Annotated in this window: 412 protein-coding genes, 1 tRNA gene and 3 pseudogenes (2 of these 416 cut by a window edge); 230 read left to right on the top strand and 186 right to left on the bottom strand. The window is 31.8% G+C overall.

The features are described 5' to 3' along the window. From GQR97_RS16655 to GQR97_RS16635, 5 genes are all read right to left on the bottom strand, one after another. Positions 1-994: the 5' portion of an AAA family ATPase gene (locus GQR97_RS16655; protein ID WP_158850456.1), read on the bottom strand. 212 nt of this gene lie to the left of the window's left edge; the window shows 994 of its 1,206 coding nt (coding positions 1-994); the start codon lies at positions 992-994; the stop codon falls past the left edge of the window. 246 nt (positions 995-1,240) lie between these two features. Next, entirely contained in the window at positions 1,241-1,882 is a 642-nt protein-coding gene (locus tag GQR97_RS16650) for a DUF4919 domain-containing protein (protein ID WP_158850454.1), read from the bottom strand. Positions 1,883-2,055: 173 nt separating this feature from the next. Further along, entirely contained in the window at positions 2,056-2,790 is a 735-nt protein-coding gene (locus tag GQR97_RS16645) for a DUF7003 family protein (RefSeq protein ID WP_158850452.1), read from the bottom strand. 307 nt (positions 2,791-3,097) lie between these two features. Then, positions 3,098-6,295, bottom strand: a complete 3,198-nt coding sequence (locus GQR97_RS16640) for a type ISP restriction/modification enzyme (RefSeq protein ID WP_158850450.1) — start codon at positions 6,293-6,295, stop codon at positions 3,098-3,100. A 1,293-nt stretch (positions 6,296-7,588) separates the two neighbouring features. After that, complete coding sequence (locus GQR97_RS16635; protein WP_158850447.1) at positions 7,589-8,020, bottom strand: hypothetical protein; 432 nt, start codon at positions 8,018-8,020, stop codon at positions 7,589-7,591. A gap of 210 nt (positions 8,021-8,230) precedes the next feature. On the opposite strand from GQR97_RS16635, the gene GQR97_RS19865 reads away from it, so the two are divergent. Then, complete coding sequence (locus GQR97_RS19865) at positions 8,231-8,353, top strand: hypothetical protein (RefSeq protein WP_262885913.1); 123 nt, start codon at positions 8,231-8,233, stop codon at positions 8,351-8,353. A gap of 15 nt (positions 8,354-8,368) precedes the next feature. Here GQR97_RS19865 and GQR97_RS16630 read toward each other — a convergent pair whose 3' ends face one another. Together GQR97_RS16630 and GQR97_RS16625 are read right to left on the bottom strand one after the other, a co-directional pair. Then, entirely contained in the window at positions 8,369-9,028 is a 660-nt protein-coding gene (locus GQR97_RS16630; protein ID WP_158850445.1) for a hypothetical protein, read from the bottom strand. A gap of 583 nt (positions 9,029-9,611) precedes the next feature. Beyond that, the gene (locus GQR97_RS16625) at positions 9,612-10,718 is read right to left on the bottom strand and encodes a tyrosine-type recombinase/integrase (protein ID WP_158850443.1); all 1,107 of its coding nucleotides are present in this window, start codon (positions 10,716-10,718) and stop codon (positions 9,612-9,614) included. 155 nt (positions 10,719-10,873) lie between these two features. On the opposite strand from GQR97_RS16625, the gene GQR97_RS16620 reads away from it, so the two are divergent. Further along, positions 10,874-11,224, top strand: a complete 351-nt coding sequence (locus tag GQR97_RS16620; RefSeq protein ID WP_158850433.1) for a hypothetical protein — start codon at positions 10,874-10,876, stop codon at positions 11,222-11,224. 210 nt (positions 11,225-11,434) lie between these two features. On the opposite strand, the gene GQR97_RS16615 is transcribed toward GQR97_RS16620, so the two are convergent. From GQR97_RS16615 to GQR97_RS16585, 7 genes are all read right to left on the bottom strand, one after another. After that, the gene (locus GQR97_RS16615) at positions 11,435-11,671 is read right to left on the bottom strand and encodes a hypothetical protein (RefSeq protein ID WP_158850431.1); all 237 of its coding nucleotides are present in this window, start codon (positions 11,669-11,671) and stop codon (positions 11,435-11,437) included. Between the two features lie 10 nt (positions 11,672-11,681). Continuing rightward, the gene (locus tag GQR97_RS16610; RefSeq protein WP_158850429.1) at positions 11,682-11,900 is read right to left on the bottom strand and encodes a hypothetical protein; all 219 of its coding nucleotides are present in this window, start codon (positions 11,898-11,900) and stop codon (positions 11,682-11,684) included. Positions 11,901-11,967: 67 nt separating this feature from the next. Further along, positions 11,968-12,528: a hypothetical protein gene (locus tag GQR97_RS16605; RefSeq protein WP_158850427.1), complete on the bottom strand. Its 561-nt coding sequence runs from the start codon at positions 12,526-12,528 to the stop codon at positions 11,968-11,970. A 74-nt stretch (positions 12,529-12,602) separates the two neighbouring features. Further along, on the bottom strand, positions 12,603-12,911 hold the full coding sequence (locus tag GQR97_RS16600) for a hypothetical protein (protein WP_158850425.1): 309 nt from the start codon (positions 12,909-12,911) through the stop codon (positions 12,603-12,605). Positions 12,912-13,121: 210 nt separating this feature from the next. After that, positions 13,122-13,526 carry a hypothetical protein gene (locus GQR97_RS16595; protein ID WP_158850423.1) on the bottom strand — a complete coding sequence of 135 codons (405 nt, stop codon included), beginning with the start codon at positions 13,524-13,526 and terminating at the stop codon, positions 13,122-13,124. Positions 13,527-13,630: 104 nt separating this feature from the next. Beyond that, positions 13,631-13,990 (bottom strand): hypothetical protein, encoded by a 360-nt coding sequence (locus tag GQR97_RS16590; RefSeq protein ID WP_158850421.1) that lies wholly within the window; start codon positions 13,988-13,990, stop codon positions 13,631-13,633. A gap of 54 nt (positions 13,991-14,044) precedes the next feature. Beyond that, a tRNA-Met gene (locus tag GQR97_RS16585) sits at positions 14,045-14,118 on the bottom strand. A 130-nt stretch (positions 14,119-14,248) separates the two neighbouring features. Here GQR97_RS16585 and GQR97_RS16580 point away from each other — a divergent pair. Together GQR97_RS16580 and GQR97_RS16575 are read left to right on the top strand one after the other, a co-directional pair. Further along, positions 14,249-14,641: an START-like domain-containing protein gene (locus GQR97_RS16580; RefSeq protein ID WP_158850419.1), complete on the top strand. Its 393-nt coding sequence runs from the start codon at positions 14,249-14,251 to the stop codon at positions 14,639-14,641. A gap of 66 nt (positions 14,642-14,707) precedes the next feature. Beyond that, on the top strand, positions 14,708-15,550 hold the full coding sequence (locus GQR97_RS16575) for an aminotransferase class IV (RefSeq protein WP_158850417.1): 843 nt from the start codon (positions 14,708-14,710) through the stop codon (positions 15,548-15,550). Between the two features lies 1 nt (position 15,551). Here the strand turns inward: GQR97_RS16575 and GQR97_RS16570 are convergent, their stop codons facing one another. From GQR97_RS16570 to GQR97_RS16550, 5 genes are all read right to left on the bottom strand, one after another. Continuing rightward, positions 15,552-16,112: a YqgE/AlgH family protein gene (locus GQR97_RS16570; RefSeq protein WP_158850415.1), complete on the bottom strand. Its 561-nt coding sequence runs from the start codon at positions 16,110-16,112 to the stop codon at positions 15,552-15,554. Positions 16,113-16,234: 122 nt separating this feature from the next. Then, positions 16,235-16,507, bottom strand: a complete 273-nt coding sequence (locus tag GQR97_RS16565; RefSeq protein ID WP_158850413.1) for an HU family DNA-binding protein — start codon at positions 16,505-16,507, stop codon at positions 16,235-16,237. Between the two features lie 187 nt (positions 16,508-16,694). Further along, positions 16,695-17,642, bottom strand: a complete 948-nt coding sequence (gene fmt / locus GQR97_RS16560) for a methionyl-tRNA formyltransferase (RefSeq protein WP_158850411.1) — start codon at positions 17,640-17,642, stop codon at positions 16,695-16,697. Between the two features lie 164 nt (positions 17,643-17,806). Then, positions 17,807-19,714, bottom strand: a complete 1,908-nt coding sequence (locus tag GQR97_RS16555; protein WP_158850409.1) for an ATP-dependent DNA helicase RecQ — start codon at positions 19,712-19,714, stop codon at positions 17,807-17,809. Positions 19,715-19,723: 9 nt separating this feature from the next. Next, entirely contained in the window at positions 19,724-20,263 is a 540-nt protein-coding gene (locus GQR97_RS16550; protein WP_158850407.1) for an AAA family ATPase, read from the bottom strand. An 89-nt stretch (positions 20,264-20,352) separates the two neighbouring features. On the opposite strand from GQR97_RS16550, the gene GQR97_RS16545 reads away from it, so the two are divergent. From GQR97_RS16545 to GQR97_RS20000, 9 genes and pseudogenes are all read left to right on the top strand, one after another. Next, entirely contained in the window at positions 20,353-20,646 is a 294-nt protein-coding gene (locus GQR97_RS16545; RefSeq protein WP_158851887.1) for a DUF493 family protein, read from the top strand. Positions 20,647-20,838: 192 nt separating this feature from the next. Continuing rightward, entirely contained in the window at positions 20,839-22,029 is a 1,191-nt protein-coding gene (locus GQR97_RS16540; RefSeq protein WP_158850405.1) for a vWA domain-containing protein, read from the top strand. A gap of 98 nt (positions 22,030-22,127) precedes the next feature. Further along, entirely contained in the window at positions 22,128-22,784 is a 657-nt protein-coding gene (locus GQR97_RS16535) for a DUF4290 domain-containing protein (protein WP_158850403.1), read from the top strand. Between the two features lie 9 nt (positions 22,785-22,793). Then, positions 22,794-24,107 (top strand): UDP-N-acetylglucosamine 1-carboxyvinyltransferase, encoded by a 1,314-nt coding sequence (gene murA, locus GQR97_RS16530; RefSeq protein WP_158850401.1) that lies wholly within the window; start codon positions 22,794-22,796, stop codon positions 24,105-24,107. Positions 24,108-24,175: 68 nt separating this feature from the next. Continuing rightward, positions 24,176-25,270 carry a DUF695 domain-containing protein gene (locus GQR97_RS16525; protein ID WP_158850399.1) on the top strand — a complete coding sequence of 365 codons (1,095 nt, stop codon included), beginning with the start codon at positions 24,176-24,178 and terminating at the stop codon, positions 25,268-25,270. A gap of 32 nt (positions 25,271-25,302) precedes the next feature. Continuing rightward, the gene (locus GQR97_RS16520) at positions 25,303-26,415 is read left to right on the top strand and encodes a DUF2891 domain-containing protein (RefSeq protein WP_158850397.1); all 1,113 of its coding nucleotides are present in this window, start codon (positions 25,303-25,305) and stop codon (positions 26,413-26,415) included. Positions 26,416-26,720: 305 nt separating this feature from the next. Next, entirely contained in the window at positions 26,721-26,933 is a 213-nt protein-coding gene (locus GQR97_RS20005; RefSeq protein ID WP_158851885.1) for a LamB/YcsF family protein, read from the top strand. Positions 26,934-27,278: 345 nt separating this feature from the next. After that, positions 27,279-27,915: pseudogene (locus GQR97_RS19830) on the top strand (carboxyltransferase domain-containing protein). A 129-nt stretch (positions 27,916-28,044) separates the two neighbouring features. Next, entirely contained in the window at positions 28,045-28,155 is a 111-nt protein-coding gene (locus GQR97_RS20000) for a hypothetical protein (RefSeq protein ID WP_158851883.1), read from the top strand. Positions 28,156-28,238: 83 nt separating this feature from the next. On the opposite strand, the gene deoC is transcribed toward GQR97_RS20000, so the two are convergent. Beyond that, positions 28,239-28,895: a deoxyribose-phosphate aldolase gene (gene deoC, locus GQR97_RS16490; RefSeq protein WP_158850391.1), complete on the bottom strand. Its 657-nt coding sequence runs from the start codon at positions 28,893-28,895 to the stop codon at positions 28,239-28,241. A gap of 430 nt (positions 28,896-29,325) precedes the next feature. After that, positions 29,326-31,932, bottom strand: a complete 2,607-nt coding sequence (gene clpB / locus GQR97_RS16485; protein WP_158850389.1) for an ATP-dependent chaperone ClpB — start codon at positions 31,930-31,932, stop codon at positions 29,326-29,328. 410 nt (positions 31,933-32,342) lie between these two features. Between clpB and ytxJ the strand changes: the two genes are divergently transcribed. The 3 genes from ytxJ to GQR97_RS16470 all read left to right on the top strand — a co-directional run bounded on the left by ytxJ (position 32,343) and on the right by GQR97_RS16470 (position 34,463). Further along, a complete protein-coding gene (gene ytxJ, locus GQR97_RS16480; RefSeq protein ID WP_158850387.1) occupies positions 32,343-32,732 on the top strand; it encodes a bacillithiol system redox-active protein YtxJ in 390 nt (129 codons plus the stop codon). A 111-nt stretch (positions 32,733-32,843) separates the two neighbouring features. Continuing rightward, positions 32,844-33,815, top strand: a complete 972-nt coding sequence (locus GQR97_RS16475) for a bile acid:sodium symporter family protein (protein WP_158850385.1) — start codon at positions 32,844-32,846, stop codon at positions 33,813-33,815. Between the two features lie 120 nt (positions 33,816-33,935). Beyond that, entirely contained in the window at positions 33,936-34,463 is a 528-nt protein-coding gene (locus tag GQR97_RS16470; protein WP_158850383.1) for a DUF5004 domain-containing protein, read from the top strand. A gap of 91 nt (positions 34,464-34,554) precedes the next feature. Here the strand turns inward: GQR97_RS16470 and GQR97_RS16465 are convergent, their stop codons facing one another. Together GQR97_RS16465 and fahA are read right to left on the bottom strand one after the other, a co-directional pair. Then, positions 34,555-35,751 (bottom strand): hypothetical protein, encoded by a 1,197-nt coding sequence (locus tag GQR97_RS16465; protein ID WP_158850381.1) that lies wholly within the window; start codon positions 35,749-35,751, stop codon positions 34,555-34,557. Between the two features lie 113 nt (positions 35,752-35,864). Then, complete coding sequence (gene fahA, locus GQR97_RS16460; protein WP_158851881.1) at positions 35,865-37,145, bottom strand: fumarylacetoacetase; 1,281 nt, start codon at positions 37,143-37,145, stop codon at positions 35,865-35,867. A gap of 201 nt (positions 37,146-37,346) precedes the next feature. Between fahA and glyA the strand changes: the two genes are divergently transcribed. From glyA to GQR97_RS16415, 9 genes are all read left to right on the top strand, one after another. After that, positions 37,347-38,618, top strand: coding sequence for a serine hydroxymethyltransferase (glyA, locus tag GQR97_RS16455; RefSeq protein ID WP_158850379.1), 1,272 nt, complete (start codon positions 37,347-37,349; stop codon positions 38,616-38,618). Positions 38,619-39,155: 537 nt separating this feature from the next. After that, positions 39,156-39,554 (top strand): hypothetical protein, encoded by a 399-nt coding sequence (locus tag GQR97_RS16450; RefSeq protein ID WP_158850377.1) that lies wholly within the window; start codon positions 39,156-39,158, stop codon positions 39,552-39,554. A gap of 79 nt (positions 39,555-39,633) precedes the next feature. Continuing rightward, positions 39,634-43,971, top strand: coding sequence for a CusA/CzcA family heavy metal efflux RND transporter (locus GQR97_RS16445; RefSeq protein WP_158850375.1), 4,338 nt, complete (start codon positions 39,634-39,636; stop codon positions 43,969-43,971). 10 nt (positions 43,972-43,981) lie between these two features. Further along, positions 43,982-45,127 (top strand): efflux RND transporter periplasmic adaptor subunit, encoded by a 1,146-nt coding sequence (locus GQR97_RS16440; protein WP_158850373.1) that lies wholly within the window; start codon positions 43,982-43,984, stop codon positions 45,125-45,127. Positions 45,128-45,129: 2 nt separating this feature from the next. Then, positions 45,130-45,828 (top strand): VIT family protein, encoded by a 699-nt coding sequence (locus GQR97_RS16435; RefSeq protein WP_158850371.1) that lies wholly within the window; start codon positions 45,130-45,132, stop codon positions 45,826-45,828. A 116-nt stretch (positions 45,829-45,944) separates the two neighbouring features. Then, on the top strand, positions 45,945-46,385 hold the full coding sequence (locus GQR97_RS16430) for a thioredoxin family protein (protein WP_158850369.1): 441 nt from the start codon (positions 45,945-45,947) through the stop codon (positions 46,383-46,385). A 13-nt stretch (positions 46,386-46,398) separates the two neighbouring features. Continuing rightward, on the top strand, positions 46,399-47,367 hold the full coding sequence (locus GQR97_RS16425; RefSeq protein WP_233267562.1) for an FAD:protein FMN transferase: 969 nt from the start codon (positions 46,399-46,401) through the stop codon (positions 47,365-47,367). Next, a complete protein-coding gene (locus GQR97_RS16420; RefSeq protein ID WP_158850365.1) occupies positions 47,364-47,576 on the top strand; it encodes a DUF4266 domain-containing protein in 213 nt (70 codons plus the stop codon). Before GQR97_RS16425 ends, GQR97_RS16420 begins: the two co-directional genes overlap by 4 nt. 53 nt (positions 47,577-47,629) lie before the next feature. After that, positions 47,630-48,943, top strand: coding sequence for a DUF3570 domain-containing protein (locus GQR97_RS16415; protein ID WP_158850363.1), 1,314 nt, complete (start codon positions 47,630-47,632; stop codon positions 48,941-48,943). A gap of 111 nt (positions 48,944-49,054) precedes the next feature. Here GQR97_RS16415 and GQR97_RS16410 read toward each other — a convergent pair whose 3' ends face one another. The 9 genes from GQR97_RS16410 to GQR97_RS16370 form a co-directional block, all read right to left on the bottom strand. Then, the gene (locus tag GQR97_RS16410) at positions 49,055-49,546 is read right to left on the bottom strand and encodes a CIA30 family protein (RefSeq protein WP_158850361.1); all 492 of its coding nucleotides are present in this window, start codon (positions 49,544-49,546) and stop codon (positions 49,055-49,057) included. A gap of 68 nt (positions 49,547-49,614) precedes the next feature. Beyond that, entirely contained in the window at positions 49,615-50,040 is a 426-nt protein-coding gene (locus GQR97_RS16405) for a hypothetical protein (protein WP_158850359.1), read from the bottom strand. A 4-nt stretch (positions 50,041-50,044) separates the two neighbouring features. Next, positions 50,045-51,532: a cryptochrome/photolyase family protein gene (locus GQR97_RS16400; protein ID WP_158850357.1), complete on the bottom strand. Its 1,488-nt coding sequence runs from the start codon at positions 51,530-51,532 to the stop codon at positions 50,045-50,047. Then, complete coding sequence (locus GQR97_RS16395) at positions 51,529-51,657, bottom strand: DUF2256 domain-containing protein (protein ID WP_074935353.1); 129 nt, start codon at positions 51,655-51,657, stop codon at positions 51,529-51,531. Before GQR97_RS16395 ends, GQR97_RS16400 begins: the two co-directional genes overlap by 4 nt. Then, the gene (locus tag GQR97_RS16390) at positions 51,657-53,114 is read right to left on the bottom strand and encodes a cryptochrome/deoxyribodipyrimidine photo-lyase family protein (RefSeq protein ID WP_158850355.1); all 1,458 of its coding nucleotides are present in this window, start codon (positions 53,112-53,114) and stop codon (positions 51,657-51,659) included. Before GQR97_RS16390 ends, GQR97_RS16395 begins: the two co-directional genes overlap by 1 nt. A 79-nt stretch (positions 53,115-53,193) precedes the next feature. Further along, positions 53,194-53,481, bottom strand: a complete 288-nt coding sequence (locus GQR97_RS16385; protein WP_158850353.1) for a TIGR03643 family protein — start codon at positions 53,479-53,481, stop codon at positions 53,194-53,196. 7 nt (positions 53,482-53,488) lie between these two features. Then, complete coding sequence (locus GQR97_RS16380) at positions 53,489-53,890, bottom strand: DUF2452 domain-containing protein (RefSeq protein ID WP_158850351.1); 402 nt, start codon at positions 53,888-53,890, stop codon at positions 53,489-53,491. A gap of 15 nt (positions 53,891-53,905) precedes the next feature. Beyond that, positions 53,906-54,070, bottom strand: coding sequence for a Lacal_2735 family protein (locus tag GQR97_RS16375; RefSeq protein WP_158850349.1), 165 nt, complete (start codon positions 54,068-54,070; stop codon positions 53,906-53,908). Positions 54,071-54,311: 241 nt separating this feature from the next. Beyond that, a complete protein-coding gene (locus tag GQR97_RS16370) occupies positions 54,312-55,370 on the bottom strand; it encodes a PAS domain-containing sensor histidine kinase (protein WP_158850347.1) in 1,059 nt (352 codons plus the stop codon). 345 nt (positions 55,371-55,715) lie between these two features. Here GQR97_RS16370 and GQR97_RS16365 point away from each other — a divergent pair, with 345 nt between their 5' ends. Further along, positions 55,716-56,279, top strand: coding sequence for a type 1 glutamine amidotransferase domain-containing protein (locus GQR97_RS16365; protein WP_158850345.1), 564 nt, complete (start codon positions 55,716-55,718; stop codon positions 56,277-56,279). Positions 56,280-56,547: 268 nt separating this feature from the next. Further along, positions 56,548-58,071 (top strand): GH3 auxin-responsive promoter family protein, encoded by a 1,524-nt coding sequence (locus GQR97_RS16360; RefSeq protein ID WP_158851879.1) that lies wholly within the window; start codon positions 56,548-56,550, stop codon positions 58,069-58,071. A gap of 6 nt (positions 58,072-58,077) precedes the next feature. Here GQR97_RS16360 and GQR97_RS16355 read toward each other — a convergent pair whose 3' ends face one another. Together GQR97_RS16355 and cls are read right to left on the bottom strand one after the other, a co-directional pair. Then, positions 58,078-58,680 (bottom strand): hypothetical protein, encoded by a 603-nt coding sequence (locus tag GQR97_RS16355; RefSeq protein ID WP_158850343.1) that lies wholly within the window; start codon positions 58,678-58,680, stop codon positions 58,078-58,080. A 10-nt stretch (positions 58,681-58,690) separates the two neighbouring features. Beyond that, complete coding sequence (gene cls / locus GQR97_RS16350) at positions 58,691-60,115, bottom strand: cardiolipin synthase (RefSeq protein ID WP_233267561.1); 1,425 nt, start codon at positions 60,113-60,115, stop codon at positions 58,691-58,693. Positions 60,116-60,252: 137 nt separating this feature from the next. On the opposite strand from cls, the gene GQR97_RS16345 reads away from it, so the two are divergent. The 16 genes from GQR97_RS16345 (at position 60,253) to scpA (ending at position 77,053) form a co-directional block, all read left to right on the top strand. Further along, positions 60,253-60,693: an arsenate reductase family protein gene (locus GQR97_RS16345; RefSeq protein ID WP_158850341.1), complete on the top strand. Its 441-nt coding sequence runs from the start codon at positions 60,253-60,255 to the stop codon at positions 60,691-60,693. Next, on the top strand, positions 60,677-62,152 hold the full coding sequence (locus tag GQR97_RS16340) for a DUF748 domain-containing protein (protein WP_158850339.1): 1,476 nt from the start codon (positions 60,677-60,679) through the stop codon (positions 62,150-62,152). Before GQR97_RS16345 ends, GQR97_RS16340 begins: the two co-directional genes overlap by 17 nt. A gap of 134 nt (positions 62,153-62,286) precedes the next feature. Further along, entirely contained in the window at positions 62,287-62,778 is a 492-nt protein-coding gene (locus GQR97_RS16335; protein WP_158850337.1) for a Dps family protein, read from the top strand. A 101-nt stretch (positions 62,779-62,879) separates the two neighbouring features. Then, positions 62,880-63,128: a hypothetical protein gene (locus tag GQR97_RS19995; RefSeq protein ID WP_410488931.1), complete on the top strand. Its 249-nt coding sequence runs from the start codon at positions 62,880-62,882 to the stop codon at positions 63,126-63,128. A 117-nt stretch (positions 63,129-63,245) separates the two neighbouring features. Beyond that, positions 63,246-63,659 (top strand): hypothetical protein, encoded by a 414-nt coding sequence (locus GQR97_RS16325; RefSeq protein WP_158850333.1) that lies wholly within the window; start codon positions 63,246-63,248, stop codon positions 63,657-63,659. A 300-nt stretch (positions 63,660-63,959) separates the two neighbouring features. Beyond that, positions 63,960-64,580 carry a MarC family protein gene (locus tag GQR97_RS16320; RefSeq protein WP_158850331.1) on the top strand — a complete coding sequence of 207 codons (621 nt, stop codon included), beginning with the start codon at positions 63,960-63,962 and terminating at the stop codon, positions 64,578-64,580. A gap of 52 nt (positions 64,581-64,632) precedes the next feature. Then, on the top strand, positions 64,633-65,229 hold the full coding sequence (locus GQR97_RS16315) for an NAD(P)H-dependent oxidoreductase (RefSeq protein ID WP_158850330.1): 597 nt from the start codon (positions 64,633-64,635) through the stop codon (positions 65,227-65,229). A 3-nt stretch (positions 65,230-65,232) separates the two neighbouring features. Next, positions 65,233-67,122, top strand: a complete 1,890-nt coding sequence (locus tag GQR97_RS16310; RefSeq protein ID WP_158850329.1) for a monovalent cation:proton antiporter-2 (CPA2) family protein — start codon at positions 65,233-65,235, stop codon at positions 67,120-67,122. Positions 67,123-67,518: 396 nt separating this feature from the next. Next, positions 67,519-67,926 (top strand): methylmalonyl-CoA epimerase, encoded by a 408-nt coding sequence (mce, locus tag GQR97_RS16305; RefSeq protein WP_158850328.1) that lies wholly within the window; start codon positions 67,519-67,521, stop codon positions 67,924-67,926. A 39-nt stretch (positions 67,927-67,965) separates the two neighbouring features. Continuing rightward, positions 67,966-69,525, top strand: a complete 1,560-nt coding sequence (locus GQR97_RS16300) for an acyl-CoA carboxylase subunit beta (protein WP_158850326.1) — start codon at positions 67,966-67,968, stop codon at positions 69,523-69,525. Then, complete coding sequence (locus tag GQR97_RS16295) at positions 69,525-69,884, top strand: OadG family protein (protein WP_158850324.1); 360 nt, start codon at positions 69,525-69,527, stop codon at positions 69,882-69,884. Before GQR97_RS16300 ends, GQR97_RS16295 begins: the two co-directional genes overlap by 1 nt. A 3-nt stretch (positions 69,885-69,887) precedes the next feature. Further along, positions 69,888-70,307: a biotin/lipoyl-containing protein gene (locus GQR97_RS16290; protein WP_158850322.1), complete on the top strand. Its 420-nt coding sequence runs from the start codon at positions 69,888-69,890 to the stop codon at positions 70,305-70,307. A gap of 60 nt (positions 70,308-70,367) precedes the next feature. Then, the gene (locus GQR97_RS16285; protein ID WP_158850320.1) at positions 70,368-71,690 is read left to right on the top strand and encodes a sodium ion-translocating decarboxylase subunit beta; all 1,323 of its coding nucleotides are present in this window, start codon (positions 70,368-70,370) and stop codon (positions 71,688-71,690) included. A 57-nt stretch (positions 71,691-71,747) separates the two neighbouring features. Next, a complete protein-coding gene (locus tag GQR97_RS16280) occupies positions 71,748-73,037 on the top strand; it encodes an acetyl-CoA hydrolase/transferase family protein (RefSeq protein ID WP_158850318.1) in 1,290 nt (429 codons plus the stop codon). 75 nt (positions 73,038-73,112) lie between these two features. Beyond that, the gene (locus GQR97_RS16275; RefSeq protein ID WP_158850316.1) at positions 73,113-74,912 is read left to right on the top strand and encodes a methylmalonyl-CoA mutase family protein; all 1,800 of its coding nucleotides are present in this window, start codon (positions 73,113-73,115) and stop codon (positions 74,910-74,912) included. Next, on the top strand, positions 74,909-77,053 hold the full coding sequence (gene scpA, locus GQR97_RS16270; RefSeq protein WP_158850314.1) for a methylmalonyl-CoA mutase: 2,145 nt from the start codon (positions 74,909-74,911) through the stop codon (positions 77,051-77,053). Before GQR97_RS16275 ends, scpA begins: the two co-directional genes overlap by 4 nt. Before the next feature lie 171 nt (positions 77,054-77,224). Here the strand turns inward: scpA and GQR97_RS16265 are convergent, their stop codons facing one another. Both GQR97_RS16265 and meaB read right to left on the bottom strand, forming a co-directional pair. Continuing rightward, a complete protein-coding gene (locus GQR97_RS16265; protein ID WP_158850312.1) occupies positions 77,225-77,977 on the bottom strand; it encodes an acyl-[acyl-carrier-protein] thioesterase in 753 nt (250 codons plus the stop codon). 37 nt (positions 77,978-78,014) lie between these two features. Next, a complete protein-coding gene (meaB, locus tag GQR97_RS16260) occupies positions 78,015-79,019 on the bottom strand; it encodes a methylmalonyl Co-A mutase-associated GTPase MeaB (protein WP_158850310.1) in 1,005 nt (334 codons plus the stop codon). 248 nt (positions 79,020-79,267) lie between these two features. Between meaB and GQR97_RS16255 the strand changes: the two genes are divergently transcribed. The 16 genes from GQR97_RS16255 (at position 79,268) to GQR97_RS16180 (ending at position 93,135) form a co-directional block, all read left to right on the top strand. Then, positions 79,268-79,843 carry a Crp/Fnr family transcriptional regulator gene (locus GQR97_RS16255; protein WP_158850308.1) on the top strand — a complete coding sequence of 192 codons (576 nt, stop codon included), beginning with the start codon at positions 79,268-79,270 and terminating at the stop codon, positions 79,841-79,843. A gap of 85 nt (positions 79,844-79,928) precedes the next feature. Further along, complete coding sequence (locus GQR97_RS16250) at positions 79,929-81,032, top strand: alkene reductase (protein WP_158850306.1); 1,104 nt, start codon at positions 79,929-79,931, stop codon at positions 81,030-81,032. Between the two features lie 17 nt (positions 81,033-81,049). Next, the gene (locus tag GQR97_RS16245) at positions 81,050-81,475 is read left to right on the top strand and encodes an OsmC family protein (protein ID WP_158850304.1); all 426 of its coding nucleotides are present in this window, start codon (positions 81,050-81,052) and stop codon (positions 81,473-81,475) included. Between the two features lie 2 nt (positions 81,476-81,477). Continuing rightward, positions 81,478-82,536 carry an NAD(P)-dependent alcohol dehydrogenase gene (locus GQR97_RS16240; RefSeq protein WP_158850302.1) on the top strand — a complete coding sequence of 353 codons (1,059 nt, stop codon included), beginning with the start codon at positions 81,478-81,480 and terminating at the stop codon, positions 82,534-82,536. Between the two features lie 243 nt (positions 82,537-82,779). Then, the gene (locus GQR97_RS16235) at positions 82,780-82,971 is read left to right on the top strand and encodes a cold-shock protein (RefSeq protein WP_158850300.1); all 192 of its coding nucleotides are present in this window, start codon (positions 82,780-82,782) and stop codon (positions 82,969-82,971) included. 125 nt (positions 82,972-83,096) lie between these two features. Then, a complete protein-coding gene (locus tag GQR97_RS16230) occupies positions 83,097-84,437 on the top strand; it encodes a DEAD/DEAH box helicase (RefSeq protein ID WP_158850298.1) in 1,341 nt (446 codons plus the stop codon). A gap of 3 nt (positions 84,438-84,440) precedes the next feature. After that, positions 84,441-85,751: a DEAD/DEAH box helicase gene (locus tag GQR97_RS16225; RefSeq protein ID WP_158850296.1), complete on the top strand. Its 1,311-nt coding sequence runs from the start codon at positions 84,441-84,443 to the stop codon at positions 85,749-85,751. A gap of 536 nt (positions 85,752-86,287) precedes the next feature. Beyond that, positions 86,288-86,611 carry a hypothetical protein gene (locus GQR97_RS16220; RefSeq protein ID WP_158850294.1) on the top strand — a complete coding sequence of 108 codons (324 nt, stop codon included), beginning with the start codon at positions 86,288-86,290 and terminating at the stop codon, positions 86,609-86,611. 151 nt (positions 86,612-86,762) lie between these two features. Next, the gene (locus GQR97_RS16215; RefSeq protein ID WP_158850292.1) at positions 86,763-87,113 is read left to right on the top strand and encodes a hypothetical protein; all 351 of its coding nucleotides are present in this window, start codon (positions 86,763-86,765) and stop codon (positions 87,111-87,113) included. A 213-nt stretch (positions 87,114-87,326) separates the two neighbouring features. After that, positions 87,327-87,536: a helix-turn-helix domain-containing protein gene (locus tag GQR97_RS19990; RefSeq protein WP_158850290.1), complete on the top strand. Its 210-nt coding sequence runs from the start codon at positions 87,327-87,329 to the stop codon at positions 87,534-87,536. Next, positions 87,467-88,330 carry an IS30 family transposase gene (locus tag GQR97_RS16205; RefSeq protein ID WP_158850288.1) on the top strand — a complete coding sequence of 288 codons (864 nt, stop codon included), beginning with the start codon at positions 87,467-87,469 and terminating at the stop codon, positions 88,328-88,330. The genes GQR97_RS19990 and GQR97_RS16205 overlap by 70 nt, the downstream gene beginning before the upstream one ends. A 51-nt stretch (positions 88,331-88,381) precedes the next feature. Then, the gene (locus tag GQR97_RS16200; RefSeq protein WP_158850286.1) at positions 88,382-89,611 is read left to right on the top strand and encodes a WD40/YVTN/BNR-like repeat-containing protein; all 1,230 of its coding nucleotides are present in this window, start codon (positions 88,382-88,384) and stop codon (positions 89,609-89,611) included. A gap of 211 nt (positions 89,612-89,822) precedes the next feature. Beyond that, positions 89,823-90,329 (top strand): hypothetical protein, encoded by a 507-nt coding sequence (locus GQR97_RS16195; RefSeq protein WP_158850284.1) that lies wholly within the window; start codon positions 89,823-89,825, stop codon positions 90,327-90,329. A gap of 177 nt (positions 90,330-90,506) precedes the next feature. Beyond that, a complete protein-coding gene (locus GQR97_RS16190) occupies positions 90,507-90,761 on the top strand; it encodes a hypothetical protein (protein ID WP_158850282.1) in 255 nt (84 codons plus the stop codon). A gap of 4 nt (positions 90,762-90,765) precedes the next feature. Beyond that, on the top strand, positions 90,766-91,041 hold the full coding sequence (locus GQR97_RS16185) for a hypothetical protein (RefSeq protein ID WP_158850280.1): 276 nt from the start codon (positions 90,766-90,768) through the stop codon (positions 91,039-91,041). A gap of 159 nt (positions 91,042-91,200) precedes the next feature. After that, on the top strand, positions 91,201-93,135 hold the full coding sequence (locus GQR97_RS16180) for an alpha-L-fucosidase (RefSeq protein ID WP_158850278.1): 1,935 nt from the start codon (positions 91,201-91,203) through the stop codon (positions 93,133-93,135). A 260-nt stretch (positions 93,136-93,395) separates the two neighbouring features. Here GQR97_RS16180 and GQR97_RS16175 read toward each other — a convergent pair whose 3' ends face one another. From GQR97_RS16175 to GQR97_RS16120, 12 genes are all read right to left on the bottom strand, one after another. Then, positions 93,396-95,462, bottom strand: coding sequence for an ATP-binding protein (locus tag GQR97_RS16175; RefSeq protein WP_158850276.1), 2,067 nt, complete (start codon positions 95,460-95,462; stop codon positions 93,396-93,398). A gap of 272 nt (positions 95,463-95,734) precedes the next feature. Next, positions 95,735-97,807 carry an ATP-binding protein gene (locus GQR97_RS16170; protein WP_158850274.1) on the bottom strand — a complete coding sequence of 691 codons (2,073 nt, stop codon included), beginning with the start codon at positions 97,805-97,807 and terminating at the stop codon, positions 95,735-95,737. Positions 97,808-98,153: 346 nt separating this feature from the next. Beyond that, the gene (locus GQR97_RS16165) at positions 98,154-100,220 is read right to left on the bottom strand and encodes a tetratricopeptide repeat-containing sensor histidine kinase (RefSeq protein ID WP_158850272.1); all 2,067 of its coding nucleotides are present in this window, start codon (positions 100,218-100,220) and stop codon (positions 98,154-98,156) included. Positions 100,221-100,501: 281 nt separating this feature from the next. Further along, a complete protein-coding gene (locus GQR97_RS16160; RefSeq protein ID WP_158850270.1) occupies positions 100,502-102,568 on the bottom strand; it encodes an ATP-binding protein in 2,067 nt (688 codons plus the stop codon). A 274-nt stretch (positions 102,569-102,842) separates the two neighbouring features. Then, on the bottom strand, positions 102,843-103,649 hold the full coding sequence (locus tag GQR97_RS16155; protein ID WP_199269869.1) for a type 1 glutamine amidotransferase domain-containing protein: 807 nt from the start codon (positions 103,647-103,649) through the stop codon (positions 102,843-102,845). A gap of 8 nt (positions 103,650-103,657) precedes the next feature. Next, positions 103,658-104,818: an iron-containing alcohol dehydrogenase gene (locus tag GQR97_RS16150; protein ID WP_158850268.1), complete on the bottom strand. Its 1,161-nt coding sequence runs from the start codon at positions 104,816-104,818 to the stop codon at positions 103,658-103,660. A 20-nt stretch (positions 104,819-104,838) separates the two neighbouring features. Next, a complete protein-coding gene (locus GQR97_RS16145; protein WP_158850266.1) occupies positions 104,839-105,837 on the bottom strand; it encodes an NADP-dependent oxidoreductase in 999 nt (332 codons plus the stop codon). A gap of 10 nt (positions 105,838-105,847) precedes the next feature. Further along, complete coding sequence (locus GQR97_RS16140) at positions 105,848-106,480, bottom strand: nitroreductase family protein (RefSeq protein WP_158850264.1); 633 nt, start codon at positions 106,478-106,480, stop codon at positions 105,848-105,850. 17 nt (positions 106,481-106,497) lie between these two features. Next, positions 106,498-107,163, bottom strand: coding sequence for an NAD(P)H-binding protein (locus GQR97_RS16135; RefSeq protein ID WP_158850262.1), 666 nt, complete (start codon positions 107,161-107,163; stop codon positions 106,498-106,500). A gap of 1 nt (position 107,164) precedes the next feature. Further along, a complete protein-coding gene (locus GQR97_RS16130; RefSeq protein ID WP_158850260.1) occupies positions 107,165-107,749 on the bottom strand; it encodes a TetR/AcrR family transcriptional regulator in 585 nt (194 codons plus the stop codon). Beyond that, positions 107,749-108,117, bottom strand: a complete 369-nt coding sequence (locus GQR97_RS16125) for a MauE/DoxX family redox-associated membrane protein (protein WP_158850258.1) — start codon at positions 108,115-108,117, stop codon at positions 107,749-107,751. Before GQR97_RS16125 ends, GQR97_RS16130 begins: the two co-directional genes overlap by 1 nt. A gap of 148 nt (positions 108,118-108,265) precedes the next feature. Continuing rightward, positions 108,266-109,165: an EamA family transporter gene (locus tag GQR97_RS16120; protein WP_158850256.1), complete on the bottom strand. Its 900-nt coding sequence runs from the start codon at positions 109,163-109,165 to the stop codon at positions 108,266-108,268. Between the two features lie 349 nt (positions 109,166-109,514). Between GQR97_RS16120 and GQR97_RS16115 the strand changes: the two genes are divergently transcribed. Both GQR97_RS16115 and GQR97_RS16110 read left to right on the top strand, forming a co-directional pair. Further along, the gene (locus tag GQR97_RS16115) at positions 109,515-110,930 is read left to right on the top strand and encodes an alkaline phosphatase (protein WP_158850254.1); all 1,416 of its coding nucleotides are present in this window, start codon (positions 109,515-109,517) and stop codon (positions 110,928-110,930) included. A gap of 145 nt (positions 110,931-111,075) precedes the next feature. Further along, positions 111,076-111,402, top strand: coding sequence for a hypothetical protein (locus tag GQR97_RS16110; protein WP_158850252.1), 327 nt, complete (start codon positions 111,076-111,078; stop codon positions 111,400-111,402). A 240-nt stretch (positions 111,403-111,642) separates the two neighbouring features. On the opposite strand, the gene cydB is transcribed toward GQR97_RS16110, so the two are convergent. Both cydB and GQR97_RS16100 read right to left on the bottom strand, forming a co-directional pair. Continuing rightward, positions 111,643-112,719, bottom strand: coding sequence for a cytochrome d ubiquinol oxidase subunit II (gene cydB / locus GQR97_RS16105; protein WP_158850249.1), 1,077 nt, complete (start codon positions 112,717-112,719; stop codon positions 111,643-111,645). 2 nt (positions 112,720-112,721) lie between these two features. After that, positions 112,722-114,053 (bottom strand): cytochrome ubiquinol oxidase subunit I, encoded by a 1,332-nt coding sequence (locus tag GQR97_RS16100; RefSeq protein ID WP_158850247.1) that lies wholly within the window; start codon positions 114,051-114,053, stop codon positions 112,722-112,724. Between the two features lie 372 nt (positions 114,054-114,425). Here GQR97_RS16100 and GQR97_RS16095 point away from each other — a divergent pair, with 372 nt between their 5' ends. From GQR97_RS16095 to GQR97_RS16035, 13 genes are all read left to right on the top strand, one after another. Then, a complete protein-coding gene (locus GQR97_RS16095; protein ID WP_158850245.1) occupies positions 114,426-115,757 on the top strand; it encodes a TolC family protein in 1,332 nt (443 codons plus the stop codon). A gap of 100 nt (positions 115,758-115,857) precedes the next feature. Further along, a complete protein-coding gene (locus tag GQR97_RS16090; RefSeq protein ID WP_233267560.1) occupies positions 115,858-117,063 on the top strand; it encodes an efflux RND transporter periplasmic adaptor subunit in 1,206 nt (401 codons plus the stop codon). 6 nt (positions 117,064-117,069) lie between these two features. After that, entirely contained in the window at positions 117,070-117,813 is a 744-nt protein-coding gene (locus tag GQR97_RS16085; protein WP_158850243.1) for an ABC transporter ATP-binding protein, read from the top strand. Positions 117,814-117,815: 2 nt separating this feature from the next. Beyond that, positions 117,816-119,036, top strand: a complete 1,221-nt coding sequence (locus tag GQR97_RS16080) for an ABC transporter permease (RefSeq protein ID WP_158850241.1) — start codon at positions 117,816-117,818, stop codon at positions 119,034-119,036. Positions 119,037-119,064: 28 nt separating this feature from the next. Further along, positions 119,065-120,264 carry a DUF1566 domain-containing protein gene (locus GQR97_RS16075; protein ID WP_158850239.1) on the top strand — a complete coding sequence of 400 codons (1,200 nt, stop codon included), beginning with the start codon at positions 119,065-119,067 and terminating at the stop codon, positions 120,262-120,264. A 24-nt stretch (positions 120,265-120,288) separates the two neighbouring features. Then, a complete protein-coding gene (locus GQR97_RS16070; protein WP_158850237.1) occupies positions 120,289-121,587 on the top strand; it encodes a DUF1566 domain-containing protein in 1,299 nt (432 codons plus the stop codon). A gap of 31 nt (positions 121,588-121,618) precedes the next feature. After that, positions 121,619-122,017, top strand: a complete 399-nt coding sequence (locus tag GQR97_RS16065) for a DoxX family protein (protein WP_158850235.1) — start codon at positions 121,619-121,621, stop codon at positions 122,015-122,017. 16 nt (positions 122,018-122,033) lie between these two features. Then, entirely contained in the window at positions 122,034-123,068 is a 1,035-nt protein-coding gene (locus tag GQR97_RS16060; protein WP_158850233.1) for a sensor histidine kinase, read from the top strand. Positions 123,069-123,089: 21 nt separating this feature from the next. Then, entirely contained in the window at positions 123,090-124,415 is a 1,326-nt protein-coding gene (locus GQR97_RS16055) for a YHYH protein (protein ID WP_158850231.1), read from the top strand. Further along, positions 124,412-125,011, top strand: coding sequence for a YbhB/YbcL family Raf kinase inhibitor-like protein (locus GQR97_RS16050; RefSeq protein ID WP_158850229.1), 600 nt, complete (start codon positions 124,412-124,414; stop codon positions 125,009-125,011). Before GQR97_RS16055 ends, GQR97_RS16050 begins: the two co-directional genes overlap by 4 nt. A gap of 13 nt (positions 125,012-125,024) precedes the next feature. Next, a complete protein-coding gene (locus GQR97_RS16045; protein WP_199269868.1) occupies positions 125,025-126,041 on the top strand; it encodes a hypothetical protein in 1,017 nt (338 codons plus the stop codon). A 48-nt stretch (positions 126,042-126,089) separates the two neighbouring features. Then, positions 126,090-126,824, top strand: a complete 735-nt coding sequence (locus GQR97_RS16040; protein ID WP_199269867.1) for a LytR/AlgR family response regulator transcription factor — start codon at positions 126,090-126,092, stop codon at positions 126,822-126,824. Positions 126,825-126,925: 101 nt separating this feature from the next. Then, a complete protein-coding gene (locus GQR97_RS16035; protein WP_158850228.1) occupies positions 126,926-127,672 on the top strand; it encodes a hypothetical protein in 747 nt (248 codons plus the stop codon). Between the two features lie 16 nt (positions 127,673-127,688). On the opposite strand, the gene GQR97_RS16030 is transcribed toward GQR97_RS16035, so the two are convergent. Next, positions 127,689-127,997: a hypothetical protein gene (locus GQR97_RS16030; RefSeq protein ID WP_158850226.1), complete on the bottom strand. Its 309-nt coding sequence runs from the start codon at positions 127,995-127,997 to the stop codon at positions 127,689-127,691. Between the two features lie 38 nt (positions 127,998-128,035). On the opposite strand from GQR97_RS16030, the gene GQR97_RS16025 reads away from it, so the two are divergent. From GQR97_RS16025 to GQR97_RS15990, 8 genes are all read left to right on the top strand, one after another. Further along, positions 128,036-128,254 carry a hypothetical protein gene (locus GQR97_RS16025; RefSeq protein WP_158850224.1) on the top strand — a complete coding sequence of 73 codons (219 nt, stop codon included), beginning with the start codon at positions 128,036-128,038 and terminating at the stop codon, positions 128,252-128,254. A gap of 147 nt (positions 128,255-128,401) precedes the next feature. Then, a complete protein-coding gene (locus GQR97_RS16020) occupies positions 128,402-128,701 on the top strand; it encodes a hypothetical protein (protein WP_158850222.1) in 300 nt (99 codons plus the stop codon). A 355-nt stretch (positions 128,702-129,056) separates the two neighbouring features. Then, on the top strand, positions 129,057-129,521 hold the full coding sequence (locus tag GQR97_RS16015; RefSeq protein WP_158850220.1) for a response regulator transcription factor: 465 nt from the start codon (positions 129,057-129,059) through the stop codon (positions 129,519-129,521). Between the two features lie 289 nt (positions 129,522-129,810). After that, entirely contained in the window at positions 129,811-131,376 is a 1,566-nt protein-coding gene (locus GQR97_RS16010) for a M6 family metalloprotease domain-containing protein (RefSeq protein WP_158850218.1), read from the top strand. A 73-nt stretch (positions 131,377-131,449) separates the two neighbouring features. After that, positions 131,450-131,668, top strand: coding sequence for a peptidase M6 (locus GQR97_RS16005; protein ID WP_158850216.1), 219 nt, complete (start codon positions 131,450-131,452; stop codon positions 131,666-131,668). A 33-nt stretch (positions 131,669-131,701) separates the two neighbouring features. Further along, on the top strand, positions 131,702-132,091 hold the full coding sequence (locus GQR97_RS16000; RefSeq protein WP_158850214.1) for a hypothetical protein: 390 nt from the start codon (positions 131,702-131,704) through the stop codon (positions 132,089-132,091). Between the two features lie 67 nt (positions 132,092-132,158). Further along, positions 132,159-132,431 carry a hypothetical protein gene (locus tag GQR97_RS15995; protein WP_158850212.1) on the top strand — a complete coding sequence of 91 codons (273 nt, stop codon included), beginning with the start codon at positions 132,159-132,161 and terminating at the stop codon, positions 132,429-132,431. A 92-nt stretch (positions 132,432-132,523) separates the two neighbouring features. Further along, positions 132,524-134,215, top strand: coding sequence for a patatin-like phospholipase family protein (locus GQR97_RS15990; protein ID WP_158850210.1), 1,692 nt, complete (start codon positions 132,524-132,526; stop codon positions 134,213-134,215). A 998-nt stretch (positions 134,216-135,213) separates the two neighbouring features. On the opposite strand, the gene GQR97_RS15985 is transcribed toward GQR97_RS15990, so the two are convergent. From GQR97_RS15985 to GQR97_RS15970, 4 genes are read right to left on the bottom strand one after another with little or no spacing between them, the layout of a single operon-like run. Next, positions 135,214-136,602 (bottom strand): TolC family protein, encoded by a 1,389-nt coding sequence (locus tag GQR97_RS15985; protein ID WP_158850208.1) that lies wholly within the window; start codon positions 136,600-136,602, stop codon positions 135,214-135,216. A gap of 5 nt (positions 136,603-136,607) precedes the next feature. Further along, the gene (locus GQR97_RS15980) at positions 136,608-137,951 is read right to left on the bottom strand and encodes an HlyD family secretion protein (protein ID WP_158850206.1); all 1,344 of its coding nucleotides are present in this window, start codon (positions 137,949-137,951) and stop codon (positions 136,608-136,610) included. Positions 137,952-137,954: 3 nt separating this feature from the next. Beyond that, positions 137,955-139,619, bottom strand: coding sequence for a peptidase domain-containing ABC transporter (locus tag GQR97_RS15975; RefSeq protein ID WP_158850204.1), 1,665 nt, complete (start codon positions 139,617-139,619; stop codon positions 137,955-137,957). Continuing rightward, positions 139,612-140,292: a TetR/AcrR family transcriptional regulator gene (locus GQR97_RS15970; RefSeq protein ID WP_158850196.1), complete on the bottom strand. Its 681-nt coding sequence runs from the start codon at positions 140,290-140,292 to the stop codon at positions 139,612-139,614. The genes GQR97_RS15975 and GQR97_RS15970 overlap by 8 nt, the downstream gene beginning before the upstream one ends. 203 nt (positions 140,293-140,495) lie before the next feature. Here GQR97_RS15970 and GQR97_RS15965 point away from each other — a divergent pair, with 203 nt between their 5' ends. The 4 genes from GQR97_RS15965 (at position 140,496) to GQR97_RS15950 (ending at position 143,563) form a co-directional block, all read left to right on the top strand. Beyond that, complete coding sequence (locus GQR97_RS15965) at positions 140,496-140,918, top strand: MgtC/SapB family protein (RefSeq protein WP_158850194.1); 423 nt, start codon at positions 140,496-140,498, stop codon at positions 140,916-140,918. Positions 140,919-140,955: 37 nt separating this feature from the next. Then, entirely contained in the window at positions 140,956-141,741 is a 786-nt protein-coding gene (locus GQR97_RS15960; RefSeq protein ID WP_158850192.1) for a patatin-like phospholipase family protein, read from the top strand. A 335-nt stretch (positions 141,742-142,076) separates the two neighbouring features. Next, positions 142,077-142,514, top strand: coding sequence for a GNAT family N-acetyltransferase (locus tag GQR97_RS15955; RefSeq protein ID WP_158850190.1), 438 nt, complete (start codon positions 142,077-142,079; stop codon positions 142,512-142,514). Positions 142,515-143,065: 551 nt separating this feature from the next. Continuing rightward, positions 143,066-143,563, top strand: coding sequence for a hypothetical protein (locus tag GQR97_RS15950; RefSeq protein WP_158850188.1), 498 nt, complete (start codon positions 143,066-143,068; stop codon positions 143,561-143,563). Between the two features lie 49 nt (positions 143,564-143,612). Here GQR97_RS15950 and GQR97_RS15945 read toward each other — a convergent pair whose 3' ends face one another. After that, entirely contained in the window at positions 143,613-145,241 is a 1,629-nt protein-coding gene (locus tag GQR97_RS15945; RefSeq protein ID WP_158850186.1) for a hypothetical protein, read from the bottom strand. Between the two features lie 198 nt (positions 145,242-145,439). Here GQR97_RS15945 and GQR97_RS15940 point away from each other — a divergent pair, with 198 nt between their 5' ends. Continuing rightward, positions 145,440-147,008, top strand: coding sequence for an SDR family NAD(P)-dependent oxidoreductase (locus GQR97_RS15940; protein WP_158850184.1), 1,569 nt, complete (start codon positions 145,440-145,442; stop codon positions 147,006-147,008). Positions 147,009-147,063: 55 nt separating this feature from the next. Here GQR97_RS15940 and GQR97_RS15935 read toward each other — a convergent pair whose 3' ends face one another. The 3 genes from GQR97_RS15935 to GQR97_RS15925 all read right to left on the bottom strand — a co-directional run bounded on the left by GQR97_RS15935 (position 147,064) and on the right by GQR97_RS15925 (position 149,590). Beyond that, a complete protein-coding gene (locus GQR97_RS15935) occupies positions 147,064-148,473 on the bottom strand; it encodes a COG3014 family protein (RefSeq protein WP_158850182.1) in 1,410 nt (469 codons plus the stop codon). Between the two features lie 67 nt (positions 148,474-148,540). Continuing rightward, a complete protein-coding gene (locus GQR97_RS15930) occupies positions 148,541-149,131 on the bottom strand; it encodes a penicillin-binding protein activator LpoB (RefSeq protein ID WP_158850180.1) in 591 nt (196 codons plus the stop codon). Positions 149,132-149,167: 36 nt separating this feature from the next. Further along, the gene (locus GQR97_RS15925; protein ID WP_158850178.1) at positions 149,168-149,590 is read right to left on the bottom strand and encodes a hypothetical protein; all 423 of its coding nucleotides are present in this window, start codon (positions 149,588-149,590) and stop codon (positions 149,168-149,170) included. 233 nt (positions 149,591-149,823) lie between these two features. Between GQR97_RS15925 and GQR97_RS15920 the strand changes: the two genes are divergently transcribed. The 3 genes from GQR97_RS15920 (at position 149,824) to GQR97_RS15910 (ending at position 151,432) form a co-directional block, all read left to right on the top strand. Beyond that, the gene (locus GQR97_RS15920; RefSeq protein WP_042495150.1) at positions 149,824-150,015 is read left to right on the top strand and encodes a cold-shock protein; all 192 of its coding nucleotides are present in this window, start codon (positions 149,824-149,826) and stop codon (positions 150,013-150,015) included. 157 nt (positions 150,016-150,172) lie between these two features. Continuing rightward, entirely contained in the window at positions 150,173-150,643 is a 471-nt protein-coding gene (locus tag GQR97_RS15915) for a nucleoside deaminase (RefSeq protein WP_158850176.1), read from the top strand. A 102-nt stretch (positions 150,644-150,745) separates the two neighbouring features. Continuing rightward, on the top strand, positions 150,746-151,432 hold the full coding sequence (locus GQR97_RS15910; RefSeq protein WP_158850174.1) for a GNAT family N-acetyltransferase: 687 nt from the start codon (positions 150,746-150,748) through the stop codon (positions 151,430-151,432). Between the two features lie 17 nt (positions 151,433-151,449). Here the strand turns inward: GQR97_RS15910 and GQR97_RS15905 are convergent, their stop codons facing one another. Beyond that, positions 151,450-151,899 carry a TlpA family protein disulfide reductase gene (locus GQR97_RS15905; protein ID WP_233267559.1) on the bottom strand — a complete coding sequence of 150 codons (450 nt, stop codon included), beginning with the start codon at positions 151,897-151,899 and terminating at the stop codon, positions 151,450-151,452. Positions 151,900-152,012: 113 nt separating this feature from the next. Here GQR97_RS15905 and GQR97_RS15900 point away from each other — a divergent pair, with 113 nt between their 5' ends. Further along, a complete protein-coding gene (locus GQR97_RS15900; protein WP_158850172.1) occupies positions 152,013-153,017 on the top strand; it encodes an LLM class flavin-dependent oxidoreductase in 1,005 nt (334 codons plus the stop codon). A 141-nt stretch (positions 153,018-153,158) separates the two neighbouring features. Here GQR97_RS15900 and GQR97_RS15895 read toward each other — a convergent pair whose 3' ends face one another. From GQR97_RS15895 to GQR97_RS15880, 4 genes are all read right to left on the bottom strand, one after another. Next, entirely contained in the window at positions 153,159-153,725 is a 567-nt protein-coding gene (locus GQR97_RS15895) for a hypothetical protein (RefSeq protein WP_158850170.1), read from the bottom strand. A 189-nt stretch (positions 153,726-153,914) separates the two neighbouring features. Continuing rightward, positions 153,915-154,325, bottom strand: a complete 411-nt coding sequence (locus GQR97_RS15890) for a response regulator (RefSeq protein WP_158850168.1) — start codon at positions 154,323-154,325, stop codon at positions 153,915-153,917. Next, complete coding sequence (locus tag GQR97_RS15885; protein ID WP_158850166.1) at positions 154,325-155,515, bottom strand: PAS domain-containing sensor histidine kinase; 1,191 nt, start codon at positions 155,513-155,515, stop codon at positions 154,325-154,327. Before GQR97_RS15885 ends, GQR97_RS15890 begins: the two co-directional genes overlap by 1 nt. Positions 155,516-155,545: 30 nt before the next feature. Continuing rightward, positions 155,546-156,343, bottom strand: coding sequence for an alpha/beta fold hydrolase (locus tag GQR97_RS15880; RefSeq protein WP_158850163.1), 798 nt, complete (start codon positions 156,341-156,343; stop codon positions 155,546-155,548). Between the two features lie 537 nt (positions 156,344-156,880). Between GQR97_RS15880 and GQR97_RS15875 the strand changes: the two genes are divergently transcribed. From GQR97_RS15875 to GQR97_RS15850, 6 genes are all read left to right on the top strand, one after another. Further along, positions 156,881-159,457, top strand: a complete 2,577-nt coding sequence (locus GQR97_RS15875) for a DUF2339 domain-containing protein (protein WP_233267558.1) — start codon at positions 156,881-156,883, stop codon at positions 159,455-159,457. Next, positions 159,441-160,676, top strand: coding sequence for a hypothetical protein (locus GQR97_RS15870; RefSeq protein ID WP_158850161.1), 1,236 nt, complete (start codon positions 159,441-159,443; stop codon positions 160,674-160,676). The genes GQR97_RS15875 and GQR97_RS15870 overlap by 17 nt, the downstream gene beginning before the upstream one ends. A 187-nt stretch (positions 160,677-160,863) precedes the next feature. Next, positions 160,864-161,421 carry a dual specificity protein phosphatase family protein gene (locus tag GQR97_RS15865; RefSeq protein ID WP_158850159.1) on the top strand — a complete coding sequence of 186 codons (558 nt, stop codon included), beginning with the start codon at positions 160,864-160,866 and terminating at the stop codon, positions 161,419-161,421. Between the two features lie 135 nt (positions 161,422-161,556). Then, a complete protein-coding gene (locus GQR97_RS15860; RefSeq protein WP_158850157.1) occupies positions 161,557-162,423 on the top strand; it encodes a phospholipase A in 867 nt (288 codons plus the stop codon). 72 nt (positions 162,424-162,495) lie between these two features. Then, positions 162,496-162,567 (top strand): hypothetical protein, encoded by a 72-nt coding sequence (locus GQR97_RS19985; protein WP_158851863.1) that lies wholly within the window; start codon positions 162,496-162,498, stop codon positions 162,565-162,567. A gap of 291 nt (positions 162,568-162,858) precedes the next feature. Then, positions 162,859-164,178: an ATP-binding protein gene (locus tag GQR97_RS15850; RefSeq protein WP_158850155.1), complete on the top strand. Its 1,320-nt coding sequence runs from the start codon at positions 162,859-162,861 to the stop codon at positions 164,176-164,178. Positions 164,179-164,286: 108 nt separating this feature from the next. Here the strand turns inward: GQR97_RS15850 and GQR97_RS15845 are convergent, their stop codons facing one another. Next, complete coding sequence (locus tag GQR97_RS15845; RefSeq protein WP_158850153.1) at positions 164,287-165,144, bottom strand: outer membrane beta-barrel protein; 858 nt, start codon at positions 165,142-165,144, stop codon at positions 164,287-164,289. Positions 165,145-165,683: 539 nt separating this feature from the next. Further along, complete coding sequence (locus tag GQR97_RS15840) at positions 165,684-166,982, bottom strand: hypothetical protein (RefSeq protein WP_158850151.1); 1,299 nt, start codon at positions 166,980-166,982, stop codon at positions 165,684-165,686. 805 nt (positions 166,983-167,787) lie between these two features. Between GQR97_RS15840 and GQR97_RS15835 the strand changes: the two genes are divergently transcribed. The 14 genes from GQR97_RS15835 to GQR97_RS15770 all read left to right on the top strand — a co-directional run bounded on the left by GQR97_RS15835 (position 167,788) and on the right by GQR97_RS15770 (position 183,675). After that, positions 167,788-169,941, top strand: a complete 2,154-nt coding sequence (locus GQR97_RS15835; protein ID WP_158850149.1) for a VIT and vWA domain-containing protein — start codon at positions 167,788-167,790, stop codon at positions 169,939-169,941. Then, positions 169,938-170,144: a hypothetical protein gene (locus tag GQR97_RS15830; protein WP_158850147.1), complete on the top strand. Its 207-nt coding sequence runs from the start codon at positions 169,938-169,940 to the stop codon at positions 170,142-170,144. The genes GQR97_RS15835 and GQR97_RS15830 overlap by 4 nt, the downstream gene beginning before the upstream one ends. A 291-nt stretch (positions 170,145-170,435) precedes the next feature. After that, complete coding sequence (locus GQR97_RS15825; RefSeq protein ID WP_158850145.1) at positions 170,436-171,011, top strand: hypothetical protein; 576 nt, start codon at positions 170,436-170,438, stop codon at positions 171,009-171,011. A 24-nt stretch (positions 171,012-171,035) separates the two neighbouring features. Beyond that, positions 171,036-171,944, top strand: a complete 909-nt coding sequence (locus GQR97_RS15820; protein WP_158850143.1) for an SH3 domain-containing protein — start codon at positions 171,036-171,038, stop codon at positions 171,942-171,944. 10 nt (positions 171,945-171,954) lie between these two features. Beyond that, a complete protein-coding gene (locus tag GQR97_RS15815) occupies positions 171,955-172,980 on the top strand; it encodes a hypothetical protein (RefSeq protein ID WP_158850141.1) in 1,026 nt (341 codons plus the stop codon). 32 nt (positions 172,981-173,012) lie between these two features. Then, on the top strand, positions 173,013-173,375 hold the full coding sequence (locus GQR97_RS15810; protein WP_158850139.1) for a hypothetical protein: 363 nt from the start codon (positions 173,013-173,015) through the stop codon (positions 173,373-173,375). 187 nt (positions 173,376-173,562) lie between these two features. Beyond that, positions 173,563-176,598: a two-component regulator propeller domain-containing protein gene (locus tag GQR97_RS15805; protein ID WP_158850137.1), complete on the top strand. Its 3,036-nt coding sequence runs from the start codon at positions 173,563-173,565 to the stop codon at positions 176,596-176,598. A 7-nt stretch (positions 176,599-176,605) separates the two neighbouring features. Next, on the top strand, positions 176,606-177,355 hold the full coding sequence (locus tag GQR97_RS15800) for a LytR/AlgR family response regulator transcription factor (RefSeq protein ID WP_074935884.1): 750 nt from the start codon (positions 176,606-176,608) through the stop codon (positions 177,353-177,355). A gap of 215 nt (positions 177,356-177,570) precedes the next feature. Then, positions 177,571-178,761, top strand: a complete 1,191-nt coding sequence (locus GQR97_RS15795) for a hypothetical protein (protein WP_158850135.1) — start codon at positions 177,571-177,573, stop codon at positions 178,759-178,761. 2 nt (positions 178,762-178,763) lie between these two features. Then, positions 178,764-179,567 carry a hypothetical protein gene (locus tag GQR97_RS15790; protein ID WP_158850133.1) on the top strand — a complete coding sequence of 268 codons (804 nt, stop codon included), beginning with the start codon at positions 178,764-178,766 and terminating at the stop codon, positions 179,565-179,567. Next, entirely contained in the window at positions 179,564-180,910 is a 1,347-nt protein-coding gene (locus GQR97_RS15785; protein ID WP_158850131.1) for a DNA cytosine methyltransferase, read from the top strand. Before GQR97_RS15790 ends, GQR97_RS15785 begins: the two co-directional genes overlap by 4 nt. Before the next feature lie 410 nt (positions 180,911-181,320). Then, positions 181,321-182,304: a nucleoside hydrolase gene (locus GQR97_RS15780; protein ID WP_158850129.1), complete on the top strand. Its 984-nt coding sequence runs from the start codon at positions 181,321-181,323 to the stop codon at positions 182,302-182,304. 3 nt (positions 182,305-182,307) lie between these two features. Then, positions 182,308-183,276 (top strand): phosphotransferase, encoded by a 969-nt coding sequence (locus GQR97_RS15775; protein ID WP_158850127.1) that lies wholly within the window; start codon positions 182,308-182,310, stop codon positions 183,274-183,276. 222 nt (positions 183,277-183,498) lie between these two features. Beyond that, the gene (locus tag GQR97_RS15770) at positions 183,499-183,675 is read left to right on the top strand and encodes an adenylosuccinate synthetase (protein WP_158850125.1); all 177 of its coding nucleotides are present in this window, start codon (positions 183,499-183,501) and stop codon (positions 183,673-183,675) included. A gap of 27 nt (positions 183,676-183,702) precedes the next feature. Here GQR97_RS15770 and GQR97_RS15765 read toward each other — a convergent pair whose 3' ends face one another. Beyond that, complete coding sequence (locus GQR97_RS15765) at positions 183,703-184,440, bottom strand: arylesterase (RefSeq protein ID WP_158850123.1); 738 nt, start codon at positions 184,438-184,440, stop codon at positions 183,703-183,705. Positions 184,441-184,474: 34 nt separating this feature from the next. Between GQR97_RS15765 and GQR97_RS15760 the strand changes: the two genes are divergently transcribed. Further along, the gene (locus GQR97_RS15760; protein ID WP_158850121.1) at positions 184,475-185,164 is read left to right on the top strand and encodes an ABC transporter ATP-binding protein; all 690 of its coding nucleotides are present in this window, start codon (positions 184,475-184,477) and stop codon (positions 185,162-185,164) included. Between the two features lie 44 nt (positions 185,165-185,208). Next, on the top strand, positions 185,209-187,701 hold the full coding sequence (locus GQR97_RS15755) for an FtsX-like permease family protein (protein WP_158851861.1): 2,493 nt from the start codon (positions 185,209-185,211) through the stop codon (positions 187,699-187,701). Between the two features lie 473 nt (positions 187,702-188,174). Here the strand turns inward: GQR97_RS15755 and GQR97_RS15750 are convergent, their stop codons facing one another. Next, positions 188,175-188,942, bottom strand: coding sequence for a TIGR03915 family putative DNA repair protein (locus GQR97_RS15750; protein ID WP_158850119.1), 768 nt, complete (start codon positions 188,940-188,942; stop codon positions 188,175-188,177). A gap of 7 nt (positions 188,943-188,949) precedes the next feature. After that, positions 188,950-190,212, bottom strand: a complete 1,263-nt coding sequence (locus tag GQR97_RS15745; RefSeq protein ID WP_158850117.1) for a putative DNA modification/repair radical SAM protein — start codon at positions 190,210-190,212, stop codon at positions 188,950-188,952. Positions 190,213-190,369: 157 nt separating this feature from the next. Here GQR97_RS15745 and GQR97_RS19825 point away from each other — a divergent pair. The 4 genes and pseudogenes from GQR97_RS19825 to GQR97_RS15730 form a co-directional block, all read left to right on the top strand. After that, positions 190,370-190,552, top strand: a pseudogene (locus GQR97_RS19825) (helix-turn-helix domain-containing protein); the annotation flags it as partial. A gap of 30 nt (positions 190,553-190,582) precedes the next feature. Further along, positions 190,583-190,969 carry a transcriptional repressor LexA gene (lexA, locus tag GQR97_RS19820; RefSeq protein WP_233267655.1) on the top strand — a complete coding sequence of 129 codons (387 nt, stop codon included), beginning with the start codon at positions 190,583-190,585 and terminating at the stop codon, positions 190,967-190,969. Positions 190,970-191,172: 203 nt separating this feature from the next. Then, on the top strand, positions 191,173-191,400 hold the full coding sequence (locus GQR97_RS15735; RefSeq protein WP_042495083.1) for a hypothetical protein: 228 nt from the start codon (positions 191,173-191,175) through the stop codon (positions 191,398-191,400). Positions 191,401-191,500: 100 nt separating this feature from the next. Next, positions 191,501-191,854 carry a DoxX family protein gene (locus GQR97_RS15730; RefSeq protein ID WP_158850113.1) on the top strand — a complete coding sequence of 118 codons (354 nt, stop codon included), beginning with the start codon at positions 191,501-191,503 and terminating at the stop codon, positions 191,852-191,854. A gap of 4 nt (positions 191,855-191,858) precedes the next feature. On the opposite strand, the gene GQR97_RS15725 is transcribed toward GQR97_RS15730, so the two are convergent. From GQR97_RS15725 to GQR97_RS15715, 3 genes are all read right to left on the bottom strand, one after another. Further along, on the bottom strand, positions 191,859-192,221 hold the full coding sequence (locus tag GQR97_RS15725; RefSeq protein ID WP_158850111.1) for a DoxX family protein: 363 nt from the start codon (positions 192,219-192,221) through the stop codon (positions 191,859-191,861). Positions 192,222-192,270: 49 nt separating this feature from the next. Further along, positions 192,271-193,536, bottom strand: a complete 1,266-nt coding sequence (locus GQR97_RS15720) for an NAD(P)/FAD-dependent oxidoreductase (protein WP_158850109.1) — start codon at positions 193,534-193,536, stop codon at positions 192,271-192,273. Positions 193,537-193,885: 349 nt separating this feature from the next. Beyond that, entirely contained in the window at positions 193,886-194,848 is a 963-nt protein-coding gene (locus tag GQR97_RS15715; RefSeq protein WP_233267555.1) for an FAD-binding domain-containing protein, read from the bottom strand. Between the two features lie 491 nt (positions 194,849-195,339). Here GQR97_RS15715 and GQR97_RS15710 point away from each other — a divergent pair, with 491 nt between their 5' ends. Both GQR97_RS15710 and GQR97_RS15705 read left to right on the top strand, forming a co-directional pair. Beyond that, positions 195,340-195,657: a DUF4625 domain-containing protein gene (locus GQR97_RS15710; protein ID WP_158851859.1), complete on the top strand. Its 318-nt coding sequence runs from the start codon at positions 195,340-195,342 to the stop codon at positions 195,655-195,657. 218 nt (positions 195,658-195,875) lie between these two features. Then, positions 195,876-197,441 carry a carbohydrate-binding domain-containing protein gene (locus GQR97_RS15705; protein ID WP_158850107.1) on the top strand — a complete coding sequence of 522 codons (1,566 nt, stop codon included), beginning with the start codon at positions 195,876-195,878 and terminating at the stop codon, positions 197,439-197,441. A gap of 262 nt (positions 197,442-197,703) precedes the next feature. Here GQR97_RS15705 and GQR97_RS15700 read toward each other — a convergent pair whose 3' ends face one another. Continuing rightward, on the bottom strand, positions 197,704-200,121 hold the full coding sequence (locus tag GQR97_RS15700; RefSeq protein ID WP_158850105.1) for a T9SS type A sorting domain-containing protein: 2,418 nt from the start codon (positions 200,119-200,121) through the stop codon (positions 197,704-197,706). Between the two features lie 725 nt (positions 200,122-200,846). Here GQR97_RS15700 and GQR97_RS15695 point away from each other — a divergent pair. Continuing rightward, entirely contained in the window at positions 200,847-203,756 is a 2,910-nt protein-coding gene (locus tag GQR97_RS15695; protein WP_158850103.1) for an ATP-binding protein, read from the top strand. Between the two features lie 783 nt (positions 203,757-204,539). Here the strand turns inward: GQR97_RS15695 and GQR97_RS15690 are convergent. After that, positions 204,540-206,684, bottom strand: a complete 2,145-nt coding sequence (locus tag GQR97_RS15690; RefSeq protein WP_158850101.1) for an ATP-binding protein — start codon at positions 206,682-206,684, stop codon at positions 204,540-204,542. A 259-nt stretch (positions 206,685-206,943) separates the two neighbouring features. Here GQR97_RS15690 and GQR97_RS15685 point away from each other — a divergent pair, with 259 nt between their 5' ends. The 5 genes from GQR97_RS15685 (at position 206,944) to GQR97_RS15665 (ending at position 211,199) form a co-directional block, all read left to right on the top strand. Continuing rightward, entirely contained in the window at positions 206,944-207,561 is a 618-nt protein-coding gene (locus tag GQR97_RS15685; RefSeq protein ID WP_158850099.1) for a YqaA family protein, read from the top strand. Positions 207,562-207,689: 128 nt separating this feature from the next. Next, on the top strand, positions 207,690-207,980 hold the full coding sequence (locus GQR97_RS15680; RefSeq protein WP_158850097.1) for a DUF3817 domain-containing protein: 291 nt from the start codon (positions 207,690-207,692) through the stop codon (positions 207,978-207,980). Beyond that, entirely contained in the window at positions 207,980-209,272 is a 1,293-nt protein-coding gene (locus GQR97_RS15675) for a mechanosensitive ion channel family protein (protein WP_158850095.1), read from the top strand. Before GQR97_RS15680 ends, GQR97_RS15675 begins: the two co-directional genes overlap by 1 nt. Before the next feature lie 228 nt (positions 209,273-209,500). Continuing rightward, entirely contained in the window at positions 209,501-210,163 is a 663-nt protein-coding gene (locus tag GQR97_RS15670; protein WP_158850093.1) for a hypothetical protein, read from the top strand. Further along, positions 210,147-211,199, top strand: coding sequence for an alpha/beta fold hydrolase (locus tag GQR97_RS15665; RefSeq protein WP_158850091.1), 1,053 nt, complete (start codon positions 210,147-210,149; stop codon positions 211,197-211,199). Before GQR97_RS15670 ends, GQR97_RS15665 begins: the two co-directional genes overlap by 17 nt. Positions 211,200-211,319: 120 nt before the next feature. Here GQR97_RS15665 and GQR97_RS15660 read toward each other — a convergent pair whose 3' ends face one another. Next, the gene (locus GQR97_RS15660) at positions 211,320-212,366 is read right to left on the bottom strand and encodes a pentapeptide repeat-containing protein (RefSeq protein WP_158850089.1); all 1,047 of its coding nucleotides are present in this window, start codon (positions 212,364-212,366) and stop codon (positions 211,320-211,322) included. A gap of 330 nt (positions 212,367-212,696) precedes the next feature. Here GQR97_RS15660 and GQR97_RS15655 point away from each other — a divergent pair, with 330 nt between their 5' ends. Then, positions 212,697-215,333: a T9SS type A sorting domain-containing protein gene (locus GQR97_RS15655; protein ID WP_158850087.1), complete on the top strand. Its 2,637-nt coding sequence runs from the start codon at positions 212,697-212,699 to the stop codon at positions 215,331-215,333. Positions 215,334-215,433: 100 nt separating this feature from the next. On the opposite strand, the gene GQR97_RS15650 is transcribed toward GQR97_RS15655, so the two are convergent. The 7 genes from GQR97_RS15650 to GQR97_RS15620 form a co-directional block, all read right to left on the bottom strand. Beyond that, complete coding sequence (locus tag GQR97_RS15650) at positions 215,434-217,866, bottom strand: zinc-dependent metalloprotease (protein WP_158850084.1); 2,433 nt, start codon at positions 217,864-217,866, stop codon at positions 215,434-215,436. Positions 217,867-218,077: 211 nt separating this feature from the next. Then, positions 218,078-219,136, bottom strand: coding sequence for a 3-isopropylmalate dehydrogenase (gene leuB, locus GQR97_RS15645; protein WP_158850082.1), 1,059 nt, complete (start codon positions 219,134-219,136; stop codon positions 218,078-218,080). A 179-nt stretch (positions 219,137-219,315) separates the two neighbouring features. After that, a complete protein-coding gene (locus GQR97_RS15640; protein WP_158850080.1) occupies positions 219,316-220,836 on the bottom strand; it encodes an alpha-isopropylmalate synthase regulatory domain-containing protein in 1,521 nt (506 codons plus the stop codon). Between the two features lie 4 nt (positions 220,837-220,840). Further along, complete coding sequence (leuD, locus tag GQR97_RS15635) at positions 220,841-221,437, bottom strand: 3-isopropylmalate dehydratase small subunit (RefSeq protein WP_158850078.1); 597 nt, start codon at positions 221,435-221,437, stop codon at positions 220,841-220,843. A gap of 123 nt (positions 221,438-221,560) precedes the next feature. Then, a complete protein-coding gene (gene leuC / locus GQR97_RS15630) occupies positions 221,561-222,955 on the bottom strand; it encodes a 3-isopropylmalate dehydratase large subunit (protein WP_158850076.1) in 1,395 nt (464 codons plus the stop codon). A gap of 200 nt (positions 222,956-223,155) precedes the next feature. Continuing rightward, positions 223,156-223,539: an acyl-CoA thioesterase gene (locus tag GQR97_RS15625; protein ID WP_158851857.1), complete on the bottom strand. Its 384-nt coding sequence runs from the start codon at positions 223,537-223,539 to the stop codon at positions 223,156-223,158. A 147-nt stretch (positions 223,540-223,686) separates the two neighbouring features. Continuing rightward, positions 223,687-224,574, bottom strand: coding sequence for a DUF72 domain-containing protein (locus GQR97_RS15620; RefSeq protein WP_158850074.1), 888 nt, complete (start codon positions 224,572-224,574; stop codon positions 223,687-223,689). Positions 224,575-224,726: 152 nt separating this feature from the next. On the opposite strand from GQR97_RS15620, the gene GQR97_RS15615 reads away from it, so the two are divergent. Beyond that, the gene (locus GQR97_RS15615) at positions 224,727-225,143 is read left to right on the top strand and encodes a glyoxalase (RefSeq protein ID WP_158850072.1); all 417 of its coding nucleotides are present in this window, start codon (positions 224,727-224,729) and stop codon (positions 225,141-225,143) included. A gap of 109 nt (positions 225,144-225,252) precedes the next feature. On the opposite strand, the gene GQR97_RS15610 is transcribed toward GQR97_RS15615, so the two are convergent. From GQR97_RS15610 to GQR97_RS15535, 16 genes are all read right to left on the bottom strand, one after another. Continuing rightward, complete coding sequence (locus GQR97_RS15610; protein WP_158850070.1) at positions 225,253-226,647, bottom strand: glycosyl hydrolase family 8; 1,395 nt, start codon at positions 226,645-226,647, stop codon at positions 225,253-225,255. Positions 226,648-226,747: 100 nt separating this feature from the next. Then, a complete protein-coding gene (locus GQR97_RS15605; protein ID WP_158850068.1) occupies positions 226,748-227,431 on the bottom strand; it encodes a DUF2461 domain-containing protein in 684 nt (227 codons plus the stop codon). Positions 227,432-227,520: 89 nt separating this feature from the next. Further along, positions 227,521-228,075 carry a hypothetical protein gene (locus tag GQR97_RS15600; protein ID WP_158850066.1) on the bottom strand — a complete coding sequence of 185 codons (555 nt, stop codon included), beginning with the start codon at positions 228,073-228,075 and terminating at the stop codon, positions 227,521-227,523. Between the two features lie 53 nt (positions 228,076-228,128). After that, on the bottom strand, positions 228,129-229,037 hold the full coding sequence (locus GQR97_RS15595; protein ID WP_158850064.1) for a mechanosensitive ion channel family protein: 909 nt from the start codon (positions 229,035-229,037) through the stop codon (positions 228,129-228,131). A 52-nt stretch (positions 229,038-229,089) separates the two neighbouring features. Beyond that, on the bottom strand, positions 229,090-229,596 hold the full coding sequence (locus GQR97_RS15590) for a Dps family protein (RefSeq protein WP_158850062.1): 507 nt from the start codon (positions 229,594-229,596) through the stop codon (positions 229,090-229,092). Positions 229,597-229,747: 151 nt separating this feature from the next. After that, positions 229,748-230,527 (bottom strand): tRNA pseudouridine synthase A, encoded by a 780-nt coding sequence (locus GQR97_RS15585; RefSeq protein WP_158850060.1) that lies wholly within the window; start codon positions 230,525-230,527, stop codon positions 229,748-229,750. A gap of 90 nt (positions 230,528-230,617) precedes the next feature. Next, complete coding sequence (locus GQR97_RS15580; RefSeq protein WP_158850058.1) at positions 230,618-232,027, bottom strand: right-handed parallel beta-helix repeat-containing protein; 1,410 nt, start codon at positions 232,025-232,027, stop codon at positions 230,618-230,620. Between the two features lie 52 nt (positions 232,028-232,079). Continuing rightward, positions 232,080-232,673: a bifunctional phosphoribosyl-AMP cyclohydrolase/phosphoribosyl-ATP diphosphatase HisIE gene (gene hisIE, locus GQR97_RS15575; RefSeq protein WP_158850056.1), complete on the bottom strand. Its 594-nt coding sequence runs from the start codon at positions 232,671-232,673 to the stop codon at positions 232,080-232,082. Positions 232,674-232,714: 41 nt separating this feature from the next. Next, on the bottom strand, positions 232,715-233,470 hold the full coding sequence (gene hisF, locus GQR97_RS15570; protein WP_158850054.1) for an imidazole glycerol phosphate synthase subunit HisF: 756 nt from the start codon (positions 233,468-233,470) through the stop codon (positions 232,715-232,717). Positions 233,471-233,483: 13 nt separating this feature from the next. After that, positions 233,484-234,209, bottom strand: a complete 726-nt coding sequence (hisA, locus tag GQR97_RS15565; RefSeq protein ID WP_158850052.1) for a 1-(5-phosphoribosyl)-5-[(5-phosphoribosylamino)methylideneamino]imidazole-4-carboxamide isomerase — start codon at positions 234,207-234,209, stop codon at positions 233,484-233,486. Between the two features lie 67 nt (positions 234,210-234,276). Then, on the bottom strand, positions 234,277-234,858 hold the full coding sequence (gene hisH / locus GQR97_RS15560; RefSeq protein ID WP_158850050.1) for an imidazole glycerol phosphate synthase subunit HisH: 582 nt from the start codon (positions 234,856-234,858) through the stop codon (positions 234,277-234,279). 55 nt (positions 234,859-234,913) lie between these two features. Continuing rightward, a complete protein-coding gene (gene hisB, locus GQR97_RS15555; protein WP_158850048.1) occupies positions 234,914-236,050 on the bottom strand; it encodes a bifunctional histidinol-phosphatase/imidazoleglycerol-phosphate dehydratase HisB in 1,137 nt (378 codons plus the stop codon). Next, positions 236,050-237,075, bottom strand: a complete 1,026-nt coding sequence (hisC, locus tag GQR97_RS15550) for a histidinol-phosphate transaminase (protein WP_158850046.1) — start codon at positions 237,073-237,075, stop codon at positions 236,050-236,052. The genes hisB and hisC overlap by 1 nt, the downstream gene beginning before the upstream one ends. After that, positions 237,068-238,357, bottom strand: a complete 1,290-nt coding sequence (gene hisD / locus GQR97_RS15545; protein ID WP_158850044.1) for a histidinol dehydrogenase — start codon at positions 238,355-238,357, stop codon at positions 237,068-237,070. The genes hisC and hisD overlap by 8 nt, the downstream gene beginning before the upstream one ends. A 47-nt stretch (positions 238,358-238,404) precedes the next feature. Beyond that, complete coding sequence (gene hisG, locus GQR97_RS15540) at positions 238,405-239,262, bottom strand: ATP phosphoribosyltransferase (protein WP_158850042.1); 858 nt, start codon at positions 239,260-239,262, stop codon at positions 238,405-238,407. 376 nt (positions 239,263-239,638) lie between these two features. After that, on the bottom strand, positions 239,639-240,454 hold the full coding sequence (locus tag GQR97_RS15535) for a prohibitin family protein (protein ID WP_158850040.1): 816 nt from the start codon (positions 240,452-240,454) through the stop codon (positions 239,639-239,641). Between the two features lie 158 nt (positions 240,455-240,612). On the opposite strand from GQR97_RS15535, the gene GQR97_RS15530 reads away from it, so the two are divergent. Continuing rightward, the gene (locus GQR97_RS15530; protein WP_158850038.1) at positions 240,613-241,413 is read left to right on the top strand and encodes a universal stress protein; all 801 of its coding nucleotides are present in this window, start codon (positions 240,613-240,615) and stop codon (positions 241,411-241,413) included. Between the two features lie 111 nt (positions 241,414-241,524). Here the strand turns inward: GQR97_RS15530 and GQR97_RS15525 are convergent, their stop codons facing one another. The 10 genes from GQR97_RS15525 to GQR97_RS15480 all read right to left on the bottom strand — a co-directional run bounded on the left by GQR97_RS15525 (position 241,525) and on the right by GQR97_RS15480 (position 254,794). Next, entirely contained in the window at positions 241,525-243,468 is a 1,944-nt protein-coding gene (locus GQR97_RS15525; RefSeq protein WP_233267554.1) for a VWA domain-containing protein, read from the bottom strand. 161 nt (positions 243,469-243,629) lie between these two features. Next, positions 243,630-244,376 (bottom strand): 3-oxoacyl-[acyl-carrier-protein] reductase, encoded by a 747-nt coding sequence (gene fabG, locus GQR97_RS15520; RefSeq protein ID WP_158850034.1) that lies wholly within the window; start codon positions 244,374-244,376, stop codon positions 243,630-243,632. 219 nt (positions 244,377-244,595) lie between these two features. After that, the gene (locus GQR97_RS15515; protein ID WP_158850032.1) at positions 244,596-247,568 is read right to left on the bottom strand and encodes a M16 family metallopeptidase; all 2,973 of its coding nucleotides are present in this window, start codon (positions 247,566-247,568) and stop codon (positions 244,596-244,598) included. Positions 247,569-247,674: 106 nt separating this feature from the next. Next, the gene (sucD, locus tag GQR97_RS15510; protein WP_158850030.1) at positions 247,675-248,547 is read right to left on the bottom strand and encodes a succinate--CoA ligase subunit alpha; all 873 of its coding nucleotides are present in this window, start codon (positions 248,545-248,547) and stop codon (positions 247,675-247,677) included. A gap of 88 nt (positions 248,548-248,635) precedes the next feature. After that, positions 248,636-249,568, bottom strand: a complete 933-nt coding sequence (locus GQR97_RS15505; protein ID WP_158850028.1) for a UDP-3-O-(3-hydroxymyristoyl)glucosamine N-acyltransferase — start codon at positions 249,566-249,568, stop codon at positions 248,636-248,638. A 29-nt stretch (positions 249,569-249,597) separates the two neighbouring features. Further along, positions 249,598-250,164 carry an elongation factor P gene (gene efp / locus GQR97_RS15500; RefSeq protein WP_158850026.1) on the bottom strand — a complete coding sequence of 189 codons (567 nt, stop codon included), beginning with the start codon at positions 250,162-250,164 and terminating at the stop codon, positions 249,598-249,600. A 61-nt stretch (positions 250,165-250,225) separates the two neighbouring features. After that, complete coding sequence (gene lpxA / locus GQR97_RS15495) at positions 250,226-251,011, bottom strand: acyl-ACP--UDP-N-acetylglucosamine O-acyltransferase (protein WP_158850024.1); 786 nt, start codon at positions 251,009-251,011, stop codon at positions 250,226-250,228. A 91-nt stretch (positions 251,012-251,102) separates the two neighbouring features. Continuing rightward, positions 251,103-252,509, bottom strand: a complete 1,407-nt coding sequence (locus GQR97_RS15490; protein WP_158850022.1) for a bifunctional UDP-3-O-[3-hydroxymyristoyl] N-acetylglucosamine deacetylase/3-hydroxyacyl-ACP dehydratase — start codon at positions 252,507-252,509, stop codon at positions 251,103-251,105. After that, positions 252,496-253,521 (bottom strand): UDP-3-O-(3-hydroxymyristoyl)glucosamine N-acyltransferase, encoded by a 1,026-nt coding sequence (lpxD, locus tag GQR97_RS15485; RefSeq protein WP_158850020.1) that lies wholly within the window; start codon positions 253,519-253,521, stop codon positions 252,496-252,498. Before lpxD ends, GQR97_RS15490 begins: the two co-directional genes overlap by 14 nt. A 52-nt stretch (positions 253,522-253,573) precedes the next feature. Beyond that, positions 253,574-254,794 carry an HD domain-containing protein gene (locus GQR97_RS15480; protein ID WP_158850018.1) on the bottom strand — a complete coding sequence of 407 codons (1,221 nt, stop codon included), beginning with the start codon at positions 254,792-254,794 and terminating at the stop codon, positions 253,574-253,576. A 132-nt stretch (positions 254,795-254,926) separates the two neighbouring features. Here GQR97_RS15480 and GQR97_RS15475 point away from each other — a divergent pair, with 132 nt between their 5' ends. The 5 genes from GQR97_RS15475 (at position 254,927) to GQR97_RS15465 (ending at position 258,884) form a co-directional block, all read left to right on the top strand. Then, positions 254,927-256,483, top strand: coding sequence for a PglZ domain-containing protein (locus GQR97_RS15475; RefSeq protein WP_158850016.1), 1,557 nt, complete (start codon positions 254,927-254,929; stop codon positions 256,481-256,483). A 439-nt stretch (positions 256,484-256,922) separates the two neighbouring features. Further along, positions 256,923-257,066, top strand: a complete 144-nt coding sequence (locus GQR97_RS19710; protein WP_199269866.1) for a hypothetical protein — start codon at positions 256,923-256,925, stop codon at positions 257,064-257,066. A 593-nt stretch (positions 257,067-257,659) separates the two neighbouring features. Next, positions 257,660-258,064, top strand: a complete 405-nt coding sequence (gene tsaE / locus GQR97_RS15470) for a tRNA (adenosine(37)-N6)-threonylcarbamoyltransferase complex ATPase subunit type 1 TsaE (protein ID WP_158850014.1) — start codon at positions 257,660-257,662, stop codon at positions 258,062-258,064. A gap of 192 nt (positions 258,065-258,256) precedes the next feature. Beyond that, positions 258,257-258,400 carry a hypothetical protein gene (locus tag GQR97_RS19705; RefSeq protein ID WP_199269865.1) on the top strand — a complete coding sequence of 48 codons (144 nt, stop codon included), beginning with the start codon at positions 258,257-258,259 and terminating at the stop codon, positions 258,398-258,400. Further along, positions 258,372-258,884 carry a hypothetical protein gene (locus GQR97_RS15465; protein WP_233267553.1) on the top strand — a complete coding sequence of 171 codons (513 nt, stop codon included), beginning with the start codon at positions 258,372-258,374 and terminating at the stop codon, positions 258,882-258,884. Before GQR97_RS19705 ends, GQR97_RS15465 begins: the two co-directional genes overlap by 29 nt. A 424-nt stretch (positions 258,885-259,308) precedes the next feature. Here the strand turns inward: GQR97_RS15465 and GQR97_RS15460 are convergent, their stop codons facing one another. Further along, positions 259,309-261,723: an outer membrane beta-barrel protein gene (locus GQR97_RS15460; protein ID WP_158850005.1), complete on the bottom strand. Its 2,415-nt coding sequence runs from the start codon at positions 261,721-261,723 to the stop codon at positions 259,309-259,311. Between the two features lie 179 nt (positions 261,724-261,902). Between GQR97_RS15460 and GQR97_RS15455 the strand changes: the two genes are divergently transcribed. The 4 genes from GQR97_RS15455 (at position 261,903) to GQR97_RS15440 (ending at position 265,261) form a co-directional block, all read left to right on the top strand. Continuing rightward, on the top strand, positions 261,903-263,102 hold the full coding sequence (locus GQR97_RS15455; protein WP_158850004.1) for an alanine dehydrogenase: 1,200 nt from the start codon (positions 261,903-261,905) through the stop codon (positions 263,100-263,102). A gap of 35 nt (positions 263,103-263,137) precedes the next feature. Continuing rightward, positions 263,138-263,515, top strand: a complete 378-nt coding sequence (locus GQR97_RS15450) for a DUF4258 domain-containing protein (protein WP_158850002.1) — start codon at positions 263,138-263,140, stop codon at positions 263,513-263,515. After that, positions 263,515-264,108: a sugar transferase gene (locus GQR97_RS15445; protein WP_158850000.1), complete on the top strand. Its 594-nt coding sequence runs from the start codon at positions 263,515-263,517 to the stop codon at positions 264,106-264,108. Before GQR97_RS15450 ends, GQR97_RS15445 begins: the two co-directional genes overlap by 1 nt. Before the next feature lie 88 nt (positions 264,109-264,196). Continuing rightward, on the top strand, positions 264,197-265,261 hold the full coding sequence (locus tag GQR97_RS15440; protein WP_158849998.1) for a polysaccharide biosynthesis protein: 1,065 nt from the start codon (positions 264,197-264,199) through the stop codon (positions 265,259-265,261). A 1-nt stretch (position 265,262) separates the two neighbouring features. Here GQR97_RS15440 and GQR97_RS15435 read toward each other — a convergent pair whose 3' ends face one another. Next, complete coding sequence (locus tag GQR97_RS15435; protein WP_158849996.1) at positions 265,263-266,438, bottom strand: proline dehydrogenase family protein; 1,176 nt, start codon at positions 266,436-266,438, stop codon at positions 265,263-265,265. 91 nt (positions 266,439-266,529) lie between these two features. On the opposite strand from GQR97_RS15435, the gene aroB reads away from it, so the two are divergent. Further along, positions 266,530-267,597, top strand: a complete 1,068-nt coding sequence (aroB, locus tag GQR97_RS15430) for a 3-dehydroquinate synthase (RefSeq protein WP_158849994.1) — start codon at positions 266,530-266,532, stop codon at positions 267,595-267,597. 164 nt (positions 267,598-267,761) lie between these two features. On the opposite strand, the gene GQR97_RS15425 is transcribed toward aroB, so the two are convergent. From GQR97_RS15425 to GQR97_RS15410, 4 genes are read right to left on the bottom strand one after another with little or no spacing between them, the layout of a single operon-like run. Beyond that, positions 267,762-270,143, bottom strand: a complete 2,382-nt coding sequence (locus tag GQR97_RS15425; protein WP_158849992.1) for a GumC family protein — start codon at positions 270,141-270,143, stop codon at positions 267,762-267,764. A gap of 9 nt (positions 270,144-270,152) precedes the next feature. Further along, on the bottom strand, positions 270,153-270,929 hold the full coding sequence (locus tag GQR97_RS15420) for a polysaccharide biosynthesis/export family protein (RefSeq protein WP_158849990.1): 777 nt from the start codon (positions 270,927-270,929) through the stop codon (positions 270,153-270,155). A 43-nt stretch (positions 270,930-270,972) separates the two neighbouring features. Continuing rightward, positions 270,973-272,925 carry a polysaccharide biosynthesis protein gene (locus GQR97_RS15415; protein ID WP_158849988.1) on the bottom strand — a complete coding sequence of 651 codons (1,953 nt, stop codon included), beginning with the start codon at positions 272,923-272,925 and terminating at the stop codon, positions 270,973-270,975. Then, on the bottom strand, positions 272,922-274,052 hold the full coding sequence (locus GQR97_RS15410) for an aminotransferase class V-fold PLP-dependent enzyme (protein ID WP_158849986.1): 1,131 nt from the start codon (positions 274,050-274,052) through the stop codon (positions 272,922-272,924). Before GQR97_RS15410 ends, GQR97_RS15415 begins: the two co-directional genes overlap by 4 nt. Before the next feature lie 642 nt (positions 274,053-274,694). Here GQR97_RS15410 and GQR97_RS15405 point away from each other — a divergent pair. The 13 genes from GQR97_RS15405 (at position 274,695) to GQR97_RS15345 (ending at position 289,366) form a co-directional block, all read left to right on the top strand. After that, the gene (locus GQR97_RS15405) at positions 274,695-275,690 is read left to right on the top strand and encodes an SDR family oxidoreductase (RefSeq protein WP_158849984.1); all 996 of its coding nucleotides are present in this window, start codon (positions 274,695-274,697) and stop codon (positions 275,688-275,690) included. A gap of 24 nt (positions 275,691-275,714) precedes the next feature. Next, on the top strand, positions 275,715-276,995 hold the full coding sequence (locus tag GQR97_RS15400; protein WP_158849982.1) for a nucleotide sugar dehydrogenase: 1,281 nt from the start codon (positions 275,715-275,717) through the stop codon (positions 276,993-276,995). 21 nt (positions 276,996-277,016) lie between these two features. Beyond that, positions 277,017-278,027, top strand: coding sequence for an NAD-dependent epimerase (locus GQR97_RS15395; protein WP_158849973.1), 1,011 nt, complete (start codon positions 277,017-277,019; stop codon positions 278,025-278,027). Between the two features lie 289 nt (positions 278,028-278,316). Then, the gene (locus GQR97_RS15390) at positions 278,317-279,831 is read left to right on the top strand and encodes a lipopolysaccharide biosynthesis protein (protein WP_158849971.1); all 1,515 of its coding nucleotides are present in this window, start codon (positions 278,317-278,319) and stop codon (positions 279,829-279,831) included. Between the two features lie 15 nt (positions 279,832-279,846). Then, complete coding sequence (locus GQR97_RS15385; protein WP_158849969.1) at positions 279,847-280,755, top strand: glycosyltransferase family 2 protein; 909 nt, start codon at positions 279,847-279,849, stop codon at positions 280,753-280,755. 12 nt (positions 280,756-280,767) lie between these two features. Continuing rightward, the gene (locus GQR97_RS15380) at positions 280,768-281,868 is read left to right on the top strand and encodes a glycosyltransferase family 4 protein (protein WP_158849967.1); all 1,101 of its coding nucleotides are present in this window, start codon (positions 280,768-280,770) and stop codon (positions 281,866-281,868) included. After that, a complete protein-coding gene (locus GQR97_RS15375; protein ID WP_158849965.1) occupies positions 281,865-283,070 on the top strand; it encodes a glycosyltransferase in 1,206 nt (401 codons plus the stop codon). Before GQR97_RS15380 ends, GQR97_RS15375 begins: the two co-directional genes overlap by 4 nt. A 279-nt stretch (positions 283,071-283,349) precedes the next feature. After that, entirely contained in the window at positions 283,350-284,042 is a 693-nt protein-coding gene (locus GQR97_RS15370) for a hypothetical protein (RefSeq protein WP_158849963.1), read from the top strand. Between the two features lies 1 nt (position 284,043). After that, positions 284,044-285,477 (top strand): MBOAT family O-acyltransferase, encoded by a 1,434-nt coding sequence (locus GQR97_RS15365; RefSeq protein ID WP_158849961.1) that lies wholly within the window; start codon positions 284,044-284,046, stop codon positions 285,475-285,477. 13 nt (positions 285,478-285,490) lie between these two features. Beyond that, positions 285,491-286,402 (top strand): hypothetical protein, encoded by a 912-nt coding sequence (locus tag GQR97_RS15360; RefSeq protein WP_158849959.1) that lies wholly within the window; start codon positions 285,491-285,493, stop codon positions 286,400-286,402. Next, positions 286,399-287,502, top strand: coding sequence for an EpsG family protein (locus GQR97_RS15355; protein WP_158849957.1), 1,104 nt, complete (start codon positions 286,399-286,401; stop codon positions 287,500-287,502). Before GQR97_RS15360 ends, GQR97_RS15355 begins: the two co-directional genes overlap by 4 nt. A 75-nt stretch (positions 287,503-287,577) precedes the next feature. Further along, complete coding sequence (locus GQR97_RS15350) at positions 287,578-288,495, top strand: glycosyltransferase (protein ID WP_233267552.1); 918 nt, start codon at positions 287,578-287,580, stop codon at positions 288,493-288,495. A gap of 1 nt (position 288,496) precedes the next feature. After that, positions 288,497-289,366 carry a beta-1,6-N-acetylglucosaminyltransferase gene (locus tag GQR97_RS15345; RefSeq protein WP_158849953.1) on the top strand — a complete coding sequence of 290 codons (870 nt, stop codon included), beginning with the start codon at positions 288,497-288,499 and terminating at the stop codon, positions 289,364-289,366. Between the two features lie 1,362 nt (positions 289,367-290,728). Here the strand turns inward: GQR97_RS15345 and GQR97_RS15340 are convergent. After that, positions 290,729-292,612 carry a right-handed parallel beta-helix repeat-containing protein gene (locus GQR97_RS15340; protein ID WP_233267551.1) on the bottom strand — a complete coding sequence of 628 codons (1,884 nt, stop codon included), beginning with the start codon at positions 292,610-292,612 and terminating at the stop codon, positions 290,729-290,731. Between the two features lie 474 nt (positions 292,613-293,086). Between GQR97_RS15340 and GQR97_RS15335 the strand changes: the two genes are divergently transcribed. The 6 genes from GQR97_RS15335 to GQR97_RS15310 all read left to right on the top strand — a co-directional run bounded on the left by GQR97_RS15335 (position 293,087) and on the right by GQR97_RS15310 (position 299,350). After that, a complete protein-coding gene (locus tag GQR97_RS15335; protein WP_158849949.1) occupies positions 293,087-294,229 on the top strand; it encodes a glycosyltransferase family 4 protein in 1,143 nt (380 codons plus the stop codon). A 64-nt stretch (positions 294,230-294,293) separates the two neighbouring features. Then, a complete protein-coding gene (locus tag GQR97_RS15330) occupies positions 294,294-295,280 on the top strand; it encodes a sugar-transfer associated ATP-grasp domain-containing protein (protein WP_158849947.1) in 987 nt (328 codons plus the stop codon). After that, entirely contained in the window at positions 295,277-296,587 is a 1,311-nt protein-coding gene (locus GQR97_RS15325; RefSeq protein WP_158849945.1) for a CoF synthetase, read from the top strand. Before GQR97_RS15330 ends, GQR97_RS15325 begins: the two co-directional genes overlap by 4 nt. Before the next feature lie 72 nt (positions 296,588-296,659). Further along, a complete protein-coding gene (locus tag GQR97_RS15320; RefSeq protein ID WP_158849943.1) occupies positions 296,660-297,709 on the top strand; it encodes a hypothetical protein in 1,050 nt (349 codons plus the stop codon). A 198-nt stretch (positions 297,710-297,907) separates the two neighbouring features. After that, positions 297,908-298,516: a sugar transferase gene (locus GQR97_RS15315; RefSeq protein ID WP_158849941.1), complete on the top strand. Its 609-nt coding sequence runs from the start codon at positions 297,908-297,910 to the stop codon at positions 298,514-298,516. A gap of 123 nt (positions 298,517-298,639) precedes the next feature. Next, entirely contained in the window at positions 298,640-299,350 is a 711-nt protein-coding gene (locus GQR97_RS15310; protein WP_158849939.1) for an acetyltransferase, read from the top strand. Positions 299,351-299,397: 47 nt separating this feature from the next. Here GQR97_RS15310 and GQR97_RS15305 read toward each other — a convergent pair whose 3' ends face one another. From GQR97_RS15305 to GQR97_RS15275, 7 genes are all read right to left on the bottom strand, one after another. Beyond that, positions 299,398-300,474, bottom strand: coding sequence for a GNAT family N-acetyltransferase (locus GQR97_RS15305; RefSeq protein ID WP_158849937.1), 1,077 nt, complete (start codon positions 300,472-300,474; stop codon positions 299,398-299,400). Then, positions 300,474-301,163: an HAD family hydrolase gene (locus GQR97_RS15300; RefSeq protein WP_158849935.1), complete on the bottom strand. Its 690-nt coding sequence runs from the start codon at positions 301,161-301,163 to the stop codon at positions 300,474-300,476. Before GQR97_RS15300 ends, GQR97_RS15305 begins: the two co-directional genes overlap by 1 nt. Continuing rightward, on the bottom strand, positions 301,147-302,118 hold the full coding sequence (locus GQR97_RS15295; protein WP_158849933.1) for an ATP-grasp domain-containing protein: 972 nt from the start codon (positions 302,116-302,118) through the stop codon (positions 301,147-301,149). The genes GQR97_RS15300 and GQR97_RS15295 overlap by 17 nt, the downstream gene beginning before the upstream one ends. A 305-nt stretch (positions 302,119-302,423) precedes the next feature. Beyond that, positions 302,424-303,392: a hypothetical protein gene (locus GQR97_RS15290; protein ID WP_158849931.1), complete on the bottom strand. Its 969-nt coding sequence runs from the start codon at positions 303,390-303,392 to the stop codon at positions 302,424-302,426. 5 nt (positions 303,393-303,397) lie between these two features. Next, entirely contained in the window at positions 303,398-304,747 is a 1,350-nt protein-coding gene (locus tag GQR97_RS15285; protein WP_306799986.1) for an MBOAT family O-acyltransferase, read from the bottom strand. Between the two features lie 264 nt (positions 304,748-305,011). Continuing rightward, a complete protein-coding gene (locus GQR97_RS15280) occupies positions 305,012-305,491 on the bottom strand; it encodes an Lrp/AsnC family transcriptional regulator (protein WP_158849927.1) in 480 nt (159 codons plus the stop codon). A gap of 73 nt (positions 305,492-305,564) precedes the next feature. Beyond that, on the bottom strand, positions 305,565-306,719 hold the full coding sequence (locus tag GQR97_RS15275) for a M14 family zinc carboxypeptidase (protein ID WP_158849925.1): 1,155 nt from the start codon (positions 306,717-306,719) through the stop codon (positions 305,565-305,567). 282 nt (positions 306,720-307,001) lie between these two features. Between GQR97_RS15275 and GQR97_RS15270 the strand changes: the two genes are divergently transcribed. Both GQR97_RS15270 and GQR97_RS15265 read left to right on the top strand, forming a co-directional pair. After that, entirely contained in the window at positions 307,002-307,406 is a 405-nt protein-coding gene (locus tag GQR97_RS15270) for a helix-turn-helix domain-containing protein (RefSeq protein WP_158849923.1), read from the top strand. Positions 307,407-307,433: 27 nt separating this feature from the next. Then, a complete protein-coding gene (locus GQR97_RS15265; protein ID WP_158849921.1) occupies positions 307,434-307,802 on the top strand; it encodes a DNA topoisomerase IV in 369 nt (122 codons plus the stop codon). A gap of 2 nt (positions 307,803-307,804) precedes the next feature. Here GQR97_RS15265 and GQR97_RS15260 read toward each other — a convergent pair whose 3' ends face one another. Together GQR97_RS15260 and GQR97_RS15255 are read right to left on the bottom strand one after the other, a co-directional pair. Continuing rightward, positions 307,805-308,305 carry a hydrolase gene (locus tag GQR97_RS15260; RefSeq protein WP_158849919.1) on the bottom strand — a complete coding sequence of 167 codons (501 nt, stop codon included), beginning with the start codon at positions 308,303-308,305 and terminating at the stop codon, positions 307,805-307,807. 9 nt (positions 308,306-308,314) lie between these two features. Further along, positions 308,315-309,076 (bottom strand): MBL fold metallo-hydrolase, encoded by a 762-nt coding sequence (locus GQR97_RS15255; RefSeq protein ID WP_158849917.1) that lies wholly within the window; start codon positions 309,074-309,076, stop codon positions 308,315-308,317. Positions 309,077-309,168: 92 nt separating this feature from the next. Between GQR97_RS15255 and GQR97_RS15250 the strand changes: the two genes are divergently transcribed. Then, positions 309,169-310,632 (top strand): TonB-dependent receptor, encoded by a 1,464-nt coding sequence (locus GQR97_RS15250; RefSeq protein ID WP_158849915.1) that lies wholly within the window; start codon positions 309,169-309,171, stop codon positions 310,630-310,632. A gap of 73 nt (positions 310,633-310,705) precedes the next feature. On the opposite strand, the gene bcp is transcribed toward GQR97_RS15250, so the two are convergent. Beyond that, positions 310,706-311,158, bottom strand: a complete 453-nt coding sequence (gene bcp, locus GQR97_RS15245) for a thioredoxin-dependent thiol peroxidase (protein ID WP_158849913.1) — start codon at positions 311,156-311,158, stop codon at positions 310,706-310,708. A gap of 37 nt (positions 311,159-311,195) precedes the next feature. Between bcp and GQR97_RS15240 the strand changes: the two genes are divergently transcribed. The 4 genes from GQR97_RS15240 (at position 311,196) to GQR97_RS15225 (ending at position 315,028) form a co-directional block, all read left to right on the top strand. Next, positions 311,196-311,855 carry an endonuclease III domain-containing protein gene (locus GQR97_RS15240; RefSeq protein ID WP_158849911.1) on the top strand — a complete coding sequence of 220 codons (660 nt, stop codon included), beginning with the start codon at positions 311,196-311,198 and terminating at the stop codon, positions 311,853-311,855. 185 nt (positions 311,856-312,040) lie between these two features. Continuing rightward, complete coding sequence (panB, locus tag GQR97_RS15235) at positions 312,041-312,859, top strand: 3-methyl-2-oxobutanoate hydroxymethyltransferase (protein ID WP_158849909.1); 819 nt, start codon at positions 312,041-312,043, stop codon at positions 312,857-312,859. A gap of 51 nt (positions 312,860-312,910) precedes the next feature. Beyond that, positions 312,911-313,612, top strand: coding sequence for an RluA family pseudouridine synthase (locus GQR97_RS15230; RefSeq protein WP_158849907.1), 702 nt, complete (start codon positions 312,911-312,913; stop codon positions 313,610-313,612). Positions 313,613-313,657: 45 nt separating this feature from the next. Continuing rightward, positions 313,658-315,028 (top strand): aldehyde dehydrogenase, encoded by a 1,371-nt coding sequence (locus tag GQR97_RS15225; protein WP_410488950.1) that lies wholly within the window; start codon positions 313,658-313,660, stop codon positions 315,026-315,028. Here GQR97_RS15225 and GQR97_RS15220 read toward each other — a convergent pair. From GQR97_RS15220 to GQR97_RS15200, 5 genes are all read right to left on the bottom strand, one after another. Further along, positions 315,025-315,849, bottom strand: a complete 825-nt coding sequence (locus tag GQR97_RS15220) for a sensor histidine kinase (RefSeq protein ID WP_158849903.1) — start codon at positions 315,847-315,849, stop codon at positions 315,025-315,027. The two genes, GQR97_RS15225 and GQR97_RS15220, sit on opposite strands and share 4 nt — an antisense overlap. Then, a complete protein-coding gene (locus GQR97_RS15215; RefSeq protein ID WP_158849901.1) occupies positions 315,842-316,210 on the bottom strand; it encodes a hypothetical protein in 369 nt (122 codons plus the stop codon). Before GQR97_RS15215 ends, GQR97_RS15220 begins: the two co-directional genes overlap by 8 nt. Before the next feature lie 541 nt (positions 316,211-316,751). Continuing rightward, positions 316,752-317,468, bottom strand: coding sequence for a hypothetical protein (locus GQR97_RS15210; RefSeq protein WP_158849899.1), 717 nt, complete (start codon positions 317,466-317,468; stop codon positions 316,752-316,754). A 12-nt stretch (positions 317,469-317,480) separates the two neighbouring features. Next, positions 317,481-318,017 (bottom strand): hypothetical protein, encoded by a 537-nt coding sequence (locus GQR97_RS15205; protein ID WP_158849897.1) that lies wholly within the window; start codon positions 318,015-318,017, stop codon positions 317,481-317,483. A 141-nt stretch (positions 318,018-318,158) separates the two neighbouring features. Further along, positions 318,159-318,617, bottom strand: a complete 459-nt coding sequence (locus tag GQR97_RS15200; protein ID WP_158849895.1) for an Lrp/AsnC family transcriptional regulator — start codon at positions 318,615-318,617, stop codon at positions 318,159-318,161. 158 nt (positions 318,618-318,775) lie between these two features. Here GQR97_RS15200 and GQR97_RS15195 point away from each other — a divergent pair, with 158 nt between their 5' ends. Further along, positions 318,776-319,981 (top strand): aminotransferase class I/II-fold pyridoxal phosphate-dependent enzyme, encoded by a 1,206-nt coding sequence (locus GQR97_RS15195; RefSeq protein WP_158849893.1) that lies wholly within the window; start codon positions 318,776-318,778, stop codon positions 319,979-319,981. Positions 319,982-320,062: 81 nt separating this feature from the next. Here the strand turns inward: GQR97_RS15195 and GQR97_RS15190 are convergent, their stop codons facing one another. Continuing rightward, entirely contained in the window at positions 320,063-320,704 is a 642-nt protein-coding gene (locus GQR97_RS15190; protein ID WP_158849891.1) for a protein-L-isoaspartate(D-aspartate) O-methyltransferase, read from the bottom strand. 157 nt (positions 320,705-320,861) lie between these two features. On the opposite strand from GQR97_RS15190, the gene GQR97_RS15185 reads away from it, so the two are divergent. The 8 genes from GQR97_RS15185 (at position 320,862) to miaA (ending at position 329,483) form a co-directional block, all read left to right on the top strand. Further along, positions 320,862-321,821: a Gfo/Idh/MocA family protein gene (locus tag GQR97_RS15185; RefSeq protein WP_158849889.1), complete on the top strand. Its 960-nt coding sequence runs from the start codon at positions 320,862-320,864 to the stop codon at positions 321,819-321,821. A 78-nt stretch (positions 321,822-321,899) separates the two neighbouring features. Beyond that, the gene (locus tag GQR97_RS15180; protein WP_158849887.1) at positions 321,900-322,787 is read left to right on the top strand and encodes a 3-hydroxyacyl-CoA dehydrogenase family protein; all 888 of its coding nucleotides are present in this window, start codon (positions 321,900-321,902) and stop codon (positions 322,785-322,787) included. 4 nt (positions 322,788-322,791) lie between these two features. Further along, entirely contained in the window at positions 322,792-323,409 is a 618-nt protein-coding gene (locus tag GQR97_RS15175; protein WP_158849885.1) for a M23 family metallopeptidase, read from the top strand. Positions 323,410-323,431: 22 nt separating this feature from the next. Further along, on the top strand, positions 323,432-324,097 hold the full coding sequence (locus GQR97_RS15170) for a YggS family pyridoxal phosphate-dependent enzyme (RefSeq protein WP_158849883.1): 666 nt from the start codon (positions 323,432-323,434) through the stop codon (positions 324,095-324,097). Between the two features lie 80 nt (positions 324,098-324,177). Further along, positions 324,178-325,542: an exonuclease domain-containing protein gene (locus GQR97_RS15165; RefSeq protein ID WP_158849881.1), complete on the top strand. Its 1,365-nt coding sequence runs from the start codon at positions 324,178-324,180 to the stop codon at positions 325,540-325,542. A 3-nt stretch (positions 325,543-325,545) separates the two neighbouring features. Continuing rightward, positions 325,546-327,513, top strand: coding sequence for a DUF3857 domain-containing protein (locus GQR97_RS15160; protein ID WP_158849879.1), 1,968 nt, complete (start codon positions 325,546-325,548; stop codon positions 327,511-327,513). Positions 327,514-327,540: 27 nt separating this feature from the next. Further along, positions 327,541-328,362 (top strand): ion transporter, encoded by an 822-nt coding sequence (locus GQR97_RS15155; RefSeq protein ID WP_199269863.1) that lies wholly within the window; start codon positions 327,541-327,543, stop codon positions 328,360-328,362. 206 nt (positions 328,363-328,568) lie between these two features. Then, positions 328,569-329,483, top strand: a complete 915-nt coding sequence (gene miaA, locus GQR97_RS15150; protein ID WP_158851851.1) for a tRNA (adenosine(37)-N6)-dimethylallyltransferase MiaA — start codon at positions 328,569-328,571, stop codon at positions 329,481-329,483. A gap of 24 nt (positions 329,484-329,507) precedes the next feature. On the opposite strand, the gene GQR97_RS15145 is transcribed toward miaA, so the two are convergent. The 5 genes from GQR97_RS15145 to ychF form a co-directional block, all read right to left on the bottom strand. Next, positions 329,508-332,114 (bottom strand): DNA gyrase/topoisomerase IV subunit A, encoded by a 2,607-nt coding sequence (locus tag GQR97_RS15145; protein ID WP_158849877.1) that lies wholly within the window; start codon positions 332,112-332,114, stop codon positions 329,508-329,510. A 9-nt stretch (positions 332,115-332,123) separates the two neighbouring features. Continuing rightward, complete coding sequence (locus GQR97_RS15140) at positions 332,124-332,261, bottom strand: hypothetical protein (protein ID WP_158849875.1); 138 nt, start codon at positions 332,259-332,261, stop codon at positions 332,124-332,126. Positions 332,262-332,406: 145 nt separating this feature from the next. Then, positions 332,407-334,260, bottom strand: a complete 1,854-nt coding sequence (locus GQR97_RS15135) for a DNA topoisomerase IV subunit B (RefSeq protein WP_158849873.1) — start codon at positions 334,258-334,260, stop codon at positions 332,407-332,409. A gap of 117 nt (positions 334,261-334,377) precedes the next feature. Continuing rightward, entirely contained in the window at positions 334,378-335,283 is a 906-nt protein-coding gene (locus GQR97_RS15130; RefSeq protein WP_158849871.1) for a DMT family transporter, read from the bottom strand. 271 nt (positions 335,284-335,554) lie between these two features. Further along, positions 335,555-336,649, bottom strand: coding sequence for a redox-regulated ATPase YchF (gene ychF / locus GQR97_RS15125; protein WP_158849869.1), 1,095 nt, complete (start codon positions 336,647-336,649; stop codon positions 335,555-335,557). A 236-nt stretch (positions 336,650-336,885) separates the two neighbouring features. Here ychF and GQR97_RS15120 point away from each other — a divergent pair, with 236 nt between their 5' ends. Further along, positions 336,886-339,576 carry a TonB-dependent receptor gene (locus GQR97_RS15120; protein WP_158849867.1) on the top strand — a complete coding sequence of 897 codons (2,691 nt, stop codon included), beginning with the start codon at positions 336,886-336,888 and terminating at the stop codon, positions 339,574-339,576. A gap of 87 nt (positions 339,577-339,663) precedes the next feature. Here the strand turns inward: GQR97_RS15120 and GQR97_RS15115 are convergent, their stop codons facing one another. The 4 genes from GQR97_RS15115 to GQR97_RS15100 form a co-directional block, all read right to left on the bottom strand. Beyond that, on the bottom strand, positions 339,664-340,062 hold the full coding sequence (locus GQR97_RS15115; RefSeq protein WP_158849865.1) for an ACT domain-containing protein: 399 nt from the start codon (positions 340,060-340,062) through the stop codon (positions 339,664-339,666). Positions 340,063-340,088: 26 nt separating this feature from the next. Continuing rightward, on the bottom strand, positions 340,089-340,694 hold the full coding sequence (locus tag GQR97_RS15110) for a thiamine diphosphokinase (protein WP_158849863.1): 606 nt from the start codon (positions 340,692-340,694) through the stop codon (positions 340,089-340,091). Positions 340,695-340,758: 64 nt separating this feature from the next. Continuing rightward, positions 340,759-341,259 carry a hypothetical protein gene (locus GQR97_RS15105; protein ID WP_158849861.1) on the bottom strand — a complete coding sequence of 167 codons (501 nt, stop codon included), beginning with the start codon at positions 341,257-341,259 and terminating at the stop codon, positions 340,759-340,761. A 159-nt stretch (positions 341,260-341,418) separates the two neighbouring features. Then, positions 341,419-342,264, bottom strand: coding sequence for a transglutaminase-like domain-containing protein (locus GQR97_RS15100; RefSeq protein WP_158849859.1), 846 nt, complete (start codon positions 342,262-342,264; stop codon positions 341,419-341,421). A gap of 556 nt (positions 342,265-342,820) precedes the next feature. Here GQR97_RS15100 and GQR97_RS15095 point away from each other — a divergent pair. Continuing rightward, entirely contained in the window at positions 342,821-343,990 is a 1,170-nt protein-coding gene (locus GQR97_RS15095) for a vWA domain-containing protein (RefSeq protein WP_158849857.1), read from the top strand. Positions 343,991-344,066: 76 nt separating this feature from the next. On the opposite strand, the gene GQR97_RS15090 is transcribed toward GQR97_RS15095, so the two are convergent. Then, the gene (locus GQR97_RS15090; RefSeq protein ID WP_147678779.1) at positions 344,067-344,420 is read right to left on the bottom strand and encodes a 4Fe-4S dicluster domain-containing protein; all 354 of its coding nucleotides are present in this window, start codon (positions 344,418-344,420) and stop codon (positions 344,067-344,069) included. Positions 344,421-344,517: 97 nt separating this feature from the next. On the opposite strand from GQR97_RS15090, the gene GQR97_RS15085 reads away from it, so the two are divergent. From GQR97_RS15085 to GQR97_RS15050, 8 genes are all read left to right on the top strand, one after another. Then, the gene (locus GQR97_RS15085; RefSeq protein ID WP_158849855.1) at positions 344,518-345,579 is read left to right on the top strand and encodes an acyl-CoA reductase; all 1,062 of its coding nucleotides are present in this window, start codon (positions 344,518-344,520) and stop codon (positions 345,577-345,579) included. Positions 345,580-345,728: 149 nt separating this feature from the next. Then, entirely contained in the window at positions 345,729-346,793 is a 1,065-nt protein-coding gene (serC, locus tag GQR97_RS15080) for a 3-phosphoserine/phosphohydroxythreonine transaminase (RefSeq protein ID WP_158849853.1), read from the top strand. A 104-nt stretch (positions 346,794-346,897) separates the two neighbouring features. After that, positions 346,898-347,848, top strand: a complete 951-nt coding sequence (locus tag GQR97_RS15075) for a D-2-hydroxyacid dehydrogenase (RefSeq protein WP_158849851.1) — start codon at positions 346,898-346,900, stop codon at positions 347,846-347,848. 197 nt (positions 347,849-348,045) lie between these two features. Further along, a complete protein-coding gene (locus GQR97_RS15070) occupies positions 348,046-348,684 on the top strand; it encodes a DUF937 domain-containing protein (protein ID WP_158849849.1) in 639 nt (212 codons plus the stop codon). Positions 348,685-348,892: 208 nt separating this feature from the next. Beyond that, positions 348,893-349,336 (top strand): DUF6146 family protein, encoded by a 444-nt coding sequence (locus GQR97_RS15065; protein ID WP_158849847.1) that lies wholly within the window; start codon positions 348,893-348,895, stop codon positions 349,334-349,336. Positions 349,337-349,373: 37 nt separating this feature from the next. Next, positions 349,374-349,868, top strand: coding sequence for a DUF6787 family protein (locus GQR97_RS15060; RefSeq protein ID WP_158849845.1), 495 nt, complete (start codon positions 349,374-349,376; stop codon positions 349,866-349,868). Positions 349,869-350,237: 369 nt separating this feature from the next. After that, on the top strand, positions 350,238-352,637 hold the full coding sequence (locus GQR97_RS15055) for a TonB-dependent receptor (RefSeq protein ID WP_158849843.1): 2,400 nt from the start codon (positions 350,238-350,240) through the stop codon (positions 352,635-352,637). A 17-nt stretch (positions 352,638-352,654) separates the two neighbouring features. Next, complete coding sequence (locus tag GQR97_RS15050; protein ID WP_158849841.1) at positions 352,655-353,224, top strand: type 1 periplasmic binding fold superfamily protein; 570 nt, start codon at positions 352,655-352,657, stop codon at positions 353,222-353,224. 569 nt (positions 353,225-353,793) lie between these two features. Here GQR97_RS15050 and yidC read toward each other — a convergent pair. From yidC to bshC, 9 genes are all read right to left on the bottom strand, one after another. Beyond that, complete coding sequence (yidC, locus tag GQR97_RS15045) at positions 353,794-355,686, bottom strand: membrane protein insertase YidC (RefSeq protein ID WP_158849839.1); 1,893 nt, start codon at positions 355,684-355,686, stop codon at positions 353,794-353,796. Between the two features lie 82 nt (positions 355,687-355,768). Then, a complete protein-coding gene (locus tag GQR97_RS15040; RefSeq protein ID WP_158849837.1) occupies positions 355,769-357,412 on the bottom strand; it encodes a CTP synthase in 1,644 nt (547 codons plus the stop codon). 224 nt (positions 357,413-357,636) lie between these two features. Further along, positions 357,637-360,549, bottom strand: coding sequence for an FAD-binding and (Fe-S)-binding domain-containing protein (locus GQR97_RS15035; protein ID WP_158849835.1), 2,913 nt, complete (start codon positions 360,547-360,549; stop codon positions 357,637-357,639). Positions 360,550-360,785: 236 nt separating this feature from the next. Beyond that, entirely contained in the window at positions 360,786-360,968 is a 183-nt protein-coding gene (locus tag GQR97_RS15030; RefSeq protein WP_410488949.1) for a DUF3820 family protein, read from the bottom strand. A gap of 49 nt (positions 360,969-361,017) precedes the next feature. Continuing rightward, a complete protein-coding gene (locus GQR97_RS15025; RefSeq protein ID WP_158849831.1) occupies positions 361,018-361,557 on the bottom strand; it encodes a DUF922 domain-containing protein in 540 nt (179 codons plus the stop codon). 53 nt (positions 361,558-361,610) lie between these two features. Continuing rightward, positions 361,611-363,548 carry a LysM peptidoglycan-binding domain-containing protein gene (locus tag GQR97_RS15020; protein ID WP_158849829.1) on the bottom strand — a complete coding sequence of 646 codons (1,938 nt, stop codon included), beginning with the start codon at positions 363,546-363,548 and terminating at the stop codon, positions 361,611-361,613. A 208-nt stretch (positions 363,549-363,756) separates the two neighbouring features. After that, positions 363,757-365,292 (bottom strand): glutamine-hydrolyzing GMP synthase, encoded by a 1,536-nt coding sequence (guaA, locus tag GQR97_RS15015; RefSeq protein ID WP_158849827.1) that lies wholly within the window; start codon positions 365,290-365,292, stop codon positions 363,757-363,759. A 63-nt stretch (positions 365,293-365,355) separates the two neighbouring features. Next, positions 365,356-366,729, bottom strand: coding sequence for a pyridoxal phosphate-dependent decarboxylase family protein (locus GQR97_RS15010; RefSeq protein WP_158849825.1), 1,374 nt, complete (start codon positions 366,727-366,729; stop codon positions 365,356-365,358). Between the two features lie 7 nt (positions 366,730-366,736). Further along, positions 366,737-368,338, bottom strand: coding sequence for a bacillithiol biosynthesis cysteine-adding enzyme BshC (gene bshC, locus GQR97_RS15005; RefSeq protein WP_158851850.1), 1,602 nt, complete (start codon positions 368,336-368,338; stop codon positions 366,737-366,739). Positions 368,339-368,628: 290 nt separating this feature from the next. On the opposite strand from bshC, the gene GQR97_RS15000 reads away from it, so the two are divergent. The 3 genes from GQR97_RS15000 to GQR97_RS14990 all read left to right on the top strand — a co-directional run bounded on the left by GQR97_RS15000 (position 368,629) and on the right by GQR97_RS14990 (position 373,416). Next, a complete protein-coding gene (locus tag GQR97_RS15000) occupies positions 368,629-370,155 on the top strand; it encodes a PhoX family protein (RefSeq protein WP_233267550.1) in 1,527 nt (508 codons plus the stop codon). A gap of 75 nt (positions 370,156-370,230) precedes the next feature. Further along, entirely contained in the window at positions 370,231-372,039 is a 1,809-nt protein-coding gene (locus tag GQR97_RS14995; RefSeq protein WP_158849823.1) for a cytochrome c peroxidase, read from the top strand. Between the two features lie 120 nt (positions 372,040-372,159). Beyond that, positions 372,160-373,416 (top strand): carboxypeptidase-like regulatory domain-containing protein, encoded by a 1,257-nt coding sequence (locus GQR97_RS14990; RefSeq protein ID WP_158849821.1) that lies wholly within the window; start codon positions 372,160-372,162, stop codon positions 373,414-373,416. A 135-nt stretch (positions 373,417-373,551) separates the two neighbouring features. Here the strand turns inward: GQR97_RS14990 and bshA are convergent, their stop codons facing one another. The 12 genes from bshA to GQR97_RS14930 form a co-directional block, all read right to left on the bottom strand. Beyond that, on the bottom strand, positions 373,552-374,691 hold the full coding sequence (bshA, locus tag GQR97_RS14985; RefSeq protein WP_158849819.1) for an N-acetyl-alpha-D-glucosaminyl L-malate synthase BshA: 1,140 nt from the start codon (positions 374,689-374,691) through the stop codon (positions 373,552-373,554). A gap of 26 nt (positions 374,692-374,717) precedes the next feature. Beyond that, on the bottom strand, positions 374,718-377,633 hold the full coding sequence (locus GQR97_RS14980) for a glycoside hydrolase family 3 N-terminal domain-containing protein (RefSeq protein WP_158849817.1): 2,916 nt from the start codon (positions 377,631-377,633) through the stop codon (positions 374,718-374,720). A gap of 186 nt (positions 377,634-377,819) precedes the next feature. Further along, on the bottom strand, positions 377,820-378,905 hold the full coding sequence (locus tag GQR97_RS14975; protein ID WP_158849815.1) for an imelysin family protein: 1,086 nt from the start codon (positions 378,903-378,905) through the stop codon (positions 377,820-377,822). A gap of 37 nt (positions 378,906-378,942) precedes the next feature. After that, entirely contained in the window at positions 378,943-380,340 is a 1,398-nt protein-coding gene (locus GQR97_RS14970) for a di-heme oxidoredictase family protein (protein ID WP_158849813.1), read from the bottom strand. Between the two features lie 75 nt (positions 380,341-380,415). Next, a complete protein-coding gene (locus GQR97_RS14965) occupies positions 380,416-381,630 on the bottom strand; it encodes an imelysin family protein (protein ID WP_158849811.1) in 1,215 nt (404 codons plus the stop codon). A 510-nt stretch (positions 381,631-382,140) separates the two neighbouring features. Continuing rightward, positions 382,141-383,364: a phosphoserine phosphatase SerB gene (gene serB, locus GQR97_RS14960; protein ID WP_158849809.1), complete on the bottom strand. Its 1,224-nt coding sequence runs from the start codon at positions 383,362-383,364 to the stop codon at positions 382,141-382,143. 171 nt (positions 383,365-383,535) lie between these two features. Then, positions 383,536-384,021 carry an ABC transporter ATPase gene (locus GQR97_RS14955; RefSeq protein WP_158849807.1) on the bottom strand — a complete coding sequence of 162 codons (486 nt, stop codon included), beginning with the start codon at positions 384,019-384,021 and terminating at the stop codon, positions 383,536-383,538. Between the two features lie 83 nt (positions 384,022-384,104). After that, positions 384,105-384,896: a (Fe-S)-binding protein gene (locus GQR97_RS14950; RefSeq protein ID WP_158849805.1), complete on the bottom strand. Its 792-nt coding sequence runs from the start codon at positions 384,894-384,896 to the stop codon at positions 384,105-384,107. A gap of 32 nt (positions 384,897-384,928) precedes the next feature. Then, complete coding sequence (locus GQR97_RS14945) at positions 384,929-385,291, bottom strand: hypothetical protein (RefSeq protein WP_158849803.1); 363 nt, start codon at positions 385,289-385,291, stop codon at positions 384,929-384,931. A gap of 6 nt (positions 385,292-385,297) precedes the next feature. Further along, entirely contained in the window at positions 385,298-386,611 is a 1,314-nt protein-coding gene (locus GQR97_RS14940; protein WP_158849801.1) for a (Fe-S)-binding protein, read from the bottom strand. A gap of 6 nt (positions 386,612-386,617) precedes the next feature. Beyond that, positions 386,618-387,559 (bottom strand): MlaD family protein, encoded by a 942-nt coding sequence (locus GQR97_RS14935; protein ID WP_158849799.1) that lies wholly within the window; start codon positions 387,557-387,559, stop codon positions 386,618-386,620. A 69-nt stretch (positions 387,560-387,628) separates the two neighbouring features. Then, positions 387,629-388,726 carry an N-acetylmuramoyl-L-alanine amidase gene (locus GQR97_RS14930; protein WP_158849797.1) on the bottom strand — a complete coding sequence of 366 codons (1,098 nt, stop codon included), beginning with the start codon at positions 388,724-388,726 and terminating at the stop codon, positions 387,629-387,631. 163 nt (positions 388,727-388,889) lie between these two features. Here GQR97_RS14930 and GQR97_RS14925 point away from each other — a divergent pair. From GQR97_RS14925 to GQR97_RS19980, 3 genes and pseudogenes are all read left to right on the top strand, one after another. After that, positions 388,890-391,642, top strand: a pseudogene (locus GQR97_RS14925) (putative LPS assembly protein LptD). 106 nt (positions 391,643-391,748) lie between these two features. Next, positions 391,749-392,129: a RidA family protein gene (locus tag GQR97_RS14920; RefSeq protein WP_158849795.1), complete on the top strand. Its 381-nt coding sequence runs from the start codon at positions 391,749-391,751 to the stop codon at positions 392,127-392,129. A 180-nt stretch (positions 392,130-392,309) separates the two neighbouring features. Then, entirely contained in the window at positions 392,310-392,408 is a 99-nt protein-coding gene (locus tag GQR97_RS19980) for a DUF4274 domain-containing protein (RefSeq protein ID WP_158851848.1), read from the top strand. Between the two features lie 249 nt (positions 392,409-392,657). Here GQR97_RS19980 and GQR97_RS14910 read toward each other — a convergent pair whose 3' ends face one another. After that, the gene (locus tag GQR97_RS14910) at positions 392,658-393,824 is read right to left on the bottom strand and encodes a hybrid sensor histidine kinase/response regulator (protein WP_158849793.1); all 1,167 of its coding nucleotides are present in this window, start codon (positions 393,822-393,824) and stop codon (positions 392,658-392,660) included. A gap of 369 nt (positions 393,825-394,193) precedes the next feature. Here GQR97_RS14910 and GQR97_RS14905 point away from each other — a divergent pair, with 369 nt between their 5' ends. From GQR97_RS14905 to GQR97_RS14890, 4 genes are all read left to right on the top strand, one after another. Then, positions 394,194-395,234: a GMP reductase gene (locus tag GQR97_RS14905; protein WP_158849791.1), complete on the top strand. Its 1,041-nt coding sequence runs from the start codon at positions 394,194-394,196 to the stop codon at positions 395,232-395,234. A 229-nt stretch (positions 395,235-395,463) separates the two neighbouring features. Beyond that, the gene (locus tag GQR97_RS14900) at positions 395,464-398,796 is read left to right on the top strand and encodes a DUF2126 domain-containing protein (protein ID WP_158849789.1); all 3,333 of its coding nucleotides are present in this window, start codon (positions 395,464-395,466) and stop codon (positions 398,794-398,796) included. Positions 398,797-398,808: 12 nt separating this feature from the next. Further along, positions 398,809-401,367, top strand: coding sequence for a circularly permuted type 2 ATP-grasp protein (locus GQR97_RS14895; RefSeq protein WP_158849787.1), 2,559 nt, complete (start codon positions 398,809-398,811; stop codon positions 401,365-401,367). After that, a complete protein-coding gene (locus GQR97_RS14890; RefSeq protein ID WP_158849785.1) occupies positions 401,367-402,257 on the top strand; it encodes a transglutaminase N-terminal domain-containing protein in 891 nt (296 codons plus the stop codon). The genes GQR97_RS14895 and GQR97_RS14890 overlap by 1 nt, the downstream gene beginning before the upstream one ends. A 2-nt stretch (positions 402,258-402,259) precedes the next feature. Here GQR97_RS14890 and GQR97_RS14885 read toward each other — a convergent pair whose 3' ends face one another. The 5 genes from GQR97_RS14885 to GQR97_RS14865 form a co-directional block, all read right to left on the bottom strand. Further along, on the bottom strand, positions 402,260-403,480 hold the full coding sequence (locus GQR97_RS14885) for an ATP-binding cassette domain-containing protein (protein WP_158849783.1): 1,221 nt from the start codon (positions 403,478-403,480) through the stop codon (positions 402,260-402,262). 17 nt (positions 403,481-403,497) lie between these two features. After that, on the bottom strand, positions 403,498-404,358 hold the full coding sequence (locus GQR97_RS14880) for an N-acetylglucosamine kinase (protein ID WP_158849781.1): 861 nt from the start codon (positions 404,356-404,358) through the stop codon (positions 403,498-403,500). Positions 404,359-404,428: 70 nt separating this feature from the next. Beyond that, positions 404,429-405,436 (bottom strand): type I glyceraldehyde-3-phosphate dehydrogenase, encoded by a 1,008-nt coding sequence (gene gap / locus GQR97_RS14875; protein ID WP_158849779.1) that lies wholly within the window; start codon positions 405,434-405,436, stop codon positions 404,429-404,431. Positions 405,437-405,453: 17 nt separating this feature from the next. After that, entirely contained in the window at positions 405,454-406,440 is a 987-nt protein-coding gene (gene pfkA / locus GQR97_RS14870; protein WP_158849777.1) for a 6-phosphofructokinase, read from the bottom strand. A gap of 203 nt (positions 406,441-406,643) precedes the next feature. Then, complete coding sequence (locus tag GQR97_RS14865; RefSeq protein ID WP_158849775.1) at positions 406,644-411,017, bottom strand: translocation/assembly module TamB domain-containing protein; 4,374 nt, start codon at positions 411,015-411,017, stop codon at positions 406,644-406,646. 166 nt (positions 411,018-411,183) lie between these two features. Between GQR97_RS14865 and tsaD the strand changes: the two genes are divergently transcribed. From tsaD to GQR97_RS14825, 8 genes are all read left to right on the top strand, one after another. Continuing rightward, positions 411,184-412,206: a tRNA (adenosine(37)-N6)-threonylcarbamoyltransferase complex transferase subunit TsaD gene (tsaD, locus tag GQR97_RS14860; protein WP_158849773.1), complete on the top strand. Its 1,023-nt coding sequence runs from the start codon at positions 411,184-411,186 to the stop codon at positions 412,204-412,206. A gap of 332 nt (positions 412,207-412,538) precedes the next feature. Next, positions 412,539-413,177: a peptidylprolyl isomerase gene (locus tag GQR97_RS14855; RefSeq protein ID WP_158849771.1), complete on the top strand. Its 639-nt coding sequence runs from the start codon at positions 412,539-412,541 to the stop codon at positions 413,175-413,177. Further along, positions 413,177-413,884, top strand: a complete 708-nt coding sequence (locus GQR97_RS14850; RefSeq protein WP_158849769.1) for a 16S rRNA (uracil(1498)-N(3))-methyltransferase — start codon at positions 413,177-413,179, stop codon at positions 413,882-413,884. Before GQR97_RS14855 ends, GQR97_RS14850 begins: the two co-directional genes overlap by 1 nt. Before the next feature lie 13 nt (positions 413,885-413,897). Next, positions 413,898-414,539 (top strand): DUF4159 domain-containing protein, encoded by a 642-nt coding sequence (locus tag GQR97_RS14845; RefSeq protein WP_158849767.1) that lies wholly within the window; start codon positions 413,898-413,900, stop codon positions 414,537-414,539. A 165-nt stretch (positions 414,540-414,704) separates the two neighbouring features. After that, the gene (locus GQR97_RS14840) at positions 414,705-415,295 is read left to right on the top strand and encodes a TrmH family RNA methyltransferase (RefSeq protein WP_317164060.1); all 591 of its coding nucleotides are present in this window, start codon (positions 414,705-414,707) and stop codon (positions 415,293-415,295) included. A 141-nt stretch (positions 415,296-415,436) separates the two neighbouring features. After that, on the top strand, positions 415,437-416,525 hold the full coding sequence (locus tag GQR97_RS14835) for an AI-2E family transporter (RefSeq protein WP_158849766.1): 1,089 nt from the start codon (positions 415,437-415,439) through the stop codon (positions 416,523-416,525). Positions 416,526-416,532: 7 nt separating this feature from the next. After that, on the top strand, positions 416,533-417,714 hold the full coding sequence (locus tag GQR97_RS14830; protein ID WP_158849764.1) for a class I SAM-dependent methyltransferase: 1,182 nt from the start codon (positions 416,533-416,535) through the stop codon (positions 417,712-417,714). 161 nt (positions 417,715-417,875) lie between these two features. Then, positions 417,876-418,718 carry a phosphatase PAP2 family protein gene (locus tag GQR97_RS14825; RefSeq protein ID WP_158849762.1) on the top strand — a complete coding sequence of 281 codons (843 nt, stop codon included), beginning with the start codon at positions 417,876-417,878 and terminating at the stop codon, positions 418,716-418,718. Positions 418,719-418,824: 106 nt separating this feature from the next. Here GQR97_RS14825 and GQR97_RS14820 read toward each other — a convergent pair whose 3' ends face one another. Together GQR97_RS14820 and GQR97_RS14815 are read right to left on the bottom strand one after the other, a co-directional pair. Further along, complete coding sequence (locus tag GQR97_RS14820; protein ID WP_158849760.1) at positions 418,825-420,594, bottom strand: RagB/SusD family nutrient uptake outer membrane protein; 1,770 nt, start codon at positions 420,592-420,594, stop codon at positions 418,825-418,827. 3 nt (positions 420,595-420,597) lie between these two features. Further along, positions 420,598-423,645, bottom strand: coding sequence for a SusC/RagA family TonB-linked outer membrane protein (locus tag GQR97_RS14815; protein ID WP_158849758.1), 3,048 nt, complete (start codon positions 423,643-423,645; stop codon positions 420,598-420,600). A 379-nt stretch (positions 423,646-424,024) separates the two neighbouring features. Here GQR97_RS14815 and GQR97_RS14810 point away from each other — a divergent pair, with 379 nt between their 5' ends. Beyond that, entirely contained in the window at positions 424,025-425,083 is a 1,059-nt protein-coding gene (locus tag GQR97_RS14810; RefSeq protein ID WP_158849756.1) for a phosphatidylinositol-specific phospholipase C1-like protein, read from the top strand. A gap of 194 nt (positions 425,084-425,277) precedes the next feature. Here GQR97_RS14810 and GQR97_RS14805 read toward each other — a convergent pair whose 3' ends face one another. Genes GQR97_RS14805 through GQR97_RS14780 form a run of 6 tightly spaced genes read right to left on the bottom strand, consistent with a single transcriptional unit; the run spans position 425,278 to position 431,561 of the window. Further along, positions 425,278-426,582: a TRAP transporter large permease gene (locus GQR97_RS14805; RefSeq protein WP_199269862.1), complete on the bottom strand. Its 1,305-nt coding sequence runs from the start codon at positions 426,580-426,582 to the stop codon at positions 425,278-425,280. Positions 426,583-426,584: 2 nt separating this feature from the next. Next, complete coding sequence (locus GQR97_RS14800) at positions 426,585-427,076, bottom strand: TRAP transporter small permease (RefSeq protein ID WP_158849754.1); 492 nt, start codon at positions 427,074-427,076, stop codon at positions 426,585-426,587. Positions 427,077-427,078: 2 nt separating this feature from the next. Further along, positions 427,079-428,053 (bottom strand): TRAP transporter substrate-binding protein, encoded by a 975-nt coding sequence (locus GQR97_RS14795; RefSeq protein WP_233267549.1) that lies wholly within the window; start codon positions 428,051-428,053, stop codon positions 427,079-427,081. 33 nt (positions 428,054-428,086) lie between these two features. Beyond that, positions 428,087-429,499 carry a glucuronate isomerase gene (gene uxaC / locus GQR97_RS14790; RefSeq protein ID WP_158849752.1) on the bottom strand — a complete coding sequence of 471 codons (1,413 nt, stop codon included), beginning with the start codon at positions 429,497-429,499 and terminating at the stop codon, positions 428,087-428,089. Between the two features lie 3 nt (positions 429,500-429,502). Beyond that, the gene (uxuA, locus tag GQR97_RS14785) at positions 429,503-430,678 is read right to left on the bottom strand and encodes a mannonate dehydratase (protein ID WP_158849750.1); all 1,176 of its coding nucleotides are present in this window, start codon (positions 430,676-430,678) and stop codon (positions 429,503-429,505) included. 55 nt (positions 430,679-430,733) lie between these two features. Beyond that, entirely contained in the window at positions 430,734-431,561 is an 828-nt protein-coding gene (locus GQR97_RS14780) for an SDR family oxidoreductase (RefSeq protein ID WP_158849748.1), read from the bottom strand. A 179-nt stretch (positions 431,562-431,740) separates the two neighbouring features. Between GQR97_RS14780 and GQR97_RS14775 the strand changes: the two genes are divergently transcribed. After that, on the top strand, positions 431,741-432,817 hold the full coding sequence (locus GQR97_RS14775) for a substrate-binding domain-containing protein (protein WP_158849746.1): 1,077 nt from the start codon (positions 431,741-431,743) through the stop codon (positions 432,815-432,817). Between the two features lie 2 nt (positions 432,818-432,819). Here the strand turns inward: GQR97_RS14775 and GQR97_RS19700 are convergent, their stop codons facing one another. After that, positions 432,820-432,972 carry a hypothetical protein gene (locus GQR97_RS19700; RefSeq protein ID WP_199269861.1) on the bottom strand — a complete coding sequence of 51 codons (153 nt, stop codon included), beginning with the start codon at positions 432,970-432,972 and terminating at the stop codon, positions 432,820-432,822. 4 nt (positions 432,973-432,976) lie between these two features. Further along, positions 432,977-433,417: a large conductance mechanosensitive channel protein MscL gene (gene mscL / locus GQR97_RS14770; RefSeq protein WP_158849744.1), complete on the bottom strand. Its 441-nt coding sequence runs from the start codon at positions 433,415-433,417 to the stop codon at positions 432,977-432,979. Positions 433,418-433,652: 235 nt separating this feature from the next. Between mscL and GQR97_RS14765 the strand changes: the two genes are divergently transcribed. Then, positions 433,653-434,252 carry a SatD family protein gene (locus GQR97_RS14765; protein ID WP_158849742.1) on the top strand — a complete coding sequence of 200 codons (600 nt, stop codon included), beginning with the start codon at positions 433,653-433,655 and terminating at the stop codon, positions 434,250-434,252. Next, the gene (locus tag GQR97_RS14760) at positions 434,249-434,968 is read left to right on the top strand and encodes a DUF3307 domain-containing protein (RefSeq protein WP_158849740.1); all 720 of its coding nucleotides are present in this window, start codon (positions 434,249-434,251) and stop codon (positions 434,966-434,968) included. Before GQR97_RS14765 ends, GQR97_RS14760 begins: the two co-directional genes overlap by 4 nt. A 42-nt stretch (positions 434,969-435,010) precedes the next feature. Here GQR97_RS14760 and GQR97_RS14755 read toward each other — a convergent pair whose 3' ends face one another. After that, positions 435,011-435,163, bottom strand: a complete 153-nt coding sequence (locus tag GQR97_RS14755; RefSeq protein ID WP_158849738.1) for a hypothetical protein — start codon at positions 435,161-435,163, stop codon at positions 435,011-435,013. A gap of 254 nt (positions 435,164-435,417) precedes the next feature. Here GQR97_RS14755 and GQR97_RS14750 point away from each other — a divergent pair, with 254 nt between their 5' ends. The 7 genes from GQR97_RS14750 (at position 435,418) to GQR97_RS14720 (ending at position 441,254) form a co-directional block, all read left to right on the top strand. Next, entirely contained in the window at positions 435,418-436,047 is a 630-nt protein-coding gene (locus GQR97_RS14750) for an SDR family oxidoreductase (RefSeq protein ID WP_158849736.1), read from the top strand. Between the two features lie 137 nt (positions 436,048-436,184). Then, positions 436,185-437,090: a YihY/virulence factor BrkB family protein gene (locus GQR97_RS14745; RefSeq protein WP_158849734.1), complete on the top strand. Its 906-nt coding sequence runs from the start codon at positions 436,185-436,187 to the stop codon at positions 437,088-437,090. A gap of 107 nt (positions 437,091-437,197) precedes the next feature. Beyond that, positions 437,198-438,208 (top strand): AI-2E family transporter, encoded by a 1,011-nt coding sequence (locus GQR97_RS14740; protein WP_158849732.1) that lies wholly within the window; start codon positions 437,198-437,200, stop codon positions 438,206-438,208. Positions 438,209-438,391: 183 nt separating this feature from the next. After that, the gene (locus GQR97_RS14735) at positions 438,392-439,033 is read left to right on the top strand and encodes an NADPH-dependent F420 reductase (protein WP_042498672.1); all 642 of its coding nucleotides are present in this window, start codon (positions 438,392-438,394) and stop codon (positions 439,031-439,033) included. Positions 439,034-439,084: 51 nt separating this feature from the next. After that, entirely contained in the window at positions 439,085-439,384 is a 300-nt protein-coding gene (hpf, locus tag GQR97_RS14730; protein WP_158849730.1) for a ribosome hibernation-promoting factor, HPF/YfiA family, read from the top strand. A 118-nt stretch (positions 439,385-439,502) separates the two neighbouring features. Next, positions 439,503-439,811 carry a hypothetical protein gene (locus GQR97_RS14725; protein ID WP_158849728.1) on the top strand — a complete coding sequence of 103 codons (309 nt, stop codon included), beginning with the start codon at positions 439,503-439,505 and terminating at the stop codon, positions 439,809-439,811. Positions 439,812-439,859: 48 nt separating this feature from the next. Then, positions 439,860-441,254 carry an NAD-dependent succinate-semialdehyde dehydrogenase gene (locus tag GQR97_RS14720; RefSeq protein ID WP_158849726.1) on the top strand — a complete coding sequence of 465 codons (1,395 nt, stop codon included), beginning with the start codon at positions 439,860-439,862 and terminating at the stop codon, positions 441,252-441,254. Between the two features lie 156 nt (positions 441,255-441,410). On the opposite strand, the gene GQR97_RS14715 is transcribed toward GQR97_RS14720, so the two are convergent. Next, positions 441,411-442,766 (bottom strand): NAD-dependent succinate-semialdehyde dehydrogenase, encoded by a 1,356-nt coding sequence (locus GQR97_RS14715; RefSeq protein ID WP_199269860.1) that lies wholly within the window; start codon positions 442,764-442,766, stop codon positions 441,411-441,413. Between the two features lie 201 nt (positions 442,767-442,967). Between GQR97_RS14715 and GQR97_RS14710 the strand changes: the two genes are divergently transcribed. From GQR97_RS14710 to GQR97_RS14665, 10 genes are all read left to right on the top strand, one after another. Beyond that, complete coding sequence (locus tag GQR97_RS14710) at positions 442,968-443,297, top strand: YtxH domain-containing protein (protein WP_158849724.1); 330 nt, start codon at positions 442,968-442,970, stop codon at positions 443,295-443,297. Positions 443,298-443,323: 26 nt separating this feature from the next. After that, positions 443,324-443,671 (top strand): hypothetical protein, encoded by a 348-nt coding sequence (locus GQR97_RS14705; protein WP_158849722.1) that lies wholly within the window; start codon positions 443,324-443,326, stop codon positions 443,669-443,671. Next, positions 443,671-443,877, top strand: coding sequence for a DUF6327 family protein (locus GQR97_RS14700; RefSeq protein ID WP_158849720.1), 207 nt, complete (start codon positions 443,671-443,673; stop codon positions 443,875-443,877). Before GQR97_RS14705 ends, GQR97_RS14700 begins: the two co-directional genes overlap by 1 nt. Before the next feature lie 321 nt (positions 443,878-444,198). Beyond that, entirely contained in the window at positions 444,199-444,648 is a 450-nt protein-coding gene (locus tag GQR97_RS14695; RefSeq protein WP_158849718.1) for a ferritin-like domain-containing protein, read from the top strand. Positions 444,649-444,889: 241 nt separating this feature from the next. Further along, positions 444,890-445,051 carry a DUF1328 family protein gene (locus GQR97_RS14690; protein WP_158849716.1) on the top strand — a complete coding sequence of 54 codons (162 nt, stop codon included), beginning with the start codon at positions 444,890-444,892 and terminating at the stop codon, positions 445,049-445,051. Between the two features lie 75 nt (positions 445,052-445,126). Then, entirely contained in the window at positions 445,127-445,318 is a 192-nt protein-coding gene (locus GQR97_RS14685) for a hypothetical protein (RefSeq protein WP_158849714.1), read from the top strand. A gap of 90 nt (positions 445,319-445,408) precedes the next feature. Then, a complete protein-coding gene (locus tag GQR97_RS14680) occupies positions 445,409-445,762 on the top strand; it encodes a hypothetical protein (protein WP_158849712.1) in 354 nt (117 codons plus the stop codon). A 272-nt stretch (positions 445,763-446,034) separates the two neighbouring features. After that, positions 446,035-446,586, top strand: coding sequence for a helix-turn-helix domain-containing protein (locus GQR97_RS14675; protein WP_158849710.1), 552 nt, complete (start codon positions 446,035-446,037; stop codon positions 446,584-446,586). A gap of 15 nt (positions 446,587-446,601) precedes the next feature. After that, positions 446,602-447,048: a response regulator gene (locus GQR97_RS14670; RefSeq protein ID WP_158849708.1), complete on the top strand. Its 447-nt coding sequence runs from the start codon at positions 446,602-446,604 to the stop codon at positions 447,046-447,048. 169 nt (positions 447,049-447,217) lie between these two features. Then, the gene (locus GQR97_RS14665) at positions 447,218-449,785 is read left to right on the top strand and encodes an ATP-binding protein (RefSeq protein ID WP_158849706.1); all 2,568 of its coding nucleotides are present in this window, start codon (positions 447,218-447,220) and stop codon (positions 449,783-449,785) included. Between the two features lie 65 nt (positions 449,786-449,850). Here the strand turns inward: GQR97_RS14665 and GQR97_RS14660 are convergent, their stop codons facing one another. Further along, positions 449,851-450,645, bottom strand: coding sequence for a TerC family protein (locus GQR97_RS14660; protein ID WP_158849704.1), 795 nt, complete (start codon positions 450,643-450,645; stop codon positions 449,851-449,853). A 228-nt stretch (positions 450,646-450,873) separates the two neighbouring features. Here GQR97_RS14660 and GQR97_RS14655 point away from each other — a divergent pair, with 228 nt between their 5' ends. The 7 genes from GQR97_RS14655 (at position 450,874) to GQR97_RS14625 (ending at position 456,075) form a co-directional block, all read left to right on the top strand. Then, entirely contained in the window at positions 450,874-451,020 is a 147-nt protein-coding gene (locus tag GQR97_RS14655; RefSeq protein WP_158849702.1) for a hypothetical protein, read from the top strand. Positions 451,021-451,217: 197 nt separating this feature from the next. After that, complete coding sequence (locus tag GQR97_RS14650) at positions 451,218-452,249, top strand: helix-turn-helix domain-containing protein (RefSeq protein WP_158849700.1); 1,032 nt, start codon at positions 451,218-451,220, stop codon at positions 452,247-452,249. 316 nt (positions 452,250-452,565) lie between these two features. After that, positions 452,566-453,435 (top strand): carboxypeptidase-like regulatory domain-containing protein, encoded by an 870-nt coding sequence (locus GQR97_RS14645; protein ID WP_158849698.1) that lies wholly within the window; start codon positions 452,566-452,568, stop codon positions 453,433-453,435. A 150-nt stretch (positions 453,436-453,585) separates the two neighbouring features. Then, the gene (locus GQR97_RS14640) at positions 453,586-454,068 is read left to right on the top strand and encodes a DUF4240 domain-containing protein (RefSeq protein ID WP_158849696.1); all 483 of its coding nucleotides are present in this window, start codon (positions 453,586-453,588) and stop codon (positions 454,066-454,068) included. A 92-nt stretch (positions 454,069-454,160) separates the two neighbouring features. Continuing rightward, positions 454,161-454,673, top strand: a complete 513-nt coding sequence (locus tag GQR97_RS14635; protein WP_158849694.1) for a hypothetical protein — start codon at positions 454,161-454,163, stop codon at positions 454,671-454,673. A gap of 3 nt (positions 454,674-454,676) precedes the next feature. Further along, positions 454,677-455,096 carry a hypothetical protein gene (locus GQR97_RS14630; RefSeq protein ID WP_158849692.1) on the top strand — a complete coding sequence of 140 codons (420 nt, stop codon included), beginning with the start codon at positions 454,677-454,679 and terminating at the stop codon, positions 455,094-455,096. A 184-nt stretch (positions 455,097-455,280) separates the two neighbouring features. Next, on the top strand, positions 455,281-456,075 hold the full coding sequence (locus tag GQR97_RS14625) for a hypothetical protein (protein ID WP_158849690.1): 795 nt from the start codon (positions 455,281-455,283) through the stop codon (positions 456,073-456,075). A 411-nt stretch (positions 456,076-456,486) separates the two neighbouring features. Here the strand turns inward: GQR97_RS14625 and GQR97_RS14620 are convergent, their stop codons facing one another. From GQR97_RS14620 to GQR97_RS14600, 5 genes are all read right to left on the bottom strand, one after another. Beyond that, complete coding sequence (locus GQR97_RS14620) at positions 456,487-457,494, bottom strand: zinc-binding alcohol dehydrogenase family protein (RefSeq protein ID WP_158849688.1); 1,008 nt, start codon at positions 457,492-457,494, stop codon at positions 456,487-456,489. 23 nt (positions 457,495-457,517) lie between these two features. Further along, positions 457,518-458,177, bottom strand: a complete 660-nt coding sequence (nfsB, locus tag GQR97_RS14615; protein ID WP_158849686.1) for an oxygen-insensitive NAD(P)H nitroreductase — start codon at positions 458,175-458,177, stop codon at positions 457,518-457,520. Positions 458,178-458,397: 220 nt separating this feature from the next. Then, positions 458,398-459,027, bottom strand: coding sequence for an alpha-ketoglutarate-dependent dioxygenase AlkB family protein (locus GQR97_RS14610; RefSeq protein ID WP_158849684.1), 630 nt, complete (start codon positions 459,025-459,027; stop codon positions 458,398-458,400). Between the two features lie 69 nt (positions 459,028-459,096). Then, on the bottom strand, positions 459,097-460,596 hold the full coding sequence (locus GQR97_RS14605) for a BCCT family transporter (protein ID WP_158849682.1): 1,500 nt from the start codon (positions 460,594-460,596) through the stop codon (positions 459,097-459,099). Between the two features lie 88 nt (positions 460,597-460,684). Continuing rightward, positions 460,685-460,984, bottom strand: coding sequence for a putative quinol monooxygenase (locus GQR97_RS14600; RefSeq protein WP_158849680.1), 300 nt, complete (start codon positions 460,982-460,984; stop codon positions 460,685-460,687). 186 nt (positions 460,985-461,170) lie between these two features. Here GQR97_RS14600 and GQR97_RS14595 point away from each other — a divergent pair, with 186 nt between their 5' ends. Further along, a protein-coding gene (locus GQR97_RS14595) for an AraC family transcriptional regulator (RefSeq protein ID WP_158849678.1) crosses the window boundary here: on the top strand, positions 461,171-461,373 show its 5' end (the start). The gene runs 694 nt beyond the window's last position; only the first 203 of its 897 coding nucleotides appear in the window; it begins with the start codon at positions 461,171-461,173; its stop codon lies beyond the right edge, outside the window.

Below are 461,373 nucleotides of genomic sequence, written 5' to 3'. Positions count from 1 at the left end.
TAATATAATAATCGGTTTCCTCTTCAACTATAGAAAAATCAATTTGGCTTTTGCAAACATAAATTCGAGAATTTTTGATTGAAGAAACTATAAAAGGTGAATGTGTTGAAACTATAATTTGAAGCTTTGGGAAAAGAGTAAGTATATTTTGTAAAAATACCTTCTGCCATTTCGGATGTAAATGATTTTCAGCTTCATCAATTAACAGAAGACCTTTTATATTCTTATAATCGGAAATAGGCTTGTCATTTAACGCACATATTGAATAAACTTGGCTTAATAAACTTGTGAAACGTTGAATTAGATAAAGATTACCACTACTTAACTTATCTAAAGTTATTTCATTATTTCCAATTTTAACAATTGGCTTTAAGTTTATTCGAGAAACGTGCGATAGTTTCCCTTTTGAAATAGATAAATTAATTATATCTTCTAATATTGAATATAAAGAAGAGCCTAATTCTTTTTCTTGTTCGTTTGTACTGTCTTTTAGATAATCAAAAAATGAAATAATTTTAGTTAAATCAATATTTTTGTGAATTCCAGATAGTGAATCATCTAAGTATTTTTTTGCTTCAACTGCAGTAATGCTTGTTATTCCAAAATTATCATTAGACAATTTTGATGTCCAATAGTCCAAAATAAAATCCTTTTCGTATGGGGGGTCAAATTGAGAATGAAATAATCGATTTATAGCCATATCATTAGTATCAAGATTTTGTTTTCCGTCAAATTTTTTGTTTGATGAGAAAACTTTATCAGTACCATTTATAACTAAATTTGTTTTAATTAAAAACTGTTTAGAAGATGTTATTTCTCTTTCAACACCAGAAAAACGACCTTTAAAAAGGCTACGTATAGCATCTAATATTATAGATTTTCCGGTGCCATTTTCTCCAGTAATACAAATAACAGGTGGATAATCTAACTCTTGTTCATTAGAAATAAAATCTAATTCAGCCGTTTTGAATGGTCCTATATTTTCTAAAATCAAATTTTTCAACCTCATAATTTCTATTATTCAGAGTGTTTCTGTTAATTACCACCAACGTTTGGTGTAAGGAACGTAGGGCAGAGGATAAGCACTGTCTTTCGAATTCTCACTAAGCCAAATTTACATATTTTGCTTTTATTTTTTCTAAATGCCAAATTGAAAATTTGGCGACATCATAAAGAAGCACAAGCTTTTAAATTTAGCCCAAACCGCCCTATGTTTTTTACACGTTGTTATGTGCTGGCTTTATTTTTCTTTTAGATTTTCTCTCCCTTTTATTACATTATTTATTTCAAAATAATAGGTTTTCTTTTCTCCATTTTCATCAACAACTTCCATTCGGTCACAAATTCCATCATCTATGCTTTGAGTATCTAATACAACACCAAGCATATTTAAAATAAAGTATTCCTCTGATATTTGAATAACAGACCAACCATTTTCACACGATTTTCCATCTCCATCATTAACTATCGATTTTAAAAGTCCAAATTGAATTGTTTTATATTTCCCCTCATTTATAGTATCTCCAACAATTTTATAAGTCTGTCTTAATATTTTATGAGCTGTCATACTTGTATAATCAATACTCAACATTTTTTTTGTTGTATTAATCAGACTCTCATATTTCGATTCAGACATTTGTAGATACATTTTTTTTTTCAATTCCTTAAATTCAATACTTTTTTCAGACGCAATTTTGAATTGTTTACTCTCAATGAAACTTTCTCTGAATGATTTATAATCAATATCAGTTTTTCCTTTTTCAAGTATTTGAACGGTTTTGCTGTAATTGTCGTCAAATTCAGGCACTATTATTTCCGTTTGTCCAATTATAATGTTGAAGTTGAAAAGTATTATTATAGTTATGAAAAATTGTTTATTCATTATTAGTTTTGCATTTTTTTGCGCTTGCACATAACGTTGTTGTATATGGTTTGTTGCGTGTTTTAAGCACCTAATTTAGTAAATAATTACCGACAAAGAAAGTCCGTGAGGACTTTCGCAAGTAAGCAAGAAGCCAGCAATAAATTATATACGGTGTTACCATACGTACTTTTTCATAATGTTCCTCCATCAGGCCAATTTCTCCAATGATTATTTGGCTTTTTTGTTGGTTTATAAAATTCAGTTTTTCCAGTTTCTAAAACTTTCACTATTTGCTTAAAAGTTTCGTTTTTGCTCGGAAGTTCAGAATCAGCACAGTCAGGATGATTCCATTCAGTCAGCTCCATAATTTTCGGCAAATTGGTTGGAATTCGTTCTCGTATTTCCTTTTCGGTAGCAACAAAATCATTATTATATTCTGGTTCTAAACCTCTCAAAAATTCCCACACGAAAATTTTATCCTCTTCTTCTAATTCAATTCCTTTATTTAGATAAAATTCCCGATTATGGATAATCTCAATACTTTTACCTCTCAATTTAGTAGATTTTGCATTTGGATTTAGACTTTCTTCATATTCCTCGTCAAAGGTTGGAAAGTCCGAACTATTATCTGTTAAGTAAATAAAATTTGCATTATCAGTTCCTGGTTTTGTGTCAATACAATTTCCAAATACGTGCAAACAATTACTAATCCCATTATGTCCACCACCACGATAATTAAATCCGATTACTTCTATTATCAATGCCCAACGTTTTTCATCGCGATATGCACTCAATTTAGAATGAATAGGATAAACATATCCATTGTCAAGCATTGGAAAAGTATAATCTTCCGCACACTTGTCAAGTTGTTTTAAAATATCCTTTGCTGAATATTCCTGTTTTTTGTTAAATCCGAAAATGTTCATTCGTATGTATGGTAACGTTTAGTATATGAAAAGTAGGGCAGTTGATAAGCAATTATTTTCAGTTTTGCACTTAGCCATATTTTTCATTTTATTTTTATCTTTTCGTTTTTCTAAAATACAAATTAAAAATATGGCGGACTTTGCAAATAAGCACAAGCCTTTGTTTTAGCACTTTCCGCCCTATTTTTTATATACATTGTTAGGTGTCTGGCTTTTCTTTCCGCAAACTTGCTAGCGTTGGCGTGAAAGCTCTTTTAAATTTGTGAGGCACGAGCAAACTTTGAATGTGCTTGAACTTGCGTTGGCTTTATTCAATTTCTATTTTGTCAATTTCTTTCATTATTCTGTTCGTTTCAGTCAGAGCTACTATAATTTTCTGATAATGTAAAATATCTTCATAGTTCAATTCTCTTTCCTTTCTGTCTTTTAACCATTTTTGAGCAGGTTGATAACCTCCAATATAAAACTCCCAAGCAGTTACAGGAATGTTTTCAAAATATTTACTCTCGTTTATCCAAATTCTACCAAGTTGCTTTTCGGTGTCTATTATTTCCCAATCTTTCTTTCCGATTTTTGTTGTAATTACATTATGGTCATTTTCGGCATTTTCTGCCATTTCATAACTTGTAATATAATTTTCAACTTTTTCACTTTCTAAAAGATGAATTTCTCTTATTTCTTTGCCTAGTTTCACTAAACTCCAGAAGATTTTTTCGTCTTTTGGATAAGGAACTCTTGGGAAATCTATTTTTAGAAATTCTTTGTATTTCTTTCTACAAGTAGATGAGTGCAATACAGCATAGATATAATCTAAAATATCTATTGGGGCAAACGTGCCTTTGGTATCTTCTTTTTCGTTGGTAAATCTTAAACCTAATTTTTTTGCTATTTGGTCTACTATTTCTTTATTTAGATTTGGTTTTCTACCTATTGATTTTTCAATAGTTTGTTGACCGTTATTTTCAGTATATAAATAAAGGGGGAAAACGCATCCAGAACCAAACATTTTAGCACTAGCCGTAAAGTTTCCTTCAATTATTTTATCGGTAATGAAATTATGACGATAATCTTGAGTTGTTTGTCTTGGAATTATTAGACCAATATTTGGTTGTAATAAGTGTTGCATTACTTCAAATCTTGAACGACCAATAAAGCCTCCTGATTTTTTGGTAATTATTGTTTCTCTAACATCAAAAGGTCTGTAATTGATTTTTACTTGGTTAAAAGTGTCAGTTAAAATACTTTCTTTCGCTTTTGTAAAAGTCCAACCACTAGAGTCTTTCTTCTCTGTATATTTTGATTTTAATTCTTCAATACTATTATTTTCAAAGTCTGCAATTACAGTTTGAAGTTTTTGATTTTCAAACTGAATTGCTAAAGCATCACATTTAGTTTCAATTCCATTAGAATTAAGGCGAAGAATATCATTTACTTTAAATCCTTTTTTATAACTATTTTCTAGTTCAAAATCTTTTGGTACAAAAAAGAAATATGGTTCCTTGTTTTTTAAAAGCTCCCATTTGATAGTTGAAATTGTATTGTCAAAAAGATATGGGTATTTTATATCTCTTTTTCCAAATAGTTCTGAATGAAATACTTTACCTAATTGGTTTACTTTTTTGTTTCCTGTTTTTACAAAGATATTGATGGAAACTCCTTGCATAATGTCAAAAACATTTTGGTCTGGTGAACCGTCTGGACAAATTTCTTTCTTTTTAGCATTTCCGTGCAAATCTAAAATGTAAACCTTATCAAATGTTTCAAGTAGATTTTTTCGCATTTGTCTATGCGTTATACCATCTATAAAACTATTGTTTGATATGTATGCTAAAATACCTTCTCCATTTTTATCTATATAATATTGACCGTATCTTAAAAACTTTATATAATCGTCATCAAGATTAATTTTTCTTTCATTTAGGTTCTTTTTATAATCATTTAATAAACCTTGTATCCAGTCTCCTTTGTTGGTGCTACTTACTGCATATGGTGGATTTCCAATGACGCACATAACTGGCGTATCACGTTTTATGTGATTTGCTTCATTTGCCTCACTACTTAACCAATTAGAAAATAACGTTCCAGTATCTTTATGATGTTCTTCTAACGAATTTGTTAAGTATATATTTAATCGTTCATTTTTAGTTGATTTATAACCAGTTTCGGTTAATAACATATCTAATTTTAAATGTGCCATAGAGTAAGAAGCCATTAGTAACTCAAAACCATTTAACCTTGGTATCAAGTGTTCTTCTACATATCCACTCCAAGCACCTTTCATTGCTTTAAAGTTCTTGTTGTAGATAAACTTCACAACTTCTGCTAAAAATGTTCCTGTTCCAGTTGCTGGGTCAAGTATTTGTACTTTATGTACTTCTTTTTCTATTTGTTTGTAACCAGTTGCAGACCGTTTATCAGGTGTTTGTGTGTTTAACTTTATTTTTGTTTTACTCGTATCTGCTAAACCTTTAGGTAAATCAAATTCTGTTTTTAAAATATCATCTACAGCACGAACTATAAAATTCACTACTGGTTCTGGTGTGTACCAAACACCTCTTGCTTTTCTTAATTTTGGGTCATATTCTGCCAAAAATGTTTCGTAGAAATGAATTATTGGGTCGTTGGTTTGTGTGCTTTTTCCAAAATTCTTTAAAAGTTGTTCAACATTTGTTGCTCGAAAAACTTCTGCTAGATTGTCAACTACTGTTACAATTCTTTCGTCAATGTCTGGACCTGCGATATAGCCAAAAAGTTTGCGTAAAAAAGGATTTGATTTAGGGATTAGTTCAGCAGCTTCTTGTCTACTAAAATCGTCTAAAGTTGGGTCGTGCAATCTTGCTGCAAACATTCCGTAAGCCAAAGTTTGAGCATAAATATCTGCAAATCCTTTAGGCTGTAAATCGTGAATCAAGATTTCTTTAAAGGTGTCATATTGACCTTTTATAGAAGTGTTTTCTTGTGTTTCTTCATCTGATGTTATGGCACGTTCTAAAATATCTTGTAATAAACGAGCTTTTCCAGCCATCATTTCCGCCAGTTTTTTTGACGATTTAATGGTTTGCCCAACGTGAGTGCAAAAGTCTTTTAGTAAGTTCTCAAATTTTGAAAAATTTTCAGGAATTGATTTAACTGAATTGTTTTCAATTTCTCCAATTTTGATTTCGTGGACTAATTCTCCGTTTTGAAAGAATTGAAACCAAACATAATCTGTTATTATTAGGTTATCGAGTGCTTTTTTATAACGACCAAATTGTTCTTTGTAAGATTTACTATTTAAATCTTTCCCAATATCTTTTGCCTCAATATATCCAATAGGTATTTTTCCTTTTGTAATTACGTAATCTGGATTTCCACAATCAGTTACGTTCGCAGGTTCGTTTGTTATTTCAATTCCTTGTACTAATTCTCTAATTAGAGTTTCCAAGTCCCCTCTATAAGAATGTTCTCTTGATATTCCAGATTGAAGTCTTTTGCTTACTATTTCTACGTATTCTTTTATTGTCATTTTCTTTTTCAATCTTTAGTTAGCGTTGGCTGAAAATTGCTCTTTTGGTTTTTCAGCGTTGGCTTATGTGCTGGCAAAAACCAAATGTGCAATTTGTGCGGCTGGCTTTTTTTTGAGCTTGCACCTAACGTAACGCGTATAATGTTTGTTGCGTAATTTATACACTAAATTAGTAAAAAGAAACGAGTTAAAGTAAAATCTTACGATATTTCCAAAAGAGAATTATAAAGCAATAAATTTTAGACGTTGTTGTGGGCAGGTTTTGATGTCTTTTTTGAGACTTAGTATAAAAAGAATAACCAATATCTAGAAACTGATTTTTTTTCTTTTCAAATAAAACCTGACCAAAAAATAAAGCGTAAAGATTGGAGTTTTCAATGTTAGCAGATAAGAACTGACCACTGGTAAAAAAACAAAAATTTAATACCAAAAACTAGCAAAAGGAAAACGACCAAAAAAATATTCATGATAGCGCTCATCCGCCAGGGAGTAACAAAAGTAAATAGACCAAAATGTTAGCTAAAATTTTTGTGTTTTGTGTGCCTAAAAAAATTGAGTTTTAATGCCTGAACTTGGCAAATATGCTTCTTTATGAAGCTAAATTATAGTTATGTATTTCTTGTTGAAGACTTGCCCACAACGTAACGCGTATAATGTTTGTTGCGTAATTTATACACTAAATTAGTAAAAAGAAACGAGTTAAAGTAAAATCTTACGATATTTCCAAAAGAGAATTATAAAGCAATAAATTTTAGACGTTGTTGTGGGCAGGTTTTGATGTCTTTTTTGAGACTTAGTATAAAAAGAATAACCAATATCTAGAAACTGATTTTTTTTCTTTTCAAATAAAACCTGACCAAAAAATAAAGCGTAAAGATTGGAGTTTTCAATGTTAGCAGATAAGAACTGACCACTGGTAAAAAAACAAAAATTTAATACCAAAAACTAGCAAAAGGAAAACGACCAAAAAAATATTCATGATAGCGCTCATCCGCCAGGGAGTAACAAAAGTAAATAGACCAAAATGTTAGCTAAAATTTTTGTGTTTTGTGTGCCTAAAAAAATTGAGTTTTAATGCCTGAACTTGGCAAATATGCTTCTTTATGAAGCTAAATTATAGTTATGTATTTCTTGTTGAAGACTTGCCCACAACGTGATTGTGTATGGTTAGTTGCGTGGTTAAGCAACTAATTTAGTAAACAAAAACGAACGCAAGAAAATTCCGAAGGAATTTTCCAAATAGGCAACGACCAAAGCAATTAATTATACACGGTGTTGGCAACTGGCTTTTATTTATTCAGTCGGCATTTTTGTCGATACGTAAATCAGTTCATCATAATTGTCCGATGTAAATTCTTTTATTGCGCTCTGTTCCGTTATTGTTCCAACTCCAATTATTTTGCTTTGGTCAATTTTTTTATATTCATCGACAGATATTATTTCTCCGTCAAGAACATATAGAGTTTTCTTGTCCGACTTTGTATTTGCTATTTCTCTTTCTTGTAATTTGGTCGTTAATAAAACAACTCCGTTTTTACCTTTTCCTCCGTATATTTTTTCAGCGTTTTCTTTTTTCAAATACTTAACCTTTGAAATATCCTCTTCAAGTAACAGGAACCAACCGTCATTCATTGTTTCATATTCAACTGCATATCCATCGATAATCAGCAAAGGGTTTTGCGTAAGTGAATTATCGACTTTCACGGAATTAATATAATTTGCCAAGTAAGTTTTGTCAGATTTCTTTTGGTTGCAGGAAATACACACGAAAATCAGAAGTAATATTATGTTTTTTGTTATTCGGTTCATTTTTCAGCGTAATGTTTTAGCTTGTTGCCAACGTGATTGTGTATGGTTAGTTGCGTGGTTAAGCAACTAATTTAGTAAACAAAAACTTACCAGAGAAAATTCCGAAGGAATTTTCCAAATAAGTACTTGCCAAAGCAATTAATTATACACGGTGTTACCCACAGTTATTTATTCTTTTTTGGTGATGGTGGCGGTTTGGTACTCACTCTTGAAGCTGTTGGTTTGGGCTTATTAGATATGTTTTTATAGTCTATCTTTTTTCCGCTACTCTTGCTCGGTTTCTTCTTCTCCATTGTCTTTTGTTTTTGCTAATTCTATAATAATTTCTTGTTTGTTTAATGATAAATATACTTCTTCGACTTCATAAAGAAATTCAGAGTCGGTATAGTTGTAGACAGCTACATCACAAAGTCTTATTTCCGAAATAGTATCATTCTCCGAAAATGATTTAACCCAACCGTGATAAGTCAGTTGATTTTTTATATCTCTCAAATAAATAAACTCAACATTTTTGGAACTTAGAAACATTGAATATAAATTTTCATCTCCATATTTTTCTGAAACACCAAGAAATCCTGCAATTTTATTGATAACCTTTTTGTTTTCAATCATAGAAACAAAAAAGGCAATAATGATTGAAATAATTGATGCAAATCCGACTTCTTTGTAGGGGATTAATGAAGCATCATTCAGATTACTCCAAATGGTTAGTTCAGGTAATTTATTAAAATCAGCACTAATACATAGATTAATTCCGTTATTTAAAAGTTGTAAAATTAGATAAGAAACAACACCGAAAAGGATTGAGTATAATACAAATCGAAAACTGCTCCATTCTTTATGTAATATCAGTTTTCCGAAAATCAATGTCGCAAGAGCTCCAGGAATTAGTATGATAATTAGTTTGATAGTTAATTCTGACATTGGTTTTTTCTAATTGTGGGTAACGTAACGCGTATAATGTTTGTTGCGTAATTTATACACTAAATTAGTAAAAAGAAACGAGTTAAAGTAAAATCTTACGATATTTCCAAAAGAGAATTATAAAGCAATAAATTTTAGACGTTGTTGTGGGCAGGTTTTGATGTCTTTTTTGAGACTTAGTATAAAAAGAATAACCAATATCTAGAAACTGATTTTTTTTCTTTTCAAATAAAACCTGACCAAAAAATAAAGCGTAAAGATTGGAGTTTTCAATGTTAGCAGATAAGAACTGACCACTGGTAAAAAAACAAAAATTTAATACCAAAAACTAGCAAAAGGAAAACGACCAAAAAAATATTCATGATAGCGCTCATCCGCCAGGGAGTAACAAAAGTAAATAGACCAAAATGTTAGCTAAAATTTTTGTGTTTTGTGTGCCTAAAAAAATTGAGTTTTAATGCCTGAACTTGGCAAATATGCTTCTTTATGAAGCTAAATTATAGTTATGTATTTCTTGTTGAAGACTTGCCCACAACAATTGTATAACCACGACTTTTAGTTTTATCTATAGCAGTTATATAGTTTATGTCTGCAATGTACTATTTTTCAATAAAGAATCAAATGGACTTGTTATCGTTTTATTATTTATTTCAATGGTTCTAGTATATATTTCAGTGGTTTTTGGAGAGCTATGTCCCAACATGTTTTGTAAATGGCGAATGTTTACATTGTTTTCAATGCAATGGGTCGCAAAAGAATGACGTAATGTATGAACAGTAGCCCATGGATTCGAATTGGTTTCTACAACAGATTTTCTAAAAATGGAACGAATACTAGTGGTACTATATTGACCTCCAGTTTGTCCTTCAAATAACCAATAGGAAGGTTTGTATTGTTTGTAGTAAGCTCTTAATAAAAGTACCAATTGTTCTGATAATATGGTTTTTCTGTCTTTTTTTCCTTTACTATCTTTTATAAAAAGATAACCATCTTTTGAGTGTACGTCTGCGATTCGTAAGTTTATGAGTTCCGAAATTCGCAGACCAGAGCTATATATGGTGCAAAGAATAGCTCTGTGTTTTATGTTTTTTGGAGATTGTATGATGTTTAAAACTTCACTTTTACTCAATACATTAGGTATGCTTCTTGTTTTTTTAGGCCTTTGGATATCGTAATATTCTCTAGGCATTTTCAATGCATGTTCATAGTAGGCCTTTATAGCATTGATGAGTTGGTTTTGATAGCTTTCGCTGATATGGCTCTTTTTAATAAGTTCATATACAAATCCTTCAATATCTTCTTTGTTAACTTCTTTAAGATCTCTTTGCATAAATTTCCCAAGAAATACGGTGAACATTTTTTTATATACTTTAATACTAGAGGCACTGTATTGCTTTAAAACTAGTGCTTTTTCCAATTCGAAAAGGGCCTCTAAAGCGTTTTCAGTCAACAAAACTGTAGGCACAGGAGTAAAACGGATGTCTTTTTCAATTTTATAATTGCCATCGCATAATTTTTCTAAAGACTTAAAATTTTTAGGTGTATTTATCACCGACCATAGTTTTTGGTTTGGATGCCAAAAGCTACTATCCATTTGTTTAATAGCATTTCTTAATTTAAATAATTTATAAGGAATATACACCTTGATTCTCTTTGCTTCTTTAAAAGGTTGATATATAATTGGTTGCATAGCTTTGTTTTTGATGTCGGATTTTGAAAGTACTTAAAAAAAGAGCAAAAAAACTAAGGATTATTAAAATAGTAGTATTTTAACCGTTAGAAACGACTAAATGTAAGGTGCTTATATCTAAGTGTTTAAAAGAGTAAGTTGAAAGAAATAAAAAAATGATATGTAAAATATGCAATAAAAAGATTACTGGTAGAAAAGATAAATTATTTTGCTCTGTAAAATGTAAAAATTATTATCACGTTAATCTAAGGAAAGCAACAGCTGTTGTGGTAAAAGAGTTAGATAATATTTTACATAGAAATAGAAGCATCCTTTTGGAAATTATGGGAAAAAGGAAAATACAATGTAGGGTATCAAGGATGGTCCTTGAAAAAAAACATTTTGTGTTTAAATACCATACGCACCAGCATACAAATAATAAAGGAAAAATCTATTATTATGTATATGATTTTGCTTGGATGGAATTTTCAAATGATGAAATTTTGATCGTTAGGAAAACAAAATAAATATAATAATGATTTGCCTGAAAATTAAGGATACAGTGAATTTATAAGAATCTAAAAAAATCGTATCTCATAAATTATATAAGTTTCAAAAAACTCAAAATTGAATTCAATCTTGAGTTTTTTATTAAAACCAAACAGATTGCATTATTTTTTCATTTATTAAAAATAAATGACTAGGTAGGGTTGTGATGATTTTTATGATCTAAGTCGCTATAAAACTAAAAAAGAATAAACAACACCACCAGTATACATATCAAAATAGGGTTGAGCTCCATCAGCTCTGGGAGGTATATTGTTAATTTTATGATAACGATTTACAATCTGTTTTCTTAGTTTTTCCAGATCAGCTTTAGTAGCGGGTTTATTTTCTATAGGAGTCAGCATGGATTTTAAACCATCTGCTAGCAAACTACCTGCTGCTGCATTTCCTGTACCAGCTAAACTCATGGCTTCTACTTTAGTTTTTTTTTGGTAAAACAGGCGTGGTTGCGACTTCTATTTTAGTTTCAGTATCAGAAATTTTAGGGATTTTATTTTCTGTTTTCTTTCTTGCATGATGTGCTTTAGATCGACAAGTATTACTGCAATATTTTTTGCACACGACGACGTTTGGGATTAAATTCTTTATAGCAATACTCACAAGTGTAGAATTCCATTTTTTTAAATTTAGCGTCAAACGAACGTTCGTTTGATGCTAAATTAATGTTTTTTATCACTTTTAAACTAATTTTGCGGTCAAAAATTTAGAGATCAACATTAAAAACCGAGCTTAATAAAAACCTATCAATGTCATCATCATTAAATTCTAGTTTTTGTTTTTTTACTGGTTTTGCACTTTTGCTAACGGGTAAGGTTTTTACAGGATCAGGATTAGTGATTTTTAATTCAGCACTAGTATAGGTTTCTTTTAATTGTTCTAAAAGCACTATGGTTTTATTTGGAACATTATTTGGCTGAATTTTAAAATGGTTGTTTAGTTCAGTACTATGTTTTTGAAATTGCTCGGCTTGAAGTTTAAACATATTGGTGATACTAATATCTAAGTTTTCGAAAGTTTTATCCATATTAAGATACATCCATTTAACCATAAACAGATGACCTTCTACATGTTCTTTGTACTTGTCAAGTAACACCTGAAAATGTTCTGGTCCTAAGGCTTTTTTAGCCTCAAATAATTTAAATATATTACCTCCCAATATGTCCGACTTACTTAAAAGTGTAATTATTGAAACATCCTTAATATCTACAAAGGGTTCTTTTGTACTGAAGATATAGAATAAAGTGTTTGCCGCTTCTTTAGGCAATAGGCCCTCGTAAATTGTTCCTTTAATTTTAGAAAAAGCAATCTTGGTATATAAATGGCATAGTGCGAAGTAAATTATCTTTTATCGTTGTAAAAATATCCATATTTATTAAAGTAAATCAGAATAATCATTTGGTAGTTCAGCATCGATATCCTTAGATATTTTTCAAGAGCATCCATAGATGCATGACCAGTAATGCCCATAAGTTCACTTTTAGCAGCATGCGGTGATGAGTTTTCAAGTAAAGCCCGATAAAGCTTGGTTATAAAAGTATGTCTAAAACTATATAAGGCATGATTTTCATCTAATTTAAAATGTTTTTTAACAACGGTCTTAAATCGTTTTGAAAAATGATCTCTTCTATTATTTTCGAGGCATCCCATGCACCACCAATTTTTATGGGAGTAAAAAGAAAGTTTTCAGGATTGAGTTTTGATAAATCAGGAAGTTCTTTTAGAAGTATTTTAGGAATTAATTTCGTTTTTAAAGGACTATTTTTAGCTTTAAACTGGATGGTGTTATTTTTTAAGTCAAAATCCTTTATTTTAAGCCTACATACTTCTACGGTCTTAATAAATTATAAGAAATAAACTTTATATATAACAGAAGTATAGGATCTTCTTTTCAAGATAACTAAATATGTTTTCTTGTTGTTGGGTAGTGTAAGTTTTATTTCTAGTAGGCGTACTTTTAAGTACAGGTATTTTTCTAATAGGGTTAGAGTCTATAATTTCATTGTCTTCCAATGTTTGCATTAAACTGCTCAAATTTAGTCTGTAGTTATTTCTATTTCGAGAGCTTGTTTTTAATAAAACAGAATTTAAAAACTCTAGAGCTACTTTTTTAGTGAATTGATCTATGGTTTTAATTTTTGGTTTATTTTCCTTCAGCCATTTTACAACCGCATTGGTAGAGTAGGAGTAATCCTGAAGCGATCTTTCATTAATTACTTTAGCTTTTAGCTCCAAACTAAAATCAAAAGCCTCACGAATAGTCATTTTATCCGCTACTTTTTCTTTTTGCTTTTGTTTAAGAGGTTGTGGAGCTTCAATTTTTACTTCCGTAGGTAGAGGCTTATCAACAGGAACAATTTTGGGTTGTTCTACAGGAGCTGGAATTTCACTTTTTTTAGCAAGTCTATTTTTATGAAATCTGTATTATCGATATAGGGATTATAACCTTCTTGAAGTAGTTTAAGAACTCTTCTTCTATATCTAGTGAGAAGCGCGAGTCTATCTTCTTTGTTTTTGTGAGAATTAGCAGCGCCATAAATATTTTTCATGCGTTTTAGTCGTCCTGTTTTAGGGTCTCTAAAAGAAAAATAGACATACCATCGTTTTGCTAAATTTCCGTTTGCATTGTAAATTTTGGGAATTGAAAAATCCTTTTTGTGTGCCAAAGTGTGTTCTAAGTCGTGTTCATTTTCGTGTTCAAATGTAATGAATTCGTTTGTATAAAGCATAAAAAAACGGTTTAGAGTGAACTAAACCGTTTGTTTTGAATTGATTAAATATTGTAGCGAGAATGGGGCACGATCCCATGACCTCCGAGTTATGAATCCGACGCTCTAACCAGCTGAGCTACCTCGCCATATTTTCAAGGGTGCAAATATATAAACATTATTAGATTACACAAACAATACTTGAAAAAATATTATTAAAATTTTCTGTGGTACTTCTTAATTAATGTATATATTGTCAACATAAAGATTAAATCATATATGGACGAGAAAGTTAAATATAGTATAGAGTTTCCTATACAAGCATCACCACAACTATTATATCAATATATATCAACACCTTCTGGATTATCAGAGTGGTTTTCAGACAACGTAAACTTAAGAGGTGATATGTTTACTTTTATTTGGGATGATAGTGAAGAACAAGCAAAACTATTAAATAAAAAAAGTGGAGAACGTGTTAAGTTCAGATGGTTGGAAGATGACGAAGAAGGTAATTCGTATTATTTTGAAATTAGAATTGAAGTAGATGAAATAACCAAAGACGTATCTTTAATGATTACCGATTATGCTGAAGACGATGAAGTAGAAGAATCTAAGATGCTTTGGTCTAATCAAATTTCTAGTTTAAAGCAAGTATTAGGCTCATCATAATATAAAAAAGTATAATTTCGATTATATTTGTCCCGTTTTCACAATAAATGAAAATGGGATTTTTTTATGGTAAATTTTAACGAAAATATTTTAGAAGATAATACACTATTATCCATTAATAATAGAGGCTTTGCATACGGAGATGCTTTATTTGAAACAATAAAAGCATCTTACGGTAAACTTTTGTTTTGGGAAGATCATTATTTCAGGCTTATGGCGTCTATGCGTATCATGCGTATGGAAATCCCAATGAACTTTACTATGGAGTTTTTAGAAGAACAAATATTAGAAACCTTAACGGCAAATAATTTGTCAAATGCATCTTCTAGAGTTAAGCTAACCGTTTTTAGAAACGAAGGCGGGTTATATTTACCCGAAACAAACAATATTAGTTTTCTAATTACAGCAAAACCTATCGACACTGATTTTTATGTTGTAAAGGATGCCTTCTACGAGGTAGATTTGTTTAAAGATTATTATGTGTCACCGAGTTTGTTATCGAGCTTAAAAACGAACAATAAGGTTCTTAATGTAGTTGGTAGTATTTATGCAAAAGAAAATAAACTTGATAACTGTTTATTATTAAACACTGATAAGCAAGTTATAGAAGCCTTAAACGGAAATGTTTTTGTAGTAAAAGGAAAAGTTATAAAAACACCACCAATATCAAATGGGTGTTTGAAAGGAGTAATGCGTAAGCAAATTATAGAAACTATTAAAGCTTTGCCAGAATATGAGTTGGTTGAAGAACCTATTTCTCCATTTGAACTTCAAAAAGCAGACGAGATTTTTATTACTAATGTTATCGTTGGTATTCAAGCAGTAGCTAAATACAGAAAAAAGATTTTCAAATCAGAAATATCTAAACTTTTAATTCAGAAATTGAATATTAAAATTAGGGTAAGTTAATCTAATTATAACTCGGATGTTCTGGCGCGTTAGACCAAATGCTATATTCACCACCAAATTCTAGCATTTTTTCTTTCCAAAAAGATTTATAACTTTTTTCTATAACATCCTTTTTATAAATATTTTCGGTAACCACCCAAGAATTAGATTTAAGTTCGCTTGATAATTGATTAGTATCCCATCCAGAATAGCCCAAAAAGAATTTTATGTCGTTTTCGTTAATGGTGTTGTTGGCTATAAGTTCGGCTACTCTATTAAAGTCGCCGCCCCAATATATACCTAAAGATATTTCAATACTATTAGGTATTAAATGTGGTATTTTATGAATAAAATAGAGGTTATCTTGCTCAACAGGTCCGCCATTGTATACTCTAAAATCAGCCTTAACCTCTGGTATTAAGTCGTTTATAGTATACTCTAAAGGTTTGTTTAGTATGAAACCAATAGAGCCTTCTATGGTGTGGTCGGCTAATAAAACAATAGAGCGATTGAATGAAACGTCTCCAATAATAGCTGGTTCTGCTATTAATAAATCACCTTTTTTTGGTTGTGTAGTCACCATATTTTCAGGAATTAGTAATTAAATCTAATATTAATTTATTAAAAAAGCAAGTCTTTACATAATATATAAAAAAAATGCCTTCAAAAATTGAAGGCATTTCTTAATATTTATGAAGTAAATAATTAGTTTACTGCACTTGATAAATCTGCACCAGCTTTAAACTTTACAACGTTTTTAGCTTTGATTTGGATTGTAGCACCAGTTTGAGGATTTCTTCCTTCTCTTGCAGCTCTTTTAGAAACTGACCAAGATCCAAAACCAACTAAAGAAACTCTGTTACCTTTTTGTAAAGCACCTTCGATTTCAATAATTGCACATTCTAAAGCTTTTTTAGCAGCAGCCTTAGTAATTCCTGCGTGTTCTGCCATAGCATCGATTAAATCTGTTTTGTTCATAATATAAAATTTAATTATTAATAATTTGGTTAAACATTTTGTTAAATCCTATACAAATTTATACGGATTATGTAACCACACAAGTAATAGCAAGGGAAATCCGTGGTTTTGTTAATAACTTATAGCATTTGTTAATAAAGGTACGTTGATTTAACATTATTTTAATAACATCAGCAGGAATAAGGCTTTACAGCATTTTTGAATTATTTTCAAATTGATAGCCATTTAAAAGAGATTTCACATCCATAGTTCGCTTGCCAGGAAGCTTAATATCGTCTATAATTATGTATCCTTTACTCACAGCGACTTTTAACTCTTTTTTAGTAGAAAGAATACTTCCAACGGAATCATTATGAGAAATTATTTCTTTTTTCGCACTATAAATTTTTATATCCAAGGTGTCTTCACCATTAATTAAGGTACACCATGCGGCTGGATATGGACTTAAACCACGTATTTTATTATGAATATCATTAATTGAAGCCGTCCAATCTATTTTACAATTGTCTTTATTAAGCTTATATGCTGTTTTTATATCTGCATTTTCTGCTTGCGGAACGGTTTTAACATCACCTTTTTCAATAAGGTCTACTGTTTTTAAAACTAAGTCGCTACCTAAATACATCAATTTATCATGTAGGCTTCCAACATTTTCTTCTGCTTCAATTTCTATTTCTTCTTGAAGTATCATTGCTCCAGTATCAATTTTTTCATCTATAAAAAACGTAGAAACACCAGTTTTTGTGTCACCATTAATAATAGCCCAATTAATAGGCGCTGCTCCACGATAGTTTGGCAGTAGAGATGCATGTAAATTAAATGTACCATGTTCCGGCATTTGCCAAACCGCTTTTGGCAGCATTCTAAAGGCAACTACAATTTGTAGATTAGCGTTTAAGGCTTTCAATTCTTCTAAAAAGGCTTCGTTTTTTAAATTCGTAGGTTGTAAAATATTTAAACCAACAGATTTCGCATATTGTTTTACTGCGCTTTCATTTAATTTTCTTCCGCGTCCAGCAGGTTTATCTGGCGCTGTAATTACACCAACAATATTTCGCTTATTTTCTACTAATGTTTTTAAAATGGTAACGGCAAAATCTGGCGTTCCCATAAATACTATTTTTAAATCTTTCATTTTTAATTATATTTTAAAGCAACTATACTAGTGTTTGTTTAGACTAGTTTAGCATAGTATCAGTCTATATTATTTGTCCTTATATATTAATGATAATTTAAAAGGACAATTGAAGTTGGTTTTTTATTATTAGAAAATTGTTTTTTTGAATACTTCAAGATGAATTATAAATGACTCAACTTATAGGTATTCCTTGCTGTTATTGTTATTATTTGATGTTCTAAAAGTAATTTTAAAACATTTTTTATATTTTCTTCGGAAGTGTTTAAGGCTTCGGAAATTTTTCTAGAGGATTGATCTCCATTTTCTAAAAGCTCAATAACTTGATTTTTTACAGTCTTGATATCGGTTGATGATACTTTTACCTTTTTTGGATTCGTACAAACCGAACAAATTCCACACGGACTAATTTCTGTTTCGCCAAAATAGGCGAGGAGCTGCATGCTTTTACAAACCGAATCGTTTTCAACATAATCAAGCATTGCTTTTACTTGTTGTTGTTTTAAATTGTTTTGCTGCTCTATAGTTTTTCCAATTCTGTTTATAGTTTTATCATCTTCCCGAGGCTGAATAAAAGTAACTTCGGCATCCGTTTCAGCTAGTTTTAAAGTAATAATACCGTCACGTTCTAATTGCTTTAAAGCATTAACAATTTTGGGTTCACTAGCTGTAGATTTTTCAGCAATTTTAGCTAATGCAATTTTTGTAGCCTGCTCAAATGCACCGCCATACATGCGTAAAATTGATTTTACGATAATGCTAAACTCTGTATGTGTATCTAAATAATTAAATAATGCCGAATTTGATATTATGAACTGGACAGTTACTTTGTTTTTAAATTGCTTAGAAAGTGTAATGATACTATTTCGATCTAAAATTAATAAAGCATTATAACACGCGCTTGGGCTAAATTTATAGGTTTTGCAAAAGGTATTAAAATCAAATTCAAAGGATAAATACTCGCCTTCACCGTAAGGTACTTGAAAGTAATTGCATAATTTTCTGTAAACTTGTTTTACAAAATCAACACTAGCTAAAGATCCTAGAAACTGTTTTTTAACCCGGCTTTCATCATTTTCATTTTTCAATATTACCGCAAAGGCTTTATCTCCATTTCTGCCAACACGCCCAGCTTCTTGAAAATAACTTTCAATACTTTCTGGTAAGCTAATATGGATAACCGTTTTTACATCTGGTTTATCAATTCCCATTCCAAAAGCATTTGTGGCTACCATAACCTGCTTTTGGTTATCTATCCAAGCATTCATGTTTTTATCCTTGTCGTTATTATGTAAACCGCCATGGTAAAAAGTTGCAGATATCTTTTTCGATTCTAAAAAAGCACTTAATTCCAGGGTTAGTTTTCTGTTTCTAACATAAATAATAGAGGACTGTTTGTACTTTTTAAGTATCGTTTCAATTTTGTAATATTTATCATTTTCAGTAAAAACTAAATATGCTAAATTAGGTCTTAAAAAAGATTGCTTAAATATTTTAGGATTAATAAAATCGAGTTGCTTTACAATGTCTTGAATCACTTCTGGTTTAGCCGATGCCGTTAAAGCAATAGCATTTACAGTAGGTTGTAGCTGCCTTAAAAGGGCAATATTATTGTAAGCTGGTCTAAAATCGCTTCCCCATTGAGAAATACAATGCGCTTCATCTACAGCAATTAAATTCACATTCATTAACCTAATGCGATCTTGCACCAGCTCCTGTTGTAAACGTTCGGGCGATAGGTATAGAAATTTATAATTACCATAAACACAATTATCTAAAAGTGTATCTAAATCATTGTAAGAAATTCCACTTGTAAGGGCTATCGCCTTAATACCCTTGTTATTTAGGGATTGCACTTGGTCTTTCATAAGTGCGATAAGAGGAGATACCACAATGCAAATCCCTTTTTTAACCATAGCCGGAATTTGAAAACATAACGATTTTCCGCCGCCAGTTGGCAAAAGCGCAAAAGTATCCTCTCCAGCCAAAACCGCATTGATGATAGCTTCTTGGTTAGGTCGGAATTCCGTAAATTTCCAATAGCGTTCTAATATGTTTATTGGGTGTTCCATTCTGGACGCTTACATATTTATATGATTTAAAATAAAATTGGTTCTATTTTCAACGGTATCAAAAGGGACATCAATTAAGTTATAATCGTAATTTTCGTAGGTTTTCACTAAATGATCGTGAATTTCTAAAGCTTGATCAAAATTTTCGTAACGTTCATTGTCACTAGTGTAAATCGCTTCCCAAGGTTTTAAAATAAAAACGGTATGGTATTTAGAGTTGTTGCATGTTTCAATAAAATCTTCTGGACAATCATCTCCAATAAAACCCATATATGCTAATACATCTGGTAAGCCACGATCGAAAAATACAGTTTCATTTTTATATAATTCGGCGTCAATAAATTGCTTGCGTCTACCTTTTAAAAGTAATTCGCTAAACAATAAAGGGTTGGTTAAAAATAGCTGGTCGATACCATCTTTTTTAGCATCTAAGGTTACTTGTCGAGAAATTTCTTCTAAACAAGTATGTCCTCTTTTTATTAATTCATTAATTAAAGTTGATTTTCCAGTTCCTGGACCGCCCGTAATAACAATCTTTTTAGTGTTCAATGCTGCTTTATTTTTTGCAAAAATCGGAATTTATAATCTATAAAAAAAATGGAAACTAAACTGTATATTTGCAGCTTAATAAATATGTAATGAGCACACCTCCTAATTCAGAAGAATTTTACGACAAATTAAAAGCCCAATTATACGATACCACTGTTTGGCCTTCGGAATATTTATATAAATTTATTGTGCTTTCCGATTCAAAAAAGATAGCAATGTTAGAAGCTATTTTTGATGATATGGGAGCAGTGATAGAAACAAAAGAGTCTGCAAAAGGTAAATATACCAGTGTTTCTATTAGTGTCTCTATGAAAAAACCAGAAACTGTAATTGAAAAATATAAAGAAGTTGCCAATAAAATTGAGGGTGTAATAAGTCTTTAAATTTTCAAGTATTTATCTTGGTTTAGATTCTAATTTTTTATTAAATTATACTTTCCGTGAAAGCGTAAATTTTTTATACTTCGATCTAAAACCAAGAAGTACATCGGTAATTTTTTATATATAAAAAGTTTTATTTTATAATTTGAAGCAACCTTTTACTCGTTTTTGCATCTTGAAATAAAAAGTTTTAAGATGAAGAAAGTCGTGTTAGTTTTATGTTCTGTTTTTGTGTTATTTAGTTGTAATACTGGAGATAGTGCGAGTGAAGAAGTTTTTGAAGGTAGTGAGCTTTCTTCATCTGATGGTTCTAAGGGTGTTGGATCTGGTTCAAGCAATGGTGGTAATGGTGAGGCTGCCGGCCAAATTACGGCTGGCGAATGGAGCGATTTAACGAATTGGGGTTATTGGAGCGATATATTAAATACTCAAGATTATACAGAATATCAGAAAAACTGGAGTTTCAACACTTCAAAACGTTTTGCTTTTCAGGTTTTAGATCAAAATACATCACTACCTATAAATAATGTGTCTCTTTCTCTTTTAAAGGATGATGAGCGCATAAGCGAAGCTAAAACAGATAATTTTGGCGAAGCTAATTTATTTGTAAGTTTATTTAACAGCGATAAAGCAAGCTCAACTATAGATCTTTCCAATTATAAAATTGAAATAAATGGTGAGGTTGTAAATGAAGATCTTTCTTTATTTGAAGAAGGCGTTAACGTTTTTAATATTCAGAACACAACCACTTCCGAAGATAAAATTGAAGTTGCATTTATTGTAGATGCTACAGGCTCTATGGGAGATGAACTTGAGTTTTTAAAGAGTGATTTAACCGATGTTATTGGCCGTGTTCAAGAAGATAACCAAAGTGCAACAATTTTAACATCAACTGTTTTTTATAGAGATGAAGGAGACGATTATGTTACGAGACGTTCAGATTTTACATCAAGTATTTCCTCTACAGTAAATTTTATAAATGAACAAAGCGCTGGTGGAGGAGGTGATTTTGAAGAAGCTGTGGAAGTTGCTTTAGCCGAAACGGTAAACGATTTGCAATGGAGTACAAATTCTAAAACTAGAATTGCTTTTTTACTTTTAGATGCGCCACCACACCAAACCGACGAAATAAACCAAAGCCTAAAGGAATCTATAATTACAGCTGCTAAAAATGGTGTAAAAATAATTCCGGTAACTGCTAGTGGTATAGATAAATCTACCGAGTTTTTAATGCGTTATTTTGCAATTGCAACTAACGGAACCTACGTTTTTATTACAAATGATAGTGGGATTGGTAATGAACATATAGAACCAACCGTTGGTGAATATCAAGTTGAGCTCCTAAATAATCTACTTGTAAGGTTAATAAATAAGTATGCCGAATAATTGATTTGGTAATATTAATAGCGCTATTCAATTTTTTTTGTATTTTGCGGCATGCATAACAACTACATGCAGAGAAACATTAATTCTACACCATTATTTTGATAGACGATTTAGAATACAATACAGAGCGTGAGCATTTAATCATTCCGGAATACGGAAGACATATGCAGAAAATGATTAATTACGCTAAAACGAGAGAAACAAAGGAAGAGCGTAATAGATTAGCAAACGGTATTATTGCAGTAATGGGTAATATGCAACCGCATTTACGTGATGTTCCCGATTTTAAGCATAAACTTTGGGATCAGCTTTTTATCATGGCTAATTTTGAATTAGATGCCGATTCTCCTTATGATATTCCTACTAAAGAAATTTACGAAGAGCGTCCAGAACCTCTAGAATATCCTCAAAATTTCCCTAAATATCGTTTCTACGGAAACAATATTAAAACCATGATCGATGTAGCAAATACATGGGAAGATGGCGAATTGAAAGAAGCGTTACTCCATACCATTGCAAATCACATGAAAAAGTGTTTTTTAAATTGGAATAAAGATACGGTTGAAGATGCTGTTATTTATGGTCATTTGTTCGAATTGTCTGATGGAAAAATAGATCTTCGAAATTCTGATGAAGATTTATCCGATTCTAGCAGTTTGTTGCGTACAAAATCGAAGTTTGCCAACAGTAATAACAATAAAAAAGGCGGGCAAAAAAAGAGCAATACTAATAACCGTCAAAGAAAACGCTACTAATTTTTACGCATGGGAACATTCAAAATTGAAGGAGGACACCAATTAAAAGGTAGTATCCAACCTCAAGGAGCCAAAAACGAAGCTTTACAAATTCTATGTGCCGTTCTACTTACTCCAGAATTGGTTACAATTAATAATATTCCAGACATTATAGATGTTAACAAGCTTATAAACTTGTTGAGAAAACTTGGTGTTAAGGTTGGAAAAATAGGTAAAGGAAGTTATACCTTTCAAGCCGATGAAGTTAATTTAGATTATTTAGAGTCTGATGCTTTTAAAGTTGATGGTCGCGGATTACGTGGATCAATAATGATTGTTGGTCCTTTATTAGCACGTTTTGGTAAAGGATATATTCCAAAACCAGGTGGTGATAAAATTGGTCGTCGTAGATTAGATACGCATTTTGAAGGCTTAATTAATTTAGGCGCCAAATTTAAATACAGTAAAGAAGATCAGTTTTACGGGGTAGAAGCCGAATATTTAACGGGAGCCTACATGTTGCTTGAAGAAGCATCGGTTACCGGAACAGCAAACATTGTAATGGCTGCTGTTTTAGCAAGAGGAACAACAACAATTTACAACGCAGCTTGCGAACCATACTTACAGCAATTATGTAAAATGCTGAATAGAATGGGAGCTGAAATTAGCGGTGTAGGTTCTAATATGTTAGTTATAGAAGGTGTAGAAACCTTAGGAGGAACAGAACACCGTATGCTTCCTGATATGATTGAAATAGGAAGTTGGATTGGTCTTGCGGCTATGACAAAAAGTGAACTTACTATTACCAATGTAAGCTGGAACGATTTGGGTGTGATACCTAATGTTTTTCGAAAATTAGGTATTACCGTTGAAAAGCAAGGTGATAATATTCATATTCCTGCACATACTAACGGTTATCAAATTCAAAGTTATATCGATGGTTCTATTTTAACCATCTCCGATGCACCTTGGCCTGGTTTTACACCAGATTTATTGAGTATCATTCTAGTTGTGGCTACACAGGCTAGAGGAAGTGTTTTAATTCATCAAAAAATGTTCGAAAGTCGTTTATTCTTTGTGGATAAATTGATTGATATGGGGGCAAAAATTATTTTATGCGATCCGCATAGAGCAACTGTTATTGGGCACGATTTTAAGTCGACTTTAAAAGCAACAACCATGACGTCGCCAGATATTCGTGCAGGTGTATCTTTACTTATTGCAGCACTTTCTGCAAAAGGAACATCAACTATTCAGAATATTGAACAGATTGATCGAGGTTACGAAAATATAGACGAGCGTTTACGTGCTATTGGCGCAAGAATCGAACGTGTAGAGTCGTAGTCTAAATTTAATTTTCAGTGTTTCAATTTTAATTATTCGTTTAAAAACGGAACGCTTATTTGTGTGGTATGAATTTTTTTAAAAAGTTCCTAAAAAAGGATAATCCTATAAAATCTAATGCTGATTTTTGGAATTGGTTTATTAAAAACGAGAAATCATTCTTTAAAGTAATAAAAGAACAAGGTGATGTTAATAGGTTGTTCTTTATTGATTTGTCCAAAAAATTAAATGAATTAAAATCGGGGTATTGGTTTTTGGCTGGCATGTTTGATGAAGATACAGCAGAACTCATTCTAACTGCTGATGGTGATTTAAAGAATATCGCTTTCGTTGAAGATTTAGTTGAAGAAGCTCCCCAAATTAAAGGTTGGAAAATTACTGCTTTAAAACAAGAGTCTGGATTTGAAAATCAAGGAATAGAAATAGACGATTATAAATTTAGTAAGGATACACTTCGTTTTTATTCTAATGATTTAAATAATTATCCAGATGAAATTGATATTACAATAACACATAAGAGCTTAAGTGAAGATAATAGAATAGATATTACTAATGGTATCTATTTGTTTTTAGATAATGCCTTAGGTGAGCTAAATTCGGTATCTATTATCGATAATTTAAGTGTTGTTAATACTTCTGTTGCTACAAGTGATTTAGTTCCAATTGAAAAATTAAAGGATTTTTTAATCTGGCGTGAAAAAGAGTTTATTGAAAAGTATGATGGATTACGTCATTCTACTGAAAAAGACAGTTATTCAGCCTTTGAAGCGTCTATGGAGTCTGGTTTGCCACTCTTAGCGGTTGTGAATACCGATTTATTACAATGGGATAGCAAAGCATCGCATCCATGGGTTGCTGTTCTAGAAATGGAATATACGGGACTAAGTAATAATGGCATGCCAGATGAAGAAACTTATAATTTGTTAAATATCATTGAGGACGAAGTTTTACAGGAGCTAAAAGACTCAAAAGGTTATTTAAATATTGGTAGACAAACTGCAGATAATACGCGAGAAATATACTTTGCTTGTACCGATTTTAGAAAGCCTTCTAAAGTGTTTTATCAAATTCAAACAAAATATTCGGGTAAGTTAAAGGTGAGTTTTGATATTTATAAAGATAAATATTGGCAATCTTTTGATAGGTTTTATCGAGGTAAATAGAACAGATTCTCTTAATAATTAAATGAAATATTATGATGCAACGCTTTATTTTAGTTTTTATAATATTGTTAATAGGATGTAAGCAATCGGACAAAAAGCAGGATTTTAAATCGATAGATGATCCTGTTGAAGTTACTGTTTTAAAAATTCCAAAACTCGATTTAGAGCAAGCTAATAAGTTGGCTGCTTTACCGCTTCATTGTATTAATTCAGAATACCCAAACAAGCTATCGCAGACCTTAGGAGGTGACGAGGATTTGAAAAAACCTGCAATTTTACATCCTGCATTTTATGGTTGTTTCGATTGGCATTCTGCTGTTCATGGACATTGGAGTTTGGTGAGTTTACTAAAGAGTAATCCTGATTTAAAAAATAGTAAAAATTTAAAGATGAGACTTTTACGTAACTTGTCTAAAGTAAATATTGAAGGCGAAGTTGCGTATTTTTCAGGGAAATATAATAAGTCTTTTGAGCGTACTTATGGTTGGGCCTGGTTATTAAAGTTAGCTGAAGAACTCCATACTTGGGATGATGAAACTGCTAGAGTTTTAGAAGAAAATCTTCAGCCTCTTACTGATTTAATTATTGAAAAATATACAGCATATCTTCCAAAACTGAATTATCCAACGCGAGTTGGAACGCATGGAAATACAGCTTTTGGTTTGTCCTTTGCTTACGATTATGCAGTAGCTGTAAATAATGAAGTTTTTAAATTAGCCATTGAAACACGTGCGAAACATTTCTTTTTACAAGATGAAAATTGCCCGATGTCCTGGGAGCCTGGAGGATCAGATTTTTTATCGCCTTGTCTAGAAGAAGCGGCTTTAATGAAGCGACTATTACCTATTGAAGATTATAAGTCTTGGCTAGAGGCTTTTTTGCCAGAGTTAAAAAATAAAAACTTTACTTTGGAAACCGGAAAAGTGTCTGATAGAACCGATGGGCATTTGGTGCATTTAGATGGTTTAAATTTCTCGAGAGCTTGGAGTTTAAATAAAATAGCCGAAGATTTACCTGAATATGCGCATCTTAAACCTATTGCTATTCAGCATTTGAATCATTCTTTACCAAGTATTTTCGGCGATAGTTATGAGGGCGGGCATTGGTTAGGTTCTTTCGCTATTTACGCTTTAAATTCTTTCTAAAATTAATTTAAATCTGCTAACTTAGTTTGTTGGAAATTAAAACAATAGATATCAATGTTGATGTAGGTGAGGGGTTCGTAATGCCTTGTATGTCTCTGTTAAACATCAAATTAAAGACTCATTAACTGTTCTATAATCGGAACGCGCCCGACTAGATCTTATAAAACCACGTGGTACGTTTTATGACCTCGCAGCTGCCGATAAAAAAAGTAGCCAATGCTATTATAGAGGTTATGAAATCATTGATGTTACCAATAAACTTTACGTACTGTATAAATCGGAAATAGCAAATTTAGCTATCGGAAATAATATATGAGGCTTTTGCGGATTGGAATTATAATGATGATTTAAGATTAGTTTCAAAACTTAAAAAAGATGTTGTAATTCATGATAAAGCCGACATGTTTAATCATGTTTTTAGAATGATTTTTGAACAAAAAGTAAAGACGGTTCAAGGTTTTGAGATTGAAGTTTTATCTGATGCTTTTGTCTTCAGGGTGATATTCCAAATGCTGTAGATTTGATCCAAAATTTAAAAGAAAAACTGGCGCTTCATCAAATTAAAATAGGTTAGTTTTAATGACTTTCAAATTTCGTTATAAATCCTTAGGTTTGCATACTTTTTTGGTTGAGTAGTCAAGTGGAATTAATGAAAGTATTCTAGAGAGTATCTTAATTTTTAAGGATGAAATTGAAAATTAACATATTAAATAAATTATTCAAGTAATCTCTATATATAATTCATTAATAGGTTTTAATGTAAAAAATAAGTTAATTTATTTAAACGAATCTCGACTATAGATAAAATCTATGTAATCAAAAGCGGAGCTGTTTAATGAGTTTTTGTATTATGGGAAATCCCTGTGTATTCTGATGCTTGTTTTGGGATAGATTTAGCTGTTATTTCAATTGAAAAAAATATATCAAAAAGTGATATTATTAAGCGTTATTCTCAGGTTGTTTATACTGTCTATTTTATCGGTTTTTACTTGGGTTTTATATCTAGGCGGTTTGGATAAATCACTCATTATACCTCGTAAATTAACACCTAGATTACAGGTTGAAAAAGGGGCGGCTATTATTGCTATTGCCTTAGTTGGTAATACGGAAAATAAAGCGGTGTTAGAAATGACTATCACAGGTGCTAAGTTTCAGTTTAATGTTAATACGCGTATTGCTCTTTCCAGAGCTAGTATGTTGGCTAAATTGAATAGAAAGCAAGTCGATAATGTTGTAATTATTCGTGTTTAAGCTGGTGACGTTCTTAGTTTCAGGGAACTTGAAGTCGGTTTTAGGTGTTATTTTGCCGTTTTAGGTGGTTTTAACATCGTTACAGTTATGATGAGTAAAAGTATATACAAAAACATAACAAAGGCTAGCGCGCTATTTAAAAACGATGAATTAGCAGTAGAATCGCTGTCGGTAATTAATACTGAAAAACATACGAAAATATCATTTAATGATTCTTATATCGATTCAAAAGTTATAGAAGTTTATTAAGGCTCCGAATTAGAATACTTTTCTGAAACCCAACAAAATCAACGGTTTTCGTGTTTGTTTACTGTTTCAAAAAACAATAATAGAATGGGGTGTCAATTGATATAAACACTACAGAATAATTTAAAACCGATTATAACAGGACTATTAATCCCAGGAACTGTTCAGTTAACACCTTCTGGTGAGATCATTCTTTCAATGCGGGATTGCCAGACAACTGGCGGGTATCCAAAAATATTCTAAATGAGTGATATGTAAATAAATGTTTTGTCTCAGAAGTATTCTGGACAAAACATTTCGTTTAGATAAAAAGGATAACGTTTTTTTTATCCTAGTTTCAAAAGTGCTTTACGAAGCTTTAAATTTGGTGATGCACCTATACGGCTTACTCCAATATCTATAAATTTTTGAGATATTTCTAGATTGGTTATACCTCCTGATGCTTTTATTTTTATAGCATCTCTAACCGTTTTTTTAATGATTTTTACTGCTGTAAAAGTGGCGCCACTTTTAGAAAACCCGGTAGATGTAGTAATAAAGTCTGCATTGGCATCGGCACAAATTTGAGATGCTTTTACTATTTCGTTTTTATTTAATTCCGATATTTCAATAATTACTTTTAGAGGTGTTTTACTAATAGCTAATTTTACAGCGCTAATATCTTTCATTACTGAAACATAATTTCTGCTTTTTAATAAGCCAAGATTGATTACCATATCAATTTCATTAGCACCTTCTTTAATAGCATTTGTGGCTTCAAATATTTTAGTGGCTGTAGATGAGCTTCCTGCTGGAAAACCTACAGTTGAACAGATTTTCACATCTGTTCCTTTTAGTAATTCTTTTGCTAATGTAACATAACAGCTATTTATGCATATGCTACTAAGGTTACTTTTTCTTGCCTCTTTACAAAGCGTGATAATTTCGGCTTCGGTAGTTGTGGGTGATAATAGAGTATAGTCTATGTACTCAGAAATAATCATGTTAGGGAGTTTTTAGGTTAAGCTTTTTTTTTGAGGGAGAATTATTAAATCTAATTTTTTTATATATCAGATTCTAGGGTAATTCCTTAGCGAAGTTAGTAACTAACCATTGGTCGATTTTTTAATTTTTAATTTTTTAGACGAACGGTAGTATTTTATTTACTTTCATAGAAAAGTTTTGGAAATAGTATTGTTTGTAATATTATTTATCTATAGTGAAGTGTTATGTAGACATTCTTTAGTGTATTAAATTATTGTTTTATAGCGTTTTAAATGAAGGTTTATTGTTTTACATCGAATTGGTTAAAATACACTAGGAATTTAGTGTTTCATACGGTTTTCCTCATATTCCGTTGAATAAAAAAAAGCAACACATCCCTCTTTATGAGTTTTGTGTTGCTTTTTAAGATTTAAATTTCTGTTTTTAAAATTATATTTCTTCGCTAACTAAATGATTTTCATTTCTAAAAACCAACTTATCATCGAATGCATCTAGTAAAATAATACTATCGGTAGTTACCGTTCCTGCTAATATCTCTTTACTTAGAGCATTTAAAACTTCTTTTTGTATGACACGTTTTACAGGTCTTGCACCGTACTCAGGGTTATAACCTTTATCTGCTAAATAGGCTACAGCGTCTGGCGTAGCATCGAAAGTGATGCCTTGTTGTGCTATCATTTTAGTAATACCTTTTATTTGTAAACCAACAATAGATACAATGTTTTCTTTGCTTAACGGTGTAAACATTACGGTATCGTCAATACGGTTTAAAAATTCTGGTCTTACGGTTTGCTTTAGTAGCGCAAGGACATCTACTTTGGCGGCTTCAATTGCTGAATTGATGTCTTTTGTCGCTTCAAAACGATCTTGGATTATTTGACTACCCATATTGGAAGTCATGATAATAATCGTATTTTTAAAATCGGCAGTTCTACCTTTGTTATCTGTTAAATGACCTTCATCTAAAACTTGTAGTAAAATATTAAAAGTATCTGGGTGTGCTTTTTCAATTTCATCCAAAAGCACTACAGAGTATGGTTTACGACGCACAGCTTCAGTTAATTGTCCGCCTTCTTCATAACCTACGTATCCCGGAGGTGCTCCTACTAAACGGCTTACAGCGTGACGTTCTTGATATTCACTCATGTCAATCCGAGTTAATGCATTTTCATCATCAAACAAATATTCCGCCAAAGCTTTTGCTAATTCGGTTTTACCAACACCGGTTGTCCCTAAAAAGAGGAAGGTTCCAATTGGTTTTTTGGGATTTTGTAATCCTGCACGGCTACGGCGAACGGCATCACTAACAGCTTCTATAGCTTCTTCTTGGCCAACTACACGTTTGTGTAATTCATCTTCAAGTCTTAATAATTTTTCTCGTTCACTTTGAAGCATTTTAGTAACAGGAATACCTGTCCATTTGGCAACAACTTCAGCAATATCATCGTAAGTAACCTCTTCTTTAATAAGAGATGTTTCCGATTTTTCGTCCAATTGTTTTTGGAAAGCTTCCAATTGTTCTTGTGCTTCTTTTATTTTACCATAACGTAATTCTGCTACCTTACCATAATCACCTTCACGTTCAGCTTTTTCTGCATCTATCTTGAAGTTTTCAATAGCTTGTTTGGTGTTCTGTACATTATCTACAACTTCTTTTTCACTTTTCCATTTGGCATTAAGTTCATTTCTAGTTTCCTTAATATTAGCTAAATCAGAACGTAGTGATTTTAACTTTACTTCGTCTTTTTCACGCTTAATAGCTTCAATTTCAATTTCAAGTTGCATGATTTTACGATCTAAAACATCGAGTTCTTCGGGTTTAGAGTTTATTTCCATACGCAGTTTTGCAGCTGCCTCGTCCATTAAATCGATCGCTTTATCTGGTAAAAAACGATTGGTAATGTATCGTGTTGAAAGTTCTACGGCACCAATAATAGCTTCATCTTTGATACGTACTTTGTGGTGAGCCTCATATTTTTCTTTAATACCACGAAGTATTGAAATGGCACTTTCGGTATCTGGTTCGTTCACCATTACTTTTTGGAAACGACGTTCTAGCGCTTTATCTTTTTCAAAATATTTTTGATATTCATCTAAAGTGGTTGCCCCAATAGCTCTAAGTTCGCCACGAGCCAAGGCTGGCTTTAAAATATTGGCTGCATCCATAGCGCCTTGTCCGCCACCTGCACCAACCAATGTGTGGATTTCATCAATAAATAAAACCACATCACCATCGCTGGAAGTTACTTCTTTTATAACGGCTTTTAAACGTTCTTCAAATTCACCTTTGTATTTAGCACCTGCAATAAGTGCGCCCATATCTAGTGCGAAAATTTGTTTGTTTTTTAGATTCTCAGGAATATCGCCATCCACAATACGGTGCGCTAAACCTTCTGCAATTGCGGTTTTACCTGTTCCAGGCTCTCCTATTAAAATTGGGTTGTTTTTGGTACGACGGGATAAAATTTGTAGAATTCTACGAATTTCTTCATCACGACCAATAACTGGATCTAATTTGCCGTCTTTTGCTAATTGATTTAAGTTTTTTGCGTATTTGTCTAACGAATTGTAGGTTTCTTCTTGGCTTTGCGAGGTTACGTTTTCGCCTTGTCTTAACTCTTCGATTGCTGATTTTAAACCTTTTTCTGTAATACTTTGGTCTTTTAGCATTTGTGCTATTTTACTGTTCGATTTAAAAACAGCTAGAATAAGGTGTTCTATAGAAACGTAATCATCTTTTAATTTTTTTGCAATTATAGATGCTTCGTTTAATGTTTTTCCAGCTTCGCGAGAAAGCATGAGTTCACCTCCTGATACTTTAGGAAAGCTTTCTATTTGTTTATCTAAAGCTTGTTTTAGTATAGGAATGTTTGCGTTTAATTTTTTTAAAATAAACGGAAGCACATTTTCGTCGACTTCAAAAATGCCTTTAAAAATGTGTTCATTTTCAATTTGCTGTTGGCCTAGACCTTGCGCAATTTGCTGCGCTTGCTGAATGGCCTCTTGCGATTTAATGGTGTAATCGTTTAGGTTCATCTTGTTATGTTTTTTGATTTCCGCTAAGGCGAAAACCTTATTAGTGTTTTATTTTGAATGTATATTTCAAATTCCCTACCAAGTTGATTTACAGGACAAAATGGCGGTTATGGTGCGGTTTTTAATGACTTTTTGTCGGTTTGTAAGGTTTTAGTTTACCCGTCGACTTATTTTTGGTAAGTTTTAATTTTAAGTACTATAAAAGTAGTTAATTTTGACAACAAAAGCTCGAAAAAAATTTGAGTTTAACATTAATTTGGCGGATGAATGCGTTAGGGATTGAACGGCATGTTTGAGCTCCCCGACCATAGGAGGGAGCGAGTAGTGAAAGCCCGACCCTTGTGGTAACGCCCAAATAAAAAATAGTATAAAATTCTCTGTTACAAGGGGATGAAAATAAAAAAATAACTATGGGATTATTTAGTAAAATTTTTGGTGATTCGGGAGAATCAAAAGAGGAAAAAGTATTGCCTTGGATTCCTTTGAATGCTTTGCAGCAATTGGATTTAATTAAGGAGAAGTCAAGTACTAAAACACAGATTATCTTTAAACATTCTACGCGTTGCGGGATTAGTAGTATGGTGATGAAAGAGTTTGTGGGTGCTTATGATTTTACGGAAAAAGAAGTGGATTTGTATTTTTTAGATTTGTTGAATTTTCGTGATATATCTAATGAGGTTGGTTATAAATTTCAGGTTATGCACCAATCGCCACAGCTTTTGGTTATTAAAAACGGAGTAGTGGTAGCTCATGAGAGTCACGGAGCTATTAATGAAATGGATTTAGCTAGTTTGGTTTAATTTTATATATTTAGAATATTCTGGGTTTAATGTATCTAGAGTGTTTTGTTGTTTTATCTTTTGCTATGTTGCCGTAATTATTTTATTTAGCATAAATTAAGATGAAGGTACATGAAAGTAAAGATTGATAAGTTTGTTCTATCTATTATAGCAACTATTTTAATAGCTTATTTCTTTCCGCAATGGGGAACACAAGAAAGTGAAATTCCTATCGATACAATTAGTTCGGTAGGAATTTCGCTTATATTCTTTTTCTACGGACTTAAATTAAGTCCAACAAAATTGAAGGCAGGACTTAAAAACTGGAAATTGCATCTTTTAGTGCAGGGGTCTACTTTTTTAATGTTTCCGTTATTGGTTTTAATGTTTCGTCCGTTAATTCAAAATGCAGAACAAGAAACTATATGGTTGGCTTTCTTTTTTTTGGCGGCATTACCATCTACGGTATCATCGTCGGTTGTTATGGTATCTATGGCCAAGGGCAATATACCGGCAGCTATTTTTAATGCGAGTATATCTGGAATTATAGGTATTGTGATTACGCCACTTTGGATGGGGTTATTTGTAGATGATGCACAATCCGATTTCGACTTTACTGCGATTTACATGAAACTTATTGTTCAGATTATTTTACCTGTAATTTTGGGACTTCTATTACAACGTTTTCTAGGTAGTTTTGCCCAAAGACATAGTAGTAAATTAACGCTTTTTGATAAGTCTATTATTCTATTAATAATTTATAAGAGTTTTTCAGAATCCTTCTACAATAATATATTTAGTTCTGTATCCTTTTTAGATTTATTAGCCATTTTTATAGGTGTACTCTTTTTATTTTCTGTAGCCTTTTATCTAACAAAATTTATGGCTGAAAAACTTAAAATTAACAAAGAAGATCAAATAACAGCTCAGTTTTGTGGTACTAAAAAATCGTTAGTTCACGGTACGGTTTTTTCTAAAATACTGTTTGGTAATATGGCTTCTGTCGGTATTATACTATTGCCACTTATGTTATTTCATGCCACTCAAATTTTAATAATAAGTATTATTGCTTCGAAATTGGCTAAGCGCGATATTGTTAATTAATTTAAATTCTTAGAGGTTTAAGAGCCAGATAGATAATATTTTTATGTTTTTTTTGCTAAATAAGTAGCTTTTTTACGCAACTATTTGGTGCTTTATTCATCTTTTAAAAAAATATAAATTATGAAAAAAAGTATCTTATTAGTGAAAAGTTTAATCGCATGTAGTATTTTATTTATTAGTTGTAATGATGATGACAATGATTTAAAGTGTGCTGAGGATGTTACAGGTGAATTAACTAGTAATGAAATTAATTTTACTGGTAAATGGACGCTGAAAAGTGTTGTTTCAGAAGATGAAATTGATTTAACGGATGATGAAATAGATAACCCAAGCACTGATTTATTTGCTCAATATACAGATTGCTCAAAAGATATTGTATATGAATTTGGTGATAATAGAGATTATGCTTTTACCGGAGGAATGACGGCTATTGATTGTGATAACGAGCAAGAAATAACTGGAACTTGGGAGTTGAATGAATCTTCTGGGTTAATAATTGTTTCTAATTGTTCTTCACAATTAACTCAAATTGAAGTTAACGATGAAAGCACAGCGTTTTCTACAGAAGGTAATTTAAAATATGTTGATGTAAATGGAAATGTTATTAATACCACAACAACATTTACTTACGAGAAATCTATTGAATAGTACTGCTATTTGGTAATATAAATAATAAAAAAAAACCTTTGAAATAACTTCAAAGGTTTTTTTTTATGGAGTGTTTATAAGTTTTATTCGGCTAGTTTGTACCAAAGCCGTTTATAATTTCTTTTAATTTTAGTTTTAAATCTTCTCCGGTATCAAACACCATTTGCTCGTTAGTAGGAAAAGGTAATTGTCGGTTTTTTAATAATTCCAGATCTTCTATCGTTAGGGCGCGTTGATCGTTTTGCTTATTTTTTTTACGGTAATGTTTAGCATATATGTTCTCGAAAATAAAACCGCTATCTATAGGGAAGCTCTCTATAGTTTGTTTGGTTTTTAAATCGATATATACCACATTTGCCAAAATTTGAGCTTCTTTGGTTTGTATACTTTCTATAAATCTATATTTTACATCGATAATTTTATCTATCTCTATGTATTTGCCTAGACTATCTTTTACGGCGTTACCTTCTCTATCTAGCTTATAGGTTGTACCATCTTTAATTTTTTTCTCTCTTAAAATTTCACGTTCTCTAAAGCGTTCTGGAGATATCGTTATTTGTTTTAGATTGAGCTGCATGGCATAATCGTACTGAAAATTTTCGGCTTTACTTGCATGGTATTCGCTCCATTGTTTATTTAAGCCGTAGGTGTCAAAATTTAATAGATCGCTTTGTAAACGGTTTGGGATTATTTGGTTGGTTTGGTTGTTTATGGTTACCAAAATAAAATCGGTACCGAGTATTTGCGCTTCGTTTATAAGTTCGTTAGTATTTTTGAAATGAGGTGTTATTCTGTTTAAATAAACCAAGTTATTATAAGCTTCTCGAATATCTGTTTTATATTTAGAATCAAGTAACTTTAAACTACTAGTATAAATGTGATTTGCAAGATTGTTTTTAGCATTGATGGTTAAATCGCTATAATCTATAAAATCGAAGTTTATATTTTTACCATTGGCGGTTAATGGTAAAATAGGTTTAATAGATTCTTGACGAGAATTTAAAGCATTGTATAGATTGAAGATTTCTTGATAATTTTCTGGATTACCTTCCTTTTTTAAATAATCTACTCGGTTTAAATCTCTGTTTTCGGCTTTTGTAAAAGCATCTTGTAACATAAAAATGTATTCTTTTTTACGTTTTTTCGATTTATTGGTTTTAAGTTTATCGAGTGCTGTATTGATGGCATAATCGTAATTACCAGAATGCACCGCTTTTTCAACTTGTTTAGCCGTGTTACATGCTATAAGGTTAATTGTTATAAATAGTATAAGTATTGCTCTTTTCATAGTAATAGAAATTTATGGATTGAAACTATGTTTCAATAGTGATGCCAAAATAAAAAAAAACCTTCCTAAATTTTAATTAGAAAGGTTTTTTATGCTTTTTAATACTAGTGTTTTTATTTTTTATAAACAGGTAAAAGTTTAGTAGATACTTCGCCAAAACCTATGCGAGTGCCATCTTTTTCGCAATAACCTCGCATAATAACGGTATCGTTATCATTTATGAATTTACGTTCGCTACCGTCTTTCATTTTTATTGGGTTTTCACCTTTCCATGTTAATTCTAGCATAGATCCGTATGAATCTGGTGTAGGTCCCGAAATTGTTCCGCTTCCCATCATATCACCCGAATTTACAGGACATCCATTAACAGTGTGGTGAGCAAACTGTTGAGACATGTTCCAATACATATGTTTAAAATTCGTTTTAGAAACAGTGGTTTCCTTAGCGCCTTTTGGCTGTATGGCAACTTCTAAATTAATATCGTAGCTTTTTTTGCCTTTATATTTTAAGTAATCAAGTTGTTTTTTTATTGGTTTAGGACCTTCTACACGGTAAGGTTCAAGTGCATCTAAAGTAACTATCCATGGTGAAATGGACGATGCGAAACTTTTTGCTAAAAAAGGACCTAGTGGCGCATATTCCCACTTTTGAATATCGCGAGCACTCCAGTCATTAAGTAAAACGAGTCCAAAAATATACTCTTCGGCTTCGTTAACAGGAATTGGTTCGCCTAAATCATTAGCATCGGTAGTAATAAAAGCCATTTCTAATTCGAAATCGATTAATTTACTAGGGCCAAATATAGGTTCGGTTGCTCCGTTAGGTAAAGTTTGACCTTGCGGACGGTTCACTGGAATACCCGATGGAATTATAGAAGAGCTACGCCCATGATAACCTACCGGAATATGCAACCAGTTTGGTAAAAGTGCATTTTCAGGGTCTCTAAATAGCGTGCCAACGTTGGTGGCATGCTCTTTACTTGAGTAAAAATCGGTATAATCACCAATTTGAACAGGTAGTTGCATTTCAATTTCATCTAAACGAAAAAGAACCACTTCTTTATGTTTTTTATTGCTTTTAAGGCTATCATTTTCAGCATCGAAAATTTCGGCTATTCTATTTCTTACTAAACGCCATGTTTTACGGCCATCGGCAATAAAATCGTTTAAGGTATCTTGAAGAAAAATATCATCGGTTAAAGGGATGCCTTCAAAATAGCCTAATTGGTGTAGTGCGCCTAAATCTATAGCGGTGTCGCCAATACGCGTACCAATAGTTATAATATCGTCTCGTGTTAAAAAAACACCGAAAGGAATGTTCTGTATAGGGAAATCGGAATTTTTATCGACGTGCAGCCACGACGTTCTATCTGGGTTGTTCGCTGTTAATGGCATATCTTTTTTATTTTCTAGTTGTTGTATTCTTATCAAACGTACATAATTTTTTTGTTTTACAACGAAAAATTACTTTAAAAATGAATTTTCTTTAACCGTTAATAAATTGGTTAAAAACTTAAATGTAAAAAACGGAATATTACTCAATTTAAGTAATCTATTTGTTATTTTTGCGGAATATTAAAAAAACAAACTCATTATATGCAACGCGACGAACAAATTTTTGAACTCATTGAAGCCGAAAAAGAACGCCAATTAAATGGTATAGAACTTATTGCATCGGAGAATTTTGTTAGCGACCAAGTTATGGAAGCTGCAGGCTCTGTGTTAACCAATAAATACGCCGAAGGTTATCCTGGTAAACGTTATTATGGCGGATGTGAAGTGGTTGATGAAGTTGAGCAAATTGCTATAGATAGAGCAAAAGCATTGTTTGGAGCCGTATATGTAAATGTACAACCACACTCAGGAAGTCAGGCAAATACAGCTGTGTATCATGCATGTTTAACGCCTGGAGATAAAATTTTAGGATTCGATTTATCTCATGGAGGTCATTTAACTCACGGTTCTCCTGTAAACTTTTCTGGTAAACTTTACAACCCTGTATTTTACGGTGTAGAGCAAGAAACTGGTGTTTTAAATTATGATAAAATTCAAGAAATTGCTACTAAAGAACAACCAAAATTAATAATCGCTGGAGCTTCGGCTTACTCACGTGATATCGATTTTGAACGTTTTAGAGTGATTGCTGATAGTGTTGGTGCTATTTTAATGGCAGATATATCTCACCCAGCAGGATTAATTGCTAAGGGTATCTTAAACGATCCATTACCACATTGCCATATTGTAACAACAACAACTCATAAAACACTACGTGGTCCAAGAGGAGGAATGATTATGATGGGGAAAGATTTTGAAAACCCTTTCGGAATTAAACTTAAAAATGGAAACTTACGTAAAATGTCGTCTTTATTAGATTCAGCTGTTTTTCCAGGAAATCAAGGTGGACCATTAGAGCACATTATTGCAGCAAAAGCAATTGCTTTTGGTGAAGCTTTAACCGATGAGTTTTTGCAATACCAATTACAAGTTAAGAAAAACGCGGCTGCAATGGCAAAAGCATTAGTATCTAAAGGTTATAATATTATTTCTGGAGGAACTGATAACCACTGTATGTTAATAGATTTACGTAACAAAAATTTATCGGGTAAAGATGCTGAGCAGGCTTTAGTAAAAGCTGATATTACAGTAAATAAAAACATGGTGCCTTTCGATGATAAGTCTCCATTTGTAACTTCTGGAATCCGTTTAGGTGTTTCTGCTGTTACTACGCGTGGTTTAAATGATACCGATATGGTTGCTATTGTAGAGCTTGTAGACGAGGTTATTAATAACTTTGAAGATGAAACAGCTTTAGAAGCTGTAAAAACAAAAGTAAATGATATGATGCATAACAAACCAATGTTTGTATAAGCATAATTGAAATATATTTTATTGAAAGAATCCTGCTTTTTAAGCGGGATTTTTTTGTTTATAATCTTTATCAGTTTTTTTAATTTAGGTAAAAAAGTAATATTTCTTCAGAAGAAAAATTTAATAATAGATATTTTCTTGAATAGTCTTAATATGTTTGGCAAGGATTTTTTAATAGTTATGGTTACTACGATGTTTAGTTTTAGTTGTTGCAGTAAAAAAGTGTAAAGCCTAATATCATTTTGGTTCAGTCTGGCGTTAATAATCAATTAAGTTGTTCTTCTTTAGGTAAAGATTTGGATAGTTTAAGTGCACAATAGGATAAGATGCTTAATCGTTATTTTGACTCTATGGTTTCTATGCCTACGCGTTCTAGTTTATTAACAAAACCTAATTAAAAGAGTTGATTTTTATTTATAAATCATTTTGTAAATCTGTTAGTAGAATTATTGATAATAATGTCTTTATAAATGGCGTCATAGAAAAAACTTATACTAAAAGATGTTATGAAAGTTTCAATTTATTACCTTTGTATTGGTGAGTAAACTATTTTCTATATCGTTATCTTTTGTTATCCTAATACAAAGTTTTGGCTTATGTGTTGGGGATATTGCGCAAATCGATGATTTTATTGAGCATGCACAATACCATAGTCAACAATACGGCGATAATGTTTTTGTTTTTATTTCTAAGCATTATGGTGAGCTTAAGGCAGATCATGATAAGGAACATCAAGAAGAAAAGGAAGATCACGAGCAATTACCTTTTCAGCATCAATCCCACATGTCTTCAATTACGGCTTTTGTACTAAACACGCATAAATCAGAATTAAAAACAGGTGAGTTTTCAGAATTAAATATACATCAATTTCATTATCAAGCACCTTCTTCTGCACTTCATTTAGAGGGACTTTTTCAGCCACCAAGGTTATCATAAGTAATCACGAACTTTTTTATTTTAATTCCTTAATCATGTAATGGCTTTGGAATGTTCACATTGATTATTTTATGAAAAAATGTTATCACATATTATTAATTTCAGTATAAAGAACAAGTTTATTGTTCTCTTATTTACAGTCTTTATTATTGGGTTCGGACTGTATTCATTATCTCAAATACCTATTGGTGCTGTGCCCGATGTTACAAACAATCAGGTACAAGTTATTACCACTTCTCGTAATCTATCTACTCAAGATATGGAGCAATTTATAACCTATCCTGTAGAATTGGAGATGGCAAATTTGCCAGGAGTTATAGAGATTCGTTCTATATCAAAATTCGGACTTTCTGTAGTTACCATCGTTTTTGATGATGCTATGGGAACCTTTTTACCTAGACAGCTTATTGCTGAAAAAATAAAGTCGGCTTCCGAAAAGATACCGGAAGGTTTTGGTACGCCAGAAATGGGCCCTATTACAACAGGGCTAGGGGAGATTTATCAATATATTCTTGATGTAAAACCGGAATTTAAAGACCGTTATAATGCTGAAGATTTACGAACTATACAGGATTGGGTTGTAAAGCGACAGCTTTCGGGGATTCCTGGAGTTGTGGAAGTGAATACTTGGGGTGGTTTTTTAAAACAATATGAAGTTGCTATTGATACAGAAAAACTGAATGCCATGGATATTTCGGCAACCGATGTTTTTACAGCTTTGGAAATGAATAACAGTGTTTCTGGTGGCGGATATATTGAGAAGGTAAATCAAGCCTTTTTTATTCGAGGACAAGGTTTGGTTTCATCTTTAGAAGATATTCGTAATATAGTGGTTAAAAACACAAATGGTTTACCTATTTATATTAAAGATGTAGCTAAAGTAGGTTTTGGAAGTGCTACACGATTTGGAGCAATAACAGGGAATGGTGAAGGTGAAAAAGTGTTGGGGCAAGTAATGATGCTTAAGGATGCCAATTCTAAAAAAGTAATTGAAGCCGTAAAAGAGCGTGTAGATGAAATTTCAAAATCGTTACCAGAAGGTGTTTATATTAATGCTTTTCTCGACCGTAGCGAACTCATTGCTAAAACCACGTTTACAGTGACTGAAAACCTAGTTCTTGGGTGTTTAATTGTGATATTTGTTGTGGTTTTACTTCTTGGGAATTTGCGTTCTGGTCTTGTGGTAGCATCCGTTATTCCGCTGTGTTTATTGTTTGCATTATCTTTAATGTACATATTTGGTGTTGATGCAAACTTGATGAGTTTAGGAGCTATTGATTTTGGAATTATCATTGATGGTGCAGTAATTATTGTGGAATTTATCGCCTTTCAAATGACACAGAAAAAGCATGAAATTAGTGCTTTGTCAAAAGAAGACCTTCAAGATTTTAAAGATAATATCACATTTTCAGGAGCATCAAAAATGATGAATTCGGCCATCTTCGGTCAGCTTATTATTTTAATTGTATTCATTCCAATATTATCGCTTTCTGGAGTAGAAGGTAAAATGTTTAAACCTATGGCATTAACTTTTAGTTTTGCGCTAATAGGTGCCATGATTTTTTGCTTTACTTATGTTCCTGTGGTTGCCTCTTTATTTTTAAAACCATCAAATGCAACTCATAAAAATGTGTCTGTAAAATTAATGAATTGGCTCAATAAAATATATGAGCCAACAATAGATTGGGCATTGCGAAGTAAAAAGTTAGTTTTAGGTATCGCAGGTACTCTTTTAGCGATTTCAATTTATTTATACTCGACTATGGGCGGAGAGTTTGTGCCAACTTTAGATGAAGGTGATTTTGTTATTCAACCTATTTTAAAAACAGGAACATCCTTAAGTAATACGGTTAAAATTACTACCGAAATTGAAAAAATTCTACTAAAACAGTTTCCAGAAGTAAAACAAGTGGTGACGCGTATTGGTGCGGCAGAAGTGCCAACGGACCCCATGTCTATGGAAGAAAGTGACGTTATTATTGTGCTAAACCCTAAAAGCGAATGGATATCGGCGTCATCTAAAGATGAATTAGCGGATAAGTTTAAAGAAGCTTTAGCAGTTATTCCAGGAATGGAAGTCGAATTTACACAGCCTATAGAAATGCGTTTTAATGAATTGATTACAGGTGTTCGCGCAGATATCGCCATCAAAATTTTTGGAGATGATTTAGATATTCTTTCAAAAAAAGGAAACGAGATTGGAGCTCTTATAGAAAATGTGCCGGGAGCCGCAGATATTTCTGTTGAAAAAATTGCAGGATTACCAGAAATGAGTGTACAATATAATCGCGCTAAAATTGCCAGATATGGGCTTAATATTCAAGAACTGAATGATATGATTTCTATGGGCTTTGCAGGGAGATCTGCAGGTAGTGTTTTTGAAGGTGAAAAACGATTCGATTTAGTGGTGAGGCTAGATAAAGAAAAGCGCCAAGATATTGATAATCTTGATAATCTTTATATTGATTTACCTTCCGGTGGAAAAATTCCGTTGAATGAATTGGCAGATATCAGTTATAAAAAAGGAGCAGCCAAAATATCCCGTGATGATACCAGACGTAGAATTGTCGTTGGTGTAAATGTGCGTAATCGTGATTTACAATCTGTTGTAGATGATGTTCAAGAATTAATAAATGAAAACATCCATTTGCCTATTGGGTATTCTATTACTTATGGTGGTCAGTTTGAAAATTTGCAAAGCGCTAAATCTAGATTAATGGTTGCCGTGCCTATTGCACTGGTATTAATATTTGTGCTTTTGTATTTCGCTTTTAAATCGGTAAAAGAAGCTTTAATTATTTACTCGGCAATTCCTTTAGCTGCAGTTGGTGGTGTGTTATTATTATGGCTTCGTGGTTTGCCTTTTAGTATATCGGCAGGCGTTGGTTTTATTGCGTTATTCGGTATTGCAGTGCTTAATGGTATTGTATTAATAGAGCATTTTAAAGAATTAAAAAATCATGGGTTTGAAAGTATGGAAGCTCTAATAAAACAAGGTACTAAAGATAGATTACGAGCAGTATTATTAACTGCTGCCGCTGCGGCTTTAGGGTTTTTACCTATGGCCATTTCTACCAATGCTGGTGCAGAAGTTCAACGTCCGCTAGCTACCGTGGTCATTGGAGGTTTGGTTACAGCAACCTTATTAACGTTAATAGTTCTGCCAGTGCTTTATGCTTTATTTAATCGTCCATACAGCACAAAGAGCAAACTTGGCAGAAAACGTTCTAAAAAGACATTAGGTTTTATTTTATTATTGGCTTCATTTAGCGGATTTGCTCAAGAACAAGTTGGTGTAAAATTAAAAGATCTTATACCAATGGCTATTGAAAATAATGTTGGATTAGAAGCGGGGAGATTACAAGTAAAAGAATCGGACGCTTTAATTGGTGCTGCTTTTAGTTTTGATAAAACACATGTTTATTATGAGTTTGATGAAAATAATTTAGCAGGTAATAATGAGCCGTTAAGGGTGTTTGGTGTTCAGCAAGATTTTAAATTTCCAACGGTTTATTTCTCCGAAAAGAAAGTTAATCAAGCGCGTTATGGAATGATTTCAAGCACTTATAATATTCAGAAAAAAGGAATTGCGCGAAAAGTAACTGCTGCTTATTATGCATATCAAATTGCTAGAGAAAAGGGAAACGTCTATAAAAGATTAGATAGTCTTTATACTAATTTTGCAAAAGTGGCAGCTAGGCGTTTTGAGCTTGGAGAAACCAATTATTTAGAGAAAATTACAGCAGTATCAAAGCAAAAACAAATTAGTCTTAAGTATAGTGAAGCTCAAAAAGATGTTTTATTAGTTTATAATGTTTTATTAAAAATAATTCAGGTTGAAGAATCGATAACAATAGCGAATACATCGTCTCTAAAAGCCATGTTGAATACTCTTGATATTGATGGTAGTGCAGAAATTGCATACTATAAAAATAGAGTGTCTTTATTACAAGCCGAACGTCGTTTTGAAAACCATAAACTGCTGCCAGATATCAGTCTTAATTATTTTCAAGGGACTAATCCTGGTTTAGGAGTAAATCTTTCTGGATATCAATTCGGTTTAAAAATCCCAATATTCTTTAGTGGTCAAGCGGCTCGAATTAAAGCGGCAGGTTTTGCAGAAGATGCTGCGGTTTCAGAATCTAAAGAGTATGAGATTCAATTAAATGAAAAGTTTAATGCCCTTAAAATTCAGTTATCTCAGTTTCAAAAAGCGTTGAGTTATTATGAAAATGAAGGCGATAAGCTTTCAGAAGAAATTTTAAAAACAGCAAAAGGAAGTTTTAGAAATGGCGAAATCGATTTCTATCAATATATCCAAAGTTTAGAAAGTGCTTATGAAATAAAATTAAATCACTTAGATAAACTTGATGCATACAATCAAACCATTATAACCCTTAATTATTTAACTTTATAGACGCAACGTTATGAAACGTAATATATATACAATAGTGATACTCAGTCTTGTTTTCTCCTTTTTTAGCTGTGGTGAAAAAAAGAATGAAACAACCGAATTTCAAATTGAAAACAGTACGATAAAAGACAGCCGTATCCAGGTGACGCAAGCACAATTTGACCAAAGTAAAATGACTTTAGGTAATCTAGAAGAAAAGGCATTCCCTAATGTTGTAAGTGTGAATGGAATGATTGATGTTCCTCCAGAAAATAGAGCCGTTGTAAATGCAACCATGGGTGGGTATATTAAAACCACACCTTTATTAATAGGTGATAAGGTAAGAAAAGGTGACATTCTCGTTACCATTGAAAACCCTGAGTTTGTTTCCTTGCAGCAAAGCTATATGGAAGTGAATGAGCAACTTACTTATCTAAAAGCTGAATACGATAGACAGGTAACTATGAAAGCTGAAAACATTACCTCACAAAAAAGTTTTTTGAAAGCAGAGAGTGACTATAAAACGGGAGTTGCAAAACATAGAGGTTTAGAGAAACAACTGAGTATGCTTAATATTTCACCGTCAAGAATCCGTTCAGGGTATATAACTTCTGTGGTTAGTATTTTGGCACCAATTTCTGGTAGTGTTACCAAGGTAAATGTTACTAAAGGGACTTATGTTTCACCTGCTACATCCATTTTGGAGATTATCGATAATGACCATATTCATTTAGAACTGTCTGTTTATGAGAAGGATGTTATGGCTATTAAAAAAGGGCAAAAGATAGATTTTAAAATCCCGGAAGCTTCATCGGAAACTTATAAAGCTGAAGTTCATCTTGTTGGTACATCTATAGAACCCAATAGAACCATTCATGTTCATGGACATCTGGAAAATGAGTCTGACAATAATTTCTTGGTAGGCATGTTTGTAGAAGCTCATATCATTACAAGTTCTATTTCCGCGAAAGCGTTACCTAATGAATCTATCATTGACGTGGATGGCTTTTCATTTGTATTGGTTTTAGATGAAAAAGACGATGATATTTATTATTTCAATCAAATAAAAGTAGACGTAAAAGAAAATTATAACGGGTATACGGTTATAGAGAACATCGCTGATTTTGAGCCATACACCAAATTTTTGACTAAAGGAGCATTTAATTTATTGGGAGAATAGTTATGGAAGTACAAACAACAGAAAAGCACTATATAAACCGGAGTGGTTGGCTTAGAGCAGGAGTTTTAGGAGCGAATGATGGGATTTTATCTACTGCAAGTTTAATAATAGGTGTTGCTGCGGCAAGTAGTACGCGCGAACCAATTTTACTTGCAGGTGTTGCCGGCTTAGTTGCTGGAGCATTATCTATGGCTGCAGGAGAATATGTTTCTGTTAGCTCACAGACAGATATTGAAAAGTCTGATTTAGCTCGTGAAAAACAAGAACTCATAGATACTCCGGAAGAAGAATTGATGGAGCTTGCAGAAATCTACAAAACACGTGGTTTAACACACGAAACCGCATTGGAGGTTGCTAAACAATTAACCGCACATGATGCTCTTGGAGCGCATGCTAGGGATGAATTAGGGATTACAGAAATGACGGAAGCAAAACCTTTACAGGCTGCATTATCTTCTGGAATATCTTTTACCGTGGGTGGTTTTTTGCCCGTATTTGTTGCTTTTGTAGCACCTTTAAATATTATGGAATATATACAGTACGCTTTTGCTATTCTGTTTTTAGCTGTTTTAGGAGCAACCTCTGCAAGAACAGGAGGTTCAAAACCATTGAAAGCGATACTTCGCATTACGTTTTGGGGAACATTGGCTATGGGCTTAACAGCTATTATTGGGGCTTTATTTGATGCTAATTTGGCTTAAATAATAAAATAAATAAGATGCGTTATCAACGGGGTTTAATAATGAAAAAATAATCTATTTGTTGATAGGATTGGCTATAATTTGAGACTAAACATTAATAAAAATAAATAAATAAAATGAAAAAAATAATATTGACTTTAGCAGTAACAATGGTATGTGCAATTACGGCGGTTGCTCAAGATTGGCAAACAGATTTCACGGTTGCTAAAGACATTGCTTCTAAAGAGCATAAACCTATAATACTTGTTTTTCAAGGTTCGGATTGGTGTGGGCCATGTATTAAGCTAGATCGCGAAATTTGGAGTACCGATACTTTTAAAAAGTATGCCAACAAAAATTATGTGATGTTACAGGCCGATTTTCCAAAAGGAAAGAAAAATGCGTTGCCTGAAGCTCAAACTAAAGCCAATGCTAATCTAGCAGAAACTTATAATAAAAATGGCATTTTTCCTTTTGTAGTGGTTTTAAACGTTAAAGGAGAAGTTCTTGGGGAAACGAGCTATAAGAAAACAACGCCAGAAAATTATATAAAAGAATTAAATGTTTTTACAAAATAATTTGAAAAGGTTAATGACTTCATTTCTCGTTCTGTTTTCAATGGTTTGCTTGGCTCAGCAACCCTATAAACGAACCTTAAAACTTATGGGGAGTCGTTTTGATATTACTGTTGTAGCAAACGATTCTATAATGGGGAATAAATATATTGATAGCGCTGTCGCGGAAATAATACGAATTGAAAAACTCATGTCTTCTTGGGACGAAAACTCTCAAACAAGTGCCATAAATAAAAATGCAGGCATTAAACCTGTAAAAGTTGATTTGGAACTCTTTAATTTAATTGAAAGAGCTATTCGAATCTCAAGATTAACAGATGGCGCTTTTGATATTAGTTATGCATCAATGGATAGAATTTGGAAGTTTGATGGTAGTATGATGGTGATGCCTTCTGAAAAAGAAATAAAAGCATCTGTGGCAAAAGTCGGCTTTCAAAATATTATTTTGGATCGAGTTAATACTGCGGTATTTCTAAAATTAGAAGGTATGAAAATTGGTTTTGGAGCTATCGGAAAAGGTTACGCGGCAGACCAAGCAAAAGGCTTGCTTATAGCAAAAGGTGTGATTTCAGGCATTATAAATGCATCGGGAGATATGAATACTTGGGGAAAGCAACCAGATGGCACTGCATGGAAAGTTGCCATTACAAACCCCATGAACAAGAATAAGGTGTTTGCTTTACTACCAATAACAAATGGAGCTGTGGTAACTTCTGGAAATTATGAGAAGTACGTTAATTTTAATGGTAAGCGCTACACACATATTATAGATCCACGTACCGGATATCCGTCTTCGGGAATTATAAGTGTAACTGTTTTTGCGCCAAAAGCTGAACTGGCAGATGCCTTAGCCACATCGGTTTTTGTTATGGGGAAAGAAGCGGGGTTGGATAGAATAAATCAGTTGCCGAAAATAGAATGTATCATTATAGATGATAAAGGAAATATAACAAAATCGAATAATATAGAAATAGATAAATTATGATAAACAAGTTGATATGTTGCGTATTAATCGTCACTTCTTTCAGTAGTTGTGTTGTGGTTAAAGAATATGAAAAAGTGAATATAAACGATCCAGATATGGTATTATCTGATAAAAAAGTAGATCGTAATATTTCTACGGCACACTCTTATAGAGAAGCAGCAGTAGGGGCAAACGGAGGAAAAACAGGTGGTGGTTGTGGTTGTAATTAACCGAAACTCTTAGTATGTATATGTATTTAGAAATTTTAAAACATTAAAATAAATTGAAAAAACTTATAATTTTGTTTTGTGTATTCGCTTTCGCGAAAGGTTACGCACAAACAGGGCAAGACGATACCAAAGTCTATAAAAAAAGGGTTTTAGAAACTACCGAAGTAGATTTTTTAACTAGTTATTATAGTCAAGATGGCGATAATGCGGCGGTAAGTGGAGGTATTGGTACCGAAGAATTAACGGATGTTACAGGAACTTTTGTAGTTTCTATCCCGTTGAATGATGATGATGTGTTAACTATAGATGCAGGTATTTCTGCATATACGTCTGCTTCATCGAGTAATATAGATCCTTTTGATGACGGACCAGCAGATCCGTTTCAAGCATCTTCTGGGGCTTCAAGCAGTGATACTTGGGCAAATTTAACAGGAAGTTATAGTCATAGCTCTGACGATAGAAATGATATTTGGTCGGCTAAGCTAGCTATTTCCTCAGAGTACGATTATTTTTCTGTTGGATTTGGTGGAACGTATTCCAAACTTTTTAATGAAAAGAATACCGAGGTTAGTGTAAGCGGAAATGTGTACCTTGATACTTGGAATCCTATTTACCCAACGGAATTAAGACCTTTTGGGGCAGGAGGGAATGGTTTAAATGATCGAGTATTTACTCAAAACACTATTTCGGGCAATACTAATTATAACCCTAGATTTGGAGAGTTTGATAGTAAAGGGCGGAATTCTTATTCGTTAGGATTTGGGTTCTCACAAATACTTCATAAAAATCTACAAGGTTCGTTGGCTTTAGATTTTGTTCAGCAAGATGGTTTGTTATCTACACCTTTTCAAAGAGTCTATTTTGGTGATGTAGCCGATTCTTTTATAGATAATTTTCAGCTTGCCGATGCTGTGGAACGCTTACCTGACTCTAGGTTTAAAGTGGCTGCTGGCGGACGTTTAAATTGGTACATTAATGAAATTTTAACCGTACGTACTTTTTATCGTTATTATTATGATGATTGGGGTATTAACTCTCATACGGCTAGTATTGAGTTGCCAATAAAAATTACAGATAAGTTTACACTTTATCCGTCTTACAGATATTATAATCAAACTGCAGCAGATTATTTTAATCCTTATGAAGAAGCTTTATCTACAGATGAGTTTTATACGTCAGATTATGATCTTTCAGAATATTCTGCAAATCAATATGGTTTTGGAGTTTCATACACCGATATTTTCGCCAAAGCACATATCTGGAAATATGGTTTAAAAAGTATCGATTTAAAGTTCTATCAATATGATAGAGATACTACGTTTTCATCAAGTATTATTTCGGCTGGCTTTAAGTTTGTGCTAGATTAATTTAGAGTTTCAATATATAGAAAAGCCAATCTCAGATAAAGAGATTGGCTTTTCTTGTTTTAGTGCTTACTAATAAATAAGCTTATTGCTACATCTATTAGTGAAATTTAATTATTCTAAAACGATAGAGTCAATTTCTAATTTAAAATCTTCTGCCGCTTTGTTAGCAATTAAAAATGCGATTTCCTCAATATCATTTGCGTTGTAATTTGGCATATCTAGCCTTCTTCCTTTAAAAGTTGGATACATTTTTGACAATGAGAATTCTATAGATTCCCAATCTTTTGATGTGTTGAAATAAGAAATATAAGCGTGTTTATTAGATGCTTTCGATTTTATTCTAAACTGATACTTTTTTCCATCGCCTTTAATTTTCAATATAATTTTAGAAAAGGATTTTGTACTTATTTCATCAAATCGATATCTTAGGGAAGAGAATCCTCCATTGTTTTCTAAAGAAACATGGCCTTTAAAAACACCATTTCCTTCTTCATTTAGATAAAATCCTCCCGACGATTTTCCACCCATAACATCATCGTTAACAACTGTCCAATTAGTAATATCCGATGTTTTTTCAAATTTAAATATAGTATTTGTTTGCATATTTGTTGTTATTAAAAATATTAGAAGGAGCTGTTTCATAGTTTGTTATTTCAGGATAAAAATTGCTTTTAAGCATCGTAATAATCTAATTTTAAAAAGCTAATTTTTAAGTTAATCATTTTATCAGTAAATTTTTTATTATCAATATAATTTTTGTTTTTCTTGAACTTAATAAAATGTCCGTTAGCATGTATAGTATAGGTTTTAGTGCTATATGTAACCAATCTATAATAGGGGATTATCCACGAATAGCGATCGAGCCTATTAGTGAAATGAATAATAATTCCTTTTGGCCTTAGTTCTATGTTAGCATAATTAATGGCAAGATCTTGTAGGTTTTTTGGTTGTAGTTTCTGGCTTAATTCTTCAATCATAAATCTACTAGAGCCAATCCCTCTCATTTTTATTTTTTCTAAAAAAGAAAAGGATTTACCAACTATGTTTTCACTTTCTTTTACAAAAGCATCATTAGTATGTGTTGTATTAAATAGCATAATATTAGTTTTTTAGGGATATTAAATATTGCTCTGCATGTTTAAGATGTTGCTTTTGCTTTTCAGGGGTCATTTTATCAAACATTTTCACCAACATGCCTAATCTAGGGTTCGATAAAAAGAAGTCGCGATGCGTATGCATAAAGCGCCAAAAAAGCCCATCCCAAGTGTTTTGCCAATCTCCTTTTTTATAATTACTCATTTTCATTAAATAATTACTGCCGCTTATATAAGGTTTTGTCGCCATTAATCCGCCATCTGCAAACTGACTCATTCCGTATACATTGGTTACCATTACCCAATCGTAAGCATCAATAAAGAGTTCCATAAACCATTTATAAACTTCATCTGGATCGAACTCACAAAGCATCATAAAGTTCCCCAAAACCATTAAGCGCTCTATGTGATGGCAATAGCCAGTTTGCAGCACTTTTTTAATAGTTTTATCTATAGGTGCTATGCCTGTGGTGCCATCGTAAAACGATTTAGGAATTTTCTTTTTAAATCCCCAAAAATTAGTGGTGCGTTCTTCACTACCTCTAGCTTCATAAACGCCTCTTATAAATTCGCGCCAACCTGTAATTTGCCTAATAAAACCTTCTGTAGAATTAATAGGTACATTGTTCTCTTCAGCATATAATAAGCAAGCATCAATTATTTGCTTAGGCGTTATCAAACCTACGTTTAGCATAGGCGTTAATACACTATGGTTTAGTATCGAGTTTTCTGCAACTATAGCATCTTCATAAGTTCCAAATTCCATAAAACGTTGTTCAAAAAACTGCTGTAACCAATTGTTTGTGCTTATAAAATTAGTAGGGTATAGAGAGTGTTCGGTAAGTTTACCTAAGTGATTCGAAAAATGCTTTTCTACATATGTTTTTGCTTCTAAATAATAGGTGTCGTTATCTGGAAACTGAACAGATGGTGGTGTTTTTTTAGCAGGATATTTTTTTCTGTTTTCAGCATCAAAACTCCATTTGCCTCCCAATGGTTTATTTTCAGAATCGACTAAAATCTTTCTTTTTTTACGCTGTTCGGTATAAAATGTAGATTGATGGTATTTCTTTTTATCCTTTCGGAAGAAATTAGCCAGTTCATCTTTAGTGTTTAAGAATAAAGGCGAGGTATACACGGTTGTTGAAATGCCGTGCTCTTCACTTGTTTTTTCTATCCTTTTTTGAAGCCAATTATCCGTTGGGTCTATGTAGTTAATGTGTTTTACTTCTTGTTTACTTAACTGGACGATTAACTTTCTAATATCCGATAAATCGTTAATAGCTTCAATATAATTTACTTCGAGGTTTTTTTTATTCCGAAGAAAATCTGCGTAGCACTTCATTGAAGCTCTATGAAACGCTATTTTTTGTTTATGAAACGGGTATTGCTTAAAAAACAAATATTCTTCAATTATATAAATAGGAGCAGTGGTTTCAAAAATTGGTGATTCCTGAAACAATTGATGTGGAAATATTAAGTTGATGCTTTTCATTTATTCTTTCTGCAACGTGTGCTGCAATATTTAACGTCGTTCCAATTTTTCTCCCATTTTTTACGCCATGTAAATGGTCTGTCGCAAACCACACATATTTTCTCTGGCAGATTTTCCTTTTTCATTAGTTTCTATTGACGTGAGTTTGTAAAAGTCTATTCTTTTCTTGCAACACAGCAGGGTGTTTTTTATGTCCCCAAATTTTGTCTCTCGCAATTCTCGAACTTTCTTGTAAATCTACTATGGGGTTTGGATAGGTTTCACCAATAATAACGTTGCAAAACGTTTGTTCCATGGCTGTCATTTTCCAAGGTTCATGAATGTGTAAAGTTGGAACAGCGCTTAGTTCTGGAATCCATTTTTTTATAAAAACACCTTCCGGATCGTGTTCTTGCGAGTTTTTTACGGGGTTATATAAACGTACGGTATTAATGCCTGTAGTGCCAGCTTGCATTTGAAATTGAGGAAAATGAATTCCTGGTTCGTAATCTAAAAACTGCCGCGCCAAATGGTAAGTGCCGTCTCTCCAATCTTGGTCTAAATTGAGTGTTAAAAAAGACACGACCATAGCACGCATTCTAAAGTTAATCCAGCCGGTTTGTTCTACAGCTCGCATGCAAGCATCAATTATAGGGTAGCCAGTGTACCCTGTTTTCCATGCTTTAATAAAAGCTTCGTTTTTCTTGTGAGACAAAAGCTCGTAACCTTTATTTATGCATTGTGTTTCGTAGGTACATTCTACTTCAAACTTTTGAATAAAATGGCAATGCCAATGCAAACGGGTTAACATTGCCGAAAATGCTTTGCTGTTTTTTGTACCGTTTGGGTGTGTGCCTATAAATTGAAAAGCTTGCTTTATACTTATATTTCCCCAGGCAAAATAGGGTGAGAGTCTGCTGCAAGACATTCTACTTTCTGTAGGTTTAGATATATGTTTTTGGTAATTAAAACCTCTTTTTGCTGCAAACGATTTTAAGTAACGCCAAGCATTTACTTCACCTGCCGGTTGGTAATGTTTAGGATATGCTTTTAATTGATTGTCTAATTTTTCGGGTATGGAAAAATGATGATTAAGAGGCTCGATTTCAGAAATGGAATAGTTGTTTTTTATAATTGGCGTATGCATGTTTTGATGCCATTGCTTGTTCCATGTATCTCTGTTTTTAAGACCTCTAACAATACCATCCCGTTGCGATTGTTGCCATAAAATAGTATGCTCTTTACAGAATTTTGTTATCTGTTTATCGCGTTGCCAAGTTAGTTGAATTCCGCTTTCTTGATAACTAAAAACAGATTTGATATCGAATACGTTATTCAAATATTGAAAAACTGTAATAGCTTCTCCGTAAAAGACTTCAACACGTCTTTTATAAGTTTCTAATGTTTTGTTTAACGTCGAAATAGAGTGGTAAATGAATTTTAAATGTCTCGGACTTGTATCTGGATATTCTATTATAGAAGGTTCAAATAGATAAATAATAAGGTATGGAATACCTGCTTGTTCCGCTTTTTGTAAAGGCTCATGATCTTGCGAGCGAATATCTCGCTTTAACCAAACAATATTTATAGCTTGCCTTTTCAAAAAGTTATTTATTTTTTTAGGGATAATATAATTGAATAAACATTTTTAATTTTTTGCTATTCGTGGTGAGCTGTTTTTACTAGCGTTTACTTATTTTGTTGCCAGAAATAGCTTTTTGTCTAGAGCATTTAAAACGTGTAATATCTGGATTTCGTTTTTTTAAATGCTTCTTGCTCACTCCGCTATTTACACGTTTACGCCAGCGTTTAAAGCTAGACTCTTTTAGATTGCCACGCATCACTTTAATAACCTCTTTTTCAGGTAATCCAAATTGAAATAGAATAGCTTCAAAAGGCGTGCGATCTTCCCAAGCCATTTCAATAATGCGGTCTAACTCTCTTTCTGTTAATGGTTTTGTTTCTGTCATCGTGAAATTATATTTTTTCCCAAGTTTGGTCTGCATTTAAATAAAAACTACCCAATGGATTAAATTTGCATTGTTCAGGAGCTATAATAGAAAGAAAAGAGTCTCCATTTTCTCTTTTGTAAAGGTGGTAGACTTCACCAATAATAGGTTCGAAAGTGAATTTAGCATCAAAAATGAGCTTGTTATATTCAAACTCTTGCATCATTTTGTCGTACTCAGCTTTTAGTTCTAAATATTTTGCTTCAACCTTGTGGTTTATTTTAGTAATACTTCTATTTTTCCAAGCAATTGTATCTGTTGTCGTAATTACTGGAGCACCAACAGAAGTAGCATAGGGTTTAATTGATGCATCATACTTTTGGGTTTCTGTATTAAAAACTACATTATCTGGTTTTTTATCTTTTGCCATTTTCATCAAAGGATATTAGCTCAAATTTTCCAATATTTTCATTACTTCTTCAGCTTCAAATACTTTTTGATCACTCATTTTTCTATTTGTTGTAGATAGGGTATGAGCCTCTTTTAAAAGCTTTTCATACTGAAGTTGTAATTTTTCTTTTTCCGATTTTTTTTTGAATAGTCCGAACATATTTTCTGTTTAATTTGTAATTTCTCGAAATAAGCTTCTTAAAATTATGGTATAAATATACAAAATGTTTAATGATTTGTGATTATTGTTAAACAAAATATTTTAAAACATGCACTATAGATACATTTTTATGGTGTATTTTTTATTTAAAAGGACGGTTGTTTTGTAAATAAAGCAAGTAGCTTAACAAATTATAGAAATACGTACTGAGAGAGATTAAACCAACTTTTAATAATGGAATTTATGCATTAAAACTAATAGTAAAAGTAGTTCCTTGGTTAACTGCGCTATTCACGTTAATACTACCGCCAAGGTTGGTTACATGGTTATAAACTAAATATAAACCAACACCTTTACTATCTTCATTGCCATGAAATCTCTGGTTTAATTTAAAAATAAGATGACCTACTTTTTCCATGTTAAAACCAAGACCATTATCGGAATATTTAAAAATACTTTTTCCGTTTTTTTTGTCGGAAATTATCGAAATAACTAGCGGAACATCAGGACGGGAATATTTAATGGAGTTTGTAATAAAATTCAGAAAAACACTCTCCATATAAGCGGTGTTAAAATGGACCCTTTCTAAGTTAGAAAAATCTAATTGAAATTCGGCACCAGACTTTTGTATCAAAGCGCTTATAGAATTTTGCACTTTAAGGAAGATGGTATTAAAATGAATGAGCTCTAATTTTTCGTCTAAAATATTTTTTTGTTTAAAGGCTTCAACGTAAGCGTTTAATGAGGTATTTAGGCCTTCCGCAGAAATTTTTATATAACTAAGTATTTTTAGAGTCTCTTGGTCTTCTATTTTGCTTAAATCCAATAAATCTACCAAGGATATTAAATTATTAACAGGGGATCTTAAATCGTGAGAGGTTGTGTAATTAAGTTGTTTGAGTTTATCGTTGGCTTCACTAAGTTTGCTTAAATGAGATATGCGCTCATTTTCAAGTTCTTTTTTATGAGTAATATCTTTAGCTATGGCGTATACTAATTTATCTTTTTCAACAGGAATGGCTGTCCAATGCAGCCATATAATCTTACCAGATTTGGATACATATCTATTTTCAAAATTAATTAAAGGTTTATTGTTTTTTAAATTATTTCTATTTGAAGCTGTACGTTCTTTATCTTCTTCATAAATAAAATCTGAAATTAATTTTGAGTTTAATTCAGCTTCAGAATACCCCAATAACTCTACAAAAGCAGGATTAATTTTAAGAAAATACCCTTCGTAATTAGCAATGCATAGGCAATCCATCGATAACTCAAAGAAAGGGTCTAAATGTGGATCCATTGGTTGTTAGGAATTAAAAGCTAAGGCGTTTCGCAATTAATTGATATTCAACAAAAATAAAATTTGTTCATTACATTATCAATTAAAAAAGTTTTTTTTTTGAAACTTATTAATTAAAGGGTTTAAACTGAATTAATAGAGTTGGTAACCCTATTTAAGTTCTTTAACGTCAATAAATTGTAATTAAGGAACGTTAACTAATCTTTTTGGATGCTGTAAAAATGATATGAGTTTAAAATTTTATCGATAGAGCACACCATTTTTATAGCTTAAGCTTAATTTTGAAGTAATCGGTTATTTACATATCGATTGTGAACTTATTATTAATTAAAAAGCATTTATACAATGAAATTGGAAAATAAAAGGATAGCTATTTTGGCAACAGACGGATTTGAAAAATCGGAACTTTTTGAACCGTTAAGAGCATTGAAAAATGAAGGAGCTACAGTCGATATCATTTCTGTAAAAGAAGGGGAAATAAAAAGTTGGGACAATAATAATTGGGGAGAATCTATAATAGTAGATAAATTGGTAGATGATGCTAATGTAGCAGATTACAATTCTTTAGTACTTCCAGGAGGAGTAGCAAATCCCGATTTATTAAGAACACACGATAATGTTTTAGAGTTTATAAGAGCATTTTTTAAAAGCAACAAACCTGTTGCTGCCATTTGTCATGCACCGTGGTTGCTGGTAAGTGCTAAAGTTGTCGAAAATAGAAAAGTAACATCATATCACAGTATTAAAGATGATATTATTAATGCAGGAGCGCATTGGGTAGATCAAGAAGTTGTTGTAGATCAAGGTTTAATTACCAGTAGAAACCCTAATGATTTACCAGTATTTATTGATAAAATTATAGAAGAAACCCGAGAGGGGAAACATAAAGAACAAGTAGTTAATGCATAATTAATTATTTACAATTTTGGTTAGTGTTTAAAACCGTTGGGGCAATTTTGTTTCATCGGTTTTTTGTTGATTGTTATTTAATATTTTTTGCATTAAAAATTATTTTGATACAGCTAAAGTATTCTTTGTTTTTAATTGATTTTTGAGGTAATAATCCGCAAACTGTTCAATTAATGTATTGAAGCATGTTTAATTTTTATTAAATTTAAGATTTAATTGATATGGGTGAGCAGGTTAGATGAAATATCAATATATAACACCAGTAAAAATGGCTATAATAGGAAATATAATTAAAGGAATTATTCATGCTACAGAAATCATTTCTTCGGAATTTGATGCAGCAGAAGAGCAACGAGAAGTTCTAAAAGATTTGTTAGAAACGGCAAAAGATACCAAGTTTGGAGAACGTTATAGTTTTAAAGATATTCTAAAATCTGATAATCCCGAAAATACGTTTCGAGATAATGTTCCTTTTAATGATTATAACCAAATAACCAAAAATTGGTGGAAAGATGTGCAGGAAGGAAAAAAGGATATTACTTGGCCAGGTAATCCCGATTATTTCGCGCTAAGCTCTGGTACTACTGGCAAAACCAGTAAACGTATTCCTGTAACAAATGCTATGGTTAAATCTATTCGTAATGCTGGAATTCAACAAGTTCTTGCTCTAAGAAATTTTGATTTGCCAGCAGATTTTTTTGAAAAAGAAATAATGATGCTCGGGAGTTCTACACATCTTGAAGAACACAACAATGCTTTAGAAGGTGAAATTAGCGGTATTAGTGCTAGCAATATTCCGTTTTGGTTTCAAAACTATTATAAACCAGGTAAAGAAATTGCTCAAATTGACGATTGGGACCAACGTGTGCAACGAATAGCCGAAAAAGCTGCCGATTGGGATATTGGTGCTTTAAGTGGAATTCCATCTTGGATAGAACTCATGTTGAAAAAGGTTATAGACTATCATGGTTTAAAAAACATACATGAAATTTGGCCTAACTTACAGGTTTATACCTCTGGAGGTGTTGCCTTCGGACCTTACGAAAAGAGTTTTAACGCACTTCTAGGTAAGCCCATAACGGTTATCGATACCTATTTAGCTTCCGAAGGTTTTATCGCTTTTCAAGAACGACCAGAGACCGATGCTATGAAATTGGTAACCGATAATGGTATCTATTTTGAATTTGTTCCTTTTAAACCAGAATATATTCAAACCGATGGTTCATTAGTTCAAAATGCGCCTTCCCTATCAATTTCAGAGGTGGAGCTGAATCAAGATTACGTTTTGGTAATTAGTACCGTTGCAGGAGCGTGGCGCTATCTTATTGGCGATACTATTGAGTTTACAGATATTAAACGTGCTGAAATAAAAATTACAGGTAGAACAAAATTCTTTTTAAATACTGTTGGTTCTCAATTATCGGTGAATAAACTTGATGATGCCGTGCAATATCTTGAAAAGGAATTTGATATTGAAATTCCTGAGTATACGCTTTGTGCGAATAGAATTGATGATGATTTTTACCATTGTTGGTATTTAGGAACCGAATCTGAAGTCGATAACACTAAATTGGTGAATTCCTTAGATAATTTCCTAAAAGATGCTAATAAGAATTATAAAATAGCGCGCTCTAAAGCTTTGGAAGGTGTAAAAGTGAAAACGGTTTTGCCATCTGTTTTTCATGATTGGAGCGGAAGTCACAAAAAGAAAGGAGGGCAAGTAAAAATGGAACGTGTTATGGGGCCAGAACGATTTGCGGAATGGGAAACCTTTGTAGAATCCAAGTTATAAAATAGTTTACTGTTCTTTAGCTTCGCGCTCTTTTACTAAAATCATAATTTCATCTGGAGATAAATAATATTTTTTGATACGCGCTTTGTAGGCTTCTTCAATTTCAGCATTATTTAATATAAAATGTTTTGTTTTCAAAATATATTCAGCCATACCAGATGATACTGCATAAGAATCGGCCGTGCGCTCTGCTTCTTTAATATAATTATCGGAAAATGCATACTTAATTCCAAACCAAATAAGGTTTAAACTATTTCTATTTTGATAGTCGCATATGTGGCCTAATTCATGACCTAACCACCCAATTAAAATGTCGCTTTCTACATCTACAGTTTTAAATTCTTTGCCTGAAATTTTAAATTTCCGACTTACTAAAACTAAATACTTTCTTTTTTTTCGTGTTTTAAGAAGACTCCAAAAAACGGGTTGAGCAAGCATAGTCGATTTTTTAATATCGTTTTTAAAACGAAACTCTACTTCTGTATTTTTCAAATTGGGATAATAAGCAAGTGCAATAGTGGCTTCTTTCTTAATAACTTCAGGTATAATATGTTGTGCTTTCGTGTTTTGTACACTCATAAATAATAGTATATAAATTAAGAATTTCATTTATTTAGATTTACAATAATGGACTAAAAAATTTGGCTAACCCCTCTAGTAGTCGTGTCCATATTGGTCTGTTTTTGTAGCTTTCATAATCTAGAGGGATATTTTTGTCACAGATACTATCGAATTCTTTTTCAACTTGTTGTGTTAAACCATCATCATAGATCAAGGCATTGGTTTCAAAATTATGTTCAAAACTTCGATAGTCAAAATTTCCCGATCCAATTGAGGCAATTTCCCCGTCAATAAGAATCATTTTACTATGCGAAAAATCGGATCTCAAGTATATTTTAATCCCAACCTCTAAAAGCTCTTCAAACCTTGAAAACATACTTAACTTGGCCATTTTAGAATCGGATACTTTGGGAACTAATATTTTAACTTCAATACCGCTAAGTGCTGCAATTTTTAAAGCTTGCAGTACAGCTGTACTTGGAATAAAATAAGGATTGGCAATGCAAATACATTTTTCGGCCAACGTTATCATACTAATATATTGTTGCATAATAGCTGGTTGTTTGGAGTCGGGACCTGCTGCAACAATTTGTATGATATGATGTCCTTTGCGTTCAGTTTTTGGAAGATATTTTTCCTTTAGAAGAAGCTCTTCTTGACTCGCAAAATAGTAATCCTTAATAAAAACTCTGTGTAAACTATTCACCACAGGACCTTCTACTTTAATATGTAAATCGTTCCAAATTCCAAGGTCTGATATGGGTTTTATATATTTGTCCGATACGTTTACACCGCCAGTAAAACCAACGGTTCCATCGATAATAATAATTTTTCTATGATTTCTATAATTCAATGTGAAAAGTAGATTTCCAAACCGAATAGGCATCATAGAATATGCTTTTACACCAATATCTCGGAAACGTTTGATAGTATTACCTCGAAAAGCAGAACTTCCAAAAGAATCATAAATTAAGCGAACTTCAACGCCTTGTGCAATCTTCGTTTTAAATAGTTCATAAAAACGTTCTGTTAATTCACCTACTGAAAAAATATAATATTGTAAATGAATAAATTTTTCAGCTTTTTCTATGGCTTCAAAAATACTATCGAATGTTTCTTTTCCTCCACTTAGAATAGTTGCATCATTACCACTATATGGAGCTAGAAATGTGCTATTTTCGATAAGGTGAGATAGTTTTTTGTTTTTAGAAGAATTAAATTCTACTTGATTTTCTAGCTCTTTTATATCTTTGTATTTTTCGTCAAATAGCTTTCGTTTTTGGGTTTGCTTTAAACGAAAGAACTTAAATTTTCTCCGGTTTACACCAAACAAATAGTATAGCATAGGTCCTGCAAAAGGCAATGCCAAAATGGCCAAAAACCAACTTAATGATTTTGTTGGCCGGCTACCATGCAGTATAATACTAATGATGCTCCAGAGGGTGATTACCCCATATAAAATCCATAAGAATGTATTAATCATTGTATTTTATTTAGCATTGACAATATAGTTAATAGACTAACAATAATAAGCTAAGGTGTTCTTTTGAGTTACAAAAGAATGTGATAAAGCTAATCAAAAAAGTAGGTTCGAGGTATCTTTAGCTAAACTAAAAAATTATGAGCGTGATTTCACAAAACAAACGAAAAATTACAATTTATTATCATTCAGATAATTCTATAGGCAAGCAAGTATATGCTTATACAAATGCATCGGATAAAAAGTTGCTAGGAGTAGATATTTCCAGGACCAAGGTAACAGGAACGCAATGGGCAGAATTGGCTAACGGGTTGGGTATAGGAATTATGGATTTGATAAATACGGATGCCCCTAGTTTTATTCAAAAACATGGAAAAAACAAACCCGTTTTGGAAGCGCACGATTGGATAAAAATTCTAGTGAATGAACCCCAATTGCTTAAATATCCAGTTGTGCTAGATGGTAAAAATTATTTGCAAATTAAAAGTGTTGCCGAATTTAAAAAGTACATAGAACCTGATAGTGTGGGATTAGAAAAAGAGCCATTAATTAAACAATTTACAGATGAAGGTAAATCCTAAATCTAATAAAAAATATAGTGTATTAAAAAACCGACTGCCCCTAGTTATTCTTGGGGTTGTTGGTATTTTATTGATAGGTATATTGGGAGTACAGCTTTACGGAAAACATTTAATTTCTAATCTTGTTTCCAAACAATTACCAGATAATCTAGAGTTAACCTATGAGGATTTAGACTTAGATATTCTGTTCGGTAATATGGAGTTTAATAGCATGAAATTAAAGTTTTTTAGTTTAAAAACTAAAAAAACAGAAGCAGAAATAACTATAGAAACACTTAAAATAAAGGATGTTGCCTATTGGTTACTTTTGAATAAAAAGCAATTTAATACTGATGCTGTAAATGTGGGAAATGCTGATGTTATAGTTTTCAAAAAAGATTCAGATAGTATTAAATGTTCTGTAGAAAATGTTTCTTTTGAATTGTCTAAATTTAAAACAGATTCATTACTTCTTCAGAATAAAATACCTTTTGATTATTACACTTCAAACTTATTGTTAACCAATTTGTATTTAGATTTGGGTCGTTTTGAAATGCTGAAAGTAGCAACGCTTTCATATAAAAATAACAACCTAAAATTCGAAGATTTATCTATAACTTCAAAATATAAACAACAGGAACTTTCTGAAAAATTAGTAAAGGAACACGATTATGTTGATTTTAAAGTTACAGATGGGGCTTCAACAGAATTTAGATTAAAAACAGTAAATGATAGTTTTCTAGTTTCTGCTCATAATTTAAGCTTGAATAATTCAGAATTACATCTTTTTAGAGATAAACTATTAGCGGATGATACTACGAAAAAATTACTCTATGGAACAAAACTTCGAAACCTACCAATTCAATTAGATATTGAAACTTTTTCTATAGAAAATTCTAATGTATTTTATTCTGAAAGAGTAGATAAAGGTATCGATCCTGTGTCTATTTCTTTCGAAAATTTAGATGCTCAAATCGATAATCTATCTAATATAAATAAGCAGAAAACGAAAATTAAAGTCACCACAAAGCTTATGGGAGAAGCTCCTTTGGAATTTAAATGGGAATTTAACTCATTAGATACTGCCGATTCTTTTAAGGCTTCGGCTAATTTAAAAGATTTGAAAGCTGTTACAATTAATCCTTTTTTAGAATCTCAGGCTAATGTTAGAGTTCTTGGGGAGATTCACGATATGTATTTCACTATTTATGGAAATGATTTTAAATCTACAGGAGATATGAAAATGAAATATGAGGATTTTAAATTTTCTATTTTAAATGAAGATCGGTTAGGCATAAATAAAACTTTGACTGCACTAGTTAACGTTTTTACAAATGATGGCTCTAAAACGGATGTAAACGGTTACAGATATGGTGATATTGAAGTAGAGCGCGACAAAACGAAATCGTTTTTTAATTATTTATGGCTCAACACAAAAGATGGATTGAAGAATACCGTAATTGGGAATGGTAAAAAATAAATTTATGTTTAAAGCGTAACATATGGAGTTTTTAAGCCATAATTTTTTAGAGTTAATTATTAAATGTTTTGGGTTAATTGTAACGCTTGATTACTAGTATCTTTATACTATAATAACAAAAAAATAAAAAGAAAATGGAAACAATAACAGCAGCCATAGGCATTGAAAAAGATAATAGAAAAGCGGTAGTAGAAATGTTAAAACAACTACTGGCCGATGAATATGTTATGTATACTAAATATAGAAATGCACACTGGAATGTCGAGGGTATCGATTTCCATAGTAAGCATGTTTTCTTTGAAGAAGAATATGGTAAATTAGAAAATACTATTGATGAAGTTGCAGAACGTATCCGTATGTTAGGCTTTTATTCTCCAGGTAGTATGCAACAGTTTATAGAACTTTCTGAATTGAAAGAAAACGGACCAGACACTAACGATAGTACTAGTTTTATGAGGGTTTTATTAGAAGATCATGAAACCGTGATTAAATTTATAAGAAAAAGTATTGGTGATAACGCCGAAGCACATAACGATGAAGGTACGGCCGATTTTATTACCGGTATTATGCAAATGCATGAACAAATGGCTTGGATGTTACGTTCATCATTAAAAACGTTTAAATAAAAAATAAAAATTGCTAGAAAAAGAAAACTACGGTAAGGGGAAACTCTTACCGTTTTTTTTGTTTTATTAGGTCCGTTTTAGAAATACCTCGAATTGATGTATTGGGATGGTCAGGTTCTGGCTTTTTAGTTCTGGCTTATGGACTAACACTCGTAGAAAATAATAAGTACATTAACTACTCTAAGTACTTAAACCTTTTTGGGGCACTATTAATAGCAATTAATTGTTATTATTACAATGCATTGCCTTCTTTTGTTTCCAATTTAATTTGGAGTGTAATGGCTACTTTAACGATATATAAAGCAAAAAGAAAAGGTGGTTTTTTTGTTAAACCTAAGCTTAAAGTATAATTTTCTGTTTGGATATAATTCACCATACAACAGATAGGATGTATCATTAAATAGTAATTATATTACCGTATCTTTGTGTAAGAATTATAAACCAGCATAGAGATAGAATTTGCTTACATGAAAACAGGGAATGCAAAGTTTAGTTTATTTAAACAATTTAAAATAAAATACATTTTAATTTTTCTAGTGTGTTCAACCATTTTAAGTTGTAACACAAATAAAGATTCAAATAGAACATATATAGTTGAAATATTAAGTTTTAAGTATAAACGGACTATTAATGCTTCAGATTTCTGGAAAGAAGATGCTAAGGTAGTAAGCAATTATAGTCTCAAACAACCTGGATTTATTAGTAGAGAAAGTGGATTTAATGAAGAGAAAAATGAGGTTTTAATAGTTTTAAGATGGAATACTGCGGCAGATGCAGAAGCTTCTATGAGGAAGTTTTTGAGCGATAAATCCATAAGTAAATTTGTTAATATGATAGATCTAAACTCTATGAAGGTGACTCGTTATGTTATTAATAAATAGTTTTTTATTTTTCTTCAAATAGAAATTTTTCTCTGGTTTCTGTAGTAAATAATCATTATTTAATTATTTGTTTTAAAAAGAGGTTAAATATCTTTCGCTTTGGTAAAAGCTTTTCAATAGGGTAATTTATTTTATTTAAATGCTGAGATTAATCCTTATTAGTCTCAGCATTTCTTATATTATAATCTTTATCAATTTGAGCCGACTTTTAATCAATAAAAAGATTTAAAAAAAACACAAAATTACTTAGGTAATACAGAAGTAATTCGATTTTTTTGCAGATTAATATTATTATAAATAATGGATAACTTAATTACATTCTCAATCACCGTATTTACAGGCTTTTTTGCTATAACCAACCCTATATCAAACATGACGGTTTTTGTGTCTTTAACCCAAGGTTCAGATAAAAAAACTAAAGCTGATATAAATAAAAGAGCAAATATTATTGCATTTATAATTGTAACCGTTTTTGTGCTCTTAGGTAAATATATTTTTGAACTGTTTAATATTAGTATTCCTGCATTTAAAATTACGGGTGGAATCTTAATATTTTTTATTGGTTTTGAAATGCTACAATCAAAACAATCTAATGTAAAAAGCCTTAAACATATTAATGTAGATGAAAATATTGCTGTTTCACCATTGGCCATTCCTATTTTAGCAGGTCCAGGAACCATTGTTACTGCAATGAATTTTGTTGCCAATGTCCAAACTATCCACATATTTTTAGTAATTGCTATCTTTGGGTCAATGAGTTTAATCACCTTTTATACATTTAAATTGAGTGATCATATTGTAAAATTAGTTGGTAATAACGTGATTTCGGTAATTGGAAAAATAATGGGGTTAATTATTGCTATTATTGGGACGGGTATGGTTATAACTGGTATTAAAATTAGCTTTAACTTACTTTCTTAATTACTGTTAGCATCCTTCTTTTAACAGAATTTATTTTAATACAAAGTGTAAAATGAAAAAAATATTAATTCTGTTTTCACATCCTAAATTCGAAAAATCGAGAGCTAATAGTATGCTTGTCAATAGAATAAAGGATAAAGAAAACGTTACGTTTCATGATTTATACGAGCTTTATCCAGATTTTCATATCGATGTCGATAAAGAAAAGAAGTTACTAAGTGAACACGACGTTATAATTTGGCATCATCCTTTTTATTGGTATAGTTGTCCTCCTTTAATGAAACAGTGGATTGATATGGTTCTTGAGTTTGGTTGGGCTTATGGTCCAAATGCAAACGCATTAGAATCCAAAACTTGTTTAAACGTTATTACCACTGGAGGTTCTAAAGATTTATACTGCTCTCAAGGGACTAATAGCTTTACTATTTCTCAATTTTTAAGACCTTTTGAGCAAACAGCAAACTTGTGTGGTATGACGTATTTTCCACCATTTGCGGTTATGGGAACTTATAATTTAAGTGATAAAGAATTAACAGATCATGCTAACAAATACAGTAAGTTAATAGATTTATTACAGCAAGGTTTTACATTAGGAGATTTTAATAGTTGTACTTTTTTGAATGATATACCGGAATTAAAACTCTCTTAAGATATGACAGGAAGCATACTTTTTCAAGCCATTGTTTTTTTAGCAGGAGCCATTATTTGCGTGTCTATAGCAAAAAAATTAGGTCTAAGTTCTGTAATAGGATATCTCTTAGCAGGTGTTTTAATTGGTCCTTATGTATTAGGTTTTATAGGAAATGAAGGTGAGGATATCTTGCATTTTGCAGAATTTGGAGTTGTAGTCATGCTATTTTTAATTGGCCTAGAAATTGAACCAAAAAACTTCTGGAACATGCGGAAAACCATTCTTGGTATGGGAGGTATACAAGTAGGAGGTACCATGTTACTTTCGTGTATTTTGTTTACGTTGTTAGGTTTTGAATGGAAAGTAGCTCTAGTAATCTCTATGGCAGTCGCATTATCATCCACAGCAATTGCTATGCAAACTATAAAGGAGAAAGGCTTAATGGATACTACGTTTGGAACGTCGTCATTTTCCATTTTACTGTTTCAGGATATTATTGTTATTTTCATGTTAGGTTTTATTCCGTTGTTATCAAATACAGAGGGTAGCGCTTCCGCGGAAAACCATAGTGATAATACTAATTTACTAGATAACCTTCCGCTAGGTTTCCAAACTTTGGCTATTATTTTATCGGTTGTAATAATTATAGTTGTAGGCAAGTATTTAATTGTTCCCATGTTGCGCAAAGTTGCAAAAACAGGCGTTCGGGAATTATTAATTGCTGCAGCTTTTTTAATTGTTTTTGGAATTTCATTTTTAATGGAATATGTAGGGTTAAGTCCTGCCTTAGGAGCCTTTTTAGGAGGCGTAGTATTATCTAACAGTGAGTTTAAACACGAACTAGAAAGCACGCTAGAACCTTTTAAAAACCTAATGTTAGGTTTGTTTTTTATGGCTGTTGGCGCATCGATTAACTTTATTGTTATTGCTAATAGTCCTTTAGAAGTGGGAGGAATTTTAATTGCCATTATTGTTATAAAAGCTTTCATATTATTTATTACTGGTCGTATTTTCAATTTAAAGTTAGATCAAAAATTATTACTCACATTTAGTTTAGCTCAAATAGGGGAGTTTGCTTTTGTATTATTATCATTTGCATTCGGGCTTAATATCTTAACGCAAGACCAAATGGATATGATGCTTGTAATAACAGCTCTTAGTATGTCGCTTACACCAATTATAGGTATAATTAACGAACGTTTTATATTACCTAGAATAGGAACTAAAGAATCGGTTAAACGGCCTATGGACCATATTGCGAAAACTCAAAAAATTATATTAGTTGGTTTTGGGCATTTTGGAAGTACTATTGGTCGCTTTTTACGTTCGCATGGCGTAGAAGCAACTATTTTGGATCATGATTCTAATCGCGTAGATTTTCTTCGGAAAATGGGTTTCGAAGTTTATTATGGAGATGCTACACGTTTAGATTTATTAGAGTCTGCTGGTATTGCAGAAGCTAAAATCGTTATTTGTGCAACTAATAAAATATCTGTTTCTAAGGCTATTAGTAAAATAATAAAAGAAAAGTACCCACATGTAGAACTCATGATTCGTACTAAAAATAGATATGATGCTTATGAGTTACTTAACCTCGGAAATGAAAATATTTATCGTGAATCTCTAGAAACTTCGCTAACATTAGCTAAAGATGTATTGAGCAAAATGGGTTTTCGGAAATACACTTTAAATTGTCAGGTTCAAAACTTTATAAAATATGATGAAGATAGTTTAAGGCGTTTAGCATCAGAACCTAAAGAGGAGGATAATTATATATTTAAAGCAAAAAAAGAGTTAGAGCAGCAAGAGAAATTCTTAAATGAAGATTTTAAACGTGGTATTGTTGAATATGATAATCACTGGGATAGTGAACATATAAGGAAAGCCTTAAATAAATCTAATAAGAAATAAACTTATTATAAAAAGAGGACATGCCATATGTTGTTTTAGATTTTAAAAATTGATGAATTCTAGTATAGAAATATTTAAAACAGAGGGTGCTTTTTTTTATAAAAACACACTAAAAACAAAAAAAAGGAGAATAGTTTAAAAACTATCCTCCTTTTTTTTTGTTTTAACCTTATAATGTTAATTTCTAAACGAATAGAATGTTGTCATTGTAAAACCCTAAGTCTTTTCTCTATTTCAAGCACAAAAAAGCAGAAATCATAATTATAAATAGTAAGATTTTACACAAATAAATTTATGAATAATTCATGAAAACTGCCTAAATTTTCATTTTGTGATATCTGTCATATTTTAAAAACTTGTTGTAAGTTAAATTTGTTCAAATTAAAAATCATAATTATGAATATTTCGCATATAGAGCACTTAGGTATTGCAGTTGAAAATCTTGAAGAATCAATAAAATATTATGAGAACGTTTTAGGGTTGAAATGTTATTCTATAGAAGAGGTTGTCGATCAGAAAGTGAAGACAGCCTTTTTTTTGGTAGGTAGCACAAAAATTGAATTATTAGAAAGTACTTCTCCAGATGGACCTATTGGTAAATTTATAGAGAAAAAAGGACCTGGTATTCATCATATTGCTTTTGCAGTTCCAGATGCAACAGAAGCATTAAAAACAGCTGAAGAACGCGGTGTAAGACTTATTGATAAAGTTTCTAGAAAAGGAGCAGAAGGTTTAGATATCGGTTTTTTACATCCAAAATCAACATTAGGTGTTCTTACAGAATTGTGTTCAAAACAAAAATAACTTGAATTAATAAAAATAGATAAGCAAAAAAATAAATTTATGGCAAATCAAGATAAAATTAACGAGCTTATAGAAAAAAGAGCCGAAGCAAAGTTGGGAGGCGGAGAAAAACGTATTGATTCTCAGCATGCTAAAGGTAAATTAACAGCTCGTGAACGTATAGATATTCTTTTAGACGACGATAGTTTTGAAGAATTCGACATGTTTGTTACACACAGAACAAAATCTTTTGGCTTAGATAAACAAGTCTACCTTTCAGATGGTGTTGTTACCGGACATGGAACAATCGATGGAAGAATAGTGTATCTTTTTGCTCAAGATTTTACCGTTTTCGGTGGGTCTTTATCTGAAACCTATGCCTTAAAAATTTGTAAGGTAATGGATATGGCTATGAAGATTGGAGTTCCTTTAATAGGATTAAATGATTCTGGTGGTGCTCGTATTCAAGAAGGTGTGAGATCTTTAGCTGGTTATGCTGAGATTTTTCAGAGAAATATAATGGCTTCGGGTGTTATTCCTCAAATTTCTTCAATATTAGGACCTTGTGCAGGTGGAGCCGTTTATTCTCCAGCATTGACAGACTTTACCATTATGACGGATCAAACGAGTTATATGTTTGTTACTGGTCCTAAAGTAGTAAAATCTGTAACAGGTGAGATTGTAACAGCAGAGCAATTAGGAGGCGCTAAAATTCATTCAACGAGATCAGGTGTTTCTCATTTCTTAGCAGACAGTGACGAGGAAAATTTAATGTTAGTTCGTAAGATATTAAGCTACATGCCTTCAAATAATTTAGAAGAAGCGCCAGTTATTGCATGTAATGATCCTATTGATAGATTAGAGGATGCTTTAAATGATATTATTCCAGAAAACCCAAATCAACCTTATGATATTGTTGATGTGATTTCAATTCTTACCGATAATGGTGAGTTTACTGAAGTACACAGAAATTATGCACGAAACATTTGTGTAGGTTTTGCTAGATTTAATGGTCATCCAGTAGGTATTGTTGCCAATCAACCAAAATATTACGCAGGTGTTTTAGATATTGATGCTTCAAGAAAAGCGGCACGGTTTGTTCGTTTTTGTGATGCATTCAACATTCCAATAGTAACATTAGTAGATGTACCTGGTTTCTTACCTGGAACTGGTCAAGAATATGGCGGAATTATTTTGCATGGTGCTAAATTATTATTTGCTTATGGTGAAGCTACAGTACCTAAAGTAACAATTACTTTACGTAAATCTTATGGTGGAGCTCACGATGTAATGAGTTGTAAACAATTAAGAGGAGATTTAAATTATGCATGGCCAACTGCAGAAATTGCTGTAATGGGAGCGAAGGGTGCTGTTGAAGTTTTAGAAGGATCTAATATTAGAAAAATAGAAGATGCTACCGAAAAACAAGATTATATCCAGAAAAAAGAAGATGAGTATACTCAACGATTTGCAAACCCTTATCAAGCGGCAAAATATGGCTTTATTGATGATGTTATCGAACCAAGAAATACACGTTTCAGAATTGTTAGAGCTTTAGAATTGCTTCAAAATAAAAAAGATGTAAATCCACCTAAAAAACATTCAAACATTCCACTATAATGATACACATACTATTAACTACAGATGCAATAAGTGAAGGTTACGTGATACTAATTACCGGTTTGTTAATTGTCTTTTGTGCATTAATAACACTAGCGCTTTTCTTTAATTATGGATTACCCTTAATGCTTTACGTTTATAAGATAATTACTAAAGGGAAAGATAAGAAAGTTAGTGAAATTAAAGTAAAAGGCGATAAAAATTTTACTGGCGAAATTTCTGCAGTAATCGGAGCTGCCATTCACATGCACATGAGTGATCAACATGATTATGAAAGCGCAATTCTGACAATAAAACAGATTAAAAAACCATATTCACCTTGGAGTTCAAAAATATACGGAACTCAAAATCGATTATAAAATATGAAAAATTATAAATTCAAAGTCAACGAAAACGGCTATACGGTAAATATAAAATCACACGAAGATGATATTATTACTTTAGAAGTAAATGGTACTTCATTTGAAGTGATAATGGAGGCAGACATTAAGAAAAGTAAAACGCCTACTTTAGTTCGTTCGGCATCAAAACAGCCAGTAGTACCGTTAAAAGTAAATCCTACATCTGCAACAAGTAAAATTGTAGCACCAATTCCAGGTGTTATATTATCGCTCAATATAAAAGTTGGAGATACTATTAAAGAGAACGATTTATTATTAGTTCTTGAAGCTATGAAAATGGAAAATAATATAGTATCAGAAAAATCTGGAGTTGTTACGGCTATACACGTTGAAGTTGGACAACAGGTTTTACAAGATGCTTTAATGATTGAGCTAGAATAGAAGTTTTGATATTCATCTTATTCACTAAAGAAAACTAATTATTATCTAAAAGATAAAAAAATGAAGAAACTAATAATAATATTTAGTGCCATATCATTACTGATTTTTATTAGACCAGTATTTGGATTAGGTACAAATACAGGCTCTACAGAAACCACTTCTGTATCAACTGTTCAAGTTGATAATTTAGAAGAAGAAAGTGTTTTTGAAGGTGCTTTTAATGGAATAAAAACGTTTTACGGTTATACAGGATTTGCAAATTCAACATCTGGAAATGTAATCATGATTATAATAGGGATCGTTTTCATTTATTTAGGAATTAAATTCGATTACGAACCCTTATTATTAATCCCGATAGGAACAGGAGTTATATTAGGAAATATTCCTTTTGTAGCCGGCAACCAGACAGGTATATATGAAACAGGATCTGTTTTAAATTATCTATATTTTGGTGTTGTAAAAGGGGTTTATCCGCCGCTTATTTTCTTAGGTATTGGAGCCATGACGGATTTTTCATCCTTAATTGCAAATCCAAAATTAATGCTTTTAGGAGGTGCAGCACAAATTGGTGTATTTGCAACCTTTTTAGGAGCCCTTTATTTAGGATTTAATCTTCCTGAAGCTGGTGCGATTGGAATTATTGGTGGTGCCGATGGACCAACTGCAATATTTCTATCATCCAAACTAGCCAACGGGATTAACATCATGGCTGATGGTACAACCGTTAAAAACTTAATTGGACCAATAGCAATTGCTGCCTACTCTTATATGGCATTAGTTCCTGTAATTCAACCACCATTAATGCGTATGTTGATTTCTAAGAAAGATAGAAAAATTAGAATGAAACCACCAAGAGCAGTAACTCAAAAGGAAAAAATGATTTTCCCTGTGGTAGCATTAATTTTAACAACGTTTATTTCTCCTAGTGCATTACCATTATTAGGGATGTTATTCTTCGGAAACTTATTAAAAGAATCGGGTAGAACAGAACGATTAGCAGATACAGCGAGAACAAAATTAATCGATATTGTAACTATTTTATTAGGTGTTACCGTAGGGGCATCAACACAAGCAGATATATTCATTACTAAAGATTCTATGTTAATTTTCGGACTAGGAGCTATATCATTTGTAATTGCAACTTGTGGAGGGCTATTATTTGCTAAGTTTATGAATCTATTCCTAAAAGAGGAAAACAAAATAAACCCATTAATTGGTGCGGCAGGAGTTTCAGCTGTTCCAGATAGTGCGCGAGTTGTTCATACAGAAGGCTTAAAATCAGATCCAAGTAACTACTTATTAATGCACGCCATGGCGCCAAATGTTTCTGGAGTTATTGGTTCTGCAATTGCTGCAGGTATCATATTAAGTTTCTTGGGATAAAAGAAGTTCCTTTAATTATTTAAATGAACAAAACAACAATTTTTAAATTTTGATAAAATGAAAATACCAAATAAAATGACAGCGCAGGAAGCTGTTAAATTAATAAAATCAGGAGATAGAGTTTTAATACAAGGAGGTTCTGCAACACCACAAGCATTAATAAATGCCATGGTAGCGCGAGCTCCAGAATTAAGAAATGTTGAACTTGTTCATTTACATACTGAAGGGGCTTGTGGATATACTGCTCCAGAATTAAGAGAAAGTTTTCATACCAATGCATTTTTTATTGGTGGAAACATTCGTAAAATGATTGGAGACACAGCAGATTATATTCCAATTTTTTTAAGTGATATTCCAAGTTTATTCCGTGAAGGTTATATGGACTTAGATGTAGTAATGGTAAACGTATCACCTCCAGATAAACACGGTTTTTGTTCTTTAGGAGTTTCAGTAGATATTGTTATTTCTGGAATTGAGCAAGGAAAAAAGGTAATTGCTCAAATTAATCCGCAAATGCCTCGTACTTTTGGTGATGCACAAGTTCATATAAAACATTTTGATGCTTGTGTTGAAATTTCAGAGGAAATATATGAAATGAAATTTGTAGAACCATCTGATATTGAAAAAGCGATTGGAAAAAATATTGCTGGAATTATCGATGATGGAGCAACGCTTCAAATGGGTATTGGAGGTATACCAAATGCCGTTTTAACATTTTTACATAACCACAAAAACTTAGGTGTACATACTGAAATGTTTTCTGAAGGTATTGTAGATTTAGTTGAAAAAGGAATTGTAAACGGTTCGCAGAAAAAAGTAAACCCTTATAAAATAGTATCTGGTTTTGCGATGGGAACTAGACGTTTATATGATTTTATGGATGATAATCCTGAAATTGAAATGTTGGATATAGCTTATGTTAATGATACATCTGTAATTCGTAAAAACCCAAAAGTAACCGCTATTAACTCTGCTATAGAGGTAGATTTAACAGGACAAATTTGTGCCGATTCTATAGGAACAAGAATGTTCTCTGGTGTTGGTGGGCAAATGGATTTTATGCGTGGTGCTGCATTATCAGAAGGTGGAAAGCCAATTTGCGCAATTACTTCTACTACAGGTAGAGGTGTTTCTAAAATTACACCAACTTTAAAACTTGGTGCTGGTGTAGTAACAACTCGTGCACACGCAAGGTTTGTAGCTACAGAATATGGTATCGCAGAACTATTTGGTAGAAACTTAAAACAACGTGCACAAGCGCTTAGAGATATTGCACACCCTGATCATAGAGAAGAATTAGATAAAGCTATTTTTGAAAGATTTGGAAGTAGTTTAATGATAAAATAATTTATTAAATATTGAGTCTTTAATTTTTGTAATTTTAGGACTCAATATTTTAATTTCATATTAAATTCAAACATAATGAGTGATAAAAACAAAAAGCTTTTTTCAGATTTTCCTCCGGTTTCTACCGAGCAGTGGATGGAAAGAGTAACAGCAGATTTAAAAGGTGCTGATTTTGATAAAAAACTAGTTTGGAAAAACCTTACTGGTATCAATTTTCAGCCTTGTTATAATATTGAAAATAAAATTACACAGCTTAAAAATACTGGCGAAAACTCACAATCATTAGTGAATTATCGTAGTGTTGCAGTTCAAACTGCAGAAGCTGGTAATAAATTAGCTATTAAGGCCGTTGAGGAAGGCATAAACGGAATCATTTTTCATTTAAATGGAAATGTATCTGTCGAAGCTCTTTTAGGCGGAATAGATTTAGAAATAACTACAGTTTCTTTTGAAATCGCAGAAGGCGCTGTTGCTTTTACTAAAGATTTAGTTAGCTATGCAAAAAAGAGTAATTTAAAAGGATACATTAATACAGGAATTATTTCTAACTATGTTACAACAGGTTCTTTTGATGAAAATCAAGTTGAAGTAGCTGTAGAATTAGTGAAATTAACTGCTAATTATCCAAACTTTAAAGCAATCACAGTATCGGGAACAGAATATTTAGATTCTGGTGCTAATCAAGTTCAAGAAATTGCTTACACATTAAATTCTCTAGTTTTTTTAGTTGAAAAATTAAAAGAAAAAGGAGTAGCAGTTCAAGATGTTTTCAATAATTTAAACTTTCAACTAGCCATAGGCTTAGAGTATTTTGTTGAAATTAGTAAGTTTAGAGCTTTTAATAATTTATTGGCTGAAGTTGCTGCTAAATATGGAGTTGCAGAATATTCTAATACTATTACTGCTAAAACATCCATTTGGAGCAAGTCTATTACAGATGCAGAAACTAATTTGTTACGTTGCACAACAGAAGCGATGTCTGCAATATTAGGAAATGTAGATGGCGTTTTAATCGATGCTTATGATAAAGAATTTAAAAACCCTTCAGATTTCTCAAGTAGAATAGCAGGTAATATAACTACTGTTCTAAGAGAAGAATCTTATTTTGGGAAAGTTTCAAATCCAGTTGATGGATCTTATTATATAGAAGAAGTAAGTTCTAAAATTGCAGATAAAGCTTTAGAGTTATTTAAAGCTATTGAAACTGAAGGTGGTTTTTATACCGCTTTTGAAAACGAAACTATTCAACAACAAATTGCCGATATTCGTTTACAAAAATTAAAATTAATTAGTCAACGTAGAACTCCAATGGTAGGTATTAATAAATACCCTAACTTAATGGAAACTGTTGATATAGATCTTCTTTCTAAAGGAGGTGCAGATAATTCAAAAGTACTAACTCCAAGAAGAGCATCGTTAGAAATTGAAGCCATGCGTAGAGTTACAGAGCAATTGGTTGCAGATACTAATGTGCGTCCAATTGTACAATTAGCGAGTTACGGGAATTTAAATATGCGTAAAGCTAGAGCTGCTTTTGCTTATGATTTTATTGGTGTAAGTGGTTTTGATGTTCATCAAGAAGAAAGTTTTGCTAGCGCAGAGATAGCGGCTACCGAAAGTGCTAAATCGAACTCTAATGTTGTTGTTATTTGTAGTTCAGATCAGGACTACGATGAAACAGCGGTCAACTTTATAAAAGCATTTAGAGCTATTAATACTGATAAAGTATTACTATTGGCAGGTGCTCCAAAAAATATGGACGAATTAACTGAAGCAGGTTTAGATGGTGTTGTTAACATGAGATCGGATGTTCTTGTAACGCTCGCAGCTATTCAGAAAAAAGTTCAAAAAACCTTAAAATCCTTAGAAGTATGAAACCAGATTTTTCAGATATCAAAATAAATTCAGCTGTTAAGCAAACAGTTGCAGCTTCAGAGAATCATCACGTGTGGAATACTCCTGAAGGAATCCCTGTAAAAAAACATTTTACAAAAGAAGATATTGCAGAAGCAGAACATTTAGCGTATGCAGCTGGTGTGCCTCCTTTTTTAAGAGGACCTTATAGTGCCATGTACGCGATGCGCCCTTGGACTATTAGACAATATGCAGGTTTTTCTACAGCAGAAGAGTCTAACGCATTTTACAGAAGAAATTTAGCCGCAGGTCAAAAAGGACTTTCAGTTGCTTTCGATTTAGCAACACACCGTGGATATGATTCCGATCACCCACGAGTAACTGGTGATGTTGGTAAAGCTGGTGTTGCCATCGATTCTATTTTAGATATGGAAATTTTGTTCGATCAAATTCCATTAGACAAAATGTCTGTTTCTATGACTATGAATGGTGCTGTATTACCAATTATGGCTTTCTATATTGCTGCGGCAAGAAAACAAGGCGTTGCTTTAGATCAACTTTCTGGAACCATTCAGAATGATATTTTAAAGGAATTCATGGTGCGTAACACTTACATTTATCCACCTGCACCTTCAATGAAAATTATTGGTGATATTTTTGATTACACTACTAAAAACATGCCTAAGTTTAACTCCATTTCTATTAGTGGTTACCACATGCAAGAAGCTGGTGCAACTGCAGATATTGAATTGGCGTATACCTTGGCAGATGGTATGGAATATATTAGAACTGGATTAAAATCTGGTTTAAAAATTGATGAATTTGCGCCACGTTTATCATTCTTCTGGGCGGTAGGAATGAATCACTTTATGGAAATTGCAAAAATGCGTGCTGCACGTATGCTTTGGGCAAAAATTATAAAAACGTTCAACCCAACAAATCCAAAATCAATGGCATTGCGTACGCATAGTCAAACCTCTGGATGGAGTTTAAGTGAGCAAGATCCTTTTAATAATGTTGCTCGTACTTGTGTTGAAGCTATGGCTGCAACATTAGGAGGAACACAATCTTTACACACCAATGCATTGGATGAAGCTATTGCTTTACCAACAGATTTTTCTGCAAGAATTGCGCGTAATACACAAATATTTATTCAAGATGAAACTCAAATGACCAAATCGGTCGATCCTTGGGCTGGTTCTTATTATGTAGAATATTTAACGCAAGAAATAGCGAAAAAAGCTTGGAAACTGATTGAAGAAGTTGAAGAACTTGGTGGAATGGCAAAAGCTATTGAAACAGGAGTTCCTAAATTACGTATCGAGGAAGCATCTGCACGTAAACAAGCGCGTTTAGATTCTGGTCAAGATATTTTAGTTGGGGTAAACAAGTTTAAAACGACTGAGAAATCAAACATCAAAATTTTAGAAGTTGATAATACGGTTGTAAGAGATTCTCAGATTGCACGTTTAAATAAAATGAAAGCGGAACGTAACTCAGAAGTTGTTGCTGCTAATTTAAAAGCATTAGAGGATTGTGCTGGAAGCGGTAAAGGTAATTTATTAGCTTTAGCGGTTGAAGCGGCTGAAAACTTTGCTACTTTAGGTGAAATATCAGATGCTTTAGAGGTTCATTTTGGAAGACATAAAGCAGTTACTAAATTAATTAGTGGTGTGTACGGAAAAGAAGTGAAAGCTGATGATACATTTGCAAAAGCGCAAAAAATGACTGATAAATTTGCAGAAATCGAAGGTCGTCGTCCTAGAGTTATGATAGCAAAAATGGGTCAGGATGGTCACGATAGAGGTGCAAAAGTAGTTGCTTCTAGTTTTGCAGATTTAGGCTTCGATGTAGATATGGGAGGTTTATTCCAAACTCCAGAAGAAGTTGCAAAACAAGCGGTAGAAAATGATGTTCATTTTGTAGGGGCATCTAGTTTAGCTGCTGGTCACAAAACTTTAATTCCTCAATTAATTGGTGAATTAGAAAAATTAGGAAGACCAGATATTATGGTTTTTGCAGGTGGTGTTATTCCAGCGCAAGATTATGATTATTTATTAGAAAGAAAAGTAGCAGCCATTTTTGGTCCTGGTACTGTAATTTCAGAATCAGCCATTACTATTATGGAAAAATATTTAGAACAAGAAGAGGTTCAAAATTAAAACCTTTAAAATTTATAACTAGAAAAAGCCCGAACATTAAATTGTTTGGGCTTTTTTTATTTGTTTTTTTGAATCAGAGTTAAAAGATTTATGGATATCTATTTAATCTATTGGAAATGATAATGTAAAATATTGAATGTTGGGATAATTTAAGGAGGCAATCAATTATAATCAATATTTTTTCCATAAAGTTTTAGCGGTAGCACAAACTTTATCACTGCCTTCAATTTTTATGGTATGTGCAAAAGCGTGTTTTGCGTCTAGTTCACTAGTTAAAGATAATACAGTATCTCCATATTGTGCTTCATGTATAAAACGTCCATCTATTTTATGTAAAAAATAATTCTCAGAGATATCTTCAGGAATAGATTCAATAACCCATTGTAAATATCTAATATTATTCACGTGTCTATTAGTATCTGTATCATACCGATTCACTCTAAATTGATGTGTATAATCGGGTAAATCTACGGCACTTATTTTTTTCTTAATATCTCCAGAAATAGACTCCTTATCGAAACAAGACCATCTTTCTCTAATTTCATTAAAAATAGGTATTGGTCTTCTTCTTTCTATATCAAAAAACACCCATAAACCCTTGGCGCGACCAATGATTTTTTTGTTTTCATCATAAATAATATTTTCTCTATAACCTCTAATGGAGGAATAGCTGGACAACCATGTTCTAATCGTAATTTTTTCTTTATAGTTGGGGTAACGGTCCATTTGTAAAACACCAGAAACTAAAACCCAACCTGCGTTTTTATTTACAAGATCGAATAAACTATGGCCTATAGAATAGGAATGGTCTGCCGCAGTTTCTTCTAATAAACCTAAAATAATTGTAGGGGTTGCTAGGCCCAATTTATTCATTTCAAAATATCTTAATTCGAATTGCGCATCGAAATAATTATCGAACGTCATTTTTGTATACTTTTCAGGGGGTTTAATAATTTATGTTTTAAAAAGATTTTTTGAATTGCTCTATAATTTGTTGCGCTGCTTTAACAGGCGAAATTTTAGTGGTAACAATATCTTTTTCTAATGCAGAAAGTTCGCTTTTAATATTTTTCGAACCATAAAACAATTGTTTTAATTCTTCATTAATATTATTATACATCCATTTTATTTGTTGATGGTTTCTGTTTTTTAAGAAGTAACCATTGGAATCAACTAGTGTTTTGAATTTTAAAATTTCGTCCCAAACTTTAGAAATCCCAATATTTTTTATTGCAGAAGCTGTGCTTACCACGGGACTCCAACCAGACTCCGATGCAGGGAAAATATGGAGCGCGTTTTGGTATTGCCTTTTAGCGATATTACTCATCATAACATTATCACCATCCGCTTTATTAATAACCACCATATCGGCCATTTCCATAATACCTTTCTTTATACCTTGCAACTCATCACCAGCACCAGATAACATGAGTAACAAAAAGAAATCTGTCATACCATGTACAGCAGTTTCAGACTGCCCAACACCAACGGTTTCAATTAAAATAACATCGTAACCAGCGGCTTCACAAAGCAACATAGTTTCACCAGTTTTGTTAGAAACCCCACCTAAAGTATCTCCAGAAGCAGAAGGTCTAATATAAGCTTCTTGCAAGTTCGCCAAATCTTCCATTCTCGTTTTATCACCTAAAATACTTCCTCTAGAACGCTGACTGCTTGGATCTATGGATAATATGGCAACGCGATGTCCTTGTTTTACTAAATACATACCAAAGACTTCTATAAATGTACTTTTACCAACACCCGGAACTCCAGTAATACCAATACGAATAGATTTACCTGAACTCGGTAATATTTCCTGAACTATTTCTTTAGCTAATATTTTATCACTTTCTAAATTACTTTCAATAATAGTAATAGCTCGAGATAGAATAACTCTATCTCCATCTAATACACCATCAATGTAAGCTTGCGGAGTTAATCTGTTTTTACGTTTGTAAGTTTTCATTTTCGTGATATAAATCTAGGGTTATTTCATAGTGATAATCGCGTCTAACAAAGATACTCATAATGCAAAAAACAGCATAAATTATAGCATGTTTTTAAATGATTTTTTTCAACAATTCATTATTTAGTTTTTGCACGATATTACTTTATAAAATGATATAGTATATTCTTAACGTAATACGGTTTTATTGCTGAATAAAATCCGTTAAATTCATTTTAAATCGTCCAACCTTTTAGCATCTTTGCAACATGTATCAGTCTATAACAAACCATATCAATAATCATATTACTCCAACAGCTCTTGATATCCAGTTGTTCAATAATGTTTTAAATGAAATATCTGTTGAAAAAGGACAGTTTTTACTAAAACCAGGCACCCATGTTAAACACGAATATTTTGTTATAAAAGGTTGTTTAAAGGCTTATTATATAGATGATAAAGGCAATAAACATATCATTCAGTTTGCAGTTGAAAATTGGTGGGTTGGAGACTTCGATGCTTTTCACAATCAAATACCTTCAATACTCTATATTGAAGCAATTGAAGACTCTAACTTACTATCTATTAGCTATAATAATCTTCAAAAAATTTATGATGAAGCGCCTATTTTCGAACGTTATTTCAGAATTTTAACAACCCAAGCATTCATTGCTCAACGCAAACGAATTTTATCTACACTAGAAAAAAACACCCAAGAACGTTATATCGAATTTTGCACATCTTACTCCAATATAGAAAACCGTGTTCCTAATTACGATATCGCAAATTACCTTGGCGTATCGCCCGAAAATTTAAGTCGGGTTAGAAAACAGATAAAAGGTTAAATTTTTCTTAATTGATATAGGTCAATAATATTGGTGTTCAAGTCGTGTAACTTTGTTTCATTAACAATTCAAAAGTAAATATCACATGAGCAAGCAAGCATTATTAACACCATATAGCAAAAATATAAGTTTAAAGAATAGAGTTGTAATGGCTCCCATGACGCGAAGTCGAGCAGATAATAAAGCCCACGTAGCGACAGATGAGTTACAAGGTTTGTATTACGAGCAGCGCGCATCGGCAGGATTAATTATTACCGAAGGCTCTCAGGTTTCAGAGAAAGCTGTGGGTTATATTCATACACCAGGTATTTATTCTGAGGAACAAGTAGAAGGCTGGAAAAAAGTAACGAAACGTGTCCATGATAAAGGCGGAAAAATCTTTATCCAATTATGGCATGTGGGCAGAATATCTCATCCAAATTTCCATAATGGCGAATTGCCACTTTCAGCTTCAGCTATAAATCCAAACGCACAATCTTTTACGCCAGAAGGCTTTAAAGACACTGTGACACCAAAGGAAATGACAATTGAAGATATTAAAACTACGGTTAAAGATTTTCAAAATGCAGCAGTAAATGCTATAAAAGCAGGCTTTGATGGTGTAGAAATTCATTCGTCTAACGGTTATTTGTTTCATCAATTTTTCACAGGATGCTCTAATACAAGAACAGATGAATATGGCGGAACTATTGAAAACAAAACCCGTTTCTTTTTTGAAGTTCTAGATGCTATGAAAGCAGTGATTCCTCAGGAAAAAATTGGTGTACGTTTCAATCCATCATTAAATGGGATGTTCGGAATTACTGTAGATAAACAAACTATTCCAACATTTGAATACATTATCAAAAAATTAAACGATTATAATTTAGCATACGTACATTTATCAGAACCTTTTACAGATGTATCTGAAGTGCCTTTTGCAGTAACAGAAATCGCAAAACATTTTAGACCATTATACAACGGAACATTAATGATAAACACCAATTTCGATCAAGCAAAAGGAAACAAAGTTATTGAAGATGGCGATGCCGATTTAGTGGCTTACGGCAAACCATTTATATCTAATCCAGATTTAGTAGAACGTTTTGAAAACAATTTGGAATTAACAGCATGGAATCAAGATACGTTCTACACAACAGGAGTTGAAGGGTATACAGATTATCCAAAAGCTTCAAAAAAAGCCGTTTAATTTAAAAAATTTACATTATGAAATTTACAAGAAAAGCAAACGCAGAATGGAAAGGCAGTGGGAAAGACGGACAAGGTAGTATTTCCACCGGAAGTAAAGTTTTAGATAAAACACAATATTCATTTCACACTAGATTTGAAGATGGAGAAAAAGGAACCAATCCCGAAGAGTTAATAGGCGCCGCACATGCAGGCTGTTTTGCTATGCAATTAAGCTTTTTATTAAATGAAGCTAATTTTACAGCAACCACTTTAGATGTTGATGCAACCGTTACTTTCGAGGATGGTTCTATCACAAAAATCACTTTAAATCTAGAAGGCGATGTTCCAGAAATAGATGCAGAACAGTTTCAGCAATTAGCACACAAAGCGAAAGAGGTTTGTCCTATTTCAAAATTATTAAATACAGATATCGAGTTAAAAGTAACTCTTAAAAACGCATAACAATGGCAATGACAACAGTAAAAGCATATGGTGCAACGGCATCAACAGAAGATTTAAAACCTTTAGATATACAAAGGCGAGCAGTAGGAGCAGACGATGTAAAAATAGATATTTCCTTTTGCGGTGTATGCCATAGTGATATTCACACCATTAGAAACGATTGGAAAGGCTCTACATATCCTGTAGTTCCTGGTCACGAAATTATTGGTCGTGTTACAGAAGTTGGTAATAGTGTAAGTAATTATAAAGTAGGCGATTTAGTAGGTGTAGGATGTTTGGTAGATTCTTGCCACACATGCCCATCTTGTGAGCAAGATTTAGAACAATTTTGTGAAAAAGGAGCAACTTGGACATATAATAGTCCAGATAAAAATATAGAAGGCAAACAAACTTACGGTGGTTATTCAACATCTATGGTTGTCGATAAAGAATTTGTTTTACGTATTCCAGAAAATTTAGACGAGGCAGGAACTGCACCATTATTATGTGCAGGAATTACAACTTGGTCGCCACTAAGTCACTGGAATGTGAAAAAAGGAGACAAAGTTGGTATTATTGGTTTAGGTGGGCTAGGGCACATGGGCGTTAAATTTGCACATGCATTAGGCGCACATGTGGTTATGATTACTACATCTCCAGAAAAAGGTAAAGATGCAAAAGCGCTTGGTGCACATGAAGTTTTGGTATCTAAAGATGCAGACGACATGAAGAAACACCAAGGCAGTTTCGATTTTATTTTGAACACCATTCCTGTAGGTCACGAAATGGATCCTTATTTAGGTTTGCTTAAAATAGATGCTACCATGGTTTTAGTAGGAGCGATAGATGCTTTAAAGCCATTTCATGGTGGAAATCTTATTATGGGCCGTAAACGTATTGCAGGTTCATTAATTGGTGGTATTAAAGAAACTCAAGAGATGTTAGATTTTTGTGGAAAGCACAATATTACTAGCGATATCGAACTTATAGACATGCAAGATATAAACAGTGCTTACGAGCGTGTTACTAGTAACGATGTTAAATACCGTTTTGTAATAGATATGAAATCGCTTAAAAATTAATTAAGCCATTCATAATTTTATAATTTTTAAAACAGCATCTAAAATCAATTTTAGATGCTGTTTTTGTTTGTAGAAAGAGATTAATTATAACCAATTGATACTAAATAGCATACTATTTGTTACGGTTGGTGTATCTAGATTATTCGAAACCAAAAAATTAAATACGATTTTTTAAAAATTAAGAACTTTGTGATACATTTAAGACTATCTTTATACCATTATTAAAATATAAAATATAATATCATGAGTAAAGGAACAGTAAAATTCTTCAATGACGCTAAAGGTTTTGGATTCATAACTGAAGAAGGTTCAAACAAAGAACATTTTGTTCACATTTCTGGATTAGTAGACGAAATTCGTGAAAACGATGAAGTTGAATTCGATTTAGAAGAAGGTAAAAAAGGATTAAATGCAGTAAACGTAAAAGTTTTATAACATATACCCTCTTTATTTTAAAAGCCTATCCATTATTTGGATAGGCTTTTTTTTATGCCATAATACTTCAATTATAAATCTATAAAACCAGCAAAACTCTACTATCTTTGCACAAAATATAATTTATGTCACAATCATTTTCTAGTTTAGGTATTAATGCTGTATTACAAAGTAGTTTAGCAACGTTAAATATAACGATACCAACAGATATTCAAGAAAAAGCAATACCAGTAATTTTAACCAAAACCGACGATGTTGTTGCCATTGCAAAAACGGGAACGGGAAAAACAGCGGCTTTTGGTTTACCATTACTTCAATTAATAGATAGCAGTAAAACCAATATACAAGCTGTAATTTTAGCTCCAACACGAGAGTTGGGTCAACAGATTTTTAAAAACTTAGAAGATTTTAATGCAGAAGATTTACAGGTTTCTATTGCAGGTGTATTTGGAGGCATCCCGATAAAACCACAAATAGAAAAATTAAAGGAGACCACACATATTGTTGTGGCAACGCCTGGACGTTTAGCCGATTTAATAGAAAGAAACGCGATAAACGTAAAAGAAATTACATATTTTGTTTTAGATGAAGCCGATGAAATGGTTAGCGCACACAAAGAAGGTGTAGATGCTATTATAAAAGCCTTACCAAAAACACGCCGTACGTTATTGTTTACCGCAACCATGCCAGGAACCATTAAGCAATTAGTACAAAATTGTTTATCTAAACATGTGGTAACTATCGAGGCCGATATGGAAACTACTGGTCATCAAGGTATCGATCATCAATATGTGGTGGTAGAACCTATAGAAAAACTAAATGTACTTATGCATTTTTTAAATTCTAACGATGGGCAACGCGGTATTATATTCTGTAAAACTAAAGCAGCTGTAAACAAACTCGCTAAAAACTTAGCCATAAACAAATTCTCATCTGGTGCTATACACGGTAGCTTATCTCAAGGAATTCGGGATCGTATTATGGGGCAATTTAGAGAAGGACACATCAATATTTTAGTAGCCACAGATTTGGCAGCACGTGGTATCGATGTTAAAGATTTAGCCTTTGTGGTAAACTATCATTTACCAGATACTTACGATGCTTATGTACACCGTAGCGGGCGTACGGCTAGGGCAGGAGCTACTGGTTTATCTTTAAGTGTTATTCAACAAGATGAAGTTCAGGATATTCCAGATTTCGAAGCAGAACTAGGAATTAAATTTAAAGCATACCAAAAAGCAGATGCTAAAAGTATCGAAGAAAATAACGGATTAATTTGGGCTAGGAAAATATTTAAAACCAAACCAAACCGCGATATTCCAGAAGAATTTAAAGCCAAGGTGAAAACTATTTTTCATCATTTAACAAAAGAAGAATTGGTAGATAAAATTTTATCCAATTACATTGCAGAAAACAATACTATAGTTGAAAAACCAGCGACTCTAAAGAAGAAAAAGAAACATTAGGCAATGGATAAATTTAGAAGAACACAACAACATATTTTAGATAAACTGAATATTAAAGCGCTAAATTCCATGCAGGAAGAAGCCTTGTTGTCTATTACAAACGTTGAAAACACTGTGCTTTTATCGCCTACGGGAACCGGTAAAACACTGGCCTTTTTATTACCAACTATTACCGCATTAGATAAAGATTGCGAAAACGTACAGTTACTTATTTTAGTGCCTTCGCGAGAGTTGGCCATACAAATAGAACAAGTAATCCGCACTATGGGCTCTGGTTTTAAAGCCAATGCCGTTTATGGCGGTCGTAACTTCTCTAAAGATAGAATAGACTTAGCGCATACACCAGCCATTTTAGTGGGCACACCGGGCCGTATTGCCGATCATTTACGTCGCGAAACCTTTATAGTCGAAGATATTAAAACATTGGTTTTAGATGAATTTGATAAATCTCTAGAAGTGGGGTTCGAGAAGGAAATGAGCGAGATTATTACCAGTCTGCCTTATATTAAAAAACGAATTTTAACTTCGGCAACCCAAGATATTGAAATCCCAAAGTTTGTTGGTTTAGAAAACGAACTCGTTATAGATTATTTAGATACCAAAGTGTCTAAATTAGAAATTAAAAAAGTAGTATCTCCAGATAAAAATAAGCTGCAAACGTTAGTCGATTTATTACACGATATTGGTAACAATCCCGGTATTATTTTCTGTAATTTTAAAGATACCATTCAGTTTGTAAGCGATTTTTTAACCGATAATAAAATGGCTCACGGCTGTTTCCATGGAGGCATGGAACAAATGGATAGAGAACGTGCTTTAATAAAATTTAGGAACGGAACACATCAAATTATTATAGCCACAGATTTGGCGGCTCGTGGTTTAGATATTCCAGAACTTAACTATATTATTCATTATCAATTACCCTTAAAAGCCGAAGAGTTCACACATAGAAATGGTAGAACAGCTCGAATGAATGCTGCAGGAACGGCTTATGTTTTACAATGGGAAAAAGAAACCTCGCCCGAGTTTATAGAAACTACCGAGACTGTAGTGCCTATTGGTAAAACGATAAAAATAGGAACGCCATGGAGTACGTTATTTATTTCTGGCGGACGAAAAGATAAAATCTCTAAAGGTGACATTGCTGGACTACTTTTTAAACAATGCCATTTAGATAAAACTGAAATTGGCGTTATAGAACTTAAACAAGATTGTGCCTTTGTGGCCATACCTACAGATAAAATTAAAAGTATTATTGCCCAAACAAATAACTTAAGACTGAAGAAAAGAAAAGTGCGGACTTATATTATTTAGTTTCAATTATTTGAAAGATTATTAAAGAAGATCAAGCTGAGAAGCTTGGTCTTTTTTTTGTTTTATTTTAAAATTTTATACTTTTTTTAGCTGAATACGGAAAACCGTAAAGTATTGAGTTTATACTTCTGTAAGTTTATAGCAGAATTAGTTGGCTTAATAACGATGGCTTTAAATTAAAAAGAATTATTAACTATTATCATCTAGAAAAGAATAACATAGAAGTAATAAAAATTTTGAAGTAAAAGTTATACATTAGTAGACATAATAAGTATATAGTTAACATATAACTATATATAATTGTTGGCAATAATATGGAAAGACTCAAGCGAAATTGGAAATGGCTAGTTGGGATTGGAATTTTCCTTCTCATCTATAAAATTCTTGTTCCTTACCAATATAATTTCTATTTAGAAAGAGATTTGATTGACTTTGAGCAGACTGATACGCTAATCGTTATCGGAATTGTATTTCTAATTTCTGTTTTCGTTTTTTACAAGTTTTTATCAATCGAAAATGACATAACGCTTAGAATAATGAAGACTTTCGCTTTTTCTGTATTTATGGGAGTTGTATATTTTATCTGGATTCAAAGCATCATAATTGCTTCTGGATTATTTATAAACCGAATGAGTAGTACTGATACCGTGACCGAACGTTTTGAAATCACTTACGTTATGAAAAATGGAGAAGTCGGAATTAGGTCATTAGAAGACCAATATTTTGAAAGAACTGAAAAAAAGTTTGCGGAATCTGACCTGAATAAAATAAAAGAAGGAGACACAATAAAGATAGATTTTCAGAAAGGTGTTTTTGGAAAAAAGTATTTGAACTCTGGAAAAATAAACATTATGGAATAAAATACTATTGCCAACACAGTATAAAAATAATTGCTATTTTAGGCTTAATCAAAGGTCGTTGCCCTTTTGTTACGTCTGATTTTCCTTCGGAAAATCCTAACACACAAAACCGCAACTATTCTTATAAATAAACGTTGTACTGCATTTGAGAATGAAACACACAATTATAATATTAACTCTGATTTTAACTCTGACTTCATGCAATCGGACTGAAAAAAAAGCAACGCTTCTTTTGGCTGACCGAGAAGCTCCTTTAGGTTGGAATTATTTAAGAATATATCCAAACAAAACGTTTGAATTTGAATCTCGCGGATTGGAACGCAAAGGAGATATATATGCTGGAACTGTGGAATTAAAAAATGACACGTTATATTTTAAATATTCGGACTCAATTCCTAAAATGGGAAATAAAGCAATTTTGACTGACAAGTTTGTTTCCTACTTTGACGGTGAATATCCCGAAAGATTAGAAATAAAAAAGAATGAATTGAAAACGGAATAAAAAAACGCAGTACAACACCGTGTAAAAAACATTGCTTATTTTAGTTAAGCCGTTTGGTCGTTGCTTTGTTTGCTAGCATCTGATTTTCCTTCGGAAAATCCTCGCACTCAAACACGCAACGTTCCTTACACATAAACGTTGTACATAATTTAAACAAACCTAGCTGTACTCAAGAACTTAACGCAACAAATCTAAATTAATAGATTTGTTATTATGGTACGTAAAAAAAATGGTCGCCTTACCCTTAAAGAAAGAATTCAAATTGAGACTCTTTTAAACGAAAATAAGTCCAAAGCTTATATCTCAAAAACGTTAAAAAGAGCGCGTTCTACAATCACTAGAGAAATTAATAAATGGGTGAATCTGATAGAGATAAATACGCTGCTGAACTTGCTCATTGGTACGCTAAAGATGATTATTTAAACAAGAGAAATACAGATAAAATATCTATTCATAATAGGCTTCGATTCTATGTCTATAAAGGCCTTTTATCCGAATGGACTCCTGAGCAAATTTCTGGAAGATTAAAAGAAGAATATCCTAACGATACTATTATGTCTATTTCTCACGAATCCATTTACAGGTATATTTACACACGCCCTCAGGCTTCCTTAAACAAAAAACTCATCAAACTACTGGTTCATAAAAAAACAAGACGTAGGCCTTCTAAAAAAAGACGAGGTACAGGAAGTAAAATAATCAATCAAGTCAGTATTGACAATAGGCCTAAGCATATTGAGCTAAGACAAGAAATTGGACATTGGGAAGGTGATTTAATGATTGGGAAAGATCATAAATCTGCTATTGGAACTATTGTTGAACGTAAATCTAGATATACTTTAATTATTAAATTAAAAGCTAGAAACTCAAAAGAAGTAGCTAAAATGTTCTCAAAATATTTAAATAAACTTAACCCGATATTCAAGAAAACAATGACTTATGACAACGGAATTGAAATGGCTAAACATCAACAAATAACTAAAAAAACAGGCATGAAAATCTACTTTGCACACCCATACTCTTCTTGGGAAAGAGGTACTAATGAAAACACAAATGGACTCATTAGAAGATACCTTCCAAAAGGAACAGACTTTAACCTAATTGATAAAAAAAGGTTAGCAGAAATTCAAGAAAAACTAAACAATAGACCACGTAAAATTATTGGTTTTAAAACCCCTAAAGAAATTATGCTAAATGAACTGAAATTTGTAGCTTAGACTCACTAAAAAAAAGCAACGTTTGTTGCGTTAGAACCTTGAATGCAGCCTATGAAATTCACTTTTAAATATATCTTTGCTTTTACTTTTATTTTCTTTTCATGTTCAAAACATGAACTGACAATTGATAAGACAGAAATAGAAATCAATCAAAATAAAGTAAGAATTGGAGATACAATAACTGTAAAAGGTAAAAATTTAGACATAATTTCACATTTTTCATTCAGCGGTACAAAAGCAGAGCCTTTTTTTATAAGTCCGGAAGAAATGAAAGTTATTGTGCCTATACTTTACAATGAGGATTTCAATTTAATAACTTATGGAGATTATCAGATAATAGATTCAACTCCTATGAAACTTATTGGGACTTTCCCATTAAATTATAATTTCCCCTATGAGACTATTTGGGGGATAAAAATGATTAATGAGAAAATCGTTTATATAATCGTAGGTTCGCAATTGTACAAAACAACTGATGGTGGATATAATTGGCACGCACTAAAAGATTTTGGTTCTTTTGTAGGGAAAAACATTTTTTTTATTGATGAAAATGAAGGTTGGATTGGAATTAAGGATAATTTCCATTTTATTCTTTATCACACAAATGATGGAGGTACTAGTTTTAATCAAATATTCGACAGGGGTTATTCTGAATCAGAAATACTTGGCATGCATTTTAGCACTCCAACGAATGGCTATTTAGTGAGTAAATCAGGAGAAATATACCACACAAATGATAATAGTAATTTTGATTTAATTTATAATTTTTCAACTGGTCCAGCTGGGGATGATTTTTATTTTAACAGTTTTAGTGTATATAATAACAATTTAATTGCCTCTGGTGTAAACTCTAGCGGAGAATCTGTTCTTTTACAAGGAATAAATAATATATTCAGCTATACCATTCTTGAAACCGATACTGCTAGTAATGCTGGAATTTCGAATGTACAGCTAATTGAAGAATCACAAGCGTATATGTCATATCAAGGAAATGTTTATTTTAAAAACAATATAACAAGTGGTAATTGGGAAGAAAAAAGTGGTAATCAGTTTATAGGTGATTTTCATTTTATTAATAAAAGTAAAGGAATTGGAATAACAGAAACTATAAGTATATGGCAAAATAACGATGTTGTTTTTGAAACTTATGACGGAGGAACTACTTGGATAAACAAATTAAGTTTTAGAGATTTCGAGTATAGTACAAATATCGATTTTTACAATAATACTGGGTTTATTACAGGACATAGAGGGAAGATTTGGAAACACATATTCGAATAAAACTATGTACAACAATGGCTATAATTAATACGGGTTTTAGTCTTTAAGGTATAAACCCGACTTATCAGTAAAGTCCGCCAAATCTTTTGATTTGGCTTTAGTACAAAAAAGATAAAAAAAATAAAAAAATTTGGCTAAGTGCTTAATTGAAAGTTCAATACTTTTAATTCCCGTACTAACCATAGCCTAGACGTTGTAAAATATTTAAGAAATGCGAAAAATACTGATATTAATTTTGATGCTATTAGTTTCAATAAACATTTTTTCTCAGGAAGATTATATAAAACTACCACAAGCAAAAACTCAAAAACCATCTTTCATTTTCAATCAAAATATTATTGGAAATGAATATTTAATAAAAAGTTTGGGAACTTCAGAGGATGAGATAAAATCTAAAATCAATGAAATGTCAATATTAAAAGAGGTTCCGAATAAAGAACTGATTGACTATTATAATCTCACCGAACAAGGAATATTATTTGTGGATTTAAAAAAAATTCCAGAAAGCAAAAATCAATCAGAATTGAATCAATTTTTCGGATTGAAAAAAAAAGGAAAAATCTATATTGATGGCTATTTATTAGAAAGCGAAAAATATAACATAGCATTAATTTGTATTACGGAGATAGAAATTGTTGAGCCAGATAGTGCAAATGGACTTAAAAGCAGAGTTCTCAACATATGGACTTTACCAAAAAATGAAAGATATCAGGAATAATTGCTTTGGATTAAAAACGTTTTACAACACAGTATATAAAAAATTGCTATTTTTAGCTTAACCAATGTTAGTTGCTTTGTTTGCTAGCTTCTGATTTTCTTTCGGGAAATCCTCGCATACAAACCGGCAATATTTTTATACATAAACGTTAGGCACAAGCAAGAAAACCGTTTGAACATGAAAGAAAATGAAATATTAAGAGAGCAGATATCAGAAATAGTAAAAAATCAACTGGAAAATAATGATCCTCCGGAAACAAAAATCATATATAACCAATTGACAAATACTGGATATAATGACTTTCAAACGCGACAAATGATAGGACAGTGTGTAGCTGTAGAATTGTTTGAGATTATTAAAATGAGTAAACCATTTGATAATGACAGATATATAAAAAATTTAAAAAATCTCCCAAAAGAGCCATTTGAATAAAATTATGAAAATAGAATTAACAAAAGAGGAATATAAAACGCTACTTATTATAGGCTATTGTGGAGATTGGATACTAAACAGCCATAAAACAATAGATGATAATATTTCAAAAAAGTCTGAAAATTTCGAACAAAAAATATTTTCCTTCGCCAAGGATGCTGGTTTAGAAAAATGGGTAGAATTCGATACTGAAATGGGAAAATACTTTCCTACTGCCGACATGGAAGATGAATTACACAAATTTATTGATCTATATAATTTGAGACAAAAAAAACTATAAAAAGCCAGTGCTTAACATAGTATATGAAAAATTGCTATTTTTAGCTAAACCAAAGTTAGTTGCTTTGTTTGCTAGCTTCTGATTTTCCTTCGGAAAATCCTCATTGCTAAACATTAGCAATAATTAAATAATACTATAATAAAGTAAAAATTTATGCAAATGAAAAACAATTTAAAAACAACCATAATGCCTGTGTTTTGCATTGTTATAGTATTGTTATTTGTTCAATGTAAAAATACCGCAGACATAAGTAAACAAACTAGCCATACGCCAATTATGCCTCCTTTACCTCGATTGCAGATGGATATAGCGACGGGTAGCCCAGATTTGCAATGGTGGCGCGATGCTAAAACAAACCGAGAAGAACGTTTAGAGGATTGGCGCGATGCGCGATTTGGTTGTTTTATTCATTGGGGGGCATCTGCGATACTTGGAAGTAGTTGGAAAGGAAAAGCATATAGTGGTTATGGAGAGCACATACAACGTATGGCAAAAATCTCTTGTGAGGAATACCGACGAGATGTTGTTGGAATATTTAATCCTACAAAGTTTAATGCAGATGAGTGGGTAAAAACTATTAAGGCAGCAGGTATGCGATATGTAATAATTACAGCTAAACATCATGATGGTTTTACTATGTTCGATTCGGATGCTAGCGATTATAATATTGTAGACGCTACGCCTTTTGGTCGTGACCCGATGGCAGAACTTAAGGCTGCTTGTGATAAAAATGGATTAAAATTTGGGTTTTATTATTCACATGCGTTCGACTGGGGAGAACCTAATGGGCCTGGTAATGATTGGGATTATGAAAATCCAGGAGGAGACAAACATTTATTTGCATCAAAAAACACGAAGTGGTTTGATGAACACCCGGAGATTGCTCCTCGAATTCGTAAATACGTTGACGAGAAATCAATCCCTCAAGTTAAAGAACTAATCTCTAAGTACGATCCTGATTTCTTGTGGTTTGATACTCCACATAAGCTTCCACCCGAAGAGAACTTACGTATTTTAAAAGCTGCTCGTTCCGCCAAACCTAGCATCGTGATTAATAGTCGTGTTGTATCTGGTTATGATGGTGGTCCAGAACATTTTGGTGATTATGCGAGCACTGGCGATCGTGCTGTTGATTTTCCAGCAAAAGAAGGGGATTGGGAAGCCATCCCAACCACCAACGAATCGTATGGTTATAATGAGTCAGATCGTAGTCATAAAACACCTGAATTTCTTGTTCGGGTTTTGGTTAAAGCAGTTGCAAGAGGCGGAAATATGCTGCTTAATATCGGTCCTAAAGGTGACGGTATAATTGATGCTACTGATATTAATATACTTGAAGGCATAGGCCGGTGGATGGACGTTAATGAAGCAAGTATCCATGGTGCCGTTCGAACAACACTACCAGTACAAGCATGGGGTGAGTCTACAAGAAAGAAAAATACATTTTATTTACAGGTCTTCGATTGGCCAACTGACGGAATTCTAAAATTAGGCGGATTTTTAGGGAAGGTGAATAAAGCGTATCTATTGTCTGATAAAACGCAAACGGCAATAGCTTATAAACGTACAGATAATAAGACTATAGAATTTGAAGTTCCAGCCAAAACTCCTGATGCAGCGAGTAGTGTACTGGTTGTTGAGGTAGATGATGCAGAGAATGTTGATTTACATCGCATGATTTCAACAACCCAAAATAATATGCTTCGCGCTTTCGATGGAATAGCTGTTGGCGGTGAATTTAAATATGGAAATGGTAAAATAACCAATAACGGTGTTTCTGGCTGGAAGGATAAGAACCAATCTATGACATGGCCAGTATATCTTACCGAAGCGGGTAAATTTAGGGTTGTTGCAGAATATAAAACTTTCAAGCAATCAAATAAGTTTACTGTTGAGGTTGGTAATACGGCTCTATCAGGCACAACATTATCGGACAAAAGAAGATTAAGAGATAAAGATTACATTAAGCAAGATCTTGGAAGTGTAAATCTTTCATCAGGAAATATGATATTTAAAATACACGCTGACAGTATCCCTGAAGGAGATCTTATGGAATTACGTGCTTTGCATTTTATACCAATTACAGACAAATAATTAAAACAAATTATATTAAGTATTTGTTATCGAGTATTATATGTTATAAATTCTTTCTGTTACGTTTTTTTTAATCATCATAGAATAGAAGTATAATTATTTTAACCTTTTTAATTATTACTACAGGTTTTATAGTTTTAATATAAATATAAATATAAATATAAATACAAATCAAAGCTTGGAACCTCCTTGTAAATTAGCCTTTAAATGATGAAGGAAAGATTTAAAACATTTAAGAAATGTATTTTTTGAAAATGGAGTTAAAGCTTTTTTGTTTTTGGTACCGTAAAATAAAAAGAAGATCCATGATTTAAAGTGCTTTCTACGCAAATAGTTCCGCCGTTGTTTTGCACCATTTCTTTACAAACCCTTAATCCTAAGCCAGTTCCTTTTTCGTTTTGGGTTCCGTAAGTGGTAGAAGTTTCTTCGTCGTTAAAAATATTATTTAGAACGTCTTCGCTCATGCCAACGCCATTATCTCTAACCACTATTTCCCAAAAATTAGATTTTTCCGAAGCATCGATAGTTATCGCTCCATGTTCGCGAGTAAACTTCACAGCATTGCTAATTAGATTACGAATTACAATATCAATTTGATCTTTATCGCTCCATGTAATTACCTTTTGATTGATGTTGTTTGCAATTGTAATCGATTTTGCCTCCGTTTGTTTAGATAGTAATTTAATGCTTTCGTCTACCAAAGTTTTAATGGTTGTATAATTAGGTTTGGTAACTAATCCATTCATTTGGGTTTGTCCCCAGGTTAATAAATTATTTAAAGTAAAAGCAATACTATCGATGTTTTCTCCTATTTGAGGCATAAACTCCATGAACTCGGTTGTAGTTAGTTCACTTTTATTAAACAAGTCGAATAATGATTTAAATGAATTAATAGGGCCTTTTAAATCGTGTGCAATAATAGAGAATAGTTTGTTTTTAGTGTTGTTTGCATCGTTTAAATGAGCTTCGTTTTTCTTTAAAGCCAACGTATTTTCTATCAGTTTTTGATTTAAAATATTTTGAGTTCTGTTATTCTTTTTAAGGATAATGATAATTATTAAAAAGGCAAAAATAACTAACGCAGAAATATATGTATAGCTAAGTTGTTTAGCATCCTTCTTCTCATTCGCTAAAATATATTGGTCCTTTTCATGTTCAGCGACCAGAGTGGACTTTAATATTCTTAATTCTTTTATATTATCGTTTTTATTTATTGTATCAGAAATGGCTTTAAATTCTTCTAAATAGGTGAGTGCGGCAACCGGATCATTATTTGTTTTTTTGATTTTATATAGAATTTCAAAAATTTTATCGCGGTTTGTTAAAACATTGAGCTCTTTTGATATTTCTAGTGCTTTTAAAGCATAGGCTTCGGAAACTTCATAATCTTTAAGTTCAAAATAAACTTTTGATAGAAGGAGGTTTAATTGTTTTTTTTCTCTAATGGAATCGATGTTTTCATGAATTACTTCGCTCTTTTTTAACCATATAAGTGCCTCGTTAAATTGATTTTTTTCGAGATAAATATTGGCTTTTATTTGATAAATGTAAGCAAGCCAATCATCTGTTTTAAGTTTTTCGAAAATAGAAATAGCTTCATTTATATTTAAATTGGCACTTGTTAAATCTCCCATTGAGGTATAAGCAATTGCTAGATTGGAAAGAATTATTCCTGTTCTTTCTTCTTCTCCAGTTTTTTTATTTAGTTCCTTAGCCTTCTTTAAAAATAATATGGACTGTTCATGGTCTTTTTGGTTACCATAAAGGGCAGAAACGTTTAGATATAAATTACTTAGCCAGGAATCGTTTTTACTTTTTTCAGCAATTTCAATAGCGCTTAAATATTCTCTTAAAGATTTAGCATTTTCCTCTTTATACTCATACTCTCTGGCCAATTCAATTTTGGATTGTATAATAATTAATGTGTCATTAATTTCTTCGCCTTTTGAAAGTGCTTTTGAAAAATAGGAGATAGCCTGATCTTGGTCTCCTTTATCAGAATAGTATATACCTAGAAAAAAATGACCTTTAGCGTCACCTTTAGTATATTTAATGGCTTTACTTAGGGTAATAATCTCCTTGGAAGTAAAAAGCAAACTATCTAAATTATAGTGAATATATTCCCAGTTTAAGTCGTGTAATAAATTAATATAAGTAGTATCTTTTTTAAAATTAGGCGTTTCCTTAAGTTTTTTGATTTTATGCTGTATATCTTTCTTTATGTCTTCTTGCGAAAATGCCGAAAAACTATTAGAAAATGAAAGAAAAAGTATCCATATAAATACATAGAAAAGTTGGGGATACTGTATTTTTAAGTTAAGGTGCATAAGCAATACTATAGGCTGAGTTATAGTACAATTTACAAAATCCTTGTTAAAATATAAGTAGCAAAAAGAGATAAATACACGATTTTACTTATAATAAATTAATCTTCGGATAAACTACTCGGTTAAACCTTTTTTACAGGCCAAAAAGGTGTTAAGAAAGAATTATAACATTGTGTCCGTGAACAAAAAATGACACTAAATTAGATCTTTATTTGTAAACCTCAAATTGTTAGAATACGTTAATAATTATTATTCTAAAATGAAACTCTAATTTATAATAAAAGTTTTTTTGTTTTTGGAACCGTAAAATAAAAAGAGGATCCATGATTTAAAGTGCTTTCTACCCAAATAGTTCCGCCATTGTTTTGCACCATTTCTTTACATACTCTAAGCCCTAAGCCTGTTCCTTTTTCGTTGCTGGTTCCATAAGAGGTAAACGTTTCTTCATCTTTAAAAATGTTTATTTGATCTTCTTGACTTATCCCAACACCATTATCTCTAACTGCTATTTCCCAAAAATCAGATTTTTCCGAAGCATCAATAGTTATCTCTCCGTGTTCGCGAGTAAACTTCATGGCATTACTAATTAAATTGCGAATTACAATATCAATTTGATCTTTATCACTCCATGTAACCACCTTTTGATCTATGTTATTGGTTGCTGTAATCGATTTTACTTCTGCTTGTTTGGCTAGTAATTTAAGGCTTTCATCAACCAAGTTTTTAATGGTTGTATAATTAGGTTTGGTGACTAAGCCATGCATTTGGGTTTGTCCCCAGGTTAATAGGTTGTTCAAGGTAAAAGCAATACTATCAATGTTTTCGCCTATTTGAGGCATAAACTGCATGAATTCTTCTGTTGTTAATTCACTTTTATTAAATAGGTCGAAAAGACTCTTAAACGAATTAATTGGACCTTTTAAATCGTGTGCAATAATGGAGAATAACTTGTTTTTAGTACTATTAGCGTTGTTTAAATGGGCTTCATTTTTCTTAAGTGCTAGTGTGTTTTCTATTAGTTTTTTGTTTAAACGATTTTGAGTTTTATTATTCTTTTTAAGAATGATGATGATAATGGCACAAGCTAGAATAACTAGTACGGATATATAAATATAGCTACGTTGTATAAGTTGCTTTTGTTCATTCTCTCTTATATATTGCTCTTTTTCTTGTTCGGACTCAAGATTAGACTTTAGTATTCTTAATTCTCTTATATTATTTTTTTTATTTATTGTGTCCGAAATTGATTTTAATTCTTCTAAATAAGTTAAGGATTCTTTATAACACTTGTCTGTTTTTTTGATTTTATAGAGAATTTCTAAAATTTCATCGCGGTTTTCTAAATTATTAAGTTCTTTGGATATTTCTAATGACTTTACTCCATATGTTTCGGCTAACTCATAATCTTTAAGTCCAAAATGTATTTTAGCCAAAAGAAGGTATAAAGTTATTTTATATCTCTTTTGGTCGATATTTTTATGAATTTCATTACTTTTTTTCGCCCATATTAGAGCTATATTTAATTGATTTTTTTTGAGATGTACAGTTGCTTTTATTTCATAAGCATAAGTTAGCCAATCATCTAGTTTAAGCTTTTCAAATGCAATAATAGCTTCGTTTATATCAGAATCGGCACTTGCTAAATCTCCAACTTCAATATAAGTAAAAGCTAAATTAGAAAGTGTTATAGCTAGCAATTTTTTATCACCATTTCTTTTATTGACTTCCATAGCCTTCTTTAAAAACAATATGGTCTGTTCATATTCTTTTTGAAGACTGTATAAAACAGAAATATTAATGTAGTATGTTGACAACCAAGAATCTTTTTTGTTTTCCTTAGCTATTTCAATACCTTTTAAATACTCTTTTAATGATTTAGCATACTCTTCCTTATACATATACTCTGTAGCCAATTGGTTTTTGGATTGCAGAATGATTTTTATATCATTATCCTGTTTTGCTTTGGAATAGGCTATTGAAAAACAAGAGATGGCTTGGTCTTGTTCACCAATATCCGAATAGTAACCACCTTTAATGATATACCCATTTGCTTCACCTTTTGTATATTTTATAGCTTTACTTAGTTTAATGGTTTTGTTAGCAATAATGAGTAAACTATCTAAATTGTAGTTGTGATATTCTTCGCCTAGTTTATTTAATAAATTGATATAAGTGGTATCTTTTTCAAAATTGGAAGTTTTTTCAAGTATTTTAATGTCACGTTGTATATCCTTTATTATACCATTATGTGCAAAGGCCGAGAAGCTATTGGAAAACCAAATAAAAATTACCCATATAAATGTATGAGAAAGTTTGGGATGTTTGTTTTTTAAAATATGTTGCATAAGCAATACGATATAGCTTGTTGTATTATAATTTACGAAATCCCCATCGCAATATAAGCCACAAAAATATATCTCAATAAATTTTTACATGGTTTTAGCTACTTTTCAATATGTTTTATCGATTAAAAGCATTTTTAATCGATAAAAAGATGTTTGTAAGAAAATTAAAGGATCGTTTTTTTCTGATAAATAGTAGATGTAAAGTATCTAAATAGGGTAGCTGTAATAAAAAGTTATTCAAAGGGATAGCCTATTTTTGGATATAAAAGCTAAAATTATTATGAAGTATTAATAAATTTATCTAGAACTTAATCTGATATTGTAGAGTTTCTCTTATAAAATTCACTTAATATGTTTTAGTTTTAAGAATCGTAAAATAGAAAGAAGAACCTTGATTTAATAAGCTTTCTACCCAGATAGTTCCACCATTATTTTCTACCATTTCTTTACATACTCTAAGGCCTAAGCCTGTTCCTTTTTCGTTACTGGTTCCATAAGATGTAACTGTTTCTTCCTCTTTAAAAATGTTTATTTGATCTTCTTGGTTCATCCCAACACCATTATCTTTAACTACTATTTCCCAAAAATCCGACTTTTCCGAAGCATCGATAGTTATCGTTCCTTGTTGGCGTGTAAACTTAACGGCATTACTTATTAAATTTCGAATAACAATATCGATTTGATCTTTATCACTCCATGTAACCACCTTAATATCAATATTATTAATTGTTGTTATCGATTTTGCTTCTGCTTGTTTAGATAGCAACTTGATACTTTCGTCTACCAAAGTTTTAATAGTTGTATAATTAGGTTTGGTGACTAAACCATTCATTTGGGTTTGCCCCCAAGTTAATAAGTTGTTTAGCGTAAAAGCAATGCTGTTAATATTTTGGCCTATTTGGGGCATAAACTCCATGAACTCTGCTGTAGTTAGTTGACTTTTATTAAACAAATCAAAAAGACTCTTAAACGAATTAATAGGGCCTTTTAAGTCGTGAGCAATAATGGAGAATAGTTTGTTTTTAGTATTGTTAGCACCGTTTAAATGGGCTTCGTTTTTCTTTAAAGCTAGAGTGTTTTCTATCAGTTTTTTGTTTAAAACATTTTGAGTTTTATTGTTCTTTTTAAGAATGATGATAATGATTAAAAAAGCCAAAATAATTAATACTGAAATATAAATATAACCGCGCTGTATTACTTGTTTTTGTTCACTCTCTAATATATATTGTTCCTTTTCTTGTTCAGACTCAAGATTAGATTTTAGTATCCTTAGTTCTTTTATATTATTCTTTTTATTAATGGTGTCCGAAATGTCTTTTAACTCTTCTAAATAAGTAAGGGATTCTTCATAGCTGTTATTTGCCTTTTTAATTTTATAGAGAATTTTTAATATCTCATCACGTCCATCTAAAATATTTAATGCTTTGGATATTTCCAGCGCTTTTAATGCATAACCTTCCGCTATATCTGAACGTTTAAGGCCTAAATATGTATTGGCTAAGTGTAGGTATAAAGGGATTTTGTAGCGGCGTTTATCTATGTTAGTATGAATTTCCTCGCTTTTATTTAACCATTTTAAAGCTTGATTGAATTTCTCCTTTTTTATATAAACAGTTCCTTTTAATTCGTAAGCATAGGAGAGCCAGGAATCTAGTTTTGCCTTTTCGAAAACAGGGATAGCACTATCTATAGCATTGGTGGCGCTTTTTAAATCTCCTGTTTTGATATGGCAAGCCGCTAAATTATTTAGGATTTTTGCAACTTCGACATCATCTCCATCTTTCTTGTAGACTTCTAGGGCCTTAGTTAAATATAAAATGGTTTGAATATGCTCTTTTTGGACCCGATATATTACAGATATGTTTACATAACATCTAGATAGGCATTGGTCTTTATTGTATCTTTTAGCTATTTCTATGGCATCTAAATATTGTTTTAGCGCTTTTGCGTAATTGTCTTTGTATTTATACTCTACCGCTAATTTAATTTTAGATTCTAGCAATAAATCTATTTGTGATATGGCTTCTGCTTTGGAAAGTGCTTTTGAAAAACATGAAATGGCGCGATCTTGCTTTCCTATATTAGAATAGTATAGGCCTTCAATTAAATACCCTTGTATTTCTCCTTTAGAGTAATTTATAGTTTTACTTAGTTTTATAGATTCGTTAGAAACAATAAGTAAACTATCTAGATTGTATTCGGCATATTGCAAGCCTAAATCATACAATAAATTAATATAGATAGGGTTTTGTTTAAAATTTGAAGTAGCTTGATATGTTTTAATTTTACGTTGCAAATCTTTCTTTACATCTTCTTGTCCAAAAGCAGAAAATATATTGAAAAAGCAAATAAAAACCATCCATATAAAAGTATAGGAAAGTTTGGGGTGTTGTATTTTTAAAATACACTGCATGAGAAATGCTAAATAGTTTGTTATATTATAAATTAAGACATACCTACTGCAATATAGGATTCAAAATTATTTACACACAATTTCTTACCGGTTATTGGGTGTTTTTTCAACAATCACATCGATGAAGTGTATTTTTTATCGATTAAGTGTATTTTTTGCAAAAAAAAACAATGCTTTTATTTTATGTGAATTGATGAAGAAAATGAGAATATAAGGTAAAAAGTAGCCTATTTCTAAATAAACAAAAGGCTGTCTAAAATGAAGGACCTTTTTATTTCAAATTAAAGTTTTTTAGTTTTAGGAATAGTAAAATAAAAAGAAGAGCCTTGGTTTAATACACTTTCTACCCAAATGGTTCCTCCATTAATTTTTACCATTTCTTTACAAACTCTAATTCCCAAACCAGTTCCTTTTTCATTATTAGTTCCATAAGATGTAACCGTTTCTTCTTCTTTAAAAAGATTAATTTGATAGTCTTCTCGCATGCCAACACCATTATCTTTAACTACTATTTCCCAAAAACCAGATTTTTCTGAAGCATCAATGGTTATCGTTCCATGTTTGCGGGTAAACTTAACGGCATTGCTAATTAAATTACGAATAACAATATCGATTTGATTTTTATCACACCAAGTAATCACCTTAAGATCTATATTATTTGTTGTTGTTATAGATTTTGCTTCCGCTTGTTTAGATAGCAGCTTAATACTTTCGTCTACTAAAGTTTTAATGGTTGTATAATTCGGTTTGGTGACTAAACCATTCATTTGGGTTTGTCCCCAGCTTAATAAGTTATTTAGTGTAAAAGCAATGGAATCTATATTTTCACTTATTTGAGGCATAAATTCCATGAACTCAGTTGTAGTTAGTTCACTTTTATTAAACAAATCGAAAAGACTCTTAAACGAATTAATAGGGCCTTTTAAATCGTGTGCAATAATAGAGAAAAGCTTGTTTTTAGTGTTATTAGCATCATTTAAGCGAGCTTCATTTCTCTTTAATGCTTCGGTATTTTCTATTAGTTTTTTATTTAGAATATTTTGAGTTTTATTGTTCTTTTTAAGAATGATGATGATAATAGAAAAAGCCAAAATAATTAACGCAGAAATATAAGTATAGCTTAGTTGTTTTGCGTCCTTTTTCTCATTCTTTAAGATATATTGTTCTTTTTCTTGTACCGATTCTAGGTTAGATTTTAGTATTCTTAGTTCTTGTATATTATTGTTTTTATTTATGGTATCTCTAATCGCTTTTAATTCCTCTAAATAAGCAAGGGCTTTTTCAGGTTGCTTATTATCTTTTTCGATTTTATAAAGAACTTCTAATGTTATATCGCGTTCTTCTACGGCACTTAGTTTTTTTGATATTTCCAGAGCTGCTATACCATAGGCTTCGGCTACATCATAATTTTTAAGGCCCAAATAAGCTTTGGCTAAAAATGTGTATAAAGGTATTTTGAATCTTGTTTGATCAATACCGTTATGAATTACTTCACTTTTTTTTAACCATATTAGGGCATCGTTAAATTTCTCTTGTTTTAGATAAATTGCTGCTTTTAATTCGTAAATATAGGTTAACCATAAATCTAATTTAGCATCTTCAAAAATGGATATAGCTTCATTAATATTATCAGTAGCACTTTTAAAATCTCCTATTTCAATATAGGAAGAAGCCAAATTAGCTAGGGTTTTTGCTGTTAATATATCATCATCACCTTTTTTGTTGATTTCCATGGCCTTCGTTAAAAATAAGATTGCTTGGCTTTCTTCTTTTTGGACATTATATATTACAGAAATGTTTATGTAACAAATGGATAACCATTTGTTCTTGTTATTTTTTTTAGCAATTTCAATACCATCTAGATATTCTTTTAATGCATGGGCATAATCTTCTTTGTATTTATACTCTGTTGCCAATTTAACTTTAGATTGTAGTAATAGGTCTAAATTATTAATGGCTTTTGCTTGTGAAAGTGCCTTTAAAAAAAATGCAATTGCTTGGTCTTTTTCACCTATATCAGAATAGTAATTACCTTGAATTAAATAGCCTTGTATTTCTCCTTTAGGGTATTTAATAGCTTTACTGAATTTAATGGATTCGTTTGAAACTATGAGTAAACTATCTACATTATATTGGAGATATTGTTTACCCATCTCAAACAATAAATTTATATAAGTGGTATCTTTTTTGAAATTGGGAGTTTCCCGAAGTATTTTAATTTTAGATTGTAAATCTTTCTTTATGTCCTCTTGCGCGAATGCCGTAAAGTTATAGGAGAGTAAAATAAAAATAATCGATAAAAAGGCATAGGGAACTTTAGGGGATTGTGTTTTAAAAATATGCGGCATGAACAATAATAAATAGCTAATTTTAGCACAATTTACAAAAGCCAATCTCAATATAACTTGAGAAATGATTTATATGAATGGTTTTGCATATATTTAATTTTTGTTATCTAATCTATTCATTAAAACCGATTTTAATCAAAAAAAAAGATAATTTAAAAACTCCATTTTTTTATTCCTATAAAAACAGAAATATAAAGTGCAAAAACAGGCTAATTATAAACGAAAAAAGGTTGCCCAAAATAGGCAACCTTTTAAATAATATAAAATGCTTAAATTATTTTAAACTCTCTAATAATTTTTCAGCAACTAACTCAGATGATGCTGGGTTTTGACCCGTAATTAAATTACCATCTTGCACAGCATAAGGAGCCCAGTTATCCCCATTAGAATAAAATGCACCACTTTCAATAAGCATATTTTCTAATAATAATGGCACAACAGCAGTTAACCCAACAGCAGCTTCTTCTTTATTAGAGAATCCTGTTATTTTTTTACCTTTAACTAGGGCCGTTCCATCGGCATTTTTAACATCTTTCAATACGGCAGGTGCGTGACATACAAATGCAATTGGTTTTTCTTGACGATCGAATTTTTCTATTAACGCTACAGATACTTTATCGTTGGTTAAATCCCATAATGGACCATGACCACCTGGATAAAATACAGCATCAAAATCGTCTGGATTCATATCTGCTAATACCTTTGTATTTGCAATTTTAGATTTAGCATCGGCATCTTTATTATAACGATCTGTAGATGCTGTTGCTGCATCTGGAGAATCACTACTTGGATCTATAGGAGCAGCGCCACCTTTTGGTGTTGCAATTATAATTTCTGCACCTTTATCTAATAAAGTATAATATGGGCTAGCAAATTCCTCTACCCAAAATCCTGTTTTTTTTCCTGTATCTCCTAATTTATCGTGAGATGTTAATACAAATAATATTTTCATGTCTTTATCTTTTTTTAATTCTGTTTTTACTTCTGAAACGCTTTCAGAAACTGTTTCTTTTTTTGTTTCATTACAACTAGATGCTGTAATGATAGTTAGCGCTAATGCTAAGGTTTTAATTGATTTCATATAAAAAATTAGTAAGCCATTTTAACAATTTTCTCAACCTTATCTGGCGATAAATTTTGGTGTTCTCCTAAACCTAACCACCCACGATCTGTAAAACGTTTAGAGATTTTTTCGGCAGTGCCTTCGTAATCTTTTGTGTAATCAGATAATTTCGTGTCTATACCCAATTTGTGGAAAAAGCCGACTGTTTTCTCGATAGCAGCATACGCTTTATCGTCTACACTACCTTCTGTAATATTCCAAACGCGTTCACCATACTGTGCTAATTTTTCTTTTTTAGCTTCAAAATTATACTTGTAATGGCTTGGTGTAATTACAGCTAAAGTTCGTGCATGATCGATACCGAATAAAGCGGTTAACTCGTGTCCCATAGCGTGCACAGCCCAATCTCCAGGAACGCCTTTTTGGATTAATCCGTTTAAGGCCATCGTACAACTCCACATAAAGTTAGCTGCTGCTTGGTAATCTGTAGGATCTTTTATCACTTTTGGAGCCACCTCAATTATGGTTTGTAAAATGCTTTCTGCAAAACGATCTTGTAATAATGCACCAACGGGGTACGTCATGTATTGTTCTAAAACATGTGTAAAAGAATCCATTAATCCATTTGCCAATTGGCGTTCTGGAATAGAAGCAACCACTTGAGGATCTAAAATAGAGAACTCAGGGAATAAGCCTGGACCACCCATGCCTAATTTTTCCTTGGTTTCTGCTCTTGTAATTACGGCACCAGAATTCATTTCCGATCCTGTTGCTGGTAAGGTTAAAACAGTTCCAAAAGGCATACCTTTTTCTGTTCTAATTTTTTCGGTTAAAATATCCCAAGGCGTATCACCTTTAAATAAAGCAGCAGCAGATAAAAATTTGGTACCATCTATTACAGAGCCACCGCCTACAGCTAATAAATAAGTGATTTTTTTCTCTTTAATCACTTTTAATGCTTCCAATAAAGTGGCATATTCTGGGTTGGCAGGAATACCTCCAAACTCAGTAACATCTACTTTTGTCAAAGCTTTTTTAACTTGGTCGTAAATACCATTTTTCTTAATACTTCCACCGCCATAAAGTAATAATACTTTGGCGTCTTTAGGAATTTCATTTTCTAATTTTTCAATAGAACCTTTTCCAAATATAATTTTAGTTGGGTTTTTAAATTCAAAATTGTTCATCTTCTTTCTCTTTTAATTTATTATATTTTCACTATCATTTTTCCTTTGTTTTTACCTTCAAATAAATCGATAAAAGCATTTGGAATATTATCAAAACCTTCACCAATAGTTTCTGTATATGTTAATTTTTCTTCAGATAACCAACCTGATAAATGTTTCATGGCTTCTGGAAATTTTTCAGCATAATTAGAAACAATAAATCCTTGCATTAAGGCACTGTTTTTAACCAAAAATGGTTGTACGCTTACACTTCTTGGTGTTTCTGTGTTGTTGTAAACAGAGATGGCACCACAAATAATTGTTCTAGCAAAGCGGTTAATGTTGAATAGCACTGCATCGGATATTGGACCGCCAACATTGTCAAAATAAATATCTACACCATTTGGCGCTGCTTTTTTAATATCAGCTTGAATGTCTTTGCTTGTGTTGTAATTGATACCAGCATCGAAACCAAACTTAGTTTTTAGCATTTCTATTTTTTCATCTGTACCAGCAATTCCAATCACTTTAAGGCCAAGAATTTTTCCTATTTGCCCAACAACAGAACCAACCGCTCCAGCAGCTCCAGAAACTACAAGTGTTTCTCCTGCTTTAGGTTTTCCAATTTCGTTTAAACCTAAATACGCCGTTAAACCTGTCATTCCTAAAACACCTAAATATGTGCTTAATGGAGCTTTAGAGCCATCTACTTTAAGCAAATTTTCACCGTTGGAAATCTGTTTTGTTTTCCAGCTTAACATGCCCGAAACAAAATCGCCTTCCGCAAAATTCTTATTTTTAGATGCAATTACTTTGGCAACAACACCAGACTGAATGGGTTTATTTAATTCAAAAGGAGGAACGTAAGATTTAGCATCGCTCATACGACCTCTTAAATAAGGATCTACAGAAACGTAAGTGGTTTCTAAAAGCAATTCGCCGTCCTTAATATTTAAATTAGAATCCTCTGTTACAAATTCAAAATCTGAAATTGAAGGTTTCCCTTGCGGTCTATTTTTTAATAAAATGGTCTTTTCCATAATTTTATTTTTAGTCTATTACTGTTACTAATTCTTCCATAGGTTTTCTAACCTTTACAAGATTTACTAACCAATCTGCATCGTCCTTTCTATAACCAAGAGGCAATAAAACCGCACTACGTAGTCCTTTTTCGCGTAAGCCTAAAATTTTATCTACAGCAGCAGGATCAAAACCTTCTAATGGCGTAGCATCTACACCTTCGAAAGCTGCAGCAGTTAGCGCCTCTGCAAAAGCTATATAAGCTTGTTTTGCCGCGTGATTAAAGTTCTCTTCCGCATCTTTTTGAGGGTAAGAATTTAATAACATTTGGCGATAATCTTCCCAACCTTTGTTTTCGAAACCACGAATTTTGTTTGTTAAATCGAACATGTGGTTAATTCTATCTGCTGTGTATGTATCCCAAGCAGCAAAAACGAGTAGGTGAGAGCAGTCTGTAATTACAGATTGATTCCAAGCTATAGGTTTAATTTGTTCCTTTATATCTTGATTTTTAATAACAAAAATTTCAAATGGTTGCAATCCACTCGATGTTGGAGCTAAACGAGCAGCTTCTAGAATACGTTGTATTTTGTCTTCTGAAACTTTTTTTCCATTCATTGCTTTTGCAGCATATCTCCATTTTAATTTGTCTAATAATTCCATGTGATTAAATTTTTCTTTTAGTTATTTATTGAAATTTGTTTTATATCGTTTGAAGTAATAATGACTTCGGCATGACTTGTACTGTTCGCTAAATTTATCATTGCTTGCGCTATACTTTCAGCATTTATAACTTTGTATTGTTTTAATTTCCCTATAAATAAGGGTTCAATGACTTGGAAAATAGCCAGCCCCATTTTTTCTAATAGTCTGCGCTCTTTTCTTTCGCCACCAATTAAAGATGGTCTCAAAATAAAAGTGTTTTTTATGTTTTGTTGCAACACATCGTGTTCCATTTCTCCTTTTGTTTTGTTGTAAAATACTTTACTGTTTTTATTAGCACCCATTGCTGAAATTACTAAAAAAGAGGGTATGTTATTTTGTTTTGAAAGAGTTGCGGCCGCTACAGGAATACCATAATCTATTTGTTTATAAAGCGTTTTATCTGGTGTTTTTTTTGCTGTTGTGCCAATGCAACAATACACCTCGTTTGCTGTAAAATCTCCTTTAAATTCATCCAATTTTAAAAGATTACCAGTAAATTGTGTTACAATACTTGGTAAACCTTCAATTTTAGAACGAGAAAACAGTTTAATGCTATCATATCTATCATCTTCAATCAATTTTTGAAGAATTATACTTCCGGTTAAACCGGTTGCACCTAATATAATTGCTGTTTTTTTCATGCTATTTACAAAATTTTATACTGTTCCAAGCCGATTGATAAGCCTCTTCTAAATGTGTTTTATTTAATTGAAATGCACCACGTTTTTGAGTCATCATTAAAAATGATAACGGATTTATAGCATAGGCATATAAAAGATAATCTGATAGTGGTTTTATAACGCCTTCCTTTCTACCGCGTTCCCAAAGGTCGAGTAGAGGCTGTAAGTGTTTAATACCTTCCTGTCTGCTTGTTTCATCAATCATGGGTGTATTATCACATTGTGCTAAAAACATTGCGTGTTCGCACTCTTTTAGTTTAAAATCGGCTATGCGCTTCCATATTAATTCGAAACCAGCTTCAACAGGCATACTTTCATCATAAGTTTCAAATGCATATTTGGTATATTCTGCTTTAACGTCTACATAGGTTTGGTTTACTAAATCCTGCTTGTTTTCAAAATATAGATAAATAGTAGCAGGCGATACCTTTGCCATTTTAGCTATTTTACTCATAGGTGTAGCATGGAAACCATCGTTGTTTACAAGCTCTATTGTAGCTTTTATAAGTGCATTACGCTTATCTATGCTTTTTTGAAGTTTAGCCATTAGTTCTTAATTTTTGAAAATTTATATGCCAGTGCTATTAAGATAAACTGTATTGGTAATCGTATTAATGCTGCTTTGTGACTTCCAATTGCTGGCGTATTAGAAAACACATCCCATATATGTATGGGCAGAAAGCATACCATTAAAACTAATATTCCGGTGGCAGCTGTATATTTATATTTTGGTATAAGTAACAGCATACCAAGAATAACTTCTACAAATCCTGATGCATAAATAATAAAGGTTTTATATACCATAAAGTCGGGAACAAAAGGATTAAAAAAATCTGCTTTTATAAAATGTTGAGCTCCTGCATATATCATAAATATGGCTAGTAGTATTCGTAAAATATTCCAAAAATGTTTCATTTATTCGTTTTGAGAGTACAAATATATATAAAAAATGAACGTTCATTCTTTTTTTTAACAAATATTTATTATTCAACTAAACAATCAAGGAATAGAGAAGGTGTTATGTTAACAATAGAGCTACGAGAACTCAATAAAAAACAAGGGTTTAAGAGTATAAAATAAAAAACACACCTAATAGAATACCAGCAAGTGGAACCAGTTTTTTTCGTTTGTTTTGCTCCTTAAATATAAGTCCGCCCACAACCACAGCTATTAAAATCTGACTTCTTTTTATAGCAGAAAGTAACATAATTAATGCATCGGGATCTTGAAGCGCTTTAAAGTAGAAATAATCTGCGGCTTGGAGTAAAATTCCAACTGCAGGAATAGACCAACGAAATTTAAAGGCTCTTCGTTTTTCGGCATAAGGAAACCATGTAATAGATAAAATAACAAGTAAAATAAGAATGACATAAAAGCAAAACCAAAAGATTAAGGTTTGCGGATTTAGATGTAAACTCTGGATCAAGAATTTGTCGTACAAGCCACTAGAAGCGCCTAGAAATGTGGCAGCGATTATAGCGAAAATCCATTTATTGCTTCTAAAGTTAATACCTTCTTTCTTTCCTATTTTTGAATATAATAACACTGAAAATATAATAAGAAAAAAACCAACCCATTGCAAAGCGTTTGGGCGTTCTTGATAAATAAGAATCGCGCCAATAAAAGTAAAGAATGGTCCTGCCGATCTAATTGGTGTTACAATAGTAATAGGTAAATGCTTTAAGGCCTGATAAGCTAGTACCCAAGAACATGCCATGATAGCCGATTTTATAAAAATAAAACCATGAATAGTCCATGAGATTTTCGTGATAAGAAAACCAATTTCCTTGGCATATTCTGGATTATATACCGAAATTAAGTAAAAAGGTAAAACAAATATAAATCCAGAGCTTACCGTGCCTAAAAGCACAGGAAAGACTTCATTGCCTTGTACGGCATGTTTTTTACATAAGTTATGTAACCCTAAAAATAACGCGGCTAAAAGCCCTAAATACATCCACATCGCGCGAAAATAAGCTAATGCATCATTTTAGGAAATAAATGCACAAAAAAATGATATAAATTTAATGTTTGCTGTACGAGATCTTAATGCTAAGTTTTTAAATTAATAGACGAATATATGTGGTAGTATAGCCTCTATCTATCTCTTTATATAAAGTTTATCTACTACGAGTATAAATAATTATTCCCTGTTGGATACTTCTAAACCCAAAACTAACTGTGTCTATTATCTGTTGGATTTGTAAAAAACACCCATCAATACCTGGTAGAAATATTATGCCTTTATAATTTATAAAATAATTCTAAAAACGGTATATTTGAGTATGTTTTTTTATGTGAAATAATAAATTATGAATAGAAGAAAATTTTTTAAAAACGGATCTCTTTTTGCACTTGGTGCATCATTATTAAATCCTTTTGATTTAAGTGCAACGAACTTAGACCTTGATATAATCAATAAAAATAAAAAAGCCAAAAACATCATTATTTTAGTAAGTGATGGTATGAGTAACGGAACTCTAAACATGGCCGATTTATACCTTTCCAGAAAAACAGGCAAAGGAAGTAATTGGCTTCAATTATATAAAGATAACAAGGTAAGTAGAGCCTTAATGGATATGGCTTCGGCAAGTTCTATTGTTACAGATTCTGCTGCTGCAAGTTCCTCTTGGGGAAGTGGTTTTAGAATAAATAATGGCGGCTTAAATATTGGAACCAAAGGTGAAACATATCTTCCTATTTGGCAAAAATTTAAAAAGGCTGGTAAAATGGCAGGTTGTGTAACTACTGTACCAATAACGCATGCAACCCCTGCAGGTTTTTGTGTAAATAGTAAAAGTAGAAATGACCAAGAAGGTATTGCTGAAAAATACTTACAGCTAAAATTTGATGTGATGATGGGTGGAGGAAATAATTACTTTTCTGCCGATTATAGAAAAGACAAGGTAGATATGTACCAAAAATTTGAAGAAGAAGGCTATCGAGTGGTTAAATCTAGAGATGAAATGCTAGCAACAAACAATGAGAAACCTATTTTAGGAGTTTTTAATAATGATGGGTTACCTTATACTGTGGATAGAAATAATAGTAAAGAACTCACTCAAAAAATTCCAACTTTAGGTGAAATGACACAAAAAGCAATCGACCGCATGAAAAATAATGATGCAGGTTTTGTGTTACAAGTAGAAGCAGGTAAAGTAGATTGGGCAGCTCATGGTAATGATATTGCTGGTTTAATATACGATCAAACAGCTCATGATGAAGCTGTAAAAGTAGCCATGGATTTTGCTGAAAAGGATGAAAACACACTAGTTATAATTACTACAGATCATGGAAATTCAAACCCAGGCGTTATTTATGGTAAAGATGCCAATAAACAATTTGACAGCATTCAGCAATACAAACACACTAATGATTGGATTTTAAATGGTTTTGGAAAGGAGTCCAGTACATCTCAAGTTAAAGAGCGTATTGAATACGCCAATAATATTGCAGTAACAGATAAAGAGGCTAAATTACTTTTGAGCTACTATACTTCTATTAAATCGGTAGATGGTCTATATAATTACAAACATTTACCTTTTAATGAATTAGCTCAAATTCAAAAACAACACAACTCTGTTGGATGGATTAGTATGAATCATTCTGCTGATTATGTTGAACTTGCCATGTTTGGTCCTGGAAGTGATTTATTAAAACCATTTATAAAAAACACCGACTTGCATTATTTAATGCTAGAAGCTGCTGAAATTGAAAACAGCTACTAATCTATAGCTTACATTTTATTGTTGTTCTATATCCTTATAGAATTGTCTTAAATTAAATTACTCTTTTTCTTGTTTCCGTAATGATATATATCATTTGTTATGAGACATATAGGTTGTAATTTTAGATAATTCAAAAGCAAATATTATGTCTAGCATTAAAAACAGTAGAAGTAAAATAATATATTGGATTTTATTAATATTATCAGTAATTATTGGTGTCATTTTTTATGGCATACTTCAAGGTGAATTTAGTATGCGATTTCTCGTTTTTTTCTCTGGAGTTCCTTTTTTTTTCTTTGTAACCGGAGTTTTTGGATTAATGTGGCCAATTATAAAACCTTCAGGAGATGAAGTTTATATAAGTCATGCACTAATGATAGGAGGTTTTTTCATTATTCTATTTTTTATTCATGTTTGGCTAATCTTACCTCAAATTTGTCCTCATTTTGGAGAATGCCTTCTAGGTCGTTGAATTCAAAATGATATTGCTAAACAGAAGCAAATTTTCTAAGTAAATAAAGACGCTTTAATGGTATTAAAACAAAGCAAAGTGACTTTGTTAGAGTTAATTTTTTAAAAACAGGACTTCATTTCCTTTTCCAATAAAGAAACATATAAAAACACGGCTAAAAGACCTAAATACATCCACATCGCACGAAAATAAGCTAATGGATGTATTTAGGAAATAAATGTTTGAAAAAAGGATATAATTTTAATGTTCGCCGTAACCTACATCATCCATTTTTCCGTTAAAAACTTTGTATTGAATAAACATATAAACAGCAACTAGGGCAGCAGCAATAGCAAACCAGTATACTCCAACGGTTAATCCATATTCATGTGCAGCAACATTGTAAAGTGTTAAATCTGGATTTATACTATTTGTTGAAGGCAATACTTTTGGGAAAATAGAAGATACTGTTGTTGTTAACCCTCCGAATAAAAATAACGATGAAAATATAAACCCATACCCATCTTTTTTGAATGATTTTATTCGGAATAAACCGAACAAACCTGTTAAGGTTATTATTGGGAATATCCATAACCAAGGATGTTCAAAGAAATTATGAAAAGGTTTAGGTTCAATAAGATGCCAAATTGAAATAGAAACTATTACTAAAACTAGAAGGACGATATTAAGATTGAAAATTACTTTTCTCAATTTTTTATTTAAGTCTGAATTGGTTTTGAAAATAATCCAGTTTGCACCATGAATAGCTAAAGAAACGACACCAATAATACCTAGCAAGAGTGTAAACCAATCTATGATACCTAATTCCTCGGCGTGTGGGCTAAGCGTTGGATTCCAAAGTGGTAAAAAGAAAAAATGTGCTTCGTGCGTGGAAACTCCATCTACAACATTTCCTAAGTTTACACCACGAACTACATTACCTAAGGCAACACCAAAGAAAAGTGCCAAAAGTAAACTTGAAATACCAAAGGCTTTATCCCAAATGGCTTCCCACATGCGGTTGTGTACCTGTCCGCGTAATTCTAAACCAATAGCTCTAAAAATTAAAAGCCACAAAATCATCATTAACGGTAAGTAAAACCCACTAAAAGATGATGCATATAAGGTAGGGAATGCAAAAAATAAAACACCTCCAGAAGCAATAAGCCAAACCTCGTTAGCATCCCAAAATGGACCGATAGCGTTAGTGATTGCTTTTTTATCTTTTTCAGTTTTTGCAAAAAACAAATGAATGATGCCTGCACCAAAATCGTAACCATCTAAAATAACATAAATAGCCAACATGGTCATTAAAACGATATACCAAAATAATTCCATAATTAGTGTGTGTTAAGTTGTGGTCCTTTATTAATTATTTTTCCCGCAAGCATTAAAAATAGCAAGCCTAAAAGTAAATACAAACCAATAAAACCGAGTAAAGTAAATAAAGTGTTACCTGCAGATACTGTTGGTGAAGCGCCATCTGCAGTGCGCATTAAGTTGTAAACTAACCAAGGCTGACGGCCTAATTCGGCAGTATACCAACCTGTAGTATTAGCAATGTATGGAAAAGGAAGCATGAATAAAAGCGACCATAAAATCCATTTAGTTGTGTATAATTTTTTTCTAAAAAGCTGAACGGCTGCTAGTAACATTAAACCAATAAATATAGTGCCTAAACCAACCATAATATGATAGGCGTAGTATAAGCCCGGTACATTTGTTGGATGCATACTTTTATCAAATTCGTTTAAACCCTTTATTTGAGCGTTCCAATCTTGATAGGTTAGGAAACTTAAAATGTTGGGTACAGCAATTTTATTATCTAGTTTTTGTTCAAGCATATTAGGTTGCCCTATAAGAACAATTTCCGATCCACCGTCTTCAGTTTCAAAAATACCTTCCATAGCAGCAAAGGTTACTGGTTGGTGTTTTACAACGTTTTTAGCAACTAAATCTCCTGTTGGAAAAGCTACTAATATACTAGAAAATAAACCGAACATTACACCCGTTTTTACAAAGAGCTTTCCGAATTCGCTATGCTTATTATTCAGAATATAAAAAGCGCCAATAGCTGCCACAACAAAGGATGCTGTAATTACGGAAGCTAATTGATTATGGAAATATGACGGTAATAGCCAAGGGTTAGAAAATAAAGCTCCAAAATTATTAAGTACAAACCGTCCATTTTCTAGAATTTCGTAGCCTACAGGATGTTGCATCCATGAATGTGTGGCAATAATTAAATAACCACTAGCCCAAGAACCTAAGAATACTAAAAAACCGGTGACAAAATGGAGTTTATGTCCTAGAAGTTTTTCACCGAAGATAAAAAGCCCTAAAAAAGAGGATTCTAAAAAGAAAGAGAACATACCTTCCATTGCTAAAGTTTGACCTATAATACCTCCTGTGAGTTCTGAAAACTTAGCCCAATTGGTTCCAAATTGAAACTCCATCGGGATTCCGGTAACAACACCCATAGCAAAATTAAGAGCAAAAATTTTCATCCAAAATTTAGCGGCATCATTATATTTTTCAACTTTAGAGTATAGAAATTTTCCTTTAAAATAGACTATCAACAAAGATAATCCCATGGTTAATTGCGGAAATAAATAGTGAAATGTAATGGTAAAAGCGAACTGCATTCTATCATAAAAAAGCATGTCTTCCATAAAAGCAATAATTTGTATTTGTTGCGGACGAAATTATTCGATTTTAATCTTTAAAACAGTAACCTTTGTTACATATAGAATGTTTCAGTAATTAATATAAAACCGATAAATTGTTCGTTAAATTAACTGCAAACAAAGTTAATGAATACCGCTTAGTTCGTTATCATAATAAAGGCTAAATAACAGGACGAAATGAAGATTTATTAAAAGTTCAATAAGTAGAATTAATATTTAAATTATTTTCAATATTAATAAAATTCTCATCGATAAAACAACGCTTTTCGTATAGTCAATTCCTCCAAACTTCTATTACTGTTTTATGTAGATGTATTTAGTTTCATTTTTGTAGTGTAAAACAAAAAACACCTTAAAATGAAATTATATATTATTCTCGCAAGTTTTCTATTTGCACAGATTTCGTTAGGACAAGAAACACTTGATTTACAGAAACCTAAAGTGTGGTCTTTGCAAGATTGTATTAGTTATGCCATAGAAAACAATATTACCTTAAAAGATGCAACATTAGATAAGGATCTTGCCGAAGTAAATTACAGTAAAACTAAATCGTCTCGATTACCAAACTTATTTGGTAGTGCATCGCAAAGTTTTTCTAACGGAAACACGATAGACCCTATTACAAGTAGTTATGTTACAGACCAAATACATAGTACAAATGTGGGTATTAACAGTTCGTTTACTTTATTTCAAGGTAATCAAATAAGTAATCAAATCAAGCAAAGTAAAATTCTTTTAGAACAAAGTAGTTTTTTACAAGAAGAAGCCAAGAATAGCATTGTAATTAGCATTTTAGAAAACTATTTACAAACCTTATTTAGTAAGGAAGATATTGCTATTGCAGAGAATAACTTAGTTGCCTCGCAAAAGGAAGTGTTACGAGCAAAAGCACGTTTAGATGCCGGAACCATAGCTTTAAGTGATTATACAGAAGCTCAAAGTCAATCTGCTACAAATCAATATAATGTAATTACAGCAAAAAATACTTACCAACAATATATTATTGATTTAAAACAGTTGTTGGAATTAACGCCAATGGATACTTTAGAAATTGAAACTATTGATGAAAACATGGATTTAATAAACCTTGAATTAGATAAAATATCCATTTATAATAAGGCTTTAAATTATTTACCAGAAGTAGAGGCAAGCAAGCTAAATGTTGCTGCTAACGAAAAGGAATTAGACATTGCAAAGGGTGGTTATTTACCAACATTATCTCTTTCTGGAAGTATGGGGTCTGGTTATACAAGTATAAATGATAGTACTTTTTCTGATCAGTTTGATGTGAATTTTAATCAGAAGTTAGGCTTATCGTTAAGCATTCCTATTTTTAATAGAAATGAAACAAAATCGGCAGTACAATCAGCAACATTAAATATAGAAAAGGCTGAAATTCAAAAACAAATTACAGAAAAATTACTTTATAAAAAAATAGAAACAGCTTACCAAAACGCCATGTCTGCACAAGAGCAAATTATAGCAGCGCAAGCCTCTAAGGATGCTTCTGAACAAAGCTATAAACTAGCCTTGAAAAAGTATCAATTAGGTGATTTAAGTACCACAGATTTAGTGATTAGTCAAAACACATTCACCAACGCACAGCAAAACTATTTACAAGCCAAATACTTAAATATTTTATACCACCAATTATTACAATTTTATCAAGGAAACGATATTAAACTTTAATTAACATTATATCATATCGAGCAAGCCAAAAGTTAATCAACCTAAGAAAAGGTGATAGCGAACAGCATGTTTCAATTAAAAAACAATAAACATAACCATCATGAAAAATAAAAAGAAACTCATAATAGGAGGTATAGTGGTCATTGTACTTGCAGTTGCAGCTTTTAGTTTTATAAAGGGCGAGGATGCCATTATTATTGAAACGAAGACCATTGTAGCAAAAAAAGCAGATGTAACAACAATGGTAACGGCAACTGGAACTATAGAACCTATAACACAAGTAGATGTTGGTACACAAGTATCTGGAGTGGTAGAAAAAATATATGTAGATTATAACAGTGTGGTGAAAGAAGGTGAACTTATTGCAGAACTGGATAAAACCAATTTAAAAGCATCTACCATGCAATCACAAGCTGCTTATGATAATGCAGTGAGCCAAAGAAATTACATGAAAATTATTTATGAAAGACAAAAAACGTTGTATGATAATCAAGTCATTAGTAAATCGGATTTTGATGATGCGGAATACAATTACGAAACAGCAAAAGGTACGGCTATACAACGTTTATCGGATTTACAATCGGCTAAAACCAACTTAGGTTATGCTAATATTTACTCACCAATAGACGGTGTGATTCTATCTAGAGATATAGATGAAGGACAAACGGTTGCCGCGAGTTACAGTACACCAACGCTATTTACAATTGCTCAAGATTTAAAAGAAATGCAAGTAGAAGCAGATGTAGATGAAGCCGATATAGGTCAGGTAAAAGATGGGCAACGCGTAGAATTTACAGTAGATGCTTATATAGGTGAAACATTTAAAGGTGTTGTAACACAAGTACGTCTAGACCCTACAGTGACATCAAATGTAGTGACTTACACCGTTGTTATTAAAGCTGATAATGAAGATTTAAAATTAAAACCTGGTTTAACAGCAACCATCTCTATTTACACATTGGAATTAAATGATGTGTTAACTGCGGAAGCTAAAGCTATAAACTTTAAACCAGAAGCTGAAATATTAGCAACATATAACGTACAACATAATTTACAAGAAAGTGCAAGTAATATTGATAAAAACGATAAGACACTTTGGGTATTGGGTAAAAATGGAGCAATAACACAAAAAAAAGTAACACTTGGAGCAAGCGATGGTGTAAATGTTCAAATTTTAAGCGGAATAACTGAGGGTGATAAATTAGTGTATAGTTTAAAAGGTGTTTCTAAATCGGAAGCCAATGCAGGAGGTACAAATGAAAGTCCTTTTATGCCACAACGTCCAGGAGGTAACAAGAAAAAGTAAACAGCGATGAGTAAAGAAATAATTAAAATAGAAGACTTAAAGCGTGAGTTTACCATGGGAACCGAAACGGTTCATGCCTTAAGAGGTATTTCGTTTACCATTAACGAAGGCGAGTTTGTAACCATTATGGGATCTAGTGGTTCTGGTAAAAGTACGATGTTAAATATCTTAGGATGTTTAGATCAACCTTCATCTGGAACTTATGAAATTGATGGCGTGCGCGTTAAAGATTTAAGCAGAAATGAGCTTGCAACTATACGAAACGAAAAGATAGGCTTCATTTTTCAATCTTATAATTTATTGGCAAGAACGTCTGCTATAGAAAATGTAGAATTACCATTGTTATACAACAGTAAGGTTTCTACCGAAGAACGCAGAGAACGTGCTATAAAAGCTTTAGAAATGGTTGGTTTAGGAGACAGAATGGGGCACACGCCATCACAGCTTTCTGGAGGGCAACAACAGCGTGTTGCTATTGCGAGATCGTTGGTTAATAATCCAGTTATGATTCTTGCAGATGAAGCTACAGGAAACTTAGATACACGTACCTCTTACGAGATTATGTCACTATTTCAAGAGTTAAACAAAAAAGGTATTACCATTACTTTTGTTACGCACGAGCCAGATATAGCAACCTTTAGCGGTAGAACTATTGTATTAAAAGATGGGCAAATCATACAAGATTACCAAAATCATAATATACAATCTGCAGCAGCAGAATTAGCCAAATTACCTAAACAAGACGATTAATTATGAGACTATTCAATTTATTAAAAATCGCTTTTAAAGCCATCGTTCTTAATAAAACAAGAACGCTGCTAACCATGTTAGGTATCATCATAGGGGTAGCTTCTGTTATTGCTATGTTAGCTATTGGAGAAGGTTCGAAGGAAAGTATTCGTACAACTATTTCTGCAATGGGATCTAACATGATTACTATTAGACCGGGTGCAGATGATAGAGGCCCCGCAAGAGGAAGTGGAGGAGATGTACAAACTTTAACGCTTAAAGATTACGAAAAAATTAAAGAACAATCTTCGTTATTAAGTTACATGACACCTGTTGTTAATGGTAGTGGGCAAGTAATTAATGGTTCTAACAACTGGCCAAGTACTATTTATGGTGTAAATCCAGACTATTTAAAAATTAAAGTAGTCGATTTACAAAGCGGAAGTATGTTTACAGATGCAGAAGTTAAATCGGCTTCAAAAGTCGCTTTAATAGGTCAAACCGTTGTGGACAATGTATTTCCAGATGGGCAAGAACCAGTAGGGCAAATGATTCGTTTTAGTAATATCCCTTTCAAAGTTATTGGAGTTTTAGAAGAAAAAGGTGAAAATACTTTTGGACAAGACCAAGATGATGTTGTTATTGCTCCATACACAACAGTTCAAAAACGTATTTTGGCTATCGATTATTTAAATCAAATTATGGCTTCTGCTATAAGCGAAGATGATGCTCCTGAAGCAGTTACTCAAGTTACTGAAATTTTAAGATATCAACACAAACTAATGGATACTGAAGATGATGATTTTACAGTACGTTCTATGGAAGAGTTAATTTCAACTTTTAGTTCAACTAGCGAGATGTTAACCATTTTACTTGTGGCAGTTGCAAGTATTTCATTATTGATTGGAGGTATCGGGATTATGAACATTATGTATGTTTCCGTAAAAGAACGAACTAAAGAAATTGGGTTACGTATGGCTGTTGGAGCCAAAGGAGCAGATATTTTAATGCAGTTTTTAATTGAAGCTATTTTAATAAGTATCACTGGTGGTGTTTTAGGCGTGTTACTAGGTCTTGGAGCAACGGTTTTTATTGAAAAATTTCTTAATTGGCCTACAAGCGTAGCACTATATTCTATAATTATTTCATTTGTAGTTTGTGCCGTTACAGGTATCTTTTTTGGATGGTATCCGGCAAGAAAAGCAGCCGCTCTAGACCCTATTACAGCATTACGTTACGAGTAGACATATGAACCATTAAAATCTTAATAAAATGAAATTTAGTTGCTTTAAAATAAGTGCTTTTTGCCTTAGTATGTTTTTTGTGGGCTGTAAAAATTCAGACACTAAAAAACGAGTTTTAACCAATGATGATATTCACTTTGTGTTATCAGATACAGGTCAAGATAAGTTTTATGACAATGATGGTAATGAAATTATTAAGCCAAATATAACTGATGATTACTATGGTCAAGATGCCCAATATACTGGTATAGTTTCGTCTTATAAAGATAATGATGATGGAACTATTAGCGATGTAAATACAGGTTTAATGTGGCAAAAAACACCAGATTTTAATCGTCATAATTTTTATGATGCTTTCGATTATGTAGAAAATCTTGAAATTGGAGGTTACACAGATTGGAGACTACCAACAATTAAAGAATTGTATTCATTATTGTATTCTAATGGAGAGTTATTTCCTGAAGATTTAAATAAATCAAAACCTTATTTAGATATTGATTATTTCGATTTTGAATACGAACAAAGAATGCCTTTTGCAGGCCAATATTGGTCAAGTACTAAATATACAAAAGGTCCATTGCAAAACATAAAAATGGAAGGGGCTTTTGGGTTTAATTTTGCCGATGGGCATATTAAATCTTATGAAACTGGTTTGTATTATAATGGCGAAGTAGGTGTTAGAGATCCTGGTTGCTTTGTAAGAGCAGTTCGTGGTAAAGAAAATGTATATGGTGTAAATGATTATGTAGATAATGGCAATGGAACTGTTACAGATAAAGCTACAGGTTTAATGTGGCAAAAGGTTGATAACGGAAACGCCTACAATTGGAAGGAGTCACTGATATATGCAAAAGATAGTGAATTAGCAGACTATACAGATTGGAGAATCCCAAATACCAAGGAATTACAAAGTATTGTAGATTATGATAAAAAAACGATTCCTGCTATAGATGAAAACTATTTTGAATGTACTAATGACGATAGTTGGTTTTGGACAAGTACAACACAAGGAGATTTTAAATATACGGCCTGTTATATAGCATTTGGTAAAGCATATAGTAAAGATAATAGTGCAGCAACAGAATATTACGATTGGCATGGAGCTGGAGCACAAAGATCAGACCCAAAATCGGGTAACATTGAAGATTATTTAATGGAATCTATAAACGCAGCTGACTCTATTAGAATTAATAACTATGTAAGACTAGTAAGAAACGTTGAAAAATAAGTATAGAAACAAATTTTAGTAATTATGAAAACATTAAAAAATACCACAGCAAGAGTTGTAACTTTAATTGTGTTACTCATGTTTACAGTACAGGCATGTAAAGATAAAAATTCAAGTGCTCAGCCAATTATTAATGATGTACAGAATTATGTACAGGTTGCCACTGGTCAAGTGACTTTGTATGATGAAGATGGCAACGTAATTCCATCTTTAAAACCAAGTGATTCACTTTTTGGTCAAGATGCTAATTATCTTAAAGGCAAAAAAATGTCTTATCAAAAAAATGAAGAAGGCATCACAACAGATTTAAATACAGGTTTAATGTGGCAAGAAGTGCCTACCACAGAAGGTTTTGATTGGAAAGGTGCTAAAGAATACTGCGAAAACCTAGAGTTAGATGGTTATGATGATTGGAGGATGCCAACAGCAAAAGAGTTATACTCAATTAGCGATTTTAGCGAAGGTTGGCCTTATTTGGATACCAATTATTTCTCACTTGTAAATAATGAACATGTTGATAAAAGTGAACAATATTGGGCAGATAATAAATATGTAGGTCATACAGAAGAAGGTCAATATGCTGCGGCTTTTGGTGTTAATCATGCTACAGGACATATAAAAGCTTATCCAGGCGAAGAGCCAGAAGATAGAGGTGATCGTAAAGGGCCTCCTCCAGGAAACCAAAAACCTCAAGGGCAAGAAAGTGAAAATGGAGAAAAAGGAAATAGACCTCCACCTCCAGGGAATGGTGAGCGACCAACAGGTAACCCAATGTTAAAGCATGTTCGTGCAGTTCGTGGAAATGCTTATGGTGTTAATGATTTTTATGATAATGGAGATAATACTATTACAGATAAAGCATCAGGTTTAATGTGGTCTAAAAACGACAGTGAAAAAGGTTTAGATTGGAAAAATGCACTTTACTATGCGGAAAATTCCACCTTGGCAGAATATTCAGATTGGCGTTTACCTAATGTAAAAGAACTTCAAGGTATTGTTGATTATGATTTTGCACCTGGTGCAAAAGACAAAGAACAAGAAGGACCTGCAATAGATCCAATTTTTAATATTTCAGAAATTACTAATGAAAATAGCGATATAGATTATCCATATTTCTGGACTAGTACTTCTGCACATTTTCAAAAAGGAAAACCCTTCTATTACGCATGGTATGTTGCTTTTGGACGTGCCGTGAATAATGAAGGTTTAGATTTTCATGGAGCAGGAGCGGTTAGGTTCGATACAAAACATGAAAATGGACCTGCTAGTGAAGGTGGTGAGAGATATTATAATTACGTTCGTTTGGTAAGAAACTTGAAGTAATATAAGTTGTTTAATTAAAATTATTGATGTTATGAAAAAGGATATAGACTTCGGATTATTGTTATTAAGAATAGTAATAGCAGGACTAATGCTATTTCATGGCATTGCAAAATTAAATAGTCTCACAGGTATCGAAAATATGCTTGCAGAAGTTGGTTTGCCTTCAGTGATGGCATATGGAGTATATGTAACAGAGTTAATAGCACCAATATTGATTATAATTGGGTTTAGAATCAGATTAGCGTCATTAATGTTTTTCTTAGGTATGGTTGCTGCACTTATTTTAGCACATGCAGATCATATTTTTGCTATTTCAAAAACAGGAGGTCTAGAAATTGAAGTACTTTTGTTATATGCATTTGGAGGTTTGGTATTCTTTTTTACGGGTTCTGGCAGCTATGCAGTGTCTACTTCTAACAAGTGGGATTAATAATAAATAATATAAAATGCATAAAAATAAAAAAATAAGTGTCCTTTTACACCTCCTAGTTTGGCTTGTTCTGTTTTGTATGCCATATCTTTTATCGTATGGACAAGAGCAAGAAATTAATAGGGTTATTGCACATTTTTGGATTCCCTTAGTTTTTTATGCATTCATTTTTTATCTCAATTATTTTGTTTTTATAGATCGCTTTTTATTCGAGAAAAAAACAACTCAATTTATTTTAATTAATGTTGTTATTATTGCTTTCTTCATATTTTTAAAAGAGCAAATTGAAGTTACCTTTTTTGAAGAGCTTATGAAAAAGCGAGATAATACTAAAGGTGAAGGTCCTCCTTTTAAAATGTTTGTTTATATACAAATGCTATCTTACATGGCACCTTTATTATTTTCTATAGCAATAAAAAGCACAAAACGTTGGGTGAAAACTGAAGCAGAACGTAAAGAAGCCATAAATGTAAAATTGAAATCAGAGCTTCAGCATTTACATTACCAATTGCAACCGCATTTCTTTTTTAATTCTCTAAACAATATTTATGCTTTGGTAGATATTTCTCCGGATCGTGCGAAATCATCAATCCATAGTTTGAGTAAATTAATGCGATATATGCTATATGAAACAAGTGTAGAGTCTGTTTTATTATCTAAAGAAATAGACTTTATGAAAAAGTATATAGAATTAATGAAGCTTAGAATCTCAGATAAAACCAAAGTGAATTATAACTTCCCTGAAGAAGAAACAGGTATAACCATTGCTCCGTTATTATTTATATCATTAATTGAAAATGCTTTTAAACATGGCGTTTCTGCTAGTAAAGAGAGTAAAATTAATATAAATATGACAGTTGATAAACAAACTGTTCTATTTACTATTGAAAATGCTAATTTTCCTAAAAAGACAGATGATAAGAGTGGTTCCGGTATCGGGCTTGTTAATATTGAAAAGCGTTTAGAATTATTATACCCAAACAAACACAGCTTTAAAACGTTTATTAAAAACGAACACTTTTTTGCACAATTAGAAATTGAAACCAACTAAAATAATTTTAAAATTAATCTAATGAAAAACGCACTTATAATTATTTTTTTTTTGATATTAAATGGGACGGTTTTTGCTCATGAAGGTGGACATGGGATTCCTTTAAAACAATGGGAATTAACAAGTACTAATAAAATAATTAATGCTGATTTTGTTAAATATGAAAATGATGAGGTTTGGCTTATAGATGGCAATCATACTGTCAAGATTTTTCAAATTTCAGACTTTTCCGAAGCAAATCAAAAGTATATTAAAACCAAAAGTGAATCCATTCTTGCTTTAAATGGTAGTATTGCTGCTGAAGCTGATTCTCAATCAGTATCAAATTTTAATTGGGCACTTATAGGTTTAGGTATTTTTCTTTTGTCCTTTTCTGTATTTAAACTGATAAAACAAAAAAAAGTGTTGTATTTAACTCACGGAGCATTTGGTATAATCGTTCTGCTAATTGTATCATGTAAAAACACGAATACTGCTAAAACGAGTATTGCAGAAGTGCCTCCCAGTAATGTCTCGATGATGCAAAGTTTTTTCGAAAAATTTGAAGGTGTTACAACACGTACAGACGACAACTACCTGTATATTTCATCAAATGGGTTACCAGATCATGATATGATGGTTGGTATTACAAACTGGCAACAACAAGTGCCTATAAACCAAAATTACACAGGTAATAATAGTTGGGCTATACCTACGCATCCAAAAATGGCAGAACACCCATTATCGACAAAAACCAATTTACTAAAAGGTGCGATTGCTGTCGCTGTAAATGGAATTCCCATTTTTAATCCTTTAAATAATAGAGGTGAAGATGCTAATGCTATTGGAGAATTAGACAATTGGGGCGGACATTGTGGACGTGCAGACGATTATCATTACCATTTGCCACCATTACACCTGCAAGATCAAGTAGGTATTGGTAACCCACTAGCTTATGCTGTAGATGGTTTTCCTGTATATGGAGAAACAACAGATGCGTTAGATGTCTATTTAGGAAAAACAAATGCAGACGGTTCTTATGAATACCATACTATTAAAAAATATCCTTATTTTATTGCAGGTATGCGAGGTGAAGTGATATTAGACCCAAAAACAAAAGCGCCAGAAAATCAAGTATATCCGCAACCTAGAACACAAGAATTACGACCTGCATTACGACCATTGCGAGGTGCTGAGATTATTGACTTTAAATCTTTAGAAGAAAATTCATATGCATTAACGTACAGTTTAGATTCAAAAGAATATACTATAAATTATAGTTGGGACAGAGAAGACACTTACAGCTATCAATTTATAAACCCTGATGGCACAGTAACCGTTGAAACCTATAAACCAAGAGACAAATGAAATATTCAAAATTTATAGTTCCCATACTTTTTATTGGATTGATGTCTTGTGAAAATAATAAAAAAGCGACTACAGAAGTGAATCATGATGATTTTAAAACCATACATTCAGATTTTAAACTATCGAGTATTGCGATAGAGGATGGTGTTTTATTAGATGCTTATAAGTGTGAGGAAAAGGTTAATGATGTTGAAAACTCCATACCTCTTTCATGGGGGAATGTGCCTGAAGGCACTAAATCTTTAGCTGTCGTGATGTATCATTATCCCAAAAAAGATAATAAAACAGAAATCAATTCATATCTGTTATTATGGGGTATAAATCCTGAAACAACAGAGATTCCATACAAAATGGCGTCTAAAGGTAATTGGTTTATGGGTGCAAATAAAGATGGTACAGCCATATCATATACGTCACCTTGTTCTCGTGGCAAAGGTAAGCACGAATACATCATAGCGCTTTATGCCTTATCAGAAACACCTGCCATTTTACCTAAAAAACACAGTTTAACCGTAGATTACAATGTATTTATGAATGCATTGGATACCGTGAACATTATAGATAGAACGACTTTAACATTTATAGACTCAAATTAAAAACAAGCATAAAATGATATACTTAAAGAATACGACACTAATGTTTGTTTTAGCCTGCTTTACAATGACGGCTTGTAAAAATGGTGAAAACGCTAAGAAAACAACACCTGAAAATTCAAAAATATATAAAGGTACAGCCTCTGTATCTCAAGGGGCAGCAACAGTGCTTACTCAAAATATATTTGAATGTGATAGAGGTAGAGAAGCACCAATAGGCGTTTCTACCGCAACAGATGGCAGTAAATGGACGGTTCCTGCTGAGGTTAATTTTACTGAAGATAGTTTTCCTTTTGCATCAGATTTGTTTAATCCATGTACAAAAGTGGAATATACCTCGGCAGATGAAGCTTTAGCAGCTTTAGACGGAACAGATATTATTGAGGTTGATGCCGATGGTGAAATAGTTACGGCATATGTATTTGCTGATAATTATTTTGAAATGTATATTAATGGAACTCCAGTAGGTAAGGACAATGTTCCGTTTACACAGTTTAATTCTAATATAGTTCGTTTTAAGGTAAACACGCCTTTCACAATAGCCATGAAATTGGTAGATTGGGAAGAAAATAGTGGTTTAGGGTCTGAGGCTAATAGAGGACAAACGTTTCATCCAGGAGATGGTGGAATGGTAGCTGTTTTTAAAGATGCTAGTGGAGATATTATCGCAACAACAGATACTAATTGGAAAGCCCAAACATTTTACACGGCGCCTTTAATAGATTTGTCTTGTGTTCAAGAAGAAGGTACTTTAAGGTTAAGTGAAACGTGCAGTACAGAAGACTCTAATGACGGAACATTATATTACGCTTTGCATTGGAAAACACCATTAAATTGGCAATCTGCAGATTTTGATGATAACGAATGGCCTAACGCAACCGAGTTTACAAATAATACTATAGGTGTGGATAATAAACCTTCTTACACTAATTTTACTAATATTTTTGATGATAGTGAGGCAGATGCTCAATTTATATGGTCAACAAATATTATTTTAGATAATGAGGTTATTGTTAGATACACTGTTAATTAAACTTTAGTATTCCAATTTATGACTACTTTTAATATATAAACCAAACTTATGAGCAATATAAAAATCACCTGTGTTATTGTAGACGATGAGCCTATGGCGCTTAATTTAGTGGAAAGTTATGTGAAGAAAACACCTTTTTTAGAGCTAAAACAAAAATGTAGTAGTGCTATTGAAGCTATGGAGTTTATAAAAGAGCGCCCCGTAGATTTATTATTTTTAGATATACAAATGCCAGATTTAACTGGTTTGGAGTTTTCAAAAATGCTACCAAAAGAAACACGAGTTATTTTTACTACTGCTTTTGATCAATATGCCCTAGATGGTTTTAAAGTGGAAGCTTTAGATTATCTTTTAAAACCTTTTGATTATGCGGAGTTTCTAGCAGCAGCAAATAAAGCAAACACTTGGTTCTCATTAGTAAAAGGAAAACAACAAAATACGGTTTCTGAAGAAAAGGAGTTTCTTTTTGTAAAATCTGAATATAAACAGTTACGAATTAAGCTAGCAGATGTGTTGTATTTTGAAGGTTTAAAAGATTACATTAAAATTTGGATAAAAGATAATCCAAAGGCTATTTTAACATTAATGAGTTTAAAGTCCTTACAGGAAGAATTACCAGATACGCAATTTATGCGCGTGCATCGCTCTTTTATTGTGGCTCTAAAAAATATAGAAGTTGTAGAGCGTAGCCAAATTATAATTAATAAGCAGCGCATAACAGTTTCCGAGCAATACAAGAGTACTTTTTTAGACTATATTAATTCCAATTCGTTAAACCTATAATACTATTATATTTCAATTTATTACAACTATGCAAAACTTTTGTAATGGATTCTTACATACTAAATTAATCCTATGTTTAAGCTCTTTAATAAAATCATTAAATGAAAATATTTCGTAAATTAAGAAGAAATCTAATTGCCTTAGGTAAGTTTAAATCTTATGTAATATATGCGTTAGGCGAAATAGTACTCATTGTAATTGGTATATCCATTGCTTGGAAAATAAATGATTTAAATGATATTCGAAAAAACAATATTGTGGAGCATAAAATCTACAATAATTTAAATGAAGAGCTAAATACGAACTTACATATATTAAGAGGTTTATTAGATGAATATCCTGATACTATAACCTGTCTAGAAAACACTTTAAAATATGTTGGTAAAGCTCCAAGTGAAATAACAGAAGGTGCAAAAGATACTATAATTAATATATTTGATAAAGAAGTTAACCTCCAAGATAGTTCTATTAATTCGCTTGTTAATACAACTAAATTTGAACTTTTGGATAATGCAGAGTTAAAAGATTTAATTGTGATGTACCCAAATAAAATTGAAGGGTTTAAAAAACAAAATGCCAAAATTAAAACTATAATTGCTAATAGATTAAAACCTGTTTTAGAAAAACATATTTCGTTGGTGGATATGCTCCCTAAAGAAAACGAGAAGTATAATCATATTAAAGAATTTGGGAGCAAATCGGATTATAGTGCTTTACTGCAAAACAAAGAATATCAGAACAGTATTATAGACCGCTTATTGCAAACACAGATACAATTAAACAACGCTAAAATATTGCGCGGTAAGACTAAAATATTAATCACCAAGTTAAAAGAGGAGCTAGATTAAATCTCACTAAACTTAACTATTCATGGAGTTTAAGAAATTCAGCAGGAACATCCAATAGCTCTTGGTAACACCAACTATTAGGGCAATCGTCATTTAATTTACCATGCTCGGCAATTCTTATGCGTATCGAGTCGTTTCTTTGATTGGTTCCGTTGTAAATTTCTCCCACTTCAAAGGTTCGCTCAGTAATGCCTACAACTCCACCAACGACTACCGTGGTAATATATTCAGATATAAACTCATATTGATTATTTGTTACATCGTCATCCGAACCGCAAGATATTACTGTTAGAGAAAAAATAAAGAGGTAAATTATTTTTTTCATAATTCTATTTTATACTAGATGTTAAAATAGGTGTTTGGTTGCGTCTCATTTTTTTAAATCATAAGTTGAATGGCGATGCATTAATTATTAAAACTATATACACATTGCCTTCTGGTAGTAAACGTAAGTTTACTGGTAATTACGTTTATTCTGAAACAGATGGCGATTTTACGGGAACAAATACATTTATAGCTTATGATGATGATGAAAACGATACGCAATGGACTTGTGAAGGAACCGTTAGTGTTTTTAGATAATTGATAAGAACTTTAATAAAATTTTAGTTAAAAGGGTTTCATCTAAAAATCTACTTGTTTAAAAGGTGAAATTACAGTGTTGGTATATTCCTTTTCTCAAAAACAGTGTGTAGTACTACATTTGTTCAAAATAAAATTAAACACATTATGAAAAAAGTAATACTATCTCTAGCCATTGTTGTTAGTTTAACTAGTTGTAACAGCGTAAAAAACATGAATACATCAAGCATTACTAGTGCTGCAACTTTATTAAGTTCTTTAAGTTCAAACTCTACAGTACAACAAGTATCTAGCTTGTTTACTTTACTAGATGCTAATAAAGATGAAGCCATTAGCTCTACAGAAGCAATAGGTTCTGTATCAGAGAACTTTAATACATTAGATACAGATAACAATTCTAGTTTAAACTTAACGGAATTAACTGGATTATTAGCACTTTTAAAATAAATAGAGCGTAATAAAATAATCTATTTTGTCTTTACAATTTAGAATAGTAAACCTTTCATAACTATTGATAGTATTCAATTTTTATGAGAGGTTTTTACTTTTTAACCGTTTACTATAAAAAAATAAAGAGTTTTTAGTTTTATAAAAAAACAGGAAAAACACCTTTTATAAAAACAGTATTATCCTGATGATTAAATATGTTTAATGTGTTAATTTTGAACAAGTTATTAGTGTAGTCAATTCATGAAATATAGAATTATTTAGGTTACAATCGTAACTCTGAAATTATTTAAAAACTGTTTATTTTCCTTCAAGAACGACATTAAAAGCTGATTATTAATTTAATATATTCAGTATGTCAACAATATCTAATTATCAAGTAAGAACCATATTAGATGGTAACAATGAAGATACTATAAATCATTTATTACAATTATTAATAAATGATCAAAGCTTACATGTTGCTATAAACGAAGGCTGGCATCAACCCAGTTTAAAACAAAACCTTACTTATAATTTATCGAATGAAAGGCGTTCAGTAACTTCTGATAAGAAAATACAATTAAGCCGAAAATTTTTCAGAATAAAAGAAGAGTTACAATTCGTTAAAAAGAATTCTGAAAAATTTAATAAACTAACCAAACGGGAAAAAGAAATAATTCAACTTCTTGGTAAAGGCTTCAACAATCCAAACATAGCAGAACAACTTTTTATTAGTAGAAGTACTGTTGAGCAACATCGGAAAAATATCAACTTTAAATTAAGCATTAAATCGTTTACACATATTATGCGTTACGTTTATGCTTTCAACCTCATATAATCTTCATTTTATAAAAAGATATTTCCTTTTGTTTTTTTAATAAATTTTGAGGTAAATCAATAATAAGCTTGTTAAAATAGATACTTAGAATATTTTGTTTTTGGATATATAATAATGTCTAAAACCTAGAACATATAATACTATATGTATTTGAAAATAAGCGATTTATATTAAAATACCTAACCTTGGGTATTGTGTAAAAAGTATTGCAGAACTAACTTTGAAAAAGCATAATTGGAGGAAAGTGAAAATCCATTAAAGAGTAACTTAATTTATAAATTTTGAATAGATGAATAAACATCAAGAATGCTTATGTATTTGTCCGCCATCACCAGAATTGGAGGATAAAATAAGAAGCACAAAAAAGAAAATCCTTAAGGAAACTGGATTCGAAGATATTGATGATATCGATATTTTAGACATGAGTACGTTTACCTTAATAACGACCCGCTCTAAACGTACAAGAGCACACGACCACTCTGAGTCTTTAAACCAAGCACCAGTAACAGGTACTAAACGTGCTATTGTATTACTTGTCGATTTTTCAGATAAAAAAGCTGTGGAAAATCAAGCACATTTTAATAATATGCTTTTTTCTCAAAACACCTATGCTACTGGAAGTATGCGTGATTTTTATAAAGAAGCTTCATACGGAAATTTAAATGTTATAGGTGAAGTAAAAGGCCAAAACGGAGCAACATCTGGATGGTTTAGAGCACCAAGAACAAAAGCCTATTACACTAATAATGACTTTGGTTTTGGATCGTATCCCAAAAACGCACAAAAATGTGTTGAGGATGTTATTGATTTAGCAAATCCACACGTTAATTTTAGTAATTATGACAACAGCGGAGATGGGTTTGTTGAAGCTTTAATTGTGATTTGTGCTGGTACAGGTGGAGAATCGTCTGGTAACAAGTCAGATTTTTGGTCACATAAATGGGGTATTACTCCAAAAAATGTAGATGGCGTAAAAATTAACCGATATTTCATGGCGCCAGAAGATGGTAGAGTAGGTGTAATGGCTCACGAGCTTGGACATTTACTATGTGGTTTACCAGATTTATACGATACCGATTACTCATCTAGAGGTACAGGTCGTTGGGATTTAATGGCTGGAGGAAGTTGGAATAACGGCGGTCATACCCCTGCACATCCAACGGCTTGGTGTAAAGTTAAATGTGGTTGGGTAGCACCTACAGTAGTTTTTAATGATACAAAAAATATTACGCTTAAACCATATCATAACAATAAGGATATTATTAAACTACCTATTGGCAGTGCTAATAGTCAGGAATACTTTTTGTTATCTAATCGTCAAAAAAATGGTTTTGATGCACATCTTCCTGGTGAAGGTATGATTATAGAGCACATCGATGATACCAAAGGAAACAATACCGATGAGAACAATTATCTAGTAGATATTGAACAAGCTGATGGTAGCCGACATTTAAACACAAATGCCAATAGTGGTGATGCGTCTGATGTGTTTCCTTTAGCAACAAACAAAGCGTTTACAAACACATCGAGCCCAAATAGTAAAACTTATGCTAATACAGATTCTAAAGTAAAAGTTATAGATATTACACGATCTGGAAACAACATTACAGCTAATGTTACTGCAGGATCTGGAGGTACAACATGGGTAACTAAAAAGATAACGCGAACTTATGCATCACCACATAGTAAAAATGCATGGGCTTATATAGAATCTATTGGGTGGCGAAAAGTAAATATTCTTACAGCCGATGGTGTAACCAACGTTTTTCTTCTGTTAAATATAGCAAGAGCAAAAAACACAACGGTAACAGCTAGTATTGATAGCTCTCATATCCATATTGCATACTTAAACTAAATTCGGGAATTCGAATATAATTAACAGCGAACTACACAATAAAAAGAATTATTAATCTATAAAATTTTAAATTATGAATTTTTCAAATAAAAAAGTATTGAGAACTTATGCATCACCACATAGTAAAAATGCATGGGCAAATATTGAAACTTTAGGATGGCGTAAAATAGGTCAATTATCTACCGATGGTGTTACTAATATTTTTATAATTTTAAACGTAGCCAGAGGAAATAATAAAACGGTTACTGGTAGTACAGATGCATCAAACCTCATAAGTACATTATACCTGTAAATCGAAGTATTAATATTTAAAAACATAGAAATTATGATGACAATAAATTTTAATATGGGTGAAGGTAAAGTGAATTTAGGTTCTGCTACTAGCGGGAGTTTAGAAGGCCAAATACCAATACCAAATATTATAGAAACAAGTACATTGGATGGTTTTGAAGGGCAAGTTCCAACACCTAGCTTAATGGATCATGAAAGTCCTTCAGGAAGTCTAGGAGATATGGTAGCGCCAAGTCCCGAATACTTTGAAAGTGCAGACTCTGTCGCAGATGTATTTGCTCCAAGCCCTAATGATATGGAAGCTTCGCTTAGTATTGATACTGGCGGAGAAGGACTTCCAGAACCGATGAGTTTAGATGAGGTTGATGCTATTAAATCGACTAAGAAAACAACACGATCAACAAAATCATCTACAAAAAAGTAATATCTTTATAAGCCTAGATTAGTTTTAATAAAATTAATCTAGGCTTTAATTATTTAAATATAAAACTATGGAATTTACACCAAATAACACGATTATTAAAGCTGCTGTTGTTGATGTTTTAAATGAAAATGATGAAGTAAAGATCGTAATTTTAGAATTACCTAAAGCTGGTAGTTATCCAGGTTTTTTATCTGTTGGAAAGCTTCTAATCGCAAAAATTATAGACGCAAATAATACAATAGGTTTTAAAGTTGAAGATGTGATTTCTGCAGAAATAGAAGTATTAGGTGGCCCATTGAAACAAGTATTTTTACTTCATAATGTTTCTAAGCAATTTTAATTATGCAGAAATAAAAAATAATCAAGTAATTTTACTTACAAATAGGTTTAAATCTATAACTATCTTTAAACCATAAAGACACAAAACATACCATGGCAAAAGAATTAGATAAAAATTCAGAATTTATACCTTTTGAAAGTATTGGACTTTGTTTTAGTGGTGGTGGTTATCGTGCTACTTTTTTTGCTTTAGGCGTATTATCTTATCTCGATCAAGCTTCTTATAACAATAAATCGCTATTAAAAGCCGTAAAGGCATTGAGTACAGTAAGTGGAGGTACCTTAACAGGTGTTGGCTATGCTAAAGCGGTTCAAATGCCAGATTATAATTTTAAAACCTTTTTTAAAAATTTCTACAATACGTTTACACCAGAAAACGATGTGCTTCTAGAAAGTGCTATTGCCAAATTAGAAAATGATACTGTTTGGAAAGCCAATCCATATAAAAATAGATCTCTAATTAACGCTTTTGCTTTAACATATTCCGAAATGCCCATATTTGAAGGTACCTTCGGAAAGTTTAAAAAAGATAAAATAAAACAACTTGAGCAAGTATGTTTCAATGCTACAGATTTTTCTTTCGGGTTAACTTATCGCTTTCAAAATCGAGGTTATTTTGGAAATAATCCACTTTATAAAAACCATCAAAAAGAAATTAATGCTTTACGCGATGCAGTAGAATTAGGAGATGTAATTGCATCATCATCTTGTTTTCCTGTTGGTTTTGAACCCTTGATTTTTCCAGACGATTATTTTAAAGACCACAACGATGCTTCATATAAAAATTTAAAAGGGTTAGATACGTTTATAGACGGCGTAGGTATCATGGATGGTGGTATTGCAGATAATCAAGGTATTGGTAGTATGATGCTTATTAGCGATAGAATGAAAGGTAATTTAGATTTAATAATTGTTAACGATGTTGGTAGTTATAAAATGAAACCTTGGCAACAAGATGCCACTAAAATTGAAAAGAAATCTACCGCCAAACGAGTAATAAATAAGGTATTGCAATATTTTTCAATTAAACCCATTTATTGGATTATTCTATTGGTTGGTTTGCTAATTTTACTTTTGAACAATATGAAGGTTTTTGGGCCAACAGATTATGTGGGTTGGTATATTTTAGGAAGTACTCTTTTTGGTATGGGGTTACTTTTAACGGTATTTGGCCTTGTAGCATCATCCGTTAAAATAGCGGTGCTTTCTAGATTGAAACATGTATTTAATAAGAATATACCCGAAGCTTTACTTGATGATATTTTAACTTTTGAAAAATTGGATATTAGCTTAATACAAGTAATGCTTTCTAACCGTATAACATCGGCTATGACCATGATAAACGATGTGTTTCTAAAGCAAATGCGTCGTGTAAATTACGATTTGTTTTATTCTAAAAGTCAGTTAAAAAACAAACGCATTACAGCAACTGTTTATAAATTGAATGGTAAGAAATCACCATATAACAACAGTCCTGGTTATAATAAAGCAATAAAATTGCCTAGCAAAAATTTAGAAAGTGTTTGCTTAACAGCTTCCGAAACTCCAACAACTTTATGGTGGGATAAAAAAGATATTGTAAAAAATAGAATGCAAACTTTAATTGCCTGCGGACAGTTTACAGTTTGTTATGAACTTATGGAATATATTTTAGAATTAAAAGCCGATCCTGATAGTAATGTAACCGATTTTACAGAAATAGATAAGCTTTATGGTGCTTTACAACAAGATTGGATTAAGTTTAATAAAGAACCTTTATGGCTTGTAAATGTTTTAAATAGATAGGTGTGAGGTTCTATTTATAACTAAAAAGCTCACTTCGTAGAATATATTAAAGTATTAAGCACAAATGCGATTGTTTAGGTTCCTTGTTCGTGGACTTAAAAAAGGAAAGTAGCTCTTTTAGTTGCGAAAAACACCAACAATATATTTAGATGAAATTTTCTTTAATATCTTTTGATTGTATAACTTCTGTTTCAGTAATAAACTTCATAAAAAGATATATTGATATTACATGACAAATAACAGTTAAAACACTGAATGTTTTATCAAAATATAAAAATTTATTAATGGAACTTAATGTAATTTGGAAAATCATAAAAATTCCTGATGTTAATAGTATTGTGCCAGCGCTATAGTTATCATTTAAGTAAATTATAGCGAACGTGACAGCATAAATTATTAAGCAAGTAGCACACATTACTACAAAAAACACTTGATTATTTGGAACGATGTTTATTAATAATTTGAGAGTAGTATATATAATGTAGCTCGTTGATAATGCACTAATTAATACGGATATTGACCATATAGGTTTTAGTTTTCCTATATTAATATATCTTTTAAGAATAAGTGTACAACATATTAAATAAATGGATACTAATATTGAAATCCATACAAAATATGTTTTAAAGTCGTAAAAAGATAAAATATCAGAAAGTAACATGACAAGCAAGGCAAATACAAAAAGAGGTTGCGCTTTGTTTTTAGTAAGGTTAATATACTTTAGTAATATAGTCGCGATAACGAAAGGCATTGCATATCGTAGTATCCTTATGTCTAGATATATACTAATTATTACCGAAATCAAAAATGAAGCATAAAATAAAATATCAATAATTTTTATTTTTTTTAATGTGCTAATAATAATGGACTGGCTTGTATACATTTAAGAATTATACGCTTATTTTAGGGAAACCAAATATAATTAATTACTTCGAAAAAGAGCAATAAAATACACTTAGATTAAGTTTATACTAATAATTTAAAATAATATTGGAGTTCTATAAATTATTTAAAACCCGCAACAAATTAGATTTACTAATAAACAATTGGTATTCAATATCTATCGCCTTTAATTGGCTTTCAATAAGTTTAACTTCTCTATAATTAACCAAAAACAGAGAACCTTCACCTAGACTAAATTTACGTTCTTCACTATGTACAATTTGCTTATAATCTTTAACAATATCTTGAAGAAGATCATACTGCGTGTAATACGAATCTATTTCTTGTATGGTAGCATTTACTTTATTTTTCAAATTAACTTTAGTTGCCGAAAGATCAAAACCGATGTCCTGAAGTTTCATTTTAGCTAATCTTAAATCAGCGCGTTCTTTTCTTAAAAATAAGGGAAAGCTAATATTTAATCCGCTTTTGTAATTAGCAGTATTAAAATCGTTAGCATTTTGATAATCGCTAGACAGAAAATTATACTGCAAATCTATTTTTGGTAATAAGTTATTTGTTTTTAAACGCTTATCAACAGTTAAGATTTCCTTTTTTATTTGAAGACTTTGAAGTTTAGGGTGGTTTATTATTAATTCTTCCGTGCTATTTAATACAGAACTGTTTAAAATAACATCTATTTTATCAATAGTAGTAATATCTGGAAAAACACCTTCTTCTAACTCTAAAGGAATGTTGTTTTCTATCCATAAATAGTTTGATAGTTCTAAAGCCGATTTAATATACCCAATCTTCGCTTTTTCAAAATCGAGTTTTCTATTTTTAAAATTAATACTTGCTTCTAAAGTATCAATAGCAGGTTTATCTCCAGCAAAAAAGCTGCTTTTTACATTCTGCAATCGGGTATTTGCATTTTTAAGATAATCGCTGTAAACCAATTTGGCTTGGTGATTCTTTAACCAATTAAAATAGGTAGAAATAGCATTGTATAAAATATCGTTTATTACAAGTTTTTGTTCTGCCTGCGCGTATTTTAAATACAATTTAGATTGTTTTAAAGTCGCCATGCGCTCATTGGTTAATAAACCTTTCGCCAAAGAAACTGAAACCCCAACACCATACAAACCATCTTCTGGAGTGTTATATTCAGGATTTAAATAGGTCCCGTCATTATTTTCATAATTGGCTTTAAGCTCTACACCATACCAAGTAGGGATTTTAAATGTGGTGTTTAGTTTATCGTAATACGTGGTAGATTTAAACTTTTTACGGTTATAATCTACTTCCAATTTTGGATCAAAAGCACCTCTAGATTTTAATAATTTCGCTTCACTTTCAGTTGTGATAAGTTGAGCTTGTTTCACTATAGGGTGGTACTTTTTTACATACCCTAAATATTCTTCTAATGATAAAACAGGATCACTTTCTTGCGAAAAACCTACGGAAGACATTAAAAACAGTACAATAATTACAAGTTTCTGCATTCGAGTTACTTTTTATCTTTAGAATATTCAGTTTTATAGAAATCGGGAGGGAAGCTATTTATTTGTCTCCAAAGTTCAAACCAAATTGGCACATCATTAAGTAGCGCAATACTTTTTGCTCCAGAACCCACACGAATCGCTTCTGGCCAAGCCACATCATCTGGGTCTGGTTTTAGTAACACACGGTATTTACCATTGCTGCTAATATAGTTTTCAATGGCCACAATATTGGCGCCATAAGTACCGTAAGATACATTTGGCCAACCGCTAAACACAATAGCAGGCCAACCATCGAACTGTACACGTACATTTTCACCTTTATGTATTAAAGGTAAATCTATTGGGCGTACATACATTTCAACCGCTAAATCGTAATCTGCTGGCATAATACTTACCAATTGCTCACCATCTTTAAACGTTTCACCAATACCAGCTTTAATCGCTTTATTAATGTAGCCATCTTGTGGTGCTGTAACAAATAGTAAACTGGTACGTTTTGTGTAATTGGCTAAACTCGTTTCTAGCTTAGAAACCTCGGCTTCAGTATCGTAACCGCTCGATTGCGCCGTATATAAACCACTTTTAGCCTTCCCTAGTTTATCGCCATAAGTTGCGCTTATTGTAGATATAGCAATTTGTGCATTTATTACTTCATTTTTGGTACTTAAATATTTGTTTTGTTGCGACATTAACTTAGCTTCTGCTTCTTGCAATTTGTTAAGTTTTTCTTCAACATCTTTAACTGCTTTTAAGCCTTCTTCCTGTAAAGAAATAGTACGTTTGTATTGAGTGTTTGCAATATCAGCATTTATCTTAATAGCTTCCAAATCCATGCTGTCTGTGGTTACTTTTAAATGTGCTTGTAGTAATTTATTTTTGGCAGACTCTAGCTTTAGTCTGCGTTCTTGTTGTAAAGCCGAAATTTGATTTTCTAAAGCTATTACCTTGTTTTTATAAGCTTCTACAGACGATGATTTTACGCTAAGTTGATTGCCTGTTCGTTCTGCTAAACGTGAATCGAAATAATCACTTTTTACCTCAGAAATACGGATAATGGTATCACCTTTTTTTACAAAATCCCCTTCTTGTACAAACCATTCCTCAATACGTCCTGGTATTTGAGACTGTATGGATTGTGGTCTCTGGTCGGGTTTTAGAGTTGTTACCAAACCTGTACTCGATATATTTTGAGTCCATGGTAAAAAGACGATAATTACAATGATTATAGAAAATACTTTAAGGAATTTTTTAAATCGCTTATGGTATTCTTTATTAAAAATATCTTTCCCCGACTTAAAGGCTTTTAAGTCTATATATTCTGAAACTTTATTGTTGGTTATATTTAACATAGCTTACAGTTTATTTATAATAAGTCCTTTTTTAAGGACAATTTTCTTATTACATTTTGGCTCCCATATGTCATTATTACTTACAACAACTAAACTCCATGATTGTTCGGGGTCTGTTAAGAAGTTAATCATTTTAGAGGCTTCTTCTTTATCAAAATGATCGAAAGGGTTTTCAAGAATTAATAGTTTAGGCTGCTTAACGATTGCTCTGGCTAGTATTATTTTTTTTGAAGTGGTGTAAGCTATTTGCTTTCCTTCAGGTTTTAAAATAGTACTTAAACCTTTAATTTGCTGATGTAAAAACGTGGTTAAATTCAAGCTTTCAATAACTTCATAAATGCTATCGTCGCTAATGTTTTTATTTCCGAAAGTAATATTTTCTCTTATTGTACCTTCAAAAGGTGTTTCTTCTGAAAGTGATACACCTAAATTGGAACGATATTCATTTTTAAAGAGACTCTGAATAGAGAGATTGTTTATATAAATATATCCAGAAGTTGGAGAAATAAGACCAGAAATAAGTTGTAATAAACTAGATTTTCCAGAGCCACTTTCACCTTTTATTAAAATTTTATCTTTTGGATTTATAGTAAAGGAAATGTCGCTCAAAATAGGTTTATAACGTTTTTCTACTTGATATGAAACATTTTGAAACTCAATAGTTAAATCGGCGTTTTTCTTAATAGCTTCTCCTTGTTGAGATTCTATCGGCATGTCTACAACTTGTCCTAATTTTTCAATAGAAGTCAAAACATCATAAAAAGATTCTAAACCACTAATTAATTTTTCAACTGAAGTAATAATTAAAAGTATAATGATTTCTGCGGCAACAAATTGCCCAATATTCATCCTTTGATCCAAAACTAAAAAACCACCTATTACTAATAACCCTAATGTTACTAATACTTTAAAACCTATAAGTTGAATAAACTGCATCACTAAAATTTTAAAGTGATTCTCTCTAGATTCTAAATACTCTGAAACTAGATCGTCACTTTTTTCCATTGCCAAACTTGTTTTTCCTGAAAGTTTAAAACTAATAATGGTACGAGCAATTTCTTGTAGCCAATGCGCAACTTTGTATTTGTTTTTCGATTCTTTTAAACTTGTGTCTAACCCGCGTTTGGCTGTATATTTAAACACTACATATATAAGTAATAATAACAGCATCCCGAAAATGATAAAGAAAGGATGGTAGAACGACAGTAAAATTAAGGCAAATATAATTTGTAATAATGCCGAAGGCATATCGATTAATATTTTAGATAACCCTTTTTGAATGACTATAGTATCAAAAAAACGGTTTGCTAATTCTGGAAGATAATATTCTCGTAGCTTACTCATTTTTATCTTCGGGAAACGATAACTTAAATCTAAGGAAGCTCTAGTAAAAATACGTTGTTGTATGGTTTCTATAATGCGCATTTGCATTAAAGTTAGTATGCCAGAAAAAGCAACACCTACCGTTACTAGAAATACTAAAACAATCCAAGAGGTTGAAATTTGTGCGCCTTGTAATAAATTAATAATAGCTTGAATACCTAACGGAAGCGATAAGCTTACAAGGCCTTCGAAAATAGCATAATAAGCAATTTGATAAATATCTTTACGTTCTAATTCTACTAAACCTAAAAAGCGTTTCCAGGGTGATAAAGTGTTGTTATCCATTTATTTGAATTGTTTTTAATACCAAGTTTGTAAAAAAATCTGTGGGTGTGTTTTTTGTATCACAATTAGTGATTGTTTTAAAGTGGGATTTTAGAAAATGTTGATAAAGGGAGCCTTCTAAAATAGAACTCGCTAAGCTTAAACTGTATGTATACGTATTATTATAGACTAAAATAATTTCGGAAATGCGATAAACTACACGTCTATAAGGCATAAAGAAACCTTCTTTATTTTCTGTATCTACTTTTTTTGTGAGGTACGATTTGGAGTTTTCATTAATAATAATTTTATTTAAAAGTACTTCGTCAATATGGCTATAGTTGTTATCCTGTTTTGTTGTTCTAGTAACTATTTCTATCGCTTTTTTTAATTTTTCTTCATTACTATTTATACTATGAGTTTCTAGAACAAGCTGATATTCTATCCAACTCCAATACCAAGAGGTTAGATAAATGAGTAGTTTATGTTTACTTTCAAAATAACGATATATAGAACTCTCGTTAGAATCTATTTGGAGTCCTAATTTTTTAAAATTAAAACCTTCAAAACCTATGTCTTGAATAAGTATAATACTATTTTTAATAATTTTTTTACCTAAAGGAGATGTTTCGGGGTCTTTAAGATAAATACCGGGAGGCATTTCTATTTTGATGTTTGGTAGTAAAACATTCATGAGTAATAATTTATTATAAATATAATAGTAATACTATCACTTTTGCAAGTTTAATAGTTGTAAGTATTGATATTATCATCAATATTATTAATTTACAATAATTACCATAAGAAAGTTCTGTTTTAATAAAAAAAGTAAGGAAAAATCCTGTAATGATAAAATATAATTAATTCTTACCTTTATATCTCAATTTAATTCAAATTATGACAACGGTAGATTTCACAACTCGCTTAACAGTGGCCTTATTAGCAGGATTGGTTATTGGCTTCGAAAGGCAATTGCGTCAAAAAACGGCTGGTTTAAAAACCAATATGTTAGTAGCCTCAGGCGCCGCCATATTTGTTTTATTATCTTATATGATTAAAAATGAAGACTCAACTGTAGATGTTACCCGAATAATAGCCCAAGTTATTACAGGCGTTGGTTTCCTAGGTGCAGGTGTTATTTTTAGAGAAGGCGTAAACGTCCACGGCTTAGGTTCTGCCGCAACTATTTGGTGCAGTGCAGCCATTGGTTGTCTTGCTGCCACAGGTTTATACGTAGAAACAGCCATTTGCACAATACTTATATTACTTATCAATTTATTTATAGAACCCTTAGATAAATGGCTAAAAAGTAGAAGATAGCCATAACTGCTTTTTTAATGCACAAAAATCGTTATAAATGAAAACCAAGGCTGTAAACAAATTCGATAAAAAAATAGGGTTGGTACTTTCCGGCGGCGGAGCTAGAGCCTATGCACATATTGGGGTATTGCAAGCCTTAAACGAGCATGGTATTTACCCTACACATCTTTCTGGTTCTAGCGCTGGTGCTTTAGTTGGCGCCCTGTATTGTAATGGGTATTCTCCTTTAGAAATATTAGAACTCGCCAAAAGTCATGAGTTTTTACAAATTTTTAAAATAGGATTCGTCAATAAAGAACTTACAGAAATGACGCGATTAAAGTCCTTTTTAATCCAATATCTTAAAGACGATTTTAACACCCTAAAAATTCCGCTTTCCATTTGTGCGTCCAATTTAAACTTGGGTAATTACGAAATACGATCGTCCGGGAAATTAATCGAATTTATTGCCGCCTCCTGTGCTGTTCCACTATTATTTAAACCCATAAAAATTAAAGGTCATTTATATGTCGATGGCGGTTTACTTAACAATTTACCCATAGAACCTTTACTAGAAACTTCAAATAAAATAATAGGAGTAAGCGTTAACGAACATGAATTTAAAGATAATATAAAAGGCGCTATGCAACTTACGCAGCGTTGTTTACAATTAGCCGTTTGGAATACACTACAAGAACGTATTGAAAAATGCGATGCTTCTATACTTATAGATAAGCATTTTAATTACGGAATGTTTTCCATTAGTAAATCTCAAGAATTGTTCGATATTGGATACAAACAAACTATAGACAAAATGGATAGTATTTTAAAAGCCATAGGCTAAGTTTAAATTTAGTTTCCAAACATTTTAAAGCGAAAATATGAAAGCACGGAATTTTAAAGTAAAAAGTTAATACTAAAGAGATTAGAATCTACATTTAAAGATTTTAACGAGTTTGCTCTTAATCTAAATCAAGATAAAAATGATTCTGTATATATTAAAATACATTAACAGGTCCTTGAAATATTTGGAATTGGATTCTATAATAGTATCAACGTAAATGGAAAGATTGAAAAAACGAATGTTGAAAATGAATCCAAGATTAAAATTTCTTTCAAACAACATCTTATAGTGATATTTTTATATATAAACGTTTGCAACAAGCTGAACTCAATCAAATGGAAATAAAAACTGATTTTACTATTGAACCTTGCAAAAAGGAAAATATAAAGAAAATTGTAGATGGAATTAATGAATATAATTTAAGTAAAGTTTCTGCAATTGCGGATATTTGGACACGTTTGGAGTTTGTGGCTAAAGATAAAAATGGAATTGAAATTGGCGGAATATTAGCAGGACTTGGATATTGGAATGGTCTCGAAATTAATATTCTGTGGGTAAAAGAAGGTTATAGAAAAAAAGGAATAGGAACAAGGCTTTTAAAACACGCTGAAAAAATAGCAAAGGAAAAAGGGGCTGAAATCTCAATGCTCGATACGTTTGATTTTCAAGCAGAGCAATTTTACTTAAAAAATGGCTACAAACCGATTGGTGAAATGAAAGGTTTCCCGAAAGGACAAAGACGAATATATTTCTCGAAAGAACTAGACGAATAAAAACAGAGTTATCAACAATGTATAAAAATAAAGTTAAATTAGGAGCTTAACTATAGATCGTTGCTATTTTATAACATAAACGTTACCTACAAATAAAACAGAATGTATATAAATGTAAAATTGATTTTATCTACTAAAATATTATTAATAACTATCTATTTATTTCTTGCTCAAAAGTTTATTTTAAACGGTTTTATTAATTCTTACCGATTTTCTGAACAAAAATATATTTATGAATATGGAATTCTTATTTCTAAAGGATTCGTTTATTTGGCTTTCGTATTGTCATTTTTGTGTCCCTTAATAATTTGGTTAAAAATGAGAAATAACTTTAGAAAAAATCTAGAGTTGGTAATCATAGGTTTTATACCCGCTTTATATTTCATAATACTTTACACATTGTCAAGCTGAGAATAAAGAAATATGAATCTAAATTTTTAAACACCACTGTTACATTCAAAAAACAATTGCTAACACCTTAGAAAAATAATAGCGGTTTATAGCAAAGGCAGAACTTTTATTAAACATAAATACTAGGTAATACTGAAGAAATGAGAAAAATTGGAGACATATTGTTTATAATCGTGATTGGAATTCCATTAGCCATTTTGTCAATTCCTGTTATGTTATTTTTTCTACCAATTGATTATTTTAATAAAAAGCGATTTGAAAAAAAATACTCTGAATTTCTGACTAAAAATAACGGAAAGAACTTCTTCTGCTTTAATAATCGAAAAAACTCAAAAGAATATATTGAAGAAATTATTGCTCCTAATTTACTTGAAAGTATTGAAATAGTTTATTTGAACGGAAAAAAAATTGAATCGGAATATGACTCTGAATTTATTTCTGCAGCGTTATATGGACTAAAAAAATACAATAAGTTCCCCCATTTAATGAAAATCCGGAATGGTAAATTGATTGATAAATCTATAAACAATGCATTTTATAGCGTGCTAAATATGAACAAATCGAAAACTAAATTACTGAATAAAATCAATATGTTTTTCGAACTGAATAAAATAAAAAACGATCCTAAAACAATATAAAAACAATAACTCAATTTTATATTTAAACTAAGGTTGTTACAATGACATTTTACTCCATAAAAACCTTCCAAATGGCACTAGTTTGTATTTTATTAGTGATTTGATATTCACTAAGCCCTTTTATATTTGGCACCTTAACGTTAAAAGGAGCAGAAGTTAAAGTAATTTCATCGTCCTTATCATTTACAACCTTGGTTTTAAGTTGCGTTAAAAACTTAACAACACGTTCTTTACCTAATACATTGGCAACATCCATCATCATGGTGTTTATTTCAGTTTCATAATTATCGCAATTAATTAAAGCACCAAGCATATTAATTAAACCAAACTCGCTTATAGCAAAACCATTATAAGTAAAAGCTTCAGTAAATAATAAATCTTCTCTATCGGTTTCAATCTCTTTTTTATTTTCAGATACAAAAGCGAAACCTTCCACAGATTTCACATATTGTATTGCGCCAAGTGCCATGGCGTATTCCTTATTTGCCATTATAATATCAAGTTTATAATGTAAAGCAAAATGGCGTATGTTTTCTACTTCTTTTTGTTGTTTTTCTTCTAAAGTTTTAATGCTCGCTTTAATAGAGAATGCATTGTTTACAATATATTCTAACTCATTTTTAGCCTCGTTAAACGTATTGTTTTCTAGATGTGTAATAAGGTTTATTATTGTAGCTTGGTAAGCTTTATTTTTAGAAAAAGCATCGGTATTACCAATAATTAATACCGCTTTTATAAAATCATTTACAGCTTTAGCATGATGAAATATTTGATCATCAATTTTAAAACTCGCTAATTTTTGAATTGGTTTAATAACTTTAGGAGATGGGGCAGAGGCTGTTTTTTTAGATACTGCATTTTTCTTTAAATTTTTATAAAAATCAGAACTCAAAATAGTGGCTCGGCAAGAACTAGGAGATTCTATAAATGGCGAAAATTGCATGGTTTTTCCGTTAAAAACATACTTCAAATTATAACCTTCACCTTTTTGTATTGTTTTAACCATAGCTTCCAATTTTGGTAAAAACACTGTAGCATCAATAAAAGCTTCGTATTCTTTTAATGTATCGGTTACATGATCTCCAAAACTCTGCTGGTTCATCAGGTTGTGTAAAAGATGAAGTACAGCCATATCGTAATCTTTCAACTCAAAATAAGCTTCCGATACATCGAGCTCCATTCTTAAAAAGTCTTTATTTATAGTGGTTCCGCTGGTTCCAACAGGGGGATGTGTAAACATGGCTTTATCATAAAAAGCAATAGCCTCTTTGTATTTTTCTGCTGTAAAATAAATATCTGCTAAGGCATGTGTAGCCACATGATGCATATTAGCCATCTCTTTTGTAAAATGAAAAGGTGAATAATATTTTTTAATGGTTGCTTCGCTAACTTTGAGCTCGTCGGCTATATATTTTAAAGTGGTTTCGTAGTTTTTAATATTATAGCGATCTAACTTTTTAGGAAGCTGTTTCGCTAATTCCAGAAATGTTGTGTTATCCGCATATTCTTCGGTAGTTGCTAAAAAATCAATATTTTCTCGCATCATATCTATAGCATGATTATGATACATATTGGGTTCTTCCGATTGGCTCCATGATATGTAACTACATAAAAAACAAAACAGTAATGTGCTTTTAATACCTTTTAGGTTTAGACTTAGTGCAAGAAATGAACTCATATGTATTATGTTTTTTTTTTCAAAACTATAAATAATCTTTATAAAAGCATGCTATTTCGTTTTTAATAGCGAGAACATACGAGAAGTTGAAGGCTTAAAATATTAACAAATCATTTCAGTAAATCTAGACTAAGGTATCGTTATCTTTGCACGAATTATTTTTTATATCAAACCTATTGCGATATATCACTTTTATATATGCCAGAAGAAGATAAACAAGGCCAAATGGCTAACCACAAAATTGTTTCTCCAGAAGAAATAGAGCAATGCATTGCTGTTTTAGAGCAATTAAATGCAGATACCAACCAAATGTTTGAGCTTCCAGAAGCACAACGTAACGCATTATTTAAAGCCTCGGGCTTGTTATCTCGTCCAAATCGTGATGAGTTTCAACGTCGTAGAAAAGATGCTAAAAAAGCGGCAAAACGTAAAATGATTGCCAAAGATAAACACGCACGTAAAACTACAGGTATTCGTTCGGCAAGAGAATCAGCTTTATTTGTAGCTCCTAAATTGTTAGCTGCCGCATCAATTTCTGAAGATACTCCGGAATTAGAGTCGCCTAGAAACTGCTACGTTTGTAAAACGGTATTCACCAAATTACATCATTTTTACGATACCATGTGCACGGAATGCGGTGATTTAAACTACGCAAAACGTTTCCAAACTACAGATTTAAAAGACCAAGTGGCTGTAATTACGGGTTCACGTTTAAAAATTGGTTATCATATCACCTTAATGCTTTTGCGTTCTGGCGCTACAGTTGTGGCTACTACGCGTTTTCCTGCAGATTCTGCTATCAGGTTTGCAAAAGAGGACGATTATAAACAATGGAGCGACCGTTTACATATACATGGCCTCGATTTACGCCACATACCAAGTGTAGAAATTTTCTGTAACTATATAGAGCAGAAATACGATCGCTTAGATATTTTAATAAACAATGCTGCGCAAACTGTGAGGCGTCCGTCTGGGTTTTATTTCCATTTAATGGAAAACGAAAAACTACCTATAAACCAACTGCCTAAACTAGCGCAAACGTTATTAAAGGATCATGAAAGTTGTTTGGAAGAATTATCTAGCTTAAGTGTTAGTGCTTCTAAAACGGATAAAAATAACGTATTACCTGTAACATGGCATGGACCAGAACCGGGAATTGGCTTACGAAATTCGGCCGAGCTTTCTCAAATACCATATAGTTTTGATAACTCGTTACAAACCTCAGAGGTGTTTCCGGAAGGTGAATTGGATGCCGACTTACAACAAGTAGATTTACGTAAAACCAACAGCTGGCGTTTAAAATTAGGCGAAATTGAAACCACAGAAATGGTAGAAGTTCAATTAGTAAATGCTGTAGCCCCTTTTGTTTTATGTAACCGTTTGTCTAATTTAATGATGAAAGAGAATACGGGTAAAAAGCATATAATTAATGTGTCTGCCATGGAAGGGAAGTTCCATAGATTTAAAAAGCAAGACAGACATCCACATACAAACATGGCAAAAGCGGCCTTAAATATGTTAACACATACAAGTGCTGCTACGTTTGCAAAATCTGGAATTTACATGAATGCTGTAGATACGGGATGGGTTACAGATGAAGATCCAGCGGAATTATCGAAGAAAAAAGTGGAGGTTCACGATTTTCAGCCGCCATTAGATATTGTTGATGGTGCAGCAAGAGTTATGGATCCATTAATTGATGGTATAAATACTGGGAAACATTGGTCTGGGAAATTTTTAAAGGATTATTTCCCAATAGATTGGTAGATCTTATTTGATAAAAAGTTAAACGTTGTATTGAATAAAAATAAAGGGTGTTAGTTTAATAAGATTGCAGCGTTGTTATCTTTTTAAATTGAATACCCTTTTTACCTTTAACTTGAATTTTTTCCTCTTTTTGTATGCCATTGGCCGTTTTTAGTGATACTGAAATGGTGTTATCACCTTTATTTAAAGGAATTCTAGCATAATAAATACTTTGGGGTAAACTTTGCCAGTTTCGTGTATCGGCATGCTCTGATAAGGCATTGAAAACACCCAAGAGTGCGCCTAAATCTGCGTTTTTATCTTTTAAATAATACTCCGATATTTTTTTTGTACCGAGCCTAATGGCTACTTTTCCTATTTCGCGAAGCGTTCTATCTTTTAGGGTTTCAAAAGCAATAACATCATAATTTTCTACTAATTGAAAATTGATACTTGGGTTGGCATCTTTTAAAATGGTTGCGCTCGAGAAATAAGGTTTTCTTTCTACATATTTTGGAAAAGCAACATTAAAGATATCAAGATCTGAAAACGAGCTTTTTTGTCCGTAGCTTGTGCTTATCGGGATGGGTAACGTTAAGTTTAGTTCCTCATTATGGATAGAAACAATGCCATCTCTATTGCCTGGTAATATGGTAAAGTTGTAATAGCTTTGCTCCTTAAAGGGCACCAAGCCATTTTCCCAAAAAAGGATTAATTCGCTTTCTATATTTGTGTTGTTAGCAATATAGGTTGTTTCAAAAACATTTTCATATCTATGGAGTTCATTTGTAAAACCAAGTGAAGCAGCGGTTCTTAAAACATCTTTTTTTAGTTGTTCGGGTAGAGGTGTTCCAAAAAAAGAACCTTTATTATCTAGATATAAATCTACCGCATTTCTATAAGAAATAAAGGCGTTATTAATATCGCCAGAAGCTTCGTATAACAGACCTTGTAGGTTTAAAGCAAAAGCATCCGAGGTGTATCTATTTTTTTTACCAGCGGGATACTTATCGTTAATTTCTTGTAATTGAAGATTAATTCTTTTTGCTTCAACCAAAGCATCATCTGGTTTGTCTAGAAAAATATAATTGAGCGCTTTGTAGTAATGGATAGCAATTTTTTCAAAATCTTCTCCCATATAGGTTTCTTTTTCAGGATTTACCACCACACCTAAAACATTACTACTTAGAGCTTTTTTATTCTCTTCAATAAAAGCATCGGCCTTATTCAGAAAAGAATTACTTAACTCATAATTATTATTTAAATAAGCTATTTTTCCTTTTTCGAGATAATAAAGAAGTGAATTTCTTTTCTTTTTCAAGAATGGATTTGTGTCTATATCACGAAGCGCTTGTTCTGTGTTTCCTTGCTGTAAATCGTTTTGAAATTCTTGACTTTTAGTATTGTAAGACGCGCAACTATTCAGGCATAAAAAAATGACACATAAAGCAGTACAATACGTAATTTTTAAATATGTAGTTTTCATATACCAATGAGCACCTAGCCTTTAATTAAAAACTTCTCTAAAAAATAGAGAAGCTTTTAGAATGTTTTTAGTTTTTAATAAGCTTTTTAATTTTCTTATCGCCAATCCAAACTTTTTCGTTGGTTTGGATATTAGTAAGCTCTAAATCTATTTGGTAATAAGTTACCTTTTCTCTTTTATGAGCATCCACAATAGAATTAATATTACCTTGAAGCATAAAATCGGCACCCGTTTCTAAACCAAACTTTTTTATTGTAGACATAGATGCATTTGTTTGCTGGTCTGCACGCTCTGCTCTTAATTCCTCTCTCATTTCTCCACCAGAAACTACACGAGCCACTTCTCTTTTTATAAGTGCTTTTTCAATGTCTTTGGTAAAAGTTTCCGCTTCAATGTGTTCATGGCTTTTGTTTCTAACTAACCCCACTATTAAAACTGGTTTTTTGCCACCGTTTGCTTGCATAAAATCGGTAATCCAATTGCCGGTTAAAATTTCATCTGTTAATTCTTCAGCAGATAATCTGGAGTCGGTATCATTCCATCGGCCGCTAATATCTATTTGTGTGTCTGGAGCTACTCGTGTTATTTTTCTAGCACAAGATCCTAAAGCTAGTGATCCTACAATAAATAACCCTATAATAATATGTTGCTTTTTCATCGTTTTGTGTAATATATTTGTTGTATTCAATAAATCTTAGTCGAAAATTAAGTAGCTAAACAACCCTAATTCTAATAGCGTATTACTATTTAACCATCTGTTATTTTGGTAATTGTAATCCGTATTATAGTTTCTATAGTTGTCATAATTATAGTATGCTGTGTTTTTAGCACGTTCAAGACGTTCTTGATGTCTCCATAAAGGGCGTTGCGATCTAAAATACGCTCTTAACTCTTTATTTTCTCTTTTTCGTTCCATAGGATCTATGGCGATATAAGTTTCTTGCAGCGTAGTACCTTGTAATAAGGTTGCATTATTAAAAGTGTTTGCTGTTACGTATTTGTCTAGACTAATTTGATAGTTTGGATTTTGATTAGCAACTAATTCTACCGAATTTTGTGCTATGCCTACAGATCCTATAAAACCAATAAGAACGGTGGCTAAAAGTTTATTTTTCATGTTGTATCGTATTTAAATTAACAATAAAACCAATTATAATGCAAGTTACGTAAAGCGATAATTATAGCGGTAAAAGTTACTATTTTTAACACCATTTTATGTTTCCTTTTGAAGGGAATATAATACAGTAAAAGAAAACTATTTTTAAATGATTAGCAGTAGAAGAGGTATTATAACTTTATTGGCACTATCTTTGTAATCTTATTATCAAATTATTAAAATATAATATTATTATGAGTAAAGGAACAGTAAAATTTTTCAACGACGCTAAAGGATTTGGATTTATCACTGAAGAAGGTGTAGACAAAGATCATTTCGTACACATTTCAGGATTAGTAGACGAGATTCGTGAAGGCGATGTTGTTGAATTTGATTTACAAGAAGGAAACAAAGGACTAAATGCAGTTAACGTAAAAGTTATCTAAATATATACTTCAAGTTTTTAAAAGAGCCCATCAATTTATTTTGATGGGCTTTTTTTGTTTAAAAGGTATACTAGTCGTTTTGTTTTTAAAATAAAACATAGGGTTTCGGTTATAATAATTTAAATGATTTGTACTTTTCGGGAAAATTAGAAGAACGATGTGCAAAGAAAAATTTATGCAGGAAGCTGTTAACGCAGCTTTAAAAGGAATGAACAACAATGAAGGCGGCCCATTTGGTTGCGTAGTTGTTAAAGACGGAAAAATAGTTGGTCGCGGTAATAACAAAGTAACATCTACCAACGACCCAACAGCACATGCCGAGGTTACAGCTATTAGAGATGCATGTAATAATTTAGGGTCGTTTCAGTTGGATGGTTGCGAAATATATACCTCTTGCGAGCCTTGCCCTATGTGTTTAGGCGCTATTTATTGGGCTAGACCAGATAAGGTTTACTACGGGAGTAACCAAGTAGATGCGGCTAATATTGGTTTTGATGATGAGTTTATCTACAAAGAAATCCCTTTACCATACGAAAAAAGAAGCATCCCGTTCGAGCAACTAGCTCGCGATATCGCTTTAGAACCATTCAATGAATGGACTAAAAAAATGGATAAAACGGAGTATTAATTTGTTCTGTTAAGTTTATAAAAAACAATATTATCGTTTAGTTATAAGCAAGCTTCAATATACGGAGTGTTTTTCAACTTAAACTTAATTTAAGTATTTCTAATGATAAATGTAGAAGATCAATTAAAAAACCCAGTTTGGCATTCATTAAAAGAAACGCATAAAAAGTTTGCTGTCAATTCTAATGGTGTACAATTTTATCACCACGAGGTTTGCCCTTTTGGAGCTTTTTTCGATGAAACAAAAACGGCAGAAGCTTCAAGTGAATATGTAAAAAAATCAGATTCATTCTTTTTCGTTTCAGAAAATCAAACGCCAATAATAGACGAAAGTAAAGTACTATTAGATAGAAAAATTGATGGCTGTCAAATGGTTTTAAATAAGCTATCTGAAGTTGAAATAACAGAAGACATTGTGCTGTTAGACGAGACTTTTATTGATGAAATTTATGATTTAGTTTGGTTGGTTATGCCTGGTTACTATAAGAAGAGAACATTTGAAATGGGCAATTACTATGGGGTAATTAAGGACGGTAAATTAGTTTCAATAGCCGGACAGCGTATGCAAACGGATCTTTTTATAGAAATTAGTGCTGTGGTTACTCATCCTGATTATACTAGAAAAGGACTGGCAAAACAGTTAATTTCTCACAATACAAAAGAAATTTTAAAAGCCAATAAAACACCTATTTTACATACAAACAAAGGAAATTTAGCCATTTCTCTTTATGAAAAATTAGGATTTCAGTTAACTCGAGATATGAATTGGTGGTTGTATCATAAAAAATAGAGAAACCAGCTGTTTTACTACTCACAAAGGCTTTCTAAAGCATAAAACAAGCGATTCTTAGCATTATCCTGAGAGCCAAAAATAGAACGAAACAGTTCGCCATTTTCCGAAATAAGCAACCATTGTGGTGTGCCTTCAGATTTAAATTGATCATAAACCTGATGATGCTTATCTATATAAATTGGAAACGGGTTTTCACCACTAGTAAAAATACTTTTAATTGAAGCTTTTGTACCTTCTCTATTTACAAAATCTGCATGAATGCCTGCTACCTGAATCGATGGGTATTTTAGTTGAAACTCGTAAGCCAAAGGAATGGCTCGACCCGTGCAGCCCAAACAGTCGTTGTTATAAATAATAAGTAATAAAACTTTATTTTTATATGCCATCATTAAGTCTATAGCCGCACCGTCTAAATCTAAAACAGGGATGCTTTTTATTACATTATTCATCTTTAAATTACCCATTAATGTTTTACAAATTTAGGAATTTATTAGTATAAGTTTTTTATTTAATGAAGTACTTTTGTTATACAGAATTTGCCTGATAGAGCACCTACCACAATTGATTATTTGCACTCATGAAAACTCAAAAAATAAAGTATTCCATATTAGACCTTGCTTTAGTTTCAGAAGGTCATACACTTAAACAAACTTATAATGATGCGCTCGAATTAGCGCAAAATGCCGAAGCTTTTGGTTATACACGCTATTGGTTGGCAGAACATCATAATGCACCAAATATAGGGAGTAGTGCCACATCGGTTTTAATTGGTTATGTTGCGCAAGGTACAAACACGTTAAATGTGGGTTCTGGAGGTGTTATGTTACCAAACCATTCGCCATTAATTATTGCCGAGCAATTTGGTACGTTAGCTTCTTTATACCCAAACCGAATTGATTTGGGGTTAGGAAGAGCACCGGGAACAGATAGAGAAACAGCGCAAGCCATACGATCCGATTTTATGGAAGCCGCACATTCTTTTCCTAATGAATTGGAAAAAATACAAACTTATTTTTCTAAAGAGAATGCGAGTTCTAAAGTACGAGCCACAGTAGCAGAAGGGGTAGAGGTGCCTATTTACATTTTAGGTTCTAGTACAGATAGTGCGCATTTAGCGGCTAAAAAAGGATTGCCTTATGCTTTTGCAAGTCATTTTGCGACAACCCATTTATGGGATGCAATCTCTATTTATCGAAAAGAATTTCAACCATCAAAAGATTTAGAAAAACCTTATGTGATGGCTGGAGTTAATATTATAATTGCAGATACCGATGAAGAAGCACAGCGCTTATTCACTTCATTAATCCGCATGATTGTCGGCATTTTTACAGGGAAACGTGATTTTGTACAACCACCAACAGACATGACACCAGACCTAGAAGAGATTATTCAAAATCCGCAGGTTCACCAAATGCTAAAGTATTCTTTTGTAGGAAGCAAAGCGACGGTAAAAGCTCAAGTTAAAACCTTTATGGAGCAAACCAAAGCAGACGAACTTATTGCTGTTACTAACATTTATGATGTGAAAGATAGAATACGATCTTATGAGTTGTTTGCTGAAATCATGAAGGAGTTGAATTAATATTGATTTATTATAAACTTATTTGGAATAAATAAGATTTTTAGAGGGTTTGTTTTTGTGTGTTCAGGGGTTTTGCAAAGGGAAATTAGACATAAAAAAATTACAACCACTTTTGGTTTAGCATAAAATATGCAATTAATTTTATAAGCTGTTATGAAGGGCGTTTTTACTTCGTTTGTCAATTTCTATCGCTCTTTTGTAAAATTCTCTAAATTCGTTTTGATTATATTTTACTCGCATAGCAGATAAAACATCACATAAACCTAAACTGCACCAGTCCCAAAGCATGGTGTCGAAGTTGTATTTATACATTTGTTTTCCAACTTCGCTTCTAATTTTTTTAGTATCAATTTTGTCTATTCCAACTTCGTTTAGACACTTTTCTATTCTTTTTTCATTATCAGCCGTAAATTCAGTATCGAGATATGGCTCTAAAATCCAATCCCAATTCCAGCTATGATTTATGAGTTTTATTTTATTAATTTCTGAAAATTTTAACAATTCTGTTTTTTGTTCAGATGAAATGAAAATAATATCGTTATCAACATATATTCTACAAAGGCCGAAATCCGCGGATATAAAATTGATTTCGCTAGCATTAATTATTTTTTCAGGATAAGCAACTGAAGGTTCAAAAGGATATTCGGTTATTGATATCTCATTTTCGCGAATATCGGATTTTCCTATTCCGCAGAGCAAGTTTTTCATTTCATATTCAGTCGCGCTAAAAAAAGCTCCGTTTGAAGTCTTATTTTTTTTGAGTCCGAATATCTTTTTAATGAAATTCACAGTTTTCTTATGTGCAACATAAAGTTAATACCTATTGGCTTTTATTAGAGTTATACTTCTATATTTTTTATATCGATACTTTGTTTTTACTGCACATTCAAGCAGAGATTAAAACTTTTCTAAATTATCAATAATAGCCTTAACTTCTTCCAATTTAATTGGTTTTACAATGTAATCGGAGATTTGATTTATTTTACTAGCTCTCTCAATATCGATTGGATCTATTGAAGAACTTACCATAAAGATATATACCTTTTTTTTAATTTCAGGTTCTAACCTTGTGTATGCGTCTATAAATTGCCAACCATCCATAATTGGCATATTATTATCGACAAAAATAATATCTGGGATATTTTCCTTAGTTGCTGTATTATCAGTAAGGTACTCAATAGCCTTTTCACCATCATAAAAATCAATTACTCTTTCTGCTAATTTATTATGCTTAATAATTCGGGTTAACATAAAGTGATAAATTTTATCATCATCTATAATTCCTATAAGAGGTAGCTTATCTATCATTATATATTTTTCTTTAAAATTATTTTGAAGGTTGTTCCTTTATCTACGTCACTTTCTGCCGTTATAGAACCTCCAATGGCTTCTATTTGAGTTTTAATCATAAACAGCCCAACGCCTTTAGAATCTGGGTGTCTATGAAATGTATTGCTGAGTCCGAAAAGTTTATGTCCATGTTTTTTTAAATCTATTCCTAACCCATTATCCGTAGCCAAAAGTACAACTTCATTCTTATTAATTTCTGAGCTGAAATGAATATTAGGAATACGATTGGGAGACCGATATCTAATAGAATTAGACATTAAGTTTAGCATAATGCTTTCCATATAAAGTTTAGGATATTCAATTTTAGTGACTTTGGAAAAATTGGAAGTCACTACTGCTTTTGAATCTAAAATTTGACCTTCTAAAATTTCTAATGTTTTATCAAAAACGTTATCAAAGGTAATAGGATCATGTACAATATTTGTGTTTCCTTGTATTTTTACGGACTCTATTAACTCATTTAAGGTTTCGTTAAGATGACCAATAACTATTTCAATTTTAGAAAAAAGCATGGTTCTATCTTCTTCCTCTGTACTTTCTTTATAGAAATCCTGTAAGGAAACTAGGTTACTAACTGGTGCTCTTAAATTATGAGCAGCTATATGTGTAAAACTTGAAAGTTGGCTATTCTTGTTTTCTAGGTGATGGTTGAATTTTTCTAATTGTAATTTTTGCTGTGAAATTAAATCGGAACTACGCCGTAATTCTTCATTTGTCTGTATCAGCTCATCAGATAGATTGTTCGCTTTTCTTTTAGCAATAAGGAGTTCTTGCTCATATTTTTTTCTATGAGAAATATTGAATATGGCCGATTGCGTGTATAAGTGATGGCCGGCTTTATCTTTTACTTCAACTGAATTGATAAGAACAGGAAATTTAGTTCCATCTTTTTTTTTGAAATCGAAATTTATTTCTTCTAGAGTTCCGCTTAGTTTTAAAGTTTGAGAGTAGACAGTTTCATAATATATTTTACTACCCACAGAAAGAAAATCCATAAACTGTTTTTTCTCTATAACTTCTTCACGCTTATAATTAGTGAGTTCCAAAAACCTTTGGTTTGCATCAATAATGGTACCATCTGGCAAAGTGCAAAAATAACCGCTAGGAGAGGTGTTATAAAGTTCTTTATAGTCTATATTAAATTTCATTGAGGGAGAGTTTATTAATTCTATAAGCAGTTATGTTAAAAACTTTTTCATGGCTTTAATAGTCTGGTCGGGAGCGCTAAGATGCGGACAATGACCTATGGCGTCTAAAATTACAAATTGACTATTAGATAGGTTATTATGCACATATTTTCCCACTTCAATTGAAGCAATAACGTCCGATTGACTTTGAAGTATTAACGTTTCGATAGTGACCTTATTAAGATCACTTCGGTTATCGCCTAAGAAAGTAACTTTTGCAAAGTGATTTGCTATTTCTGGATTGTTTTGGCAAAAACTTTGTTCTAACTCTTCGGCTAATTCTGGTCTATCAGGATTTCCCATAATAACGGGAGCCATTGCACTAGACCAACCTAAGTAATTAGAATCTAAGGTTTCCATGAGCTCATCAATATCACTTTGAGTAAAACCACCAAAATAATCCCCATCATTAATATACCTTGGAGATGGGCCAATCATAATTATTTTTTTAAAAATATCAGGGTTTTTTATAACGGCAAGCGTACCTATCATGGCACTCACAGAATGTCCTACAAAAATAAGATCCTTTAAGTCTAGAGCTTTGCATATTTCAATTATATCATTAGCATGGCCTTCGAGTGTACTATATTTGTCATAGTCGTATGCCACTTCATCAGCCTTTCCAGAACCAACAAGGTCTATAAGTATAATTTTATAATCATCTTTAAATTCTGGAGTAATAAACCGCCACATGTTCTGGTCGCAGCCATATCCATGAACCAATAACATAGCTTTGCTACCATCACCATGTATTGAAATGTTATTTCTTGTTATTAATTTTTTCAACATAATGTTCTTCTTCGTTTTAATACAACTTAAGGCTTATAAGTTATATTTAAATACGTAATATTTAGTTGTTGGGTTCAACTAATAGCGCATTTTGAATGTAAAATTAATAGTTTAATAATAATTTAGGTCGTTAAAATTGTTATTTGTAACAAATGTTGATTTTAAGTAAAATTTATCTGACATAAATAAAAGTTTTCCAAGACATTTTTTATATTTAAAAACTAGCAGAACGTCTTAATGTAAATGAAATGCTATTCAATTTGCACATAGGATATCCGTTAAAAGGCGTCCTAATTCGAAATAATCAGATTGATTTTAGCTTCTTTTATCTACTAAATAAATTATATTAAAGATAAACATTACATTGCAAACTTCTATCTAAGAAACATAACCAATCCAAACCCTATGGAGTATATTCTTTCAGTTCTTATTATCATTTTATTAATCTTTCAGAATTCAAAATATAGCAGAGAGAGCAGTGGATTAAAGAAGGAAATTGAATCTTTAAACGAAAAACTGAACAGCCTTCATTATCTCTTGAAAACAGAATTAGTTTCTAGAACTGATAAAAAAGTAACTCCTGATAAAGAAAGCGTTCAGAAAGAAAGTGTTAAGGAAGAAATAATTCCAGAGGTTATAAAAGAAGATGTTTTACCACCTATTGAAGTTCCTCTAACAGAACAATATACTAATGAGGAATCTGTAGAAGAAATATATAAACCAACTTATCCTAGTGTTGTTAAGCTGAATGATAAAGATGTAGGTATTATTAAAAACATATTGGTAACTGCAGAAACTTCGGAAGATTATAAAACATTGATAAAACTTCGAGATAAAATGGTTGAAGTTTTAGGAATTAACAACGTTAAAGAAGAAACAGATATAGAGTTTATAAGGACCTTATTAGAGGATTATAAGTATTACACAGATACGAAAAACATAGAAGGCGTTGAAGCAGAAATGCTGCTTAAAACAGTAGATTCTGCAAAAACTATGGCGGCTGCACGTGAAAAACAGGTGCCGCAAGAACCAACAGTTCCGCTTTGGGAACGCTTTAAACAAAAGAACCCAGATCTAGAAAAATTTATTGGAGAAAACCTGATTAATAAAATTGGTATTCTAATTCTAGTTTTAGGAATTAGTTATTTTGTAAAATATGCCATAGATAAAGACTGGATTAATGAGCCTGCACGTGTAGGTATTGGTATTTTGGCTGGTAGTTTAGTACTATTTATAGCACATAAATTACGTGAAAAATATGCGCCATTTAGCTCCGTGCTTGTTGCAGGTGCTATTGCTATATTTTATTTTACCATAGCCATTGCTTTTCACGAATACAAGCTATTTAGCCAAGAAGTAGCCTTTGGTATTATGGTTGTTATTACAGCTTTTAGTTGTTTAATATCTTTATCCTATAATAGAATGGAGCTTGCCATATTATCGCTTATTGGTGGGTTTGCAGTACCATTTATGGTAAGTACGGGTAGCGGAAACTACCTTGTATTATTTACTTATATCGCCATTTTAGATATAGGAATATTAGCTTTAGCTTATTTTAAAAAATGGCAACTCTTACACATTCTCGCTTTTGTATTTACCATTTTGCTGTTTGGAGGTTGGGTAAGTAAAGATGTATTTAGTGCAGAACCACATTACTTAGGCGCGTTAATATTTGGTTTTGTATTTTATTTGATTTTTATGGTGATGACTACCATAAGCAATTTACGATCTAAAGGTACTTTTACTGGAATACAATTAACCATGCTTACTACCAATAATTTTGTTTTCTATGGTATTGGTATGCTTGTTTTAACGGAATATAAACCAGAACTAAGAGGGCTTTTTACAGCGTTTTTAGCCTTGCTAAACATGGGGTACTCGTTATTGTTATTCAAGAAATTTGGTTTAGACAAAAAAGGCATTTATCTATTAATAGGTTTAAGTTTAACCTTTATTACGCTAGCCATTCCTATTCAGTTTTCTGGAAATAATATTACTATTTTTTGGGCTATAGAGGCAGTTATGCTTATGTGGTTAGCTCAAAAATCTCAAATTAAAAGTTATCGTTTTGCGGCTGTAGCTGTACAAATTTTAATGCTTGGCAGTTTATTAATGGATTGGCTTGTTTATACTGAAGATTCGGAATTAACAATAATTCTAAATCCAATTTTTATTGCTGGTATTTTGGTGGTTGCTTCGCTTGTAGCTGTTCACTTTTTATTACGAAAAGACACAGAGAAATTACTGAAATCTGGTTTACAGTTTAATCCTGTGTTTTATAAAAAAATAGCAGGTATTGCCGCCGTAATAGTTGGCTATTTTGTTGGGTTAGTTGAAGTTATTTATCAATCGGATCAATACTTTGAGTTCCTTGGTATGTTATCTGTTTCGTTGCAATACCATTTACTGTTTTCTGCTGTATTCTGCTTTATATTATATAGAAATAGAACGGTGGTTAAAGATAAAATTATCAATGTATTAGCCGTTTTTAATATCGTGACATTTGCAGTCGGTTTTTCTAGAATTGCTATGATGGAATTTGAAGATAATATACTTTACGGAAATAATAACAGTATTGCTTATTACCTGCACATATTAGCCATAGCTTTCGTTATTTATTTTTGGTATTTAATATACAATAGTAATAAAACGCGTAAGGTGTTTTCAATATTTAACCACAAACTAGCGATATGGATTGCTGTTTTTTTATTAGTGCTTTTAGCGAGTACTGAAGTGATCTTACAAGGTATTTACCTTATGGACTTTTCGTCTACAGAAGAAACTTTTGCTGCTAATTATCGTTTAATTTCCACTGGGCAATATAAAATAATAAAAACCGGCCTTCCTGTTTTATGGGGGATTTTATCTTTTGTATTACTACTTTGGGGTATAAAAAAACAATTGAAATCCTTAAGAATTATTGCTCTAACGCTTTTAGGAATTACTATTGTAAAACTATTTGCATACGACATTAGCAATGTTTCTGAAACAGGAAAAATTATTGCATTTATATTATTAGGAATCCTTATTTTAATTATTTCGTTTATATACCAAAAAATAAAAGTTTTGGTAATTGATGAAGAGAAAACTACTGAGAATGAAGACATCGATTAAACTATTCTTAATGCTTTTTGCTATTATGGCTTTTGGCCAAAAGCACACCGTAGAAGGCGAAATACATGCTGTAAAAGAGGCTGGATTACATCGTATTCCTGTACCTCATAATTTACGATCTTATGCAACAAGAAATTTACGTGACATAAGAATTTGGGATACTAAAGGTAGTCAAGTACCTTATTTTATACAGCCTGCGATGTCTTATAAAAGCACAAAGGTTTCAGATTTTACAGAATTTCCTGTTATTTCAAGTGCTAGAATAACCGATTCAATTGCCACTTATATATTTCAAAACCCTGATAAAACTATTAAACAAGCCGTATTTTTAATTGCAAATTATCAAGGCACTAAAAGTTATCGATTAGAAGGTAGTAACGATCAAAATCAATGGTTTGGAATTGTTAACAACGGGAAACTTGATCAATTAAGCCATCCAAAGGAAACAAGTGTTTACAAGGTTATTAATTTTCCTTTATGTGCTTATAAATATCTTAAGGTTGTTTTTAATGATAAACAATCATTACCTATAAATCTTTTAAAAATAGGAAAAGCAACAGCCGAGACGGTTACTATTATGCCTATCGCTATGGATAAAATCCCTGTAAAAGCAATAGCCTTTTCCGAAGAAAACAAGAAAACAGAAATTCATATCAATTTTGATAGGTTAGAAGTTATTAATGAAATTAGAATTGATATTGTTAGTCCTGAACTTTATAGTCGAAATGCCACCTTGTACGCTATTCGAGAACGCGAAGTTAAGCGCAATATAGAATCTTACAAGCAAGTGCTAACAACTTTTTCTATACGTTCGGATAAAGATCTTGTTTTTGATATTTCGACTATTACAGAAAAGGAGTTGTATTTAGAAATAGAAAATAAAGACAATCCTAAATTACAAATTAATAGCATCCAGTTTATGCAAGAACCTTTGTATTTGGTTGCGGCTTTAAATGCACAAAACACATATAAAGTTACCGCAGGAAACACGGCATTAAATGTTCCTGATTATGATATTTCTGAAGTCACCAATACTTTGAAGAGTAATTTGCCCATAGCAGAAATAAGTTCGGTAACTTATGTTCAAGCTAAAACAAAAGAAAAAGCTGAGATTTCATTTTGGCAACAACCTTGGTTTATGTGGTGTTGCATTGGTCTTGCTGCGCTAATAATTTCGTATTATGCTTTCAACTTAATAAAAGATTTGAATAAGAAATAGAAAGATATACCCTTTATTTTATACATTTTTTCTTTTGAATATCTATTTAACGTAAAAATTTTTAATAAAATGGTTTAGATTACATTACGAAGTCCGCGGTGTGTTAAAACTAAGATAAATGATTTATAAATTTATTTTTTAAAAAGGTTTAGCTTTATTTTTGATTGCTTATTCGAAAAATAACAAGATGAAAAAATTATTAATAGTGATGGTGTTTTTTATTAGTGTTGTAAACTTTAATTATGCCCAAGAAGAAACTTTGAAAAAGATAGAATCTAAACATTTTAAAAACCTTTACGAAATCAATGATGTTTTGTATAGGTCGGAGCAACCAAGTAAAAAAGGCTTCAAAGAAATGGAATTAATGGGAGTGAAGACTATTCTTAATTTAAGGCGGCTTAGAAATAACACAAAAAAAGCTAAGGACTTCAATTTTATATTAGTACACCATCCTATTAAAACAAAAATCTTAAATGAAGATGATATTTTAAGCGCTTTAAGGGTAATTCAAAATTCTGTAAAACCGGTTTTAGTGCATTGCTGGCATGGTTCTGATAGAACGGGAACAATAATAGCAGCTTATAGAATGGTTATTGATAATTGGTCTAAAGAGTTAGCTATTGAAGAGTTCCAGAAGGATAAATTAGGTTATCATTATAAAATGTATCCTAATTTATTAGTATTGTTAAAAAATTTAGATGTTCAAAAAATGAGAAACGAATTGGAACAAGTCAGCCATCTTTAACTAGCTACTTAATTTTTATAAATTAACGAATTCTTGTAGTTTCTATACTGATTAATATTATTAATTTTGAAAAATAAATCTAGCTAATTAGCTAGTTGTTTTATAACCTCCCAATAGTAAATTTTTACTAATAACATGTATAAATATAAGCCTTCTATTTCCATCTCGTTAATACTTATATTAAACGTAATGTGTCTGTTTTGTAATCGAGTAAATGGCCAAGGTTTAACTCGTGAAGCCGTTCGGGATACCATGAAACAACTGCCTGGTTTTAGTATTCATAAAGATAATTATTTTATTATTGGTGTGCCGACTAATATGGATATAAACAGTAATACGGCCAATGTAAAATATCAGGTTAGTTTTAAACAAATGATAAGCCGAAATACTTTGCCTTGGGATACTTACATTTTTTTTAGTTATAGTCAAAAGTCTTTTTGGGATGTTTTTAAAGAATCTTATCCTTTTAAGGAAATTAATTTTAATCCTACAATTGGTTTTGGGCGAGCATTTTTTGATAAGAACGATAGGCTTAAAGGTATTGGTACGCTAGAATTTGAGCATGAATCTAACGGTAGAGATAGTATTTTTTCTAGAAGTTGGAACAGAGTTAGTCTTAAATATAGTACAGCTATTGGTCCTAAAACGATATTGAGTTTAAAAGGCTGGATACCTTATGGATACAAGAGTGGTAACCCTGAGTTGATAGATTATGTAGGTTTAGGAGAATTAACCCTATCTCATGATTTTTACAACGATAAGTTTAGCCTTGAAATGGCTTTAAAGAAAGGATTACAGTGGAATATGAAAGGCATGCTACGTACTCGATTATATTATCATCCTTTTAAAGGTAAATCTAACCAATATTTAATGTTGGAATGGTATTTAGGGCAAGCAGAAAGCCTTATTAATTACGAAGATTTTAACTCTATGGTTCGTTTTGGTTATGTTATTAAAACAGATGAACTCAATATTTTAAAAAGAGGGAATAAAAAAAGATAATGATTTAAAATTAGTAGTTTTTTTTATTCATAAATTAAAATAATACGGTTTTGCTTTAACGAATCTGCCGAAATGGTAGTAGATAACGATGGTACTATCTATATTGCAGATTACGGAAATAATAGTGTTAGAATTCAGAAATAATAAGATAGCATTAGGAAATAAATAAATAAATAGGTAATCTATTCTAAAGGATTACATATAACCTGTGAAGTTCGCTTCGCAGGTTTTTTTATATCTTCAAACCTGAATGAAAGTTGCTTTGTTATCTTTAAGTATTTAGGTGAAAGCATAGAAAAAGATAAAATTATTGTTATAATAAATATAGTTAACACTCTTACAAATAATTTTTTTTAACCTTAATTTTTGTAAGAAGAATGTAAGTAGTATATTTCGGAAAGGAACTACGTTTCATTTTAAATCTCTAAAAGTCAAATGGAAAAACAACACATAGATAATGTAAATAAACTTTCAGAAAATGATTTTAAACAGTTGGAGAAAGATAAAATCATTGAACGACAACTACGCTTTCAGAGTTTATTAATTAGTATTTCTACAACATATATTAATTCTGACCTATCAGATATTGATAAACTTATTAGAGAATCCTTAAAGCAAATTGGGGAATTTGTAGAATCTGATAGAAGTTATATTTTTTCTTACGATTTTGGAAACAACACCACATCTAACACCTATGAATGGTGTACAGAAGGGATAGAACCCGAAATAGATCACTTACAAAACATACCTTTAGATTATGTTACACAATGGCTAGATGCACACAAAAAAGGAGAAGCTTTTTATGTGGAAGATGTTAGTTTGCTGCCAGAGGATGGTGAGTTTGGTTTACGTGCCATTTTAGAGCCTCAAGGCATTAAAAGCTTGATCACCATACCTAAAATAAAAAACAACGAATTAATAGGGTTTATTGGTTTCGATTCGGTTAAAAAAATAAATAAATATAACGATAATGAAAAAGAAATTCTTTTTGTTTTTGCAAACATGCTGGTAAACGTTATTCAAAGGAAAGAGAATGAAGAGCGAATAAAAGTTCAGGAAAAGAAGAAAGAAGAATTATTAAAAGATTTATCTCTTCAAAATCAGGAATTAAATGAATATGCTCATGTTGTATCTCATGATCTAAAAGCACCGCTAATAAATATTCACACCTTGATAGGTTGGTTTATGGACGACCATAAGGAAACTTTGGGTGAAGCGGCCTTGAATCCTTTGAATCAAGTATTGTTTAATGTCGAAAAAATGGATTTTTTGATAAAAGGAATTTTCGATTATTCAACTATAGATAAATCAGAATCGCAAGACTCATTAGTTAATTTTAATTTAATTATCGACGAGATTTTACAAACCATTTTAATTCCAGATAGCATAAACATTAGAGTTCAAAAAAACTTACCAAGTTTATATGGGAATACATGGAGATTTAAGCAAGTTTTTCAAAATTTAATCCAAAATGCGATAAATTATAATGATAAAGAAAAAGGCATAATTGAAGTTGGATTTATTGAAAACGACGAGTTTTTTGAGTTTTTTGTAAAAGATAATGGTGTTGGAATTAAATCGGATTATTTTGAAAGAATATTTAAAGTCTTTACAAAATTAGAAAGCACAGGTTCTTCTTCGGGAATTGGTCTTTCTATTGTTAAAAAAATCATTATGTTTTATAAGGGTTCCGTTTGGTTAGAAAGCGAAGAGGGGGTTGGTACTACGTTTTATTTTACGCTCTTAAAAAAATAAAAAAAGAAGTGGCTTATTAATTTAATTCCACTATTTTAAAAACAAAAACCTATCAAAACATTAGTTTTGATAGGTTTTATTATTTAACCAGTATTGGCTTTTATAAAATTATTGTTTTTTACTAGAACCTTTAAATTTATAAATAATACCAAAATTAATTCCGAATGAAGAATATGGCACTTTTACAGCTAATTCTTTTGATGTATCTGTATTAGTATTAGAAAGATTATCAACGTAAGTTGTAATTTTATCAGTTCCTTCTGGCAAGTTATCTAAGGTGTAAGTTGCTACAAGAGTACCATCTCCCGTAAAAATATCGGAATTAAACTCTGTAATTTCAGAATCTTTACGTTTTAAACTAATTCCGTAATATTCAGCTTCAACAAAAAGGCTAAAGTTTGTATCCAATTCAAACTCATACCCAAGAGCAGCAACAACTCCTAAAGGAAAATGACCATGATAATCCTCTACATAATTAGTTTCAGAATAAGAACCTGACGGTAGACCATTTTCAGCACGTTCCGCGTCTGTAAAAGTAGCTTTTCTATACACAACAGCTTCTGTTTTACCACCTAATTTACCTAAAGCACCTAAACGTGCATAAGTGTTTTTGTTAAATTTATAAACTAAAGATAAGGCGGCTCCATAAGCTCGAGCTCTTGCAACAGCATCAATTTCGGTACCTGGAACATTTACTTTGGATACTGTTTGATCAGAACCGTGCAGATATCCAAGACTTAAATCTAAACCAAAAGTATCGTTGAAGAAATAAGTTCCTCTTAATTGTGCATTTAAACCTTCACCATAACTGCCATACGAGTTTTCTGTTTCACTTAAAGAAACGGTTTCTCCTAATTTCATTCCAGCACTACCTATAGCATAGCCACCACTAGCCGAAATTTGGAATTGCCCATAAGACATTGCGCTTATTAAAAAGGCTGTAAATACTATGATTGAATGTTTCATAATGTATAATTTAGATTAAAAAATTCACAAAAAATGATTGAAGATTATGATTTTGACATTAATCTAAAAAGTACTCATTTATATAAATACTTAGAAGTTGTTTAATAATGCCATAATTTACAATCGCTGGCAAATATACTTTTTTTATAAGATTAGTTAGATGTATTAAATATAAAGATTATCAAGCCAAATAGATAATTCATTCTGTTAATTTTATTAACTATTCTTCTCTGAATTGGTGTAGCTTAGTAATGAGTAATTTAAAATATCTTTATACCGTTACATCTATGCATAATTTTAAAATTGAGATAACCGATTAACAAAGTATTCTATAGCATACTTTCGTTGGGTAATTAAAGTTTATTCTACATTAATAATGGAGTTCTTTTATGTGATCGAGTAGGAGGGAAGCCTAAAGAGCATAGAATATTGCAGAATTTGGCATATAAAAAAAGTGATACTTCTATTAATAGATAGTATCACTTTTTTTATTTAAGAAGATAACCAATCTTCAAACTATGTAAACTATAAACCCAATATTAATTTGAAGCTATAATTTTATCAATTTTCAATCTAAAATCAAGATTGTTTATGTCTTCAGAATCAATGAATGTTTCAGAATCTGAACCTTTAGAATACACATTAAAGAATGAGCTGCTACCGTACCAGTTCTCTAAATCTTCATTGTTAGGGTTATTTTTTACAAAAATATTTCCATTACTGTTATTGAAATACATTTCACTAAACTTTAGCTTATTCAAGTTCTCAGTAGATAACACAATTTCATTATCTAATATTACAGCTGGATTAAATCCAGAAATAACACTTTTACGCATATCTAAAGAAGCATCTTTAGCAATATAGATACCTTCTTTTACTAAGCCTATTTCAATAGCTGAAGCTAAATCGCCACTTAAATTAATTATCGACATATTCTCAGCAGTAACCAATGTAGATTTTTTTGAATAATCTACTTCTTCTTTTTTGTTATAAGATGAAATAGACATAGATCTAGATTCTTCTGAACCTGAAACATAAGGAGAACGAATAGCTAAAGAGTTTGTTATGTTACATTGCGTACCATAATTAAAGTCAAAATCATTACCATTACTTCTATAAGAAACCATTTTATCTAAATTAACAACTCCTCCAATAACGTTAAAAGAATTTCCTTTACAGTAAGTCACCATAACGTTTTCGAATATAGTTTCGCTTCCTACACCAGCTAGAGTAATACCGCTAAAATAACCATTATCCTTAGTTCTTTTTCCTGCGTACTCTATTCTTACATATTTCAAAACACCTGAATTACTTCTAGCATTTTTTCCTCCATAAAGAGCATTTTGATTGGATACTTGTTGAAAACCATATTTTACATTAGATACACCACCCATTTGATTAATAGGAGCATCACCAAGAATAAATAATCCACCCCAATCGCCACTTTTCTTAATGTCTTTACTTGACGTAAAAACAATAGGGTCTGTTTCTAGACCTTCAGCTATTAAAGTTGATCCTTTACTAATAATTAGAGAACCATTAGATTTAGAGTCTCCCATTATAATAGTACCTGGCTCTATAGTAAGTGTTGCGTTTCCTGTTACAAAAACATTTCCTACTAATAAATAAGTTTCTCTTTTAGTTAACCTAGTATCTTCAGTAATGTTACCAGTTAAAATTTGACTAGGCTGACCATAATCATTTGTTTTTGGTTTAAAATCTGTCCAATAACTAAGCCAATTATCAGTACCGATTATTCCTTTTTCTTGCTGCGCATAGATAGAGCCAACGAATAACAGAGTTATAAGTATTAATGCTTTTTGGGTTAAGTTTTTCATAGTTTTTATTTATTCATTACAACATAATCAAGATTAATGCCAAAATCAGAATTAATCTAGAAAACAACTTTATCATAATTTGAGGGCCTAATGATAAAATTTTTAAGCGTAATAATTAGAGAGAAATTTAAAAGTTGTTCTATTAATAAGACACTTTTAAATTCGATAAGTCACATTTTCAATTTTATATTTATTATTAACTGATACAAAAATATTTTAAATTCTTGAGAATTGCTTATAAAAAAAGCTGAACGGTTATTAAAAAAGTTGAATAGATAAACGGTCATTTAAAAAGATTAATAGATAAACGGTCATTTAAAAAAACTTAATAAATACATAGAAATTAAACTTATAGTTTATATATAGACGTTTAATATATTGATAATTAAGTTTTTATGTTATTTTATTATCAAAATAAAACAACACTAACCTATTTATTAAGAGCTATATAACACATTAATAAGTGAAGTATTACTTTAATAAGTAGATAAGGGTATTAGAACAACTATGCTCTATGACATAGCAACCAAATGACGTTAGTATTTATAAGTGAGTAGCTAGCTCTACAGCAGATTTTTTTTTAAAAGTTCGAAATTAAATATATCTAAAAACACTTTCTTAATAATTACATTTTTTTCGCCTTCTCGATCGATATAATATCAAAATTTTGATAAATCATTTTTTCAATATATAACGATACTACGAATTCTAGATTAACCCCAACGAATTCTAAAACCCACTCAGATTAGCATGGCTTCTCTTTTAGATTTGATGTATAAATAACAACAATCTAAAAAATAAAACCATGAAATACTTAGTTACACTCTTCCTTTTTTGTTCCATCTCTTTAGGTTTCGCACAAAATAACGATAGTCCATATTTATCAGTATCAACTAAAGACGCTTTAATTCCTTTAAAATCATCTAAAACAGAAGTCGAAATTTCGGGGACTATAGCTCATGTTAAGCTTACTCAAGTCTATCAAAATAAAGGCGAAATTCCCATAGAGGCTAAATATGTTTTTCCGTTGTCTACTCAAGCCGCAGTTCATAAAATGCAGATGACGGTTGGCAATCGTATTATAAACGCTAAAATTTTTGAGAAACAAGAAGCTCAAAAAGTATATGAAACGGCTGTAAAAGAAGGAAAACGAGCTGCAAAACTAGACCAAAAGCGACCTAATGTTTTCCAAATGAATGTGGGGAATATAATGCCTAACGATGAAATTACTATTGCTATTTATTATACTGAAATGTTAGTGCCTTTAAACGGTACTTATCAATTTGTAGCTCCAGCAGTAGTTGGTCCAAGATTTACAGGAGAAAGCGAACATTCAGAAGCTGCTTTTAATTCGCCATATACTTCAAAAGGAACGGCAAGTACTTTTGATTATGATATTAAAGTGGCACTAAATGCTGGCATGATTATTCAAAATATAAATAGCAGCAGCCACCAAGTAAATATTAATTATCCAGATCCAAAAACAGCCGAAATATTTTTATCAAAAAGTAATAAAAAACCTGGGAACAGAGATTTTATTTTAGACTATAACCTTCGTGGCAACAGTATACAATCTGGTTTATTGTTATATGAACATGGCGATGAGAACTTCTTTGCGCTACAAATGGAACCAACAAACAAAGTTAATTTTAAAGATATTCCATCTAGAGAATACCTTTTTATTGTTGATGTTTCGGGGTCTATGAACGGTTATCCTTTAGAAGTTTCAAAAGAACTCATGAGAAATTTACTTTGCGATCTTAGAGCTACAGATACTTTTAACGTTCAGCTGTTTGCTTCTAGCTCTACTGTTTTCAGTACAAATTCAGTAGAAGTCAATGAAAAAAACATAGAAGCTGCTATTCTTTTTCTTTCTGAAGGACAAGGCGGAGGCGGTACAGAGTTGCTTAGCGCATTAAAATTAGCTTATAAATTACCAAGAAAAGACTTAAGCAGCGCGCGTTCTATGGTTGTAATAACAGATGGTTATGTAAGTGTAGAAAAAGAAGCTTTCGAGCTTATTAAAAACAATTTAGACCAAGCCAATGTGTTCACTTTTGGTATAGGCTCTAGTGTAAATCGATATTTAATAGAAGGTATGGCAAAAGTATCGAATAGCGAATCTTTTATAGCCACCTCAAAAACTGAAGCTTTAGAAACAGCAAAAGCTTTTAAAAATTATATAGAAACCCCTTTATTAACACAAGTGAAACTTAAAGCCAAAGGGTTTGAAATTTACAATATGGCTCCAAGTAGCATTCCAGATGTTTTTGCTGCTAGACCTGTGCTTGTTTATGGAAAATACCATGGTAAACCAGAAGGAAGTATTATAATTACTGGTTACCAGGGTAAGAAAAAATTTAAACAAGAATTCAAGGTCTCTTCTAAGAATGTAAGCGCTAAAAACAAAGCTTTACGCTATTTATGGGCAAGAAAAAAAATTGAAGAACTAGACGATTATAATAAGTTGTTTTCGGATGATGTCAAGCAAGATGTTATAGACTTAGGAATAAAATACAATCTAGTAACCAATTACACTTCTTTTGTAGCTGTAGATGAAACTATTGTTAACGAGGATGGCACATTAAAAACAATAAAACAACCGCTTCCAATGCCTAAAAACGTTAATAATTCGGCTGTTGGAGCAGAAGCAGAAGTCTCTAAAAAAACTACGTTTAAGAAGTCTTTTTCTATAACAATCAATGAAAACCTATTGAAAACCAATAAAAGAAAAATTAAGATGGAATTTAAAGCATTATACACAACTTTAGTAACCAAATACTTAAAACAATATGATAGCCTGCGTATAAAGTTTAACGCTGAAGGTGAAATTACAGAAATTGAAGTTCTAGATCATGGCACCTGGGTTTATGCTTCATCTGTTTTTAAAGAGTTTACGGGTTTATCTGTAAAAACATTAAATGTGAATAGAAGTATAACTTTAACCTTAAAAAGATGATAAAAACCGTTTTAAAAATAGCAGTTGTATCATGTATCGCGTTAAATATTTATATGATTTTAGTAAGATGTGATTACATTGATTTTTATTCAAATGATAAACCTGTACAAATCCGAGATAGTGTGAATAATTTTAAACAACAAAACACAAAAGCAGATTGTAACCTTGATTTAGAATATCAATATGAGGAATTTGTAGAATAATAGTTTAACGATTGATTTTTTTTAATTGAAGTTGTTATTCTGAATAGAGAATAAAACCGTTATCACCCCATAATTTCAAAAACCAGAAGAACCTGTAAGGCTTAAAAACTTTGCAGGTTTTCTTTTTATAGACCTAGTAAAATGATGATAAATAACGATCGAAATAAGTATAAACGATCAATAATTAACGAATTCTAGTTTATAGCTAACGGATACTAGAAGCGACCAAATAAACCCTTAGTTCTCCCTTAATTTTGAGGTATAGAAATATAACAACCTAATATATATACCATGAAAAATCTAATTATTCTTTTAATCACATTAATCAGTTTTCAGTTTACAAACGCGCAAGAATTTACAGTAACCAGTAAATATAAAGTTGCAAATAGAATGGACACCAAGCAACAAGAATATGCTACAGCGCTGTTCGATATTGTAGCAACAGATGATGCTTCTATGAAAGTAGCAACTTTAAGCATTCTAGATCTTGATCTTTTTGAAGATGTTACTATTACATTATTAACCAATCCTAATCTGGATAACATTAATGAAATTATAAAAGTAGACATCAATTATAGCACATGTTGCTACCATGCCGAAACTCATTATTACATGATAACAGATACTAACGATTCTATTTCATTACCATATATAGAAAACGAATTTTGCGAGAATACAACAACAGAAGTTCAATATATATTCCCAGTACAAAAACTTGGTAAAGAAGCCATAATACTTAAAACAGAGGTCAGCTTTACAGAAAAACACACTATTAAAGATCTTAAAATTCTACAGAGTTTTGCGTGGAATGATGATGACTTTAACGACAACGAATCAGTAGCCTATTCAGGCATTGACAATAATTAATATTAATCTTTAAATTTATTCAAAATGAAAAATGTACAAAACAGTATCCTAGGATTATGCCTAGTAGCAATGTCAACCATGTTTGGCCAAACAGAACCACAAGTAAATTTCGCAACAGCAACACCAAGTACCACGGTAAGCAAAGTAACTTATGAATATTTACTTGCAGACCACGTTTACTTACGTGAAAATCCATCTATAAAGGGAAAGGCAGTAGCATTATTACCTATTGGAACCAAAATGGTTATAGAAGAAAAAAGTGAACGTGAAGATACCTTAGATGGTATTAAAAGCAACTGGTATCGCGTAAGTATTGGTAACGACTCTGGCTGGGTTTGGGGCGGTTTAATAGCTCAAAAAACCTTTGGGAGTGAAGCAAGCCACAACGTAAAATTTGCTTATGGCTTTGAAAGCGCTACCGTAAATGAAGCAGGCGAAATTGAACAAAAACATCAATTACGAGCTTTTAAAAACGGTGTTCAAATAGATAAAATTGTTTTCAACGGACATCAATCTAAAGCTTTAGGAATGAAAAATATTGGAAACAAAGGGTTGTTTAATGTTGAAGATATTATCGCTCTTGATATTCCTGCTACCGAAGGAAATGAAAATAAAGGCAAAATGTACATTTTTTGGAATAACGGAAAATTTACAAACGTAGCCAGTTTAATAGATCACTGCGATACATCTTACAGTAAAACAGAATCCTTCGTTTTTCCATCGGATATGGAAGGCGTAAAAAGCAGATTGGTTTTAGAGACTTTTATTACAGATTTTAAAACAATAGCTAAAAATGAAACCGCTAAGGAAGATAAAAAACTAATTATTAGTGAGTATAAATGGAATGGATACAAATTAGTTAAAGTTGAGGATACGCCAGAAAGCACGGAAGATTTAGTAGCTAGTGAGCATTTAAATCCTATTAATTTCTAAAAAAGTATTAATGAAACTATATCCAATATTAATCTTTTTAATTCTAATATTAGGCTGCAAGAAGCCGTTTTCGCAAACACCGGAAACGGCACTTGCTTTGCCTATAGAATTTACAGAACAGACAGAATCTATTGTTTTTATTGCAGGCTTTGATGAAGGTGACAACACGTATTACACCAATGCAAAACACTATTTTGAAGCACAAGATATACAGGTTGTAGATCATTTATTTTCAATAGAAGAAATCATTAGCTTTCTTAATAAAACTGCTGGTAAAACATACGATAAAATTCACATTGTAAGCCATAGTAATCCTTGGTTAGGCATGTCTTTAAAAACAACAAGAAAAGGTGAACGTATTACGGTAGAAACCTTATCTGAATTCAAAAATGATATTCCGATTTTAAAATCGGGTGTTAATAATACCACGCAAATTGTTTTTCATTCTTGTGGTTTAGGAGAGAATAAAGTGCTTTTACAGGCATTAAAACAAGTCTTTACAACAGTAGAATCACCAAAAATAATTGCGTCTTCATATTTTAATGTATTTGGAGGTAAATATGCAGGACACTATTTAGCAAAACCTTATTATGGTTATTATCCAACAGCCGAATCTCCAGGTCCAGCAGCACTTTCAAAAGATTTTAAAGCGAGCTATCCTGATGTAGAAATAGATTGGTTTACAGCATTAAAAACAAGAAAAGAAACAGGTTTAGGAGGTATTTATAGCTATAAATTTAATATTCCTGTAGAATGGGAGTTTACTTTTAATGATAAAGCAGAAATTCCAGAACTTATTGATAGAGACGCTATTATGGATTGGGTTTCCGAGTCTTCAGAAATGGCAACTATTTTATATCACCTAAATATTCCTATAGAAAAATACCGTTGGAAAAGTGAAATCCATGGCAACAAACTTCTTATTAAAGGAAAAACAACAGTGCTTTGTGTATTACAGCCCATTTTACAGAAAGATGATGCAACAGAATATAGAAACACAGCAATAAACGATACTAGTTTATACCAAACAATATAAAATACAATTCACTTTTAAAAATTATAAAAAAAATGGACCCAAAAAAAATATTTACAACCATATTAATATGGTTACCGTCAGTAATAATAACGTTATTTTTTATACCTAACGCTTTAGATAAAATATTGCATTCTAGTGAAATGAATAAAATTGTTTCAAATAATGCCATACTCATTATTACAGGTATATTTCTATTAATAGCAACTGCTTTATTTTTGTATAACAGAACGATTGTAATCGGAACCATACTTTTAGCATCTTACATGACGCTTATTGTCTTTATTCATATGTACAAAGGAAAACCGTATGAAGTTGCAATTCTAATTGTTATGGCTACCATATTTGCAGCATATATTAGAAGTCCGTTTACTTTTCAACAAAAACGAAATTATTAATTTGAATAAAATTGGAAACTAGAGAAGTATTTACCAATTCAGTTAAAAATGAATGAGGGTTTAATACCTAAATGGAAGAGAGTAAATCTAAAAAAAGTTTATATTTAACCGAAATTGCAACTCTTATCCAATATAACTTTTAACCTAATTATTGTAATTTAAAAAACGCTAGAAAACAAAACATCATTTGAGCAAAAAACACACTACATATTTTCTTTTATTCCTACTTTTTGTAAGCTCCATAATTAGCGCGCAAAACAGTCAATTACGATCGTATTCCATAGAAGATGGTTTACCACAATCTCAAGTATACGATATTGTTCAAGATGAAATTGGTTACTTATGGTTAGGCACACAAGGAGGCGGACTCTGTAATTTTGATGGCACCAATTTTTCTGTTTGGAACGAGAATGATGGACTGCTTTCCAATTATATTCATGCGTTATACACGAGTAATGATAGCCTATATATTGGAACAAATCTCGGATTATCCATTAAAGTAAAAAATAAATTTTCAAATTATAAATCTCCGCAAGTCAATCATTTTTATAAATCAGAAAACGGCCTTTATTTAGGCACAGCACAAGGTATTTACAGTTATTCTAATACTGAAAAACTAAAAAAACTAAGCATAAACACAGACATTGATTCCAGTATAGTAAATGCTATTGTTTTCGATGGTACGTTTTATTGGATAGCAACTAACACCGGACTTTGGAAAACAAATAAGCTGGAGGGCACGGGCATCCAAATAGAAAAAATTGAAGAAAACAATTTCAAATCTGTAGCTTATAATAACCATAAAATATTTGCAGCAACTTATAGAGATGGTATTTTAATACTAGATCCAAAAGGTAATGAAGCACCTATTTTATTACGAGAACCACTTGGTATTAATTCCATGGAAATTCATAATAAAAATGAATTATGGGTGGCAACAGATAATGATGGCATCACCATTATAGATACCCAAAATTATGCCGAAAAAAGAAACATAAACAAATCCAAAGGGCTTTCGGTTTCTCATATTAGAAAAACCTTTACCGATAGACAATCTAATATATGGATCGCCACATCTGGTGGTGGTTTTTATAAATATTTCCAAAATAATTTTCAACATTTCGATGCATCGTCGGGCTTAAAAGGCAATCGTATTTATGCTGTACATCATGCAAAAAATAGCCTTTGGATATCGAGTTCCGAAGCTGGTTTAACACAAATAGATACGCTAGGTATTCATCATATTCCTAAAATTAAAGGGTTTTCGAATATAAAAATAAAGACCATAACTAGTGACGATTATGGAAATATTTGGGCCGGATCCGACGGTAATGGTGTACTTTTAAGAACCACCAAAACAGTAGATAGTTTAGTTCCCGATTATAGCGATTCTTTAAACGTTGTTACAAAAGTATTCACCAAAACAGTAATTAAAAACAAGGTTCTAAATACCGAAAACGGATTTCCATTCGATTGGATTCGTAAGCTTGTTAAAGGCCAAAACACCATGTGGGCAGCAACTTATTCTAGTGGTATTATACAGTTTAATTACGATAATGAAAGGGATAGTTTAGTTATCAAAAAAAGATATGGTAAAAAATCTGGCATCACCGATTTATACATAAAAGACATCGCATTAGATAACCAAAACAGATTATGGTACGCCACACAAACAGGTCTTTTAGGTTATATTCAAGATGGCAAACAAACAGCTTTAGGAGCCGTTTTAAACCAGCAAACGGCTATAAGAACGTTGTTGTTTCATCAAGATAAATTGTTTCTAGGAACAGCCGGAAAAGGTATTTGGGTTTCAGAAATTAGCGATAACACTCCAATTTTTAAACCTTTAAAAGGAGCGAAAAAAATGTCTTCAGAAAATATATATCAATTAATATTTGATAATCAAGGTTATTTATGGGCAGGCACAGAACGCGGTGTAGATAAAATTCAATTAAACCAAGATAGTGATATTGAAGACATCTATCATTTTGGAAGAAACGATGGTTTTCTAGGTATAGAAACTTGTTTAAATGCCGTAGATAAAGATGAAAAAGGTCACCTTTGGTTTGGTGCGCTGTATGGCTTAACCGAATACATACCAAGTGCTGCTAGCAAAAGTACTTTAAAACCCGAAATCTATTTTAAAGATGTGCAAGTTGCTTATAAAAGTGTCGATACTATAAACCTAAAGGCTTGGACTAATACAAACAAAGTTCTAAACTTAACCCCAACCCAAACCCAATTAAGTTTTGCCTATAGAAGCGTGGATATCGACCACCCCAATCAAATAGAATATCGGTCTAAATTAAACCAAAACGCGTGGAGCCCGTGGACTAAAGAAAATAAACAGAATTTTGCTGGTTTGGCTTATGGAGCACATCAATTTTCTGTGCAATCTCGAAATTACAGATGGGAGGAAAGCGCACCCATAAAATTCAACTTTTTCATCGATACGCCTTTGTACAAAAAAGCAGCATTTCAATGGGCTGTAATAGGCTTTGCTCTATTGCTTTTATTAGTTTTAGGTTGGCTATACATTAGAAGAATAAGATTAAAAAACAAAGCTGATAAAGCACAATTGCAAATAAAAAACGATCTGCTTACTCTAGAGCATAAGGCGTTGCAATTGCAAATGAATCCACATTTTATCTTCAATGTTTTGAATGGTATAAAGGCCATGGCCATTAACAAACCAGATAAAATGAATGCCACAATAAATAGTTTTGCAACCTTACTTAGAGAAACGCTAAATAACTCCAGAAAAGACCAAATTACTTTAGGTCAAGAAATTAAAACCATACGCCATTATATTACTGTAGAGCAGTTAATGGCAGCCAAACCGTTTACGTTTACAATTACTAGTAACTGCGAACTCGATCCAGAAGAAATTCTTGTGCCACCCATGTTAATTCAGCCCTTTGTAGAAAACGCAATTCGCCATGGTATTTTAAAAGGTAACAAAGCAGGAGTGCTTCAAATTGAATTTAATACTACCGAACATTATTTGCATTGTACAGTAATCGATAATGGTATTGGTATTTTTAAATCTCAGGAAACAAAAATAAAAACAGACCACCAATCTATGGCGCTTACTGTTACAAAAGAGCGTTTAACATCCATTTCGGGCGAAAATGCACTGCAGATTACCGAAATTAAAAATGATGACGGTACTATTGGCGGAACAAATATTACCTTTAAAATTCCTTTATTAACAGATTATTAGAGAACCTATGCTTACAGCCATTATTGTAGAAGACATGATTGATGCTTTACAGCTTTTAAAAAGCGATTTAGAAACCAGGCATCCCGAAGTTGAAATTATTGCCACCGCACAAAGTGTTGTAGAAGCAGCAAAGGTTTTACGTAAGAAACAACCCGATATTCTATTTTTAGATATTATGTTAGGCGATGGAACTGGTTTTGATATTCTAGAGATTTTTCCAGATTTAAAATCGAAAATTATCTTTGTAACAGCCAGTGATGAGTTTGCTATTAGAGCCTTTAAATTTGCGGCTATAGATTATGTTTTAAAGCCGTACGCTTACGAGGAATTGGATTTGGCTGTAGATCGTGCTAAAAAGCAAATACAACCTAATAAGGAACGATTAACCATTTTAAAAGAAACACTTTCTGCTCCAGAACAAAAGCCAGATAAAATATCGTTACACACACTAGATAAAATTATTATTGTGAGTTTAGATGATATTATTCGTTGTGAATCTGATAGTAATAACACCATTTTTCATCTTCAAGACAAGCGTAAGGTGTTTGTAACTAAAACATTGAAGTATTTTGCAGATATGCTTAAAAGCTACAGTTTTATCAGAATTCACCAAAGTCACTTGGTTAATTTAGATTATGTTAGTGAATACATAAAATCTGATGGCGGTTATTTAATGCTGAAAAATGGCGAAAATGTTCCAGTTTCTGTTCGAAAGAAAACAGAGATTATTGAGATTTTAGATACGATGCATAGGTGAGTGAAGTGTTTTATTGTAGAAAAGTAAGACGTTTAATTCTAAAATTACTACCCTTTTAAGGTTTTAAATCTTTTAATAAAATAAATAATAAGACCCTATTATATTTTTTTTTGAATGTAATAATTTCCATTAAATAATAGTAGCAAAGTGAAATATGCATGGAATAGCTTCTTAATTAGATATTATATTTATATTTGTTTAAAACAATGTTATAAATGACTTTCGCAGGTAAAGGTAATAGAAGACCACAATTAGATATTAAAATAGAATTAATTGAAGTTGATAAAAAGAACCCTCGTTTAGTTCCCTATTTAGAAAAACCTGATGAGGCTTCTCAATTTGATTTAATATCAGTTTTATACGAAAATTTTGACACTGAGGCAGTTGCTATGTCTTTGGTGGAAAATGGATATTTTGATGAAGAGCCAATTATTGTTGTACCTAATAAAATACCTTCTGATTTTTCTTTTTCAAATTATACTAATCCTGATGATTTAGCTACTGCTATAAAAGGTTTAGTTGATAACGATGAAATTCGATTCACAGTAGTTGAAGGAAATAGAAGAACATCTGCAATAAAATTAATAACAGATTTCAGTTTAAGAAATAAATTAGGAATTGATAAGTTTTATCCAAAAACAGAAAATGGATCAATAATACAAGATATTTCGAATATACCTTGTATTATATATGAAAAAAGAGAAGATGTATCTTCTTATCTTGGAGTTAGACATATTGCTGGTTTACTAAAATGGGAAGCTTTTGCACAAGCAGCATATACAGCAAGTGTAATTGAGCAAGAACTTGAAAAAGGACTTTCTATTTCTGATTCAATTAAACAAGTCCAAAAAGTAGTAGGCGATAGATCTGATAAATTAAGAAAACAATACATTACTTATAAATTATTTTTAGAAGCTCGAGATAGTTTGGATTTTAATGTAAGACCAATCATCAATAAATTTTCACTATTAACAGTTGCTTATAATTCAGCCTCAATAAGAGAGTATTTAGGAGTAGAAGCTTACTCTAAAGTTGATTTAGATTCTGAATTAATTACTTCAGATAAATACGATAATTTTAAAAATGTTTTGACTTGGATTTATGGTAATATAAACACCAATGAACAACCAGTTTTAACAGATTCAAGAAAAATAACAAGTACATTAAGTCATATTGTAAAAAAGCAAGAAGCTGTTGATTTTTTAATTCAACATAAAGATATTGACGGAGCTTTTGATAGAACTAATGGAGAACGAGTTTATCTTTCTAAAAAATTAAACGATGCAAGTAAAGCAATGCAAACATCTTTACAATTTGCTTATAAGTATAAAAATGACGAAGAACTAATTAAACAAGTTTCTGAATTAGAAGAGTTAATTACAGTTTTAAAATCTAATCTGCTATAATAATGTCACAATATATTGGTTTTAAAACTGGTCGAGAAATTGAGTGGTTAGAATTAAATTTACTTAAAGATAAAAGACCATTAAGTAAATCATTAATTTGTAGTTTAAGTGGAGAAGACGAAACTATTGTTGATGAATGGATAAGTGTCTTAGAGTCAAGAGCTAATTTATATAAAAAACCTATTTATACTATTTCTAATAACAGGATAATTCCTAATTTTTCTTGGGATGAAATACCCGAATATTTTTTATGCTTATTCTATGCTTTCAATGGAGCTAATGATAATTCAGGTGGAACCAATTTATTTGAAAGAATATCAGGAGAAGCTTTAAAAAATTTTATAAATGGAGAAATATTTACTTTAGGTTTTCCTGTGGCAATGGGCTTTAATGATAATTTAAATGAAGTATCCAAACTTTGTAACGAAATGAGAGGAGAAAGAGCCGATTCAAACTATAAAGATGATGGTGTAGATGTTGTTGGCTATAAATCTTTTAATGACAATAGAGGTTCTAATTTATATGTTTTACTACAATGTGCAGCAGGTAAGCATTGGACAGCAAAAAAACCTATAATAATGAATAGATGGGATAGATATCTCTCATGGTATAGAGAAAATATTATTCAATCGATATCAACTGTTGATTATGTTGAAAAAAAGAAATGGGAAAAAAATGCTTCAACATTTGGAATGCTCCTTGATAGACTTAGAATCTATAATTTTTTATATGAAAAAGATGTAAATGAAGATTTAAGAAAAGATGTAAAAACTTGGTGTGAGACTAAATTAGCAACTGGAATATGAGATTTATAGATTTATTTGCTGGTTTAGGAGGATTTCATATAGCACTTGAAAGACTTGGACATGAGTGTGTTTTCGCTAGTGAAAAAAAAGAATATTTGGCTAAGTTATATGAAGAAAACTTTAATATTGGCGTAAACCGTGATATAACAAAAGTTGATATACCTAATATACCTGAATTTGATATTCTTTGTGCAGGATTCCCTTGCCAACCATTTTCCAAAGCTGGAGACCAAATGGGACTTGACGATGAAAAAAATGGAAATTTATTTGATAAATTAGTAGAAATCATTGATTATCACAAACCTGAATATTTTATTTTAGAAAATGTTAGGAATCTAAAAAGTCATGATGATTTTAATACATGGAAATACATTAAAGATAAGCTAGAGAACAAACTTGGATACATAATTGACGATAAAATTTTATCCCCACATAATTACGGAATCCCACAACATAGAGAAAGAATATTTATTATAGGTTCTAGAACTAATTTACAACATTTTAATTGGCCAGAACCATCAGAATCAACTGATTCAATATTAAATTTTTTAGATGTAAATCCATCTGATGCAACCAAACTTGAAGATGAAAAAATTTCAGTTATTAAATTGTGGCAGGAATTTATTGATAAAATTCCCTTAGAAGATAGTTTACCTGGTTTTCCTATTTGGAGTATGGAATTTGGAGCAACTTATCCTTTTGAATATGAAATACCATTTAGAACTTCTTCTATTGCTTTAGGTAAAAGTAAAGGGAAATTTGGTGTACCTCTCAAAGGTATGACTAGAGAAGAAAAATTTAATAATTTACCTAATTATGCAAAGAAAAATCAATTACATAAAAAAACAGGAAAACCTATTCCGTTTCCTAATTGGAAAAAACATTATATAAGAAGTAATAGAGCTTTTTATGAAAAGTATAAAGCAGAATTGCATCCAATTGTGAAAAAAATTAATGAATTAGGTGTATCTAGTTGGCAAAAATTTGAATGGAATGTCCAAGGGGGAGAGAGAGATTTATCTAAATATATAATACAATTTAGAGGTTCAGGTGTTAGAGTTAAAAAAACAGATTTCTTTCCTTCATTAGTTACTGTAAGTACACAAATACCAATTATTAGTTGGGAATATAGATATATAACTCCAACAGAAGGTGCTCGTATACAATCTTTAAACGGAATTAAATTACCTGAGAATCTAGGAAGTTGCTTTGGAGCTCTTGGTAATGCCGTTAATGCACATGTTGTTGAATTGATTGCTAGAGAGTTGATTGTTGCAGAAGATATTCATATCGATATAGTACCAAATAATAATATTAATAAAGAAGAAATAATTTCAATATAAATTGTGCTACCAAAATTTAAGTTTTTTTTGATAAAAAATGGTTGAGATTAATTTTGTACTAAAATGAATTGCCAGAAATAATTCTTAATTTTTTTTGATTTAAATATTAACTTGAGTAACTAACATAACTGTCGACATACAGGTAATTAGATAACAGCCTTCTCTATTTAACAACACCCTCCTGAACATTCTTACCCAATATTTTTATGACCTTCTTTTGTTGGATGAATACCTTCAGATTGATTTGAATACTCAATATCACTAACATTTTCCAATAAAAAAAAGAATTAAAAACAACCCATTCCCCAACCAAGTAATGTTCCATCACTTTCTGCGACCAAAGGCTGCATCAATCGTATAGTTTGTACTTTTGTAAATACAAATTATTTCAGCAATTATAGAAAGTCTACATGCAACAACAACATCATAAACTCAATATATTTAAGAGCGTAAATTTCAATAAAGGAATTTACGTTTCTTTGTTTCAATTAATACTTTTAGTTTCTGTTTTTACTCAGGTTACAGCAGGCGCACAGGTAAAAGACACGCGTTTACCCATCATTATTGATGCCGATACCGCCAATGAAGTCGACGATCTTTATGCTATAGTTAGAGCTATTAAAGAACCGAATTTTAATATTTTGGGGATTACTTCGGCACAATTTCATACATCGCCATTAGCAACCGAAAACACCGTACAAGAAAGCCAAGATATTAACGAAAAGATACTGAACTTAATGGGGAATTACAGCATTCCGTTACCACTGGGAAGCAATGTACCGATAACCAATAGTACAGAACCAGCGAGTTCTCCGGCATCAAACTTCATTGTTAAAATGGCGCATAAATTACCCGCTGGCGAAAAGTTGAACGTGGTTATTTTAGGATCGAGCACCAATGTGGCGAGTGCTATTTTAGAAGATCCATCGATTATAGACAAACTAAAAGTGCATTATCTTGGTTTTTGGCATACCGTGGAAACCAACGCGTATAATAAAAAGGAATTCAATACAGGCAACGACCCCAAAGCGGTGGATATTCTTCTAAATACTAAAGATCTCGATTTAAGTATCATGACGGCAACAACCAGCCAACACTTGGTGTTTACTAAAGCAGAAGTGGATGCGCAATTAAAAAACAAAGGCGGTATTGCCGATTATTTAATAAACCGATGGGACACGTACGAGCGTTGGTGGACCAAAGACGATCCGGAAAAGAAAAGCTGGATTATGTGGGATGTTGCTATTATTGAAGCACTCGCACATCCGGAATTATCGAAGATTGAAACCTTTTTAACGCCTCCAGAAAACACACCACGTTTAATAAACATCCATACCAAAATAGAGGTAGACCTTATGAAAACAGATTTCTGGCAAAGCTTAAATAAAAAATAACCTATGTATTTAGATGTTAATAGTTCCATTTTAGATTTTGAAATGTGTTTAAATACCATGGGGTTTTTAGTCCTAAAACAAGAACGTATTCTTTCTATAGAAAAACCGGGTGAGGGCAACATGAATGTGGTGCTTAGAATCCGTACCAATACGCGGTCGTTTATTGTAAAACAATCGCGTCCGTTTGTTCAGAAATATCAAGATATTACAGCACCTATTGAGCGTATCGATGTAGAATTTCAGTTTTACAAAGCGGTTACTAATAAGGTTATTGCGCCACATATTCCTAAAATACTGGCTTATAACGCAGATAATTATTTGCTTATTCTGGAAGATTTAGGCGACTGCAAAGATATGTCGTATCTCTATGAGGATAGAACGATGGACAGCTCGCAACTGCATGAACTTATAGACATTGCTGCGGAAATTCATAAATCTAAACCTACAGCATATCCTGAAAATATGGACTTGCGTTTGCTTAACCATCAGCACATATTTGTTTTGCCTTTTTTAAAGGATAGCGATTTTCATTTAGATACCATTCAAAACGGACTTCAGGAATTGGCTTTAATTTACAGACATGATGCCGCTTTAAAAACAGAGATTGCAAAGGTTGGCGAACAATACTTATCTAAAGGCGATACACTTTTGCATGGCGATTATTATCCTGGAAGTTGGATGACGAAGGAAAACCATACCTATGTCATTGATCCGGAATTCAGTTTTATGGGTTTTGCAGAATTTGATATTGGCGTTATGGCCGCACATACTATTATGATCACCATGAACATCGATTGTTTAGAAACCATAAAAAATAGATATCCTAAAACCTTGAACGCCAATTTGCTTGCCCAAGTTGCGGGAATAGAAATTATGCGCAGATTAATTGGTTTGGCGCAATTGCCTTTAAAAAGATCTATTGAAGAAAAAAAGTTGCTTTTAGAAATGGCACGAACGCTTATTTTGAAGTAGCAACACCAAGATTTTATTTTTTCAGTAAAAACATCAAATTTTGTCGTTCGCTGAGAATCGCGTATTTGAAAAAACTTTAGTCCTTGTACAGAATATTCAATTTATAAAATATTAAGAGATAATAACTTTTTCAGGAACTTATAATCTCTTAACAAAGTTAGTTAGCTTTTAGATTGGTTAGCCGTTTTTAAATTCATAAATTGGGGTAAAACCCTTAAAAATATGCTAGCACTATTTAATATATTGATTTTACAATTACCCATGGGAACGCCAAACCCCGACGACAACCAACCATTAGATTTATCGGATCCGTTTGAGTTGATTGTGTTTATTATTTTACCCGTTTTAGCAGTTTTCTTTTGTATACTTTGGAGAAAGAAACGTAAGGATAAAAAATAGTTTTAAATGATTAAAAAAAGTGGTTTATTATTTAAGAATTGGCTGTAAAACATCCCAAACATTCTTAGCCAATATTTTATGACCTTCTTTTGTAGGATGAATACCATCAGATTGATTTAAAGACTCAATACCGCCAACATCTTCTAATAAAAAAGGAACTAAATACAAGTTGTTTTCTTCAGCTAATGCAGGAAACATATTTTTAAATTCTGAGGTATAGTCTTGCCCCATATTAGGTGGTATTTGCATACCTGCTAAAACAATTTTAGTATCTGGGTATTTCTTTTTAACAGCATCAATAATAGCTTGTAAATTAGCTTTAGATTGATCTAAAGGCACACCGCGTAAACCATCATTAGCGCCTAATTCTAAAATAAAAATACTAGGCTCTTCATTTAAAACCCAATCAATTCTATTTTTTCCACCCGAAGTTGTTTCACCACTAATACCAGAATTCACAATAGTATAATCTAGCTGTAAAGAATCTATTTTACTTTGTATTAGGGCAGGAAAGGCATCGTTAACATCTTCTAAGCCATAGCCTGCGGTTAAACTATCTCCAAAAAAGATGATTTTCTTAGAATTACTATTTTCAGTGCTTTTGGTTTCGTTTTGAGTAGTAGTTTCATCTAAAGTGGTTGTGTCTTTAGAAGCATCAGATTTGCATGAGAACACGAATACAAGCACATAAAGACAACAAAATTTTAAGAAAACCTTTTGAATTCTATTGTTGCTATTTATTATCAATTGTCTATTTTTCAACATCAGTACGTTTTAGTGAAAATCTTAAATAAGAATAATGTCAAATATATTAAAGATTAATGATTTAGAGAAGACTTATACAAGTGGTTCTAAAAAATTAACAGTGATTAGTAATATCTCTTTTGAAGTAGAAAAAGGCAGCGTGTTTTCTATTGTTGGGCCTTCCGGAAGCGGAAAAACAACATTACTAGGTTTGTGTGCTGGTTTAGATTATCCAACTTCAGGAACTATAGAATTATGCGGAACGGCTTTGGAAGATTTAAATGAAGATGAACGTGCGGCATTACGAAACCAGGAAGTAGGTTTTATTTTTCAAAATTTTCAATTATTACCCACATTAACCGCTTTAGAAAATGTGATTGTGCCTTTAGAATTACAAGGTGAAAAGAATACGGCTAAATTTGGTATAGCCTTATTAGAAAAAGTAGGTTTGGGAGATCGTTTACATCATTATCCATCGCAATTATCTGGAGGAGAGCAACAACGTGTGGCTTTAGCACGTGCATTTTCTAACAAACCTTCTATTTTATTTGCCGACGAACCTACCGGGAATTTAGATGAAGAAACAGGCGAAAAGGTAATTCAATTACTTTTTGAATTGAACAAAGAAGCTGGTACCACTTTAGTCATTATTACACACGATTTAGATTTGGCAAACCGTACACAACAAATTTTAAGATTAAAAGGCGGAAAGATTATTTCTAACGAAAAAACAAGCACTATTTAATGAGCAATATCAATACAAAAGCAAATTTTCAATGGCTTTTAAAGATGGCTTGGCGCGACGGGAAAGCAAGCCTGTCTAGGTTAATGCTATTTATGGCATCGATTATATTGGGTATTGCTGCGGTGGTTTCTATTCAATTATTTAGTGATAATTTAAAACAAAACATAAAACAACAATCGAAAGCCTTAATGGGTGCCGATTTTATTATTGATAGCAAACAAGAACCTTCCGAAAAGGTAAAGCACATTATAGATTCTTTAGGCGCAGATGCTTCCGAAGTAAACTTTGTATCTATGGCTGCTTTTCCTAAAAATAACGGCACCAAATTAGTAAAAGTACGGGCAATAGAAGGCGAATTTCCTTTTTACGGAACCATTGCATCCACACCCGAAAATGCTGGTACAGATTATCAAAAATTAGGTGGTGCCTTGGTAGATGCTACCTTGTTATTACAATATAATATAACAGCTGGAGATTCTATAAAATTAGGCGAATTAACAATCCCGATTATAGGCGCTTTAAAATCCATTCCTGGAAGCACAGCCATTTCATCTTCTGTTGCTCCAACCGTTTTAATTCCTTTTCGATTTTTAGAACAAACCCAATTATTGCAAGCTGGCAGTAGAAAAGAATATCAATACTTTTTTAAGGATGCTGACGTTAATTTTGATGTTTTAAGTAAAAGTATAAACCCAATTCTTGAAGCTGAAAACGCTGATTTAGATACACATATTAGTACCAGTAAACGCTTAGGTCGTAAGTATGATAATGTAAGCCGATTTTTAAATTTAGTCGCTTTTATTGCGCTTTTGCTCGGTTGTATTGGTATTGCGAGTTCCGTACATATTTACATTAAAGAGAAACTTAAAAATGTGGCCGTTTTAAAATGTTTGGGTGCTTCTAGAAAACAGACTTTTTTAATTTACTTGATACAAATTATTAGCATTGGTTTTATTGGCGGGCTTATTGGTTCGGCTATTGGGACCGGATTACAATTTGCTTTCCCTTATATTTTACAAGGTTTTTTACCTTTTAGTGTTGAAATTTCAATTTCTGTTTTGCCTATTATTATGGGTGTAGCTTTAGGAGTGTTAATGTCGGTTTTATTTGCGTTATTACCTTTGTTAGGTACTTGGTATGTATCGCCCTTAGAGGTTTTAAGAGGATCGGAAGATAATTTACAGAAACCTAAAGCGGCTCGTATTGTGGTGTTGGTTGCTATTCTACTTTTTATATTTTTATTCTCGTTTTGGATTCTTAAAGACGCGCTTAATGGTTTGTTCTTTACGCTTGGTATTTTAATCACATTTGCTATTATGGCTGGTGTAGCCCATGTATTTATTAAGCTGATTAAAAAGTTTTTTCCGAGTTCTTGGGGCTATACGCAACGCCAAAGTTTACTTAATTTATTTAGACCAAATAACCAAACCATGGTACTTGTATTAGCTATTGGTTTAGGGACTTTTTTAATAAGTACGTTATATTTTACTAAAGATATTTTACTAGCCAAAACCTCAATTGAAAATAAAAAAAGTGATGCCAATATCATTTTAATGGATGTACAAAACAAACAAGAAACCGCGCTTTTAGACAGCTTTAAAAGTAAAGGATTAGAGGTGATTGATAATATCCCAATTATAACCATGCGCATGCAAAGTATTCGTGGTAAATCTGTAAATGAAATTCGCAAAGATTCGACTATTAAAATGCGTAAATGGGTTTTAAATAGAGAATTTAGAGTGACGTATAGAGAAGCACTAAATCAAACCGAAGAGTTGATAGAAGGAGCGTGGACAGGTAAAGCAGAGCAAGGTAAACCTATCTATATATCGATTACAGATAATATTGCCAAAGATGCGAATTTAAAAGTAGGCGATGCTGTTGTTTTTAATATTCAAGGTGTTTTAATGCCAACGATTATCGGTAGTATTCGTAAGGTAGACTGGAGCAGTATGAAAATAAATTTTTCGATTTTATTTCCAACTGGTGTGTTAGAAAATGCACCTAAATTTAATGTGATGACGACTTATGTGCCAAACAAAGAGGCTTCGGCAGATCTACAGAGAGATTTGGTGCAACAATTTCCTAATGTTACTATTTTAGATTTACGACAAGTTTTTACACTGGTTGAAGATATTTTGGGCAAAATTACTTGGGTCATTAATTTTATGGCATTTTTTAGTATTTTAACTGGTTTTATAGTGCTTATCGGTTCTGTTAGAAACAGTAAATACCAACGTATTAAAGAAAGTGTGTTGTTGAGAACTTTAGGAGCCAAAAGCAAGCAGATTTTGAAAATTACAGCCTTAGAATATGTTTATCTTGGTGTATTAGGAAGCTTAACAGGTATTTTGTTGTCTTTAATTGGTAGTCAATTATTAGCAACATTTTTGTTTAAAGAACCATTTGTACCATCGGTAATTCCGTTTCTTGTTTTTCTACCAAGCATTACTTTATTAGTGGTTGCTATTGGTTTAAGCAATATGAGATCTGTTTTGAAGAGTCCGCCTTTGGAAGTGTTGAGAAAGGAGGTTTAATTCTTTATAAAAGTAAACTACCGCCGTATTATTGCACTCTTTTTACAAAGCAACAACATGAGAGAAGCGGTAGAATACAAAAATTTATATTTAGTATTCCATTTTACTAAGAATCACTTTTAATTAGTTTTCTTAGTCAGAATAAAAATAATGCTTAATAAGATTTGAAAAATTATGTTTCGCTAAGTAGACTTTTAATGATGGCGAGCGGAGATTAAGTATCGACGGTTACTTAAAGGAAATTGATTATTTGAAGGTAATTTCTTTAATTATAAAATAAAATATGCTGTGAGATCTGATTGAAAAACACCCTTAGTCGATGGTTTAGCCCTGATAGCAGCGGCATCCTTTTTTGTGTTATTTGATAGCGCTAAACTTGCCTAAAGAAGTAAATGTTAAGATAAAGAACAACTTGTGGGTTGATAACAAAAAAGATATAGCGGATAGCAGGAAATAGCTTCTAAAAGATAGTGTTATTGTTGTTTTTCGCTTAAATATTTCCAGTAGCGTTTTGGGATATGTTGAATGTGGAGTTTCATGTTTTTTCTAGACTTTATATTTGTACTCTTAAAATAGTCTTGCCACAGTTGTTGAAACTCTAATTCAATAGGTGCGAAAAATTCTGTTGCTGTTTTAGAAGGATCGAAATTACGATCGAGTTCGAGACTAATAAGTTCAACGGACTCTAAATTGTAATAAATGCCATACTTTCTTCTTAAGTCGTAAATAAGCCATTTTTGATCTGCATAGCGTTTTTCGAAATGTCTTTTTATTAATGGTAAAACATTGAAATCGGGCTCTATATTTGCGAAATAAACACCGTCTTTTGTGAGCTTAAACCTTACGAAAGCTTCCATTCTGTGTTTTTCTCGGCTTACATTTTTAGTGAGTTTTGAAAGTTGTAAAATGTGAGGGTTTCCAAAATCTGAAGCGACGTTGTTTTTAGATCGAAATACGCATAAAATGGCTTGGTATATGGTGTTTTCTACGGTTGGTTTTTCGCTTAAAAAGGCATAGTAAAAACGTTGTAACTCATTGGCAGATATTTTCTTTTTTAAACCCGCCCAAACCCGGTTTGCTTTTTCTGGCTCGGTATTAACCAAGTCCCAACTCCCGAACATAGGCTCTTGAAAATGCTTTTCTTTCACGATAGAGACTGCTTTTAATTTCATCTCATACGCCATAAAAACACAAGTTAAAAACCCATCGAACGTGCCATCGTAAACTAAAGTTGTTTCCATAGTAATACTATCCAAATAGGTTTAATTGATTACTAAGCAGTGTTGTGTACTTGCTTTTAGAGTTTTGCAGTATTAGACCTTTAATTTTTTCTGGAGTGAGATCTCGTTTTTCAAATTGATTTGAAGCACAGACCATAAAATATTGCGCCCGATTAAATGCAACGCCAATAGATTTTAAATGATCCCAGTTAAGCTGCCTATAGCGCCTTGCATTTAGAATTTTAAAAACCGATTTCATGCCTAAACCAGGAATTCTAGCAAGCATACGCTTATCTGCTTTATTAATATCTACAGGAAATTCATGCATATTACGTAGTGCCCAACCCAATTTAGGATCAATATCTAAATCGAGACTTTGGTTTTGTTCGTTTAGAATTTCTTCAATATTAAAGCCGTAAAAACGTAGGAGCCAATCGGTTTGATACAACCTGTTTTCTCGCAACATAGGGACAGGTGTGCCAATTTGTGGTAACCGTGTATCGTAACTAATAGGTACATAACCAGAATAATAAACCCGTTTTAAATTAAAGTTTTTATAGAAATAATTGGATGTATACATGATTTGCATATCATTCTCACCACTTGCTCCAACAATCATTTGAGTGCTTTGCCCAGCAGGCGCATATTTGGGCGTGCTTCTTATTATTTTCTTTTCACTTTTGTATTGAATAATTTCATTTTTAACCTTTTCCATGGGTTTTATAAAATCGGCTCTATTTTTATCAGGCGCTAAAAGTTTAAGGCCTTTTTCGGTTGGAATTTCAATATTAACGCTTAATCTATCGGCGTATAAACCAGCTTCACGCATTAACTCATCGCTCGCTCCAGGAATAGATTTTAAATGAATATAGCCATTAAAATTCTCATCTAATCTTAATTTTTTAGCCACGGCCACTAAGCGTTCCATGGTGTAATCGGCACTTTTAAAAATACCAGAGCTTAAAAATAAGCCTTCAATATAATTACGACGATAAAAATTCATGGTTAAATCGACCACTTCCTGAACCTTAAAAGCAGCACGTTTAACATCGTTACTTTTACGTGTTACACAATAGGCACAGTCAAAAATACAATGGTTGGTTAGCAATATTTTTAATAAGGAAACACAGCGACCATCTTCTGTATAAGAATGACAAATTCCAGAAGCCGAGGCATCGCCTAATCCTTTATTTTTATTAGTTCTGTTACTCCCGCTAGAGGAGCAAGAAACATCATACTTTGCAGCATCTGCAAGGATATTTAGTTTTTCTTGTACACGTTGAAAAGACATGAAATGGGGTTTAATTTGAAGCCCAAAGATACAATCTAATCAAATATAAAATGAATAATTCTGATAAAAAACCTCATATTAGTTATAATTAATATCTCATTATATGATATATAAAAATTATTGATTAAATTCGTAGTCTCAAACCCATGATTTAATTATGAACCGCATTAAGGAAGTATTAGAACTAAAAGGCATTAAGCAAACTTGGCTCGCTACCAAGCTTAATAAAAGCTATAATATGGTGAATTCTTATGTTCAAAACAGAAGGCAGCCTAGTCTAGAAGTGCTTTATGACATAGCAAACCTCTTGCAAGTTGAGGCGAGAGAATTATTGGAAGCTAACCCATTGATAAAAAGAGAATCTAGCAACATGGATACTGTCGAAATTCCGTTAATTGGTTCTGTATCTTGCGGGTTACCTATTTATGCTGAAGAAAATATTGAAGCTAAAATTTCTATCTCAAAAAAATTGGTTAAAAATGTGAGTGATTATTTTCTTTTAAGAGCTTCTGGTGACTCCATGAATCAAAAAGGCATCACTAGCGGAGACTTGCTTTTAATAAAACAAAAGCAAACTGCTAGCCATGGTGATCTTGTGGTTGCTTTAATAGATGAGGATGCTACCGTAAAGGAGTTTATACATAACGGCGATACTATTGTGCTAAAACCACATTCTACAAACCCAAAACATCAACCTATAATTCTAACTACGGATTTTAGAATACAAGGTATTGTTGAAAAAGTAATAAAAATATAATAGGGAAGAGGCTTATTAAAAAAAAGCCTGTGCTACTAATTAGTTAAAAATCATTTTTGAGCATTAAAAACACTCATATAAAACTGAAATTTTATTTCCATTATAACTTAAATCAATATTAAAATAATTATAATCAATTACATATGCTCTTAATGCACGTTTTGTTTAATTATATTTATTTAAAATAAACAAAATGCAAATCTATGGAATTGATTAACGAAGCAATTGAGTTTGAAAACGCGAAAATGAGCAATATGTCTACTAGCGATAGAGTAGTGGCATCGAGAGAAGCAAAGCGTTTAATACTCGCCTTAAACGAAATTTACAAGAAGTCTAAAGATACTAGCGTAATGGATATCATGAAGCGCTTAACTGAAAAGAAGAAAAAAATTGAAAAACGTTTAAAAGGTAGACCGGAACCTGCTTTTTAAATTATGGAATTTAAAGTAACCGTTACAAAGTTAATACCCTATTGTAAAATTCTACAATAGGGTATTTTATATTTTCATAATTCATATAAATACGTTCAATTTGAAAATTCTACATACTACTTTAATTATTTTATCGGCAATCTCCTTTCTGTTTTATGGATACGGCTGTTTATTTTCTTATAAAATGAAGCAGGAGTTTTTACGTTTTCAATTGAGTGAAAAGCAAAGAAAAATAACGGGTATTTTACAAATATTAGCCGGTTTAGCCCTTCTATACAGTTTTGTAAATCCATTATTAGGGGTTATCGCGACGATGGGACTAACGATACAAATGTTATTAGGTTTTCTGGTAAGATTGAAAATTAAAGATCCATTTATACTAGCTTTACCTTCATTTGTCTTTATGATTTTTAACGGCTATTTATTTTTCTATTTTTTAAAAATTTATCTTTAATACTTTACACCAAAGCAACAATTAGGGATAAGGATAAAAATATAAATGCCGGTAAAGATTTTTTAATAGGATCACCTATTTTTATATGCATTATTATAGCGATAAGCATTAAAAATGCAATTCCAAATGCTGATGGTGCTGCTAACGAACTATAGAATATAGACGCCAAAAGACCTAAAGAAAATAGCAGTTTTAAACTTCCAACAACATACATTAGCCACTCTGGCAAACCATAGCTTTTAAATTCTTCCTTCATGCTACTAGCATTATTTCCTCTCCAGCTTGTAGATTTATTAATACGAAATAGCCAAACATTAATTATACTTAAGGCGATTCCAATTTTGATTATAATTATTAAATATTCCATGAAATTATTTTTAAGGTTAGATTTTTTTTTAGGTGATTAGATTATTCTGTTAAGTTTCTGAATTGGTTAAACTAGATTTTAAAGATTGCAATACATTTAAAGCAGCTAACTCACCAGACATCATTGCGGCATTTAACGAACCGTTTAATTGCGTGTCACCAGCTAGAAAAACACCACTCGTTTTTTCAATTTCGGAGATAGGCCTTTCATACTGTAATTCATCTAGTTTTGGCAATGCTTTTGGTATTACATAATGTTTTATAAGAGCATGTGCTTCTATACCGCAATACTGATGTAACTCTTGTTGAACTCGTGTTTTTAGAGCTTCAGAAGATAAATTATGCTCTTTTACAACAGTAACAGATAATAATTCTTTCGCACCTCTAGATTTTGATGAAATACTTGTGTGATAAAATATATTATTAATAAGTGCATCTTCTTTCGCTATAAGGCCAATTAGCGGCTTATTTATAATTCTAGTGCTTGTTTCAAAATACAGTGTGTCACAAGATTTCCATTGAGTCTCTTGCTTTTTTAGATTCACCAAAAGTGAGCTAGCATCAGTAGCAATTATGGTGTAATCGCTTTGTAATTCCGCTCCGTTTTCTAATAAAATTGTACCAGTATCTACAGACTTAACCTTTGTATTAAATTTAAATGTGGTCTGTTTTAAATTAGATTTTAATTGCATTGGTATAGCTTCAATACCGGCCTTAGGTAAGGTAGCAAAACCTTTACCAAACATTTTGTAGACAAACTCAAACATTCTACTAGATGTTCCTAGATTAGGCTCTAAAAATATACCACTAAAAAAAGGTTTAAAAAAGAGCGTTATTATGTCTTGAGAAAAACCAAAATCTATTAAATACTGAAGTGTTGTTTTTTCTGGTTTATAGAAAATTTCAGTAATAGAAGTTTTTCTCAGAAGACTATTCAATTTTAAAATTTTTAATTTATCTGAAAACGTTCCTATATCTGATAGCAAGGTTGGAAAAAGTAAGGATATTTCCCTTAAAGGATCTCCAATAGTTTTTCTGCTTCCATTATTAAAAATAGTAGCACCAGGAAGAAAATGCTGTAACTCTAAAGCTTCAAAATTTAAATATTTCTGGGCACTTGGATAGGCTGTGAGTAATACTTGAAATCCGCGATCTAATTGATAACCATCAACTATATCAGTTTTAACGCGTCCTCCAACACGATCTGTAGCTTCGATTATTACAGGTTTATAGCCATGGTTTTCTAGAACCTTTGATGCTATCAGGCCACTCACTCCAGCACCTATAATATGTATTTTACAATCTTGCTTGTTCATGTTTACTCGCGTTAAAAGGGGATAACATCTTCAAATTACATTTCTTTAATACGTTTCCGTAGATGCAAATTGAAGCACTCTGTCTATTTAATTTCCATACGTTTATGCTATAGATAAAAAGGAATTATAGCCATAATGGAAAAGCCCATATTTTTATATACTATGAAATCACAAGTAAATATAGTTAAAAAAGAAGTGTTTTGTTTAATTTTTTAAACATAATGTTAAACAAAATAAATTAGTCCTAAGTTTTTAATCCATAATCAACTGAGAAAAATAGGAGCGAGGTTAACTTATAATTATAAGATTTAACAATCCGTAGTTGAGCAGAAGTTGTTCAATTTTAAATTTAGAATATAATTTCTTTTTTACATTTTTTCCAAAAAGCAAAGAAAGAAGGGTAGTAGCCTTTTACATCAAACATCCAATCTCTTTGCTCCTCGACACCTTGATAATGTATATTCAAAGGATGCTCCTTGTAATATATGTTTTCTAAACGGTATAACATTGTAAGCTCACTAAATTCACCTACAAATGTTTGGATATTTTCTATGTTTTTTGAGAGACCAATTATAAAATCAATACTCTTTTGAGATACGGGATATGCTTCAAAATGTGAGGGCTCCAATAAGAGAATTCGATTGGCAGGTTTGTTGTTTTTCCAAACCGGATCTAAATTATAAAAATTATAAATTAGTGTTGGTAACTCCTCATTTATAATTATAGTTTTAGATTCTGGAAGCGGTGTTTTTAAATCTAATCGTTCTGAAAATGATAATACCTCAGGTATAGATAAGTTTTCAAAATCATTGTAAGATACATCTAGAAACGTATCCGTTTGCTCGGTATAACAAAAGTTATTAATATTTTCTTGATTGGCATAATACTTCTTATTACTATTTGCACCAGCAACCCATTGCCAACTTAACGCATTACTTGCCCAATCTGCATCTAATAAATGATAATACATCCATTTAGCGGGATGCAACCAATGATTTTGAGCAATGTTGCAAGAAATAGAAGCTATGTACATTCTTAAATGGTTATGGATATAGCCTGTGCTATTAAGTTGTTTAACACCATTATCTATAGCCTTAATACCTGTAGTTCCATCGACTAAATTTTTAGAAATGCCGTTTGTTATAACCGGAGTTTGAGTATGTTTTAAATCTTTATTTATAGCATCATCTTTAGAAATCCAAACATGCTGCCAGTAATCCCGCCATGCTAGTTCTTGAATAAATTTTAATATTGTATTTGGATTAAAACCACGTTTTAATAATTCTTGATACACAAATTTTGTAGAAATCACCCCACGAGAAATATAAGGCGATAAATAACTTACTGCACCGTCTATATAATTTCTAGATTTGCTTTAACCCACAGGATCCATGGTTGCTATTCTGTCTATTATAGCTTCAAATTCTGTTGGAAAACAAACTTTTGTATTGGCATTATTTCTCATTAAAATGACGTTTTTCCTAGTGAAAATATATTACGAAGATATAGAATGTTAAACTTTAATCCCGAAACAAAAAAAATTGAGCGAAATAGAGTTTATGTTATTACTAACTTAAAGTTTGGGCCTCAATATTTAAAAAAGTTCTATTTGAGTTCTTATATGTTTTACATGAAATCGCTAAAAAGAGTAAAAGATTTATATTAATTATGTGTTTTAAATACCTTCATAAATTTGTTAGAAAAAAGACAGCAATTAGAAGCGGTTAAAGATGTAGAAATAGATACCGTTACTGAAGCTCAAAAAAACTAGAACAGTTAACCACGCAATATGGAGTAGCTAGTATTTTTAACACATGCGACACCATTGAAGGAAGCACACATTCAACAGCACAAGTAGCCTACAAAGGCTCAGATATTCATTTAGAAGCAGATATTAATGCAGAAGCTACCTGTGATTTAGATCCGATAAAAGACCCTATAGATCCGTTAATTTTTGTTGAAAACTATACCATAGAAGAAGGATTAACATCTTACGAATTTAATGTAAGTATAACCATTCCAGATGATATTGATTCTGGTGATTACCATTGCTCATATTCTGTAACAGATACCACAGGTTGGCAAAGTATTACATCGATAGATATAAAAATTGTAGATTAAAGTTAAGGTCGTAATAGTTTTAGAAATCAATAAACATTATCCCAAGTAAAATAGTTTTTATTTTAAGAAGTGTGTAATTATTAAAGCTTCTTTTTTTATGTTTTTTTTAACAAAACAGCACACAAGTTAAAAACAGAATAGACATCTAAATATAGGTAATAATTAAAGAGAAAAGAATTCAAATAAGAACTCTGCACTTACTTAAAATTAAAAGACCTATGAAGTACAAAACATTAAAAAAAGGGATCATTTTAGCTACAGTATTAGCCGTTTTTATGGCTTGTAGCACAGATGATGAAAATGATGAGATTGTAATCACATCAGAAGCTATTACAATAACAGACACCAACACTACGGGAACCGCCGAAGGAGATACCAATAATATAGGTGCAGATGAAGATGATTTAGTGGAAAATGCCACTTTTGAAAATACCGTGCAAATTGTGTTTTCTAATACATCAGCGACTATTACAAACCCAGTTCCAGATGATGTGGTCATTACCCAAGACGGCGCTAATGTCACCATTAATTCTTCTATTTCAAAAGTAGCTTATGAAATATCGGGTACAACAACCAATGGTATGTTAAAAATGTATAGCGATAAAAAATTCAAACTTTCATTAAGCGATTTAAGTATAACCAACACAGATGGGCCTGCAATTAACATTCAATCTTCCAAAACTATTTTTGTAGTATTGGAGGGGGCCAATTATTTAACCGATGCTTCAAGTTACAGTAATATTCCTGATGACGAAGATGCAAAAGCCACATTTTTTAGCGAAGGCCAGTTGGTTTTTAGCGGTTCTGGAGCACTTAATGTAGAAGGAAACTACAAACACGGTATTGCAAGTGATGATTATATAAGAGTTATTAGCGGGGAAATTACAGTAAGTGAAGCAGCATCCGATGCCATACACACCAACGACTATATTATTGTAGATGGTGGTACGCTTAATTTAACAGCAGATAGCGATGGTATGGATTGCGAAGAAGGTTATATTATTATAAACGACGGTACATTTACAATTAATGCTGTAGATGATGGTATTGTGGCATCTTATGATATTGATGAAGCCGATGAGCCAGATGATACCATTACGCCCAATGTCACTATAAATGGAGGTGAATTAGTTATTAATACTTCCGAAGGTGAAGGTATGGAGTCTAAAGGCATGATGACAATTAACGATGGTACCATAAACATTAACGCTTATGATGATGGCCTTAATGCTATTGGACATTTATATATAAACGGCGGAAACAACTATGTCTATGCAACAAAAAATGATGCTATTGATAGTAATGAAGGCATTACCATTACAGGTGGTATAACCATAGCTATAGCAGTTAGAGTCGATGAGCCAGATGGCAGTTTTGATACCGACGATAATACCTTTAAAATTACAGGCGGAACCATTCTAGGCTTAGGCTTAAATACCTCATTCCCAACAGCAAGTGTAAGTACACAAAACACAGTAATTTTCGATGGAATTAGTGCAAATACTATATTAAATATTCAATCAGATAATGAAATAGAAGCGCTTACTTACCTCGTGCCAAATAAAGTGGAGACCATTATTTACTCCAATGCAAAATTAGAAACCGGCGAAACTTATAACATCTTTACTGGAGGCAGTGTAAGTAATGGTACGGAAGTTAATGGCATATACACCTCTGGAACCTATAGCGGCGGAACAGATTCTGGAGATTACTTTACCATAAATAGCACCGTCACTCAAATTGGAGGAGAATTAGGACCAACAGGAGAGCCTGGAGGTAGATAAAACAGGAGTTAAAGTCTCTAGGAACTTTTTGTTAAAAGAGATAAACCTAAAATATTTTTTTCAAAGTAAATTTGAATTAGTTAAAAAAGATCGGTCAATTTATGGCCGATCTTTTTGTTTTATTATAGTACTAAACGCAGTATTTTATATTTGTAAAATGGTATAAGAAATAGATGTTTAAATTATATATGGCTATTTATTTTTTATACTATTGGTATAAATAGTATTTCACATAGCTTATCCAAAAAAAATACCGTTCATATTATTTTTTAGCTAGCTTTTTCAAAGCCACGGTACCATCGTCACTTACTATTTTAATTAGGTATAACCCAGAAGAGATATTTGCTATGTTTAAGAGTAATGAACTATTGTACGCCGATGTTTCTAAAACTTGACTTCCTACTAAGGTATATAACACCACTTTTGTAATGATACGTCCCTCAATATTATGGATATGTAACTGATTATTAACCGGATTGGGATACATTAAAATACTTTTTTCCGGCTCCAAATTAGCATCGGTTGATAGCGTTTCTAACACGTGAGTTTCAACTATATTGGTGATTATGGGTTCATTATAATCAAAAATAATATCCGCTTGGTTTAAAATAGTTGCGCCCACAGGTGTGGTAGCTTTGGGTTTAATTCTATAGGTTACATAGCCCATACTGCCTGCGGTATCGGTATTTTCATCGGGCAGATTAATGTTTTCAAACTTAAAGTTTATTGTATTTGCATTTAAAACATCTACCTCAAGGCTATGGCTAGCTCCCGTAATTTGTAACGTGTTCCAATCTAAATTAGCATCCAACACATTGTCTACATATACGTTTATGGCGCTGGCGGTACCGCTATTTTGAAAACGAATTCGGTAATTAAGATAATTTTCTACTGCATCGGGAGTAATAGATGCCCCTTCAAAAACGGTGATATCATTAGGGTCATACGAGCCTATAACCAGTTGATTAAAATAAAATGAATTATCAGAAACCGTATAATCATCTATAATAGGTGTTATAGAACCACTAAAACTTAGTATATCATCAATATTTACAGTAGGAGGTTGGGCAATAGTAAAAAAGACCTCAATGGCTCTTATTTCCAATGGTTGTAAATTGGAATATTCCCAAATTAACGTCCCATTCATGGCGCTTAAAGGCGTTTCGGAAGCCGATGCAAATGTTATTAATTCATTGGGGTAATTATAAGTAATCACACCGTTTTGTGTGCTGCCACCAACATTCTCGAATACTAAAAAATAACTTGCCTCAAAGCCTGGTCTGGCGTCCGAAATGGGCACTAAAGCAATATTAACATCATTTACAGTGGTATTGGCAATACAAAAATTAGTGATGGCTATGTTTTCAAAGTCTGTAAAATTAACCTCTTGGTTTACTGGCGTTTCAAAATAACTGGGTAAGGTACTTGTTAAACCGACATTGAAAGTACCATCGGTAGGTACCTGAATTTCAAAATCGCCTAAACCATCTGTAAACGTGCCATAAATTCCGTTGGTGCCTACCGCAGTAATGAGTTTGTTTTTAGCGTAAATACCATCTCTAGTACAATCAGAATTAGAAATATCGTATTTTAATTCGCCTTTAATGGTATTTAAATTGCTGCCACCTGAAGCGCAATTGGAGGTAAAGCTAGCCGTATTATCTACATTATGATACAAATTTTCGGTAGCATAAGTAACATCGTCTACACAAATAAATTCTAAATTTGGATTACTACTTATAAACATATAACGTTCCCCCAACGAATTATAAGGCAATGCTTTTATATTAACATTGTTTCCATTCCTTAAATTCACGTAAGCTAACAGCGGGTTATTTTGAATAAAAAGCAATTGTAGTTTTTTGTTTGAAGATAAATCTAAGCTAGTGAGTGGCAGTTCAGAACAATAAATTGATTCTAACTTAATATTTGTTGAAAGATTTAGATCCGATAATAAATTAGCATCAATATCCAAAATACGCAAATTTGTATTGGCACTTAAGTCGATGGTTTCTATAGTGTTATCTGAAAAATCTAAATAATCTAAATTTGGATTGTTATTAAGGTTTAGGCTAGTGATTGTATTGCTGTTACAGCGTAAGTTTATGAGGGCAGAGTTATTTTCTAAATTTAAAGCGTTGATGCTGCTACCATAACAATACAAACTTTCTAATGCTGTGTTTTTACTTAAATCTAGATTTCCAACGGGGCTGGCATTAGTGCGCAACGTTTTTAAGACGGTATTTTTCGTAACATCTAAAGAGGTCAATAAATTATTTGAATTACATTCTAGGGTTTCGAGCTTTAAATTATTTGAAACATCTAAAGAGGTAAGCCTATTATTAGAAATCGTTAAATAGGTCAGGTTTGCTAATGCAGAGCAATCAAATATACTTATAGAATTATTTCGGCATCGTAACACACTAATATTTATAAAAAACTCAATACCAGTTAAATCCTGTATTCGCATGCTGGCATTTGCAGCAGCACTCAGGTTTGTTAAGTCAAGCGTTCCTGTAAAACTTTCGGCTTCCGTTATTTGTATTTGGTTGTCGCCGTTGGTATCAATTACGGGGTTATGGCTTAGTAATTTTGTTTTAAAAACGGCATCGGGAATGCTAATAGTTTGCGCATTTATGAAAAAAGGAATTAAAAAAACAAAAAAGTAAAGGTGTTTCATATACTTAAGTTTGGAGTTACGTTTTTAGATGGCTAATATAATAAAAAAAATAGCTTAAAATCGATTAAATGTATTGTTTAGACGTTAAAAGGTGTTCTTTTATGAGTGTCTTGTTTAACATTCATAGAATCTCGATTTTAAACTTGGCCTCATAAAATTTTGGCTAAAACAATCGAGCGCTTGGTAGCGGCTATTCTACATAACAACAATTATAGATACAAATGTTTTTTAAACGCTGCGAAGCAAACCGCTTAATAGTTTAATAACCCAAGTTCCAATTATTCTAATGAAAACAAATGCTTCTGGGATATTTTACATTATAGAGAATTATAGTTACACAGTAATACTTACAACTACGAAGCCACAATTTGCTTGTACATAATTACTATCGATATAAGTCTGCAACGTTATATCTGCAATTATTTCAAATATCGCCCAAAAGCGCTATTTCGCTAATTGTTGTAAAATGTACTATAATGTTCTGCGTTATGTAACTTGAGCTTTGGTAAAAGCGAAAGTTTAATACATCCTTTTCTTTATTTTTTCTTCTATAATTTTTCTCTACAATGTTAATGGAACACGCTTTTTACGAAACGACGATAGGAGAGAAGTGGAATGTGTGTGGAATGAAATAATACTACATCATTAATGTTTTAAGTAGCCAATTTCTTCTTAAGAATTTGTAAATTGAAAACCTTATAATTAAACAATATTATTAATTAAATATGAAAATAAACATTCCTCAAAAGTTTGATGAAAAATTATCGGGAGACTATAGAGCATTTATTGATGGAACAATTTCAAATTTCAGTTCAATCATTCAAGATAATAAGTTAGAATTTTTTCAAGAATTTACAGATCACGGAATTGAACATATTGAGGATGTATTAAATACTGCATGTGGTCTTATATCCGATGAAACCTTTGAACATATTAATGAAAAAGATATTGCGGTATTAGTAATGGCAGTAATACTTCATGATGTTGGAATGCACATTTCTGTTGAAGGCTTCGTAAAAATATTTTCTAAAGAGTATGACGACTATAGAATTTCATTTTTTGACAAAAATACTTGGGAGGAAAAGTGGAATGAATTTTTATATGAAGCAAAAAGATTTAATGATGAACAGTTATTAGATATTTTTGGCAACTCGAATGTAGTGATTGACCAACCTGATTTTGATAATCTAGATGATCAATCAAGAAAATTAATTGGAGAATTTTTAAGAAGACACCATGCTAGATTATCTCATGAAATTGCAATTGGAGGATTTCCTACAAGCATAGGCACATCAAATATTAAAACAAATACTAAAATTGATAATGAAATTATTGATTTATGTGGTTTAGTGGCTAGAAGCCATGGAATGAATTTACGAAATTCATTTGATTATTTGAAAGATAAACATGAAGATACATGGAAAGTGCCATTTGATATTAAGGTAGTATTTTTAATGGTTGTGTTGAGAATAGCAGATTATATACAAATACATTCTGAAAGAGCAAACCCTATTTTAGTAAAAACGAAACGTTTTTCTAGTCCTATTTCAAAAAAAGAATGGAAAAAACATGATTCCATTAAAGATATTAGCATTAAAACTGCAGATCCCGAAAGAATTTTTGTTAAGGCAAAACCAGAGAACAGCCTAATATTTTTAGAGTTGAGAAAACTATTTGATGATATACAGTATGAATTTGATATTTCATGGGCAATTCTTGGAGAGGTTTATGGTAAAGACGAAGAACTTAAAAATTTAAAAATTAAATTTAGAAGATTAACATCTAACCTCGACAATATTGAAAAATTCGAAAAAACAGTAGATTATATTCCACAAAAAATAAGATTTGATGCAGATCCAGAGTTACTCAAATTATTAATTGGACCATTATACGGAGAAGATCCAAAATATGGTGTTAGAGAATTATTACAAAATTCTGTTGATGCGGTAAAAGAAAGGGCATTTGTAGATAGCACTCATACTGAACAGGAAATTATTGTTTCTTTGGAACAACCTGTAAAGAATTCAAATGAATACTGGTTAACCATAAAAGATAATGGTATCGGTATGACAAAAGAAACAATAATTAATTTCTTTTTTAGAGCAGGAGCTTCTTTTAGGAATAGTATGCTTTGGAAAAAAAGTTTTATAGAAAAAAGTGAAGTAAAAATAGAAAAAACAGGAAGGTTTGGTGTTGGAGTATTAGCTGCATTTCTTTTAGGTGATGAGTTTGAACTTCATACGAAGCATCATAATGACAAAATAGGATATCATTGTAAGGCTTCATTAAGTACTAAACAAGTTGAGTTGATTAAACAGGACTGTGAAGAAGGTACTTTTATTAAAATTAAGTTAAGTCAAAAAATTAATTATGAGTTTTTAAGGCTAATTGGATTTTATAAAACTCAAAATGATAGATATTCATTTTTTGATGAAAAGAATCAAAAATTATCTTGGTTCAATTGGTATGTAATGAATTCTCCAAAAATTATTTATAGAATTGAGAATGATGAATTAAAAAGAATATTTGAATTTAATAGGGTTTCTATTTCATCTTTACCTGAAGAACCATTAAAAGGATGGCATAAATTGAGTACTGATGAATTTAAGGCTATACATTGGACAATAGATAATCGTGATCAAGACTATTATACTTATGGAGGTAGATGGGAAGAAAAGCCAAACAATCAATTATATTGTAATGGTTTCAAAGTTTTAAGAGGATATAAAATGCCTGATTTTCCTTGGAGACGTCCTTTAGTTTCAGTATTCGACGGAAATGCAAAGATGCCATTGAGTTTGAGCAGAGATTACCTTTTGAATGATAGATTACCATTTGAAGATAAGTTAATTGAAGGAATATGCAGAAAAGTAATCGAATCCTTAATGAAAACAGAATTTGAAAAAGTCGGTAAATATTGGAGAGCAAAAGATAACATTTTAAAATTTGTAAATAATGAAATTAACTTAAGTGATTATGTTGTTGTTTCAGGAGATAAATTTGTTCTAATGACGCCATTTATATTTAATTCTCTACAAGTAGAAATGTTTTATCAATTATGGTTGAAAGAAGGTGAAAAAAATAATTTTTTGTTCTCGAATAAAAAGGTTTTTTACCAGGTAAATATTATGAAAAATGACCCAAATTACTTTTATAAAAATTTACTTGAATTGCCATATGGAGTCAAAGGCATGCGTGATTGGTTTGGTTTGGGAGAAACTAAAAATAGAAATGATATGGCATATAATGATTATGTGCTAAATGATAAATTAGCTTATATGTCTGAAAAGAATAGGCTATCTAAAAGCTTTAGAGAGGGTCATAAAAGCCAATTATTTAATGATAGATGGGCAATTATTAAAAATGATAGAAGAAAGGATGAGTACATTGAAAAAGACTATACAGATAAAAAAGTAAAAATTAAGAAGAAAAAGATAACCTTAAATGAAACTCAAATAGATAAAGCATTGCTAACTAATGATTATTACTATTTTATTAAAGAATATTATATTAACGTTAATAGTCAATCTTCATTTAAAAAATTTAAAGAATTATGGGAAGAAAATTTTGGGATTAATGACTACTTAATTCCAATAAAAAAAGAATATAGGAAAGAGTTTAAAACGACCTCATAGAATTTTGGTAAAACAATAGGAGAGTGGAGCGTAATATTTTAGGGGTTTAGTTACTGTTTTTATTGGTTTTCCTGCGTTTTAAAACGTTTTCTGCAGAAATCTTGGTTAGTTCCAATGTTTCCTAAAATATAGCATAGCGAGCCGTAATTGTTTCCAAAATTATATGCAGTCATGATTTTTTTGTTTCTTTTTTTATCAAGAAAAAAAGATAAGAATGAAAACTTTAGAAGTCCAAAGCTTCAATTTCTATTTTACATAATATTAATAGTTACAATTAAAAAAGTTTAAATCATATCGGAGAATTGAATAAGTGCTTAGAATTTTATTTTTCTTAAAATTTAAGCTCTTATGGCAGGCTTACGAAAATCGCGTAGAAAAAAATATGATGCACAATTATTCAAATACGCTAAAATTTCAATAACACTAAAAAGGTTAGCTTTTATTTTGGCGTTGGCAAGCGTTGGATAATTGTGTGTAAAATAAATTGCCAGAGCAATTTGATTTTGTAAAACAATCGAGCGCTTGGTAGCGGCTATTTTGCATAACGGCTAATTATAGATACAAATGTTTTATAAGCACTGCGAAGCAAACCGCTTATTAGTTTAATGACCCAAGTTCTAATTGTTCTAATGAAAACATATCTGTAATTATGTCAAATATCGCCCAAAAGGCTATTTCGCTAATTGTTATAAAATGTACTATAATTAATATTATGTAAAATAGAATATTTAAACGCATACTCTATATTCTCAAAATTCACAATAAATAACTTTGTATTGAGATCTAACTTGCAACATTCATTTGAATAATTTCATTAAGCTGATTTTTACCAATAGGTTTATTAACAATACCATTTATTCCAACCGCATTACACTGTTCTTTAACTTCACTTATTTCTAAAGCAGTTAATGCTACAATCTTTGTGCTTGGTTTAAAGGATTTTATATTTTTAGATGCTTCAAATCCATTCATTATTGGCATATTAATATCCATTAAAACCAAATCAAAATCATCAGTTTTACAGCGTTCAACAGCTTCCAGTCCATTATTCGAAATAGTACAAATATGTCCGATAGATAAAATAAGTTTATTGGTAATCATTTGGTTAATTTTATTGTCTTCAACCACTAAAACCCTTAAAGGTTTTTTACTTTTATGCATGGTACTTTTCGCTATAATATCTGGTGTAGCAATTTGGCAAGGTATAATAAACGAAAAAACACTACCAAGGCCAAGTGCACTTTCTAACATAATACTTCCTCCCAAGGTTTCTAAATGGTTTTTAACAATAGATAAACCTAGACCAGAACCATTAGATGTGTTTTTTTCTGTGGCTTGTCTAAAATTTTCAAAAATTAATTTATGGTTTTCACTAGCCACTCCTATTCCTGTATCTTCAATTTTAAACTGTAAAAAATCAATATCGTTTTTGGTTTCAACAAGTAAAACACTAATATTAATGCGGCCGTTACTAGTAAATTTTATAGCATTTGAGATTAAATTATCCAAAACTTCGGTAAGTTTTAAACTATCAATATTATAAAGGTTATCTATAGATTCTGGTAGATTTAAAACGATATCGTTATTCTTTTCTGTAGCTGAATAATTAAGCGACTTAACCAAATCGTTAATCAACACATGTAAATTAATAATTGCTTTTTTCTCCGCTACCCTATTAGATTCAATTTCTGTAATTCGTAATATTTTATTAACAAGTTCCTGTAATCTATTCCCTGAAAACTGCAAAGAACTTATTAAGTTTTGATGTTCGGTATCCAATGTTTTATCATCGGAAAGCATGGATGTTATACCCATTATGCCGTACAAAGGTGTACGTAACTCGTGACTAATACTGGTTAGTAACTCCGATTTTAGATTAGTTAAATGTTCGGTTTTCGTTCTCACATCGTCTAAATCCTTATGCCTTTGGCGTACTTTAAACGTATTAATTATAAATATAACTAAAATGGAAAATAACACAAAAGAAACAACAACAGCCGTAATAAGATTAATTCTAAAATTAGCAGTTTCTGTTTGCAATTTAGCCTCAGTGAGCTCTTTTTGGTATTCACTAACTTTAAATTGCGTATTTAGTTCTTCTAATTTTAAACTCTTTTCTTTATTAAAAATTAAATCTTTATAAAATTGAAGATTTTGTAAACTTTTAATGGCCAAAGCATAATTAGATTCTTCTTGGTAAATATCATACTGCAATTGGTAATTATCTATAAGTTCTGGGTATAAGTTATTTTCTTTAGAAATAGATATACCATTTTCTAAATAATTATTTGCAGTAGTATATTCCTTTTTCTGCTTATTGTAAAGTGCTCTTAAATAATATGATGTAGCAAAATAAACGGGCTCTTCAATGTTATAAGTTTCTAATGTCTCGGTAGCAGAATCTAAATACGGTAAGGCTTCGTCCGTTTTGTTAAAATCTAAAAATAAACTAGCCATGTTTAAATACCAAGCAGCTATATTACTTTGTTTACCTGTTTTTTCAGCAAATTCAAAAGCTTCATTGTAATAATTTATGGCGCGATTTAAAGTTTTTTCTTTCTTAGAATATACATTTCCCAGACCATTTAATGCCGACGAAATAATGAAATCATTATCTAATTCTCTAGCAAATTTAAGCGTTAGTAAAAAGTATTTTTCAGCACTATCATTATCATTCAATATCTGGTACGTACTGGCTAAACTGTTATAAGCTTTAGCTTGTTCTTCTTTAATATTAGATATGTTTGCAAGTTTAACAGCAACTATGGAGTAGTTTAAAGCGTTCTCAAAATTAGAACCCAAGTTTTCCTTATCGGCCAAATTGATTAATACATTAATACTATCCACAAATTTTGTTGTATTGGTCTTAGGTTGACTAATACAGAAAAAGCTACAAAATAGTAATGTGAATAGTAATAGTTTATTCAAGTCAAGCTTATTTGATTTGGAATGTTAAGTTATTGATATAATTTATTAAATGCAAAAATAAGTGTATAATGTCATTTTTTTTTGTGAATTATTTGTTTTCATGTATTTAGAACATGAAAAATGGATGAATAGGTTTTAATTTATAGTTTTTCTTAAATATAATTTTAACATTTTATGTTAAAATACTGTTATGTAAAGTTCGCGACCTTTTTCCGACTAAAAAATATACTATATTTGACACCCAAAAATTATTATATTAATGAAACCGGATCCAACATCGAAAGCTAAAAAATCTAAGTTTAAGCTTTTACATCAATACTACTCTTATACAGGGTTTTACAGCTTTGTTTGGCAAGCAGTAAAGAAAGCTTTGCCTTTTATTATTGGTATTGTAATTTTGGTTTATGTGGTAAATCACTTTTTTGATATTAACAGAACACTCACGCATTTAACAGAAGTTCTTCCTGCTTACGGCGTGCTTAGTTTCTTTTTTGTTTCTGAAACACTTTTAGGACTTGTACCACCAGAAATTTTTATTGCTTGGGCAGGTAAAATGCATAGTCCTTGGTTTTATTTAGGACTTCTGGCTGTACTATCTTATGGAGGTGGTTTAGTTTCTTATTGGATGGGGCGCACAATTACCAAAATTCCATCGGTACATAATTACATTGCCGTTAAAATGGAAAAGCAACTTAAAAACTCCAAAAAATGGGGTGGCTTTTTAATTATGGTTGGTGCCGTATTGCCACTACCCTTTTCTATTGCTTGTTTAGCAGCCGGTATTATAGAATTTCCCTTTAAAAACGTGATGCTTTTTGGTTCATTAAGGTTTATTCGTTTCGCTATTTATGGCATGATTATATTTAGCGCCTTGTAGATTTAGATTTTTATAAAAAAACCTTATCTAACTCAAGAAGTCTCCTCTCCTATTTATCTTATATTTTTAACGATTAATATGAAGGGTTTACAACTTTTGTACCTTATTTTTGCAGGAAAATTTATAGCATGTTTTCACTTTTAAATATTTTTAGAATAGTAGCCTTTTTAGAAGGTGTATCTTATCTTTTATTATTATTTATAGCCACTCCAATTAAATATATGTCTGGAAATCCAGAATATGTAAAGCTTTTAGGTATGCCACACGGTATGCTTTTTATAGTATATATTATTCTTGCATTTTTAATTAAGAGTGAAATGAAATGGACAAGTAAAACATTTCTTTTTGTACTTATTGCTTCTGTAATTCCTTGCGGAACTTTTTATGTTGATATGAAACTTTTAAAACCCGCCAATTAATGCAAAACACTTCAATTAAAACATCTATTGAAACGACCATAGAAGGAACAGATTATAAGCATGTAATCTACAACTACTTGGTAGATACGCTTCATCTAACAGAATCTTCTTCGAAGTACCTTAATATGCTTGGGTTGGTATTGGTTTTAATTCTATTTGTAGGTGTTATATTTTTTCTAACTAGAAAAATATTAATTCGTGTGTTTTCTCAGTTTGCTTCAGCATCAAAAACAAACTTCGACGATTTACTCGTTAAAAATAAAGTTCCAAGAAACATATCGCACATAATACCTTTACTTATAGCTTTAGAGTTTATCTCTGAGGTTTTTGTCGATTTTCCTTATGCTGAAAGTATCGTTGAAAAAGGGCTTCGCGTATTTGCTATTGTTGTAACACTCTGGATTGTTAGAAGTTTATTAAGTACGCTTAAAGATTACTTAAAAACGCTTCCTAGATTTAAAGACAAGCCTATAGATAGCTACATTCAAGTCTTTATGATATTTGCTTGGTTAGCCGGTTTTATGTCGGCTATTGCAATTATTACAAGTATACCTTTTATAAAGTTTATTACGGGTCTTGGAGCAGTTTCTGCTGTTATTATTCTTGTTTTTAAGGATACTATAATGGGTTTTGTAGCCAGTATTCAAGTATCTATTAATGATATGGTGCGCATTGGCGATTGGATTACTTTTGAAAAATATGGTGCCGATGGAGATGTTACCGAAATTAATTTAGCAACTGTAAAAGTTCAGAATTTTGATAAAACGATTACAACCATTCCTACTTATGCCTTAATTTCCGATTCGTTTAAAAACTGGCGCGGTATGGTAGAATCTGATGGTCGCCGTATTAAACGTGCCATAAACATAAAAATGGATAGTGTTGTTTATCTTTCTTCGGAACAAATAAATAAGCTTAAAGGCATCGAAATTATTTCTGAATATTTAGAAAAACGCCAAATGGATATCGATCAATATAATAAGGATAAAAATATTGATAAAACCATGGCACTTAACGGACGCAACCTAACGAATTTGGGTGTCTTTAGAAAGTATGTTGAAACCTATATTGAACGACACTCTGGCGTTAATAAAAACATGATGATCATGACGCGCCAACTTGCGCCAACGGCAGAAGGGATTCCTTTAGAAATTTATGCTTTTAGTAGTGATAAAAGATGGGAGAATTACGAGTACATTATGGCCGATATTTTCGATCATACTATTGCTGCTGTTCCGTTTTTTGAATTAGAAATTTTTGAATATCCTACTAAGTTAAATTTTAAAAAATAATTTCAAAAACTATAAGTGTTTTCAAAAACCAGACTGTTTTTAGCTTTTTAGCATAACACTATATTTTCATCTAAAACAACCTGTAAAGCGACGTAAACACCGTTAATAAGTAGCTTAAATACTTGTTTTACAGTGTTTTATTTTATAATTTAATTAACTTTTAATTGGTTATCTATTAACATTATTTTAAATTTATAAAAGTAGTTTTGTGTTTCTAAAACACATTCTATGCATAAAAAACTACGTTTATTAATTCCTGTTTCACTACTTTTTTTTAAAACAGGATACACACAAAATTTAGAAAAAACAAAAAAGCAAGTCGATCTGTCTTCCTATTCTTTTATAGATAGAACAGAATTTAAGGCGAGTTATTTTGGTAATATTTTTTGGAATAATGGGCTTACTATTGGGGCTGAATATCTCTGGATAGAAAAGGATAAAATTAAGCATAAGAGAAAAGGGATTAGAACCAATAAACATCAATTTCTTCTTACCGGAAATTTAGGCTTCACCTCTAATTTTTCTTCAAAAACGGATACCGGTGTTTTTACAAATTATGGAGTTACTTGGCGAAGAACAAACAAAAAAGGAAAGCAGTTTAGTATAGAGTTAAATCCTTTAGGTTACTACCGTTCTTTTTTACCAGAAACATATAAAGTTACGGGCAATAATGTTGAGAAAGTATCGCTTCCTGGACGAGGCTATTATGCGCCTTCTATTTCTGTAGGAATTGGAAAGGAACGGCCTGGAAAAAAAATAACAGGTCGGTATTTTAACATAAATTTCATGTTAAGAACACCGTATAATGCGGGAAGTTTACCTGCTTTTAATTTTGAATATGGTTACCGTTTTAATTTTAAAAAGAAAAAAAGAGATGCAGAAAGCAATTAATAATTACTCAAAAATAGTACTGCTAGTGGTTGCTTTGGTCATGATCTTTTCTTGTTCTAAAGACCAAAATATTAACAATTTAGATGACACTATATTCGTGCGCCATAAAGATGCAGATATGCCAGCTTATATTTATGGTAATGCTTCAGAAAAAATATTCTTAATAATATTGCATGGAGGCCCAGGTGGTAATGGATTGGGATACCGCGCAAATACAATTAAAAGTGACATTGAAAAAGAATGTGCAGTAGTTTATTTTGACCAAAGAGGTTCTGGTATGGCACAAGGAAGTTACTCCAAAAATGGCATAAGTATAGATATTATGGCTCAAGATGTTTTGGCTCTTATAAAAGTTATTAAGCATAAATACGGAAGTGATGCTAAGTTCTTTCTTATGGGGCATAGTTGGGGTGGCACCTTAGGTCCTGCAACACTATTAAAAGATCAAAGTGATTTTTTAGGATGGATTGATGTCGATGGCGCACACAACCCTAAAGGTTTATATTTTGAATATATCTCTAATTTTAGAATTGTGGCTACAGAACAAATTGAAGCGGATAATAGTGTCGAATTTTGGCAGAACGCACTAGATATAGCAAATAATGCAAACCAAACAGCGTATAATAGCGATGATGCTTCTAAAATGAATAGTAAAGCTCATAATGCAGAAACTAAATTCGAAAATGATGGTCTTAATAATGAATCGCAAGACGATAGCGACAAATTAATTTTTAAATATAACATACTAACAATGCTTTGGACTGGAAGTAATACCCAATCTATTCTAGCAGATCAAGGACTTTGGGAAACGGTAGATTATACAAACCAACTTCAAGAAATCACCATTCCTTCTTTAGTACTTTGGGGTAAGAATGATATGGTTGTTCCTATAAAATTTGCTCAAGATGCTTACGATAATTTAGGTTCAAGCTCAAAAAAGTTAGTGATTTTTGAAAACTCTGGGCACTCCCCTATGTTAAATGAACCAGATTTATTTGCTGAAGAAGTGATTCAGTTTATTAATACAAATAAATAAATTTCTCTGTGTTATAAAATATTTTAATCTCTAAAAAAAAACAGTTAATTGTAATATTAACTGGATTTTTATTGGAGTTTTATATGTTTCTTGATAAGAATATTAACTTAGATATCTTCTTTAACGTCTTAAAATCATCGGTTGTTTAAGCTTCGATGTTTCATAATAATAAACGCTATCAATTTTATAGGTTTCGTATAATTCCGAAGCACCTTTAAGTTTTAATTTATCTTTAATGTATAACAGCCAATCTCCACGATCTACTTTTACACTATCTAAAACAGTATGCGTTAAGTTCGCACCTTTTAATTGAGCTCTAATTAAAAAAGCGCCAGTTAAATTAGCTCCTTCTAAATTGGCATTAATTAAATTAACATCGTCCATGTCAACATGTGTTAAATTAGCGTTTTTTAAATTGGCACGTTGTAAATCGACATTCATTAAATCTGATCTCGATAAATTGGCCTCATTTAAATTAACATCTCGTAAAACAGCTCCTCTCAATTTGGCATCAATTAATTCCGATTTTGTGAAATCGCTTTCTTGTAAAATTTCATCAACAAAAAAAGATGACGCTATTTTACTTTTACACAGCGAAATAAGTAATTGTCCACGTTCTGGACTTATAGCTTCATCAATAAGTTTATCGCCAACCATGTATCTATAAGGTTTCATAGCGCGGCTTAAAGCAATAATACGCCCAGCTAAAGTATTTGATAATCTTGATGATGCATTGTTTTTTAACTCACTATTTACATCGCTTAAAACCTCTCCCATAATAAACATTTGGGTAGAACGGCGCGAAGCTTCTGCCAAATGTGTTTGTGTTTCTATTTTACTATTCTGTATTTTTAACAAGCTATTTTGGTAAAACATTAAAGTAGTTGGTAATAACGCAACCAGCAAGCCAACAACACCAATACGTGTAATACGCCTAATTAAACTCGCTATTAAATTGGATGTTGTATTTATAGATATTTTACGCTGTTCGTTAAATTCGTTTATAGAATTATAAATACTCCGCTTTAGGTTTTTACCAGCTATTAATGTTCCTACAAATTTAAATAGTCCACGCTTTTTAGGTTTTCCTTTTTTATTACTAAGTTTTTCAAGCTTTTCTTTAAGAATCGCATTTTCACGCTTTAAGGAATCTATATGGTCAATCATTTGGGGGTGTTGAAATTTATCGTCTTCTTATAAAAACAAATTTAGTACTTTAAATTGAAAAGCTAATCCTATCTAAAATAATTGATTTTTTTGCAAAAACGATCAATTTTTAATAAACTAATCAGCAGTCTGTTATGTATAAATTACATATTTATTTTTTCACTTTTTAAGTTTACTCCTACAATTGAATTTTTCAAATTAAATCGATGAAATGCGTTTTTAATTGATAAACAACGTGTTTTTATTGTGAAACACGCTTTAATTCTTTTATTTATTAAATATTTAACTTACGTTTGCTAGTGCCTTTTAACCTACAATCCCAAATTTATTATGAAAAAGTCGTACAAAAACCTTTTATTAATTCCAATTATATTTTTATCATTATATCTCAATGGACAAACACTTGAAGGATCACAAGCTAGCCTAGTTCAAAATGGTAGTACTTATACGGTTATAGTTGAAGACCCTTCTAATAATTCAGGTGAATTTCAACTATATCCCGACATATTTTATGATATTGATGCTGATCAAATTATTTATAATTTTAGAAATAGTGATTTTATAGAAATCCCTTTGGATTTTAATTTTACAGGTGGTACGGTAACAGGAATTACAGGTATAAATGTTAATGCAGTTCAGTCAACGGTAGATGTTTCTGCTGTTACGGCTTCGGTTGCTAGTTCTGGAATTGGTGTAACGATTAATACGGGGACGGCAACTACTGCTGGAACAACTTATGGACAAATTGTATTCGATTTAGTTGTTCAAGGTGTCACTTCAAACACGCTTCCAACAATAACAGGAACAACTTCGGGACAAACCGTTAATGATGATAGTACAATTTTACCTTTTTCAACTATAAGTATAATAGATGCTGATGGCGATGCGCTTTCTGCAACTATTTCTTTAGATATCAATGCTAAAGGTACGTTATCGGGAATGAGTTTATCAGGAACAGGGCCATATAACATTACAAGTACAACTGCTGCACAGTTACAAAGTAAATTAAGAGCCTTATCTTTTAATCCTACAAATAATAGAACAGCCACTTCTGAAACTACAATTTTTACAGTAGTGGTTAACGATGGTACAAGTAATAGCTCTGATAATACCACAACTGTTATTTCTAGTGCCGTTGCTCCAACAGTAACCAGTGTTTCGGTTCCAGGCGATGCAACTTATACTGCTAATGAAAACTTAGACTTCGTGGTTAACTATAATGAAAATGTTATTGTTAATACTACCAATGGAATACCTCAATTAAGCATTACCGTTGGCTCTACAACACGTTCGGCAAATTACGAAAGTGGTGGCGGTACAGATGCTTTGGTATTTAGATATACTATTCAAACTAATGAGATAGACACCGATGGAATAACTGTAGGTACTTTAACAGTAAATGGTGGTACTTTAAAAGATTATGGGCAGCTAGAAGCAAATTTAACCTTAAATAGTATTAGTTCTACTACTGCTGTTTTAGTAGATGCAACGCCTCCAACAGTAACTTGGACAGGTGCAACTGATAATGATTGGGATACTGCTTCCAATTGGGACACTAACTCTGTACCAGTATCATATGCCGATATTATAATTCCGTCTAATTTAACAAATTATCCAACAGCTTCAGAAGCGGTAACATTTAATTCACTAACCATTAATTCTGAAGCTTCTTTTATTCCTCAAAGTACGGCTACAGGAGTAATAACTTATAAAAAAAATATCCCTGATACAAATTGGCATTTAATAGCCGCTCCTGTTTTTGGAGAGACTATAGAGGACTTAATAAATGAACCTAGCAGCAATTTTTATGCTGGATCGGGTTCTAGAATTGGACTTGGTTATTATTTTAGAGATATGACTAATGCTTGGGCATATTCTGAAACATCGACTACCGGTACTTTAGATTCAGGTGAAGGTATATCTGTAAAATTAGATAGTCCTAGAGATATTTCTATTACAGGAACTGCTAAAACATCAGATTTTGACAGATTATTATTCACTGGAACTATAAATAATTATAATTTAATTGGTAATCCTTTTACAGCTTATATAAACTCTGCAAGTTTTGCTGCTGCAAATACAGCATTACTTAGCGAAGAAACTGTTTGGGTATGGAATGGCACTAGATATATAGCACACAATGCTTTAAACCCTATTGAAATCGCTCCTGGACAAGCTTTCTTTGTAAACGCATCGATGGAAGGAACTGCAGTTTTTAAGGCATCAAACCGAAGTCATAAACCTTCTGAGAATGTAACACCTGAAACTCCTAATATTAAATTATTTTTAGAAAGAGGACCAGTTAAAATATCGACTGAAATTTTCTATAAAGCTGGTACAACTACAGGTTTTGATAGTGGATACGATTCCGAAATAATATCTATTCCTGTTTCTGGCGAAGGCTTTGATGGCAATAATAACGACATAGCCGTATTTACTAAATTGGTAGCTGGCGGAAGTAGTAATTTAGCAGTGCAAACTTTGCCTGATTCCGATTACGAAAATACAGAAATTCCAGTAGGAGTAATTGGTTCTAGTGGAGATATAATTACTTTTTCATCTGAAATTTTTGATCCTTCAGGTACTCAAGAAATCTATTTAGAAGACCGTGAAAAGCATGTGTTTACAAAAATATCTGAAACAAATTATACCACAACCCTAACAACTAATCTTACTGGTGAAGGACAATTTTATATCACTACAAAACTTGTCCCATCATTAAGTACTAGTAATATTGAAAACAAATCTAAATTCTCAATGTATCCAAACCCTGGTTCTAATAACGTAAAATTAAAATCTAGTTTAGGAGGCGATTTCCAAATTATTAATCAATTAGGGCAAACTGTAAAAACATTCAATACGCAATCTACAATTGAAACTACAGTTTACGTTGGTAATTTAAGCGACGGTATGTATTTTGTAAAAGCTACAAACGGTACTTCACAAAAATTAATGATTAAAAAATAGTTTACTAAAGTATTAATAGATAAAAAAGCGTGAATTCTAATATAGAATTCACGCTTTTTAAATTTAATAATATAGTATCTATTTTATTAAAACTTTACGCCTATTTAGGGTCTAAAATAGTATTAATACGCTCTAAACAATCTTTATAGTGGTATTTTGTGGTTGTGTTAGTAGAACGATAAGACGCACTAATAACAACCTTTTTCAATACAGATAATTCTCCTCTAGCTAAAGCTTTAACATCTGAAGATTCCGTCATTAAAAAAGCCATACGCTCAATATACGCTCGTTGTAAATTACGACGATAAATATCTACATTTTTAGTTGCGTTAGCTTCTACCCAAAGTCCCTTACGAACATCCTGTAATAACTCTAAAGCAGAATAATTATTTGCATCTATAGTTTCATGATCTATTAAACGTTCTAAAATCTCCTGGCTTAATAACTTATTTAAAAAACTACTTTGGTATTTACCTAAATGCGATGTATAACCTTCATAATCTGTTCGGCTTAAAAGTTCTTTTTGAACTAACCAACTCGGTGTTGTAAATGCATTTTCATGCAACCATTGTACAGATGCCTTTTGAGTTACTTTAGGCACAGCTTCAAACGGAATTCCTGATTGGTTCGGGTTAATTAAATTCTCATGCACACCTCCAACATTGGTTAATACATGACTAATATAACGACGCCACGCTCCAAATAATTCATCATATAATTCCTCTAAATCATCGTAGTCATTAGTGATATCACTAGTCCATTCTGGTAAATGGATAGAAACATACTTTAAGTTTTTAAGCGCATAAGTACTCGCTTTTATAGCATTGTTTCCTATATCTTCTGTTTGTGATGTAGGGTCAAAACGACTTCTTTGTTTTCCGAATATATATTTTGGGTCACCAGCCTTTTCAAGAATCCAACCATCTAAAGTTATTAATTCGGCCTCTGGAGTATGCGCTTCTGGAATTACACGATAACCCCAATTAATAGCATAATCATCGTAAGCTCCTAATTTTCTAATAAACCTAATGTTTTGATCTCCAGGTTGCGCAATATAATTATAACGCGCATAGTCCATAATAGTAGAAGCAATGCCGTTTTTTTGTGTAAAATCGCCATTTCTATAGCTTTCAACATCGTAAGCTTTACTTGCGCTCATGTTATGTGGTAAACCTAAGGTATGCCCTACTTCGTGAGCAATTACCATTTTCATCATTTCACCAATATCTTCTTTGGGTGTATTTAATGTTCTAGCCGCAGGATTAGCCGCGCCTGTTTCAATTAAATATCTATTTCTATACGATCGTAAATGGTTATGATACCAAATAATGTCACTTTCAATAATTTCTCCAGTTCTTGGGTCTGATACACTTGGTCCACTAGCATTTCTAGTTGTACTGGCTACGTAACGAATTACTGAATAACGTATATCTTCAGGGCTAAAATCAGGATCTTCTTCTATACTTGGTGGGTCTTTTGCGATAATAGCATTCTTAAAACCAGCTTTCTCAAAAGGACCTTGCCATAACTCTACACCTTCTTTTATGTATTTACGTAAGTTTTCTGGCGTAGCAGGATCTAAATAATACACAATAGGCTTAATAGGTTCTACCAATTCACCACGAGCATAAGCTTCGGGATCTTTAGGTTCCATACGCCATTTACGAATAAATGTCTTGGTGTCAGATTTTAATGCTTCACTTCCATAATCTACATAATCTAAAGTAAACCATCCCACACGTTCATCTGAAAAACGAGATTGCATAGGGTTTTCTGGTAACAAAATCATAGATTGATTCATTTGTAAACTTATAGACTCACCACTTTTAAAAGATGGCGGTGCAGATGCATTGTAAGTCATATCTTGTACAACTTCAATATTCTCAGGAAAACTCTTAACACTGTTTATAAAACTTCTAGAAGCATCTAAGTTTTTTACCTTGTATTCACTGCGCATATAAGCTGGCAAACCACTAATCGCTTTAACATCACTCGTATAAAATTTAGTAACATCGATCACTACAGCAGTAGAATCTTTGCTAAACGCACTAATATCAAAAGCAAATAATGTAGGTTCGTAATTATTAGATTTAACCGAAATGCTAATAGGTAACTCTTCATTAGCTACCGAACTATAAGACTTCTCTTTAATTAATATTTTGTTTTTAAAACGCTCCCACGTTACTAAACGCGAATTGGTTTTAGTTCCCGCATTAACATAGCCGTCTCCCATATTAGTTGGCAGTTTAGAAATTCTGCTTACCAGAAGCATATCTTTTCCTAAGTGCTCCATAGGGATTTCATAAAAGTAAGACTCTCCAACTTGGTGTGTTTTAAATAAACCATCATCAGAAACGGCACTTTTAGTAATCACCTCGTTGTATGGTTTTATTTTACCCTCTTTTTTCTTTTCAACGGGTTTAGATATTTCACTTTTATCTTTTTTATTCTTTTTTCGTTTAGATTGTGCATGGTTGGTTGTGGTAGTCAAGCACATCACTAATGATAAAGTTGCTAGTATTGTTTTTTTCATAAAGAAAGAGTTAGATATATAATTTTTAAAAATAAAAAATTAATATCATTAATACTTTTTTTTCACAAAATGTTAAGGAAAATAAATATTGCAATTACGGATTTATTGTTTTCAAAAACTTTTACTTAGAATTTAATATTTATTACAAATAAAAAAGCGTGAATTCTAATATAGAATTCACGCTTTTAAAATTTTATAATTAAAAGACTTACTAAATATTAGCAGCCAAATAATCTCCTACTTCTTTAGTACCGTAAGCTTTTCCACCATCGGATAAATCTTCAGTAACAATACCTTCAGCTAAAGCTTTGTTAACAGCATCTCTAATAGCTTTACCTTCTTCAGGTAAGTTAAAAGCAATTTCAAACATCATTGCTGCAGATAATACCATAGCCATTGGGTTAGCAATATCTAATCCTGTTGCTTGTGGGTAAGACCCATGAATAGGTTCAAACAAAGAATTATCAGTTCCCATAGATGCTGATGGCATTAACCCCATAGATCCAGAAATAACCGAAGCTTCATCGGTTAAAATATCACCAAACAAGTTTTCAGTAATTAAAACATCATAACTATTTGGCCATTGCACCAAACGCATAGCGACTGCATCAACAAGTTCATAACTTACTTCAACCTCTGGGTAATCTTTTTCCATAGCCTGAACAGTTTCTCTCCATAAACGAGATGTTTCTAAAACGTTAGCTTTATCAACACAACACAATCTCTTAGAACGTGTCATCGCTAATTCAAAACCTTTTTTAGCCAAGCGTTGTACTTCTACACGTGTGTAAACACAGTTATCAAAAGCCGTTTCACCACCGTCTCTTCTACCCTTTTCTCCAAAGTAAATTCCACCAGTAAGTTCACGTAAAAATACTAAATCAGTACCTTCAATACGTTCTTGTTTTAAAGGCGATTTATCTAATAAAGACGGAAACGTAAAAGTTGGTCTTAAATTAGCAAATAAGCCAAGTTGTTTACGCATTTGAAGCAAACCATTTTCTGGTCGAACTTTTGCCGACGGATCATTATCAAAACGAGGCAGACCAATAGCGCCAAATAAAACAGCATCCGAAGCTAAACAAACTTGATGCGTACTATCTGGGTAAGGCTCTCCAACCGCATCAATTGCTGCTGCTCCTGTTAATGCCGGTTTCCATGTTATTTCATGTCCAAATTTTTTCGCAACCGCGTCACTAACTTTTTGTGCTTGCTCCATTACTTCAGGTCCAATCCCGTCACCTGCTAAAACTGCTATATTAAATTTCATCTTTATTTATTTTAAACTTTAAATTTTATTTTATTTTTTTAGCGTTACCCAAGGGTCGGGCTTTCACTACTCGCTTCCTCCTACCGTCGGCGAGCTCAAACAGGCCGTTCTATCCCTAACGCAAGTTGATCTGCAATGTTCCGTTCTTAATTACTAGTCAATTCTTATCTACTAATAACTTAGCTCACAACAATATTCATCATCTTTTCGGTCGCTTTAATAGCCGAAACCGTTTGATCCGAATCCAAACCACGTGTTTTAAACTCTTTATCACTACTCTTCCAAGTAATAATAGTTTCACAAAGCGCATCAGAATTAGATCCTGGTGGTATTCGAACCGCGTAATCTACTAATTTGGGCAAGCTCAATTGTTTCTTTTTAAACACTGTTTTAATAGCATTCATAAAAGCATCAAACTGGCCATCACCATGTGCACTTTCTTCAAAAGTATCACCGTTAATAGTGATAGAAACTGTAGTTGTTGGCTTTAAACCCATAGCATGCGTAAGCACGTAAGCGTTTACTTTTACCTTTTCTTCGTAAGTTCTATCTAAAACATCCGAAATTATATAAGGTAAATCCTCTTTGGTAACTACTTGCTTTTTATCGCCCAACTCAATAATACGTTGGGTAACTTTCTTTAAGTCTTCATCATCAAGCTGAAGTCCTAATTCTTGTAAATTCTTTTGTATGTTAGCCTTTCCAGACGATTTTCCTAAAGCATATTTTCGGGTTCTCCCAAAACGCTCTGGCATTAAATCACTGAAATATAAATTGTTTTTATTATCCCCATCGGCATGTATTCCTGCTGTTTGCGTAAATACATTAGCACCAACAACGGGCTTATTAGCAGGAATCATAAAACCAGAAAAGGTTTCAATAAGCTTGCTAATGGTATGCAAAAACTTTTCGTTTACACCAATTTTAATATGAGGCATAAAATCGTTAATAACTGCAACTGTACTAGCCATTGGCGCATTTCCTGCACGTTCGCCCATACCGTTTATAGTTAAATGTAGGCCATCGGCTCCAGCGTTTAAACCGGCCATTACATTCGCTACACCTAAATCGTAATCGTTATGGGTATGGAAATCGAAATGTAAATCAGGGTATTTATCCTTAATCTCTTTTACAAAATTATAAGATTCTTCTGGTGTTAATATTCCCAAAGTATCTGGAAGCATAATGCGCTTTACAGCTTGAGTAGATAAAAACTCTAAAAATTCAAAAACATAAGCTTTTGAATTTCTCATACCATTACTCCAATCTTCTAAATAAATATTAGTTTCAATACCTTTTTCGGTAGCCAAATTAATATTTTCTTTTATTTCCGTAAAGTGCTGATTAGGAGTTTTTTTAAGCTGATGTGTTAAATGATTTAAAGAACCTTTTGTAAGCAGGTTTTGTACCATTGCTCCAGCTTCAAGAACCCAATCAATAGATACGCCATTATCAACAAAAGTTAATACTTCAACAGCACCTAAATAATTGTTTTCTTTGGCCCATTCCGTAACATCTTTCACGGCTTGAAGTTCACCTTCCGACACACGTGCCGAGGCTATTTCAATACGGTCAACCCTTAATTCTTCAAGTAAAAGCTTAGCAATAGTAAGCTTCTCAGAAGCAGAAAACGACACGCTCGAGGTTTGTTCACCATCGCGCAATGTCGTATCCATTATTTCAATTCTTTTTACTACCATTTTTTTAGAAAGGACGAGATTCTGTAAATGTTTCAATCTCACTTTTCATACTTTGTAAATAGTCGATATCATCAAAACCATTTAGCATGTTATCCTTTTTATAGCCATTAATATCAAAAGACTCTTGACTTCCTGTAGAAAGTAAAGTAATAGTTTGAGCTTCTAAATTAATTTCAACTTCCGTTTTTGGATCTGCATAAACAGCTTCAAAAATTTCATTTGCAAATTCTGGACTAATTTGTACTGGTAAAACACCAATATTTAAACAGTTGTTTTTAAAGATATCAGCAAAAAAGCTAGATACCACACAACGAAAACCATAATCGTAAACCGCCCAAGCAGCATGCTCACGCGAAGAGCCCGAACCAAAGTTCTTTCCTCCTAATAAAATTTTTCCTGTGTAAATTGGGTTGTTTAATATAAAATCTTCTTTTGGTGTATTGTCACCATTATATCTCCAGTCGCGGAATAAATTATCTCCAAAACCATCACGAGTTGTCGCTTTTAAAAAACGAGCAGGTATAATTTGATCGGTATCAACGTTCTCAATTGGCAATGGAACCACTGTAGTCGTTAATGTTGTAAATTTATCGTATGCCATGTGTTCAGTATTCTGTTTGTTAGTATTTAGTACTTGGCCATCAACTAACAGGTTAATTTTTAATTTTAATACAGCAACAAATTTCAATCTACTTGACTGAAAAACTATTGCCTAACTTCGAACTTATAAAAGCTCTCTAGGATCTGTTACAACTCCAGTAACCGCAGCAGCTGCCGCAACTAACGGACTAGCAAGTAACGTTCTAGATCCAGGCCCTTGACGGCCTTCAAAGTTTCTATTAGATGTACTTACTGCATATTTTCCTGCAGGTACTTTATCATCATTCATTGCTAAACAAGCCGAACAACCTGGTTCTCTTAAAACAAAACCTGCTTCTTCAAAAATGTCTAATAACCCTTCTTTTTTAATTGCAGCTTCAACAATGTGTGATCCTGGTACTAACCAAGCCGTTACATTATCTGCTTTTTTACGTCCTTTAACAATAGAAGCAAATGCTCTAAAATCTTCAATACGTCCATTAGTACAACTTCCAATAAAAACATAATCGATTTTCTTACCAATCATAGATTCATTTTCAGCATACCCCATGTAAGCTAAAGACTTATCATAAGTTGCTTTTCCACCTTCAACAGATTCCGCAGAAGGAATGTTTTTAGAAATACCCATACCCATTCCCGGATTTGTTCCGTAGGTAATCATTGGTTCTATATCTGCTGCATTAAAGTTTAATTCTTTATCGAAAGTAGCACCTTCATCAGTTTTTAAAGTACTCCAATACGTCATGGCTTTATCCCAATCTGCACCTTTTGGTGTTTTTGGTCTTCCTTTAATATACTCGAATGTCTTTTCATCTGGAGCAATCATACCACCACGTGCACCCATTTCAATAGAAAGGTTACAAACCGTCATACGGCCTTCCATGCTCATATTTTCAAAAACATCACCAGCATACTCTACAAAGTATCCAGTAGCACCAGAAGTTGTTAATTGTGAAATAATATATAAACCAACATCTTTAGGAGTAACACCTTTGCTTAATGGCCCATTAACACTAATACGCATTTTTTTAGGCTTTGGTTGCATAATACATTGTGTAGTAAGCACCATTTCTACTTCTGAAGTACCAATACCAAAGGCAATAGCTCCAAAAGCACCGTGAGTAGATGTATGTGAATCTCCACAAACAATAGTAGCTCCAGGAACTGTAATACCATTTTCTGGTCCTACAACGTGAACAATTCCATTATTTTGATGACCTAATCCCCAGTGACTAATTCCGTATTGTTTAGCATTATCTTCCAACGTTTTTAATTGATTAGCCGATAACGGATCTTCAACAGGTAAATGCTGGTTAATAGTTGGTGTATTATGGTCGGCAACAGCAAATGTACGCTCTGGATATAATACGCTTAAACCTCTACTTTTTAAACCTACAAAAGCCACAGGACTTGTAACTTCGTGAATTAAGTGACGGTCTATATACAACACATCTGGTCCATCTGCAATGTCTCGCACTACATGCGAATCCCACACTTTGTCAAATAATGTACTACTCATAAATTTTTTTAATTTTGTATTAAAATAGCTTTAGAGCTATAAGAAAAACAAATTTAGAGTTTATTACAGTATTTCAAAACTTTAAACCCCTTTGTTAGTATATTTTTATAAAATTACCAACGTGAGTGTTATTAATTGAATTTAATGCAACAAATACTTAAAATTGATTATAATTTTTAAAAGAAATTTAAGGCCTCTTTTTACAACCTATCAACCACATATTCGATTTCTGTTTTCCCATGTGGCATTGGCTTTCCGTTCGGGCCAATATTTACCATAACAATGTTGGAAATAGTAATAATGGTTTCATGTGTCATTTTATTTCTAACTTCCGAACTTAGTATCAGTGAAGCCCGACCAAACTTGACAACATTGATACCAATTTCAACAATATCACCTTGTTTTGCAGACGATTTAAAATCGATTTCACTCATAAATTTAGTGACCACTTTTTGGTTTTCTAATTGTATGATGGCATAAATAGCAGCCTCTTCATCAATCCACTCTAATAAGCGCCCTCCAAACAAGGTACCGTTCGCATTTAAATCTTCGGGTTTTACCCATTTTCTACTATGAAATTTCATATTTCTGTTTTTGTCGTCTTTCATTAAAACTTTATTATTATTATTATTATTATTCGATTTATAGCATAAAAGTAACATAACAATTATAACTTGAATATTGTTTGTAATTACTTTTATTTATTCTTGTATTTGATTTTAATATTTAACTTAAAAGAGAAGTTGCTGTCCATCATCATTTGGAATGGTTAGTGTATATCCCAATTCCTCATTTATCTTTTTTATAAAATATGCAGAAAGCAAAGTCGATTCTTTTTCAATGTTTTGATGAATAAAAAAATCAATTTCTTTAATACCTTGTGTTTTCCATAGTTTTAGCCGTTCTACCCACTCGTCTAATCGTGAATAATCAGAGAAGTGATTAGCTCCTACATAACGTACAAAAGCGGTTGCATTCGTTAAGCGCATGTGTAATAAATCACGTCGACCTGCAGTATCTGTAATCACGTTCGAAATATTATTCTCTTCTAAAAGTTGATATAAATCTTCAGCAACAGTTTTATCATTATACCAATCGGTATGCCTGAACTCCATAGCTAACGGAACATTCTTCGGCCAATTTTCCGCGAAAGCAATAACGTTATCAAAATCTTTAGGACTAAAACTACTATGCATTTGCAAAAAGGTGGTGCCTAGTTTTTCTTTTAATTGGGATATATTATATAGATAATTCTCAACATTATTTTGAGTATCATTTAAAACTTTTTTATGACTTATTTCTTTATGCAACTTCGGGAAAAACTTAAAATCTGGAGGCGTTTTATCGAACCAATTTGCAAACTGCTCTGGCGAGAAAAGATTATAAAACGTAGCATTTAATTCAATAGAATTAAATTGAGAAGCATAATAATTAAGTTCATCTTTTGTTCCACGAGGATAAAAACCTTTTAGGTCTGCCCTATTCCATTTTGCACAACCTACATAAATTTCAGGCACTTGATCATCTTTTACTTTATCTAAAATATACTTGGTATCTATATGATCTTTAGGTAGTGTAAACTCAATATTTCCGGGGTTTGTAACGCTACCAAAGTTCATGTGCTTTATTTTGTTTTTCGATGTAAAAATAAAAGAAAATTAATCTGCTATAAAGATAAAAAATTATAAATGTTAATAACCTCGTGGATAATTAAAAATCACAAATCCTATATCGACCTTAATAATCTTTAAATTGAATAAAAATCAAAACTATGAATTCAAGAGACTTTAATTTAAAGAACATTCGTCCAGAGATTTTAACAGCAACTATAAACGATGCCATGTCTGCAGACGAGCGTTTCCAAAACTTAGTGCTTCGCCCATGCATTAAAATGCAAAACGATTTATTGATTGCCGCTTTCAGGAATTATATAGTAAAGCATAAATCGATTTTTTACGGTTTATCGTTGGAAAAACGTATGGATTATATGGAAAATGCTATCCAAAAAAATATGAAATTTCGGAATTCTTTAAAAGGGATGATTATTGGCGTTTTTACAGTTGAAGAATATTTAATTTATACTGAAAACTCGTCGGCTTTAAATAAACGCATGATGAATATTGTGAAAGAAAGATTATTAAGTAATATTCAACTTTTTGAAAAACCAGAATTACTTAAAGCAGTTTAGCACCAAATAAAAGCATAAATTTAGGCGTAGTATTTTTATTCAAAAAAAAAAGAATTGATTTAAATACACGCTTTTTTTATTTGATATGTTTTTGATAGTAAAATTTCAATTAAGATTTAATAATCTTAAAGTTTTCTCTATCAATATTTAAAAAATACAAACCTGAATTAAATTGACTTAAATCTATTTTTACTTGTAAAGTATTTACTTCATTAGAAAGTAAAAGTTCACCATTAATTGTATATACATTAATGGTTCTAAGCTTAGATGTTTTAAATAAAATATTTAAATTATCTAAAACTGGGTTTGGATATAATTTAAATGTTTTTTGTGTCTCAGATATATTACTCAAAACAGTTTCCGATAAAGCATTATACATGTTTCCAGATAATGCAAACATATATATAGCTCTTAAAGTTGAACCAAAATAAGCGTCTGTAGTTTGAGTTTTTAATTCGGAATAACCGCTATCTACAAAATTTTGACTTGTTGAAGACATTGCCGCAGAGGCATAAGCTCCTGTAAAAGTTGGATCTCTATACTCGGTATTCATAGCGACTCCTGCTTGAGAATAACCAGGAAATATTTGATTAAAACCGCCTTGAGCATTTACAAAACCATTACACAAATTAGTGTAATTAATGGCTTGTAAATCTCCAAACCAAATATAATCTAAAGCTATTCTCCAAGGTGTTCTTGCGGCATTGTAAGCATATGTTTTACCTTCGTAATCAGCCCATGATACTTCGTTTGAATATGTACCATCTGCTTTGCACCAATCGGACACTAAATTATATGATGCGTTATTTATAGATAAATTTGCATTCAAAATGTCGTAACTTTTATCGGTTACAGCATTCCAAAACACGGTATCATTAGAATAAATTCCAAAAACCCTAAAATAACCTGGAGATAAATAAGATATATTGGTATTACTAGTTCCTCCCCAAGCATCACCAGGTTTTAAAACGTAAGTTCCACTTTCTACCTCATGTGTTTTTATAGCACTAATTAAAGTTAAGGCATCATCTTTATAATTAATAGTTCCTGAGCTTCCCCAATGTTTATCTGCAACAATTAAAGCATAAGCTGCATCTAACTCTGCATCGGAAGCACCATTTGATTCAATAACAGAAGTACATTCATTGATTTTCCAATTCATGACTCCATTACTATTAGAAAAATCTTTATAATACAGCCATAATCCGTCAAATAATTCTCTATCATTAGCATAAGCAGAAAGTAACATTCCATAACCAATACCTTCAGACACTGTTTCTGATGGTGTATCAAATTTTATTCGATACCTCCCATTAGTACATGGTTCTGCAAAAGCATTTCTCCATGCAACATATACATTGTATATATCAGTAGATTGAATATTTTCAGGCTGGATTCCATAACTATAATTTGCATTCAAAAAACTAATCTGTGATATTTGCGAATTAGAACTTAATGAAACTACAAATGTGAAGCAGAAAAGTACGAGGTAATTATTTTTCATATGTTTGGGGCATTAAATTTGTATATACGCTACAAACAATATAAAGGATTTCCCGTATCACTATAAAATGAATAATTAACGCATCTTTTTAGTTGAAGAATTAATTATCTATTAAAGATACCCCATTTAAATCAGTGGTTAACACATCACTCATATAATCAAAATAAGGTCGAATCACTTTAAATGCAGCACTTACCTCATTTATAAAATTAACATCTAAAACTTCAGCATCGGTATATTTCTTAATAAAAATGTATTGTTTCTTTTTAATTAAATCGATGGCTTTATCCTCTTTATTAAATCCGCGTGGCGCTGTTTTTACTTCATCTCCAACAAAACCACCCCAAGTTTTTTTAAACAACTTTTCACTAATAATCTCACGAATTTCCGAGTCGTCCATTTCAAACTCTTTTCTAATACGCATTAAATCGGCGGGAGCAGGATCCCAAAAACCTGTAGCAATAAAACTTTCATTATTTGGTTTAATTTGTACATGGTAACCACCACGTAACCTAGGTTTCACTCTTTGGAAAGAACCGCTAAAATGTGTTTTATATGGTAATTTATTTTTAGAAAATCTTACATCTCTGTAAATTCTAAAAATTTTAAGTTTATCAATTTCATCATGTTTGTTTAAAGCTTCTAGAAGCGCATTATAAAATACTTTTATTTCTTTTTGAATGGATTGAAACTCCGCTTTATTATCGCCAAACCATTCGCGATCATTATTTTTTTCTAACTTTTTTAAATATGTAAAAGCCGATTTCGGCACAGAAACACTCATATATATTACTTTCCTTTTATTGAACATCTAAAATACAAAAAGTCCCGAACGAATCGGAACTTTTATTAAGAACTTAACACGACTATCTATTATAGTTTTATTGGTTTGTATGAAATGGTTTCTATACTTTCCGAATCGGAGTTATAATATTCTACAACAAATTCGCCTTTTTCGGTTAAATAACCAATACCATTATATGTTTCTCCTTTTACAATATAACTGCCAGGATTTTTTGTACTCCAGGCCTTTCCAACAACAACAAACTCATTATCATTATTATCGAAAACAATATTAAAACCACCATCGTTAGGCGAAAATTTAAAATTTTTATCATCGCTTACAAAATGAGTTTCTTTTGATAATAAATCATAATCGGGATCCAAATCATCATCTACCATTACCATAGTTTCCACTTTTTTAGTTGAAGCAATCCGTTCCTGATTCACTTTTTCCATATCATCCATAGATAACTCGATGCTAGATGTTTCTCGTGAAATAACTTTTAATTTACTTTCGGTTACTTCTTCTCCATTGTTATATTTAACCGTTTTCTCAATGGTTTCTTCTTTTATGTCTTTAGGTTTTTCTTGCGCCATAGCGGTACCACAAATAAGTAATACAACTATGTATATATAATTTTTCATTGTTTTTATTTTTAAATTTAAATAAATAATTTATCGATAATGATAAATCTACTCTAGTTCTTAGAGAATTCGTTTTTTTGTGATGTTTTGGACGTGTCTACAGATAATTTATTATCGAATTGAAGTGTTCGAATTGGGAAAGGAATATTGATTCCTGCTTTATCATATGCATTTTTAATCGCTATAATAGCTTCTGTTTTAGCATTTAATTTGTCGAGCATGCTTTCTGAGTCAATCCAAAATCGGCATAAATAGTCAATCGAGCTACCACCAAATTCAGTGTAATAAAACTCGACATCATCAGCACTTTTAACTTGATCAAAATTAGCTGCAATTGTTTCTTTTGTTAAGGATTTTACTTTTGCTAAATCGGATTCATACCCAACACCACACTTTAAAGCCACACGCATTCTTGTGGTTAAAGAATAGTTTTTCAAAGCATTTTCTAGAATCAATTTGTTTGGTAGAATCACGATATTATTATCAGCTTCTTTTATAACAAACTCTTTTAAATTGATATCCATAACTTCTCCAGAGTATCCATTAGTCTCTACCCAATTTCCTATCTGTATTTTTTCTCTAAAAGAAAGCGACACACCAGCAACTGTATTACTTAAGGTGTTTTGTAATGCTAAACCAATAGCTAAACCGGCAACACCTGCTGTAGCTAATAAAGAGGTTAATGTTTTACTTAAATTTAATATACCAAGAGAAATGTATAAACCAATAATGACTAGCATTACCGCTGCTATTCTTGAAATCATGTGTGCAACAGAATCTTGTTGTATACGCTTAGAGACCATTTTATAGGTTAATCTATTTACATATTTTGCAGCAAAATAAGCTGCAATTGATACTAATATTGCTAATGTTAAATTTGGTAAATATTCTATTATAGTTGTAAACCAACCTTCTAATTTTGCAATAAGGTTACTAAACGCCTCATTAAATGTAGTTTCCATAATTGTTAAGTTTTTATGATTATTAATTATTTTTTAATAATAATTAAATAACCTAACGAACTTCAACAACTTCTTCCTTAATGATTTTAGAAGACTCTTTAGTCCATGCTTCTAGCATCCAACTTGTTTTCTCCAGTTCACGAATATAAGCTCCGATTAAATCGGAAGTTCCTTCATCGGAAGCATTATTAGACTTCTCCATAACTTTCCCCATCTGCTCTAGTAGCAATTTATGATCGCTTAAAATCTCTTCAACCATAGCTTCATCAGACTTAAGAGTTACATTTTGTTTTATAGAAGACGATTTAAGATAATCCTCCAACTGACTCATTGGATGATAGCGTAACGTTAAGATGCGTTCGGCAATTTCATCTATCTTTATAAGTGCATCATTATACATTTGTTCAAACTTTTCATGCAAATCAAAAAAGTTTTTGCCGACAACATTCCAATGGTTGCTGCGTAATTTTTGGTAATAAACGTGGTAATCGGCTAATAAAATATTCAATTCCATCACCACAGGTAATAATTCTTCATCGTTCATTTTTAAATAGCTCATAATATATTGTTTGTGTTTCCATTCAATATAAGAGCTATATAAGCGTTCCCAAACCCTTTAACAGGCTTTAACGGTCTTAAGTTTTATTTAACATAAATTAAGTTAAATAAAACTTAAAAAGTTAAAATAATTAAGAATAAAAGACTAAGGTTTAGTCAATGAAATCAATACTTTTCAAAATTAAACCTGAAGCTGGAGCAACGTAATTTATCGCAATATTGTTATCTGGTTTCAAACTATCACGAATATCTTGAAGCGATAATTTCCCCTTACCCAAATCGAAGAGTGTCCCCATCATTAAACGAATTTGATTTCGCATAAATCCTTTACCTTGTACACGCAAAATATATGTTTTTTCTGGAAAATAATTAGCGGTATAAACCGTGTTTTCAATTAATTCACAAGTTATAATCTCTCGTGTATAAACTCCATTATCAGTTGGTTTGTAACAATAAGACTTTAGGTAATTCTCGCCTTCAAAAAGTTTAGCTCCTTCTTTCATTAAATCAATATCTAATTCATCTAAAACCGTCGTCATTATATTAGCACAAAAAGGATGGCACTTTTCTCCATGAGCGAATAAATATAAGTATTCTTTAATTTTTGAATTTTGAATAATATTGAATTTTGCATCAACCTCTTTAATTTCTAAAGCGCGAATATCTTGTGGTAAATTTCTATTAAAAAGCTCTAAAAAAGCCACTTGATCTTCAATAGGTTCAAATAAAAAAAGTTCAATAGCCGCACATTCCGCAGATACCATAGCATCTGTTCTACCCGAACTTAAACTTTTAAAACGCTTACCTTCTAAGATGAAATTAAACGTTCTATCCACCATTAAATGCAACGTTTTTACATTTGGTTGTTTTTGCCAACCATGAAAACGATAGCCTAAATATTGAATGGTTATGAGATAGAAATATTTTTTCATTACTTATTTTTAAAGTGGTGAAAAATACATTCTTTTTACTAATTATAGTAATATATCTTAGACTACTTTATAAACTAATTTTTTAGAAGGTTAGTTTATCCAACAGCCATCCCAAGGTATATTTGCTTGTAAAGGTATATCAAAAGCTTCACCGTTATATGTATTTCCAGTTGCAGAACCACTAACTTCTAAAAAACGATAAGCCCAACATTTACTCTCGTGTTCTACACGGTTGTCCTCAAGTGTTAAATTCGTTATTTCTTTAAAAGCCAAATGCCCATTAATCATGTCGTTATTGGTGATTTCTAAATCACCACCTTTGTACATATACATACCACAATTATTTAATGTGTTTTCATAAATGTAAGTAGTTGCAGGGTTTGTTTTATCATTATCATTAGAGTACATAATAATTCCATTCCAATTATTAACAGAAACCGTACGCATGGTTATACTGTTATTTCTTATTGTCCAATCTGCATTTTTCCAATACACAATTGGTCCGTCTATATACTGACTATCTTCGCCTTGAGTTAAAATATTATCTTCGAATAAAATATTTTCACCATCAGTATTTACAACATCTCCACCTCTATTATTATGAAAATAATTCTGTCTAATAGTAATGTTTTGATTTAACCGTCCGGCACCTTCTAAGTCTATACCAAACTGAGGAGAAGTTCCATTTGTGTGATGAATTTCATTATCTTCAATTAAAACATCTGAACTACCAACTAACGAAATACCTTGCCTTCTATTATCCGAAAAATTATTACGCCTAACTGTAATATCTTTTAGCTTTTGTTCTGGATCATCTTTTGGACTTCCAACCATTAAAATACCATCGCCGTTTGCTTTTCCTAAAGTTACATTTTCTACAGTAACAGATTCACTTTCTCCTTCAATACAAATTAAGTGTCCTTCATCATGAGCTATAGCTCCATCACTTTCTCTAGCAGTATATTCATGGTTTTCACGGTCTCCAAGAATGGTTCCTCCAGAAATAACAACATTAGATTTTCCGCGAACGGCAATAGCGCAATAGTTCCACTTATTATTTGGAGCCATTTCTATTATCGCATTTTCATCTAACAAAAAAGCCATATTACTATCCAATACAATACCGGCTTGATAAATATCATTCCCATATTTACCTATAAGATAATGACCTTCTGGTAGACAAATTTGGCCATAACCTTCGGAAACTGCCCAATCTATGGCTAGTTGTAAATTATCTGTTGTTTTTTCTGGATTTGAGTTATTATTTTGAATATCCCATCGGTCCAATTCAATACAATATTTTAAACTTGAAATTTCGCTGTAAGGCATTGTTTCTATGGGAGCCATGGTACCAGAGAACGGATTTGGATTATTTAAATCCGTTGCACTTAACGGTGTATTCTTATAAGATAAAGAATCATCTGAATCTTCGAAACATGCAAAAACAAAAAAAACACTACATAATAGTAGTGCTGATTTTTTAAGAGTGTAGATTGTCATTATAAGTAGGTTTATATATGCAATTTACGATAAAATGTTAAAAAAAGACGTTTTACTTATGTCTTCCTATTAATTCTTTCTCTATATCTTTTAAAGTGAAGCCTTTTGCTTGTAATAACATTAGATAATGAAACATTAAATCTGCCGATTCATAAATAAACAATTCGTCGTTATTATCCATAGCTTCAATAACCGTTTCCACGGCCTCCTCGCCTACTTTTTGAGCAACTTTATTAATACCTTTTGCAAATAAACTGGCTACATAAGACTTGTTTGTATCCTTGTTTGCAACACGTTCTGTAATTACATCTTCTAATGTTGAAAAGAAACCGTAATTAGATTTGTTTTCTTCTTTCCAGCACGTATCAGTTCCTGTATGGCAAGTAGGACCAACTGGGTTTACTTGAATAAGTAATGAATCGTTATCGCAATCATTTTTAATATCAACTAAATTTAAAAAGTTTCCACTTTCTTCACCTTTTGTCCAAAGGCGTTGCTTGCTTCTACTAAAAAAAGTAACTTTCTTCGTTTCTAATGTTTTTTGATAAGATTCTTCATTCATATAACCCAACATCAAAACATTTTTTGTTGTTGCATCTTGAATAATTGCTGGAACTAGTCCGTTGGCATCGTATTTAATAGTCATGATAAATTATTTTTGTTACTGAAAAGATTCAGTATGCCGACTTAAAGTCGAACTTCTATATGATTTGCTTTTAATTCTTTCTTTAATTCTGGAATTGGAATTTCACCAAAATGGAACACACTAGCGGCCAAAGCTGCATCAGATTTTCCGATTTCAAAGGTATCAATAAAATGTTGAACATTCCCTGCTCCACCCGATGCTATTATTGGGATATTTAAGGTTTCGGATAATTTGGCTAAAGCTTCGTTTGCAAAACCGTTTTTTGTTCCATCATGATTCATTGATGTGAATAAAATTTCACCCGCACCACGTGTTTCTACTTCTTTTGCCCATTCGAATAAATCAATATCCGTCGGGATACTTCCACCTGCTAAATGCACCTTCCATTGTCCGTCAACTTCTTTTGCATCGATAGCAACCACAACACATTGGCTACCAAATTTGTTTGATAATTCGTTCACTAATTCTGGGCGTTTAACAGCCGAAGAATTAATAGAAACTTTATCTGCACCACAGTGTAATAACTCATCAACATGCTCTACAGAAGAAATTCCTCCCCCAACCGTAAACGGAATATTAACTTGTTCCGCCACACGTAAAACCATATCTAAAGTGGTTCCTCTGCCTTCTAAAGTGGCCGAAATATCTAGAAATACAAGTTCATCCGCTCCTACGTCCGCATATTGTTTTGCGAGTTCTACTGGGTCTCCTGCATCACGCAAATCAACAAAATTCACACCTTTTACAGTACGTCCGTTTTTAATATCTAAGCAAGGAATTATTCTTTTTGTAAGCATTTTGAACGTTTTATTATTTATTCAAGATAAAATTCTCCAATTGTTTTAAGCTAATTTTATTCTCATAAATGGCTTTACCAATTATAGTGCCTTCGCAACCTAATTCGGCTAATTTTGGTAATTCATCAAAAGTTGAAATACCACCACTTGCAATTAATTTTATATTAGGAAGTTGGTTAAGCATTTTTTCATACAAATCGAAAGAAGGCCCTTCTAACATGCCATCCTTAGCGATATCTGTACAAATTACATACTGCACACCTTCTTTTTGATAGTTCTTTACAAAAGGAATTAATTCTTCCTCCGATTCTTCTAACCAACCACTAATGGCTATTTTTTCGTTATTAGCATCGGCGCCTAAAATAATTTTATCTGCACCAAATTTAGATAACCAATTTTTAAAAACGTCAGGTTGTTTTACAGCAATACTTCCTCCTGTAATTTGTCCAGCACCACACTCGAAAGCGATACGTAAATCCTCGTCTGTTTTTAATCCACCACCAAAATCAATTTTCAAACTGGTTTTGCTTGCAATAGCTTCTAAAACCTTATGGTTTACAATATGACTGGCCTTAGCTCCATCTAAATCCACTAAATGTAAACACTCGATACCATGAGCTTCATATTGTTTAGCTATTTCTAAAGGATTCTCATTATATATTATTTTAGTATTGTAATCGCCTTTTGATAAACGTACACATTTACCGTCTATAATGTCTATTGCTGGTATTATTCTCATTATTATTGATTACTCGTTAATAGTTTCTGGTTATTAGTATTAATTCCGCCGTAATTATATAAAGAAATTAAAGGTCTAAAAAGTTTTGTAAAATTTTCGCGCCTTCAATTCCACTTTTTTCAGGGTGAAATTGTACCCCATAAAAATTATTATGCCTCAATGCCGAGGCGTAATTTAATCCATAATCTGTTTTTGCAATAGTTTCTTTACAATGCTCGGCATAATAACTATGCACTAAATACATATATTCATTTTCCTTTAAACCTTTGAATAAATCGGATTTTAAATCTTTAATAACATTCCAGCCCATATGTGGAACTTTTACTGAATGATCAAAGCGCTTTACATCGGTTTGAAAAATGCCAAGTCCTTTAGTATTACCTTCCTCTGTAGTTTTGCACATTAATTGCATCCCTAAACAAATTCCTAAAACAGGTTGTTTTAAATTTGGAATTAAAGATGCTAATCCACTTTCTTTAAGCATTTTCATTGCAGTACTCGCCTCACCAACTCCAGGGAAAATAATTTTATCGGCAGCCAAAATTTCTTCTGGATTATTAGATAAAACAGCATCAACACCTAGCCTTTTAAAAGCAAACTGTATGCTTTTAATATTTCCAGCTCCGTAATTTATTATGACTAATTTCAATTGATTCTTGATTTATACTTCGATCTACTGAAAATAAATCAGCAGTCAAAATTTATTATAACATCCCTTTTGTACTCGGCAAAAACATTTTGTTAGAATCACGTTTTACAGCCATTTTCATTGCCTTTGCAAAAGCTTTAAAAATACCCTCTATTTTGTGATGCTCGTTTAAACCTTCCGCTTTTACGTTTAGATTACATTTGGCTCCATCTGTAAAAGATTTAAACAAATGATAAAACATTTCAGTTGGCATATCGCCTATTTTTTCACGTTTAAATTCCGCATCCCATTCTAACCAGTTTCTACCACCAAAATCTACAGCAACTTGTGCTAAACAATCATCCATTGGTAAACAGAATCCGTAACGCTCAATGCCTAATTTATTTCCTAAGGCTTTGTTGAATAATTCACCTAAAGCAATCATGGTATCTTCAATAGTATGGTGTTCATCCACATTTAAATCGCCATCCACTTTTACCGTTAAATCCATTGCACCATGACGTCCAATTTGATCTAACATGTGATCGAAAAATGATAAACCTGTATGAATATCATTTTTACCAGAACCATCTAAATTCAACTTAATATAAATTTTAGTTTCGTTGGTGTTTCTTGTAATTTCTTCGGTACGATCTTCTAATTTTAAAAACTCATAAATGGCTTCCCAATCTGTACTTGTTAAGGCAATACAATCTAATATTTCTTGTTTTGAGGTTTCAATTTCATCTGCACCTAATTCCAGATCTTCAGATAAGAAAATACCTTTTGCGCCTAAATTTTTAGCCAATTCCATATCGGTAATTCTATCACCTAACACAAATGAGTTTTCTAAATCGTAATCTTCAGAAAAATACTTTGTTAATAAACCAGTTCTCGGTTTACGTGTTTCAGCATTCTCATGCGGAAATGTTTTATCTATATGCACATCGGCAAAAACAATACCTTCTTTAGCAAAAGCATCAATAACTTTATTTTGCGGTCCCCAAAACGTGTCTTCAGGAAAAGAATCTGTTCCTAAACCATCTTGATTTGTTACCATTACCAACTCATAATCCAACTCACTCGCTATTTTAGCCATGTATTGAAATACTTTAGGGTAATATTCTAATTTCTCTAAACTATCCAATTGATAATCTACCGGCGGCTCTAAAACTAAAGTTCCGTCTCTGTCTATAAAAAGTACTTTTTTCATTATAAAGAATTTAAAGTCTCTATTAATATTTTGTTTTCTGCAGGCGTACCAACCGTAATACGGATACAGTTATCAACTTGCGTATGTCTATTTCTAACAATAACCTTTTCATCAATTAAATATTGATAAACTTTATCGGCATTATCGACTTCAATTAATAAAAAATTAGCATCTGTTGGATATATTTTTTTAACTAAAGGAAGCTTTATTAACGCCTCTTTCAATTTTGTACGTTCTGAAAGAATTGCATCAATATTATGCTTTACTTCATCTAAATTATTCAATCTATTTAAAACCGCATCCTGATTTAATGTACTTACATTATAAGGAGGTTTTACACGGTTGTATAAATTTATAATAGCTTCACTTGCATAAGCAACACCAACTCTAACACCTGCTAATCCCCAAGCTTTACTGAAGGTTTGACTAACAATTAAGTTATTATATTTATTGATATTTTTAATGAAGGAATCTTGCGAACTAAAATCAATATACGCCTCATCGACAATTACAATACCATTGAAATTTTCTAAAATATACTCAAGGTCTTCAGTATTTAATATGTTTCCTGTTGGGTTGTTTGGCGAACAGATAAAAATAATTTTTAGTTCTTCAACATCTAAATACGGTTGTAATTGATTAAGGCTGATCTGAAAATCATTAATTAACGGTTGTTTTATAATTTCGACATCATTGATATTCGCAGAAACATCGTACATACCATAAGTTGGAGAAAAGGTTAAAACCTTATCTTTTCCTGGTTCACAGAAAATACGAAATGCTAATTCGATAACTTCATCACTTCCGTTACCAATAAAAATTTGATTTGTTTCTACGCCTTTAAGAACAGATAACTTTTCCTTAATAGCTTTTTGGTGTGGATCTGGGTAACGATTTAACGTTCCAAACGGATTTTCATTAGCATCTAAAAAAACATCAGCAGTGCCTTTAAATTCATCCCTTGCAGACGAATATGCTTTTAAATTCCAGATATTATCTCTAACTATATCTTTTAAACTAATCATTTCTCAAGTCTTTTAATCGGATAGAAACTGCATTCTTGTGTGCTTGTAATCCTTCGGCTTCAGCCATTAACTCAATTGTTTCACCAATATTTAGTAAACCTGCTTTTGTTATTTTTTGAAACGTCATTTGCTTTAAGAAACTATCTAAATTCACGCCCGAATAGGCTTTACTAAATCCGTTAGTTGGCAATGTGTGGTTGGTTCCCGAAGCATAATCTCCTGCACTTTCCGGCGTATAATCACCTATAAAAACAGAGCCAGCATTACGAATACCATCGACATAAAAATCATTATTTTCTGTGCAAATAATAAAGTGTTCCGGACCATATTCATTAATCATTTCTAAGGCTAATTCATCGTTTTCAACATAAATTAACTTCGAATTTGCAATCGCTTTTTCTGCAATGGCTTTACGCGGAAGTACCTCTAATTGTTTTTCTATTTCAGTTGAAACACCTTCGATAATATCTTGAGACGTTGACACCAAAATAACTTGACTATCTGTACCATGTTCTGCTTGACTCAATAAATCTGAAGCGATATAAGATGCATTGGCACTTTTATCTGCAACAACCAATAATTCACTTGGTCCAGCAGGCATATCTATAGCAACACCGTGTTTTGTGGCTAATTGCTTAGCAACCGTAACAAACTGATTTCCTGGTCCAAAAATTTTATATACTTGTGGTATTGTTTCTGTTCCAAAAGTTAAACCTGCAACCGCTTGAATTCCGCCAACTTTAATAATTTTAGTGACACCGCATAAATTTGCAGCAAACAGAATTTCTGGAGCTAACGCTCCTTTTTTATTAGGTGGTGAACATAACACAATCTCCTTACAACCTGCAATTTGTGCAGGAACAGCTAACATTAAAACCGTTGAAAATAATGGTGCAGTTCCACCTGGAATATATAAACCAACCTTTTCTATTGGACGTTTTTCTTGCCAGCATGATACACCATTGGTTGTTTCTACTTCAATTTTTGATGTTTGTTGTGCCTTATGAAAAACTTCAATATTATGTTTAGCGCTTTTTATAGCATTTTTAAGATTTTCAGAAACCACTTTTATAGCATCTTCAATCTCTTTTGTTGAAATAATATTCGACTCTAAATCTATACCATCAAAACGAATGGTGTATTCTTTAATAGCCGCATCACCTCGATTAATAACATCTTGAAACACATTAGTTACAGTGCCTTCAATATCGTTTACAGTTTGAGTTGGACGTTTTAAAAGGTCCTTCCAATCCGCTTTATTTGGGTTATTTATTATTTGCATGTTCTTAATAGTATTAGATTCTGAAACAAGTACAGAATGACAACAAATTATAGTACCATTTTTTCAATTGGACAAACTAAAATACCTTGGGCTCCGTTTGCTTTTAATCCTTCAATAATATTCCAAAAATCGTTTTTTGGAATTACCGAGTGTACTGAGCTCCATCCTTCTTGCGCTAATGGCAATACAGTTGGGCTTTTCATTCCAGGTAATAATGAAATAATAGCGTCTAGCTTATCATTTGGCGCATTTAATAGCACGTATTTTGAGTTTCTTCCTTTTAAAACCGATTGAATTCTAAATTGAATAGTATCTAAAATAGCTTGTTTGCCTTCGCTTAAAATTGGTGAAACTGCTAAAACAGCTTCAGATTTTAAAATAGACTCAACCTCTTTTAAATTATTTTTAAAAAGGGTACTTCCACTAGATACTATATCACAAATAGCATCGGCTAAACCAATGTTTGGTGCTATTTCAACCGATCCGTTAATAATGTGAATATTAGCTTTTACACCGTTTTTATCTAAATATTGTTGTACAGTATTTGGATACGAGGTTGCAATACGCATACCATCTAAATCTTTTATGCTATTATAATCGGCATCTTTTGGCACGGCAATACAAACACGACATGAAGAGAAACCTAATTTCTCAGCAACGTTAATACCTTCACCTTTTTCGATTAAAACGTTCTCTCCGATAATGGCGGCATCTACCACACCATCTTTTAAATATTGAGGAATATCACCATTTCTCAAATAAAATACTTCAACAGGGAAATCCCTTGCCGAGGCTTTTAATTGATCTTTACCATTATCGATAGAAATACCGATATCTTTTAAAAGTGACATTGAGTCTTCGTTTAGACGTCCTGATTTTTGTACTGCAATTCTTAATTTACTCATTTTATTGTTTTTATGAGTTTGAAACAACCTCACTGGTTTTAAAAAAATAAACCCGCTTGATTGGCTCAAACGGGTTTAAAAATATGTCGATTTTATTCAATACATTTTCAGTTCGCTTGAAAGCAAATATGAAAATGATGATGTATTTGAATAAAAGTCATGTCTTTGTTTTATTAACACTACAAATATGCAAAATATATGTTTAAAATGCCAAACAAATAAGAAATAAATTCTTAATATTTATGCATTCTTTAATTTTGTTTACAAATGATTAATTAATCTTCAAAAGAAGCTTTAAAATATTGAATTGTTTTATTTTAAACTTAATAAACCTAATCATTTATTTTACTTCTAAGTTGTGTTAAAATCAAATCGATTATTGATTTCCTAAAATAAGAGGTAAACCACTATCTCCAGAACCAACAACAATAATTTTACTATTAGGTGACTGTGCTAATGTTATAGTTGCATCAATACCTTTGTCTTGTAAAATTTTATCAGTTAACGAAGCGCTTAAAATCCTATTAGATTCCGCTTTACCTTGAGCTTCAATAATTACTTTTTCGGCTTCTTTGGCTGCTGTAACTAACTTAAATTCATATTCTAAAGATTCTTGCTCTTGTTTTAATTTACGCTCAATAGCATCTTTAATTGTAGATGGTAATGTAACGTCACGAACCAAAACTTCATTCAATTGAATAAATTGATCTTTAACGTAATTTCTAGTTTCTTCAAATATTTCTTGTTGAATAGCATCTCGCTTACTAGAATATAATTGCTCTGGTGTATAACGACCAACTACACTTCTAGCAGCAGATCTAATTGCAGGAAGCAATACACGCTCTTTATACATTTCACTTTTCTCTTGGTGTAGTCTACCTAAGTTTTTAAAATCTGGTTGAAACCAAACCGATGCTTCAAGCTGAATATCTAATCCATTAGACGACAAAACATTCATTTTTTCTAGAATTTCCTGTTGTCTTACTTCATAAACAAAAACCTTATTCCAAGGAGCTACAACGTGAAATCCTTCACCCAAGGCTGGCTCATCGACAACCACACCTTCTCCAAAAGTTTTAAATAGTACTCCAGCTTCTCCAGAACCAATGGTTACAGCAGATTTAGACAATACAATTACTAATACAACCGCTGCAATGATGAACGGGAATGCTATTTTAGGGAATTTTTCCATTTTTATTATTTAGTTAAGTTGTAAATATACGGTATTTAAACAGTTTCAACGAATTTACCCACCATAATATAGACGTGAAATGAGTGTTAAAACCCTTGAGGTTGACGGTTTAAATTCGTACTTTTATTCTACTTTATACACCACTAAATTTTAACAGAATGAAAACAATTATAATATCATCAGATTTTTCTGAGGAAGCAAAAAACGCGACTAAATATGCCATTGGAATTGCAAAAAAAATCGAAGCTAAATTAGTTCTTTTTCACCTACATATCGTTTCCGTTCACGCTGTTCAGGCTAGGTTACCCTATAAAGATATTCTAAAATCAATAGATTACGCAAAAACAAAAGTAGAAGATCGTGTTAAAAAACTTTCGGAAACCTATGATATTGACATCAAAGTTGATTTTGCTATGGGAGGATATTTTCAACAATTAAAACGAGCTATAGCAGAGCACCATGCAGATATGATGGTTATGGGTATGCATGTAAAAAGCATAGAAAATGATTTATTAGGTAGTACAACATCAGAAGCTATAAACAAAGTACAAATTCCTATTTTAGCCGTTCCAGTTAAGGCTGAATTTAAAGATGTTCAAAAAATATTATTTGCATGTGATCTTGAAAAAGGTATTACAACTAATATTGTAAAAGAAATTAAAAAAACAACGAAGAAGTTTAATGCCGAATTGAGGGTTTTACATGTTAACGATAAAATAACTGAATTGAAAAATAATAAAGAGATTCTAGAGCCTTTAGAAGAGGTTTCTTATTTCTACAAAAGCGTTCAATCTGAAGCTGTTATAGACGAAATTAAAAATGAAATGATAGAGTACAAACCAGATATACTAATAATGATTCCTTACGAATATGGATTTTGGTCATCATTAATTCATAAAAGTAAAACCCGAATGATGTCTTCTGGATTAGATATTCCTTTACTTTCCATTCATGCTTAATTAAAAAAAGCAGAGTAATTATTTAAATTAAAATTAAAAAAAGAGAAGTGTTTCTTTCATATAGCTGAAGAAATAATTCTCTTTTTTTATAGTTTAACTCAGTTGATAAATTTACACTAATCCACTATACTTCCTTAAAAACCATTCTACAGTCAAGCTTAATGCAATTATACCTAATAGGTATTCCCAATCAATTAAAGGGAGACTATTATTATGGCTTTTCTGAATGGCTTGATATCGATTATCGTTTAGTAAATCGTTTAGTAAATCGTCAGAATTATCAATAAAATAACTATTACCATTGCTGTTAGTTGCTAATTGTTGCATCTTAGAATAATTGGCATTTAAAAACTGTTGTTCAACATTATATTGTAAAATTTGAAAACTACCAGATTTAGATAAGTTTTCATTTGTTGAACTTACCGTAAAACTATATTCAGAAGGAATCAAACTGCTTAAATCAACTTGATAATTATTGTTTTTCAGAATTAAAGGAAGGTTTTTTTCTTCTTTTGAAACTTTATCAATTAGTTTAATTTGAAGACTTTCTCGAGCATCAAAAACATAGTTTTTATCAAAGAACTCAGCCTTAATAGTAATATTTCCGCTTCCATTATAAAAAGACTCATAATCGACATTTAAACGACTTCTCTTTTTATTTGAAGCCAAGTATTGAACTATTTTTCCAAAAAAATCATCGAACTGAGTAAAAGATTTTGAATTCAAGAAATTCTGCGAACGCCACTTCCAAATATTTTCTCCAAAAAGAACAGCTTCCCTCCTGCCATTTGTTTCCAATGTAGCCAATAAGGGTTCTTTAATTGAAATACCATTTACATTTTTATATAATATAGTTTGAAAAGGAACAGCAAAAACAACCGATCCATAATTTGATTTTAACGGCGGAAACGATTCAAAATTGATATCATCAATTAAAAAAGGTGAATAGTTAATATTTAATTCAGCTTGATAATTTTCAGTTTGATCCGTTATTTCGTGATCGAACGTTTTATTGTTTTCATTTAGAAAATTCAGGTCTGTTTTACTACCTTCTATAATTAATCTGTTCTTATTTTCAGCATTTAAAAGAACTAACAACTCTTTAAACTTATTATTTGGTTGATAAAGTATAACTAATTGAAAATCATTTATTTTTGAAATTATTTCTTTTGGATCTAAAAACGAAACCGTACTACGCTCATTACTTTCAATAGCTTTTTTAAGACTTCCTAAATCGGGATGCGAAAAGGTTGAAACTATGGCTATATTTGTTTTCTGATCGATTACTTCTACTGCGAAGTTTTTAGAATTATTAACCTTATTTTTTTCATTATCAATTGGAATTAATGTGGCTTTATAAACACTAACGCCAACACGCGATGTTGGTAGATTAAAATTAATAATTGTTGAATTGTTGTTTTTCGAAAACACTACGTTTTTAGAAAACACAACTGTATTTCCTTTTTTTACAACAAACTTAGAAGTTACATTTCCGTTACCACTATAAACTACAATAGCTTCAACAGGAAACTTATTTTTTAAATAAGCATATTTATTAACGTTGAGTTGTTGAATTTTTAAATCAACATATGTTATGGTATCTCCTAAAATTACAGGATAAATTGGCTGTTTATATATTGAACTAGCAAACTCGTAATCGTTTCCAAGTGTTTGATTTCCATCGGAAATTAATACGGTAGGAGAATTACTAGTTTTATAAATTTGAGATAACTGAATAAAAGCTTCATTTATATTAGATTTATTCTCTAAAAATGTTAGTGAATCTGAAGCTTTAAAGGTTTCTCCAAAGGTGTAAAATTCGAGATTGAATTTATTTTTTAATGCTGTATTATCCGTGATAGTTTCAACTAAAGCCTTAACTTTTTCAGTTTGATTTAAATGCTTTATAGAGTTTGAATTATCTACCGCAATCACCAAATTTGGCTTTTCTGTAGTAAATGTTGTTTGATTAAATTTTGGGTTTATTAATAAAACAAGTATTGAAAAAATAGTAATAAAGCGCAAAAAAGCGAAAAGCATGTTCAGTTTAGACATGCTTTTCGTTTTATAAATATACTGGAAAAGTGCCAGTAAAAGCGCTATAATTCCAGCGAGTATAATGTAAATTATTGTTTCTATTTGCATTTAAGCTTTTAAGCTTTTAAGAGTAAATTTTAATGATATTCCCACATTAACGGGTGTACATAAAACTTAAATTAAGTAAGCATTCCTCCATCAACATTTAAAGTTTGCCCTGTAATATAAGCCGACATATCGCTAGCTAAAAACACACAAACATTCGCGATATCTTCTGGAGTTCCACCACGTTTTAATGGAATTCCTGCACGCCATCCTTTAACAACTTCTTCATCTAACTTTGCAGTCATTTCAGTTTCAATAAAACCAGGAGCAACTACATTACTTCTAATGTTTCTTGAACCTAACTCTAAAGCAACCGATTTAGAAAAACCAATAATACCAGCTTTAGAAGCAGCATAATTGGTCTGCCCAGCGTTACCTTTAACTCCAACAACCGAACTCATATTAATAATAGAGCCTTTACGTTGCTTTAGCATAGTACGTTGTACAGCTTTTGTCATGTTGAAAACCGATTTTAAGTTTACTTCAATAACGGTATCAAAATCTTCTTCGCTAATACGCATAAGTAAATTATCTTTTGTAATACCAGCATTATTTACTAGAATATCAATACTACCAAATTCTTCAGCAACTTCAGCAGCTAGTTTTTGGGCATCTGCAAAATTTGCAGCGTTACTTTGATAACCTTTTGCTTTTACTCCAAGTGCATTTAACTCTTTTTCGAGTTGATTAGCTGCATCTACAGACGAACTGTATGTAAATGCTACGTTTGCACCGTTTTGAGCAAATACTTCGGCAATGCCTTTACCAATACCTCTACTTGCACCAGTTATTATGGCTGTTTTTCCTTCTAATAATTTCATGTGTTTACTTATTATTTTTTATTTACCACATACAACATTAATACATTCAAGACTTTACTCGAGTAAACTGTTATTTAAGAATGCGTTATAAAAATTTAGTTGATATCTTACTTATTTTATACTTTGTATTAGTTTTAAACCAAAATCAAATATAACAATTCCTATTATAATTGCACATAAAAAAAGCCGATAGGTTACAAAAACTTATCGGCTTTTCATTTACATTTTTAGTTTTTCGCTTTTTTCATAATTAAACAAATAATCAACATCCATTTCCTGAACTTTACCTAGCGCCTCTAAGGCTTTAAAATCAATATCTTTTTTGTTCCCTATAACCATTACATTATACTGCTCTCCTTTTATGTTATTATTAAAGAAATCACGTAAATCTTCGATGGTCATATCTTTTATGGTGTTATACATAGCTTCTCGATTATCATTATCTATACCTCGTTTTTTTAGATTTTCATAATTCCAAAAAATACCCGATTTAGTAATACGTTGCGCTGCTATTTTTTTCAAAGTAGCATCTTTAGCAGCATTAAATTGCTTTTCTGCTTCTGGCATGTTAGTCATTAAATCCATCATAGCCGTTACTGCCTGAGGCATTTTATTCGCTTGCGTTCCCATATAAGCCATAACATAATTAGCTTTTCCCTTCTCATCTGCCATTTGGTAGCTTGAAAAAGCAGAGTATGCTAAAGATTTAGATTCGCGAATCTCTTGAAAAACAATAGATGATAATCCGCTACCAAAATAAGTGTTAAATAAGGTTGAAGCAGCCATGTTCTTGGCATTAAAGGGATCTCCTTTTGCTAAAAACACCATTTCCGATTGTACCATATCAAAATCTACAAAATAAACATTTCCACCCGTCTCTTGTTCTTCATAAGTTACAGCCTCTGGATATACTCTTAAATCTTTAGGAATATTATGACTTGTATTTAGTGCCGTTACCATAGCATCAATATCTTTTCCATAATAAAAAATACGTTGCTTATAGTTCTTCATATCCTTTACAATATCTACTAATTCTTTAGGATCAATGGCATTTAGCTCATCTGTTTTATAGATATTTCTTAAACGAGAATTTTCACCATATTTACCATAACTCATTAAGCCATTCCTAAGAATACTTCCTTTTTGTCCTTTATTATCCTGACGTCCTTTTATAATCGACTCTACATATTTTTTATATGCCTCTTGATCTGGAATTGCATTATTCCATAGATGTTCCAAAAGTTCTAATCCTTTTGGTAGATTTTCTTTTAAACCGTTAAGGCCAACATACGTTTTATCATCACCTGCAAAAACATAATAACTTACTCCAAGTTTATAAAATTCTTTTTTAAGAGCTTCATTGCTATATTTATCTGTCCCCAAATAATCTAAATAATTTGCCGCGAGTTTTAGTTTTTTATCATTATCGCCACCCATATCAAATATGATGTTTAAATCGAATAAATCATTCAACTCGTTTTCAATATATGAAACTTCAATCCCATTAGTAGTTTCCGTAGATTTAATGGCTGTTTTGTAATCGATAAATTTAGGTTTTAACGATTCCGATTCAATCGTATTGAAATTAGTTAAAAACTCTGAGCTTTTATCCCGATTTAAATGAACAGGCGTAATTCCCGGGTTTTCAACTTTTACAATATTGGAATCTTCTCCTTGTCTTTTATAAGTAACTACATAATTATCTTGGTAAAATTTATTAGCGAAATCTACCAGTTCCTGTTTGGTTACTTTTTTAAGATCATTTAAAAATTTCACTTTACTAGCCCAATTTTCATGATGAATAAAAGCGTTATAATATGCCGATGCTAAAGCAGTACTGTTTTCGTATTGCTTTGTTTGACTTAGTTTTAAATCGTTAACTACAGCGTCAATCATCCAATCTTCAAACTCACCTTTCTTTAATTTTTCTATTTGCTCTAAAAGCAGTGTTTTAACTTCATCTAAAGATTGTCCTTCTTTTGGTGTTCCCGTAAATTGATGATAACCATAATCATTTAAAAATGTTGGAGAACATCCGGCGTTTTGCACTATTTGTTTTTGGTTTAGATTTAAATCGATTAAACCAGCATTTCCGTTTGCTAAAATCATATCAGCCAGCGTAACAAATTTTTGATCTTCACTTCCAATACCATTCGCTCTAAATGCAATAGATACATTTTCTGCCGTTGGCCCAAAAACTTCCTTTTTTATTGGTGATGTAATAGGTTCCTCTTTTGGTAAAGTTGGATGCGTTACTGTTTGATTCTTAAATTTTCCGAAGGCATTATTAACTTCTATTATAGTTTTATCGAAATCTAAATCGCCAACTAAAACCATAGCCATATTATTAGGCACATAATAAGTATTGAAATAGTTATGAATATCAACCATTGAAGGGTTCTTTAAATGCTCGGCTTTACCAATGGTAGTTTGCTGTCCATATGGATGATTTGGAAATAAGCCATCTAGCATAGCGTAATGCGCTTTTCTATAATCACTATCCTGACCTCTATTAAATTCTTCGAAAACCGCTTCAAGTTCCGTATGGAATAAACGTAAAACTAATTGACTAAAACGCTCGCTTTCTACCGTAAGCCATTTATTTAATTCGTTAGCCGGAATTTTATTTTTATAAACGGTTTCTTCAAACCAAGTATGCGCATTAGTTCCTGTTGCTCCAAGTGAACTAATCATTTTATCATATTCATTAGCTACACTATAATTTGATGCTTCTAATGAAACTTCGTCTATTTTACGATACAATTCTACTTTTTTGTCGGGATCCGTTTCCGCACGATGCGCTTCATATAAATCAGAAATTTCATCTAAGTACACTTTTTCTTTTTCCCAATCTAACGTTCCAATTTTATCGGTTCCTTTAAACACCATGTGTTCTAAATAATGCGCTAAACCTGTAGATTGTTTTGTATCGTAATTTGATCCTGCACGAACAGCAATAAAAGTTTGAATTTTTGGTTCGTCAGTATTTTTACTTAAATAAACTTTTAACCCGTTTTCCAAAGTATATAAACGTAAACCTGTTGGATCGTTTTCTATAGTTTCATAAGAAAAACCATTGGCATCGGTATTTGAAGCTACTGATACAGCAGCTGTTTCAGAATTTTGATCCGTTTTACAACTATAACAAATAGCTAAAATGGCAAAAATAAAAATTGTTTTAATTTGATTCATAGATTGAGTTTTTAGATGATAAGGTTAAAATTAAGCATAAAAAAATCGTTAACTCAAAGAAGTTAACGATTTTTCTTATGAACTATATTTTAATTTCAGCAAATACTTATGCTAAAACTTCAGCAATTTTCTTTCCAATTTCAGCAGGAGAATCTACAACGTGAATTCCACATGCTCTCATAATTTTCTTTTTTGCTTGTGCAGTATCATCACTTCCACCAACAATAGCTCCAGCATGTCCCATAGTACGACCTGCAGGTGCAGTTTCACCAGCGATAAAACCAACAACAGGTTTTTTACTTCCACTAGCTTTGTACCAGTTTGCAGCATCTGCCTCTAATTGACCTCCAATTTCACCAATCATAACAACCGCTTCTGTTTCTGGATCATTGATTAATAATTCAACAGCTTCTTTGGTTGTAGTTCCAATAATTGGATCTCCACCAATACCAATAGCCGTTGTGATACCTAAACCTTGTTTTACAACTTGGTCTGCAGCCTCATAAGTTAAAGTTCCTGATTTAGAAACAATACCAACTTTACCTTTTTTGAAAACAAAACCTGGCATAATACCAACTTTAGCTTCACCCGGTGTAATAACACCTGGACAGTTAGGACCTATTAAACGACATGGTTTGTTTTTTATGTAGTTTGATGCCGTAATCATATCGGCAACAGGAATACCTTCTGTAATTGTAATAATAACTTTTATTCCAGCATCGGCAGCTTCCATAATAGCATCGGCAGCAAAAGCTGGCGGTACAAATATAATGGTAGTATCTGCTCCTACTTGCTCTACTGCTTCTAAAACAGTATTAAAAACAGGTCTGTCTAAATGTGTTTGACCACCTTTTCCTGGTGTAACACCACCAACAACATTTGTTCCATATTCAATCATTTGACTGGCGTGAAAAGTACCTTCACTACCTGTAAAACCTTGAACTATTATTTTTGAATCTTTGTTTACTAAAACGCTCATAGAAGATTTTTTATCGTTATTATATTTACTTAACAAAAGTAATTTTTTGAATCCTATTTTTAAAGTAAAAACCGAATTACTTTTTTTGTTATTTTTTTATTGATTTTAATATTTCCGGAATCTTTCTAATATAGGCTAATTCCTTAAATTTTGCTCTAGCTTCACCAGCCGGTGACCCAAAATACGCCTTATTTTCATCTGTTGAATGTCCTAATCCAGATTGAGCAAAAAGCTCGGTTCCTTTTGCAATGGTAATCCCACTTTTTACACCTGCTTGCCCCCAAATAACCACTTCATCTTCAACTATAACACAACCTGCAATTCCAGCTTGCGATGCTATAAGGCATTTTTTACCAAGAACAGTATCGTGACCAATTTGAATTTGATTATCTAATTTAGAGCCATATCCAATACGAGTATCGGCTGTTACACCTCTATCAATAGTACATGCTGCTCCAATATCAACATAATCTTCGATAACTACACGACCGCCGGATTTTAATCTATCATAACCGTCGGGACGTTTTTTATAGTAGAAAGCATTTGCTCCTAAAACTGTTCCCGAATGGATAGTGACATTGTTACCAATAACCGTATCATCATAAATACTTACGTTGGCATGAATAAGGCAATTATCGCCAATTTCAACATTATGACCAATAAAGCAATTAGGTTGAATGATTGTATTCTCCCCTATTTTAGCTAACGCTGAAATAGCACTATTAGCCGATTTAAAAGGCTTAAAATGATTAGTTAATGTATTGAAATCTCTAAATGGATCGTCACTAACCAATAGAGCCTTCCCTTCTGGACACTCCACTTTCTTATTAATTAAAATAATAGTAGCTGCAGAATTTAATGCTTTATCGTAATACTTTGGATGATCTACAAAAACAATATCCCCAGCTTCAACCACATGAATTTCATTCATGCCAAAAACAGGAAAATCTATGTCACCAACAAAATCGCACCCAATAAGGTCTACGATTTGTTTTAAGGTATGTTGCTTTGGAAATTTCATTATATATTTTTAAAAGTTTATAGGAATACTTATTCCTTTACTCTTTCTTTATAAGTTCCTTTTACTGTTTCAACTTTAATTTTATCACCTTCATTAATAAATAAAGGGACATTTACAATCGCTCCTGTTTCTACAGTTGCAGGTTTAGTTGCATTAGTTGCTGTATTTCCTTTAACTCCTGGCTCAGTTGCAGTAATCTCTAAAATAACACTTGCTGGTAAATCTACCGAAAGAGGCATATTATCTTCTGTATTAATTAATACAGTAACTACTTCACCTTCTTTCATTAATCCTGGATTATCAAGAGCCGCTTCTAATAAACGGATTTGGGTATAATCGGCTTCATTCATAAAATGATAAAATTCTCCATCATTATATAAATATTGAAACTTATGAGTTTCAACACGAACATCTTCTAATTTATGACCCGCAGAAAAAGTATTATCTAAAACCTTTCCATTAGTTACACTTTTCATTTTTGTTCTTACAAAAGCTGGACCTTTCCCTGGTTTAACGTGTAAAAACTCTATAATTTTATATATATCGTTGTTGTATACAATGCATAAACCATTTCTAATATCACTTGTAGTAACCATAATGTTTTTTTTGAAAATTTATTATTTGATTTTAGTCGATTAAAAATTGACTAATTCATATTTAATTTGATTTGAAATATCCTTTCATGATACCTCGATGAGAATTCCTGATAAATTGAAGAATTTCATCACGTTCCGGAGTCGCTTCCATTTCTGCTTCGATTAAATCGGCAGCCTGTGTATTATTATAATTTTTTTGATAAAGAATTCTGTAAATATCTTGAATTTCTCTTATTTTATCGGTAGTATAACCACGACGACGTAAACCTACAGAATTAATACCAACATAAGATAATGGTTCTCTCGCTGCTTTTACATAAGGTGGTACATCTTTTCTAACTAAAGATCCTCCAGTTACAAAAGCGTGATTACCAACCGAAACAAATTGATGTACAGCCGTCATACCTGCCATAACCACATAATCACCAACGGTAATATGTCCTGCAAGCGTACTATTATTAGAGAAAATACAGTTTTTACCCACAATACAATCATGAGCTATATGGCAATACGCCATAATTAAACAATTATCGCCTATTACGGTTTTCATTCTATCAGTGGTTCCTCTATTAATGGTAACACATTCACGAATGGTAACATTGTTTCCAATTTCTACCGTAGTATCTTCATCGTTATATTTTAAATCTTGTGGTACAGCAGAAATTACAGAACCTGGAAAAATATTACAATTTTTCCCTATGCGTGCACCTTCCATAATGGTAACATTACTCCCTATCCATGTGCCATCTCCAATTATAACATTATTATGTATAGTTGTAAAAGGCTCTATGACCACATTTTTTGCGATTTTTGCACCAGGATGCACATACGCTAATGGTTGATTCATTTTATATATTTTAGTTTAGTAGAAAAGTGATAAACTAGATTTAATCAAATTTAGTTTTGAGCTCAATTTGATTAAATCTAAAAATCACATCTTATTTTACTTTTGATATTTGAGCCATTAATTCGGCTTCTGCAACAAGTTTACCGTTTGAATAGGCATAACCTTGCATGTGGCAAATACCACGGCGTATTGGTGTAATTAGTGAGCATTTAAAAATTAATGTATCACCTGGCACCACTTTTTGTTTAAATTTTACTTTATCCATTTTCATGAAAAAGGTTAAATAATTTTCTGGATCTGGAACGGTGTTTAAAACTAAAACACCACCGGTTTGTGCCATGGCTTCTACAATTAAAACACCTGGCATTACTGGTGCTCCAGGAAAATGACCTTTAAAGAACTCTTCGTTCATGGTTACATTTTTCTGAGCGATTACATGATTATCAGAAAGTTCGAAAACTTTATCAATAAGTAAAAAAGGTTGACGGTGAGGCAACATGTCCATAATTTGATTCACATCCATTAAAGGTGTTTGATGCAAATCAATTTTTGGTACATTGTTTCTACGTTCTATTTTTATAAGTTTAGATAATTTTTTAGCAAACTGCGTATTAATATAATGCCCAGGCTTGTTAGCAATCACTTTTCCGCGAATGCGTGTACCAACTAAAGCTAAATCGCCTAAAACATCTAAAAGTTTATGGCGCGCAGCTTCATTTGGGTGATGTAGCGTTAAATTATCTAAAATACCATTGGGTTTAACGGCAATGTTATCTTTATTAAAAGCAACTCTTAATTTTTCCATTGTTTCTGGAGATAAAGCTTTATCAACATAAACAATAGCATTATTTAAATCACCACCTTTAATTAAACCATGTTCTAAAAGCATTTCAATTTCATGAAGAAAACTAAATGTTCTAGCGTTAGAAATATCTTCTTTAAAATCTGAAATTTGATTTAATGTTGCATTTTGAGTTCCTAAAATTTTAGTCCCAAAATCCACCATAGTGGTTATTTGATATTCTTTAGCAGGCATTACTAAAATTTCGCTACCAGACTCTTCATCTACATAAGAAATGATTTCAGTAACCTCATACTCTTCTCTAAAAGCATCCAATTCTACTATTTCAGCTTTTTCGATAGCTTCAACAAAAAACTTAGACGATCCATCCATAATTGGAGGCTCGGCAGCGTTTAATTCTATAATAGCATTATCAACATCTAAACCTACAAAAGCGGCTAAAACATGTTCTGAAGTTTGGATGGTTACTCCATTCTTCTCTAAACATGTACCACGCTGTGTGCTTGTTACATAATTGGCATCTGCTTCTATAATAGGTGCCCCTTCTAAATCTACGCGTTTAAAACGTAAACCAGAATTTGCTGGCGCAGGCTTAAATGTTAAAGTTACATTTTTACCTGTGTGCAAACCAACTCCTGTTAGAGTAACTTCTTTAAGAATGGTTTTTTGTCTAATCTCAGTGTTAACTATTCCCATTTATTTTTTCTAAATCATTTATATTTTTAACAATCTTAGGCAGATTTTTAAAATGAACATACGACTTATTATAATCGCTAATTGCCAAAGCTGGTGAACCTTGGAGTATTTCATTATCTTTTACATGTCTAGCAATACCAGACTGTGCTTGTATTTTCACATTGTTTCCAATGGTAATATGCCCTGCAATACCAACTTGACCACCAATTTGGCAATGTTCACCAATATGTGTTGAGCCAGCAATACCAGTTTGCGCTGCAATTACTGTATTTTTTCCAATTTCTACATTATGCGCAATTTGGATTTGATTATCCAATTTAACACCTTCACGCACAATTGTTGAACCTAAAGTTGCTCTATCTATAGTAGTGCAAGCACCAACATCTACATAATCTTCAAGAATTACATTTCCTATTTGTGGCACTTTAGTATAACCTCCATCTTCATTTGGCGCAAATCCAAATCCGTCGGCACCAATGATGGCACCCGAATTAATAACGCAACTTTTTCCAACAATGGTTTCAGAATAAAGTTTAGCTCCAGAAAAGATAATGGTATTATCTCCCAATACAGCATTATCACCAATATAACTGTTCGGAAATATTTTTACGTTATCGCCAAGTACAACATTATCACCAATATAACTGAAAGCGCCAATATAAACATTTTCGCCGTATTTAGCTGATTCTGATATGAATGACGGTTGCTCTACGCCTACTTTATTAAGTTTTACCGAATTATAGTATTCAAGTATTTTCGAGAATGCCATATAAGCATCATCTACCTTAATTAAAGTGGTTTTTAACTCGTTTTCCGGTTTAAACGTTTTATTTACAATTGTAATAGACGCTTCGGTTTTATATATAAATGAGGTGTATTTGGGATTGGCTAAAAAGGTTAACGAACCTTCAAACCCTTCTTCTATTTTGGATAGCTTGAATACTTCAGTTTCAGGGTTACCTATAACTTCTCCTTCTAAAATACCAGCTATTTGTTGTGCAGTAAACTTCACACTAAAAATTTATTGTTTTTTGTTTGATTTTGGCAAAAATAGGAAAAATGTGCTAAACTTTAACCTTAGGGTAACATATATAATATTTGGTGACAGGTTTCGACAGTGCTTTTAAATTAAGTTGATCGGATGCTTTTACTATATCTTCAATTTTACCAGACTTGTGTAATATATTAATTCCCTGATGTTTTAATTGATATGCTTGGTTAGAAATGCTTCCGGTAAACACAAAATATTCGGCTTCTTCCCTGCTTATTTTATGAGCAGAAATAAAGATTTTTATCTGTTTTTCTAAGTTTTGCTTTCCAATAGGCTTATTCTTCAGTTTAATTTTTAATAGATTACGATTAATAATCATTTCGCATATGTTACTTAAAACAAAATCGTCATGATATTGCCAAGCTTTCATGGCCGAAATTACATCGTAATCATCCAATTGAGAAAATAGATCTAATATTTCATCATTAAAATCATCAATTGAAACTATATTATTTAAAAAATACTGAAGCGGTTTACTAGCTTCTAGCTTCACCCCTTTTAAAGCTAATTCCTTTGCTCGCTTCAAAACACGTATTAAAAGTTGCTCGGCCACGATGCCTGTTTTATGCAAATACACCTGCCAATACATTAAACGGCGCGCAATTATAAATTTCTCTACGCTATAAATCCCTTTTTCTTCAACTACTAATTTATCATCAACAGCATTTAGCATGGTAATTAAGCGCTCACTATTTATATTACCTTCTGCTACACCTGTGTAAAAACTATCACGCTTTAAATAATCGGCCCGATCCATATCAAATTGACCAGAAATAAGCTGGCACATAAATTCACGGTGATAATTACCCTTAAATATTTCAATGGCAAGCGTTAAACTTCCGTTAAATTCTTCGTTTAAACGCTCCATAAAAAGGAGTGAAATTTGCTCGTGCGATATATTATTTACAATGCTATGCTCCATAGCATGAGAGAATGGACCATGCCCAATATCATGTAATAAAATAGCAACATATAAGGCTGTTTCTTCTTCTTCAGAAATGCTAACTCCTTTAAAACGTAATACATTGACAGCTTGTTGCATTAAATGTACACAACCTATGGCATGATGAAATCGAGTGTGATGTGCTCCCGGATATACCATATAGGATAAACCCATTTGTGTAATTCTACGTAAGCGTTGAAAGTATTTATGTTGAATTAAATCGAATATCAGCGAATTTGGAATAGTAATAAATCCGTAAATTGGGTCGTTTAATATCTTTAGTTTGTTCAAACTTTAAGTTTTTACAATTATTATTTACAAATATAGCTATATGAAATGAGCATAACTAACAATTTAGTCATCGTGATTTTCATAAATAAGCAATTATTTTAGACTTTATAAATCATTACAAAAAACATACAAATGAATAAAATAAAAATACTTTGGGTAGACGATGAAATTGATTTATTGAAACCACATATTTTATTTCTTGAGAAGAAAAATTACCAAGTTACCAAATGTAATAGTGGCTCTGAAGCTATTGATATTTTAGATGAAGAAAATTTTGATATTGTTTTTTTAGACGAAAACATGCCCGGACTTACTGGTTTGGAGACTTTACATGAAATTAAAGAGAAAACAGACAACCTGCCGGTGGTAATGATTACTAAAAGTGAGGAGGAATATATAATGGAAGAAGCTATTGGTAATAAAATAGCCGATTACCTTATAAAGCCTGTAAACCCAAACCAAATCCTTTTAAGTTTAAAAAAGAATTTGGATCATTCGCGTCTAGTTTCCGAGAAAACGACATCCAATTATCAGCAAGAATTCAGAAAAATAGCTATGGATTTATCTATGGTTAATAGTTTTGAGGAATGGGTTAGCCTATATCAAAAACTAATTTATTGGGAAATTCAACTAGAAGATATTGAAGATGTTGGCATGTTCGAAATTTTAGAATCTCAAAAAACGGAAGCTAATTCGCAGTTCGCAAAGTTTATAGATAAAAATTATGCCGATTGGTTTGAGCCAAATACCGATGCGCCAATTATGTCGCATACCCTTTTTAAAGAAAAAATTGCACCTGAGATTAGCAAAGAACAACCAACACTATTAGTTGTTATTGATAATTTACGTTACGACCAATGGAAAGTGTTTGAACCAATAATAAATAATTACTATAAAAAAGAAACCGAAGAGGCCTTTTTCAGCATACTTCCTACAGCTACACAATATGCTCGTAACGCCATTTTTTCTGGTTTAATGCCAAGTGCTATGGAAAAACTTTTTCCACAATACTGGAAAAATGATACTGAAGAAGGTGGTAAAAATCTATTTGAAGCTGAATTTTTAGAAGCACAATTAAAACGTTTAGGTCTAAGTAATTTAGAACACGAATACTACAAAATCACGAACTTAAAAGCTGGAAAGAAATTAGTTGACAATTTTAAAAGCTTAAAAAAGAACGATTTAACGGTTGTTGTTTACAACTTTGTTGATATGCTTTCTCACTCTAAAACAGAAATGGAAGTTGTAAAAGAATTAGCTTCTAATGACAAAGCTTACCGCTCTTTAACACATAGTTGGTTTAAAAACTCACCGCTATTAGAGATGATTCAGCAAGCGCAACATCTTGGATTTAAACTTATTTTAACTACCGATCACGGTACTATTAATGTAAAAAATCCATCGAAAGTAATTGGAGATAGAGATACAAGTTTAAATCTTCGTTATAAAACAGGTAGAAGTTTAACCTATGAAAGCAAAGATGTTTTTGTAGCTAAAGACCCTAAAGAAATTCACTTGCCATCTATTAACATGAGTAGTTCTTTCATTTTTGCAAAAAACGATATGTTCTTTGCTTATCCAAACAATTACAATCACTATGTCAGTTATTTTAGAAACACATATCAACATGGTGGAGTATCTTTAGAAGAAATGATAATTCCTTTTGTTGTATTTAATCCAAAAAAATAAATTAATAAAAGCACTAATTAAGCTAATGACTTTTTTAGTGTTTTTATTTTTCAAGTTGGGATTAACTTTATAGACTAATTTATTATATGAAGATGGTGAATCATTTTTTTACTTATACAATAACGAATAAATAAAGTCTCATTTTCATTACAACTCATTGTTTTACTAGCACTTAACTAGTTTCATTATTAAATAATGCATTAAAAACATCCGTTTTTTTAGAAAATAAGCAACAATTGATAATCCATTAAAATTGAAACTCCGAGTAAAAACAAGCGATTAACAACTTATCGAAATCAAAAAAATATTGTTTTACGGGAAACCCACATCAGAATTTTCAAAAAACAATGTTTTTAACATAATTTTAACATTTAAGCACATCTTACAACTCTCTCTTTCTTTAGATTTGGAATATAATTAATTATTAAATCCCTATAGAATGAAAACAAAAAATTATTTAATCGCAATCGCGATTTTCGGAGGAATGTTGTTTACAGCTTATGCAGCTAACACAATTAATCAAGATGAGCAACAAACTGCAAAAATTCAAAGAAGTGCAATTAGAGTACCAACGCACGGATAGTAAAGTTTGACTATAGATTGTTTAATTGCCTATTTTTGTAATTAAACAATCTATTTTGTTATTAAAAAGTGTTCCAGATGTTTTTCATCTCGAACACTTTTTTTATTTGTTTATCAAATAAATATTTTTTAGAATAATACCATTGAGTATTTACTTCTTTCTATAAATATTTAGTTTAAACATAGTTCAAGCAATTATTTTATTAAACTAAGCAAAACGCTTGCAGGAAACCATTAGCAATTAAAAACTAGCTTAAATTCATAATGTGAAACCGTAGAACTTTATCCTGTAAGGCAATGCTTTTTTATTGTTAAATACTCGAAAAAATCAATCTATAATATATTAAAATCGGTAGTTCCAACTTTTTTTGTGAAAATTAATTATTTTTCATAAAAAAAGGGGTGAAATTATGTTGTAAGACATTTCAGAAACTCTTATCTGCAAGGTCGAGTCTCGTTGATAAAAATGATAATTACTTTTGTGCTATTTAATTTGAAATAATGTGCCAACAGCGACAAACACTAATTACTTTGATACATTTCTTGGTGTTTTTAAATTAAATTCCTTAATATTGTTATGTTAAATTTTTCAAATTGAATATAACTTATACAATAGACGAGGTTGAACAAGTTGCAAACAAACTTATTTTGCAAGCAACATCAAGAACCCTATTATTTTACGGCGATATGGGTGTTGGTAAAACAACACTAATAAAAGCCATAGTGAAAGGTTTAGGTAGTAAAGACGATGTGAGCAGTCCTACTTTTTCTATTGTAAATGAATATGAATTGAAAGATGAAAAAATTTTTCATTTCGATTTATATAGAATTAACGATCTAGAAGAAGCTTATAATTTTGGAATAGAAGATTATTTAGATTCTGATAATTGGATAATAATTGAATGGCCTGATGTTATAGAACCAATTTTATCGGGTAATGAATGTATTATAAAGTTATCTATTCAGTCAGAAAACATGAGGCAATTAATAGCAGATTAAAATTATCAACCCTAACAAAACTAGCTATTACAAGCTATAACAACTAAAAAGTTCCAAAAAAATATTGTTTTACGGGAAACCCACATCGGAATATTTAAAAAACAATGTTTTTAACATAATTTTAACATTTTAACGGGTTTTGAAACTTACTCTTTCTTTAGTTTTGAAATATAATTTTAAAACCCCTATAGAATGAAAGCAAAAAATTACTTAATCGCAATCGCGATTTTCGGAGGAATGTTGTTTACAGCTTATGCAGCTAACACAATTAATCAAGATGAGCAACAAACTGCAAAAATTCAAAGAAGTGCAATCAGAGTTCCAACGCACGGATAGAAAGAGTTTGATAATAGGAACTGTTGTAGCCACATTAATAGCTGCAACTCCTTATTTGTTTTACCTATATGAAAGTGTCCCAGATACACCAACTTGGGATACTTTTTTGTTTAGATATGACAGTAAATATTACGGAAGTATACTTACTGTAGCTTGGACCTTAATGGGAAAAGCAATGCCCCTTTTTTTACTGTTTATTTGGTTTTTTACCTGCCGTCATTGGTGGTATCATACATTATTGGTACCCATCTCAATGTACATATATCAAATTTTCACAACAATAAATGATGATTTAATGTATGTGGATTCAAATCAACTCGTTTATTTGATTCCTATTATGGTTATAATTATACCATCTATCTATTTAATAAGAGCACAAATATTTAATAAGGTTAACAATGCAAACAAATCCCTACAAGATTTAGAAGATGAATTTAAAGTCTCTCCAAAAACCTTTTGGGATAAAATAAAAGAATATTTCTAGTAGTAACTAACCAATCTATTAATTATATCTCTCTTATATGATCATTTCAATCGATTTTAAAATTATGCGTTAAACTAATTTTAATGAATTATTTTAGAGTACGAAGATGAATATAGCGTAAACATGAGAGTGTTTACTTAAAAATGTAATCAAATATTATCTTTAGCATAAGATATACTACTAATTAAAAAAGAAATCCGCAACTCCATTTTAAGAGTTGCGGATTTATTCTTTTAAACACTTCCAATGGTCAAAACTTTCATTTTATGCTTGATTTTGTATCAAGCAAAAGAAGCCTATAAAAACTAAGAAATTAGAGTTAAAAATAATTGATTTAAAACCATTTAAAAATTAGAATTAACATTTATAGCTTAAAAACGCTCTCTAGAATTCTTGTTTTTAATAACACTAAAGTATTTTATTACTATAACCTATCTCGCTCTATAGATTCTATATCTTTCTTATTTGTTTTTAACCTGAAATTACCAAACTTATAATTAAAACCAAGCGTAAACATTCTGTTTTCCATTCTGGAATTTAATAAAATATCTTGATTTAAATACTTAGTTGTTTGCGTAAAGTTTTGAGTGTTAAAAATATCGGTAATACCCATAGTTAAAGACGCTCTACTATTCCAAAATGTTTTACGAACACTAATATCTAGTCCAGTTCTATTACTAATCTCACTAGGCCCATCTACTAATGGTGAAATATAAATTAGAGACACATCAGCAGTTAATGTTTTATCCTTTAAAAAAGAAAAATAATTTACCATTTGTAAATACACGGACCATTTATCGGTAGTATACAATTGGTTATTACTTTCTAAGGCAGCAAATCTGTTTTCATAATAAAATAAAGAAGAATACACATAAAGATCCCAGTTAGAAACTACAGACGTAAACGTTGTAAAATCTAATCCATATGATATACTTCTATCTATATTGGTATCAACATTTTTTAACAATTTAGAATCATTGTCTTGAAATGTAATTTGTATTGAAGGATCATTCTCGTTTCTATAATAAAGCTCGAAAGTATATTTTGAATTAAAAGTATAACCTAAAATAAAATTATCGTCAATTTGCGGTTTCAAATTAGGATCTCCGGTATTGTATGAGTTATCACTTAAAAAGAACTTAAAGGGGTTTAATTGGCTATATCTTGGTCTATAGATGCGTTTGTTGTAGGTGAAATAAATTTCGTTGTTTTCATTTAAAACATTCAAAATATGAAATGTTGGAAAAAACTTGATGTAATCCGAGTTATTAATTTGATTAGTCGATAATGAATTCCCTTCAATATTTGTGTATTCTGTTCTTAGTCCTGCTTTTAAACTCCAATGTTCCCAATCTTTACTATAGCTACCATATAGTGCCAGGTTAGTTTCATCATATAAAAAGGTATCAGAATTTTCTAAATCCTCTTCTCTACTTCCGTTATCAATAAAAAATCGATTTATAACACTCTCAGAATTAATAAATGAAGCCTTCCCTCCTGCTTCTAAAAAAGCTGTTTCACTAATAGGTAACTCATAATCTACCTGCCCTGTATAAAGCTTAATATCTTGGCTAGAAAGTGATTCGAATTCGTTATTTCTAATTAAAGATTGATCAGGAAATAAATATTCTGTATTAACATCTTGATCGCTATCGAAGCTAAAATTAGTATGATGTGCACTAAATGATAATTGCTCGCCCTCTTGATTTAATTTATGAACATAATCTAATGTAAACGCAGCATTGGTTGTTTTATCTACAGCAGCGTTAATGGTATTAAACGTAGAATCTAGCACGCCTGTTGCTCCATATACTTCAGTTAAAGAATTAATATCTGTTTCAGTTCCCGATTTAGGTAGAAACATTAAGTTTGCAGAAAAACTCAAGGTGTTTTTATCGTCAATAGTATAATCTATATTACTATTTATATTTTGATTTGCTGATTTTCGAGTTCTATTATAGTCCGTTTCCCAACTAGAAGTCGTTTCTTCATTATCTATAAAGTTAATAAACTCGTCGGTGTTTCTAAAATCTTTTCGCGGACTTACATTATAGTTAATGTAAGCGTCTATTTTTTCTCCTTTAAAAAAATGACTTGTTCCAACAGAATATTTTGGAAATTCAAATCCTTGTTTAAAATTACCAAAAACGCTACCGTTATATCCGGAAACTAGATTTTTACTTGTCACAAAATTAAGTACAGCTCCTCCTTCTGCCTCGTATTTAGCTGGTGGCGAAGTAATTACTTCAATAGCTTTAATGTTATTGGCAGGCATACTCTCTAAAAGCTGTATAACCTCTGTAGTAGATAAATGCACTTTTCTATCGTTAATATAAATGGTAGGGCTAGCGTGCTTTACAGAAATACCATCATTATTTACCATAACTCCAGGCGTATGTTTCAAAACATCTAGCATGTTATTATTAGATAATGTGGAATTTTCAACATTAAAAACTAAGCGATCCACCATACGTTTTACTGTTGGTTTTTTAACAACAATAAGCACACCATCTAGTTCTTGTTGTTCATCTTCTAAAATAATATCATCAAGAGAAACACTTTTATCAAGCTGAACTTCAACAGCTTGAGTTTTGTATCCTAAAAAACTAACATTCAGGGTATATTTATTGGTTTTTAAATTACCAATTTCAAAATCACCAGTTTCATTAGAAATGGTACCTTTATAACCTGAAGTATTTGTCCCATCAGAAACAACTATGTTAGCAAAAGCAACTGGTTTATTTTCCGTATCAACAACTTTACCTTTTATTTCCAGACCTTGAGAAAGCCCTACGATTGAAAATAAATAAATAAATAAAACAACAATTTTTCGCATCATACATGTAAACTTAATGCAAACTTAAAATAAAAAAACGAATACATTTTGCGGCATGCCCTTACCTAAATTAGTCAAAATTCTTACATCTCTACGAAGGTTTATATTTCTTCGTTTTAATTCTATATTTTGATGAATTGAATTACAAAATTTATTTGTAATTTGTTTTTTTTTATAAAAATATGAACAAACCACTTTCACCTTTTACAAAACAGCAACTTTTACCTCAAGAAGAGACGCTTGAAATATTTAAGAAAAAAGGAGAATTATTTATTGGTATCCCGAAAGAAACGGCATACAAAGAAAAACGAGTTTGCTTAACGCCAGATGCTGTTTATGCATTGGTGTGCAATGGCCATCGCGTTTTATTAGAATCTGGTGCTGGCGAAGGCGCAAACTTTAGTGATAAAGATTACAGTGAAGCTGGTGCTGAAATTACCAAAGATGCCGAAAAAGTTTTTGCTTGTCCCATGATTTTAAAAGTGGAGCCGCCAAGTTTGGAACAAATAAAGCTAATAAACCCACATACTATTATAATTTCTGCGTTGCAATTAAAAACACAGCATAAAAAATATTTTGAAACATTAGCCACTAAGCGCATTACGGCATTAGCATTTGAGTTTATTAGAGATTCCGATAACGCATATCCTGCTGTAAAATCTTTAAGTGAAATTGCAGGAACAGCTTCTGTACTTATTGCAGCGGAATTATTATCAGATGCCAACACTGGTAACGGACTTATGTTTGGTAACATTAGTGGTGTTCCGCCTTTAGAAGTGGTTATTTTAGGTGCTGGAACTGTGGGCGAATTTGCTAGTAGAAGTGCTATTGGTTTAGGTGCAAACGTAAAAGTATTCGATAATTCTTTAACAAAATTACGACGTATTCAAACGCATTTAGGGCGCCCTATATATACATCAACTATTCAACCAAAAAACTTAGCAAAAGCTTTAAAACGCTGTGATGTTGTTATTGGTGCCGTTCGAGGTGCAAATAGAGCCCCAATTGTTGTATCAGAATCTATGGTGCAACACATGAAAAAAGGAGCCATTATTATTGATGTAAGTATTGATATGGGTGGCTGTTTCGAAACTAGTGAAGTTACATCGCATAAGCACCCTACCTTTGTAAAACATAATGTAGTACACTATTGCGTGCCCAATATTCCCGCACGATATTCTAGAACAGCATCTGTTTCTATTAGTAATATTTTTACACCGTATTTACTAAAAATCGGAGAAGATGGAGGTTTAGAAAATTCGTTACGTTTTGATCGTGGTTTAAAAAATGGGTTGTATTTTTACCACGGGATTTTAACAAGTAAATCTGTGGGAGAATGGTTTGGATTAGAATATAGTGATATTAATTTACTTATATTTTAACAATCTTACTGTAAATTATTATCAAATTATTTTAAATGAAACTTATTCAGCGTATTGGCTATTACCTCGGCGGATTTTCTATCGGGCTAATAATTTTAGCATTCTTTTTAAACGGAAAAAAAGCATCTTGTAGTTATGGTCCAGATGCTAGAGTTTTAAAAAACATTAATTCTAAGAAAATAATTTATAATGATGTAATCTTTGAATATATTTCGCATAACATCATTGATTCTACAGAAATAAGACGAATTTTAAAAAAAGGCGATATTAATTTTTCGGATAGCGATCCTAGACATAAACCTTGTGGCATCTATTTGGTAGAAGGTGAATTCGATGAAAAAGACATTGTTATAACCGTTGAAAACTGCGAAGACACAGCCACAGTTACTGATTTAAAAATAGAGAAACCTTAATGATAAAGCGGGCTTTTGATGTTCTTTTTTCTTTAATGGGTTTAATATTTCTATTACCATTTCTTTTTGTTCTTGCTATTATTATAAAAATTGATTCTAAAGGCCCTATTTTATTTGTTCAAGGTCGTGTTGGGAAAAATAATAATGATTTTAATATTTTCAAGTTTAGAACCATGAAAATACAATCTCAAAAAAAAGGATTACTTACTTTAGGAAACCATGATTCTCGCGTAACAAAAGTCGGTTATTTTCTAAGACGTTATAAAATTGATGAATTTCCGCAGTTAATTAACATTTTAAAAGGCGACATGAGTTTTGTTGGTCCAAGACCAGAATTGCGCTATTATGTGAATTTTTATTCTGAAGATGATATGCAGATTTTTCAAGTTCGTCCAGGCATTACAGGTCTAGCATCTTTAAAATACAGAAATGAAGTTGAATTATTAGAAGCCGCTGAAAATCCTGAAGAATTATTTATAAAAACTATAATTCCAGATAAATTGAAATTTAACAAGGAATACATAAAAAATCAAAATTTATTTTTCGATTTAAAGCTTATTGGTTTAACCATTATAAAAGTTATTGCTAAGTAATTCTCTTAATTAGCTCAGCCTCTTTTTACATCTATTTTTGCTCTTAAATATTATTATTGCTAATTTGCAATAAAGCAGATAAAATTTAATGAATACAGCAACCGCAAATCAAATTGATCAGTTATTACAACATTCTGGTTTATTTCCGCAAGATAAGCAATCTTTTAAAAATTATTTAAATTTCGATTTTTCAAAAGAAACCATTTTAATTACCGGTGCGGCCGGTTCCATTGGTAGTTCGCTTTCAAAACAACTTAGTGCCTGTATATTTAAAAAATTAATTTTAATAGATATTGCTGAATCTCCATTATATGATTTAATAAACGCTCCTGAATTTGAAAACATAAATAATGTTGAGTTTTCAATAATTAATATCACTCAAGAAGACTCATTACAGCATCTTTTTGAAATTTTTAAACCAACAATTATTTTCCATACAGCAGCTTATAAACATGTGCCTTTAATGGAAACAAACCCTTATGAATCTATTAAAACAAATATTTTTGGAACTAAATTGTTAGCAGATTTAGCACTTATTTATAAGGTTAAAAAATTCATTTTTATTTCTACCGATAAAGCTGTAAACCCAATAGGAGTTATGGGACTTTCTAAACGAATTTCTGAAGATTATTTATCATTTTTGTCTAAATCGAGTTCAACCCTATTTTTAATCACACGCTTCGGAAACGTTTTTGGTTCCAACGGATCGGCGGTAGCATTATTTAAGCACCGTATTGAAAATGAAAAGACAGTAATAATAACAAATAAAGATATTTCACGCTATTTTATTGATATGCAGAAAGCTTGTAATCTTATATTAAAAATAGCTTCAGATTATAATGAGCAAAGTGAACTTTTTACTTTCAACATGGGAAATTCTATAAAAATAACTGATTTAGTAGAGCGTCTCATTTTATTTTGTAATGAAACACAGGTGGATATAAAATTCTCAAAATTAAGACCTGGAGAAAAACTTCATGAAGAATTAGTTTCAGAAAACGAAATTTTAATTCCAACAATACATAATGATATTTTATTAGTGAAGAAAAAAAATAATTTCAACTTCCCTATATCATATTTAGAAAGCCTATCAAAAATAACAGCCTTTACATCTCATAAAGACATAAAGGCTATTTTAAAAAGTTATTTATAAATCACAAGCTTTTTCTGCGCTTTTTCTCTTTAGATAATAGAGCTAGTTCACGTCCTGTTTGTCCGGCTACAGAAGTGTTTTCCTCGGCACGACGAATTAAATAAGGCATCACATCTTTCACAGGTCCAAATGGCATGTATTTAGCCACGTTATAACCTTCATTTGCTAAATTAAAACTAATATGATCACTCATGCCATATAATTGACCGAACCAAACACGAGTATCATTATTAGCGATACCTTTCTTTTCCATAAGATCCATCAATAAATACGAGCTATCTTCATTATGTGTACCTGCAAAAACAGACATATTATCTAAGTTTTCTAACATGTAATTAAGTGCCGTATTGAAGTTTTGATCTGTAGCTGCTTTACTCACACATATTGGGGACAGATAGCCTTTGTCTTCCGCTCTATCATTTTCTTTTTCCATATAAGCACCGCGTACCAATTTAAATCCTAGGTAATAATTTTCTGCTTTGGCTTTTGCGTGTTCTTCTTCTAAAAACAACATACGATCATGACGGTACATTTGCAGTGTATTGAAAACAATAGGCTTTTCAGTATTGTACTTCACCATTAATTGCCTTACCAATTCATCGGCGGCATCTTGAATCCAACTCTCTTCTGCATCAATCAAAACAGCTACATCATAAGCTTTTGCTTTAGCGCATACACTATCAAAACGTGCTATAACCCTATCCCACTCTTCTTGTTCTTTCTCTGTTAAAGTATCTCCTTTTGATAATTTTTCATATAAATAAAAACGTCCGAATGCGGATGGTTTAAATACAGCAATAGGAATTGCATCTAGATGTTTCGCAAACTCAATAATTTTTAACAACTTATCCTTCGCGCCATCAAATTCCACTTCACTTTCTTTTCCTTCAACAGAATAATCTAAAACAGAGCTAACTCCTTTTTGGTACATATTATTAATAACAACTAGGCAGTCGTCTTCACTAACGCCACCACAAAAATGATCAAACACTGTAGAACGAATTAATCCTTCAATAGGCAAGTGTGCCTTTAAAGCAAAATTGGTCGCTACAGTTCCAATGCGCACTAAAGGTTCTATAGATATCATCTTAAATAAGAAGTAAGCTCTTTCTAATTCGGAGTCACTTTTCAAGGAAAAAGCGATTTCAGTATTGTTAAATATCAAATTCGTATTCATTTGTTATTTTTTTATAAATATAATTATTGCTAAGTTATCATTTTATATAAAATCTCCTTAATTTCACATTCTTAAAAAGTTAAAATATTTTATGGATTCTATTAGCACAAAAAACTGTACAATACATTTTAATAACACTTGTTATTCTTCACTAAATACACATCTTAAAGATAATAATTTTTCTAAAATTTTCATACTAGTAGATGAGAATACACATCAACATTGTTTACCGCTTTTCTTAGAAAAAATGGAAACAACTGCTGTAATTGAAATTATGGAAATAGAATCTGGCGAGATAAATAAAACTATTGATACTTGTGTTGGTGTTTGGAATACATTATCTGAACTGGATGCGGACCGTAAAAGTTTACTAATAAACATTGGTGGCGGCGTGATTACAGATTTAGGTGGGTTTGTTGCATGCACATTTAAACGAGGTATTGCTTACATTAATGTACCAACAACTTTACTTTCTATGGTAGATGCTTCTGTTGGAGGGAAAACCGGTGTAGATTTAGGGCATTTAAAAAATCAAGTAGGTGTTATTAGTAATCCTAATTTGGTTTTGATAGATACTAATTATCTGAATACCTTAGAAGTAAACCAAATGCGTTCTGGACTTGCCGAAATGTTAAAACATGGTTTAATTACTGGGGATAGTTATTGGAGTAATTTTGAAGATTTATCTAAACTATCACTAGATGATTTAGATGGATTAATTTACGAATCGGTAATTATTAAAAAGAATGTTGTTGAAGAAGATCCTTTTGAGAATGGCTTGAGAAAAACATTAAACTTTGGTCATACACTTGGTCATGCCATAGAATCTTATTTTTTAAGCAATCTAAATAAAACAACGCTACTCCATGGAGAGGCTGTAATTGTTGGAATGATATTAGCTTGCTACATATCTACAGAACTTACAAATTTCCCTAAAGAGAAAACTATAAAAATTAAAGAACTATTCTTAAGTTATTACGGTAAAATAACTATTGAACAAAGCGAACTTCCTGCTATAATTGAATTACTAAAATATGACAAGAAAAACCATCATGGTAATATTAATTTTGTTTTACTTGAAGATATTGGTATTACTAAAATTGATTGCTTAGTCGATGATGGTGTTATATTGGATGCTTTTGAATTTTATGCGAGTTAAGTTATTCTAAATACTCAATTATAATATGGTTTTGTCGCTCCTTGAATATATCATCCTAAAGCTTAAAACAGTCTGAATTAAAAAATCTCGTTAAGTATAAATACTTAACGAGATTTTTTTTTAATCAATTTAAACTGGATACTATAATATTTTTAAAAAGATAGCTAAGCTTTTTTTCTACCAAACCAACCTCTCTTCTCTGGAGCTCCATAGTAGCCATATTTAGCACCATAACCAAAGTTAGATTGATCAACATCATTAACAACTAGCATCATACCATTAAGCTTATTATCAGCATGAATTTCTTTAGTAAAGTTTAAAATTTCTTTTTCAGTATAACCTGCTCTTGTTACGTAAAATGTATGCCCAGCATATTTGCTTATTAATAAGGTATCCGTAACAAGCATAGAAGGTGCTGTATCAACAATGACAAAGTCGTATTCGGCAGAAACTTTATCGAACAAATCTTTAACACGATCACTCATTAATAGTTCTGCAGGATTTGGAGGAATACTTCCTGAATACATAACATCAATATTAATATCATTTATAGTATGACTAGTAACAACATCATTTAACAGAGTTGATTTATCAGCAATAAACTCTGTTAATCCAAGTCCTTTAGATTCATTATTATTTTCAATACTTTTAATTTTTGTAAACAATTGAGGGTTTCTAATATCAGCACCAATAAGTAATACTCTTTTATTAGTACTAGCCAAAGTTAGTGCCATGTTCATACTAAAAAAAGACTTTCCTTCACCATTTATTGTTGAAGTTACAAACATCACATTTTTATAATTTTCAACTTCACGCCCCCTTCTTACAAAATCAAAATTAGTTCTTATAATCCTAAAAGATTCTGACAATACGGAGCGATCATTTCGTTCAACCAGGTTTTTGTCACTTTTAGACAATCGCGGAATTTCACCTAGAATCGAAATATTTTTTATCTCTCTGTGAACATCTTCTTTATTATGTATTTTTGTATCGAGAAGGTCACGACCATAAATAAATCCAAATGGAATTAAAAAACCTAAAAACAAAGCGCCTATATAAAGTATTTTTCCATTCACCGAAACTTCACCATAAGAATAGGCTTCATCAATAATTTTTAAATTTGGAGTTGTTGCTGTTAATGTAATGGCAGCTTCTTCACGTTTTTCTAATAAAAACAAATAAATTTGCTCTTTAATTCCTTGCTTTCTTTCAATTGATCGCAATTTACTTTCTTGGCCAGGAACTGCATAGATTTTTGAACTTAAACGTGTTGATTGCGTTTGAAGACTATTGATTTGTATTCCTAATGATTGTTTTGAGTTTTTAATACTACTATTTAAATTTTGCTTTATTCCTTTTAAGGTTTCGTTTAATTCAAGAACAATAGGGTTTCTTTCTCCAGCACTTTGCAATTTACTATTACGCTCTCTTAATAATTGATTATACTTCTCAGATAAAGTGTTTATAGCCCCATCACCAAGACCTAAATTAGAGGGGATTGGTGAGAACGAGTTATTATCACCTAATGATTCATCCATATAATTAAGTCTCCGTAATTGAGTTTTAGCGTTATCTATTTCTTGCTCATTTACCGTACTAGAAGCTAAAAACTGACCAGCTTCAGAAGCAACATCAGTAATTTTATTAACCGTTTTATATCGTACAATATTATTATCAACATTAACCAAATCATAAGTTATTGAATCTATCCTTTTCTCAATAAATTTAACAGTATTTTCCGATCTTATATTTTTCTTCTCTAAAGATGTTATATTATAAGTATCTATTAATGTATTAATTATATCAGTTGCTTTTTCAAGAACTGTATCTTCATAATATATAGACAATACCTTAGAAGATTTTGCTATTGGCGAAACAGAAACACTTCCGTTTAAATAAGTTGCTATATCCATTACAGGCGTAAACTGAACTCTAATTGTTGTTGTATATACACCTTGATAGCCTTCTCGTGGCATTAAAACCATATTTCCATAAGCTGTAGATATATTTTCACCAAATGTTATTTTTACAGGCTCATCATCTTCTAATTCCCTATAGTTAAACTCCGTGTCAGAAATAACATCAACAAAAAAATTAAAAGAAATATTATCAACAATTGAATCAGATACTATAAAGTTAACCGTAAATGGGTTCTTTTTATACAACTCATACTCATTAACTCTGCCAGAAGCGTAATATGAAATATTTAAGTTTAACTTTTTAACAATATCCTTCATGAAAGTTCTCGAAGTCATAACTTCTATTTCATCTTCTATTGCGGCAGTTTCATTTTCCGAAAAAAGAGATAATTCCTGTAAAGCATTCGCTCCGCCTGTACCATCATTATCATCTAGAATCATGATTTTAGCTGTAGCAGCATACTTAGGTATCGAGTAACGAATTTGAATATATGCCAAAACACAAAAAAACAATATGCTTATTACAAACCACATCCAATGCTTTGCGTATAATCCTATTGTCTTTTTTAAATTAAAATGTTCAGAACTTGAATTTTCTATATCAAATTTGTTTTCGTTTGAAATCATAAAAAAGGGCTAATTTCTAGTTACAAAAATAAGAGCTGTAGTTAATACAAATGATGAAATAGTAATAATGGTACTTATTCTAGTATCTCCAGAAGCAGCACTAATTCCTGAATTGTTAGGCTCTACGTAAACATAATCATTTTGAGTTAAATAATACACTGGAGAATTAAAAACTTCTTTATTCGTTATATCAACCCTTGTATATGTTTTAGATCCGTTAAAATCTCGAATAACTAAAATGTTATCTCTTCGACCTTTAATGGTTAAATCACCAGCCATTCCTAAAGCTTCTAAAATAGAAATACGCTCACCAGATACGGGATAAACACCAGGGCTATTTACAGCACCTGCTACAGTAACTCTAAAATTGGTAAAATTCATTATAATTACTGGATCTTTAAGCAATTGGCCGTCTTCAAATTTTTTCTTAAAAAGCTGCTTAGCTTCTTCTATAGTTAAACCAACTAATTTTACCTTTCCTAAAACAGGAAAATCAATATTTCCTTCAAAATCAATAACATATTGAATTAACTCACCAGCAGTTCCAGCTTCTATAACTACATTATATGGTTTAGTAACTGTTAAATCTAAAGTAGAAACATAAATAGTTAACATATCTCCTACTTTTAGCTTTGCTTGAAAAGTATCTGTATCAACTACAGTTTCAAAGTTTTTGGCATTTTGAAAATACACGACGTCTTTTTTTGTTTTACATGAAGTTAAACAAAGAATGATAATAGAAATTAGAGCAAAGTATGTTTTGCTATTGAAAATAGATGCGATCATTTTAAATAAATATTTTGGGGAAAATTATAAAATTTTAATTAAATTAACTATTAACATAGTTTTTATCTGTTTCAGAATTATTTAAACCTTTACTTTTCTTGTAAGTTTGAACACGTTTATCAAATCTTTCATAATCAGAATTATTCGATTTATATTCAGGAATTAAACGTTTCATTTTAAGAACTATATTATTATTCTGAAAACGATTTGTAATACAAAGCTCTTCTATTGAAGATTTAATTTTTTCGTAATCAAGTTCTCGAGTTCTACTTATTAAAATCTTTTTATGATATGTAGATAGTGTATTCTCACCATTTGCAAGTAACTCTTCATATAGCTTTTCTCCAGGTCTTAAACCCGTGATTTTAATATCAATATCTTCTGGGTATCTTAAGCCAGATAATTTAATCATATTTTTAGCTAAATCAAATATCTTAACAGATTCACCCATATCAAATATGAAGATCTCACCACCTTTTCCCATAGTCCCAGCCTCTAAAACTAATTGAGAAGCTTCAGGTATCGTCATAAAATACCTAGTAATTTTACTATCAGTAACAGTTAATGGACCACCTTGATCAATTTGCTTTTTAAATAATGGAATAACAGATCCGTTAGACCCTAATACGTTACCAAAACGAGTGGTAATAAACTTAGTCTTGCTTTCTTTTTGAAGACAAGAAATATACATTTCAGCCATTCGCTTAGTAGCTCCCATCACACTTGTTGGGTTTACCGCTTTATCTGTAGAGATAAAAACAAATTTCTTTACATTATATCGGGATGAAGTATCAGCTAATAGCTTTGTACCATTAACATTAATCTTTATCGCCTCGTATGGCGTTTTCTCCATTAATGGAACATGCTTATATGCTGCTGCATGAAAAACCATAGTTGGTTTGTGTTCTTGAAAAATACTATCCAATCTTAAACCATCACGAATATCCGCAACAATAGCTGTATAACTTCTTTTACCAGCTCGTTTTAAATCTTGTTCTATATCATATAAAGGAGATTCTGCCTGATCAACTAAAATTAAATGCTTTACATCAAATTCTGCTAATTGTCTAACCAACTCACTACCAATAGATCCTGCGGCACCTGTAACTAAAACAGTTTCACCATTAAATTCATTCAATAGATTAGGGTTGTTAATTTCAATTGGAGCACGGCCTAATAAATCTTCAATTTGAACTTGTTTTATTTGAGTCGAATTTAACTCACCATTAATCCAACTATCAATTGGTGGTACTTTTTTTATTTTTACATTAGCTGCAGATAAGTTATCCACTAAAGAAATCAATTTATTTGCACTTACGCCTTCAGAAGCAACAACAATTTCATCTATATTATTGTTTAAAGTAAACTCTGCTGTAATTTGTCTAAAAGACATAATTGGTACCCCGTCAATATTTTTGCCTTTCTTTTTTCTGTTATTATCAATAAAAGCAACAACTACATAGCTAGAAACGGTATTATTTACTAAAGCATTATAAGTAATAATCCCTTCATCCCCTGCGCCATAGATTAAAACACGCTTTGTAGCAAGTAACTTACACTTTAAGTGTTTAAACCCCATTTTAAAAACAAGCCTGCTTGCACTTAAAATAACAAAGCTAATAATAGCGTGAAAAACAATGATAGTACGAGGAATAGTGAAATTAGAAACTAATTGAAACTTATTATTAAAGAATACAAACACCCCCATTATTGTAGCAATTAAAAATACCGACTTACATAAATTAACAACATCGGTAAAGCCTGTGTGGCGAATAACACTTTTAAAAGATCCAACTACTAAAAAGCTTATAGCCGAAACTGTTAAAACAAAAGGTAATTGCAATGTAAATTGCTCAACATTAAATTTTAATGAAAAATTAAATCGAATAAAATAAGCTATAAAAAAAGCAGCCATAACTATCGATAAATCGATAGCCAAAACAAGCCATTTCGAGGCGTATTTCTGAGAGTAAATGGCGAAGTAGTTTTTAATCATAAGTTTGGGGTATTATTGATTATTTCTAAAATTCTATTTAAATCGTTACCAGTTAAATTAGATCCACTTGGCAAACATAGTCCTTTTTCAAAAAGATCTTGAGATGTTCCGTCTGTAAAATGTAAATAATCTTTAAAAACAGGTTGTTGGTGCATGGGTTTCCATAAAGGTCTAGATTCTATATCATCTTCTAATAAAGCTAATCTTATTTTTTCTCGAGTCTCATAAGAATCTGTTTTTATACAAGTAATCCATCTGTTAGAATAACTTCCAGACGGTTCCTCTAGGAATTCAATACTATTAAAAGAAGACAGATATTTCTTGTAAAACTCATAATTAGCACGTCTAGCTTCAACTCTATCATTTAAAACCTCCATTTGTCCACGACCTATTCCTGCTAAAACATTACTCATTCTATAATTATAACCCACATGTGAGTGCTGATAATGTGGTGCGTCATCTCTAGCCTGTGTAGACAAAAACACAGCTTTGTCTTTTAATGCTTTAGTTTTAGTTATTAAAGCACCACCACCAGAGGTTGTAATAATTTTATTTCCATTAAAAGATAATATTCCAAAATCAGAAAGTGTTCCACAAGCTTTATCATGATATTTACTTCCTAAAGCTTCAGCACTATCTTCTACTACTGGAATATCATATTTTTGAGCTATGGCATTTATTTCTTTTGCTTTAAATGGCATACCATATAAATGTACTGCAATAATAGCTTTGGGTTTTTTGTTTTTTTCTATTCTATCTAGAATAGCAATTTCAAGTAATTCTGGAGACATATTCCAAGTATCCTTTTCACTATCTATAAAAATAGGTATTGCTCCTAGATACATAATAGGATTGGCAGATGCCGAAAAAGTAAAACTTTGGCACAGTACTTCATCTCCTTTAGAAACTCCTATTAATTCTAAAGCCAAATGAATAGATGCGGTTCCAGAACTTAGAACTCCCACTTCATTAGTATTACCTAAATAAGATTTAATATCATCTTCAAAACCATTTACATTAGGTCCTAAAGGCGCAATCCAATTCGTATCAAAAGCATCGGCTACATACTTTTGTTCTGTTCCCCCCATGTGAGGTGAAGACAAATATATTTTAGTTTTTGTTAGCATTTACATTTACTTTAATAACATTTATCATGCCAGCTGTCTTTTTAACAACAGAATCAAATTAAATATTTATATAAAATTTACCTTTTTACCGATAAATTATCAAAATATTTAATAAAACACTAGCCTAATTTCTTTAATATCTAATACAATTTTTACTTTATAAACCTTAAATTCAACACTTTTGCGTTAAATTACTTTTGAGAGGGATCAAGTAATTTTATAAAACATATTAAATTAATTTGCTATTAATCAATTCAAATTATGCTCTTCTTAATGGTGTAAATTTACTAATTGTTTTCAAGTAGAAATGCTACTTTGGTTTTAATTCGCTAAAACTATTATAAAAATCGGTTAAATACAGTTAGCAGTTTAGTTCATGGTTAATCTTTGCGGATTGTCGATTAGAAAAAAAGGAATTCACCTAGTATTACTCATAAAACATACGTACATATACTTACAAAAAAGATAATTACATGCTTTTACCAATTCATTTAAAACACACCCAATTAAAAGATAATTAATCGGCTTTTTTCACATATTCATGGATTTCGTCGGAAAAAAACAACCTTAATATAATTTACTAAAATAGTTAAATATATTTTTCACATATTTGTTCATTAATTAAATTAAGGCAATTTTCACATGAATGCTAACTTAATCAAAACTTTAAAAGGAAAACACATTTTAGTTACAGGTGGAGCTGGATTTATAGGTTCCAATTTAATCGAAGTTTTGTTAAACAATAACATTAAAGTAACCTGTTTAGATAATTTTTCTACTGGAAAAAGAAAAAATATAGCCCCTTTTTTATCTAACCCAAATTTTAATCTTGTTGAAGGAGATATTAGAAAATTAGACGATTGCCATAAAGCATGTAATAATGTCGATTACGTGCTGCACGAAGCGGCATTAGGTTCTGTGCCTAGATCTATTAACGACCCTATTACAACAAACGATGTTAATGTATCTGGTTTTTTAAATATGCTAGTTGCTGCTAGAGATGCAAGTGTTACGCGGTTTGTTTATGCTGCTAGCTCATCTACCTATGGCGATCACGAAGCTTTACCGAAGGTGGAAGAAACTATCGGAAAACCACTTTCACCATACGCCATCACAAAATATGTTAACGAGTTATATGCCGATATCTTTCATACAACGTATAATTTAGATGTTGTAGGTCTTCGATATTTTAATGTTTTTGGAAAACGACAAGATCCAAATGGTGCTTATGCCGCAGTTATACCTAAATTTGTACAGCAATTTGTTAGTCACGAATCACCAATAATAAATGGAGATGGTAGCTATTCAAGAGATTTTACATATATAGACAATGTTGTTCAAATGAATTTAAGAGCTTTGACAACAACAAATAAAGAGGCGCTAAACACGGTTTATAACGTAGCTTATGGCGAACGTACAACACTAAAAGAATTAACGACGTTGCTAAAAACCTATTTATCAGAATTTGATAATAAAATAAAAAACGTTGAAATAAAACATAGAGATAATAGAGCTGGAGATATCCCCCACTCCCTTGCTTCTATTAATAAGGCAAAAACATTATTAGGCTATGCACCAGAATTCGATATTAAAACTGGCTTGAAAGAAGCGGTTTCTTGGTATTGGGAGAACTTATAAAACATTTGCAAATTATTACATAAAATGAAAAATATAAAAATTGCGGTTATCGGTTTGGGATATGTTGGACTGCCATTAGCTAGGTTGTTTGCTACAAAATTTAATGTAGTCGGTTTTGATATCAATGATAAACGAATAAACGAATTACAAGAAGGGAATGATACAACCTTAGAAGTTGAGCCAGAGTTATTGAAATCTGTTTTAAAAACAACTAATAGCAACAAAAATGGCTTATTTTTTTCTTCAACTTTAAGTGATATTAAAGATTGTAATTATTACGTCGTTACTGTTCCTACCCCTATAGATAAAAATAACAGACCAGATTTAACACCACTTTACAAATCGAGTGAATCCGTTGCTAAAGTTCTAAAAAAAGGAGACATTGTTATTTACGAATCAACCGTATATCCAGGTGTTACAGAAGATGAATGTGTTCCTGTCTTAGAAAAAATTAGTGGTCTTAAATTTAACAAAGACTTTTTCGCAGGCTATTCTCCAGAACGTATCAATCCTGGCGATAAACTACATACCGTAGATAAAATACTAAAAGTAACAGCTGGGTCTACGCCCGAAATAGGAAAAAAAGTGAATGCCCTTTATGCTAGTGTTATTACTGCAGGTACACACCTCGCTCCTACTATTAAAGTGGCCGAAGCTGCAAAAGTGATAGAAAATTCGCAACGCGATATTAACATTGCTTTTGTAAATGAATTAGCCAAAATATTCAATTTAATGGATATTGATACCCATGCTGTTTTAGAAGCAGCAGGAACTAAATGGAACTTTCTACCTTTTAAGCCTGGCCTAGTTGGTGGACACTGTATTGGTGTAGATCCTTACTATTTAGCTCAAAAAGCTCAAGAAGTAGGTTATCATCCAGAAATTATTTTAGCTGGTCGCCGAGTTAACGATGGCATGGGGCAATATGTAGCCTCAGAAATTGTAAAACTAATGGTGAAGAATGATATCCGCATCAAAGGCGCTAAGGTTTTAAACTTAGGGATTACGTTTAAAGAAAACTGTCCAGATGTAAGAAATACGAAAACTGTAGATGTTATCAACGAATTAAAGAGTTACCAAACAGATATTACCATTTACGATCCTTGGGCGAATCCTGCAGAAGTAAAACATGAATATGGCTTAGAAACTGTTAAGAAATTACCAGAAGGTAAGTTTGATCTTATTATACTTACGGTGGCTCATAAAGAATTTTCACAAAAAAAGTGGAATCACTTATTAAAACCAAATGGGGTTTTATATGATGTAAAAGGGATTTTGAAAGAAAAAGTTAGTGGAAGATTGTAAGTTATCTAAACAATATTTAATATGAAAATTTTAGTAACAGGAACAGCAGGATTTATTGGATATCACGTGTCTAAAAAATTAGTTGAAGCTGGGCACCAAGTAGTAGGAATAGACAATGTTAATGATTATTATGATGTTAATTTAAAATATGCGAGATTAAAAGAACTCGGTATCTCTAGAGAACCCGCTGGAGTTTTCAACAAACCAGTTTTAAGTAATAATAATGCTTATAATTTCAAATTTATTAGAGTTAATTTAGAAGATCAAATTGAATTACCAAAAATTTTTGATTCAGAAAAATTTGATATTGTTTGTAATTTGGCAGCACAAGCTGGTGTGCGATACAGCATAGAGAATCCAATGGTTTACATAAACAGTAATATTGTAGGCTTTATTAATCTATTAGAATGTTGCAGAAATAATAGTATTAAACACTTAGTTTATGCTAGTAGCTCTAGCGTATATGGGTTAAATGAAAAAGTACCATTTGAAACACAAGATAAGGTTGATTCACCTATAAGTCTTTATGCTGCTTCAAAAAAATCGAATGAACTTATGGCACATACGTATAGTCATTTATTTAATTTCCCTACTACAGGGATAAGGTTTTTTACCGTTTATGGGCCATGGGGTCGGCCAGATATGGCCATGTCTCTGTTTACCAATGCAATAGTTAATAACCAACCTATTAAAGTATTTAATAATGGTAATATGGAAAGAGATTTTACATATATTGATGACATTGTTAATGGCGTGATTAAAATTATTGAAAAACCAGTAAAAAACAGACTTTATAAAATATACAATATAGGAAATAACAACTCCGTGAAATTATTAGACTTCATTAAAGAAATTGAGTTTAATTTAAATACAGTAGCTCAAAAAGATCTGCTACCCATGCAGCCAGGGGATGTTGAGCGAACTTGGGCAAATGTAGACGACTTAATAAAAGATTATGACTACAAACCTAACACCTCTATTAAAACAGGAGTTAAGGGATTTATAGATTGGTATAAATCTTTTTACAAATAAAATAAAACATTTTGAGTCAATTAAAAAAAAGGGACTATACATGGACAAAGATTGGAATAGCTTCTTAAAACCCAATGGAATTTTATACGATTTTAAAGGGGTTTTGAAAGACAAAGTTAACGGAAGATTCTAATAATTATATTTACATATCTGAATTAGATGAATAGCACTAATCTACATTTTAATAAAATTGGCGAGTTAAGCAAACTAAGAGGCCTTGTTACATTGGCCGTTGTAATTTTTCATAGTAGTTAACATTTGGTATTTTTTAACTTTAAAAAACATTATTTTGAGTCAAATAAAAAAAGGAGCTTTACTCAATTACATCAACATTTTTTTAACAAATGTAATTGGTCTTTTACTAACCCCCTTTATTATTTTAAAGCTAGGTAATAGCGAATTTGGGCTATATACTCTTATAGGTTCTTTAGTCGGTTATATTTCTGTACTAGACCTAGGTCTAAATAATACTATTGTCCGGTTTGTTTCAAAGTACAGAGCTACAAAAGACAATAAAGGTGAACAAAATTTCTTAGCAACTACAATGCTAATTTATATATTAATAGCAATATTAGTTATTATAGTTGGAGTGATATGTTATATAAACATTGAAAATATTTTTTCAAAATCTTTAACACCCGAAGAAATTATTAAAGCAAAAATAATGTTTGCAATTTTAATTTTCAATTTAGCTATTTCATTACCTGGAGGTTCTTTTAATGGGATTTGTTTTGGATTAGAAGAGTTTGTTTTTCCTAAAATAGTAAATATTATTAGGTATATCTTAAGGACGATCATGATAGTCGCAATTTTATCAATTGGAGGAAAAGCAATTTCTATGGTAATCATAGATACTTTATTTAATATCATAATTATTGGTATTAATGCCTTTTATGTATTCAAAAAACTTAAAGTAAAATTTAAATTACACTATTTAGACAAAAATTTGATTAAAGAAATATTTGGTTATTCGCTTTGGATTTTTATCGCTGCATTAGTGTCCCAGTTTCAATGGAAAGCGGGGCAAATGGTATTAGGTATAATAGCAAATACAACAGTTGTAGCTGTTTTTGGTGTTGGAATCATGTTAGGCACTTATTATGGTGCTTTTTCTAGTGCTATTTCCGGTGTGTTTTTACCTAGAGCAACCCAAATGGCCGTTGGGAAGGCTACGGGTGAAGAACTCACTGATATGATGATCAAAATAGGAAGAATCTCCTTTATTGTTCTATTATATATTCTAGGTGCATTTACAATATATGGACAACAATTTGTATTATTATGGGTAGGTGAAACTTATTATGATTCATGGATTATTGCTCTAATTATTATGATAGCGTATACCCCTCCTCTAGTACAAGCTTTTGGTCAATCCATATTGGAAGCAAAAAATAAAATGTCATTTAAAGTTATTTTATATCTAATTTGTATTGGATTAGGAACATTACTAGGAGCATATATAGCGAAAGAATATGGAGGGATTGGTATGATTGCAGGGTCTACTATTGGGTGGATAATAGGTCAAAATATTCTAAATATATACTATCATAAAGTAATAAATATTAATATTTTACGCTTTTTTAAAGAATTAGCTCAAAAAACAATACCAGTGTTTGCTATTATACTACTTATAGGATACCTAATTAATATGATCCCTGGGAACGGTTGGATTAATTTTTTTATAAAAGCGGCCATCTATTCTGTAATATATGTTCTACTCATGTATAGATTCGGAATGATAAATTATGAAAAAGAGTTAATAACGAAACCAATTAACAAATTGTTTAAAAAACAACTTTTGTAGTTTAAAATTATTAAGATGAATATTATATCTGTTATTATACCAACATATAAACGTAGTGTTAGATTACCTCTTGCTATTAATAGTGTATTAAATCAAACCTATACGCCTATTGAAATTATAGTGGTAGACGATAATCATAACGATGATTATAAAATAGAAACGAGAAAGATACTAGAGCCCTATATAGCTGAAAATAAAATTATTTATATCTCTCATAATTCAAATCAAGGGGGCTGTGTAGCAAGAAATACCGGAGCTTTTGCTGCAAAAGGGGATTACATTGCATTCTTAGATGATGATGATTTTTATGAACCAACAAAACTAGAAGAACAAATTATTTTTTTAAATCAAAATATATCACTTGATGCTTGTATGTGTTCTATGTTCAGAATAGACGAAAATAATCAACAAATAGTATCTAGAGAGAATATAGCTCGAGGTGAAACTTTAAAAGAAACTATCAAAGATGGTAATCTGTTTACTTCTATGCTTTTAATTAAAAAAGAGGTTTTCATTAAATTGAAAGGCTTCTCAGACATACCAAGATTCCAAGACAAATATTTTCATTTAAAATTTTTAGACAAAGGTTATAAAATAGGTGTTTTAGACAAACAACTACTAACGTTAGTAGAACATAAGGAATATAGAATTTCGTCGGCATCTGCCAATAAAGTAATTCTTTCACTTAATAAAATACATGAATTTGTAAAAAACAAAAAAAATCTATTCACAAAAAACGAATGGAAAAATATTAAATTCGAGTACTTATATGCCAAAATTTTCACTAGAACTCAAGGTAATTTGAACGACAGATTTAAATCTATTTATAATACTTTACAAGCCATTCTTTTTACAAATAATTACTTAGTTTTAATAAAACTTATTTTAAGAGCATTATTACCTAAGTATTTATTTAAGCAATAAAAGTCTTTAAAAATGAAAATTCTATATATAACCAATCAAATTTGTGGAGCTGCCGGTTTAGAACGCGTCTTATCAATTAAGGCTCGCTTATTGGCAGAATCATATAATTACGAGGTACACATATTAACTCTAAACCAAGGAAAAGTAGATCTGTTTTACGATTTTGGAACAGCCATAACATATCACGATGTGCCGGTTGCTGGTAACCCATTAACCTATATAAAACAATACTCAAAGCAACTAAAAACAAAAGTAAATCAAATAAAACCAGATGTTATTTGTGTTTGTGACGATGGTTTAAAAGCGTTTTTTTTACCTTTTATTTTAAATAAGCCATGCCCTATGGTTTATGAGCGCCATGTATCAAAAGAAATTGAAAACACCAATGATAGCTTCAACCTGCTAAGTTGGTTTAAAAATAAATTAACCTACAAACTCATGTATTGGGGTGGTAAACAATACGATAAATTCATTGTGTTAACAGATGGTAATTTAAAAGAATGGCCATTAAAAAATACCATGGTTATAAATAACCCCTTGCCTTTCAAAGAAAATGTAATTAAAAGCTCCCTAGATAAAAAAATTGTATTAGCAGTTGGTAGGCAAAGTTACCAAAAAGGCTATGACAGATTATTATTAGCTTGGCAAGATGTTATTAAATCCAATCCCGATTGGGAACTGCACATATACGGAAAAAAAGATCCTGCTTTAAATCTAGAAAAATTAGTAACAGATTATAATATAAACTCCTCTGTTAAATTTTATAATCCAATAAAAAATATTAGCGGAGTATATCAAAAAGCATCTGTTTTCGTGCTATCATCACGTTTTGAAGGATTTGGGATGGTGCTCACAGAAGCTATGCTACATGGTGTACCATGTGTGTCTTTTGATTGTCCCTATGGCCCCTCAGACATCATAGATCATAATAAAAATGGGGTATTAATAGATAACGGAAATGTAAAAGATTTTTCAATAGGCATATCAAAACTTATCAACGATGAAAATTTAAGAAAAACAATGGGAAATCAAGCGGTAAATAAAGCGCTAAACTTTAGTTCTGATATTATACTTAAACAATGGAATAACCTTTTTCAATCTTTACAGTCATGAAAAGTATTTTATTAATAATGCCTTATGGTAGTGTAGGTGGTATGGAACGCTTAGCTCTACATTTTTATAATTATTATAAAAATCAAGGCTACCAAGTAAAAGCTTTGAAATTTATCGCACTTGAATCTGATATTATTAATTTTAATGAAGATGAATTCACATTAAGCAATAAAGATTTATCTGAATTATCGGCCTTTAAAAGACTCTATTTTTATATAACAGGACCGCTTAAATTACGCCAAATCATAAAAAAAAATGATATAACGCACAGCATTGCTTTTGGAGATATGGCTAATATTTTTTCAGCCTTAACATATACTTCAGAGTTTAAAGTAGGCAGTATACATGCTCTTAAAAGTGTGGAGCTTAATAGTACTAGTTTTTTCACAAAAATCACAAAAACCGCCTATAGAACGATTTATAAAAAGTTAAACAAAGTCGTTTGTATTAGCACAGCTATAAAAAAGGACTTATTATTAAATTGTAATTACAAGTTTCCAAAAAATTTAAAAGTTATCTATAATCCGCATGATATATACAGTATTGAAAATTTATCAAAAGAGCCGTTAGATAACGAAAAGGAAAAAAACATCTTTAAACGTCAAACAATAATATTCATAGGCAGGTTATCAAATCAAAAGTCTCCTTGGCATTTAATAAACGCATTTAATCATATATTAAACAAAAATAAAGAAGTAAATCTTGTTTTTATCGGAGATGGAGATCAGCAAGTCGTGAACTATATTAAAAATCTAATTAAAACATACAATATAGATGATAAAATATACTTTTTAGGAAGAAAATCGAACCCGTATAAATATTTAAAACAAGCTACTGTTTTAGCTCTGTCTTCGCATTATGAAGGAACACCTAATGTTATTGTTGAGGCGATAGCATTAGGTACACCAGTTGTTAGCTCGAACTGTACTCAGGGTATTTTGGAGTTGATGAGTGTAAAAAATCAAATACAGAATAAAGGTAATACTATAACGGAATCAGGTATCATTACTCCAAACTTATATAAGGGAGCTCTAGGATTTCCTTCTTCTAATAAAATTAGTAAAGAGGAATTATATTTTTCTGATGCACTTTTAAAAATTCTAGAAGATCCTGATTTCAAAATAATTTTAAATTTAAATAAAGAACAATTATTGAAAAAATTTGACATAGAAATAACTGCTAATAATTATTTAAAAAATTAATTCTAGTTTTCAATGAAAAAATTCCTAATTAATATAATTCTATTTCTTTTTCTAATTTTACTAATTTGCGTGTCCTCTGACTATTTTATAACAAAAGGACTTAAGAAAAGTGAGTCCTTTACTTTCGTCGATTGGAATAGAATTTATGATGGTAAAATAGACGCAGATATAATTATAAATGGCAATAGTAAAGCATGGCACCACATTTCCCCGAAAGTAGTCGATAGTTTATTGAATTGTAACTCTTACAATTTAGGTATTGATGGTTATGATTTTTTTATGCAAAAAGCAAAATACGATCTTTATTTAAAACATAATTCACACCCAAATATTATTATACAAGTAGTAGGTATCAATACATTAAAAATGAGAGATGATTTGTTCCAAAAAGAACAGTTTATTCCATACCTTTCTGATACAATCATTAAGAATGCAACATTAAAATATGATGGGCTTGATTTTTTTGATTACAATCTTCCTCTTTTGCGATATAAGACTAATTCACATTTGTTAGCCGATAGTTTTGTTTCCCTAATAGAATTCGGCAATTTATTTAAAGACAAATATAAATATAAAGGCTATGAAGCCTATGATAAAGTATGGGATACTTCTTTTGATGTTTTTAAAAAATCATATCCAAATGGCCGTAAATATAAAATCAATAAAGAATCTTTGAAATTATTTGATAATTATTTACGAGAAGAAAAACAAAAAGGCACTTTTTTAGTTATCGTTTTTTCTCCGACATACATAGAATCTCAAAAATATGTAAATAACAGAACCGAATTAATCGATACCTATAAAAAATTTTCAAAAAAATACGATATCCCTTTTTTCGATTATTCTTCAAACGCATTAACTACGGACAAAATCAATTTTTACAATTCCCAACATTTAAATAAAAAAGGAGCAGAATTATTTTCTATAATTCTATGTGCTGATTTAAATAAAATTTTAAATAAACAAAAATAATATGTTATTTAATTCTTTCGAATATCTAATTTTCTTGCCAATAGTGTTTTTACTATATTGGTTTGTTTTTAATCATAAATTAAAATGGCAAAACTTTTTATTGTTGATTGTGAGCTATTATTTTTATGGCCTATGGGATTGGAGATTTCTATCATTAATCATATTTAGCTCATTTATCGATTATTTTTGTGGCTTAGCGATATACCAAGCTAATGAGAAAAAAGTTCAAAAACGATGGCTATCGGTTAGCATGTTCTTTAACCTAGGATTTTTGGGAGTTTTTAAATATTATAATTTTTTCGCTCAAGAATTTTCTGAGGCTTGTTCAGGCCTAGGTTTTCAAATAGACAATCTAACCTTAAATATCATTTTACCAGTAGGTATAAGTTTTTATACCTTTCAGACAATGAGTTATACTATTGACGTTTATCGTAAACAATTAAAACCAACTAACGACATAATATCTTTTTTTGCCTTTGTAAGCTTTTTTCCTCAACTAGTTGCGGGCCCTATAGAACGAGCAACAAATTTATTACCTCAGTTTTATACAAAACGAACTTTTGACTATAAGAAAGCTACTGATGGTTTACGGCAAATTTTATGGGGGCTATTCAAAAAAATTGTTGTTGCTGACAACTGTGCTATTATTGTAAACCAAGTATTTGATAATCAACATGGTTATTCCGCTAGTGCATTAGTGATTGCTGCTATTTTTTTTGCTTTTCAAATATATGGTGACTTCTCAGGTTATTCTGATATAGCCATTGGTACATCTCGTTTATTAGGTTTTAACCTTATGCAAAACTTTGCTTTCCCTTATTTTTCTAGAGATATTGCTGAATTTTGGAGACGTTGGCACATATCATTATCAACCTGGTTTAGGGATTATCTATACATACCTTTAGGTGGCAGTCGTGGTGGAACATGGATAAAACTAAAAAACACATGTATAATTTTTTTAGTTAGCGGATTTTGGCATGGCGCCAATTGGACTTTTTTAGTTTGGGGATTACTTAATGCCTTATACATATTACCCTTATTACTAAGAAATAAAAATAGAAATAATTTAAATGTGGTAGCAGAAGGTTCTCTTTTTATTTCTTTTAAAGAGGCCTTTCAAATCTTGCTAACCTTTTCTTTAACAGTTATAGCCTGGGTCTTTTTTAGAGCAGACTCTCTAAACCAAGCTATAACATATATCTTTGGCATGTTTTCTAAATCAATATTTTCTTTCCCAAATATTGATACAAGACCTATCATCTTTATTATACTGCTAATTGTTATAGAATGGTTACAGCGACACAAAAAACATGGCTTAGAATTAAATACTTTAAAAATTAAAAAATTGTATAGATGGAGTATATATCTTTTTTTAATTATACTTATATTTTGGTTTGGCGCTGAAAAGCAAGAGTTTATATACTTTCAATTTTAATTTCAATTTTAACATGAAAACATATTTAATAAATTGTATTAAATTTTTACTTTTTTTCTTTGGTGTTTTAATTTTAGGTTTAATGCTTCCTAATAAAAACACCCCAAGATCTATTGACTATAGTATATTACAAAAACACAAAATACTAGACTCAATAAAAATGCCAAAAATTATTTTGACAGGAGGTTCTAATGTATTATTTGGTTTTAATAGTAAAATAATAGCTGATAGTTTAAAAATGCCTGTTGTCAATCATGCAATACACGCGGGTTATGGACTTAAATATATTTTAGATGATGTTTCTAAATTTGTAAAATCAGGTGATGTAATTATTTTGTCTCCAGAATATTCTCATTTTCTAGACGATAATCGATTAGGTAGTGAACCTATTTTATTTTCTCTGACAGCTGAACCAAAAAACATTCAATTATTATCAATAAAACAACTACTTCATATAGCACCATTTATACCTAAATTTTCTTTTGATAAAATGAAATCATTTGCCCATAGCTCTTTTGTCAACAATAAAAACACAAAAAAGGTGAATATATATAGTGAATTTGCTATTAACAAATACGGAGATAATCACACTCATTGGAATTTAAAAAGACAAAGTTTTAAACCTTATAAATTTATTGGTACCTTTAATACGAAATCACTGGAGCTCATTGAAAGGTTTGAAAATAAAATAACTAAAAAAGGAGCAACACTATTTATTACATATCCAAGTTTATGTAAATCTAGCTATTTGCTTAATATATCGTGTTTAAATATAATTAAAAAACAATTAGAAGATTCTACATTTAAAATATTGGGTAAGCAGGATGACTTTATTTTTACAGATGATTATTTTTTTGACACCCCTTATCATTTAACAAAAAAAGGAGCAATTAAAAGGACTAAATTGTTAATAAAATTAATATGATAGACTTTATTCCATTAGAAGATTACACCTACTATTATTATCAATTCATTTTTGTTATTTGTATTATAACCTATATACATACACTCGCTCTAAAAGGTTATGAAAAAAGAGTTTTTATATACAACAATTATTTCTCTATTTTTTTATTACTTTCTATAGTTCCATATATGGGTTTACGTCCTATAAGTGGTAAGTATTTTACTGATATGGCAACGTATGCGCAAACATTTCAGCAGTTTCAAAATGGAATGCAAATTAACCCAAATGGGGATGTAGGTTTTGAATTGTTTTTAAAAGTTTGTTCTACTTTAATGTCCGTTGAACTCTTTTTCTTACTATGTGCGTGTATCTATATCATACCATTATTTCTAGCTGTAAAAAAGTGGTTCCCAAATTACTATTTTTTTGCCTTTTTACTATTAATAGAATCATTTTCTTTTTGGACGTATGGTACTAACGGAATTAGAAATGGCATGGCTACTTCTTTATTTATTTTAGCTTTGTCATACCTTAGAAAAAACCATGTTAAAATGGTTAGCTTCTTAATTATTTCTGTTATGTTTCATAAAAGTATGTTATTACCAATTGGAGCATTAATTACAACTTTTTTTATTAGAGATACAACAAAATACTTCATGTTTTGGGCCCTTAGCATTGTTTTATCTTTAACTATGGGCGCCTTTTGGGTTCAATTGTTCGCGACAATGGGGTTCGGAGATGATAGGCTGGCAGGTTATTTAACAGCTCAAGCAGATTCTAGCCAATTTAGCTCTACTGGGTTCCGTTTTGATTTTTTAATATACAGTGCTGCACCATTGTTTCTTGCGTACTTCTATGTTATAAAAAAAGGGTTTAATGATATAATCTATAATCATATCCTACATACATATATAATAGCCAATGCCTTTTGGATTATGGTGATACGAGCAAATTTCTCTAATCGATTTGCATATTTATCATGGTTCTTAATGGCTTTAGTAGTAGGCTATCCCTTATTTAAAGAAGTGTTTTGGGAAAATCAATTTAAAAAAATAGGTGTTATTTTGATACTTTATTACAGTTTTACTTATTTTATGTTTTATTATTATGAATTCCGTTAAAAAAAAAATATGCTAGTATCCATTATTGTTCCTGTATACAATGTACAAGACTATTTAAAAAAATGTTTAGACAGTTTGTTTGATCAAAATTTAAAGATTGAAGAATATGAAGTTATCGCCGTAAATGATGGTTCAACAGACAATAGTCTAAAGGTTTTAGAAGAGTTAAAGGCTGTCTACCCTTCTATTAACATTATAACCCAAAAAAACCAAGGTTTAAGTGGGGCTCGAAACACTGGTATCAATGCTGCCCTAGGCCAATATATATTATTTGTAGATTCAGATGATTATATTTTAAAAAACACTTTAGAAGAAATAACTAAAACCGCACTAGAAAATGATTTAGATATTTTAGAGTTTGGTGCAGAAGGAATATCAGAAATTGAAGAAATAGTTTATGTGTGTAAAAACACTACCTACAACAAAGTTATAACCGGAGAACGTTATTTAGCAACTATAGACTATATGAGTTCTGCATGTAATAAATTATATAGAAGGTCTTTTTTAAATGACAACAAGTTAAAATTTATGCAAGGTGTTTATATTGAGGATATTGAGTTTAATACGCGAGCCGTTTTTAAAGCAGATAAAATTCAAGCTATAGATATTGTGATTGCTCATTTTTTACAACGCAACGGTTCCATCACTAGAACTAAAAACATAGAGAAAACTAAAAAAATGATCTATGATATTCATACTGTCTTATCATCTATAAATAGTTTTAATGAAACTGAAATTACACCGAATTCTATCGCATTTACTTCTGTCAAACAAACAACTTGTGCTCTTGTTACAACTATGTTAATCAGGGTGCTAACTGGGATTAACGATTACAAAATAAAACAAGATATTTTTTTAAAACTTAAAAAGCAGGACTTATACCCTATACCTTATAAAACAAAAGATAAAAATAAAGAAAAGTTTAGATGGTTTGCCAACCAAAACAAACTCTTTTCTTTAATATGTAAACTGTACTGCATAAAAAATAATTAATATGAGATCTAATACTGTTGCTGTTTTAATATTAGCACATCATAACGTCAAACAACTAAATATATTAATTAATATTCTAAAGCCAGATTTTGATGTTTATGTTCAAATTGATAAAAAATCAAATCTTAATATAGAAGACCTACCAAATGCTTCAAATATCTATTGCTATAAAGAAATTGAAGTTTACTGGGGGCATGTAAGCCAAGTTTATAATATGAAATATATTTTAGAGAAAGCTTTTAAAAAAGGTTATCAAAGATATTGTATTATTAGTGGTGATGATTTACCTATAAAAAGTAATTCAGAAATAAATTCATTTTTTCAAATACATAAAGAAGAAATTTTTATGTATGCTAACCCCTTGCCTATAAAAACATGGGGATTTAATCAAGGTTTCGACAGGTTGGATAGGTATTGGTTTATGCGAAATAATAAAAGGCGAGTTGTTAAAGCACTAAGTCGCCTAACACTAATATTTCAACGATTTTTAGGTATAAAAAGGACAAGGTTCCCTTTAAATTATTTTGCTGGGTCTAATTGGCTAAACCTAACACATGAAAGTTTAGTTTATATATTCAATTTTTTAAAGGAACAGCCTTCTTTCTTAGAAAAATTAAAATATTCTAGAGCTACAGACGAAATATGGGTTCAATCGATTATTATGAATTCACCATTAAAAGTTAAAGTAATTAATAATGATCTACGATATATAGATTGGACTACGGGCCCTGATTACCCAAGGATTTTAAACGAAAGTGATATAAAAAAAATTAATTTATCAAAAGCATTATTCGCCAGGAAATTTAAATTAAATGAAAATGACAAAACCACATTTCACCAAATTAAAACCTTATATCAAAAAGAAAGATAAATTAGCCTTAAATAAAAAAAGGTTTAATTGAATTAAACCTTTTTTTATACACTATCCTAAAAAGTGTGTAAATCTAAAATTTCAGGGTTAACTTATTTATAGCTTAATCTTGTTTTTAGATATAGTTAAAAATTTATTTAGAAGAACTCAACAGTTTCTGAGGGGAATCGTACATTTTTCGTGCTTTATCTAAGTGCTAAAACCACCGATTTCATAACGATATCATCCGTTGGAAATTCGGGTTTGTTTTTTGCATATTTTCTTATTTTTCCGTTTAAGTTTTAAATAAGATTTGTGATATAAATAATGGCTCTTATTTCAACAGGAAAATCAAAAAAAATACGGTAAGTCCACCCCAATTATTTCACCAACTTCTAATAGCATTTAATTCCCATTTAATATTGAAGTCATTTAAAGCAGTTTTAGCAGTTTATTTTGTTGGTGCTGTATAATTGCTTCATGTCACGGGTAAACTTCATTTTTATCCTTCCAAACTAAGTAACGACATGAGTTTCCTATTTGATGTACTACATAGATTTATATGATTGAGTTAATGAATATGATTTTTATTGCGTATGAAAAAAACATTTAAGTTATCAATTACTGTCATTAAAACATCTTGGGTTCCTATAGCTTTTATATCGGTTAAAACACTCATTCAAAAAGCTAAAGATTCGATTTTTTTACCTAACCACACCCCTAGGGCTTCTCTTTTAACGTCATTACTGAGTCAAACTTCGATACAAATGGTTTTGTTAATGACCTTGAAATTCTCTCTTACCTTAAGTCACCCAAACAATTAGGTAGGTGCCTTAAAATGGTCTGTTTTTCTAATCAATAATAGCTTCAGTAACATTTGTAATCCTTGACATAGTAGATGTAGAGATGTTAAAATCGTAGAGTTCTCATATTTATTCTTCAATATCGCTGTTACTCATCTCTATGGCATAAAGTGATATAATAATGTTTTTCATACCTTCTGTGGTAATTCTCTTTTTTTTACAATTAGAGGATTAAAACAACTGTTGTGGTTTCTTGGAACTTGTATTTCTGTCTCGCCTAGAGTTGACTTTTAACTTCATTTTTGTATAGCCATTTCCCAGATTATTTTCTTTACTATTTTAAGGTTTCTCTTAATCCAAATGAGCGTCTAACTCACCTCCATGAATCTTTCAATATCACGCTTGCGCAATTGTTCTAAAAACGGAATCGATTCTGATTCAGACTTAAATTACTTTAAAAAGTCTTCTTGTTTGATAAATATGTAAAATAAAAAAAATCTCAGATTATTTTTTAACCTGAGATTTTAAAACTTGCACAGTTTATTAGATAATGCCTTTTTTTATTTATTCTTATATCAGTCTAATTAATTCTATTGTTATCAATATCCTTAAAATCAAGTGCACTATCCAATGTAAAACCCGTTCGAATTAAATTACTTTTAGAAACTTCAACATTTGGAGTGTTTTTAATATAACTGTTATATTTTTGCTTAGATTCAAAAGAACACTCCGTAAAAATTAGAGTACCCACGTTATCAACATTATACAATTCTATAGGTTTTCTTTCGGAAATTATGGTTTGTTTTTTAAAATATAAATTTTTAATCTTTACATTAGCTATCGCAATCCCTATACTCCATACCTCTCTTCCATCAGTAATAGAGTTATCTTCAAAATGAAAGTCCTCAGTTTCTTTTATCTGAATCCCATATTCATAATCACTAATAATATTCCTTGATACTATTCCATTTTTACCAAAGGTAATTACACCAACCCTAAATCCTTTAATAGAATTACCTTCAACCTTATTATTTTCCGAAAGTTGAGTAGGAATTCCATTTTTAGAAATAATCCAATTTCCAGTTGTTATAGCAGCCGACAACCTGTTTTCCTTACTAGCTACAAAGGTGTTATTTAAAAATTCTGCATTGGTACTATAAGAAGCAAAGAAGCCATTGTCCGAAATGTTATTCTGCATTACTACATTTTTGCCTGAATAATCAATAATACTAGCTACATTATTATTTTCAAATGAACATCCTGTAATAGTAATGTTTTCAGCTTTTTCAAAGTCAATCGAATCACCATTAGCGGCATAACCTCGAAAAGCTTCTATATCAATACCTACTCTTGGAGCAACACCCGCTGAACTAATAATTTTAGATCCTTTAGAATCATAAATATTTTCTCCCTGCCCCGCATTCTTTATTATACAATTATCTATTGTTAAATACTCTCCATCGCTGATAGTTATGTTGTTCCTTCTTGAATCAGACAATATACTGTTTTTTAATACAATATTTTGATTGAATCTTTTATTTGATAATGAGTACCTGAATCCATTTGTAGAACCAAATATAAATGCATCTCCAGTTGAATCTACTATATTGAGACCATCAACAGTTACATTCGCGCTACCAGCGACTGTTATCAATCCCGGCCACTCATGAGTCGACCTAGAGATCCCTACTTCATCAATTATATCTGAATAATCATGTGTATATCTATCCCCATGAATATTCCCTCCGGTAATTACTACGTTATCTCTTTCATATATACTAACAAAAACACCTTTAGGCCAATGATTAGGTTGTAAACGTAAATGAGTGTCGTCTGTCATTTCTAAATGAAAATCAGAAGGTAAATGAATGGCTATATCATTATAACCTTTAGCATCCTTCCATCCATAATCAAGATGAAAATACGCATCCATTTCATTAATTACAAAAATATCAATACCATATTCTTTGACTAAATCTATTGTTGATTGGAGTATATTTCTATTATTTAAAGCAACTTCATCTGAAACAACACCTTCTACAATACCCCACCTCTTAGGGTCAAAAGTAAAAGCAGCATTTCTTAAAGATGGCTTAGTTCCAGTAACCGTAAGAGTATTACCTAATAAATCCCCATCAATTGAAGAGCCTTCAGAAAAATTAAGCGTACCATTAATAATTTCTCCACCTTCTTCTATCAAAGTAACGTTTTCTGGTAAATTAAAAGTTTCACCCTGTAAATCTAAAACACAATTAATAATGACTGTAGAATTTTGATCAATATCATCTAAATTAAAATCGCAAGGTTCATCTACATTTGCAACGTTTAAACCTTCATCTTCATTACTTTCATCCTCCACTATTGCAACGGGTTCTTCATACAATTCCTCATTGTTACAAGACAACGTACCCAATACACTCATTCCAATTAATGTGACTAACATCAAATTCTTTAATTTCTTCATAGTTAAAATTTCAAAATATTCAACACAACAATAATATCTATATTTATCGACTAAAAACATGTTTTTTCGATAAACAGCTTATTCTGAGTAGATTGAATTCGATTAAACGCTTTTTTTATCGTTAAAATACATTATGTTACAATATTTTTGTTATACTTCTAATAATTACGAGGCTAAGTGCGATTTGGACTATAAAAAATTTTATTAATCGCGAAAATAACCATGATATATTTAAACACCCTTGATTGTTAATAACTTTTTAAAACTTAAAAGCATATCTTGTAGGAATTTAAACATTTGTTAATCAATTAATTACGATTTTATTCGGTTTTGATAAAAATTAAATAACAATATGTTATGCACAATATTAATGATATTAATATTACATTTTTAATTTAAAAAAAAGGAAACCTAAATGTTAAGCAAACATTAAGTTTTATATATTTGTTAGGATTTATAACTACTTATCGATTAATGAAAAAAAAAATAATTAGAATTTCAACGGTTCCAATGTCTCTAAGTGGCCTTTTAACTGGCCAGTTAAAATACATGACTAATTATTTTGAAGTTGTAGGCATCTCATCTAAAGGAGGTGATAAATTACAAAATGTTTCCGATCAAGAAAACATTAGAACTATTCCTGTAGAGCTAAAAAGACAAATTTCACCTATTAATGATTTAATTACGGTTTGGAAACTTTATAAAGTTTTAAAAAAAGAAAAACCTTTTATTGTTCATTCTATTACACCTAAAGCTGGGTTATTAGCAATGATAGCTTCTAAATTCGCAGGCGTACCACATAGATTACATACATTTACGGGTCTAATATTTCCAACAAAACACGGGTTTATAAAAAGACTACTCATTTCTACAGATAAAATTTTATGTAGTTGTGCCACTCAAATATACCCTGAAGGAGAAGGAATTAAAAACGATTTGATTAATTATAAAATCACTTCTAAACCATTAAAAATAATTGCTAATGGTAATGTAAATGGTATAAATATAAATCACTATAACTCGAATAATTTCGATGAGAATTTTATTTCAAACTTAAAAAAGGAATTTAGTATTTCTGAAAAAGATTATGTGTTTGTATTTATTGGTAGATTAGTAAAAGACAAAGGCATAAACGAACTAATATCTGCTTTTAATGAACTTAATTCGAATCTTGAAAACACCAAGCTTCTATTGGTTGGAGATTATGAACATGATTTAGACCCTCTTAAAAAGAAAACTTTAAATATTATTAAAACAAATAAAAATATCATTTCTACAGGGTGGGTAGAAGATGTAAGACCTTATTTTAAAATATCCAACCTTTTGGTTTTTCCTAGTTATAGAGAAGGATTTCCTAATGTTGTAATGCAAGCTGGCGCTATGGGACTTGCTAGTATTGTAACAGATATTAATGGTGCTAACGAAATTATTATCCCTAATAAAAATGGAATAATAATACCTTCAATGAACAAAGACAAATTAAAACAAGCCATGCTTAGTTTTTACAATAATGAAATAATAATAAACTCTAAAACATGTAGAGAATTAATAGTGAATCGTTATGAGCAAAGCATATTATGGAAAGCTCAACTGAATGAATATAACTCACTGAAATAATAAATACATGCTTTCGAGACTGAAACACCTAAATGTATACTTAAAGGATTCGAACAAAAAGCCTTTGCTGCAAGTAGTAAAAGAATGTATTTTGTATGGTATAGACAAACAAATGCTGCCAACAGATTATTTTAGGAAATATCTTTATCGAAAAGATGTTATAAATTACAAGAACTATTTAAGCTTAAAAGAATTTTACCAAATTATTGGTTCTCGAAAAATGGTTTTTCCTGAGGTTACGTCTATTTTAGCGAACAAATTAAGCTTTTATAATCATTGCGTCAATTTAAATATACCAACACCTACTCTAATAAGTTACAACTTTAATATTCGTTGGTTTTGTAACAATGAAATTAAAATAATAACCTCTAAAGAATCTGTTTTACAATTCTTTCAATATGTTTTTAGAGATTCGCAAACTGAAATTCTATTTTTAAAACCGACTCTAGGAGAAGGTGGACAAGGTTGTTTTTTGCTTAAAAAGGAAAATTTAGAGTCTCAAATTGAAAGCATATATTCAGCTTTAATTTCGAACAGCTATGTGCATCAAGCTTATGTTGAACAACACGATACCATTAATGGCATATTTAGCAACTCCGTAAACACGATTAGAATAGACACCTATATAGATATTAATAATGAAGCACACGTACTCTCTGCTCTAATGCGTTTTGGTATGGGTAATACCTTTACCGATAACACACATACTGGAGGTTTTTACATCTCTTTAAATTTAGAATCTGGAAAATTACAAGGTGTAGGCCGGCAGGATATTGTGGAAGGCGGCAAAGAGATTACCCATCATCCAAATAGCCAAGTAGTTTTAGATGGATTTCAAATTCCGTTTTATAAAGAAGCCTTTCAGTTGGCATTAAAAGCTTCAAACGCATTACCAAACCGCATTGTGGGTTGGGATGTAGCTATTACAGACCAAGGACCAATACTACTAGAAGGCAACGAAAGTCCTTCTTTACATGTTACCGATGTGGCTTGCAGTGGTTATTTAAATAACAAGTATATAAAGGAAATACTCCTTGAACTAAAAAAATGAAATCAGCTTTTAAAAAAATATTAGAGTCTCTGCGAAATAAGACATTTTGGTGGGTTGATGCGGCCAAAGGTAGTCCGATAAAAAAGCATTTAATCGATATAAGTGATATTTTAAATAATTTTGATAACACTAAAGAAAAACGATACAAAACCGTAACGCGACTTTTAAAGCATAGTATTAACACCACAGCATTTTATAAAAATCTTAAAATTAATGAATTCGATTTAAAATTATTTCCTGTAATTACTAAAAATATCATTACAGAAAATGAATACCTTTTTAGATCGAACATATTTCTTAATAAAAAAAATATAACACGCTCTACTAGTGGATCTACAGGAACACCATTTAAAGTGATTCATAATAAAAATAAAATCTATAGAAACAGTGCCGATACTATTTATTTTTCTGAATTAGCTGGATTTAAAATTGGATATCAGTTATGGTATTTGAGATATTGGGGGCTGAATTTTAAAAATTCAAACTTTAAAAATTGGGCTCAAAATTTAAAACCTGTTGAAGTGATAAATCTTAATACAGACCGTATTGAAGAACTTATTATAAAAATAAAGAAAAACCCAGGTAATAAAGGATGGTTAGGCTTCCCTTCTGCTTTTGAGCAAATTTGTAAATTTCTAGATCAAGAAAAATCGCAACCTATTGATGCTAATTTCAAATTTATTATTGGCATGGCAGAAGGTATTAACGATTATACCAAGGAGCGGATGAGTTATTATTTTAAATGCCCTATGGTTTCACGTTATTCTAATATGGAAAATGGTATTCTGGCTCAGCAAATGGCAAACAAAACGGAATATACAATCAATTGGGCATCATACCATATTGAAATATTAAATTTACATAACAATGAACAGGCTCCAAAAGGTGCTTTAGGAAGAATTGTAGTTACCGATTTGTTTAGTTACGCTATGCCATTAATTAGATATGATACAGGTGATATTGGAGCCATAGATTTTTCGGTTAATCCACCAACTTTAAAAAATATTGCAGGTAGAACAACGGATACAATATACAATACCAATGGAGAGATTGTTTCTTCATTTATTATGATTAATAGTGTCCGTTTTGATGGGATAAAACAAATTCAACTCATACAGGAAAGCAAAACAAATTATACCATAAAGTTAAATTGTTCTGATGTTTTTAGCGATGACAAAGGCCTTAGAGACAAATTTAAAAGTTTTCTTGGAGATAATGCTGAAATAAATGTTGAGTTCGTTAATGAAATCCCTTTACTTTCTTCTGGAAAACGAAAAATGACCCTGAATAACTATATTAATCGATAAATTGATATTCTACAGATTTTATTTATACTTTTAAAGTCTTTAACTGCAAAAAAAAAAATATTTTTCATATTTATGTCGAATAATATAAGTCCTAAAAAAGGTTATGGATCATTTTTTTCATACGTCGATCCAAAATTAAGCTATTTGGCAACTTCAGAAAATAGTTTTCATCCCGAGAATAACAAACTGTTTTATACGGGTAGGCACGCCATAAAATATGTTATAGAAACTATTAAATTAGATTTAGAAATTAATACGTTTTGGTTACCGGAATATTATTGCCAACATGTAGCACATTGGCTAAAAAGCAACTACAATAATATTAAAACTTATAAAGTAGATCCTGCTGACCCAGATTTTATTATTGATGGTAACCGTTTTATTCAACCTAATGATGTTGTTTTAGTTAATAATTTTTGGGGTATTTCAAAATGCAATTTTAGCTGTAATACTAAAAGTATAATAATTGAAGATCATTCTCATGGTTGGCTAAGTACATCTTGCATTAATAGTAAGGCCGATTTCTGTGTGGCCTCCTTGCGTAAATCGGTACCTGCTCCCCTAGGTGGCATGGCATGGAAACCCAACGGTGAAGCTTTAAAAAAATTAGACTTAGAAGCTTCTGGTATTTTCACCAATATATGGAACACGACTGCTTTGGCTATGCAAAAAAAGCATACTTTCGAAAAAGAAGATAATGACAGTGACGATTTAAAAAACGAGTTTTTAGTTTTAATTAATGATGCTGAAAATAAAATGCACCACAATTATGACCTTGTAGAACTTAGTAAAGCCAATAAAGATACTTTAACAGACTATTTGAAAGTTAACTACTTGCAATTAAAAACCGATAATTACCAAAAGTTAATGCTTTTATTAAAAGATAATAAAAATTTTAAAGTATTAAATAATATGGAAACTCCATTTGGTTTAACGGTACATTTTGATGAAATAACGTTTATGAATAACTTTAAGAATCATCTGGTTTCGAACAACATATACCCTTCCTTATTATGGCCAAATAACCCAGTTGAATATGGATTCTTTTTAAATATTCATATAGATTATAGGTATAATGAAAACAACATGACTTATATAAGCCAAATTATTAACCAATTCTAAAGACGAAATATTTCTTTACATTAAAATATTTTCGACTTTTATAATAAAAATTGCACTTCAAGTTTACTAAATTAATAATAACGATAATATTTAAACATAAACGTGTTTTTATTTAAATGCTAAGAAAAATACAATACTTTTGAGCCTGAATTGGGCTGCATATTCAGCCTCCACTTCAATTAATTTTAAAAAAAACTAATGTACCTTATAATTAAAAGATTTTTAGACTTTATAATTGCTTTTACAGCCTTACTTCTACTATCTCCTGTTTTTTTCGTGGTTTTTATTTGCTTAATGATATCTAACGGTGGAAAAGCGTTTTTCTATCAAGAACGCCCTGGTAAAAATGAAAAGGTTTTCAAAATTATTAAGTTTAAAACCATGAACGATAAGAAAGATGCTAATGGCGAATTTCTAGCTTTTGATAAACGCGTAACTAAAATAGGCTCGTTTATTAGAAAATATTCCTTAGACGAAATCCCACAGTTAATTAATGTACTTAAAGGTGATATGAGTTTAGTTGGTCCTCGACCGCTTTTAACCGATTATTTACCATTGTATAATGAAGAACAAAAAAAGCGTCATAATGTAAAACCAGGTATTACGGGTTGGGCACAGGTTAAAGGGCGTAACTCCATTTCATGGAATCAGAAATTTAAATATGATGTTTGGTATATTGAAAATATTTCATTTCTATTAGATTTACAAATATTACTTTTAACAGCAAAAAGACTTGTGATTCCACAAGGTATAAATAACAGCGATGGCCTTAACATGACAACCTTTACTGGTGGTGCTGATGAATAAAACACCTAGAAAAATTATTTAATTGATATTTAAAAATTAGGTGTTTTATGATGTAGGTATTTAATTTCGTGTATTTTTGTAGTAATAAAGTTTCCCTAAAGCCCAACTTAATTTATATTCAAAATGATATTAACACCTGCAGAAAAACCCGGTATTGTAGTTATAGGAGCTTCTGGACATGCCAGCGTTATTATAGACATTATTGAAAGACAAAATAAATATATCATTTTTGGATTAATAGATTCTTTTAAACCTGTTGGAACAAAACTTTTTAGTTACGAGGTTTTAGGAACCGAAGATTGCATTCCTGAGTTAATTAAAAAAAATAAAATTATAGGTGGTATTATAGGGATTGGTGATAATTACGATCGCTATAAAATGCATTTAAAAATTGAATCCTTAAAAGTGAATTTTAAATATGTTAGTGCGGTTCACCCAAATGCTATTATTGGTAAAAATGTGAATATTAAACAAGGAACTGTAGTAATGCCTGGTGCAATTGCTAATGCAAATGCCGAAATTGGAGCATTTTGTATAGTTAATACGGCGGCGTCCTTAGGTCATGATTGTTATATGGAATCCTTTTCAAGTCTAGCTCCTGGCGTTAATGTTGCAGGACACGTATCCATACAAAAATGTAGCTCTATAGGTATTGGGTCTTGCGTAGTTGGAGGTGTTACTATTGGAGCACATACACACATTGGTGCCGGCTCTACCGTTATTAAAGATGTAGGAAACCTTAAAATTGCTTATGGAAATCCTACTAAGGAAATAAGAGACAGAGAAAAACATGAAGGTTACCTCAATAATAAACAAAAAATTCATTTAAAATAATAGATTACTACTTGTATCCTTTTGCTGCTTTATAAGCACCTACTCTATTAAGCCTTTCTATATATTGGAAAATAAACTTTGCTCGAAGTTTTGGACTTAACCTTACCCTTTTCTTTTGGACCGTTAAAAGCAACATCTAATGCTTTATATATTTGAGTATTTACTACTTTACGTCCCGTATAAAAGATAACATCGCTATCGTTAGGAAAAAACGTTTTCTTATAATGATATAAGTTATCATTATCTTCTCTTCCGCCTCCTAAAACATAATATTCATGCCCTTCTTTACGAGCCCAATTCATGACTTCTATTTTCAAGAAATCATTTGGTCTGTAATTAAAATAATCTGACAACGTACCGCCTAGATAAGAATAAAGGGTCGTTCTTAATATCAAAATAAGTTCTACAGAGATAATAACATCATCTTTATAGACAAATGCCAAGGCATAGTTATCACTATTTCTCTTTATAATATTCTTAAAATAATCTAATGAATAGAAATATTCTTTTGCTGCACCAATGCGAGTCATGGTTTTAATATAAACCTGATAAAAATTTTCTACATGTTTTAAACTGGTGCTGTCTTGATTAATTTCAAAACGTAAACCATTAGAAACCGCCTTTCTGTAATTGTTTCTTACTTTAGACTTAAAAGCATCCCATTGTTTCTTTTCATCTTGAATAATATGCCCTTTTACGTTAGACAACGTAGGAACTAATTTACCAGAATAAAATTGATAATTATTATTTAAACTAAACCTAATAAACTCACAAACAACATCGTTTTCTTGATACCATTGATCAACAAGCTTCCAAAATTCTAATAAATAAGCTCTAGATAAATTTTGATCGTATAATGGGCCACTATATCCATAAGGAGAAACGACATCAAAATAAGTTTCACCTGCAACTTTATGATTTATTTCTCTTAATATAAAAGGCATAAGAATCAAAACGTTTCCATCCTCTTCTAATGTAAAATAACACAACTGTTCTTTTTCTTGTTCCTTTAAATATCCTGATATAATTTTATAAAACGGATATATCTCTTTAAATAAACTAACCTTAGAAAGATAGACGCTTAAATCTTGCTCACTTTGTATTTTGCTATAAACTAAGTTCATTAAAATTTTTCGATTTTTTTTAAAATTTCTGGTATTTGCTTTAAGCTATTAATAACAAATAGGGGTTTTAATTTTTCTTCTAAATCGAATGTTTGTTTATGTATATTATCGCCATTATCTCTTAGACAGATACTTATCCAATTTAATGCGTTAGGTGCAATAAAATCTTTTTTAGTATTATCTCCTATATAAATGTACTTATAATTTTTACCGTATTTATCTAAATAAAAGTTAAAATTTTTAACATTTGGTTTTTCTGAACCAAACTCTTCCGATATTATGACTTCGTCGAAAAACTTGGTTAACCCTAACGATTTTAATTTATTTCTTTGTTGAATACTCCTACCATCTGTTATTAAACCAATTTTATAAACCGTTTCTTTTAAAAACGCCAATATATCTTGGTGAGATTTTTTTAAAATAATATCTGGTTCGTGATTTCTATAAATAGATAGTAACGCAGATATGTTTATATCCTCCGATTTAACGAAATCTATAATAGTTTGAAATGGATTATCACCATTGTAATAAGAAGAAATCATTTTATCAAAAATAATTTGCTCCGCAAAACTTGTACTTTCCGAAATGTACCCGGAGATTTCTTTATATGCCGATTTTAAAAAATCAATTTCTTTGTATAATGTATCATCTAAATCAAATACAAATACAATATTATGCTTTATAGTCATGTACCAAAACTTCTTTATCGTAGCGCAACATTAGTAAATTCTCTTCCCAATCTGCCAAATAATCTATCGTGATATCTTCTTCCAACAAATATTCTTGTATCAGCCATTTTGGATAATTAGCTCCAACAAAATAAGACAAGGGATAACCACCACCAAATCGAGCGTTTATTTCTATACCAAAAATTTCATCTGTCTTTTTATGCTTAAAAAACTGAGCAGTTAAACAGCCAATGGCTCCATCTATAAAACTCAATCTTTCTTTTATATAATCCACCAAAGGCCCTTTTTCGGCAACACATTTATTTACTTCACCATCCCTTACTTCTATTCGTTTTCTTGGAACAACACATTTCAAGTCATGGTTTTTATCATAGTATAAATCACAAGTATATTCCTCGAACTCATCATGATCTAAATATTTTAAAAACATTAAATCATCATTTTTAAAATGATATTTAGTTAATTGTTCATGTTTGGTAATAGTGTAGGTATCAATACTTCTACTACCATTTTTTGGCTTTATAAAAATAGGTAATTTATAATCGTACTTCGAGTATTCTTTAGCAATTTGAACATTGTTTTCCTCAAAAAACACGTGAATCTGTCTTTTATCTCGACACATTTCAACAAATTTTTGAGATGCTATTATTGGTTTAATCCCATGTTTTAAAAATTGCTTTTCCTTTTTAGCAAGTAAAAGTAGTTCAGTATCTATGGTTGGAATAATGAGTTTTATCTCGTTTTCTAAACAAACCTTAAGCAAGAGATCAAAATAATCGTCATCACTTACTAAAGGCAATTGAAAAGACCCATCTGATATTTGGCATGCAGCAGATAGCTTAATATTAAAATCTGTTGTCATTACCTTTCCCTTCGGAAATATTTCTTTTAACTCCTTTTGAAAAGCTTCAACTAATGAAACGCGCCTTCCTGCTGATGTAATTAATATATTCATAATAAATATATACCTATGTATAATTTGTTTGTAATAAATTAAATTTCATGCTTACTCTATAAATAAACACTATTTTTTCTATATGTACCCAATGTATTTACGAGAAATACGAGAACTTAGATTCTATATTTAATATTACTACTATTAATTTCAAATAATTTTAATATAAACATTTATCATCTAGGTCTATTAAAATCCATATATTTAGGATAAATATAGCCTAATAATAAAGTCCTTGTCAAAATTATTCTTTGAAATACTTGTTATACGGTCAAATCGTTTGAAATGATATTATATATTACAAATTAATTACTTTTAAAGGTTTTAAAAGCCTTAACAACACAATCGGCAATTAAATTTCTACCATGATTATTCCAATGTTGATCGAAAATTAAAGTTGGAGGTATTTTCGAGTTATTTAAGGATTCACCAAAATCAATATACTTAAAATGATTATTCTCTAAAAATACTAGAAAATCGATAGGTGTTTTGCTCTTATCAATAAGCAACACATACCGCGATTTATCATAACCGTATTTTTCTATTAGCAATTCAAAGTTTTTAATATACTTTAATTGCTTTGCTTGCTTCTCGACAAGCGTCTCCTTTTTAGCAACATTATTATCATTTTTAGCTCCCCCTTTAATCAAGGAAATTATTTTACCAGGAAACTTCTTTGCAGAATCTAAAACACCAATACTTTGTGCATAAACCAATAACTTTATTTTTCTTAAATTTTTATAGAGAGAAGATTCAAGTCGCATACGATCGTGAACAACCTGATATTCGCCTCGAAATAGATCGTCTCGAAACCGAAGCCCTAAAACTACATAATCAATTTTATCAAACGTGTCTTTGTATTGATATAATAAATGAAGTTGATCTGCAAAATCGTAACCAGCATAGCCATATTCGTAAACTTCAACATCCCGTAACTGATTTTCGATTTTTTTACCTACCGAGTCGTAAAAATCTTGATGAAAACCTTGAATAAAAGAATCGCCAACCAAAGCAATTTCTGTTTTAGCTATAGTTGGATTAAACTCACGATAAGAATTAAATCCAGATTTATTAATACGGTATGCCGAAAAATTCTGTCTTCTGTTACCTGTTACCGAATAGCCGTCTTGATTGGGTTCCCACTTCTCCACGCCATATTCATCAATATACCTAGAAGGACTATCTTTTCCTAAGTGAAAAGCTCGAACAAGTAATTCTAATGCTATTAAAATTAGGATGAAATATAGTCCTGATTTAAAAAGTAATTTTTTCATAACTATTAAAATTGAAAATATATAAATGAACGATCTATACCATTATCATAAAAAAGCATCATTACAAAAATCATAATCGTGTAAGTAAAAAACCTAACGTATTTGTTTTTAAAATTGAAAGGTGAACGCTCATCTTTCCTTATAATAAATTCATAACATAAAAACACAATAACAATAACATAATAATCTATCATTCTATAACCGTTTGGATGAAAATAAGTTCCTATTGAGAAATTGCTCATACTACCTAAAAAACTAAAGGCATCGGCTATGGAATTAGATCTAAAAAATATCCAAGAAATTGTTACAGTAAAAAACACACTAAAAATACTTACTAATTCTCGAAAGGATGGTAAAATAGAATTTTGAGCTACAATGGTATCTTTATACTTTGTATTATTTCCTAAAAGTAATACAGGAATAAAAATTAAGGCGTGAACCAATCCCCATAAAATAAATGTCCAATTCGCTCCATGCCATAAACCACTCACTAGAAAAATTATAAATACATTTCTAATAGTTTTAAACTTCCCCTCTCGCGATCCGCCTAGAGGCACGTATATATAAGCTTGAAACCATGAGGATAGTGAAATATGCCAACGCCTCCAAAACTCAGCTATGTTTCTAGAAAAATAAGGAAACTTAAAGTTAGACATTAACTCAATACCAAATAACTTAGCAGTACCAATAGCTATATCTGAATACCCACTAAAATCTCCATAGATCTGAAAGCCAAAAAATATAGCACCTATTAATAATGTAGAGCTCGGGTATGAACCATAATTAGCAAAAATATCATCTACAATAGGGCCTAAAGCATCTGCTATCGCAATCTTTTTAAATAATCCCCAAAGAATTAATTTTAAACCAGAAACAGATTGCGCATAATTAAAAGTACGTTTATTTGTTATTTGAGATAACAAGTTTGATGCGCGCTCTATTGGCCCTGCAACTAATTGTGGAAAAAAACTAACAAACGCCGCAAAAGACAAAAAACTTTTTGTTGGTTTTAACTTTTTATAGTAGATATCGAAAGAATACGACATCGTTTGAAAAGTGTAAAACGAAATACCTACCGGAAGAATAACATTTAAAGTCCAAGTACTTTTTATGTTATAACCAATAGCAGATGCTAAATCGATCCAAGAATCAATAAAAAAGTTATAGTACTTAAAAAAGCCTAATAGACCTATATTAAAAATAACACTACACCAAAGCCATCTTTTCCTTACAGAATTATCATCGGAAGCATATATTTTATTACCAATAATATAATCTACAATAGTACTTAATAAAATTAACGATAGAAACCGCCAATCCCAAATACCATAGAAAAAATAACTTGCTAATAGCAAGAGGATATTTTGTGATTTTAAACTTTTCTTTAGAACAAACCAATAAAGGAGATATACAATAATTAGAAAAATAAAAAATTCGAAAGAATTAAATAACATGAGTTAGTTTTGAATTGATAATAGCCATTCTAGATATTTCAAAAAAAAATATAAATAAAAATTTTTTCTATAAAAAACCTATTCACAGCTACAAAAAATAAGGCATAAAAAAGTCCTTTCTATTTAAACAGAAAGGACTTAACATGTATATATACAATGTGTTACCTACATATCACTGAAAATAGAATGCATTAGTCGCTTTTTGTCGTTAATACTTTCTTCTAAAGATATCATTGTTTCTGTTCTGTAAACACCTTCAATGTCATCCAACATAAAAATAACCTCTTTTGCATGTTCCGTACTTCTCGCTCTAATCTTACAGAAAATATTAAACTTTCCTGTTGTTATATGCGCTACAGTAACATAGGCAATTTCATTAATACGTTCTAACACAAATTTAGTTTGTGAGGTATTGTTTAAATAAACGCCAACATAGGCAATAAACGAATACCCTAATTTTTTATAATCTAGTGTTAAAGACGAACCACGAATAATGCCCGATTCCTCCATTTTTTTTACACGTACATGTACTGTACCTGCAGATATCAATAATTTTTTTGCTATGTCTGTAAACGGAATTCTTGTGTTATCAATTAACATGTCAAGAATTTGGTGATCTATTTCGTCTAACTTTATTTTCCCCATAATTAACTATTCTTAAATAAAAAGCAAAAATAATACATTTTTGTTAATAATTACACACAATATCTGCGTTTTATTACATTAATAATGAAATATTTTGGTTATTGATAATTACGAAAACGTTTTCGCTACCTACTTGCAAATCTTCACCGTTACTATTTAATACATGTAAACCTTTAGCATCAAATTCTTTATGTCCGAAAAAAGCATCTAGGTTTTCAATTTTATCCACTTTTGGCAAAAACTCAATTCTATTGTCAACTAATTTCTCTTGATAAAGAATACCAATATCTAGTTTTCTTTCTTCTGATGAAACTCCGATTTTTACATTTCTAATAATTATATCATAAAAACATTTATCGTTTTCAGGTATTTTAAAATAAGACTCATAATGGTCGCCACTAACACTGTTTTCAGCGATATATATTAAAGATATTATATAAGATGTGTAAATCAACTCTCGAGTAACTTCACGACCATAATCATCCTTATAATGTCCTGCTTCAAATAAAATAGTCGGTATGTTTTCACTTTGAAAGGTGTCCCCAACGCAATTTAAATTGAAAGCATCATCATAAACACCTACTCCATCCGGTATTAACTCCTGCAAAGTCTCATTCATTACACCAATAACCTCCATGGCTCTTTTTCTATTAGGTGTTATTGCACAATCTTTGTCTTGAGCAGGAGCTAAAAACGACACCGTAGCAAGTTTGTTAGTCGTTCCAGCGCTAAAAATAGTACGCTGACCATGTAAATTATAGCAAAAATGTGGTTTAAAGCGTTTAAAAACAGTTCTTAAAACGTTGCTTTCCGGCTGTGTAAGGTTTTGTGCATCTCTATTTAAATCGACTTTATTCGCGTTTATACGCGTATATGCGCTAGCTCCATCTGGATTTAAAATAGGTATTATATATAAGGTACAACTTTCTAAAACGGCGTTTAAACCAGAATCTTTATCTAATAAGGTGTTTAATAAATCGAAAATAGCCTTAGTTGTTGTCGATTCGTTTCCGTGCATTTGCGACCACATTAAGATACGTTTTTCACCTTGTCCAATTTTTAATCCATAGATGGATTCTTTTAAAACCGACTCACCAATAACTTCAACCGTGATATTTTTTTCAAGGTTTTTTAAAAGTGGTTTAATATGATTATTGGTAATATAACGATGTGAAAGACTAGATTCTTTGTGTTTTAAAAACAGGGATTTTATAATGTCTAATTTCATGTGTTTTATTTATGATACAAATGTAAACAATTACTAATTTACAATTGTAAACAAGAAAAAACAAACTATTTGTTTACACTTGTACACAAGTATACCCTTGATTCAACAGGAATTGATGCTTTAAAACACAAAAACTACTTAAACGGCTATAATTCAGGTTATTAAATACTTATTGTTAAAGCTTAACTTATATGTAAAATATGATTTTAACACAAAATAAGATGCAAATCCACATATAATTGTTACATTTGTAACAGTGATTTACAAAAAACACAATTTACAATGATAAACAGCGAAGCATTCATTAAAAGACTCCAAAAAGTAATGGAATACTACGGAGAATCTGCATCTTCTTTTGCTGAAAAAATCAGTGTTCAACGCTCAAGTATATCACATATATTATCTGGCAGAAACAAGCCAAGTTTAGAATTTGTTTTAAAAACCCTTACCGCCTTTCCGGAAGTTGAACTGTATTGGCTAATGAATGGTAAAGGATCTTTTCCTGCGAAAAGCAAAACTGAAGAAGAAACAAAAACACCTTCGCTACCGCCAAATAATAATATTCAAACCCCTCAAAAAACAGATAACATTCAAAATAGCCTCAACCTAAAAGTAGACGCAGACAAAACTATTGAACGTATTGTTGTTTTTTATTCCGACGGAAGTTTTAAAAACTATCAGAATTAAAGTAATTTTGCATTTCAAGATACACTTATGAGATTCTTATACCTTTTACCTTTGCTTTTTCTTTTTAACTGCTACGAAAGCGCACGCAATTGTACAGACTTTAAAACAGGCACCTTCTATAGTGAGGTTTCTATTAATGGAGAATTATTTAAATCGAAGTTTAAAAGAAGTGAAACACTTCAGACGGAAATCTATAACAACAAAACAGATTCATCACAACTGAGATGGATAAACGACTGCGAGGTTGTCTTTAAAACCATAAACCCAAGGAATATGGCGGAACAAAAAGATATTCACTTAAAAATACTAACAACTACCGATTCATCATATACTTATGAATACTCGTACGTTGGGGAAACAAAAAAACAAAAAGGAATTGCTTATAGAGCAGAATAAACCTATGGCAGCGGATACAAGAAAGATTCCACTAAATTAAACTCAACTTCTCTATCCTTGGTTACTCGATAAGTCAAAAAAAGCTCGCCCCAAAATTCACCATCCGAGAAATCGGCAATAATCCATTTGTGGTTTAACATTTTCACTTTATTAATAAGCATACGCCGTCCTTCACTAGAAGCATACGGAATTAACGAATGCTCACCTTTTACCTCGTTTAAAGAATAAAGCTCATCTTTTATAAAAGGAATCAATTCTTCAACATTAAAACCATCACGCTCAAAATAACTTAGTGCATCTTCATTTTTTTCTAAATTAAAATACGAAAGGTTCGAAATTTCAGTATTCAAAACCAAAACAGAATCTTTATACTTATCTACTAGCGCTTTCTGTTTACCTAGTTTATTATTCATTCCTTCAAAAGCATTTTTAGAGCCAACATACTGAAACAGTACAATTAACATTGAAAACACAAACAAGTACATAAAAATCTTTTGCTTCATTGGGTATTATTATAAGTTTAATTCTAATTCATCATAAGCCAAAAACACATGATCAGGAAGTATTTTTTCAACTGCTTCATGAAAACCTAATAAATGACTAATATGAGTTAAATACGCTTTTTCTGGATTTACTTTTTTTATAAAATCTAAAGCTTCTTCTAAGTTAAAATGAGAATGATGCGGCTCAATCCGTAAGGCATTAACAACTAAAACCTTGACATTCTTAATTTTTTCGATTTCCGAATCTTCCACCTTTTTCATATCGGTTAGATAAGCAAAATCATTAAACCTAAAACCAAAAACCTGCAAGCCTCCATGTGTTCCATTTATAGGAATCACTTTTAAACCACCCAACTCAAAAGGTTTGTTTTCAATTTCATTCACGGTAACTTCTGGCGCCCCAGGATACCTATCTTTTGTTTTAAACACATAATCAAAACGTTTTTTCAACTCATTTAGAACACGTTTATGGGCATAAATCGGAATATCACCTTGCCTAAAATAAAAAGGCCTAATATCATCGAACCCTAAAACGTGATCGGAATGTTCATGAGTAAACACAATGGCATTAATCTTATCGCAAGCCGATCTCAACATTTGATATCTAAAATCTGGCCCACAATCCACCACACACGTAAAATCATTCCATTCTACCAAAACCGAAACTCGTAAACGTTTATCTTTTTGATCCGTACTTAAACAAACAGGATGCTTACTACCAATAACCGGAACACCCTGCGATGTACCCGTACCAAGAAATGTAATTTTCAAAAGTGTATATTTTGAAACAAAAATAAACTTATTTTTTTGTTTAGCATACTTATTTAATACCTTTGTCTAGACAGACCTAACCTATATACTATATGGATATTACCATTAAAGGCGATAAAGAGTTTAATGATATTCCTTCGTTAAAATCGAAAGCACTTCGCATAAATTTAAACGAAAATATTTACGGGACATTTGCAGAAATTGGCGCAGGACAAGAAACTTGTCGTCATTTTTTTAGAGCTGGCGGTGCCTCAGGCACTATTGCCAAAGCGATGTCTGCCTATGATAAAGATTTCAGTGATTCCATTTACGGTGTTGAAGATGATGGGCGCTATGTAACCGAAGCTCGATTACGTAAAATGCTTACTCACGAAATGAACCTTATGGAAACAAGGTTAACACGTGAAAAAAATCCGAATAAAATATTTTTTACCTACGCCAATACCGTTGCAACCATAGATTTTGCGAAACAATTTAAAGGCCACGGCTGGGTAGGAATTAAATATCAAGTAGAAGCATCTGGAGATTATAATGAAATTATTCTGCATTTACGCTTTAAAGAAACCGATGCACGTTTACAGCAAGAAACACTTGGTGTTCTAGGAACCAACCTAATTTACGGCGCTTTCTATAAACACAACGAACCTAAAAAATTACTGCGCTATCTATACGACCATCTTGATAAAGATCAAATTGAAATTGATACTATAAACTTTTCAGGACCTGTATTTAAAGATATCGATAACCGTTTAATGAGTTTGCAACTTGTTAAAAACGGCATGACTGATGCTGTAATGTTTGGACCAGATGGAACAAACGTACTTCCCGCTCGTGTATTTTACAAAAAAAATATTTTAGCGCTTCGCGGAAGTTTTAGACCAGTAACTAAAGTTAACATGGCTATGTATGAGAAATCGTACGAAATGTTTATCAAAGAAAATAAAGTCGACAAAGATAAAACCGTTGTTGTTTTTGAAATTACACTTTCTAACTTACGGGCTGAAGGCGAGATTGATGAACAAGATTTTATCGACAGAGCAGATTTATTATGTTCTCTAGGACAATCGGTTATGATATCCAACTTCCAAGAATACTTCAAGGTGGTTGAGTACTTCTCTATCTATACCAAAGCACGTATTGGCCTTGCCATGGGCGTGAGTAATTTAGTTGATATTTTCGACGAAAAATACTATCGTCATTTAAGTGGTGGAATTTTAGAAGCTTTCGGGAAACTATTCTTTAAAGATTTAAAAGTCTATCTATACCCAATGAAAGACACTAAAACTGGAGAATTAATTACCAGTGAGAATTTAAAAGTCTATCCACGTATGAAGGAGCTTTATAAATTCTTTAAATACAATGGAAAAGTTATAGATATTGAAGATTACGACGAAACTATCATGAATATTTTCTCTAGAGAAATCTTAAATAAAATAGCGAATGGAGAACCTGGATGGGAGTCTATGGTTCCTGAAGGGACTGATGATTTAATTAAAGATTATCGATTATTTGGTTATTCCAGAAGACCATTAACCTTAAGTAGAAAACGAAAGTAATACTTCATATAAAAACACAAAAGCAGCTATATTTCAATAATATAGCTGCTTTTTTTATTAACTCAATTTACGCTTACTCTAAAATCTGAGCAGCATGATCTTTAGTTTTTACTTTTTCAATAACGCGCTCAACAACTCCGTTTTCATCAATTAAAAAGGTCATTCTATGAATCCCATCATAAACTTTTCCCATAAACTTTTTCGGTCCCCAAACCCCAAAAGCATTAATTACCGTTTTATCTTCATCTGCTAAAAGCGGAAATGGAAATTCATGCTTATTTTTAAAATTAGATTGTCGTTTTGCAGAATCGGCACTAACACCTAATAAAGCATATCCCTTTTCTTTTAAAACCTCATAATTATCTCTCAAATTACAAGCTTCTACCGTGCAACCTGGTGTACTAGCCTTTGGGTAAAAAAACACGACTAGCTTGTGCCCTTTATAATCGCTTAGCGAAATAGTATTTCCTTGTTCATCTTGTGCCGAAAAATTAGGAACGGCATCACCTTGTTTTAGTGTGTTCATAGTATTAACTTTGATTTCTCAAACAAAAATACAATTTATGACTAAACAAGAAAAGGTAAACTTTGTTATTAATACACTTTATAAAATTTATCCCGAAATCCCTATTCCTTTAGATCATAAAGACCCTTACACCTTACTAATCGCCGTACTTATGTCTGCACAAAGTACCGATGTTCGTGTAAATAAAATCACTCCTATTTTGTTTGAGCAAGCGGATAACCCTTATGATATGGTTAAACTTACCGTAGAAGATATTCGTGAGATTATAAAACCTGTTGGCCTTTCACCTATGAAAAGTAAAGGCATTCATGGGTTATCACAAATATTAATCGATAAATATAATGGCGAAGTACCAAAAACTTACGAAGCCCTAGAAGCCTTGCCAGCCGTGGGGCACAAAACCGCTGCGGTAGTATTATCACAAGCTTTTGGAATACCTGCTTTTCCGGTAGATACTCATATTCATAGATTAATGTATCGTTGGAACTTAACCAACGGAAAAAACGTAGTACAAACCGAGAAAGATGCTAAACGCCTATTCCCTGAAGAACTTTGGAACGAATTGCATCTACAAATTATTTGGTACGGCCGACAATATTCTCCAGCGAGAGGCTGGGATTTAGAAAAAGATATTATTACCAAAACCATTGGTAGACAATCGGTTATTAAAGAGTATTATAAAAATAAAAAAACTTAATTATTAAAAACAGAAGAGTTGGAATAAAAGTTGAATACTATCTTCATTATTTAGTATTTTTACAAACCAACACTAACTAAATAAAACGCTTAAAAAGAAGCCTTTCATTTATAATTTTCTTGTTAAAATTTAAGACGAAAATGCTTCGAATAAAAACTCATTGATAAAATAAAACAAAAAATATAATGTCTACAGCAAAAAAAGAATATAAACGAGTAACAGTAAAGTCATTGATTGACATGAAAAGCCATGGAGAAAAAATATCGATGCTAACTGCTTACGATTATACCATGGCCAAAATTGTTGATGGCGCTGGTGTAGATGTAATTCTCGTCGGAGACTCAGCAAGTAACGTTATGGCTGGCCACGAAACTACATTGCCTATTACTTTAGATCAAATGATTTATCATGCCTCTTCTGTAATTCGCGCCGTTAATCGCGCACTAGTTGTAGTTGATTTACCTTTTGGAAGCTACCAAAGTGATCCAAAAGAAGCTTTACGCTCTGCGATTAGAATTATGAAGGAAAGTGGCGGACACTCTGTAAAACTTGAAGGCGGACGTGAAATTAAAGAATCTATTAAACGCATTATAAATGCAGGAATCCCAGTTATGGGACATTTAGGATTAACACCGCAATCTATCTATAAATTCGGGACTTATACCGTTCGAGCTAAAGAAGAAGAAGAAGCTAAAGCTCTTATTGAAGACGCCAAAGCACTTGAGAAAATTGGTTGTTTTGCTATTGTTCTAGAAAAAGTACCTGCTGCTTTAGCTAAACAAGTAGCCGAAAGTGTTAGTATCCCTATTATCGGTATTGGCGCAGGACATGATGTTGACGGACAAGTTTTAGTGCTTCACGATATGATTGGAATGACGCACGAATTCAATCCAAGGTTTTTGAGACGTTATTTAAATTTATATGAAGACATGACAGGAGCAATCGCTCAATATGTTGACGACGTAAAATCTGTTGATTTCCCTAATGATAGCGAGCAATATTAAAAATTTACTGATTAAAATAGTGATTCCCGAAGCTTGTTTGATTTAAGAAAAATGCACAAAAAAATAATTTCAGATAAAGATAACCTCCAAGTGCTTTATGAAGATAATCATATTATCATCGTAAATAAACGAGCAGGAGATATTGTGCAAGGCGATAAAACGGGAGACAAACCATTAAGTGATGTTGTAAAAGAATACATTGCTCAAAAATACAACAAACCAGGCAACGTCTATTTAGGCGTTGTCCACCGGTTAGATCGTCCTACAACTGGAATTATAGTGTTTTCTAAAACCAGCAAAGCGTTACCAAGATTAAACAAACTTTTTGCAGATAAGGAAGCTAAAAAAACCTATTGGGCTGTAGTAAAAAATGAACCACAAAAAAGCGCAGACACTTTAATTCATTGGTTAAAAAAGAATCCGAAGAACAATAAATCTTACGCATACCCAAAAGAAGTAAAAGAGAGTAAAAAGGCAATTCTTTATTACAAAATCTTGAAGAAATTAGATAGATATATTCTACTTGAAATTAACTTAGAAACAGGCCGACACCACCAAATACGTTCGCAATTATCAACCATTGGTTGCCAGATAAAAGGTGATTTAAAATACGGATTTGATAGAAGTAACAAAGATGCTAGCATCCATTTACACGCGCGTCACTTAAGCTTTATTCACCCTGTAAAAAAGGAAATTATCGAAGTAACTGCACCTTTACCTAAAGATCCAGTTTGGGATGCGTGTATAACTTAAAATCAATTAATTACCTGTTTAAAAAAAATCAGCATCTTGAAAAATATTTTAGAAATAATCGCCAATCAAAAACTTTTTTTCAATACTGAAAAAACAAAATCTATTGATTACCGAATTTCACTTTTAAAAACCTTAAAACAAGAATTACTTCACAACGAGAAAGCTGTTTTCGACGCCCTATACAAAGACTTTAAAAAATCGGAATTCGAGACCTATCTCAGCGAATACAGCATGGTGATGTCTCAATTAAATTTGGTTATTAAAAACCTGAAAAAATGGGCGAAACCAGAACGTGTAAAAAGTTCTTTACTCCTGTTTCCAGCAAGTAGTTTTATTTACAAAGCACCTTACGGGAGTGTTTTAATTATATCTCCCTGGAACTACCCATTTATTCTTGCTCTAGAACCACTAATTCTTGCTATAGCAGCAGGAAATACCGTTGTTTTAAAACCAAGTGAGCTAACACCAAACACTTCTGGACTTGTCTCTAAAATAATAACAAAAGTATTTCCAGAAAATCTCGTTGCCAGTATAGAAGGCGGTGTAGATGTTGCTACTGAATTACTTAACCAACGTTGGGATTATATTTTCTTTACAGGAAGTGTTTCTGTTGGAAAAATTATAGCAAGAGCCGCCGCAAAACACCTAACACCAGTTACTTTAGAGCTAGGTGGAAAATCGCCATGTATAATCGACGATTCTACCGATTTAAAACTCGCAGCAAAACGTATTGTTTGGGGCAAATTCTTAAATGCCGGACAAACCTGTATTGCTCCAGATTATATTTTAGTAAAACAGCATTCTAAAATTGACCTTGTAAAATTTTTAATTGAAGAAATAAAACAAGCTTATACTGAAAACATTAAAACTTCAGAAGATTTCCCGAGAATTATAAACAAAAAAAATACGCAACGTTTAGCTAATATGCTGGACAATGAAACTATTCTTTTTGGCGGTGAAGTCGATGAAGACACCTGCTACATATCACCTACTTTACTTGATGAACCAGATTTGGAAAGCGCATCAATGCAAGAAGAAATTTTCGGACCTATTCTACCTATTCTTTCTTATGAAACCGAACAGGATATTGAAAACATAATTTCTAAGTACGAAAAACCATTAGCTTTTTATGTTTTCTCAAAAAACAAAGCTTTTTCCGAAGGTTTAATTAGTAAATTTAGTTTTGGCGGTGGCGTGGTAAATGATACTTTAATGCATTTTGGAAACGACAAACTACCTTTTGGAGGCGTTGGTTTCAGTGGCATTGGGAGTTACCATGGTAAGTTTGGCTTCGATACGTTTTCGCATCAAAAATCTATTGTAAAACGAAAAACTTGGATAGATCCTCCGGTACGGTATGCACCTTATTCTGGAAAATTAAAACTGATAAAAGCATTTTTTAAATACTTCACTTAAACAATTTGTGTTAGCGGATAATCTATAGTTAAAGTAACACCCTCTCCAGGTTGCGACTGCAAATCTAGATTAGCATGAATTAAGGCTGCACGACTTTTCATATTAATTAAACCCGAACCTTTTTCAACTGTTTCCATATCGAAACCTTTCCCATCATCTTTAGCTATAATTCTAAAATTATCGACTGTATACTCTAAAATTATATTTAAATTTTTGGCTTCGGAATATTTTACTGAATTCGATAAAAACTCTTGCAGAATTCTAAATACAATAATTTCGTGCTTTCTATCTTTAAACTCAACCTTCTCACCCACTAATTTTAATTCGGCAGAAGTGAATTTCATTTTTTTAAGTCGGTTTAGCTCATTGGTAATCGACTTTTCGAAACCAATATTTAAAACTACTTCATTATTCAAGGTCCTAGAAAGTGCGCGAACTTCAGATAAACTCTCTTTTAAGGCTTCCGTTGTGTCTTTAAATTTATCACGAACATCACTATCGACCTGCATTTTCAAAATACTTAATTGCATACTCGCAAAGGATAATAATTGCCCAACATTGTCATGCAATTCCCATCCAATATTTTTTAAAGTCTGCTCTTGCGTTTCAGTTTGTGCTTGGGTTATTTCTTCTTCAAAAGCCTGTTTTTGCTTAACTCTATCTAAAAGTAATTTATTTTTTCGTTTTAAAAACACTACAAAAAATACAATAACTAAAGCAGTTACAGTAACCAACACGCCTATCATGTAGATTAATAAATAACGCTCGGCAGCAGTAGAAGCTTTTTCAGCTTGTAATAGTAGGCATAAAAAATTATTCATCTATTAATTGAGGTTTAGAAATAAGTAAGCCAATAGTAAAACAAGTATACATAAAAATGTTGGAACACGCCATTATTATCCTATTGAGATACACATAATGCATATCGTTTTCGTGATAATATTCTGAATAAATTTGCAAAGGAATAGTCACTAACCACCAAACTAATATAGTTGAAGCAATATAGAAATTAATATTAAAGTAAAAATCAAGAATTTTTTCGGTTAACAATAGTTCTAAAAAAAACAGCGCTACACATCCAACAACAATTACGGTGTTTAAGTAATCTAGAACTAAAAAATGAACATCAAAAAACCTGTCTGAATCTATGATTAACAAAACCACAACAATTAATAAAAACATGTATCGAGCATATTTTAAAACTAATTTGAAAGCTTTAATTTTTAATGTTTTCTGAAAATAAAAACTAAAAAAACAAGCACTAGCAATAACCCAAAAAAACATATAAAACCAATAATTACTGCTAAATTTGGTGTGTTCTATCCATTCAAAATATTTTATTTTAAATAAAAATAATGGAAATCGAGAGACTACCTCAACAAAGAACACATAGATTAGAAAGTAGTTAAAATAACGGTTATAGCTATTTTTATATTTTTTTATAAGCAAAAACGCAACCAAAGCCGTCACCGCTAAGTTGAAGTAATACACATATTGCAAAACACTAGCTACCTCGGAGTTCATCACTGTTTCTAAATAATTTGAAATTAAAAATTCACAGTAATCATTTTACATGTAAACTATTTAACAGGAGCAAGTTATCAGTTTTACCTAAAGTTATTTAATAGGTGTTTGGGATGGTTACTAACAAGACTAATGTATTAAATTTCTGTTATTTATAAGTAAAAAAAGACAAAAAAAATTTCATATTAATAAATAAAATCTACTCACTCAAATCGTCAAATTCAGGTTTACAAAAAATTAAAGCAAAAATAAAAATACCATACATGCAAACATTAGCAATTAAATAAATTTGCCATCTTAAAAAGATAAAATCCCAATCTAAATGGCTCATATATAAATCGTAAAACACCAAAGGTGTAATAATGAGCCACCAAATAAAAACAGCAAAACTAATATAGAAATTTAACGATTTATAAAAGGTGAGTATTTTATCGCTTTTTAACACTTCTATAAAATAACAAACTGTACATAAAAAAATAATAAAAGCCCCAAAAACACTAATAGAAGGAAAAAACATTCTAAAATAATCGTCCCAATTAAAAGCAATATAGCTTATTGAAAACAGCAAAAAGCTAAAAGCAGCTATTTTAACTAGCTTCTTAAAAAGAACTGTTTTCAAAACTCTATGATAATAAAATGCAAAAAATACAATAGCCCCAATTTTCCAATACAAAGTGGTCCACCAATAGTTTTTAACAAACACCGTACCTTGTAAAAAACTAAACAGCCCGCAATCTTTGATGTAACGTGGATAATTTGATATAAAATCGCATAAGGTTAAATACACCAAAAAGTATATAAAAAATTTAGCAGCTGTAGGTTTATACTTTTTTAAAAAAAATAAACCTGTAACAGCTGCTAAAACTTCAACTCCGGTTGTAATAAGGAATTTATAGGCTAATAAAAATTCGTCCATGACGTATATTTATCAAGGATATCCTGTTTCTCCGCCACCACCTTCATTTAATGGGTCTACTGGGATATCGTCATCGGCATCTCCAAAAAACGATACATTTAAACTACTTGCTTTAGATGTGTTTTTATGTCCAGTTGGTACAATAAACATAGTATTTCTGTTTTTCTTACCAGGCTTTCCGTTTTTTCCGTAATTACCTAAGTAAACACGTAAACCCGTCATGGTATACCCTACCGTATCAGATTCCTTTTTAGCGAAAGCGATATAATCTTCAATATTTTCTAAATCCCACATTACAGAACGCATAGGCTTTCTTTTAGATTTATCGTCTAACTCTATAGTAGAGTCTATTTCTTTCGAGTTGTTTTGTTCCCAATTCGCGCTAAGTGCTTCGGCTTCAATAATAGTAATAGTTCCTGTTGGTTTTTTAACAACTGCTACTCTTTCATTTTCTGCTTCTCCCGCCTCTTCTATTGGTCTTGGACAAAAATAATAAGTTAATGCGGCTCCAATAATAAAGCCCAAAATAATGTAAACTAATTTTTTCATATTTATTTGGTTAAAATGGTTTGATTTCCGCTAAAGTAGTAAAAAGATTTATGCCTCTTAAGTTAGTTTAGCTCTAATAGAAAACAAAGCTTATTTCTGTATGAAAAACCTTAAATATTAGCTAAATAACTAAATTTTCGGCTAAAAATTAATAACTGTAGTATATTTCACTTCATTTATAACAAACATACTGTGCGTACTCCCAATATGATTAATGGTGGTTAATTTTTCGACCATAAATGCTCTAAAAGCAACCATATCTTCAACTAAAACCTTTAACAAATAATCATATTCACCACTTAAATGGTAACACTCTAACACTTCGTTTAATTTTGTAACTTCCTTTTCAAACTTCACCACATAATCTTGGCTGTGCTGTACGAGTTTTATATGGCAAAATACCACAAAGTCACGCTCAATTTTCGTTTTATTTAGTAATGCAATATAACTCTCGATAAAACCTGCTTTTTCTAGTTTTTTAATACGCTCGTAAACCGCAGTAACCGATAAGTTTAATTTATTAGAAAGTTCCTTATTAGTCTGTTTACTATCTATTTGCAGGTATTCTAGCAGTTTTTTATCGGTAGCATCAAAAATCATAATCGAAAATATATCGTTAAAACAAGGTTTAATTTACAATGTAATGAAATATATTCTGCATTATAAAGCTATCTTAGATTTATTTTCCTTTAAAAGAAATTCTTATTGTTTATTAATCTACTAATAACCTTATTTGTATAACATATAAAACAAACTTTATGGCTTTTAAACCCGCAAATAATATTCAGGATTTACAATATTTTGGAGAATTCGGAGGTGTTAACCCTTCAATTTCAGATTCGTCTACATATACTTTTTTATCCGCAAAAACCATGTTCGATACGTTTGATGGCAATGCCGATGGCTGCTATTTATATTCGCGCCACTCCTCGCCTACTAATCTTTATTTAGGCGAAGCTTTAGCTGCTATGGAAGGCACAGAAACCGCTAACGTTTCGGCTTCGGGAATGGGTGCTATCACCCCTGTTTTACTACAATTATGTAATAGCGGAGACCATATAGTTTCTAGCCGAACTATTTATGGTGGTACTTATGCTTTTTTAAAAAACTTTACACCTCGTTTTAATATAAAAACCAGCTTTGTTGATATTACAAGGTTAGAATTAGTTGAAGCCGCCATTACAAAACATACCAAAGTATTGTATTGCGAATCGGTGAGCAACCCGTTATTAGAAGTTGCTGATGTTAAGGGTTTAGCTGCTATAGCAAAAAAACACAACTTAAAATTGGTGGTAGATAACACGTTTTCGCCACTATCTATTTCCCCTGCCATTTTAGGTGCGGATGTAGTAATCCATAGTTTAACAAAATTTATAAACGGCTCTAGCGATACTGTTGGCGGTGTGGTTTGTGGTACACAAGAGCTTATTAACGATTTAAGAAACGTAAATAGCGGCGCATCTATGCTACTAGGCGCTACCATGGATAGTTTACGGGCTTCGTCTATTTTAAAAAACTTAAGAACCTTGCATATAAGGATGCAACAGCACAGTAAAAACGCTTTATTTTTGGCCGAAAATTTTGAGAATTTAGGTTTAAAAACGGTTTATCCAGGTTTAGCCTCGCATCCATCTCACAATTTATTTAAAAGCATAATGAATGAAGCTTACGGTTTTGGAGGCATGCTAACTATAGATGTTGGCTCTGCGGAAAAAGCGAATGCACTTATGGAACTCATGCAACATAAAAACTTAGGCTATCTAGCGGTAAGTCTTGGCTTTTACAAAACGCTGTTTAGCACACCTGGAAGTTCAACATCTTCAGAAATACCTGAAGCAGAACAAAAAGAAATGGGATTATCTAATGGATTAATACGGTTTTCAATTGGTTTAGATCACGATATCGAACGAAGTTTTGAAATCATGAAAACCTGTATGATTGAAATTGGAGTACTTTCTGAATAAAAAAACAGCTATGAATTCACAAATTAGAAACATCAAATTCGTGAATTCATACTAAAAGGCATGAATAGCTATAACTAAAGCCTAATTTTTATCTTCTAATAAAGGCACAAAACGAAATTCACCAAATTCTTCTTGCTCAAATTCCTTTTGCCCTTTTCTAATAAAAAGTGTCATAATCTGCACATCGTCGCCTACAGGAATAACAAGTCTTCCTCCTATTTTTAACTGGCTTAACAGAGGCCTTGGCACAAATGGCGCACCTGCTGTTACAATAATACTATCAAAAGGCGCTTCGGTTTTTAAACCTATATAACCATCTCCAAAAATGAGTTTTTTAGCACGATAGCCTAATTTTGGTAAAAATTTGCTTGTTTTTTTAAACAGTTCGTTTTGGCGCTCAATACTGAATACTTTTGCGCCTAATTCGCACAAAACAGCCGTTTGATAGCCACTACCCGTACCAATTTCTAAAATTTTATGTCCCGCCTTAATTTTCATTAATTCACTTTGAAAAGCCACGGTATAGGGTTGAGATATGGTTTGATCGGCTGCAATAGGAAACGCTTTATCTTGGTAAGCATGATCTAAAAAACTAGAATCCATAAATAAATGTCGAGGAATTTTACCAATAGCACCCAATACAGAAGGATCGGTTATACCTTTCTTTTTTAATATATTAACCAATTGCTGCCTTAATCCCTGATGTTTAAAAGTGTCTTTCAATGCTTGCGAAGTTTTAAAGGCTAAAATTAGTCAAACATTTTTAAGCAGAAAGCATTTTTTATAGAAATTATTTTTAGTAAAAATTACGTAAAATTTTAAGCGTAATTAAGTAAATTGAAGTCTTAATTATGTTATTTTTGTTGAAAACCTATATATTATGCTAAACGCTGGAGTACTTGGTGCTGGTCATCTTGGAAAAATTCATTTAAGACTACTTAATCAATCAGAAAAATATAATCTTGTCGGGTTTTATGATGCCGATGAAGCTAATGGAAAGCTTGTAGAAGCTGAATTTGGATACAAATTTTTCAATTCTATAGACGAGCTAATTGATGCTGTTGATATGGTGGATATTGTAACGCCAACCCTATCGCATTACGATTGCGCTAAACAAGCTATAGCAAAAGGAAAACATGTTTTTATAGAAAAACCTATTACCAATACGGTTGAAGAGGCCGAACACATTAGACAGCTTTTAGCCGATCATAATTTACGTGGCCAAGTTGGTCATGTAGAGCGGTTTAACCCTGCTTATTTAGCAGTAAAAGACGAAATTAAATCACCAATGTTTATTGAAACACACCGGTTAGCAGAGTTTAATCCGCGTGGCACTGATGTACCTGTGGTATTAGATTTAATGATACATGATATCGATATTATTTTAAGTGTTGTAAAATCTAAAGTAAAACATATTTCTGCCAGTGGTGTTTCGGTTATTAGCGATACACCAGATATAGCAAATGCACGTTTAGAGTTCGAAAATGGCTGTGTTGCCAATCTTACTGCGAGTAGAATTTCACTTAAAAAAATGAGAAAAGCGCGTTTCTTTCAAAAAGACGCTTATATTTCTGTCGATTTTCTAGAAAAGAAGTGTGAAGTTGTTAAAATGAAAGATGCTCCAGAAACTCCTGGTGATTTCGATATGGTTTTGCAAAATGCAGAAGGTGTTAAAAAACAAATTTATTTTGATAACCCTAAAGTTGCCGATAACAATTCTATTTTAGATGAATTAGAAACTTTTGCTCACGCCATAAACACAAACACAACTCCTGTTGTAACATTGCACGACGGTACGGAAGCGCTACGCGTTGCAACTCAAATTATTGAATGTTTTTAACATAAAAACGCTTTAAATTTTTAATATTCTAAATATTAGAAGGTTTTCGCTTACGCGGAATTAAAACACATTATTAGAATGAAAAACATAGCAGTTATTGGCGCAGGAACCATGGGAAATGGTATTGCGCATACTTTTGCACAAAGTGGTTTTACTGTAAACTTAATTGATGTTAGTGAAAATGCTTTAAAAAAAGGCTTAGAAACTATTGCGAAAAATTTAGATCGCATGGTTATAAAGGAAAAAATAAGCGAAACTGATAAAACGAGTACACTTGCCAATATTTCAACTTATACTTCAATCCCAGAAGGAGTAAAAAACACCGATTTGGTGGTTGAAGCAGCTACCGAAAATCTAGATTTAAAATTAAAAATATTTAAACAAATTAGTGATACTTGCGACGATAATACAATTTTAGCAACCAACACCTCCTCTATTTCTATAACACAAATTGCTGCAATTACCGCGAAACCAGAAAACGTGATCGGCATGCATTTTATGAATCCGGTGCCTATTATGAAACTGGTTGAAATTATTAGAGGCTACAACACAAGTAACGAGGTAACAAAAACCATCATGGATTTATCTGTTAAATTAGGTAAAACCCCTGTTGAAGTTAACGATTACCCTGGCTTTGTTGCCAACCGCATTTTAATGCCCATGCTAAATGAATCTATAGAAACACTTTATAATGGCGTTGCTGGCGTAAATGAAATTGATACCGTAATGAAACTCGGTATGGCGCACCCAATGGGACCATTACAATTAGCAGATTTTATTGGCTTAGATGTTTGTTTATCGATATTAAATGTGATGTATAACGGATTTAAAAACCCTAAATATGCACCGTGCCCTTTATTGGTTAATATGGTAAATGCTGGAAAACTTGGTGTAAAATCGGGTGAGGGTTTTTATGATTATTCTGAAAGTAGAAAAGCAGAAAAAGTATCGAAACAGTTTTTATAATATTATGTCTAGACTACCGATTCTTATAATAATAACAAATTTAATATTTCTTTCATGCAAAGAAAAAAGCGGTATACCAAAAATTGAGATAGCACAAGTAGCGGTTAAAAAACAAATAACTTTAAAAGAGAAATACACTTCACTATTTCAAAACACACCTGATTATAAATCGGTAAAGTTCGATTTCCCCGTAGGGAAACCAAATGCAAAAGGGTATTATAATGCTCAGAAGTTTCAAGAAAACTCCCATTTAGGCGACGATTGGAATGGCATTAAAGGTGGTAATTCCGATTTAGGCGACACCATCTACTCTATTAGTAACGGCTATATTATGGAAACCAAAAACTACAAAGGCGGTTGGGGAAACGTAGTGAGAATTAATCATTTTTTTAAAAACAAATTATACCAATCGGTATACGCACATTGCGATACTATTTTAATTAAACAGAACCAATTTGTAAAACGTGGAGACAAAATAGCGACTATAGGCAACTGTAACGGTGTGTATTTAGCTCATTTACATCTAGAAATTAGAGATTCCATAGAGTTAGATATCGGCAATGGTTATTCGAATATTACAAAGGGATACATAGACCCTACTTTGTTTATTAAGAATAATTAATAATAGATTAACAACAAACCAAATGAGTATTAGTAAAAACCTCCTTGAAATAAAATCAACTTTACCAGAACACGTAACACTTGTAGCGGTTTCTAAAACTAAACCTGTTCCCGATTTAATGGAAGCATACAATGTTGGTCAACGTATTTTTGGTGAAAACAAAATTCAGGACATGGCCGATAAGCACGAAACCATGCCGAAAGATATTCAATGGCACATGATTGGGCATGTACAACGAAATAAAGTAAAATACATGGCCCCCTTTGTTGCTTTAATTCATGGTGTAGATAATTACAAATTATTAGTAGAGATAAACAAACAAGCCCAAAAACACGATAGAATTATAGATTGTTTACTTCAAATAAAGATAGCTTCGGAAGATTCTAAATTTGGCTTATCTCCAAATGACGCTTTAGAAATTCTTCAATCCGAAGATTTTTCAACATTAAAAAACATTAGAATTACTGGTGTTATGGGTATGGCAACTTTTACTGATAATGAATCGCAGGTTGAAACCGAATTCAAATTATTGAAATCAAATTTTGATAGTTTAAAAGAAATACATCCTGATAACAGCGCATTTACAACCATTTCCATGGGAATGAGTGGCGATTATAAATTAGCAATTCAATCTGGAAGTACTATGGTTCGCGTTGGAAGTAGTATATTTGGGTTAAGAAATTATTAAAAGGAAATTAACAGAAGTATAAAAAAACGGATGACTGAAGACTGCCAACCGAATACGACTGAATTCTAAAAGAAAAGCATTTGTACGCAATAGTAGATATAGAAACAACAGGTGGCAAATTTAACGAAGAAGGTATTACCGAAATAGCCATTTATAAGTTCGACGGTCATGAAGTGGTCGATCAATTTATCAGCCTTGTAAACCCAGAACGTGAAATACAGCCATTTGTAGTCAATCTTACAGGCATAAACAGCAATATGCTACGCGATGCTCCAAAGTTTTATGAAGTAGCAAAACGTATCATAGAAATTACCGAAGATTGTATTCTAATTGCACATAATGCCCAGTTCGATTATCGTATTTTAGGTACTGAATTTAGGAGATTAGGCTACGATTATAAACGTAAAACACTTTGTACGGTAGAGCTTTCCAAAGATTTAATTCCAGATCAGCCGTCTTATAGTTTGGGTAAACTTGTTAGGTCGCTTGGTATTCCAGTAACAGATAGACACCGCGCTTCTGGAGACGCATTAGCAACAGTTAAACTTTTTAAGCTATTACTTACCAAGGATACTACAAAAAGTATTATTCAGAAATCCATAAAACTGAATCAAAAAAACAAACTCGATTCTAAATTCTTAAATATATTAGACCGTCTTCCTTCCGCTACCGGTGTCTATTACATTCATAATGCTGAAGGCGATATCATCTATATAGGGAAAAGTAATAATATTAAAAAAAGACTTAACCAACACTTTACCGGAACGAATTCAAAGTCAAAAAAATTACAAAGATTAGTAAGCGATGTAACCTACGAATCTACAGGAAGTGAACTTGTTGCACTCCTTAAAGAAAATGAAGAAATAAAACAAAACAAACCGCTATTTAACAGAGCTTTACGACGATCCATCTTTACACATGCTTTATATAGTTTTGTTGACGAAAACAACTATATTAATTTAAAAATTGATGTGGCCGATGGCCGTAAAAAAAACATAACAACATTTACTAACAGACAGAGTGCAAAAAGTTTTTTAGCTAACGTTGTTGAAGAATATGAACTCTGCCAAAAATTAGCTGGACTTTATAAAACCAAAACTAGCTGTTTTAGTTACGATATAAAAGCTTGCAAAGGGGCTTGTATTCAAAAAGAAGCTCCGGAATCATACAATAAAAGAGTAAATGCGTTAATTGAAAAACACAGTTACGCCAAGAAAAACATGGTAATTATTGATAGAGGTCGTGATATTGATGAACGCACTGCTATTTTAATAGAAAATGGTGTTTTTAAAGGACTTGGATTCTTCAATCTAAACTATCAGATTAACAATATAAAAGTACTCGAATCCATTATTACACCTATGGAAAACAACCGAGATGCACAGCATATTATTAAAAATTATATTCGAAAAAACAAGCGCATAAAAATAATAAACTTCGACTAATACATGAAGCAAGCTGCACTATTCCTCTTTCTATTAAACACTTTACTAATCTCTGCTCAAGAAGAAATTTATAATTCAGAAAGCTTTGATGTTACTCTTGAAGATTTACAAACTAGAACATTCGCAAAAGACTCCTCTGCAAATGCCATTGTTATTTACGAGCAAGGCAATAGTTATGTTGACAAGGAAGATTACGACCTTCACACCCAAATAAAGCACAAAATAAAAATACTGAATAAAGAGGGTTTCAATCACGCAAACGTTACTATTTACTTATACAAATCTAAAGACAGTAAAAAAGAAGTAGAGCATATTGAAGCCACAACTTATAACGAAGTCAGTGGTGAAATGGTTAAAAGTCATCTTTTAAAAAAAAATATTTATACCGAAGTCTACAATGAAAATTACAATATCGTTAAATTCACTTTACCAAACATAAAAGAAGGATCGGTAATAACTTATAGTTATGAAATAATTTCGCCATTTATGTTTAAATACCATGGTTGGGATTTTCAAAGCGATATTCCAAAACTTTATAGCGAATATAAAGCAAGTATTCCTGGTAATTGGCTATATAATATAAAGCTTGTAGGACAAGAAAAACTTGACGTAAATGAGTCTGTAATTAAAAAAGAATGTTTGGTAATGCGAAACGGAGCTACCGCCGATTGTGGTAACAGCACATATGGCATGAAAAACATTCCTGCTTTTATTGAAGAAGATTACATGACCACTAAAAGCAACTATTTAGCACGAATTGAATACGAGCTAAAAACATTTAGAGGTCCGGACGGATCTATCAAACACTACACAAAAACATGGAAAGATGTTGATAGAGAGTTTAGAACCGAAAAAGAAATTGGACGTCAAATCAAAAAATCAATAAAATTAGAAGAGCTTTTAAGCCCTGGTGTTATCGCAGAAACAGACATCTTAAAAAAAGCCGAAGCCATTTATAAATACACACAGAATAACTATACATGGAACGGTGATTATAAAATTTTTAAAGATGTTTCTATAAAAGAACTACTAAAAACGAATTCTGGCAATGTTTCTTCAATAAACATCTTATTACATAATATTTTAAGAGAGGCCAATATCGAGGTAAAACCTGTTCTACTTTCTACTAGAAATAACGGATTTCCTACAACCATTTACCCTGTAATTTCAGATTTTAACTACTTAATAGTTCAGGCAACTATAAATAACGAAACCTATTTTTTAGATGCTACCGATAAATTTTTAAGCTTTGGAGAAATACCCTTTAGGTGCTTGAATGATAAAGGCCGTGTTTTAGATTTTAAAAACGGAAGCGAATGGGTCGATATTGTACCAAAAACTCATACAGCAACCATGTACTCAACAATGCTAACCTTAAATGAAAATGCTAGTATTAACGGGGTTATAAAAACAAATAAAACGGGCTACCACGCCTTATCTTCTAAAAAAGAATATTACAAAAATAGTGATGCCTACATAGATAACTTGGAAGACAAATACCCGAATCTTGAAATAAACAACTATGAAGTTTTAAGTGAAGGGCAAACGAGTGATAAATTTAGCGAAGCTTATGATATCTCTTTTGAATTTGATAATAGCAGCGCCGATCTCTTATATCTAAATCCTTTTATTGTTAAATTTTTCTCAACCAATCCGTTTAAACTTCAAGAACGCTCCTACCCGATAGATTTTGGATATCCTGATACTTATTTTTATACATTAAAATTAAATTTCGATCCTGAAAAATTTGAGATTTCCGAAACACCAAAAAATGTAAATCTTACCATACCAAACAATAAAGGCGTCGTTTCTTTTTCATCGGTAGCTCAAGAAGATTATTTACAACTTATGCTCAAAATAAGATTTAATAATGCTTTATACCCGCCAGCCTATTACCCATATTTAAAAGAGTTTATGAATAAGGTGGTAGATATTCAAACAAATTCACTAATATTATTAAGGAGAAAATAAGAAATCATTCCTTACTTTTGAATCATTATGAGTCAAAAACAAAAAAAACATTGGCAAACCCGTCTTCATGAAATTATTTATGAGGCAGACACGCCGGAAGGTAAACTTTTCGATGTTGTACTCCTTATTGTTATAATTGCCAGTATCCTACTCGTTATGCTCGAAAGCGTAAATAGTATAGATAGTAAATACCACACTATAATAGATATTTGCGAATGGATTGTTACGATACTTTTTACCATAGAATACATAGCGCGCATTGCTACAGTAAAAAAACCATTACATTATATCACTAGTTTTTATGGTATTATCGACTTACTATCTACAATTCCCAAATACCTATCACTGCTCTTTGCAGGAACACACGCTTTGGTAGCACTTCGAGCCTTACGATTATTACGAGTGTTCAGAATATTAAAATTGGGTCGCTATCTTGGCGCATCAAATAATTTACTTACTGCCATTAAGGCTAGTCGTGTAAAAATATCGGTATTTTTATTTGCTGTTGTTATTATATCCGTCATTCTAGGTACTATAATGTACATGGTAGAAGGTGAAGAAAACGGCTTTACAAATATCCCAAAAAGCGTGTATTGGTGTATTGTAACCCTAACAACAGTTGGTTATGGAGATATTGCACCACAAACTCCAATGGGACAATTAATAGCATCTATAGTCATGATTTTAGGTTACGGCATCATTGCGGTTCCAACTGGAATTGTAACAGCGGAATTATCTAAAGTATCAGAAAAAAAACCTGAAATTAACACACAATCTTGCCCAAATTGCTCTGCTGAAGGCCATAAAGACAACGCTGATTTTTGTTATAATTGCGGGCATAAATTTTAAATTTTGTAAATATACTTTTTAACGCTACCCCTATTAAATCAGACTGTATTTCATTGACTCTTATTTTAAATAAACGTTTAGCAACTTATATATTATTTTCTAAAGACTAAAAGACAGCATAAACTTGCCAAGCTAATACTTTTCCTTTTCCTTCAAAAAATCCGAGACTTTTATCTATTTTTGATAACTCTAAAAAAAGAATACTTATCAATACAACATCAAAATATCTTATTTCCATTGTTGGCCCTACAGCCATAGGAAAAACAGCATTAAGTATAAAACTAGCACATCATTTTAAAACCGAAATTATTTCGGCCGATTCTCGTCAGTTTTTCAAAGAAATGCAAATAGGTACAGCAGCGCCATCCCCTGAAGAACTTGCAGGGGCAAAACATCATTTTATCCATCATAAATCTATCCAAGACAATTACAATGTTGGGGCTTTTGAGAAGGATGCGATAAGTTGCTTAGAGACTCTTTTTGAAAATCATGATGTAGCTATTATGGTTGGAGGCTCAGGACTCTATAATGATGCCGTAACAAAAGGACTAGACTACTTTCCTGAAGTTGAACCTTCAGTTCGAGAAGCGCTAAACAAATCTTTAGAAAACAACGGGTTAGATTTTTTACAAAATCAACTTAAAGAGTTAGATATAGCATCATATAATAACATAGCCATAGACAATCCTCACCGTGTTATTCGTGCACTAGAAGTTTGTATTGGAAGCGGAAAACCGTATTCTTCTTTTCTAAATAAGGAAAAAAATAAGCGGCCTTTTACAACTATAACTATTGGTTTAACTGCCGATCGTGAACTGATTTACAATCGCATAAATCAGCGTGTAGAAATCATGATAAATCAAGGTTTATTAGATGAAGTTAAAACACTACTTCAATACCAAAAACTGAATGCCCTAAACACAGTTGGCTACAAAGAATTATTTCAATATTTAAATGAAGAATGGACTCTAGATTTTGCGATTTCAGAAATTAAAAAGAATACGCGCCGTTTCGCAAAACGTCAGCTTACCTGGTTTAAAAGAAATGAAAACACACTTTGGTTTGATTATGAAAGTGATTTAGATGCTATTATTAATAAAATAACCGAAAACATGCTCTAATTATAATTTTTAGAGCAAGCACAATTAAAATAAAGTAGTTTGATCTGATTCATCCTCTGGATTTGAATCCCCATCATCATCATTATTACTAACCTCTAAATTTTCAGCATGAACTTCTTCAGGAGATTTAAAAGGAATCGGCTCCAATAAATTTACCTGATTCACTTTTTCTTTTGTTAATTGATTACCTAAAGCACTTAAACCTTTTATAGCAATAAATTCTTCTAAGTTAATTTCTAAATTATCTTTTCGGTCTTTACCTCTTTCTTTCGCAAATACAATCTCTGCTATAGGTTTCCAATCTGTAGATACAATTTCTAACACCGAGCTTGGATGATCGGAAATAAAATATTCCTCTTTACCTTCTTGCTCAATTAAAAAACGTTTAACATAATGCATTTCCTTTTCACCATTAAAATACACAGCTGAAATAGGTTTATTTGGTATCCACTTTTCCATGACAATCATATCGTCATCAAAATGCATGGTAACCTCAGGTGTTACCGTTTTAATCAAACCAGACTGATTGATAATCAATAGTTTATCTTCACCTCTAAATTCACCAATAAGCTCACCACGACCATCAACATTTAAACGTTGCACCGTATCATCAAACCAAATTTTACGAGGTTTTAAGGTTGAAACACCTTTCTCTTTTAATTCTACACGTTTTATAGGAAATTTAGTCACTAAATTTCCTTTTGAAGCACGCCCTTTTATTAAGATATCTGAAAAATCGATATCCCACTTTAATTTCTTAATACTTCCTGCCTGACGCAATGAAATCGAAACAACTTCTGCTTCACCATTAGGATTTGCAGAAAAGTATAATGATGCAGAACCTTTATTTCCGTTGGTTAAATCGTACTCTCTATCTCGAGTTACCGAAGTAACAGCAAAGCGTTTTATATAAGACGGTCCCCCTTTACCATCACGATAAATCATGTTGTAAATGGTACGCTTATCTTTCTTTTTAAAGATAGCCACATGAATAATACCTTTACCTATAAAGGTTTTGCTATCCACTTTAGTCACCATCATGATTCCCGATTTGGTAAACACAATAATATCATCAATATCAGAACAATCACCAACGTATTCATCTCGCTTTAATGAGGTTCCAATAAAACCTTCTTCCCTATTAACGTAGAGTTTTGTATTTCGAATTATTACTTTTGTTGCATCAACATCATCAAAAGTTCTAATTTCTGTTTTACGTTCACGTCCTTCTCCATATTCTTTCTTAAGACGTCTGAAATAGGCAATAGCGTAATCAATAAGATGCGCTAAATGATGCTTAATTTCTGCAATTGACTCCTCTAAAGCATCAATTTTTTGTTGTGCTTTATCAATATCAAATTTTGAAATACGTTTAATTCGTATTTCGGTTAAACGCACAATATCCTCCTCGGTTACAGCACGTTTTAAATGTTTTGTATAAGGTTTCAGTCCTTTATCTATGGCGCTTATAACACCTGCCCAAGTTTCTTCTTCCTCAATGTCACGATAAATTCTATTTTCAATAAAAATACGTTCTAATGAAGCAAAATGCCATTGCTCTTCAAATTCACCTAAACGAATTTCCAATTCTTGCTTTAAAAGATCTACCGTATTATCTGTACTTCTTCTAAGCATTTCTGTTACTCCAACAAAAAGCGGCTTATTATCTTCAATAACACAACCTAATGGTGAAATTGACGACTCGCAACTTGTAAAAGCATATAGCGCATCTATTGTTTTATCTGGAGATAACCCCGAAGGTAAGTGCACGAGAATTTCTACTTGTGCAGCTGTATTATCTTCAATTTTTTTAACCTTAATTTTCCCTTTATCGTTCGCTTTTAAAATGGAATCGATTAAAGATGTTGTTGTAGTTCCAAATGGCAATTCGGTAATAACTAAAGTGTTTTTATCGAGTTGAGAAATTTTAGAACGCACTCTAACCTTTCCTCCACGAAGACCATCGTTATAGTTGGAAAAATCGGCTATTCCTGCGGTTGGAAAATCGGGTAAAATTGTAAAACGCTTACCTTGCAAATGCTTTATAGACGCATCAATAAGTTCTATAAAATTGTGAGGTAATATTTTGGTAGATAACCCTACCGCAATACCTTCTCCTCCTTGCGCTAATAACAATGGGAACATCACCGGTAAATTTACAGGTTCCTTTCTTCTTCCATCGTAACTCGCTTGCCACTCGGTAATTTTAGGATTAAAAACAACATCGAGACCAAATTTCGAAATACGAGCTTCAATATAACGCGAAGCTGCCGCACGATCACCTGTTAAAATATTCCCCCAGTTTCCTTGAGTATCAATTAACATGTCTTTTTGACCAATTTGAACCATCGCATCTGCAATACTAGCATCTCCGTGAGGATGATACTGCATAGTATGCCCAACAATATTCGCTACCTTATTATAACGCCCATCATCTAAATCTTTCATAGAATGCATGATACGGCGTTGCACAGGTTTAAATCCGTCCTCTATCGCAGGAACTGCGCGTTCTAAAATTACGTAAGATGCATAATCTAAAAACCAATCTTTATACATACCCGTAACTCGAGTAATGGTTTCTTGCGGTTCGTCTTGGCTATTAATTAAATCGTCGTTTTGGTCTTCTGTCATTAAAAATTATTACTCTTTTGGTTTACCGCTAAGGGTAACACGTCCAATTTCTCTTCGTTTCTTCGCTTTACTAGTTACATCATGGATGTATAAGTATTCGTAGGAACGTTTTTTTGCTTTGCTTTTTTCTTTAGTATATAACATCATTATAAGGTTTTTTGTTCTTAATTCCAGACTGCAATCAAAACAAGCTGAAAACAAGAGATTTATGAGTATTTTTAATATTTCGCTGCAAAATTACGAAATAATTAAATTTAAACACATAAAATCTTAATATGATAATACAAAAATGTTATTCGTCTATTAAATCTAATTCTACTTTAAGGTTATCTATTATAAATTCTTGTCGCGTTGGCGTATTTTTCCCCATGTAAAAGGACAATAAATCTTCAATAGACATATTATCATCTAGCATAATTGGGTCTAACCTAATATCCTCACCAATAAAGTGCTGAAACTCATCAGGAGAAATTTCACCTAAACCTTTAAATCGGGTAATTTCTGGCTTTGGTTTTAATTTTTCTATAGCACTGCGGCGCTCATCTTCAGAATAACAATAAATAGTTTCTTTTTTATTTCGAACACGAAATAATGGTGTTTGTAAAATATATAGGTGTCCTTCTTTTATAACTTCTGGAAAAAACTGAAGAAAGAATGTAATAAGTAATAAACGAATGTGCATCCCATCGACATCGGCATCTGTTGCTATCACCACGTTATTATAACGTAAATCTTCAAGTGTTTCTTCAATATTTAATGCAGCCTGTAATAAATTAAATTCTTCGTTTTCGTAAACAATTTTTTTTGTTAGTCCATAGCAATTTAAAGGTTTCCCTTTTAAACTGAATACCGCCTGAGTGTTTACGTCTCGCGATTTTGTGATACTTCCCGAAGCTGAATCTCCCTCTGTTATAAACAAAGTGCTTTCTAGGTTTTTCGGATTTTTAGTATCACCAAAATGCACACGACAATCACGCAACTTTTTATTATGAAGACTTGCCTTTTTAGCACGATCTTTAGCTAATTTACGAATACCTGATAGCTCTTTACGCTCACGCTCTGCTTGGAGAATTTTACGTTGAATTTTATCAGCTGTATCCGTATTTTTATGTAAATAGTTGTCTAAATACTTTTTAAGAAAATCGTTGATATAGGTTCGTACCGTAGGTAATTCACCTCCCATATCTGTAGAACCTAATTTAGTTTTAGTCTGACTTTCGAAAATAGGTTCCATTACTTTAATAGCAATAGCAGAAACAACAGACTTCCTAATATCCGAAGCATCGTAGTTTTTACCATAAAATTCACGAATGGTTTTTACCAATGCTTCCCGAAAAGCAGTTAAATGCGTTCCACCTTGTGTGGTATTCTGTCCGTTTACAAAACTATTATATTCTTCGCTATACTGAGTTTTACTGTGTGTTAATGCTACTTCAATATCATCACCACGAAGATGAATAATAGGATATAATAGATCTGATTCGTTTATTTTTTCAGCTAATAAATCTTTTAAACCGTTTTCACTGAAATATTTTTCGCCATTAAAAACTATAGTTAAACCTGGGTTTAAATACACATAGTTTTTAAGCATTTTAATAATATACTCGTTTCTATACTTATATTTCTTAAAGATAATTTCATCAGGAATAAAGGATACTTTGGTTCCTTTTCGGCGAGATGTTTCATCTAAAAACTCCTCGTTTGTTAGGTTTCCCTGAGAAAAATCCGCGGAAGCGCTTTTATTATCGCGTGTAGATTCTACTCTAAAAAACGATGATAACGCATTAACAGCCTTGGTACCTACTCCATTTAAACCAACCGATTTTTTAAAGGCTTTAGAATCGTATTTACCACCCGTGTTCATTTTAGAAACCACATCAACCACTTTTCCTAAAGGAATACCACGACCATAATCGCGAACAGTAACTTTTACACCTTGAATGGAGATTTCAATGGTTTTACCAGCTCCCATTACAAACTCATCTATCGAGTTATCGAGAACCTCTTTTAGCAAGATATAAACCCCATCGTCTGGAGAACTACCATCACCAAGTTTTCCAATATACATACCCGGGCGCATTCTAATATGTTCCTTCCAGTCGAGTGAGCGTATATTATCTTCGGTATAGTTAGATTCTTCTGCCATTAAGGTTTCGTGATTTTTGTGTATAAAAAGCTAAGATAGCACAAGTAAATAAAAAATAGAATAGCATGCAAACAAAGTAATTAACAATACGTTTTTTTTATTGTTGATACAGTACTTTTAATCCTTTTGTCGGTTTTTAATAGACATAAACACAATACCACCAATAACTATTAAAGCTCCAAAAACCTGCAACATCGTTAAAGATTCATTTAAGAAAATTGATGCTAATATTATAGTTGAAATAGGACCAATACCTGCTACAATAGCAAAATTGGACGAGCTAATCATTTTTATAGATAAAGAGACTAAAAATGATGGAATTACAGTGGCAAAAATAGCTATTAAAAAACCTAAACCATAAACTTGCCAAGGAAACCCGAATACATCCATTTCCCCAATAAACCCGTAATGAATAAACACACAAACACAAGATACTAACATAGCATAAGCCGTGAATTTAACAACGTCAAACCGCGGAATTAACCAGCCGCTACCTACCAAATACGAGGCATAGGTTATGGCGCTTAACAAAATAAAGAAACCACCTAAATAAGCTTCTGAGCCTGATACATTAACTTCTTCGGAAAACGCGATTATAATACCTATATAGGTTAAGCCAATAGCAATAGCCTGTATTTTTGAGATTGCTTGTTTCAAGAACACACGATTTAACAAAATAACAATTGTTGGATATAAAAATAAAATAATGCGCTCTAAACTAGCTTTTATATACGTTAAACCTACAAAACCGAAATAACTCGCTAAATAATAACCAACAAACCCAAAGAATAACAACCATTTATAATCGGCTTTTTTAACCTCTACTCCATTATTTTTATTTCTATATAGTATAGCGATAACTACATAAAACGGAAATGAAAATAACATACGTAATAACAAAACGCTAATAGCATCTACATTATAGTTGTAGGCTAATTTTACCATAACGGCTTTTGAAGAAAACAATACAATGCCTAAAACACCTATTGCAATACCAGACCAAAACTTTTTTGTTGTTTGCATGGCTCTAAATTAGAATTCATTTATTGATAATTCTTTAAAAAGTATTAGAATTACGACATCCAAAATATGTTTTTCACAATATATTCTTCATGATCGACGTTAAAAAGCGCTATTTACTTCAATTTTAATCCGAAATTAGCATCTCTATGCCATCCATCAGTGATTTAAAGATTAAACCTACCTATAGTATCTAAAAGCTTAAAATTTAGACATAAAAAAACTTCATTACTAAGATTAGAAATGAAGTTTTTTAAATTTATAATTATATGTTTTATACGTTGAATAAGAAATGCATCACATCGCCATCTTTAACAATGTAATTCTTACCTTCAACACGCATTTTACCTGCTTCTTTTACTTTAGCTTCACTACCGTAGCTTGCAAAATCCTCGTACCCGATAACTTCGGCACGAATAAATCCTTTTTCAAAATCGGTATGAATTACACCTGCTGCTTGTGGAGCTGTAGCTCCTATATCCACCGTCCATGCACGAACTTCCTTCACACCTGCTGTGAAATACGTTTGTTGGTTTAATAACTTATAAGCCGAACGAATTAATTTTGCAGCTCCTGCTTCTTCTAAACCTATATCTTGAAGAAACATTTGACGTTCTTCGTAATCGTCTAATTCATTAATATCCGCTTCCGTACCAACAGCTAAAACTAAAACTTCTGCATTTTCATCTTTTACAGCCTCACGCACTAAATCTACGTAAGCATTTCCAGAAACGGCTGCGCCTTCATCTACATTACAAACATACATTACAGGCTTATCTGTAATAAATTGCGATGGTTTTACAAAATCGGCATTATCTTCATCTGAAAACTCTAAAGCACGAATCGATACACCAGATTCTAAGGCCGCTTTAATTTTCAATAAAACAGCTTCTTCTTTTTGAGCTTCTTTATTTCCAGTTTTTGCAGCACGTTTTACTTTATCAAGTTTTTTATCAACGGTCTCTAAATCTTTAAGTTGAAGCTCCATATCGATAGTTTCTTTATCGCGAATTGGATCTACATTCCCATCAACGTGTATAATATTATCGTTATCAAAACAACGCAACACATGAAGAATCGCATCAGTTTCACGAATATTAGCTAAAAACTGATTTCCTAAACCTTCACCTTTACTTGCACCTTTTACTAAACCTGCAATATCTACAATTTCTACAGTTGCCGGCTGCACACGTTCTGGAACTACTAATTCTTCTAATTTTTCTAAACGTGGGTCTGGCACATTAACCACTCCAATATTAGGTTCAATAGTACAAAACGGAAAGTTTGCACTTTGCGCTTTTGCGTTAGATAAACAATTAAATAAAGTCGATTTCCCTACGTTTGGTAATCCTACGATGCCTGCTTTCATTGAAATATGTATTTTATCATTCCCATAAAGCTGGGAACCTATATTTTTCGAGTGCAAATATAGGGTATATTGATAGTATTTCTATATTTATTTTTTCACCTCAAATACCAAACATAACTCAATAAAATATCAATTAAACAACATATGCATCAGTTTTTTAACACAAAACCAAATAGTGTTAATAAAATTTTAACATATATTAGCTATAAATAACTCAAAACCAAATTAATATAATTATGAGAAAACTTTACACATTAATACTGTGCTTAGGAAGCTTTATGTTTTCGTACGCACAGCAAGTCGTAAAAGGCAATGTTGCCGATGCATCAGGAATTCCAATAGCAGGAGTTAACGTTGTTGAAAAAGGCACTGGAAATGGCGCAATTTCTGATTTTGATGGAAACTTTAGTATTTCAGCCAGCGGCAGTGCAACGCTTATATTTAGCTATATTGGATACAATTCTAAAGAAGTAAACGTAAACAATCGTACAACTATTGAAGTGACTTTGGAAGATGGCGTAAGTCTAGACGAAGTGATGCTAGTAGGTTCTCGTAGCCCGAAACGAACTGCAATAGATACGGCTGTTCCAGTAGATGTTATTAATGTTGCGGATATTGCTTCTAACACCGGAAAAGTTGAAGTGAATGAGATTTTACAATATGCTGCACCTTCATTCAACGCCAGTAAACAATCGGGATCTGATGGGGCCGACCATATTGTTCCAGCATCTTTACGTGGTTTAGGTCCAGATCAAACTTTAGTTTTAATTAATGGAAAACGTAGACACCAATCGAGTTTAGTAAATATTTTTGGAACGCGTGGACGTGGAAATTCTGGAACAGATTTAAACGCTATTCCTGCCAATGCCATTAAACGTATTGAGGTTTTAAGAGATGGAGCTTCAGCGCAATATGGCTCGGATGCGATTGCTGGTGTTATAAATATTGTTTTAAAAGATAACACCGATGGTTTTACCGGCGGAATCACTTACGGTGCATACAGCACAGCTATTGGTGAAGGTTGGGAAGACGCAACGGGCGAAACCTTAAGTAATGTTGAAGGTGAAAATCGCCTAGATGGTAAAAGTAAAAGTTGGGATGGTGAAACTGTAAAAATTGATGCTAATTATGGTGTATCTTTAAATGATGCTGGTGGTTACATGAATTTTACAACAGAATTTTTATCTAGACAAAATACGTTAAGACCAGGATTTTCTTGGAGACAAGGCTACGGTAGTGCTGGTGTTGATGGTTTTAACTTTATGATTAACTCTGCTTTGCCTATTAATGATAACACCGAAATTTATGCCTTTGGTGGTAGGAATTATAGAGATACCGATGCTTATGCCTTTTCTAGAGATAGTTTTGCAAATGGCGATAACAGATCGGTACCTAGCTTATATCCTAACGGATTTACGCCTAGAATCACCTCTAATATTACAGATGTTTCTGTTTCCGTTGGTGTAAGACATGAAATGGAAAATGGTTGGAATGTAGATTTTAATAACACCTTCGGAAGAAACTTTTTTCACTATTATATAAAGGACAGTAACAATGCCTCTATGAAAGATTTATCTCCTACAGATTTTGATGCAGGTGGCCATTTCTTATCTCAAAACACCACAGGTTTAGATTTCAATAAATATTTAGATGATGTAGCTTCTGGCTTAAGTTTAGCTTTTGGTTTTGAATATAGAACTGAAAATTTTGGAATTTTTGCAGGTGAAGAAGCTTCTTATGGGCTTTATGATAATAATGGAGTCATCATTACAAACCCAGCTGTACAAACAGTTGCTACAGATACTAACGACGATGTGTTATCTGGAAGCTCTCAAGGCTTCCCAGGTTATAGCCCAGATAACGAAGTAGATAGAAGCCGAACCAATTATGGTATTTATTTTGATACGGAACTTAATGTTTCTGAGCAGCTTATGTTTGCCGCAGCTTTACGTTTTGAAAAATACAGTGACTTCGGAAATACCTTTAACGGAAAATTAGCAAGTAGATTAAAAGTTACTGACAACTTTAGTTTAAGAGGATCTATTTCTACAGGTTTTAGAGCACCATCTTTAGCGCAATTATATTACAACCTAAAATTCACCAATATTGTTGCAGGAACCTCTGTGCCTTCTTTATTATCTGCTAATAATAGCACGGTAACTAAAGCTTTTGGTATTGGACAATTAAATGAAGAAAAAGCCTTTAACGCAAGTATTGGGTTTACTTATAAGCAAGGTGGTTTTACAGCAACTATCGATGCGTATTCCATTTCGGTTGACGATCGTATTATTTTAACAGATAATTTTACAGATCAAACTGTTTTAGGACCTTTAAATGTAGATGCAGCGCAGTTTTTCGCTAATGGTGTAGATACTAGAACCAATGGTTTAGATATTGTTTTAGGTTACGGAACTAGCGTAGGTGACGAGGGTAAAATTCAAGTGGATTTAATAGGTAACTTAAATGATTTAAAGATAAAAGACATTCACAACGGTGATTTAAATGAATTTACGTTCTTCGGGCCATTTTCTCAGGCTTATTTAAAAGCGGCTGCTCCCGATTATAAATTTGGTTTAAATCTTGGATATACCAACAAAAAATTCAACGCTTCGGTAGCTTTAACACAGTTTAGTGAAGTAACCCTTCAAGATTTTCAATGGGTAGATTCCCCTCCAACAACGCAAGCTGAAGCAGATGCTCTTTTCCCTGTAGCTACCGATGTTTATGAGGCTGCTTTAATTGTAGATTTAAGCTTAGGTTATCAAATTTCAGAAAAACTAAAGTTAAGTATTGGTGCAAACAATTTATTTAACACCTACCCGACTCCACAATTTGATGGATGGACAGATCAAGGTGGTTTAGCCGATTCTGTTCAAATGGGATCTGATGGTACGTATGCTTTTGCTAGATTAAACTTTAAATTATAAAAAGGATTTTAAATAGATTACATCAAAAAGCCGAGCAAAATTGCTCGGCTTTTTTTATGTTTTATAATCTATTAAATGAGTGAATTTTCAATAGCTTTTTGATAAATTAATTAAAGCCTCCACAGCTGTTTTTGTATCTTTTTTATCTACAAAAATATGATCGTGATAATAGCCTGCAACCACGTTACAGCTTACACTATGTTTGGCTAACTCTGAAGAAAATACCGCCGTTAACCCCACAGCTTCTAATGATGAATGTATTTGTAGCGTAATCCAACTTGCTTCATAAGCATAATCTAAACTTAGTTTGTCTGCCTTAGTTTTTTCAATAATAACGGTTAAGCCTTCAGCTTCTTTAAACTCAGCAATAGTATCTTTTCTATCTACCAAATTATAATCTTTCAACGTCACAAAAACGTAAACACCATCATTTAATTTTGGTGTCATATTTTTTATTAATTCCGATAAGTTTTTTTCTGCACTCATGTACCAATTTTCAATAAAACAAATTTTTAATCATTAATGAATAAAAACAAATTTCCTGTTTTAAAAGTTATCGAAATATTATTTTCTATAGCCTTATTTCGAGTTCCTATGCGATCTCCGAAAGCCAAACTCTCATTTTTTAAAGCATACTGTAAACCTACGGTAACAATACCTGTAGCTTCTGGTAATGGAATTAATGATACCGTTTTATTTAAGCAATTTTTAATTTCCGAAGATTTATCAGCTAAAAAGTAATAGCCATGATTATCGAAAAAAGTTAAATCGAGCTTTGCTTTCCATTGCAGTGCTGTGTGTAGGTTTCCTAAAAAGTGATCTTGCTCCTTCCCGCTTGCGCCAAAAACATGAACTGTTTTAAATCCCTTATCAGAAAGAATTTGTAAAACCTTATCAAAATCTGTGAAATCCTGATTAGGTGTATGGATCACTTCAACAGTTTCAGGAATGGTTTTAATAGAATCGAAATCGCCACTAATAAAGTGCGGAACAATATTATTTGCTTCTAAAAACGTGTAAGCGCCATCTGTGGCACAAACCATTTTATAGTTTTTTAAATTTGGAATAGACTTTGGTTGTTCGCCGTTTAAAAACAAACATACTTGTTCTGTATTCATCTAAACAAAAATAAGAAAGTTATAGGACATAAATTTCTATATTTTTTCTTAATAAACCATAGTATTAAAGAAACAGCATAATTAGAGTTAACACCACGCCAAAAACAGTAAAAAACATACCTTTTTTGAAAATTTTAGTTTTAGGCATAAACATCCAAAAAGATGATATTGCAAAAAAGAAAAGCGAAACTCCGCAAAACACATTCAACCAAAATAAAGGTTCTGCCGATGTGGCTTTGTGTAAATGCGTCATTCTATCTAACATATAAGGTAATTCCTTATTAGTGTATTTTGCTAAACCTGTAGTTTTATTGTATTGGCCATTTTTAAATAAAATTAAATCGCCTTCTGTTTTCTCTGCTCTAAATCGTTTTATTTTTAAAGCACGACCAATAGCTTCACCTTTTAAGTTGGGCTTTATAGTTTTTTCTACAGCGATTTCACTCTTTAGAAAATCTGTGTTTCTAAAAATCAAAACAATTCCACTTAATGAGTAAACAATCATTACTCCGATTAAAAAAAATCCTAAATAACGATGTATTATACGCATCCATTTCTTGGTCATAACTATATTTTTTTTTGGGATTTGACTAAACTATTGTGTAAAGGTTTAATCGGAACAAAAAAAAAGCGCCTAAATAACTTTTAGACGTTTTCAACTAAATGTCACATAAAAAACCTAAGCGCAAACTTAGGAATTTTATTATTTTTAATAAGCATCTTTTTATTGAAAAGAAATACCTTTTTGATTACCACTATAAACAAAAGGTTGAAAAGAATTATCCATGACTTGACAATCCACATTGACTGAGGTGCCTACAGCATTTCCAAAAATACTAGCAACGGCAGAATCTGCGGCATCTCTACCATTTGCAATTTTTACAAGTCCGTTTAAAGCTACTAATTTAGTGGAGTCGAATATTATCCAATCGCCATTGATATAGGCTTCAAAACAAGCATGAAAATCTGGCGGATTTAATTGATATGCATAACCAGTAAAATACCTAGCCGGAATGGATAACGCTCTACAAAGTGCAATACCTAAATGTGCAAAATCTCGACAAACACCAACACGTTCCGTAACCGTATCTATTGCCGAAGTTTGAGAATCGGTACTACCGCTAGTGTATTCAATATTATTATAAATCCATTCCGTTATTGCTAAAACTCTATCATAAACAGATACGTAATGTCCAAATTCCTTAAAAGAAAACTTCATTAACTTATCAGACTGGCAATATCGACTTGGATAAAGAAAAGAAGCAATATAGCTATCGAGTTCTACAACAGACACCAAATTTTCAGAATTACTTTCATCAATAACCTTATAATTCATATCTACAACTGCCGAGTAAGACATTGAAAAATCACAAGGTTCTTGTATCTTTAATCTCATAAATTTAGAACTACCATCATGGGAAGTAAAAATTTCATGATTAATAGAGGGTTCAATAACCAAATTTTCTTCTAAAACCGTTTGACTCGCGGTGCTTAAAGCATGAATATTAAAAATAAAAGTCGTTGGACTACTTACAATATACGATAAGGAACTTTTTACACTAAATTTCATCTCAAATGGTTTTATTAATTACATTATTTAAAAAACATCGAAAAGTATGTAATATCCTTATCACGAATAAAACTTAAATCAATGCTTATTTTTAAAAGTTCAAATTTGCAACATTGCTCTACATAAATTCTCTTTTTAGTAGACTGATTGTTCACAAATATTTTAAAATCTAGAATAACTTTTAGGCCTTCCAAATCTCTAATATATCATATTTTCAATTTAAGCTTTTTCTTTATATCCTTATCTTCTAAAAGAGAATTAGTTTTCATCATTAAGTTATAAACTTAAATTATATAAACTTTTGTCAAACTTATAAATAAATAGAGTTTAATTTTAACTTGAATGAATTAACTTTTATAATAATTGCCTTTGTTTTTAACTCAATCACTTCCTTTTTCCTAATAAATCAAAACATAATAAGAATTTTAATTTTTCAATTTAATAATGCATTAAACTCATCGAAAGGCACAGTTTACGCATTTAAACATATACTACACTCATTATTCATTTTCGAACTTAACCTTACAAGTTACTTTTAACCTAAAATATAGATATTATGTATAAATTATTTTTCATCTTAGTCTCATTCATCTCAATATTCAACTGCAAGAATATTAATAAAAAAGAAATAAGTAAAAACGAAATACCAACATTAGTCGCCGCAAATAATAAAGAAACCAATACTAAAAATACTGAAATTGTATTCTGTCTTGATGCAACCGGAAGCATGGGTGGACTTATAGGTACCGCAAAGGAGAAAATTTGGGATATTGTTTCAGAGTTAGCAAAAAGTAATGATATTGACACTTTAAAAATGGGAATGGTATTTTATAGAGACAGGGGCGATAATTTTATAACAAAACGCATTGCAATAACTGCAGATCTAGATGAAGCATATTCCGATTTATTAGAAATTACTGCTAACGGCGGTGGTGATACACCAGAAAGTGTTAATCAAGCATTAAATGAATCGATAACCACCATGTTGTGGTCTACAAACCCGAAAACTTATAAAACTATCTTTGTTGTTGGAGATTGTCCGCCTCACATGGATTATAAAGACGATATTTTATATTCTGAAAGCTGTAAAAAAGCCGCTGAAAAAGGAATTATAATAAACACTATTAAATTAGGTAACGGTTGTGAGGAAGCTATTTACCATTTTAAAAAAATGGCAGAGTGTACTAACGGCGAATTTCTTAAATTAGACCAAGATGCTACAGATTATTCTATAGCCACACCTTACGATTCTGAAATTAACAACATATCAAAAGATATTGATGCTTCTAGAATCTATTATGGAACACATCAAGAACGCGAAGAAAACTATACAAAGAAAGCTAAATCTATGGAAGTTTATGATAAAGGTTCTGCAACAGCAAACAGTTCTCGCGCTGAATATAAAAATAGTAAAGTTGGCAAAAAAGCAGCTTTTGGCACGCAAGAAATTATTAAGGATTATAAATCAGGAAAATTGAAACTAGATCTTATCGAAGATGAAAAATTACCTGAAGAATTAAAAGGAAAAAGTACAATCGAAAAAGAATACTTAATTAAAGATTTAATTAATAAAAGAGACACTAACGATAAAAAACTTAAAGATTTAATTGAAAAGAAAAATGCTTATATAAAATCTAAAAAGACCAATCAAAAAGATACAACATCATTTAGTAAAGAGGTTTATAAAATTATGGATAAGCAATCTAAAAGCCAAAAATCCTTATAACATTTTATTATAGAACAAAAAAAAATCCCAAGCTATACACTTGGGATTCGTTTTATAATTTAAAACCTATTAAAATTTATCCTTCTGGATGCATAAAACGTTGTTTAGCCAAAAGCTCTTCTTCCGTTTCTACAACATCCTCATCTGGTACACAACAATCTACAGGGCAAACTGCAGCACATTGTGGCTCATCGTGAAAACCTTTACACTCTGTACACTTATCTGGTACAATATAGTAAAGCTCGTCGCTAATAGGTTCTTGCGCTTCATCAGCGTCTACCTCATGTCCGTTTGTTAAAACAACTTTACCATCTAAACTCGTTCCATCTTTATAGCGCCAATCGTCGGCACCTTCATATATTGCTGTATTTGGGCACTCAGGTTCACAAGCCCCACAATTTATACACTCGTCTGTTATTATAATTGCCATAGTAATTTTTATTTTTAAAATTTAAGAACTCTATTACAGTTTCCTTAAATTTGCAGTTGCAAAAATAAAGCCAAAACTATTCATAACCAAATTAAGAATGAATTTACAAGAAAGAATTAACGCTTTTGTAAAATTAGGAGAATTTTTAAGTCAATTTTCTAATGAAGAGATACAAAAGAAGGATAATGTTGAACTTAACGATGTGTTTTTCGACGGCTTTAAGCATCAACTAAAACTTGCCGAAGAACATAATGGCTGGTTTACTAAAGAAAATATGGCGTTCGCTTTGCAAGGCTGGGCAGAAAGTTTAACTCATAAAAAGCTAAATACCTGGCTTAATGCTTATGAATTTAATAGCGTAACACCAAAAAACGTGGCTATTATTATGGCTGGAAATATTCCGTTAGTCGGCTTTCACGATTTTCTTTCAGTATTAATTTCCGGACATCAAGTCGTTGTAAAACAATCGAGTAACGATAAGCATCTACTACCCTATTTGGCTAAATATTTGGAATTTGTAGAACCACAGTTTAAAGGAAAAATGAGCTTTACGGAAGGAAAACTAACCCATTTTGATGCCGTTATTGCTACAGGAAGTGATAACACTGCTCGCTATTTTGAATATTATTTTAAAGGAAAACCTTCTATAATAAGGAATAATAGAAATTCGGTTGCTGTTTTAACAGGAAATGAAACTTCGGAAGATTTAAAAAACCTATCAGAAGATATTTTTAGATATTATGGTCTTGGTTGCCGAAATGTATCAAAATTATTTATTCCGAAGGGTTATAAATTTGACGGCTTTTTTGAAGGCATTTACCACTGGCATCCTATTGTAAATAAAGCAAAATACGCTAATAACTACGATTATAATAAAGCCGTATATTTAATGAGCGAGTTTGATATGTTAGAAAATGGCTTTTTTATGATTAAAGAAGATGAAAGCTATGCATCTCCTATTGCTACACTTTTTTATGAATATTACGAATCTGTAGATGATTTAAATGAAAAATTAGATGCAGAATCCAACAAAATACAGTGTGTAGTTTCCAAAGGATTTACAAAAAATGAAATCGCATTTGGTGCCACACAAAAACCAGAACTTTGGGATTATGCGGATAGTGTTGATTCTGTTGAATTTTTGTTAGCGATTCGATGAAAAAATTATCGAATTTTTAACACCAATTCCGCAATTAATTAGCAACTTTGTAACTTACATTTTTTGAAAATTTAAATGAAACATCCACATTTTTAAAGAATAACAAAATGTATAATTTGGATGATATTTAAAACCATATAACTTTACAAATGAAAAAACATAACTTTAGTGCAGGACCAAGTATTTTACCTCAAAGTGTATTGTTAAAAGCTGCCGAGGCTATAGTTGACTATAATAATACGGGTTTATCTTTAATCGAAATATCACACAGAAGTAAAGAGTTTGTTGATATTATGGAAAATGCTAGAGCATTAGCTTTAGAATTATTAGGTTTAGAAGGTAAAGGTTACAAAGCATTATTTTTGCAAGGTGGCGCAAGTACTCAGTTTTTAATGGTAGCCATGAATCTTTTAGAAAAAAGAGCAGGATATTTAAATACTGGAGCTTGGAGTGCTAAAGCTATCAAAGAAGCTAAGAAATTAGACGATATTTATGAAGTAGCTTCTTCTGCCGATGCAAATTACAATTACATTCCTAAAGGTTTCGATATTCCTTCAGATTATGATTATTTCCATTGCACATCAAACAATACTATTTTTGGAACACAAATGAAACAGTTTCCAAAAACTAACGTACCAACGGTTTGCGATATGAGTAGCGATATTTTTTCTCGTGTTATAGATTATTCAAAATTCGATCTTATTTACGCTGGAGCTCAAAAAAATATGGGACCTGCAGGAACAACTTTAGTTATTGTTAAAGAAGAAATTTTAGGAAAAGTATCTCGTGATATTCCTTCTATTATGGATTATAAATTACACATAAAAGCAGGCAGTATGTACAACACGCCTCCTGTTTTTGCAGTTTATACATCTATGTTAACTTTAGAATGGTTAAAAGGTTTAGGTGGAATTGCTGGTATAGAAGAAGAAAATAAAAAGAAATCAACATTAATGTATTCTGAAATTGATTTAAACCCTTTATTTAAAGGTTTTGCAGCAAAAGAAGATCGTTCAATGATGAATGCCACTTTCAACTTAACAAACGATAATCTAAAAGAAACGTTTGAAACTATGTTGAAAGAAGCAGGGATTTGTGCTGTTAATGGACATCGTAGTGTTGGCGGTTATCGTGCTTCTATGTACAATGCTTTACCGCTAGATAGTGTAAAAGCACTTGTTGAAGTAATGAGCGAATTGGAAGCGAAAGCTTAAATAAATGGTTTTTAATTTCCACGAAAATGGAGATATCATTAAGCTCACCAAATATAATTATTAAAATTTCCACCTTAATGGAAATATAAAAAAGGAATATTACAATGAAAGTATTAGCAAACGATGGCGTTTCTCAAAGTGGAATTGATGCCTTAGAAAAAGCAGGTTACGAGGTAATTACAACTACTGTAGCTCAAGAGCAATTAATTAATTATATCAACGAAAAAGACATCGCTGTTTTATTAGTACGTAGCGCAACTACTGTACGTAAAGATTTAATCGATGCTTGCCCAGGACTTAAAATTATTGGTCGTGGTGGTGTTGGTATGGATAATATTGATGTAGAATATGCTCGTGAAAAAGGACTTTCCGTAATTAATACTCCAGCTGCATCTTCACATTCTGTTGCAGAATTAGTATTCGGTCACTTTTACGGTTTAGCTCGTTTTTTACATAACTCGAACCGCGATATGCCTCTAGAAGGTGATAGTAACTTTAAAGGTTTAAAGAAAGCTTATGCTAAAGGAACCGAACTTAAAGGAAAAACTTTAGGTGTTTTAGGTTTTGGTCGTATTGGTCAAGCTACAGCAAAAGTAGCTTTAGGTGCTGGTATGAAAGTAGTAGCTTTCGATCCGTTCTTAGAACAAGCAAACTTAGAGTTAGACTTTTTTGATGGACAAAAAGTAAACTTCGATATTAAAACAATTTCTAAAGAAGATGTTTTAAAACAAGCAGATTTTATAACACTTCACGTTCCTGCTCAAGATGGTTACGTAATTGATGAAGCTGAATTCAATATCATGAAAGATGGTGTAATTCTTGCAAATGCAGCACGTGGTGGTGTAGTAAATGAAGTAGCACTTGTTAAAGCTATAGAAAGTGGAAAAGTAGCGGGAGCTGCATTAGATGTTTTTGAAAAAGAACCTAAACCAGAAATGCAATTACTTATGAACTCTGCGTTATCGCTTACACCTCACATTGGTGCAGCAACTAACCAAGCGCAAGATAGAATTGGAACAGAATTAGCATCTCAAATTATTTCTATTCTTGGATAAGAATTAATAATAATTTAAATTTATAAAAACCCTCTTAACTTTATGTTTTGAGGGTTTCTTTATTTTAAATGTGACCTATCAGTAAATTGTGTGTCCTATTATTAGAAGTAAGGACTTTTTTTGTACCTTGAAATCCAATTTATAAACCCTAAATACCTTTTTCTTCTAAATAGGTATTACTTAAAAAAACAAAACAAATGTCAGGAATTTTAGACTTATTAGGCAGTGACTTAGGAAAATCAATCATTAGTGGTGTTGCTGGTTCAACTGGAAACGACGCTGGTAAAACAGGCAGTGTATTAACAATGGCTTTACCCGTTTTAATGAAAGCAATGCAACGTAATGCAGCAACACCAGAAGGTGCAGCAGGACTTATGGGTGCAATACAAAGCAAACAAGATGGAAACATTTTAGATAATCTTGGTGGATTATTTAGTGGTGGTGTTGATGATTCTGTAAAAAACGATGGAGAAAAAATATTAGGTCACGTTTTAGGTGCTAAACAAAGTGGTGTAGAACAAGTTATTGGTCAGAAATCTGGTTTAGATGCTGGTTCTGTTGCTAACATATTGAAAGTTGCAGCTCCTATTTTAATGGGTGTTTTAGGTAGCCAAGCTAAACAACAAAACGTTAGTGATTCTAACGGGATTGGTAATTTATTAGGCGGTTTACTTGGAGGTAACTCTGCAGATAAAGAACAAAGTTTCTTAGAGTCTATTTTAGATGCTGATGGTGACGGAAGCATTGTTGATGATGTTGCTGGAATGGTACTTGGTGGTGCTGGTAAATCATCAGGCGGTATTGGAGGTCTTTTAGGAGGTCTTTTTGGTAAATAAATTCTTGAATTACATAAATATATATAAAGAGTCAAGTTAATAGCTTGACTCTTTTTTTGTTAAAACCATTTAGTTTATCTGCATTAAAGAATGATTTTTGTAAATTTAAATGAACTTAAAGCTGTTCGCTCAGTCAAAATCATGGTTTACTCATTCGTGTTTTTTAAATAGAGCCATGAAACCTAAATTTGACTAAACAATATTTATCATGAAAAATTTTATATACCTTTTATTAGTCTGTGCTTTTATTCCTAGTTGTAATACTGGTAGAACAGCAGTTTCAAGCAAAATAAAAAACGAACAAGCAGCCAACCAAAAACTAAGTGATACCGTAACCATTGCAAACGACGATTTAGAATACGAAATCATCATTATAGAACCTGGTTTTAATTATTGGTTAGCAAGTCAAGCTCGACCAGAAGGCTTTTATTCACAGCAATATTTAGAAAATAAAAATTATCAATATGTAATAGAATGGAATCAACGCGTTAATCAACCATCACGGTTTGACTCTAGTTTGTATGAGTTACAAATTGATTATCAAAGCAATATAGATTACGGGTATGATGTAAATTACAAATTATACAACTACTTCATCTACTTTCAAAGAACTTATAAACAAAGATTAGGGCCTTACAACCCTCGTATTTAAATCACTTTACCTATTTTTGCATCACTAAACTATTACTGTGCAAAAATTTAAAGCAAACTGGCAAATAACTAAAAACTGGCAACTCATTTTTCCTCTATTAGGTTTATTGGCCTTGGGCTACTCCTCTTATAAACTCGCAGGTTTATTTATAAGTGGCCAAAACATAGCTATCACTATAGGTTTAGGAGCTATCATTTTTTTATTACTATTGAAATTAACACTCAAACTCTTCGGGAAACTTGAAAATAAATGGCAAGTAAATTCTCGTTGGGAATTAATAAGTATTTTTTTGGTTTTTGCAACTACGGGCTCTTCTTCTGTATTCGTAAGTCGACCATTAATTAAACTTATGGGGATTAATAAAGAAAATTTACCGACATTTGCCTATTGGGTTCTATACATCATTATCGGATTTATTTTTTATCAGATACTTTTAGTTTTAATTGGATGGGTATTTGGACAATATAAATTTTTCTGGAATTTTGAAAAAAAAATGCTACGTAGGCTTGGACTAAAACGCTTTGTTGATTAATTGGATAATATTAAAAAACATATTATTTTTAGATCACTAACATTACTGTTAGTGTTTATGCTATTTGTGCCATCTGGTGTTAAAATGGCTCATATTTTTGCGCATCATCATCATAAGGTATGTGTTGGAGGTAATAAGGTACATATCCATAAAGTTGATTTAGATTGTGAATTTCATAAATTTAGTATAACACATCACTTTCAATTATCGGAACAATTTGTTGAATTATTTCAAATTTTACCCTATACTCTTACTTATAATTTAACATATAAATTTCTTAATAATCATCGACCTTTATCTTTTTCTTTAAGGGGTCCTCCTACTTTAGTTTAAATTAAAAAACATTTATTTTTAAACTAAAATTTAGTAATGAAACACTATATGATGATTATAGCGTGTTGTTTTTTCAGCATTGCTTATAGTCAAAACTGCAATTACAAGCTTTCTGGTAATGTACAAGATTTTCATGATGGATCTGCAATAACTGGTGCTGCCATTTATATTGAATCTCTCGACAGGTATACAACATCTGATATTGACGGAAATTATAGTATTGAAAATCTCTGTAAAGGGCTTTTAATTCTTGAAGTATCTCATTTAGCATGCGACACAAAAAGAATAGAAATTCAAATTAATGGAGATACTCAATATGAAATTAATATGGAACACCATATTGAAGAACTTCATGAAATTAAAATTGATGCTCACGGAAATCCTAAGTTAACTAAAACATCGCAAGAAACTCAGTTAAAATCGAAAACTCTTGAACGCTTTAGTGCTTTTAGTCTGGGTGACGCCTTAAAACAGATAAGTGGTGTATCATCCATTAATACAGGAAACACTATTGTAAAACCTGTTATTAATGGTTTGCATAGTAGTCGAATTATTGTCATGACCAACAATGTGCGTTTGCAAGATCAAGAATGGGGTATTGAACATGCTCCAAATATTGATTTAAATGCTGCTGGACAAGTAAACGTTATTAAAGGTGCAAATACCTTAGCCTATGGTGGCGATGCTATTGGAGGTGTTATTGTGCTAAAACCTAAAAGTATTAGTTTGAAAGATTCTCTTTACGGAAAAACTATTATGGGCATGCAAAGTAATGGCAGAGGTTCTAATATCTCATCTTCTTTAACCAAATCTTGGAAAAAAGGGTGGTATATAACTGGCCAAGGTTCTTATAAGTTGTTTGGTGATTTTAAAGCTCCAGATTATTATTTAACCAATACGGGCATGAACTCAAAAGGATTCTCATTAAACGCAGGGTTTAAAACTTTTGAAAAAGGATTTAATGTTTTTTATAGCTACTTAGATAACGAAATAGGTATTTTAAGATCTTCACACATTGGTAACATTGAAGATTTAGTAAATGCTATAAATAGTCCAGAGCCCTTAGTTCAAGACGATTTTAGTTATGATATCAATGACCCCAAGCAAGAGATCACGCACCAAGTTATTAAAGCAGATTTTTATAAACGTTTCAAAAAATTTGGCCGCTTGGAAGTCCAATACGACTTCCAAAACAACCAAAGGTTAGAATACGACATTCGTGTTGGGGATGACAGAGATAAACCTGCGCTAGATTTAACTTTAAAAACGCATACTTTAAAGTCTGATTTAAAAATAGACTCTAATACCAATGCTATTTATAAGTTTGGGGTGAACGCTGGTTTTCAGAATAATTTTGCAAACCCTGATACTGGTGTAAGGCGATTAATTCCTGATTATGATAAATATGATTTCGGGATTTATGCCATTTCAGAATTTAAATTAAATGAAAATACCAATTTAGATTTTGGTTTACGTTACGACTTTAACAGAATAGATGCTAAAAAGTTTTATATAACAAGCCGTTGGGAAGAACGTGGATACGACGAGGATTTTGCGGATATTGTAATTGACGACTTAGGTACACAATTATTAGCAAACCCTGTACTTACGTATCATAATGTTTCAGCTTCTGCTGGAATTACCCATCAATTCAATGCTAATAATTCTGTGATTTTTAATTACGGATTGTCAAACAGAGCGCCAAACCCTTCCGAGTTGTTTAGTGATGGTTTACACCACTCTGCAGCACGAATAGAATTAGGTGACTTACGTATAAAGCAAGAAACATCGAACCGTATTGGTGCGTCGTATTTATTTAAAAATGAGAAACTAACCTTAAATTTGGAAAGTTATTTAAATCACATTAGCGATTATATTTATATACAACCTACTGGAACAGAAACAACCATAAGAGGTGCTTTTCCAGTTTGGGATTATTTACAAACGGATGCCTTATTGTATGGCTTAGATGTAACTGCGAATTATAAATTTGATGCCCAATGGAATTTAAATAATAAAACAGCTTTTATAAAAGGTAGGAACATCACAGAAAAAGAAGCTTTAATCGATATGCCTTCTTTTAAAACCGTTAATGCGATAGGTTATTCAAATAAAAAATGGCTGAATTTTAATGCCGAGTTACAAAGTGAGTTGGTTTTAAAGCAAAATGACTATCCTGATAATAATTTTGAGGTGTTTATTCCAACCACCGGAGAAACTGTGCTATTAGATATTAGTACACCACCTCCAACCTATCATTTAATGCATTTTGAAAGTGATATAACGGTTAAACTTTCTGAAAAATCAGATCTAAATATAGGTCTGAATGTTACAAACATCTTTAATACTTCTTATAGAGAATACCTTAATAGATTAAGATATTTCGCCGATGATTTAGGAAGAAATTTTATGTTACAATTAAAAATAAATTATTAATAATTTAAAAAAAAAGAATGAAAACTTTAAAAAATTTATCACTATTATTTATTTCAGCATTAGTATTTATAGCATGTTCTAGCGATGACGACAATCCGGAAGCAGTAAATGAAGAAGAAGTAATCACAACACTAACAGCTACTTTAATACCTGCAGGCGACGGGAGTACTATTACTCTACAAACACAAGATTTAGATGGTGATGGACCTAACGACCCTGTGATTACTGTATCTGGAGTTTTAGCTGCAAACACGATTTATAGTGGAACACTTGAGCTTTTAAATGAAACTGAATCACCAGCGGAATCTATCAATGCAGAAATTGAAGAAGAAGATGAAGATCATCAATTTTTCTTCCAAGTAAGTAACGACCTTGCAACTTTTACTTACGAGGATGAAGATGAAAACGGTAATCCTGTTGGACTAGAATTTACAGTAACTACTGGCGATACTACTGGAACTGGAACATTAACAATTACTTTAAGACATGAGCCTAGTAAAAGCGGAACTGGAGTAAGCGATGGTGATATTACAAATGCTGGTGGAGAAACAGATATTCAAGCTATTTTTAGTATCTCGGTAGAGTAATCCATTTATTGGAATAATACATTAAAAAATGTACACAAATGTAGGAGGACATTGAAAAAATGTTTTAAAATAATTGAAAAAAGTTTATTAGAAAGGAGCAAAAACGGGTACGTTTTTGTTCCTTTTTTTATATAATAATTACTCTTATAAACTAGAGAATAAATAACATTCATACAACGGGCGCAATGAAGAAATTTAATTAGTATGTTAAAGTATTTACTTTTGAAAACAATTTACATATTTTCGAATGTTTAAATTAAAATTGTGTTCTTTAATTCACTAAAAATCTATCTCTTTTACGGCTAAAATCTTATCTAATATTAATCGAACTCAGATTATAAAAAGCAAATATTATAACCCGAATTTGAATTAGAGGTCAGGCTAAATATTTGAAATCTTTTTTTTTAAAAATTGAGTAGCAAAACATTCATATTCATGATTTCCTTAATTTAAAGTAAAATTAAACGAATAAAGCTTGATCCCTTTAGAGTACTCCATGTTTATAAATAATAAAAAAAGCCCATTAACTAGATAGCTAATGGGCTTTTGAAATATATTAAAAGTATAATCTATTTCTTTTTGTTTTGAGCTTGTTTTTGCTTTTCAGCTTGCTCCATCATTTGAGCCATTTTTTTCTGGAAACGATTTTCTTTCTTAGGTTGTTTTTTCTTCTCTTGAATTTGAGCGTGAATTTTATCTTCATCTAAAATAAAATTCTTAATCACTAATATAATTCCGATACTAATTAAGTTTGAGATAAAGTAATATAAACTTAATCCTGACGCATAATTATTAAAGAAAAACAACATCATTATAGGAGAGAAATACATCATGTATTTCATCATTTTCCCCATATCTGGCATACCCTCTTGTTGTGGTTGCGATGCTGCTTGCTGTCCTGTGGTTAATTGCATATAAAAGAAAATTGCAACTGACGCTAATAAAGGAAATAAACTTACGTGACTTCCATAATATGGAATATTGAAAGGTAAGTTCGCAATAACATCATAAGATGATAAATCGTTTGCCCAAAGGAAAGATTTTTGTCTTAAATCAAAGGCCGACGGGAAAAATTGAAATAAGGCATAGAACACAGGAAGCTGCACTAAAGCCGGTAAACAACCCGCCATTGGGCTTGCTCCTGCTTTGGTTTGCAACGCCATAGTTTCTTGTTGCGCTTTTACTTTATTGTCTTTGTTTTTTTCACGAATAGCATCTAATTCTGGTTTTAGAATTTTCATTTTAGCTTGCGATAAAAACTGCTTGTATTGTACAAATGATAATAACAATTTAATTAAAACCGTCATAGCAATAATTGCAATTCCGTATGGTAAAAAACCTGCTAAAAAGGCAAATAAAGGTGTGAAAATATAACGATTAATCCATCCAAAAAGTCCCCAACCAAATGGTACTAATTCATCTAAATTACGATCATAAGAATTTACAACATCAAAATCATTAGGACCAAAATACAAATCCATAGTTTGATTAATCTCTCCTGCTTGCAATGTTAAAGGCATTTTAGCATCGAAGCTTTTAGTAAACAAGGTATCTATAACTTCGTCGTCTACTAAATTTTCAGATTTAATATGTGCGGTTTTAAAAGCCGTATCTGATAATAATACAGACGAAAAGAAATGTTGCTTAAAACCAATCCAAGTTACATCCTCTAATTCTTTATCAGCATCACGAGCTCCTGTGTAGTTCGCTTTACCATCTTCGTATTCGTAATGAATATCTGTATACCTATTTTCATAAGAAATACTTTTTGCATGACGATACCCTTTTAAAGCCCAATCTAAATTAATAGCTTGAGAACTATTAATAACATCACTTAAACCTTGAGAACGTACAGAAAAATCCATCATATAATCTCCTGGCTTAATCTCGTAACGATATTCTAAAAATTTAGATTCTGATACTTTAAGTTTCATAGAAACTATTGTATTCTCACCATTTTTAGTAACTGTTGGTGTAAAATATAAATCTTTGGTGTTTAAAATTCGGCTATCTGTAGTTCCGAAATTAATATTGAAACCCGCATTACGGTTCTTTATTAAATAAATAGGAAGAGAATCGTAGTTTACAAACTTTTTAAGCTCCAATTCTGAAAGATAACCACCTTTATTGCTAAATTTTAAAGCGAAAACATCACTCTCAACAAGGGTTTCTTTATCCGAAGCTGTTGATGCTGCATAAGCAAATGCTCCAAATTTATTTTTAAGACCAATTAATTGTAATGAATCTGAAACGCCAGCAACTTTAAAATCATCAGCAGTAACCACCTTGGTCTCTTCTTGATTATTTGCTTTATTTTCAGCAGCAATTTGTTCTTGCTTTGCTTTTTCTTGCGCTTCGAGTTCTTCTGGCGTTGGTTTATTCTGCCAAAGCATGAATGCCAATATTCCGAAAATAAGTACAAAACCAATGATCGAATTAAGATCTAATTTTTTTTCTTCCATATTTCAAATTTTAGACCTGACAGATTATAAAATCCACCAGGCCTTTTATCTATTATAATTTTTTAAATCAAAAAACTATCCACTATTCATTTTGTGCCATCTTGGCACTTTTACGCTTTTTACTAAAATTTAATCCGGCTTTTACAAAAGCTACAAATAATGGATGCGGATTGGCAACTGTACTTTTATATTCTGGGTGATACTGTACACCAATAAACCAAGGATGTGTTGGTATTTCTATAATTTCAACTAAACCTGTATTTGGGTTTAAGCCTGTTGCTTTCATACCAGCTTCTTCAAATTGATCTCTATAGTCACTGTTAAATTCATAACGATGCCTATGGCGTTCGCTAATACTTTCTGATTTATAAATATCACGCACTCCAGAACCTAATTTTAAATCGCAATCCCAAGCACCTAAACGCATAGTACCACCCATATCGGTAATATTCTTTTGCTCTTCCATTAAATTAATAACAGGGTTCTTGGTATCAGGACTCATTTCTGTAGAGTCAGCATCTTCTATTTTAAGTACGTTTCTTGCAAACTCAATCACTGCCATTTGCATTCCTAAACAAATTCCGAAAAACGGAACATTATTTTCACGCACATATCTTACAGCGTCAATTTTACCTTCAATACCACGCTCACCAAATCCTGGTGCTACTAAAACACCATCTAAATGACCTAATTTTAGCTTAGCATTATCTTCATTTATATATTCTGAATGAACAGATTCTATATTTACTTTAACTTCATTTTCAGCTCCGGCATGAATAAAAGATTCTAGTATTGATTTATAAGAATCTTGTAATTCTACATATTTTCCAATTAAACCAATAGTAATTTCATACTTTGGATTTTTATGGCGGTGCACAAATTTATTCCAGTTAGAAATATCAGGAACAATACTTTCAAGATTCAACTTTTTAAGTACAACCTTGTCTAAGCCTTCTTCTAACATTAAATTTGGTACATCATAAATAGTAGATGCATCAATAGATTGAATTACAGCTTCTTGTTTTACATTACAAAATAATGCAAGTTTACGGCGTAATTCTATAGGTAATTGGTGTTCTGTTCTACAAACCAAAATATCGGCTTGTACTCCACTTTCCATTAATGTTTTTACACTGTGCTGTGTTGGTTTTGTTTTTAATTCGCCTGCAGCCGATAAAAATGGCACTAAAGTTAAATGAATAACAATACCATTATTTTCGCCTAAATCCCAGCGTAATTGACGCACAGCTTCAATGTATGGCAAAGATTCTATATCACCAACAGTTCCACCAATTTCGGTAATAACAATATCGTAATCTCCAGATTTACCGAGTATTTGTATACGTTCCTTAATTTCATCGGTAATATGAGGAACCACCTGAACGGTTTTTCCTAAAAACTCACCACGACGTTCCTTTTGGATAACACTTTGGTAAATACGACCTGTAGTTACATTATTAGCCTGACTTGTTGGCACGTTTAAAAAACGTTCGTAATGCCCTAAATCTAAATCCGTTTCGGCACCATCTTCCGTAACATAACATTCGCCATGCTCGTAAGGGTTTAAAGTCCCTGGATCGACATTGATATATGGATCTAATTTTTGGATAGTTACTCTATAGCCTTGTGCTTGTAGAAGTTTTGCGAGCGATGCCGCGATAATCCCTTTTCCAAGAGATGATGTAACCCCACCGGTTACGAAAATGTATTTTGCTGTAGTTGTCATGTTGCGCTTGTAAACGCAGGCAAATTTACAAAATTTAAATAGTTATTTCAGAATTGTTTTCGGCTAATTTAAAAGTGATTTACTAATATTAATTTTGAACCGTTTTTATCCACTATTTTCTTACTAAAACACGAGCTAATTTGAATGAAATAAGCATTTTAGATTATAAGAAATCAACCCTGTTTTTAAGCTTATTAAGTCATTTTATTTTAATTAAACCTGAATTATACTAGCAAAGCTTCTTTTAAAACAGTAATTGGATGCTTAGCAATACGATTTGTTCCATCTTCTATTTGATGACGACAACTTGTACCGTTCGCAGAAATAACAGTGTCTTCAGTCGCTTTTCTAATTGCAGGAAATAACGTTTGCTCACCTACCTGCATACTCACTTTATAATGTTCTTTCTCATAACCAAAACTTCCAGCCATACCACAACAGCCACTTGGAATAATTGTTACTTTATAGTTTTTAGGCAAATTTAGAACAGCAAAACTAGATAACTGATTGCTATGCGATTTTTGATGGCAATGCCCATGAAATTTAATAATTTTTGTTTCTGAAGTAAACTGATCTTGCTTAATATTCCCTAATTCTATTTCCTTTTGAAGGAATTCTTCAATTAGAAAAGTATTTTCTGCAATGGATTGTGCAGAAACTTTATCGTCTGCCAACTTTAAATATTCATCCTTAAAAGTTAAAATAGCCGAAGGTTCAATACCTATTAATGGAGATACTTCTGAAATTATATTTTTAAAAACATCTATATTTTTATTTGTTGTTTTTTTAGCTTGTTCCAATAACCCTTTTGATAAAAACGTACGTCCAGATTCTTCATTCTTAACAATTTCAACCTTATAATTTAATGCGCTTAAAAGTTCGATAGCATCTATACCTATTGGTGTATCTAAATAATTTGTGAATTCATCATTAAATAAATATACCGTTTTTATATTTTTTTTATTTCCCGTCTTTTTTGAAAAACTTTTAAACGCCTTTTCTAAATTCTTCTTAGAAATTAAAGGCAAAGTTCTTTCTGTAGCAATTCCAAATAATTTTTTTAAAACTGAAGAAGTAAAACCGTTAGAGAAAAAGAAATTCGTTACACTTGGAGATATACTTCCAAATTTATTTAATAGATTATTGTAAGCGAAAAGTTTTGTTCTTAAAGAAATACCATGCTCTTTTTGATATTGATATAAGAATTCAGCTTTTAAACTAGCAACATCAACACTACTAGGGCATTCCGAAGCACAAGCTTTACAACTTAAACATAAATCGAACACAGATTTTAACTCCTCGTGATCAAATTTGTTTTCTTTATCAGAATTTGTTAGAAATTCTCTTAAAGCATTAGCACGAGCTCTTGTTGTATCTTTCTCGTTTCTTGTAGCGCGATAACTTGGGCACATTGTTCCTCCAAATTCAGGAAGTTTTCTACAATCCCCAGAACCGTTACATTTTTCGGTAGCTCTTAAAATACCTTGCGATTTTGAGAAATCGAGAAAGGTTTTTATTTCGGGTTCTACACGATCTACTTCATAACGTAGCGCTTTATCCATAGGGAAAGCATCTACAATTTTACCCTGATTAAAAACATTATTTGGATCGAAAACCGATTTTATACGCTTTATTAATTGATAATTCTCCTCGCCAATCATTAAAGGTATAAATTCTGCCCGAACAATACCATCACCATGTTCACCACTCATGGAACCATTATATTTCTTTACTAAATGTGCAACATCTGTTGTTATTTTTCTGAATAAAACAACGTCTTCACCTCTCTTCAAATTTAAAATCGGGCGTAAATGTAACTCTCCAGCTCCTGCATGTGCGTAATAAATAGCATCTTGTTTGTAGCCTTTCATAAGTGCTGTAAACTCCGATATATAATTTGCTAAATCTGGTAATGCAACCGCAGTATCTTCAATGCATGCAGCCGATTTTTTATCACCAATCATGTTTCCCAACAAGCCTAAGCCTGCACTTCTCAAATTATTTGCTTTTTGAATATCTTTACCAACTAATACAGGCAAAGCATAACTTAACCCAGACTTTCTTATAGCTTCGACTAAATTAAAGCCTAGTTTTTCAACTTCTACCAGTGAAGTCGCTCTAACTTCGCACATTAAAATAGCCTTAGGATCGCCTTCTATAAATACTCTATTTTCTTCTTGCGTTTTATTCTGTTTTGTACAATCTAAAATGGTTTTATCCATCATTTCACAATTGAACAAATTATGTTCCATAGTTAATTCTACTGCGCTTAAACAGTTTTCAATACTATCAAAGTGAGCAGCAACCATTATAGCTTCATTCGGCGGAAGCCTATCTAATTTTAATGTAATTTCTGTTGAAAAGGCTAATGTACCTTCACTACCAGAAAGTAGTTTACACATATTAAATTTATCGGTTGTTTCAAAAAAAACATCGGATTTTATTAATTCATCTATAGCATACCCTGTATTTCTTCTATGAATTTCTGGTTTAGGGAAATTTTCAAGAATTTGAGTTTTTACTTTATCAGATTTTAATTCATCATATATCGTTTTATAAATCTCCCCTTCTAAAGTGTTTTCTGAAGTTTTCTGCATAAAAGTTTCAGAAGTGAATTCTCCAAAAACAACCTCGCTACCATCACTTAAAATAGTATTTAATTCTAGAACCTTATCTCGTGTAACTCCATATTGAATTGATGTTGTTCCAGATGAATTGTTTCCAACCATACCGCCCATCATACAGCGGTTAGAAGTTGATGTGTTTGGTCCGAAAAAAAGACCATATGGTTTTAAATAGTTATTAAGCGCATCCCGAACAACTCCTGGCTGTACTTTTATAGTTTGTGCTTTTTCATCGAATTCTAAAATTTCGGTAAAATGTTTTGAGACATCAACTACAATACCAGTTCCTACACATTGACCTGCTAATGAAGTCCCTGCAGTTCTTGGAATTAGCGTGGTATTATTAGATTTAGCAAAACTAATTAGCTTTTTAATATCATCCTTGTTTTTTGGATAAGCCACCGCTAAGGGTAACATTCTATAAACAGAAGCATCGGTTGCATAAATAGATTTTGATAAATCATCATACAACAACTCTCCAGATAACTCCGATTCTAAACTCGTTAAACTCATCTGTTTTATTAAAATATGGTTTAGTTAAATACAATTTTGCATTTGGAGGAAAGCACTTTAAAAGATAGGCTTGCACAAAATAGAATTGTTTAATTTTCTAATAATATCAAAGTTATTAGTTTTAATTAAAATGGAGCTTGCTATTGGAATTAATTTATCTGAAATTTTAAGGAAATAGAATGTCTCTTATGAATTTGAGAATATTAAACTATAGTTCGAATATTTTTAATGTGCATTTATTTAGGATACTTACGTTGGATGTTCCTTATTAAATCTTCTAATCCATTCAATTTTAGCTCATAAACCTGTAACAACATATCTCCTAATTTACCTTTAGGAAAACCTTTATTGTGGTACCAAACTACATAATACTCAGGTAAATCTATTAAATAACGGTCTTTATATTTACCGAAAGGCATTTTAGTATGCGCTAAAGTTATTAGGAATTGTTTATCTGGAGTCACAGTTTTATTCTATGGATTTATATTTTGACAATTTATCAAGTTCAGACTTAATATAAAGTTGCCATTCTTTTTGAATTTCAGGGTTTTTAGAATGATTTGTCTCTGCATCATATTGCCTTTGCATCATTCCTAATCCCCTTTCGCTATTTTTATAAAGTGTTTTTAACTGCTCTTTAATATTATTAGATATTTTTAATTCTGAAATTCCTTTTCTAAATTTTCTTGCAAATAATTCTGTTATATCAAAATGCAATTGCTCGTGCTCTAAAATATAAGCACTAGCCTGTTCAGGATGAAACCACGAATCTTCTGGATAGAAATACGCCTTAACTTCAGTAGAAAAACTAACAACGTTAGATTCTAATTTTTTAAGAGAAAAACCAAAGCTAATTCCCGATGCTGTTTCTGCAACTGCTCCTGAATTTTGCTTTGGTTCCCCTTTAAAATCTGTCCATGACAGCTTATAATTATCTTTCCAAGAAATTACTGGCTTTTCTGTTTGAAAGCCAATAAAACAACATAATAAGACTAAAGTTCTAATCACAATAAAAAAATAAATCTATTAATATGATATAAAACGATTAGATTATATCCTTATTACTTTACTTCTATAATTCTTAAATTTTCGTGTTTTACTAAATAAATACTGTCATTATAATAACCGCCAGAGATATTCTTTTTATAAGCAAATTTACTTTCAATATATTCTGTTAATGGCGAATCGTTAACCGATTCATATAAACTATTAGAAGATACTAATCGTAAAACCACATCCATAGTTAAATCGAAACCTCTTACAGCTCTTTTATTTGGTGTTGCGTTATAAAGACTTTCATATTTCTTAACGAATGAATTATTACTTTCATCAAACCATTTAGAAGTTGCAGCAAAATGAAAGTTTAATTTTGATAAGTGTTCGTTAGAAACCTGATCGTCTTCAAATGCATCGTTCATATTGGTTGTTACCAAAGTAATTTGCTTTTTTTCATTACTTTGTTGTCCATTTAAAGATTTATTAACCGAAGCCAATAAACTCGTTACATTAGAAACAAAACCAGGATTATCAGTTTCTAAAAAGACATAATTATTACCACTTTTTAATGATCCGATAACATCGTTAACAAGTACATAATTTTCGTCTTGTCCTTTTTTATTTTTTCTTGAATAAACAATAGTTGCATGATTAAACATACGTTTTAACTCATTCGCTGTAGAAATATGCTCAGAGTCGGCAAGAATAATAACATTATCCACCAAACTATCGGCCTTTACAAAGTTTACTATTCTATTTTTTAATAAATTTGTTTTAGGTCTCGATTGAAACACATTAGAACGCAAATCTAAATCTAAACCAATTGGCGATACTACAGGAATATTATATCTTTCTAGTTCCGAAGCCACTTTAGCAAAGGTTTTAGGAGTTAGTGGACCTATTACAGCATCTACATCACTAAAATCATTAGTGCTTAAAATTCGAGAGACCTCACCTACTTCATATTTAGTATCGTAAACATCTACGTTAAGCGAAATACCTAAAGTTTTCAAAGAATCTATCGCCATTAAAACACCAGATTGAAAATCTAATGAAGCATTTAAATAAGGATCGTTTTTAATACTTCTTTTAGTATCTGCAACGGTGTCAAATTCAACACGGTTTAATCTAAATGGAAGCATTACAGCTATATGCTTAGTACTATAATCTCTAATTTTTAGTCTTAAATCTGAAGAAACTCCGCCATATTCTGCATCTACAATACCAGATAAATTAGTGTTTCCTTGTGGTGTTTTTAAAATCATTCCAACTTTTAATCCTGTTTCTTTCAACCCTGGATTTAAAGCTTCTAATTCTTCTTGAGTTAAACCTAATTTTAATTTTAAACGATAAAAACCTTCTTTTGGTAATACTTTGTAATAGCCATAAGTTTCATCAACTTGCTTAATCTCTTCCCTTTCTAGATTTGGCACATTAATTTGTTGACCTTCTTTAAGGACATCACCCATTTTTGGATTAAGCGCTTCTAATTCTTCTAAAGTAATTCCAAATTTATAAGCAATACGCCATTTTCCTTCTTTAGCTTTTACTAGGTAAGGCTTTGTGTTATTATTTTCTTCAACAACCGTTGTTTCCTTAAAAATAGGAATTTGAAGTTTATCGCCTTTACGAAGTGTATTGGCGTATAAAAATTTATTGTATTTCTTAATATCATCTTCCGATATATCGTACTTTTTACCTAAACTATATAAGGTCTCTTTACGTTTAGTTTTATGGGTTTTAAAACCTTTTAATTCCTTTACCGTTGTAACCGTTGGTTTATTGGCTTTAGAAATAGGAATAATTAAAATAGTATTTGCCTTAAACTCCTTTTTCGCATCGGGATTTAAAGTATAAATATCTGCAGGCGTTACAAAATAACGCTTTGCAATACTCTCAATAGTTTCTCCTTTTTTTACTTGATGCGTACTGAAATTCTGTGCATTTAATGTGCCAAAACCACACACTAAAACGATTAAAAGAATGGAAAAAAATTTACTCATTTATTTATTTTTAAAATTACCTAATTGATGTTTTCTTAATAGATATAACACATAACATGCCAAAACTTAAACATCAATTAGGTATTATCATTATTTTGATATACGTTGGGTTTTTACAAAACAGACCACTAAACCCCGAATTTAAATCGATAAGCTTTCTCTGCTGTTGAATATAAAACCCAAAGGGTTAAAAATTCGTTACGCGTCACTATTCCCACTCAATGGTAGCTGGCGGTTTAGAACTAATATCGTAAACCACACGGTTTACACCTTTTACTTTATTAATAATATCGTTTGATGTTTTTTGAAGAAACTCATAAGGTAAATTTACCCAATCGGCCGTCATACCATCTGTACTTTCTACGGCTCTAAGTGCTACACATTTTTCGTATGTACGCTCATCGCCCATTACACCAACACTATTAACGGGTAATAACATAGCGCCTGCTTGCCAAACTTTATCATAAAGTCCCCATTCTTTTAAACCGTTGATAAAAATAGCATCAACCTCTTGGAGCATAGTTACTTTTTCGGCAGTAATATCGCCTAAAATACGAATCCCTAAACCTGGACCAGGAAAAGGATGGCGTCCTAATAATTCTGGATCTATACCTAAAGTAGCACCAACGCGGCGTACTTCATCTTTAAAAATAGCACGAAGTGGTTCTACAATTTTAAGTTTCATAAAATCTGGTAATCCACCAACGTTATGGTGACTTTTAATAGTTGCAGATGGACCACCAGTTGCCGATACACTCTCGATAACATCAGGATAAATTGTTCCTTGCGCTAACCATTTCACATCTGTTAATTTGTGAGCTTCATCATCAAAAACTTCAATAAATGAATTACCAATAGCTTTACGTTTTTTCTCAGGATCTTCTAGACCTTTTAAAGCTTCTAAAAAACGCTCGGAAGCATCAACGCCTTTTACGTTAAGTCCCATGCCTTCGTATTGTTTTAAAACAGAAGTAAATTCATCTTTACGCAATAAACCGTTGTTCACAAAAATGCAATATAGATTTTCACCTATCGCTTTATTAAGTAAAACAGCTGCTACGGTAGAGTCTACACCACCAGAAAGGCCTAAAACCACTTTGTCTTTTCCTACTTTTTCTTGAATTGCCGCAACGGTTTCTTCAACAAAAGAATCTGGAGTCCAATCTTGCTTTAAACCAGCTATTTCAACTAAAAAGTTTTCTAAAAGTTGTTTTCCATCTTTAGAATGATAAACTTCTGGGTGAAACTGAATAGCAAATGTACTTTCGTTTTCAATTCTATAAGCGGCATTTTCTACATCGTTTGTACTTGCTAGTAAAACACCGTTTGTTGGTAATTGCTTAATAGTATCGGAATGGCTCATCCAAACTTGGCTGCCTTCACTTATATTTTTCAAAAAAGCTTCATCATTTTTTATGAATGATAAATTAGCTCTACCATATTCTCTTGTGTTCGATGGGGCTACTTCCCCTCCCGAAAAATGAGCTAAATACTGCGCACCATAACATACGGCTAGCATTGGTTTTTTTCCTCTAATTTCTGATAAATCAGGATGCAAAGCATCTTCACCTCTAACAGAATTTGGACTTCCCGAAAGAATAACCGCTTTAAAAGTTTCTAAATCCTTTGGGATTTTGTTAAATGGATGTATTTCGGAGTAAATGTTGAGTTCTCTAACTCGACGAGCAATAAGTTGTGTGTATTGCGATCCGAAGTCTAAAATAAGTACCTTGTCATGTTGCATGCGCAAAAATAGTAATTGATTTTATAATGACGAATTTAGGGCGCAAGATTTTTAGATTAATTTTTATTTCATAGAATCCAAAATCATATCTATATCTTCCTCAGTAGTATCTGGGTTAATAAAACAAAAGCGAGAAACAGTTTCAAAACTATCTCCTGTTTTCCATTTTGTGGGCGTTACTAAAGCAAAACCTTTTCCATGATTCTCATAGGTCCAATGTGTATAATCTTCTGGACTCCAACCAATTCTTCGGTATAACACACAAGATAAACTTGGAGCTCTAACCAACTCTACAAAAGGTTTTTCTTCTATTAATTTACCTGCTATTTGAGCTAATTCTAAACCACGTTCTACCGCTTCCTTATATTTATCAGTGCCGTGCATGGCTAAAGAAAACCATAACGGTAAACCTCTAACACGGCGCGTTAATTGTATTTGATAATCTGTAGGGTTAAAACCATGAGCTCCTTCATCTTTAAAAATATCTAAATAAGATCCTTCTTGAGCATGTGCTTTTTTTGCTAATTCTGGTTTTCTATATATAACTGCGCCACAATCATACGGAGAAAACATCCATTTATGAGGATCTATGGTTATACTATCTGCTTTTTCAATACCATTAAATAAATGTCTTACAGAATCGGCAGCTAAAGCGCCTCCACCATAAGCAGCATCAACGTGAAACCAAAGATGTGCATTTTCACAAATACTTCCAATACCCGATAAATCATCAATAATTCCAGCGTTTGTAGTCCCTCCTGTGGCTACAACAGCAAATAACCGTTTACGATCATCTATAGTTAAAGCATCTATTTTACTTTGTAAGGCGTCCGCATACATTTTATCTTCAGTATCTACAAATAATACATCTGCATCCACAACTTTAGCCATGGATTTAACTGAAGAATGTGCACCTATTGAAGTTATTATAAGCCCTTTTCTTGTTTTATTATCATCATCTAAGCTGCGCCAATATTCTCTTGCTGTAACAATTGCCGATAAATTTGCAGCAGTACCTCCACTAGTAAAAACACCAAAAGCTCCTTCTGGCAAACCTGTTAAAGATACAATCCATTTCATAGCTTCGTTTTCACAAAAAATACCACCAGCACCTTCCATCCAATACGCACCATGAATACTAGAAGCAGATACAACCAAATCGAACATAACTGCTGCTCTTGTAGGAGCTGCGGGCACAAAGGCTAAATTTCGTGGATGATCTACAGGCACATTAGCCTTCATCAAATGTTTTTTCCACAACTTTAAAGCATGCTCACCTCCAACACCTTTTTCTGTAACCGTTTCACCTACCAATTTTTTTAGTTCTTCTGAGGTTTTAGGTTTTCCTATTTTATGCTTTGTAGATGAAATTCTATCTATGGTATATTTCATAATATCCATAGTCATTTCTACCAATTCAATATCAATCTTATGCATCCTTAAATTATAAAGTTAATATTAAAAATTCGCCTTTTAAAGGTTCTAAATTTTTAATTAAATCTGGTATTAATTGTGTACCATGTTCTAGATAAAATTCTGAGAAATTGGTATTTCTTTCTTGTAAGCTACCACCCGGAAAAAGTTCTGTTTGCAAGTCCGTCATTCTAGAAACCGTATCTTTCAACTTGCGTTTTTGAGCCTTTAACAAACGGCTCTCAAGATGCTCTAAACCTTTTATTTGCTTTACTTCTTGTGCCTTTACTGCACCTAAAAACGATTTATCAGTTTCTTCTGCAAGTTTATACATACCTTCAAACTGTTGTGCTAAATATTTTTTTTGTTCCGAAAAATCGATATCAATATTAGAAATTTCTCTAACTTTTTTATTAATAAAGGCATTTCGTTTTAAGAAAACATCTTCTTTTGAAATATTTAGTTTCTGAAGCTTTTTACTCTGAATTTCCGTCTGTATTAAAACAGAGTTCCTTAATAACAATACAGGAAAAGGCACTTCAACTGTATTAAAATATTTTTTTAATTGAAACCAATACGCTAATTCTCCTCCTCCACCAATGTAGCAAAGGTTTGGTAAAATAACTTCTTGATATAGAGGTCGCATAATCACGTTTGGTGAAAAATGTTCTGGATTATTTTTTACTTCATCCAAAATAGCTTCTTTACTCCACGAAAGATTGGTGTTTAAAACTTTATAAACATCGTGCTCAAAAACAATACGTTCTCTTAAATTTTCATTTAAATAGAATAAATTAATTTCTCTAGGATTTACTTGAGCTTTATAATTTCGAGAATAGTTACTCAATTCTTCAATAGATTCAGAAACTGCTTTAAACGCTGTTTCGTTCAATAATTCTGTTTCTATATAAGGTATAAATCTTCTTTTTAATTCAGCATCATTTGCTTCAACAATTACTAATCCATATTCACTAAATAATGAATTTGCTAAGTATCTCGTGGCATCGGCTAAATTATCATGCTCTAAATAAGCATTTTTGAAAATATTTTTTAAATGTTCTGCATTTTTGGTGTGTCCTATTTCATTAGAAAATACTTCAAACACTTCTGCTAAACCATCGGTTGATAATTCGCCAACAGCACCACTCGCCTCTTTATTCCATTGTACTTTTTTTCCTTTGAAATTAAAATAATTTATTTCATCAAAATCATGATCTTCTGTTGCCATCCAATAAATAGGAACAAAATTCTGATTAGGATATTTTTCTTTTAATTCTTTTGAAAGATTTATTGCCGATACAATTTTATACAGAAAATAAAGTGGCCCAGTAAATAAATTTAATTGGTGTCCTGTAGTAATTGTAAAGGTGTTTTCTAATTTTAATAAATCTATATTTTGAAGTGTTAATATTGAAGCATCAACCTTTTTATATTGTTTTGATAATACAGAATATAACACATTCCGAGATTCTTGCGTGAAACTCGATTGCTTTTCATCAATTTGTTTTTTAAAATTATCAAGATTTGGAAAACGGTTATAGAACGGCTTTAACTCTTGATTTTCATTGAGATATTCACAAATTAAACTTGAAAAATATCCTGTGTTTTTAAACGAAATACAGTCTGCTGGCATAGTAAAATAGATAGAAAGTGTAAATATAAGCTTATTCAATTTTGCAATTCTAAAAATTTCGTTAAGAAATACAAAGGAAATTGAAGCACCTAATAAGTCGTATTAAATTCAGGAAACATTCATTTTATATTCAATTAACATTTCATTCCAAATTTCAGCTATTGGTTAATATTTAAGTAACGTTTTTAACATTAAGGTTACTTAAAATTAAATTAAACACAGTGGTTAGTTAACATGATTCTTTGATTCAAATTATAATTTTGAACCGAATTAATTAACCAATTTTTATAATGATGAACAAGTACATTAAATTATTTTTATTCCTTTTTGTAGTAACTTCTGTAAGTACAGTATTAACTAGCTGTGATATTGAAGACGGAAAAGACGGTGTTAACGGTGTTGACGGAAAAGATGGTGAAGACGGTGAGAATGGAGAAGATTTTACGCCTCCTACAACTATGTTTACAAACAAATCTTCTTTAGCTCCTTTAGTAAAATTACATTCTGATTTTAGCACAGTGGAAGCCTTTTCTTTAATAAGCTCTACAGATGTGCTTTCTAATGGTTTCCGTTTAGTGGGTGCTCAAGATGGCGCTGGATTTTTAAAAGATGGAGACGAGTACATATACGTTGTTAATGCTGAAGATGATTATGCCGTTTCTAGAATTCGTTTTGATAAAAACTTAAACCCAATTACAGGTGAATGGTTATTAAATAGTGGCGTTGCCGATTATGCTAGACAATGTTCTGGAACTATGTGGGAAGCTGCGATACATGGTGGTGATAAAGATATATTTTTATCTGCTTCAGAAAGTTATGCTTACGATGTAAAAGGTATCGATCCTTGGATTGAAACACCTACTCCAACTGCAGATTTTGGTTTAGATGCTTTAGGTGAATTTTCATGGGAAAATGCAGTACCATTGCCAAAAGGCGCCTATTCTGGTAAAACAGTTATTGTTGGTGGGGATGATGATTCTAGTGGATCTGAAGGTCAGGTTATTATGTATTTATCTGAAAACAGCGATGCAGATTTAGAAAACGGAAAAGTTTACGTTTTAAGGTTTAAACAAGTATCTGATGGTGCTGGAGGTGCAATGGATGTTACTGCAAATACCGTTTATAATGAAGGTAGTTTAGATTTCGCTAATTCTTACGATATCGAATTTGTTGAAATCGTTGATGGTGCTTCTTTAACTAAAGACGAAATGGAAACAGCTTGTACAAATGTATTTGCTTCCCAATTTATGCGTGTTGAAGATGTAGATTACAGAAAAGGTAGCGATGCTAATGCAAGAGAAGTGTTTTTTGCCGTAACCGGAAGAGGTCCTGGAAGAGGAACTTATAACGATTGGGGAACTGTTTACAAGATTGAACTTGATGAAACCAACCCATTAGAAGGTAAATTAACTCAAATTATTAGCGGAAATACCGATACAAATAATAAAGATGGTAATATTGCAGAATTACAAAGTCCAGATAACATTTGTGTAACAGAAAACTATATTTATACGCAAGAAGATCCAAACTCTTTTTCTAGAAATCATGCTGCTCAAATTTACCAATCAGATTTAGATGGAAATAACACTAAAGTAGTTTTAGAATTAAAAATTGAAAACAACTTAGACCCATCGGGATCTACAGGGTTTTCTGGTGAGTTTGGCGCTTTAACCGATATCTCTGATAAAGTAGGTGTTCCAGATACTTTTCTATTAAACTTACAACCACATTACTGGGAAAGCGATGCTTTTGTATCCAGCAGCTTACCACATAACCAAGGTGGTCAAATCGTATTATTAAAAGGCTTAGCTAGATAGTACACCTTAAATTTTTCTAATATTAAGAATCTTCATTTTCATAATGAAGATTCTTTCATTTATATAACTTTTACCATGTTTCAGTATTTTAAATCCCTATTTTTTATATTAACTTGTATTCTAATAACATCTTGTAATCAAGATAAAAAAGAAACTATTTCAGTAATAAACTGGGCATCTGCTCAACAATATTATGCTCAAAATATTGATACGGCTTTACTGTATTTAGACAGCTTAGAAGCTCAAGGTATGCGTGGTGAAAAAGCGAAGGCTTATTTTGCATTATCACGAGTGGCATTCAAAAAAGCAGAACCTTATGCATCGTATTTAAACCCCGAAGTTGGGCACAGAGCCAATGGTCCTGCCCTACCAATTTATAAGGAAGACACTGGGAAAATTATAAAACCAGTTGGTTATCAAAAAATTGAAGAAAGTGTTTTTGATAATGAAACATCCGAAGCCGATTTTAAACAGGAACTGTATGTGCAAAAAGGCATGCTTTCTAATTTGAAAAAAGGAATTGAAAAGCGCGATTTAAACCCACAACGTTTTTTTATTGCCACACATCAACAACTTTTAAGAATAGTGAGTTTGGCCATTTCTGGTTTTGATACACCAGTGAGTCATTTAGGAATTAACGAAACCATTATTTCTTTAGAAAGTTTACAAACCGTTTACGAGCAAACCATACAAAGTGTTATTCAAAAAAAGCATAAAAAACTAGATTCAGAATTTAATAATAACATAGAAAACGCCATTGCATTCATCAATAAAAATAAAGATTTCGATACTTTCGATCGTTTTACATTTACTAGAGATTACATGAATCCGATTACTCGGAACTGGGTTGAAATTAGAAAATCGAGCGCACTTTGGGAACCTATAGATAGTACACCGTTTAATTTTGATGCACCCACCTTTTTTGAGAATAATAGTTTCAATTTAAATTACTTTACAGCTACTATAAACAAGAACCCAACTAGCAAACAAATAGCCTTAGGTAAAAAACTATTTTCAGACCCTAAACTTTCAGGAAATGGAAAAATGGCTTGTGTTACTTGTCATTTACAAAATAAAGGTTATGCAGATAATGTAGCTTTAAATCTAGACAATAAGGGCAAACCTTTACAGCGCAACACACCAACACTTATAAATACCGCTTTTCAGCAAAGTTTCTTTTTAGACGGGAGATCGAATACACTTTTAGATCAAATTTCATCGGTATTTACAAACGATAAAGAGTTTAATTCTAATGTTCATAAATTCTCTAATGCCATCTTAATAGATTCCACTTACACATCACTTTTTAAAGATGCCTTTGGTAAAATAGCATCTAATAATACCGATGTAATAAAAGCAATTTCATCTTATATTTCTACACTAAATGGTTTCAATTCTAAATTTGATAAAAATATTAGAGGTGAAGAAAATAATTTTTCAGATGAAGAAAAACTAGGGTATAATTTATTTATGGGAAAAGCCTTGTGCGCCACTTGTCATTTTATACCATTAACAAATGGAACAGTGCCTCCATTTTTTACAGAAACTGAAAAAGAAGTGATTGGAGTCCCTGAAACTGCAGAAAACAAACAATTAGACGACGATTTAGGTTTCTATTGGAGTTATAAAGAAGAGCTACACAAAGGTATGTTTAAAACACCAAGTATTAGAAATGTAGCGTTAACAGAGCCTTATATGCACAATGGTGTCTACAACACTTTGGAACAAGTGGTTGAATTTTATAACCTTGGAGGTGGCGGCGGATTAGGTTTCGATTTAGAACACCAAACCTTGCCTTTCGATGAACTAAATTTAACTTCCGAAGAACAAAATGCCTTAGTTTCTTTTATGAAAACCCTCACAGAAACAGTAGATGAAGTCTAAATTTAACCTAAACAACTAATTACCAGAGCTATATTTAACTCAAATTGTTAAAACATTTTGAAATCATACTTCTTTTTTGTATCTTAAAACAGGTCTAAACCCTTTTAAATACAGAAAGTTATGAAAACTCAAAGCCTTATTAAAATTATTGTTTTAAGCGTACTTATTGTATTTACAAGTACGCTCATGGCGCAATCGGAAAAGAATGCGAAAGAAATTAAAGGCCGCGTTGTAGACTATAAAACTAATAGTCCTCTCACATTTACCAATTTTGTAATCAGCGGCACTAACATTAGTACGGTTTCAAACTCCGATGGTGAGTTTGTCTTAAAAATTCCAGAAACTTCAAACCATAATATAATTATAGTATCTCGTTTAGGGTATGAAACAAAAAAAATAAACATTTCAGAATTAAATAAAAACTCCAAAATTAAATTAATTCCTGCCATCACAACATTAAACGAAATAAGTATAAACGTACATACGAATCCCGAAGCTTTAGTGAGAGCAACTCTAAGTAAAAAAAGTACACTTTATAATAACAGCAATACTTTAATGACCGCTTTTTATAGAGAAACCATTAAAAAACGAAGAAAAAACGCCTCATTATCAGAAGCTGTTGTGCAAATACATAAACAACCGTATAACAGTTTAAAAAGAGATGCTATAGAGCTTGTAAAAGCAAGAAAAAGCACAGATTACACAAAATTAGATACGCTAGCCTTAAAACTACAAGGAGGACCTTTTTCCAATTTATATACAGATATTATAAAGTATCCTGAATATATTTTTACAGATGAAGATATGCCGCTTTATGAATTTAGTTTTGATACCAACACCCAAGTAAACAACCAACAAATTTATGTTGTAAATTTCAAACAAAAACCAAACATTATTACACCACTTTATTACGGTAAACTTTATATAGATTCCGAAACATTAGCGCTTACCAATGCCGTTTATAGCTTAAATGTCGAAAATAAAGAGTTATCGAGTAAAATGTACATTCGTAAAAAACCTAGAAAAGTAGATGTTTATCCAACCCAAGCTACATATCGCGTAAATTACCGAACACAAAATGGAAAATGGCATTATGCTTACAGCAACATTTCACTTACTTTTAAAGTAAATTGGAAAGGTAAATTGTTTAATAGCATTTATACGTTAAACAGTGAAATGGCTATTACGGATTGGGAAGAAATCGATACCAAAATAGCAAAGTCTAGAGAAAGAACACTTAGACCTACAACTATTTTAGCCGATGAAGCTTCTGGGTTTTCTGATCCTAGGTTTTGGGGTGAATACAATATTATTGAGCCCGAAAAATCTATAGAATCGGCTATTAAAAAGATTCAAAAACAGTTGAAGCGCACATAGTTTTGCATGCACTAATATTAGCTCTTTAATAAATTAACCCCTTGTTTTAATTCACAAAAAAACAAGGGGTTAATTTATTATATGAAATCTTATTTTCTTTATTAAACTCGATGAAAATATTTGTTCACTATCCAATTATAAAACTAAACACTTCGCTAAAGTCTCCTCATAAATTTTTTCATATTGAGGAACAATTTCGCGTAAATCAAATTTTAAGGCTTCTTTTCGAGCATTTTCCTTAAAAGTTTTTAATCGCTTTTCATCACTTAAAATATATATAGCATTCTTACTCATATCTTCAACATCACCTACATCACTTAAATATCCAGAAACTCCATGAATGTTAACTTCTGGAATACCACCTGTATTACTAGAAATAACAGGAACTCCAGATGCCATAGCTTCTAAAGCCGCTAAACCAAAACTTTCCGTTTGAGATGGTAATAAAAATAGGTCGCTAAAACATAGTATTTTATCAATTTCATTACTTCTTCCGAAGAAAATAACTTTATCCGTAATACCTAGTTCTGCACAATGATTTTCTACCTTTTCCTTTTCTGGTCCTTCACCTATAAACATAAGTTTTGCAGGCATTTCTTTTTGAATGTTATAAAATACTTTTATCACATCCTCTACACGCTTAACTGGACGTAAATTACTTATATGTGTTATTATCCTTTCATCTTCTTTAGCCATCATGCCACGTTGGCAATCCGTCATTCCATGATGATTATATTTTTCTAAATCTATAAAATTAGGAACAACCGATATCTCATTTTTAATATCAAATAAACGCAAGGTATCTTCTTTTAAACTTGCAGAGACCGCTGTTACCGCATCAGATTTATTAATACTAAAAGTTACGGCAGGTTTATAAAAAGGATGACTTCCAACTAACGTAATATCGGTACCATGCAATGTGGTAACAATAGGTACGTAAATATCTTCTTCAATTAACATCTTTTTAGCCATATAAGCCGCGTAAGCATGTGGAATAGCATAATGTACATGAAGGATTTCTATTTTATGAAGCTTCACCATATCTACCAATTTACTAGATAGAGCCAACTCATAAGGTTGATAATGAAACAACGGGTATTCAGGAACATTTACTTCGTGATAATGAACATTGTTTCCTAACAATTCCAGTCGCACAGGTTGGTTATATGTAATAAAATGAATTTCGTGACCACGCTTAGAAAGTTCTATTCCTAACTCCGTTGCTACAACTCCACTACCTCCAAATGTTGGATAACAAACTATACCTATTTTCATTTTCTTAATTTTATAAACTATACCTTTTAATCTTCAATCGCTTCATAAATTAAGCGCTGTATTTCTGTTCTAATATTTGCTTTTAACAGCAAATTTTTACCTGCATTAGGGTACGTTCTATTTGCCATAAAAATGTACACTATTTCTTCATCAGGATCTGCCCATGCATAGGTTCCTGTAAAGCCAGAATGCCCAAAACTTTTCATGGATAAACACCCACATGTTGGACCCGCTTCTCCCAATTGAGGTTTATCAAAACCAATTCCTCTTCTATTATTTTGAGCTTCAAAATAACGTGTATTAAACTTATCTACAGTTTCCGGTTTTAAATAGCGTTTTCCGCCATAAAACCCTTTTTGCAAATACATTTGCATAATTTTTGCAACATCGTTCGCATTACTAAAAACACCTGCGTGGCCACCAATACCATCTTGCATAGCTGCTCCCATATCATGTACATAACCTTGTACTCTTTGAAAACGGTAATAATTATCTTCTTCAGTAGGCACAATTTTTTTACTACTTATTTTATGATACGGATTATACATGGTGTTATTTGCTCCTAAAGACTCATAAAAATGTCCTTGCACTAATTGTTCTAGAGTTCTGTCGTAATACTCTTCAATAAATTTCTTTAAAATATAATAAGGAAAGTCACTATAGCGATATCTTAAACGATCTAGCAATTCGGAATCTTTAATTATCTTCGGAATAGAATCTTGATAATCAGATCTTAAAAACAAATTCTTAGCCACTTCAACATTAAACTTCGGACTCCTAACTTTTCTGTAATATTTTGCACTTGGCCGTTTAGTAACCGTATCTAAAGTATGATAATAAAAGGGTTCCCAAGGGCGTAACTGCGCATAATGAGATAGCATCTGTTTTAATGTAATATTTTCTTTATTCGAGCCTTTGTATTCTGATAAAATTTCAACCAATTTAGTATCGAGCGAAACAATATTCTGTTCTTCCAATTCCATTAACAAAGGCAAAGTTGCTAATATTTTTGTTAATGAAGCAACATCATAGATATCATCGAAACCCACTTTTTCTTTTCCAGCATATGTGTGTTTTCCAAAATTCTTATTATAAATCACTTTACCTTTTCTAGCCACTAAAAGTTGAATTCCCGGTGTCATTTTATGACTTACAGCATAGTTTGCAATAGAGTCTATTCTATTTAATTTTTTAGAATTCATACCTACACGTTCAGGAACTGTGTATCCTAATCGTTTTATGGCATCACTATCTATGCCTTCACCAGCATTATAAAACTGACCTATAGAAACTGGTAATATCCCTTTTGCCGGAATGGCTCCAAAAATAAGCTGAGCAGATTTTTGCTGAGCGATAGCACTGTTTTGGTAACTCACTATTATGGTCTCAATATTCGCCATTGTTCTTAAATCGGCAAGCGCATAAGGTTTAACAAATACATCGAGAATAACACTATGCGTTCGTGAAATTTCATGTAACCAACCAATCTCTTCTTCAGTAAATTTATAACTTTTCCAAGGATTTGCGTTGGAACGATGTAAACCAATAATTACAGTATTATAGGGTTCCAATTGCCCCATTAATTCTTCTAAAGTATTTCCTTTAACAGCATGCACTTTTCCATACTTTTTCAGCTCATTAAAGAATACATTGCCAGAATCGTCACCCATATTTACATAAGCCAATGTTTTAATTTCCAAATGTGTAATTGGCACTAAGTTATTTTCGTTTTTTACAACGGTAATCGCGTTTTCAAGAAGTTCTTCATATAAAATATCATCTTCAGGTCTATTTAAATCTTTAGCAAGGTTTTTTAAACTAATTGGTTTATAATTCTGTAAACCAACTTTGTACTTAGCCATTAAAATCTTTTTAACCGAAAGTTCTAATCGCGCTTCTGTAATTTCACCTCTATTATAAGCTTCTTTAATTTTAGAAACACCAATGCCTACATTTTCAGACATTAACATCACATCATTCCCTGCTTTAAAAGCAGCCAAATCAATATCGCCGGTTTCATCAAAATCTGCGGCACCCTTCATCGTTAATGCATCTGTAAAAATAAGCCCTTGAAAACCTAATCTATTTTTTAAAATATCGGTTACAATGTGTTTTGATAAAGAAGATGGCACACCAGAATTATCTAAGCCAGGAACGTTTAAATGCGCAACCATAACGCTTGAAAGCCCTTCTGTTATTAGCTTTTTATACGGATACAATTCAATAGAATCAATACGTTTTTCATCAAAACTGATAGTTGGTAACGTTAAATGCGAATCTTGATCGGTATCTCCATGACCAGGAAAATGTTTTGCATTGGCCAACACGCCAGCACTTTGCATCCCTTTCATAAAAGCAGAAGCTTTACGAGTTACATTATCACGATCTTCCCCAAAAGAACGATTCCCTATAATTGGGTTTTTAGGATTTGTATTAATATCAACTACAGGCGCAAAATTAAAATGGACACCTAAACGTTTGCAATGTTCTCCAATATGTCGACCAGCTTCTTCAACCAATTTATCATCTTTTATGGCTCCAAGCGTCATATTCCAAGGAAATGCATAAGTAGAATCTAAACGCATACTTAATCCCCATTCGGCATCCATACCTACTAAAAGTGGGATTTTTGATAAAGCTTGTAATTGATTATTAAGCTTAGCTTGCCTATACGGTCCGCCATTAGAATAAATAACTCCACCAATATGATTGTTCTTTACTAAGTTTTCTACCTTAACTTTTGTTGCAGCACTTTGGCTAGACATGACTTGAACCATGTACAACTGCCCTATTTTTTCTGATAAAGATAAAGATGAATAAACACTATCAACCCATTTGTGCTGTGCTTCTGGGTTTGCTATTTCTAAGGGGTTTTTAGAGGTTTGACTATAAATAGAAAGTACCGAAAACAGACAAACTACCGTAAATTTTATATGACGCATAAAAAGAATTAATTAAGAAACTATTAGTAATTAAGTATAGTACTAATAATCGTGCCAAAATAATACTTTTAAAAGGAAGATGGAAAGACTTTAAGATAGATTTATAAAGAAGTTTATAACAGATTTTAAATTTAGTAAATGAAATACATTTCCTATAAATCTAAAACCTGTTATATAACGCTCTAATTAATCGCCATCATTATCGGTAGTTGTGATAATAATAGACAAAATACTGCGCACATCAACGCTAAATAAAACCCCTAATTCATTAAGTTTTTCATGTAAAGTTTTCACCTCTATAGGATTACTGGAAATAGCCGTATAAAAATTTGTTGGTATTCCATCAATAGCCGCATAAACCTCTGCAATTTTAGTTTCTATCGCATTATTTAAATCTTCATTATCAACCGTAGCATAAACATAATCTGAAATACCTAAACCATTTGGGTTAAAATAAACCGCTTCAATACTTTTAATATTATTTTCAAGAATTTTTAATGATGTATGACTGAAATATGCTTGTGAAATTTCAGGATTTGTGTTTTCAGAATTTTCTAAACCTGCAGGCTTTCCTATTTTAGTTATTTTAGCATTATCAATTAAATTGAATAAGCCGTTATACAATAAGTTGAATGAACTTTTTATTCCCGCTTCTTCATTATTGATAAAAGTAGTGGCGTAAGCCCCAGAATTTAAAGTTCCCCAAATAATTTGAAGTCTTTCCGATTGCGATTTTAATTCTAAAGCTGTGTATTTTAAATAATCTCTTCTTTTTTCTGATGCAATAAACCCAGCATTAACAACTGCTAAATCGTCTCCAAAAAGTAAATATTCTAATCCTGAAAGGGTTTTTATTTGAGGACTTAAACTTAACATTAAAGTCTCGGTGATTTCATCATTATTAGTTAATATATTTTCAATTGCCGTTGGTAATGTTGGCCAATTAAACAAAGCCTGATGCATAAACTGCCCACGTACATCACCAATATTAAAAGCGTAAATACTTCCGTACGCTTTCGCGGAAACTTGCCATTGTGCACGCAGAATTTCTAAATCAACTTCTGTTAATGTTTCTAAATAAGCCTCTACAGCAGTGTTTAAACTGATACTTTCTGAAACAAAATTATCTACAGATGGTAAAATATTTTGATTAACAATATCAGTTACAAGTAAATTAACTTTAAAGGAAGGCTCACTACTATCATCTGATGAGTTACAAGTAAACAATAAAAGAGAAATAAATAAAAGTGTTAGATTTTTAATAGTATTCATGGTCTTGTTTTTATAAATCTGAATAATAGATATCTTATTAAAGTGAATTAACGAAACTGATAAGGTTTTCACGATCTTCGGCCGATAAATTCTTGAAATTTTCTTTTATAGTTTCAGCTTCACCACCATGCCATAAAATAGCTTCTTCAATATTAGCAGCTCTACCGTCATGAAGCAAATTTGTATGACTATTTACTGTTGAAATAAGTCCGATTCCCCAAAGAGGTTGTGTTCTCCATTCTGTTCCTGTTGCTAAAAAATCTGGCCTATTATCGGCTAAATCTTCTCCCATATCATGTAATAAAAAATCAGAATATGGTTTTATCGTTATATTTTCTAGATACTCACTTGCCGCATCTGTTCCTGTTTTTTGATTAATAGCATGGCACCCTATACAATTTAAAGACGTAAAAAGAACTTTTCCTTTTAATACATTTTCTTCTTTATAATTCCGTCTATTAGGGACAGCTAAATGAGCTTGATAAAAAAGAATTTTATCCAATTGCTCATCGGTAACTTCTGGTTCTCCACCATTAATGGCATCTTCACAATCTTGTTGTGGCGACGGACAATTTGTTTCAGAGAAAAGAGATGTTGTTAACCCCATATCTCCATGTAAAGCTCCTGCAACTTGTTGCTTTAATGTTGGTGCATTAGCTTTCCACCCATACTTTCCTAAATCTTGCTCGTTTAAATCATAATTATAAACATAATTTGCACGACCAGAAATACCATCATTATCAGCATCAGCTTCATCTGCAAACTTAGTAATTTCATCATCTGGTAAAGCACTAATTAAGCCTAAACCAATGGTTTGCTGTGCTACTCTTGGAGACATTAAAACTCCCGCTAAAGAACCAAAAGATTCTTGAGAAAAGCTATAAATTGGTTTTAGTAACTCGTAAGGTGTACCATCTGCATAAGTCCCTGTTATTGTTTCATAAGTAGCAACTATCTTAGCCTCAAAGTCAATACCATTATTAGCACGATCTTGAAGTTGTGTACCATAGCCTAATACAGGTAAAGCATCGCCATTACTATCCTGACCAGGTGAACTTAACCGCACTAAAAACCCACTAGAATCTTCGCCATTTATAAAAGCTTGACCTCGACCATCTTTAAAGTGACATGTTGCACAAGCTCTCGCATTAAATGTTGGCCCTAAGCCATCACGAGCAGTTGTTGATGCAGGAGAGGACACCCAGGTTTGATTAAATAACGAATTACCAGATGCAAATTCCGCTTGTTGCACAAACGATAAACCGCTTATTTCAAAACCAAAAGCATTACTACTCGTAGAATTTACGCCTAATGCACCCGTTAATAATTCCTCTCCTTCTTCATATTCTGCTTCAGCAATTGGTTCATAATCATCATTAGAACAATTAAAAAAGCTCAATGTTAGAACAAAGAATAATATAATTTTATGCGTCATTTTGAGTTATTCTTTTAAATAGTAAAATCTCGAATATAATATTCGAGATTTCACCTAATAAATAATTTATGTTAATTATAAACTAATTCCTACTGTAATAGCCGATGCACTTATCTCATCTGCCCAGTCTTGTAAAGCAACAACACTTTGCATTACAACACCAAAGTTAGCGTCTGTAGAACTCTCTAAAGTAATTAAGTAATCGAAAGGTTCCGCATTATTAGCAATAGCGTTAACTTTTTCCATAGCTTCATCAGCAGCATCTTTTAATTTTTGAGCTTGTTCTTCATCATTTGCTTTTACTAAATCGTAAAAAGAATCACCAGAAATACTTCCGTAGCTGCCAAAAACAACATTATAAACCCCTTGAGCATTTGCCCAAATATCTTGATGCGTGTTATCACTAAAACATGAGTGCTCATCTTCTTGACCTAGGCCATCTATACCATCTGTAGAATCTACTGGTGCAATAATACGTTCTGAACTTAACTCATCTCCAGCGATAAAAAAGGCACCATTAATAAATTGTTTTAATGCTACATCTTCATCTAAAGCCTCAAAAACTGTACGGTAATCTCCATTAGGAGCCCAAGTGGTTGTTAAAGCGTTTAAATCACTAACTAATAAATCTGTAGCAGCTTCTAAATATTCAGCTCTACGATCTGCATCATCTGCTATAGTATAATCTGTATAATCACGTTGCCCTGGTAAATCTTCACTTGGAGTTGTATTATCTTGCCCCCAAAGTAAAAACTCAATAGCATGCCATCCAGTACTTATTGATTTATCTGTTGTTTCTTCATTTAAAGAAGCTAAAGTAGCTTCATCAATAGTGACGCTAGTATCAGAAATAATACTTGTAAAACTTCCCGCGTAAGTTTCTGTGCCTGTTGCCACATAATCAATATAACTTTCATCAATAGGCCAAGCGTTAAGTTGCCCTTCTGTGCCAAGACTCCAAGATTCATTTTCGGTGTCTATTGGCCCGTTAGCTTCTCTAAAAGCTTCAGTTTGACCATAAAAGTCACGAGCTGCTAACCAAGCTGTTTTTGCTGCTGTAAAGTTAGCATCGGTAGGTGTTTCAATAAAAACATCTATAGCGGTTTGTAAAGATACAGCCCCGTTGTAGCTATCTAAATACGATTGGTAAACAAGGTTTGAATAATTTTCTATAACGGCAGACCTCTCTACAGTTACAGATGGCTCTCCTCCATCATCATCGTTAGAACACGCAGTAATGAATAGAGAGATAGTTAATAAATAAAGTAAGTTAATTAATTTAAATTTCATGTTTTTATTTTTATTTAGACTTAATATAAATAGAAATGCAAATATATTTTCTTTTTGGAGAAAACAAAATTTATTTAGATTAAATATAAATAAATTTTAAAAAGTATCATCAAGCAAGCATGTATCTAGATATAATAAAGTCCAAATATTGTTTTGTAGTCGAAAATAAAAAAGATAAAATTCTTCCTTTGGTCGATGTTATTGAAAAATCTAAAGAGTTTAATTCAAAATTACACGTCATTAATTTCGATTTGGAAGACTTAGACCCCATTTCCCCCTCTATTAGAAACATTTAAAGAAATAATGTATTAGCAACAATATAGATATCGTTTGCTTAATTAATCATAAACAAAATTTCTATCAACGCTTGTTATTCTTAATTTAACTGAAGATTTATAGTATATCTTCGACATCCAGATAATGGCTACTTATTGTGATTAATAACAACAAAAAAGCTCTAAATAATTTTAGAGCTTTTTCCGTTATAAAATATAAAGTAAATAATGCTTATTATTCAATTAAATCAATATGCCTGTCATGATAACCCAATAGGTATAAAACACCATCCAAACCAATGCTAGATATAGAACTTTGTGCATTATCTTTTACTTTTGGCTTTGCATGAAAAGCAATACCTAAACCTGCAAGGTTAAGCATTGGCAAATCGTTTGCGCCATCACCAACAGCAATAGTTTGGCTAATATCAATACCTTCTCTTTTGGCTATTTCTTTTAGATATTCGGCTTTTTTGTTTCCATCAACAATATCTCCCAAATAACCACCTGTTAACTTACCGTCTATAATTTCTAATTGGTTGGCATAAACATAATCCATGCCCAATTCTTTTTTTAGATATTCCCCAAAATAAGTAAAACCACCCGAAAGAATAGCCGTTTTAAAACCGTAGCTTTTTAAAGTATCAATTAAGCGACGGGCACCTTTAGTTATGGGCAAGTTTACAGCTACATCATGCAAAACATCTTCACTTAACCCTTTTAAAAGTTTCATTCTTTGTTTAAAACTTTCGTTAAAATCAATTTCACCTTGCATAGCAGATTCTGTAATGGCTTTAACTTCATCTCCTACTCCTGCTAGTTCTGCTAATTTATCTATAACTTCAGCTTGAATTAAAGTTGAATCCATATCGAAACAAACTAAACGACGGTTTCTACGATAAATATTATCTTCTTGGAAAGCTATATCAACATCGAGATCATTCGAAATTTGCATAAATTTTGCAGTGACTTCAGCTTTATTATCAATTTGACCACGAATGGAAAGTTGAATAGATGCACGTGGATATTCGGCTTCTTTTTTAAGCGATAACCGGCCTGTCAATCGGGTTATAGAATCAATATTTAAATTTTTATCTGAAATGACTTTAGTCACTTCAGATATTTGTTTGGCTGCTAATTTTTCACCTAAAAGTGTCACGATATAACGATCTTTTCCTTGAAGCGTTACCCAATCTTCATATTTATCTAAAGAAATTGGAGTAAACTTAGCCGAAATACCAAGTTCATATGCCTTAAAAAGTAAATCTTTTAAAACAGATGCCGATTTCTTTTTAGATTTTATTTCGAACAAAATACCAAGCGACAATGTATCGTGAATATTGGCCTGACCAATATCTAAAACTTTTGCACCATACTCGGCCAAAACACCAGTTAAACTAGATGTTAAGCCCGGTTTATCCTGCCCTGAAATATTTAATAAAACAATCTCTTTAGCCATAATTTAGTTTTTACTTTTTTCAAAGATGTAAAAATCATTATTCTATTTGAATTATGAAAGTTTTTTATAGAATAAAACACTTTGCACCGTTCTTGTAAAATATCACACTACCATTAAATCAAACGAAAAAAAAACACCCAAAAATTTTAATTATTTGTGGGTGTTTCAATTTTATTTTACAAATCGGCTATGCCAGCTTTCGCTTGCAGGAACTTCCCAATTTTCTTTAAACTCACCTACTGTCGCAACTAAATTATTAAACACAATGGTATTTTTAGAAACGGCTTTGTCTTTAGCCATTTTACGAAAATCTATTAATGTTTTATATGCTACATATTCGCCTTGTTTGTACGATACATTCATTTTATCCATTAAATCGACATTGTAATCTTTTTCTAATTGCTGAATAAAACGTACTGAAGCATCTATAGAACAACCAGATGCTTGGCTCATACTTTGGTTTACTCCTATTATTATAAAACGCTTATATTTTATGGTATAGCCCGATTGTAAATCACTACCATGTGCTGTCCAATTTTCTATAAAAACATTGAGTTTATCATGAATTTCTTCTAACTCTTGTTCGTTAAACGAACGATTTGCTTGGTATATCCAAACACGTGATTCTTCGGGTAATATATTGAAATCTACTAACATTATTATTTTTTACGAATTATAAAAGATGGTATTGATTGTCTTCGACAAGCTGAGACTGATAGCTTCTATTTAATTAACTTTAGTTACAAACCTTGAGATTGTGCAATTAATTCTGCTATATCCAAAACCGTAATTTCATTTTCTTTTTCCTTTAATTTTACGCCATCGCTCATCATAGTCATACAATAAGGGCAAGCCGTTGCAATTATTTCTGGATTGGTTTTAAGAGCATCTTCCGTACGAAGTTCATTAATCTCCTTATCCCCTTTTTCGGCATCTTTAAACATTTGCGCGCCTCCTGCTCCACAGCATAATGCAGTAGCCTTGCTACGTTTCATTTCTAGAAGGGTAGCATTTAATGAAGCTAAAACATCTCTAGGTGCATCATATTCCGAATTTGCTCGTCCTAAATAACAGGGATCATGAAAGGTAATACGCTTACCATTAAACACACCATCCTTTATATCTAGTTTTTTAGTTTCAATTAATTCTTTTATAAATTGTGTATGGTGCAGAACTTCGTAATTTCCGCCTAAACCCGGATATTCATTTTTTAAGCAATTAAATGAATGTGGATCGCAAGTTACAATGCGTTTTACTTCATAAGCATTTAGAACTTCTATGTTCATCATGGCTTGCATTTGAAACAAAAACTCATTTCCTGCACGTTTTGCAACATCGCCAGTACATGTTTCTTCAGTTCCTAAAACAGCAAAATTAACGTTAGCTTTGTTTAATATTTTAACAAAAGCACGTGTTATTTTCTTGGCTCTATCATCATAACTTCCAGCAGAACCTACCCAAAATAAAATGTCGGGCTGTTTGCCTTGTGCCATGAGTTCTTCCATGGTTGGTACGTTTAGTTGTTCGCTCATTTTTATTCTTTTCTAAATTAAAATGGATAATTTTAATTATTTGGATTTATATCTTCTTCTATTTCAAAATCTTCTCTTTTTAAACCAGCTAAATCTTTTTTAGAAACTCTAATATATAAAGCATGTTTAAATGTGCCGTTTGTAAGTCTAACATTTTTATCATTACGAATTAAAAATGTTCTTCGATATGCCTCTTCTGATAATTTTTCTATTTGAAACTCTGTACAATAATCACAAAACACCTTTTTAACCTTAATCTCCACTGGATGGGTATCGACATAATCAATAGCAGCATAAACTTTTATTTGCAATGAATCTTTTTGATATCCAACCTGAGATAGAACCCGATTAAAGCAAAATAAAGTAATAGTTAATATAATTAAAGAGTATCTCATTCATTATTATTCATCTTTCCAATTCAAACGGTCCATTTGATTATATGGCCATGGTGCTCCATTATTTTCAATATTGGTCATCATGTTATTAAGTTCTGCTGGTGCCGCACTTTGTTCCATAACGAGATAACGACGCATTTCGATAATAATAGATAATGGATCGATACTTACTGGGCAGGCTTCTACACAGGCATTACAACTGGTACATGCCCAAAGTTCTTCATTTGTGATGTAATCTCCAAGTAATTGTTTACCATCATCTTTAAATTCACCATTGTTGGCATCGATATTTTTACCAACCTCTTCGAGACGGTCACGTGTGTCCATCATTATTTTTCGAGGTGATAATTTTTTACCTGTTAAGTTTGCAGGACACTCGCTAGTACAGCGTCCGCACTCGGTACAAGTATAAGCATTTAATAAACTAACCCAACTTAAATCTTGCACATCGCTAGCTCCAAATTTAGCAGGAGCTTCGTCTGTTTCGCTTTCCGGTTGTGCTGCAAATGGATCTGCATTTGGATCCATCATGAGTTTTACTTCATTGGTAACAGACTCTAAATTATTGAATTGCCCTTTTGGTGTTAATTTACCATAATAAGTATTTGGAAACGCTAATAATATATGTAAATGTTTCGAAAAATAAAGATAATTTAGGAATACTAAAATACCAATAATATGTATCCACCAAGCACTACGCTCTATAACATGCAAGGTAGTTTCCGGTAAACCTGAAAATAACGGCGATATAAATTGACTGATAACGTTTCCTGAATTTAAGGCTTGAAAATGAAAATCGGTAGCATTCATAACCAAGAATAGGGTCATTAAAACCATTTCAAAATATAAAATGAAGTTTCCATCATTTTTTGGCCAACCCGTCATTTCACTTTTCCAAAAACGTTGAATTTTTATTACATTTCTACGGGTCCAAAATATGATTACAGCAATAAAAACAAGAATTGCTAACACCTCGAACGTGCCAATTAAAAAACCGTAAACAGATGTTGGTAATATACTTAAGCCTATACGATGTGTGCCAAAAAGCCCATCAATTATAATTTCAAGTACTTCTATATTTATAATAACAAATCCTACATAAACAACAACGTGCAGAAATCCAGAAATTGGGCGGCGCACCATTTTACTTTGCCCAAGGGCAATGCGGGCCATGTTCTTCCAACGTTGAGGCTTATTATCATTAACATCTACATCTTGACCGAGTTTAATATTTCGGAAGAGCTTTTTTACATTATTTGCAAAATATCCAATGCCACAAATTAAAATTATAGCGAATACTATGTTTGGTAAATATGTCATTTAAATTTAGTTAGTTTCAGGTTCTTTATACGGGATTTCTTTTTTAGAAAGAATTCTAGTATAACGGTTTGGGTGTAATTTAAAATCTTTTAAAAGAGATTCTAATTCTTCGGTTGCTCCTTCTAAATTATTGTATAAGGCATCGTCTTTAAGCAGTTTGCCCATAGAACCTTCTCCCTTTTCTAGGTTTGCCATTATATTATTGAAACTAGCTAAAGTAGTTTCAAGATTTTTCATAGTTGCAGCTAAATCAGATTTAGAAAGTGAACTCGTCATTTTTGCTAAATCATTACTTGCAATTTCTGCATTTGTTAAAACCGTGGTAATTTTAGATTCATTAGTTTGCATAATTTGATTCAAAGATTTTGATGTGCCTTCAAACGATTTCATAGTTACGCTTAAACTAGCCAAACTTGTTTTTAAGTTAGCTTTTCCCTTTTCATCTAAAACATCATTTAAATTTGAAATTAATGCATCAGCACTCGTTAGCATTTTTTCGATTTTACCTTGTAATGGTGTTAATTGGTTTGCAAGAGCGTCTGTTAATCCTACTTTTACCGTTCCGTTTAATACACTTTCACTTTCGGCGTTACCTGCCTTATCAAAAGCTGGTAGAATAGCAATAGCCTTTCCTCCTATTAATCCTGTATCGTATAATTGTGCTGTACTATTTTTCGAGAATTCAAAGTCATTATCTACCATTAGTTTTACTAATAATTTCCCTGAGCCGTCCTCCTTAAATTTAATACTAACTACCTTTCCAACGTTTAGTCCGTTTATGGTTACAGGTGTAGATGGCACCAAGCCTTCAACATTATCGTAAACTGCATAATAAGTTTTAGAACTATCTAATAAATTTTGTCCTTTTAGGTAATTAAAACCAAAAATAAAAAGGAGAATTCCTAATAATACTAATATGCCTGTTTTTACTTCTCTAGATATTTTCAAATTGTATATTCTTTAAATAACAAAGACAAATTTAAGATAATTTTAAAAAGAATGCTTGTAATTTCTTAATTACCTTTTTAAAGCTTCGCTAAGACTAATTTTTTTACCATTTTTAAAAGCTACAACAAAGCTTGATTTATAGCCTTTGCTTTTTGCATCGCTTACCAATTGCTTTGTTTGTGTATAATTTGATGTAGAACCATAATAATACTTATATAAACTACCCGTTTTTTCTTTAGAAATATTAGATAAACCTTTAAAATTGTATGGCTTAGTTACTAGAGATTTTGAACTTGCAGCTATTTGAATTTTAAAAGTAATATCCTTATATATTTCATCGCTAGTAGAAGATGTTTCTATCTCTTCTTCTTCAAAAATAGTATGCGCCACATTTTGTTCTAAGGATGCTTTATATTGTAAAATAGCATCGGTGACAGCCTTAGCCATCTGTTGTTGGCCTTTTTTTGAATTTAAAAATGCACCCTCTTTATTATTGGTTAAAAACCCTAATTCTACCAAAACACTTGGCATTACTGTTTGGTGTAAAACAATAAAACCAGCTTGTTTAACACTTCTGTCTTTTCTTTTTAATTTTCCAACAAAGTTTTTTTGAATTAAACTTGCTAACTGAATACTTTGATCTAAATAATCTTCCATTCCCATCATTATACTAATTGCAGATTCTGGTGAATTTGGGTCGTAACCCGAATAATTTTGATGGTAATTATCTTCCAATAAAATTACTGAGTTCTCCTTTTTAGCTACCTCAAAATTAGTTTTATTTCGGTGTAAACCTAAAACAAAAGTTCCTGCTCCATAAGCTTGTGATGTGTGCGAATCGCAATGTACAGATACAAATAAATCGGCTTTAGCTTTGTTTGCTATCTTTCCGCGTACAAATAAATCTATAAATTTATCAGATTTACGAGTATAAATTACTTTTATATTTGGGTTTTTCTCTAAGGCACTTCCAATAGCTAAAACTACTTTTAATGCAATATCTTTTTCTTTATAACCATTTCCTAAATTCCCAGGATCTTTTCCGCCATGGCCTGCATCGAGTACAACTACAAATTTATCAGCGTCGTTATTTCTATTATTTGCATATGAAGAAAATGTTAATACTAATATAAAAGATACGAAAAGTAATAAGGTGTTCGTTTTCATGAGATAAATAAGATTGTGTTTTAAATCGGTGTATTGAAAAATGTGGCTATTCTAAAATAAAAAGTATGCCTTTTTTAAAATAATAACGATTAAAATACTCAGTTTAGTTTAATTTTAAATTTTTCTTAGAATATAAAACATTCACAGAAAAATATATGTAATTTTGGCTTTTCAAAAACCGAGCCATACTTTTACAAAAATACATTTAAAAGCGTTGCAGACAAACAACTTTAATATACTTTTTGCACTAAGTTTTACCATGTTTATTAACATGCTAAGCTTTGGGCAAGACATCAAAAAAAAGACGGATTCTATTATACCTTCTGTTGAAAATCGGGTGACTATAAAAACCGATAGTGTACTAGTACCAATAATTGATGAAAAAGTTCAGGATTCCATTAAAACCGATTCTATTAAACCTAAAAAAGGCCTTTTAGAAAATAAAGTGGTTTACAGTGCGGTAGATTACACCACCTTCAATCAAATAAAACATAAACTATATCTATATAATCAAGCCAAAATTGATTATGGTGACATGAATATTTCTGCAGGAAGTATTATTGTAGATTATACAACAAACACCGTTCGTGCTCGAGGTATTATTGATACTACTGGCGAATACACCCAAAAACCCGTATTTACCCAAGGAAGTAGTGTTGTAGAACCTGATTCTATTATTTTTAATAGCAAAACTAAAAAAGCACTTATTTATAATTCTAAAACCGAACAAGGAGAAGGAACTGTAATTGCTAGTATCACAAAAAAGGAAAACGATTCAGTTTACTTTTTAAAGAATGCAAAATACACTACAGCTGAAAACCTTGAAGATCCAGATTATTACATAAAACTTAGAAAAGCTAAAATCGTTCCAGGAAAAAAGATTGTAACAGGCTTAGCCAATTTATTTATATATGATGTACCTACACCAATAGGTTTACCCTTCGCTTTTTTTCCACAAACTGAAACACATACATCGGGTGTAATTTTACCAAGTTTTGGAGAACAAAACGATCGAGGTTTCTTTTTACAAAATGGTGGATATTATTTTGCGGTAAGTGACAACATAGATTTAACTGTTTTAGGAGATTATTATACTAACGGAAGTTACGGGTTAAGAGTAGAAAACACTTATGCAAAACGTTATAAATACAGAGGTAATTTAGCCTTTAGATATGAAAGCTTAATTACCAGCGAACTTGGCTTTTCCGATTATGCTAAAAACACGTTATACAATTTACGTTGGTCGCATAGCCAAGATGCTAAAGCTAACCCTAACTCACGTTTTTCTGCCTCGGTAAACCTTGGTAGTAGTAATTATTACAGTGGCTCATTAAACCAAGTAAATCTAGCAAACCGATTTAATAATACGTTATCATCTTCGGTTTCTTACTCTAAAACATTTCAAGGCGAACCGCAAGTTAGTTTAAGTTTAACAGCTACGCATTCGCAAAATACGCAAACAGAAACTATTAATATGACCTTGCCGACCTTAACCGGTAGTATTGGTAGAATGTATCCTTTTGCTCCTAAAACAGGATCTAAAAAAGGGATTATTCAAAATATAAATTTACAGTATAATTTACGTGGTGAAAATAGAATATCAACTACCGATTCTTTATTCTTTAAAAGGAAATGTTTGACGATGCTAAAACTGGATTTCAACACACTATTCCTTTAACAACCAACTTTAAATTATTCAAATATTTTAGTATGAGTACAAGTACTAATTTTAATGAAGTTTGGACGTTTAAAACCATTGATAAAAGCTTTGATAATACAACTAGAGAAACAGTAACTGAAACAGTTAATGGCTTCGATTCTTTTAGAACATATAATTTTAGTACGAGTTTAGGAACTACTATTTATGGTATGTTCGATTTTGAAAAAGAAGGTAAAGATCCAAAAATTCAAAAAATTAGGCACGTTATGCGTCCGTCTATTAGTTATAATATAAATCCGGCTTTCGATAAATATTATGATACTTACGAGGTTGTTAGTGCCGATGGAGAAACGGTTGAAGATGTTTCATTTACTCGGTTTGAAGAAAGTATTTTTGGTACTCCTGGACAGACTTTTTCTAGTTCTATGGGGATTTCATTATCCAACAATTTTGAAGCAAAAGTTAGAGATAAAGATAGTACTGCAACCGAACCAAAAAAGGTTGTTCTATTAAACAATTTAAACTTTTCTACATCTTATAATTTTGCAGGCGACTCTTTACAATGGAGTCCGGTAAGAATGAGTGGTGGTACACAACTGTTTGATAATAAATTAAGTTTGAATTTTGGAGCTACTTTAGACCCATACGCTTTGGATAATAACAATAATAGAATAAATACTTTTAACATTGATAATAACGGAAGTCTATTTAGGCTAACTAGTGCCAACATGACAGCTAGTTGGTCGTTATCTAGTGATAAAAAAGGAAAAAAGGATTCTAAAGACGATGATAGAAACCGTGATGAAAATTTACAAGGTGGTGGTCGAGACGATGATATGTTCGGTGTATCTCAAGATTTCTCTAAACCTATTCCTGAAAAAGACGATAAAGATAAAGACACCAAAAATGCTTTTTATCGCTATAAAATCCCCTGGAGTTTACGTTTAGCTTACGCTGTAAATTACTCCAACTCTACAAGGCAAAACGAGATATCATCGCATTCCTTAATGTTCTCTGGAGATATTCAATTATCTGATAAATGGTCTATTGGAGCATCCTCTGGTTACGATGTTAAAAACAATGGTTTCACCTCTACTCAACTTCGCTTTGAACGTGATTTAGAAAGCTGGAGAATGAATATGAGTTGGGTACCTTTTGGAACTTATACCTCATGGAATTTCTTCATTGGTATAAAATCTAGCCTTTTACAAGATCTTAAATATGAAAAACGTAAATCGGCAGATACTCAACTTTAAAATTAACTATTCCTATATTGTTTGCACTGAATAAAGTGTAAATTTATTATTTTTATAGAAACATTTCGTTGATTTTCAACTTTACAAAAATTAAAATACTTTTTAGATGAAAAAAATAATAACAACAACTGAAGCTCCTGCTCCTATTGGACCATATAATCAAGCCGTTTTAACAGGAAACACATTATACACATCTGGACAAATAGCTATTAACCCAGAAACCAGCGAGCTTGTTTTAGAAGACATTAAAACAGAAACTACACAAGTTATGCATAATCTAAAAGCTGTTTTAAAAGCGGCTGATATGACTTTCGAAAATGTGATTAAATCATCAATTTTCATAAGTAACATGGACGATTTTGTTAGTATTAACGAAGTTTACGGAAGTTATTTTAACGACGCCACTGCTCCTGCACGCGAAACAGTTCAAGTTGCCCGATTACCTAAAAATGTAAATGTCGAAATTAGCGTTATTGCTGTCAAGTAATCTTTATAAATCTGATAGTCTAACCAAACAAGATATTGGTTATTAAGAATAAATTTTATCCAATTTTCTTTTGGAGAATGTGATGATGAAAAACTTCCTGATTTCAATAAATTTAAAACTCTAAATTTAGACGAATAATCCTATCTCGCGGATCATTACAATTGGGACGATGGAACAACTATATTAAATTGGATTATTGATAGCCCAAAATGTAACAAAGGAATCGCTTTATTGATTTTTTGGAGAGCTATACCTGATTTTTATTTTGATTATACTTAAGATTAGATAGAAAATCATGAAAAACCAGTGTGGAGTTTACTACAAAAGATCTTAAATAAATTTAAAAATAACGAATTTATAAAATATCGATTAAAATTTAATCCACGGGGAAGGATATAAAACAGATTGGAAAACAGAAATAGATATTTGGAAAATACCTGTAGAAATAAAAACAGCAGCTAGAGGTAAAAGCCTATAATATAAGGTTTTCAAAACTTACCTTATTTAGTCCTATTATATTATTGCCTCTTAAAGCGCATACTTATTTAATAACTTTTTTAGCTTTGGCAGTTCTATTGGCTTTGCTAAAAAATCGTTTGCTCCTGCTAGTTTTGCGCTTTCGATATCTTCTTCAAAAGCACTTGCCGAAACTGCTATTATCGGTGTTTTATGTTGTGCGTATTTTTTAGTTTTTATAATAGCTTCCGTAGCTTCATACCCATCCATATCTGGCATGTAGATATCCATAAAAATCATATCGAAATCTAAAATTTTATAAAGCTCCACAGCTTCCAAACCATTTTTTGCAAACGTACAATCGGCACCTTGTTTCTCTAATAAAAACTTAATTACTTTTTGGTTCATTCTATTATCTTCAGCAACCAAAACATTAAATTTAGCATTCAAAGTTTTCGATGGCTCTTCAACCACATTAACATTAAGCGTCTTTTTTAATTGAAGACTAAAATAAAAGGTAGAGCCTTCATTCTCTTTACTTTCTAGTTTTAAAGTTCCGCCCATCAATTTTACCAATTTACGCGAAATCGACAATCCTAAACCAGCACCGCGATAATCTTTAATAATGGCAGCCGGAATATTACTATCCCCATCAAAAAAGCGTTTTACTTCATCTGAACGCATACCTACCCCAGTATCTTTAACATAAAACGTCACTATTTTTTCAGTATCAATACCAACCGTCTGATCTATTATTATCGATACTTTTCCAGAATTAGTAAACTTAATAGCATTATTAATCAAGTTAATCAACACTTGCTGAATTCTAGAAGAATCGCCATAAACCAAAGACTTATCCTTTTCTTCAAATAAAAATTTAAAATCGAATTCTAAACCTTTTTCCCAAGCTTGGTATTCAAATACTTTAAATAAGTGAACTAAATCTTGTCTTAAATCGATGGCAATAAAATTCAATTTAACATCACTAGTATCCACTTCTGCATTATCCGTAACCATTTTTACCAATTGTAATAAATGCATCGATGAAAACTCTGCAATTTCAACTTGAGCAACCTGGTCTTCATCTAAATTTGTTTGCTTAAGCATACTAAGCATACCCAAAACCGTGTTAAGTGGAGTGCGAACCTCATAGCTCATGTTTGCTAAATAAATAGATTTATGTTCGGCTAAATCCTCTGCCTTTTCTAAATCTATCTTTAATTCTTTTATTCTAGTCATTAAATTTTCTTTAACGACATCATTTTTTAAAAGATTTTTTAAAAAAAATTGTAAAAGAAAAACCTGGACTACAGCAAGAATAAAGAGAGATATAGCGGCTGCTTCAACATAAATTTTGCCATCAACAAAAAAATAGCCAATAATTAAAATGGCCACAATTGATATTAAAATAGAAAAAGATAATTTCTTTTTTATTTTTATATATTTTATTGACTGCAGAAAAAATTTCATTGATCTTGGTTGGTTAGGGAAACATAAAATATGTTCATTAAAACACTAATATAATTAATTAGTCTCTCTTATTTATATTCTTTTTGTTTAATTTTAAATTTTATTAAAATAACTAATTTTAAAAGATAAATAATCATAATGCGCATAGAAAACGAAATAAAATTAGGATTTAAGGATGTTATGTTTCGCCCAAAAAGATCCACTCTAAAAAGCAGATCGGAAGTAAGTCTAGACCGAGAATTTAAATTTTTACATAGTTCGACAGTTTGGAAAGGCATTCCAATAATGGCCGCAAACATGGATACTGTTGGTACTTTTGAAATGGCTAAAGCCCTTGCTAGTAAAGGACTTTTTTCTGCAATACATAAGCATTATTCATTATCGGAATGGACGAGATTTTTATCTTCTATTTCTAAAAACGATTTAAATCATATTGCTGTTAGTACTGGTATTGGTGAGCATGATTCCGAAAAACTAGCCGAAATATTTAAACTAAAACCAGAATTAAAATTTATTTGTATTGATGTTGCAAACGGTTATTCTGAATATTTCGCAGATTTCGTGAAAAGCACCCGAAAACAATACCCTGATAAAGTTATTATTGCAGGAAATGTGGTTACAGGCGAGATGGTAGAAGAACTTATTCTCTCTGGTGCCGATATTGTAAAAGTTGGTATTGGTCCTGGATCGGTATGCACTACACGAATAAAAACCGGTGTTGGCTATCCTCAATTATCAGCAATTATTGAATGTGCCGATGCTGCCCATGGTTTAGGAGGACAAATTATTAGCGATGGTGGTTGTACAACTCCCGGAGATATAGCTAAGGCTTTTGGAGCTGGTGCAGATTTTGTAATGCTTGGAGGCATGCTTGCTGGACATGATGAAAGTGGTGGTGAAATTATTAAAAAAAATGGTGAGCAATTCAAGAAATTCTATGGTATGAGTTCCTCTACGGCTATGGAAAAACATGTTGGTGGCGTTGCCGAATACAGGGCTAGTGAAGGAAAAACAGTAGAAATACCATATAAAGGACCTGTAGAAAGCACCTTACAAGATATTTTAGGAGGGTTACGCAGTACGTGCACCTATGTTGGGGCATCTAGATTAAAAGAACTCACAAAACGGACTACATTTATTAGAGTTAATGAACAAGAAAACAGATTTTACAATTCGTAAAAAATAAATTTTCTGTATAATTTATGATTTTTAGTGTTTATCAAAAAAAAGGTAAACAATCCCTAAATTCGTCATATCATCAATTTTCGTCATTATAATTTTTAATGTTTTAATAATTTAACTAATCGGTTTAGTTTTATTTAAAACTCTATTTTACTGAGAAAATTAATGTATTTTTATAAGAATCTTTTTTACTACTAAATTCATTTAAAATAAAACCACAAAATTTATGGCGTTAAAAATTGTAATCTCACACAAAACAAAGTATAAATATGATAGAGCTGTAAATCTATCACCACATATTTTTAGATTACGTCCTGCTCCACACAGTAGAACTCCAATTGAGGCTTATTCAATAAAAATAAAACCTGATAATCAGTTTTTTAACTGGCAACAAGATGCCTTTGGAAATTATTTAGCGAGATTAATTTTTCCTGATAAAACAACGGAATTATCTGTTGAAGTAGAAATTATTGCTGATTTAAAAACTATAAATCCATTCGACTTTTTTGTTGAAGAATCTGCGGAAGAATATCCTTTTACATATTCTGACACCATTAAAAAGGAACTTCTACCCTATTTAGAAATCACAGATGATGGCCCACTTATTCACGAATTCATTAAAACAATAGATTATACGCCAAGAAAAACAATCTATTTTTTAATTGATATCAATCAAAAAATATATGAATATCTAAGCTACAACATCAGGCTTGACCCAGGTGTTCAATCTTGTGAAGAATCACTTCTGCAAAGAAATGGATCTTGCCGTGATTACGCTTGGTTATTTGTTCAAATTCTAAGACATTTAGGTTTTGGTGCACGGTTTGTTTCGGGATATTTAGTACAATTAAAGTCTGATGAAAAATCGCTTGATGGACCATCTGGACCTGAAGAAGATTTTACCGATTTACATGCTTGGGCTGAAGTTTATTTACCTGGTGCTGGATGGATTGGTTTCGATGCTACATCGGGATTATTAGCTGGTGAAGGGCATATTCCATTAGCGTGTACACCTTCTTTTGAAAGTGCTGCACCAGTTTCTGGAATGACGGATGTTTGTGAAACTGTTTTTGAGTTTGAAAACTCTGTAAAACGTATTTTCGAATCGCCACGAGTTACAAAGCCATACACAGATAAACAATGGAACGACATTTACAAACTTGGATTTAAAGTTGAAAAAGAACTAGAAAAAGGTGATGTACGTTTAACAATGGGTGGAGAACCTACCTTTGTTTCTATCGACGATATGGAATCTCCAGAATGGAATACAGATGCCGATGGACCACACAAAAGACAACTAGCAGACGACCTTACCAAACGTTTATTTAACAAATTTGCAAAAGGAGGTTTTTTACATCGAGCACAAGGTAAATGGTATCCAGGTGAGCCATTACCACGTTGGGGAACCGAAATGTGTTGGAGAAAAGATGGCCGTGTTATCTGGCATAACGAAAAACTACTTTCAACATTTGCTGACAACAAAATTGTTCCAGAAAATGCCGATAAATTATTTTTAGACACTTTAACTCAGTATTTAGGTATAACAGATAAGACTATTATGCCGGCTTTTGAAGATGCTTTTTACTTTCTTTGGGAAGAAGGCAATTTACCTACAGATATTGATCCAAGAACAGATAAAGATGGCTCATTAATTCAAAAGAAATTAGGTGAAATTTTAGAGCAAGGTACCTCAAAAGTAGTTGGCTACTTATTACCGCTAAATAATAGCTTTGGTAATTGGCTTACCTGCGATTGGGAATTTAGACGAAACCATTTGTTTTTAACGCCGGGTAATTCACCTGTTGGTTTAAGATTACCATTATCATCACTTATTCATAAATCAGAATACGAAGAATTTCCAAAGTTCGAACCAGATCAATTTACCAAACGTGGTAGATTCCCGAGTTATAAAAAAGTTGCAACTAACAGGTATGCATCATTTGTTAATGGAGAAATAGAGAGCCCAACAACCAATTATTTTATTAGAACTGCACTTTGTGCTGAAGTTAGAGACCAAAAACTCTATTTATTTTTACCACCTCTAGATTGTGCGGAATATTATTTGGATTTGCTTTCTTCTATTGAAGCTACAGCGAGAACATTAAATATTCCTGTAATATTAGAAGGTTACGCAGCACCAAAAGACAACCGATTAGAATCGTTAAAAATAACACCAGATCCAGGTGTTATTGAAATTAATGTACATCCTGCTAAAAACTGGGACGAGCTTACCAAAAATACGTTTACATTATATGAAGAAGCTAAAAAATCTCGTCTTGGTACCGAAAAGTTTATGCTCGACGGTAAGCACACAGGTACAGGAGGGGGAAATCACGTAACATTAGGAGGTGTTTCGCCTGCCGACAGTCCATTATTACGTAAACCAAGTTTATTACGAAGTTTACTTACGTTTTGGCAACATCACCCGGGTTTATCTTACTTATTTTCAGGCTCTTTTATTGGTGCAACAAGTCAAGCTCCAAGAATAGACGAAGCACGTATGGAAAACCTATACGAACTTGAAATAGCCTTTAGTCAAATACCGAAAGATGGTGAAGTTCCGTTTTGGTTAACCGATAGATTGTTCAGACATTTATTAACAGATTTAACAGGAAACACACATCGTGCAGAGTTTTGTATCGATAAATTATATTCACCAGATTCGTCATCAGGACGTCTGGGTATTTTAGAGCTTCGTGCTTTCGATATGCCACCACATCCACAAATGAGTTTAATGCAAAACTTATTAGTGCGGACCTTAGTAGCTTGGTTTTGGAAAAAACCATACGAGCACGATTTAGTACGTTGGGGAACCGAATTGCACGATAAATTTCTAATTGAACATTTTGTTAGGGAAGACATTAAAGATATTGTAACTTCATTAAACAGAGCTGGATATAGATTTAAAGAAGAATGGTTTAATCCGTTTTTTGAATTTAGATTTCCTTTACATGGCATGGTTACCATTAATAATATTCATATTGAACTTAGAGCAGCTATAGAACCATGGAATGTTTTAGGTGAAGAAATGACAGGTGGCGGAACAGCTAGATATGTCGATTCTTCTTTGGAACGAATCCAAATTAAAGTCTGTAACTTCACAGAAGAAAGATATGTTGTAACTTGCAACGGTGTTAAAGTAAACTTAAAAGCTACCGCTGTAAAAGGGGAACTTGTTGCTGGTATTCGTTACAAAGCATGGGATCCTTATTCCGCATTACACCCAACAATTGGAGTAGATACACCGTTAGTTTTCGACATTGTAGATACTTGGAACAAACGTTCTATTGGTGGTTGTACTTATTTTGTATCTCATCCTGGAGGACGTTCTTATGATACGTACCCTGTAAACAGTTACGAAGCAGAATCTAGACGAATTAGTCGTTTTTGGGAATCGGGACATACACAAGGAGAAATTAATCCTGTGCAAGAAACGATAATCGATGATGCTTCTTCTAATACAACAGTACAAAAGAAAGGTAGCTCCAAAAAGTTTCATTACAAGGAATTACCTATAAATTATGAGTTTCCTAACACAACAGATTTAAGAAAAAAGTAATTAAAATATTAAATGACCATAGATTCGAATACACTATTTCAGAATTATTTTACCGATCATAAAAATTATGATGAAGTATTGAAATCTAATAATAAAATTAATCCTAATTGGGATAATTTACTATCAAATTTAACAAAAGCAGGTCCTGAAGAATTAATTTCCAGACAAAAGGAAATTAATTGGTTAATGGACGAGAATGGAGTAACTTACAATGTTTATAATGATCCCAAGGGCTTACATCGCGCTTGGGATTTAAGTGTTATTCCCTTTTTAATTCATGATAAAGAATGGCAAACCATTGAAAAAGGTTTAATACAACGTGCCGAGCTACTTAATTTAATTTTAAAAGATATCTATGGTAAACGTGAACTTATAAAAAATGGTATTGTTCCTCAAGAAGTTTTATTTGCCCATCGTGGATTTTTACGTCAATGCGATCAAATACAATACAATACTTCTAAAAATTTATTAATTCATGCTACCGATTTAGCACGTGGTCCAGACGGACGTATGTGGGTCGTGAACGACCGTACAGAAGCACCTTCTGGCTTAGGTTATGCCTTAGAAAATAGGTTTGCTCTTAATAAGGCGGCTCCTAATTTATTTAGCGGAATTAATGTAAAACAACCAAGTGGTTTTTTTCAAGATTATAACCAAATGCTCATTGATGCAGCACCTAAAAATGTTGCGAATCCAAACATTGTTATACTAACATCTGGCCCCCATAATGAAACCTATTTCGAACATGCCTACATGTCGTCTTTTCTAGGGTATTCTCTAGTGAAAGGGAACGATTTAGTGGTTAGAAATGGAAAAGTTTGGATGAAATCTTTAAAGGAATTAAAGCAAGTTCATGTTATTTTAAGACGTGTAGACGATGCTTATATGGATCCTTTAGAACTTCGTGAAGATTCTTATTTAGGAATTGCAGGAATTCTAGATGTTATTAGACAGAAAAACGTAAGTATTGTAAACCCAATAGGTAGCGGTGTTTTAGAGAACTCAGGACTTATTCCTTTTATGAATGCTATTTCTAAGTATTTTTTAAAGGAAGAATTATTACTTCCACAAATTGCCTCTTGGTGGTGTGGACAGGAAAAAGAACGAGATCATGTATTCAAAAATATAGAAAAGTACGTTGTAAAACGTATTGATCGATCCAATAGAGAAAGCATATATTTCTGTGAATTTTTAGATGAAGCCGAACTAAACAAATTAAAAGAAGAAATATTAGCAAATCCATATCGATTTGTAGCTCAAGATAAAATAAAATTTTCTACCGCTCCAGATTTCATAAAAGATAAATTAGAGCCAAGAAAAATTATGTGTAGAACCTTTGCTATCGCTAAAAAAGACAGCTATAGTATTATGCCTGGTGGTTTGGTTCGTGTAGCATCAGAACGCGAAGATTTAAGAGTATCCAACCAAAGAGGCGGCGTTAGTAAAGATTTTTGGATTGTTACAGATAAAGTTCAAAACCACTTCCATAATTATGCGTGGGATAACACGTTTAGAAATCAGGTTTCGGACATGAACGATTTACCTAGCCATACGGCCGAAAATTTATTTTGGTCTGGTAGATATCTTGGTCGTACATTAATTACCTCTCGCCTACTGCGAATGTGTTTAAATAAAATGCAAAGTTCGCAATTTGATAAAAGTAAAGATCCATCAGAGAGTTTAAAAATAATTTTTGAAGCCGTAACAAATATAACATCTACATTACCAGGTTTTGTTGGGAAAGGGAAAGAAGAGGTATTAAAAAATCCTTTAAAAGAACTCAACTCACTTATTCTTGATAATTTTAAAATGGGCTCTTTAGCGCAAACTTTAGGTAGTTTTAACAATAGTTATTACACTCTAAGAAACCTATGGTCTAAAGACATGTGGCGTGTATTCGATGGTATAAAAAAATTATGGAATAAGTATGATAAAACTAAAGAATATTCTGTTTCTTCATTACTAAAATTACTAGATAGTACAACAACGAGACTTATAGCTTTTATGGGTTTAATTGAAGAAAGCATTTTAGTAGATCAAGGATTATTGCTTTATTTTATTGGTTTACAAACCGAACAAGCAAGTTTAACTATTGAAAAATGCCGCTCGCTAATTGTTGCAAAATACGATGAAGATTTAGAATATGAAATGCTTGAAGCCTTGCTATCTAGTCACGAAAGTTTAAATATATACCGTTATAGCTACCGATCGTATCTAAGTGTCGAAAATGTAATTAAATTAGTTTTACTTAACGATAAATACAGCCGTTCACTAACCTATCAACTAAGTCGTATTTTAAAAGATATTGGAAAATTACCATTACCAAAAGGTATTACAGACAATTCGAAATGCTATAACCTAATAAAAGAAGCAAACCAATTAATTTCAAATTCAAAAATAGAACAGCTTTTGGAGTTAGATGAACATGGTGCTATTAGAGGTAATTTAGATGATTTATTATCCGAACTAAGCGAATTATTACACCAAACATCCTTATCTATTTCAGATACATATTTTAATCATTCCTATCAACAAACTCAATTGGTTAATCAAAACTTCCCGCTACAATAATGGTTTTTCAATTATCACATACAACAATATACAAATATGGCAATGGTGTTACATTTTGCCATAATATAGCGACTCTAAAACCCCTTGATTTTTTAGGACAAAGCATTTTAAGTTATGAATTGGAAATAAGCCCAAAACCGACTGAAATTTCAGAACGTATCGATTTCTTCGGAAATACTATCACTCGCTTTTCTATTCAGCAATACCATGAAGAATTAAAAGTTGTCGCAAAAACTAAGGTGTTAAGAGATTCTAGTCTAGCACCAGATATTTACAAATCGACTGCTGGAATGGCGATAACTCTCGAAGAAGCTAAAAAAGAGATGAAATCTATTTCCTCAGAAATTTTAGAAGTAAAACAATTTTTACTTGAATCGATTTTAATTGCTAAAATAACAAAAAATATAAAAGATTATGCTTTGGTTTCTTTCAAACCGAAACGCCCCATTTTTGAATCGGCTTTAGAGCTCATGCAACGCATTTATATCGATTTCGAGTTTGATGCAACCGCTACAAATGTAGCAACACCAATTCAGGAAGTTATGGAGAATAAAAAAGGAGTGTGTCAAGATTTTGCTCAAATCGCTATTGCCTGCGTTAGATCTATAGGTTTGTCTGCACGCTATGTAAGTGGTTATATAGAAACTTTACCACCTCCTGGAAAAGAGAAACTTATTGGTACAGATGCTTCTCACGCATGGTTTTCAGTGTATATTCCTAAATTTGGATGGGTAGATTTTGATCCAACTAATAATCAAATACCAAAAAACCAACACATTATTGTGGCTTACGGACGCGATTATTATGATGTTCCTCCTTTAAAAGGAGTTATTTATAGTTCAGGTGAAAACAAAATGAAAGTTGAAGTAGATATTAGACCTGCTGTGTAATTCTAAGTTAGTATACTTCCAATAGAACCGTTTTCGTTTGGAACTAACTCATAAACAAATTCAGGATTTAAATTAGCCTCTTTTCTATGGGAAACATATAAAATAGCTGTATTTGTTTCTAAAGCTATTTTATTTATTAATTCGCAAAATAAAGCGGCATCGTTATCATCAAGACCGTTGGTAGGTTCGTCTAAGATAAGTAATGGTGGATTCTTAACCATGGCTCTCGCTATCAATACCAAACGTTGATGACCACGTGAAAGCGATAAAAAGCATTGCTTTCTAATATCAAACATATTTAAAACCCGTAACCAATGTTGGGCAATTTTAATTTGCGCGTTCGTTGGTGTTTTATACAAACCAACCGTATCAAAAAAACCTGATACAATCATGTTTCCAATAGTATCTCGACGAGTGAAACCGCGAAGCATTTCCGAAGAAAAATATCCGATTTTTTGTTTTATGTCCCAAATACTTTCTCCACTCCCCTTTTTAACTCCAAATAATGTAATATCTTGACCGTAAGCTTTTGGATTATCACCAAAAATCATGCTTAACATGGTGCTTTTACCTGATCCGTTTGGCCCCATTAATTGCCAAAACTCTCCCGATTTAATTTCCCATGAAATGGAATTTAAAATGGCACGCTCACGATAATTAATAGATACGTTATTAAACTTTACTAAAGGGTTTAAAATTTTAGTTGGTTCATGATACTCTACAGACGGTAAGGCTTCAATAAAATGAAAAGATTCTGTTTTACTTTCAGTATTTGAAAACTCAACAAGTATATCGTCTTTTATCTGATATATGTTTTTTATAAAAGGAAGGATATCTAATTTTCGATTTGCTATTTGAACAATTGAAGTTGTTTCACTTAAAACCGTAAGCTGCTTTTCGATTTGCGATTGGGTAGCCACATCTAAATTACCAAAAACATTATCGATGACTAAATAATCTGGTTTTCCGGAAATTATATGATCTAAAAGCGCTTTTTTTCGTTCACCTTCTGAAGAATGAAGTAAACTATTTTTTGTTTCGGTCGCGACATTCATTTTACCGTGACGGATTTCTTCATCTATGAATTTATTTAAAACTATTTCAGAAAAAAGTGCACCGTTTAAACTAGAAAAACTAGGGATAAGTTCTCCTAAAAAAATAGTTTTGATAAGGCTTTCCTTATCAAAACTATTAGATATATAAATTGCTAAATGTTTTTGCAATTATCTTTTACTTTAAATTATAGATTTTTGGTATGGAAAGGCACTAGACCATCAATAGGTCTACGTTCAAAATTTCCAACTATAAAGCCCATTTCTTCACCAACTTCTTTAATTTCTTTTTGCGCAAAAAAGGCTATAGATCCAGCAAAATGTACGGGAACTGTTTTTAACTCTTCCTTAAACTGAAAAATCATGTTTTTTGCAAACAAACGAATACCATCTTTAATTAAGTTAATGGTATATTCTGAATCTTTGTGTAAGAACATAAATTCAGCAAATCCTGCTAAATAAGCATTAGGACTTGGTTGCTTGTATAAGTTGTATTTAATAAAATCGGCCTCCATATTAAACTTAGCACCAAAGGCTATTCTAACATTTTCTGGCATTTGGCCAAAGTAATAATCTCTAATTAACTGCTTACCATAATAATTTCCTGAAGCATCGTCCATTAATGTGTAGCCAAGTGATATAACACGTTGGTGCAATATTTCGCCATCATAATAACTACAGTTAGAACCTGTACCCATAATACAAACTACAGCAGCTTCTTTTGGATTGTTAATAGTAGCGTAAACGGCAGCCAAGGTATCCTCATTAACTTCAACATGCGCATTAGAAAAAATATCTTTTAAAACGGTATTTAATAAATCTTTTGCATTATCCGTACCACAACCAGCGCCATAAAAAAACACGTGTGTCACTTTTTCTGCATTCGATTTTAATTCTTTACTTTTTTTAATTAATTTATTAAGCTTTTTCTCACTTAAAATGGCTGGATTTAATCCTTTAGTACGGATTTTATCCATTAATCTATTTCCATCTTTATCTACAGCAAGCCAATCGGACTTAGTAGAACCACTATCTACAATTAAAATCATAAGTTCTTAGAATAAAAAAATCCACAGCATTATTCAAAAAAAAATAATACTGTGGAAATATATAGATAATTTATTTTACAGCACCAATATATTGAGCTAAATCAATTAATTTAGTTGAGTAACCAAACTCATTATCATACCAAGAAATTAATTTTACAAAACCATCATTTAATGCCATACTTGCGTTAGCATCGAATGTACTAGTTTTTGGTTCAGATACGAAATCTTGAGAAACTACACCTTCTTCAGTATATCCTAATACACCAGCTAATTCACCTTCAGAAGCTTCTTTTAAAGCAGCTTTAACTTCAGCCCATGGAGCTGGACGCTCTAAACGACAAGTTAAATCTACAACAGATACATCTACAGTAGGGATTCTAAAAGCCATACCAGTTAATTTTCCGTTTAATTCAGGAATTACTTTTCCAACAGCTTTAGCAGCTCCAGTTGAAGCTGGTACAATGTTGTTTAAAGAAGCACGACCTAATCTGTAATCTTTTCTAGATACACCATCAACAGTAGATTGTGTAGCAGTTGCAGCGTGAACAGTTGTCATTAAACCTTCAGCAATTCCGAATTTATCGTTAATTACTTTAGCTAATGGCGCTAAACAGTTAGTAGTACAAGAAGCATTAGATACAATTGTATTTGCAGCAGTAATTTGTTTGTGGTTTACACCCATAACAAACATTGGTGCATCTGCAGATGGTGCAGAAATTGCAACTTTCTTAGCTCCAGCTGTAATGTGTTTTTGTGCACCTTCTAAAGAAGTGAAGATACCAGTACAATCTAAAACAACGTCTGCTCCAACAGCATCCCATTTTAAATCTTCTGGGTTACGTTCTGCAGTTACTCTAATAGTATTACCGTTTACTATTAAGTTACCATCTTTAGTTTCGATAGTACCATCGAACTGTCCGTGAACAGAATCAAATTTTAATAAGTAAGCTAAATGATCTACATCTAATAGATCATTAATTCCTACTACTTCAATATCATTAGATCTAGAAGCTGCTACTCTAAAAGCAATTCTACCTATTCTACCAAATCCGTTAATTCCAATTTTTAATTTTGACATAATCGTGTTTATAAATGTTAAGTGCTCATGATATCTGAGACACGCAATAATTCTAAATTTATTTTTGTTTTTCCTTTTATGGCATTATCCAATGGTGTAAGCTCCATACTATTATTAATTAAACCTACCATATAACTAGATTTACCTTCTAATAGAGAATCTACAGCTTTAACGCCCATTCTACTTGCTAAAACACGGTCGAAACATGATGGTGACCCGCCACGTTGCATATGTCCTAACACAGATACTCTAACATCGTAACCTTCCATGTTTTCGTCAACATAATCCTTAAGTTCAAAAATATTTTTACCTATTTTATCACCTTCAGCTACAACAACAATACTAGATGTTTTACCTGTTTTTCTACTACGCTTTAAAGATTCTACCAAACGCTCTAATCCTAAATCTTCTTCAGGAATTAAAATTTCTTCGGCACCACCAGCAATTCCAGTATTTAAAGCAATATGCCCAACATCACGTCCCATAACCTCAATAAAAAATAAACGGTTATGTGAACTTGCAGTATCTCTAATTTTATCAATAGCCTCTACTACTGTGTTTTGAGCCGTATCAAAACCTAAAGTATGTGATGTTCCAACAATATCATTATCGATAGTTCCCGGAATCCCCATTACAGGAAAACCAAACTCTTCGTTAAAAACCAATGCTCCAGTAAATGTACCATCACCACCAATAGCCACTAAAGCATCAATTCCTGCTTTGTTTAATTGATCGAAGGCTTTTTGACGGCCTTCTTTAGTTCTAAATTCTTTTGAACGTGCAGATTTTAAAATCGTCCCTCCTTTATTGATAATACCTTTAACGCTACGGGCATCCATTGGTTCGAAATCACCTTCCATTAAACCTTCGTAACCTCTATATATCCCAAAACATTCTATATTATGGTAAGCACAAGACCTTACTACAGATCGGATGGCGGCATTCATACCAGGAGCATCTCCTCCTGATGTAAACACTCCAATTTTTTTTATTTTATTTGGCATTTATTTCTTTGAATTAAAACGTAAATTTAATAAAGAAAAAGTATATAATCATACTATTTGTACTGTTTTATTCATTGTTTTTACTATAACGTTTTAGTAATAAATTATAAATAACATGCTATTTTAACCTCAAAAAATTAAACAATAACCAATTTGAGTTAATTTAAATGAGAATTTTTAAAAAACTTCTAGTCTGTTGAAGCCTATTTTACAGAAATAAAATCAGGTAAGGCGCTTTCCGCTTCTTTCTTAGGTTGCTCCAAGACTTCATTTTCGGTTTCGGATTTCTTTTTGAATATTTTTTGAAGTAATTCTCTAAATGTATCAAAATCCACATTATAAGAAAGTCCTACACCCTGGGTATATCCAATATCTTCACCAAAATTACGTATACTGTTTTCACGATTGAAGACTTTAGCTGTTAAAGTTCCATCATCATTTAAAAGAAAAGACACTTCTACATCGCCAGCAATAACCGTATCACTAGCTCCACCGACAGGAACACCAACTTTACCATTAATAAGCACACGGTCGCTAATTTGAGTTTGAAGCGTTAAACCTACTCTATCATCGGTTTGATAATCGGGAGTGTTTTGTCCAGCTTCATAATTTAAGCCTAAATTAAGTTTGCCATCACCATTAGAAAACACACTATTAATGATGCCATTAAGTCTTTCTGCAATAGTACCAGAGAAATTAAGCTCATCTATACCTCCTGAAAAGGAACCTGTTGAAACTAAATACAAGGCTTGATCCTGACGATCACTCTCCGACTCTAAACGATAATTTAACTCAGATTTTATAGTAGAATTTACATTAGGAAACTCAAAGCTGAAATCTGGAATAGGTTGCTCTAAATTTCCAGTTAATGCAATATTTAACTCAACAGGAATGGTTCTATTAATAGGAGTATCAAGCAAAGGCGATGGATTAGCTTGTGTTTTGTAAACAGCTTTCATATTAATTAAAGCATCAAGCGGGTCGCCTTCCCAAGCTAAAGTGCCACCGGGTTGTACTATAAATTGTTTTTGAACAAAGCCACCATAGGCAAAATTATAAACCCCTTCGAATACCGCAAAATCCCCCCACATATTAAACTTACCATTAGTATTAATTTCAACCAACAAGCCTCCACGTCCTCGTCCTTTTAAAGAGTGACCAGAGTTTTTATCAATAATAATTTCAACTTCAGCATCTTCGGTAACATCCAAATCAAAATCGAGTTCTAATCCTTTTATTTCCTCAAAAACAAGCTCTATACCTTTATTTCTCGCTTCTTTTTCTTCTTTTGTAATAAAATGAATAAAAGTATTATCTCCAAAAGATTCGGCATCGTTTAGCGGTATTTTAAATACTGTACCTGCTTTGGTTTCGCCAATTACATTTATTCTTAACTCGGAGGTTGGCCCAGAAATACTAGCTTCTCCTCCAATAAACCCCGTACCATAGTACAAGGCATCTTCGGTTTCTTTAGTGTCCAAAACCAATAAGTTTTTAGTTGATAGATCGAGGCCTAAACTCCATTTACCAAAATTAACATGGCTTAAATCTCCTTTAAGTAATCCTTTAGTATTATACTTAGTATCGGTTATATTGATATTATTAAAAATAAAACTTTGATTTTTTAAGGAAACGGAAGACTTTTCCGCAAAAGCGTAATCTACATTTAAAAAAGGAATACCCAAACCGGCATTTTTTAATAAAAGCTCGCCATTAAAATTAGGTTTAGCTAAATCTCCAACTACTTTTACTTTTCCTTCGGCCTTACCCCTAATATTACTTAAAACATCTCTTAATAACGGATTTAATGGATATAAATCGAAACCATCGAACATTAAATCGACATCAATTTTAGATTGTTTTCCGGCTACATAAATATCTCCTTTTGCTGTAAAGGAATCCGAATCGTCATTTTTTATTGTAGCATCTACGCTATAATTTGTAAGCGATTCGTTACCAATAATATTAGCATCGAAAGAACCAAGAAGAAAATCGTTCACCCTAAAATTGTCAATTATAATACTAGAATTCGGTAAATAATTGCCATTTTGCTGCAATAAGTCTAACTTTCCATTTACATTTCCTGATAGGGTTAAACTATCAATATCTGGCGTTATTTTAGTTAAATCGACATTTGTAAAATTAAGCTTTAAATCTTTTTCTGTTGAATCCCTAAGAAAACCCGAAAGTCTAATTTCTTCATTATTATGATTAATTCTAAACTTATCTATATTGAATTTTGTAAACTTTTTATCAAAAGATATTTTATGGAACTTATCTTGTAATTCATTGATGTTCCATTTATTATCCTTTATTGTAACATCCGATTGTTTAAAACCTATAACAGATTCATTTGCTTCATTTATAGTATGATAAAAACTTAGGTTGTAATTATCTTTATTACGCTTTCCGCCTTTAAATTCCGATCGCATAAACAACGTATCATTAACGGTAACATTAATTAAATTAAAATTAGAAACATTGTAATATTTGGTATTTAAACTATCGATTTCTACGAACGTATTAAAAACTGGATTACTATTATCTACTTGCAACTCGATGTTGTTTGCAAAATAATTTGAAAGTTTAATTTTAGGTGATTTAAAAGTGAGTTTAAATTGGCTTTCATCACTTTCTACTTGCCCACGAATAAAAGTGTTTTTTGCCAATTCCAGTTCCGGATAAATAACTTCTACAATTTTATTATAAATTGTGAAATTAAAATCGATACTTTGATTGTCTTCTATCTTATTTGGAATATAATTAGTATAAATGTAGCCAATAGAATTCTCGAACAATTTTTTAAGCTCCTTAAACTTAAACCGCCCTTTAAGCTCGCCTTCAATAATATCTGGCGAATTAATTTCTATATAACGTAAACCTTCGCTAAAACGAGAAGAAACATCAAATTTATCAAAATAATACGTATCGTTTTCATTTTTATACTTCGTTTTTCTAAATGAAATTTTACCGTGAGCATCATCATAATTACTCGCGTTCATATTCATTTTTACAACACTTCTAAAAATGGAAATACTATCTTTTTTAATGAAGTTTAATGCATTTAAATTGGCATAATCAACCTTGGCTTCAAAATCGTATTTATTTATAGCTTCTGAAAAATCTACAAGCCCAGTAAAATTAAGTTTTAAGTTTTTATCGTTGGTAATAAGGTTTCCATCAAAAATGTTGTTTTTTACATTTCCAGCTACTTTAACACCTTGATATTTATAGTTGTTATATTCAATTTCAAAAACATCACCTTTTACCTTAGTATTAATAGTTTTAGTGACAAAACCATTACCATCTACATCAAAATTTAAAGACGCTCTACCAACTTCTGGCGCATTTAAAAAGGTCCCGAAATCGAACTCAGTAAAAATAATATTACCTTTGTAAGCAGCATTATCAATATCGTTTATTTTGTTTATTTCTAAGTTTGAATCTACAAAACCCAACTCGGTATCTATCTGAATATCTGCAACTACAGTAGACGATGTAACTTGAGAATTGCCAACAACCGTAAAATAGCCTAATCTATCAAACGATGACGGAATAGCAGCTCCCAAGACATTTGGCAACAAACTTTTTAAATCTTTATAAGTAGATGATAGGTTTCTAAAATTACCCGTCATATAAAAATTACCTTCCTCCTTATTAAACAAGTTTTTAAAGTTAATATCTCCGTAAATTCGGGTCTTTCTATTGGTATTTAATTTTAAATTATAGGTTTGTAGATTATTTAATGTTCCAGATATTTCGGTACTAAAAGTTGCGGTTTGATTTACACCAAACTCGTTATAAAAAGTATTCAATTCATCTAACTGAACTTTAGAATCTTTAAAACTTGCAGACACCAAAACCTTATCTGTAAAGTATTTAAAATCAGCTCTATCGTACGAGAACTTCAAATCGCCTTTTAATTCAGAATTTGGGGTTTTAATGTCTAGGTTAGCAAAATTCATTTCGGTTAAGGTGTAACTAAAATTAGTCATCATATTCTTTACCGTAACGCCTCGGCTATCCCTAAAATTTAGAGTGTTTATTCTGGCATTTACATCACTTCCATTAATTAAAAAATTGGTAGCGTTAATATTTAAATCTTCAAAATGAAGTATTTTTGTAGTCTCTCTATTTTCATCTAAAAGCATAAAAACACTGTTATAAATAGAAACATCACTGGAAGATAATAAAAAACTGCTTTTTTCTGTTCTTGGGTTATCGCTATCAAATCGAGCAACAAAAACATCTAGATTGGTATCAGATTCTCCTTTATAAGTTTTAATATAAAAATTAAGGTTCTCAATATCAATATCACCAAATACGAGCTGCCCATTCACCAAGTTTCTAACACCCAAAATAGACGTATTTAATTCAGCAATACTTATAAGTGTATCTTGTTTATAATCTTGAATATAAATTTGTTTAAGCTCAACATCTCCATTAAACTGCAAGCTTACTTTATCAACATTTATATTGGTTTTAAAATCGTTATTTATACGCTTGGTTACATAATTTCCAAGCCCAGTTTGTATGGCAGGAATAGAAAGAATCAACACCAAAATGATGAATAGCATTAGCAATATACCTGCTATTTTTAATAGTATTTTTAGAAATTTTTTGATACCCTTATCGTTATAATTTTATTTAGAATAAACTATTTTTGCAATTCGAAATAAATAGAATCTATTAATTCATTTATTCGGATTCAAAATTAACAATTATTGTGCCTAAAATTCACTAATGAAGGAACAAAATATTTATATACTCGGAATTGAGTCATCTTGCGATGATACAGCGGCTTCCGTAATACACAACGGTAAAATTTTAAGTAATGTTGTCGCGACCCAAAAAATACACGAAGAATTCGGCGGTGTTGTGCCAGAACTAGCTTCGCGAGCCCACCAACAAAACATAGTTCCGGTTGTTTACCAAGCTCTTAAAAAGGCTAATATTACAAAAGAACAGCTCAATGCTATAGCTTTTACACGTGGTCCCGGATTAATGGGGAGTTTACTAGTTGGCACATCTTTTTCGAAATCGCTAGCCTATGGATTAAATATTCCGTTGATAGATGTAAACCATATGCAGGGGCATATCTTGGCACATTTTATAGATGAAGAAGGCTTTGATAAGCCAACTTTTCCGTTTTTAGCCATGACTATTTCGGGCGGACATACACAAATTGTTCGAGTAGATTCTTATTTTGAAATGACAGTTATTGGAGAAACCATCGATGATGCTGTAGGAGAAGCCTTTGATAAAAGCGGAAAAATTTTAGGATTAGGCTATCCTGCTGGTCCAGAAATTGATAAACGTGCCAAATTAGGAAACCCAAAAGCCTTTAAGTTTACAAAACCAAAAGTTGCTGGGTTAAATTTTAGTTTTTCCGGTTTCAAAACAGCTGTTTTATATTTTATTCAAAGAGAAGTTAAAGCAAATCCAAATTTTATCGCCGAGAACTTAAATGATATTTGCGCCTCAATTCAATATACCATTATCGGAATTTTAATTGATAAATTGAAACTCGCTACAAAAGAAACAGGCATAACCCATATTGCTATTGGAGGTGGCGTATCGGCTAATTCAGGAATACGGCAAGCCTTAAAAGATGGTGAACAAAAATTTGGATGGACAACTTACATTCCTAAGTTTGAATTTACCACAGATAACGCTGCAATGATTGCTATTGTGGGTTATTTGAAATTCTTGGAAGGTGATTTTGCAGAACAAGATATTGTAGCATCTGCTCGATTGAAAATATAATTTTTTAATCTGAAGAAACAAAAAACTCAAATTTACATTTAGAGCTTAGCTCTTTTATGAGGTATCATCAGTGCATGTTTGTTCAATTCTGTCGCTGTTGCTGTGTTAAATGTATCTGAAACAAAATTTATTATAACCTGTTTTCATTATAATAACAGAAATTTTATTTGTTTTAAGTTTACTTTTCTTCTTCTATTCAAAATTAAAAAAAAGACTAATTTAATTGCCTGATTTTGAAGTTATCAACAATAAATTGTTAATAACTTAATATTTCTTCTTTCATATCACAAACATTAACTCTAAATTTGGCGTTAAAATATACCCCATATATTATGATAAAACCTATATTTATTCTAGCCTTCATAGGCTTTTCTTCCATTTTAAACGCTCAAAAATCAATAGAAAAACAATTAGAACTTGTTGAAACTCCGGAGCAAATCGAGCAATTTTTAGAATCCAAGCACTCGAAAAAAAATAAGCTAATTACCTTTAACGAGGAAAAGCACAAAACAAGTTTAACAACAGATCTTTTCGACCTACGCCTTGGAGGCACTAAGGTTTATGAAAACGAATTTGAAAAAACCGCTTATAAAGTCGTTGAAAAAAATAAAAAAACATACAATAGAGTTTCTTATATTTATCTAGATGGCACAAAATATAGCCTAGAAGAAATAAACAACTTACGTGATAAAATTATAGCAAAATTTAATAATGGTGCACCATTCGACTTTTTATCGAAACAATACTCCATGGATGATAACGCAAATAAAGGAGGAGATCTAGGTTGGTTTTTATCGACTGATGTACATCCCGATTTTGACAACGAGATTGCTAACGGAGGTCACCAATTAAATGATATTTTCACTATTGATATTCCCGAAAAAAATTGGTATTATGTGGTATTGAAAACTCATGAACCAAAAGACATTGCGGAAATTGAAGTTTTGAAAATTGTTGAAGCCAAAAATTAATGCAATTATTTTATAATCCCAACATAAACGAAAACACCACGCAATTCTCTTTCGAAAAAGAAGAAAGCAGACATATTGTAAAAGTGTTGCGTAAACAAGTTGGCGATACTTTACACATAACTAACGGGAAAGGCTGGTTATTCTCTGCAAAAATTTCTATACCAAACATTAATAAATGTACCGCAGAAATTACATCTAAAACATTACAGCCCAAACAAAAATATAATCTACACCTAGCGGTTGCTCCTACCAAAATGAACGACCGCTACGAGTGGTTTTTAGAAAAAGCTACCGAAATTGGAATCGATAGCATTACGCCTATTATATGCGATCATAGCGAACGCAAAATTATTAAAGCAGAACGTTTTGAGCGCATTATACAATCGGCCGCAAAACAATCTCTAAGCTGTTATTTACCAAAATTAAATGAGGCTGTTTCTTTTAAAAATTTTATAAAACAAGATTTTCTTGGTGATTTATTTATAGCGCATTGTGAGGAAACTGATAAAAAATCACTAAAAAATGAGCTTAAGCCTAAACAAGATATCACCATTTTAATTGGTCCCGAAGGCGATTTTTCGATTAAAGAAATAGAACTAGCACTTCAAAATGATTTTATTCCTGTAACTTTGGGAGAAACACGTTTACGTACAGAAACAGCAGCTATTGTTGCCTGCCATTCCGTAGCGTTTATTAATGAAATGTAACAAAGCTTAAAACATGAAATTCATTTCGCTCATTTTATTTTGTCTATTTTCGATAGCTTGCTTTCCGCAAGATTTGGCTATCCTGAAGTATCAAGGCGGTGGCGATTGGTATGGTAACCCAACAGCATTACCAAATTTAATAAGGTTTTGTAATGAAAATATTGACACCAAAATAAACCCGAAAGTAGAAAATGTAGAAGTTAGCAGTCCCGATATTTTTCAATATCCTTTTTTACACATGACAGGACATGGCAATGTGTTTTTTAGCGAAACAGATATCGAAAATCTGAGAAACTATTTAATTTCAGGAGGATTTTTACATATCGATGATAATTACGGGATGCAGCCTTACATTACTAAAGAACTCAAAAAAGTATTTCCGAATAAAGATTTAATTGAACTGCCTGCAAACCACCCTATTTTTAGTTCGGTTTTTAACTTTCCAAAAGGCTTACCGAAAATACATGAACATGATGGTAAACGCCCACAAGCATTTGGCCTTTTTGAAAAGGACAGATTGATTCTATTATTTACTTATGAAAGTGATTTAGGAGATGGTTGGGAAGATCCAGAAGTACATAATGATCCTGCCAATGTTAGAGAAAAAGCCTTGAAAATGGGAGCTAATATTATAAAATATGTTTTTGAGAATTAGAGATTAAACGTATGAAAAAATCATCCTTTCATCTAAAAAGTATAGCATTTATCATTATTACATTGTTAATCTTTCAACCTTTAAATAACATAAATAATAATACCTATTCAACTGGTTTTTCTAATTTTCATTATGATGAATGTCCTGATGGCATAACATGTTGCTTTGGATATAGAACCAGTCATTCTAGCTATATTTGCGGAAAGGCTTTTCACCTTAATTAATAAAAAAAACACAACTAATAACAGAACAAAATTGCAACTCACCCACTACACTTCCAACTTCAAGAAACGCACATTCCCAATAACATTGGTTTGCGACAATGTAACTAATGCACCAAATATTGGTAGTTTGTTTAGAATGGCCGATGCTTTTGGTGTTGAAAAACTAGTGCTTTGCGGTGAAAATATTCAGTTGGGGCGTAAAGTATCAAAAACATCTCGAGCAACAGAAAAAGTAGTTAATTATGAAATTTATGAATCGGCTATAGAAGTTGTTAAAGAATTTAAAAATAATAATCATCAAATCATTTCTTTAGAAATAACGGATAAAAGTCAACCTATCCATACCGCTAAGTTTTCAACTGAAAAACCAATAGTTTTAGTTATTGGCGATGAAAACTTCGGAGTATCCGAAGTTATTTTAAATCTTTCCGATAATGTAATTCATATTGATATGTTTGGTCAGAACAGTAGCATGAATGTTGTACAAGCTACAAATATTGCAGTTTACGAGATAACTAAGCAACTTTTTTAAAACTAAACCGTCTACCGTTTATGATGTCTATTTAAATATTATTGTTAGACTGAGCTCGTTGAAATCTTCTAAAAGTAAATCAAGTTTCAAAAACTCTACAAGTCTTAAAAATTTAGCCCTAAATAATATTATATTTACAACATGAATTCAAACACTATTTCAAACGGTATACTCAAAGCCATTGCCATAGTTCTAGGCGTAGCGCTTACTTTATATTTTCTATACCAAATACAATCGGTGATTGGTTACGTGGCTATAGCAGCAGTAATTTCGTTAATTGGACGTCCAATAGTCTTGTTCTTAGAGCGTAAATTAAAATTTAAAAATACCATTGCTGTAATTGTAACTATGCTCATTTTACTTAGTTTATTTATCGGTTTGGTAGGTTTGTTTATTCCTTTAATTATTAAACAAGGACAAAATTTATCACTTTTAGATATTGACGCATTACAAGGCAATATCGAGAATTTATATGTCCAATTTATGACTTATTTCGATTTGCATGAAATTGATGTTGAGCAATCTTTAAAAGATTCTAATCTACTATCAAAAGTTAATTTCGCCATGATTCCCGATTTTTTAAACTCGGTTTTAAGTGGACTTGGTAGTTTTAGTATAGGCTTCTTTTCTGTGTTGTTTATTTCTTTTTTCTTTTTAAAAGATAGCCGTTTGTTCGAAAATGGCTTACTCACTTTTATACCAGAAAACAAAGAGTCTCGCTGGAAAAACTCTTCAACTAAAATTAAGGATTTATTATCACGTTATTTCGTAGGTCTTATTTTTCAAATATTAATTTTATTCATTATTTATACCATTGGTTTACTAATTATTGGTGTAGAAAATGCTATTGTTATTGCATTTTTATGCGCTTTGTTAAACCTTATTCCTTACGTTGGCCCACTAATTGGAGCTGCTTTGATGCTTATCCTAACCATGACAAGCAATTTAGACGAAAGCTTTAGTAATGTTATTTTACCAAAAACCTTTTGGGTATTTATTGTATTCATGATTGGGCAATTAATTGATAATTTTGGAAGTCAACCCATTATATTTTCTAAAAGTGTAAAATCACATCCTTTAGAAATATTCTTGATTATTTTAATAACGGGAATCCTTTTCGGTATTATTGGTTTAATTATAGCAGTGCCTGCTTACACCGTTATAAAAGTGATTTTAAAAGAGTTTTTGGCAGAAAACAAAATTGTAAAAAAACTAACTAAAGGATTATAATTCTAGTTTGAATACCTCTATTTTAAATACGGAAACTCAAAAATTTATTGATGCCAATTTACATGCAGATATTACATCTGTTTTATTAAAAGGCACCAACTTTCCTGATATTGAAACTAGTGCTATTATAGAACAAATTGAAGCAAAAAAACGAAGTGAAAAAAAATTACCTACTTGGTTTAATACTCAAAATATCTATTTTCCTAATAAGCTAAATATTGAGCAAACTTCTTCGGAAATTACAGCGCAACACAAAGCCAATTTAATGCAAGGCGAAACTGTAATAGACTTAACTGGCGGTTTTGGCGTAGATTGCTTATACTTTTCTAAACGCTTTAAAAGCGTAACACATTGCGAAATAAACCCACAACTCTCGCAAATAGTAAAACACAACTACAAACAACTTGGCATTGAAAATATTGAAACGCCATGTACAGATGGCGTAGAGTATTTAAAAAGCAGCACGTCTAGTTTCGATTGGATTTATATCGATCCTTCTAGGAGACACGACAGCAAAGGCAAAGTTTTTTTTTTAAACGACTGTTTGCCAAATGTTCCTGAGCATTTAGATTTACTCTTTAAACGCAGTAAAAACATCATGATAAAAACATCACCACTACTCGATTTTTCGGTTGGTATTGGTGAATTAAAACATGTAAAAACTATACATGTTATTGCTGTAAATAACGAAGTAAAAGAATTGCTTTGGATTTTAGAATCCGATTTTAATGGAGAGATAAGTATTGAAACTTCTAACTTAAAAAAAGATAATATTGAATCGTTTAATTTTATTTTAAATGAAGAAAAAATAACAGATTCAAGTTATAGCAAGCCACTCACCTATTTATATGAGCCTAATGCTGCCATTTTAAAATCGGGCGCTTTCCATTCTATATCTAAACAATTAATAGTTTCTAAACTTCATAAACATTCGCATTTATATACAAGTGATAATCTTAGAACTTTCCCCGGAAGGGCTTTTAAAATTGAAACTATACTCCCCTATAACAAAAAAGCAATAAAAAAAGCAGGTTTTATTAAAGCTAATATTACCACAAGAAACTTCCCGGAAACGGTGCAAAATATCAGAAAAAAACTTAATATTAAAGATGGTGGTGAAGTCTACCTATTCTTCACAACAAATATGGAGAACAATAAGGTAGTTTTAGTTGCCAAGAAAGTATTATAGTTCCAAATTAGAATTATTACATTCTTAATAGTGGCTACTCGACAAAATTACTATACCATCAATACAACTATAAAATATGTAGCTGTACCCCAAATAATGATTTATATTTGCAACAATTTTTTATAAACGCCATCCTTAGACTGCCTACTTATATTTAACTTATGAAAAACATATTTTTTCTATTTTTACTTTTGTGCTCATGTTATATTAGTGGACAAACAATAGAATCATTAAAAAACCAAACAACATGGCAAAACTTCAAATATGATATAGGAAGTATTGGAGGTGGTATTGGCCATGCTTTTAGCAGGCCAGCACATTGGAAAGGTAAAGAATGGCTTAACTTTGCTGGAATTGCTACTGGAACCGCCATATTAACTTTGTCTGATGATGAAATTGATAATTGGACTGATGGCATTCGAAATGATATACCAAACGATCTTCTAGAATTTGGTGGCCATTATGCTCGACCAGAAGGTAATTACGGACTATCTAGTGCTGTTTACTTTACAGGTTTATTTATAAAAAATGAAAAACTACGCCGAACAGGAGTTTTAATGATTGCCTCTACCATTACTGGAGGTATTTTACAACAACTTAGCATACGTATATTAAATAGAGCGAGACCTTTAACGGGAGAATCTGCAAATAACTTTGATTTAAAGTTTTTTGAGAAATCTGAACGTTACAACTCCTTTTTCTCTGGACATACCGTTTTATCTTTTGCTAATGCTTATGCTATTGGTAAACAGTTTAATAATCCTTGGGTAAAAGCTGGTATTTATACAGTAGGAATGATTCCAGGTTTTACAAGAATAATTATTAGTAAACATTGGTTTTCTGATGTTGTATTTGGAACCGTAATGAGTATCTTAATAGTAGAATCTATTGATAAATATTTAGATTCCAGATATGAGCAGAAATATAATGAAAATAATAAAAAGGTACATTGGGATTTAACATTTGCTCCAGGACAAATTGGTGTTAAATTGAATTTTAACTAAGTAATAATTTTTCTGAAAACTCAAATTTTCATCCATTTACAAACAAAAAAAATCCCAAACCAAAAGTCTGAGATTTTTAATATTACCAGTTTAAATAAACTGACGCTTAGTTAATATACCCGAAATTTTGACTAATTTCATCGGTTACATCAATAGTAGCCTGCGGAATAGCATAAACTCTTAAATACGGTTCCGTAGCAGATTTTGCAGTGTAGGCATCATCAAAAGTTCCAAAACGTATCATTTGTTTTCTTCGGTACATTTCCCAATACATCTCGAAACCAATCTCATTATATAGGGTTGTTTCATCTAAAGAAGTAATAGCAACACCTGGCGCATTTCCGAAGAGTGCTTCACGCGTTCTACTGGTTCTTAACATATTGATATCAGCAAGCGCTAAAGCTGTTTCTCCGTTACGGAAATAAGCTTCGGCACGCATACAATACATACCTCCTAATCGATACAATGGCACATCTACTGCAGAGTTTCCATTGCCATAATTTGGATCGAATTCCCATTTAAAATTACGTACACCACGATTAATTTCATCTTGAGAAAACACGGCTTCTACTGGATTGCTAAAATCTAAATCTGGTGTGTAATCCATAGGCGTACTTGTGTTTTTTTCCATGTATAACATGCTGATAGCAATACGCCCATCGGTCGTCATATTAAAACCACCTTCACCATCTAATATTGGCCCATACTGTTGCCCTTCTTGTAAACCACGGTTAAAATGTACTCGTAATTTTCCAGTGTCGGTTCTTGTATCTTCAGCAGGTACAGATTCTGTTGTGCCATCGTTCATAAACCAAGTCCCATCACTATATTGATAGTAACGATGAAAACGAGGATCGTCGTGATTACCATCCCATGTATAGTAAAACTCAGGCTCTACACAAGATCCGTTTGTACCGCGGTTATCTGGTGTTTGTTTTTGCGCACGACCAGTAGACATGTATGCAAAATCGTTATCGCTAGTTCTAATATTGTCATTTTCTTGAGCTACAGCAAAAATAATTTCTAACCCATTTGTGTTATCAATAGCAAAATTATCGAAATAATTACTTTCTAAACTAAAACCTCCATTAATTAAAAGTGATGTGTAATAAATTACTTTATCCATATCATTTCCATCATTATCAACCGCAGTTTCAGTAAAATTAAAACTAGAACTTGCATTATAACGGTCTTTAAAAACGGCTCTATTCAAATACATATCGGCCAATAACGCATAAGCAGCTTGCTTAGTAAAACGACCATTGTAAGTTTGGTTTTCGCCTAAATTTACAAGGCTAGGAATAATAGCTTCTACATCGGAAATTAAGTTGTCCATTTCTGTTTCTCCTTGTAGAATTTCTAATGGAGCACCTACTGCAAAAGGATCTCTGTATGGTGCTTGGTTGAATAAATCTAAGGTATTGTATACATAAAGTGCTAATAAACCACGCGCTTCTGCTAAAAACAAATCGTAATTGGCATAATCTGGATTTTCCTCTAAAGACTCAATGGCTGTTAAGGTTTTTGTAATACCGCTTGTTAAGTTATTCCAAGTTCCTGAAACCGCCGCATTATTAGTTCCCCAAGTAAACTCGGTTAATGCACGCCATTTTCCACCATCGCCCCAATCACTTCCTCGAGTTGGTAACATACACTCATCGGTAGGGTATTCTTGTAAACCAAATACGTTTCCGTGATCTGTAAATGTTCTATTTGCTAATTGCCCATAAGCAGCTGCCATAGCACTTTCCGGATTAGAGCTTGCGCCTCCAATCACTTCATCTATCACTTCTTCATTTAAATCTGTACAACTAAAAACAAGTGTACTAAGCATAAAAACAGAAGCTGTTTTTGATATTATGTTTGAAATTTTCATAAATTATAGTTTTAAAGTTGCACCAAGTAAAAATGATCTTGAAGAAGGATACGTGGTATAATCTATACCAATAGATTGATTTCCTCCAGCAGCACGAGGGCTGTTTACTAATGGATCGAAGCCTGAATAATTGGTGATTGTAAAAATGTTTTGTCCGCTTACATAAAGATTTAGACCTTGCAACCAAGTAATATTAAGTGCATCGGTATCTATAGAATATCCAAGTCTTGCATTGTTTAAGCGAATAAAATCAGATTTTTCTAAATACAGCGTAGATAATTGAGGTTGGTTAGTGAAACTTGCACCATCGTTATAAAACTCTGATAATACATTTCTATCCGAAACAATATTATTAATGTTTAATGCTAAGTTGGTATTGTTAACCAATAAACCACCTGTTTGACCAATAAATGCTAAGCTTAAATCCCAACGTTTGTAACTTAAATTTGTATTTAAACCAAAAGTGAAGTTTGGAAGTGCACCTTCGAATATTTGGCGATCTTCCGTATTAATAACGCTATCATTATTAAAATCTTCAAAAATATCCTTTCCGTCGGCATCAAAACCTAAATGCTTTAACATAAAGAATGAACCTGCCTCGTAACCACTCTTGTAAATATTAGCATAAACACCAGATAAACCAGGGCCTGCAACATCTCCAGAATAAAGTTCTGATACTGGTAAATTTTGAATTTCATTGTTTAATGTTGCTCCATTAACATCTACGTTCCATGAAAAATCGTCGGTTGTTATAAGGTTTGTACCTAAAGAAAACTCGAATCCTTTGTTTACAATTTTTCCATCTATATTTTTCCAAACTGTTGTAGTTGGACTCAATGGCTCGGATGGTATATTTAAAATAGCATCGGTTGTTGTTTTGTTGTAATAATCTAAAGACCCGTATAGTTTATTGTTCCATAAACTAAAATCCACACCAACGTTAAGCTGCGTTACAACTTCCCATTTTAAATCCGGATTAGCCGTACGGTTTACTACAATACCATTAATTAAGTTATAATCATCATACAAATAATATCCACCAGAAGCCGATTGCGAGTAACTCGCTTGGGTAATTTTATTTTGAACTTCCTGGTTACCGGTTTGTCCCCAACTCATTCTTAATTTTAATTGATCGATATTTTCTGCTTCTCCAATAAAGTTTTCGTTATCCAAATTCCAACCTAATGCAAAAGAAGGGAAATAACCATATTTATTATTCTCACCAAAACGTGTAGAACCATCGGCTCTTAAAGATGCTGTTAATAAATATTTATCGTCAAAATTGTAGTTTAATCTTCCAAAGTAAGACTGTAACTCGTTTACTTGTGCATATCCGCCAACGCCAGATTGCTCTCCAGAATAACCAGGATCGTATTCTGGTGCAACACCTGTATCCTGCTCATCTATTCCTGTTAAAGAAAAGTTTGTTCCTGAGAAATCGAATTCTTGATAAGAAAACCCTCCTAAAACTTCAAATTTGCTTTTATTTAAATCAAAACGGTAGGTTAAATAATGCTCCATTAAAGTACTTTGTGAATCTAAATTATTCTGAACATAAGCACCATCCGGAGTTCTATCGGTCGCGTTTGGATAAATAGTAGAATTTCTTTCGGAAACCGAACGGTCTATACCATAATTAAATTTATATTCTAAACCATCAATAATTCTAAACGAGGTCTCTATGTTACCAAGAACACGTAACGTTTGCGTATGATCGTCGTAAATATCCAACAAATACATGGGGTTGTAATTCTGGTTTAAGTTGAAATTGGTAAAACCGCCATCTTCAGTAAAAACAGGTTGTGTTGGGTTGGCCATTAGAGCATGAATAATTAACTGTCCGTCAGAACCTGCATTAGCTCCATTAGGAACTCCTGTTTCGTTAATTTGACTCGCTGTTAAATTCACTTTAACCTTTAATCGTTTGTTATCTAGAAAAGATTCTTCTGCATTTAAACGTGCTGTAGTTCTTTTAAATCCGCTAGTTTCAACAATCCCTTCTTGATCCATAAAAGATAGAGAGGTGTAGTAATTTCCGGTTTCCGTTTTCTTTGCAAACGAAAAATTATTGTTTTGTGTAACTGCACTGCGTAACAACTCGTCTTGCCAATCTGTATTTCCGCCGTGATCGTAAGCCGGCTCAGTAATAGCATTTCTGTATTCACTAGCCGATAAAACATCTGTTTTTTTAATAACAGAAGCAACGCTTAAATAAGAATCTACTGTTATGGTAGCATCGCCAGTTTTTCCTTTTTTGGTTGTAATAATTACAACACCGTTAGAACCTCTAGCTCCATAAATAGCTGCTGCCGAAGCATCTTTTAAAACCGTAATAGAAGCAATATCGCTTGTGTTTAAAAAGTTTAACGGGTTTTTAGCACTAGAGCTACCTAAGCCAACGTTAGGGCTCGCCGCACTAACATTATTATTACTTAACGGTACTCCATCTACAACAAATAATGGGGAACTACCACTACGAATAGATCCCACACCACGAATAGATACATTAACACCAGCGCCTGGTTCTCCACTAGATTGTACCACACGAACACCAGCAACTTTACCTTGTAATAAATTATCTGGAGATAGGTTTACTCCCTTTTTAAAATCGCCTGCAGAAAGCTGGGTAACAGCTCCTGTTAAATCCTTTTTTGTTTGTTGTCCATAACCAACAATTAGAACCTCGTCTAACATGGCATTTAATGGCTTTAGAGAAACTTTTAACTCTGTAGATGCAATAACAACATCCTTACTTTCGTAACCTACAAAAGAAATCTGCAAGGTTTGCCCAATGGCTGCTTGTATAGAAAATAGACCATCAAAATCGGTAGAAGCTCCTGTAGAAGTTCCTTTTAAAACAATAGTAGCACCTGGCAATGGCACTCCAGATTCGTCTACAACAACACCATTAACTGTTTTTTGAACAGCTTGTTTTGAAAAATTTATAGACCTTGTTGAGACACTATGTGAATACCCGCTTTGGTATAATAGTATAGATAAAACTAAAAAAGCTATGTTTTTTAGTGTAAAAAAATTATTTTTAGTGTACATTTTTAAGTGATTGGTTTTACAATGCTTAATGATTTAGCCGTAGTTGTTCCAGCAGCTACGGTTTTAATTTGTAAATAAGGGTTCCTTTTAATTGTTACATAAAGTTGAGAGTTTAAATATTTAACATTAATTTGTGATCTTAGAGACTGCAAAAAAATAAAATATTAAGCCGTTTTATTTTACCTTATTGTTATCTCATTATTAAATAAAGCATAACTCACAATCCCAACAAAAAAACATTAAAACACTAAAAAACAATACGTTAAATAATTTTTAATTGATTAATCTGAAAGAAAATCTTTATATTTTGTTTTCAATTTATTAACACAACATTAAACTTGACGTTCTACTTTTGTTGACCTTAATTCAATCTTATTTTATGAAACGTTACAGCACTTTACTCCTTCTGTTTTTTAGTTTTAACATGTTTGCACAGCACGATACTTTACACATTAACCAAATACAAGTTATTGGCTCTCACAACAGTTATAAAAAGGCTATAGAAGATAAATTGTATACCTTTTTAGAATCGCAAAGTGATAAAATGAAGTCAATACAATACGATCACATCACGATACCAGAACAGTTAGATTTAGGTTTACGAAATTTAGAAATAGATGTTTACGTTGACACGGAAGGTGGGAAATTTGCAAATCCTAAAGGGTTACAGCTTGCTGAGCCACAAGAAGGTTTTGACATGAACAAAGACATGATAAAACCAGGTTTTAAAGTTTTACACATACCTGATATTGATTTTAGAACACACTACAACACTTTAGAAGCGTGTTTACTAGCCATAAAAACGTGGTCGGATGCACACCCAACGCATGAACCTGTATTTATTACTTTGGAAGCTAAAGATGGGGAGACTAATAGATTTGGAACAACGCCTGAAGCCTTTACTGAAGCCGCTTTTAAAAATTTAGATGATGCTTTAATTGCAGGTCTTGGCAGAGATAAACTTATAACTCCAGACGATGTTAGAGGTACACATGTTACCTTAGAAGAAGCTATTTTAAATAATAACTGGCCAACTTTAAAAGCTTCGCGCGGAAAGTTTCTTTTTATTTTAGATGATGCAAAAGCTAAGCGTGCTTTATATATAAAAAATCATCCTTCTTTAAAAAACCGTGTATTATTTGTAAATGCTGAACCTGGAACACCAGAAGCCGCAGCTTTAATAAGAAATAACCCAGAAGATTCTACTATATCAAACCTCGTTTCTAAAGGCTATATTATTAGAACACGTGCCGATGCTGGAACTAAAGAAGCAAGAGCTAACGATTATACGCATTTCGAAGATGCAAAAAAATCTGGCGCACAAATAATTACTACCGATTATTACTTACCTAGCCGTTTTTTTGAAAGTGATTACCATATTTCTTTTAAAGGAAAAACCTATGTTAGAGAAAACCCTGTTTCTAACAAGCAATATTAAGGTTACCTAAAAAAAAATAGATATATCGAGAATTTTTTCAAAAAAATCACTCCTTTCTCAGCATGAAAAACACCCCAATCTCGTGCTATACAGTTTATTTTTTAAACAAATAAGGTTGAATTTCTAGAAACACCATAAAAAAATGAGCGTTTTTAGAAATTCAACCTTAATATTTAGATTAAGTATATTTATACTTACAACCCTAAAAGTTGCGGTAAAAACATTGAAATTGCAGGGATATAAGTAATTAAAAGTAAAACAACTACCATTATAATCAAAAATGGAATTAATGGTTTTATAACTTGCGAGACTGATACATTAGCAACTCCACTACCTACAAAGAGAATAGTTCCAACGGGCGGCGTACACAACCCAATACATAAGTTAAGTACTAATACAATACCGAAATGTACAGGATCCATGCCTAATGCAACCACTACTGGTAAAAATATTGGTGTAAATATTAAAACTGCTGGCGTCATATCCATAAAAGTTCCAATAATTAAAAGCACTAAATTAATCACTAAAAATATAACGATTTTATTACTGAATTGCTCCAATAAAAAACTACTTATAAGTTCCGGAATACCTTCAAAAGAAAACAACCAAGACATCGCCATAGATGTACAAATTAAAAACATTACAACCGCTGTGGTTTTTGCGCTAGTTAATAAAATAGAAGGAAAATCTTTAGCTTTTACATCACCATAAATCAATGCTAAAACACCAGCATATAGAACAGCAATAGCAGAGGCTTCGGTTGCTGTAAAAATACCAGCTACAATACCACCAACAACAATCACTAATAGTAATAAACTAAAAAAAGCTTTTCTAAAATACGTCCATATTAAGGACAATGGTGCACGATGTCCTTTAGCAAATTTTCGTGTAATAGCTACAAAAGCAATGTAAGCCATAATTGCAACACCTAATAAAATTCCAGGTAGATAACCTGCAATAAATAGTGCCGCCACAGATGCTGTACCACCACTTGCTAAAGCGTAAACAATTAAAATATTACTTGGCGGAATTAACAATCCTGTAGTTGCCGAGGTAATATTTACCGATGCACTAAATTCTCTTGGGTAACCTTCTTCTTCCATTCTATCGGTCATAATACTACCAATGGCCGAAGTTGCCGCAATGGCAGACCCAGAAATAGCTCCAAATAACATCGACGCTAATACATTAACATAAGCTAAACCTCCGGGTAAACTTGCTACTAAAGATTTTGCAAAATTTATTAATCTGTTGGCTATACCGCCTTGTTTCATAATTTCTCCTGCCAATACAAAAAACGGAATGGCTAAAAGTGCAAAACTATCAATACCAGTCGTCATACGTTGTGCAATGGTTGTTAACCCTGGTAATTTATCTATATTCAATAATAAACTTATTGTTGTAGAAATACCAATACTATAAGCGACTGGGACTCTCAACATTAATAGTGTAAAAAAACTGACAAATAATACGATAATACTTATTACTTCAATACTCATAATTATTCGGTTATTTCGTTAGCATTAATTTTTCCTAAATGATACACGGAAAAACACATAATAAAAAGGCCACTTATTGGTAAAATAGCATAAATGTAACCTAAAGGAATCCGTAATGTTCCAGATAATTGCCCTAAATGTAATGTAGTATAAACCAAATTGAAACCACCGATTACCATAACGATTAAGGCAAATAAAAAGATACAGATTTCAATAAAAATGAGTGCTTTTTTCTTTGTTTTACCTGAAAATTTTTGATACAAGAAATCCATAGATAAGTGTTCTCTTTTTCCGCTTAAATAAGCAGCTCCAAGAATAGATAACCAAATTAAAGAAAATCGAGCTAATTCCTCCGTAAAGGCAAACGAGGTATTTAAAACATATCTTGAAAACACCTGACTTAACACATCTATAACCAATAAACCGAATATAAAAACTAAAATAATTTCCATAATTCGACATACTTTATTAAAAAGAATATCTGCTTTTTTCATACCTATTGGTTTTTAATTTTGTTGATAAGTTCGCTCATTTCTGGATGTTCTTTTTCGAAACCTTCTAACACAGATTTTGATTGCTCTTGAAATAAAGATTTATCTGGAATTATAATTTCTACACCTGCTTTTCTTGCTGTAGCCATAGATTCTTCAACAGAATTTTGCCAAAATACTTTTTCAGCTTGAGATGATTCATCTGCAGCTTCTTGAACCCATTGTTTTTCTTGATCGGTTAATTTATTCCAAAACTTTGTACCTATTAATAATACGTCTGGCACAGAAGAATGTTGATCTAAAGTATAATACTTGCTTACTTCATAATGATTTGAAGATACAAATGATGGAGGATTATTTTCAGCACCATCAACCACGCCTTGCTGTATAGCAGTGTACAATTCTCCGTAAGCCATTGGTGTTGGAGAGCCTCCTAAAGCTTCCACCATATTAATAGCCATTTGGTTATTCATCACTCTAATTTTAAGACCTTTTAAATCTTCTGGTTTGCGTATGGCTTTGTTCGATGTGTAGAAACTACGGCTACCCGCATCATAATAACACAAACCTCGTAACCAAAATTTACTACCTTTCTCTAAAATAGCTTTTCCAACTTCACCTTCTAAAACATCATATTGATGTTGTTTATTTCTGAATAAATATGGAATACCTAAAATATGGTATTCTGGCACAAAATTAGATAACGTTGCTGCACTAACTTTAGTTACTGCTACACTTCCAATTTGAAGTAATTCTAAGGCTTCACGTTCTGATCCCAATTGGCCATCAGGGAAAATTTTAATTTGTATTTTTCCTCCCGATTTTTCATTTAAAGCTTTTTGAAACTCTAAAATCCCTTTATGAACGGGATGTGTTTGTGGTAATGTATGCGCTAAATACATCATTTTAACATCGTCGTTTTTCTTGCAGCCCTGCATAACGAACAAAATTAAAAATGCACATATTATTCTATTCATCATTCTTATTTAGTTTAGTTTAGTGGTGATCTCTATTTATTTAAAGTTAAAATATTTAACAGCGTTATAATAGCAAATGTCTTGAATTGTTTTTCCTATAAATTCTATATCATTTGGTACAAGTCCACTTTTAATATCTTCTGCCATTAGGTTACATAAAATTCTTCTAAAATATTCATGTCTTGGAAAAGATAAAAAGCTTCGACTATCGGTCAACATCCCAACAAAGCGGCTTAATAAGCCCATATTAGAAAGCGTGTTTAGTTGTTTTTCCATGCCATCTTTTTGATCTAAAAACCACCAACCGGAACCCCATTGCATTTTTCCAGGAGCATCTGCACTTTGAAAATTCCCCATCATTGTGGCGAATACTTCATTTTGTGATGGATTTAAATTATAAGTTATCGTTTTGGCTAATTGACCTGTTGATTCGAGTGTATTAAACAATTTCGACATAAATTCTGCCATCGGAAAATCGCCTATAGAATCGCAACCAGCATCTAATCCAACTTGCGATACCAATCGAGAATTATTGTTTCTTATTGGTCCCAAATGGTATTGTTGTACCCAATTAAATTCGTGATATTTTTTTCCTAAATATAAAAATAAAAACGAGCGATATATGTTTATTTCTAAAGTTGAAAGGGTTTCGTTATTTAATTTCTTTTCGAAAAGAGTATGAATCTCTTCATCGGTAAAATCAACCATTTCTAAGGCTTCACCTACTCCAAAATCAGATAATCTACATCCTAATCCATTAAAATAAACAATCCGTTCATCTATCGCTTTTAAAAAGGTTTCAAGAGAATCAATTTTAAAACCAGCCGTATTTCCAAGCTTTTTTAAATAGTCTAAAAAATCCGATTTTCCTATAAAGAAAAGATTGTCTGCTCTAAAAGTTGGTAATACTTTAGTATAAAAATCACCTTTAGAAATCTCTTTGTGGAATAATAAATCATCAGATGGATCGTCGGTTGTACAAACCACTTCTACCTTCATATCTTCTAAAAGCTGCGCCGGTGTTTTATTTTCTAAAATACTATTTGCTTTCTCGTAAATAGATTCTGCTGTACTTGGTTGCAGAATGTCATCGATATCAAAATAACGTTTTAATTCTAACTGCGTCCAATGAAAAAGCGGGTTTCTAACAGTATAAGGTACCGTTTCCGCCCAGCTTAAAAATTTATCTTTTAATGATGCTTCTCCTGTAATATTAAACTCTTCAATACCATTAGCGCGCATACCACGCCATTTATAGTGATCGCCTTTTAACCAAACTTCTGTTATATTTCTAACAGGTTTGTTTTCGGCAATTTGTTTAGCAGATAAGTGATTATGATAATCTATAATTGGTAAATCTTTAGCGTACTGATGGTATAATGTTTCAGCAACTTCAGAATTCAGTAAAAAATTATCATTTATAAAGTTTTTTGAATTTATAGTACTCATAATTTATAAACTTTTCGAAATTCCAAATTCTAAACCTCTCAATTCTGCCAAACCACGCAACCTTCCAATTCCAGAATACCCTGGATTTGTTTTCTTACCTAAATCGTCTAACATTTGATGCCCATGATCGGGACGTACTGGAATTAAAGCATCCTTCATACCAGCAGCTTTTCGTCTTCTTTCTTCAAAAACTACAGCTTTTACTACGCTATACATATCAACATCACCCTCTAAATGATTGGCTTCATAAAAGTTTCCTTTTGCATCACGTTGGGTACTTCTAAAATGTAAAAAATGAACACGATCGGCAAAACGCTCAAATATTTTCACCAAATCATTATCGGCACGAACACCTAAAGATCCTGTACAGAATGTAATTCCGTTCGATCTATCTGGTACTTCTGCAAATAAATAAGCATAATCTTCCTCTGTACTTACCACTCTTGGCAATCCTAAAATAGCATAAGGAGGATCATCTGGATGAATACACATTAACACCTCGTTTTGAGATGCTACAGGAATAATTTCCTTTAAAAATGCCGCTAAGTTCTCTCTTAATTTTTGCGCATCAATATCGGCGTAAGTATCTAGTATCGTTTGAAATTGCTCTAAAGTATAACCCTCTTCAGCACCTGGTAATCCAGCAATAATATTATTAATTAATTGTTTTTTATCGGCTTCGGAAAGATTCTCGGCGTAAACTTTAGCTTCGGCTTGTAATTCTGAAGAATAATCATTTTCTGCACCTGGGCGTTTTAATAAAAACAACTCGAATGCCGCAAAAGCAACCACATCAAACCGGAGAGCTTTAGATCCATCTTCCACTTCAAACCCTAAATCTGTACGTGTCCAATCTAAAACAGGCATAAAATTATAACATACAATATGCACACCACAACTTGCTAAGTTTTGAATACTGGTTTTATAATTATCTATATACTCTTGAAAGTTACCAGAGCGCGTTTTAATAGTTTCATGCACGGGTACACTTTCTACAACACTCCAAGTAAGACCCGTTTTTTCAATAGTATCTTTTCTTTTTTGAATCTCTTCTACCGTCCATACTTGTCCGTTTGGAATATGATGTAATGCCGAAACAACACCGGTTGCTCCTGCTTGTTTTATATCGGATAACGATACGGGATCATTTGGTCCATACCAACGCCATGTTTGCTCCATAATTTTATATACTTTTATTACAAGGTTTTGAAAACCTCGTAGAGTTTTAATTTATTTAAACACCACTATAAGCGCTAAAACCGCCATCGATTGGTATTACAACACCTGTTACAAATGATGCGCCTTCTCCACATAACCACAATGTTGTGCCTATTAGATCTTCCGGCTCACCGAATTTACCCATTGGTGTTTGTTCTATAATTTGATTACCACGTGGTGTTAAACTACCATCGCTTTCGGTAAGTAAACTTCTGTTTTGATCTGTTAAAAAGAAACCTGGTGCTAATGCATTTACACGAATCCCCACTTTAGAAAAGTGTACTGCTAACCATTGTGTAAAGTTTGATACGGCAGCTTTTGCACCACTGTATGCTGGTATTTTTGTTAACGGTGTAAAAGCATTCATAGATGAAATATTTAGAATACTGCATCCTTTTTTGCCTACCATATCTTTAGCAAAAACTTGTGTTGGTAACAAAGTGCCTAGAAAGTTTAAATCGAATACAAATTTAATTCCTGTAGGATCTAAATCGAAAAAGGTTTTAAATCCTTCTGTTTTATTATCTAAATCTGCTTCAGCAAAATGAGGATTAGAAGTTGTTCCTAATGGGTGGTTTCCTCCTGCTCCGTTTATTAAAATATCGCAAGGGCCTAATTTAGCATTCACAATGTCTTTAGCGTCTTGTAACGATTCTTTTTCTAAAACATTTGCAGCAACACCAATTGCAACACCTCCATCGGCATTAATCTCGTTTGCAATAATATCTGCGGCTTCTTTGCGCAAATCTAGAACGGCTATTTTATGACCTTCTTTGGCTAATGCTTTGGCTAATGCGCCACAAATAACGCCTCCTGCTCCTGTTAAAACAATTACTTTACTCATAGTTTTGATAGTTGAATTTTTCTTTAATAGCACGTTTTCGTGTACGCACACACAAATATAACAAAAAAATAGTGTGCGCACACTAAAACTAATTATTTTTAACTAAATTGCTTAAAATTAAAGTTCTATAATTTCAATTTTTAATTGTTTCTTATAAACTTAAACTTGACCTATTTAAGATGATTACTATAAAAGATATTGCAAAAGAAGCCCAAGTTTCCGAAGGTACAGTAGATCGTGTTATTCATAACCGTGGTGGCGTATCTAAAAAAACAGAAGCGAAAATTAGAGAAATTCTTAATCGTCATAACTTTAGTGTAAACCCTATTGCTAGTGCTCTTGCCATGAAAAACAAGCACATAATTGCAACGCTAATGCCTAAACATAATGCAGACGATTTATTTTGGAAATCACCACATATAGGCATTTTAAAAGCGGCCGATGATTTAAAAACTTTTGGTATTCAGGTTAACAATTTTTCTTTTAATCAATACGATGCACTCTCCTATTTCGATACTTTTAAAACCTTATTAACATCGGAACCTACGGCTGTAATAATGGTACCTAATTTTTCGAAAGAAACAAAAAAAATAGTAGCACTTTTAGAAGATAAAAATATTCCTTACTTATTTTTAAACATTGATATTGATGGGTTTAAAAACATGGCTTTTGTTGGGCAAGACTCTTACAAAGCTGGATATATTGCTGGAAAGTTAATGCATTTTAGCAGTCCAAATGCTGAAACTTTTTTAATTCTTCAGGCACGACATAATATATTAAAAAACAATGCCGTATCGAACCGAATAAAAGGATTCAATGATTATTTTCTAAAAAACAATGTTAGCTCTAAAAGCCAAACACTAAAATTAGATAGCTTAGATAATACGGCAGAAACTAAAGAAAAAATAAACAGCTATTTAATTGAAAACCCTGAAATTAAAGGCATTTTTGTTCCTTCGAGTAGAATTTACATTATTGTTGATTGTATAGAAAATAAAACCTTAGAAAATATTAAATTGATTGGTTTTGATAACACACCTCAAAACATTGAATGTTTATTAAACGATTCGGTTTCTTTTTTAATATCTCAAAAACCATTCGATCAGGGTTATGAAGCCGTGCGTATATTAACTGATTATTTGGTTCAAAATAAAGCACCAAATTCTAAGACATATTTACCCATCGATATTCTTATAAAAGAAAATGTAAAATATAATGAGCGTAATGAGTCTGCATTTGAAAATAAGGAAGATTAAAACTAACTCTTTTCCTCTTTAGAACGTTTAATAATTTCCTTTAATCGTTCTTTTCTCAACGCAACTTCAGCTTTTTTCTTATTCTTCTTTTGGTCCATTAACCTAGAGTGTTTAGCTTTATTCTTTGTGTTTTTATCTCGTCCTGTCTTTCCCATAATTCTACTTCGATTTTAATAACTTATTCTGCTCTTCCATTAAATCAGTAAGACGCCCTAACAACTCAATATCCTTTGGTGTTGCCACTGTTTTATCTTCAGAATCTTGTGCTTTATTTCGTAATTTATTCATAAATTTTACTACAATAAAAATAGTAAAACCTATAATTAAAAAATCGATTAAAGCTTCACCTAATGCGCCATAACCAATAGCAACCTCATCGGTTAATATTTTCCCTGTTGCATCTAAAACCGCATCTTTAAGAATTAGCCGTTGATCTTTAAAATTAACGCCGCTGGTTAATAAAGTCAATGGTGGTAAAATTACTTTTTTCGCCAGAACATCGATTACTTTGTTAAATGCAGCACCAATAATAATACCGACTGCCATATCCATCATATTGCCTTTTACAGCAAATTCTTTAAACTCTTTAAATAATGTCATATTTTTGATAAATTATACTGCAAATATATTAGTTTGAAGTTTTAATTTTCCTCACTTTTAAAATTAAAGCATATAAATAGTAGCTAATTACAATATATTTAAAATTAAAACCTTAAAAGGTAATATTTACAAATATTACCATATAAAGGAATAAAATAAAATATTCTATTTTAAAGGAATATATTTTGTAATGAAACAGAAAAGTAATACATTTGATAAAGAAGCCTAAATTACAATGATTAGCATAATAACGGGAGATATTATAAATTCAAAATCTAGCGAGCCCAAAAAATGGCTAAATACGCTTAAAGAAGTTTTGAACCAATATGGTAAACAGCCTACGCAGTGGGACGTTTTTAGAGGTGATAGTTTCCAATTAGAAACCAAGCCGGAACAAGCATTAAAAGCGGCTATTTTAATAAAATCGAGTATAAAACAATTCAAAAAAATTGATGTTAGAATTGCGATAGGTCTTGGAGAAAAAACATATTCCTCCGATAAAATAACCGAGTCTAACGGCACGGCTTATATTAATTCTGGTGAATGTTTTGACGACTTAAAAAAAACAACACTTGCTATAAAATCTCCTTTTGAGCATTTTGATCTACAAACCAATATTATGTTTGAATTGGCTTTGCTTACCATAAATAATTGGACAACAACCTCAGCTAAACTCATTAAAATGGCTTTAGAAAATCCCGAACTTACACAAGTGGAACTTGCAGCACACTTTAACACTACGCAAAGTAATATTAGCAAAGGACTGAAACGTGGTGGTTTCGATGAAATTTCCAAACTATTAAACTACTACAACGCACAAGTAAAAACATTATGATTATACTCTTTATTAAACTCATACTTGCTCATTTTATAGGCGATTTCCTGCTTCAACCACAAAAATGGGTAGAACATAAAGAATCTCGCAAGCACAAATCTAAATACTTATATTATCATATTTTAGTGCATTTTGCAGCTTTACTTGTCGTTTTGCAATTCAATTTCGAATATTGGCTCGGTTTTCTAATTATCATCTTATCTCATTACATTATAGACCTCATCAAACTTAAACTAAAAACAAAATCTAATGCTAGATTATTATTTGGTTTAGACCAACTAGCACATTTAATAGTAATCGCCATTGTTGTTAGTGTTTATAAGCCTTACGCCTTAAACATTAACTCATTATACAACCCTAAATTCTTATTACTAATTACGGCTATATTAGGCGTAACAGTGGTTTCTTCAATTATTATGAAAACCGTAATATCAAAATGGTATTTTAAAGAAAATAACAGTAATTTATCTTTAGAAAACGCTGGTGCTTTTATTGGTATCCTTGAACGTCTTTTTGTGTTTGTTTTAATAATTTCTCAACACTGGACAGGTATTGGCTTTTTGATTGCCGCAAAGTCAGTGCTTCGTTTTAGTGATTTGTCTAAAGCAAAAGATAGAAAACTTACAGAATACATTCTTATAGGAACTTTATTAAGCTATGGTTTAGCTGTTATTTTCGGAATAAGTTATGAGTACCTATTAGGCTTACTTGGATAAAATTATAAATAATTATAGAGTTGAATAATTTCGTCTTTAATCCTATAAAGAGATCAAAAAAGTTACCAAAATAATTAATATAGCTGCCACAAAATAGAATCCATATTTCGTCAGCTTATCTTTTTGAAAAATATAATTCCCTTTTTCATCATTCTTATCTTTTACAAATTCAAAATTTTCTTTTCCTTGTTTCATTATCTTTCTTTTTATGTGTTTACTTAATCATCCTTGATGATTTATTATTCCAAGTTTGTTAATCTATATAATGCCGTCAAATTTAATTATCAAATATAACTCTGATTAACGGTATCCTATAAATTTTTAACTCAATAAAACAGTAGATTCAATCTCCTCAAAGTTTATACTCTCAAAAAGTAATAGTGTCAATAATAGATTCATTTGGATTAAAGATAAACATGAAATAGTATCACCTTTGAAAAAAACAAATTATGGAAAATATATTAGTAGCTGGTGCCAACGGTACCACCGGAAAAAAAATAGTAAACTTATTAAATGCATCTCAATATTTTAAACCTGTTGCTATGGTTCGTAAAGCCGAACAAGAAGAACAGTTTAAAAAAGATGGTATAGAAACCGTTTTAGGAGATTTAGAAAAAGACATTTCTCATACTGTAAAAGGTATAGATAAAGTAATATTTGCAGCGGGTTCTGGAGGAAAAAACGTTATTGACGTAGATCAAGAAGGTGCAAAAAAATTAGTAGATGCTTCAAAAAAAGCCAATGTTAAGAAATTTGTTATGTTAAGTTCTATGGGAGCAGAAAACCCAGAAAAAGCAAGCGACTTAAAAAGCTACTTAATGGCTAAACATAATGCTGATGAATATTTAAAATTAAGCGAATTAACATATACTATTGTTAGACCAGGAAGCTTAACAGATAATAACGCCACAGACCATATTGAATTAGAAAAAAGTTTAAATAAAAGTGGTTCTATTAGTAGAGCCGATGTTGCTCAAACTTTAGTGAGATCACTACATGATGACGCCGCTATTAACCAAACTTTTGAAATTATAGAAGGTAATACTCTTATCGGAGAAGCTTTAGACACGCTATCTTAATTAAAAATATATACTTCAAGACTATTAGGTGTGTCTTTTTATTTTTAGAATAAAAAAGGCACACCTTTTTTAATAAAGAGCATGCATTCATTTTTATTCAATCCGCTTTTTAAATCCCACTAAAACTGCGCTGTACCATGGAGCAATTACAAACAACACATCAATTTAGCATTAAAGAACTTCCTTCTTTAATAAAAGAAACATACACCTCTTGGATGGCCGACGATCCGTTTAGGCTTAGTGCTATTGTGGCGTACTATACCGTATTGGCACTACCCGCTTTATTGGTGATTATAATAAATGTAATTGGTGCTATTTGGGGTGTTGAGATTGTACAAGGACAATTAACCGATGAAATTTCGGCCGCATTAGGTAAAGATGCCGCAAGTGCCATAGAGAATATTATTAGTGAAACTCAAAATTCAGAAAGTAATTTTCTGTCTACAGTTATAGGTATTGGTACGCTACTTTTTGGTGCAACTGGTGTATTTTATCAGCTAAAAATATCGCTTAACGAAATCTGGAAAATTAAAACCAATCCTAATGCTAAAATCTGGAAAATTATTACCGATCGTGCCTTGAGCTTTGCCTTCATATTGGTTATAGGTTTTTTACTTTTAGTTAGTTTTATAGTTACAGCAGCCATTAGCGCATTAAATAGTTATATACGCGATGCCTTACCAGATGTTCTATTATACATCGCTTACATATTAGATTTTGTATTATCTGTGGGTATTATTTCTGTGCTTTTTGCTTTAATGTTTAAGTACTTACCCGATGCTAAAATTAAATGGCGAACTGTATGGATTGGTGCTATACTTACCGCCATACTCTTTGTAGTTGGTAAATTATTATTAGGTATTTATTTCGGTCAAGCCGATCCGGGTTCTACCTATGGCGCAACCGGAAGTATTGTTCTAATTTTGTTATGGGTATCTTATTCATCCCTTATTCTGTTCTTTGGTGCCGAATTCACCTATGTCTATGCAAAACGTTATGGTAAAGGCATTGAACCGAAGACTATCGGTATTATAAAAGAATAACTATCAGTTCTATACGAGTTAACTTTTTAATGGATACCATTAATTGATTTCATCTTAAATCCTGAGTTTTGATGTAATGGAAAACTAACCATTAATCACTATTACTTATGAAACATATCAGCCCACAAATTATTAGACAAATTTTCGTTCTGCTACTCATAATTCTAATGGGTACTCTCATAATCAAGGAAACTCTACCCTATTTAAGTGGTGTTCTTGGGGCAATAACTATTTATGTTATTCTAAAAAAACCAATGAAAAAATTAACTGATAAAGGTTGGTACCCTAATATGGCAGCCCTCTTTTTAATGATGATGTCTTTTTTGTGTATTATGGTTCCCGTAGCTGGTTTAGCAGTTATGATGGGAAGTAAAATTCAATATGCGGTTGATAACTCTCAGAAAGTGATTAATGCCGGAAAAGGACAATTAGAAAAAGTAGAATCGTATTTCAATATAAACACGGCTTCCGATATAGATACTGGAGCCATTACATCTTGGTTATCAGATAAATTACAAAATTTTGCAGGTGGCACATTTAATATGGTAATATCCATAACTTTAATGTACTTCCTTTTGTTTTTTATGTTAACCAATAGAAAAAAATTAAAAGAATCTTTATATGAATATATACCTATAAAAGATGAAAACCTAAAAACCATAGGCAAGGAAACTAACGCCAATGTAAAAGCAAATGCACTCGGTATTCCTTTAGTAGCCATTGGTCAAGGTATTGTGAGCCTAATTGGCTTTTTAATATTCGGCATTTCCGATCCATTTTTCTGGGCAGCCATTGTTACCGTTGGATCTATGATTCCGTTTGTAGGTAGCGCATTGGGTACCATTCCCGTGTTTTTATTAGCCTTATCAAACGGTGATAATTTCCAAGCTTGGGGAATATTAATTTACGGTATTGTAGCTATTGGGGCCACCGATAATGTGTTTAGACTATATATATTAAAAAGGCTCGACGATGTACACCCTTTAATAACCTTAGTGGGCGTTTTGGTTGGGGTACCACTATTCGGTTTTATCGGGTTAATCTTCGGGCCTTTATTAGTTAGTTTATTCCTTATTGTACTTCGCATTTACAAAAAGCAATACGGAGAAACCCAATAAATAGTAATAGAAACAGCTTACACGTTAAATACCATTCAATTTATAGCGATTTAATCCTTCTTAATGGATAGCATCAAAAAAGAACGGGAACAAGTCAACCCACACCGTCATTGAGTCGTAATATTGAAGTAGTAAGAATAATGAACCCTTCTGAAGCAATTCAGAATATAAAAACATACAATTATGAAAATAGGAATAATAGGAAGCGGAAAAATTGGAGGAAATTTAGGAAAACATTGGGCACAAGCAGGCCATAACGTGCTATTTAGCTCGAGACACCCAGAAGAATTAGGAAGTCTTGTTAAGGAAGCTGGAGCCAATGCTAAAGCTTTGACTGTAACAGAAACTTTTGAAGCTAAAGCTGATGTTTATGTATTAGCCATGCCGTTTAAAGCCATTGACGAAATCGCAGAACATTACGCAGGCGAATATGCAAACAGCATCATTTTAGATGCTACTAATCCGTATCCATCTCGAGATGGCGATATGGCACAAAATGTAAGAGATGCTAATTATAATGCATCGGAATATACAGCCATGAAATTTGGTACAGCAAAAACAGCCAAAGCATTTAATACCATACAAGCCGATCACTTAAAAAATCGTGCTTTTAGAATGCAAGACAAACTATCTGTCCCTTTTGCAGCGCAAGACGAAAGTAGTAAAAACGTGGTAAAAGAACTTATAGAAGATATTGGTTTCGATGCTGTTTATGTTGGAAACTTAAGTGATTCTAAAATTATGGATCCCGATCAAGAAATTTACGGTATGTCGGTTTCTAAAACAGAACTTTTAGATACCATTCATTCTCAAAAATCATTTTAACACCAAAATTTCTTTACTTATTTAAAAAGAAATTAACTAAAACCTAAACACATGCAAATTATATATCAATATCACGATGTGTCTGCAAGCAGTAGCTTAGAGGCCATCGCAAAAGACAAACTAGAAAGCTTACAGAAAAAATTCAATTTTGTCCATCGGGCAGATGTATTTTTTAAAGTACAAAACCGAACGGATGATAAAGAACAAATTTGTGACATACGCTTAAGTTTGCCTGGCCCAAGGGTATTTGCATCCACAAATGCAGAAACATTTGAAGCCGCTATTGCTGAAACTCTTCGAGACTTAGAGATTCAGCTAAACAAGACAAAAGATAAAATGGGAGCTAGATAAACGCTTAATTAAAGATAACTATAGGTGGTTGGAAATGGTCTTGACAAACTTTTGAATGTTGAGGCCTATTTCTTTTAAAACCATCCCATTTTAACATTAACCCTTAAAATATAATACAATGAAAACTTCAGAAAACATAAATAATACAGATTCAACTTATAATTCTAACATTACAGAAGATGATATTAGCGCCCTAGGAAAAAAAGGCCTGAGAGCAGACTCTGAAGATGATAGATTGTTACTAGACCGCGAAGAATCGATAGATTTTCAAGGGAAAGATTTAGATATCCCAGGAAGAAGTAAAAGTGGTATTAATACCACTCAAATTATTACAGATGAAGAAAACACCCTCTTTGGACAAGGCGGTGAAGACAAAGAGAATTTAGAAGCTCCAGAGCGTGCCAATGTAAGTAGAAGTCAGAAGTAGAACGCGCCTGAATTTATAAATAAAAACTAGAAAAAGAAAGAAAACATTATGAGTAATACAAACGATAAAACCAATTTTGAGACTATTAATCCTGCAACAGGAGAAACGATAGCAACATATAAATATATGGACAGCAAAGAAGCTGCCAGCAAAGTAAAAGACGCACATAACGCCTTCTTGAAGTGGAAATTAACATCTTTAGATGAACGTGCAAAAATTATAAAATCTATTGGTAAAACTTTAGAGAAAAATAAGGATGCTTACGCTAAACTTATGACTCAGGAAATGGGTAAACTAATTTCACAGAGTTATGAAGAAATAGAATTGTGTATTGGCATTTGCGACTATACCGCTACAGAAGGTTTAAAACATTTACAAGATGAACACAGACCACTTTATGATGGTGGAAAAGGAACTATACATTATTCACCAATAGGTGTGATTTATGGTATTCAACCCTGGAATTTCCCGTTATATCAACCTATTCGTTATTCTATAGCCAACTTAATGGCAGGAAACGGTGTTTTACTTAAACACGCCAAAAACGTAACAGGATCGGCTATTATGCTGAAGAAAATATATGAAGAAGCAGGACTTCCAAAAGACTTGTTTCAGGTATTAGTAATTAATCACGATGTATCGGATGAAATTATTGCCAACGATGCCGTTAGAGGTGTTACCTTAACAGGGAGTTCTGGAGCCGGAAAACACGTAGCTATAAAATCTGCCGAAGTATTAAAGAAAACCGTTTTAGAACTTGGTAGTAACGATGCTTATGTTGTTTTAGACGATGCTGATATCGACTTAGCAGCAGAAGTTTGTGCCAAAGCTAGAATATACAATAACGGACAAACCTGTGTTGCCGCTAAACGTTTTATAGTAGCTGATAGTGCTTACGATGCTTTTAAAGAAAAATTTGTAAGCCTTATGGAGAGTATGGAACTTGGTGATCCCACAAATTCGGATACCGATTTAGGCCCTATAGCTCGAAAAGATTTAAGAGAAGAACTACATAATAAAGTAACAAAAAGTGTTGAAAACGGTGCTAAAATTTTATGCGGTGGCGAAATACCGAACACAAAAGGTTACTTCTACCCTTCTACTGTTTTAGATAACGTAAAACCAGGGCAACCTGCATATAGCGATGAGCTTTTTGGACCTGTAGCGTCTTTAATAAAAGCAAAAGATAATGAAGATGCTATGCGCATTGCCAATGATAGTAAGTTTGGTTTAGGTGGTGGTATTTTCAGTAAAAACGAAGAGAAAGCTTTAGAATTAGCCAAGAATCATTTTGATACAGGAATGATACATATTAATTCTTACGGCTTAGCGTATCCTAATATGCCTTTTGGAGGCGTAAAAGATTCGGGTTACGGAAGAGAACACGGTGGTTTTGGTGTACGCGAGTTTACTAATGCAAAAGCCATTACACAACAAAAATAATTAACTTAGTTTGAATAGACTTTTTCAAACTAAATAGAATTAAATAACAAAAACCTCATCTTGAAGTTAACTTCAAGATGAGGTTTTTTTATGCGCTAAACATAAAAAAAGCCCTAATTATAGGGCTCTTTTTATATTAACGCAATCTATTTTATTTTATTTCTTGATATATACCGTTTTCTTATTTACGAATTCTAATATACCTTCCTGAGACAATTCGCGTCCATAACCAGAAGCCTTTGTACCTCCAAAAGGTAATTGAGGATCCGATTTTACCATATCATTTATAAAAAATGCGCCATCAGGAATATCACTAATAAGCTTTCTAGCCGCTTCTAGGTCTTTTGTAAAAATCATGGTACCTAAACCAAATTTAGAATGTGTTGCAGTCTCTATAGCTTCTTGCTTATCCGCTACACGAATAATAGCTGCTACTGGTCCAAAAAGCTCCTCATCGAATGCTGGCATACCTGGTTTTACATCTTCTAAAATAGTCGGCTCAAAATAATTACCGTCGTTATTATAACCGTAAGTTACTTTAGCGCCTTTTTTAATAGAGTCTTCAACTTGTTTCTCTAAACCTTCAACTAAATCCTTTCTAGCCATTACGCCTATTTCGGTATCTTCCTCCATAGGATCTCCTTTTTTAATTTCAGCAACACGTTTTTTAAAGGCTTCTATAAATTCATCGTAAATAGCATCGACCACAATAAAACGTTTAGCGGCAATACAGCTTTGTCCGGCGTTTTGCATTCTTGCCATTACTATAGTATCGATATGCTTTTCTAATTTTGCATCTTCTAGAATAATACAAGCGTTATTTCCGCCCAATTCCATAACCGATTTCTTTAAATGCTTTCCGGCTAAAGCTGCAATGCTACGTCCTGCTTTTTCACTTCCGGTAAGGGTAACACCAGTAACACTTTGGTGAGCTATAATAGTTTCAATATCCTCATGGCCTATTAATACGGTTTGAAAACAACCTTCTGGATATCCAGCATCTATAAACAATTGCTGCATAGCCAAGGCACAACCTGTGGTGTTAGACGCATGTTTTAAAATAGCTGTATTACCAGCAGTAAGTGTTGGCGCAGCAAAGCGCATAACTTGCCAAAACGGATAGTTCCATGGCATAATGGCTAAAATAGTACCAGAAGGATCATAACTAATAAAACTCTCTTTGGCATCGGTTTTAATTAATTCATCGGCTAAAAAATAAGCCGCATTTTTTACATAAAAGTCGCAAACTGCACTACACTTTTCTATTTCGGCTATACTCTGTGAAATAGGTTTACCCATTTCTTTGGTCATGAGTTCTGCGTATTCCTGTTTTCTTTCTAGTAGCAATTGAGATACCTTATTAAGCATATCAGTTCTATCACCAATAGATTTCATCTTCCAACTTTTAAAAGCATTCGAGCCTTTATTAATTATTTCCTGTACTTCAGACTCAGTATGTAATTTATAAGTCTCTATATCCTTATTATTAAAGGGATTATTAGTTGTTATCATAATTATTTCATTTTTAAATATACTGCCACAAGGTATACCCGTATTATCAATAAAGATAACACAATCCATTTACATATTGCCTCATACCCTTCTATGCCGACTAAGTTAATATTTTAAGCGTTTGCGTCAATACTAACCGTAAATAGATTGCATCTTTGTAACAGAAACAAGAAGTAATATTAATTTAAAACATTTTACAACATGAACAATAATGGAAACACATTTTTAGGAGTATTAGCAGGAACAGCAATAGGTGCTGCATTAGGAATTCTTTTTGCACCAGATAAAGGATCTGCAACTAGAAAAAGAATTGCCGAACAAGCAGAATCTGCTAAAGAGAGTATTACAGAAACCACACTCGATATTAGAGATAAAGCAGCTTCTACTGTAGCCTCTAAAAGAGAAACATTAGATACACAATTGGATAACATTGTATCGGATGTAAGTCATAAAGCAGAAGACGTAATTTCAACGTTAGAAACTAAATTAGCAGATCTTAAAGCTAAAAACAAAAAGCTTCAAAAATCATAATAAGAACAATATAAAAGAAATCATAAATGGGAATAATTGAAGCATTAGACGAGACCAGCTCGAAGGCAGTAAAAACAGGAGAAGAGTATGTGCAGACTTCTAAAAATTACTTTGAATTAAAAGTATTTCAGCAGTTAGCCATTTTATCTACTGCTGGTATTAAGTTAGCCATTTACGGCATACTTTGTACGCTGGGTCTCATATTTTTAGCCGTTGCAGGTGCAGCCGCTTTAAGCACGTATTTTGAAAGTGCCGCTTTAGGTTACTTATGTATAGCTGGCGTATTCTTCCTTTTAATTGGTATTGTTTATTTACTGAGAAAAAAGATAGAAAATAGCGTTATTAAAAAACTCTCTGAAAACTATTTTGACTAATGAAAAAGAAAAATTATAATTCCTTAGAGGAAATTAATACAGAACTACATCTATTGAGTATTCAACGCGAGATACATTTAGAAGAACTAAAATTGACCAAACATCAATTAAAAGAAGACTTAAGTCCAGCAAACTGGATAAGCACAGCCCTAACAGGCATTAAAAAATACGGCGTACTTATGCTTCTACGCAAAATTATTAAATAGTAAAATATTCCCAAGATTTTTTTACACAAACAAACTAATACAACTAGAACCTTAAAACGTTTTAGTTGTATTTTTTTGTTTTAATATGAAAGGTGCTCGCCTTCATTTATTATCCTAAATTTCAAAACACTTCACGAGCTTCATTTCAATAACAAGAGAAATATCAACTTTAATTCGCTCTAATTAAAACGTTTATCATTTGAGCTAATAACTGAATGGTTTCCGTTAAGGTTAACCTTTCAATAATAGTAAATTTGAATGTGATATTAAATGGACTGTATCATTAAAGAAAAGTCTACTAATTAAAAACAAAAAAAGACTATGAGTACTTACACAGAAACAGTAGGAAATAAACTAAACGAAATTTTAGAAAAAACATACGATGCTGAAAAAGGCTACGCAAAAGCAGCAGAAAATACAGATCACTCTTTATTAAAACCATACTTTAAAAAACGTAGTAAAGAACGTTACAATTTTGGTCACGAATTGAAAACTGAAATTTTAAAATTTGGTGAAGAGCCAGAAAAAGGTGGTAGCGTTACAGGAACTGTACACAGAGCCTGGATGGACACCAAAGCCTTGTTTTCTGCAAACGATGCCGAATCTATGCTAGAAGAATCTATTAGAGGAGAAAAAGCTGCCGTGGCAGAATATGAAGATGCTCTAAAAGACACCGCCTTACCATTAAGTACGGCAACATTATTAAGCAACCAGATGAAAAGTATTAAATCTGACTTAAACACTATAAAATTTTTAGAAGATCTAAGTTAATATCAACTTATGTTTACTAATAAAAAAAGAGATGCTATATAGCATCTTTTTTTGTTAGTCTCTATTTATTCTTGGGCAGAATCTACAGTATAATAAGGAATACCAAGTTTTTTCAAGTATTCATCAAATGGATTAACAATAGAACCGATTACGGCAATCTACACGCCAGTTAAATGGCATCTTTGTGTAAAGGAAGTTGATAAAGTATCAACCGAATTATTAACCTTAAAAACAAATTACTATGTTACGTTGGACAGTCACTTTTATAATATTAGCAATAATTGCCGGAGTTTTCGGATTTGGAGGAATAGCTGCAGGTGCTGCAAGCATCGCTAAAGTTTTATTTTTCATTTTCATTTTACTATTTATAGTCTCTTTAATTAGAGGAAATAAAAGGGTATAATTTAACTCACCTTGCAAATATTGGTGCAAGGAAAAAACAGACCAATACCACATTAACAATAAAAACATATACACAATGAAAAAACCATTTTTATTACTAGCATACGCCTTATTATTCACTATTTCAATATCTTCTTTTACAAGTTGTAGAGATGAAAAATCGACATCGGAAAAAGTTGAAGAAACCATCGATGATGCTGGAGACAACATCGAAGAAGGTGTTGAGGAAATTGAAGACGAAATTGACGATGCTACTGATGACAATTAATAGTATTGATAGAAAGAATTAATATAATAGCAAATAACGGGCATGTCTACTTAAAGATTTAGCCCGTTGTTTCTTTAAAATAAAAAGACCATGGAAAAGAAAAATTTAAAAAGCGAGAAAGATTACATTAAAATGTACCAACAAAAAGGTTTTACTAGCAATTTCATGATGGTGAACCATAAATTAGTAGGTACCGAAACTAAAACGGAGTACTACCCTATAGATATTACAGTGGTTGCAGAACATCGTTTTGAGGGAATCAGTAACCCTTCCGATATGTCCATGCTATATGTTATTGAAACAAGAGATGGCAATAAAGGTACTGTTTTGGCAAACTACAGTCCTGCTAGCAATACAAGTACAGCAGAATTCTTTAAAGCTATCCCAAATAAAAATGTATCACAAAAAGCTAATATTTTCGAACAAGAAAAACAGAATTCTTAATAGATTCTTTAACTTCATAAGCACTTAATTCCCATAATAAAATATTAAGAAGAAGAATTACAAACATGGAAATTCTTCCACTTAGTAATGGCTTTTTTGTACACCTTCTTAACTTCATGTTTTCTGGTTTCAATTACCCTTTTCTTTTGTTTTCTTACTGCTTAAATAAAAAGATTCCATATTAATAAAAATACTATATTTATCGAAATAAATTTATACTCAAAAAAGTACATTTTTTTTAAATAATTTAGATCCAATATTAGTCTGGTTTTATGAAAATAAATATCAAATTTGATTATACTTTTATCTGTAAAGCCGTTTTACACGAACAATTAGAAGCGCTTGGTTTAGAGTACAAGCTTAATAACTTAGGTGAAGTTGAATTCCAGAAAAAACTCTCTACATTAGAAATCGAAAACGTAAAGGAAGCTTTTAACAAGTATGGCATTGAAATATTAGCCAACCCACAAAACGTTTTAGTAGAACGCATAAAAGACGTAATAACAGAACTTATAAGCGATCCAGAGAAATCTAGAAAGTATAATGTTTCTAGTTATTTGGCCGATGAATTAAACTATTCTTATGCACATCTATCGTCTTTATTTTCAGAAATAACCTATTCTTCTATAGAGAATTTCATTATTCTGAAAAAAATTGACCTTGCCAAGCATCTTATTATTCATAAAGACTTTACTCTCACAGAAATTGCTCACCAACTAAATTATAGTAGTGTTGCACATTTATCTACGCAGTTTAAAAAAACAACGGGCCTTACGCCTTCTGCTTTTCAGCGTATTATTAAAAAACGACAAGAAATTGAATAATAAAAATTTAGAGCTATGCCGTTAACTATTATGAATATTGTTTTGGCCGACGATGACGAAGATGATCGCTTATTATTCGATGAGGCTATATCGGAAATTGATGTAAAAACTAAACTATCGTTATTTAATGATGGTAAAGCCCTTATGGATTATTTGGTTTTACCAGATACCATTTTACCCGAAATTGTATTTTTAGATTTAAATATGCCTATAAAAAATGGTATGCAATGCTTAAAAGAAATTCGTGCTAACGATAAACTTAAAGAGTTATGTGTTGCTATATATTCCACATCATCATCCGAAGAAGATATTGAAAACACCTTTGTTAACGGTGCCAACGTCTATATTAATAAACCCAATAGTTTTTCTGCTTTAAAAAAAGCTATAGATAAAGTTCTAAAAATTAATTGGCAATACCACACCTCTGCCCTTAATAGAGATAATTTTTTATTACGCTTATAACGGATACTTCTTTAAGGTTTATTGTCGGATAACATAGGAAAGATTCTTTTCTGTGCTCATTCACTATTTTTTTTAACGCAATCGATTACAGCTTTAATCGAAACGGTTTTTTAAAAAATAGTTTCCTTACTTTAGCGAGGTTATCATTCATATAAATTCGAATTAGAAGGTGATTAAAACATACAAAATATTTATTGTACTCCTTATTTTGGCCCTATCGGTGCTTATGTATTTAGGTAGCAATAGCTACAAGCAAATTAAGGAATTAGAGAAAACTGCCGAAATGGTAATGCACACACTACGTGTAGAAACCGAGATTAACAGTCTGTTTTCGCAATATGCTATGATGCAATCCAGAGTTTTTGAAAATAAGCTGTTAAATAATGTTGATGGCACCGCTTTACTGAAAACCCATAGAGATACTACCCTAAAAATATTTAAAAGGCTTAATATATTAACAAAAGACAACCTTAAGCAACAAAAGAACTTAGAAGAGTTAATGGATTTGGAAGGTGCATTCTATAAAAACTTAGACGCTTTAAATGCAAATATCACTACAGATAAAGAACTTGAAAATGCATATTTAAGTGATGTATCTACCTTAATACGTAAAATAGAAACTATTAAGGCCAACATGCTGGGCCACGAAGAAATACTGTTATCGCGTCGCCAAGAAGAGTTTTCTGCATCGAGACGCCTAAACCCGATAATGACTTTATTTTTAGGAATGTTTGCCTTGCTTATATTTATAATTTCGTTTTGGCAAATTAATAAACAACGAAAAAAGAATGATAGAACCACAGCCTTCCTAGAAAGTGTTTTAAAAAACACCGAAAATATAGTGAGTTATTACAAGCCTATTAAAGATGAGCATGATAAAATAACCGATTTCGAAATTGTTTATGTCAACGAAAATATTGAAGAAGTATTAGACACATCGTCACTTGTTTTGGAAGGTAAATTACTTTCTCAAGTGTTGCCTATTCATTTTGAAAATGGTGTTTTCGATGCTATGGTAACCTGCTACAACAGTGGCGAAACCCAACGCTTCGAAAAAACTAATAATTTTAATGGTATCAAATATCGTTTTAAGACCAATGTGGTTAAACTAAACGATGGTGTTTTAGCTACTGCCAGCGATACCACCGAAGAATATGCTATTAAGCAAAACCTAATTTCTGCTAAAAATCAACTAGAAACTCAAAACCTTTTACTGCTAGATAATCGTGCTTTTTTAAGTAACATATTTAAAAGTACCTCAAACATCGTGATGCACTTTAAATCTATTAGAGATGCGGCCGGTAAAATTATTGATTTTGACACCTTATTTATCAACGATGCCATTAGCGATGTTATGGGTGATATTCCTGCCGATGTTAAGCATAAAAAAGCTTCGGAAATTTATCCTTCAATATTCACAAATGGCGTATTCGAAAAAATGGTGACTTGTATAGAAGAAGAGCGCCAAATAGAATACGAAACGCATTTTGAAAAAGATGGTGAAACAAAATGGTTCCAAGCTACAGCCATTAAACTTAACGATGGTGTAACGGTAACCACAAGCGATATTACACTTGAAAAAACAAGAGCTGCTAAATTAAACGATTTAAATGCTGAACTAGAAATACAAAACTCCATTTTTAAAGATGCCGAAGGTGTTGCAGATATTGGTAGTTATGTTTGGTATTTAGATACAGGTGCCGCAAATATATCGGACAATTTCTATAGAATTTTAGGTTTTACTCCAAAGGAATTTGATGTTACTTTTGAAAACTATCGAGAACTTGTGCATCCAGACGATTTGGGTCGTTACGATCAATTAGGTGAGGAAACGGTAGAACATGGAAACTCTGATATACATACCTACCGTGTAATTACTAAAAGAGGTAACGTAAAACATATTTATGTAAACGGACAAAAAGTAATAAAAGATGGTAGACCAGCTTCTGTTGGTGTAGTGCAAGATATTACCAACCGTGTAAAGAATGAAGAAAAATTAAGAAATAAGAATGAAGAGTTAAAACGTTCTAATGCAGAGTTAGAATCTTTTAACCGTGTGGCGAGTCATGATTTACAAGAACCTATGCGGAAAATTCAAATGTTTATTTCTCGCCTTTCGGAACGTGAGTTAGATAAACTTTCCGATAAGGGAAAAATGTATTTTGAAAAAATAGATAGTTCTGCAAACCGTATGCAAACGCTTATTAAGTATTTGCTAGCCTACTCGCGCATTAACCGTACTAAAAAGGATTTTGTAAAAATATCGCTTAGCGATATTATGGAAAAAGTATTGGATGATTTAGAAGAACGTATTGAGGAAACGGGTGTTGAAATTGCTATAGACACCTTGCCATCATTAAAAGCCATTCCTTTTCAAATGGAGCAACTGTTTAATAACTTAGTCTCTAACGCTATTAAATATGGCAGCACTACAGAGCCTCCAAAAATTGTTATTGACTGTAAAAAACTATCTAGAAATAAAATTACGGAAGTCTTTGATAAGAAACGTAAAAACTACTATCGCATTTCTATAATGGATAATGGTATTGGTTTCGATCAGGAAAATGCCGAAAAAATATTTGGTCTCTTCGAGCGTTTACATCAAAAAGACGAATATTCGGGAACCGGAATTGGCTTAGCCATTTGCAAGAAAATCGTATTAAATCATAAAGGACATATTGTAGCGCAGAGTGAACCCGGTAAAGGTTCTACATTCTGTATTTACTTGCCTGCTTAGAGTTGGGTAGCCATTAACTTTTCCTATAAAACAAAATTACAAAGCGCATCTTTAACACGATGCGCTTATTTTTTGATTGTTTTCTTCTTCAGTTTCATATTTAAAAACTCCACTAAAAGTGAAAATGCAATAGCAAAATATAAGTATCCTTTTGGAATGGCACCAACGGTTTGCCCAAATATTACGGTGTTAGATAAATGTGCAGCTTCTGTAACTAGCATAAAGCCAATAAGTATTAAAAAAGATAATGCTAATAATTGCATAGATGGATGTTCGCTTATAAACTCGCGTATTGGGTTTGCAAACAGCATCATTATTAATATAGATATTACTACGGCTATTATCATTAATATAAGGGCATCGTTATGGTGTTCGCCAATACCGTTTGTCATCCCCACAGCCGTTAGTATGGAATCTATAGAAAATATAAAATCTATAATTACAATTTGTACAATAGCTTTAGATAGCGAAGTGATTTTTTTTGCTTTTAGTTCATGTTCCTCCTGCCCTGGTTCGTCTAGTTTTTCATGAATTTCCGAAGTACTCTTATATAATAGAAATAGCCCACCGAAAAACAAGATGAGTGCTTGCCAACTTATACCAACTTCTAACCAAGACCATGTAATGGTATAAAATGGCTCTTTTAGTCCTACAAGGAAAGATACACCTAATAATAATAGAATTCGCTGTACCATGGCTAGCATGAGCCCTAAGTTGGTTGCTTTACGCTGTTGGTGCTCCGGAAGTTTATCGGCCGCTATGGAAATAAACACAATATTATCTATACCTAATATAATTTCTAAAAAGGTTAGGGTTAATAAAGCTACCCAAGCATCGGGACTTGAAAATATTTCGAACATGGTTTAATCTCTTTTTTATGTGAATTTGAATAGAGTTTAATATATAGATGAAATTTATAAAAAATTAACCACAGTTTACTAGAAATACTTCATTTGCATCAAAATTTAATGGTTTAACGGCCTAAAACAGGCACTTTCCGATAATTATATAACATAATACGAAAATTGTATAACGAAAAAGGTGTGTCTATTTCTGAACTTTGTATCAAACAAAATAGCAGACCAATTATGAAAAATAATAACCAAAATTACCTGACAAATTCGAGAGTGGGACGTAGATGGTCTAAAGAAACTTTAAACGATAAAGAGAACGATGTTTCGAACCCATCACACATAAGTTCTACAGAAGGAACTAAACAAGACCCAAATTATTAAAAAATATTGACCTTAAATTAATGATATGTCTAAAATATTAAATGTACTCTCTATAGTTCTTTTCGGTCTTTGGGCCATCGGATTCTTTGTGTACAACCTTATCATTATTTCACATATTTTTTTAGTATCGGCAACAGTAATACTAATTATTAGAGTATTAAAAGAAAAGTAAAACCCTAACCCTTAAAAGCATTATTATGAAAGTTATAGATCTTAAAACAAATAATTTAGAACAAACCTTTAACCAACTAAAGGAAGACTTAGGTGGACGTTTAGATTCTGCTCAAAAAGAATACGCTTTAGCAATCGATAATGATATCGCTAAGGGAGAAATTAAAGGCGTATCTGTTAACGATAATATATCTTTCTTAGAATATAATATTACGTTTGAAAACGATACCGTAATTGCTAGAAATACACCAACTACTAACCCTATTTACTTTCTGTATTGTGCGGAAGGACAAATGAGTCACGGATTTGGATTAAACAGTAAGCAACGCTCTTTAAACCAGTTTCAAACTGGAATATTTGCCAGCGACCCACATAAAACAAGCTGTTTCTTTTTTAGAAAAGGACAAACAGTAAAATTCTCTAATATTAGTTTTGATACAAAATCTGATAATGAAGATGCCGATGCTATAAACCTATTGCAAACTCAACTTTTAAAAACCTTTATGCCAAAAGGAGACAAAGAAATTTTTGCATACATAGGCTCTTATAACTTGAGGATTTCAGAAAAAATACAACAATTAGAAGCTATTAAGCAAAAAGGTATTGTTAGACAATTATTAACTAACGGTATTGTACACATGATTTTGGCTTTAGAAATTGAGCAACATAACGAGGATACTAAAAATGGTGTAACCAACTTCGGGTCTTTAACTAGAAGCGAAATGGATACCATTAACGAGTTATCTAACTTTATACAAAACTACCCTGAAATTAAATATACACTGGCTTACTTAAGTAAAAAAGGTGGTATGTCTCCCGCAAAATTACAAGAAGGTTTTAAATTATTGCACAACCGTACGGTATCGGACTTTATTAGAAATACTCGTGTGGAAACTGCAGAAAACCTATTGAAAACAACGGACTTAAATATTTCTGAAATTGTTTACACCGTTGGTTTAACAAGTAGAAGTTATTTTTCTAAAATTTTTAAAGAGAAATATAACTGTAGCCCAAAGTATTACCAAGAAAATCAATATTCGTTAGCTGTAACAGCCTAATTAATAATCCATTTTCGGGGTTACTCTCGAAATAACAATGAAAAAATCCGCTAGCTTAGCGGATTTTTTGTTTTTGGGAAGGTTTGGGTTGAGTTTAGTTTGGGTACGGAATTGTTAAAAACTCTTACAAGTTGTTAATCAATATTTTGAGTTTAGTGGAATCGTTTTTATATGTTTGTTGTAAGTAATTTAAGAACTGCCTCGAAATCGACAAATTCGGTATCTGAATCTTAAGATTTCGCCAATTATAAAATTCTTAACTAAAAATGATTTTTGATTTTTTAACATTGCAACTAACCATAAATCAACGACTTTCATGAAAACTCTCTTCGCAATAACATCAATTTTTATAAGTATAATTCTTCACTCTCAAGAAAAAACAATAACTGGAGAAGTATGGAATTTTGAAAATAATGAACCTCTCTCCTATGTTAATATTGGAATTAGAAACAAAACCGTCGGAACAGTTTCTAATAATAATGGTTTATTCAAGCTTTTATTAAATGACAAAGTATCTTCAAAAGACACTATTATTTTTTCATACATTGGTTTTAAAACCGAAAAATATTTGGTTTCGGAACTAAATAAAATAAAAAAACCGATTTTACTTCAACCAAAAAGTATGGAATTAGATGAAGTAATTGTGAGTTCAAAAAAGATAAAATTAAAATCTAAAAAAATTGGAAGGACGTCAAAAGGCCTAGGATTGATGCACTCGAATTTTTACTCATATTACGAAAAGGATATCGATGACCGTTTGAGTAAGGAAAGAGGTATGAAGTTTAAAATGAGACGAAATTGTCATATCAAAGATTTGAATTTTAATATAACTTCAAATGACTTCAAATCTTTAAAATTTAGAGTGAATTTTTATAAAATTAAAGACGGTTTCCCAACAGATTTTATAGTTAAAAAGAATATCGTATTCGAAATAAAAGACAACTTTCTTGGTTGGTTTAAAGTCGATTTAGAACCTTATGAAATTTTTTTCAACAAAGAAATCGAAGAGGTTGCGGTAACAATTCAATGGCTTGAAAGCATAAAAGCAAATGAAAAGAGTAAATATTTTGCAATTTCAACTGCAACCTCACCAACACATACAGCGTATTTCAGGGAAAAATCGATGGATAATTGGAATAAAGGAGGGCAAAATTTAAGTTTTTATTTAAACGCAATGTGTGAGTAAAAACTGCTTACAACACCGGTTGAAAATAATTACGGTTTAGTGATAAAAAAAGTAGTTATGTGTTTGCTTCAAATGATTTTATTCGCTAAACCCTCATATACAACACCGTAACTATCATTAAAAAAAAAACATTGTAAAGCATAAAAAGAAATGACAGAAGAAAAATTTTGGGAAATAATAGAAAAATCTTGGCAAGATTCTCCAGAGCTAAAAAAACAGAGAGATGAAGCAAATAATGATGAGAATTCTTTAGAACAATTAAGTTATCAGTTAGAAGAGGATATTACAGAAAACTATATCAAACGATTATCTAAACTTAAAAAAAAAGAACTCACTGAATTTATTCATATCCTTGAAGAAAGAATGTACCATATTGACAGAAAAGAGATTCATACGTATACGGATGGCTCTGATGATGGATTTTTATACTGCAGATGCTTTATTTTAGGAATGGGAAAAAGCTACTATGAATTAATAGACAAAACTCCATCTAAAGCAAAATTTGATTTAGAGGCGGAAGGTTTTGGCTTCTCTGCATATCAAGTATATGAGGAGTTATTTAATGAAGAATTTGATAGATACTCAAAACATTCTATGGAATCTTGTTCAAATTCTGAAGGCTGGATTGAATAGCATATAACGGCGTTTTCAATAAACTGAAAGTTCTACGGATATTAACAAAACCTAGCCAATAATAAAAGCTTAGAATTTAAAGCATTAACTAAATGAAAAAATATAAAATAGCTTTTGAAAACTCTTTATCAGGAAAAAAGGGTGTAGAAACTACAGTCTCTTCTACTAAGGAAGTCATAGAACACTATAAAAGTATTAATTGGTTTGAATTACTCAAAAAAGCAACACCTGAAAACCAGAATGATTCGGATATCATGGATGATAATTCTTGGAATTTTTCAATAGAATATGAAAAGTACAAAAAAGAATATATCCTTCATATTTATCCGCACCTTTACCCTACTCCAAGTGTAAAACCCGATGACATAAAATTAGTTATTGAATTTAAAGAATCTAACATAGTACCGACTTCAAAATTCGCTCAATTTTTCGGAGGTTCGAAAGTAAAAAAAGTTGAACAATATAAAACGGAGGCCACAGATTTATTGCAAGAAGACATATTGGAATATTTAAAAGATTTTTTAAACACCAACCATATGAATTTAAAAAAGCTTAATTCTAATGAATTTGACACCATGTTTGAGAGAATTTGTAAAGTTTATTAAAAAATGAAAACTCATCAATTTATTTTTGAAAAAACACAAGCAATTTTAAATAACCATTTAGGAGAGAGATTAACCGTTGATACAGATAAATATGATGACGGATATACAGAAACTCGCCTTACAATAACTGATACTGATATTTGGATAGCTTATGATGATAATGAAATAACTATTGGTAGCGGATTTAATCACCGACACTATTATCCGGAATTTGACAATCTAGATAAAGTTGTTGACGATTTATTTAATTTATTCACTCAAAAGAAAAGAATAACAAAGTATTACAAAGGTAACACTTGCTATAAAAAAAGAACAGAAATCGAAATCGAAGCATCAAACTATAAAGAATTAAGTACTTCTTCTACCTGGCTTTTCCATTTTGGAAACCTACAAAAGAAGAAATATTTAATGAAGATAAACTGATTAATAAAGTTGATATTTTGTCTGAAATTCAGGAAATAAAAAACTATGTCTTAGCCACAGCAGATACTTCCACCATCTACGCGCAAAAACTGTAAGAAATAGAAAATAAATTGACTACTTATACTAGTAAAACTAGTTATTCTCAATTTACATACATTTACACATGCTTAAAACTAAAAATCTAATGCAACAAGTAACAATCAATTTTTCTATTTTATTAATCTTACTTTTCTCTATATCAAGTTGTAATCAATCTGAGGAAAAAACCTCTTCAGATAAAAAAACAAAAAATGAAGTTTTAGTTTTAGGAACAATACACGGTGGGCACCTTAGCGATAGTGTTTATAACATAGATTATCTACAAAAATTAATTACACAAATAAACCCAGATTATATATTAACTGAGATTCCTCCAAAGGCTTTTAAAACAGCCATGGATGGATTTAAAAGAGACGATAGCATTTCGGAGCCTCGCACCATGCGTTTTCCTGAATATGTTGATGTTATTTTTCCGTTATCAAAGAAAATGGATTTTGAAATTATTCCAACAGCGGGATGGACAAAATATATGGCAGCCGAACGTGGGGCAAAATTAAGAGCCATTCGTAAAGACTCTTCTAGAATAAATGATTGGGCTGAATATGTAAAAGGAAATAAACTTTCAGATTCATTATATCGAGCCAGTGGAAAAGTAAATGACCCCTACTTTATTCATACTAATGAATACGATAGCATTCAAAATATAGGACTGCAAACCTATAATACATTGTTTAATGATGAACTTGGTCTTGGTGGTTGGGAAAATATTAATATCGCACATTATTGGAATATTGAGAAGGCCTTAGAAAAACACCGTTATCAAGGAAAACGTATACTAATTACTTATGGTGCCGGACATAAAGGTTGGTTTTTAAAGGAATTACGTAAACGTGATGATATTGAATTATTAGAGATGAAGCCGTTTTTAGATGCTATTTAATAAAAAGAAGCTATTATAGTAAAATGTTTCAGGCTAAACATTGTGATTTATATGAATTTCCCAAAAGGAACTTGAAGATAGGTTTACATTGTAACTTTACTGATAAAAAACCTAATTTTAAGGGTGCTTGCTTTAAAATAAAATTCAATAGAAAAATCTGTAACCAAACCATGAATGCTCTGATTGTTTGTTATTGTTTTTTTTTCTGAAACAACCGCGTCTACCTTTGCTTCACTTCTTCCATTTACATAAACCGTATGTCCTTTTTCAGCTAAGCTTAAAGCTGTTAACTTTCCAATGCCGTCTGTATTCTGATACTATTATTGTTTTACTCATAATGTCGCGTATTAAAATAGAAAAAGCCACAATAACTTCCTTGCTGTTTTCTGCTTTTAATACATTATTAATTAACTAAAAACCTTCTAAAACAATTTTACCTTTCGCTTTTCCTGTTTCTAAAAACGCATGTGCTTTCCGTAAGTTTTTCGCATTAATTATCCCGAAATTTTCGCCTAAAGTTGTTCTTATTTTCCCATTATCGATTAACTCTGAAACTTCATTCAAAATATTATGTTGTTCAATCATATCTTCCGTTTGGAACATAGAACGCGTAAACATTAATTCGATGTGCGTAGAAACAGCTTTTCCTTTAAAAGGCATCACATTCATCACTTTCGGGTCATCAATAAATCCGAATTTACCCTGAGGTTTAATCAGTTTTACAATTTCATCTACGTGATGTTCTGTAGCATTTAAACTCACAACATACTCTGGAGCTGGTAAGTTGTGTTTTTCGAACTCTTCACTCAGTTTATTTCTGTGGTTGATAACCGTGTCTGCACCTAAATCTTTTAACCAAGCTGTAGTTTCTTCGCGAGAAGCCGTACCAATTATATTCAGTTTGGTTAACTTTTTAGCCAATTGTACTAAAATAGAACCAACACCACCAGCAGCACCAATTACTAAAATTGATTTGCTAGCATCATCCTTTGCAACTTGCAATCTATCGAACAACATTTCATAAGCAGTAAGCGATGTTAATGGTAAAGCAGCAGCTTCAGCAAACGATAAACTTGAAGGCTTTATACCAACAATGCGCTCGTCTACCACTTGATATTCTGCATTACTTCCTTGACGTGTAAGATCTCCTGCATACCAAACTTCGTCACCAACTTTAAAAAGGGAAACATCGTCACCAACCGCTTTTACAATTCCAGCAGCATCCCAACCAATAACGCTCCAATTACCATCTGGAGCAGGTCGGTTTGCTCTAATTTTATAATCTACAGGGTTAACCGATATCGCTTTAATTTCAACTAAAATGTCTCTTCCAGTTGCTTTTGGCTTGTCTAATGTTATGTCTTGTAAAGATTTTATATCTTCAATTGGAAGATTCTCTTTATATCCTATTGCTTTCATAATAGTTTATATTTTGTAACGAATTATATTTCGGTAAAAATTTCGCTTACTGCTAATCTAGATTTTGGTGTTTTTTCAGGTGAATTAAAATCAGATTCAGCTCTATAACCTAAAGAAACCGCAACTAAAGATGTGTATCCTTTTTCTCTTAACCCAAACTCTTCATCTAAAGCTTTTACATCAATCCCTTCCATAGGTGTAGCATCAATACCTAAACTTGCAACACCTAATAAAAAACTACCAATGTTAAGGTAAACTTGTTTTTCCATCCAATGTTGAAGATCTTTTAAGTCGTATTTATGAATACCCGCAAATGCCTTAACGGCACCTAAAAATCCGTTTTTTATATCTTCATTTGGAAATCTTCCGTTTTTGTCATCGGTATCTGCAATATGCTTGAAGTAGTCTTCATCTGCATCAATTTTAGAACAAAATAATACAACAGCTGAAGCATTAGTTACTTTTGGTTCGTTAAAACTAAAAAAGCCTTGTGTTCCTTTGGCAATACGCGCTTTTCCTTCTTTAGTTTCAGCAACTATAAAATGCCAAGGTTGCAGATTTACACTAGAAGGACTCATTCTTAATAAGTTTTTAACTTCAGCCATATCTGCATCAGATATTTTCTTGGTGGTATCATATTCCTTTGTGGTGTATCTCCAGTTTAAAATTTCTTGTAAATTCATTTTAATATGTTTTTTTATTAGGTTAATTCTAATTCTGGAACAAAGATAAATACACCATACAAGTAAAATGATGTATAAAAAAAGGGAATACAGGTATAAATAAAGGTAAATATGAGGTCAATTCTTAAAATTTAACTAAAACGGGTATAAAATGATTCTTTTTAGCTTTTAAACGTACATTAAGTAAACATTAAACCTTTATTAGTACCATGTTTATAATTTAATAAATCCACCTGAATGTTAAATTTATTCTCGGTAGAATCTGCTTTTTGGTTTTAGGAATTTTATGCTTCCAATTATCTTGTGTAGCGCCTTGCATGATTAAAAAGCTTCCGTGCTCTAAAGGAATATCAATGCGTTTTAAGTCTGTACGCGTGGCATGTTTTAATTGAAAAGATCTTGTTTCTCCAAAAGTAACAGAACCAATAACCGTATTTTTACGTTGATTTGGTTCATAATCTTGATGCCAATCTACACTATCCTTTCCGTCTCTGTAATAATTAAGCAAACAACGTGGGAATTTAATCCCCACCTCCTGCTCTATTTTTTCTTTTATATATAGTAAATCTGCATTCCACGGCAACATTTTACTTTCACTCTCTGCATAAACTACTAATTCATTCTGGTCTCCATACCAAGCTGTTAATCTAGGTAAATCTACTTGTTTGCCATAGATAGTCATTTGGTCTTGTTCCCAAATGGTATTTTTAAGTAAGCTATTGTATAAGCGATCGCTTTCTTCTGTGCTGAAAAAATTTTCGAATAAAACAACATCAGCTCCCGGTAAATCGAATTCCGTTTTTATAATTTCATTTGTAGAAAACAAGTTGGGTTGTTTAAATAAATCCATTTCGTTTTATTTTAAATCATTTATGCTTTAATCGAAAAAAAAGTAAAAGGCTAACAAAAACTTATAGTCTTATTTGCTTTTTTCTAACTTGTTTTTTCTCAAATCTTTAATAAAATAACCAAGCATAATAACAATAAGAAAAGCAAATGGTAGCGAAGTTATAATTAGTAAACGCTGTACGGCTTCCAAAACATTAATATCTGCTTTTACATTGCCCAACAACACTAAAGCTATGGTTGCTAATAAAATAAAAACAGACCAAATAACACGATGTATTTTACTTGGGTTTTTAGAACCATTATCTGTAAACATACTTAATACAAACACCGCTGAATCTACAGAAGTAATTAAAAAACTGATTAATAAAAACACAGATGTTATGTTTAAAAAAGTAGCATAAGGATAATGTTCAAAAAAGACAAATATGGAAGAGAACACATTACCGAATTCGTTGTTGTAAACACCCCATTCTTCTATTAATTTAAATGCAGAAGCTCCAAACACAGAAAACCAGAAAAAAGTACCAATGGACGGAATAATTAATACCCCCAATAACAATTGTCTTATAGTACGCCCTTTAGAAATACGTGCAATAAAAATACCTGTAAAAGGTGCCCAAGATAGCCAAAAGGCCCAATAATAGAAAGTCCAACCTGTTAAAAAATCTAATCCTGGATTATAAGAACCTATAGCCAAACTCATAGGTATAAAATCTATGATATAATAAAGTGTAGCAGTTGCAAAAGAGATCAAAATGGTACTTATATCACTAGTTACAAACACAAATATTAAAATGACAAAAGTGACTATTATATTAAGTTTAGAGAATATTTTAATTCCTTTATTCACGCCTTGCCAAGCAGAATAACAAGCTATTGTAGAGATAATTACACAAAGTGAAATGGTTGTAACTATTCCAAAATTAGAATCGGTTATATGATTAAGGCCTCCTTTTATTTGAGTAGTCCCTAACCCTATGGCAGCAATTAACCCAAAAACAGTAGTAATAATGGTTATAACATCTACTCCTTTTTTTACAAATTCACTTTTTACGTGATCTTCTATAGTTGCACTAATTCGTACTTTCTTTTTTCTAATATATAGTGCATAGCCAATTATCATGGCAAACAACCCATAAAATGCCCAAGCCGTTAATCCCCATTGGTAAAAAGTATATTCTAGGGCTAAGGTATCTGGTAATAAATTAGACGCATAAGGCGGATTCTGTTGCATAAAAACAGGCTCTTGGACTGCTCTTAACAAAATACCAGACCCCATTCCGGCACTGTATAACATAGTTGTCCATGCCCAGAGTGAATATTCTGGTTTAGAATTGGGCTTTCCTAGTTTAATGTTTCCGTATCTAGAATATGCAATTACCAACAAAGCCAAAACACAACTAAAACCCAAATAAAGATAAAAATAACCGAAATAATTTCGAACCCATAACGACGCATCTTCTATCGCATTGTAACTCGCCTCTGTAGCAAAGAAAACCAATAAAGTACAACTAAAAATGATACCTACAGAAATAGATAAAATAGTATGCTTCTGAATGTATTTTAACATTAAAGGTGTTTTAATTTAGGCAAAAATAGGGATTAGAATTTAGATTATAATCCCTATTAATCTTGAAATAATAGACTCTGTTTTATATCTAGTTAACTATTTCTGTCATTTCATTTAAAATAAACTCGTCAACCTTACCTTCTGTTTCTTTTAAATAATGCGCTAAATATTTATTACCCATGTGTTTTTGCCATAACTCACGATTAACCCATTTTTCATGAAATATAAAGAAGTTTGGATTATCATTATCCTGATGTAGATCATAACTTATATTACCTTCCTCTGCTCTAGTAACATCTAAAAGTTTTAATAGCTCTGCTTTTACAAACGCTCTATGCTCCTCTTTTACTAAAACTCTTGCTACAATTGTTAAATACGATTTTTTCATGAGTAAAATGTTTAAATGGATTTAAGATTAGTATCAAATACAATACAAAGGTATGATTGAACTAAACCCTTTTAATGTACTTTAAATGGATAATAATGTATAAATAAAGGTTATGAGTGTGAAAAATCAGGTTGATATTTCTTTTTTATCTAAATTTGAATAGAAATTGTAAAAAATCAGACAAAAATGCAAGTAATTGAAGCTTTTAAACCTTTCGAAATACAAGAAATAGAATTAACAGATTGGAAACAACGTCCTGTTAAAAACAACTTTTTTGAATTGGTTTTAGTTAAAAATGGTACAGGAACACAATGTATTAACTACAACGAGCACGCCTATAAGAAAGGCAGCATTTTTTTGTTACCACCTTTAAAATGCCACTCATTTAC

The organism is Algibacter sp. L1A34, from assembly GCF_009796805.1.
In the GTDB taxonomy this organism is placed as follows: domain Bacteria; phylum Bacteroidota; class Bacteroidia; order Flavobacteriales; family Flavobacteriaceae; genus Algibacter.
This window is presented reverse-complemented; position numbering and strand designations above follow the sequence as displayed.

Coding starts and splice junctions, on each gene's coding strand:
- GQR97_RS16650 (WP_158850454.1), bottom strand. CDS start 1,882: ATGAATAAACAATTTTTCATAACTATAATAATACTTTTCAACTTCAAC.
- GQR97_RS16645 (WP_158850452.1), bottom strand. CDS start 2,790: ATGAACATTTTCGGATTTAACAAAAAACAGGAATATTCAGCAAAGGAT.
- GQR97_RS16640 (WP_158850450.1), bottom strand. CDS start 6,295: ATGACAATAAAAGAATACGTAGAAATAGTAAGCAAAAGACTTCAATCT.
- GQR97_RS16630 (WP_158850445.1), bottom strand. CDS start 9,028: ATGTCAGAATTAACTATCAAACTAATTATCATACTAATTCCTGGAGCT.
- GQR97_RS16625 (WP_158850443.1), bottom strand. CDS start 10,718: ATGCAACCAATTATATATCAACCTTTTAAAGAAGCAAAGAGAATCAAG.
- GQR97_RS16620 (WP_158850433.1), top strand. CDS start 10,874: ATGATATGTAAAATATGCAATAAAAAGATTACTGGTAGAAAAGATAAA.
- GQR97_RS16615 (WP_158850431.1), bottom strand. CDS start 11,671: ATGAGTTTAGCTGGTACAGGAAATGCAGCAGCAGGTAGTTTGCTAGCA.
- GQR97_RS16600 (WP_158850425.1), bottom strand. CDS start 12,911: ATGGGATGCCTCGAAAATAATAGAAGAGATCATTTTTCAAAACGATTT.
- GQR97_RS16595 (WP_158850423.1), bottom strand. CDS start 13,526: ATGACTATTCGTGAGGCTTTTGATTTTAGTTTGGAGCTAAAAGCTAAA.
- GQR97_RS16590 (WP_158850421.1), bottom strand. CDS start 13,990: ATGCTTTATACAAACGAATTCATTACATTTGAACACGAAAATGAACAC.
- GQR97_RS16580 (WP_158850419.1), top strand. CDS start 14,249: ATGGACGAGAAAGTTAAATATAGTATAGAGTTTCCTATACAAGCATCA.
- GQR97_RS16575 (WP_158850417.1), top strand. CDS start 14,708: ATGGTAAATTTTAACGAAAATATTTTAGAAGATAATACACTATTATCC.
- GQR97_RS16570 (WP_158850415.1), bottom strand. CDS start 16,112: ATGGTGACTACACAACCAAAAAAAGGTGATTTATTAATAGCAGAACCA.
- GQR97_RS16565 (WP_158850413.1), bottom strand. CDS start 16,507: ATGAACAAAACAGATTTAATCGATGCTATGGCAGAACACGCAGGAATT.
- fmt (WP_158850411.1), bottom strand. CDS start 17,642: ATGAAAGATTTAAAAATAGTATTTATGGGAACGCCAGATTTTGCCGTT.
- GQR97_RS16555 (WP_158850409.1), bottom strand. CDS start 19,714: ATGGAACACCCAATAAACATATTAGAACGCTATTGGAAATTTACGGAA.
- GQR97_RS16545 (WP_158851887.1), top strand. CDS start 20,353: ATGAGCACACCTCCTAATTCAGAAGAATTTTACGACAAATTAAAAGCC.
- GQR97_RS16540 (WP_158850405.1), top strand. CDS start 20,839: ATGAAGAAAGTCGTGTTAGTTTTATGTTCTGTTTTTGTGTTATTTAGT.
- murA (WP_158850401.1), top strand. CDS start 22,794: ATGGGAACATTCAAAATTGAAGGAGGACACCAATTAAAAGGTAGTATC.
- GQR97_RS16525 (WP_158850399.1), top strand. CDS start 24,176: ATGAATTTTTTTAAAAAGTTCCTAAAAAAGGATAATCCTATAAAATCT.
- GQR97_RS16520 (WP_158850397.1), top strand. CDS start 25,303: ATGATGCAACGCTTTATTTTAGTTTTTATAATATTGTTAATAGGATGT.
- deoC (WP_158850391.1), bottom strand. CDS start 28,895: ATGATTATTTCTGAGTACATAGACTATACTCTATTATCACCCACAACT.
- clpB (WP_158850389.1), bottom strand. CDS start 31,932: ATGAACCTAAACGATTACACCATTAAATCGCAAGAGGCCATTCAGCAA.
- ytxJ (WP_158850387.1), top strand. CDS start 32,343: ATGGGATTATTTAGTAAAATTTTTGGTGATTCGGGAGAATCAAAAGAG.
- GQR97_RS16475 (WP_158850385.1), top strand. CDS start 32,844: ATGAAAGTAAAGATTGATAAGTTTGTTCTATCTATTATAGCAACTATT.
- GQR97_RS16470 (WP_158850383.1), top strand. CDS start 33,936: ATGAAAAAAAGTATCTTATTAGTGAAAAGTTTAATCGCATGTAGTATT.
- GQR97_RS16465 (WP_158850381.1), bottom strand. CDS start 35,751: ATGAAAAGAGCAATACTTATACTATTTATAACAATTAACCTTATAGCA.
- fahA (WP_158851881.1), bottom strand. CDS start 37,145: ATGCCATTAACAGCGAACAACCCAGATAGAACGTCGTGGCTGCACGTC.
- glyA (WP_158850379.1), top strand. CDS start 37,347: ATGCAACGCGACGAACAAATTTTTGAACTCATTGAAGCCGAAAAAGAA.
- GQR97_RS16445 (WP_158850375.1), top strand. CDS start 39,634: ATGTTATCACATATTATTAATTTCAGTATAAAGAACAAGTTTATTGTT.
- GQR97_RS16440 (WP_158850373.1), top strand. CDS start 43,982: ATGAAACGTAATATATATACAATAGTGATACTCAGTCTTGTTTTCTCC.
- GQR97_RS16435 (WP_158850371.1), top strand. CDS start 45,130: ATGGAAGTACAAACAACAGAAAAGCACTATATAAACCGGAGTGGTTGG.
- GQR97_RS16430 (WP_158850369.1), top strand. CDS start 45,945: ATGAAAAAAATAATATTGACTTTAGCAGTAACAATGGTATGTGCAATT.
- GQR97_RS16425 (WP_233267562.1), top strand. CDS start 46,399: ATGACTTCATTTCTCGTTCTGTTTTCAATGGTTTGCTTGGCTCAGCAA.
- GQR97_RS16420 (WP_158850365.1), top strand. CDS start 47,364: ATGATAAACAAGTTGATATGTTGCGTATTAATCGTCACTTCTTTCAGT.
- GQR97_RS16410 (WP_158850361.1), bottom strand. CDS start 49,546: ATGCAAACAAATACTATATTTAAATTTGAAAAAACATCGGATATTACT.
- GQR97_RS16405 (WP_158850359.1), bottom strand. CDS start 50,040: ATGCTATTTAATACAACACATACTAATGATGCTTTTGTAAAAGAAAGT.
- GQR97_RS16400 (WP_158850357.1), bottom strand. CDS start 51,532: ATGAAAAGCATCAACTTAATATTTCCACATCAATTGTTTCAGGAATCA.
- GQR97_RS16395 (WP_074935353.1), bottom strand. CDS start 51,657: ATGAAAAAGGAAAATCTGCCAGAGAAAATATGTGTGGTTTGCGACAGA.
- GQR97_RS16385 (WP_158850353.1), bottom strand. CDS start 53,481: ATGACAGAAACAAAACCATTAACAGAAAGAGAGTTAGACCGCATTATT.
- GQR97_RS16380 (WP_158850351.1), bottom strand. CDS start 53,890: ATGGCAAAAGATAAAAAACCAGATAATGTAGTTTTTAATACAGAAACC.
- GQR97_RS16375 (WP_158850349.1), bottom strand. CDS start 54,070: ATGTTCGGACTATTCAAAAAAAAATCGGAAAAAGAAAAATTACAACTT.
- GQR97_RS16370 (WP_158850347.1), bottom strand. CDS start 55,370: ATGGATCCACATTTAGACCCTTTCTTTGAGTTATCGATGGATTGCCTA.
- GQR97_RS16365 (WP_158850345.1), top strand. CDS start 55,716: ATGAAATTGGAAAATAAAAGGATAGCTATTTTGGCAACAGACGGATTT.
- GQR97_RS16360 (WP_158851879.1), top strand. CDS start 56,548: ATGGCTATAATAGGAAATATAATTAAAGGAATTATTCATGCTACAGAA.
- GQR97_RS16355 (WP_158850343.1), bottom strand. CDS start 58,680: ATGAAATTCTTAATTTATATACTATTATTTATGAGTGTACAAAACACG.
- cls (WP_233267561.1), bottom strand. CDS start 60,115: ATGATTAATACATTCTTATGGATTTTATATGGGGTAATCACCCTCTGG.
- GQR97_RS16345 (WP_158850341.1), top strand. CDS start 60,253: ATGAGCGTGATTTCACAAAACAAACGAAAAATTACAATTTATTATCAT.
- GQR97_RS16340 (WP_158850339.1), top strand. CDS start 60,677: ATGAAGGTAAATCCTAAATCTAATAAAAAATATAGTGTATTAAAAAAC.
- GQR97_RS16335 (WP_158850337.1), top strand. CDS start 62,287: ATGGAAACAATAACAGCAGCCATAGGCATTGAAAAAGATAATAGAAAA.
- GQR97_RS16325 (WP_158850333.1), top strand. CDS start 63,246: ATGAAAACAGGGAATGCAAAGTTTAGTTTATTTAAACAATTTAAAATA.
- GQR97_RS16320 (WP_158850331.1), top strand. CDS start 63,960: ATGGATAACTTAATTACATTCTCAATCACCGTATTTACAGGCTTTTTT.
- GQR97_RS16315 (WP_158850330.1), top strand. CDS start 64,633: ATGAAAAAAATATTAATTCTGTTTTCACATCCTAAATTCGAAAAATCG.
- GQR97_RS16310 (WP_158850329.1), top strand. CDS start 65,233: ATGACAGGAAGCATACTTTTTCAAGCCATTGTTTTTTTAGCAGGAGCC.
- mce (WP_158850328.1), top strand. CDS start 67,519: ATGAATATTTCGCATATAGAGCACTTAGGTATTGCAGTTGAAAATCTT.
- GQR97_RS16300 (WP_158850326.1), top strand. CDS start 67,966: ATGGCAAATCAAGATAAAATTAACGAGCTTATAGAAAAAAGAGCCGAA.
- GQR97_RS16295 (WP_158850324.1), top strand. CDS start 69,525: ATGATACACATACTATTAACTACAGATGCAATAAGTGAAGGTTACGTG.
- GQR97_RS16290 (WP_158850322.1), top strand. CDS start 69,888: ATGAAAAATTATAAATTCAAAGTCAACGAAAACGGCTATACGGTAAAT.
- GQR97_RS16285 (WP_158850320.1), top strand. CDS start 70,368: ATGAAGAAACTAATAATAATATTTAGTGCCATATCATTACTGATTTTT.
- GQR97_RS16280 (WP_158850318.1), top strand. CDS start 71,748: ATGAAAATACCAAATAAAATGACAGCGCAGGAAGCTGTTAAATTAATA.
- GQR97_RS16275 (WP_158850316.1), top strand. CDS start 73,113: ATGAGTGATAAAAACAAAAAGCTTTTTTCAGATTTTCCTCCGGTTTCT.
- scpA (WP_158850314.1), top strand. CDS start 74,909: ATGAAACCAGATTTTTCAGATATCAAAATAAATTCAGCTGTTAAGCAA.
- GQR97_RS16265 (WP_158850312.1), bottom strand. CDS start 77,977: ATGACGTTCGATAATTATTTCGATGCGCAATTCGAATTAAGATATTTT.
- meaB (WP_158850310.1), bottom strand. CDS start 79,019: ATGAAAACTTACAAACGTAAAAACAGATTAACTCCGCAAGCTTACATT.
- GQR97_RS16255 (WP_158850308.1), top strand. CDS start 79,268: ATGTATCAGTCTATAACAAACCATATCAATAATCATATTACTCCAACA.
- GQR97_RS16250 (WP_158850306.1), top strand. CDS start 79,929: ATGAGCAAGCAAGCATTATTAACACCATATAGCAAAAATATAAGTTTA.
- GQR97_RS16245 (WP_158850304.1), top strand. CDS start 81,050: ATGAAATTTACAAGAAAAGCAAACGCAGAATGGAAAGGCAGTGGGAAA.
- GQR97_RS16240 (WP_158850302.1), top strand. CDS start 81,478: ATGGCAATGACAACAGTAAAAGCATATGGTGCAACGGCATCAACAGAA.
- GQR97_RS16235 (WP_158850300.1), top strand. CDS start 82,780: ATGAGTAAAGGAACAGTAAAATTCTTCAATGACGCTAAAGGTTTTGGA.
- GQR97_RS16230 (WP_158850298.1), top strand. CDS start 83,097: ATGTCACAATCATTTTCTAGTTTAGGTATTAATGCTGTATTACAAAGT.
- GQR97_RS16225 (WP_158850296.1), top strand. CDS start 84,441: ATGGATAAATTTAGAAGAACACAACAACATATTTTAGATAAACTGAAT.
- GQR97_RS16220 (WP_158850294.1), top strand. CDS start 86,288: ATGAAGACTTTCGCTTTTTCTGTATTTATGGGAGTTGTATATTTTATC.
- GQR97_RS16215 (WP_158850292.1), top strand. CDS start 86,763: ATGAAACACACAATTATAATATTAACTCTGATTTTAACTCTGACTTCA.
- GQR97_RS19990 (WP_158850290.1), top strand. CDS start 87,327: ATGGTACGTAAAAAAAATGGTCGCCTTACCCTTAAAGAAAGAATTCAA.
- GQR97_RS16205 (WP_158850288.1), top strand. CDS start 87,467: ATGGGTGAATCTGATAGAGATAAATACGCTGCTGAACTTGCTCATTGG.
- GQR97_RS16200 (WP_158850286.1), top strand. CDS start 88,382: ATGAAATTCACTTTTAAATATATCTTTGCTTTTACTTTTATTTTCTTT.
- GQR97_RS16195 (WP_158850284.1), top strand. CDS start 89,823: ATGCGAAAAATACTGATATTAATTTTGATGCTATTAGTTTCAATAAAC.
- GQR97_RS16190 (WP_158850282.1), top strand. CDS start 90,507: ATGAAAGAAAATGAAATATTAAGAGAGCAGATATCAGAAATAGTAAAA.
- GQR97_RS16185 (WP_158850280.1), top strand. CDS start 90,766: ATGAAAATAGAATTAACAAAAGAGGAATATAAAACGCTACTTATTATA.
- GQR97_RS16180 (WP_158850278.1), top strand. CDS start 91,201: ATGAAAAACAATTTAAAAACAACCATAATGCCTGTGTTTTGCATTGTT.
- GQR97_RS16175 (WP_158850276.1), bottom strand. CDS start 95,462: ATGCACCTTAACTTAAAAATACAGTATCCCCAACTTTTCTATGTATTT.
- GQR97_RS16170 (WP_158850274.1), bottom strand. CDS start 97,807: ATGCAACATATTTTAAAAAACAAACATCCCAAACTTTCTCATACATTT.
- GQR97_RS16165 (WP_158850272.1), bottom strand. CDS start 100,220: ATGCAGTGTATTTTAAAAATACAACACCCCAAACTTTCCTATACTTTT.
- GQR97_RS16160 (WP_158850270.1), bottom strand. CDS start 102,568: ATGCCGCATATTTTTAAAACACAATCCCCTAAAGTTCCCTATGCCTTT.
- GQR97_RS16155 (WP_199269869.1), bottom strand. CDS start 103,649: ATGAAATCAATTAAAACCTTAGCATTAGCGCTAACTATCATTACAGCA.
- GQR97_RS16150 (WP_158850268.1), bottom strand. CDS start 104,818: ATGAACAATTTTGAATTTAAAAACCCAACTAAAATTATATTTGGAAAA.
- GQR97_RS16145 (WP_158850266.1), bottom strand. CDS start 105,837: ATGGAAAAGACCATTTTATTAAAAAATAGACCGCAAGGGAAACCTTCA.
- GQR97_RS16140 (WP_158850264.1), bottom strand. CDS start 106,480: ATGGAATTATTAGACAAATTAAAATGGAGATATGCTGCAAAAGCAATG.
- GQR97_RS16135 (WP_158850262.1), bottom strand. CDS start 107,163: ATGAAAAAAACAGCAATTATATTAGGTGCAACCGGTTTAACCGGAAGT.
- GQR97_RS16130 (WP_158850260.1), bottom strand. CDS start 107,749: ATGGCTAAACTTCAAAAAAGCATAGATAAGCGTAATGCACTTATAAAA.
- GQR97_RS16125 (WP_158850258.1), bottom strand. CDS start 108,117: ATGAAACATTTTTGGAATATTTTACGAATACTACTAGCCATATTTATG.
- GQR97_RS16120 (WP_158850256.1), bottom strand. CDS start 109,165: ATGTGGATGTATTTAGGGCTTTTAGCCGCGTTATTTTTAGGGTTACAT.
- GQR97_RS16115 (WP_158850254.1), top strand. CDS start 109,515: ATGAATAGAAGAAAATTTTTTAAAAACGGATCTCTTTTTGCACTTGGT.
- GQR97_RS16110 (WP_158850252.1), top strand. CDS start 111,076: ATGTCTAGCATTAAAAACAGTAGAAGTAAAATAATATATTGGATTTTA.
- cydB (WP_158850249.1), bottom strand. CDS start 112,719: ATGGAATTATTTTGGTATATCGTTTTAATGACCATGTTGGCTATTTAT.
- GQR97_RS16100 (WP_158850247.1), bottom strand. CDS start 114,053: ATGGAAGACATGCTTTTTTATGATAGAATGCAGTTCGCTTTTACCATT.
- GQR97_RS16095 (WP_158850245.1), top strand. CDS start 114,426: ATGAAATTATATATTATTCTCGCAAGTTTTCTATTTGCACAGATTTCG.
- GQR97_RS16090 (WP_233267560.1), top strand. CDS start 115,858: ATGAAAAATAAAAAGAAACTCATAATAGGAGGTATAGTGGTCATTGTA.
- GQR97_RS16085 (WP_158850243.1), top strand. CDS start 117,070: ATGAGTAAAGAAATAATTAAAATAGAAGACTTAAAGCGTGAGTTTACC.
- GQR97_RS16080 (WP_158850241.1), top strand. CDS start 117,816: ATGAGACTATTCAATTTATTAAAAATCGCTTTTAAAGCCATCGTTCTT.
- GQR97_RS16075 (WP_158850239.1), top strand. CDS start 119,065: ATGAAATTTAGTTGCTTTAAAATAAGTGCTTTTTGCCTTAGTATGTTT.
- GQR97_RS16070 (WP_158850237.1), top strand. CDS start 120,289: ATGAAAACATTAAAAAATACCACAGCAAGAGTTGTAACTTTAATTGTG.
- GQR97_RS16065 (WP_158850235.1), top strand. CDS start 121,619: ATGAAAAAGGATATAGACTTCGGATTATTGTTATTAAGAATAGTAATA.
- GQR97_RS16060 (WP_158850233.1), top strand. CDS start 122,034: ATGCATAAAAATAAAAAAATAAGTGTCCTTTTACACCTCCTAGTTTGG.
- GQR97_RS16055 (WP_158850231.1), top strand. CDS start 123,090: ATGAAAAACGCACTTATAATTATTTTTTTTTTGATATTAAATGGGACG.
- GQR97_RS16050 (WP_158850229.1), top strand. CDS start 124,412: ATGAAATATTCAAAATTTATAGTTCCCATACTTTTTATTGGATTGATG.
- GQR97_RS16045 (WP_199269868.1), top strand. CDS start 125,025: ATGATATACTTAAAGAATACGACACTAATGTTTGTTTTAGCCTGCTTT.
- GQR97_RS16040 (WP_199269867.1), top strand. CDS start 126,090: ATGAGCAATATAAAAATCACCTGTGTTATTGTAGACGATGAGCCTATG.
- GQR97_RS16035 (WP_158850228.1), top strand. CDS start 126,926: ATGAAAATATTTCGTAAATTAAGAAGAAATCTAATTGCCTTAGGTAAG.
- GQR97_RS16030 (WP_158850226.1), bottom strand. CDS start 127,997: ATGAAAAAAATAATTTACCTCTTTATTTTTTCTCTAACAGTAATATCT.
- GQR97_RS16020 (WP_158850222.1), top strand. CDS start 128,402: ATGAAAAAAGTAATACTATCTCTAGCCATTGTTGTTAGTTTAACTAGT.
- GQR97_RS16015 (WP_158850220.1), top strand. CDS start 129,057: ATGTCAACAATATCTAATTATCAAGTAAGAACCATATTAGATGGTAAC.
- GQR97_RS16010 (WP_158850218.1), top strand. CDS start 129,811: ATGAATAAACATCAAGAATGCTTATGTATTTGTCCGCCATCACCAGAA.
- GQR97_RS16005 (WP_158850216.1), top strand. CDS start 131,450: ATGAATTTTTCAAATAAAAAAGTATTGAGAACTTATGCATCACCACAT.
- GQR97_RS16000 (WP_158850214.1), top strand. CDS start 131,702: ATGATGACAATAAATTTTAATATGGGTGAAGGTAAAGTGAATTTAGGT.
- GQR97_RS15995 (WP_158850212.1), top strand. CDS start 132,159: ATGGAATTTACACCAAATAACACGATTATTAAAGCTGCTGTTGTTGAT.
- GQR97_RS15990 (WP_158850210.1), top strand. CDS start 132,524: ATGGCAAAAGAATTAGATAAAAATTCAGAATTTATACCTTTTGAAAGT.
- GQR97_RS15985 (WP_158850208.1), bottom strand. CDS start 136,602: ATGCAGAAACTTGTAATTATTGTACTGTTTTTAATGTCTTCCGTAGGT.
- GQR97_RS15980 (WP_158850206.1), bottom strand. CDS start 137,951: ATGTTAAATATAACCAACAATAAAGTTTCAGAATATATAGACTTAAAA.
- GQR97_RS15975 (WP_158850204.1), bottom strand. CDS start 139,619: ATGGATAACAACACTTTATCACCCTGGAAACGCTTTTTAGGTTTAGTA.
- GQR97_RS15970 (WP_158850196.1), bottom strand. CDS start 140,292: ATGAATGTTTTACTACCAAACATCAAAATAGAAATGCCTCCCGGTATT.
- GQR97_RS15965 (WP_158850194.1), top strand. CDS start 140,496: ATGACAACGGTAGATTTCACAACTCGCTTAACAGTGGCCTTATTAGCA.
- GQR97_RS15960 (WP_158850192.1), top strand. CDS start 140,956: ATGAAAACCAAGGCTGTAAACAAATTCGATAAAAAAATAGGGTTGGTA.
- GQR97_RS15955 (WP_158850190.1), top strand. CDS start 142,077: ATGGAAATAAAAACTGATTTTACTATTGAACCTTGCAAAAAGGAAAAT.
- GQR97_RS15950 (WP_158850188.1), top strand. CDS start 143,066: ATGAGAAAAATTGGAGACATATTGTTTATAATCGTGATTGGAATTCCA.
- GQR97_RS15945 (WP_158850186.1), bottom strand. CDS start 145,241: ATGAGTTCATTTCTTGCACTAAGTCTAAACCTAAAAGGTATTAAAAGC.
- GQR97_RS15940 (WP_158850184.1), top strand. CDS start 145,440: ATGCCAGAAGAAGATAAACAAGGCCAAATGGCTAACCACAAAATTGTT.
- GQR97_RS15935 (WP_158850182.1), bottom strand. CDS start 148,473: ATGAAAACTACATATTTAAAAATTACGTATTGTACTGCTTTATGTGTC.
- GQR97_RS15930 (WP_158850180.1), bottom strand. CDS start 149,131: ATGAAAAAGCAACATATTATTATAGGGTTATTTATTGTAGGATCACTA.
- GQR97_RS15925 (WP_158850178.1), bottom strand. CDS start 149,590: ATGAAAAATAAACTTTTAGCCACCGTTCTTATTGGTTTTATAGGATCT.
- GQR97_RS15920 (WP_042495150.1), top strand. CDS start 149,824: ATGAGTAAAGGAACAGTAAAATTTTTCAACGACGCTAAAGGATTTGGA.
- GQR97_RS15915 (WP_158850176.1), top strand. CDS start 150,173: ATGTGCAAAGAAAAATTTATGCAGGAAGCTGTTAACGCAGCTTTAAAA.
- GQR97_RS15910 (WP_158850174.1), top strand. CDS start 150,746: ATGATAAATGTAGAAGATCAATTAAAAAACCCAGTTTGGCATTCATTA.
- GQR97_RS15905 (WP_233267559.1), bottom strand. CDS start 151,899: ATGGGTAATTTAAAGATGAATAATGTAATAAAAAGCATCCCTGTTTTA.
- GQR97_RS15900 (WP_158850172.1), top strand. CDS start 152,013: ATGAAAACTCAAAAAATAAAGTATTCCATATTAGACCTTGCTTTAGTT.
- GQR97_RS15895 (WP_158850170.1), bottom strand. CDS start 153,725: ATGAAAAACTTGCTCTGCGGAATAGGAAAATCCGATATTCGCGAAAAT.
- GQR97_RS15890 (WP_158850168.1), bottom strand. CDS start 154,325: ATGATAGATAAGCTACCTCTTATAGGAATTATAGATGATGATAAAATT.
- GQR97_RS15885 (WP_158850166.1), bottom strand. CDS start 155,515: ATGAAATTTAATATAGACTATAAAGAACTTTATAACACCTCTCCTAGC.
- GQR97_RS15880 (WP_158850163.1), bottom strand. CDS start 156,343: ATGTTGAAAAAATTAATAACAAGAAATAACATTTCAATACATGGTGAT.
- GQR97_RS15870 (WP_158850161.1), top strand. CDS start 159,441: ATGAAGACATCGATTAAACTATTCTTAATGCTTTTTGCTATTATGGCT.
- GQR97_RS15865 (WP_158850159.1), top strand. CDS start 160,864: ATGAAAAAATTATTAATAGTGATGGTGTTTTTTATTAGTGTTGTAAAC.
- GQR97_RS15860 (WP_158850157.1), top strand. CDS start 161,557: ATGTATAAATATAAGCCTTCTATTTCCATCTCGTTAATACTTATATTA.
- GQR97_RS15850 (WP_158850155.1), top strand. CDS start 162,859: ATGGAAAAACAACACATAGATAATGTAAATAAACTTTCAGAAAATGAT.
- GQR97_RS15845 (WP_158850153.1), bottom strand. CDS start 165,144: ATGAAACATTCAATCATAGTATTTACAGCCTTTTTAATAAGCGCAATG.
- GQR97_RS15840 (WP_158850151.1), bottom strand. CDS start 166,982: ATGAAAAACTTAACCCAAAAAGCATTAATACTTATAACTCTGTTATTC.
- GQR97_RS15835 (WP_158850149.1), top strand. CDS start 167,788: ATGAAATACTTAGTTACACTCTTCCTTTTTTGTTCCATCTCTTTAGGT.
- GQR97_RS15830 (WP_158850147.1), top strand. CDS start 169,938: ATGATAAAAACCGTTTTAAAAATAGCAGTTGTATCATGTATCGCGTTA.
- GQR97_RS15825 (WP_158850145.1), top strand. CDS start 170,436: ATGAAAAATCTAATTATTCTTTTAATCACATTAATCAGTTTTCAGTTT.
- GQR97_RS15820 (WP_158850143.1), top strand. CDS start 171,036: ATGAAAAATGTACAAAACAGTATCCTAGGATTATGCCTAGTAGCAATG.
- GQR97_RS15815 (WP_158850141.1), top strand. CDS start 171,955: ATGAAACTATATCCAATATTAATCTTTTTAATTCTAATATTAGGCTGC.
- GQR97_RS15810 (WP_158850139.1), top strand. CDS start 173,013: ATGGACCCAAAAAAAATATTTACAACCATATTAATATGGTTACCGTCA.
- GQR97_RS15800 (WP_074935884.1), top strand. CDS start 176,606: ATGCTTACAGCCATTATTGTAGAAGACATGATTGATGCTTTACAGCTT.
- GQR97_RS15795 (WP_158850135.1), top strand. CDS start 177,571: ATGACTTTCGCAGGTAAAGGTAATAGAAGACCACAATTAGATATTAAA.
- GQR97_RS15790 (WP_158850133.1), top strand. CDS start 178,764: ATGTCACAATATATTGGTTTTAAAACTGGTCGAGAAATTGAGTGGTTA.
- GQR97_RS15785 (WP_158850131.1), top strand. CDS start 179,564: ATGAGATTTATAGATTTATTTGCTGGTTTAGGAGGATTTCATATAGCA.
- GQR97_RS15780 (WP_158850129.1), top strand. CDS start 181,321: ATGCAACAACAACATCATAAACTCAATATATTTAAGAGCGTAAATTTC.
- GQR97_RS15775 (WP_158850127.1), top strand. CDS start 182,308: ATGTATTTAGATGTTAATAGTTCCATTTTAGATTTTGAAATGTGTTTA.
- GQR97_RS15770 (WP_158850125.1), top strand. CDS start 183,499: ATGCTAGCACTATTTAATATATTGATTTTACAATTACCCATGGGAACG.
- GQR97_RS15765 (WP_158850123.1), bottom strand. CDS start 184,440: ATGTTGAAAAATAGACAATTGATAATAAATAGCAACAATAGAATTCAA.
- GQR97_RS15760 (WP_158850121.1), top strand. CDS start 184,475: ATGTCAAATATATTAAAGATTAATGATTTAGAGAAGACTTATACAAGT.
- GQR97_RS15755 (WP_158851861.1), top strand. CDS start 185,209: ATGGCTTGGCGCGACGGGAAAGCAAGCCTGTCTAGGTTAATGCTATTT.
- GQR97_RS15750 (WP_158850119.1), bottom strand. CDS start 188,942: ATGGAAACAACTTTAGTTTACGATGGCACGTTCGATGGGTTTTTAACT.
- GQR97_RS15745 (WP_158850117.1), bottom strand. CDS start 190,212: ATGTCTTTTCAACGTGTACAAGAAAAACTAAATATCCTTGCAGATGCT.
- lexA (WP_233267655.1), top strand. CDS start 190,583: ATGGATACTGTCGAAATTCCGTTAATTGGTTCTGTATCTTGCGGGTTA.
- GQR97_RS15735 (WP_042495083.1), top strand. CDS start 191,173: ATGGAATTGATTAACGAAGCAATTGAGTTTGAAAACGCGAAAATGAGC.
- GQR97_RS15725 (WP_158850111.1), bottom strand. CDS start 192,221: ATGGAATATTTAATAATTATAATCAAAATTGGAATCGCCTTAAGTATA.
- GQR97_RS15720 (WP_158850109.1), bottom strand. CDS start 193,536: ATGAACAAGCAAGATTGTAAAATACATATTATAGGTGCTGGAGTGAGT.
- GQR97_RS15705 (WP_158850107.1), top strand. CDS start 195,876: ATGAAGTACAAAACATTAAAAAAAGGGATCATTTTAGCTACAGTATTA.
- GQR97_RS15700 (WP_158850105.1), bottom strand. CDS start 200,121: ATGAAACACCTTTACTTTTTTGTTTTTTTAATTCCTTTTTTCATAAAT.
- GQR97_RS15695 (WP_158850103.1), top strand. CDS start 200,847: ATGAAAATAAACATTCCTCAAAAGTTTGATGAAAAATTATCGGGAGAC.
- GQR97_RS15685 (WP_158850099.1), top strand. CDS start 206,944: ATGAAACCGGATCCAACATCGAAAGCTAAAAAATCTAAGTTTAAGCTT.
- GQR97_RS15680 (WP_158850097.1), top strand. CDS start 207,690: ATGTTTTCACTTTTAAATATTTTTAGAATAGTAGCCTTTTTAGAAGGT.
- GQR97_RS15675 (WP_158850095.1), top strand. CDS start 207,980: ATGCAAAACACTTCAATTAAAACATCTATTGAAACGACCATAGAAGGA.
- GQR97_RS15670 (WP_158850093.1), top strand. CDS start 209,501: ATGCATAAAAAACTACGTTTATTAATTCCTGTTTCACTACTTTTTTTT.
- GQR97_RS15665 (WP_158850091.1), top strand. CDS start 210,147: ATGCAGAAAGCAATTAATAATTACTCAAAAATAGTACTGCTAGTGGTT.
- GQR97_RS15660 (WP_158850089.1), bottom strand. CDS start 212,366: ATGATTGACCATATAGATTCCTTAAAGCGTGAAAATGCGATTCTTAAA.
- GQR97_RS15655 (WP_158850087.1), top strand. CDS start 212,697: ATGAAAAAGTCGTACAAAAACCTTTTATTAATTCCAATTATATTTTTA.
- GQR97_RS15650 (WP_158850084.1), bottom strand. CDS start 217,866: ATGAAAAAAACAATACTAGCAACTTTATCATTAGTGATGTGCTTGACT.
- leuB (WP_158850082.1), bottom strand. CDS start 219,136: ATGAAATTTAATATAGCAGTTTTAGCAGGTGACGGGATTGGACCTGAA.
- GQR97_RS15640 (WP_158850080.1), bottom strand. CDS start 220,836: ATGGTAGTAAAAAGAATTGAAATAATGGATACGACATTGCGCGATGGT.
- leuD (WP_158850078.1), bottom strand. CDS start 221,437: ATGGCATACGATAAATTTACAACATTAACGACTACAGTGGTTCCATTG.
- leuC (WP_158850076.1), bottom strand. CDS start 222,955: ATGAGTAGTACATTATTTGACAAAGTGTGGGATTCGCATGTAGTGCGA.
- GQR97_RS15625 (WP_158851857.1), bottom strand. CDS start 223,539: ATGAAATTTCATAGTAGAAAATGGGTAAAACCCGAAGATTTAAATGCG.
- GQR97_RS15620 (WP_158850074.1), bottom strand. CDS start 224,574: ATGAACTTTGGTAGCGTTACAAACCCCGGAAATATTGAGTTTACACTA.
- GQR97_RS15615 (WP_158850072.1), top strand. CDS start 224,727: ATGAATTCAAGAGACTTTAATTTAAAGAACATTCGTCCAGAGATTTTA.
- GQR97_RS15610 (WP_158850070.1), bottom strand. CDS start 226,647: ATGAAAAATAATTACCTCGTACTTTTCTGCTTCACATTTGTAGTTTCA.
- GQR97_RS15605 (WP_158850068.1), bottom strand. CDS start 227,431: ATGAGTGTTTCTGTGCCGAAATCGGCTTTTACATATTTAAAAAAGTTA.
- GQR97_RS15600 (WP_158850066.1), bottom strand. CDS start 228,075: ATGAAAAATTATATATACATAGTTGTATTACTTATTTGTGGTACCGCT.
- GQR97_RS15595 (WP_158850064.1), bottom strand. CDS start 229,037: ATGGAAACTACATTTAATGAGGCGTTTAGTAACCTTATTGCAAAATTA.
- GQR97_RS15590 (WP_158850062.1), bottom strand. CDS start 229,596: ATGAGCTATTTAAAAATGAACGATGAAGAATTATTACCTGTGGTGATG.
- GQR97_RS15585 (WP_158850060.1), bottom strand. CDS start 230,527: ATGAAAAAATATTTCTATCTCATAACCATTCAATATTTAGGCTATCGT.
- GQR97_RS15580 (WP_158850058.1), bottom strand. CDS start 232,027: ATGACAATCTACACTCTTAAAAAATCAGCACTACTATTATGTAGTGTT.
- hisIE (WP_158850056.1), bottom strand. CDS start 232,673: ATGACTATTAAATACGATGCCAACGGACTAGTTCCAGCAATTATTCAA.
- hisF (WP_158850054.1), bottom strand. CDS start 233,470: ATGCTTACAAAAAGAATAATTCCTTGCTTAGATATTAAAAACGGACGT.
- hisA (WP_158850052.1), bottom strand. CDS start 234,209: ATGAGAATAATACCAGCAATAGACATTATAGACGGTAAATGTGTACGT.
- hisB (WP_158850048.1), bottom strand. CDS start 236,050: ATGAAAAAAGTACTTTTTATAGACAGAGACGGAACTTTAGTTTTAGAG.
- hisC (WP_158850046.1), bottom strand. CDS start 237,075: ATGATTAGTTTAAAAGATATAGTTAGAGATAATATCTGGAATTTAAAA.
- hisD (WP_158850044.1), bottom strand. CDS start 238,357: ATGCAAATAATAAATAACCCAAATAAAGCGGATTGGAAGGACCTTTTA.
- hisG (WP_158850042.1), bottom strand. CDS start 239,262: ATGAGTAAATTAAGAATTGCAGTACAAAAATCAGGACGTCTAAACGAA.
- GQR97_RS15535 (WP_158850040.1), bottom strand. CDS start 240,454: ATGGAAAAATTCCCTAAAATAGCATTCCCGTTCATCATTGCAGCGGTT.
- GQR97_RS15530 (WP_158850038.1), top strand. CDS start 240,613: ATGAAAACAATTATAATATCATCAGATTTTTCTGAGGAAGCAAAAAAC.
- GQR97_RS15525 (WP_233267554.1), bottom strand. CDS start 243,468: ATGTCTAAACTGAACATGCTTTTCGCTTTTTTGCGCTTTATTACTATT.
- fabG (WP_158850034.1), bottom strand. CDS start 244,376: ATGAAATTATTAGAAGGAAAAACAGCCATAATAACTGGTGCAAGTAGA.
- GQR97_RS15515 (WP_158850032.1), bottom strand. CDS start 247,568: ATGAATCAAATTAAAACAATTTTTATTTTTGCCATTTTAGCTATTTGT.
- sucD (WP_158850030.1), bottom strand. CDS start 248,547: ATGAGCGTTTTAGTAAACAAAGATTCAAAAATAATAGTTCAAGGTTTT.
- GQR97_RS15505 (WP_158850028.1), bottom strand. CDS start 249,568: ATGAAATTTCCAAAGCAACATACCTTAAAACAAATCGTAGACCTTATT.
- efp (WP_158850026.1), bottom strand. CDS start 250,164: ATGGTTACTACAAGTGATATTAGAAATGGTTTATGCATTGTATACAAC.
- lpxA (WP_158850024.1), bottom strand. CDS start 251,011: ATGAATCAACCATTAGCGTATGTGCATCCTGGTGCAAAAATCGCAAAA.
- GQR97_RS15490 (WP_158850022.1), bottom strand. CDS start 252,509: ATGGGAATAGTTAACACTGAGATTAGACAAAAAACCATTCTTAAAGAA.
- GQR97_RS15475 (WP_158850016.1), top strand. CDS start 254,927: ATGAATAAAATAAAAATACTTTGGGTAGACGATGAAATTGATTTATTG.
- GQR97_RS19710 (WP_199269866.1), top strand. CDS start 256,923: ATGAAAACAAAAAATTATTTAATCGCAATCGCGATTTTCGGAGGAATG.
- GQR97_RS19705 (WP_199269865.1), top strand. CDS start 258,257: ATGAAAGCAAAAAATTACTTAATCGCAATCGCGATTTTCGGAGGAATG.
- GQR97_RS15460 (WP_158850005.1), bottom strand. CDS start 261,723: ATGATGCGAAAAATTGTTGTTTTATTTATTTATTTATTTTCAATCGTA.
- GQR97_RS15455 (WP_158850004.1), top strand. CDS start 261,903: ATGAACAAACCACTTTCACCTTTTACAAAACAGCAACTTTTACCTCAA.
- GQR97_RS15450 (WP_158850002.1), top strand. CDS start 263,138: ATGAAACTTATTCAGCGTATTGGCTATTACCTCGGCGGATTTTCTATC.
- GQR97_RS15445 (WP_158850000.1), top strand. CDS start 263,515: ATGATAAAGCGGGCTTTTGATGTTCTTTTTTCTTTAATGGGTTTAATA.
- GQR97_RS15440 (WP_158849998.1), top strand. CDS start 264,197: ATGAATACAGCAACCGCAAATCAAATTGATCAGTTATTACAACATTCT.
- GQR97_RS15435 (WP_158849996.1), bottom strand. CDS start 266,438: ATGAATACGAATTTGATATTTAACAATACTGAAATCGCTTTTTCCTTG.
- aroB (WP_158849994.1), top strand. CDS start 266,530: ATGGATTCTATTAGCACAAAAAACTGTACAATACATTTTAATAACACT.
- GQR97_RS15425 (WP_158849992.1), bottom strand. CDS start 270,143: ATGATTTCAAACGAAAACAAATTTGATATAGAAAATTCAAGTTCTGAA.
- GQR97_RS15420 (WP_158849990.1), bottom strand. CDS start 270,929: ATGATCGCATCTATTTTCAATAGCAAAACATACTTTGCTCTAATTTCT.
- GQR97_RS15415 (WP_158849988.1), bottom strand. CDS start 272,925: ATGATTAAAAACTACTTCGCCATTTACTCTCAGAAATACGCCTCGAAA.
- GQR97_RS15410 (WP_158849986.1), bottom strand. CDS start 274,052: ATGCTAACAAAAACTAAAATATATTTGTCTTCACCTCACATGGGGGGA.
- GQR97_RS15405 (WP_158849984.1), top strand. CDS start 274,695: ATGAATGCTAACTTAATCAAAACTTTAAAAGGAAAACACATTTTAGTT.
- GQR97_RS15400 (WP_158849982.1), top strand. CDS start 275,715: ATGAAAAATATAAAAATTGCGGTTATCGGTTTGGGATATGTTGGACTG.
- GQR97_RS15395 (WP_158849973.1), top strand. CDS start 277,017: ATGAAAATTTTAGTAACAGGAACAGCAGGATTTATTGGATATCACGTG.
- GQR97_RS15385 (WP_158849969.1), top strand. CDS start 279,847: ATGAATATTATATCTGTTATTATACCAACATATAAACGTAGTGTTAGA.
- GQR97_RS15380 (WP_158849967.1), top strand. CDS start 280,768: ATGAAAATTCTATATATAACCAATCAAATTTGTGGAGCTGCCGGTTTA.
- GQR97_RS15375 (WP_158849965.1), top strand. CDS start 281,865: ATGAAAAGTATTTTATTAATAATGCCTTATGGTAGTGTAGGTGGTATG.
- GQR97_RS15370 (WP_158849963.1), top strand. CDS start 283,350: ATGCAAAAAGCAAAATACGATCTTTATTTAAAACATAATTCACACCCA.
- GQR97_RS15365 (WP_158849961.1), top strand. CDS start 284,044: ATGTTATTTAATTCTTTCGAATATCTAATTTTCTTGCCAATAGTGTTT.
- GQR97_RS15360 (WP_158849959.1), top strand. CDS start 285,491: ATGAAAACATATTTAATAAATTGTATTAAATTTTTACTTTTTTTCTTT.
- GQR97_RS15355 (WP_158849957.1), top strand. CDS start 286,399: ATGATAGACTTTATTCCATTAGAAGATTACACCTACTATTATTATCAA.
- GQR97_RS15345 (WP_158849953.1), top strand. CDS start 288,497: ATGAGATCTAATACTGTTGCTGTTTTAATATTAGCACATCATAACGTC.
- GQR97_RS15340 (WP_233267551.1), bottom strand. CDS start 292,612: ATGAAGAAATTAAAGAATTTGATGTTAGTCACATTAATTGGAATGAGT.
- GQR97_RS15335 (WP_158849949.1), top strand. CDS start 293,087: ATGAAAAAAAAAATAATTAGAATTTCAACGGTTCCAATGTCTCTAAGT.
- GQR97_RS15325 (WP_158849945.1), top strand. CDS start 295,277: ATGAAATCAGCTTTTAAAAAAATATTAGAGTCTCTGCGAAATAAGACA.
- GQR97_RS15320 (WP_158849943.1), top strand. CDS start 296,660: ATGTCGAATAATATAAGTCCTAAAAAAGGTTATGGATCATTTTTTTCA.
- GQR97_RS15315 (WP_158849941.1), top strand. CDS start 297,908: ATGTACCTTATAATTAAAAGATTTTTAGACTTTATAATTGCTTTTACA.
- GQR97_RS15310 (WP_158849939.1), top strand. CDS start 298,640: ATGATATTAACACCTGCAGAAAAACCCGGTATTGTAGTTATAGGAGCT.
- GQR97_RS15305 (WP_158849937.1), bottom strand. CDS start 300,474: ATGAACTTAGTTTATAGCAAAATACAAAGTGAGCAAGATTTAAGCGTC.
- GQR97_RS15300 (WP_158849935.1), bottom strand. CDS start 301,163: ATGACTATAAAGCATAATATTGTATTTGTATTTGATTTAGATGATACA.
- GQR97_RS15295 (WP_158849933.1), bottom strand. CDS start 302,118: ATGAATATATTAATTACATCAGCAGGAAGGCGCGTTTCATTAGTTGAA.
- GQR97_RS15290 (WP_158849931.1), bottom strand. CDS start 303,392: ATGAAAAAATTACTTTTTAAATCAGGACTATATTTCATCCTAATTTTA.
- GQR97_RS15280 (WP_158849927.1), bottom strand. CDS start 305,491: ATGGGGAAAATAAAGTTAGACGAAATAGATCACCAAATTCTTGACATG.
- GQR97_RS15275 (WP_158849925.1), bottom strand. CDS start 306,719: ATGAAATTAGACATTATAAAATCCCTGTTTTTAAAACACAAAGAATCT.
- GQR97_RS15270 (WP_158849923.1), top strand. CDS start 307,002: ATGATAAACAGCGAAGCATTCATTAAAAGACTCCAAAAAGTAATGGAA.
- GQR97_RS15265 (WP_158849921.1), top strand. CDS start 307,434: ATGAGATTCTTATACCTTTTACCTTTGCTTTTTCTTTTTAACTGCTAC.
- GQR97_RS15260 (WP_158849919.1), bottom strand. CDS start 308,305: ATGAAGCAAAAGATTTTTATGTACTTGTTTGTGTTTTCAATGTTAATT.
- GQR97_RS15250 (WP_158849915.1), top strand. CDS start 309,169: ATGGATATTACCATTAAAGGCGATAAAGAGTTTAATGATATTCCTTCG.
- bcp (WP_158849913.1), bottom strand. CDS start 311,158: ATGAACACACTAAAACAAGGTGATGCCGTTCCTAATTTTTCGGCACAA.
- GQR97_RS15240 (WP_158849911.1), top strand. CDS start 311,196: ATGACTAAACAAGAAAAGGTAAACTTTGTTATTAATACACTTTATAAA.
- panB (WP_158849909.1), top strand. CDS start 312,041: ATGTCTACAGCAAAAAAAGAATATAAACGAGTAACAGTAAAGTCATTG.
- GQR97_RS15230 (WP_158849907.1), top strand. CDS start 312,911: ATGCACAAAAAAATAATTTCAGATAAAGATAACCTCCAAGTGCTTTAT.
- GQR97_RS15220 (WP_158849903.1), bottom strand. CDS start 315,849: ATGAATAATTTTTTATGCCTACTATTACAAGCTGAAAAAGCTTCTACT.
- GQR97_RS15215 (WP_158849901.1), bottom strand. CDS start 316,210: ATGTTTTTATTAATTGTTGTGGTTTTGTTAATCATAGATTCAGACAGG.
- GQR97_RS15210 (WP_158849899.1), bottom strand. CDS start 317,468: ATGGACGAATTTTTATTAGCCTATAAATTCCTTATTACAACCGGAGTT.
- GQR97_RS15205 (WP_158849897.1), bottom strand. CDS start 318,017: ATGAAAAAATTAGTTTACATTATTTTGGGCTTTATTATTGGAGCCGCA.
- GQR97_RS15200 (WP_158849895.1), bottom strand. CDS start 318,617: ATGATTTTTGATGCTACCGATAAAAAACTGCTAGAATACCTGCAAATA.
- GQR97_RS15195 (WP_158849893.1), top strand. CDS start 318,776: ATGGCTTTTAAACCCGCAAATAATATTCAGGATTTACAATATTTTGGA.
- GQR97_RS15185 (WP_158849889.1), top strand. CDS start 320,862: ATGCTAAACGCTGGAGTACTTGGTGCTGGTCATCTTGGAAAAATTCAT.
- GQR97_RS15180 (WP_158849887.1), top strand. CDS start 321,900: ATGAAAAACATAGCAGTTATTGGCGCAGGAACCATGGGAAATGGTATT.
- GQR97_RS15175 (WP_158849885.1), top strand. CDS start 322,792: ATGTCTAGACTACCGATTCTTATAATAATAACAAATTTAATATTTCTT.
- GQR97_RS15170 (WP_158849883.1), top strand. CDS start 323,432: ATGAGTATTAGTAAAAACCTCCTTGAAATAAAATCAACTTTACCAGAA.
- GQR97_RS15160 (WP_158849879.1), top strand. CDS start 325,546: ATGAAGCAAGCTGCACTATTCCTCTTTCTATTAAACACTTTACTAATC.
- GQR97_RS15155 (WP_199269863.1), top strand. CDS start 327,541: ATGAGTCAAAAACAAAAAAAACATTGGCAAACCCGTCTTCATGAAATT.
- GQR97_RS15145 (WP_158849877.1), bottom strand. CDS start 332,114: ATGACAGAAGACCAAAACGACGATTTAATTAATAGCCAAGACGAACCG.
- GQR97_RS15140 (WP_158849875.1), bottom strand. CDS start 332,261: ATGATGTTATATACTAAAGAAAAAAGCAAAGCAAAAAAACGTTCCTAC.
- GQR97_RS15135 (WP_158849873.1), bottom strand. CDS start 334,260: ATGGCAGAAGAATCTAACTATACCGAAGATAATATACGCTCACTCGAC.
- GQR97_RS15130 (WP_158849871.1), bottom strand. CDS start 335,283: ATGCAAACAACAAAAAAGTTTTGGTCTGGTATTGCAATAGGTGTTTTA.
- ychF (WP_158849869.1), bottom strand. CDS start 336,649: ATGAAAGCAGGCATCGTAGGATTACCAAACGTAGGGAAATCGACTTTA.
- GQR97_RS15120 (WP_158849867.1), top strand. CDS start 336,886: ATGAGAAAACTTTACACATTAATACTGTGCTTAGGAAGCTTTATGTTT.
- GQR97_RS15115 (WP_158849865.1), bottom strand. CDS start 340,062: ATGAGTGCAGAAAAAAACTTATCGGAATTAATAAAAAATATGACACCA.
- GQR97_RS15110 (WP_158849863.1), bottom strand. CDS start 340,694: ATGAATACAGAACAAGTATGTTTGTTTTTAAACGGCGAACAACCAAAG.
- GQR97_RS15105 (WP_158849861.1), bottom strand. CDS start 341,259: ATGACCAAGAAATGGATGCGTATAATACATCGTTATTTAGGATTTTTT.
- GQR97_RS15100 (WP_158849859.1), bottom strand. CDS start 342,264: ATGAAATTTAGTGTAAAAAGTTCCTTATCGTATATTGTAAGTAGTCCA.
- GQR97_RS15095 (WP_158849857.1), top strand. CDS start 342,821: ATGTATAAATTATTTTTCATCTTAGTCTCATTCATCTCAATATTCAAC.
- GQR97_RS15090 (WP_147678779.1), bottom strand. CDS start 344,420: ATGGCAATTATAATAACAGACGAGTGTATAAATTGTGGGGCTTGTGAA.
- GQR97_RS15085 (WP_158849855.1), top strand. CDS start 344,518: ATGAATTTACAAGAAAGAATTAACGCTTTTGTAAAATTAGGAGAATTT.
- serC (WP_158849853.1), top strand. CDS start 345,729: ATGAAAAAACATAACTTTAGTGCAGGACCAAGTATTTTACCTCAAAGT.
- GQR97_RS15075 (WP_158849851.1), top strand. CDS start 346,898: ATGAAAGTATTAGCAAACGATGGCGTTTCTCAAAGTGGAATTGATGCC.
- GQR97_RS15070 (WP_158849849.1), top strand. CDS start 348,046: ATGTCAGGAATTTTAGACTTATTAGGCAGTGACTTAGGAAAATCAATC.
- GQR97_RS15065 (WP_158849847.1), top strand. CDS start 348,893: ATGAAAAATTTTATATACCTTTTATTAGTCTGTGCTTTTATTCCTAGT.
- GQR97_RS15055 (WP_158849843.1), top strand. CDS start 350,238: ATGAAACACTATATGATGATTATAGCGTGTTGTTTTTTCAGCATTGCT.
- GQR97_RS15050 (WP_158849841.1), top strand. CDS start 352,655: ATGAAAACTTTAAAAAATTTATCACTATTATTTATTTCAGCATTAGTA.
- yidC (WP_158849839.1), bottom strand. CDS start 355,686: ATGGAAGAAAAAAAATTAGATCTTAATTCGATCATTGGTTTTGTACTT.
- GQR97_RS15040 (WP_158849837.1), bottom strand. CDS start 357,412: ATGACAACTACAGCAAAATACATTTTCGTAACCGGTGGGGTTACATCA.
- GQR97_RS15035 (WP_158849835.1), bottom strand. CDS start 360,549: ATGAGTTTAACGAGTTTAGAATCGGAGTTATCTGGAGAGTTGTTGTAT.
- GQR97_RS15030 (WP_410488949.1), bottom strand. CDS start 360,968: ATGCCTTTCGGTAAATATAAAGACCGTTATTTAATAGATTTACCTGAG.
- GQR97_RS15020 (WP_158849829.1), bottom strand. CDS start 363,548: ATGAGTAAATTTTTTTCCATTCTTTTAATCGTTTTAGTGTGTGGTTTT.
- guaA (WP_158849827.1), bottom strand. CDS start 365,292: ATGCAACATGACAAGGTACTTATTTTAGACTTCGGATCGCAATACACA.
- GQR97_RS15010 (WP_158849825.1), bottom strand. CDS start 366,729: ATGCATAAGATTGATATTGAATTGGTAGAAATGACTATGGATATTATG.
- bshC (WP_158851850.1), bottom strand. CDS start 368,338: ATGCCAGCAGACTGTATTTCGTTTAAAAACACAGGATATTTTTCAAGT.
- GQR97_RS15000 (WP_233267550.1), top strand. CDS start 368,629: ATGATGAACAAGTACATTAAATTATTTTTATTCCTTTTTGTAGTAACT.
- GQR97_RS14995 (WP_158849823.1), top strand. CDS start 370,231: ATGTTTCAGTATTTTAAATCCCTATTTTTTATATTAACTTGTATTCTA.
- GQR97_RS14990 (WP_158849821.1), top strand. CDS start 372,160: ATGAAAACTCAAAGCCTTATTAAAATTATTGTTTTAAGCGTACTTATT.
- bshA (WP_158849819.1), bottom strand. CDS start 374,691: ATGAAAATAGGTATAGTTTGTTATCCAACATTTGGAGGTAGTGGAGTT.
- GQR97_RS14980 (WP_158849817.1), bottom strand. CDS start 377,633: ATGCGTCATATAAAATTTACGGTAGTTTGTCTGTTTTCGGTACTTTCT.
- GQR97_RS14975 (WP_158849815.1), bottom strand. CDS start 378,905: ATGAATACTATTAAAAATCTAACACTTTTATTTATTTCTCTTTTATTG.
- GQR97_RS14970 (WP_158849813.1), bottom strand. CDS start 380,340: ATGACGCATAAAATTATATTATTCTTTGTTCTAACATTGAGCTTTTTT.
- GQR97_RS14965 (WP_158849811.1), bottom strand. CDS start 381,630: ATGAAATTTAAATTAATTAACTTACTTTATTTATTAACTATCTCTCTA.
- serB (WP_158849809.1), bottom strand. CDS start 383,364: ATGGCTAAAGAGATTGTTTTATTAAATATTTCAGGGCAGGATAAACCG.
- GQR97_RS14955 (WP_158849807.1), bottom strand. CDS start 384,021: ATGTTAGTAGATTTCAATATATTACCCGAAGAATCACGTGTTTGGATA.
- GQR97_RS14950 (WP_158849805.1), bottom strand. CDS start 384,896: ATGAGCGAACAACTAAACGTACCAACCATGGAAGAACTCATGGCACAA.
- GQR97_RS14945 (WP_158849803.1), bottom strand. CDS start 385,291: ATGAGATACTCTTTAATTATATTAACTATTACTTTATTTTGCTTTAAT.
- GQR97_RS14940 (WP_158849801.1), bottom strand. CDS start 386,611: ATGACATATTTACCAAACATAGTATTCGCTATAATTTTAATTTGTGGC.
- GQR97_RS14930 (WP_158849797.1), bottom strand. CDS start 388,726: ATGAAAACGAACACCTTATTACTTTTCGTATCTTTTATATTAGTATTA.
- GQR97_RS14920 (WP_158849795.1), top strand. CDS start 391,749: ATGAAAAAAATAATAACAACAACTGAAGCTCCTGCTCCTATTGGACCA.
- GQR97_RS14910 (WP_158849793.1), bottom strand. CDS start 393,824: ATGACTAGAATAAAAGAATTAAAGATAGATTTAGAAAAGGCAGAGGAT.
- GQR97_RS14905 (WP_158849791.1), top strand. CDS start 394,194: ATGCGCATAGAAAACGAAATAAAATTAGGATTTAAGGATGTTATGTTT.
- GQR97_RS14900 (WP_158849789.1), top strand. CDS start 395,464: ATGGCGTTAAAAATTGTAATCTCACACAAAACAAAGTATAAATATGAT.
- GQR97_RS14895 (WP_158849787.1), top strand. CDS start 398,809: ATGACCATAGATTCGAATACACTATTTCAGAATTATTTTACCGATCAT.
- GQR97_RS14890 (WP_158849785.1), top strand. CDS start 401,367: ATGGTTTTTCAATTATCACATACAACAATATACAAATATGGCAATGGT.
- GQR97_RS14880 (WP_158849781.1), bottom strand. CDS start 404,358: ATGATTTTAATTGTAGATAGTGGTTCTACTAAGTCCGATTGGCTTGCT.
- gap (WP_158849779.1), bottom strand. CDS start 405,436: ATGTCAAAATTAAAAATTGGAATTAACGGATTTGGTAGAATAGGTAGA.
- pfkA (WP_158849777.1), bottom strand. CDS start 406,440: ATGCCAAATAAAATAAAAAAAATTGGAGTGTTTACATCAGGAGGAGAT.
- GQR97_RS14865 (WP_158849775.1), bottom strand. CDS start 411,017: ATGCTATTCATCATTTTGGTGTTGATTCTTTCTATTCCTGCCATACAA.
- tsaD (WP_158849773.1), top strand. CDS start 411,184: ATGAAGGAACAAAATATTTATATACTCGGAATTGAGTCATCTTGCGAT.
- GQR97_RS14855 (WP_158849771.1), top strand. CDS start 412,539: ATGATAAAACCTATATTTATTCTAGCCTTCATAGGCTTTTCTTCCATT.
- GQR97_RS14850 (WP_158849769.1), top strand. CDS start 413,177: ATGCAATTATTTTATAATCCCAACATAAACGAAAACACCACGCAATTC.
- GQR97_RS14845 (WP_158849767.1), top strand. CDS start 413,898: ATGAAATTCATTTCGCTCATTTTATTTTGTCTATTTTCGATAGCTTGC.
- GQR97_RS14835 (WP_158849766.1), top strand. CDS start 415,437: ATGAATTCAAACACTATTTCAAACGGTATACTCAAAGCCATTGCCATA.
- GQR97_RS14825 (WP_158849762.1), top strand. CDS start 417,876: ATGAAAAACATATTTTTTCTATTTTTACTTTTGTGCTCATGTTATATT.
- GQR97_RS14820 (WP_158849760.1), bottom strand. CDS start 420,594: ATGAAAATTTCAAACATAATATCAAAAACAGCTTCTGTTTTTATGCTT.
- GQR97_RS14815 (WP_158849758.1), bottom strand. CDS start 423,645: ATGTACACTAAAAATAATTTTTTTACACTAAAAAACATAGCTTTTTTA.
- GQR97_RS14810 (WP_158849756.1), top strand. CDS start 424,025: ATGAAACGTTACAGCACTTTACTCCTTCTGTTTTTTAGTTTTAACATG.
- GQR97_RS14805 (WP_199269862.1), bottom strand. CDS start 426,582: ATGAGTATTGAAGTAATAAGTATTATCGTATTATTTGTCAGTTTTTTT.
- GQR97_RS14800 (WP_158849754.1), bottom strand. CDS start 427,076: ATGAAAAAAGCAGATATTCTTTTTAATAAAGTATGTCGAATTATGGAA.
- GQR97_RS14795 (WP_233267549.1), bottom strand. CDS start 428,053: ATGATGAATAGAATAATATGTGCATTTTTAATTTTGTTCGTTATGCAG.
- uxaC (WP_158849752.1), bottom strand. CDS start 429,499: ATGAGTACTATAAATTCAAAAAACTTTATAAATGATAATTTTTTACTG.
- uxuA (WP_158849750.1), bottom strand. CDS start 430,678: ATGGAGCAAACATGGCGTTGGTATGGACCAAATGATCCCGTATCGTTA.
- GQR97_RS14780 (WP_158849748.1), bottom strand. CDS start 431,561: ATGAGTAAAGTAATTGTTTTAACAGGAGCAGGAGGCGTTATTTGTGGC.
- GQR97_RS14775 (WP_158849746.1), top strand. CDS start 431,741: ATGATTACTATAAAAGATATTGCAAAAGAAGCCCAAGTTTCCGAAGGT.
- GQR97_RS19700 (WP_199269861.1), bottom strand. CDS start 432,972: ATGGGAAAGACAGGACGAGATAAAAACACAAAGAATAAAGCTAAACAC.
- mscL (WP_158849744.1), bottom strand. CDS start 433,417: ATGACATTATTTAAAGAGTTTAAAGAATTTGCTGTAAAAGGCAATATG.
- GQR97_RS14765 (WP_158849742.1), top strand. CDS start 433,653: ATGATTAGCATAATAACGGGAGATATTATAAATTCAAAATCTAGCGAG.
- GQR97_RS14760 (WP_158849740.1), top strand. CDS start 434,249: ATGATTATACTCTTTATTAAACTCATACTTGCTCATTTTATAGGCGAT.
- GQR97_RS14755 (WP_158849738.1), bottom strand. CDS start 435,163: ATGAAACAAGGAAAAGAAAATTTTGAATTTGTAAAAGATAAGAATGAT.
- GQR97_RS14750 (WP_158849736.1), top strand. CDS start 435,418: ATGGAAAATATATTAGTAGCTGGTGCCAACGGTACCACCGGAAAAAAA.
- GQR97_RS14745 (WP_158849734.1), top strand. CDS start 436,185: ATGGAGCAATTACAAACAACACATCAATTTAGCATTAAAGAACTTCCT.
- GQR97_RS14740 (WP_158849732.1), top strand. CDS start 437,198: ATGAAACATATCAGCCCACAAATTATTAGACAAATTTTCGTTCTGCTA.
- GQR97_RS14735 (WP_042498672.1), top strand. CDS start 438,392: ATGAAAATAGGAATAATAGGAAGCGGAAAAATTGGAGGAAATTTAGGA.
- hpf (WP_158849730.1), top strand. CDS start 439,085: ATGCAAATTATATATCAATATCACGATGTGTCTGCAAGCAGTAGCTTA.
- GQR97_RS14725 (WP_158849728.1), top strand. CDS start 439,503: ATGAAAACTTCAGAAAACATAAATAATACAGATTCAACTTATAATTCT.
- GQR97_RS14720 (WP_158849726.1), top strand. CDS start 439,860: ATGAGTAATACAAACGATAAAACCAATTTTGAGACTATTAATCCTGCA.
- GQR97_RS14715 (WP_199269860.1), bottom strand. CDS start 442,766: ATGATAACAACTAATAATCCCTTTAATAATAAGGATATAGAGACTTAT.
- GQR97_RS14710 (WP_158849724.1), top strand. CDS start 442,968: ATGAACAATAATGGAAACACATTTTTAGGAGTATTAGCAGGAACAGCA.
- GQR97_RS14705 (WP_158849722.1), top strand. CDS start 443,324: ATGGGAATAATTGAAGCATTAGACGAGACCAGCTCGAAGGCAGTAAAA.
- GQR97_RS14700 (WP_158849720.1), top strand. CDS start 443,671: ATGAAAAAGAAAAATTATAATTCCTTAGAGGAAATTAATACAGAACTA.
- GQR97_RS14695 (WP_158849718.1), top strand. CDS start 444,199: ATGAGTACTTACACAGAAACAGTAGGAAATAAACTAAACGAAATTTTA.
- GQR97_RS14690 (WP_158849716.1), top strand. CDS start 444,890: ATGTTACGTTGGACAGTCACTTTTATAATATTAGCAATAATTGCCGGA.
- GQR97_RS14685 (WP_158849714.1), top strand. CDS start 445,127: ATGAAAAAACCATTTTTATTACTAGCATACGCCTTATTATTCACTATT.
- GQR97_RS14680 (WP_158849712.1), top strand. CDS start 445,409: ATGGAAAAGAAAAATTTAAAAAGCGAGAAAGATTACATTAAAATGTAC.
- GQR97_RS14675 (WP_158849710.1), top strand. CDS start 446,035: ATGAAAATAAATATCAAATTTGATTATACTTTTATCTGTAAAGCCGTT.
- GQR97_RS14670 (WP_158849708.1), top strand. CDS start 446,602: ATGCCGTTAACTATTATGAATATTGTTTTGGCCGACGATGACGAAGAT.
- GQR97_RS14660 (WP_158849704.1), bottom strand. CDS start 450,645: ATGTTCGAAATATTTTCAAGTCCCGATGCTTGGGTAGCTTTATTAACC.
- GQR97_RS14655 (WP_158849702.1), top strand. CDS start 450,874: ATGAAAAATAATAACCAAAATTACCTGACAAATTCGAGAGTGGGACGT.
- GQR97_RS14650 (WP_158849700.1), top strand. CDS start 451,218: ATGAAAGTTATAGATCTTAAAACAAATAATTTAGAACAAACCTTTAAC.
- GQR97_RS14645 (WP_158849698.1), top strand. CDS start 452,566: ATGAAAACTCTCTTCGCAATAACATCAATTTTTATAAGTATAATTCTT.
- GQR97_RS14640 (WP_158849696.1), top strand. CDS start 453,586: ATGACAGAAGAAAAATTTTGGGAAATAATAGAAAAATCTTGGCAAGAT.
- GQR97_RS14635 (WP_158849694.1), top strand. CDS start 454,161: ATGAAAAAATATAAAATAGCTTTTGAAAACTCTTTATCAGGAAAAAAG.
- GQR97_RS14630 (WP_158849692.1), top strand. CDS start 454,677: ATGAAAACTCATCAATTTATTTTTGAAAAAACACAAGCAATTTTAAAT.
- GQR97_RS14625 (WP_158849690.1), top strand. CDS start 455,281: ATGCAACAAGTAACAATCAATTTTTCTATTTTATTAATCTTACTTTTC.
- GQR97_RS14620 (WP_158849688.1), bottom strand. CDS start 457,494: ATGAAAGCAATAGGATATAAAGAGAATCTTCCAATTGAAGATATAAAA.
- nfsB (WP_158849686.1), bottom strand. CDS start 458,177: ATGAATTTACAAGAAATTTTAAACTGGAGATACACCACAAAGGAATAT.
- GQR97_RS14610 (WP_158849684.1), bottom strand. CDS start 459,027: ATGGATTTATTTAAACAACCCAACTTGTTTTCTACAAATGAAATTATA.
- GQR97_RS14605 (WP_158849682.1), bottom strand. CDS start 460,596: ATGTTAAAATACATTCAGAAGCATACTATTTTATCTATTTCTGTAGGT.
- GQR97_RS14600 (WP_158849680.1), bottom strand. CDS start 460,984: ATGAAAAAATCGTATTTAACAATTGTAGCAAGAGTTTTAGTAAAAGAG.